The following is a 461,373-nucleotide window of genomic DNA, read 5'->3' on the forward strand; positions in this document are numbered from 1 at the left end:
CGCCAGCAATCAACTCAGCGCACACACTCGAGCCGGAACACACCCACAGGCCCACCTGCGGGTCAGATGCCTGCTCGAGCTTGTCGGCAAACGTCAGTGGAAGCTGCATGAAATCGTTCCTAACTCACCAAAATCGGCGTACACACTATCGCCCGGATACACCCACATCGGGCGGGTAAAAGAGCCCGCCAAAATGATGTCGCCGGCACGCAAATGATCATCGTGGGCGGCCAGCTTGTTCGCCAACCACGCCACACCCGTGGCCGGGTGGCCCAAAATAGCCGCCGACACCCCGGACTCCTCAATGATCTCGTTGCGGTACAAACACGCCCCCACCCAGCGCAAATCCACCGCATCCGGGGCCACCGGGCGGCCACCAACCACCATCGCGCCCATCGCCGCATTATCAGCGATGGTGTCCACAATGGTGCGGCCCTCCATCTCGATGCGGGAAGACAAAATCTCCAACGCCGGCACCACATACTCGGTGGCACGCAACACGTCGAACATGGTCACATGCGGGCCAACCAGATCCTGTTTGAGCACAAACGCCAACTCCACCTCAATGCGCACACCGGTGAACTGCTCATGCTCAATCTGGGCGCCGGACTCGTAGACCATGTCGGAGAAAATCGCCCCATAATCCGGCTCCGTAATACCGGTAGCGACCTGCATGACCTTACTGGTCAAACCGATCTTGCGGCCCACCAAACGGCGGCCGGCTTTCTCGCCACGAGCCCGCCACTCGTTTTGCACGGCGTAGGAATCCTCCACCGTCATCTCCGGGTAACGAGCCGTCAACAACGGCACCATCGAGCGGTCTTTTTCCGCTTGGGCTAACTCGTCAGCAATACCAACAATCGTGTCGCGAGAAAGCATGGGCAACAACTCCTGAAAAGAAAAACAACTAGGCAACAACGGCCGAGGATTGCTCCCCAGCCTAAAGGGCGACAACCCCGCGCGGCACCGAAAAACGGATCCTCACTGCCGCGCGGGGCTGCAACTAGAGCTGGTGGCCCAGCTTGAACTCGCCCTGCTTCCACTCCGGCATCGGCTCAGAATCGTCCTTACGGGTGTAGGAGAAACCATCGGCACCGATGGTGGCCTCCAACTCGGAGGCATCGGTGCGGCTGACCAACGGCACCAAGTTGCCGTCCAAATCCAGCACCCGGGACGCATCCGTGTACCAGCTCGGCACCACCGGGGTGCCCCACCAGTCGCGGCGCTGATTATCGTGCACATCCCAGGTCACCACCGGGTTATCCGGATCGCCGGTGTAGTAATCCTGGGTGTAAATCTCCACGCGGTGACCATCCGGATCACGCAAGTACAGGTAGAACGCATTCGACACGCCATGGCGGCCCGGGCCGCGCTCAATGTGGTCGCTCAAGCGCAGCGCACCCAACTTGTCGCAGATCGCCAAAATGTTGTGCTTCTCGTGGGTAGCGAACGCAATGTGGTGCATCCGCGGGCCATCACCACCGGTCATCGCGGTGTCATGCACAGTCGGCTTGCGGCGCATCCACGCCGCATACACCGTGCCCTCATCGTCGCGAATGTCCTCGGTGATGCGGAAACCCAGATCCTCCATGTACTCCACCGCGGTCGGAACGTCCGGGGTGACCTGGTTGAAGTGGTCCAGGCGCACCAGCGCGCCGGGGGTGTACTTGTCGTAGGCCCAGCACAGGCGCTCGACGTGCTCGACGTTGTGGAAGAACTCGTAGGGGAAGCCCAGCGGATCCTGCACGCGCACCGAGTCGCCGATGCCCTTGACGAAGCCGTCCTTGTTGCGTTCCACGCGGCAGCCGCGTGCCTCGTAGAAAGCCTGCGCCTTGTCGAGGTCTTCGGGGCTGCGGACGCGGAAGGAGAAGATACCGACGGCGGCGGTATCGCCCTTGCGCAGCACCAGGTTGTGGTGGATGAACTCCTCCATGGAGCGCAGGTAGATGGTGTTTTCGTCCTCGTAGGTCACCACCAGGTCGAGGACGTCGACGTAGAACTTGCGGGAGGCTTCCAGGTCGGTGACGACGAGCTCCATGTAGGCGCAGCGCAAAACGTCTGGCGGGCAGATCTTGTCGGGGGTGTTGGTGGTCATGGCGGGGGCCTTTCTGATGCGGTGGGGTGCACGAATGCGGGTCAAACGGGGAAAAGGGATATGGGGTGTGGGGGATTTTGGGTGCAGGAACCCACCCCGCCGGGCGGGTGTGCCCGGCGGGGGAGTAGGTGGTGGGGTTATTGCTTGCCGAAGACCGGGTTGTGGACTTCGCCGAGGGTGATGTGGACGGCCTGCTGGTCGGTGTAGAAGTCGATGGAGCGGTAGCCGCCCTCGTGTCCCAGGCCGGAGGCCTTCACGCCGCCGAAGGGGGTGCGCAGGTCGCGGACGTTGTTGGAGTTCAGCCACACCATGCCGGCGTCGATGTTTTGGGCGAAGTTGTGGGCGCGCTTGAGGTCGCTGGTCCACACGTAGGCGGCCAGGCCGTAGCGGGTGTTGTTGGCCAACTCGAGGGCCTGCTCGTCGGTGTCGAAGGGGGTGATGGCGACGACGGGGCCGAAGATTTCTTCCTGGAAGATGCGGGCGTCGGGGGAAACATCGGCGAAGACGGTGGGTTCGACGAAGTTGCCCTCGGGGAAACCTTCGGGGCGGCCGCCGCCGGCCACGAGGCGTCCTTCGCTCTTGCCGATCTCGACGTAGCTCATGACCTTGTCGTAGTGCTCGGGGTGCACCAGGGCGCCGACTTCGGTGCTGGGGTCGGAGGGAAGGCCGACTTTGACGCGCTTGGCTTGGGCGGCGTAGCGCTCGACGAACTCGTCGTAGATGTCGCGCTGGACGAGGATGCGGGAGCCGGCGGTGCAGCGTTCACCGTTGAGGGAGAACACGCCGAAGATGGTGGCGTTGATGGCTTCGTCGAGGTCGGCGTCGGCGAAGACGATGGCGGGGGATTTGCCGCCGAGCTCCATGGACAGCCCCTTGAGGTAGGGGGCGGCGTTGCCGAAGATGATTTGGCCGGTCTTGGATTCGCCGGTGAAGGAAATCAGCGGTACATCGGGGTGTTTGACCAGGGCGTCGCCGGCGGTTTCACCGAAGCCGTTGACCAGGTTGAAGACGCCTTCGGGCAGGCCTGCTTCTTCGAAAATGCCGGCCCACAGGGAGGCGGACAGGGGGGTGAATTCGGCGGGCTTGAGGACCACGCAGTTGCCGGTGGCGATCGCCGGGGCGAGTTTCCAGCTTTCCAGCATGAAGGGGGTGTTCCACGGGGTGATCAGGCCGGCCACGCCGATGGGTTTGCGGTTGACGTAGTTGACCTGGCGGCCGGGCACCTTAAAAGCGTCGTCGGTTTGGGCGACGATGAGGTCGGCGAAGAAGCGGAAGTTTTCGGCGGCGCGGCGCGCCTGGCCGAGGGCTTGGGTGATGGGCAGGCCGGAGTCGAAGGATTCCATTTCGGCGAGCACTTTGTCGCGGGATTCGACGATGTCGGCGATTTTGTTGAGGATGCGGGCGCGTTCGCGGGGCAGCATGGTCGGCCAGGGGCCTTGGGTGAAGGCTTTGTGGGCGGCGGTGACGGCGGCGTCGATGTCTTCTTTTTTGCCGGAGGCTGCGGTGATGTAGGCGGTGTTGTCGACGGGGTTGATGACGTCGAAGGTGTCGCCGTCGATGGAGTCGACGAATTTGCCGCCGATGTAGTGCTGGATTTTCTCGGGCATTCCGGTGGGCAAGGTGGTCATGGTGTGGTTTCTCCTGTGGCTGAGTGTGAGGGGTGTTGTTTGATGGATGTCAGGTAGCTGTTGAGCGTGCCGTGGCGGTGTTCCCGGGCGACTTTTTCGATGTAGCAGTGGTCTGCGTTGATTTCGATGAGGGTGAGGATTTTGTGGTGTTCGGTCACCGATTCGGCGGCCCGGTTGGGGACGAAAGCGAAGGTTGATTCGCGCAGGTAGCTGAGTCGTTCCCAGTCGGATTCCACCAGGTCAACGAGCCTGCGGTTGGGGCATTTGTTGAAGAGTGCCCGGTGGAAGCGGTAGTTGAGGTCGGTGAAGGCGGCGGCGTCGAAGTTGTCGAGCAGTTTTCCCATGTCGGCGTTGATGGCGGCGGCGTGGGCGAGGTCGTCGGCGCTTAAGTGGGGCGCGGCGGCCGCGGTGGCTGCTCCTTCGAGGACTCCGATGGTGAACATGCAGTCCAGGTAGTCGGATCGGTCCACCATGGCGACGCGGGCGCCGACGTTGCGTTCGTGTTCGATGAGCCCTTCGGCTTCGAGTTGGCGTAGTGCTTCACGGACGGGAACGACGGAGGTGTTGAGCATCTCCGCCAGGGGTGCCAGCACGATCCGGTGGCCGGGGGCGAATTCGCCGCTGGTGATTTTTTCTTTCACCAGTTGGTAGGCGAGTTGGGTTTTGCTGTATCCGGTCAGGTTTGTGCTGGGCATGGTGGCGTGCGGTCCTTGGTGGTTGGGCTGTGAGTCCCGGTGCCGGCCGCTAGGGTGAGTTCGGCGGCGCCGGGATGGCTTCTTCCAGGTGGGGGTTGGCGGCGAGGTAGTCGGCGTAGGCCTGCTTCCACTGTCCGACGGGCGGGAAAAGCCCGTCGACTTTGTGGCCTTCGGCGACGCGCTCGGCGACCCATTCGTCCTGGATTTCTTTCTTGGCGGCGTCGATGGCGACCTCCCACGCTAGGGCGCGGGGGATGACGATGACGCCGTCGTCGTCACCGACGATAATGTCGCCGGGGAAGACGGTGGCGTTGCCACATCCGATGGGTTGGCCAGAATCGTAGGGGATGTGTTTGCGTCCCAGCACGGCGGGGTGTTTGGCGTGGCCGAACACCGGCAGTCCAACCTCGGCGACGGGGGTGTAGTCGCGGATGCCGCCGTCGGTGACGATGCCTGCGGCCCCGAGGTGTTGGGCGCGCAGGGCGAGCACGTCGCCGAGGGTGCCGGAGCCTTGTTCGCCGCGGGCTTCGATGACCAGTACTTGGCCGGGGCGCAGCGCGTCGAAGGCGCGTTTTTGGGCGTTGTAGCCGCCGCCGTAGGTTGTGAAGAGGTCTTCGCGGCCGGGGAGGAAACGCAAGGTGGCGGCCACGCCCACCATTTTGGTGCCGGGGGTTTGGGGGTAGACGCCTTCGATGCTGGTTTGGTTCAGCCCCCGGTTGCGCAGCTGCGCGGACAGTCCGGCGGTCGGGGTGCGCATGAGCAGCTCACGCAGGCTCTCATCCATGGTGCCTAGGTCGTCGACGGGATCTAGGCCGGCGGCCTCGCGGGTGCCGTAGGCGTCTTCTTTTTGTTTGTCGTCGATTTGGGGCAGCATGCCGACTGTGTCGTCGAAGTCGCCGGGGCCTTCGACCACCTTGGAGACCAACCGCCCGGAGCTGGGGGTGCCGTTGATGGTGGGGCAGTCGACTTCGACCTCGACGATGTCGCCGGGCTGGGCGACGGTGGATCCGGCGGGGGTGCCGGTGAGGATGACATCGCCCGGGTGCAGCGTCATGTGCTGCGACAGGTCGGCCACGAATTGGGACAAGGGGAAGATCATTTCCTCGTCATCGGTGATGGCTTCCTGTGCGATGTTGCCGTTGACCCAGGTGCGGATGCGGATGGCTTTCGGGTCGATGCTGGCGGCATCGATGAGCTCCGGGCCGATCGGGGTGTAGCCGTCGCGGCTCTTGGAGCGGGTGTTCGAGCCTTTGTCCTGGGCGCGGTAGTCGTAGATGCCCCAGTCGTTGGAGGCGGTGATTGCGCCGACGTACTCCCAGGCCGTCTCGGCGGGGACGTTTTTGGCTTCCTTGCCGATGACTAGTGCGATTTCGCCTTCGAAGGCGAGCAGTTCACAGCCGGCGGGGCGGACGACGTCTGCGCCGCTGGCGGCGGCGGAGCTGGTGGCCTTTTGGAAGTAGGAAGGCTTTTTCGGCCAGCGTCCGCGCTGTGCTGCGCGGGAGTTATAGGCGACGTGGACGGCAATTATTTTTCCCGGCGTGACCGGGGTTTTTGTGATCTCGCTCAAGTTTTCCTCCTAGCAAGTCCTTGCGCGTTGAGCAAAATCGTATATGATTTGCCCCAAGCCCGCAAGCAATCCCGGTCACACATTCACCCAACATGCGACTGGGGACACATTAGATAGCCCGCCTGAATAGTAGTATCAATGCACTATAAGGCGATTTTCCACTATCTAAGTGAAAAACACTTCCCAAGAAGCTGATAATCACTTCCAGGGAAGAACCTCACAGATTTGATATGAAATTTTCGGAGGACCCCGTGTCGCCACAAAAACCACACTTCACCCACCCGCCGATGGAAGAGTCAGCCGTCGACGCTGTCCGCCACGTCGACAAGGAGCAGCGTCGCGTCGCCGCCGCCACGATTGTCGGCACCGCCATCGAGTGGTACGACTACTTCGTCTACGCCATCGCCGCCGGCCTGGTCTTTAAGACCGTGATGTTTTCCAACCTCAGCCCCGGCCTGGCCACCATCGTCGGCTTCCTCACCGTCGGCCTGTCCTTCCTCTTCCGCCCCTTAGGTGCCTTCCTCGCCGGCCACTTCGGCGACAAAATCGGCCGCCGCAAGGTCCTCATGGTCACCCTGATCATGATGGGCTCAGCCACCGCACTGATCGGTGTGCTGCCCACCTACGACACCATCGGCCTGTGGGCGCCCGCCCTGCTGATCCTGCTGCGCATCATCCAGGGCATCTCCGCCGGCGGCGAATGGGGCGGCGCGGTCCTCATGGCCGTCGAACACGCACCGGTCGCCCGCCGCGGCCTGTTCGGCGCCAGCCCCCAGATCGGCGTGCCGCTCGGCCTGCTCATGGCCTCCGGCATCCTGCAGCTGATGAACTCCATCGCCCCCGGCGACGCCTTCCTCGCCTGGGGCTGGCGCATCCCCTTCCTGCTGTCCGTCGTGCTCATCATCGTCGGCTTCTTCATCCGCCACGGCGTGGAAGAATCCCCCGTGTTCGCTGAAATGGAACAGCGCGCCGAAACCGCCTCCGCGCCGGTCAAAGACCTGTTCTCCAACCACTTCCTGCTGGTCATCGTCGCCGCCCTGATCTTTGCCGGCAACAACGCCGTCGGCTACATGACCACCGGCGGCTACATCCAGAACTACGCCACCGACCCCAACGGGCCGGTCGGACTGGAGCGCGGTGATGTGCTCGGCGCGGTCACCATCTCCGCGGTCAGCTGGCTCATCTTCACCCTGTTTGCGGGCTGGGTGTCCGACTACATCGGCCGCCGCACCACCTACCTCATCGGCTTCATCCTCCAAGCCATCGGTGCCATCACCCTGTTCCCCCTGGTCAACACCGCCGACCCCACCAAGCTGCTCATCGCGCTGGTGTTCCTCACCCTCGGCCTCGGCCTCACCTACGGACCCCAGGCAGCCCTGTACGCCGAACTCTTCCCCGCCAGCATCCGCTTCTCCGGTGTTTCCATCTCCTACGCCATCGGCGCCATTCTCGGTGGTGCATTCTCCCCGATGATCGCCGCCGCCATCGTCGAACGCACCGGCGCAACCACCAACGTCACCTACTACCTGGTCGCCATGTCTCTCATCGGCTTTATCGCAGTGTTCGTCCTCAAAGACCGCTCCGGTATCCCGCTCGGCCCCGACCACGAGCAACAGCAGGCGAAAAGCCCGCTGCGCGTCGGCGCGAAATAAACCACCACCCCGCAGGCGCCCACACCGCCGCCTGCGGGGTACCCCCAGCTTGGCCACGCCGGCCACCTTCCTAATTCTGATTTTCCCAACTCCACCACACCCCACCCGGTCACGCCGCGACGCACGCGATGCGGCCCTGCACACCCCCTGAAACTGAAAGGTAGAAAAAGCCATGGAATTCCACCACCACGGCTACGTCTCCGAAGACCCCCGCACCCTCCCCGTCGCTGGCACCGGCATCGACCGCCCAGAACGACTCCCCGACGAAGTCGACGTCCTCATCGTCGGCTCCGGGCCCGCCGGCATGATCGCCGCCGCCCAGCTGTCGATGTACCCCAACGTGACCACCCGCATCATCGAACGCCGCCCCCACCGCCTCATCCTCGGCCAAGCCGACGGCATCCAAGCCCGCAGCGTCGAAACCTTCCAAGCCTTCGGCTTCGCCGACGAAATCACCGGCGAGGCCTACCAGATCACCGAAATGGCCTTCTGGAAGCCCGCCGCCGACGGCAGCGACGCCATCGAACGCACCACCCGCACCATCGACGATCCCGAAGGAATCTCCGAATTCCCGCATCTGATCGTCAACCAAGCGCGCGTGCTCGACTACTACGCCAACTACATGGCGAAAAGCCCCACCCGCATGAAACCGGACTACGGCTACGAATTCCTCGACCTCGACATCAAAGACACCGGCGCCGACGCAGACCCCGACTACCCCGTCCACGTCACCGTCCGCTGCGTCTGCGACGACAACTGCGGCGACACCAACGGCACCGAGCGCATCATCCGCGCCAAATACGTCATCGGCTGCGACGGCGCGCGCTCCCAAGTGCGCAAATCCATCGGCCGCACCCTCAAAGGCGACGCCTCCAACCACGCCTGGGGCGTGATGGACGTCGTCGCCACCACCGATTTTCCGGACATCCGCCTCAAATGCGCCATCCAATCCCGCAGCGGCGGCAATATCCTGCTCATCCCCCGCGAAGGCGGCCACCTGTTCCGCATGTACGTCGACCTCGGCATCGTCGAAGAACACAACAAGGGCACCATCCGCGACACCAGCATCGAAGAAATCATCGCCAAAGCCCAGGCCATCATGAAGCCCTACACCCTCGACGTTAAAAACGTCGCCTGGCACAGCGTCTACGAAGTCGGCCACCGCCTGACCGACAAATTCGACAACTGCCACACCGACACCGACGTCCCGCGCGTATTCATCACTGGCGACGCCTGCCACACCCACTCCGCCAAAGCCGGCCAAGGCATGAACGTGTCCATGCAAGACGGCTGGAACATCGGCTGGAAACTCGGCCAAGCACTATCCGGCTACGGCGGCGACGAACTGCTACGCACCTACTGCGACGAACGTCAAGTAGTCGCCCAAGACCTGATCAACTTCGACAAAGAATGGTCCACCCTCATGGCCACCCCGCCGGAGGAATTCGAAGACCCCAGCTTCCTGGAAGACTTCTACGTCAAAACCGCAGAATTCCCCGCCGGCTTCATGACCTGCTACCAGCCCTCGCTGATCACCGCCGACGACCGCAACCAGCACCTAGCCGCCGGCTACCCCATCGGCAAACGCTTCCGCAGCTACCCCGTCACCCGCACCTGCGACGCCACCGTCCACGAACTCGGCCACCTCCACCAAGCCGATGGCCGCTGGCGCATCTACGTCTTCGCCGACGGTGCAACCCCCGCCGACTCCACCAAAACCGCCGACTGGGCGCAATGGTGGATGAGCGACGCAAACAGCCCGCAGGTGCGCTACACCCCGGCAGACGGCGACACCAACGCCCTGTTCGACACCAAGGTCATCTACCAGGGTGATCACACCCAAGTCGAACACCCCGACGTGCCCAACGCCTTCAAACCAGTCGTCGGCCCCTTCGGCCTGACCGACTACAACCAGTCCTTCGTTGCCCGCAGCACCCACCGCCAACTCGGCGAACGCGACTTCTTCGACGCCCGCAACATCGACCGCCAAGGCGCCATCGTCGTTGTCCGCCCCGACCAATACGTCGCCGGAGTGTTCAGCCTCGACGACACCCAGGGGATCGCCGAATTCCTCAACCCCATCTTCGCCAGCAACTAACCCCAAGGAGGACAACCCGCCCACCCCTTTTCGGTGGGACACCACACACCAGCCCCACCACCCACCTGTATAGACGCAAATAACACAGGTGGGTGGTGTGGGCCTACACCCCTATCCAGGAGGAAAACCATGACCCCACAACCGGCTGGCGCGCCCGCGCTCGAACAACCCCTGAACCTCGCAGACTACCGCGCCGCGGTTCACAGCGGATTTCTCCACCTGGATATCGAAGCCCACAACGACGACACCTTCACCGGCCACATCACCAGCCAACGCGTCGGCAAACTCAGCTTCACCCGCATTAAAGCCACCGCCCACCAGGTGCGCAGGCACGCCAAACACATCCACCCCAGCGACCCGCACTGCCTCAAACTCAGCGTGCAACTCACCGGCACCTCCACCATCACCCAACGCGGGGTAACCAGTTCGGTAGAAAAAGGCGACGTCGTCCTCTACGACACCACCAGCCCCTACGAGGTCACCTTCGATTCCCCCGGCGACATCCTGGTCGTGCAAATGGAACGCGAACACCTCACCCTGGCCGACAGCTCACTGGAGTCCCTCCTGGGACAACGGCTGGTCGGCACATCCCAACAACTCGCCCCCATGGTCGGCATGCTCGGCGGGCTGGCCTCCAACCTTGCGGTACTTAGCTCCGGGTTCGGGCAACAATACGCCACCGGCAGCCTCGCCCTAATCAACCCGGCGCTTGCGGCAAGCGCCCAACAACTAGGTGCAGCCATCGATGAGCGCTCCCAAATGCTCGCCACCATCGAGGCCTACATCGACCAGCACCTCCCCGATGAGGAACTCGATCCCGCCGCCATCGCCGCCGCCCACTTCATCAGCGTGCGCCACCTGCACGCACTGTTTCGCTCCCGCGGCACCACCGTGTGCCAGTTGTTGAAGAAAAAACGCCTCCACAAGGCGCTCTACATGCTGGGCGATCCCTCCCTCAGCCACCTGCCGGTGTCCCTGATCGCCGCCAAAGTCGGGATGCCCGACCCGGCCCAATTCTCCCGCGCCTTCAAAACCCGCTACGGCATGACCCCGCGGGCCGCCCGCGCCCGGGCGCGCGCCGAGGGGGCGCCGGCGGAAAGTGCGCAACACGCTGCGTAAAGCGCCCCCGACCCTGGGGTGGGGATGGTGCGCTGAAAGTGTATTTCGCTGCGCCGAAACGCAAGTGGTTTGCTTTCCCAACACCTAGCCTGTGTGTATCTCACGTCACACAAATGTGGCGTTCGTCCCGCCCGCCCACCGGGCACCCGCACCAGGAGGAGCACAAGCGATGAGCACCATCCCCACCCGCATGATGATCGACGGCAACCCCGTCGAAGGCACCGGCACCGCCATCCCCACCTACAACCCGGCCACCGGCGAACAAATCGCCGCCATCCACTCCGCCACCGCAGCCGACGTCGACCGCGCCGTCGCCGCTGCGCGCAAAGCCCTAAACAACCCCGAATGGGCCGGAATGCTTCCCGTGCAACGCGCCGCCGTTCTCTTCGCCATCGCCGACCTGATCGAGGCACACGCCGATGAGCTCGCCCAGCTGGAAACCCTCGACCAAGGCCAGCCCCTCGGCGTATCCCAAACCGTCAGCGTCGCCGGTGCCGCCAACCACTTCCGCTACTACGCCGGCTGGGTCACCAAGATGGAAGGCACCGTCAACCCCATCTCCTTCCCCGACACCCTCAACTACACCCGCCGCGAACCCGTCGGCGTCAACGCCCTGATCACCCCGTGGAACTTCCCGCTGATGATCCTCGCCTGGAAGCTCGCCCCGGCCCTGGCCACCGGCAATACCTGTGTGATCAAACCCAGCGAAGTCACCCCGCTGACCAGCCTGCGTCTGGTGGAATTGTGCAGCCAAGCCGGTGTGCCGGACGGCGTGGTCAACATTGTCACCGGTGCCGGCGACGTCGGGGCAATGCTCAGCAGCCACATGGACGTCGACCACCTGTCCTACACCGGCTCCACCGCGGTCGGAAAGATGATCACCAAGGCCTCTGCGGAATCCAACCTCAAGCGCCTCACCCTGGAACTCGGCGGCAAGGCGCCATCGATCATCACCCGCCACGCCGACATCGACAAGGCCGTCGAAGGCAACCTGGGCGGTGCGCTGTTGAACTCCGGGCAGGTCTGCGCCGCCTACACCCGCTTCTTCGTCGACAAGGCCATCGAGGACGAATTCGTCACCAAAATGTCCCAAGCCATGAGCTCGATGACCATTGGTGCGGGCCAGGACCCCAACACCCAGGTCACCCCGCTGGTCAGCGAAAAGCACGTCGGCCACGTCATGAACCTCATCGACTCCGGCAAACGCGAAGGGGCAACCCTGGTCACCGGCGGTGAGCGCGTCGACCGCGATGGCTTCTTCGTCGCCCCCACCCTGTTCACCGGCGTGACCGACGAGATGTCGCTCGCCCGGGAGGAAATCTTCGGCCCGGTGCTGTCTGTGATGTCCTACGACGGCGAAGACGACCTCATGCACACCCTCGCTCGCGCCAACAACACCGAATACGGCCTGGCCGCCAGCGTGTGGACCAAAGACATCGGCGAATCCCAGCGCATCGCCAACGGCCTGCGCAGCGGCGCGGTGTTCATCAACATGCTGCCCATCCCGGACATGGCCGCACCCTGGGGTGGCTACAAGGCCTCCGGGTGGGGCCGCGAGATGGGCAAGTGGGCGCTGGACTGCTACACCGAGGAAAAGACCGTGTGGCTGCACTACGGCTCCTAGGCCCGCCACCCCACGACACCAGCCCTAGCCCACCACCAGCGCGCTGCCACGCCGCGAAAAACCCGCGTGGCAGCGCGCCCGCCCAACCGGTGGCGAGAATTATGGCTAAGCAGCTGCAACAACCGGATCATGCCCATCTTCGGGTATCTTTTCACTGGTGACAGTAGTTCGACAGCTCACGCACCACCCCGCGTAGCGCCGTTTTTTTAAGCACTCGCCACCCCAGCCAGTGCCCAAGCCACCACACCATAAACCCCCAACACGAGGAGCACTCACCACAGTGTCCAGCACCTATACCGTCGCAGACTATCTTTTTGACCGGATTGCGGAAACCGGAATCGACGAGATTTTTGGCGTTCCAGGCGATTTCAACCTGTCCTTTTTGGACAACATCCTGAACCACGAGAAGCTCCGCTGGGTCGGTAACAACAACGAACTCAACGCTGGCTACTGCGCCGACGGCTATGCCCGCCTGCGCGGCTTCGCCGCCATGGTCACCACCTTCGGCGTCGGTGAGCTGTCCGCCATCAATGCCACCGGCGGTTCCTATGCGGAAAACGTTCCGGTGCTGCACATCGTGGGCGCCCCGGTGCGTTTCAGCCAGGAGAACCACCTCAAGGTGCACCACACCCTGGCCGACGGCGACTACCGCCACTTCTACGAGATGGCTAAGCACGTGACCTGCGCCCAGGCCTGGATTACTCCGGATAATGCAGCCACCGAAATTGATCGCGTGATCCGCACCATGCTGATCGAGTCCCGCCCCGGGTACCTCGTCTTGTCCCCGGACGTGGCGGCCGCCGAAATTGCCCGCCCCATGGGACACATCCGCGATGATATTGGGGAACTCACCGCCCAGAATTCGCTCAAAGCCTTCGAAAAGGCAGCTACCGAATTTTTGGCCGGCAAGAAGACCACCATCGTCGCCGACCGACTCATCGAGCGCTACCACGCGCAGGAAGCCACCGATAAGCTCATCGCCTCCTGCGACCTGCCCTACGCCACCCTGCCGTGGTCTATCGGTGTCGTCGATAATGACAGCCCGCGGTTTGTGGGCGCCTACTGGGCGGCTGTGTCCCCGGAACGCACCCGCCGCGCCGTGGAGGAAGCCGAGCGCCTGATCACCATCGGTGCCCTGTTCACGGACACCGCCACCGCCGGTTTCAGCGCGGAGATCAACGAGGCCGACATTGTCTCCATCGACCCGCTGTCCGCGCGGGTCGGCCACGTCGAATACGGCCCAATTGCGATGGCGGACGCCATCGAGGCAGTAACCCGCGCGATCGCGGCTGCTCAGCCGGTGCCGCAGCCCCTGGCCGACATCGCCACCCCGGCCCGCCCGGAGCCGGATCAGGACGCCCAGCTTCGTCAAGACGATCTGTGGGACCTGATCACTACCTGGTTGCCGAGCGAATCGATTCTCGTCGCCGACCTGGGTACCTCCATGTTCGGCCTGGCCGGTAAGCCTTTGCCGAAGGGCGCAGGATCCATGGGCCAGCCGGTGTGGGCATCCATCGGTTTCGCACTGCCCGCATCCTTGGGCGCCAGCCTCGCCGAACCCGACCGCCGCACCGTGCTGGTCAGCGGTGATGGGGCGGCCCAGCTCACCGTGCAGGAAATCTCCACCATGCTGCGCGAGAAAACCAACCCCTTGATGCTGATCATCAACAACGCTGGTTACACCGTGGAACGTGCCATCCACGGCCCGGATGCCCTCTACAACGACATTCCTCAGTACAACTGGCCGCAGGTGCCGATCGCCATGGGCGGCGACGAGAGCAACACCTTGGTGCTGCGGGCCAGTACCCCGGCAGAGCTCAAAAAAGCTTTGGCTAAGGGTTGGGACACCACCGACAAGCTCGTCATGATCGAGGTCATGATGGACCGCGATGATGTGCCCACCTCGCTTGCGAACTTCACCGCCACCGTTGCTCAGGGAGCGAAGAAAAACTCCTAGTTTTTCCAAGCACTAGTCGACCCGCCAGTTGCTGCCGTACCGCAGCAGCTGGCGGGTTTGTTGTATATACAGTGCGACAGCCGGCGGGGTATGCCATTTGGGCTTCATCTAGTAGCGCACCTGGTGTAGAAAACCGGTGCATGGAGGTGTTTTTCTAGGGCTATTGTGGAGGGAGGATTCTAGAGAGTCTTTCTTCTGGGAGGAAGCGCTTTTCATGGCTCAGTTGCTCATCGATGTTCAGCCAGCGCCGCGTCAACCATTGACCGTGAAGATTACGGAAGAAGATCGCCGTAGTAGCGGAACTTTGGTCATCTCGTTTCGCGCCACCGCAGACGCTGAGGTGCTGCGCTTGGTGGGGCCACAAGGCGAGTTGGTGCTTACTATTGCCTCCGGCCGGCTGGACGGGGTGGTGCGCGCCCGACAGCACACACGACGGTTGGATGCCGAAGATGCGATCGGTCTGGATGATGGGGCGCTGCACACGGTGGCTGTCACATCGACTGTTGACGGCATGCACGTCTTTATTGAGGGCTATGAGATTTTTTCGACCTCCCTGTCGGTGTGGACGCAGCAGCTTTTAGCCGAGTCGCTCACCATTGATCCGCAAGGGATCCTTGACTGCGGTGTGCTGCGCGTTTTTGCTGAGCCGCTGAGTTGGCAGGGGCATGTCGCGCAGGCCGCAAAACCCCAGCCGGCAGTGACCTTTGCCGCGGCGACACTCAGCGACAGGGACGTGCGGCGCCTTGACGGGACTGCTGAAGGTTCGGTGTGGGCGCGGGTGCGGGCGCGTGGGCGCGGTCAGGCAGGTACGGTTTTTGCGGCTCGCGGAAGCCTGGGGTGGTGGGCTGTGAATTTAACGGACCGGGGCTTTGTGGTGGGTAGCTTTGATGGTCATACACATAGCGAAGTCGTTGCCGGTGGGAGCTTCGATGATGGTGGGTGGCACGATCTTGTGGTCACCAGTGGCCGTGGTGCATTGACGGTGTATGTCGACGGCTATCAGCGGGCGCTGAGCCCGGGAGAGTTTTTCTTCGCGGACCTCGGCAGCCTCAACCAGGTGTGTGTCGGCCAGGATCTTGAGGGGGCGCGCCTTTTCGGGGAGGCGACCGCCGCTGCGATTTTTGATCGCTGCCTGAGCCCGCATGAGGTGTTGCGTTTGGTTTCTGCTGCTCCATTGCGAACGCAGGCCTTGTTCGACACTGGTCTTTTGGGGGCGGCCTCGTATCGGATTCCCACACTTTTGACCTGTGAATCCGGGGTGGTTCTTGCGGGGGCTGATCAGCGCGTCAGCATCAACAATGACGCGCCGAATGACATCAATTTTGTTCTTCGCCGCAGCCTGGATGGCGGTTGCAGTTGGCAAGAACCACACATCGTCGGCCAGTTGCCGGGTGGTGGTGCCCGGGGCAGTAGCGTGACTGACCCGGTACTGGTGCAGGACCGTTCGACTGGGCGAGTTTTGCTCATTACGGATCATTTTCCCGGCGGCATAGGCCAGCCCAATTGTGAAGCCGGAACGGGCCACACCGCCGACGGGCAGTTGCTGTTATACGACGCTTCAGGTGAACAGTTCCTCTGTTCAGATTCCGGAGACGTGTGCGACTTGGAGGGCAACCCGAGTGATTACAGGGTCAATAGCGCTGGCGATGTGACGCTGGCGGGTGAAAAGGTCGGAAACATTTATCTAGCGGATGGGGGCGAGCATCCGCAGGCGTTGCGGGTGGCGCGTACCAGTTTTCTTGCGGTGCGCTACAGCGACGACGATGGTGCGACGTGGTCTGCGCCGCGGGATATTACGGCGCAGGTGAAAAAGCCGTGGATGGTGTTTCTCGGCACGGGCCCCGGCAATGGTGTGCAGTTGCGTTCGGGCAGGATCGTTGTGCCGGTGTATTACGGCGCGCGGGAAGGCCAGAATCACTACACCTGTGCGCTGATGATGAGCGACGATGGGGGAGACACGTGGCGTTTGGGTCAGGGCGTGAGCGATCCGGTGACACCGGCAGACAGTTTGTACGAGTCCACTGTGGTGGAAACCTGTGATGAACAGGGACAGACGATGGTGCATCTGTTTGCCCGCAACCAGCACCCCAGTGGCAAGGTTGCGCATGCGATGAGCCAAGACGGCGGGGACAGTTTTGGGCCGGTGGACTACGTGGACGAGCTGGAGGAGATTTTTTCTCAGCCCAATGCCATTTCGATCACGCTGCCTGGCAGCGGCAAGGAGGCTGTTGTTTTTGCTAATGCCTCCCGCATGTTGCCTTTTAGGGGGTGTGGGGCGGTGCGTGTCAGTGTTGATGGTTGTCGCACGTGGCCGCATAGCCGGGTTTTTCAGCCCCGCCATTACGTGTATCAGTGCATGAGTCAATTGCCGGATGGTCGCATCGGGTTGTTGTGGGAGCGGGAGTTTCAGGGGGTGTTTTTCACCATCCTGGATCCTGATTGGTTGATCGCTGCTTGAAGCGTTGAGTGTTGTGCGCCTTCGGGGGTGGGGGATGCGTGATTGCCTGCGGTGTTGTATGCGTGGGCGTTATTGTGGGGACACATACTCAATAACCTCATGAGCCTAAAGACGCAGCGACGTCTGGCTGCTGGAGGGTGATTGGCTCTGGCGGATTGCCGGCGCTGCGTGTCGGCTTTGGATGGAAGGGATAACTGTCATGAACGACATGTTGAACGGCCGGGTCGCTTTGGTGACCGGTGGTACTCAGGGCATCGGCATGGGCATTGCGCGGGTGTTGTCGGAAAAGGGCGCGCGGGTGGTGGTCACTGGGGTGACTGAACAAGAGTGTGCGGATGCCGCGAAGGATGGGTGGACCGCGATCCAGTTGGACTGCACTGATCAGCGGGCGTGCCGGGAGGCGGTAGCGAAGGTGGTCGATGAGTTCGGCAGCCTGGATATTTTGGCGGCTAATGCGGGGATTTATCCGCAGGCCCGTCTGGCGGATATGACGGAAGCTGATCTGGATAAGATTTTGTCCGTCAACGTCAAGGGCACGGTGTTTATGGTGCAGGCGGCGGCGGGTGAGCTGGCGAAGACCGGTCGGGGTCGGGTGGTGGTGACTTCCTCAATCACGGGCAATTTCACCGGTTATCCGGGCTGGTCGCATTATGGTGCGACGAAGGCTGCCCAGATGGGCTTTATTCGTAGTGCGGCGATGGAGTTGGCGAAGTCCGGCACCACTATTAATGCGGTGTTGCCGGGGAATGTGTTGACTCCCGGTTTGGAGGCTATGGGGCAGACCTATTTGGATCGTATGGCCCGCAGTGTGCCGTTGGGTTTCTTGGGTGATCCGACGGATATTGGTGAGGCGGTGGCTTTTTTGGCTTCTGATGGTGCCCGCTACATCACGGGTCAGGGCATTGTGGTCGATGGTGGACAGCTTTTGCCTGAGTCCCCGGAGGCGTTGGAGGACATGTGATCCGTAGCCGGTAACGGCTTGGAAAGCTCTAAGGCCCACCGCTTTGGGGCGGTGGGCCTTAGAGCTTTGTTGTATCTGTCCCCGTGTATCCGACCCCGGTGGGGGACGACATCTTTGTCCTGTCCCGCGCTGAGCCTGCCTGCGGGGATAAAGGGGGGGGCAGCTCAACAGTGAGATGAGCTGAGCCCCCCTTTTTTGTGTGTGGGTTTTTGACTACAGGCGGGCAATGGTGATGGGGAAGATCTCTACCCCTTCACCGGTGATGGTCACGGTGGTGTGGACCGGTTCGCTGACTTTGAGGCCGTCCAGGATTTGTGGCACGCAGGAAATCGTCACTTCATAGGTGCCCGGCTCGGCCAGCAGCATTCTCAGGTATCCGCTGGCGTTCGATGGGGGCATCATGATTTCCTTGGATGTCCACCCGTATGCGGTGCAGCCTTTGCGCCCAATTCCCATCCGGTCGGTGATGTGCAGGTACGCGCCGGGTTCGCTGGGGGTGTGGGTTTCGCTGGAGCCTCCACCGAAGATAATGGAGGTCAGCATGCTGAAAACGGTGATGATGGTGGCCAGGGGAATGCCGAAGATGATGTTGAGGAGATTCTTCATCGGTAGTGTCCTTGGGATGTGGGGTGGGTGTGTACTTAGATTCTTTTTTTTGCGGCGTTGTAGTCAAGAGGGGGTGCTGTGCGGCTACCCCTGGTAGTTGGACTCCTTGGGGGCGTGGTGGGAGGAGAGTAGGGGGTTGGTGTGGGGTGGTTGGGGGGTGGGGGCGTGGTTTAGAGCGGGAGGGTGTCGGTGGAATGGATATAGGCGGGGAGCATGATGCGCAGATCCCATTGGTCCAGTGGCAGGCAGTGGGGGTCGTGGGTGGTGGTGTCCTTAGCGCCCGGGGAGTGGATGGGGCGGGTGGCGATGCGGTAGCCGGCGCGGCTGTGTGCGTTGAATCGCAGCAGTTCTGAGGCGACACCCCCACCCGTGAGGGGGCGGTAGAGCAGGGTGTAGAACTTGCCGCGGTGGGCGCCGAGTTCGTGGAGTTCGCCGGTGCTGAACATTTTGGTGATGGTGGGGTGTGCGTAGCGCTTGGGGTTTCCGGTGTGGCTGCTGCCGGAGGCGAAAAAGAGGGTGTTGTGGGTGAAGGTGTGGGTCATGTAGGCGCGCCCGCGGTGGTTGCGGACGGTCCATCCGGGCAGGGTGCTGATGTGGCGGCGTAGTTCTTTGACGATTTCGCCGGAGAGGTGGACGCGGGCGTAGCTGGGGGAGCAGAACTTGTTGGCGGGGTCGTTGCAGGTGGTGATTGCTTGGTGGAAGGCGTGGTGCAGGGTGCCGACGGTCAGGCTCAGGGGGATGAGGGCGTCGTGGGCGCGGGTGTCGTTGATGGTGAGGGGTGCGGTGGGGTGCATGGGGGCTCCTGGGGAAGTGGGGTGTGGTTCCGCACGCGAGGCGCGTAATGTCATAACAAATAAATCATGTGCTGGGCTTGCGCAACCCCATGGCAGAAGAAAAGCTCAAATTGCCAGTTGGTGTGGGTAAAATTGTGAGATCTGGGTTGCTCGCACGTGCCGGGTTGTCCCACAGGTAGATATGCAAGAAAACCCCCGAATTGTCCGCCCAATTAACGTTATGTCAATTGCGGGGTGAAGAAAATCGCCCCCACCCCACAAGCAGGGGAGGAGGCGAAAACCCAAAAAGCCAGTCAGCCGAACCCAGTCAGCGGCCACACCGGCCCCGGCAGGCGCGGACGGGCTACTTGCCGTAGCGCTCAATCAGCTGGGCCTGCACGTCGCGACGACGAATCTTGCCCATCTGATCACGCGGCATCTCATCAAAGTGGTAGAAGGTACGCGGCACCTTATAGCGGGTGAGCTGCTCACGGCAGTACTCCTTCAACCGCTCCGGATCCATGGCAGCACCCTCCACCAAGGAAATTGCCGCCACCACGTTCTCCGAACCATCCGGACGCGGCATACCCACCACAGTGGCGTCCTCCACATCCGGGTGCTCCTTCAACACGTCCTCCACCTCGGCGGGGTACACGTTGAAGCCACCGGTGATGATGACCTCCTTAATACGGGCCACCAGGCGGATGAAACCATCTTCCTCCATCACACCCACATCGCCGGTGCGGTACCAGCCATCGTGGAAAGACTTCTCCGTGGCCTCCGGCTGATTCAAATAACCCTGGAACACCTGCGGGCCCTTGACCAGCACCTCGCCCTCAACCCCATCGGGCTGAGTCTCATCCAAGTTGTCCGGATTCGCGATACGGACCAACGTGTCCGGGAACGGCACCCCCACATAGCCCGGGCGACGATCATCATTCATCGGATTACCCACAATGATCGGCGAGGTCTCCGTCAGACCATAGCCCTCCACCAGGCGGCCGCCAGTAAACTCCTCCCAGCGCTTCACCGTCGCCACCGGCAGGGAAGAAGCACCCGAGAAACTGTTACGCACCCCGGAAATATCCACATTCGCGGCTTCCGCGGTCTCCACGATCTTCTCGTACAGCGTCGGCACGCCCGGCAACCAGGTCGGGGTGTTCTTCCGCATGATCTTCATGATCAGCTTCAAATCCGGGGCCGGCAGCATGATGATCTCGCCACCAATAAACACGCCCAACGTCGCCGTCATCGTCAAACCATAAGCGTGGAACATCGGCAGCGCCGCCAAAAGCTTCTCCGGGCCCTCGCCCAAACCGGGCACCCACGCCTTGCCCTGCAAAATATTGGCAAACAAATTGCCATGACTCAGCTGCGCACCCTTAGGCACCCCAGTCGTGCCCGAGGTGTACAAAATCAACGCAATCGTGTCCTTGGTGACATGATCCGGGGTCTCAACATCGGAACCATCCCCACCGATAGCGTTACTCAACAACACCTCAAACGGCACCGTATTCGGCGCCGGCGCCGTCAACTTCGCCCGCGTCTTGCGCACCATCGGCACCGGCAACTTCAGCAACGTCCGCTGCACAGCGGGCATCGCCTCCGTCATATTCACACTGACAATCGTCTCCAGGGACGTCTTGCCGCGCAGCTTCTCCAGCGTCGGCGCAGCCTTATCCCACGCGATCGCCACCCGGGCGCCATGATCCTGAAACGGCGGAGTCAACTCGTGCGCGGTATACAGCGGATTGTGCTCCACCACCGTCGCACCCAACTTCAAAATCGCATAAAACGCCACCAAATGCTGCGGACAGTTCGGCAGCAACAACGCCACCCGATCCCCCGGGCGCACCCCGAAAGCGCGCAAACCAGCAGCCGCCCGCCGCACCTGACGATCCAGCTCCTTGTAATCAAAAGTGCGCCCAAAAAACGTCACGGCCGGACGATCAGCATTAATCGCCAAATTGTTGTCGTACACATCCAACAAGGTGGTATCCCCATACGACAACGTATGCGGCGTCCACTCGGCGTACTTCTTCAACCAAGCGCGGGATTCAAAAGCAGACATAAGGTCCTCGGACAATCATCAGCAGGGGCAATATCACAGGAAACTGCAAAGTCTCACGCCATCCGGCGCCAGCAAACTACGCGAGCGTAGGTCGACACCCAAGCATAGCAACAACCCCCACCCCCACCCCGGGGCGCACAAACCCCACCACACAGCCCCCACCACGCAGCCGGGCGAAACCACTAGCATGAGCACTATGCGCGTCGCGATGATCTCCATGCACACATCCCCCATCCAACAACCCGGATCCGGGGACGCCGGCGGAATGAACGTCTACATCAACCAGGTCGCCCACAAACTCGCCGACCTCGGCATCACCGTCGACGTCTTCACCCGCGCCACCCGCCCCTCCCAAGGCGAAATCGTGCAGGTCACCGACAACTACCGCGTCATCAACATCATCGCCGGGCCCTACGAAGGGCTAGCCAAAGAAGAACTACCCACCCAACTGGCCACCTTCGCCGGCGGCATCATCCACTTCCAAGCCTGCGAAAACCAACCCTACGACGTCATCCACTCCCACTACTGGCTATCCGGCCAGGTCGGCTGGCTGCTGCGCGACCTGTGGAAAATCCCCCTCGTCCACACCGCCCACACCCTCGCCGCCGTGAAAAATCTCCACGCCGGCGACGAAAGCGAAGCCCGCCGCATCTGCGAACAGCAAATCGTCGACAACGCCGACGTCCTCGTCGTCAACACCGAAGAAGAAAAAACCAACCTCTTTCGCCACTACGACGCCGACGGATCCAAAATCGTCGTCGTCGCCCCCGGCGCCGACGTCGACATGTTCACCCCAGGAAACGACCGCGCCACCGAGCGCGCCCGCCGCGAACTGGGAGTTCCCATGCACGCCAAAGTCGTCGCCTTCGTCGGCCGCCTGCAGCACTTCAAAGGCCCCCAAGTGCTCATTCACGCCGCCCAAAAAATGCTCACCGACAACCCCGACCGCAACCTAAGAATCCTCATCTGCGGCGGCGCCTCCGGCGCCAACACCGCCCCCGAGCAATACCAAGACATGGCCAAAAAACTCGGCGTCGACCGCTGCATCCGCTTCCTGCGCCCCCGCCCCCCAGAAGAACTCGTCACCATCTACCGCGCCGCCGACATCGTCGCCGTCCCCAGCTTCAACGAATCCTTCGGGCTCGTCGCCATGGAAGCCCAAGCCGCCGGCACCCCCGTGGCCGCCGCCCGCGTCGGCGGCCTACCCATCGCCGTCGCCGAAGGACAAACCGGCATCCTCGTCGACGGCCACAACCCCGACGACTGGGCCGACGCACTCGGCGAATTACTCGACGACGACGAACACCGCATCGCCATGGGAGAAGCCGCCGTCCGCCACGCCGCCGGTTTCTCCTGGCGAGCCACCGCCGACGGACTCGTCGACGTCTACAAACACGTCGAAGGCAAAGGCTTCGAGCCCTGCCGCCCCCGCCAAGCCATCGGCGGATAACGTGGAAACCCCCGCAGTCAAAAGCTTTAAAAAACGGCGCCGCACCCAACTTCTCACCATCCTTGCCACCATCCTCGCCGCCACCATCATCCTGATCGGCGCAGGCATCATCATGGGACACGCAAGTGACGCACCAACCCCAGCGGACACCACACCCACCCACGCGCTAACCCACCACCCACACCCCACGGGCTAAAGCCGATGTTTCTCACGCTGTGCCTCCTGGCCATCCTCGTGTTCGGCATCTACCCGCCGGCATACCGCCTCGGCAAAACCACACTCGCCGCACTATTTTTCGCGCTCCACTTCGCAGCCCTTGCCGGATCCGTCATCGCATCCGGGCGCGGACACCCCGAACTATCCGCACAAATCCTCATCTACACCATCGCACTGTCCCTCCTAGCAGCCCTGGTATTGCGGATCATCCAACGCCGCCGCGGCGGCCCCGAAAGCCCCCGGAACAGGTACCGCCGCGCCCATGCCGCGGCAATCCGCCGCCACACCGCCACCCACCCGCGCCCAGCGGCCACCACAATCGACGCAGCCCAACCCGAGCTAGCCGACGAAGTCGACCGAATCGACTAGCCGCCCCCACCTTGAGGCACAGCCACCCAACCCCACCCGAGACAAATGTGTTGCTAGTCTCATCGACTGTTCACACCCGGCGCACGTCTCCCACACAATGGCACAATAAAAAGCATGACTACAGGAAAACTTATTCTTCTGCGCCACGGCCAGAGCAAGTGGAACGAATCCAACCAATTCACCGGCTGGGTTGACGTCGCCCTCACCGAAAAAGGCGAAGGCGAAGCCCGCCGCGGTGGAGAACTGCTCAAAGAGCAAAACATCCTCCCCGACGTCGTCTACACCTCCCTCCTGCGCCGCGCCATCTGCACCGCCCACCTCGCACTGGACGCCGCCGACCGCCTGTGGATCCCCGTCATCCGCGACTGGCGCCTCAACGAGCGCCACTACGGCGCACTGCAGGGCCTGAACAAGGCAGAAACCAAAGAAAAGTACGGCGAAGACCAGTTCATGGCATGGCGCCGCTCCTACGACACCCCGCCGCCGCCGCTGGCCGCCGACGCCGAATACTCCCAGGCACACGACGTCCGCTACTCCAACCTGGAGACCGTCCCGGACACCGAATGCCTCCTCGACGTCGTCAAGCGCTTCGTGCCCTACTTTGAGGAAGAAATCCTCCCGCGCGTCCTCAAGGGCGAAACCGTCCTCGTCGCCGCCCACGGCAACTCCCTGCGCGCCCTGGTCAAGCACCTCGATGGCATCTCCGACGAAGACATCGCCGGCCTGAACATCCCCACCGGCATCCCGCTCGTCTACGAACTCGACGACAAGGGCCAGGTCACCAACCCCGGTGGCACCTACCTCGACCCGGAGGCCGCCGCAGCCGGCGCCGCCGCCGTCGCAGCCCAGGGCGGAAAGTAACCCCCGCCACCACCGCGTGGCACCGCAACCCACCGCCTAGGTACCCAACGAGCGCCCGCCTGACATCCCAGGCCGAGGCGCTCGTTGCGTATCCCCACCCCACCACACCCACCCCCACGCCCAACACCACACCGGCAAAAAAGGGGGGAAGAAAACCCACTCACATGAGCAGTACCCACCACACCCCAAGCACCGAAGAACTCAACGCCGCAATCGTCGCGCACGCACCCTTCGGCGTCGTCGTCCTCGACGGTGATGGGCACCCCCTCCACGTCAACGAACAAGCCCACAAACTCGGGCTCGCCACCGACGGACACCTCGTGCCCCGCTACGCCGACGACCTTGCCGGCATCGCCAGCATGGCCCGCCACGAACAACGCACCCTCAACGGATCCGTCAAAGTCCGCCGCGGCGGACGCAAACTCGCCGTCGCCATCACCGCCACCTGCCTCAGAAACGACGACAACCAAGACACCTGGCCCGTAGTGCTCTACCTCTCCGACGCCAGCGAAACCAAACGCATGGAGTCCGCCCGCCGCGACTTCGTCGCCAACGTCTCCCACGAACTCAAAACCCCCGTCGGTGCGCTTGCCCTACTCTCCGAAGCGCTACTGGAAACCACCGACGACCCCAGCAGCGTCACCTACTTCGGCCAAAAGATCAACAAAGAAGCCCTCCGCATGGGCAACATGATCAACGAACTCATCAGCCTGTCCAAGCTGCAAGGCGCAGCATCACTACCGGACATGGCCGAAGTCAGCGTGCCCGAAATCATCGCCGCCGCCATCGCCCGCAACCAACTATCCGCCGACAACGCCAACATCATCCTCATCGGCTACGCCCGCCACGCAGGCGCCCCCTTCGTCCACGGCGACCGCCAACTACTCGTCACCGCCCTGGCCAACCTCATCTCCAACGGCATCAACTACTCACCAGCCACCTCGACGGTCACCACCAGCTACACCGAACACGACCACGACGACGCCCTCGGCGGAGAACCCAGCGTCCGCATCCACGTCACCGACCACGGCATCGGCATCGCCGGCAAACACCAAGCCCGCGTGTTCGAACGATTCTTCCGCGTCGACAAAGCCCGCAGCCGATCCACCGGCGGAACAGGCCTAGGACTAGCTATCGTCAAACATGTGGCCGCCAACCACGCCGGCCGCGTCACCGTCGAATCCGAACTCGGCAAAGGCTCCACCTTCACGTTGATCCTGCCGAAAAACAGCCCCGACGCCACACCACAAGGACCCGCGCAATGACCCGAATCCTCATCGTCGAAGACGAAGAATCGCTCGCCGAGCCCCTAGCCTTCCTCCTCGGACGAGAAGGCTTCGACACCGTGATCGCCGGCGACGGCCCCCAAGCACTCGTCGAATTCAGCCGCCACGACATCGACATCGTGCTGCTCGACCTCATGCTGCCCGGCATGTCCGGCATGGACGTCTGCACCCACCTGCGTCAAATCCGCAACGTCCCCATCATCATGGTCACCGCGCGAGATTCCGAACTCGACAAAATCCACGGCCTCGACGTCGGCGCCGACGACTACGTCACCAAGCCCTACTCCTCCGGGGAACTCATCGCCCGCATCCGAGCAGTACTGCGCCGCGCCGACACCGCCCCAGAAGAAGCCACCACCCTCGGCGGGCCCCGCATCATCATGGACACCAACGCCTACACCGTCACCGTCGACGGGCAACCCATCCAACTGGCGCGCAAGGAATACGAACTACTCGAAATGTTCCTCCGCCACACCGGGGCGGTGCTGTCCCGCCAAAAACTCATCAAAGAGATCTGGGGCGCAGACTACGTCGGCGACACCAAAACCCTCGACGTGCACATCAAACGCTTGCGCACCAAACTCGAAGAAGACCCCTCCGAACCCAAACACGTTCTCACAGTCCGCGGCGTCGGCTACCGCTTCGACGCCTAACCCTGATAAAACCCGGGCTGCTACCGCTCCCGGGCAATGGCGCTGGCGGGGTGCACCGCAAACACCTCGTTGGCGTGCGGGCCCATCGCCAAGCGGGCTTTCTCCCGGGCGCTCAAGTGCCGCACCAACACCTCATAGCTTGCGCGCCCAATCAGCGCCACCAATTCCTGCTCATGGGTGCGCCACAAAGGCTCACCCCCACCATGGCAGCTGGGGGCGGTGGTGCAATACCAATCGAAATCCTCCCCACCCTCACCCCAGCCCCGCCGCTCATACTCGGTGATCGTGGTCTTGAGGATCTCCTGCCCATCCGCGCGGGTCGTCCACTCCTCTAGGCGGCGCAGCGGCAACTGCCAACACACCTCCGGTTTCACCACGGTCAGATCCTCCCCATTCGCCAGCGCCCACTGGTGGATCGCGCACCCAGGGTTGTGCGTCCGATTCGCGAAAATACAGGCCCCGTCGACCACCTTCGTTTTCAACGCCGGCTCCGGATTGCCCTCATCATCATCCAGCTCATCCCACACCAGGTAGGGTTCCACCAGGCTGGGATCCGCGAACGCGGCCGACAGCTGGTTGTCCTTAGGGCGCAATTCCCAAAAAGATTTCGGCATACGTTGCACGGCGTCGCGCAATTGCTCACGATCCTCGTCATCTGTGAGGAAAGCCCCATGGGAACAGCACCCCACCTCCGGGCGCTGCGCATCGATACCCAAACAGCGCCCGGTGCCGAAGGCACAAGAATAATCGGACTCCACCCAGGTCAGGTCGATAATGATCTGGTGGAACTGGTCTTCCGGGTTGGTAAATTCGAAGAACTCGCGGGGGAAGTCCGGGGGTAGCTCTTCTCCAGCCTCGATCGACGCATACGCCGGCGAAGATGCAGGAAAACCGAGATTGACGGGCTTTGAGGCAGGGCGATTCACACCAACACACCTTATTCCGTCTAACCTAGGGGCGTGCGATTAGGTGTTTTGGATGTAGGTAGCAACACGGTGCATATGGTGGCAGTCGATGCCCGCACCGGTGGCCACCCGACCCCCATGTCTGACTGGAAAACGACGATGCGTCTTGTCGAGTACCTCGACAAGGATGGCGCGATCGACGACAAAGGCATCAAGAAGCTCGTCAAAGGAGTGCAAGAGGCCCGCGAACTCGCGGAGCAGCTTGGCTGCGAAGAGATGCTTCCTTTTGCCACCTCGGCGATCCGCTCTGCCGCCAACGGCGACGAGGTGCTCGACATCGTCGAAAAGAACACCGGCGTCCGCCTGGAGATCCTGTCCGGGGTGGACGAAGCTCGCCTGACCTTCCTGGCGGTGCGCCGCTGGTACGGCTGGTCGGCCGGCCGGATCACTAACCTCGATATCGGCGGTGGCTCCCTGGAGATGTCCACCGGCACCGATGAGGAACCGGATGCGGCGTTCAGCCTCGACCTGGGTGCTGGCCGTCTGACCCACGAATGGTTCGACACCGATCCGCCGGAACGCAAAAAGATCAACATTTTGCGCGACTACATCGACGCCGAGCTGGCCGATGCGGCCCGTTCCATCCGCAACTGCGGGACGGAAAACTTGGCTGTGGGAACCAGTAAAACTTTCCGCACGCTGGCCCGTTTGACCGGTGCGGCTCCTTCCTCGGCCGGCCCCATGGTGACCCGCACCTTGACCCACCACGGTCTGCGACAACTGATTGCGTTTATCTCCCGCATGACCGCCGCCGACAGGGCGGAACTGGAAGGGATTAGCTCTGATCGTTCCCACCAAATCGTCGCCGGCGCGCTGGTCGCGGAGGCATCGATGCGGGCTTTGGGGATTGAACAGCTGCAGATCTGCCCGTGGGCGTTGCGTGAAGGTGTTATTCTGCGACGGATCGATAAGGGATTGGACCAGAGTTAAATGAGCGACAAACAACTGACAGTTGCTGAGCTTCTCGCCCGCGCCAACAAGGACGGCCAAGGCGAGGCAAAGCCCACGCGCCGACGCCGCCGCAGCCTGGAAGAAGGCGGCGTGTCCGTCGCGGAGCTGACCGGCTCCATTCCTGCCGTGAAGTCCGCCCCGCAGGAAGCCAAGCACGGCACCTCCCGCGATGAGGCGTCCGCCACGGCTGCCACCGCGGCCAAGGCAAAGCCCGCCACCCCGGCAAGCCCTGCTGCTTCCGCGCCTAAAACTCCGGCCCCGGCCCAGCCGACCCAGCAGCAGCCGAAGGCGCAAGCCCCGGCTGCGCAGCCGGCGCGCAAGCCGGTGGCTCCTCCGGCACGCCCTAAGCAACCGGCGGCACAGAAGCCGAACACCCCGTTGGTGAAGAAAGCCCCCGTCACCCCGCCGCCGACCGCGAAGCCGGCTCCGTCTGCGGAGGAAACCGTGGTGCTGAACGTGGTTGACGCCGATGCTGATCGGGCGCGGCTGACCACCGACACCCCCAAGGCTGGAACGACGGTGAACGCACCGTTGTCCAAGCCTGCCCAGCCGGCCCAGCCGGTCAAGAAGGTGGCGCCTGCCACCCCGCCGGCGCCAGCTGCTGCACAGCCCGCGCGTAAGCCGGTCGCTGACAGCCTGGCAACCCCGAAGCCCGCCACCGCGCCCACCCCGCCGGCTGCCCGCACCGGTGAACTGCCGGTCGTCAAAGACGTGCAGGACCCCAAGGCCACCAAAGACGAGGTGTTGCCCGGTGCCCCGCTTGCGGATGACGTTGAGGAAGCAGAAGGCGGCAAGGTTTCCATTCTGGCGCTGCTCGGCATGGTGATCGTGGGTCTTTTGATCGGCGCTGGCCTGTTCAAGGGATTTGAGCAGTTGTGGTTGCGTCTGGACAGCATCATCGTGGCGGTGCTGGCTTTGGCTGTGACCGGCGGCGTGGTCGGTATCGTCCACGCGCTGCGCACCGAACGCGACGGCATGAGCATGTTCCTGGCCGGCCTGGCTGGCCTGGCGATGACTTTCGGCCCGGTGCTGATTACTGGTTTCTAGCCCCTGTGCGGCCTGTGGCCCCTCGTATCCCCGATGTTCCAGGGGAAGATGCGAGGGGCTTTTTCGTGCCGTTTTTCGCCACGGTGGGGCAGTGGGTGGGGATATTGTCCAAACCGGTGCCTGTCTGGCATGGTGGTGCGCATGACTACTGTTGCAATTATCGGTGGCGGAAAGATCGGCGAAGCGTTGCTCGCCGGACTGGTTGCGGGCGGAGTTCACCCGCACGACATTCGGGTCGCGAACCGGCGCGCGGAGCGCGGACGCGAGCTGTCCAATCGCTATGGCGTGAAGGTGTTTACCGACAGCGCCGAAGCGGTGTGGCACGCCGATGTTGTGTTCCTGTGCGTCAAACCCCACCACATTGTGGGTGTGCTGGAAGACATCCGCGACACCATTGATTCCAACGATCAGGAAACCAGCGTGGTGTCCCTGGCCGCCGGGATCACCTTGCGGGCGATGGAGGAAGCCCTGTCGGCTGGCACTCCCATCGCGCGCGTCATGCCGAACACCCCGATGCTGGTCCGTAAGGGCGTGTGCGCGCTGACCCCGGGCCGCCATCTGGGCGCAGAACAAGAAGCCCAGATCATCAAGCTGCTTCAGATGGTCGGCGTGGTGGTGCCGGTGGCGGAAAAGCACCTTGATGCGGTCACCGCTGTGGCGGGTTCCTCCCCGGCGTACATGTACCTCGTCGTGGAAGCCATGATCGACTCCGGTATTGCGCTGGGCCTCGACTATGCGACGAGCCGCCAGCTGGTGGAGGGCTCCCTGGCGGGTGCCATGGCGATGCTGCAGGAAACCGGGCAGTCGCCGGCGGAACTGCGGGCCAACGTGTCTTCGCCCGCGGGCACCACCATTGCCGCGTTGCGCAGCCTGGAGGAATCCGGTGTGCGGGGCGCGTTCTTCCGGGCTACCGATGCGTGCGCCAAGCGTTCCCGTGAGATCGGCCAGCAGATGCAGTAGCGCTTCGCTTCTGTTGTTTTTGAAGGCCCCTGCACCATTTTTCGTTGATGGTGTGGGGGTTTTCGCATGGATAAGGGGGCCAAACTTCAGCTGTCACAACTTTTAACCTAGGCAACTGAGGGGCACGGGTGTAACCACGATTAACGCCATGCACAGGGGAAACGTCAGCCCCAGGGGTATGTTCGAAAAAAAGTTTTGCTCTTGAGTCGCTTACGCCACATGATTCACGGTAGGCTATTTCAAGCACGTGCGTGACGTTTTCGCAGGAGGGGAAGCCTGCGGCGCGCATCATGCTGAAGGGTAAGAATATTATGGCTAACGAAGAAAATGGCACCTTCTTGACCGTCGCAGAGGTCGCTGAAATGATGCGAGTCTCCAAGATGACTGTCTACCGGCTCGTTCACAGTGGTGACCTGCCGGCGGTTCGCGTGGGACGTAGTTTCCGCGTTCACGAGAAGGCTGTTCACGACTACCTTCAGGCATCCTCCTACCAGGTGGGCTAGTTCCTGCCGAGGTATTTAGCGGCCGTTTTGCGGCTGCGGAGGCTGATTGCCCCCACCTTGAAGGAGCGGACTTTCGCTCGTGTGTGCTCGCGCACTATTCACGGGCGTAAGGTCCCTCTTTTTTGGTAAGCCCCCACCACTAGGGCTAAGCTTTTCTAAGCATTTGTGCCAGCAGTCCCTGCCATGGCGCCACACCACTGGTTTTCCAGCGCTGTGGGACGCCCCGCGGGCGGCAGTGAAGATGTGCACACTTCATCCGCAATTTGTTGATGCGGTTTGTTAGGCAGTGTGGCCAGCTGGCACGCCAATGTACGTACAACAGTCGACTACAAGTGAGGTTATCCCCATGGGTTCCGTCATCAAGAAGCGCCGCAAGCGCATGTCCAAGAAGAAGCACCGCAAGATGCTGCGCCGTACCCGCGTTCAGCGCAGGAAACTCGGCAAGTAAGTCATACAGCTTCACATGGGGCCCGCTGCGGCGGGCCTGCTGTGCGACTTTCTTCTTAAAAAACCACTTACCCAATCCGCTGTGTGCGGGGGTAAGTGGTTTTTTGTGCGCGTAAGTGGCTGTGTTGGCTAGCGGCGGAGGACGCGCCAGCCGCCCATGGAAAACGCGGCGGCCACCAGTGCGGGCAGTCCGAATTTGCGCACTGCGCGGCGAACGTTACGGAAGTCGCGGACTTCCCAGCCACGCTCGATGGCTTCTTTGCGCAGTTTGTGATCCGGGTTAATCGCCACGGCGGTGCCCACCATGGTCAGCATGGGCATGTCGTTGATGGAGTCGGAGTAGGCGGTGCAGCGTTCCAGGTCGAGGCCTTCCACGGCGGCCAGCGCGGCCACGGCGTGCTTTTTACCGGGGCCGTGGAGAATATCCCCGACGAGCCGGCCGGTGAAGCGGCCATCTTTGACCTCGTTGACGGTTCCCAGGGCCCCGGTGAAGCCGAGCTTGCGGGCCAAAATCTGGGCGAGTTCGACGGGGGTGGCGGTGACCAGCCACACCTGCTGCCCGGCGGCGATGTGTTGGTTGGCCAGCTCGGCGGTGCCGGGCCAGATCCTTTCCACCATGGTGGAATCGACGATTTCCTCGCACAGGGCGACCATTTCGTCCACCCGGCGCCCCTTGATGAACTCCAGGGCTTGTTCGCGGCCGCGGGCCACGTCCTCGGCGTTTTCGTTACCGGTGACGCGGAATTTGATCTGCTTCCACGCCACGGGGGCGAAGTCCGAAAGCCGGAAGTACTTGCGGCGCCAGAGCCCGGTCGCGAAGGTCACGATGGAGGCCCCTTGGACCAGGGTGTTGTCCACATCGAAGAAGGCGGCCGCGCCGGGTTCTTGGGGGATGGTGGGGTCCGGCGGGGTCAGGTGGGGTTGCCCGGCGGCTTCGTAGGCGCCGGAGACGGAGGAAATACCGGCGGTGAAGTCCTCCAAGTCCATGTCGAAGGCACGGCTAACGGCGGCGCGGGCCGCGGCCTCGCCGGCGGTTTTTTGGGTGCTGTCGTCGATGGGTGGGATGACGTGATCCTCAAGGAAGCGACGCAGATTGCCGTGGGAGGCAGACCAGTGTGCGATGAATTCCTCCGGGGTGATCGGGGTATCGCGGCGGTGTGGTGTGGCGTTCACGGTGCTTTAAAACACTTCACTTTCGCTGTGAGAATCGGCGCGGGTGCGCGCAATGCGCACCCGCTGACACGTAGTGTCTTCCATGTTATAAGTTTCTCCCCGGTACTCCATGCGAATCCGGCGGTGTGTCACCCCCACCTGCGAAGCGGCGGGTTGGGCTGAGTGCCGCAGTCTGCCTACAGGCGTCGGTTTTTGGGGTGTGTGCCGGGGGAGGTTGGCGTTGCTTTGCGAGCGTGGAAAGGGTTGGCTGTGCGTTTCCGTCTTTTTTCTTCCCCCGGTGCAGGCCGCGCCGAGAAAAGCTCCGATGAGCAAACGACACCGGTGGCTGCGCAGCGGCCAGCGCCTGCTGGCGGGCAGGCAAGCCCGCAGGACTTCGCGATAGAGGCGGTGGATTGCCCGAAGCATGTGGTGGAGCTGATGGTGCGCCAGGGCTGTGGTTCGTGCGCGCGGGTGGCCGCCCAAATTCACCCCATTGTGGCCAACGCTGGATGCGCCTTGCTGGTGCGCGATGTGGGGGAGGATCCGGGCCTTGCCGCCGAGTATGGGGATCGGGTTCCCGTGGTGGTGGTTGACGGTGAGGAGCTGGCCTGTTGGGAAGTGGATGACGAACAGTTAGTTCAGGCTTTGTTGTAGAGCCCCGGCCATCCGTCTACGGTGGGTGCAACAAATATCTAAAGTCTAGTGAGTCTCAACCAAAAGATTGATACGGTGGGTGCTAGCGTGGCACCTCTACGACGCGCCCACCGCCATCGCCCTGGTGCGGCTTTTGGGTGCGACAATGACGACTAACCCCGGCTCCGGGCGCGATGGCGCCCCGGCCTTGAGTCAAGTGACATGCTGAAGATGACAACCTGCAAGGAGCGGAAGTAGCAATGAGTGTTCTCGTTGTGGGAATGTCCCACCGCTCCGCACCCGTCGATGTTCTCGAGCGGGTGAGCATGGATGAAGACACCATCAAAAACACCAACACCCAACTGGTGGCCCAGTCCTCACTCAACGAGTCGATGATCCTCTCCACCTGCAACCGGGTGGAGGTCTACGCCGTCACCACCAGTTTCCACACCGGTGTCAGCGACGTGGTCAACGTGCTTCACCACACCAGCGGGGTCGACGTGTCCGTGCTGCGCCAACACCTCTACGTCCGCTACGCGGACGCCGCCGCGGAACACGTCCTGCGGGTCACCGCCGGCCTGGACAGCATGGTGGTGGGGGAGCAGCAGATCATCGGCCAGGTGCGCGGCGCCTACCAGGTCGCCACCGAATGCGGCACCGTCGGACCAACGCTGCACGCCCTCGCGCAGGCCGCCCTGCACGCCGGCAAGCGGGTCCACAACGAAACCGCCGTCAACGAGGCCGGCCCCTCCATGGTGACGTTTGCGCTGGAAGAAGCCCTAAAGGTCAAAGGGTGGGAAAACTTCCGCGGCAAAACCGCCCTGGTGCTCGGCGCCGGCGTGATGGCCTCCCTGGCGGGCAGCCACCTGGCGCGCGAAGGAATCGACAGCATCATCTACGCCAACCGCACCCGCCAGCGCGCCGATAGCCTCGTCGAACACTCCATCCAGGCGGGCTGCCCCGCCAGCGCCGTCGACTACGAGCGACGCCACACCGTGCTCGGGGACGTGGACGTGGTGGTCTCCGCCACCGGCGCCGACACCCACACCATCACCGCCGAACACGTCGCCAACCTCCACAACGAACTGGTCCTCATCGACCTGTCCATGCCCCGCGACATCGACGACCACGTCGCCGACCGCGCTGGAGTCGACCTCGTCAACATCGAACACCTCCACACCAAAGCCCGCGAAGGCGGCCACCACGACGGCGCCCAAGCCGCCGAAAACATCGTCGCCGCCGAACTGGCCGCCTACTCCAGCGCCCAACGCGTCCTGGACGTGGTGCCCGCCGTCGCCGCCCTGCGCCGCCACGCCGCCGAGATCGTCGCCACCGAACTGCAACGCTTCGACTCCCGCACCCCAGACATGGGCGAGCATGACCGCCAAGAAGCCCACCGGGCACTGCAAAGAGTCGTCGACAAACTCCTGCACCAGCCCACCGTGCGCGTCAAACAACTCGCCGCCCGCAGCGGCACCGTCTCCTACGAATCCGCCCTCCAAGAACTCTTCGGACTCGCTGGGGCGAAACCCGCAGAAAGCGTCACCATCGACGCCAGCGAACTGCCCGAAAACACCACCTCCGCTGAAAGGATTACCGACACGTGGACCGCACACTGACCGCACGCATCGGCACCCGTGGCTCCACGCTAGCCACCACCCAAACCGGACACGTCGCAGACCTGCTGCGCCAGCACGCCAGCCTCCACTGCGACACCACCATCATCACCACCCCCGGCGACCGCAGCCAAGCACCCGTCGAACGCATCGGCGTTGGCGTTTTCACCCAAGCCCTGCGCGAAGCCATGGCCGCCGAACAGTGCGACATCGCCGTCCACTCCTTCAAAGACCTCCCCACTGCCCCCGACACCCGCTTCCACCTGGTGGTGCCCCGCCGCGAAGACCCCCGCGACGCACTCATCGCCCGCGACGGCCTCACCCTGGCCACCCTCCCCCAAGGCGCCCGCGTCGGCACCAGCGCACCCCGCCGCGTCGGACAACTCCGCGCCCTCCGCCCCGACCTCGACATCCAACCCCTGCGCGGAAACATCGACAGCCGCATGAACCGCGTCACCACCGGCGAACTCGACGCCGTCATCCTCGCCGCCGCCGGCCTGCGCCGCATCGGCCAACTCGACCGCGCCACCGAAATCCTCGACGTCGACACCTTCCTGCCGGCACCCGCCCAAGGCGCACTCGCCGTGGAATGCCCCGCCCACCGGCACGACCTTCGCGCCGCCCTCGACAGCATCAGCGACACCGACGCCACCACCTGCGCCGCCGCCGAACGACAAATCCTGTCCACCCTCAACGCCGGCTGCACCGCCCCCGTCGCCGCCCACGCCACCAACCAAGGCGACACCTTCACCCTGACCGCCGGAGTCTTCGCCACAAACGGGCGCGGCAACATGATCCGCCGCACCACCGCCAGCCGCCAAGACATCCTCACCGCAGCAGACGCCATGGCCAAAGAAATGCTCAACAGCGGCGTATCCGACCTCATGGACTAAACCACCACACGCCCACACCCTCACCCCAGCAGCCACCCAAAAGCCCAGCACCAAGCCCCACCGGTGCGGCTAAATCGCCCCCAAGTGGCACCCCGCTGCCGCGGGTGGGGTAAAGGATTCGACCCAGCCGGGGTCTCTCGCCTAGGCTAAAGCGGCTAAAACATCTCGCCACCCCACCCGGGGCGAGAAAAACAAAGACGGGCACGCCCATCTTTCGTGACGCCACCACCCCACCCGAGCCCACCCACCGGGCACCGTGGCCGCCACCCCCACCCCATAGACGACCTCGCGCCGCACCACGCTGGCAGCATAAGAACCACAAAGAGCACCCCCACCATGACGCAGGCCCCGCAGAACACCCCCGGCACCGTCATCTTCGTCGGCGCCGGACCAGCCAACCCCGATCTGCTGACCGTACGCGCCAGGGAAGTGCTCGGCCGCACCTCCAAAGCAATCGTCGACCCCCACGTCCACGACGGAGTGCGCGCCGTCGTCGCCGGCGACCTCAAAGTATCCCGCGACGTCATCGACGCCTTCAACGCCGAATACGAGCGCATGTGCGAACAAGCCAAAGCCGACGGCGCCCGCCGCCGTCCGCCGAAGCCACCCGCACCCACCGCCGCCGAATTCATCGACGTACCCGCTGACGCCACCGCCGAAGACATCGCCCAAGCACTCATCGACGCCGCCGCCGACGGCTCCGACGTCATCCGACTCGTCCCCGGAAACCCGCTGAGCTCCGACCGGGTACTCAAAGAAATCGACACCCTCGCCAGCAAAGACCACCCCTTCCAAGTCGTACCCGGCATGACCACCCCCTCCACCGTGCCCGCCTTCGCCGGCATCGGACTCGGCTCCACCTACACCGAAACCGACGTGCGCGCCGGCGACGTCGACTACGACGCGCTGGCCAGCGCCCCGCAACCCATCGTGCTGCTCGCCGAGGCAGACAACCTCAAAACCATCGCCGCAGAATTCTCCTCCCGCGGCCTGCCCGCCACCACCCCAGTCACCGTGACCGTGCACGGCACCACCCGCCTCCAACGCACCCACGACCTCAGCCTGGCAACCCTCGCCAAATTCGACGCCGACCTGCCCGGCGAACTTGTCGTCACCCTCGGCACCAAAGCCTTCGACCGCACCAAATACTCCTGGTGGGAAAACCGCGCCCTCTACGGCTGGCGCGTCCTCGTCCCCCGCGCCAAAGAACAAGCCGGCCCCATGAGCACCCGGCTGGCCACCCACGGTGCGATCCCCATGGAAGTCCCCACCATCTCCGTCGAACCACCCCGCAACCCCACCCAAATGGAACGCGCGGTCAAAGGCATCGTCGAAGGCCGCTACCAGTGGGTCGTACTGACCTCCGTCAACGCGGTCAACGCCCTGTGGTCCAAAATGAGCGAATTCGGCCTCGACGCCCGCGCCTTCGCCGGAGTACACATCGCCGCAGTCGGCCAAAAAACCGCCGCCGCCATCGCCGGCCTGGGACTCAACCCCGAACTCGTGCCGGCAGCCACCAAACAAAACGCCCAAGGCCTCGTCGACTCCTTCCCGGAATTCGACGAAGAACTCGACCCGGTAGGCCGAGTGCTGCTGCCCCGCGCAGACATCGCCACCGACGTCCTCGTCGACGGGCTCGCAGACCTCGGATGGGAAGTCGACGACATCGTCGCCTACCGCACCGTCCGCGCCGCCCCGCCCGCCCCCGAAATCCGCGACATGATCAAAACCGGCGGCTTCGACGCGGTGTGCTTCACCAGCGCCTCCACCGTCAAAAACCTGGTCGGAATCGCCGGAAAACCCCACACCCGCACCATCATCGCCTGCATCGGCCCCATGACCGCCGCTGCCGCCGAAGAACTCGGCCTGCGCGTCGACGTGCAACCCGAACAAGCCAACGTGCCGGCACTCGTCGACGCCCTAGCCGAACACGTCGCCAAACTCCGCGCCGCCGACCAGCTGCCCCCGCCCAAAAAGAAGCGCCGCAGCAGGGCAAAATAGCCCCCGGCCACCACCTTCACCCACCGCACCCGCACCACCATCCGCCCCATCGCGCAACCCCCCAGCGGCGGATCCGGGTGCGGTTGCGGCCAAGACAGCGTAGAAACGAAGGATAAGCCCGGCACCTCAAAAGCGCCGGGAATCCCACGCACGGCCAGTCCACCACGTCAAGGAAGGCACGAGCACATCGTGAACCCCAATCGCCCCACCATCCGGCCCCGCCGCCTGCGCTCCACCGCCACGATGCGGCAGATGGTCGCCGAAACCGTCCTGCGCCCGGCAGACCTCATCCTGCCGATGTTCGTCGCCGACGGCATCAGCGACAAACGCGAAATTGCCAGCATGCCCGGCGTGTACCAGCACACCATCGACAGCCTGCTCTACGCGGTGGAAGACGCCGCCAAAGAGTCAATCACCTGCATCGACCTATTCGGTGTGCCCCGAGACAGCGACAAAGACGAACGCGGCTCCGCAGCGTGGGACCCCGAAGGAATCCTCAACCGAGGCATCGCAGCAGTGCGCGAACGCTTCGGCGACGACATCCTCGTCATGGCCGACACCTGCCTCGACGAATTCACCAGCCACGGCCACTGCGGCCTACTCGACGCCCACGGCGCCGTCGCCAACGATGCCACCATCGCCTGCTACCAAGACATGGCCGTCTCCCAAGCAGCAGCCGGCGCCCACATCGTCAGCCCCTCCGGCATGATGGACGGCCAAGTAGCCGCCATCCGCCAAGCCCTCGACGAATCCAACTACACCGACGTGGCCATCATGGCCTACAGCGCCAAATACGCCTCCGCCTTCTTCGGCCCCTTCCGCGACGCCGTCGGCTCCAGCCTGCAAGGCGACCGCCGCACCTACCAACAAGACCCCGCAAACTTCAGGGAATCCCTCCGCGAAGTGGCACTAGACATCGAAGAAGGCGCCGACTTCGTCATGGTCAAACCCGCACTGGCCTACCTAGACGTGCTCCACGCAGTCAAGGACATCTCCCCAGTGCCGGTCGCCGCCTATCACGTGTCCGGCGAATACGTCATGATCAAAGCGGCCGCCGCCAACGGCTGGATCGATGGCGACGCCGCCATGATGGAAGCACTGGTGTCCATCAAGCGTGCCGGGGCGGATCAGATCCTCACCTACGCGGCGGTCGATATCGCCCGAAAGCTGAACAATGCCCGCTAAGCGCCCGCCCGCCCTGCCCCCAGCCGGACCCGCCCCCTCGGTGGATGCGGTGCCGGCGGTATTGACGTTGGCGACCCGCGCACTGATGCTGCTGACCGTGCTGGAAGTCGGCCGCCACATCGTGGCGATGGTCGCAACCGGCATGTACCCCTACGCTCAAATGACGGCCATTGATGAGGCCGGTGGGTTGCCGGCCGGCTCCGAGGCGCTGGGGGATTTCGGAATCACCGTGTCCTTGGTGTTGGCGTCCTTCTTCGCCTCCGCGCTGTCCTGGATGATCATTGGTGTCGCCTGGTGGGCGTTGAGTACTGTCAAACGCCGCAAACTACCCACCGCCGCAACCGGCCGCACTCTGCTGATGGTCTATGCCAGCTATTTGGCGATCCGCACCATCACCGCTTTCGTTCCCGGTGGGCGCGGCCCGCTGATCGAGTATGCGCCCCCATGGGTGGGCCTGGTTGATGGCCTGTTGATGATCGCCGTCGGTGTGTGTGGCGGCATCATCACCTACCTGCTGTGGCGACGCGATGTGGCGGCCTGGGTTTCCGGCGCCTAGCCCAACGCCCACCTGCATCAGGTGTTCCACCCCCGGCACGGCACCGTGCATGGGGGTATTTTTCTGCGCGCACCAACGCCAAGGGGTAGGCGTATCCACCACCCGTCGCGTGCGGTATCCAACTAAAGATGGTTTTAACAAATCCGCATTAAGGTGCACCTACGTTTTCTAAGGATGGATACTCCGGCATAATTGGCCAGCATGAGTACCCGACGCCACATTCCCGATGCGCCCTTCCTCGTCGCCGCCCGCGGCGAAAAGCCCCGCCACACCCCCGTGTGGTTCATGCGGCAGGCGGGCCGCTCCCTGCCCGAATACCGCCGGGTGCGGGAGGGCATTGCGATGCTGGACAGCTGCTTCGACGCCGAATTGCTGGCGGAAATCACCCTGCAGCCGGTGCGCCGCCACGGCGTTGACGCGGCGATCCTGTTTTCCGACATCGTGGTGCCGTTGAAAGCGGCCGGGGTTGATGTGGAAATCGTGGCGGGAACCGGCCCTGTAATCGCGCAGCCGGTGCGCAGCCGCGCGGATGTGGACAACCTGCCACAGCTCGAGGAAGACATCACCGCCCTGAGTCGGGGTATTGAGCTAATCGTCGACGAGTTGGATGACCAGACCGCCTTGATCGGTTTCGCCGGCGCCCCATTTACCTTGGCCAGCTACCTGGTCGAAGGTGGTCCGAGCCGCAACCACGAGCGCACCAAAGCGTTGATGCATTCCGACCCGGAAACCTGGCACGCGCTGATGCAGCGTTTGACGCCGACGGTGATCGCGTTTTTGCGCCAGCAGGTCGACGCCGGTGTCGACGCCATCCAGCTGTTCGATTCCTGGGCCGGCTACCTTGCCCCCCACGACTATGAGCGGCACGTGCTGCCCTACAGTGCGGAGATCCTGTCCGCCATCACCGAGGTGCCGCGCAGCCACTTCGGGGTGTGCACCGGGGAGCTGCTGCCCCTGATGGCGAAAGCCGGCCCCGATATTTTGGGGGTGGATTGGCGCACCCCGCTGGATGCGGCCGCTGCGCGCCTCGACGAGCCGCTGGTGTTGCAGGGTAACCTGGATCCAGCCCTGCTTTTCGCAGGCCAGGACGCGGTCGACGCCGACATTGCGCGCATTGTTGCCGAGGCGCGTCGCGCTATCGATAACGGCACCGCCCGGGGGCACATTTTTAATCTCGGCCACGGCGTGTTGCCCACCACCGATCCTGACGCCATCACCCGCGCGGTAGCCACCGTGCACAGCATGTAGGAAGAGCTGACACTTTCACCGCCATGAAAATCGCCATCATTGGTGCCGGCCTGGCCGGCCTTGTCGCCGCATACGAGTTGCGCGACGACGCAGACGTCACCGTTTTTGAAGCCAGCGACCGCATCGGCGGCAAGCTTTTTACCGTCCCGTTTAGCTGCGGCCCGGTCGATATGGGCGCCGAGGCGTTCTTAAACTACCGTGCCGATGCGCGGGAATTTTTCGACGAACTCGGACTGGAGCGCGTCTACCCGTCGACGGCGAAACCCGCCGTGTACGTCGACGGTGCCTTGCATCCCATGCCGATGGCCGACACCCTGATGGGGATCCCCGCCACCAGCGCCCCGGTCGCCCACCTCGTGTCCCCAGAGACCGCGCGCGCCATCGATGAGGAAACCTCCGGCCCGGGCATTTCCTGGGAAGAAGGCCAGGACGTCTCCCTAGGACAGCTGGTAGCCGACACCTTCGGCCGGGATCTGGTCACCCACTTGATCGATGCACTCTTGGGTGGGGTGTACAGCTGCACCGCCGACGATTTGGGGCTGCGGGCCACAGTGCCGGCGCTGGCAGGCGCTTTGGACGCCCAAGCCGCCGCCGGCGGGCCGGTCTACCTGTCCACCGCAGTGCAGGCCGTGCTGAGCTCCCGGCCGCCCCGCAACGAAGACACCCCGGTGTTCGGGACATTCCCCGGCGGCTATGCCGAACTGTACGACACCCTCGCCGAGCGCAGCGGCGCGGAGATCTACATCGACGCTTTTATCACCGGAATCACCCGCACCCCGCAGGGCACCTACACGCTTAAAGGCGGGGAAGGGGAGTACGACCGGGTGCTCATCGCCACCCCCGCACCGACGGCAGCGCTACTTATCGGTGGAGTCAACCCGAAAGCCGCCGCCGAACTCAAAGACATCAAACTGGCATCCAGCGCCGTGGTGGGATTGCGATTCGCCGACGCCAGCGCGCTGATCGACAACTCCGGGGTGCTTGTCGCCACCGACGCAGAAGGAGTGACCGCGAAAGCGTTCACCATCTCCAGCAACAAGTGGCCCCACCTCGCCCAGCGCGGCGGCGCCCTGATTCGCGCCAGCTTCGGCCGCTTCGGCGACGACGCCATCACCCGCGCTGATGAAGACGAATTGGTGGACCTGGCGTTGGATGACGTGCACACCGTCATCGGTTTCGATGGGCGCGCCGCGGAACCCACCGACATTTTCGTGCAGCGCTGGTATGGCGGGCTGCCTCGCTACGATGAGCAGCACCTCGCCCGGGTGGCCCGGATTTCCGCCGCCCTAGAAGACACCCCCACCATCACCGCCACCGGTGCGTGGGCGCACGGGGTGGGCGTGCCCGATGTGATTGCCTCAGCCCGCGCCGCCGCCAAAACCCTCATCTAGCCCCAGGTTGAAAAACCTAAGGCTTTTCAGCCTGGTGTTCAGCACACCGCCACAACGCCCCCGAATTCTCACACCACGTTCACATCCCCAAGGAGCATCATGCAGCCGACCTCAGCCAACGTTTCCACTAGCGCACACTGGTTAGAGACCGCCAAAGCGGTCACCCCAGGCGGGGTGAACTCCCCGGTGCGAGCCTTCGGTTCCGTCGGCGGCCAAGCCCGCTTCATCTGCGACGCCAAAGGCTCCCAGCTCACCGACGTTGACGGCAACACCTATGTCGACCTGTTCTGCTCCTGGGGGCCGATGCTGATGGGCCACGCCCACCCCGAAATCGTCGAAGCAGTCCAACGCGCCGCCGCCCGCGGCCTGTCCTTCGGCGCCCCCACCACCGGAGAAGTCGAACTCGCCCAAGAAATCGTGGGCCGCACCAGCGTCGAAGAAGTCCGCCTGGTCAACTCCGGCACCGAAGCCACCATGAGCGCAGTGCGCCTGGCCCGCGGCTTCACCGGCCGCCCCCTGGTCCTAAAATTCGCCGGCTGCTACCACGGCCACGTGGACAGCCTGCTAGTCTCCGCAGGATCCGGCGTGGCATCCTACTCGCTGCCCAACAGCCCCGGCGTGACCGGCGCAGTCGCCAAAGACACCCTGGTGGTGCCCTACAACGACATCGCCGCCGTCGAAGCCGCCTTCGCGGAACACGGCGACCAAATCGCCTGCATCATCGCCGAAGCCGCCGCCGGCAACATGGGCGCGGTCGCCCCCCGCGACGGCTTCAACCAAAAACTCAAAGACATCGCCCACGCCCACGGCGCACTGCTCATCCTCGACGAGGTCATGACCGGATTCCGCGTCCACCGCCAAGGCTGGTACGGCCTGGACGGGGTCGCCGGCGACCTGACCACCTTCGGCAAAGTCGTCTCCGGTGGCCTGCCGGCCGCCGCATTCGGCGGTCGCAAAGACATCATGAGCCAGCTCGCACCGACCGGCCCGGTCTACCAGGCAGGCACCCTGTCCGGAAACCCCGTCGCAGTCGCCGCCGGCCTGACCTCCCTGAAACTGGCCACCGACGAGGTCTATGCGACCTGCAACGCCAACGCCGACCGGCTTGACGCGCTCGTCACCGCCGCCCTAACCCGTGAGGGTGTTGCCCACCACATTCAGCGCGCCGGCAACATGCTTTCCATCCGCTTTGCCGACGGCCAAGGCTACAACTTCGACGACATGCAGTCGGCCGACACCTGGCGATTCCCGCCGTTCTTCCACGCCCTCCTCGACCACGGGGTGTTCGTCTCGCCCAGCGTTTTCGAAACCTGGTTCGTATCCAGCGCATTGACCGACGACGACTTCGCTACCATTGAAAAAGCACTCGTGCCGGCAGCGAAAGCCGCCGCACAAGCAAGCAAGTAGAACCCCACAGCCGCATCCACGCCCCCTGGACCTCACTTCGTCTCGTCCACGGGGGCTTTTGGACACCTCACGCCCAAAAAGCTATTACGTGACCCACACCATCATTCACCTCGTCGCCACCCCAAAGGATTTCGACCCCGCCGACCCGCCCGCCGCGGCGGCGCGTCTGCCGAAACTCTTCGCCGACCACGACATCACCTACGTGGCAGCCAGCCCCCAAGGCCAAGCACAGCAGCTCGCACACACCGTCGCCCGCACCCACCGGCTGACGGTAGGCATCGACGAGGGACTCATGCTGCACCTGGGTGTCCAGCAGCCACAGTCCGCGTGGGCGAAAACCTTCGCCTCCCCCTTTGGGGCCGAACCGCTTCACGCCGTGTTAAACCGGGTGATGGACGCGGTCGAACGCGCCCACCTGGAAGCCGACGGGCACGAAGCAGTGCTGTTTTCCCACCCCAGCACCATCACCGTCGTGCGACACCACATCCGCAACAGCCTCGGGCCACGACCCCGGCTCACCAAGCTCGTTGCCCCAGCTTCTGTGACCAGTGTGGTCATGCAAGACGAAAAAATCATCCACACCAGCTACAGTCACTAGCGGTAACCCCACCCACCCACCACTGCAAGGAGGAACGCATGCGGCGAACAATCAGCCTCATTGTGGGCCTTAGCCTGCTGCTTGCCAGCTGTTCCAGCAGCGACGCAAACACGGAAAACAAAACCTTCCGGTTCTACGCGCCAGGCGGCAAAACCGTCATCACCTATGACGACAACGAACGCCAGCCGATCCCGAACTTCACTGGCGAAGACCTCCTCGACCCCAACAAGACGATCAGCTTGTCCGACTTTGACGGCCAAGTGGTGGTCCTCAACGCTTGGGGCCAGTGGTGTGGGCCTTGCCGCACCGAAACCGATGACCTGCAGGAAGTGCAGGAAGCCATCGTCAATCGTGGCGGCACCGTGCTGGGCATTAACGTGCGGGACTACAACATCAGCCAGCCACAGGACTGGGTGAAAGACAACGGGTTGACCTACCCGAACATCTACGACCCGCCGTTTAAGACCGCCACGGTACTTGGTGGGCTGCCCGCCAGCGTGGTGCCCACCACCATCGTGTTGGATAAACAGCACCGCCCCGCCGCGGTATTCCTGCAAGAAATCACCGCCAAGCAACTACTCGAGGTTGTCGAACCCCTGCTATGAGCATCGGACATACTCTCGCCGACACGGCCGCCCAAGGCCCTATCTTCCTAGCGCTGCTGGCGGCCGCTTTCGCCGGTTTGGTGAGCTTCGCTTCCCCCTGCGTCATTCCCTTGGTGCCCGGCTATTTGTCCTATTTGGCCAGCATTGTTGGCGGTAGTGTCAGCTACCGCGACGGGCACGCCCTGGTGGAAAAGTCCGGGCGCAGCAAAGTTATCGGGGCGGCCGCGCTTTTCGTGGCCGGTTTTACGGTGATTTTTGTGCTGGGCACCGCCACTGTTTTCGGGGCGATCTCCACCTTGGCGCTGGGCGCCGATACTCTCACCCGGATTGGTGGGGTGGTGACCATCGTGATGGGGTTGGCGTTTATGGGGCTGATCCCGGCTTTGCAGAAGGAAGCCCGTTTCCATCCGGCGACACTGTCGACCTGGGTGGGGGCGCCGCTTTTGGGCGCGGTGTTTGCGCTGGGTTGGACGCCGTGTTTGGGGCCGACGTTGGGGGCGATCATTTCGATTTCGGCCGGCACGACCGGCACGACTGCTGCCCGCGGGGTGGCGCTGATTGTGGCGTATTGCGCGGGTCTGGGTATTCCGTTTCTGATTGCGGCGGCCGGTTCCGTGCGGGCGATGCGTGGCATCGAGTGGTTGGCCCGGCACAGTAAAACCATCCAGCGTCTCGGCGGGATTCTGCTGATCGCTGTTGGTCTGGCATTGCTCACAGGTTTGTGGGGTAACGTCATCGACCTTGCCCGCCAGTGGTCTGTCACCAGTGGCGCGGCCTCCATTTAGAATCAAGCCAACCCCTTGTCTTCCCACCTCGGAACATAGGATTTTTTAGACATCGTGATCCTCCGCTACCTCAAACTCGGTTGGCGCTGGCTGACCTCCATGCGCACGGCCCTGGTCTTGCTGTTTCTGCTGGCCCTCGGGGCTATTCCCGGGGCGCTGCTTCCGCAACGCTCCCTGAACCAAACCAAGGTTCAGGAGTTCATCGACAACAACGGCAAGATTGCGGAAATCTACGATCGGCTGCAGCTGTTCGACGTGTTTTCCTCCCAGTGGTTCACCGCGATCTATGTGCTGTTGTTCATTTCCTTGATCGGCTGCATCATTCCGCGTTCGGTGGAGCACTACCGTGCGTGGCGTTCGCCGGCGGTCAAGGCGCCGAAAAACTTTGCGCGTTTGCCGCACCACACCCGCGGCAAGTTGCCAGAAGGGGTGGACGCTAAGGCTTTCATTGAGGATGCTGCCCGCGGGTTGAAGGGGTGGAAGAAGACCATCAGCACCCCGGAGGATGACCGCGATGGTGCGTTCTCGCTGAGCGCCGAGAAGGGCTACACCCGCGAATTGGGTAACTTGGTGTTCCACCTGGGAATCGTGGGCATTCTCGCCAGCATGGGTTTGGGCAAGCTGGTGTATTACGAAGGCCAGGTCATTGTGGTTGCTGGTGCGGGCAACTCCCAGTTCTGTAACACTGCTGTGGCCAACTATGACGACATTCGGGCGGGTGCGTTGTTTGATGGCACGAACCTCACCCCGTTTTGTGTGGACGTGCATGATTTCAAGGCGGATTATCTGCCTAATGGTCAGGCGGAGCAGTTTAACTCCCATATTTCTTATGCTTCTGGGGATCATGTTTTCGCCCCCGTTGAGCAGTGGAATACCTATGATTTGCGGGTGAATCATCCGTTGCGTCTGGATGGCGATCGGATTTATTTGCAGGGCCATGGTTTCGCGCCGACGGTGACGGTGACGTGGCCTGATGGGGAGTCTCGCACTCAGACCATTCAGTTCCGCCCGGATGATGCGACGACGTTTTTGTCCAGTGGTGTGTTGCGTTTTGATCCGCCGGCCGGGATGTTCCCGGATCCGTATGAGCGGCGCCAGAACCAGTTGGCTATTCAGGGTTTGTTTGCCCCGACGGCCCAGTTCACGGGGGAGAAGGGCGCGTTGTTGACATCGGTGTACCCGGCGATGACGAATCCGGCGTTAGCGGTCGATATTTATCGCGGTGACGTGGGGCTTGATAGCGGTAAGGGGCAGAACATTTTTGCCCTGGATATGGCGCAGCTGCATTCGGGTGCGTTGCAAAAAATTGATCGCGTGAATCTGACCAAGGGCCAATCGGTGACCTTGGATGATGGCACGGTGGTCACTTTTGATGGGGCGAAGGAGTTCGTGAATTTGCAGATCAGCCACGACCCCACCCAGGTGTGGGTGTTGCTTGCTTCCTTGGCGATGGTGGGTGGTTTGGTGACCTCTGTGGTGATTAAGCGCCGCCGTATCTTTGTTCGCGCCTACCCTGATGGCAGCTTTGCGATGGGTGGTTTGTCGCGTACTGACGCTGCCGGCTGGGGTGAGGAATTCGAACGTCTCGCTTCTCAGATTTCTGGGGTAGAGTCCCACAACGAACAACCCACCGAAAAGTAGGGGAAAAGAGTTACCGTGCCCGTCGATACTAATCTGGCGAACTTTTCAGACCTGGCGTATCGCACTGCGATCGTCATTTATGCCTTGGCGATGGTGCTGAGCGTTATTTATTACATGCGCAGTGCCGCCGCGATTGAGGCGAAAAACCACGGCAAGGACGCCAGTGCTATTGAGGCGAAGGCGAATAAGTTTGCCGGCATGACCCAGTCGTTGGTGTGGTTGGGCATTATTGTCCACGCCGCGTCGGTGGTGTTGCGTGGGATGTCTGTCAGTCGTTTCCCGTGGGGCAACTTGTACGAGTACATCTCGTTGACGATGCTGTTGTCGATGGCGGTGGCGGCCGTGATTTTTGCGCGTTCCAGTTTCCGCATCCTGTGGGCGTGGGTGTTGGGCCCGGTTATTTTGTTGATGTTTTATGGCGGCACGAAGCTGTATGCGGAGTCCGCGCCGGTGGTGCCTGCGCTGCGTTCTTTCTGGTTGCCGGTGCACGTGTCGATCATTTCGATTGGTTCCGGCTTGGGTTTGGTGTCCTCGGTGGCCAGCATTTTGTTCATTATGCGTAGCTCCTCGAATGCCAAGATGAAGAAGTTCACTGCGCCTTTGCCGACGGCGGAGAAGTTGGATGCGATTGCCTACCGTACTGCGGTGGCGACGTTGCCGGTGTTTGGTGTGGGCATCATTTTGGGGGCGATTTGGGCGGAGGCCGCGTGGGGTCGTTTCTGGGGTTTTGATCCGAAGGAAACGATGGCCTTGGTGACGTGGTTGCTGTATGCGGCTTATCTGCATGCCCGCGCCACGACTGGCTGGAAGAAGACTACGGTTGCGTGGATCAATGTGTTGGCTTTTGTTGGCATGTTGTTTAACTTGTTGCCGGTGAATCTGTTTGTGTCCAGTCTGCATTCTTACGCTGGACTGAATTAGGCGATTTTTGGCTTTCTGGCCCCTCGGGTGTAACTCCCGGGGGGCTTTTGTGCGTCTGAGTATGTGTACGAAAAAAGCAGCCCATCGTATGGGTTTTTAAGCCGCTTGAGGGCCTGTGGTGGTCACACCACTTTGCTGGTGGCACAGCTGTCACAGTAGCTATCCCCGTTCGGAGTCACCCGTTGTTTTGGGCTGTGAGGTTCGTGCTTAACTTTGTGAAAATCATCTGCTGTAACGCGTGAGGAGCCTTTGCGCTATGAGTTGGAAAAAAGTTGCTGCCCTGGCTGTGGCGGCGTTGGTGGCCCTTGCCCCGGAGGCGGCCGCCCAGTCTTCTGCTGGGGTGGGCGACTATCAGCCCGGGCCTGGGTACATCACCTCGCCGGCCGCCCCGGCGGTTCCGCGCGGTCCGGATCCCACCGATATTTATCGCGATAGTGAGCACTGGGCGCACTTGGAGGCTCCTGGCGGGTTGATGCCGGGTGGAAGGATCGTCAATATCACCAAGGGTTCGCTGTGTTCGGTTGGCTTTATGGTGCTTAAGGATGGGCGCCGTTATGTGCTGACTGCCGGGCATTGTGGCAATCAGGGCGATGAGTTTGGTTATTTCCGGCGGGATCCCAACACGGGACGGGAGTCGGTGATTCCTTTCGGCCGGATGGTGTTTAGCTATCAGACCGCGGACTATGCCTCGGTTTATGGTCTGATCGATGCGGGCAATGCCCCTTATCTGGCTTCGCCGTTTAAGCAGGGTAAGTCCGGTGCGCCGCTCGCGGTGAGCGCGTTGCCACGCTATAACCCGCCGGTGTGCCGTTTGGGGTTCCGTTCTGGGTTGAGCTGTGGCGGTTTCATTGGCTTTGAGGGCCGTGGCGTCATTCGTTACTACGCCATTGCTGATCATGGTGATTCTGGTGGCCCGGTGTATGCCCTGATTAATGGCAAGTTCCACCCCGTCGGCATGACTTCTTATGGTTACACTTCCCGCGCTACCCAATCGTTTGCTACTCCGTTGGCGCCGATTGTGCAGCACTTCGGGTTGACCGTTTTGTACTAATACCCGCCTGTAGGGGGTGGCTGTTGCTTTTGACAGCCCTCTTGTATCGCACCCCGATGTGTTCGCGAACCTTTAGCTGTGTGCCTGCAGCGTGTGTGTTTGTGGGCGCGTCGGGGTGTTTGTGTTTGCGGCTGACAAGTGTTTGTGGCCTGCATTTTTTGGATGAGATGGTTCGAACAGCATAAGTTCTACGGGGAAACTACACTACGGTGTGCCGCGGGTTTTGGGCAGCGCCGTGGTTTTTCCACTTGAAGAAGTACCCGTGCGAAGGACCCACGATGGCGCGAAAAATGCTGACCACTGTTATCCTCACAGCATTGTTGGCGGCCCCTACAACCGCTTATGCCCAATCCTCGTCCTCCGATGGCGATGATTACGCGCCCGGCCCCGGATATCAGGCGCCCCGCGAGGTGGCACCCGCTGCACCTGCCCGGCCGACGCCTGCGCCTACCCGCGCGAAGCCCGCCCCGCCGGCTCCTTCGCTGTCTCGTGTAAAGCCCACACCTCGGCCTGCCCGCCCGGTGCCGCCTGGTGCCCAGCCCGACAAGCTGCCCACCCCAACAGTTGCACCCCTTCCTGTGCCTGCGACCCGCACCAGCACACCGGCGCCTGTGCCAGAACCCACCGTCGTCCCGGAGGTTGTACCTCAGCCGGATGCTGCCGAGCGTTATCAGCCCAACCCCGACGCCATCTATCGGGACAGTCGCAATTGGCGGGTGCTGAGTACTCCCGGCATGCTTACCCCCGGCGGGCAAATTATTAACCTCAGCCGCCGCACTACGTGCTCGGTTGGGTTTATTGTCATCCGCAACCATCACCGGGAGGTGCTCACCGCCGGGCATTGTGGCAGCCCCGGTGACTTGTTCGGCTATGTTGCCGTCGATCCGCAGCGCGGCCACCCCGTCGCTATTCCTTTTGGGCGCATGCTCATCAGCTACCAGACCCGCGATGGTTCCCGCGACTATGGGCTCATCGACGCGGGTAATGCCCCGTACCGCACGTCCCCCTTCCGCCCGGAGGTTGCCGGCACGCCGATGCGGTCTAGTGTGCTGCCCAAATACAACCCCACGATTTGCCAGCTTGGATACCGCTCCGGGATGAGCTGTGGGGACTTTATCGGTTTCGAGCGCGGCAGCGTCATCAATTTCTATGGCATTAGTGATCATGGGGATTCCGGCGGCCCGGTGTACGCCAAAATCAACGGCAGCTACCGCCCCATTGGGATGACTTCCTATGGTTATTCGGCCCATGCGACCAAGGCCTATGCCACCTCGCTGGAAGCCATCGTCGACTACCTGGGGTTGACCATCCTGTACTAAACCCCCCTCTGCCGCCGGCCGTCCCCGCACCTGGCGGGGCATCCGCCACGTCCAGCCATGCCGGCCCGCCTAGACTGGGGCCCATGCACCCCCTGAAACTATTCAGCGACGTTTTTATCCACACGCCCCACCGCGCGCCCGATGGGCGCGGTGGTTTTACTCAGATCTTTTCCACCACCGGCTTTGCCTCCGCCACCGGTTTTCCCCTCTCCCTGGAGCAGGCCGTGGTCTCTACCTCCACCGCACACACCATTCGGGGCCTGCACTACTCCAGTGCCCTAAGCCCCCGCGCCAAGTATCTGACCTGTGTTGCCGGGCGGATTGTCGACGTCGTGGTTGATGTGCGCGAAGGATCCGACACCTTCGGCCAACACGCCACCGTCGAACTCAGCGCCGACAATGCCAAAAGTATTTTCGTCCCGCCGGGGTATGCCCACGGCTTTTTAGCGCTGGAAGACTCCACGGTGTTGCACCTCGATAGCGAAGAACGCGACCCGGAGGAAGAATTCGTTCTCAACGCCTTCGATGCCGCCCTTGGGATCGACTGGCCGATCGCCCCGGCCGAGGCCCACCTCACCCCAGCTGATGCGGATGCCCCCACCCTGGCCGCGGCCACCCTGCCCCACATTGATGATCTCCAGGAAACTATCTCCTTGTGGAAAGACATGTGGGTTATCGCCAACGAGCAAGCCGGCGCCTAACCCACCCCGCTGGCCGGCAAGGGTGGGGGAGGGGCTACACCCAGCTTGGCTAGCCCCTAGCCCCAACCTGCCCCGGCAGGCTAAATTATCCAGTGTGCGCCGACTTTTATCCTGCCTTGTAGCTGCCTGCCTCCTTATGGGGCACGGCACGCAAGCCACCGCCCAGCCGGTAGAAAACCACCCCACGCCCCCGCCGCCTGCCGCGGCCGAGGCGCCCGCCGGGGTGCCTGGCACCCACTGCGGGGAAGACCTGCTGCTCATTGTGCGTGGCTCGGCGGAGCAGCCCCAGGGTGAACAGCCCGCGCAGCTGACCTACCAGCAGCGAGGAAACGACCTGTTTGGGGTGCCCTTTGCGGAAGACCCCACCGGTTCAGGCCGGCTGGGAACAGCGGCCCTGGAGTACATGCCGCAAGCCGACGCCAAAATTGCGGCCCTGGTGTATCCGGCCAGCGCCATCCGCTTCAAAGGCGGGGTCACCCCTACCTTGGATAATTTCCATGCCTCGGCCTCCATTGGCGCCGATAATCTCCTAGCGGCGCTGCACAACCTGTACGACCCCTGCGGCAGCAACCCCCCAAACGTTGTGGTCACCGGCTATTCCCAGGGCAGCGATGTGATCAACATTGCGATCTCGAAGGCCGTCGACAGTGGCAACACCACCGTCATCGACAAGGTGTCGAAGTTCGTGCAACTGGCCGACCCCTCCCGCCGGGCCTATGGGCCAGAAAACGATCACGCGCTCATTTCCATGGCGCCCACCAACCCCGTCGGCGGAGTTTCGCGGGCGGTCACCAGCGGCGTGCAATACGACCTGGTGCTGCCCAGCCTGGATGTTTACCGCGACAAAAACCCAGAGCGTTTTTCCAACTACTGCGTGCCCGGGGATTTGGTGTGCGACACCCGCAGCGTGGAGGCCTGGCGTGGGGTTACCCTGCACGTGTTGTATGCGGACTTCTCCGCCCGCTGCCAGGCCGCCGACGGGCGCTACACCCAATTCTTGGACTGCTTCTATGTGGACGTGCGGCGCGCCCTGCACCCGGACTATCGCATCGAAACAATCACCAGTAATCCGGTGGTGCACTTCGGCCCGGGCTGGCTGAACCTGTCTGTCTCCCGGAGTCTGCGCGATGAACTAAAACGGCAAAACGTCGACATTATCGTCCGCAGCTTCGGCATTCCCGTCGGCCAGGGCCACACCACCATCCGCGCCGGCGGCAGTGGCAGCGCCTCCGTGCTGATGCCGCTGCTGCCCGGCGGGCCGGTGACCCTTGATGTGGAAATCGACGGCACCAAGGTCGGCACTTTCAATGCTGAATACACCCCCTTGACCATGGAAGACTCCACCGCGCTGTACGTGCAGCCGGAAGATGAAGACCTCGCCGCTATCGCCCCGCCGGTTCGCGAACAAATGACGGACTGGAACACCCCCTTCGAACAGCGCCTCGAGCTGGTGCGCAGCGTGTTCGGGCACGAAATGGCCGACCTGATGCGCCTGTGGTTCGGCTATGTCTACCGCTATGGCTGGGATGAGGAACACCAAGAACAGCTAGCGAAACTCAACGCCGAGGGCGAAATCTACCCCGTCAACGGTCGCGGCGACCGGGCGCGCCCCATCATCGCCCTGGCCACCGACCTGCAATACGCGCTCGGAATCGACCTACTGCGCTTTTTGAATACAGTGGCCTCCGTCCTCTAACAGCGGACACGGGGTGCCCAGCGCAGTGATCAGCGAATTAAGCTGGCAAAACTTCGGATTATTCACGGTGTAATACGCCCACTTGCCCTGCTGGTGCCTTTCGACCAGCCCAACCGCGGCCAGGCGCTTCATGTGGTGCGTCACCGTCGGCGGGGCAACCTGCAAGGCCTGCGCCAACTCGTGGGAACAAATATTTTCCGACCCGCGCCCTGCGACAAGGTACAGCAGCTTCAGGCGGGTCGGGTCGGAAATTGCCCGAAAGAAATCTGCTGCACGCCTGGTGAGATCACCTGGCAGGGTTTGTACGTCGGCGTGGCACAGCTGATTGTTCATGCCCACAGCATAACAGGCAGGATAGCCTAACGTTAGGCCTCTGGGTGTGCTTCGCCCGCCCGACCATCCCCCGGCCCCTCCTGCGGGCGCTCATCGGGGTGCTGCTTGCGGTCTTGCTCGCGGCGCTTTTTAAACGCGTCGCGCTCCAGCTTCCACAAAAACTCCTCATCGTCATCAGGTCCCTTGATCATGGGCTGCTGGCTGGGCTGCACCCGCTTCGGGCGGAAAGCAACCCAGAACGCGACGATGGTCGCAATGATCAAAATCAACAAAATAACGCGGGCCATAGAAGCACACAATAGTAGGGTGGTTCAGGTGAGCGAAACACCTGAACCAACACTCGACCCCCAACTGCGGGCCCAAGTACGCAAAGACTTTCTCCTCTACGGGCTAGCCCGCCTCGGGCTGTTCCTGCTACTCACCGTCGTCATTGCGTTGCTGGCCCTAGCAATTGGCGCCCACGTTCCCCTCGTCATGAGCGCCCTGCTGGCACTGCTGATCGCCTTCCCCCTGTCGATGTTCGTCTTTAAAAACCTCCGCGCCCGCGTGACCCGCGAAGTCGCCGAGTGGGACGCCCAGCGCAAAACCCACAAACAGTGGGTCAAAACGCAGCTCGAAGGCCGCTAGACAAACAACCCAATCGTGGTCAACAGCGACCACAGCAGCATGGCGCGCCCCGTCAATCCGAGCACCGGAATCAGCTCCTTGGCGGTCGCGCCCTTCACGATCGGCAGGCCCGCGGCCGCAGCAAACGGCACCGCAGCCACCGCCATCAGCGTGCCGTGAAACGCCCCACCCAGCGACAAGGTCGTGACGAAGGGGATGCACATCAGCACCACCCACAAAACGCGCGCCCACTTATCGCCCAGCCGCACCGCGAGCGTCATCTTGCCCGCCAGCGCATCCGACGGGATATCGCGAATATTGTTCGCCAGATTCACCGCCGCGGACATCGAACCCACCGCCACCGCGCACATCCACCCCACCGGGGTGACCACGCCGGCCTGCGTCAACTGGGTACCCAGCACCGCAACCAAACCAAAAAAGACAAAAACGCTCGCCTCACCCAACCCGGCATAGCCATAAGGGTTGCTCCCGCCGGTATAAAACCAGGCGGCGGCCACGCACACCAGGCCCACCACAATCAGCCACGCGTGCCGGGAGGCCAGCGACAACACCACACCAGCAAGCCCCGCGACCGCGAAAGCAACAAACGCCGCCGCCTTAACCTGCTGCGGAGCAAACGCCCCGGAAGCCGTCAATCGCAGGGGGCCGGAACGATCATCGTCAGTGCCCCGGATACCATCGGAATAATCGTTGGCGTAATTCACCCCCACAATCAGCGCCCACGCGACCACCGCCGCCAACAGCGCGAAGCCGAAACGGAAACCCCCGGCCGCCGCAGCAGCACCGGAGCCGACGATGACAGGCGCAAAGGCGTTCGCCCACGTGTGTGGGCGGGCACCTTCAAGCCACAACTGGAATTGCTGATTTTGTTGCATAGGGCTCATTGTAGAAAGCTTAAACGCCATGTGGATGCAATACGCTTTCGGGCAGGCCGCAAAAAGCGCCGGCACCTTCGCGGCACTGGCATGGCTGCGCGCCATCAACGCCAGCGCCGGCGCCCGCATGCCCAAAGACAGCGACATCGTTGTATCCTTAACCACCCACGGCAGCCGCCTGAACAGCGTGTGGGCCGCCATCGAATCCATCGCCCGCGGCACCACCACCGTCGCCATCTGGCTCTGGCTCGACGAAGACGACTACCACCGCCCCTGGCCCGACACCCTCCACCGGCTGGTGCAACGCGGCCTGGTTGTCCGCAAATCCAGCGGCAATTACGGCCCCCACACCAAGTACTTTGACGCTTTCCAACAGCTCGCCGGAACCACCACCACCGTCATCACCATCGACGATGACGTCATCTACCCCAAAACCTTCGTCGAAAAACTCCTCGACGCCCACACCCCCGGCCAAGTCACCTGCTACCGCGCGCACCACATCGTCACCGACGGTAACACCCTCGCCCCCTACACCCAATGGGAAAAAGCCGTAGACACCACCCCCGCCTACGACAAATTCGCCACCGGTGTCTCCGGGGTGCTCTACCCCCCAGAGATGATCCAAGCGGTCGCCGCGTCCGGAAAGGGATTTTTAGACACCTGCCCCCGCGCCGACGATGTGTGGCTGCACGCCCACGCCCTGCGGGCCAACCACAAAATCGCCCAAGTCCACCCCCAGCCCCGCAGCTTCAACATCATCCCCCACATCCAATTCAGCGGCCTAGTCATGGGCAACACCATCGGCGGCGGCAACGACGAGCAAATCAAAGCCACCTACACGGCAGCCGATATCGAAAAAATCTTGGGCGAACGCGCCTAAAACAACTCGCTGACCTTGCTGCGGTCCACCTTGCCCGGGCCGGTCGTCGGCAACGCATCCACCCGCAGCAAACGCCGCGGCACCATCCAGCGCTCAACTTCATCCAGCCCCGCCAACACATCCTGCGGGGCTGCCGGCCCCTCATAGGCCGCGACCACCATCTGGCCCAAACGCGGATCCTCCACCCCCACCACGCACGCCTGGCGTACCCCCGGAATCTTCACCAGCGCGGCCTCCACTACCTCCGGGTGCACCTTCAAACCCCCGGTGACAATCACCGCATCCATCCTGCCCACCACCACCAGCCGGCCATCGCGCACCACGCCCGCATCGGAGGTGACAAACCAATCAGGTTCCACAAACACCCCCTGGCTGGGCACGTTGCGATAACCAAGCGCAACCATCGGGCCACCCAACACAATCCGCTCGCCCTCCAGTCGCACCCGGGCGCCAGGAATCGGCCGCCCGTCATACACGCAACCGCCCGAGGTTTCCGAAGACCCATAGGTCTCCACCACGCGAATTCCCAACTGCTCGGCCGCAGACCGCACCTCTGGATGCAAAGCACCCCCACCAACCAACACCGCATCGCAAGCCCGCAACGCATCAATACCGCGCAAAGAATCCATTGCCTTCACCAGCTGCATCGGCACCAGCGCCGTATACAGGCGCTCGCCCGCCGGGGCCTGAAACACCGCATCCGCAAAAGCCGACACGCTAAAACCCCGCGACACATCCACCACCACCGGATCCACCCCGGCCACCACGGAGCGCACCAACACCTGCACCCCCGCAATGTGATGCGGCGGCAGCGCCAACACCCACTGGCCCGCACCGCCCAAAAACTGGTGGGTGGCATCCGCACTAGACACCAGATTGCTAGGGCTCAGCTGGGCGCCCTTAGGGACACCCGTCGACCCAGAGGTGGCCATCACCAGCGCCACCTCCGCGGAGATTTCCTCCCCCGGGCGCATGTGTCGCACCAATAGATCTGCGCGCCGGGTATCGCTGGCGGGCAACGGTAGGTAGGACTCCGCTCCGCTGATTGCTTCCTCCAGCGCGGTGAGTGCGCCGGGGATGTCGGTGGGGGAGAAGGTGATGGTGTGGAGTCGCCGCGGCATGGCTAGTGATTTTAGTGGGCGGGGGCATGAAAAAGCTCTCCCCACACCGCTAGTGTGCGGTGCAGGGAGAGCTGGAAGCCGATATGGGCGGGGTGAAACTTAGTTCACTGCGCCAAGGACGGCCAGGGGGGTGGTGGCTGCAAAAGGTTCGAAGCCGAACCAAGAAACAAATTTAGTGAGGTAGGTAGCCATGGGGAAGGCCTCCTTTCAATCAATATCGAACTTAAATCACAGGCCAAGGGTTTCAACCAATGGTGGTTGTCCGCATTAGTTGGTCTGTATCAAGGAATTTGTTTCCCCGATTATACACACGATCCAAACGATTGCAAATAGGGCGTTGCGCTGCACAAAGAAAACCCCCAAGCAAAAGCTTGGGGGAATTTACCGGGCTGCTACGAGCTGATTAGTCAGCATCCGGTGCGCTGAACTTCTCGGCAAGGATCGCGTGGATGCGTTCGATATCGGCTTCCTCGGGGGTTTGCATCTCAAATTTTTCGATGAACTCCCGAATCTCCTCGTCGCTGGCCTCCGCCGCCTGGCTTAAGCCACGGTCTTCAATGATGGCCTTGGAAATAGCGCGGAGATCCTCGTCGTTGAGGTGTCGCTTGAGGACGTAGGTGATGGCGCAAGCGTCAGCTTCCGGCACACCCTGCGGGTAGCCTTCGCGCAGCCAGTCCAGAAAGCGGGCAATGACGTTTTTGTCGCTCATGGGCGAGGATCCTGTCTGTGGGTCAAAGGTTAGTGGCCGCCATGGCCACCACCAGCTTGGGTACCGAAAATGTCGATGCCCAAATCTTCGTAAATCACGGCCTTGGTGATCCAAAGGATCCCGACGATGATGGCAAGGACGATGATGCTGAAGAAAAAGTAGCCGATGGCGCGCTGCAGGCCGCTGGCCGGGTGGGTTGAGATCACAGTGCCGTTTTCGTCAACTTCGTCCACCGGAGCGGCGAAGCGAATCCCGAGGGCAAACAAGGCGGGCAGGCCCGCGCCGAGAACGAGGCCGGCAATAAGGACCTCTAAAAGATTGTGCAACATAGCAAGCAGGTTCATGGTCGTTTCCTAAATCTTCTGCTCGGCGGGGGTATCTTCCCACTCGTTGTTGACGTTGTCGGCGTGGATCGGGGCCTTGCGGGACTGCAAGTACATGTAGCCGCTGGCTGCCAGGAGAATAGCGAAGGCAACGAGGACACCGGCGAGCTCACCGGCACCGTTACCGACGAGGTGGGCGATCCACCAGGTGCCCAAGCCGACAGCTGCGGCGCAAGGCAGGGTGATCAACCACGCAGCCGCCATGCGGCCGGCCACGCCCCAGCGCACCTCCGCACCCTTGCGGCCCAGGCCGGTACCCATGATGGAGCCGGTAGCGACGTGGGTGGTGGACAGAGCCATGCCGAAGTGGGAGGAGGTCAAGATGATGGCGGCAGAAGACATTTCCGCGGCCATGCCCTGCGGGGAGTCGATCTCCACCAGGCCCTTGCCCAGGGTGCGAATCACGCGCCAGCCACCCATGTAGGTGCCGATCGCAATGGCGAAAGCACAGCTAGCCTTCACCCAGAAGGGGATAGTGGAGTCCTCGGTGAGATAACCAGTAGCCACCAGCGCCAGGAAGATAACGCCCATCGTCTTCTGGGCGTCATTGGTGCCGTGCGCCAAAGACACCAAGGAAGCGGAGCCAATCTGGCCCCACCGGAAGTACTTGTTCTTCTCGTTTTCCTGCACACGCTCGGTGAAGGTGTACACCAGGCGAGTACCGACAGCGGCCACCAAGCCGGCGATCACCGGGGAAGCGAAAGCGGGCAGCACCACCTTGGCGAGCACCCCGCCCCACACCACGCCGCCAGCGCCGAGAGAGGCAAAAGTGGCGCCAATCAGGCCGCCAAACAGGGCGTGAGAAGACGAGGAAGGAATGCCCAAAAGCCAGGTCAAAAGGTTCCAAAGGATACCGCCCACCAGGCCGGCAAACACCACAAGCAGCAGCTTGTGGGCGTCGGCCTCAATGGACAGGTCGAATTGTTTCAGGTCGACGACGCCCTTAGCGACGGTGGAGGCCACCTCCACAGAAAGGAACGCGCCCACCAAGTTCAAGGAGGCGGAAAGGCCTACGGCGACTTTCGGTTTCAGCGCGCCGGTGGCGATGGAAGTAGCCATCGCGTTGCCGGTGTCGTGGAAACCGTTGGTGAAGTCGAAAGCCAAGGCCGTGGCAACGACAATAAAGAGGATGATCAGCTCGGTCACAAAAATTGAGTATGCCGGATGGGTGGGGTAGGAAAAACTCAAAAGGGAGGGGAATCGGTCACATTCGGACACGAAAAAAGCACCCCGACTCCCCCGAAAAGGGGTAGTGGGGTGCACTGGGCAAGCGCCGATCATTGGGAAAAGCCCAGAATTTACAGGCCGTTAACCTGCGAATTTACTGTCAACGCCGGTGGGGTGGGCGCGCCGGGAGGGAGTGTAAAAGCGTCTCACTCGGGCAAAGTAAACGAATGGTGAATTCTTTGTGAACACCCACCCGGTGGGGAGCTGGCAGGCGGCCACCCCGCGGGCGCTAGTAGTAGTAGGGGAACTCTGACCAGTCAGGATCCCGCTTTTCCAAAAACGAGTTCTTTCCCTCAACCGCCTCATCGGTCATGTACGCCAGACGGGTTGCCTCCCCGGCGAACACCTGCTGGCCCATCAACCCATCGTCGGTGAGATTGAACGCGAACTTCAGCATGCGCTGCGCCGTCGGCGACTTGCCGTTGATCTCCCGGGCCGCCTGGATCGCTTCCTGCTCCAGCTGCCCGTGGTCGGCCACAATGTTGACCGCCCCCATGCGCTGCATCTCCTCGGCGCTGTAGGTGCGCCCCAAAAAGAAGATCTCGCGCGCGAACTTCTGACCCACCATCTTCGCCAGGTAGGCCGAACCGTAGCCGGCGTCAAAACTTCCCACATCGGCGTCGGTTTGTTTGAAGCGGGCCTCCTGGCGGGAAGCGATCGTCAGATCGCACACCACGTGCAGGGAGTGCCCGCCGCCGGCGGCCCAGCCGTTCACCACGGCGATGACGACCTTCGGCATGGTGCGGATCAGGCGCTGCACCTCCAGGATGTGCAGCCGGCCGCCCTCCACCTTCTCGCGAGCCACATCGACGGTTTCCGCAGTCTCACCACTGGCATAGCGGTACCCGGAGCGACCACGGATGCGCTGATCGCCACCCGAACAAAACGCCCAGCCGCCATCCTTTTCACTCGGGCCATTGCCGGTCAGCAGCACACACCCCACATCCGGGGTGCGGCGGGCATGATCCAAAGCCCGATACAACTCGTCCACCGTGTGCGGACGAAACGCGTTGCGCACCTCCGGGCGATCGAAGGCGATGCGCACAATACCGTTCGCGCGCCCCTGGCCAACATGCCGGTGATAGGTGATGTCCGTCAACGACTCAAACCCCTCCACCACGGACCATTGGGAAGGATCAAAAGGCTGCTCAGTGCTGTAAGAACTCGTCATGCTGACCCAGCCTAGCGCGCCCGGGCAACAGACTAGGGTGAAAAGCATGCCTGAGCACTTCCCGCCCGCCACCGCCGCGCGACTGGCCACCATCGACGTCGACGACATCCTCGACCGCGCCTATATCGTCGCGCTTCCGATGCGCGTCCGCTTCCGCGGCATCACCACCCGCGAAGCGCTCGTCATCGACGGGCCGGCCGGGTGGGGAGAATTCTCGCCCTTCGTGGAATACCCGCCCCACGAGGCAGCCTGGTGGCTGGCCAGCGCCCTAGAAGCCGCCTACCTCGGCCTGCCCGCCCCCGCCCGCGACACCATCCCCGTCAACGCCACCATCCCCGCCGTCGACCCGGACGCCATCCCCGCCATCCTCGACCGCTACGCAGGCTGCAACACCATCAAAATCAAAGTCGCCGAACCCGGCCACAGCCTGGATGCCGACATCGCCCGGGTACGCGCAGTCAAACAACTGCGCCCCGACGCCCACATCCGCATCGACGCCAACCGCGGCTACAGCACCCACGACGCCATCACCGTCATCGAACGCATCGCCCCCCTGGACTACGCCGAACAGCCCTGCGCCACCATCGACGAACTCCGCACCGTCCGCAACCACCTGCGCGCCCACCACATCGCAGCCCCCATCGCCGCCGACGAAGCCATCCGCAAAGCCACCGACCCGCTCGCCGTCGCCACCGCCGACGCCGTCGATGCCGCCGTGCTCAAAGTCGCCCCCCTCGGCGGCGTGGGCCGCACCCTCAACCTGTGCGCCCACCTACCCATGCGCATCACCATCGCCAGCGCGCTAGACACCGCCATCGGCATTACCTCCGGGCTTATCGCAGCCTCCCACCTGCCAGCCACCGCCACCGGACTCGCCACCCAACAACTCTTCGCCGAAGACATCGCCGAACCCCGCCCCATCATCAACGGCACCATCTCCACCGCCCCCATCACCATCGACCCCGACCGTCTCCACGCCCTTAGCGCCCCCGCCGACCGTCAACACTGGTGGAGACAACACCTAACTCAAAGCCTGCAACAGTTACGTCTACGATTGCACTCATGACTTCCACCCCGCAGCAACCCACCTCCGTTCTCCGCGCCATCACCGTCGTCAACGAACTGCTGCGGGCAGGAACCACCGACGTCTTCCTCTGCCCCGGCAGCCGCAACGCGCCCCTATCGCTCGCACTAGCCGCCGCCAGTGGCATCACCCTGCACACCCGACTCGACGAGCGCAGCGCCTCCTTCGCCGCACTGGGCATGGCGCGCGTCCAACACCGCCACGTCGCCATCGTCATGACCTCCGGCACCGCCGTCGCCAACGCCATGCCCGCCATGATCGAAGCGCACTACGCCGACATCCCGCTCGTCGTCATCTCCGCCGACCGCCCCGCCCGACTCCACGGCACCGGCGCCTCCCAAACCATCGAACAAGCACAACTGTTCCACGGCTACGCCCACGAAATCACCATCGACGCCACCGCCGATATCGACGCCACCGCAGCCGCCACCGCGGCCGCCCTGGCCGCCGCCCCCCGCGTCCACCTCAACATCGAATTCGACGAACCGCTCGTCGGCACCGAACTACCCACCGCCGCCGACTACACCGCCAACACGCCCCCACGCCACGCCCCGCGACGCTGGGACACCGACCACGGCACCACCACCATCGACCTGAGCGAGAACACCCTCGTCATCGCCGGCGACGGCGCCTTTGATGTCCCCGGACTCGAAGACGTGCCCACCATCGCCGAACCCTCCGCCCCCGCCCCCTACCGGCCCATCCACCCACTAGCCGCAGCCTTTTTCACCAAAGAATCCATCTCCGCCGAAGGCTACGTCGTCAACACCAAACCCCGCCGCATCATCATCGTCGGGCACCCCACCCTGCACCGCAGCGTGCTCACACTCATCACCGACCCCGACATCGACATCGTCGTCCTCAGCCGATCCGCCGAAATCACCCGCCCGGAAGGCCGCGACGTCACCGTCGCCAGCAGGCTTACCGTCACAGGAGAAATCGACAAACAATGGCTGAAAATCTGCGAAGCAGCCAGCGGACTAGGCGCCGGCAGCGTGCGCGACACCCTCGAAGATGACGCCTACGGCTTCACCGGACTCCACGCCGCGGCAGCCGTGGCCGACACCCTCGGCGACGGCGACACCCTCCTCATCGGCGCCTCCAACCCCGTACGCGACATGAGCCTGGTCGGCCTCCCCTTCAGCGGAGTCGCCACCCACACCCCCCGCGGCGCCGCCGGCATCGACGGCACCGTCTCCCAAGCCTTCGGCATCGCACTGGCCACCCAACAACTCCACCCCGGTGAGCTGCGCGCCCCCCGCACCATCGCCCTGCTCGGCGACGTCACCTTCCTCCACGACATCGGCGGCCTACTCACCCCCACCAACAGCCCCCGCCCCAACAACCTCACCATCGTCGTCGCCAACGACAACGGCGGCGGCATCTTTGAAACCCTCGAAGTCGGCGCCGACCCCCTGCGCGAACACTTCGAACAATGCTTCGGCACCCCCCACAACACCACCATCGCAGCACTATGCGACGCCTACGGCATCACCCACCACAAAGCCGAAAACCTCCGCGAACTCATCGACGCGCTCATCGACACCACCGACATCGGTGACGGCATCACCGTCATCGAAGCCGTCGTCACCCGCGACACCCGCCGCGCACTCCACCAAGCACTCGCCCAGAAAGTGCACTAAATGCGCGTCCTAGCATCACGACGATTCCGGCAAATCATCTGGGGGCTCTACATCACCAGCCTGGTGTGCGCCCTCTGCCTCATCCTCGGGCCACTGATCAACGACCATAAAATCGCCTCCAACCAAGGACGCGCCCTCGCCCGAGTGATCGCCGTGACCGACCTGCGCACCACCATCGACTACCAGGACGAAACCGGACAATTCCACACCCCACCCGAAGGGGTGCTGTACCCTGGCAATCTCGGACCGGGCCAACTCGTGTGGGTCAACTACTCCAAAGACAACCCGGACCTCGTCAAAGTAGAAGGTCGCACCTGGCGACTCGCCCTCATCCCCGCAGGATCCGTCGCCCTGAGCAGCACCATCATCGCCGCAATTGTGATAAGCATCTCAAAGCGGATGGCTAAAAAGCTCACGTAAGGTGGTCGGCGAAGATGATAACGAATGTGAGTAAACGTGAGAGTAGTCGTCGTCGCTGAATCATTTCTTCCCAACATCAACGGAGTCACCAACTCCGTCCTCCGGGTACTAGAACACCTCAAAGCAAACGGCCACGAAGCCCTCGTCATCGCCCCAGGCGCCCGCGACTTCGAAGAAGAAGTACCGGACTACCTCGGCTTCGACATCGTCCGCGTCCCCACCATCATGGTGCCGCTGATCAACTCACTACCCGTCGGCGTCCCCACCATGGCAGTCACCCAAGCCATGAAAACCTTCAAACCCGACGTCGTCCACCTCGCCTCCCCCTTCGTGCTCGGCGCCGCCGGCGCCCGCGCCGCCCGCCAACTCAAAATCCCCGCCATCGCCGTCTACCAAACCGACGTCGCCGGCTTCGCGTTGCGCTACCGACTCTCCGCCCTCGTCAACGCCTCCTGGGAATGGACCCGCACCCTCCACAACAGCTGTGCCCGCACCCTCGCCCCCAGCTCCGTCACCATCGCCGAACTCGAAAACCACGGCGTCCGCAACATCTACCACTGGGGACGCGGCGTCAACGCCGAACAATTCCACCCCAAGCGCCGCGACGAACACCTCCGCGCCACCTGGGACCCCACCGGCGCCAAAAAAATCGTCGGCTACGTCGGCCGCCTCGCCGCCGAAAAAGGCGTCACCCGCCTTCAAGCCCTCGCCCACCGCGACGACATCCAACTGGTCATCGTCGGCGACGGGCCCGAACGCGTCGAACTCGAAAACCTCCTCCCCACCGCCGTTTTCACCGGCGCCCTCGGCGGCATCGAACTCGCCCGCGCCTACGCCAGCCTCGACGTCTTCGTCCACACCGGAGAATTCGAAACCTTCTGCCAAGCAGTACAAGAAGCCCTCGCCTCCGGCGTACCCGCCATCGCCCCCAACTCCGGCGGCCCCATCGACCTGATCACCCCCGGCGTCGACGGCGAACTCCTCGACGTCGAAACCTTCACCGCCGAACTGCCCGACGCCATCGACTTCATCACCGACCCCGTCCGCTACGACCGCATGGTCGCCGCCGCCCGGCAAAGCATCAAAGGCCGCACCTGGGACTCCCTATGCCGCCAACTCATGCGCCACTACCAGGAAGTCATCGACCAGCCCGTCCTCCGCCGCCGCCACGCCGTGTAACGTCTAAAAGCGTGTCAAAGGCAAACCTGGATAAACAGCCCAAAGAAGTCGCCCGCATGTTTGACGGGGTCGGCAAAAACTACGACCTCACCAACACCGTCCTGTCCTTCGGACAAGACCGCATGTGGCGCCGCCGCACCCGCGAACGACTCGACCTTAAGCCCGGCGAAAAAGTCCTCGACCTCGCCGCCGGCACAGCCGTATCCACCGAAGAACTCACCAAATCCGGCGCCTGGGTCGTCGCCTGCGACTTCTCCCAAGGCATGCTCGCCGCCGGCGCCCACCGCGACGTTCCCAAAACCGTCGGCGACGGCATGCACCTACCCTTCGCCGACAACACTTTTGATGCCGTCACCATCAGCTTCGGGCTGCGCAACATCCACGACTTCAGGGCCGGGCTCAAAGAACTCCTCCGCGTCACCAAACCCGGCGGACGCATGGTCATTGCCGAATTCTCCACCCCCGTGGTGCCGGTATTTTCCACCATCTACAAGGAATACCTGATGCGCGCCCTGCCCATGGTCGCTCGCGCGGTGTCCTCTAACCCGGAGGCCTACGAGTATCTCGCTGAGAGCATTCGCGCGTGGCCGAACCAGGAAGAGCTTGCCCAGACGATCCGCGAATGCGGTTGGCAGGAGGTCGGCTGGCAGAACCTGACCTTCGGGATTACCGCCCTGCACGCGGCGACGAAACCTGCCTAAGACGAACGAAAGCCACCCACCAAGACGAACGTGGGTGGCTTTTTGCATCCCCCGGGGAAAACGGTTGGGCTAAGCAATCTTGAGGATCTGTTCCCTTGAACAGTTCTCCCGGTGAATGCGGCCGAACGCGTGCCCAGCAAGGGCGCCCAAAGCACCCACGATGATCGCAATCAAGGGGCTGGTGACGTCGAAAAAGCCCACGAAAATCATGCTCGCAGCGCCAGCGGCGATTGCGGGGATGAAAACCCATCGCCAGGCAAAGCCAGCACGGAAACAATCCCAATAGGACACACCGAACACGACTAGGGGATAGACAAACCACAAGAACCCATACAGCAGCAGGTGCTTCGTTGTGATCGGTGCAAGAGTAATGATTCCCAGCGCAATGACCGAGATGACGCACGCGACTGCTAGCGGCCACCATGACCGCGAACGCGGTCGCCTGGTAGGGGTTGGTGACATTGCTGTGCTCCTTGCTTTTGACGCGTTGGGGGCATCATTGAGCCTAGTTGACCCACGACTGCCTAGGGGCTGCTTTGTTTGTGAGTGAACAAGCTAGGAAGAAGCTGTCGACCAGAGTTCCTGGTCTGTCATCGTCGCCCGACCCGCAATCTTCCATAGGCGGGCGACGAGGTCTCGATCGTCTTCCGTCACCAAATTGCCCATCAGGCGTGCGGCTGCAGGCATGATGAGTTTTGCTTGAGGGCCGCGCAGGGCGAGAGGGCCTGCGAGAGGAAGAAAACGCCGCACGGTCAGTAGCGTCGCTAGCGAACGCGCCAGTGTGAAGGCTTCCCCGTAGGCCGCACGCAAAGCATCCGGCCACACGAGTGTGAGATCCGCGTGCGGCTGCGCATCGATGATGGTGGCGGCCATGCGCGCAGTCTCCAGGCCATAGTCGATGCCTTCACCATTGAGGGGATTCACACACGCCGCGGCATCGCCGATGAGAACCCAGTTGCGACCAGCAACATTGGACACGGCGCCTCCCATGGGGAGAAGCGCGGATGCGACCTTTTCAGGTTCGCCGAAGTTCCACTCAGTGGCCAGGGTTGAGGCATAGAAATGCAAGACCTTTTTGGTGTTGATGTGCGAAGGGCGTTTGGTTGTCGACAAGGCGCCGCAGCCAACATTCGCGTAGCCATCACCCAGGGGAAACACCCATCCGTAGCCGGGGTGGGTTTCGCCTTTTTCGTCCTTGAGCTCAAGGTGGGAATGAATCCACGGCTCCTCACTGCGGGGTGTGGTGCAGTAGGAACGAGCCGCGATGCCGTACACATGATTGCGATGCCACGTGCGCCCCAACTTCTTGCCAAAAGTGCTGCGCACGCCGTCTGCGACGATGACGTGACTGGGGTGTGCGACCCACTCGCCAGTAGTCCCGGCGAGAGTAACCGCGCTGAGGCGATCCCCAGTGAACTCCGACTCGGTCGCGGTGGTACCGGGGTGAAAATCGACATTGGGGTGATCGGCTGCAGTGCTGCAGAGCAAGGCGTCGAAAGAGGTGCGGCGCATCGCCGAGCCAACAGCTCCGAAGGCAGTTTCGGGCCACGGGCAGGTGGTAGAGCCTCCAAAGCCGTGGAGCTTGAGTCCCTTGTTGCGGTATCCGGAGCCAACTTCTTCGCCGAAACCAAGCTCTCTTAACGCGTGCATGGCGCGGGGAGTCAACCCATCGCCACACGTCTTGTCCCTGGGGAAAGAAGCGGAATCCACAAGGTCTACGTGGTGGCCCAAGCGGGCTGCCCACAGGGCTGCAGCTGAGCCAGCAGGGCCGGCACCGATGACGAGAATGTTGGCGGTCATGCACACCATTGTGGCAACCGCGACACGACGAGGGCACCCCGGGGTGCAGCTGTGTAGGGTGTTGGGCTACCGTTAACGGCAGCAACGACTGTCCACGCTTTCACGCAAAAGAGGAAATCCACGGATGAGCAGCACCCCCAGGGTCGAACTCGGTGACGAGCACCTAGACGCCACCATTGCTTCCGGAATGGACGCCGTTGAGGAAGAACTCCGACGCGTGCTCAGCGAAGGTGCCGACTTCGTCACTGACAAGGTCATGCACCTGGCTGCCGCAGGTGGTAAGCGTTTTCGCCCCATGTTCGCCCTCTTGGCATCCCAATACGGCACCAACCCGGGAAGCCGTGAAGTCATCGAGGCTGCCGTCGTCGTCGAAATGACGCACCTTGCGACTCTCTACCACGACGACGTCATGGACGAGGCTGACCGGCGCCGTGGCGTGCCCTCCGCAAACGCCCGCTGGAGCAATTCCGTGGCGATCCTCGCCGGCGACTTCCTCCTCGCCAAAGCCTCCGCCATCATGGCCCAGCTCGGTACACAAACCGTCGCCCACTTCGCCGAAACCTTCGGCGAACTCGTCACCGGCCAAATGCGCGAAACCATCGGACCCGGCGACGGAGACCCCGTCGCCCACTACATGGCGGTCATCAAAGAAAAAACCGGTGTGCTCATCGCTTCCGCCGGATACCTCGGTGGACTCCACGGCAAAGCCTCCCCCGAACACACCGCCGCGCTGCAAAGCTACGGCCACAACATCGGCATGGTTTTCCAGATCGTCGACGACATCATCGACATCTTCTCCACCGCCCAAGAATCCGGCAAAGTGCCCGGCACAGACCTGCGCGAAGGCGTGCTCACCCTGCCGGTTCTCTACGCCCTGCAAGAAGACACCCCCATCGGTGAAGAGCTCCGCGGCCTGTTGACCGGGCCCCTGGACAACGACGCCGACGTCGAACGAGCACTCAGCCTCCTTGAGCGCTCCACCGGCCGTGACAAAGCCCTGGCAGACGTCCAGCGCTACCTCACCGCCGCAGAGGCCGACCTTGCACAGCTGCCGGACGGCCCCGCCACAGACGCCCTCTACAAGCTCGCCCGCTTCACTGCCGCCCGCGTCGGCTAAAAAGGGGCCAATAACCAGGCGGTTTGCCAACCCATCAAGGGTTCGTAGTAGTATCAAACGCCGTACCCCGGTACACGCCAGGTTGCCCGAGCGGCCAAAGGGAGCGGACTGTAAATCCGCCGGCATTGCCTACGTTGGTTCGAATCCATCACCTGGCACCACAACAAGCCCGTCCAAGATTTTCTTGGGCGGGCTTTTTGTTTCCCCACTCCAGCTCCGGGGTTATGCGACAAAATGTGTGTCTTTCCCGGCGTGTCGCGCTATGCGACAAAATGTGTGTCCGGACCTGCTGGGTGGGCCGTTTGTTGTTGCTAGAAGTGGCCTTTACGGATGCCTAGGGAGTGTGTGTACTCCTGATCGATGCCATCATCGTAGGTAGCAGGACGACCATCATCGTTGGTGGTGTGTTCGGCTTGGGTGAGGGCTTTTGCTTTGACGAGTTGGCCCTTTCCCCATCGTTGCTGCCGGCCGATCGTTTGGGGATCGGCCGGCAGCTTTGTGTGTTGATATAGCCACCATTCGATGGCTTTGCGAAGGTATTCCCCGGTCAGGCCACGGTGGTCGCTGACTAGTTGTTTGAGTTGTCGGTTGATTCCTCCTTCGAGGCTGTTGTTGGATGCTTTGGCGATGGTGTCGGGGAAGCCTTCTGGGGGCGTGAGGTAGGCGAATAGCTGTCCGGTTTTGTTCAGTTCTGTCAGGCGTCTGTAGGTCCTGCGGGTGCGGTAGTGGGTGTACCAGTACACCCGGTTGTGGCGGAACTGTTTTGGTATCTGATCAGCGGGTACGTCTTTTTTGTAGGTCCGTTCGTTGAGAAAGTCGCAGAAGACCTCGCCATAGAGTGTGAGGTGTGCTGACCAGGTGTTTGCTTGTTCTTGGGTGGTGATGGTGGGAAGGTCTTGGGCGAGTTTTAGCAGCGCGCGGCCGGCGGTGGTGCGGGGTTTGCGTGTGAGGTCGTTGATGCAGTTGCGGCGTACGTGGATTAGGCAGCGTTGAATTTTTGTGTCGGGCCAGAGTGCGGTGATGGCTTCGAGAGAGCCTCTGCATCCGTCGGTGGTCACGATGTGGGGTGCGTGCAGTTTTTCCAGTAGTGCTTTGTAGTCGTTGGTTGTTTCCCGTTTGCACCAGTGCCAGGTGATGACATGGGTGGCGTCGGCGGCGATGAGTAGGCATCCGATGGGTTTGAAGTAGGTGCCGTCGATGAAGATCTGATCGTGGATGGTGTGTTTGTCGATGGGGCAGGGGACGGCGATGAGCCAGAACAGGCGGAACCATCGTTCGAGGGTGCGGCGGCTGCGGTGAACATCTGTGGCGATGTCGGTCAGGCTGCGGTGGGTGGTGAGCCATGTGATGAACAGTCGGAACCGTGCTGGTTGTTTGTCGTCTTCCCGGCAGATGGTTTCGCTGTATCCGCAGTTGGTGCACCGCCAGCGGGTGTTGTTTGCGCTGGTTGTGCCATTTTTTTTCATGGGTTTTCCGCAGTGTTGCGGGTGTTTTCTTGTGGCCATGTTTTGGCCGTTACCACATGTCGGGCTTGGGTTGGGGGATTTAGCGTTGTGATGTTGTTTTGTGGTTTTTGGGGCACAAGATGGTGTTGATTGTGCTGGTCAGGTGCCTTAAATGGCACCCGTTTGGACACACATTTTGTCGCATAACCCCAGCTCCGCCGTCAGCAGACTGCGTTGAGGAGAATTCGTGGCTTTCGCGACAGAAGAGCAGATACGCGATGCGCGTCGAATCCTCGTACTTGGCGTCCCCGGGGCGGGAAAGACCACGGCGGCACAACGCCTGGCTCAGCTACTGGGGATCCGCGGAGTGGACTTCGACACCGATATCCGATGGGTCGATGGCGAATCACAGCCCTGGACACTTCGACCTTTAGAAGACGTTCAGGCAGGCACCCGTGCGATTGTCGCGGACGAGCAATGGGTGCTCGCAGGAATCAGCGCCTCGGTGCGCGAGCTCGTATACGCCCACACCGATCTCATCATCTATCTCGACTACGCAGATCACGTGACCCTCTATCGCGTCCTTTCCCGGACCATTCGGCGCACCCTCACCAAGGAGAAGTGCTGCAACGGCAATGTGGAGACGGTACGGAAAGCCTTTCAGCCGGAGTCGATTCTCGTATGGTGGTGGAAAGCGCGGCCGAAAAACCGGGCGCGTGCCGCGCAATGCTTGCTCGATCCCGCACTGCCACCCACGGTGGTGTGCACACGACCGCGAGAACTGGAGCAGATTGCACAGGTTCTTGCCGCCCGGGTTGAACACACCACCAGAGACATCAAAACATCACGATAAAAAACCGCAAAAATGAGTCTCTTGCAGGCGATTTGTGTTGTTTACGAGTATCGGGTTAATCTTGTTCAGGCTTCAACGGAGCGGGTCAGACAAAAACAGTCTGAAACAATCCAATGTGGCTAGGCCCCCTTAGCTCAGTCGGCAGAGCGTTTCCATGGTAAGGAAAAGGTCGACAGTTCGATTCTGTCAGGGGGCTCTGTTTCATGTACGGGGTTCGCCCCGAACATGTCGCACGGCGGTGTAGCTCAGTGGTAGAGCAAACGACTCATAATCGTTGTGTCGAGAGTTCAATTCTCTCCATCGCCACTGAGACCAGCCAGCCGCCCAAGGACTAGTCCTTAGGCGGCTGCGTTTGTGTCTCAACAAAGAATCACAATTCAACGCAACAGTGTTTGTGGTGCTATAGTGGTTCGAGTGCCGTTTCGGTACACAAAGGGGCGTAGCTCAATTGGCAGAGCAGCGGTCTCCAAAACCGCAGGTTGCAGGTTCAAGTCCTGTCGCCCCTGCAAATTCCCTCAAGGTAAGTCAAGCGCTAAGGAGTGCCGTGGCCGACGAGAAACAGCCGGAGAAGGTGGGTGCACCTCGCCCTGCCGGCAAACGTCAGATTACTGGCGTTGCCACGACCGCCGAGGCTTACGAGGCGAAGAAGAAGGTCGCCAAGCCCGCCGAGGATGACACCCCGGGTGGCAGCGTAGCTACTTTCTTCCCGGAGGTTGCCTCCGAGATGAAAAAAGTTATCTGGCCGACCGGCAAGCAGATGGTGGTTTACACCCTCATCGTTCTTGCTTTCTTGATCGCCGTGACTGCCCTGGTGGCTGGTGTGGACTTCCTCGCTGGCTTGGGAGTTGAAAAGGTTCTGATTAGGAACTAGGGTTACAACCCACAACAAAAGACTTAAATTATCCCGCTTGACCACGTGGTCGGGCGGGATAAATTTTTGGCCAGGTAGGCTGGAGCCACTGGTTTACCCATTTTCCAAAAGGAGCGAAACTCGCATGAGCGATGACAATGTTGTTGAGCAAACCGCACAGGAATCCGATGCTGCCATCGTTGAGTCCGACGCGGTTTCTGCGGTAACCGAAGCTGCCGCCGAAGTTGCGGACGAGGTCGCTGCCGGCCAAACCCCGGAAGCTGCAGAGGCAGCCGAAGCTGAGCAGGCCGCCACCGAGGAAGCTCCCGCCGAAAAGAGCGAAGAGGACAAGGCCCTCGCCGAATACAAGTCGCGCCTGCGTCGCTTCATCGTCGACCTGAAGAAGCTGCCCGGCTCCTGGTACATCATCCAGTGCTACTCCGGCTACGAAAACAAGGTGAAGACCAACCTGGACATGCGTGCGCAGACCCTCGAGGTTGAGGACCGCATCTTCGACGTGGTTGTTCCGATCGAGGAAGTCACCGAAATTCGCGACGGCAAGCGCAAGCAGGTCAAGCGCAAGCTGCTGCCGGGCTACGTGCTGGTGCGTATGGACGTCGATGACCGCTCCTGGTCCGTGGTGCGCGACACCCCGGGTGTGACCTCCTTCGTCGGTAACGAGGGTCACCCCACCCCGGTCAAGCACCGCGACGTCGCCAAGTTCCTGCTGCCCCCGGAGAACACCACCCCGGAGACCGTCGACCAGGGAACTGGCGAGCAGGTCGTCGCCGCCCCGCTCACGGAGAAGAAGGCTGCTCCCGAGGTCGATTTCGAGGTCGGCGAGGCCGTCACCATCCTCACCGGTGCATTCGCAGGTGTTGCTGCCTCTATCTCCGAGGTGGATGCAGAAAACGCCAAGCTGCGCGTCCTGGTGTCGATCTTCGGCCGTGAAACCCCGGTCGATGTCGCCTTCGACCAGGTTGAAAAGGTCGCCTAGCTTTTCGCCCCACGCAAGCCCATCACTTTCCCCGCATTTGGGAAGGTGGTGGGCTTAGTGCTATTCTGACCGCTTGTGCATGCGCTCACGCGCGTTCGCATACCCACATGTTTATCCCCGGTGGCTCGCTCAAGGCGGGCATCCGGACGGTGATGGTCAACGGTTGAACATCGAGCCGCCCATCACCGGCAACGAGGAAGAAGGTAATTCGATGCCTCCGAAGAAGAAGGTCTCTGGCCTTATCAAGCTGCAGATCCAGGCCGGTCAGGCTAACCCGGCTCCGCCGGTTGGTCCGGCACTGGGTGCCCATGGTGTCAACATCATGGAGTTCTGCAAGGCTTACAACGCTGCGACTGAAAACCAGCGCGGCAACGTGGTCCCGGTTGAGATCACCGTCTACGAAGATCGCTCCTTCGACTTCAAGCTGAAGACCCCTCCGGCAGCCAAGCTGCTGCTGAAGGCCGCTGGCCTGCAGAAGGGCTCCGGCGTTCCCCACACCCAGAAGGTCGGCAAGGTCACCATGGCTCAGGTCAAGGAGATCGCTGAGACCAAGAAGGAAGACCTCAACGCCAACGACATCGAGGCTGCTGCCAAGATCATCGCTGGTACCGCCCGTTCCATGGGTATCGAGGTCGAGGGCTAAACCTAAGCCCCACTTTCACCGTGGCAGGGCCAGCTTCGGCCCGCACACCACAACTCCTAACTTTTAAGGATTTTTCATGAGCAAGCACTCCAAGGCTTACCGCGCCGCCGCCGAGAAGATCGACGCTGGCCGCATCTACACCCCCATCGAGGCCTGCAAGCTGGTCAAGGAGACCAGCTCCAAGAACTACGATGCAACCGTCGACGTTGCTATCCGCCTGGGCGTTGACCCCCGCAAGGCTGATCAGCTCGTTCGCGGCACCGTCTCCCTGCCCAACGGCACCGGTAAGACCGTCCGCGTCATCGTGTTCGCCGCAGGCGAGAAGGCTACCGAGGCTGAGGCAGCTGGCGCTGACGTCGTCGGCTCCGAGGAACTGATCGAGAAGATCCAGGGCGGCTGGACCGACTTCGACGCAGCCATCGCTACCCCGGACCAGATGGCCAAGGTCGGCCGTGTCGCACGTGTCCTGGGTCCCCGTGGCCTGATGCCGAACCCGAAGACCGGCACCGTCACCACCGACGTTGCTAAGGCTGTTGCCGACATCAAGGGCGGTAAGATCTCCTTCCGCGTTGACAAGGCTTCCAACCTGCACGCCATCCTGGGCAAGGCCTCCTTCACCGCCGAGCAGCTGGCTGAGAACTACGGCGCTCTCATCGACGAGCTCCAGCGTCTCAAGCCCTCCTCCGCTAAGGGTGCTTACATGAAGAAGATCACCATCGCCTCCACCTCTGGTCCTGGCATCCCGGTTGATCCTTCCGTGCTGAAGAACTACGCAGGCTAATCCCATTTAGGCTGACAAGCTTCACCCGGCGCCCCCTACCGCACTTCTGCGGTAGGGGGCGCCGGCTTTGTATTTGCTAGTTTGGGCGCATGAAAATAGCTATCCTATCCCCATCTTTTGCTGCTGCCGGCGCTTTTTCTGACGTTCACGAGCAGGCCATGCGCAGACTTAAAGATTTAGGATTCGAACCAGTCGAATTCCCCACGACACGGGTCGTGGGTTCTAGCCCGGAAGATAGGGCGCGGGATTTTACTGCCGCCTTCGCAGATCCTGACATCGCCGCGGTTGTGGCCGTCATCGGTGGAGACGACCAGGTGACGGTGGTTCCCTTCGTAGACGATGAAGTCATCCGGGCGAACCCCAAGCCGTTTCTCGGGTACTCAGACAACACCAGCCTGCACAACCACCTGTGGCAGCTTGGCGTGCATAGCTTCTACGGCGGCTCCAGCCAAGTGCAGATTGGGCCGGGGCCCGGCATTGACCCCGAGCACTTGGCGTCTTTCCTGGCGGCGGTTCGCGATGGCGGGCGCATCGAAATCACCCCAGTTGCCATGTCCGAGGATTTCGGAGTCGACTGGAATGATCCCCGCTGTCTCACCGAATTTGGGACACGCACCCCTGCGCGCTCGTGGCGCTGGCGAGGAGCACCAACCTGCGTTGCGGGACCGACGTGGGGTGGTTGCTTCGAAGTCATTGACCAGCTGGCGATGGCCGGAAGGCTACCGCGACTCGAACAACTCGAAGGTCACATCGTGCTGCTGGAAGCCGCAGAAACACTCACGCCCCCGGATCAGATTATGCGTCGCGTCCGAGCCCTAGGGGAGTGGGGACTATTCAATGTTGCAGCCGGCGTGATGATTGCATCGCCACCGGTTAGCAGCCTGGAAGTGGTTCCGGACCCGGAGCAGCAGGAACGCAACTGGCATGCCCAGTGCGATGTGGTATTCGAGCAACTCCAGCGCTATAACCCTGATCTACCTGCAGTTTTCGGGGTCCCCTTTGGGCATACTCGACCGCAGTGGATCCTTCCTTATGGCGGTCAGGTGACCCTTGATGGTGAGTCGAGGAAGATTTTTGCTGATTACGATTTGCCATACCCGCGTCTCAAAGGGTAAGTTACCCCGAGAAGTTTGAAACGGCGCGTGTTCGCACGTGCCCGGCTCAAGTTTCACCGAAGACCGTCGGTCAGCGTTACCTAGTAACGCTCGAAGGAATCCATCATGTGGATCGGCCCACGCAGGAGGACTTGGAAGCTGAATCCCTCAATGAGGATGATGCGCCCTGTGCTCTTGCACGGGGCTTTTGTTTTGCAAAGGCCCCGGCGGAAACGACATTCGTACATTGAGGAAGGAGGCGAAGTAATGGCAAACGCTAAGAACACTGCTGCTGTGGCAGAGCTCAAGAGCCGTTTTGAAGAGGCTAACTCCATCGTGCTCACCGAGTACCGTGGCCTGTCGGTCGCTCAGACCACCGAGCTGCGACGCAAGCTTGGTGCTGATGTCCAGTACTCCGTCGCCAAGAACACCATGATCAAGCTGGCTTTGAAAGAAGCTGGCGTTGAAGGTCTTGATGATCTCCTGACCGGCCCGACCGCCGTTGCCTTTATTAAGGGCGAGGCTGTCGATGCTGCTAAGGCGCTGAAGGATTTCGGCAAGGATAACAAGGCATTCGTGGTCAAGGGTGGCTACATGGACGGCAACGTCCTGAGCTCCGCTCAGGTTGACGCCATCGCCGAGCTGGACAACCGCGAGACCACTCTCGCGAAGCTGGCTGGTGCCATGAAGGGCAACTTGGCAAAGGCCGCTGGCCTGTTCAACGCTCCTGCAACCAAGATGGCACGCCTCGGCGCTGCTCTGCAGGAGAAAAAGGAAGCGTAACCGAAACCTCGGTCGCATCCCCCATTAACTTCGCGGCCCACAGATATGGGCCCCACAAACTGAAAGGACTGCCACAATGGCTAAGTTCACCAACGATGAGCTCATCGAAGCTTTCAAGGAAATGACCCTCATCGAGCTCTCCGAGTTCGTCAAGCTGTTCGAGGAGACCTTCGAGGTCGAGGCTGCTGCTCCGGTTGCTGTTGCAGCTGCTGGTGCCCCCGCTGCAGGCGGCGCTGCTGCTGAAGAGAAGACCGAGTTCGACGTCGTGCTCGAGGACGCTGGCGCCAAGAAGATCGGCGTTATCAAGGCTGTCCGCGAGATCGTCTCCGGCCTGGGCCTGAAGGAAGCTAAGGAGCTCGTCGAGGGCGCACCGAAGGCTATCCTCGAGGGCGCTTCCAAGGACGACGCTGAGGCTGCTAAGACCAAGCTGGAAGAAGCTGGCGCTAAGGTCTCCCTCAAGTAAGTCTTTCGACTTTCTTTCGATTACCCCCACTCCCGCCCGGGAGCTGGGGGTTTTCCCGTCGTGGGAGGTGCTCGGCGAGTTTTCCTCGAGGCCTTAAAAAACTCGGCGAAGCTAATACTTTGGTGTTCGGTGGGGCTAGGGGCCTTTGGGCCGTGGTTGCAAAGCTCTCAAGGGTTTACACGTAAGCCACGTAAATTGGGGCGGAAAACCCGGCATCGCAGGAAAGCCATATTCAGCGCTTAGCCGGCGTTATTGGTAGCTCCCATGGGGATGTGGGGGCTTTGCCGGCCAAGCGCTTGCTGAAGCGGGTGGCTTAACTGGTCTTGCGATGTTGTCGGGGCCAAGTATTCGCCTGAGTAGCTATCGCCACCTCGCCACCTCGCCATCTAGTCGGCGATAGTGTCGATCTCCACGTGGGCTTCCATGGCCTTGTGGACGGGGCACTTGTCGGCGATGGTGAGCAGCTTTTCGCGCTGCGCATCGTCAAGGTGATCTGCGAAGGTGATAGTGCGGGTGAAGGTGGTGTTGCCCGGCTTGGTATCCACGGTGACGTTGACTCGGGTGTCGCCGAGTTCGAATCCCTTGCGGCGGGCGTACATGCGCATCGTCATGGAGGTACATCCGGCCAGTCCGGCGAGCATCATGTCAAAGGGGTTGGGACCTAGATCCTTGGCGCCGGGCACACTGGTGGGCTCGTCGAGTATGAAGCTGTGGGTGCTGGTGGCAATGGTGGTGGCGAAGTCGGAGGCGTCCTCCATGATGGCGGTGACTCCATCGGTGGGGTGGTCGATCTCGTTGTCTTCGTCTTCGGGGATTTCGATGTAGCGGCTGGCCCACGTTGCGATGACGTCTGCGGCGTAGGCGGCGTGGCCACGCTTGGTGAGTAGGTGGTCGGCGTCGTCGAGAGCGATGAAGCTCTTGGGCATGGGGGCAGCGCGGTAGATGCCTTGGGCGTTGTGGATGTCGACGAGTTCGTCGATGGGGGAGTGCATGACCAGAACCGGAACGGGGAGGTTCTCGATGCGTTGCTTTTGAGGGGTGCCGCAGATGTCGTCGAGGAAGTCCTGGGAGATGGTGACGGTTTTGCCGCCGATCTTGACGTCGGATTCGCCGTTGTCGCGGATGGTTTGGATGTCGTCGGCGAACAGTTTGGTGACGTGGCCTGGTTCGTAGGGGGCTGCGATGGAGACTACGGCTTTGAGGCCTTCGACGCTGCCGGCGGTGGCCAGGGCTGCGGCCCCGCCGAGGGAGTGGCCGATGAGTAATTCGGGTTGGCCGTGGTTTTTTCCTAGCCAGGAGATGGCGTCTTGGAGGTTTGTGCGGTTGGTGTGGAAGGTGGTGTCTTTGAAGTCCCCTTCGGATCCACCGAGTCCTGCGAAGTCGAAGCGCAAGACTCCGAAGCCGTGTTGGGCCAGCCGGCGGCTGATGCGGGTGGCGGCGGGGGATTTGGCGGAGCAGGCGAAGCAGTGCGCGAAGACCGCCCAGCTGGTGGGGGCGGTGTCGGGGAGTTCGAGGTAGGCGGCGAGGGTGTTGCCGTCACGAGTGGGGATTTCAACGGTTGTGGTTGCCATGTTTGTGTTCAACGTCTTTTTCGTTGATCTATTCCCGGCTGCTGGTGTTTTACCTGATAGGTGGCGTGTTAGTGCTGGTTGTGGTGGCGGGTGGGGATGATGGCGAATTCTGGGGTGGTCACCACGGTGGTGTGTGCGTCGTAGGTTTGTTTGATTTGTTGTGCGGTCAGTGTGGTGTGGGCGGGGCCGTGGTTGGTGATTTCTCCGTTGTCGATGAGCCATACGTGGTCGCCGTATTGTCCGGCGAGGGTGAGGTCGTGAATGGCGGCGACGACGGTGATGCCCGTGGTGGTGCGGATGTCGTCGATGAGGCTGAGTGCTTGTTGGGCTTTGCCGATGTCGAGGGCGCTGGTGGGCTCGTCGAGTAGTAGTACGGGTGCTTGGGTGGCTAGTGCCCGGCCGAGGGTGGCGCGTTGGAGTTCCCCGCCGGATATGTGGGTGATGTTTTTGGTGGCCAGTGTGTTAAGGCCGAGTTGGTGGAGGATGTCGTCGACGATGCGGTGGTCGGTGTGGCTGGGGTTGGCGAGGAGTTTGAGGTGTGGGGTGCGTCCGAGGAGGACGTAGTCGCGCACGCTCATTCCGTCGGGCAGTTGGGGGCGTTGTGGGCACAGGGCGATGGATTGTGCGGTTTTGGCGCGTTTGGCTTGGCGTGGGTCGATATCGCCGACGGTGAGTTCGCCGGTGGAGGGGATGAGTCCGGCTAGTGCTTTGAGCAGGGTGGTTTTGCCGGCGCCGTTGGGCCCTATGAGCATGTGCCAGCTGCCCGTGGGGATGTCGAGGTTGATGCCTGTGAGGTGTCGGGTGGCGAGGTTGCGGGTGGTGATCATGTGTTTTTCCTGGCGAGGAGCAGCATGAAGAAGGGGGCGCCGATGAAGGCGGTGATGACGCCGATGGGCAGTTCCGCGGGGGATAGGAGGGTGCGGGCGAGCACGTCGGTGGCGACGAGGAAGGTGGCCCCATAGATGGCGGATAGGGGGATGAGTAGCCGGTAGTCGGTGGTGATGGCGCGGCGGATGGCGTGGGGGATGATGATGCCGACGAAGCCGATGAGTCCGCTGTGGGCTACGGCGGTGGCGGTGGCTAGGGTGGCGGCGGCTAGTAGGGCGGCGCGGATGTGGGCGGGGTTGACGCCGAGGCTGGTGGCTTCTTCGTCGCCGACGGCGAGGAGGTTGAGTAGTTTTCCGCCGCCGCTCATGATGGCGATGGAGATGAGGATGGGGGCGGCGGCCAGGGCGATGTTGTTCCACCCGGAGGTGAGTAGGTGGCCGAGCATCCAGGAGTAGACGGATTTGAGGGTGTCGGCGTTGGCTTGTTGGAGGTAGGTTTGGGCGGCGCCGAACAGGGAGCCGGTGGCGACGCCGGCGAGGATGATGGTGGCGGGGTTGGTGTTGTGCCCGATGCCGCGGCTGACGATGAGGGTGAGGCCGACGGCGATGAGGGCGCCGATAAATGCTGCGGGGGTGGCGGCCCCGAGGGCGCCGGCGCCGCCGAGGGCGGCGAGGATGGTGACGGCGAGTCCTGCGCCGCTGGAGATGCCGAGGAGGTAGGGGTCGGCTAGTGGGTTGTTGAGGCAGCCTTGGTAGGTGGTGCCGGCGGCGGCGAGGGCGGCGCCGACGAGGGCGCCGAGGATGATGCGGGGGAGGCGCAGTTGGGTGAACACCACCAGGGCTTGGTTGTCCCAGTCCAGGCTTGTCAGGTCGTGGAGGTGGATGGGGTAGGCGCCGGTGGCGGCGGAGATCCACATCGCCACGATGAGGAGCACCGTGGCGATGCCGAGGTGGATGGTTGTGCGCATTTAGTGGGCGGTGGCGGTGGCGGGCAGGGTGGTGAGGTCGTGGGCGATGGCTTCGACCAGGTCGGCGATGCGGGGGCTCCAGCGGGATGCGATGTCGACGTTGAGGGGGTAGATGGCGTGGTTGGTGACGGCGGGGATGGTGTTCCAGCCGGGCCGGGCGGCGACGTCTGCGGCGGTGACTCCGCCGGCGCCTTCACTGTCGGCGAGGAAGATGATGTCGGGGTTGGCGGCGATGATGGCTTCGGGGCTGAGTTGCGGGTAGTCGCTGCCGTCGGCGGGGGCGATGGAGGTCATGCCGAACAGGCTGTAGACGTTGCCGAGGAAGGTGTGGTCGGTGATGGTGTAGAAGGTGGGGTCGACCTCGTGGTAGTACTTCAGGCCGTTGCCTTTTTCACCCGCGGTGGCGGTGGCTTTGTCGATGCGGGTTTGGGTGTCGGCGACGACGGCGGCGGCGTCGGCGACGTGGTTGGTCAGGGCGCCGAGTTGTTCGATTTGGGTGTAGGCGTCGGCGATGGTGTCGGCGGCGGGCATGACGATCACGGGTACGCCGACGGTGTTGAGGGCTTTTTCGAAGTCTGGGTTGGGGGTGGAGGTGACGACGAGGTCGGGTTTGAAGGTGAGGACTTCTTCGGCGGAGGGTTGGAAGCCGGAGAGTTCGGTGGTGGGTGCTTGGGGTGGGTAGGTGGAGTAGCTGTCGGCGGCGACGATGAGGTCGCCGGCGCCGACGGCGAAGAGGTCTTCGGTGGCGGTGGGGGATAGGGAGACGATTTTGGTGGGGGCTTTGTCGATGGTGACTTCCCCGATGGTCAGGGGCCAGTGGGTGGTGTCACCGTTGGTGTCGCCGGTGGTGGTGCCGCTGGTGTCGGTGTTGGTGGTGCTGCAGCCGCTGAGGGCGAGGGCGGCGGCGCTGAGCAGGGCGAGGATTTTACGCATGGGTGTGTCCTGGGTGTGTGCTGGGTGTTTGGGGTGGGCGACAGTGGGCGGCACAGGGCTGTCGCGATGGTTGTGTTTTTCTATTGTAGGAGTCGTGTGGGCGGTTGTATGGGGGTGTGGGGTGTGTGGGGTGGGGGTGGGTTACGATGTGCCCATGCTTCCCCGCTCGCGGCTTGCGCCGATTGCTTTGGTTGGTCTGGGTGCTTTGTTGCTCAGTGTTGGTTTTGTGCTGCCGATGTTTTTTCCGGCGGATAATCGTTTGCCTGCCGATCTGCATGGGTGGACGTATCGCTTGACGGATCCTCATGCCCAGGTGGGGGATGAGCAGCAGGGGGTGTACCGGCAGGTGCATGTGGATTTCACGCCCTCGGATGATGATGAGGTGTTGGCGCGGGTGGGGTCGGCGACGATGCGGATGGGCGATGGTCCGGAGTTGGAGCGGTTGTTGGATGCGGAGGTGGTGTCGTTTCGGATGGATCGTTTGTCGGGGGAGGCGGTTGGTTCGGCGACGTGGGCGACGGATTTGGCCTCACCGCCGCGGCAGCAGGGTATGGGGGGTTTGTGGTTGAAGTTTCCGGCGGATACCCAGCCGCGTTCTTATGGGGTGTTTGATCCGGTGACCCATCAGGCGATCTTGGCGCGTTTTGTGGGGGAGGACAATGTGAATGGGCGTCGGGTGTATTCGTTTGTGCAGACGGTGCCGAATACGGTGGTGGTGGCGCCGCCGGAAAAGGAGCCGTCGAGTGGTTTGGGGCCGCGCCCGGAGGTGTTGTTGGATCCTGCCGGCGATGCGGTGCAGGGAGTGATTGCTTCTGGCGCGCCGGTGGAGCGCTATCAGGCGACGCGCGAGCTGGAGGTGGACGCGGCTACTGGGGTGATTGTGGATATGCGGGTGCGCGCAAACAATTGGTTAGAGATGCCTGATGGTTCGCGGCAGCCGTTGTTGGCGTTCCAGGGTGGTTTTAGTGATGAGGATCGGGAGGCGATGTGGGATGTGGTGCGTCGTTTCCCGAGCACGACGGTGATTGATGATTCTTCGATCGTGCTGTTGGTTTTGGGTTCGTTGTCGCTGGTGGTGGGGGCGGCGACGACGGTGGTGGGGTTGCGTCGCCCGCGTTGGGGGCGCCGTGGGTGAGTGCCGTGGGTGAGTGAGCTGGTGGCCTGCCGGTGGCAGCCGGTGGGTTTGTGCGCGCTGTTTCTAGGGAAAAGGGCTGGACAAATGAGGGGTTGTCCTATAGCCTTAAACGTTGCGCTGGAATCTCTTGACCTGCGCGCACCATAGTTTTCTGCTGCTGCGCTCTAAAAGCGTCCCCCGAAACGCCTGTTCGGGACCATTTTTTGCACATGTTTTGTGTGGATGGTGGCCCGTGAAGCGTGTTGTTTCGAGTTGACCATACACCGCCCGTTTGGGGTTGGTGGTGATTGCCTCGCCGTGTGCGAGTGTTGTCTGTTGTGGTTGGTGACGCTGTTATGGCCCGCTGTACGCGTGTTACAGCAGCTTGGCTTATGGAGCGTGGCAGATCCGGGGGTTTCTTAAGGCAGAAACTAAAGCAGAAAAAACTTAGCGGACCCGGTGATCATATGGTGGATCATCGACCGCGTGAGGTGCTGGAAGGACGCATCTTGGCAGTCTCCCGCCAGACCAAGTCTCAGGCCGATATTCCCGGGGCTCCCGAACGTTATTCGTTCGCCAAAATTACCGAACCGATCGAGGTGCCGGGTCTTCTTGACCTGCAGCTCGATTCTTTCGCATGGCTCGTTGGCACGCCTGAGTGGCGTGAACGCATGCAGGAGGAGTCCGGTTCGGATGAGCCCGTAACCAGTGGCCTGGAGGACATTCTCTCTGAACTGTCCCCGATTCAGGACTACTCGGGCAACATGTCCCTGTCTTTGTCCGAGCCTCGTTTCGAGGACGTCAAAAACACTATTGATGAGTGTAAAGACAAGGACATCAACTACTCCGCCCCGCTGTATGTGACGGCTGAGTTCATTAATAACGAAACCAAGGAAATTAAGTCCCAGACTGTTTTCATCGGCGATTTCCCGATGATGACCGGTAAGGGCACTTTCATCATCAACGGCACTGAGCGTGTCGTGGTGTCCCAGCTGGTTCGTTCCCCTGGTGTGTACTTCGATGAGACCATCGATAAGTCCACCGAGCGTCCGCTGCACTCCGTGAAGGTCATTCCTTCGCGCGGTGCGTGGCTGGAGTTCGACGTCGATAAGCGCGATACCGTCGGTGTGCGTATCGACCGCAAGCGTCGCCAGCCGGTGACTGTTTTGCTGAAGGCTCTGGGCTGGACCACTGAGCAGATCCAGGAGCGTTTCGGCTTCTCTGAGCTGATGATGTCCACCCTGGAAAACGATGGTGTGTCCAACACCGATGAGGCGTTGCTGGAGATTTACCGCAAGCAGCGCCCGGGTGAGCAGCCGACCCGCGATTTGGCGTTGAGCCTGCTGGAGAACAGCTTCTTCCGTGCGAAGCGCTACGACTTGGCGAAGGTGGGCCGCTACAAGGTCAACCGCAAGCTGGGTCTCGGCGGCGACCACGAGGGTCTGATGACCCTGACCGAAGAGGACATTGCCACCACCATTGAGTACTTGGTGCGCCTGCACGCCGGCGAGCAGACCATGGTCTCTCCTGCTGGTGTGGAGATCCCGGTGGAGACCGACGATATTGACCACTTCGGTAATCGTCGTCTGCGTACCGTTGGCGAGTTGATTCAGAACCAGGTTCGAGTTGGTTTGTCCCGCATGGAGCGTGTCGTGCGTGAGCGCATGACCACTCAGGATGCGGAGTCGATCACCCCGACCTCCCTGATCAACGTGCGCCCTGTTTCTGCTGCTATTCGTGAGTTCTTCGGCACCTCCCAGCTGTCGCAGTTCATGGACCAGAACAACTCCCTGTCCGGCCTGACGCACAAGCGTCGTCTGTCGGCCCTGGGTCCGGGTGGTCTGTCCCGTGAGCGCGCCGGCATTGAGGTCCGCGACGTGCACCCGTCTCACTACGGCCGTATGTGCCCGATTGAGACTCCTGAGGGCCCGAACATTGGTCTGATTGGCTCGCTGTCGTCTTATGCGCGCGTCAACCCCTTCGGTTTCATTGAGACCCCCTACCGCAAGGTCGAAAACGGCCGCATCACCGACCAGGTGGATTACCTGACCGCTGATGAGGAAGACCGTTTCGTGGTCGCGCAGGCTAACACCCCGCACGACAAGGACGGCAACATCACCGAGCAGCGTGTGGTGGTGCGCGTCAAGGGCGGCAACATTGAGGTTGTCGAGCCGGACAAGATCGAGTACATGGATGTGTCCCCGCGCCAGATGGTGTCCGTGGCGACCGCCATGATTCCCTTCCTCGAGCACGACGATGCTAACCGTGCGCTGATGGGCGCCAACATGCAGCGTCAGGCTGTGCCGCTGGTGCGTTCCGAGGCTCCGCTGGTGGGTACCGGCATGGAGCTGCGCGCCGCCTACGATGCCGGTGACCTGGTCATCGCCGCTAAGGCTGGCGTGGTGGAGAACGTGTGCGCCGATTTCATCACCGTCATGGCTGATGATGGCACCCGCGAGACCTACCGCCTGCGCAAGTTCCAGCGCACCAACCAGGGCACCTGCTACAACCAGAAGCCCCTGGTGTCCATGGGTGACCGCGTGGAGCAGGGTCAGGTCATCGCTGATGGCCCCGGCACCGACAACGGTGAAATGGCGTTGGGCCGCAACCTGCTGGTCGCGTTCATGCCGTGGGAAGGCCACAACTACGAGGACGCCATCATCCTGAACCAGCGCCTGGTTGAGGAAGACATCCTGACCTCCATCCACATCGAGGAGCACGAGATCGATGCCCGCGACACCAAGCTTGGTGCCGAGGAAATCACCCGTGAAATCCCGAACGTGTCCGAGGACGTCCTCAAGGACCTCGACGAGCGCGGTATCGTCCGCATCGGCGCCGACGTCCGCGACGGCGACATCCTGGTCGGTAAGGTCACCCCGAAGGGTGAAACCGAGCTGACCCCGGAAGAGCGCCTGCTGCGCGCCATCTTCGGCGAAAAGGCCCGCGAAGTGCGCGACACCTCCATGAAGGTGCCCCACGGTGAGACCGGCAAGGTGATCTCCGTGCGCCGCTTCTCCCGCGAGGAAGACGACGATCTCGCCCCCGGCGTCAACGAAATGATCCGCGTCTACGTCGCCCAGAAGCGCAAGATCCAGGACGGCGACAAGCTCGCCGGCCGCCACGGCAACAAGGGTGTCGTCGGCAAGATCCTGCCCGCCGAAGACATGCCGTTCATGCCCGACGGCACCCCCGTCGACGTCATCCTGAACACCCACGGTGTGCCCCGTCGTATGAACATCGGCCAGGTGCTGGAAGTCCACCTCGGCTGGCTGGCAGCAGCCGGCTGGACCGTGGACACCAGCAACCCCGACAACGCCAAGCTGCTCGAGACCCTGCCCGAAGACCTCTACGAGGTTCCCGCAGGCTCCCTGACCGCAACCCCGGTGTTCGACGGTGCCTCCAACGAGGAACTGGCCGGCCTGCTCGCCAACTCCAACCCCAACCGCGACGGCGACGTCATGGTGGACGGCAACGGCAAGGCACAACTGATGGACGGCCGCTCCGGCGAACCGTTCCCGTACCCCGTCTCCGTCGGCTACATGTACCTGCTCAAGCTGCACCACCTCGTCGACGAGAAGATCCACGCCCGCTCCACCGGCCCGTACTCCATGATCACCCAGCAGCCGCTGGGCGGTAAGGCACAGTTCGGTGGCCAGCGCTTCGGTGAGATGGAGGTGTGGGCAATGCAGGCATACGGCGCCGCCTACACCCTGCAGGAACTGCTGACCATCAAGTCCGACGACGTGGTCGGCCGTGTCAAGGTCTACGAAGCCATCGTCAAGGGCGAGAACATCCCGGATCCGGGCATCCCCGAATCCTTCAAGGTTCTGCTCAAGGAGCTGCAGTCGCTGTGCCTGAACGTGGAGGTCCTCTCCGCCGACGGCACCCCGATGGAACTCGGCTCCACCGACGACGACGAGTTCGACCAGGCCGGCGCATCGCTGGGCATCAACCTCTCGCGCGACGAGCGTTCCGACGCCGACACTGCGTAACAACGCAGCCGCACCCCAGCTGGGGGTCGCACCCACCCGCCGCAACCTCCCGTTGTGGCGGGTGGGGTAGCAGCCACCAGCCCAAGGGGTAAACGAAAATATTGTTCACACTTATTTCACAAAACACCACTGACCTCACACCAACCGGCCGCCTGAGTTTTAAGGCGACCACCGTGAGGGCTGTAAGGGAAAGGGCTGTATAGCAGTGCTCGACGTCAATTACTTTGACGAGCTCCGTATTGGGCTCGCCACCGCCGACGACATCCGTCGTTGGTCCAAAGGCGAGGTCAAAAAGCCGGAGACCATTAACTACCGAACCCTCAAGCCGGAAAAGGACGGCCTGTTCTGCGAACGCATCTTCGGGCCCACCCGCGACTGGGAATGTGCCTGCGGTAAGTACAAGCGCGTCCGCTACAAGGGCATCATCTGTGAACGCTGTGGCGTCGAGGTGACCAAGTCCAAGGTGCGCCGCGAGCGCATGGGCCACATCGAGCTCGCCGCTCCCGTGACCCACATCTGGTACTTCAAGGGTGTCCCCTCCCGCCTCGGCTACCTGTTGGACCTGGCTCCCAAAGACCTGGAGCGCATCATCTACTTCGCCGCCAACATCATCACCAGCGTTGATGAGCAGGCGCGCCACTCCGACCTGTCCACTCTCGAAGCAGAAATGCTGATGGAGAAAAAGGACGTCGAAGCCGAAGCAGACTCCGACATCGCCGAGCGCGCACAAAAGCTCGAAGAAGACCTCGCCGAGCTCGAAGCAGCCGGCGCCAAGGCCGACGCGCGCCGCAAGGTGCAAAACGCCGCCGACAAGGAAATGACCCACATCCGCGAGCGCGCCGAGCGAGAAATCGCCCGCCTCGAAGAAATCTGGGACACCTTCGTCAAGCTCGCCCCGAAGCAAATGATCGTCGACGAGACCCTCTACACCGAGCTCGTCGACCGCTACGAGGACTACTTCACCGGCGGCATGGGTGCAGAAGCCATCCAGAAACTCATCCGCGGTTTCGACCTGGATGCCGAAGCCGAAGAGCTGCGCACCATCATCAACGAAGGCAAAGGCCAGAAGAAGATGCGTGCCCTCAAGCGCCTGAAGGTCGTCGCGGCCTTCCAGCGCTCCGGCAACGACCCGGCCGGCATGGTCCTGGACTGCATCCCGGTCATCCCGCCGGAGCTGCGCCCCATGGTGCAGCTCGACGGTGGCCGCTTCGCCACCTCCGACCTCAACGACCTCTACCGTCGCGTCATCAACCGCAACAACCGCCTCAAGCGCATGATCGACCTCGGTGCCCCCGAGATCATCGTCAACAACGAGAAGCGCATGCTGCAGGAATCCGTTGACGCACTGTTCGACAACGGTCGACGCGGTCGCCCCGTCACCGGCCCCGGCAACCGTCCGCTGAAGTCCCTGTCTGACCTGCTCAAGGGCAAGCAAGGCCGCTTCCGTCAGAACCTGCTGGGTAAGCGTGTCGACTACTCCGGCCGTTCCGTGATCATCGTCGGCCCGCAGCTGCGCCTGCACGAATGTGGCCTGCCGAAGCTGATGGCTCTCGAGTTGTTCAAGCCCTTCGTCATGAAGCGCCTGGTCGAGCGCCAGTACGCCCAGAACATCAAGTCCGCCAAGCGCATGGTCGAACGCCAGCGCTCCGAGGTGTGGGACGTCCTCGAAGAGGCCATCGCCCAGCACCCGGTGATGCTCAACCGTGCACCCACCCTGCACCGCCTGGGCATCCAGGCCTTCGAGCCGGTCCTGGTCGAGGGTAAAGCCATCCAGCTGCACCCGCTGGCCTGTGAGGCCTTCAACGCCGACTTCGACGGTGACCAGATGGCAGTCCACCTGCCGCTGTCCGCAGAAGCCCAGGCCGAAGCCCGCATCCTGATGCTGGCCTCCAACAACATCCTGTCTCCCGCATCCGGTAAGCCGCTGGCTATGCCGCGTCTGGACATGGTGACCGGCCTGTACTTCCTCACCCTGGAAAAGCCGCTCGACGAGTTCGGCGGCCAGGGCGCCTACCAGCCCGCCACCGAGGAAGGCCCCGCCACCGGCGTGTACTCCTCCGTCGCCGAGGCCATCATGGCCTACGACCGCGGCGTGCTGGGCCTGCAGGCACCCATCAAGGTGCGCATCAGCCACCTGCGTCCCCCCGCGGACGTCGAAGCCGAGCAGTTCCCCGACGGCTGGCAGCAAGGCCAGACCTGGATGGCTCACACCACCCTGGGTCGCGTGAAGTTCAACGACCTGCTGCCCTGGAACTACCCCTACCTGGAAGGTGTCATGGTCCGTAAGGGCGGCGGCACCGACAAGATCATGCTGGGCGACGTCATTAACGACCTCGCCGCCCGCTACCCGATGATCACCGTCGCCCAGACCATGGACAAGATGAAGGATGCCGGTTTCTACTGGGCAACCCGCTCCGGCGTGACCATCACCATGTCCGACGTGCTGGTGCTTCCGAACAAGGACGAAATCCTTGATCGCTACGAGGCCGAAGCCCGCGAGATCGAGCGTAAGTACTGGCAGCAGGGTGCTCTCACCCCGCGCGAGCGCTACGACCGCCTCGTGGAACTGTGGAAGGACGCCACCGACACCGTCGGTAAGGCCGTCGAGGACCTGTACCCCGACGACAACCCGATTCCGATGATCGTGAAGTCCGGCGCTGCCGGTAACATGCGTCAGATCTGGACCCTGGCCGGCATGAAGGGCATGGTCGTGAACTCCAAGGGTGAATACATCACCCGCCCGATCAAGACCTCCTTCCGTGAGGGCCTGACCGTGCTGGAGTACTTCAACAACTCCCACGGCTCCCGTAAGGGCCTGGCCGATACCGCGCTGCGTACCGCAGACTCCGGCTACCTCACCCGTCGTCTCGTCGACGTCGCCCAGGACGTCATCGTCCGCGAAGAAGACTGTGGCACCCGCCAGGGCATCGACTGCCTGGTCGCCGTCGACAACGGCAACGGCACCTTCAGCCGCCACTCCCTGGTCGAAACCTCCGTGGCCGGCCGCGTGCTCGCCAAGGACGCCATCGGCGTCGACGGCGAAGTTGTTCTCGAAGCCGGCACCGACCTCGGCGAACTCGACATCGACCTGCTGGTCGAAAAGGGCGTCAAGTCCGTCAAGCTGCGCTCCGTGCTGACCTGCCAGACCCCCACCGGTGTCTGCGCCAAGTGCTACGGCCGCTCCATGGCCTCCGGCAAGCAGGTCGACATCGGCGAAGCCGTCGGCATCGTCGCCGCCCAGTCCATTGGTGAGCCCGGTACCCAGCTGACCATGCGTACCTTCCACCAGGGTGGTGTCGGTGGCGACATCACCGGCGGTCTGCCCCGTGTCCAGGAACTGTTCGAGGCCCGAATCCCCAAGAACAAGGCCCCGATCGCTTCCGTCGACGGACGCATCCACCTGGAAGACGAAGGCAACTTCTACACCCTGACCATCACCCCGGACGACGGCTCCGACAACGTGGTCTACGAGAAGCTGTCCAAGCGCCAGGGCCTGGCCTACATCACCGCCCCGATGGAAACCAACCCCGATGCCACCATCGAGCGCGAGCTCCAAGACGGCGACCACGTCACCGTCGGTGAGCGCCTGCTGCGCGGCCCGGCCGACCCGCACGACGTCCTGGACATCCTGGGTCGCCGCGGTGTCGAACAGCACCTCATCGACGAGGTGCAGGCCGTCTACCGTGCACAGGGTGTGGCCATCCACGACAAGCACATCGAGATCATCATCCGACAGATGCTGCGTCGCGGAACCGTCATCGAATCCGGCACCACCGAGTTCCTGCCCGGCACCCTGGTCGACCTCGCAGAAGCCAAGATCGCCAACCGCGAGGCAGTGCAAAACGGCGGCCAGCCCGCCGAGCTGCGCAACGAGATCATGGGTATCACCAAGGCCTCGCTGGCAACCGAATCCTGGCTGTCCGCCGCCTCCTTCCAGGAGACCACCCGAGTCCTGACCGACGCCGCCATCAACAAGCGTTCGGACAAGCTCATCGGCCTCAAGGAAAACGTCATCATCGGTAAGCTGATCCCGGCCGGTACCGGTATCTCCCGCTACCGCAACATCCAGGTCAAGCCGACCGAGGCCGCACGCTCCGCTGCGATCTCGATCCCGACCTTCGGTGACTCCATCTACGCCGACGACACCTACACCGGTGCCGCCGTGCCGCTGGACGACTTCAGCTAGTCGCTAGCTGATTGAAAAGCAAAACGCCCCAGGATAATTTCCTGGGGCGTTTCGTCATTCCCGGGGCAAAACAGCCACTCGGGAAACGCAAAAGGGTATGCCAACAGCAATGCTCAACCACCAAGTAACCCGCAGCCAGGGGGGAAACGGTCGCGTACTTTTCGGCCGCTGGGATCTTCTAGGGGATGATCGCCCGATCAAACGCCGTTCGCACCGCATCTTTAGGCAGACGCTCCTGCTCCAAGCGGAAAGGGAAGGGGTGGTCACATAGCCAGTCGAAAAGGAGTGATTCCTCCATGCTGAGATGTGCCCCGGCTTGTGGAGCCGGTGCAGTTTCTTCAACAGCAAGGTTCTCCCACCGGCGTGCAGTTGCAATATCCATCAGCACGCTTTGTGCGTGGGGTGCATGTACTCGGAAAGCGCTGAGGATATTCAATCCGTGGGTGTCTATATCGCCCCAGTACAACACGTCGACTTCCGACAGCCAGGGGAGTGCTAATTCGCGAGCAGCGTAGCCTGCCCCAAAAATTGCAAGAGTCGAGGGCACAGCGGGCAAGCTGTGATAGCTCGCCAGATTCTCGACCACCACGATCCGTTGTGGCGGGTGAGGAACACAGGAAAGAAGAAAATCGGGGTCCGATAATTCCTCGAAAGCCAGCCCAATCCGACGGAAACCGGCAATCGAAATACTTTCATCAAGGCTTCTCAAATCGATGAGCCTGCTGGTGTTGCCGAAGGTTTGCTTACCCACCAGCGCTTCGATCACAGCCCGGTGGTGGGAAAACCATTTGGTGTCCACGCCTTCAACGGGGAGGTCGCGCTCAGACATCGAGGAAATGCTGGATTGATTCTCGGAAATCCAGTGCGCCACAGTAATGACTGATCCCAGATGTTTGCTGTCTAGCCTCGCCCAGGACGCCATGCAGGAACGCAGCTTGCGTATATCAGCATCCGGGAATGCCTCGCGTAGCCGGTGTACGTTGCTGCGGGCCTGTTCAAATTGGGTTGGGCAAACCGCAACGGAGGTGGCGTCTTTTGCAGTGGACATGCTGGCGACTGTGGCGATATCGGTGCTGTTGCGGAAACGAATGCGAGCCGGCAATTGTGTGCGCCCAAAATGGCCCAGCGATTTGGTGATCCACTCGACTTCGCCGGGCAAAGGGTCCTGTGACCAGTGCGCAATGAAGTCGCGCACTGCCTGGGGATTGTCTATTGCTTGCCGCGCGGTAGGGACGGCGAGGGCAATACTGAGTGGGGAATCATCGCCCAGTACTCGATCCCGATAGGAGTTTCTATACGAGCGCCACACTTGCTCGCAGACGTCGGCAACAGTTTTCATGAGTTTTCAACCTCAAACAGTTCCTGTTGCCCGGATTGCGCGGGCTTCGCAGGCAATTGTGGAACTTCCTCGTCGTGTGCTGCAGAATTTCGCTCACTGGCGGTTGCGGTGTCGTCGTTCGTGAGGCTGGACAGACGTTCCACTGGCAGGAGAGTTACGTCGGAGCGTTGCCTGTCAGGGCAGCGAATGACAGCCAACCCGCCAATGTAGTCTTGCAAAGTTTGCAGCATTTTTTCCGGGGTAGCCAAGATCATGTGGAATCCGAATGCGGTGAAGACACTCAGCACATAGCGCGTGAAGTTCGTGTCTGACAGGGCAAACGCTTCATCCAGCACAACGGTTCCGTAGGCAGGGTAGACGGTTCCTTCGAGCTCTAGGCGTCCGCGCCTGGCCCGCGCGGTGGCAACACCTGCGCCGGTTAGCTGGTAACGCAGGGCTGCGGCGAGGCAGAAGAACACGAGTTTTTGCGCCTGCCCACCTGATAGGCCGGCGGAGGAATCGTATACGGCGCCTTCGTGACCCTCATCGTCGATTTCGACGCCAAGGAAGCTCACATGCAGGCGGGTATCGAGACGCAGTTTGAGCAGGCGCGCGGGGTTTTTGTCGCTGACTTGAAGCTTGTCGATGATGTCTTTGAGCACCAGGAAGCGCTTCTCGGCGTCTTCGGCCGTCTCGTCGATAAGCAACCCATCGACTGCGGTGCGAAGCTGGTCAATGAACTGTCGTGCCTGCTGTGGAAGGCTGTCTTTAACGTGGATCTGAAGGTGGGTTCCTTTATCGAAGTACACCTGGCGCAACCCATCGTTGACGGGGGTGAGTTCCTCACGGATTCTGCCCGGAGCTTGGCGAATTTGGGTGAGCAGGCGAGAGATGTTGTCCTGGGTTTGGTTGCGCAGCAGTTCAACGAATTTGTCTTCGAAGCGCGGTAGATCGTCGCGCTCTAGTTTGTCGAGTAGCGCAAGAAAGTCCCCGCGGCCGTCGAGACCGCTGGCAAAATCACCTGTACGCTCCGGCCACGTTGTCCGGAATTCGGCCATGGCACCGATGGCTTTTCCTTCGGCTTTGTTGACAGTTTCATTCGCTGCCTTGAGGTCAGCGTCAATGTCCTTTGAGACGGCGTTGCGTACTTCCTCGATGTTGTTGATGTGGGCGCGTCGGGTATGCCGGTTGATGCGCTCATTGAGCCGCGTCCGGGTGTCAGTGGGGATGGGGGGAATGTGCTGGAGTCGGACAGAGACGTTTTCGAGCTGTTTTTGGGTGTTGTCGATCGTGGTTCGCATCGCACCGAGCTGCTGGTCTAGCGATGATCGTTGCTGATCATGTGCATGTGCTTGGGCGTCGAGGTCGGCGAGTTGGCGGTTGAGTCGTGCAGTGTCAGGGTCTTGTTGGGATAGTTCCTCAAGGGCCTGTTGCAGTTGGGTGACGCGCAACCGCGCAGATTCGACGTCGATGTCGGCGTAGGCGGTGGTTTCGAGAAGCCGATGGCAAATGTTTTTCTGCGTGTTGAGCTGAGAAAACTGCTGATCAATGGCTTCGGAGTTGGCGTGTGCCGTGTCGTATTCCTTGGTCAGTTTGGAGATCAAGGCGGTCAGCGCCTCGATTTTGGTGTCCGAGTTTTTTGATAGCACCCAGCGGGAGCGATCGTTGCTTAATGCGCGGTCGTCTTTTTCGTGCCGTGTTGCGGAGTGTTTGATCTGGCCTTGTTGGGTAATCGCCTTGTCGGTGGTGGTGAATTCCTCGACGCTGGTGACGAGTCGGTAGTTGAATCGTTCGGAAAGTTGCGCCTGGAGGTAGGCGTGCCAGCGCCCAGGTTCGACGGTGATCAGGGATGCGATGGTGTTGGGTTCGAAAGGGTGGGGGTGTGCGTGTTCGTGGCGGCGGGTGAGTCGCCGGTAGCTCAGGCGGGTGCGGAGGTTGTTGTCGTTGATGGCTTTGGCGACTGTTGTGTAGTGCTCGTCGGGGACAATCATGGTGCGTCCCAGACTTGCTAGCAGCTTTTCTGCTGCGGGTTGCCAGTGGGCGTGTTCTTCGTCGATGTAGATCAGTTCGGCGATGAAGGGCAGGTCGTGGGAGTGTAGGCCGGTATGGCGGCAGATGATGCTGCGGGCGTGGGTGAGCCGGCTGTCGAGCGCGGAGCCGGTTTTTCGAACTGCTTCGAGTTCGTCGCGGGCTGCTTTGAGGTTAAGTTGTGCCACGCCTTCGGTGGTGTAGAGGTCCTTGCGTTGTTTCTGTTTGCGGTTGAGTTCTTGGTCGATGTCTTTTTGGGTGGTTGCTATTTGGGCTAGGAGTTCGCGGAAGCTGTCCTCGTTGGTGGGGTAGAGGGCTTGAAGTTGTTGGAGTAAGTGGCTGAAGGTGTCGGCGGCTTGTTGCACGCGCGCTAGTTCTTTTGTGGCGTTGTCGTGTTCGGCGGTGAGTTTGGGTAGTTCGGCGTCCGCTCGGCCGTCGAGTTGGTGTTGGATTAGCGTGCGGTTTTTGTTGACGTGGGCAATGGCGTCGCGGAGGGTGGATAGTTTGTGTTCGAGGGCGTTGCGTTGTGAGGTGCAGTCGTCGAGTTGGGTTTGGAGGGAGGTTTCGGTGATTTCGAGTACGACGCGTTCGAGTGCTGTGGCGTCTTGAGTAAGTTGTTTGGCTTGGGCGTTAAATTCTGCGATGGTCAGGTCGGCTTGCCTGATGGGGGTGAGTTTTTCGATTTGTTTTTTGGCGGCGGTGACGGATAGGTAGGCGCTGTGGAGTTCTTCGAATTGTGCGACGGCGTCTGCTGCGGTTTTGAGGGTGTCTGGTTCGGGCAGCATGAACGTCCGCATCAGTTCGTTGAGGTCGCTGAGTTGTTTTGCGGCTTGGGTGTAGTGCAGCAGGTTGAGTGCTTGTTCGTCGGGGATGCCGATGTGGCTGCGGAGGGAGGTGAGGAATTTTGTGTGTGAGGGGCCGACGTGGAGGAGTTGGGGGAGGATCTTTTTGGCTGTTGCTGCCCGGTTTTTGGAGTTGGCTAGTTTTTTGAGTTGTTGGAGGTCGACGGCCCCGGGGGTGATGAAAAAGAGGTTGGTGATGGCGGAGGCGTTCATGCAGCTGGCGGTGAGGAACATCATTCTGACCGCGGAGATGGTTTGGCCGAGGCCGTTGTCGTAGCGCACGGCGATGGCGCTGAAGGTTCCTCCGGTGCGTAGGTAACTGTTGGTGACTTCGTCGATGTCGCTGGCGTGGACGCGTTTCCAGGCTCCGCGGCAGTAGGAGATGAGGCTGCGTCCTTTATCGCCACTGGCGCTGTTGAAGCTTTGGCGGTTGGGTGGGGTGATGACTGCGGTGAGTGCGTCGATGAGGGTTGATTTTCCGGAGCCGGAGCCTCCAGATATGAGGAAGCCTTTCCGTGCGATGGGGATGTGGTGGAGTCCGTCGAAGGTGCCCCAGTTTGCGACGTCTAGTTGGGCGAGCCGGTATTGGCCGGGTAGTGGTGTGGCTGTGGTGGGTGCTGTGGTGATGGTGTTCATGGGGTGGGGGTTTCGTTGTCTGCGGGGTTGTTGGGGGTGTCGGGGTTGTTGGTGTTGGGTGGTGTTTGGGGGTGGAGGAGGTCTTCGTAGGCTTGTGTGAGGGCGGCGATTTTTTCTGCGTCGAAGATCAGGCGCAGGACGGGGGATACTTCGTAGCGGCCGGGGGTGCGGGTTTTTGTGATCAGGGAGTAGTCCTGCAGTTTTTGCCAGCTGGCTTGGAAGCGTTTGCGTTTGGCGGCTTTGTCGGTGCCGGTGGCTTGGAGGTAGTGCTCGATGGCTTCGAAGGTTTCTTCTTGGTCGACGATGGTGCGTTGGTTGGGTGAGGTGAGCACGAGTTCGCGGCGTAGATGTAGCAGGGTGACTGATTGGATGAAGGTGAGAGGCACGCTGCGGAAGAGTTGGCGGGAGTCTTCTAGTTCGGTGTCCCAGCTTTTGGCGTAGGCGATTCCGGAGGCGTCGTCGACGATGAGGGTGAGGAAGAGGTTGTCTAGGTGGCTGCGCAGGAGCTTTTGGTGGGCGGTGACGGTGCGGAAGATTTCGGGGTGTTTTGTTGCGGACACGTAAGGCCCGCGGAGGAGTTGTCCGAGTGCTCTGCGTTGGGCGGCGTCGAGGGTGCCGGTGTCGTTGTCGGTGAGTTGGGTGCTGTTGGTGGGTTCCACGTCAGTCACGTGTGTTTATCCTTGGGTACTTGCGGGTGGGGGTGTGTGTTTTTCTGCGGGGTTGCGGGTGAACATCCAGGTGGGGACGTGGGTGCGCATGCGTCCGTGGGGGCTGTCCCATTCGATGGTTTCGGTGCCGCCGAGTGGTTGGGCGTTGTCGAATGCGAGTTTTAGCATGCCGACAACGCTTGCTAGGCCTTGGGTGCAGGGGTGGATGGTGATGATTTCGCCGATGGTGGCGGTGTGTTGTTGGGTGAGGACGTCGTTGATGTTGTGTTGGAGTTCGGCGAAGTCGATTTCGGATTCGCGGACGCGGGCGGCTAATTCTTCGAGGCTGGCATTTCCTGGGGGTGCTTCTGCGAGGACGTCGTCGATGAAGGATTCTTTGGGGTCGTGGAGGGTGAGTCTTGATATGGGTTGGAGGGAGCGGGTGGTCAGTTCGAGGTCGATGCCGAGTGCTTTGGTTGGTTTGGTGGTGGCGCCGACTTGTGCGGCCAGTGCTTGGGCGTCGGTGATTGCGCTGAGCAGGGCTTGGCTGCTTTCGGCTTCGCGGGATTGCACGAAGCGGCGGAGCGAGCGTGCGAGTTGGGTCATGGAGTCGTGGACTTCGGTGGCGGCCCCTTCGAGGTTCCTGATCAGCCAGGCGAGTTCCTCACGTTTGTGTCGGTCCATGTTTTGCATGAAGGGGCGGGATAGGACTGCGGATAGTGAGGCGGATAGGTGGGCGGAGGCTTCTGGGTCGAAGAGCAGTTCGTAAAAGCCGTGGAAGGAGCGGCCGGCGTCGGAGTCGTTGATGAGGTCGACGCCGCGAAAGACGTTTTCGAGGACGCTGGCTGCGCTGATATCGCGGGTGAGGATGCTGCTGCGGAGGCTGGTGGCGAGTTCTTCGACGTCGGATCGGACGCGGCTGAAGTCGGCGGGCATTTCGCGGACGAGGGTGAGGATGTCGTTGGCGTGTTCTAGTGCTGCTGTTTCGTTGATGACATCGACACCTTGTTGCTTGATTCGTGCGATGCGCGCGTCGATGAGGGCTTTTTCTTCCTCTAGGCGTTCGATGACGGCGTGGCTATTGGGGTCGGTGGTGTTGGCTAGTTTGGTGAGCTGGTCTGTCAGCGTTGCTAATCGTGAACGGGTGGCGCTGCTGCTGGGGGAGGATAGTTGGAAGACGTAGTCCAGTGCGGTGTGCGCTTGGGTGCTTAATTCATATGTTTCTTCTGTGCTGCGCTGGGGGCTGCGGCGGATGAGATAGCCCTGTTTGACCCAATCGTTGATGTAGGCGATGGCGGTGCGGGGGAGTTCGAAATGGGTGCGGAGTTGTTCTAGAGCATCGCTTACTTCCTCCACCAGGCGTGAGCCTTCAATGGATCGCCTGCCGGCGTGGAAGATGTGACCCAACGTTGCGGCGATGATGGGGCCATTGTCGGCGCGTAGAAGTGCCCAAGCGGGGCTTGACTCGGCGAGCCTTTGATTGGTCAGGGCGTGGGCGACAATGCCGATTGCCTGCGGTGTGGTGGGGGTGGTGTCCAGGCGCGGGCTGAACTGTTGGCCCGAATCGGTGCCGGCGGGCTGCGTTGCGGCTAAAGGTGTGTGGTCGCCGTAGTTGATGCCGGGGTGTGGGGGGATTGAGGCCGCAGTGTCCATAAACAGAAACCCTAATCAACACCGACGGGAGTTGGTGTCGCTTTGGAAGCCAAGTCTGCGGAGGGGCCAAGCGGGGCCAAGGGTATACAAGGGGGTAAGTGAAGTGCCTAACAATAATTAGTAGATGCCGAAGACCTGCGGTAGTGTTGTCTAGTCCCAGTGTTTTGGGATAAGTGCGCCTTGTGTCGCCCCGCGGCACCAGACGTACGGACAATGAAGAACACCGACCGGTTGGGCGCAGCCCGCACTTCTTAGGAAAAGAACTCATCGAGCGCTTTTCCCCGAATTCTTTGTACAGTGTGGTTGCGATCGGCTCCCCCAGTTTTGGCAGGAGTCATTGGCGAAGCTCCAGCACCATAGCCTCGAATTAGGTACCCAGGTAGCTGTCTACGCCGGGCCGGTCACATATGAAAGATGGTTTATGCCTACTATTCAGCAGCTGGTCCGTAAGGGCCGCCACGATAAGACCGCTAAGGTCAAGACTGCGGCCCTGAAGGGCTCCCCGCAGCGTCGTGGTGTGTGCACCCGTGTGTACACCACCACCCCGAAGAAGCCGAACTCCGCTCTCCGTAAGGTTGCCCGTGTGCGCCTGACCTCCGGTATTGAGGTTTCCGCATACATTCCGGGCGAGGGCCACAACCTGCAGGAGCACTCCATGGTGCTCGTGCGTGGTGGTCGTGTGAAGGACCTTCCCGGTGTCCGTTACAAGATCATCCGCGGCACCCTCGACACCCAGGGTGTCAAGGACCGCAAGCAGGCCCGCTCCCGCTACGGCGCCAAGAAGGAGAAGTAAACCATGCGTAAAGGTGCAGCCCCGAAGCGCCCCGTCGTCAAGGACCCGGTGTACGGCTCTGAGGTCGTGACCCAGCTGGTCAACAAGGTCCTGCTGGACGGCAAGAAGTCCACCGCCGAGCGCATCGTCTACGGTGCCCTCGAAATGTGCCGCGAGAAGACCGGTACCGACCCGGTCGGTACCCTCGACAAGGCTCTGGGCAACATCAAGCCCGACCTCGAGGTCCGCTCCCGCCGTGTTGGTGGCGCCACCTACCAGGTTCCGGTTGAGGTTCGCCCCGGCCGTGCAAACACCCTGGCTCTGCGTTGGTTGGTGAACTTCACCCGCCAGCGTCGCGAGAACACCATGACTGAGCGTCTCGCCAACGAGATCCTCGATGCCGCTAACGGCCTCGGCGCTTCCGTGAAGCGTCGCGAGGACACCCACAAGATGGCCGAAGCCAACCGCGCTTTCGCCCACTACCGCTGGTAAGAGCCTCATTCATGCACTTTCGCCCCGCCTCGTCGACGCTTGTCCAACCACCATTGTGTGGCCTTCGGACCCGGCGCCGCGGGCGGGGCGGACGTGTATGCGGCCACCCCTGGTCGTTCACCTTGGGTGGCTCTGCCCCGACGCGTATCGCGTTGACGTGGCAGAATAGCTGTGAACAACCTTCGCCCGTTCACTGAATAAACCATCCCACCAACCCTGGTGTGATCCCCTCGCGCTGTGAGGCGGTCGTGGTAGGGCGGGGTGTTGGGCGACACATTCTTTTAAGAAACGCAAAGTTGGGAAGTAAAAGTGGCACAAGAAGTGCTTAAGGACCTCAAGAAGGTTCGCAACATCGGCATCATGGCCCACATCGATGCCGGTAAGACCACCGCTACCGAGCGCATCCTCTTCTACACCGGTATCAACCGTAAGGTCGGCGAGACCCACGACGGTGCCTCGACCACCGACTGGATGGAGCAGGAGAAGGAGCGCGGTATCACCATTACCTCCGCTGCTGTCACCTGTTTCTGGAACGGTAACCAGATCAACATCATCGACACCCCCGGCCACGTCGACTTCACCGTCGAGGTCGAGCGTTCCCTGCGTGTCCTCGACGGCGCAGTCGCCGTCTTCGACGGCAAGGAAGGCGTTGAGCCGCAGTCCGAGCAGGTGTGGCGTCAGGCTGCCAAGTACGACGTCCCGCGTATCTGCTTCGTCAACAAGATGGACAAGATGGGTGCAGACTTCTACTTCACCGTCCAGACCATCATTGACCGCCTCGGCGCTAAGCCGTTGGTTATGCAGCTGCCGATCGGCGCTGAGGATGACTTCGACGGCGTCGTCGACCTCATCGAGATGAAGGCCATCACCTGGCGCGGCAAGGTCGAGGTTGGCGCTGACGCCACCATCGAAGAGATCCCCGCCGACCTGGCCGACAAGGCTGCTGAGTACCGCGAGAAGCTCCTCGAGACCGTTGCCGAGTCCGACGAAGAGCTCATGGAGAAGTACTTCGGCGGCGAAGAGCTGACCACCGAGGAAATCAAGGCTGCCATCCGCAAGATGACCGTCGCTTCCGAGGTCTACCCCGTTCTGTGTGGCTCCGCCTACAAGAACAAGGGCATCCAGCCGCTGCTCGACGCAGTCATCGACTACCTCCCGACCCCGCTGGACATCGGCGAGGTTCACGGCCACGCTGTCGGCGACGACACCACCGAGCTGACCCGTAAGCCCTCTGTTGAGGAGCCCTTCGCAGCTCTGGCCTTCAAGATTGCCGCTCACCCCTTCTTCGGCAAGCTGACCTTCGTCCGCGTGTACTCCGGTGTCGTTGAGCCGGGCGCACAGGTGGCTAACTCCACCAAGGGTAAGAAGGAGCGCATCGGCAAGCTGTTCCAGATGCACGCCAACAAGGAGAACCCGGTCGACGAGGCACGCGCAGGTAACATCTACGCGTTCATCGGCCTGAAGGACACCACCACCGGTGACACCCTGTGTGACCCCAACAACCAGATCATCCTGGAGTCCATGGACTTCCCGGATCCGGTGATCGAGGTCGCTATCGAGCCGAAGACCAAGGCCGACCAGGAGAAGCTGTCCAACGCTATCCAGAAGCTGGCCGAAGAGGACCCGACCTTCACCGTCAAGCTCGACGAGGAAACCGGCCAGACCGTCATCGGCGGCATGGGCGAGCTCCACCTCGACGTCCTGGTTGACCGCATGAAGCGCGAATTCAAGGTCGAGGCAAACGTGGGTGCCCCGCAGGTTGCTTACCGCGAGACCATCCGCAAGCCCGTCGAGAAGCTCGAATACACCCACAAGAAGCAGACCGGTGGTTCCGGTCAGTTCGCTCGCGTTATCATCGCGATCGAGCCCTACGCTCCGGATGCAGACTCCCTCGAAGAGGGCGAGTCCGCTATCTACAAGTTCGAGAACGCCGTCACCGGTGGTCGCATCCCGAAGGAATACATTCCTTCCGTCGACGCTGGTATCCAGGACGCAATGCAGTACGGCTACCTGGCTGGCTTCCCGCTCGTCAACATCAAGGCCACCGTCCTCGACGGTGCATACCACGAAGTTGACTCCTCCGAAATGGCCTTCAAGGTTGCTGGTTCCCAGGCCCTGAAGGAAGCTGTCGCCAAGGCAAAGCCGGTCCTGCTGGAGCCGGTCATGGCCGTGGAGATCACCACCCCCGAGGAGTACATGGGCGAGGTTATCGGCGACGTGAACTCCCGCCGTGGCCAGGTTCAGGCCATGGAAGACCGCGCCGGCGCCAAGCTGGTCAAGGCTAAGGTTCCGCTGTCCCAGATGTTCGGCTACGTCGGCGACCTGCGTTCCAAGACTCAGGGTCGTGCGAACTACTCCATGATCTTCGACTCCTACGCCGAGGTTCCGGCCAACGTTGCTACCGACATCATCGCCGAGCGCAACGGCACCGCTAACTAAAAGACTTCCCCGCCCGCAAGAAGTGAACATTCACAGCTTGCAGCCAGGGGCGGGGAGTACACCTTAAGGGAGAGCTTGTCCGCGGCAGTATCTGCCGGGAAAGCTTCCCTCCCCGCCAGGTTCATGAGCAATCGTGAATATGGCGGGGGCGGTCCGGTGAGTTTCTCGGCACCACACATGTGCTGTGGAAATTCGAGAAACTGACCGGGCCGTTACCCCTGAAAATGACAACGACACGCCGCAGGATTTGTTAATCACGCGATGTGTCTCTAGTATCGGGTAACTGGCACAAAGTAAACCGCTACTTTTTAGCGGCCGCACATTATGCGGTTGTTGCCAAGTAGTACACCACCTTACGTGGCTGCGAGAGTCGTAGCCACCGCGAAGTCCAGGAGGACATACAGTGGCAAAGGCGAAGTTCGAGCGTACAAAGCCGCACGTCAACATTGGTACCATTGGTCACGTCGACCACGGTAAGACCACTCTGACCGCAGCCATCACCAAGGTTCTGGCTGACGAATACCCGGATCTCAACCAGGCTTTCGCCTTCGACTCCATCGATAAGGCACCGGAGGAGAAGGAGCGTGGCATCACGATCAACATCTCCCACGTTGAGTACCAGACTGAGAAGCGTCACTACGCTCACGTCGATGCTCCCGGCCACGCCGACTACATCAAGAACATGATCACCGGCGCTGCTCAGATGGACGGCGCTATCCTCGTGGTCGCCGCTACCGACGGCCCGATGCCGCAGACCCGTGAGCACGTTCTGCTTGCTCGCCAGGTTGGCGTTCCCTACATCCTCGTCGCTCTGAACAAGTGTGACTCCCCGGATGTCGACGAAGAGATGATCGAGCTCGTCGAGATGGAAGTTCGCGAGATGCTCGCAGAGCAGGACTTCGACGAAGAGGCTCCCATCATCCAGGTTTCCGCTCTCAAGGCTCTTGAGGGTGACCCGGAGTGGACCGCTAAGATCGTTGAGCTCATGCAGGCTTGCGACGACTCCATCCCGGATCCGGTCCGTGAGACCGACAAGCCGTTCCTGATGCCGATCGAGGACATCTTCACCATTACCGGTCGTGGCACCGTCGTTACCGGTCGTGTTGAGCGCGGCCAGCTGAACGTCAACGACGAGGTCGAGATCCTCGGTATCCGCGAGAAGTCCACCAAGACCACCGTTACCGGTATCGAGATGTTCCGCAAGCTGCTCGACTACACCGAGGCTGGCGACAACTGTGGTCTGCTGCTCCGTGGTATCAAGCGTGAGGACGTCGAGCGCGGCCAGATCGTTGCTGCTCCGGGCGCATACACCCCCCACACCGAGTTCGAGGGCTCCGTCTACATCCTGTCCAAGGATGAGGGCGGCCGCCACACCCCGTTCTTCGACAACTACCGTCCGCAGTTCTACTTCCGCACCACCGACGTTACCGGTGTTGTGAAGCTGCCTGAGGGCACCGAGATGGTTATGCCTGGCGACAACGTCGACATGTCCGTCACCCTGATCCAGCCCGTCGCTATGGACGAGGGCCTGCGCTTCGCTATCCGTGAGGGTGGCCGCACCGTGGGCGCCGGCCGTGTTACCAAGATCATCAAGTAACACTGCCTGCCGGATCTAATCCGACACACGCTGTCCTAAACCCCCGCTTTACCCCTCAAAGGGAAAAGCGGGGGTTTAGCTTATGCGCAAAAAAGACGGGGCCTGCACACCACAAGCGTGTGCAGGCCCCCCTCTCATTAGGCCCAAAGTTGAGGCCTAGGCCGATGAGAAACTCAGGAGGCTACCCTTTAGAGCAGCTGTAGGGGAGGTGTTTAGTGCTGGGAGGGTTCCACATTCACGGCGACCGAGCCGTCGCCCTGGCCGTCGCCGTCCTCGGAGGAATACACCGGGCCATTACCGAAGACCTTGCAATAGTCGCTATAACCCACCGAACCATCGGAGAACTTCGAAGCGCCCTCATAGGCATCTAGGCACGCCACGACGTGCGGGGGCTCAGAGGTTTGCTCAGGGGTGCTAGCTGAGTCGTTACAGCCGGAAAGAACTAGCAAGCAGCCAAGGGCGAGGGCCATGCGGCGCATAGGGGTTTTCTCCTGTCGTTAATGTCGTCTCATCATATCCGATGGGCTTGGCAGCGCATTGGCGTGCATTCGGCACATTCCTCATTGGTGCACCTGGGCCTATAGGGTCTTTGCACCCTGGGGGTTTCCAGGGCATGAAAAAAAGGGTGCTCCTTGCGAATGAAGGAACACCCTTAGCGTTAAGCCGTACCTAGGGCCTAGAGGGCTCCGCGCTCTACGGGGCCGAGGTGGATGCGATAGGAGCTTGCCAGGTTCATATCGCGGACCGCGCTGCGGAAGGCGGCTTCCTGTTGCGCGATGGCGCGCTTGAGGGAGATGACATCCACGGTCGGGTCGGCGGTGACGGTGAGCTCCAGGGTCTTGACCTTGCGGTCGGTGACAACCTTGGCAGAAGCCCGGTTGACCTTGGGCAGTTGCTCCAGGGACTCGGCCATGGCGTCGGCAACGTTGGCGACGTTGACGGTGATGGTGCCGAGCGGGGAGTTGTTGCTGGAGTTCATGCGGGCAACGCGGCGGCGTTTGAGATTCGCCACGATCAGCCATAGCCCGATCAGGGTTGCCAGGATTCCGCCTGCCAGCAGGCTGGCCGGGAGGTACTCCCAGTCATAGGCTGCCGGCCAGGTGTCCAGTTTCATCCAATCCTGGGCATCCAGGGCGTGGCGCTCCCCGAAGTTGATCGCAATGAAGAAAGTACCCAGTGCGAGCAGAGCGAGGCCGAAGATCAGGGTGATGAGTCGGTCGACGAAAGCTAGGGAACGGGTCATTGTTCTTCGCCTCCCTTTCGGTTGAACTTGATCTTCAGATTCGGGGTCTTCTGCAGCTCGGAGACCAGGGGCAGCAGGGTTTGCTCTACTCGGCCGGCCAGGGTCGGGTCGGTGTTATCGCCTTGGATGTGGACGATGACGCTGCGGGCGGAGGCGGTGGTGTGTGCGCGGAGCACACCCGGAACCTTCTCAGCGTGTGCGGTGCACATGCGGGCAACATCCACCGGGCGTAGCCACACGTTGACGGCGCCGCCAAGGCGGCGGTGGGTCTTGATGCGCGGGCGGAACGCGATGTAGACGAGGAACACACCCAGCATGACCCCGACGATGCCGACGGGCAGCAGCCACGGTTCGGCGGGCCAGTCGGGAATCGCCTCGAGGGTGGGTTTGAGGAAGGACTGTCCGCGTGCGTGTTCGGTGAACAACCAGTACTCGCGGATAGCTAGTACACCCAAGGCGCCGAGCAGCAGCCCGAAGATGATCGCGATGTAGCGTGCCACGGGCGATGCGGCGGGGTGTTTGGGGGCGGGTGCGCCTTCGATCAGTGCCGGCACCCCGGGGGTTGCCGGTGGCACGATGACGGGTTGTTCTTCGGCGACGACGGGGGCGACCTCGACGGGGGCGTCGGACTCTACTGGGTGTTGATCCATTGCGATGTCCTCGTCGACGGAGTGGAATTCCACCAAGGACTCGTTCTCGCCGGCAGATGAGGCAAAGTCATCGTGTTCTGCCGGGGTGGTGTCCTGGGTGTGGTCGATGACCGGCTCGTCATCGACGAGGCGGTGTTTACCGGAGTCGCGGGTCATGACTGCCTCCTCGATTCTGATGCGTCGTGGTCAATGATGGTGCGCCCCTGCTTCGATACGGCTGCGGCTCGAGCCCGCGGGGCTTGCGGAATGATGATCGTGCGCGGGGTAACTCGGGGAGTTTTCAGCGTGGTCATCTTCGAACGCACCGTCACCGGGGTGGGGGTGATGGGTCGCGGGGTGTGCACGCGCCGCAGATTACGCCGCGCGATGGTGACCTGCTTCAGTGGCCGTGAGGCCACCCCCACCGGAGTCAGTGGTGCGGCCGGAAGCACGCGGGGCGTGATCGTGGGCACCGGCTCTGCGATGGTGACAGGGATCGTCGGCCGCGGTTCCGGGCGCGGGTGCGCCAGGATTTCTGGGCGCTGTGCGGTAATCGCCTTCAGCGGTTGCGGCACCACCGCAGGAACTGGCCCTGGATGGCTGGTGGCGGGAAAGACCGCCACGCGGCGCAGCTGCGCGGCAGGGGCCACGGTGACAGGCTTGTCGTGGAAGCGGTTCGGTGTCACATCGACATTGCGCACCGACAGCGCCTTGGGCGCCACCGTGGAGACCAGTTGGCGCGGCTGGGCGCGGACGGGGGAGTACACCTCGGGGGCAGCACCCCGACTGACAGCGCGAATAGTGTCTTTTCGGTCCACCGTCACGGGCAGAACATCGCTCAACGCCCGCGACACGACAACCTCGCTGACCTCAAGGGGGGTGACAGTCACGGGCCGGGGACGCGGGTGGATGTCGTGGGCCTGCAACTGCTGCTCACTGACAGCTACGCCGGGTTCGACGGGGCCGACCACAACGTTGATGCGCACGGGGCGAATGCCCGTCATCTCCCGCACCCACGCGTCCACCGTGGCGCGCACGGTTTCCGCTACGGTGACCACCGGGGAAGGCCAGGTGGCGGCGATGATGATATCGGCGCTCATGGTGTCGCACTCGTCATCCACCTGAACATCGATGCGCGGGTAGGAGCGCGAGAAAGCGGAATCGAGTTGGGCGGTGCCGGGCACCGATTTCACCGCGGCAGCAACGATCTTGGTGACCGCCTTGGTGGAAATCATGGTGTGGCCGGTTGCTGTGTTTTCGGTCTGTGGGGCAGTCATACGACCTAGCCCCTACCGCTGCGGCCCAGGTTGCTCAAGACCTGACCGAGGTCAAGGCGGCCATCGAAGTGAGCCCCAATGACACCACCGATCGCGGCGAAAAGGACAACAACAATAAAGCCGTACAGGCCGAACATCAAGGTCGCGAAAGCGAGGATGCTTCCAGCAAGCACGCCAAGGGTGGTGTTCGTGGTATTCATAGGAACCTCACTTGGGATGAGCCACAACCGGAGTCACCGAGCACCAAGGGAGAAAAGTCGGTACGCACCGCCGGGGACATCATCCCCGGCGGCGGCACACAATCCTCATACGGTGCGGTGTGGGTATGGCCGCAAAATCACAAAAATTATCTGGTATGGCGAAAAGCGCTGTTAGGCGGCGTCGCCGAATGTAACTAGAACGTTGCTGGCGCCCGCAGCACGGGCGGCAGCCTCCACGTCCGCGGCAACCTCAAACAGGTTGCGTTTCGCGGAAGTGTCGGCAACAACATGAACATCGAGCACGTCGTCGATGAGGCGGATGCCGCCCACCCGATCACCGGGGAACAGCATCGCCACCTCACCGAAACGACCACGATGCATGCCAGCTACACCGTCGACGCCACAGATACGCTCAACAAGCGCCTGGGCTTCGTCGTGAGTGAACATGCGCTACTTACTGGACGCGCGGTGCGCGCTCCTCGACCTGAACCTCTTCTTCTTCGTCGCCGAAGTCGAGGTGCACGTCGTGAACGTCAACGTTGACCTCAGTGACCTCGAGGCCGGTCATGCGCTCAACGGCGTAGATGATGTTCTGGCGGATAGCGTCAGCCAGCTCGTTGATGGCAACGCCGTACTCGGCGACGATGGCAACATCCACGGCTGCCTGGGTCTCGCCGACCTCGACAGACACGCCCTGCTGGACGTTGGTGCGGGAGCCAGGGATGGACTCGCGCAGGGCGCCGACCATGCGGGCTGCGCCGCCACCGAGGGCGTGCACGCCGGAAACCTCGCGGGCTGCCATGCCGGCAATCTTGGAGACGACGACGTCCTCGATGTGGGTGCGGCCGTGGTCGGTGGCCAGAGCCGGAGCGTTCTTGTTCTCGTTGGTGACGATCTCAGACATTAAAACGTCCTCTTTTCGAAGTATGAGGGTTGGTATAGAACACTTCCGACAATAACGAAAAAACCCAGGCAAGGTCGCTAAATGGGGGCAAAGTTTTCAAACCCTTTTCGTTAAATGCCCCGCATATCACCCTTTTTCGAACACTGTTCACTATGTGGAAAAAACAGGCGAACCTGAACAAAACCTGATTAACGCCTGTCAGGCCATGTCGCTGTAGGCAACCGTGATGCCCCGTGCTCGGGTGCCCTGCTGCCCACCATGGATGCGGGAAAACCGCTCCTGTCCCGACAGTTGGCCTGCCGGGTGAGCACTCCGAACCCGCGAGCCTTCTAATAATAAGGCATCGCATGCGCCGAAAACTGACGAGTGGGAAAAGACCCCCCTTGCAGTTGGGCTAAGCATTAAGGCTGAAAAACTGTCTGAGTTGGCGCTTGTCAGTGGAAAGCGCCGGGGGAGCAGGACTGCGATGGATCGGCAGTGCCCAACCATTGGCTCGCAAAAGGCATGCCGGTGCGGAAAGGGGAGCAAGATATAGGCATGAATGGGCGTTGAGGGTGCGCGGTGTGGGGTCGGGGCTCTGCCGCGGGTGGATAGCAATGTTTGCCCCGGGATGAGTTTTATGCGCCCGCAGGTGAGGGGCCAAAAAATTATTGCGAGTTATTCGGCTCACATCGATGGTGGAAGGGTTGCGCTGGTGGGGGTGCGCGTGATTAACTACCAGGGTTGCTTTGACACGAAGGCACACACATCCGGCCGGTTTTGCCCGTCGGGTGGCCAGTGGCAGAGCAAACATGACCCCTCATAATGGCCCCTAGTTGTGGGCCAGAGGCTGTTCCATCCGAGCAATCGGATGGGAGACCGATTCTTCGTTGCGGGCATGGCAAATAAACAGCGGCAGTAGGCAAGAGCCCCCTTGGGGGACCTCTTCCGTCACTTGGCGCAGATGACTGTGGCCATTTCGACTTCGCACGGTTTGTTTACCATTCCGCGCGATATCACCCGGTCGTCAGAAGACCCAAGTAACAACTGGCGTTGCGCCCGGCCTTAAAAATTTAGGATCGGACAACGTTATAGAGATCAATCGAGCAGTTCCCACCTCTCGCACCTCGGTGTGATGTGGGGCCGCGAAGGAAGAGGACAAGCGTGGCGGGACAAGAAATCCGCATTAGGCTCAAGGCCTACGACCACGAAGCAATTGATGCTTCTGCACGCAAGATCGTGGAGACGGTCACCCGTACGGGTGCTCGCGTGGTCGGCCCGGTGCCGTTGCCTACCGAAAAGAACGTATACGCAGTTATCCGTTCGCCCCACAAGTACAAGGATTCTCGCGAACACTTCGAGATGCGCACTCACAAGCGCCTGATCGTAATCCTCGACCCGACGCCGAAGACTGTCGACGCCCTTATGCGCATCGACCTTCCGGCAAGCGTCGATGTGAACATTAAGTGATCGACGTAAGAACTTCGGCAGCGGAGAATAACTAATGAGTGAAACTGAGATTAAGGGCATTCTGGGCACGAAGCTCGGCATGACCCAGGTCTTCGACGAGGACAACCGCGTTATCCCGGTTACCGTCGTTGAAGCTGGGCCGTGCGTCGTCACCCAGATTCGCACCAACGAAACCGATGGCTACACCGCCATCCAGATCGCCTACGGCGACATCGACCCGCGCAAGGCTAAGAAGCCGCAGCAGGGTCACTTCAAGAAGGCTGGCGTTACCCCCCGCCGCTACGTCACCGAGATTCGCATGGACGATGTCTCCGGTTACGAAGTTGGTCAGGACGTCACCGTTGACATTTTCGAGGGCATCAAGTTCGTCGACGTCACCGGTACCTCCAAGGGCAAGGGCTACGCCGGTGCTATGAAGCGCCACGGCTTTGCCGGCCAGGGCGCATCCCACGGTAACCAGGCCGCACACCGCCGCGTCGGTGGCATCGGCGCCTGCGCTACCCCGGGCCGCGTCTTCAAGGGCACCCGTATGGCTGGCCGTATGGGTAATGACCGCGTCACCACCCAGAACCTCAAGGTTCAGAAGGTTGACGCCGACGCTAACCTGCTGCTCATCAAGGGTGCTATCCCTGGTGTTCGCGGTGGCGTTGTGACCGTTAAGACCGCAGTGAAGGGCGGTGCACACGCATGACCAACCTGAAGCTTGACGTCCACACCGCTGATGGCAAGACCAACGGCTCTGTAGAGCTCCCGGCCGAAATCTTCGACCGCGAAGCCAGCATCGCTCTGATGCACCAGGTCGTTAACGCTCAGCTCGCAGCTAAGCGACAGGGCACCCACGCCACCAAGACCCGTGCAATGGTCTCCGGTGGCGGCAAGAAGCCTTTCCGTCAGAAGGGCACCGGCCGTGCTCGTCAGGGCTCCATCCGTGCGCCCCACTTCACCGGTGGTGGCATCTCCCACGGTCCGCAGCCCCGCAACTACGAGCAGCGCACCCCCAAGAAGATGAAGGCTGCCGCTCTGTTCGGCGCCCTCACCGACCGCGCTCGCCACGACCGTATTCACGTCGTTGCTGAGCTCGTCGAGGGCCAGAAGCCTTCCACCAAGTCCGCTCGCGCCGTCCTCGAGCGCCTCACCGATCGCAAGACGGTGCTGGTCGTTCTGGGCCGCGAAGACGTGACCGCATGGAAGTCCGTCAACAACCTGCCGAACGTGCACGCACTGGCTGCCGATCAGCTGAACACCTACGACGTGCTTTACGCCGACGATGTCGTGTTCTCTGTTGAGGCTCTCAACAGCTTCGTGAACCGTGTGACCGGCGCGGCTGGAGAGGATAAGTAATGAGCACTATCGCAGATCCCCGCGACGTCATCATCGCACCGGTTGTCTCCGAAAAGTCCTACGGACTGATGGAGCAGGGTCAGTACACCTTCTTCGTCGCAACGGACGCCAACAAGACCCAGATCAAGATCGCCGTCGAGCAGATCTTCGGTGTGAAGGTCGCCTCCGTGAACACCATTAACCGTGAGGGCAAGCGCAAGCGCACCCGCTTCGGTTACGGCAAGCGCAAGGCAACCAAGCGTGCCATTGTGACGCTGCGCGAAGGCTCCGACGCAATCGACATCTTCGGTGGCTCGGCCGCCTAAGGCGAGTCGACAAGGTAAGGAATTTTCGTATGGCTATTCGTAAGTACAAGCCGACTACGCCGGGTCGCCGCCAGAGCTCCGTTTCCGAGTTCCAGGAGATTACTCGCTCCACTCCGGAAAAGAGCCTGCTGCGCCCGCTGCACAAGACCGGTGGCCGCAACGTGCACGGCCACATCACCACCCGTCACAAGGGTGGCGGTCACAAGCGCCAGTACCGCGTCATCGACTTCCGTCGTAATGACAAGGACGGCATCACCGCCAAGGTCGCTCACATCGAGTACGACCCGAACCGTACCGCTAACATCGCCCTCCTGCACTACGCAGATGGCGAGAAGCGCTACATCATCGCTCCCAAGGGCCTGAAGCAGGGCGCCATTCTTGAGTCCGGCGCAAACGCCGACATCAAGCCCGGCAACAACCTGCCGCTGCGCAACATCCCGGCCGGTGCCACCGTGCACTGCGTCGAGCTGAAGCCCGGTGGCGGCGCCAAGATGGCACGCTCCGCTGGTACCTCCATTCAGCTGCTGGGTAAGGAAGGCAAGTACGCCATCCTGCGTATGCCCTCCTCTGAAATCCGTCGCGTGGACATCCGCTGCCGCGCCACCGTGGGTGAGGTCGGCAACGCTGACCAGATCAACATCCGCTGGGGCAAGGCCGGCCGTATGCGCTGGAAGGGCGTCCGCCCGACCGTCCGTGGTGTCGTTATGAACCCGGTCGACCACCCGCACGGTGGTGGTGAAGGTAAGACCTCCGGTGGTCGCCACCCGGTTTCCCCGTGGGGCAAGCCCGAGGGTCGTACCCGCAAGCCCAACCGCCCGAGCGACAAGCTGATCATGCGTCGTCGCCGCAGCAACAAGAACAAGAAGCGCTAAGAGGAGGTAGACAATGCCACGCAGCCTTAAGAAGGGCCCGTTCGTTGATGAGCACCTCCTCGCCAAGGTTGATGCTCAGAACGAGAAGGGCACCAAGCAGGTCATCAAGACCTGGTCCCGCCGTTCCACCATTCTCCCCGACTTCATCGGTCACACTTTCGCCGTCCACGACGGTCGCAAGCACGTCCCGGTGTTCGTCGACGACTCCATGGTCGGTCACAAGCTGGGCGAGTTCGCCCCGACCAAGACCTTCAAGGGTCACATCAAGGACGACAAGAAGGGACGTCGATAAGCGATGAGTGAAGCAATCACCAGCGCACGCGCTACCGCGCGCTTCGTCCGCGTCACCCCGATGAAGGCCCGCCGTGTGGTGGACCTCGTTCGCGGGAAGACCGTTTCCGAGGCACTGGCCATCCTGAAGTACGCCCCCCAGGGCGCTTCTGAGCCGGTCGCCAAGGTTGTGAAGTCCGCTGCGGCTAACGCAGAGAACAACTTCGGCCTGGACCCGCAGACCCTGGTCATCTCCGAGGCATACGCCGACGAGGGCCCCACCATGCGCCGGTTCCGTCCGCGCGCTCAGGGTCGTGCATTCCACGTCCGTAAGCGCACCAGCCACATCACTGTGGTTGTCGAGAGCCAGAAGGGAAGTGCTCAGTAGTGGGCCAGAAAATCCACCCCCACGGCCTCCGGCTGGGCATTACTTCCGACTGGAAGGCTCACTGGTACGCCGAGAAGCAGTACGCTGACTACCTCGCCGAGGACATCAAGATCCGCGAGTTCCTGTCCAAGGGCCTCGACCGCGCCGGCATCGCCGACGTCGTCATCGAGCGCACTCGCGATCGCGTCCGCGTCGACATTCACACCGCCCGCCCGGGCATCGTGATTGGCCGTCGTGGCGCCGAGGCTGACCGCATCCGCACCGAGCTCGAGAAGCTCACCGGCAAGCAGGTCGCCCTCAACATCCTCGAGGTCAAGAACATCGATGCCAATGCGAAGCTGGTGGCACAGTCCATCGCTGAGCAGCTGACCAACCGCGTGGCATTCCGCCGCGCAATGCGCAAGGCCATCCAGAACGCGATGCGCCAGCCGCAGGTCAAGGGCATCAAGGTTGTGTGCTCCGGTCGTCTCGGCGGTGCCGAGATGTCCCGCACCGAGCGCTACCACGAGGGTCGCGTTCCGCTGCACACCCTCCGCGCCGAAATCGACTACGGCACCTACGAAGCTCACACCACCTTCGGTCGCATTGGCGTCAAGGTGTGGATCTACAAGGGTGACGTCGTCGGCGGCAAGCGCGAGAGCGAACTGAACGCACCCGCCGAACGCCGCGGCCGCGGTGACCGTCGCGAGCGTCCGCGCCGCGGTGGCCAGCGTCGCCAGCGCGCAGAGCAGAAGCAGGAGGGCTAAGAATGCTTATCCCCAAGCGCGTCAAGTACCGTCGCCAGCACCGTCCCACCCGTACCGGTGTGTCCAAGGGCGGTAACCGCATCACCTTCGGTGACTACGGTATTCAGGCTCTCGAGCCGACCTACATCACCAACCGTCAGATCGAGTCCGCTCGTATCGCCATCAACCGCCACGTCAAGCGTGGTGGCAAGGTGTGGATCAACATCTTCCCGGATCGTCCGCTGACCCAGAAGCCGCTCGGCGTTCGTATGGGTTCCGGTAAGGGCCCCGTGGAGAAGTGGGTCGCCAACGTCAAGCCGGGTCGTATCCTGTTTGAGATGAGCTACCCGAACGAAGAAGTTGCCCTCGAGGCTCTTCGTCGTGCAGGCCAGAAGCTGCCCTGCAAGGTCCGCATCGTCAAGAAGGAGGACCAGTTCTAATGGCTACCGGTATCCCCGCACACGAGCTTCGTGAGCTCACCGAAGAAGAACTGGTTGCTCGCCTGAAGGAATCGAAGGAAGAACTGTTCAACCTTCGCTTCCAGATGGCTACCGGCCAGCTGACCAACAACCGCCGCCTGCGCACGGTCAAGCGCGACATCGCCCGCATTTACACCGTTATCCGCGAGCGTGAGCTGGGCCTGTCCGTGGTTCCGGGAGCTGAGGCTTAAAACATGAGTGAGGCAACTGTGAACAAGAAGGAAAAGGGCGCCCGCAAGGTTCGTTCCGGCTACGTCGTCTCGGACAAGATGTCCAAGACCATCGTCGTTGAGCTGGAAGACCGCAAGCAGCACGCCCTGTACGGCAAGACCATTCGTTCTAACAGCAAGGTCAAGGCTCACGATGAGGAAGAGATCGCCGGCGTCGGCGACCTGGTCCGCATCGAAGAGACCCGCCCGCTGTCCAAGGACAAGCACTTCCGCCTCGTCGAGATCATCGAGAAGGCTAAGTAATTTTGCCGGCACGAAAGTGCCACTAAGCCCCTTATCCCCCGGGACTATCCCGGGGCGACTAGGGCAGGCAGTCCGCGCCAGCAGGCTGCTGTGATGTGAAGATTTATAGTCGAACACGCTCCATCCCTTCGGGGGTGGGGCGTGTTTCGCATTTTCAACTGCAATCACCGGTACAGGGGTTTTCTCGCCTCACGACCACCGGGGACGTAGGCTTACACCATGCATGCACCAGACAACCAACGCCACTCTTGGGGCCTTGCCGATGTTCCTGTGGGGGCCTATATGCTGCGTGGCCCCGAAAGACAACACCTTGTTCGGCTGATTGCTGATGGGGTCAAGACGGCAACGTGCTCGTTGGTTGCGGACTGGGAAGATGCCGGTGAACCCTTGCCACGGGTGGGGGATAGGGAAGTGGTGGTCGACTCTGAGGGACGGCCCGTTTGCCTGACAGAGAACACGGTCGTGACAGTTCTTCCCTGGGGTGAGATCAACGAGTATCACTACCTCAACGAAGCAGAAGGCCAGTCCAGCCTGGAGGAATACATCCGCGAACACGAGTCGTTTTGGGAAGATGCTAGTGGGCTAGTCGTCGATGCAAACACCCCGGTTGTTTTTGTGGAGTTTCAGGTAATCAGGAAGCTGGATGGTGTTTTCCCCTTAGGGGCGCGACTGCCCATCGTGCAAGCACCCATGGCCGGTGGTCCCGCCTGCCCCGCACTTGCTGCCGCTGTATCCAATGCCGGAGGGCTGGGTAGCCTCGCGGGTGGTTATAAAACCGCTGCCGCGTTAGGGGATGAGATTGCTGAGGTTGAAGAACTCACCGACTATGCCTACGGCATCAACCTTTTTGTTCCAGCACAGCTCGCCCAGGGGGCACAGCAAGGCCCTGGGGATGAGTTAAACCCACGGCACACTCTGGTGCCAGCAGCACTGCGCCAGGAGGCATTCGACAGCTTTCGCAGCCGTATCAAGGATTGCTGTGAGGAGGAATTGCCCTCCGAGATGTATACCGGTGATGATGATTATCCCGCGAAGCTAGAGCTTGCGCTTGCAAGCCATGCAGCATGTATCAGCTTCACCTTTGGGATCCCACCGGCGGGTGATATCGCCAGGGTGAAAGAAGCCGGCAAACAGGTTGTCCTCAACGCGATTAGTCCCGCCGGTATTGATGCCGCAATCGCTGCCGGCGCCGATGTATTGGTCGTACAGTGCGCACAAGCGGGTGGACATAGGGCGGCGAACGCGCATGTGGAGGACGACACTGCCGAGTACACGCTCGGGGAACTGCTGGCTTGTGCGCGTGCGAAAACCACGATCCCGGTTATTGCAGCCGGTGGTGTTTCTGGTGCCGAGGACGTCGTGGAGCTTCTCACGCTCGGAGCAACTGCGGTGCAGGTGGGCACACTTTTCCTCCTGGCGGAGGAAGCGGGAACCAAGGAGGTTCATCGACAGGCGCTTGTAGAGTTTCGTCAACGCCCAACCGGGCGGACTCGTGCGTTCAGTGGCCGCATGGCGCGGGGAATCACCAATGGCTTCATGGAGCGGTTCGGCGAGGATGCGCCCGCACTGTATCCGGAACTGCACTACCTCACCGCACCGATCAAGGCGCAAGGCGACCCAGAGACTGCGAGCCTGTGGGCGGGGACCGGTTTTGCAAACTGCGTTGAGCAACCGGCCGGCACTATTGTGCGGGGCCTTGTGGGGCTTTAAAGCTGGTGGAATTCGATCTCTGAAGTGGGGCGCACGAAACAGCGATGCTCGGGGTGGATGACCAGGCGCATCATCTTGTTGACCAGCTCGCGTACATCATCGGCTCTGACATCCCCGATGCTTTGCCCGCAGTGCGCATCCGAAACGAGCACGCTGTTGTAGCCGGCGTAGAGTGCGCCGGTGGCTGTGGCGCGGACGCAGGCGTGGCTCATCGCCCCACAGATGACGGGCATGCGGCAGCCCAGGTCGCGCAAAAGGGAACCCAGCTCGCTGGAGGCGAAGCCATCGCCGGTGGTTTTTCCCACCCGGTGGTGGTGGGGCAGGACGGTGAATTCCTCGATGATGGCCCACTGGGTGCTGCCTTTGGTGAGCGGGCCGGATTCGTCTTGCACCCAGATGACGGGAACGTCGGCGTTGTTGGCGCGCTGGAGCAGGGTGTGCATGTTTTCGATGGCTGCAGGCGCGTTGTCGGCGTGGCCGATGACCAGGTTTTGCATGTCGACGATGATGAGGCAGTCCATGGGGTTAGCCTAGCGAGGATTGTTCACCCGTGTGGGGGTAAAAGGGACAGGAATCGGTTTTTTCTGCGCTCAGGATCGTTACGATGGGGGTGTTTTCACCAGGTTTGAAACCCCACCCGGGGTACCTGTGTCGTTGTTTTAAGGAGTTTTGAGATGGATATCAACGCAGTTGTGGGAAGTCTGGGGGATTTCTACCAGGGCTTGTCCTCCGCGCCGGCGTGTGATGCGCAGGGGCAGGTGTGCCCGGCCGGCGGGTTTGTTTTCCGCGGCCTGCTGGCGCTGCTGCCGCTGATGCTTCCGGTCGCCCTGTCGAGCGTGCTGTTCGGCTAAACCTGACGCCGTTTATCTAACCTGCGCAGTGGCAGTCATTGTTCACTGTGCAGGTTTTTGCTGTCTCTAGCTATGCTTAATCCCCGAACGCCACCACATCGTTTTAGTTTTTAGGGAAAGCCAGCACCGTGTCTTTGATTTGCGATATCGCCCCGCCGGCACCGGCAAAGGTTCGTGTGGTGGCAGGTTTGCTTGGGGGTGTGGTCGGCATGATCCCGTTGTGGTTTGCCGGGCCCGCCTACCTGCTGCCGCTGGGGATTGTGTGGGGTGTTGTGTTGGGTGTGCTGATGCGGTGGATTCCCTCCTGTACGGGAAAGAGTCTTCTCGCAGGTTTTGTTTTCGGCCTGGCGTGTGGGGCGTTGTATCAGTTGGCAACGATTCACGCGGTGGATTCGGTGGGGCTGCAGCTGTTTGGCTTCTACGGCTTGGTGGCGATGGTGGTGGCTCGTTTTTATGTGCGCCGCGTGTGGTGACCTGTTCGCCTTGACCTTGACGTCGCGTCAAGCGGGACAGTGATCTGTGTGAGCGAATTGACCATTTCTGAGGCCGCCGAGTTTCTGGGGGTTTCTGCCCGGACGCTGCGGTATTGGGACAGCATTGGATTGCTGTGCCCCACGTGGCGCACCATGAGCGACTACCGGTTGTATACGGACGATGATCTGGCCCGTGGGGTGAAGATTTTGGTGTACCGGACAACCGGGATGTCCTTGCGTGAGATCGCAGGTGTGCTGGATGACCCCGCGCAGGAGCGGGAAGTGCTATCCCGTCAGCGGCAGCGGTTGGTTGATGAGCAGGCTCACCTGCAGCGGATGGTCCGCGCAGTGGACAAGCTTTTGGAGGACACCGTGAACGCACGGGACATGGTTGAAGAATTTGGTGGCTGCTGGCAGCAGTATGCGGATGAGGCGGAATCCCGCTTCGGGGACACCCCCGAGTGGCAGCAGTCCCAGCAGCGGGTGGCTGCGATGGGTGCCGGCGATTGGGATAGCGCGCAGCGCCTGCATGAGCAATTTGTGGCGGCACTGCAGCGGGCACAAAAGGAGTGTGTGCAGCCCGGCAGTGACGCCGCGCGCGACTTGGTGGCGATGCACCGGGCTTACGTGGAGATGTTCTACGACTGCTCTTTATCGAAGCAGGTGTGCCTGGCGCGAATGTATGTTGCCGATGAGCGTTTCGCGCGATCGTTTCAGGGAACCGCGCCCTATTTGTTGACCCTGGTGGAAGCGCAAGCCGAGTCCGCCGGGTTGGACTTATCAGCCATTGAGTGGAGCTAACCTTCCCGCACTGATCTGCAGGGTGTTGCCTTGGACGCGCAAGAAAACAGCCCGTGCCTCCCAGCGATGGGGGAGCACGGGCTGTGTGTCGTGTGTGGCGGTTTAGTGCATGTCGCGGGTGAGGTTGGCGTCCTCAGGGGCGATGGCGGACGACTTGGTGACCAGCTTGTGGCCCCACCACAGGGCCAAGAACAATGGCAGGCCAATGTAGGCGGAAATCAACGTGCCGAGCTCAATGTGGCCGGTGTAGACCTCCAAGTTCTGGCCGGCAACCACCACGGCGCACATGACGAGCGCAACAATCGGACCCAGCGGGAACAGGGCAGCCTTAAACGGCAGCTCGCTGACGTCGTGTCCCTGGGCAACAAACGCCTTCCGGAACTTGTAGTGGCACCATGCGATACCCATCCAGGTGATAAAGCCCGCCAAACCAGAGGCGTTGACCAGCCAGGTGTAGGCGGCACCGTCGCCAATCAGGGAGGAGATGAAGCAGGCCGCGCCAATGGCGGTGGTGGCCAGCAGCGCCGGCATCGGCACGCCACGCGAATTCAGGGACGCAAAAATCTTCGGGGCCTGGCCCGACTTCGCCAAGGCATAAAGCATGCGGGTCGAGGCGTATAGGCCGGAGTTACCTGCCGACAAGATGGAGGTCAAAATGACCGCATTCATAATCGCCGCGGCCGCCAAAATGCCTGCGTTGTCGAAGACCAGGGTAAACGGTGCGACCGCAATGTTGTCCTCACTGGAGTCCAGCAGGCGGGAATCGGTGAAAGGAATCAAAAAACCAATGACGGTGATCGCACCAATGTAGAACAGCAGAATACGGATGAACACGGTGCGAATAGCCTTCGGCACATTCTTATCCGGATCCTCTGCCTCACCGGCGGCCACCGCCACCAGCTCGGTGCCCTGGAAAGAGAAACCAGCGATCATGAACACGCTCAAAATGCCGGCGGCACCATTAACGAAGGGGGCTTTCTCCCCATCCGGCCCAGCCAAGGTCCAGTTGCTCAACCCCGGGGACCCGCCCCCTAAGATGCCGGCAATCATCAGCACACCCAGGATCAGGAAGAAAATAACAATGGCGACCTTGATCAGCGCGAACCAAAACTCGCCCTCACCATAGGCGCGCGCCGACAACGCATTCAGGCCAAACAACAATGCCAGGAAGATGGCGGACCAAATCCAGCCGGGAGTGTCCGGGAACCAGTACTTCATCACCAGTGCCGCCGCAGCCAACTCCGCGGCCACCGTGATCGCCCAGTTGTACCAATAGTTCCAGCCCAAGGCGAAACCAAAACTCGGGGAGACAAAACGGCGACCATACTCGCCAAAAGAACCAGCCAACGGAATATAGGTGGCCATCTCGCCGAGCGACTGCATCAGCAGGAACACCATGAAACCAATCAGGGCGTACGCCAACAGCGCACCACCCGGGCCGGCATTAGCGACTGTGGCGCCGGACGCCACGAAAAGGCCCGTGCCGATAGAACCGCCGATGGCGATCATGTACATGTGGCGGGCCTTGAGGGAGCGGCGCAATTTCTGCGCGCCCGCAGCGTCCGCGGAGACGGGAGGTGAAGTAGTCATGACTTTCCTTGGAAGATGCTGAAAAACTGCTGGCATTTTATAACGCCTCCCAAGATGCGGGAAGAACCAGGGGGTAAAAAGTGGGTGAATCCCACAATGTGGACGCCCCTTCGGGTCAGGCGAAAAACCCACAAAAAATCCCCCGACGACACCGCCGGGGGACACACCACAACAAGCAACCGCAGACTACGAACCCGCCAACTGCGCCGTCGCCGCCTTATCGATACGGCCAAAGTTGTAATACGCCGCGCACGCCCCCTCCGGGGACACCATGCACGTACCAATCGGCGTCGCCGGCGTACACGCCGTACCAAACACCTTGCACTGCCACGGCTTAATCCGACCCGTCAACACACTGCCACACTCACACGCCTTCGGATCCTCCACCCGACGACCCGGAATGTCATAAATACGCTCCGCATCCCACCGGGCATACTCCTGAGCAATCCCCAAACCAGAACCCGGCAACCACCCCAAACCACGCCACTCAAACGTCTCCCGCGTCACAAACACCCGATCCATCAACGCCAACGCCGCAGCATTACCCTCCGGGCGCACCACCCGCGCATACTGGTTATCCACCCGCGCCTCACCCCGGGCCACATCACCCGAAATAAACTGCGTGATCAACATATCCACCGCCTGCAAAATATCCAGCGGCTCAAAACCCGCAACAGCCACCGGCAAGTTATACTCCCGCGGCAAAAACTCAAACGCCTTCGTACCCACAATCGTCGACACATGCCCCGGGCCAATAAACCCATTTACCACCGTCTCCCCACCATTAACGATCGCCTCCAACGGCGGCTGAATCGTCACATGGTTAGAAAACACACTGAAATTGTCCACGTTGTCGCGCCGGGCAGCCTCCAGGGTGACCGCGGTCGACGGGGCGGTGGTTTCAAAACCGACGGCGAAGAAGATGACCTTCTTATCCGGGTTATCCTTCGCCATTTTCAGCGCATCCAGCGGGGAGTACACGAACTGCACATCCGCGCCCTGCGCGCGAGCCTGCATTAGGGAGGCATCGGATCCCGGCACGCGCATCATGTCGCCAAAAGTCGCCAACAACACGTCGTCCTGGCGGGCCAACCACAGCGCATCATCGACGCGGCCCATCGGAATCACACACACCGGGCAGCCCGGGCCGTGCACCAAATCGATGTTGTCGGGCAGCAGATTCTCCAACCCGTAGCGGTAGATCGTGTGGGTGTGCCCACCACAGACCTCCATCAGCGCCAGCGGCTGCTTAAGCTTCGCGGCATCGCGCTCAATGCGGGTCAAAAGATTCTTCGCGGCCTGCGGGTCGCGGAACTCGTCAACATACTTCATCAGGTGGTCACAGCCTTCACAGTCAGCGGGAAAAGAGGGTAAGTCAGAAAAAGGGGGAAGGGGTTAGGGGTTCCCGCTACTCAATCTGCGAGGTTGAAAACGACTCCAACTCGTCCTCAAAAGTGTTCGCGCCTAACTGCTGAATCTGCTTCAACGTTTCCGCAGCCTCATCGGCATCGATGACAGACAGTGCGAAACCAACATGGATTAGCACCCAGTCGCCCACCGACAGCTGCTCGGTCAAAAGATCCGTGGACACCGCACGGGTCACACCACTAATGGACACCGTCGCGCGCGACGCGTCCTGAATCTCTACAATCTGGGCCGGAACACCAAGGCACATAGTCGGGGCACACTTTCTGTCAACAACAACTAAAAACGAAAAAACAACAAAAATTTAAGAACTAAAGGGACACGCAGGAAAGCCGCGATGCTTTAAGACTCTTGGGCCGCCTGGCGGGGAGAACCCGGCAACACGGTCACATCAAACAGCTGATGATCCTCAATCGCCTCCAGGGTTTCCCTAGCCTCATCCGCGGTGATCAAGTGCACGGCGAAACCGTTTTGGATGAGCACCCAGTCACCAACCTCGGCCTCCGGGAGATAGCCCAAGTTGATGGAGCGCACCTGGCCGGCCACATCAACCTGGCCGGGAACCAGCGGCGGCATGCCCACGTCAACGACGCGGGCCGGAATACCAAGACACATCCGCCAAACACCTCACTCGTCGCGTGCATCGCTGATAGGCGACACAACAGTACTAATTGGCATCGTACCCACCGGGGTATCCGTCGCCGGCACACACGGATCGGCCGCACGAATCGCCTGTTCCACCGCAGCCATATCGCCGGCGTGCTCCCGCAGCGCGGTAGTCAGCAGGGAACTTAACCACCACTCATTTTGCGCCGTCGGCGTATGAATCGCACAGTTAGCAAGCCTGCCCTTGTCCACCACGAACACGTGCGCCAGCAAACCGCGCGGCGAATCCACCACGCCGACACCAACACCCGAAAAATCCTGTTGGTCGGGCAGCGGCTGCGCCGAACAATCCACCTGATCATCGCAGGCCAGCTGGGTGGCGATCGCGCGGGCGGATGCCGCAATGCCCTGCAGCGCCGCCAGGATGCTCATGGCCTGGGCCTGGCGGGGATTATTCGCGGTGTGGCGCGACTGCGGGCCCGTTTTGTATGCCAGTGCGCCTTTATCGGTGTGCACCACCATGCGCGGTGCAACCGCACCCGGGTGGGACTCCGTGACCCTATCCGGCCAACTGGCCACCGGGAACGCTTGCGTGGTGCCATCGGGAGGACACACCTGGACGTGATCCCCCAGGGGATCGATCGTGTGCTCGGCGTTAACCAACATCATTTCGGCCCACCGGCCATCACCGGCGGAGCCCAACACGTCAGCGTCCGCGGAAAGCTGTTGTGCTGTGTCTTGCCATCTCGACTGCAGCGCACCAGCCTCCTCGGCGATGGCAGAAAGCTCCGCCAGGCTGGCCGGGTCGCGATCAATAGGATTCACCAACCCGCCAGGTGCTGCCACGTTCGGGAAGTGTCCCGGGCACCCAGCCCAGGTCGCAGCCCGCTTAGCGATCGCCCGGGCCGCCAACACCTCTTCGCGGTGGTTGAGCACAAACCTGGGGCTAAACGTCGTGATGTAGGAGGTCCACACCAGCAAACGGCGTACCTCCACCGTCAGCGGTGAGGGGCGCAGCCCGGCAGCGCTTTCCAACGCCATTACCCCCGCAATGTGGTGGGGGATGGGGCAGATGCCACACAAACGCTTCACCAAATCCGGCACGTCACGGGCATCCCGCCCCACCAGCATTGGTTCCAGGCGGGGCATCGCGGCCAAATCGAAACGCGCCTCCTGCGTGCCATCAGCTCCGGTCGAGAGCAGCACCTGGGCGGAGCCGGGGTCGACAAATTGGTCGAGAAAAATCGTCTCACTCACCCGCAGTCACCCCCTGAGATGCTGCTGCAGCTGGGTTGTTTGGACGTACAGTAAAGCCATGCACGAATACGGACTCGCCGTCGGCGTCGTCACCGCCGTGACCCAGCAGCTGCCCGGCCGCCGCATCACCGCCGTGTGCGTTCACGTCGGCGCGCGCAGCGGGGTGGAGCCCTTCGCATTGAAGAACTGCTGGCCGCTGGCCACGGAAAACACCCCCGTCGAGGGTGCGGAGCTGATTATCGAACAAATCCCCGCCACCGTGTTCTGCCCCGACTGCGGGGAAGAAAAAACTATCGACGAATTCTTCGACTACTCCTGCCCCGATTGCGGTGACATCATCGTCGAGATCACCAAGGGGCAGGAATTCAGCATCGCCTACTGCGATGTCGACTAGCACACCGACCGCACTCATAGCTGCTCCTCATCGAGCCACCCGCGCACGATAGCTTCTGCGCGTGTGGCTGCCTCGCCCACGCTGCGGGCGACCGGATCACTCAACCCCACCCCGAGTTCACACTCGTGGGCGACGATGCCGACCACCGCGACACTGGTGGGCTCGTGTCCTAACAGGCGGGCAGCAGCTAGCAGATCCAACAGGCCTACCTGGTGTGGGGACAAACTCGTGTTCAGCAACCGTGGAATTTGATCCCCGTGCAGTTCCACCACATTGCCCGCGCTTCCGGGCCCTGCGACCGCGTCCAGGATCAGCAGGTGCTGCGCGTCCTGGATGACCGGCAGCAAATCCATCCCGGAGGTGCCACCGTCAACAAATGTGATGGGCAGATGATCGATGGAAGCTTCGCCACTGGCGGTGGGGGCTGAAACCCAATCACCGGTGGTGGCCCCGGAGCGGGCATCGGTTGCCGGCATTGGCCGCTGCGCGGCGGCAGCCGGGGAGGGCACCTCGTGCGGGTAGCGCGCAATGGGCGCCGCCGTGTGCGGCTTGCCCGTGGGCATGGTTTTGTCCCACCCGGCGACGGGAACGCCGGCGGGGATGAAACGATCCAGGCTGTCGGAGTGGGCTAGCAGTTCGGCCAGGCGGTTCATAATCGCCAGGCCGGTGCCGTCGTCGCCCATGATCGGGTTGCCAATGCCCACCACGGTGATGTGGTGGGCTGGTGGGCTACCCGCCGGAAAAGCGCGGGAAGAGTGCATTGTTTGCGTTTAACCAATCTTCGGGGCGTCGATCGGGTTGGTGCCGCGGCGCAGCCACACACCACCATTGATCATGGAGGAGATACCACCGTGGCGTTCCACGGAGTCGGCGCGCACCGCCAAGTAGACGTGGATGACCACAAACGCCCAGATCACGAACATGATGAGGGTGTGGATCAGCCGTACTGTGGGAATGCCCAGCCAGGACACCGGGACGGTGAGCAGCGCCCACAGCCCGTTGTACTGGTTGTACAGGCCGAACAGCCCCAGGCCGGTGGCCATCTGGAACAGGCACAGCACATAAATACCGGTGTAGCTCAACTGCTGTAGCGGGTTGTGGGCCAGGTAGACGGGGCCGTGCTTGTTGATGAAGGCGTAGTACTTGATGGTTTCAATCAGGCCACTAACGTCTTTTTTGGAGTTCAGCGGCCAGAAGGCCCGCCACCGCAGTTGGCGGTCTTTAGCGACGAATGCCAGCCACACGCGCGACAAACCCAGCACGATCCAGCCGAAGCCGGCCAGGAAGTGAATGAAGCGGATGATGCCGAAAATGAAGCCGGTGTCATCGCCGGGGCCCGGCGGGGGCAGCAGTCCGGGGTCCATGATGAATGCGCCGGTGACGGTCATGGCCACGATGAGTGCCATGTTGGCCCAGTGCTGGAAGCGTAAGGTGGCGGACCATAGGTTCACGCGCACCCACGCGTTGGGGTTTTCGGCCACCGATTTGGCGAGTTTGGCGCGGGGTTCCAGGGCGAGGGAGACAAAACCTTCGACCTGGAAGTCCCCGACGGTACCGTCCTCGGCGATGGGGGCGCTGGCGAGCGCGAGGCAGCGCTGGCCCATGCGTTCCATCAGGTCGACGTGCCGCAGGAAGGGGGCTTTTTCTGCGGAGCTGAGTTTGGCTGCCCCCAGCACGGCTTCGACCTCGCCGCGCATGATCATGATGTCGGCGGGCGGGGCGTGCTTTTTGTCCATCAAAAAGCCGTTGGCGCGGGTGAGGCTGTAGCGGCGCTGCGGGGTGGCGGGGCTGAACTGGTCGTGGGCGGAAAAGACCGGCTCGATGTCGGGGCGGTTGGCGTGCAAACTGGTCAGCAGCGCCCGGTCGATGGGGTCTTCACTGTCTTTGGGGGCGACCGCTGCCATGCACAGCAGCCGGCCGGAGGTCAGTTTGCGGGAGGAGTAGGTGCGGGCCACCCAGATGGCGCGCTCGTCGGGGCGGGCCGCGTCCTCGCCGCGTTTGGGCGATGTCAGTGTCATGGTGTCACCACCTCAAACAGTGGGGATCCGTCGGTGTCGAGCACGTGGACTGCGCAGGACATGCACGGGTCGAAGGAGTGGATGGTGCGCAGCGGCTCTAGGGGCTGGTTTGGGTCGACCAGGGGGTGCTGCTTGTTGCCGGCCAGGGATTGTTCGTAGGGGCCGAGTTGGCCTTTGGGGTCGCGACCTCCGGCGAGCCAGGTGGTGGGAACCACGGCTTGGTAGTTGGCGACGCGTTCGTTTTCGATGTGGACGTAGTGTCCCAGGGTGCCGCGGGCGACTTCCATCAGGGCGAAGCCTTCGCAGTCTTTGGGCCAGGTTTTGGGTTCCCACTTGGAGGAGTCGAACACGTCGAAGTCGCCGCGGCGCAGGTTTTCTACGAAGCGGGGGAGTAGGTCGTGGGCGAGGGTTTCCGCGCTGGTGACTGCCTCGCAGGCGCGGGCGTAGGTGCGGCCCGCGGTGGAGTTCATTTTGTCGATGGTGATGTCGAGCTGGTCGAGGGCTTCGTCGACGAGTTGGCGGGTGCGGGGGTTGTTTTGCAGGTAGGCGTTGAGCACGCGGGCGACGGGCCCGACTTGCATGGGGCGCCCGGCGTAGCGGGGGGCTTTGGACCAGGTGTATTTTTCGCTGTCGGCGAGCCATTCGTAGGGCGGTTTCGGCCCGGTGTAGGCGGGGTTGGTTTCGCCGACGGCGGGTTTGACGCCGGCGTCGTCGCCTTCGGTGTAGGTGTACCAGGCGGAGGAGATGAACTCTTCGATTTCTTCCGGGTGGAATTCTTGGACGCGGCTGTAGTCGCCGTCGAGGATGACGCCGGGTTTAATTTCGCGGTGCATGGTGGATACGGCTTTGAGTTTGCCGCCGGCACCGGCGTAGGTGGTGCCGGCCATGCCCATGGCCATGAAGTTCGGGGAGGATGCTCCGATGTCGAAGTAGTCCTTGTATACGCCCATGATGGCGACGGCGTCGGGGTAGTAGCACTCGGTGACGAATTCGAGGATTTCTTCCGACCATTCTTTGACCTGGTCTAGTTGGACCTGGTTGACGGTTTCGGATTTGTTGGGGTCGATTTGGCAGGCCATGCCGCCGACGAGGAAGTTCGGGTGTGGGTTTTTGCCGCCGAAGACCGTGGAGATGCGGATGATGGAGCGCTGGAATTGCAGGGCGTCCAGGTAGTGGCTGACGGCCATGAGGTTGGCTTCTGGGGGCAGTCGGTAGTCGGGGTGGTCCCAGTAGCCGCCGGTGAAGATGGATAGTTGGCCGGAGTCGAGGATTTCTTGGATCTTCTTTTTGACTTTGGCGAATTGGTATTCGGTGTTGCCGCGCCAGGTGGAGCCGATGGATTTGGCGAATTCGGCGGTTTTGGCGGGGTCTGCTTCGGCGGCGGAGACGACGTTGACCCAGTCGAGGGCGTGGAGGTGGTAGAAGTGCACGACGTGGTCGTGAACTTCGTGGGAGGCGAGCACCATGTCGCGGATCAGTTGGGCTTGTTCCGGGGGGATGGAGCCGATGGCGTCTTCGACGGCGGTGACGCTGGCGACGGAGTGGGTGCCGGTGCAGACGCCGCAGATGCGGCCGACGAAGGCCCACACGTCGCGGGGGTCGCGGTCTTTGACGATGGTTTCGATGCCGCGGAATTGGGTGGTTTCGCTCCAGGCGTTGGTGATTTTTTCGCCTTCGCGTTCGAGTTCGATTCGCAGGTGACCCTCGATGCGGGTCAACGGGTCGATGACTACGCGTTCAGCCATGACGTAAAGCCTTCTTCCTTAGTGGGTGGGGCCTTGTGCAGGCGGGGTCGGATCATTGGGGGTGTGTGCGGCGTGCGCACCTGTTGCTGGGGGTTCGATGTCGCCGAAGGCGGCCAGCAGGTCGTCGTCGCGGTGGTCGCGCACTTTGATGGTTTTGAAGAAGGTCAGCCCGCCGTGCACGGCCACGCCGGCGGCGGCTGCGCCGACCAGGCCCAGGCCGATTTTTTCGGCGCTGGCTTCGACACCGAAGCCGGTGACGTCGGGCAGGGTGTCGTAGAAGGGGGTGAACTTGTCGAAGAAGTCTTTTTCCGTGCACCCGATGCAGGGGTGGCCGGCGCCGATCGGCCAGGAGGTGTGCATGTTCCACTGGGTGATGGGGCAGGGGCTGAAGGTGGAGGGGCCTTTGCAGCCGACTTCGTAGAGGCACCAGCCGTTTTTGGCGCCTTCATCGTCGAAGGATTTGACGAATTGTCCCGCATCGAAGTGTGCGCGTTTGGGGCAGGAGTCGTGGATGCGCTGGTCGTAGGCGAACAGGGGGCGGCCTTCCGCGTCGACCTTGGGTGGGGTGCCGTAAGTGAGCAGGTAGGAGATGGTGGCGGTGATGACTTCGCCGATGGGCGGGCAGCCGGAAACATTAATGACCGGCTTGTCGGTGATGATTTCGTCTACACCTTTAGCGCCGGTCGGGTTGGGGCGGGCGGCCTGCACGGAGCCGTAGACGGCGCAGGCGCCGACGGCCAGGATGACGGAGGCGTTTTCGGCGGCGTCGCGCAGCACCTGCTCGGCGGATTTGCCGCCGATGACGCAGTAGGCGCCGTTTTCTTCGACTGGTACGGAGCCGTTGACGACGAGGATGTGCGGTTCGGCGTTGAGGTCGTGCAGGGCTTTTTCGGCGTGCTCCCCGCTAGCGGCCATGACCAGTTCGTTGTAGTTGACGCTCAGCAGGTTCAGCACGAGGTCTTCGACGGTGGTGCCACCGCTGCGCAGCACGGATTCCATGCAGCCGGTGCATTCTTGGAGTTGCAGCCAGGCGACGTTGGGTTTTTTCACGGCGCCAAGTTTGTCGGCGATTTCTTCGGCTTGTGCTTCGAAGCCTGCGCCGGCGAATTGGGGTGAGCCGGCGGCGAAGATGGCGGCCAGCCCGGTGCACATCTTCATAAACGAGCGGCGGCTCACGCCTCGGCGCGTGAGGTTTTCGGCAAGGGTTTCGTCTTGCCATCCAGTGTCGATGTTCATCTTCGACTCATTTCTGCGCGATGCGGGTTACGCTACCGACATTAGCAGTGGTTATACCCTTTTCCCGCAGCGTAGGACCCGTTTTCGGGCCGTGGGGATGTTTCCCCAGTTTGCCGCCACCCCCATAAGTAGGTGTGGCAAGGATAGCCTTTTTACCTGGATGTTTTCAGACAAAGACCGACCCTTCCCCCAATCGGGTTAGGGTCGGTCGTGGTGGTCAGATGCGAGGGGAACAACCCCCGGTTACGCTTCGCGGGCCTTTTCGACCCACTCGTACCACGCGTCCATGCCCTCACCGGTTGTGGCGGACACGGGGAAGATTGGTGCGGTGGGGTTGACCTGACGGATGTTGGCCACAAGCGTGTCCATGTCCAGATTCAGGTGGGGCAAAAGATCGATCTTGTTGATGACGATGGCCTGCGCGGTGCGGAACATCACCGGGTATTTCAGCGGCTTGTCTTCGCCCTCAGTGGTGGACACGATCATCGCTTTGGCGTGCTCGCCGACTTCGAACTCGGCGGGGCACACGAGGTTGCCGACGTTTTCAATGAACACCAGATCCAGGGTCGACAGATCCAGCCCTTTAAGCGCCTTGGTGACCATCGGCGCATCCAGGTGGCACTCGCCACCAAAACCATTGCCGGTGTTGAGTAGGGAAATCTGTGCGCCCAGCCCGGTGAGACGATCCGCGTCCAGGGAGGTTTCGATATCGCCCTCAACCACACCGCAGCGGAAGGTGCCCTGGAAGTGCTCCAGGGTGTGGCGCAACACCTCAGTCTTGCCGGAACCCGGGGCGCTCATCAGGTTGATGGCGCGCACGTTGTGCTCCTCGAGTGCTTGCCGGTTGTGGGCAGCACAGTGATCGTTTTCCGCGAAGATGTCCTCGAGTACCTCGATGCGTTCACGCCCGGTGGCGTACTCGGAGTGATCCCCATGATCGTGGTCGTGGGTGTGCTCATGATCGTGGGTGTGGCCCTCATGATCATGATCGTGGTGGTGCACGGTGCCATCATCGTGGCGGTGGAAGCGACCCATGGAAAACCTCGCAAAATTCGAATGCCTACACCGCGCACGCCAATCAGCGTGGGTGTGCGGTGATTATCTCTTAGCTCTAAAAAGACGATACGTGCCCGGGGCTTAGCAGGTGCGAAACCTGCCCACTTCCGGGGGTGTGAACGCATTCCACTCGGCGGAAACAACTGGGGGTAGTGCAGTCGCTCAATTAGCTGTTGTCCGCGCTGTCCACGTCGATGCTGACCAGCTGAAACTCGTTGCCCTGCTCGATGGTGCCGATCGCATCGCATTCGGGGCATAGCGCCGAAAACTCCCCACTAATCACCCCAGAAAACCCGCAGGCGCACGTCATGACAGCGTCCATCCACTCAACCTCCAGTGCGGAGCCCGCCAGCGGGGTGCCGCTGGTGGTGAACGTCCACGCGTGCGCCAAGGATTCGGGCACCACCTGCCGCAGCGCACCAATGCGCAGATTCACACTCAGCACACGCCGGCCACTCGCCGCGCGAGCCACGGCGCCGGCAAGCTGCTGGGATAGGGCTACTTCGTGCATAAAAACAGAGACTTCGCGAAAAACAGGGATGCGGAAAAAACAATCACCTCAACAATAGGCGACAGGCAAGGGCGCGAAGATCACTACGAAGATGCTGCACGCGCAGGTGGGACGACATGGGGCTCGCCGTAGGCGGCGGTGCGCCTAGAGGCGAGTATCGCGCCGGGTGCGCAACAAAAACCGGTTGAAAAACACCAAGGCCACCAGCAGCACCAAGAAGAACACCAGCGGAATCGTGACTGTTTCGTTGCGCAGCGCATTGAAAGCGGACAAGAAACCGACGATGAAGTAGACGCCACCGGCATTGCGGTGAACGAGAACACCCGCCGGGGACGTTGTGCGCGTGCCGCCACCACGCCGGGAAGACGGCCACGCAATGATCGCGGCGGTGCACGCCAGGTTGATGACAAAGGCGATGATGAACCCACGGGTCGCTTGAGCGACATGAGCGGTGTACACAATCGTGGCGATCGGCGCGACGAGAAGCACCACGGCAACTGCCCACGGCAACACCACGCGATCGCCTGTACCAATATGCTTGGTCATGGTTGTCAACCTTTCTTCAACAACAACACGCGCCCGGGGGGCGTTGGGAAATAAACGAGGCTCGTTATCAACAGTCTATTGAGGGGGCGCAGGGGCACAACCCCCTAAGCGGCGTATGTGCCAGAACCCAGCGATCGCCTACCGCCTTCGGCCCAATGCGGCAAGGACACCTCCTGCCCTAGCCGCTTGGCTCTGGCGCAGCGCTTAGGTGTTGTTGAACTTGTTCTTGAGCGCCTCGGCCTCCACCTCGGCGCTGCGAGCGGGCTCGTCGGTATCTTCAGCCTTAGCCACAACCTCGTTGTAGCTGTTACCGATCTGCTTATTGCGCCGCAACACCCAGGCGATAACAATCGCGGGGATACCGATGAGAACGAACAGGGTCAACGCCATAATTGCGATCTCGGCGATTCCAATGGCCATTGTGAACGCTCCTTTACATCAAGCGTGGGGCTTTGTCAGCACTGGTGCCCCACGAACAACCGTGGTGAAAAAGCTGATGTAGTGCTAACGATAGTGACCTGATGATGGTTTGTCTGGGGTTTGCCGTGCCCCGCACGTATGCCACTACTACCTTTAAAAGCATGAGCCACTCCCACCCGCCCGCACACCCCGCGCACCCCGCGGCGATGCCCAGCGCGGGGGAGCACACCACCACCTCCCGCGCAGGGAGCATCCGGCGCGAATACCACATGACAGGCGTGGTCCAAGGGGTGGGCTTTCGGCCCTTCTGGTCCGCCCTGGGACAGGACTTTTCTGTCAGCGGCATCATCGGCAACACCGGAAACGATGTTTACCTCCGGCTGGAAGGCACAGTCGACGATATCGAGGCCTTTATCACCCACGGGCTGGCACACCTGCCGCCCCTCGCGCAGGTCACCCACGTCGAATACACCCAACAGGCGGCCACAGGTGAGTTCGCGCCAGGCATAGCCGTTGCGGCATCCACCCAGGGCGAAGCGCACCACACCCGCACCCTGATCCCCGCAGACGTCGCCCTGTGCGCCGACTGCGCCCACGACATGGCCGACCCCACCAACCGGCGCCACCAATACCCCTTCACCACCTGCACCAACTGCGGCCCGCGCCTATCCATCATCACCGGCCTGCCCTACGACCGGCCCCGCACCACACTAAAAAACTTCCCCCTGTGCCCCGACTGCGAGCACGAATACACCGACCTCACCAACCGCCGCTACCACGCACAACCCATCAGCTGCTTTAGCTGCGGCCCCCGCCTGTGGTGGGAAGACAGCACACAGACGCACCAAGCGCCGGACAACCACCCAGCCAGTGGTGCCGTGGCAGGCGCCGACATCGACGACACCGCACCGGCAGGCCTTGCCCCCTGGAACCGGGAGGAAAGCAACCGGATCATCGCACACGCCCAAAAAGTCATCGCACGCGGCGGCATCATCGCCGTCAAAGGCATCGGCGGATTCCACCTCCTCGCCGACGCCAGCAACACCCACACCATCGCCCGCCTACGCCAACTCAAAAACCGCCCCCACAAACCCCTCGCCGTCCTCGTCACAGACCTCAACATGGCACGCACCATCGTCGACCTGGACGAGCCCACCACCGGCCAACTCACCCACCCCGCCCGACCCATCGTGCTGCTCCCACAGGCCGAACACAGCCCACTTTCCCCGCTGGTCGCGCCGGGACTCGACGAGATCGGTGTGGTGCTGTCCTACAACCCGCTCTACGACCTCCTGGTCGATAGGCCCCTGGTGTGCACCAGCGGAAACCCCGCCGGTGAGCCCCTGTGTCACACCAACGCGGCCGCCCGCCAGCACCTGACTCACATGGTCGACGGGTTCATCTTCCACAACCGACCCATCTGCGTGCCCGTGGAAGACTCCGTCGAAAAACCCCACACCCCGATCCGCAGGTCGCGCGGACGCGCACCACTGCCAATCGACATCACCGGATGGGCACGCACACCCCGCATCGTCATCGGAGTCGGCGGCGAGCTCAAAAACACCGTCTGCATCAGCGATCACACCAACGCCTTCTTAAGCGCCCACATCGGCGACATGGGCTCAATGGCCGCGCACACCGCCTGGCACACAGCCCTGAAAACCCTCCTGGACTCCCGCGGGCTGAGCTGGGACGACGTCGACCTCCTCGTCGCCGACAAACACCCCAACTACTCCACCACAACGCTGGCCACCAACCTCTCCGAGCAGCGCGACATCCCCCTCGCAAGCGTCCAACACCACCACGCCCACGCCCTAAGCCTCATCGCCGAACACAACCACATCGGAGCAGCCGTCATCGCCACCCTTGACGGCACAGGATACGGCGACGACGGCACCATCTACGGCGGCGAAATCCTCGCCCTCGGCAACAACCCAGCCGACGAGCTCACCCGCGCCTGGCACCTCCCACGCTTCCCCCTAGTCGGCGGCGATCGCGCCGTCATCCACCCCTGGCGCATCCTCGCCGGCCTCAACCACGCCTACCACCTCGACCTACCCGCCGACTGCGGCACCGCAACATCAACCCCGGCAGGGCCATTCACCATCGAAGAAGAAATCACCCTCGTCAACCACCAAATCACCACCCGCACCGGCACCGTCGACACCACCTCGCTCGGCCGACTCCTCGACGGCCTAGCCTGCCTCATCCTCGGCCTAAGCCACCAAACCTACGAAGGCCACGCACCAATGCTCCTCGAGGCAGCAGCCCACCGGGCCACCCCCACGCAGCGCGCACACGCCCAACAGTGGGCGCGCGAACCCGCCACCATCGTCGAACTCACCCATGCGGTAGTGCGCCGCCAACACGAACTCCACCTCACCCCAGGCCACCCCACCAACAACCCGGCCACCCACGAACTCGCCCACGGCCTCCACCTGGGACTAGCCCACATCATCGCCACACACCTCCACCAAACCGCCACCGAACACAACACCACCTTCCTCGGACTCACCGGCGGAAGTGCAGTCAACGCACTACTCAGCCACACCATCGCAAAGCACCTCCTTGAAGCCGGACTACACCTCCACACCCACCAAAAAATCCCACCCACCGACGGCGGACTCAGCCTCGGACAAGTCACCTACGGACTAGCCACCCACACCCGCGCCTAAAAACCCCACAGCCAACCCCCACTTTCCGCCATGATGGGTGACAAGACATAACCCACCCGCGACGAGGGGACCACGACACCCATGGGGCCCACACCATTCGGACACCACGGCGCCGACACAGCAGCCACCCAACTCATCGACGTCGGCTTCGACGCCGTCACCAGCTGGGACAACACCAACGGCATCACCTGCCTCATCGGATGGGGAACCGACCCCACCGGCACCCAACTACCCGGCATCATCGTCGCCGACGTTGATGCCACCCCCAACACCGCAGCACTCATGGCCGCCCTCGACGAAGGCCGCGACATCTTCGGCACCCGCCGCCACGCCGCATACTCCGCCGAAAAAAACCAGTGGTGGATCGCAAACCCCGCACTGACCACCCTCACCCCAGCACCACAACCACCAGCCTGGACACACCACACCACCAAAACCGGTGTCATCAGATCACGAACACTGGCCACCCACGTCCTCACCGACCTCATCGCCCACCACCACACCCCACCCGCCGACAACCCCCGCGCCATCGCCGAACTCGCAGGCGAACTCACCCACGCCGCCCGACAAGGCATCCCCGGCATCCGAGGAACCCTCCGACTACGCGACAAAACCGCCACCCGCGTCATCCCCACCCTCGTCGCCCAACACACCACACCCACCACCAACACCACCAACACCACACTCAACAAACTCATCGCACGCGCAGCCGGCAACCACGCCCACACCGCCACCACCATCATCGACCCCAACGCCGGCACCGGCGCCACCCTCGTCCGCCTCCTCAAAGAACGCAAAGGCGGACCCATCGGCCACCACGCCCACGCCACCGCCATCGAAAACACCCCAGAACTCGCCACCCAAGCCCGCGACATCCTCACCCCACTCGCCGGCGACTACCTCACCATCACCGTCATCGACGCAAACAACACCGGAGACTCCACCACCCCACTCGCCGGCACCGCAGACCTCATCGTCACCACACTGCCCACCAGCCCAACCACCGCCAGCACCGAAACCCACCTCAACACCGCACTCAACCTCCTCGCCCCCAACGGACGCGCCGTCATCGCCGTCCCACCCACAATCCTCACCGACCACAAACACGCCGAACTACGCCAAACCCTCACCACACGCTGGCACACCAACGCCATCATCACCCTCAACAACGACGACACCACCCACACAGTCCTCGTCATCGACCGCGGCGCGCCGGGACAAACCTTCGTGGCGCACCTCGCCCAGCCCACGGACGCGGACATCGACCCCAACAGCCCATTTATCAACCAACTGCTCGCACACATCGACAAAAAGGGGCAACACCGTGGATAACACCCACCAACAACCCCAGTGGGGTGCCACCAGCGTGGAACTGTTCGACCTGGTCAAAAGGATGGACCCGCACCCCGAAACCCACCCCGTTCCACTGACCGCACAACGCCCCACCAGCAGCGTGCGACCAGGACAGGCGGTGGTACTTCCCCGAGAAATCGACCCCGACACCCACAGCCTGCACGACACCGCCGACGTGTATGCCGGGCCCGCCTACCAGGTCGCCATGACCCCCGGCGCCGTCCACCCCGGCGACCTCATGATCAGCGGCGGGGCGCACCCGGTCGCCTACATCGTCCAAAAAAGCGACGTTGGCCGGCACTTCTCCCGACACTTCATCGCACTAAGCGGGCCAAAGTTTCTCCTCCTGCGCACCTGGGCATTCATCACCACCCCCACCGGCAGGGCACTGATCACCGCAGCCACCCGCAGCGCAACACCCACCGGAAGCGTTGCCGGAAACACCCGACTGCTGCGGGCCATCACCATCCCCACCGTCGCCGCCGGCACCCTGGAGATCGACGCCACCATCAAACAGACCTTCAAACGCCTCAAAAAGACCCCCGCCAACCAGATCGATGTCGCCCACTCGTGGTGGAAAATCACCCAATTGAACGGCAGCGACTGGTCGGGCGCGCTCCAGGAACCCGGTGTGCGGAAACAGGCAATGGGTGCCAACGATGAGGACCGCGCCAACGCCCACGACGCTGTCGCACACCTCGAGGAGGCGCTATGGGCCAGCCACTAGCCACACCCCGAGAAACCACCGACCACACTCCCGTGACATTTCCGGCGATCGTCTACGCACACCTCTACAAAAAACTCGGCACCCGAGACCTCAAAGGCGCAACCAACAAGCGCCTGCGGCACCTCGACCCCGAACACCCCGGCGTCGACGCAATGGCCGACGCCTACTTTGCGCTGCACGCGGACATGAACGCCACAGCACACCTCACAGTCGAGCATGCAGAGCTAGCCGCATGGGTGCTGGCCATTCACGCACACGGCCGCCCCAGCAAGAAACTCCAAGGCCAACTGCGCACAGCCATTGAGGAAACCCTGCGAGAAGATGGCGTCGACCCGGCAGGGGATCCGAGCCTGAACCCCACCATCATCGGCTGGAGCCTGGGGCAAAGAGCACACACCGAGCTGGGTGACACCATCGTGAAATTCGTGCTGGACTACCCCGATGACACGGTGACCAAAGCCTATGGCGAATTGGTGACGCATACCCTGCAATTGGTGGAACAGCACCACACCGAGCGCACAGAAATGAACCTCAGCGCCATCCTCGTGCGCCTCATGGGGCTCATGGATGCCCTTGCCGGGTGGCCCGGACGCTCCGCGGAAGCCCAACGGATCCTTGAGGAGTCCTATCAGGACGAAACAGGCCCCATCCGCCTGTCGTACTGGCCGGACTTTCTCGAAGTCGTCCACGTGCGCAACGCAATCACCCACCTCAACAGCGGGGGAGACCCCTCCTACCTGGAAGCCACCGAAACCCTCGCATCCCCGAAAGGACTGCTCAAAGTGATCGACGCTGCCCGCCCTGTGGTGGCGTGGATGGGCGCTGCGATAGCAGTCGAATCACGCTCTGATGGTTCGGCACCGCACGATCTGTGGGAAGACGTCCGCATTGAACTTGGCTTGTAGCCCCTTTGCCGCGGGAACCAAAGTGATTGCGCAATCAGCAGACCTGAGATACTCAACGGCGTGAACGCAGAAAAAACCCTGCCCCGCGTCATCCGCCGCGCGTTGGCAGTCGGTGCATGCACAGCCCCCATCGTTCTGGTGGGCTGCAGCAACGGCGGACAATCTGGTCCTTCGACCACCGTGGTGACGGTGACGCGCAGTTCTCAGTCGAGCACCCCGTCAACTTCTGCAGCAGCACCCAACTCGTCTGCAGTCGCGGAGCCGAAGAAAGACACCCACTCGCAAAATGGCGGCACGGATGGAAACACCTTCGTGCCGGAGCACTTCCCGGTCCGCAACGACCTAATTGAAGGTCCACCGGAACTCCAGGGCAAAACCATCGTGTCCTGCCTGGGTGCTGAGCATCCCGGACAGTACGACCCGGGGCTGACTCTGCTGGATGACGGAACTCGAGTGTGGACGGCGCAATGCCAGATGGCTTACGACTACGGGCGTGCTGACATCGCCGGCACCGATGACTATTCGGAAAGCGACTCCGATTATTCGGACACCTACGACGACGGGTACAGCGATGGCTATGACGCAGCTGTCGAAGAATACGAAGAAGCGCTCGAAGACGCCTTGAGTGAACTCGAGGACAACTAAAACAACAGCGCCGGCCCTTGTGAAAAAATCACGGGCCGGCGCTGCTTTTAGCTTTTTAACAAATGCGGGGGAGTGGATCGCCAACGAGCATGTCGACCATGCGGGTTCCGCCGAAACCAGTGACCAGGACGACGGATGCAGCTGGTTGTGCATCAATGCGTCCACAGATGGTGGCTTCTGGTGCTCCACTGGTGTGCAGCGCATCGAGCGCTGCCTGAGCCTGATCGGCGGGGACCACCGCGAGGAAGGTGCCCTCGTTTGCGACATACAGCGGGTCAATGCCGAGAATGTCGCACGCTGCGCGGGTGAGCTCACGAACCTTGATGCCTTCATCCTGCAAGACGACAGCCTTGGCGGTCGCGCGAGCAAGTTCGTTGCACACGGTGGCAACGCCACCACGGGTTGCGTCGCGCAGCCAGCGGGTATCGGGCGCGGCTGTAAACAGTGCTTCGACCATGCCGTTGACCGCTTGGGTGTCCGATTCGATTGGCGCCTGAATGGCAAGATCGCCACGCGCCATCATGACGGCCATCCCGTGATCGGCAATGGGGCCGGACAAGATGATCACGTCCCCTTCGCGCACCTGCTCCGCACCGACGGTGCGGTTGGAGGGCACGACGCCGACACCGGCGGTGGTGATGAAAAGTTTGTCTGCAGCGCCACGGGGAACAACCTTGGTGTCGCCGGCAATGATCTTCACCCCAGCTTTGTCCGCTGCCTCCCGCATGCTGGCAACGATGGTTTTCAGGGTGGACACGGCAAGCCCCTCCTCGAGGACGAATCCTGCGGTGAGGAATTTCGGCTGCGCGCCGGCCATCGCGAGATCGTTGACGGTGCCGTTGATTGCGAGCTCGCCAATGTTGCCACCGGGGAACTCAATCGGGTTGACCACGTAGGAATCGGTGGACATCGCCAGGTGGGTGCCGTGCTCCTGCACCAGCTCGGCGGTGGCGACGACACCAGAGTCACCCGCCTGCGACAGGACATCATTGCCGTAAGCATCCATGAAGACGTGCTCGACGAGCGCGGCGGAGGCCTTACCGCCAGAACCATGCGCCAAGGTCACATGGTCATCTTTCAAAGGCAAAGGGCGGGCGCGCACGCGGTCGATGTTGAGGTTGACGCGGGCTTCGTCTTCATTCAGTCGGTTTTTCGGATCCACAAGCTCAAAGCTTAGTGCCCGAAAACCCCCGGCGGGTTTTGGCGGTGAAAAGATTCCTCGCGCACGCCAGGCACCCACCGTGGACAGGCCGACCACCAGTCGGGGCTGAGGAAAGATTCCCGAAAGAGGGAATGAGGGCATAAAAGTAGCCGCCCACCGGCACGGTCACAGTGTCGGCGGGCGGCCAGCAAACCCCCTTAACGGGGTGGGTGGTTTTAGTGCTTCACCTTGCAGGTGTTCATACCGAAGATGCGGTACAGGGGGCAGAACCCGATGGCAGCGGTGACGGCCATGATGGCAGCAACAACCCACAACACGATCGACAGGGCGCCACTGGTGGAGTACGCGGCGACAGCTGCAACGATGGCGATGACGAGGCGGATGATGCGGTCAATGTTTGATTCGTTCTTAGTCATGGCAGTGACCATATGTGCATTGTTCGTACATCTTCACCTTGGCCTTGCCCCCATAAGGGGGCGTTTTGATGGGAAGGTGACCATTCGGGTGCGAGTTTGCTCACGAAACGAAATTCGCACCCCCGCCCACCCCTAAGTCTTCCTGGTCTTTTGCTTATGGGGAACCATTTCGGGGGTGGTTGTGATGTTCATCGCCCAAAAATAGGGAATAGGCCAAAATGTCCGGTTTTGGGTTGGAAGGGGCAGTCGGCAGGTCGGGGAGTTGGAAAACCCGCACGGTCGGTCTTTGGTGGTGGGCTGCCGGTGGCAACGCTTCCAAATCAAGGATTGCAGGAACGATGGGCGATGCCGGCGATGGGCGACGAGCTGAGATGGAGCCAGTTTCAACGCGAGGTTATGAATGTGATCGTTCGAGCTGCCAGTCAGCTGGCACAGTTCCAGTCAAAGAAGCGGCAGCTCCAGTGATCCACAATCTTTAAGAATTCGGGCACGGTAATAGCTGCGCAGAAAAACTCACGGCGAGGTGCAATGATGCGGCATCTCGCCGTTGGTGTTGTTAGGCTTCGTCGCGCTGTGGCAGGAAGTACCAGGCGGCCGCATATGCTGCCACTCCAACAGCGTTAGAAACCGTGGCGAGGATAGCGACGCCGATGCGCACCCAGGTTGGGTCGAGATCGTAGGTTTCCGCAATGCCGCCGCAAACGCCGGCAAGGTACTTATCTTTCGTGCTGCGGTGCAGCTTGCCCTTGGCTGCGTTGTGCTTCAACTGCTCGATTTGCTGTTTGAAATCAAAATTCTGTTCGTTCGACATAATGCAATTCTATGAAGGCTACGAAGGTAGCGCTACCGCTTTTGCCCGGGTGGTCTATCGGGGGTGTTTCTCTAAAGAATGCAAGCTCATGGGGTCTTTCAATCACGTGATGTGGGGCATGTTCCAGAGGTGACTTTTGAAAGCATTGCGGATGCAGTGTTGCTGCCTGGGATCAATGTGGATGCTGCAACGTCGTGGTGGTTTCCAATAGGGCAGTGGCTCTATTTTCTGCCTCGTTGAGTAGCTGCTGGATTTCATCGTTGATGTTGCGTGCTTGATATACAGCCTGGAAGGGGTTTGCCGCTCTTAGTTGACCGTGCCTTTGTGCCGGCATGTGCACTGGTTAAAAATGATCCGGGCGTAAGGGTGCTTTTGCCGCTGTTGAGTCCGATGAAGAATTTGATGGCGAGTGATGCCGTTGCTGTGACTAATGGCAGCACCTTTTTGGTTGCGGGTGGGTCGGTTCGCATGAGGGGCTCGTTGCGGTGGGGGAGGGCTTTCGTGCCGGGGTGCGCTGGCGCAGATGAATTACTTCATCCTTGTGGGTTTGCATCGTGCCCGGTGGAGGTGGTTGAATACTCGGGTTGCTTCGTGTGGCATTGGTCTGCGCTGCCCTTTATGGCGCGCGATGCACGACCAGCGGTGTCGCACAGCTTCGCAAGTTTTAAGAAGTCGAATACTTTTATCCGGCTCATGCTTCGAGGTCGCAACGAGAAAGCAAAAGACCGAGCGTGTCCAGGACGGAAATCTGGCGCGCGCAACAACCAGGTCAGGAGACCCTAGTGATTCAGCAGGAATCGCGTCTGCGGGTTGCCGACAACACTGGTGCACGAGAGATTCTGTGCATCCGCGTTCTCGGTGGCTCCACCCGACGCTTCGCTGGTATCGGTGACGTCATCGTCGCCACCGTCAAGGAAGCCACCCCGGGCGGCAACGTCAAGGCTGGCGAGATCGTGAAGGCTGTCGTCGTTCGCGCGAAGAAGGAAACCCGTCGTGCTGACGGCTCCTACATCCGCTTCGACGAGAACGCAGCCGTCATCATCAAGAACGACAACGAGCCCAAGGGCACCCGTATTTTCGGCCCCGTCGCTCGTGAGCTTCGTGACAAGAAGTTCATGAAGATCGTTTCCCTGGCTCCGGAGGTAATCTAATGAAGGTTCACAAGGGCGATATGGTCCTCGTCATCTCCGGCCCCGACAAGGGTGCCAAGGGCAAGGTTATCCAGGCTTTCCCGAAGACCGAGAAGGTCCTCGTTGAGGGCGTCAACCGCATCAAGAAGCACGTTGCTAACTCCGCGCCCGAGCGTGGCGCTGAGTCCGGTGGCATCGTCACCCAGGAAGCCCCCATCCACGTTTCCAACGTGATGGTTCTGGATTCTGACGGCAACCCCACCCGCGTTGGCTACCGCGTGGATGAGAACGGCAAGCGCGTTCGCATCTCCCGCCGCAACGGGAAGGACATCTAATCATGAGCGAGAACTACACTCCGCGCCTGAAGGCTCGTTACCGCGAGGAAATCCGCGCAAACCTGAACAAAGAGTTCGGCTACGCCAACGTCATGCAGATCCCCGGCGTCACCAAGGTTGTCGTCAACATGGGTGTCGGCGACGCTGCTCGTGACTCCAAGCTCATCAACGGCGCACTCGAGGACCTGACCCTCATTACCGGTCAGAAGCCCCAGATGCGTCGCGCTAAGAAGTCCATCGCGAACTTCAAGCTCCGTGAAGGCATGCCGATCGGTGCCCGCGTTACCCTGCGCGGCGACCGTATGTGGGAGTTCCTGGACCGTCTGCTGACGGTTGCTCTCCCCCGTATTCGTGACTTCCGCGGTCTGTCCGACCAGCAGTTCGACGGCCACGGCAACTACACCTTCGGCCTGACCGAGCAGACCATGTTCTACGAAATTGACGTGGACAAGGTCGATCGTCCCCGCGGTATGGACATCACCGTCGTCACCACCGCCACCAACGACGATGAAGGCCGTGCCCTGCTCCGCGAGCTGGGCTTCCCCTTCAAGAAGTAAATACTTGGCGCAGGCTCCGATACAGGGGCCACGCCTGGTACAACTTCACAGGTAGTCTTTCCACTACCCAACAAGCACCCCGCTATCCCGCCTCACGGTGGAAGATAGCGGGGTGCTTTGCGTTCGGTTTAGCCTCCGGCGAGGCTTTTTGCGCGCTCTACGACGGCGATCATCCAAGCGCGTGTAGGTCCCCATCGGGGAAAACCACCACAGGCTTGGTGTTGGCGGTTGGAAAAAATCGGCGGGGGTAGCTAGCGGGTGTGGGCAAGCGGAGTGAGTAACGCGCCCCCGAGCGTCACGGCCACCGGCAGCCTATGAGTATTGACTGCATGAATGGGGTCTGCGCCGTTCGGCTGGTGGGCGGTTTAAGAAAATAGTTGCTGTGCTGCTTTTTTGGCAGGGGTGGGGGATTCCCTTAGGGGTTGAAAGGACTGTTGGAAACTTATACGGTCAATCTTAGTCACCGACGGTGCGCCCGACACGCTCGCGGAATTTTTGAGCTGTTGTCGTGGCTGTTGCTATCCAGATTCGCACCTGTGTGCGCTGGCTCGTCGTTACCGTCACCATGGAAGTAGTAACTAGTACAAGGACCCGCCATGACCGAGAACGCCTCACACATGCCAGCGCCTGAGCAATCAGGACGCAAGGGGAAAAAGAAGGGCGTCATCATCACCCTGATTGCTCTTGCCGTCGTCGCTGCGCTGGCACTCGGAGGCTTCAGCGCTTATCGGATGGTCTTCGGATCCGACGATGTGGTCGCCTTGAACGCCGCCGACTACCAAATGATGGATAAACAGGATGTCACCACCCGTGTTCCCGTCAACGGCACCGTCGAGGCCGGCCGAAACATCACCCTATTCACCCACCTGACAGGCCCCGTCGAGGCGCTCAACGTCAAGGTCGGCGAACGAGTCAATGTCGGCCAGGAAATTGCCCGCATCGATGTGTCCAACCTGGAAAACGATCTGCAGGCCAAACTCGCACAAGACGCCCAGTCCATGGCGACCTCACTCGCCGCAGTAGAGGATGCCCAGCGCCAGCGCAACCAGCTCCAGCAACAGATCGACCAGGGGCTCAACGATCAGCTCAATGGGGCACAAAACGCGCTGCGCGCCGCCGATGAGGCCTACCAGGCGGCGCAGGCCGACTTCGAATTTAAGAAGAACCGCACCGCCGCAGGACGAAACGAACAACTCGTCGCCCAAGCCAACGCCATCCAGCAGGCTCGCAACGGGCTGCTGGGCGCAGCACTGGGGGTGGCCCGTACTACCGTCGGGGCAACGGACACCGCGATCCAAGCCATCGACCCCAGCGTGCCCAACCCAGCCAGCCCGGTAGTTCCCGCCAACGACGCGCTGAACACCCTGGACTCCATGAACAACTTCGATTCTGCGCTCAACGCCTTGAATCAACAGCAGGCCGCCTACAACGATGCGTTGGGAACCGTCTCCAAGGAATTGGCCGACTCCCAGCGCCAGGTCGCACAGGCCTTCGAGGCGAAAAAAGACGCCGCGACCGCGCTGAACGCAGCCCAACTAGCCGTTAACCAGCAGCTGCAAACCGCCAACGATGCAGTGACCCGCGCGGAACGCGATGCCAACATCAGCCGCTCGGCAACTGGCCAGGGAATGGAGCAGTTGCGCGCGGACATCAACAACGCGATCGTGAATGCGCCCTTTGCCGGTGTGGTGACCGCCGTGGTTGCAGAGCAAGGCAAACCCGCCACCGGCTCCTTGGTCACCATCGCCGACGATTCCCAACTGATCCTGCGCACTGAGGTCAAAGAAAACGACATCGACAAGATCAAAGTCGGTCAGGAAGTCACCTTCACCACCCCGGCTACCGGTAAGAAAGAATTTACCGGCACCGTGAAGGTGGTGTCCCCAGTGGCCGCAGACCTCGCCCCGGCAGCTGCCGACGGTGCATCTTCCGCCGGTAGCAACGCCAGCGGCAACAAGAAAGCCACCTTCCCCGTCGAAATCGCCGTCACCGGCAAACGCGAAGGCCTGCGACTCGGCTCCAATGCCAAAATCAAGATCGTCACCTTCAAGATTCCGCAGGCACTGTCCGTACCGCGGGAAGCAGTCGTTGAAGAAAACGGCAAGCAGAAGCTGTATGTCGCCCGCAAAAACGGTGACGTGTACACCGTCGAAGCGGTAGACGTGCAGCTCGGCGAAGGCACCGACTACGAAGTCACCATCACCAAGGGAGTCAAGCCCGGTGACGCCGTCATCACCCAGAAAACCCGAGGCGAACAGCTCGTCGGCAAGCAGGTCACCCTCCAGCAGGATGAAAAGGCTAGCGAAGCCCCGACTAAGGACGCGTCCTAATGGGTATCAGAGGCATCATGCCGCCCGAGTCCGAACTCGAACTACCCCTGGTCCACATGCGAGGGATCCGCAAAACCTACAACCCCGGCACCGAGGCTGAAATCGTGGTGCTCCCGGGCGTGGATCTCGACGTTGCAGAAGGGGAGTTCGTCTCCATCGTCGGTGCTTCTGGCTGCGGCAAATCCACACTGATGAACATCATTGGCCTGCTGGACAGGCCCAATGAAGGCATCTACTTCTTCGACCGCCGCAATATCCTGCGTGCCGATGATGATGCGCTGGCGCACTACCGCAGCCAGCAGATCGGATTCGTCTTCCAGAACTTCAACCTGATTGGTCGCATCGACGCCATGAAAAACGTGGAGATGCCCATGATGTACGCCGGCATCAGCGCCCGAGAGCGCAAACAGCGCGCCGAGGAACTCCTCGACATGGTCGGGATGGCGGAACGTCGAAACCACAAACCAAGCGAACTTTCCGGCGGCCAGAAGCAGCGCGTGGCGATTGCTCGCGCACTGGCCAACGAACCGAAACTCATCCTCGCCGATGAGCCCACCGGTGCGCTGGACTCGGCCACAGGACGCATGGTGATGGACCTGTTCCACAATCTCAACACCGAACACGGGCGCACCATCTTGTTTATTACCCACAACGCAGAACTCGCGGAAGAAACCTCCCGCGTCGTGACCATGAGTGACGGCCAAGTGGACGGTGCAACTATCCCCGCAGTCGACGCGATGCTCGCAGCCCAAGGAAAGTGAGGTAGAACCACCATGAATTTCATGGAAGCGCTCAGCCTCGCCGGAGGTAGCCTGCGCAACAACAAGATGCGATCTTTGCTGACCCTGCTGGGCGTCATCATTGGGATCGCGGCCGTGATTGCGATTTTGACCCTGGGTTCTGCTTTGCAGAAGCAGACCATGGGCGCCTTCGAGGGCGCCGGTGCGACAGATCTCCAGCTGCAGGTCGTGGCGCGCGACAACAGTGGTGAGGAAGAAGAAGGCGTGGGTGACGCCGCTGAGGCCTTTGGTGCCAGCGCCGTCATCGACGACGATTCCAAGTTCACCCCGGACGATGTGGAGCAGTTACGCGAAGCCTACGGCGATCGTCTGGCCGGTATCTCCATTAGCGGCGATGGTTACGTCCCCTCGCAGGTGACCCGACTGGACGACAACGATGTTCCGGAAGGCAAAGCCTCCACGGTCTACCTGGAAAGCTATAACACCGACGGCCTGCGGATGAACGGCGACGACATCGCCTACGGTCGTGGCTACACCGAACAAGAAGTGGAAAGCAACGCCATGGTGGCGGTCGCCAACTACGCCTTGGTCGACAAGATGTTCAACGGGGATCCTGCATCCGCGTTGGGTAAGTCGGTGCAGGTGGAAACTGAATCGGGCGATTTCGACTTCCAGATCATCGGTGTACAGAAGAAGCCTGAATCGATCGTGTTGGATGGTTTCGCGAACCTGAACCTGGTGATTCCCTACACCACGGCCGCTGAGATGAATGATCAGCCGCTGGTGTTTGGCACCGTGTCTATCCGCCCGAAGTCGGGTGAGGACAAGGAAGTTCTGATCAAGCAGATTCAGGGCTGGCTCGACAAGCACTGGGCGGACGATGAAGCAGCCCGGGTGAAGATCACTGACTTCTCCAAGCAGTTGGAGAGCTTCACCAAGGTGCTGGGCGCGATCTCCATGGTGATCTCCTCGATCGCAGGTATCTCCCTGTTGGTCGGTGGCATCGGCATCATGAACATCATGCTGGTGACAGTGACTGAGCGCACCCGCGAGATCGGTATCCGCAAGGCACTGGGTGCTACCCGTGGTGCCATTCGTCTGCAGTTCGTGATTGAGGCGATGATGGTTTGCTTGTTGGGCGGCATCATCGGTGTGCTGCTGGGCGGCGGGGTCGGAATGGTCGGCGCCAAACTCATGGGGCATATGGTGTGGCCGCCTATAACGGGCGTGCTGTTCTCTCTGGGCTTTTCTCTTGCGATTGGTTTGTTCTTCGGGTTCTACCCGGCAAACAAGGCCGCAAAGATGGACCCCATCGAGGCGCTGCGTCACGAATAACGTTGGTGCACCCCGTGCCCTACAAGCAGCCCCCACAGCCCGTAGCCAATTGGTTGCGGGCTGTCGGTTTGTGTGAGGGGGTGTGCGACGTGACTCGGGGTAGCCTTGGGCAGTCGGGGTCACACTTTGTTGCGAAGCCTTGTTTTTCCTTCTGCCTGCAGGTTTCACCTAAATGGGGGTAGTTTCCCTTTCCGTACAAGATCGATTTCTGCATGGGAAATAGCAGGATAATCGCATAAAGCGATTGTTGGCGGCATCCAATGGCCTTGACCTTTTGGTTGCCGGTGCGTTGAATCAATGAGCGTGACTGATACGACTCATCCCACTCCCATCGCCCGCATCAGGCGCGGTCTTGGCGCAGCTTTTGCCCTTGTCGCCGCGGCAACCCTCGCTGGTTGCTCTGTGTGTTCCCCCACTGGTGGCGCACCGGTCGCCGGTACCTCCGGTAGCAGTGCCGGCGGTGGGGTTGATACCGATCGCGCCGTTGTGGCGATGGTCAGCCATGGTGCCCCGGGCGATACTTTCTGGGATTTGGTCCGCAAGGGAGCGGAAGATGCAGCCAAGAAAGACAATATTGAGCTGCGTTATTCCTCCGACCCGCAGGCCCCGAATCAGGCAAACCTGGTGCAGTCCGCCATTGACGCGCACGTTGACGGTATTGCCGTGACCCTGCCGAATGCTCAGGCGATTGGCCCGGCGGCGAAAAATGCGGTGGATGCGGGTATCCCCGTGGTGGGTCTGAACGCCGGCATGAATGATTACGAGACCTATGGTTTGACCGGCTTTTTCGGTCAGGATGAAAAGGTCGCTGGCACGCTCGCCGGTGAGCGCCTGCATGAAGAAGGCGCGAAGAAGGTTCTTTGTGTCATCCACGAGCAGGGCAACTCCTCCCAGGAGGCGCGTTGCGCAGGTGTGAAGGACGGCGCGAAGGCCGACACTGAAATTTTGTACGTCAATGGTCAGGAGCTGACCAGCGTGACCGCCACGATTGAGGCGAAGCTGGCGCAGGACCCCGCCATTGATTACGTGATGACGTTGGTGGCGCCCGTTGGTTTGGCTGCGACCAAGTCCGTTGGTGAGGCAGGTTCTCAAGCGAAGGTTGCGACCTTTGATACCAATGCTGAGCTGGTGACCGCTATTAAGGATGGTCGCATCCAGTTCGCGGTTGACCAGCAGCCTTATGTGCAGGGTTATATGGCGGTTGATGCGCTGTGGCTGGCGATGCGCAACGGCTCCACCATCGGTGGTGGCCGCCCGGTGTACACCGGTCCTGCTTTTGTGGACGCCGGCAACGTTGACAAGATTGCTGATGCCGCCAAGGAAGGTTTGCGATGAGCGCATCTCGCGCAACAGCACCGGATTCCGCCCCGGTTGCTCCCGTAACGAAAGATGGCCGCGCGAAGGAACGCACCATGTGGGGGCGCATTGTGCGCCGCCCGGAGTTGGCTTCTTTCCTCGGTGCCGTGCTCATCTTCATCCTGTTCATGATCGTCGCACCGCCGTTTAGGACCATGGACGCCATGGCGACAGTCCTGTACGCATCGTCCACCATGGGCATCATGGCTCTGGCCGTGGGCATGCTGATGATTGGCGACGAGTTCGACCTGTCCAGCGGTGTCGCTGTGACCACCACGGCGCTGGCGGCGTCCATGATCAACTACAACGGCCACTTCAATTCCTGGGTTGGCGTATTCCTGTCGTTGGTACTGGCCTTGGGCATCGGTGCCTTCAATGGTTTCCTGGTTACCCGCACAGGTATTCCGAGCTTCCTGATCACTTTGTCGGCGTTTTTGTCGCTGCAGGGTTTGAACCTGGCGATTACCAAGATGGTCGCCGGCACGGTGGCGACTCCCACCATTGCGGATATGGCTGGTTTTGAGCCTGCCCGGAAAGTGTTTGCGTCGTCTTTCAGCGTGGGCGGGGTCAACATCAAGGTCACTATTTTGTGGTGGCTGCTGTTCGTGGCGATCGCCAGCTTCGTGTTGTACAAGACTCGTTTCGGTAACTGGGTGTTCGCCGTCGGTGGCGATAAGGACGCCGCACATGCGGTGGGTGTCCCGGTGCGACGGGTCAAGATTTACCTGTTCATGTTCGTCGGTTTCGCCGCCTGGTTCGTTGGTATGCACAACCTGTTCGCCTTCGATTCCATTCAGGCGGGCCAGGGCGTGGGTAACGAGTTCTTGTACATCATTGCCGCCGTCATTGGTGGTTGTGCGCTGACCGGCGGTAAGGGCACGGCCGTGGGTACCGCTATCGGTGCTTTGATTTTCGGCATGACCAACCAGGGCATCGTCTATGCGGGCTGGAACCCGGACTGGTTCAAGTTCTTCCTGGGCGCGATGTTGCTGTTCGCGGTGCTCACTAATAATGCGGTCGCCGCAGTGACGGAGAAGCGATAACCATGAGTGAGAATACTTCGACGAACGCTGCTCCGATTGTTTCTTTGCGGGGCGTGGATAAGTCCTATGGCCATTTTGATGCGCTGAGTGATATCAACTTGGAGATCTATCCCGGAACTGTCACCTGCATCTTGGGTGACAATGGTGCGGGTAAGTCCACGTTGATCAAGATCCTGTCTGGCCTGCACCGGGCGACCCGCGGCGAGGTGCTGGTGGATGGCAAGGCACAGGTGTTTAAGGATCCGGCCGATGCGCTGAAGGCGGGTATCGCCACCGTGTATCAGGATTTGGCTGTCGTTCCGACGATGCCGGTGTGGCGTAACTTCTTCCTGGGGCAGGAGATGGTTAGCCAGCCGTTTGGCCGGTTGAAGATCAATGAGATGCGCGAGATTTGCCGCAAGCAGCTCGGTGGCTTAGGTATTGATATTCCGGATATTGATGTTCAGATCCGGCACCTATCTGGTGGCCAGCGCCAGGTGGTTGCGATTTCGCGCGCGATTTACTTCGGTGCCCGCGTGGTCATTTTGGATGAGCCGACGGCGGCGCTGGGCGTGAAGCAGTCTGGCATGGTGCTGAAGTTCGTCAACGAGGCCCGCGAGCGTGGTATCGCTGTGGTGCTCATTACGCACAATCCGCACCACGCGCACTTGGTGGGTGACCAGTTCAGCATTTTGAAGCTTGGTCGCCAGGTGCTTAACGCGCCGCGTTCTGAGGTGACTCTTGAGGAGTTGACTCAGCAGATGGCTGGCGGTGGCGAGCTGGAGACTTTGGAGCACGAGCTCAAACGCAACCAGTCGTAGGCCTTCGTGCCGTGGACCCAGGTTTTCCTGGGTCCTTTTTTAGTGCTGGGGTAGGGCGTTGGCTTTTTCGGCCCATGTGCTGGCGGTGTTGATGTAGCTGACAGTATCGAAGTTTTCTTGGATGGCTTTGCGCAGGATGAAGCCTTGGGCGGCGCCGGTGAATAGTGCGGCGCTGTCGGTGGCCCATGTGGGGGATGTTGGTGTGGTCTGGTTGGTGTGCTGGGCCCAGCGTTCGAGGGCTTCGGAGACGATGTCGGCGAGGTCGTCGATGAAGCGGTCGACGATGGGGCGGATGTTGTCGTCGACGACGGCTTGGCTCCATAGCTGTACGAGGGAGGGGGCTGCGGCTCCAGTGTCGAGTGCTTCGAGAAGTGAGCGCATGATGTCTGCTGGGGTTTTGATGTCGCCGCTTGTTAGGGGGGCGAGGCCTTGTTGGCGGGAGGCGATGATGGATTCTGTGACGGCTTGGAAGATGTCTGCTTTGGAGGGGAAGTAAGAGTAGATCGCGCCGGCGGACAGGCCGGAGGCTTTGATGATCTGCGACATGGAGGTTCCGTCGTAGCCGTATTGCTGGAAGCAGGACAGTGCGGCTTGGGTGATGGTTTCGCGGCGTGCGTTGCGGTGTTCTTCACTGACTTTGGGCATGGTGTGTTTAAGGTTTTGTGCAGCTAGGGGTGTGTTTGGGGCGGGCTGTTGAGGGGTATCTGCGAAAGAGAATGATTGTTCTAATTTGACCTTAGTGTACCGCAGGTGTTTTATAAAGAACGTTCGTTCGTTTTCTTTTGGAGGTTTCGCATGACCCACCAGCCACCAAGCTCGCTCAAGCGCGCTATCACCATCGCCATCGCCGCATCGTTCATCGTGGGCATCATCATGCTGGCCTTCAGCTGGCCCACGCTGACCGCAAAGGTCGAAGACCTTCCCGTAGGGGTGGTGGGAAACCAGCAACAAATCGCCGCGATGCAACAGCAGGTCGACGACCGTGGGCACACCATGGTGCTGCACGAAGAGGCCGATAGGGGAGCGGCCGTCGCCGCTATTGAACGCCGCGACGTCTACGGAGCATTGGTCTTTAATGACAACGCCGCGCCCACCATGCTGGTCTCATCGGCAGCCAACCCCCAGGTCGCGCAGATGCTCACCGGAATGGCACAGCAGATGAGTGACACCCTGACCGACAAAGCTCAAGCCGGCTTCCTGCAGCAAGTGCCCGCCATGGCTGCTGCGGGAACCATGCCCCAAGCCCTGCCGAAAGTCACCGTTGCGGTGGAAGACGTGGTGCCCCTGAGTGCGGAGGATTCCCGCGGCACCGGCCTGGTTGCTGCATCCTTCCCGCTGGTCTTGGGCGGCATGATCGGCGCTGTGCTCATCAGCTTCCTCATCCACGGCTCCCACCGTCGTGGGCTCGCAGTCATCTTGTACACCCTGGGCGCAGGCATTGTTCTCGACCTGATCCTCCAGGCCGGTTTCGGGGTACTGCAGGGCAATGCCCTGACCAACATGCTGGCCATTACCCTGTCCATCGGTGCCATCACCGCGGTCATCGTTGGCCTGCGCGGACTGATCGGGCCGGCGGGTATCGGTGTTGGCGCCATCCTGTTCCTTTTCATGGCCAACCCCATCTCATCGGCCACTATGCCCAAGGAATTCATCCGCGCGCCCTTCGGCACCATCGGCCAGTACCTCCCGCCGGGAGCATCCTCCACACTCCTGCGCGACCTGAGCTACTTCCCCCACGCTGACCTGGCCACCCCCTGGGTCACCCTGGGTGCCTGGGCTGCCATCGGCCTGGCACTGATTGGACTGGCCCTTGCGCAAGAAAACAAGCGCCTGCGCGCAGCAGAGCACGTCGCCTAAGTGCTCTCGTCAAAAGCAGCTGTCGGGCCGCCAGGTACTGGTTTGGCTCGTCAGCAGCTTTTTATGCTGCGCACCTGATACGTCGCAGCTGGCTGGTCGTTGATAAGGTCAAAACGGTTTTGACCATCGGCTCTGACACCAGTGATGGTCGCGTCTTTTCCGGCAAAGTCCCCTTCGCCCCAGCATCGAAAGCACCATGAGCAATATCTTCGACCTCGCCCACCACACCGACCTGACCTCCGCGTGGTGGATCGCTTTGGCGGCCATGCTCTCGCCACTGCTGTCGAGCCTGACGCGTAAGAAGGTGCCAGATGTTGTGTGGCTGTTGCTGCTTGGCGTCATCATTGGCCCCAGCGTGCTGAACTTCGCGGACATCGGCCCCGGCATCGCCTTCGTGCGCGAACTCGGGCTGGGCCTGCTGTTTTTTATCGCCGGCATGGAAATTAACATGGAGCAACTGGTGGATAAAGCCGGCAAACACGCCCGCGGCAGCTACCTTCTATGCCTCGCCCTTGGCATTGCGGCCGGGCTTGCCATCTCCCACGGCGACGTGCGCACCGCCATCGTGCTCGGCATTGCGAGCACCTCAACGGCGCTAGGCACGCTACTGCCAATCCTGAAAGACAGCGGCAAGCTGGCTACCCCCTTAGGTTCCATGGCCATGCGGCACGGTGCAATTGGCGAACTCGGGCCCATCATCGCCATGACTTTGCTGTTGTCGGCCCGTGCTGCCTGGCAATCCGCCCTGGTGCTCATTGGCTTTGTTGTTGCAGCAGCCTTCGTCGTCTACCTGCCCGCACACGTGTTTCGCAACGTGCCCTGGATCAGCAAAGCCCTCATTAGTGGTGTGAACACCACCCAACAGACGGGCTTGCGTTTTTCGATGCTGGTGCTGATCTCCCTGATGGCGCTGACCAGCATGCTCAACCTGGACGTCGTCCTGGGCGCCTTCGTGGCAGGCCTGCTCATCGGCCGGCTCGTTGCCCAAAAACCCGAAACCAAGGAAATCTTCGATAAGAAACTGGAGATCATGGGATTCTCCTTCCTCATCCCGGTCTTCTTCGTCACCTCCGGGATGGGCATCGACGCCTCCGTCGTCGCGAAGGGATGGGCCAAGGTTGTGCTCGTCGTCCTGCTGATTCTTCTCGTGCGCGGACTGCCCGTGTGGTGGCGCGAGCGCCGACGCGTGCCAACAACCACCGCCCAGCAGCTATCCCCCGTCGAACAAGTCGCACTCGCCCTGTATGCCGCAGTGGGCCTGCCCATCATCGTCGCCGTCACCGAGGTCGCAACCGCCAGCGAACTGATCACCGACGACGACGCCTCCTTGCTCGTGGCAGCAGGTGCCGTCACGGTGTTGCTGTTCCCCATGGTGGCCGACCAACTTTTGCGCCGCAAAAACAACAAGCCCGTATCCGCGGGCAAACCTGCGTAAATATCTCCCCGGCAATTCAGCTGCGTCGAGTTGGGTGTCCCCGCATCAACCCAAGTGCCCCGTAAAACGGGTGTTTCTGGTTACTATGAACGCCATGACCAGCACCCCACAAACCACTCGCGTTGCCCGCGCCATCGGCGCCCTGTTCATCGCCACAGCCACCGCCTCGGCCAGCCTAAGCGGTGCCACAGGCATCGCCCAGGCCGATAGCCTGCCCAAGCTTCCCGCGGTCGCCCCAGGCCAGCACGAGCCGGTTTATCACGAAGGTGCACCCGTGCCGGTACGATTCGGCCCGGACGCATACGTCGGATACATCTCCGACATTTCCTCCCACGACTTCGGAATCTACAACGACGTCATCTCCAGCTTCGGTGCGCTGCGCTCCAACGATGCTGTCATGCAGCAAAACCTCGACACCGTCGTCGCCATCAACAACGCGGCTGCAAACAATCCCGCCGTCATCGCCCGCGCCCAGGCTGACGCCAAAGCCGATCAGGACGGGTTGTTGGACGCCTTTGCTGATGCTTTCGGCCAGGATCTCGCACCCCACGTCCACGCCGCCCTCGCCGAGCACCGCCTGCCGAAGACCGAAATGCTGCTCGGTGGTGGCTGGTTCGCCCGCGCCGGTGGCCTAGCCTCCTCGATGTTCATCGAGAAAGAAATCTATAAAAACGACCGGCCCTTCTTCGTCGCCCCCGAGCGCATCAAGCGCTACGAGATCGATGGCCGCCAGCTATACCTCAACTCCAAGTCCTTCCCATCCGGTCACACCAACCAAGCAACCTGGACCACCACCCTGCTAGCCGCGATGCTGCCAGAATTGGCACCGCAATTCCTGGCGCGCGGCAGCGAAGCCGGCTACAACCGCGTAGTCATGGGTGTGCACTACCCACTCGACGTTATTGGTGGCCGCATGACCGGCACCGCCGCTGCCGCCGACCGCTGGAACGACCCCAAGATGCGGGCCAACCTCCAGGCCGCGGCCGAAGAAATCCGCGCCGAACTCGAATGGCGCTGTGGCGATACCCTCGCTAACTGTGTCGCCAAGCAGAATGCCGCCGGCAAGGCCTACTCCAAAGATTCGGTAGGGGAGTACACCACCCGCGCCACTTACGGCTTCGCCCCCATCGGTGCGACCGACGCCCCGATGATCGTGCCCCAAGCAGCCCCCGACCTGCTGCTGGGTGCCTTCCCCCACCTCTCCTACGAGCAGCGGCGCCAAATCCTGGCCCAAACCGCCCTGCCCGCCGGGCTGCCCCTGGATGATCAAGGCCCCAAGGGCTCCTGGCAGCGGCTCAACCTCGCCAAGGCAATGACCGCCAACATCACCATCGGCATGGATGGCAATGTCACCGTCCATTAACCCCACCTTGTGGGTTGTGCCCTTCGTCCCAGGCGGGATCGGTACCTGGGGTGAAGACCAACTGCCCGGCCCCACCCGAGCCGCACTCACACAACTGAGCGCGGGCCGTGGGGACGCGGCAGATGTCGCAGCCGACCCCGCCCTCCGCGAAGCGGGACTGGCCCTCTACCACTACGGCCCCCACGGCCGTCTCGAACCCGTCGTCGGCAACCAGGCCCTACTCGATGCGGACACCTTCGCCACGTTCGTGATCCGCGACCCAGACACCACGAACGCGCAGCCGCCCACCCACACCTGGCCCATCACTCTCCCTACCACGCCCCACCCCGCAGGGGAGGAGCAGCACCTCCACTACAGTGACTGCGGCTGCACCACCTGTGCCCCCGCCCCCGGACGGCACCCCGCCGAGTGCACCTGCCCCGCGTGCGAACAAGCCCGAGTGTGCGGCTGGCACCCCGTCGGCTACGCCTGTGGGGCATGCGAAGACTGGTACCACGGCCTAACCTGGGTGTGACCTGCGAAACGCCTGCTTGCGCAGCACATAGTTCTGCTGATAATGTTGCCCGTCGGACTGTCGCACGGTGACCATACACGGACACCGCGCCGGGTTCACGCGGCTAAAACCGCCACAACCTGCACAAAGCAGCTCCCACTGTTCATATAAGCACCTACTTTGTTGTAGGCCCCTCGCCCACGAGCGTCCGCCGAAATTTTTTTGGAGGCAGCGAGCTCTGCCACTACTGAGTGGTTAGAGCGCCAAGTGGCCAATGAAATGCGATAACGCAGGGTGAGTAGGAACCGCAACGAGAAAGGCATCAAGGTCGTCTTATGACCATGACTGATCCTATTGCCGACATGCTGTCGCGCGTGCGCAACGCTAACAATGCGTACCACGACTCCGTGTCCATGCCCTCCTCCAAGCTGAAGGCAAACATTGCCGAAATCTTGAAGTCCGAGGGTTACATCGCTGATTACACCGTTGAGGATGCCAAGGTCGGCAAGACCCTGACCATCACCCTCAAGTACGCTGCTGACCGCACCCGCTCCATCGCAGGTGTTCGTCGCGTGTCCAAGCCGGGTCTGCGCGTGTACGCCAAGTCCACCAACCTGCCGCAGGTCCTCGGTGGCCTGGGCGTGGCTATCATCTCCACGTCCCAGGGTCTGCTGACCGACCGCCAGGCTCACGAGAAGGGTGTAGGCGGAGAAGTCCTCGCCTACGTCTGGTAAGGGAGGTTTGAAAAGATATGTCGCGTATCGGTAAGAACCCCGTCGTCATCCCCTCCGGTGTGGAGGTCAAGCTTGACGGCCAGCACGTCGACGTCAAGGGCCCGAAGGGCACCCTGAACGTTGATATCCCCGCCCCGATCACCGTCGCTGTTGAGGGTAACGAGATCATCGTTTCCCGCCCCGACGATGCTCGCAAGAACCGTGCCCTGCACGGTCTGTCCCGCTCTCTGATCAACAACATGGTTGTTGGTGTCACCGAGGGCTACACCATCAAGATGGAAATCTTCGGTGTTGGTTACCGTGTCCAGCAGAAGGGCTCCAACCTGGAGTTCTCCCTGGGCTACAGCCACCCCATCCTCATCGAGGCGCCGGAAGGCATCACCTTCGCTGTGGATGGCACCACCAAACTGTCCATCACGGGTATCGACAAGCAGAAGGTCGGCCAGATCGCAGCTATCATCCGTCGTTTGCGCAAGGATGATCCTTACAAGGGTAAGGGCATCCGCTACGAGGGTGAGCAGATCCGCCGCAAGGTCGGAAAGACGGGTAAGTAATGAGCAACGAAGCAAACAAGCGCCTCCCCATCGGCAAGGATATTTCCACCCGCCGTCGTGTGGCACGTGCCCGCCGCCACTTCCGCATCCGCAAGAGCATGCGCGGCACCGCCGAGACCCCGCGTCTCGTCGTGCACCGCACCTCCCGCCACATGCACGTCCAGGTCATCGACGACCTGAAGGGCCACACTCTGGCCGCAGCCTCCACCATCGAGGCCGACGTGCGCGCACTTGAGGGCGACAAGAAGGCCAAGGCAGCCAAGGTCGGTCAGCTGATTGCTGAGCGCGCCAAGGCAGCCGGCATCGAAACGATCGTCTTCGACCGCGCTGGCTACAAGTACCACGGCCGCGTCGCCGCTATGGCTGACGCTGCCCGCGAAGGTGGTCTGAAGTTCTAATGATCACCGCAGCCAAGAAAAACAACGGAAGGATCGCGTAATGCCGGGACGTGAACGGCGTGACGGCGGACGCACCGCCGACAACAACAAGGACAACCGCAACGAGCGCCGCGGCCGTGGCCGCGACGATCGTCGCAACCAGCAGCAGGACGAGCGCTCGCAGTACATCGAGCGCGTCGTGACCATCAACCGCGTTTCCAAGGTGGTCAAGGGTGGCCGTCGCTTCAGCTTCACCGCCCTGGTCATCGTCGGTGACGGCGAAGGCATGGTCGGCATCGGCTACGGCAAGGCCAAGGAAGTTCCCGCGGCCATCCAGAAGGGTGCAGAAGAGGCTCGCAAGAACTTCTTCCGCGTCCCGATGGTTGCCGGCACCATCACCCACCCTGTTCAGGGTGAGGCAGCCGCTGGCATCGTGATGATGCGCCCGGCAGCCCCCGGTACCGGTGTTATCGCCGGTGGTGCAGCTCGCCCCGTGCTCGAGTGTGCTGGTATCCAGGACATTCTGTGCAAGTCGCTGGGCTCCGACAACGCTATCAACGTCGTCCACGCCACCGTGGACGGCCTGAAGCAGCTGCAGCGCCCCGAAGAGGTTGCCGCTCGCCGCGGCAAGACCCTCGAAGAGGTCGCTCCGGCACGTATGCTGCGCGCACGCGCAGGTCAGGAGGCTTAATCACCATGGCCCTGAAGATCACTCAGCTCAAGGGCACCGTTGGTGCTAAGCAGAACCAGAAGGACTCGCTGCGCAGCCTCGGCCTCAAGCGCATTCGCCACTCCGTGGTCCGCCCCGATACCCCTGAGGTTCGTGGCATGATCAACGTGGTGCGCCACATGGTCGTCGTCGAAGAAGTAGCGGGGGAGTAGGTAAAACATGAGCGAACCCATCAAGCTTCATGATCTGCGCCCGGCACCGGGCGCAAACAAGGCCAAGACCCGCGTAGGCCGCGGTGAGGCATCCAAGGGTAAGACCGCCGGTCGCGGTACCAAGGGCACCAAGGCTCGCAAGCAGGTTTCCGCTGCTTTCGAGGGTGGCCAGATGCCGCTGCACATGCGTCTTCCGAAGCTCAAGGGCTTCAAGAACCCCGCCAAGGTCTACTACCAGGTCGTCAACGTTGCCGACCTGAACAAGGCCTTCCCCAACGGTGGCGACGTCACCGTTGCCGACCTCGTTGCTGCCGGCCTGGTTCGCAAGAACCAGCCCGTCAAGGTGCTCGGCACCGGCGAAATCAGCGTCAAGGTCAACGTAACTGCCGAAAAATTCTCCAACTCTGCGAAGGAGAAGATTGAGGCAGCAGGTGGCTCCATTAACGCCACCAAGTAATCGTTTTTCACCCGCTCGGGTGGAGTAACGATTAACACATGAGTAAACCGGATTATTTCCATCACTTGGAAATAATCCGGTTTTTTCTCTTGAAATCCCTTTCAAACACCCCTACCGTGGCTGGCACACGTTGTTCCAAGTCCGAACCCGAACAACGTTAACCCCCAGATTCAGAAAGGGCCGATCCAATGACTCCTTCGAAGATCTCCCGTAAGTTTGCTGCTACCTTCGCCGCCGGCGGAATGGTAGTGGCAGCACTCGCAACTGCTCCTGTCGCTCACGCTGGCGATGACTTCAGCTCCAACCTCAAGAACTTCCAATCCAGCGAGGGCACGAGCAGCACCACTGACAACAGTGACCTCAACCGCCGTGAGAAGACCGTCCTCAAGTACGGTGTGACCACCCAGGAGCAAATCGACAAGTGCAAGGCTGAGTGGGCCGACAAGGTTCTGCCCGCCATCGACCGCGGCTACGACTTCCCGTGCCCGACCTCCCCGATCTCCCAGGAAGAATACGATGCCGCCAAGGCTAAGGCTGGCAACGGGGTCACCGGCTCCATCGAAGGTGTCCTGGGCATCTTCAAGGGCTTCTCCTCCTAAGGCCCTTTCGCGCACCTCCTGTTTTCGATGACATGTGTCCGCCGGTGGCGGGCCCCACGCACCCAAAGCGTGTGGGCCCGCCACCGGTTTTTTAAGGTATTTGGCGTCGCTTTGATGACGCTCAAAGGGGCGGGCAGTTGGCTGCGCCCGCGCGTTTGGACCGTTGTGGTCAAACAATTTTTGACCAAACTTGAACGCCGTCTATTACATCCTTTCGGCTTCTTGCGTGGTATCTCGCTGTGTGGCTGGCAGTGAAAAATTCTTCCGTGGGGGATGAAAAGTCCTGGTGCTAAGGCTATGTGTCGAGTGGCTTAGGCAGATCTAAAGGTAATATCATAGCTATAGCGTGGTTAGGTGACCTGCACATTTCGCCTTTACTAACTATCTAAATTAGGTTTAGCTTGCTGTAGTTTTCCTGCTACGGTCGAGCCTATGAAAATTTCACGCATCGCCGCCACCCTTGCAGTGGCCACCTCTGTCCTCGTCGGCTCCGCAGCCCCCGCCCTCGCGGCTGATCGGGGCTTCACTGGAATTCCGACCCCCGCAACCGACCTGTCTTCCACTATGAACTTCGGTTCCAGCGCGCCGGAATCCCTCGAGCAGCCCACCGTTGCATCCCTCGAGGAGCTCAAGGGCACCTGGTACCAGGTGGCGACGATCCCCACTCCGTTCAACCTCCAGTGCGCTAAGAACACCACCGCCACCTACGAGGTGCTGGCCGAGGATATGATTAGCGTCCGCAACGCCTGCACCGATTGGTTCGGCAACGACTCCGTCATTAATGGACGTGCAAAGCTCACTGGCGCAGAGAAGAACAACGAACTGCGTGTCGCCTTCAATGACATCCCCTTCCAGAACATTGATGGCCCCACCAACTATCAGATCCGCTACCGCAGCGATGATGGCAACCTCATGATCGTCGGTTCTCCGAATGGTCTCAGCGGTTTCGTGCTTTCCCGCACTGCCGATGTCAGCGATGAAACCCTTCGCGACGTCGTTCGTCCCGCCATCCAGAATGCAGGATGGAATCCGTGGGTATTCCTCACCAGCCCGCAGGATGGCGGCGTGCAGGGCGTGCGCAGCCTGGGCACCGTCTAAAAATTTCTAGGTTTCCTATATTTACTGTAGGAACCCACGCGGTGATTCGATTTCCCGATGGGGGATCGGGTCGCCGTTTTTTTCGCGTACTGAACCATGCTGAAGGCTCCGCTTATATGTCCGTCTCGACGCGACGGTAATCAGTGAGCGAGGGGGTGACGGGCGTTTGGCAAGGGTATGGGCGCGCTAAAGAGGAAAGGATCCGTGTTGGACATCGGCGTTGGTGAGCGCGAGTACTGCTGTTGATCGGCTCGCCAACCCTTCGGAAGTGCCAAGCGAACTGGATCTTTGCATCCACCGAATGTCTGGCCGATCGGTACGCCAGGTCGCTGCCCTTAGCCCCGCTGTCGAAGCGCTCAGTTTGGAGCTTTCGATGTTGTTGCTGCCGAGAGCGCTCGGTTGTATACCACTGCAATGTGGTCTCGTGTAGCTAATCTGTCGACGCCCTGGTAAGTTTGAAACGTTGTAATGACAGGCCACCCATGTCTCTATAGGGTTGGCTGCCCACCATTTCCACCCCAAGTTTTCCTTCAGGCGGCGAACTTGGGGACGCAGGAGGATATGTGTCCGCCCTAGTCTCCGTCTTAAAAGACGCGGATCTTCGAAAAAAGATCCTTTTCACGATCGCCATGATCGTGTTGTACCGCATCGGTACCCAGATCCCGACCCCCGGTGTTGATTACAAGACCGTCATGGATGCGCTGAAGAACGCAACCGCCGACGGCTCCAACATCTACTCGATGGTCAACCTCTTCTCCGGCGGTGCTTTGCTGCAGCTGAGTATCTTCGCGATCGGCATCATGCCGTACATTACCGCGTCGATTATTGTGCAGCTGCTCACCGTCGTCATTCCTCGCTTCGAGGAATTGAAGAAGGAGGGACAATCCGGCCAGGCCAAGATGATGCAGTACACCCGTTACCTCACGATTGCCCTGGCGCTGTTGCAGTCCTCCGGCATCGTGGCGCTTGCTGACCGTGGTCAGCTGCTGGGCAACGGGGTGTCTGTCCTCAAGCAGGATCGCACCATCTTTGACCTGATCATCATCGTGCTGACGATGACCGCAGGTGCTGTGCTGGTGATGTGGATCGGTGAGCTCATCACCGAACGTGGCATCGGTAACGGTATGTCGTTGCTGATCTTCGCTGGTATTGCCACCCGTATGCCCGCACAGGGCGCACAGGTCTACCAGTCCTCCGGCCCGGTGGTCTTTGCCGCAGTTGTCGCTGCAGTGCTGCTGCTGGTCATCGGTGTGGTCTTCATTGAGCAGGGCCAGCGCCGCATCCCCGTCCAGTACGCCAAGCGCATGGTCGGCCGTCGCCAGTACGGTGGCACTTCCACCTACCTGCCGCTGAAGGTCAACCAGGGTGGCGTGATCCCCGTGATCTTCGCGTCCTCCCTCATCTACGTTCCGGTGCTGATCACCCAGATCATCAACTCCGGTTCTCACCAGATGGGCGACAACTGGTGGCAGCGCAACGTCATCCAGTACCTGCAGGCTCCGTCCAGCTGGCAGTACATCGTGCTGTACTTCGCGCTAATTATCTTCTTCTCCTACTTTTATGTCTCGGTTCAGTACGATCCGGCCGAGCAAGCCGATAACATGAAGAAGTACGGTGGCTTCATCCCCGGCATTCGCCCGGGTCGCCCCACCGCCCAGTACCTGGGCTACGTCATGAATCGACTGCTGTTTGTTGGTGCCCTTTACCTCGGCATCATCGCTGTTTTGCCGAACATCATGATGGACTTCGGTATCTCTGGCGCGGGCGGCGGCACGCTGCGAGCCTTCGGTGGTACCGCCATCCTGATTCTGGTGTCCGTGGCTTTGACTACGGTCAAGCAGATTGAAAGCCAGCTTCTGCAAAGCAACTACGAAGGGTTCCTCAAATGAGACTCGTCCTCCTTGGTCCTCCCGGTGCCGGCAAGGGCACCCAGGCCGCTATCCTCTCCGAGAAGCTCGGTGTTCCGCACATTTCCACCGGCGACCTGTTCCGCGCCAACATTGGCGAAGGAACCCCGCTCGGTGTGGAGGCTAAGCAGTACATCGATGCCGGCAAACTCGTCCCCACCGACGTCACCGCCCGCATGGTCGAGTCCCGCCTTAATGAGGACGACGCGAAAAACGGTTTCCTCCTAGATGGTTTCCCCCGCACCGTCGAGCAAGCCGACCTGCTCGAGGGGATCCTGGCCAAGCAGAACGCTACCCTCGACGGCGTGGTTGAGTTCCGCGTCGCCGAAGACGTCGTCGTTGAGCGCATGCTGGCCCGTGGCCGTGCGGACGACAACGAGGACACCATCCGCACCCGCCTGCACGTCTACCGCGATGAGACCGCACCGTTGATTGATCACTACGGTGACGCCATCATCACCATCGAGGCTGAGGGCAGCGTTGAAGACATCAACGCCCGCACCATGGCAGCCCTCGAGGCACTCGCTAAGTAGCCGACTCCGCCCAGCCGACCTCTATTGAGACAGCGGCGGGGCGAAAACTACGGATACTTTCACAAACTCCTGCAACATACGGCCCGCCTTTGCCACCAAACGGTGAAAATCTTTATGCAAGGTGCGGGCCGTTTGCATGCCCAGCTGATGGGGCATGCATTTCCCTTATTGCTATTTTTTATTCCTCAACCCGCCCCGGCGGTTTTTTAACCACTCTTGAAGGAGTCCTTCCCCCATGGGTTTCCGTAAAAAGCACAAGCAGATCCCCGCAAAAACCCCAGGCGAACTCGACGCCATGGAGGCTGCCGGCCGCATCGTCGGCCAGGCCCTGGTCAATGTTCGTGAGGCCGCAAAGCCAGGCATGAGCCTCAAAGACCTCGATGAGATCGCTGAGGCAACCATTCGCGATGCGGGTGCAATTCCGACGTTCCTGGGATACCAAGGATTTCCCGCCTCCGTGTGCGCCAGTGTCAACGAGGTCATCGTGCACGGCATTCCCACCGCAGAGCACAAGCTCGAAGAGGGAGACTTGGTCTCCATCGACTGTGGCGCCACCTTCGAAGGGTGGGTCGGCGACAGCGCATGGACTTTCGGCATTGGGCAATTGGAAGAAGACGCACAGGCACTCAACGATGCCACCGCGTGGGTGCTCATGGAGGGCTTAAAGGCCATGGTTCCCGGAAACCGATTGACTGATGTCTCCCACGCCCTGGAGGTGGCCACCCGCAAGGCAGAGCAGAAATTCGGTGTGCACCTGGGCATCGTCGATGGCTATGGCGGACACGGTATCGGCCGCACGATGCATGAAGAGCCGTACCTGGCCAACGAGGGTAAGCCCGGTCGTGGGCCGGTCATCCAGGAAGGCAGTGTGCTGGCTATTGAGCCCATGCTGACCCTCGGCACCGAAGACAGTGCCGTGCTGGAGGATGATTGGACTGTAGTCACCCTGGATGGTTCCTGGGCTTCCCACTGGGAGCACACCGTCGCAGCGACCGCAGGTGGGCCACGAATTCTAACTCCCCGCCCGGCAGGGTTTTAAGCTTCCACAGCGTTAGAGACAAGTGGGGATTCGCGGTTGATGGATCCCCACTTGTGCTGTGTCAACACCAGACAAAGCGTGCCGAAATATCCCGCGGGCAGGGCTGAGACTGTGCCTGCGAACGCAATCACAGCAATAAATAGAAAAAGTCTAGGTCACACTTCTTCGCGGGGTGTCACGCACGGCGCAGGATGCACTTGATTCCATTTGAGGTGCCGGAAAGTGCTGCTGACCATAAGTTTTCTTCCGCGTCAAAACAACAATCCGCCACGTGTGGACAAAGTCGAAAGCGAGCGCGGTAGGGCAGCGATACACACATTGGCTTGTAGAAGTTTGTGTAAAGCCTGGATAAGCCCCCTATACTGCTAGGCATGCTCACCTCGACTTCTCGCCGCGTGGCCGCCGTAGCAATTGCTTGCGCCGCCACCGTAGCTGCACAGCCTGCCGTCGCTAGCGCCCAGCCCGTTGCTGGCTCTAGCGCTTCTGCAGGCATCGATCTCCGTCAGGGTGCCTGGGATACCCGTAACGCACTCCACGACGCAGCCAATGGTCTGCCCCCGGAGATGGCGCAGGGCGCCAAGAATGCCGTGGACGGTGCCGTCAATGGTCTGTTCCCCGGCGTTATCGCTGAAAAGGAAGCAGAAATCCGCGCCGCCGCAGAGCGCGCCGAAGCTGAACGCCGCGCCGCCGAAGAAGCAGCCGCCGCTCAGCGCGCCGCCGCAGAGCGCGCAGCCTTCGATCGTGGCCCCTGCCCCGATTGGGCCCGCGCCTGCGTCGACCTCAAGGGCGAGCGCTCCTGGCTGCAGGATGGCCACGGCAACGTGACCTACGGAGCAGTCCCGATCTCCTCCGGCGCTCCCGGCTACGAGACCCCCACCGGCGTTCACCGCGTGAACCGTCAGGTCAAGGACGAAATCTCCCGCGAGTTCAACAACGCGCCGATGCCGTACTCCACCTACTTCACCAACAACGGCATCGCTTTCCACGCCGGCTCTGTGGCATTGCTGTCCCACGGTTGCATCCACCTCAACCACGGTGACGCAGTCCGTTACTTCAACGATCTCAAGCCCGGCGACGTCGTCTTCGTCTACTAAGACCGCGCCCGCAGCAACAACATCCCAGCCATCCAGGCTGGGATGTTTTGTCATGTTAGGACAGTGTTAAAAATCGGCAAGGCAAACCCCTGGATGCGTTAGCGTAGAAATATCTCAGGGGCACGGTGGCTCCAATCGCCTCAAGTAGCCCGAAACCGATTGGGTTAAGGATCGGGAAGGATAGAGAATATGAAGACTCGCGGAGTAGCAGGGCTTTGCGCTCTTTTCATGCTGGCCGCGCTGTCGGCCTGCCATGTGGGAGTACACCCCGATGCCGAAACCCAAATGAGCCACGCCATCGCGGCCTCCGAACGCGCGCCCCAAGAACCAGTCATCACCATCCATGACGACGGCTCCTGCGGGCCAGCCATCGTCTTCGGGGATGTCGAAGGCCACCTCGAGGCCGAATACAAAGGGCAACCCGGAGATGTCATCAAACTCGACATCGCCATGAATGACGGCCAAACCATCGCGGAAACCATCCACAACGCAGATACCGAATCGCGTCGCTCGGTGTTTCTCGGCGTGAACTACGCCGACATCGACACCATCCATGTCACCGCCACCGCGTTGGTCGGCAAAGACACCACCTGCTTCGTGCGGCCCGCAAAATAACCCACTCGGCGCCAAGGCTGCGATCCCCGACAGGGGTTGGCGTGTCGTGTTCGCCACTTTTGCTGGTCTTTGCTATGGAACCGTGTTGCAAAAAATCCCAGCGTATGTGTATTGTTGCAAGTTGGTGTGCGCCACACGTGCGCGCGCCACTTGTTTCAGGGCCGATTATGCGGCTGCAAATACCAAGAGCCACGCTCAAGTGGCTTAAGGAAAAGTGGAGGATATGGCTAAAAAAGAAGGCGCCATCGAGGTTGAGGGTCGCGTTGTCGAACCCTTGCCGAATGCAATGTTCCGTGTCGAGCTCGACAATGGTCACAAGGTTCTTGCTCACATCAGTGGCAAGATGCGCCAGCACTACATCCGTATCCTGCCCGAGGATCGTGTCGTCGTCGCATTGTCGCCGTACGACCTGACCCGCGGTCGCATCGTCTACCGCTACAAGTAGAGCATTTTCACGCCTCCTCATTCCATAGCCTTTTCTGGAATCAGCGTTATCACCCGCACCCGTCACGTATGGCGTGCGGGATGTGCTGACTAGTGGGCTTGCATCACCTCTGGCTGCGGTGGCCGGAGCCTCGTATAAGCATCCTTGCCCCTCGGCACCGACCGAGAGGATTCAAGGAACCATCGGCGGGGACGAATGAGGAGAAAACCACCGTAAAACCGGAAAGGTAACTGCCACATGGCACGTCTTGCTGGAGTTGACCTCCCGCGCAACAAGCGCATGGAGGTTGCACTCACCTACATCTACGGCATCGGCCCCGCCCGTGCCGCCAAGCTGCTGGAAGAGACCGGCATCTCTCCCGACCTGCGCACCGATAACCTCACCGACGAGCAGGTTGCTGCTCTCCGTGACGTCATCGAAGCAACCTGGAAGGTCGAGGGTGACCTCCGCCGCCAGGTTCAGGCTGACATCCGTCGCAAGATCGAAATCGGCTGCTACCAGGGTCTGCGCCACCGTCGTGGCCTGCCCGTTCGTGGTCAGCGCACCAAGACCAACGCTCGTACGCGTAAGGGTCCTAAGAAGACGATCGCCGGAAAGAAGAAGTAATCAATGCCTCCTAAAGCACGCTCTGGCGCACGCCGCACTGGCCGTCGCGTCGTAAAGAAGAATGTGGCCCAGGGCCACGCATACATTAAGTCCACCTTCAACAACACCATCGTGTCCATCACGGACCCGAACGGTGCTGTGATCTCCTGGGCTTCCTCCGGTCACGTCGGCTTCAAGGGTTCTCGTAAGTCCACCCCGTTCGCCGCTCAGATGGCCGCCGAGAACGCTGCCCGCAAGGCAATGGATCACGGTATGAAGAAGGTTGACGTGTTCGTTAAGGGCCCGGGTTCGGGCCGCGAAACCGCCATCCGTTCCCTCCAGGCCGCCGGCCTCGAGGTCAACTCGATCTCGGATGTGACTCCCCAGCCGCACAACGGCTGCCGTCCGCCGAAGCGTCGTCGCGTCTAGTAGGGAAAGGAAAAGTCACTAGATATGGCTCGTTACACCGGCCCCGCAACCCGTAAGTCCCGCCGCCTCCGCGTCGACCTCGTCGGCGGAGATATGGCATTTGAGCGCCGCCCGTACCCCCCGGGACAGGCTGGCCGCGCTCGCATCAAGGAGTCTGAGTACCTCCTCCAGCTGCAGGAGAAGCAGAAGGCTCGCTTCACCTACGGTGTCATGGAGAAGCAGTTCCGTCGCTACTACGCCGAGGCAAACCGTCGCCCGGGCAAGACCGGTGAAAACCTGGTCATCCTGCTCGAGTCCCGCCTCGACAACGTGGTGTACCGCGCAGGTCTGGCACGCACCCGCCGCCAGGCTCGCCAGCTGGTCTCCCACGGTCACTTCACCGTGAACGGCAAGAAGGTCAACGTTCCCTCCTACCAGGTTTCTCAGTACGACATCATCGATGTTCGCGAGAAGTCCCGGAAGATGCTGTGGTTCGAAGAGGCTCAGGAGAACCTCGTCGACGCAGTCGTCCCGGCCTGGCTGCAGGTCGTTCCCGCCACCCTGCGCATCCTCGTGCACCAGCTGCCCGAGCGCGCTCAGATCGACGTTCCGCTGCAGGAGCAGCTCATCGTCGAGTTCTACTCGAAGTAAGCCGCTTAACCCCGGCGAAGACCCGCGCACCCCGCATCTGCGGATGCGCAGGCACTTTTGCCGGTAGAGCAGATCTTCTCTTCAACGTTTTTCCCCTTCTTTTCCCTAGACGTCATATAGCGGGCGTCAATACAGGAGAGTTACATACATGCTCATTTCCCAGCGTCCCCGGCTGACCGAGGAGCCGATCAGCGCCGCTCGTTCCCGTTTCGTTATCGAACCGCTCGAGCCCGGCTTCGGCTACACCCTTGGCAACTCGCTGCGTCGTACCCTGCTGTCCTCCATCCCCGGTGCAGCAGTGACCAGCGTCAAGATCGACGGCGTTCTCCACGAGTTCACCACCATCAACGGTGTCAAGGAAGATGTCTCCGACATCATCCTCAACATCAAGGGCTTGGTGCTGTCCTCCGAGTCGCCCGACCCCGTCGTCATGTACCTGCGTAAGTCTGGTGCAGGCGTGGTCACCGCCGCCGACATTGAGGTTCCGGCCGACGTGCAGGTGCACAACCCGGATCTGCACATCGCCACCCTCAACGAGCAGGGCTCGCTGGAGATGGAACTCGTCGTGGAGCCCGGCCGTGGTTACGTGCCGGCCACCATGTACGGCGGTACCGGAGAGATCGGCCGCATCCCGGTCGACCAGATTTACTCCCCGGTGCTCAAGGTCAGCTACAAGGTCGAGGCCACCCGTGTGGGTCAGCGCACCGACTTTGACAAGCTGATCATCGACGTCGAAACCAAAAACTCCATCACCGCCCGCGATGCCATGGCATCCGCAGGCAAAACCCTGGTGGAGCTGTTCGGTCTCGCACGCGAGCTCAACACCGCCGCCGAAGGCCTGGAAATCGGTGCTGGTAGCACCGACACCGAGCACGAGGCGATTTACAGCATGCCGATCGAGGATCTGGACTTCTCCGTCCGTTCCTACAACTGCCTGAAGCGCCAGGAAATCCACACCGTCGGTGAACTCGCCAACTGCGGCGAATCCGACCTGCTGGACATCCGCAACTTCGGCCAGAAGTCGATCAACGAAGTGAAGATCAAGCTGGCTTCCCTGGGTCTGACCCTGAAGGATGCACCGGAAGACTTCGACCCCACCCAGTTGGAGGGGTACGACGCCGAAACCGGTGGCTTCATTGACCCCGACGAAGCCGACAACGAGTAGTTCTTGCCGTCGCAGGCTGCCCGGCGAAACCCGGCTGCCGCACTCACACTTTTAAGTACCTGAGGAGTACACCATGCCTAAGCCCAAGAAGGGCGCCCGTCTCGGCGGCTCGGCCTCCCACCAGAAGAAGATTCTGGCTAATCTGGCTGCCCAGCTGTTCGAGCACGGTGCTATCAAGACCACCGATGCCAAGGCGAAGCTGCTGCGTCCCTACGCAGAAAAGCTCATCTCCAAGGCAAAGTCCGGCACTGTTGCCGACCGCCGCAACGTTCTCGCTGCCATGCCGAACAAGGACGTCGTTAAGTACCTGTTCAACGAGCTGGCTCCGAAGTTTGAGGGTCGCGAGGGTGGCTACACCCGCATCATCAAGCTTGAGAACCGCAAGGGCGACAACGCCCCCATGTCTCAGATCTCCCTGGTGACCGAGGAGCTCGTCTCCACCGAGGCCACCCGCACTGCCCGCGCCGCTGCCTCCAAGAAGGCCGCCGAGGACAAGGCAAACAAGGAGAAGGCTGAGGCCATCGTTGAGGAAGTTGAGGCAGAGCAGGAAGCTGAAGCTGTCGAAACCCTCGCCGAGGGCGAAGAGAAGTAAACACTTCTTCTTTTAGCTTTACCGCAAACACACCCCGACACTGACCACCTCAGGTGGCTGGTGCCGGGGTGTTTTGCTACCCACGATCCCCCAACACCGGTCTCACACCGCGCAGGATACAATGACCCCCATGTCTCACCCAGAAAATCACGCCGATGTTGTGGCGCCGGCTTCCGACACAACGGCTTCGGATACGATCCGGCTAAAGCTGTCCATCGCCTACGACGGCACAGATTTTCACGGGTGGGCAGCCCAAGGCGACAGCGATTTACGCACCGTACAAAAATGCATCGAGGATGCTTTCGCCCTGGTCACCCGGGAGCGCTGCCCATTGACCGTGGCGGGCAGGACCGATGCTGGGGTACATGCCGCCGGACAAGTCGCCCACGTCGACATCCCCAAAAGCTTCCTGGAAACCAGGTCAATGGCAGGACAGGTCAACAACCTGGTGCGCCGCATGGGCCGCTTGTTGGAGCCAGACGTGCGGATTACGGCCGTCGAACCCGCCCCGGAAGGTTTCGACGCGCGATTCTCAGCGCTGGCACGCACCTATCACTATCGGGTGACCACCGCCCCGTGGGGGGCGCTTCCGACCCGCGCCCGCGACACTGCGCAATGGGGCAAACCTGTCGATTTCGATCTGCTCAACAAGGCCGCCGCACAATTCGTAGGCCTGAATGACTTCGCCGCCGTGTGCAAACACAAAGAAGGCGCCACCACGATTCGCGATCTGCAGGCGTTCTACTTTGAAGACATTTCCACCGACCTTGAACCGCAACTGTATCGCGCGACAGTTAAAGCCGATGCGTTTTGCTGGAACATGGTGCGCTGCCTCGTTGGGGCCTGCCTAGCCGTCGCAGAAGGCAGGCGGGATGAAGATTTCCCCACCCAATTGCTAGGGGAGAAGCAGCGTTCCCCGCTGGTTCCCCTAGCGCCGGCAAAAGGGTTGAGTCTTGTCGCTGTCGACTATCCCGAGGACGATCAACTCGCGGCCCGTGCGGAGCTGACGAGAGCGAAACGCTCCGAAGACGAACTATCCAGCTAGGCAATCGCCAACCGGCGCAACATTTTCACAAAAATATGCGTCGTGGTGACCGCATTCTCATTGCCTCACGGCGGGGCGAGGGGAGCAAGCAGGTTTCTGCGGGTTACACTGTCTGCGGTTTGCTGTGGGTCAACGTCGCAACATCGCACGAGGCGCACAGTCTTAAAGAACAACATCTTCGGTTTTTGCCGCGCTGACGCGTCCGAAGAAGAGGAAAGGAAGGGTTCAATGTCTTCTCTGAGCATCGTCCTTGTGGCGATGGCAGTGTTCATGGGACCCGGTTTTATCCTCGCGTTCGTCTCTGGCTGCAAAGTCCCTTCCGCCGCCGCAATCTCAATTCCGGTTTCCTTCGGTATCTACGGTTTGGCCGGCTGGTTTTTCGGCTTGTCCCCGTGGCGTTATACCTTGCCGTCTGTGGCCATCGTGTGGGGGTTCTTCCTGCTGCTGGCCATAGCGTGGCGTATCGGTATCACCGCGTATTACGGGCGACCAAAGGTCAAAGCCCGCGAACCGGGCAGCGATGATCCCGTCCAGCAGTGGCGGGTGGGCAGTCTTTTTGATCCCGTGTGGGTGCTACCGGCCGTAGGTGTTGTGGCCGGCAGCTACATGATCATCCATCGAGCATTGAGCTTGCTCGATGAGGTGAAGTACGGCATTAACAACATTTATCAGGGCTGGGATGTGCACTGGCACGCCAGCGTTATCCGCTTCATCGACAACACTGGCATCGCATCGTCGACCCGCATGGGCGAATTGCAAAACACCGAGTCGATGGCGGAGATGTACTATCCCACCGCCTGGCATGCCGGCGGCTGGGTGCTGATGCGGGTGGGACACCTGGATCCCATTGCGGCGACAAACATTACCGGCCTGGTGCTGCCGGGCATGCTGCTGCCGATGTGTGTGGCTGCCATCGCCTGGCGAGCGGTCGGTAATCGGGGCTTGACCGCCCAGATTGCTGCCGGTTTGGCGGCTGTCATTGCGCCGGTGGTGCCGGCGCTGTACCCCATCGGCATTTACGTGGGCATGTGGCCGTATTTGGCTGGCGTCTTTATGGCCGGCACGGTTCTTGCGATCTTCATGTCGGTTCCGTCTACCCCTCGTCGGGCTTTTGCTGCGGCACTTGGTTTTACGGGCATGGTGGAAACTCACCCGGCGTCGGCGACGATCGTGGTGATTGCGTTGGCGCTGTGGTGGCTGACCTATGCGCTGTGGCGCCCTGCGCGCAAGGCCCCTGGCGTGTGGGGTGGTGTGAAGGTGCGCCTGCGGGACGTGCTGTTGCTGGCGGCCACCGGCATCGTCGGCACGCTGCTGCTGTTGCCGCAGATTTTGACCGGTTCTTCTCAAATTGAGGTGGTGTCCGGGTTCACCGCCGTGGAGGCCGAGACGCACCAGGAAGCCTGGACGCGGGCGGCGGAGCTTTTGACCCGCCACTCTGAGGAATTCGGCGCGAACTGGTGGCTTTTGTGGGCTGCCGCCGCCGGTGGGGTGATCGTGCTGCTGTGGCGCGGCAACCTGTGGGCTCCGCTGTTCTACGGCATTTCGCTGTCTGTCACCGCCTATTCTTTGTTGCCCTTCGATGGGTTTTTCGGCGACGCCCTGGAGGGGCTGTCGTCTCTGCACTACAACACCGGACACCGTTTGGTGATGCCGGAGGCCATGATGGTGGTCGCCGGGGCAGGTATTGCTTGTGCCGCGGTGGGTCGCTTGATCCTGTTGGGGCCGGTGAAGAAGCTGCGTGTGGCGTCGGCGATCTTGGCGATTTCCGCGGCATTGTTTGGCGGCACCATCATCGCGGTGCAGTCTTATCAGCATTCGGAAGATGCCTACACCTTCGGGCTGAATGCTGCCCGCGCTGATGACCGCATGGTGGATGATCGGGATTTGAAGGCGTTCCAGTGGTTGGCGAAGCAGCCGCATGCTTTCGATGGGCACATTTTCTCTAACCCGGCGGAAGGCTCGGGTTGGATGTATGCCTACAACAACTTGCCGGCGTTTTTCCGTCACTATTTGTGGCCGACGTCTGATTACAACAGCGATACCAATGTGTTGTTCTGGAAGACGCAGCTGTTGGGGGAGGGGAACTATGGCGACCCGGATGCCCCGAACCGGGTGGATGTTGCGGCGCGCCGGTTGAAGGTGAACTTTATTTATGTCTCGCCGCCGAGTTTCTGGGCGTTCCAGCTGCCGTTGCTGTCGATGGAGAATTACCTGTGGGATTCTCCCGGGGTGACCCCGGTGTATATCGACAAGCATGTGCGGATCTTCGCGGTCAATGAGGCGTTTACCGATGAGGAGCTGGAGCAGATGCGTGCGCCGGGCAATAGTCCGGATCCTTTGCCGCCGGTGCCGACGCGCGCAGAAGCTGGGGTCTCGACGGGGCCGCAGGATGCGAATTTGCCGCACTACCACCGGCCGCGTGGTCAGGCCCCGACGGTGTTGCAAAATCCTTTTGAGGTGCCTGATCCGGGTGAGAAGGATACTGCGTTGCAGCGCCAGAACTTCCTGGCTTTCTAACGATCACAACGACAACGGCTCGTGAATCCCATAGCTAATTGGTGGGATTCGCGAGCCGTTTGTTGTGCCGCAGAGGTTTATTCCTCTCCGACGGTTCCTTCCCTGTTTTTGGCGCTGGAACCAAGCAGCAGGCCGAGGTCATCGTTGACGGTGATGACGACGTAGTCATTGTTACCGGTTTTCAGGTTGATGACACCGAATTGGCTGGTGCTGTTGCCGACGCCTTCCCAGTAGGTGCCCCAGTCGATCAGGGAGCAGTGATCGGCAGCGCCATCGTTGTTGGCGCGGTGGACGTTGATGGGGCCCAAGTGGTCAGTGTGGTAGGGGACACAGTCTGCAGAGGCGGGGGCTGCTGCTGCGGTGGCAATGGCTGCTGCGGTGGCGAGGGTCGCGCCGGCGGCGATGAGTCGGTGGGTGGTGCGCATGGGGCTCCTAACAGTCGATAGTGTTGATGAATGTGAGTGCAGGATAGCAGGGGTGCTGCACCATGTGGGGGTGGACGGGGATCTAGACCCCGAGCGAGGTGAGCTAAACGGGTGGTGGTGACGGGCGGCCTAGCGAAAGCAGAGACATATTCAATCTCGCTTATCTGAACCGTTGTGGAGGCTAGAAGGGTAATGGCTCCCTTGCACGCACTCGATTTGCAGGCTTGCTAATGTGTCCACCCGAAGGGGTGAGGGGTATGTGGGGTGCTTTTGGGCGAGGTCGGCGGGCATGGGCAGCCAGTGCGGGGGCATGTCTGGCAATTGTGGCAAATGTAGGGTTTTATGGCGCGAACCATTTGGTTTTAAAAATTGAAATGATACCCCCACTACCACCCAAAATAGGGTGAAAAGGGGACTAAAGGTCTGGGTAGTAGATTTACTGATGGAGTAACTACCGGAAAGGTCCATAGGGTGAAGTGCATGCATGTGATGCCGAACATAGTCAACTATGAAAGAGGTGTAAGGCACTATGTCACTTTCCCGAACGTTCCTGTCCATCACGGCTGCGAGCGCGCTCGTCTTCGCCCCGGTCATCAATCTGCCCGTGGCTAAAGCTGTTCCGCCCAGCGAAATCACCGCTGAAAAGCCCGCCGGTGTTGACGATCGCGAAGGTTTTCTCACCAGTCAAGACGGCAAGGGCACACAGGTCTACTGGCACTCGCAGCAGGTTCCGAATGCGCGTGGCACAGTCGTTGTCGTCCACGGCGCGGCCGAGCACTCGGGCCGCTACGACTACGTTGCCAACCGACTACTGCAGTCCGGGTACAACGTTTATCGGCTCGACCATCGAGGACATGGGAAAACCGCCGATGCCAATCCTTCCACTCGGGCACACATCGACGACTTCCACTTCCTGGTCGATGACATGAACTTGGTTGTGCAGAAGGCTAAGGCTGAAAACCCAGGTTTGAAGACCTTCATGCTTGGGCACTCGATGGGTTCGTTGGCGTCCCAGTTCTATGGCATCAAGTATCCGGGCCAGATTGACGGATTCGTTACCAATGGGGGTGGCGCGCCGTTGAACTTCACGGGCGAAAACCAGCCCGGAGACTACGTCACCCCGCGCGATATGAGCGATATGCAAGGCCAGCTCGCCCCGAAGCTGTGGGAGCGCCGCCCCGTCAGCGACTGGACCATCTTCCAGGATCGACTCAAGCTTGCGCAGCGCCCCAACAATGTCGAGATGCGCCTGCCCTCGTTGCCGGGATCCGAAAAGGTGCTCATCCCGAATGTGTTTACTTCTGGCGTAGCCACCGATCCGGCGGTGTCTGCGGAGTATCAAAACGATCCCCTGGTTAACCCAAACCTGTCGGAGGGAATGCTCAAGCAGATGCAGTTCGCCGCGGTGTACGACGGCCTAAATGCCCGCCACTTCACCGCGCCGACGCTGATCATGCACGGCACGCAGGATGGTCTGGTCCCGTGCTACTTCGCGCAGGATTGGTACAGCGGCATCTCCTCGGCGGATAAGGAGTTGGTCTACTGGGCTGGCCAATATCACGAAGTGTTTAACGAGCCCGCCAAGGTGGAGGCCATGGACAAGGTGATCGCGTGGATTGATGCGCATAACGCTTAAAGTCTCAGCTTCCTTTGGGGTGTAGGCGGCAACCGTGTGGCCGCCTCCTACGTAGGCGAGGCGGCTGGCACGGCTTTTGGGATGTGTGAAAAGGGTTTCCCCAAAGGGGTGAGGCGGCCGGTGCGATGGGTGAGGGGCCTGTGGCGCCGGCCCTTCGCCTATGGCAATGTGTGGGTTAAGTGGTCGTGACCGAGGGGGTTTTCGCTTATATCCAGTGGGGTCAACAGGTAGTTGCTGCTGCGGACGAGCGGATCAGGCTTAAGCACCTCTTGGGGGTGCAACCGGCATGAGGGTGTGCGCGTTTGCGCATGTCGAAATGCCGGCGGGGTGGGTATTGCAGGTGGTGCGCCTTGCGATCTGGCGAAAACTGAAGTGATGTAGAAAATCTTTGGGGTGTGTGAGGTATCGCAAGCCATTGGGCGGGCGCGTAAAAAAGGGATAGAAATTCTGCAGCAAAAGAATTACATCCTTTAGTTTTTCGCACGAAAAAAAGTGCTCAAAGAAGTATCTGAAATTCTTCTTCCGGGTGTATGTAAAAAGGAAAATAGGCACCCCAAGTCCGGGGTGCCTATTTTTGTGCGCGTTGGGCGAGCTGCAAATGATCTATTGTTGAAAAGCTGTATTTCTGGGGTAATTCTCAGGGATTAATGGATAGAATTTTGCCCCGAATTCTTTCAGTGTTTTCCTATCGCGCCAACTTTGATGGCGTGCCTAAAGCAGTTGCAGCGTGGCGTAGTTTTGTCCGTCGCGTGCGGTGCGAACGCCGAATCCGACACGGCTGACTTTTGGCTCGAGGAGGTTGGCGTTGTGGCCGGGGGATTGCTGCCACAGGTAGAGGTAGCGGGCCATGTCGTAGTGGGGACTTTCCAGCACGTTTTCGTAGACATTGAAGTCGGAGTGGTGGAGGTGGTGCTGGGAAGCTAGTACCTCTGACCAGTATCGGGAGCTGTTGGTGAGCTCCTGGTCGACGCGGAGGCGGCTGAGTCCGTGGGCGGCGCGGTATTCGTTGAGGATCCAAATGAAGTCGGCTTCGTCTTTGTTTAGGCCCACTCCGTCGACGGTGCGGATCTGGGTGGCGTAGGGCGCGGTCGCTGCCTGTGCCGTGGCGTGGGTGAGGATCGGGGCGGCGCTGGATCCGATGGCGTGTGCGGGAGTGGCGGCCATCACGGTGGCGATGGTGCTAGCGATGAATGCAACGTGAATCTTTTTCACGACGTCCTCCATTTCCATGGGTGCTGGAATGTCCTTTTTTGTTCCGGAAAAAAGGCTAATTCCGCCAGGAATGAAGGGGTAGCTATTTTTAATGAAATGTTTTTAGTCTTTGTGTGTGCCTTTTCTAAAGGCGAAGATATTGCTTTCTGATTTTTCTCACATGCTTTTTCTTAGCCTGAGAATTTCTAAAAGGTCGCATCATTGGTGTGATCCTTGCTGTAGGAAATGATCATGCGTGCACTTTTGTGAGCGAATGAGCAAGTTTGCCCAGCAGGGGCCTTGGGGCAAGCGCTGTGAAAAGTCGGACTTTTGCCGTCCCCGCGCTGTGTGCACCCTGAGTGCTTGGTGGCAACCTGTGAGAAACCTGCGGGAGAAGCTGTCACAGGCTGTGTTTGTGCTCCTTTTAGCCGTGACCCGCGCAGGACCCCGATTTCCTGCGCCCGGTACCTGGTTGGTGGTGTGCAACCTGTTGTGCGCTTCTTTGGTGGGGCTACTTAGTCGGTGGGTTAGCGTCGAGGGGAAGTTTCGCTGTTTTTGCTGGTGCGGGCCTTGTGTGCGTGTTTGCCGCTGCTATTTTCGGGCCGGCGTGAAAGAAGTCGCAATAGGGGAGGTTGTCTTGGCTGGATTGCTGCCGTCGACGACGAAAGCCCAGGTGATGGGGCACAATTTTTTGGTGCGCCGGGTCACCCATGGGTTGTTGTTGGGCGATATCCGCATGATCCACGAGCCACTTCGCGCGCGACGCCGGGGGCTTGTCTTTGGCGCATTGGCAAGCGTGTTGGGCTGTGTGGCGGCCGCCGGGGTGGCGTTTTTTGCCCCGCAGCCCCGCCCCGGGGAAGCACCCATTGTGCGCAGCGATGCCGGGGCGTTATATGCGCACGTGGACGGCAAATATCACCCGGTGCTGAACCTGACCAGCGCCCAGCTGATCGCTGGTGCCCCGCAGCAGCCCGCAAAAATCGGCACCCAGGTGCTGGCGGAGGCTGAAAAAGGGGTGGTGGTGGGCATTCCTGATGCCCCGGCGGTGGGGGCTGCGACGGTGGCTGAAGACACCGTGGTGGGGGTGTGCCAGCAGGATCAGCGCAGCATAGTTGTGGTGGACGGCGGCGCGAAGCCCCTCCCGGAGGGGGAGGTAATCGTGGCGCGTGGGCTGGGATCCGAGTGGCTGTTGACGGCGCAGGGGCGTGCCGAGTTACCGCCTGCGAACTCCCGGGAAGGTGTGGCGGTGCGGCGCGGCCTGGGTATTACCCCATTGACCCCGGTGTTTTCGCCCCCGGATGCGGTGCTAGCGGCCACCGCACTGTTGCCACCGATTGCGGTGCCGGATGTGGTGCGGGTATTGCAGTTGCCACACCAGGCCCAGCTTCAGGGTAATGCTCCGACCGAGGGACAGCCGGCCGCTTTTGGCCAGCGCGCCGATGGGGATGTGGTGGCATTGACGGCCACCCAACTGGCTATTGTGCAGCACATGGGCACCCCCACCCGGGAGGTCACCGCGGAGGAGTTACAGGAGTTTGCGGATAGTCCGCTGCTGCCGCTGCAGCTTCCGGCGCAGCTGAAGGCGTTTGTGGATCCTGGTGCCCGCACGGTGTGTATTCAGGGGGCGGACACGGTTGTGGCGACCCGTGAGCAACCCCTGCCGCCGGGCACGCCCCTGTCGGGCACTTCCCAGGCGGGGTTTTATGTGGGGCCCGGCCATAGCGTGTTGGCCGACACCGGGGGCGGCTGGTGGCTGGTTTCCGATGTGGGCCGGGCGCACGCCATCACCAGCGTGGACGATGCCCAAGCCTTGGGCTTGGGGGCTGCTGATCAGTCCCCGGTGCCGGCGGCCTATGCGATCATCCGACTGTTGCCGGAAGGTCCTGCCTTAAGCCGCCAGGCGGCACTGCAACCGCGCTATTAAACCCGCCCCCGCCAAGGATCACCATTGAGTTATTTATCCCGCTGGTGGCCGCGGTTGCGGAATCGGGGTGTGCGGCGGGCAAAGAGGCGCCTGAGGTGGGGGCGGGCCGCCCACCCGGTGGAGAAAACTAGTAGTGCTGCGCCTCCCAGCACGGCCAGTCGCCTTGCAGCTGTAGTCTGTTGTGAGGTGGTGGTGCTGGGCGCGGCAAGCGGCTTAGACGCGCCCGCTGGTACCAGCGGGCTGCGCGGGTCGGGGCGCAAACCACCGTCGTGGGGGAGCTGATTTCTTGCAGCAACCGGGGTGGGTTGGCTAAGCACCCGCAGCGGATCCACCGCCCCGGTAATCGGGTCGGAGCTTTCCGCCAGCAGCTGGCGTACTTGCTGCGGAGTGATCTCGGGGCGCTGCTGGTATAAAAGCGCGACTGTTCCCGCCACGAAGGGGGCGGCGAAACTGGTTCCGATAAAGCCGCGTTCGCCCTGTGGCTCGCGCATCCCGCGCGCCAGCTGCCCGGTCCGCGGGCTCAACCCCACCGGCACCATGCCGGGCGCGCTGACCACCGGCCCGGCCGTGGCCATGCTGTAGTCCTCCATTGCAACGCTGTCTTTGCGGGCCGACACCCCAATGACTGTCGGCAGGTGCGCCGGGATGACCGCCTGGCCCTGCTGACATGGCCCGCCCACATTGCCGCCGGCCGCCACCACCGTCACCCCTTGATGCTCCGCGTCGCGCAGCACCTGTGCCAGCGCGCTGTGGGAGACAGCCTCAGCTTCCTGCGGGGACACACACGACGCCAAGGACATCGTGATCACCTGTGGGTGGTGTTCTAGGGCGTGCGCGATTGCCTCGGACAGGGTCGCAAGATTGCCGGCATCCTCCCGGGCACCAAAGGCGGTGGACTGTTTAATGCTGACCACCTGCGCCCCCGGTGCCACCCCCACCAACCCATCGTCGTCACTGGGCTGGGCTGCAATAATCCCGGCCGCAATCGTGCCGTGCCCATCACAATCCGACAGGGCGCCGGCGGAATGGGTGAAATCCGCGCCGGCAACCAATCGCGCCAGGCGCGGATGCGGGCTTACTCCCGTATCGATCACCGCCACCGTCACCCCATGCCCCGTCGCCAGGGCATGCACCCCACTGAGTACCCGCCTGGTTTGTGCCACCCGTTGAAGATCCGCGGCACTCGCCGGTACTGCCTCCGGGCACACCACCTCCGGGGCAGGTTCCTCCTGCGCTACCGCCGGCGCTGCCCACAGTGGCAGGCACACCGCCGCAAGTGCTACCGACCCCCGCCAGCTGAAATGCCGCCATCCACCGCTCACGCGCCCAACCCCCGCACCAGCGCGAAAACCCCCATCGCGTGCAGCACCAGTGGAACCGCGGCGGCCAACGCAAAAATTTCCAGCCGCTCCAGCCACGCGCCCTGGGCGGGGTTGAGTTTTAGCGACCCCGCCCATAGTGGTGCTGTAGCTGCCGCGGCGACCCCAACGACCGCCACCGCCACCACCGCTGGGTGCGCCGGCGCACTGACCGCAGCCCACACCGCCACCAGCAACGCCACCGACGACAGTGACCACAGCGACCACAAACACGCCGCATCCCGATGCCGCAGCCCATGGGGCGCAAAACCGGCAGCCACCGCCAGCGCCACCAGGGCAGTAGTCGTCGACGGGGCAAAAGCCAGCAAGCCCAGCCCCACCATCGCCCCCACACTGGCCGCAATGTACGCGCCGATCACAATGTCGCGGGCTATCATTGCCTGCCCCACGGTCGCGGTTGCCCCATCACCATCAGCGGGCGCATCCCCATCGCCTACAGACACCACCGCCGGCAACACCGGAACCTGCAACCCCGCCACCGACTGCGCGACCCGCGCCGCCACCGTCAACACCACCACACAGCCCAACACCACCGCGCCAGCCGCCGCCGACAAGCCCCCCAACCGCAGCCCCGCACCCGCGCACACCACCGCCACGCTGAGCACCCCCAACAACGTCAACCACCCGGCGCCACCGGCAGACAACGCCCGCCCGCCGCCCGCGGGTGGATCGCTGCGCCACACCAGCGCCATAAGGGCCGCTGCGACGAGCCCACAGATCCCGACTGTCGTGATGGCCAAAGGCGATGCGGGGTGGGGGTGGGTGGATCCGGGCTGCATCCACCGCCAGGCGCCGACCTGCGCGAAGACCCACACCAAAGTGGCGAGCACAATCGCGCTGGGCTGGTCTGTTGGACGGGTGTTTTGCAGCCGCATCAGCACGATTGCGCACACCATCATCACAGCCCACCACGCCCATGGCTGTTGTTGCGCTGGCACCACCTGCCCAATCGCTGCGGCCGTGGCCAAGAATCCGGCAGCGCTAGCTACAGCGGCGATTCCAGCTGGGCGGGCGGGCTCGCCGATGCTGCTGGCGGCCTCGGCGGCATCAAGCACGACCGGTGCCGGGCGCAATCCCACCGGGGCGATAACGAGGGTATCCCCGTTTGATACCGGTGAGTCTGCCAGGGGGATTGCCGGGTCGATGGGGCTTCCGGCTGCGGTTTGAACGCACCAGCCACAGTCCGGCAGTGCCACCCCGCACAGGTGCACCACTTCATCGAAAACTTCCGCCACCGACACCGCCAGCGGCACGGTTGCCGCTACCGACACTGCTTGCTCTTCGACTCCCCACAGCACGCGGAAGACCACGTCGACGGTGTCGACGGCGCCTGGGGAGGCACTTGGGCCCACCCCGGTGGCGGTAAGTGCGGTGGAATGCGCCACCGCTGGTGGCTGTGACAGGACAGAAGAATCAGACAAGCTCGACACGGGTTTTTTCCAAAAAGATCGTGGCGCAACAGCAGTGCGTGACAAAAGGTTGGGCGCAGGCGCCACTTTGTTGGGGCGCCCGCGTGTGCACCGATCACATCACGGGCTGCCAGCTGCGCTACACCCCCGGCCGCCCAACGGGTTGTGCACCAGATGGCCCGCATGGTTGCGATGTGGCTTTAGCCTGATGCGCATCGCACCCTGCGTGCCACCCGGCATGCCACACAAGTTTTTTCAAGGGGGTTTGACCGGATGCGTTACCAAGTCCGTGACCGTATTGTTGCGCCACGCAGTGGGCCGTTGGATGCGCCGGAGCTGCCCGTAGGCACTCTCGCACCGGATCCGGTGCCGCACGCGGAACGCCCCCAACCGATCCCCCTGGTTCGGCTGTTGATCCCCATTGTGATGGTGGCGGCAATTGCTGCCATGGTGGGACTGATGATGCTTGGTGGCGGCGCCCTGAACCCCATGATGCTGATCTTCCCGCTGATGATGGGGGTGAGCATGCTCGCCATGTTTGCCCCACAATCACCCGGGGACGCGAACGAGCAGCGCCGCGTGTACTTGCGCCAACTCGGCACGCTGCGGGCTGTTGCCGCCCGCAACGCCCACATGCAGCGGGAGCATTCCTTCCACCTCCACCCCGACCCGGACACGCTGTGGTCGCTGGTGGGCACCCCGCGCATGTGGGCGCGCACCCTCGAGGACCCGGAAACCTTTTGCGTGCGCTTCGGGCTGGGCACCACCCAACTGTGCACCCCCATCAAAATCACCAACCCGCCCGCCCCAGAAGACGCAGATCCCGTGTGCGCGGTCACGCTACGCCACGTGGTGCGCGCAGCCGGCTACGTGCGCAACACCCCCGTCGACGGCAGCTTTCTCGATGTCGAACATCTTCACTTAACCGGGCCGCATGCCCGCGATCTGGCACGCAGCCTCATCGCCCACCTGGTGTTCCATCACGGCCCCGACCTGGTCGGCATCACCTGGACCGCCACTGCCAATGATCCCTGGCAGTGGCTGGGTTGGCTGCCACACACCATCACCCCGGAAGACGCCCACCTGCACATCCACCTCCACGACACCAGCACCGGTCCCGCCTCCCAAGCAATGCACTCCGCCCCGCGCACCATCACCATCGACGAGGACGGCACAACCGCCCCAGTTGCCGGCGCCGTCGTCATGGAGGTCACCGACCGGCTCACCGTGGATGCTTTTGGGCACCAGGAAACCGTCGGCACTCCCGACTACCTCAGCCAGGCACAAGCCGAACTATTGGCCCGCCGGCTCAGCGGCTACCGCCGACTCAGCGGAAATGACGCCGCCGGCAGCCGGGACTTCCTCAGCCAGCTGGGCTTGGCGCCCATTCACACCCTCACCCACGAACAACTATGGCGACACCGCCACCTGCCCGAACAACTCAACGTGCCCTTCGGCACCACCAACGATGGGCGCGCCCTGCATCTCGACCTGAAAGAATCCGCCCACGGGGGAGTAGGCCCCCACGGGCTGTGCATCGGGGCAACCGGATCCGGAAAATCCGAACTCCTACGCACCCTCGTCACCGCCCTCGCCCTCACCCACAGCCCCGAAGACGTCCAAATGGTGCTGGTGGACTTCAAAGGCGGGGCCACATTCCTCGGGCTGGACAAGCTCCCCCACACCAGCGCGGTCATCACCAACCTTTCCGCGGAACGCACGCTCGTGGAACGCATGCACGACGCCATCAGCGGGGAAATGAACCGGCGCCAAGAAGTACTCCGCGCCGCCGGCAACATCCCCAACGTCACCGACTACAACAACCGCGCCCATCAGCACGGCCACCCCCGCCTGCCGGCCCTTCTCATCGTCGTCGACGAGTTTTCCGAACTGCTCGGCCAGCACGCCGAATTCGCCGAACTATTCGCCGCCGTCGGCCGCCTCGGGCGCAGCCTCGGAATCCACCTGCTGCTCGCCAGCCAAAGGCTCGACGAAGGCCGCCTCCGCGGCCTGGACTCCCACCTGTCCTACCGCATTGGGCTCAAAACCTTCAGCGCCTCCGAATCCCGCCAAGTCCTCGGCATCACCGACGCCTACCACCTACCCGCCACCCCCGGCGCCGGCTACCTCAAAACCGACGCCGACACCGTCCAACGCTTCCAAGCCGCCTACGTGTCCGGCCCCTGCCTCGTACCCGCCACCACCGACCCCACCACCAACAAGCCCCTCGCCCGCATCCAACCCTTCACCGGGCTGCACAACCGGCCCGCACCCACCACCCACGACACCACCCTTGTCGCCACCGACACCACCCTCGTCGACGCCGCCGTCGAACTCGCCCGCCAAGCCGGACAACACCGCAACCTCACCGCCCACCAAGTATGGCTCCCCCCACTGCCAGCAGCCATCGACCTGCCGGCCGTATTCGCTGCCAACGACCAAAGCGCGGCCCTAGACACCACCAACCCCCACCAGCTGTGCACCACCCGCAGCCTCACCATCCCGATCGGCATCATCGACCGGCCCTACGAACAACGCCAAGACCCCCTCACCTTCGACCTCACCGCCGACGGCGGCCACCTAGCGATCTGCGGTGGGCCCCAAACCGGTAAAACCACCGCCCTGCGCACCCTGGTCACCGCGCTCGCCGTCACCCACCCAACCGACCTGGCCGCCATCTACCTCATCGACTTCTCCCACAGCCTCGCCGACCTGGCCGACCTTCCCCACGTCGCCGGCATCGCCCACAAAGACCAGCCCGAAAAAGTCCGCCGCATCATCGACGAAGTCAGCTCCTTCATCCACGAACCCCGCCCCGGCCACACCCTGCTATTCATCGACGGCTGGCACACCATCACCAGCGACTTCGACGACACCATCGAACAGATCGCCACCCTGTGCGCCGACGGCCCCAAAGCCGGAATCCACGTCATCATCACCACCCAGCGCTGGACCATCGTCCGCCCCGCCATCCGCGACCTGATGACCAGCCGCATCGAACTCAAACTCGCCGAACCCGCCGACTCCATCATCGACCGACACGCCCAAAAACGCGTCCCCAGCCAAGCGCCCGGCAGGGGGCTGACCCCCACCGGGGAACAAATGCTCATCGCCCGCACCACCACCCAAGACACCACCGGCGCCCTCAGCATCACCACCGCAGCCGCCCAAACCCCCGTGCCGAAACTAAAAACCCTCCCCACCACCATCAACCGCGCCGACCTTCACCCCAGCCCCACCGGCGGGCTACCCATCGGCATCGGCGGACCCCGCCTTGCCACCCAACACTTCGACCCCCACAACCACGGGCACCTCATCTGCATCGGCGCCCCCCGCAGCGGGCGCAGCACCCTCATCTCCACCCTGGCGCACAGCATCGCCGAACAACCCCGCGACAACGCCCGCCTGATCATCCTCGACCCACGCCGCACCCACCTCGACACCATCGACCCCACCATGATCGCCGCCTACAGCGGCACCACCACCAGCGCCACCGACACCATCAACGCGCTCGTCGCCACCTGCACCGAACGACTACCCGGCCCCGACATCACCCCCGCAGAACTCAAAAGCCGCAGCTGGTGGCAAGGCCCGGAACTCTACCTCATCATCGACGACGCAGACCTCCTACCCGAAGGCACCCTCAACCCACTGATCCACCTGCTGCCACACGCCCGCGACATCGGCCTCCACATCATCTACGCCCGCAAAACCGGCGGCATCTCCCGGGCACTATTCTCCGGATTCCTCAGCGAACTCAAAGACCAACAACCCGCCGCCCTGATCCTGTCCGGCGACAAAGAAGAAGGAAACATCTTCGGGGTGCGCCCCAGCACCCAACCCCCAGGGCGCGGCACCCTCACCGCCCGCGGCACCACCATCGGACTCATCCAGGTGGCACAACCATGACCACCACCACCCAACCCACCACCATCACCGTCACCGACACCGCCACCATCATCAGCGGCAAACACACCCGCTACCGCTACGACCTGCCCCAACACGCCCACCAACACCACCAAGCAGCCGACGCCATCATCGCAGAACTACGCGCCCAAAACCCCACAACCTGGCCCGACCTCTGCGTCACCATCGACGCCGACCCCACCACCACAGCGACCCTAAGCACCGCCCTCACCACCCACGGAATCACCGTCACCACCACCCACACCCCCACACCCCCAACCAGTGGAGGCCGCCACCGCCTCAAAACACCAGATGCCCCCACCACCCCAGACGCCGACCCCCAAGACACCCCACCAGCCGCCCGCGACCGCATCGCCACCTGGCGCACCACCCGCACCAAACGCGCCCCCTCCCGCCACCGCTGGCGCCCCCGCCCCACCAGCCGCAACGCCAGCCGCAATACCAAACGCAACACCAGCACCCCACCGCGCCCCACCCGCACCCCAACCGCCGACACCATCCGGCAAGCCGCCGCCCGAACCTGGCCCATCATCGGCACCGCCACCATCATCACCATCGTCGTCGGATTCACCTGGATCTACGGCACCCGCCTGCACACCACCCCCACCCAAAACACCACCCAAAAACCCACCACCAGCACCCTCAAAACCACCACCCCACACCCCGCCACCCAACAACCCCACCCCCAGAACAACACCCACATCGAAGGACCACACTTCGCCATCACCGCACCCGCCGGATTCGCCCTCACCGCCACCAGCCCCCAAAGCTTCACCATCACCAACCCCGACGCCGGACTGCGACTACTCATCGACTACGAAAACCTCGATGGGGCACAACCCGAAGAAGTACACGCACGCCTCGACCAAGCAATCACCGCCGACCCCACCCTGCGCTGGGCACCACAACCACCCACCTTCGCGCCAGCAAACCTGCCAGAAAACGACGTCCTCACCTACATCGAAAACCCCGCCGACGGCACCGAAGTGTACTGGGCAACCTGGACCACCCCGACCCACCACATCAGCCTCGGCTGCCACGTAAAAAACCCAGCAGTCACCGCCGACACCACCCGCTGCGCCCAAGCCATGACCTCATTCACCCACAAAGAATAAGCACCAAAACCCCCACCGCGGGGGTAACAAACTACCCCCGCTGGAACCACGATTGGCCCATCCGTCTCTAACACCAATGAGGACCTTCTCAACCACTCGGCACACACAAACCGCCGAAACACAGAAAGTCCCACCACCTGCGCACCACCCCTGGTGCGAAGGAATCCACAAACCACACTCCACACCGAAGGGGGACGCACAGATGTCCGGAACTTTTAAGACCGAAGCCGATGTCATGGTGGCCACCGCTGGCCGCGTCGACGACACCAACAGCGAAGTCCAAGGCGAACTGACCCGCCTGCGCGGCGTCGTCGACGGAGTCCGCGGAAACTGGCAAGGCTCCGCCCAAGTCAGCTTCGACAACCTCATGGCGCGATGGAACACCAGCGCACGCGACCTGCAGGACGCCCTGCACGCAATCTCTGACAACATCCGCCACAACGCCCGCAGCTTCGAAAACATCGAAGCCTCCAACGCGACCGCCTTCAACAACGTCGGCGGCGGCCTGAACCTCTAACCCGCAACAACCACCGCCTGGATCACACAGAAAAGGACCCCAACATGACCAACGCCATCAAGTACCAGTTCGGCGCCATCTCGGCTGCGGCAGGCGACATCCAATCCACCTCCGGCCGTATCAACGCCCTCCTGGACAACCTCAAAGCCCACATCAAGCCCATGGTCTCCACCTGGGAAGGTGAATCCGCCGTCGCATACCAGGCAGCCCAGCAAAAATGGGACACCGCCGCGGCCGAACTCAACGCCATCCTCGCCAGCATCGCCGGCACCGTCCAGGAAGGCAACGACCGCATGAGCGACGTCAACCGACAGGCCGCCGCCAGCTGGTCATAAAAACCAGCCACTACAGACTTGGCGCTCCGTACCACCGCACCACCGGCACGCACCCCACACCAGGGCGTGCGCCCGCCCGAAGACACCCCACAAGATAAAGCACCCCGCGAGCATTGAACCATCAATGATGGCGCACGCTGCGCAAGAAGCTGGAACGAACGCACCTTCCATCATCCACGATGGGCGCACAACGAAAAGAAAGGAATCCCCAACACGCGACCCATCATCTCCGCGGTCGTATCCAGCAACCCACAAACACACACCCTTGCGACAGCAAGCAGCCCATCGGCAGCCCCACCACAGGGGCAGCCGCTCGCAACCCGAGCTTCGCGCAGGCACACCCCAGGCAGGGCAGTGCGCAACCGAAAAGGTGCACCCACGGAACGTCATTGCAGAAAATGCGCCGACACAGTATTTACAGTGTCGGCGCATTTTCCCTTCCCACACCCCTCCCACACCCCGCCCCCTGGCCCACGACCACAGGTCCAACCAAATGCCACACACCCTGCCGGTGGGGGAGAAGGCGATACCTCCCGTGACTTGTGAAAGCCCCCATCTGGCGTGTAACCTTAGCGGGCTGTGTAATGACGGCAGTCTTCAAGCTGCGCGCTTTCGCGCCGGGCTTGTTTTTGATTGCAGGGTTGTGCGGGTCTCCACCGGCCGCCGTATGACTTGCTTGTTGCACTTTCCTGGCTGGCAGTCCTAGACAGACTTATAAGGAGTCAATTTGTCTACTTACCACCCGAAGAGCGGTGACATCACTCGTAAGTGGTACGTCATCGACGCCACCGACGTGGTGCTGGGTCGCCTCGCCGTGCAGGCCGCAAACCTGCTCCGCGGCAAGGGCAAGCCCCAGTTCGCACCGAACGTTGACTGCGGTGACTACGTCATCATCATCAACGCCGACAAGGTTGCAATTTCCTCCAACAAGCGTGACCGTGAGTTCCGCTACCGCCACTCGGGCTACCCGGGTGGTCTGAAGACCATGACCCTGGGTCGCTCCATGGAGCTGCACCCCGAGCGTGTTGTCTTCGAAGCTATCGAGGGCATGATGCCGCACAACAAGCTGACCCGCGCTTCCGTGAAGAAGCTGCGCGTGTTCGCCGGCTCCGAGCACCCGTACGCTGCCCAGAAGCCCGAGACCTACGAGATCAAGCAGGTGGCCCAGTGACCGATCAGAACATGACCGACAACAACGTTGCCGAAGCTGCAGACATCGCTGCCGCTACCGCCGCTGCTGAAGAGTTCACCAACACCATTGGTGACGCCGTAGCTGTTGAGGCTGAGACCGAAGCTGTTGCTCCGGTTGCTCCGCTGGAAGGCCCGATCCAGACCGTTGGTCGCCGTAAGCGCGCCATCGTTCGCGTCCGCATGGTTGAGGGCTCCGGCCAGTTCACCTGCAACGGCCGCACCCTGGAAGAGTACTTCCCGAACAAGCTGCACCAGCAGCTGATCAAGGCTCCGCTAGTCCTCATCGACCGCGAGAACCAGTTCGACATCCACGCTAACCTCACCGGTGGTGGCCCCACCGGCCAGGCAGGCGCTTTCCGCCTCGCGATCGCCCGTGCACTGAACCTGTACAACCCGGCTGATCGTGCCGCCCTGAAGAAGGCTGGCTTCCTCACCCGTGACGCTCGTGCCGTGGAGCGCAAGAAGGCCGGTCTGCACAAGGCCCGTCGCGCACCGCAGTACTCCAAGCGTTAAGCTCGGTTTACTTACCGCGCACCACGCCTGGTGTCCCGCTGTGCGGGCTGAAGGCGAAGTGCAACCACCCCATCTGCTTTTGCAGATGGGGTGGTCGTGTTTTCGGGCCCGTAGGCCTTGTGGAACCCGGTCACCAGAAACTGAGAAAAGTGTGAGGAAGTTCCCCCTGTAGGGCCGGGGGCTGGCGGGTGTGCACTGTCCCCGCAGCTAGATGCCCGCATGCGGGTGGTGGCGGTGCTGGATGGGGGAGTGCAGCCGAGGGCTTCGGGTGCCCGTTCAAGGTGACGTTGTGGCCCGAGCCGACTACCATGCCAAGAGGTTCTTCTCGCCCCGGGGTGTTGTGTCTGTTCTCAACGGCACGCACACCAAAACCGCGGGCGTTTTTCTCTTTGTCCTGTGTAGCTTGGCGCTTGACGCTCATTCACGGGGCCCAATTCCGGGCGCGCACCATGCCGCGTCGCCTGGGCAATGTTGTTGACATTGTTGTACTTTTTCGCAAACCACAGTGAAGGTGTTCACGAGAGTGCCAAGTCTCGCTTCGAAAGCGTTCGGTGTTGATCGCCCCCTATCAGCAGTTGATGTTGATACCGCCCGCGCCAGCCGGATCCGGCGTGTCAGCGCACTCGATGGCCTTCGCGGTATCGCGGTGCTGGCCGTCGTTCTGTACCACTTCTACGGCGACTACCTGCCCGGCGGATACCTCGGCGTGGATATGTTCTTCGTCCTATCCGGTTTTCTCATCACCTCCCTGTTGATTCGGGAGCGGGCCGCCACCGGAAAAATCGATTTGAAGAAATTCTGGGTGCGACGCGCCCGGCGCATCCTCCCGGCCGCGGTCAGCGTGCTGGTGATCATGACGGTGATTACCGGAATCATCGGTGGGGATCCCGCGGTGGGGCTACCCACCCAGTTTTTGGGCACCTTGTTCTTCGTCAACAACTGGACCCAGATCGCGGGATCACAGTCCTACTTCGCCGATAGTGGGGTGCAGGTTTTCGCCCACTACTGGTCTCTGGCGGTGGAGGAACAGTTCTATGTGTTCTTCCCGTTGATTTTTGTGGCGTTGACGCGGAAAAAGATCGGCTGGACTTTACCGACCGCCACCATCGTTGGTGCTTCCGCGTCGGCGTTGTTGATGGCGTTTTTGTACAACCCAGCGGTCGACCCGACGCGCGTGTACTACGGCACCGACACTCACAGTTTCGGCCTGCTCATTGGTGCGGCCACCGCGATGCTGTTGACCACAACTAAGCCCGGTGCCACGGATTCTTGGCCGACGCGCATTAATCCTTTCAACGATAAGATGCTGCGCACCGTGGGTGGTTTGGCTACTTTTGTTGGCTTGTTGGCGTTGATGGTGACGTTGCCGGATACCGCGCCTGCCACCTACCGGGGTGGGCTGTTGGCCGCATCGCTGTGCACCGCCGTGCTGATTTCTTCCGTGGTCGCCGGCCCCAGCATTTTGTCTTCCCTGGTCAACTTCACCCCGCTGCGGTGGTTGGGGGAGCGGTCTTTCTCCCTGTACCTGTGGCACTGGCCGGTGGTGGTGCTGTTGCGCCACCTGCTGCCTACCTTCCGCCCCTTAGAAGTTGGCACCATTGCGTTGGTGATCAGCATCCCGCTGGCCGCCTGGTCCTACGTGGCCATCGAGGAGCCGATCCGCCGTGGCGGTTATAAGGTGACCGCTAAAAGGTTTTTGGATCATGTCACCGCCGACGGCCCGGCGGCGGCGCGGGCGTTTGCGCGCCTGTGTGTCTCGGGCGCCTTGATCATCGCCACCATCGTGGTGTTGGCGACCGCGCCCACCCAGTCGGCGCTGGAGCGAGACCTGGCGGAGTTTAAGAAACTGGCCGAGCAGAAAATGCCCCCGCCGGCCCCCGCCCCGACGTCCACCGCCCCGGCCGGCCCCAGTCGCACGATGCCCACCGGTGAAAACATCATTGCCATTGGTGATTCGGTGATGCTGGCCAGCTCCCCGGCGCTGATGGAAAAATTCCCCGGCATCTACGTCGATGGTGAGGTCAGCCGCGCGCTGGTCAGTATCCCCCCGGTGTTGCAAAGCTACTCGGATCAGGGCCTGCTGCGGGATGTGGTGTTCTTGGGCTTTGGTACCAACTCCAACATTCAGGGCGAAACCATCGACACCGTCATGGACATCATCGGCCCCGACCGCACGGTGATCATCACCAACCCTTATGGCGACCGGTGGTGGATTCCGGAATCTCGCGCCGCTATCGCCTCCGCGCTAGAGCGCTACCCCAACCTGTATGTCGCCGACTGGTGCCACAGTGCGATGAGTGATCATTTGCTGTTGCGCCCGGACATGATTCACCCCACCGTGGAAGGCGCAACCGTTTACGCTGAGGATTTCGCCACGGCCTTGCAGCAGTGGGTGGACGATGATCGCCAGACCCCGCCGGAGTGTGGCCTCTAAGGCCTTGGCACTTCGCCTGTAGTGCTTTGTGTTCTTTGTCTTCACCCCCGTCGTGTCACGGCGGGGGTGAGGCCTTTGTGGTCGCTGGTGGGATGCTGCTGGGGTGGGGGTTGTTGTGCGGCTACTCGCCGTGCGCTGAACCTAAAAAGAGTCTTAGAAACGGGAACAGGGCATAATGGTGGGCATGACTCGACTCTTTGGTACCGATGGTGTTCGCGGTCGCGCGAACCAAAAAATTACTGCACCTTTGGCTTTGCGCCTGGGTGCCGCCGCCGCGCACGTGCTCACCAGCGAAAATCGCACCTCTAAGCGTCGCCCCACCGCGATCATTGGGCGTGACCCGCGCGTGTCCGGCGAGATGCTTGCCGCGGCGCTGGCAGCCGGCATGGCTAGCCAAGGAGTCGACGTTTTGCGTGTCGGTGTGCTGCCCACCCCGGCGGTGGCCTACCTCACCGATGACTATGGCGCGGATATGGGAGTGATGATTTCTGCGTCCCACAACCCCATGCCGGACAATGGCATCAAGTTCTTTGCTGCCGGCGGTAAGAAGCTTGCCGACGTGGTGGAAGACGAGATCGAAGCGACCATGAGCCATCTGCCCGAAACTGGCCCCACCGGCCATGGGGTGGGTCGTGTTCTGGAGGAAGCCCCCGACGCCCGCGAACGCTACCTGCTGCACCTCAACCAGGCGGTCCGCCAGGATCTGACCGGTATCAAGGTAGTGGTGGACTGCGCTAATGGCGCGGCCTCTGAGATCGCGCCTTTGGCTTATGAGGCGGCTGGCGCGGAAGTGATCGCCATCCATAACAAGCCGAATTCCTACAACATCAACGACGAGTGCGGCTCCACCCACATGGACGACATCATGAATGCCGTCCGGGAGCACGGCGCCGATCTGGGTTTGGCCCACGACGGTGACGCCGACCGCTGCCTTGCCGTCGATGCTGAAGGCAACCTGGTCGATGGCGATGAGATCATGGCGATCCTGGCGATCGCGATGGAGGATGCCGGCAAGCTCACCAAGTCCACTTTGGTGGCCACCGTGATGAGCAACCTGGGTTTGCAGCTGTCGCTCAAGGAGCTGGGCATCAAGACCTTGGCCACGCAGGTCGGCGACCGCTACGTGCTTGAGGAGCTTGCCCGTGGCGGCTACGCGCTGGGTGGTGAGCAGTCCGGCCACATCGTGATGAGCGACTTCGGTACCACCGGTGATGGTGTGCTCACCGGCCTGTCGCTGATGGCCCGCATGGCGGAGACCAAGATGTCTTTGCGTTCCCTGGCTGATGCCATGAAGCGTCTCCCGCAGCACCTGATCAACGTGCCGGTCAAGGACAAGTCCATCATCCTCGACGACTTGGCAGTGCAAAAGGCGATGCATGATGTGAAAAGCGAGCTCGGCGAAAACGGCCGTGTGCTGCTGCGCCCCTCTGGCACTGAGGAACTGTTCCGCGTGATGGTGGAAGCCCCCACCGATCAGCTGGCCCGCGACATCACCCACCGTCTGGCGCAGGTTGTCGCCTCCGTGGAGCCGAAGAACTAGCCGCAAAACTTTTCCGCGCCCGCCCCAACACTGTGGATGCTGGGGTGCTGGCGTGGGTTTACGAAACCACCCGTGCGTTTGTGCATGGGTGGTTTTTGCTATCCCCACACCCCCATGACGGGTTCGGCTGGAACCAAAAAAGGCTATCGCTGTCTCTAACCCAGCAGTGAGGCACCCGCAACGCCGCTGAATTTTTTGTCAACGGTGCGCGAAATCTTGCCCCACCACGCCACCTCATAGCCGATCAACATCACCGGGGAAGGACACAGCTTTGGACGCCGACTCTTTCATCGATATCGATTCCAGCGTCGCCCGCGATCATCTCTCAACCATGCTTGCCGAGTTACGGGCCGGAAAGGGATTGTTGTCACCACCGGGGGCGTTGCCGGCGGATTCAGCGGGCAGAGGCTTTAGCGACTATGCGGGCGCCATCAACGAGCTGCTGCAGGCTTTGCATGTGCAGCACACCACGATGGTGTCCCACGTGGAGGCAGCCCTGTTAGCCGCAACGAGCACAGTCGACGACATCGATGTCACCGACGACAGCAATAGCACCGCATTTGCCGGATACACCATGGAAGGGGAGTAGATGAGCACGATGAATAAGGCCCCGTTGGGGGAGCTTGATCATCTCGCCGCCGAACTCGCCGCGGCATCGCTGGGGCTGTATATCCCCAACATGACCGCGCACCAGCAGCTCAACGAGCACTATCACCGCACCGACGGCCTGAATACGGGGCCGTGGAAAAACGCCGCGACGAATTTAAGCAAACGGCCCAAAATTACTCGCCCCATCGGCGGGCTTAAGGGCCTGGTGGTGCAGTTGTTGATCGGGGTGGCCGGTGGCCAGATCAGCGATGCCATCTCGTCACTGTTTAGCCGGGCCGACACCAAGGGCCAAAACAGCGCAGCCTTTGCCTCCTTGCTGGAGGAAGCAATCAGCGTGATCGATGGGATCAACGAAGACGCCGACAAGGCCATTTCGACGGTGCTGTATTCACTACCGTCAACCATGTCGCCGATCTTGACGGTGCTGCGCCTGATTAACCCGGCCACCCACCCGGCGGAGTTTTCCACGGCAGTCACCTGTGGCACGACGGTGATGAACCAGGCCTTGGAACTCATCAGTGCCCTGTGTGCGATGCGCGACGAGGCGTTAAAGTCCTGTTACCAACAAATCTTGGATTGCGGTGGGCAACACCTAGACACCGATACCAAGCCTCTGCCGGGCGCTATCGCGCAGAAGGTGGACGAGTGCGAGTTGGCGCCAGCAAATAGTTCTTCTTCGGCAGGTAGCGGGTCGGGGTCTGCCGCCGCGACACCCGCGGCCCCGTCAGCGGTTGGGGCGGGCGCGCAGGAGGATTGTGCCCCGCAACAGCCTGCTGCGGCGCCATCGGCACCTCAGCCTTCCCCGGCGGCACCCCAGCCTGCTGCGTCGCAGCCGGCAGCTGTGCAGCCCCAGCCCACCGCACCCGCAGCGGTCAGCCCCGGAACTGAACCGGCACCAGCACCGCCAGCAGCACCGCCTGCTGCGCCGGCGCGCCCGGCGGAAACCCCGCCTGCTAGTGCTACCCCGACCCCGGCTCCCCCAACCCCGGCGACTCTGGCACCTCCGGCAGCCTCGGCCCCGGCGCCAAGCTCGCCGGGCACCCCGGTGGCGGCCCAGAACTGCGAGGACGACACCAAGACGACCTCCGGATCGTCCTCCTCGCCGGCGCCCGCGCCGAAGACACCGACTCCCGCCCCGCCACCAACCCCCACCGTTCCGGCATCAGCGGCTACTCCCACTCCGACAACACCGGTGGAGCCGGCATGTGATGAGGACGCACCGAAGCCCCCAGCACAACCTGATTCCTCCCCGGAATCGGACACCGCAACGCCCCCAAGCGAGGAATGCGACACCACACCGGATACGTCCAGCGAGACGGAAGGATCCACCGATACTGCCGAGGATTGTGAGGAAACCACCGAGACGGCCTCGGCAGAAGAATCCGAGTCGAGCAGTAGTGATGAACAGCAGCAAGACGAGGAAGCCGGTTCCATCCTGGACGACATCATTGACACGGTGTCCGCGGTTGATTGGAAGTTCATCGGCCAAGGTGTGCTCGCGGTGGCAGGTATTGGCGTGGCGATCGCTGGAGTTGGCGCCTTGGCCCACGCGGTGGTCTCCAGTGGTGTTCTCGACGGGGTGCTAGCACCGCCAGCGGACACCCCGCCCCCGCCACCTGCGCCCGCGCCTGCACCGGCGCCTGCACCGGTGGTCCCGGCAGCTCAGGACTGCCCGCCCGCACCCCCAGCACCCGCACCCCCTGTTGCGCCTGAACCGGCACCGACCGGACCGGTGAAAGGCATTCCCCGAAAGGCAGGCACCTGGTGAGCACCACCCCTAGCTTCGATGATTACCTCCAAGGCTTCCGCGCCCGCGCCCTCGAACGCATGGAAGCTTTCGAAAAAGCCGTAGAAAAAGCACAGTCCACAGCAGTTCAGGCCGGCAAAAACGCCAGCCACAGCCCACCGGCTGGCCGCACCCCAAACACCCCACCATCGGCCACCCACCGGGCGCACAGAACAAAGAAGTTCGTCAACGACAGGTGGTAAACCGCCTTTCGGCATGAAAAAACCAGCAGGGAAGAAGAAACAAGCTTCCCTGCTGGTGGGGGAGAAAACCTTAAGCGCGGTAGCGGGTTGCACGCTCGTGCAACTGCTCGCCAGTCAAGGACGTCACCTTCTTGGCCTCAGCCTCCGGATCGGTGAACGCCTTGTACTTGCGCTCCCCCTCCAGGGTGGCCAGCAGGAAGCCGGTCATCAGACCGCGCGCAATTTCAATGGCACCATACTGCGGCAAACCCAAGCCCAGTACCAGCTTGGCGCCCAAAGCCTCAGAGAAACCGAACTGGGTGGCCTTATCGATCTCCCGGTAGCAGACCTCGCCCTTCCACGCCTCGGCGACAGCGGCAGGGTTACCGGAATCAACCAACGTGTCCTCACCGGCACCCAGAATCAACCCGGGGCAGCTCACCGCCGAAGCAGCGGCCTCCTCCGACGGGGTCGTCGCGGCAGGGTACAGGGCGACACAGGCCTTGATTTTGTTTCGTCCGGCTGCGGACAGCACCGCAGCGCCACCACCCATGCCATGCCCGACCACACCAATCTTGCCGGGCGACACAGTCGCCTTGCCCTCACCCAGTTTCACCCCGGTGACGATCTGCAACGCGCTCGTCAGATCCTGGGCAAAGCCCGCGTGATTAGGGTTGATGCCGGTTTCGGTGTTCGGGGCGGCAACCACGATGCCCCAGCTCGCGAGGTGGCGCAACGTGGCGTGATACTTATCGACCGACGTCATCCAATCATGACCAAAAGCGACCGCGGGCAACGCATTACCCTCAGCCGGGGTGTACACCTTGCCGGGCAGCCCGGCATAGTCAAGGTCGCCAACGAGGACGCGGTGCGGTCCACGCTTGCTCAGACGAGTCAGGTTCTTTTTCAAATCACTAGCCACAAAAACACACAATAGTAGATAGGGGTCATAGCCGGGGTCTTTTACCCCGCCCCCAAACCCCCACCACGTATCTGGACCACCCCAGTCGCGCGCAGCCGAAAGGGGAGCCGGTGGGAAAAACCACGGAACATAAACTAGGCTTGCCGATATGTGTGGAATCGTAGGATACGTTGGCCAGCGCCCTGGCCTCACCGTCGCTGTTGAAGCTTTGCGACGGATGGAATACCGAGGCTATGACTCGTCCGGCGTGGCAATCGCCGACGGACAAGGCCATATCAATGTCGTCAAAAAGGAAGGCAAACTCGCCAACCTGGACGCCCTGATCGAACAAGTCGGCCCCGACAACCTCGCGGGCACCACCGCCATTGGGCACACCCGCTGGGCCACCCACGGCCGCCCCACCGACGCCAACGCCCACCCCCACTTCTCCTTCGATAAGAAGGTCGCCATCGTCCACAACGGCATCATTGAGAACTTCGCGCCGCTGCGCGAACAACTCATCAACGATGGTGTGGAAATGGCCTCCGAAACCGACTCCGAGGTCGCAGCCCACCTGTTGGCCCAGGCATACAACGACGGTGAGACCGCCGGCGACTTCGAAGCCAGCGCACTGAAGGTCCTCAACCAACTCGAGGGCGCCTTCACCCTCCTGTTCGTTCACGCCGACCACCCCGACACCGTCATCGCCGCCCGCCGCTCCACCCCGCTGATCGTCGGTGTCGGTGAAGGGGAGATGTTCCTCGGCTCCGACGTCGCAGCATTCATCGAGTTCACCAAGAACGCCGTCGAACTCGGCCAAGACAACGTCGTCGTCATCACCAAGGACGACTACAAGATCATGAACTTCGACGGCACCACCGCCGAAGGCAAACCCTTCACCATCGACTGGGACCTCGCCGCCGCCGAAAAGGGCGGCTACGACTCCTTCATGCTCAAAGAAATCCACGAGCAGCCCGAAGCAGTCCGCGACACCCTGGCCGGTCACTTCGTCGACGGCCGCGTCGTCCTCGACGAACAAAACCTCACCGAGCAAGACCTGAAGAGCATCGACAAAGTCTTCGTCGTCGCCTGCGGCTCCGCCTACCACTCCGGCCTGCTCGCCAAATACGCCATCGAACACTGGGTGCGCATCCCCGTCGAAATCGAAGTCGCCAGCGAATTCCGCTACCGCGACCCCGTCCTCGACTCCCGCACCCTCGTCATGGCGATCTCCCAATCCGGTGAAACCGCCGACACCCTCGAAGCAGTGCGCCACGCCAAAGCCCAAGGCGCCAAAGTGCTGGCCGTGTGCAACACCAACGGCGCCCAGATTCCCCGCGAATCCGACGCCGTCCTCTACACCCATGCTGGCCCCGAAATCGGCGTGGCCTCCACCAAAGCCTTCCTCGCGCAGGTGGCAGCCAACTACATCGTAGGCCTCGCCCTGGCACAAGCCCACGGCACCAAATACCCCGACGAAATCGCCCAAATCTGGGACGACCTCTCCGCCATCCCCGCAAAGGTCTCCGACCTGCTCAACTGCGAGGACGCCGTCCTGGACATCGCCCGCGAACTCGGTGCCATCCGCACCATGCTGTTCCTCGGCCGCGGCGTCGGCTTCCCCGTCGCCCTGGAAGGCGCCCTCAAACTCAAAGAGCTCGCCTACATCCACGCCGAAGGCTTCCCCGCCGGCGAACTCAAGCACGGCCCCATCGCCCTCATCGAAGACGATCTACCCGTCGTCGTGGTGGTGCCCTCCCCGCGCGGCGTGAAAGTCCTGCACTCCAAGATCGTCTCCAACATCCAAGAGATCCGGGCCCGCGGCGCTAAAACCATCGTCATCGCCGAAGAAGGCGACACCGACGTCGAGCCCTTCGCGAACTGGCTCATCCGCATCCCCGAATCCTCCACCATCATGCAGCCCCTGCTGGCCACCGTGCCCCTGCAGTTCCTGGCCGCAGAAATCGCCCGCCAATGCGGCAACGAGGACATCGACAAGCCCCGCAACCTCGCGAAGTCCGTCACCGTCGAATAACACACGGTGACATTGGCCACCGGCCACCACCGACGAAAACACCCGGCCCCAACAAAACCACAGTTGAGGCCGGGTTTTTCATGCCCACTTCCACCGGGCGGCCAGCCCAAAACACCCACGCCAGTCGTATATTCTCAAAACCAAAAACCCCACAACCAGCACCCGGAAGAACCCAAAACACCGAAATGAACACCAGCCGGCGCGCCCGCCTCCTCGCCCTGATCACCGCCACCGCCCTGATCACCACCGCCACCCCCACCCACGCCCAATCCGGACTGCACTACGACAACCCACCCAGCCCAGAAGTCACCGCCGGCAGCCCCATCGCACAAGCCACCGCATACCTCGAACTCGGCGACCCGGCAGTCATGCAACAATGCACCGGCACCCTCATCGCACCCCGCTGGGTCATCACCGCCAAACACTGCTACGTCCCCGGATTCTGGGACAACAACACCAGCGCCTCCACCATCCGCTTCGGCATCGACAACAGCGGCGAAAAATACACCGCCACCGAACTCATCCCCTCCGCCACCTCCGACATGCTGCTCGTCCACCTCAACAAGCCAGCACCCGGCACCCCACTCAAACTCGACAACCACAACCTGTTCAAACAAGACACCGGCACCAACGCCAACTGGGCCAGCACCAACCTCGGGGCGCAAGGCTCCACCAACTACCGCCTGCACAGCTCCACCGGCACCGTCGAACGCCGGGTCGTCCTCCGCGACGGCTACTACAAATACCCCAACACCCCCCTGATCAAAACCAAAATCAACCAAGGCCGACTCCACCCCGGCGACTCCGGCGGCCCCTTCATCGTCGACGGCAAACTCGCCGGCGTCCTATCAACCAGCGACCAAAACGCACCCGTAGGCCCCGGCGAACACGGCTTTTTCACCCCAACCGCCGAACACCTCACCTGGATCGCCGGCACCATCGGACTAGCCGTCGACACTCCCACCGGGCCCACCATGCCCCTCCAAGAAGACGGCAGCTACCTCGCAGTCAACGACGTCCCCGACGTCTCCGACGAACCCGCAGCAACCCCAACCCAGCCCGACACCACCCCCACCGAACCCGCACCCGCCGACCCGGCCCCCGCGACGGTCACCACCACCGTCACTGTCACCCAACCCGCACCTGCCCCCGCAACCGTCACCGTCACCGAACCCGCACCGGCGCCACCAACCGTCACCAAAGTCATCGACTACGGCCCACCCGCCGTCATCACCCGCACCGAAACCACCACCATCACCAAGCAGAAGGCACCCGAAACCACCACCCGCACCATCACCAAAGAACCCACCCCTATCACAATCACCAAAACCCACACCCCCACACCCATCACCACAACCACCACCGTCACCAAGGAACCCACCCCACTAACCACCACCGTCACCAAACCCGCCCCGGCGCCCAAAACCACCACGGTGACGCTGCCAGCACCTGCACCCAAAACCACTACGGTGACGCTGCCAGCACCTGCGCCTAAAACCACCACGGTGACCGTCACTGAAAAACCCCAACCCACCACTGTCACCCGCACCGTGACAGCCACCGTGGAAAAGCCTGTGACCACCACCGTCACCGCAACAAAAACCGTGGAAAAACCCGTCACCACCACAGCGACTACCACCGCTACCGTCTACCGACAGCAACCCGCACAGCCCCAAAAAACCATCACGACCACCGTCACCGCGCCCGCCAAAACCACCACGGTGCGCATCAAAGAACCCCACACCACCACCGTCACCACCACCGTGGAACGCGCCCACAACCACACCACCACGGTGCGTGTTCCAGCCACCGCACAGAACAGCAGCTCCACCGGCAGCAGCGACCTGACCCCCATCATCACCGGGGCAGGAATCTTCGCAGCACTCGCCGCCATCCTCACCCACATCTTCGGAACCGAGCTGCACAACTGGCCCATCATCGGCTGGATCCTCACCAGCCTCCACCGCTAAAACACCCCCACTGTCCCGCCGGCAAGTACCCACACAACGTACTTCCCGGCGGGACAGTGGCATTTTATGGTGAGCTAAAAACACACCCCTTAAACACACACCCCGCGAGGACACCATGACCACCACTCCCGGCACCGTCACCACCACCCCCATCTACACCCCGGAAATGGTCTACCACGCCGAACAGCCCCTCCTGGCCACCCAAGGACTCGGGCTGATGAAACAGGCCGCATTCGCCCTGGCCACCGAATGCGCCCGCATCCTCAAACACCAACGCCCAGCCGGCCCCAGCGGAGCCCGCATCGTTGTGCTCACCGGCCCCGGCAACAACGGCGGCGACGGACTCTATGCCGCCGCCGAACTCGCACGCCGCGGCGCGCACATCACCATCATCACCAACACCACCCCACACCCCCAGGCCCTCGCAGCCCTCCAACACCACCACCACCCACACATCACAGACGACCCCACCACCATCGACACCCCACACCTTGTCATCGACGCTCTCCTCGGCATCGGTGCCCGCGGCGGCTTGAAATCCCCCTGGGACACCTGGGCCACCCACGCCAACACCTGGCGCAGGCACGGCGCGCACCTCGTCGCCGTCGACATGCCCAGCGGACTCGACCCCACCAACGGATACCCCAACCCCCAACACGCCCACATCACCGCCGACACCACCGTCACCTTCGGCGGCCTCAAACCCGCCCACATCCTCGCCGCATCCGCCTGCGGCACCACAAAAACCCACGGCCTCGGAATCGACACCCAACTCACCCACCACAACCCCACCCCCTACGCCCACCTCGTCACCGGCGGCCACTGGCCCACTCCCACAGAACACAGCCACAAATACTCCGACGGTGTTACCACCATCCACGCAGGCAGCACCACCTACCCAGGAGCAGCGATCCTCGCCGTCGCCGGTGCCATCCGCGCCACCAGCCCCATGGTCCGCTACCACGGCGACTGCGCCGAAGAAGTCATCCGCGCCTACCCCAGCGTCGTCCACGGCACCGGCCCCACCAACTCCAACGTCATCGGCCCCGGCCATCAAACCACCCCACAACAACTCACCAAACTACTCACCGACCCCACCCCACTGATCATCGACGCCGACGCCCTCACCACCCTCGCCAACAACCCCACCTGCCAACACCACCTCCACCAACGCCACACCAACGGACACTTCACCGTCCTCACCCCACACGACGGCGAATACACTCGCCTCACTAACCACAAACCCCACCCCAACCGCATCCAGGCTGCCACCGAACTCGCCAACCACTACCACTGCACCGTCCTGCTTAAAGGCAAAACCACCACCATCACCGACGGCACCAAAACCTACCTCGTTCACGCCCCCACCAGTTGGGCTGCCACCCCCGGAAGCGGCGACGTCCTCAGCGGCATTATCGGTGCCCTCGTCGCCGCTAACCCCACCACTCAATCCGTCGCCCTCGCCGCCCACGCACACGCCCAAGCCACCGCCACCACCACCCACCCCATCGACGCGCACCAACTCGCCAACCAACTCCCGCACGCCATCACCACCATCATCTCCAACCACAAAACCACCGCCTAAGCCACCACCACCCACCCACAGGACTATCCTCATAAACCATGGACCTGGCGTACACCACCATCAACCTCGAGGCAATCGCCCACAACACCCGCACCCTCAAAGGCATCGCCACCGCACGCGACGCCCAACTCATGTGCGTGGTCAAAGCCGACGGCTACAACCACGGCAGCACCACCGTTGCCCACGTCATGGCAGCCAACGGAGCTGACCAATTCGGAGTCGCCACCCTCGCCGAAGCTCACACCCTCCGCGACTCCGGCATCACCCAACCCATCCTCACCTGGATCTGGTCACCCCACCAGGACTACGAAGCCGCCATCAACAACAACATCGACCTCGCAGTCACCAACACCGAACAAGCCACAGCGCTCATCGGTAAAAACGCCCGCATCACCATCAAAATCGACACCGGACTCAACCGCTCCGGCATCGACGAACCCCAGTGGGACGAAATCTTCGACCTCCTCAAAAACGAAAACGTCACCGGCCTATTCACCCACCTCGCCTGCGCTGACGGCACCGACGAGAACTCTCGCCAACACGTCCAGCACCAACTCGCCACCTTCCAGCGCGCCATCGACCAAGCCCGCGCCCACGGGCTAAACGTTCACACCAACCACGCAGCCAACTCACCCGCCTCACTCAATCTGCCCGAAGCAGCGTTCAACATGCTCCGGCCAGGACTTGCCCTTTACGGGCTTGAACCGATCCCTGGCGAAAACCACCACCTCATACCCGCCATGACCTGGGCAGGACGCGTCACCGTCGTCAAACACATCGACCAGGGCGACGGCGCTTCCTACGGAATGACCTGGCGCGCCCCCAGCGACGGATACACCTGTGTTGTCCCCATCGGCTACGCCGACGGGCTGCCCCGTGCGGCCCAAAACCACCTCGAAGTCACCATCAATGGCCACCGCTACCCCCAAGTCGGTCGCGTCTGCATGGACCAAATCGTCATCTGGCTCGGCGACAACCCCCACGGTGTTGCGCCGGGAGATGAAGCGATCATCTTCGGTCCCGGCACCAGTGGCGAAATGACGGCCACGGACCTGGCTGCAGGAATCGGAACCATCAACTATGAAGTGGTGTGTTCCCCCAAGGGACGCACCCGCCGCCACGTCGTCCGCCAGCGCATCTGTGAAACCGCTGCGGAGACGCAGGCCTTGGCCGAGGAAATTGGGGCGGGCCTCAAAGCTGGGGACGTGGTTCTCTTGGAGGGGCCCTTGGGTGCCGGGAAAACCACTTTCACCCAGGGACTCGCCCGGGGAATGCAGGTCAAAGGTCGGGTGACGTCACCGACGTTTGTGCTTGCTCGTGAGCACCGGGCGTTGGGCGATGGTCCGAACCTCGTGCACGTCGACGCCTACCGTTTGCTTGACGGGATTCAACAAGGGCAAGCCGTGGATCTTGCGGCAGAACTCGACTCTTTGGATTTGGATAGCGAACTCACTGATGCGGTGGTGGTCGCCGAGTGGGGCGGGGGACTAGTTGAAACACTCGCCGATAGTTATCTGCACATCGTCATCGACCGGGAAACTTTGAGCACCACCGGGGTGCGAAGTGACCAGGTCAGTGACACCGATGAGGCGCGCATCATCACGTGGGCGCGTAAAAACGGTTGAGCTGCCCTTCGGTTTTTAAAACCGCTGGGCTCGATGGTCTAGGGTTGGGGTCGTGCTTAGTCTTGCGATTGATACTGCGACTCCGACCCTTGTCATCGGTGTAGCTCGCCACGATAGTGTCGAGTGCGCCCCCGGGGCGGTGGAGGTTCTGGCTGAAGTCCAGCTGGAGGACTGCCGCAAGCACAATGAAGAACTCATCCCGCAGGTGCACAAGGTTTTGGCCAATGCTGGTGTGGAGTTTGCCGACATTGATCAGATCGTGGTGGGGTGCGGCCCAGGCCCTTTCACGGGCCTTCGAGTCGGAATGGCCAGTGCGCAAGCTCTGGCGCATGCGCTGCGAATTCCTTTGAAGGGCGTGTGCACGTTAGATGCGATCGCAGGTGCAACGGGGGCGTCCCTGGTTGCTACCGATGCGCGGCGGCGTGAGATTTATTGGGCCCGCTACCGAGACGGTCAGCGTGTCGAGGGGCCAGAGGTCAGCGCCCCGGACACTGTGAGTGGCGAGGAAACCTTGATCAGTGTTCCTGATGCGCTGAGCGAGAAACTCGCCGCGACGGGTCCGCGCACGAATGCCAACCCTAGTACTGCGTTTTTGGTGTGCGCCCCGGAGATCGCGGTGCAGCCTTTGTATTTGCGTCGCCCGGACGCGAAGCTACCGGGTTCTGCGTAACAGAGACCATCGCCTCGGCTTGTTGGGCGGGGTTATTTTCGAAAGGCAGGTTGTTGTCGATATGAATACTCCTCCGAACCATCCGATGCCCATGCCGGGGAATCGGGATCATGAAAGCCCTACTGTGCAGCTGCGCCCTTTGGCACCGGAGGATACTGTGCGGTGTGAGGAGCTGGAGAAGATCCTGTTTTCTGGGGATGATCCATGGTCGGCTGCTTCTTTCCTGTCGGAGTTGGCTTCTGGCCGTAACTTTTATTTGGCTGCCGATATTGAGGGCACGATGGTGGGGTATGCGGGTTTGAGTTTGTTGGGTCCGCTTGAGGATCCGGAGTTTGAGATTCATACCATTGGGGTGGATCCGATTTATCAGCGGATGGGGATTGGGCGTGCGTTGATGGATAATTTGATGGCGGTGGCCGATCACCATGGGGGGCCGGTGTTTTTGGAGGTGCGGACGGATAATCTGCCCGCTATCACCATGTATGAGTCTTATGGTTTTGAAAAGACGGGGATTCGGCGCAATTATTATCAGCCGTCGGGTGCTGATGCTTTTACTATGGTGCGTGCTGCGCGGAGCGCTGCTGTTTAGGTTGTGTCTTTGTTGGGGGAATACAATGGGCAGCCATGAACGCTGGTCAGCCTATGGATGTTTCTGAGCCTTTGATTGTGATGGGGGTTGAGTCCTCCTGTGATGAGACGGGTGTCGGTATTGTCCGCTTGACGTGTGTTGAGGGGGAGGAGCCGAAGCTGGAGATTTTGGCGAATGCGGTGGCTTCGTCGATGGAGGAGCATGCGCGTTTTGGGGGTGTGGTTCCGGAGATTGCTTCGCGTGCGCATTTGGAGTCGATGACTCAGGTGATGGAGCAGGCGTTGGGTCAGGCTGGTATTGAGAAGCCGGATGTGGTGGCTGCGACGATTGGTCCGGGTTTGGCTGGTGCGTTGTTGGTGGGGGCGAGTGCTGCGAAGGCGTATGCGGCGGCGTGGGGTGTGCCGTTTTATGGGGTGAATCATTTGGGTGGCCATGTGGCGGTGGCGAATTTGGAGGGGGAGCCGTTGCCGCATGCGGTGGCGTTGTTGGTGTCTGGTGGGCACACTCAGCTGTTGGAGGTGCAGAGTGTGGGTTCGCCGATGCGGGAGTTGGGCTCGACTTTGGATGATGCTGCGGGGGAGGCGTATGACAAGGTGGCGCGGCTGTTGAAGTTGGGGTATCCGGGTGGGCCGGTGATTGATCGTTTGGCGCAGGAGGGGGATCCGAAGGCGATTGCGTTTCCGCGGGGGTTGTCGAAGAAGTCTGATCCGGCGTATGACTTTTCGTTTTCTGGGTTGAAGACTGCTGTGGCTCGGTATGTGGAGGCTGCGGAGCGTGATGGGGTGGAGGTGTCTATTCCTGATGTGTGTGCGTCGTTTCAGGAGGCTGTGGTTGATGTGTTGACGAAGAAGGCTGTGGCGGCGGCGCGTGATGTTGGTGCTGGGGTGTTGTTGTTGGGTGGGGGTGTGGCTGCGAATTCTCGGTTGCGCGAGTTGGCGGCGGATCGTTGTCGGAGTGCTGGGATTGAGTTGCGGGTGCCGCGGTTTGCGTTGTGTACGGATAATGGGGTGATGATTGCGGCGTTGGCGGCGCAGTTGATTGCGGAGGGGAACCCGGCCAGTGATTTGGGTGTGGGGTGTGATCCGTCGTTGGAGGTGGAGACGCCGTTGGTGTAGGTGGGGTGCCCCCGTTTGGGGCGAGGTGTGTGAACGGCCGGTGAACTTTTGTCGAACATTCCGCCGGTTGGGGTGTGCTGTGTGGGGGTATCTGGTTTAACGGATGGTGGGGTTGCGAGTGGTGCGGGCTGTGTTGTGCAGTCGGTGCCGGCGTGCTGTGCGGTTGTCCGTAGGGCGCGTGTGCTTGGGCCCTTTCTGCGATGCTGCATCCTGTGCGTTGTGTGCGTGGCGTGTGTGCGTGTGCTGGGGCTTACCGGCAGGCATTTTGCGTGAGCTAGTACTGTTTTCCGCTGGTTTGTGTGAGGTGTGTGTGGTGGGTTTTGGTTTGCGCGTGTGCGCGCTGGGGCGTGCTTGGGCGTGTTTGGGGTGTGGTGTTGTGGCGCCTGGCTGCGGGTTTTGCAGTGTGTTTTGTTTCGTTTCTTCTTTAAGGGATCCCCATGACCTTTGGTTATCTTGTCCATCCTGATTTGACCAGCCGCGCTATTGATTTTGAGATTGATGATGCGTCGAAGTATTTCGGCGAGTTGAAGGGGGAGCGTGTGGCTGTGGCGTTCCAGGAGGATGGTTCGTCGTTTGCTGCGTTGTATTCGGCGGCTGCGGCTGCTGCTGGTGCGGAGCCGAATCCGGTGGCGTCGATGGGTCGTAATGAGGCGGAGACGGGAAATTCGGCGTTTTTTAGTGATCCGACGCGGGCTATTTGTGGGGTGGTGATTTTTGTGGGCCACGAGGGGGAGGATATTTCGAAGGAAGATATCGCGAAGATTGATGATGGTATTCGGGCGGCGAAGCATTATCGGCAGGATTTTCCGCAGGAGTATGCGTTGTGGCGTAATGCGGTGTTGAATATGCATGCCGCGGAGGGGGAGTTGTAGTTGTGATAGCAGTGGTGCGCCCTACCTGGTTGGTAGGGCGCACCGTTGTGTTTGTGGGGGTGGGGGGTTAGCCCCCGTGGCTGCCGCCGGTTGCTTTGCCGCCGCCGAAGCCGCCGGTTTTGCCGGATTTGGTGCCGGATTTGTTGCCGTTGTCTCCGGTGTTGTTGTTTCCGGTGCGGTTGTTGGTGTTGTTGCTGTTTTGTTTGTTGCGGTTCGTGTCGGCGTCGGGGCTGTTGCCTGTCTTTTTGCCGCCGGTGGTGGTTCCGGTTTTGCCGACTGCGGGGCTGGTCTTGGTGGCGGAGCGGTAGGACTCGCTGAAGGGGCGGGAGTCGCGGGCGACGTCTTTGGCGATGACGCCTTGTTTGGGTGCTTGGGTGGTGCCGGGGGTGCCGGCGATGGAGGATCCGACGGCGGGGATGATGGGGCCGGCGCCGTGGGCGGAGGAGCGTCCGATGTAGTACCAGAGTAGGGGGGTGAGGATGCCGCTGCCGTTGTTGTGGTAGTGGACTTCTTGGGGTTGGTCGGGGTTGTCTTCGTCGCCGGCGGCTTGTTGGCACAGTTCGTCGTCGACGCGTTCGTTGGTTTCGGGGTTGGTGCAGACGCGGACGTATTCTTCGTCGCCGCTGGTGTCACTGCTGGTGTCGTTGTTTTCGGGCCCGGGGACGGCTGGTGCTTGGGCTGCGGGGGGTGCTGGTGGTGGTTCTGGTGGTGGGGTGTCGGTGCCGCAGGCTACGAGTCCGCTGGTCAGAAGGGTGGCACACCCGGTTGCTGCGATGACGCTGTGTCGCGAGTAGCGCTTCATGGTTGTGGTTGCTCCTTGCGTGGTCGGGGTGGGTGGGGGTGTGTTTAGAACTGTTCGACGACCAGTGGGGTGAATTGGCAGTAGTAGTCGGTGACGGGTCCGGTGGTTTCTCTAATGCCGAATCCTACGCATTGGCCGCCGATGACCCAGGCGCCGATGACGGGTTTGTAGGTGTCGTCGGTGGTGGTGGGGTAGGTGGGGGTGGGGATGAATTCTTGGTAGACGAGGAGTTCTTGGGGGGTTTCGTCGGGTTCGCCGCCGACGAGTTTGCCGTTGTTGTAGATGGCGATGCCGTCGCCTTCGCGTCCGAAGATGGGTTTTTGGACGTAGTGGGTGAGGTTTTCGGGGGAGCCGAAGTAGGCGGGGACGAGGTTGGGGTGGCCGGGGTGGAGTTTCCAGAGGGCGGCGAGTAGCACTTTGGTGGAGAGGAACATTTTCCAGGGCGGTTCGAACCAGTTGGTGGTGTCGAAGGTGTCGATGACGGCTTGGCCGAAGTCGTCGAGGGCGATGTCTTCCCAGGGGTAGAGCTTGAAGATGTTGCGGATTTTTTCGCCGTTGTGGTCGGTGAAGTGGCCGTTTTCTTCGTCGTATCCGATGTCTTGGAGGTAGACGAAGCGGGTGTCCCATCCGGCCATGTTGGCGCAGTGTTCGATGAGGCGGGTGTTGGCTTCGTCTTCGCCGGTTTCTTCGTCGTTGACGCAGGTGATGTGGAGGACGTTGTCGATGCGGCCGTGTTTTTCTGGCATGTTTTTGAGGATTTCGTGCCAGCGGTCGATGAAGGCGTCGCCGATGCGGTTGAATTGGAGGTATCGTCCGTCGCCGTCGAAGTGGAAGAGGTAGTGGCTCATTTGGCAGACGGCGGCTTCGATGATGCCGGTGGGGGTGTCGGCGTTGTATTCGAGCAGTTTGACGTTGCCGGTGGTGTCGTCGAGGATGAGGTCGAAGCGGCCGTAGAAGTCCATTTGGCGCCCGGCGTTGGCTTTGTGCAGTTCCCAGGATTTTTTGGCCAGTTCGAAGAACTCTGGTGGCAGGCCGAGGGTGCCGAAGGCGCCGGTGGAGATGTAGTCGATGGCGTCCATGCACATGGTGTGGATAGCTTCGACTTGGGCGCGGACGTCTTCGATTTCTAGGGGTTTCATGGCGTAGACGTCGTGTTCGTTCCAGTAGTGGTCGGTGTCGTCTGGCCCGTCGAGGTCGTATACGAGGTTTTCGTCCGCAATGATCTTTTCCCAGTTGGGGCGGGTGGACAGTACGGCGAAACGGCGCATGGTGGTGGTGTTCTCCCGGGGTGTGTGGTCGGTGGGGGTGGTGCTTCCACTGTAGGGGTTTTTGGTGGGGGCGGTCGGGGTTATTGGGTTGTGTGTGCCGGTGGATGTGGGGTGGTGGTTGCTGTGAGCGAACATGGGTGGCCTGCCGTTGAAAACCTGGCACTTGCGGGGGTAGAGTGCTAACGAGGTTGGGGTAGTCCCACGCCGGTTTTGGGTGTGTGGCACTTTTTTCCCGCCGGAGCCGTTAGGTATGACGGTTGGTGAAAGCGCCCGCCGCGCGCGGTGTGGTTTTCTGCACCTGTCCAACAATGAAAAAGTGGCGTGCCCTGTGTGGGGTGCGTTGATACGTTTCTCGCAACATTTAAGGAATTTTCGTGGCAGTCAACATCAAGCCCTTGGAAGACAAGATTCTCGTTCAGATCAACGAGGCTGAGACCACCACCGCTTCTGGTCTGGTGATCCCGGATTCCGCTAAGGAAAAGCCGCAGGAGGCGACCGTTATCGCTGTGGGCGCTGGTCGTTTTGATGAGTCCGGCAACCGTATTCCGATGGACCTCAACGAGGGTGACGTCGTCATTTTCTCCAAGTACGGCGGCACTGAGATCAAGTACCAGGGCCAGGAGTACTTGATTCTTGCGCAGCGCGACATTCTCGCTGTGATTGAGAAGTAAGAAGCTTTCAAGGCCTCTTTTTACAAGCTTTCCTTCTTCACTTCTCGGCGATAGTTTGTGGGTCGGGTGTCATCGTCTTCTTCGGCGTGCGCCCGGCTTTGTCGCCATGGTCGTCCGCTGGTGGTTGTGGCCACCGGACGGGCGGTGTTTAGTTTTCTTTCGATAAACCTTTTTTCACCCATTTTTCTTTTTCAAGGGATTTTTTACTGACATGGCAAAGCTCATTGCATTCGATCAGCAGGCCCGCAAGGGTATTCAGGCCGGCGTTGATACCTTGGCTGACGCCGTCAAGGTCACCTTGGGCCCGCGTGGCCGCAACGTGGTCTTGGATAAGCCTTTCGGCGGCCCCACCGTCACCAACGATGGCGTGACCATTGCGCGCGATATTGACGTGGAGGATCCGTTTGAGAACCTTGGCGCCCAGCTGGTGAAGTCTGTGGCGATTAAGACCAACGATATTGCCGGTGATGGCACCACCACCGCGACGCTGCTTGCCCAGGCGTTGATCCATGAGGGGTTGCGTAACGTTGCTGCGGGCGCGAACCCGATCGAGTTGAACCGGGGTATCGCTGCCGGCGCTGAGAAGACCGTGGAGCTGTTGCTGGCGCGCGCCACCGAGGTGGCGTCGTCTGCGGAGATCGCGAACGTGGCGACTGTGTCCTCCCGCGATCCTGAGGTCGGCGAGATGGTGGCCGGCGCGATGGATAAGGTCGGCAAGGATGGTGTCGTCACCGTCGAGGAGTCCCAGTCGATGGAGACCACCCTGGATGTCACCGAGGGCGTGTCTTTCGATAAGGGCTTTTTGTCCCCGTACTTCATCACCGATATTGACGCCCAGAAGGCGGAGCTGGACGACTGCCTGGTGCTGCTGGTCCGCAACAAGATTTCCTCCCTGCCGGATTTTGTGCCCGCCCTGGAAAAGATCGTGGAGTCCGGCAAGCAGGTGCTGATCATCGCCGAGGACATTGAGGGCGAGCCGCTGCAGATGCTGGTGGTCAACTCCATCCGCAAGACCCTGAAGGTGGTTGCGGTGAAGTCCCCGTACTTCGGTGATCGTCGCAAGGCGTTCATGGATGACCTGGCTGTGGTCACCGGCGCCACCGTCGTCGACCCGGAGGTCGGCATCAACCTCAGCGAGGTGACCCTCGCACAGTTCGGTGGGGCGCGTCGCGTCACCGTCACCAAGGATCAGACCGTCATCGTCGATGGAGCCGGCACCGCCGAGGCAGTCCAGGCCCGCCGCGAGCAGATCCGCCGCGAAATCGACAACACCGACTCCTCCTGGGATAAGGAAAAGGCCACCGAGCGTCTCGCGAAGCTGTCCGGCGGCATCGCCGTGATCAAGGTGGGCGCGGCCACCGAGACCGAAGTTTCGGAGCGCAAGCTGCGCGTCGAAGACGCCATCAACGCCGCCAAGGCCGCCGCCGACGAAGGCGTGATCGCCGGTGGTGGTTCCGCGCTGGTGCAGATCGCCCGCGAACTCGACGAGTATGCCGAGCAGTTCGACGGCGACGCCAAGGTCGGCGTGACCGCCCTGGCTCGCGCGCTGCGCAAGCCAGCCTTCTGGATCGCCTCCAACGCCGGCCTCGACGGCGCGGTCGCCGTGTCCAAGGTGGCCGACATGGCCAACGGTGAAGGCCTCAACGCCGCCACCCTGGAATACGGCAACCTCATCGAGCAAGGCATCATCGACCCGGTCAAGGTCACCCACTCCGCCGTCGTCAATGCCACCTCCGTGGCCCGCATGGTGCTGACCACCGAGGCCTCCGTGGTGGAAAAGCCCGCCGAGCCGGAGCAGGCCGCCGACGCCGGCCATGGACACCACCACCACTAAAACCCACGCCCGCCCCGGCGGGCACCGGGTGTTCCCAGCGCCCACAAAGATCAACCCCGCGCCCAACCACCGCACCCCGGTGTGGGGCGCGGGGTTTCGCCATCACAACCGGCCAAGCCCCCACCGGCGCATGAAGCCTAAGCCCCACTGCAAGCACCAGGGGCGCACAAAAAGCCAGGAAACCACGGCTGCATAATGGCTAACCCGGCCTGCGGGCTTACACTGAAAAACAGCACAACCGCTTTCGCGACCCCGACGCGCAGTTCCAATCCTGTGCCGCAACGACGATCCAAACCCACGATGAAAGGGCCCTGCCGAAAACCACGGCAACCGCACCAGCGACACCATGACCCAGCATGACATTGACCTCAACCACCTTGTGCCGGCCGCAGCCGCCGGCGACAAGGTGGCCTGTCAGCGCATCATGGAGATCATCCACCCCCAAGTGCTGCGCTACGCGCGCACCCGCCTTTCCTCCGGCAAACACCCCACCGCAGAAGACGTCGCCCAAGAAGTCTGCCTCGCCGTCGCCCAAGCGATAGGAAACTACCGCGACCAAGGCCGCCCCTTCATGGCCTTCGTCTACGGCATCGCCTCCAACAAAGTCGCCGACGCCCACCGCTTCCAAGGCCGCGACAAAGCCTCGCCCACTGATGAGGTTCCAGAAACCTCAGAAGAACACCACACGCCCGAAGAATTCGCGCTGGTCAGCGATGGAAGTAACAGAGTGAGGGCTTTGCTCGATTCACTAAGTGATAAGGCACGCGACATCATCATCCTGAGGGTTTTCGAAGGGCGCAGTGCCGAAGAAACCGCTGCCATCGTCGGCAGCACCCCAGGCGCAGTGCGCGTAGCACAGCACCGCGCACTAGCCACCTTGAGAAAAAACTTGGAAAACCAGGAGCAGGCATGAAGCACACAAGCGACGACGGCCGCGGCCTCGTCGACGAGCGCCTGAAAGAAATCGCCGCAGACGACGCCTTTCTGGACGCACTGGCTGCCGGTACCGACCCCAGCGGCGGCACCGACCCGCTAGCCGGTCTACTGCTTGCACTCAAGCACGACATCGACCACGCTCCCATGCCCGCAGCACCCACCATCCCCGGTGCTGACACCGCCGACATCACCAACACCACCGTGATGCCGGCCATCAACACGCCCACGGCAACCCCCAAGGCCACCAGCGAACAGCCCACAGAGCCCGCACGCACCCCCGGTACTGACAACGTCATCGACCTGTCCAGCCGCCGGCGCCGCCGCGGCGGACACTTCATGTCCGGGCTCATCGGCGCAGCCGCCGCCACCCTCTTCATCGCCGGCAGTGGCGTCGCCGTTTACAACGCCACCCCCGGCAGCGCACTGTGGGGCGCCAACACCGCCATCTTCGGCGACCACGCCGCCGTCGTCGAATTGGCCACCACCCTGGATGAAGCCGACACCCGCAACAACCAAGGCGACATCGAAGGCGCCCTCGAGCTGCTCAACAAAGCCAAAGCGCTGGCCAACGAAATGAACAACCAGCCCAAAGCCCCCGCAGCGCCCGCCCCCGAACAACCCCGCGCCACCGTCACCCGCACCGAAACCGCCACCGACACCGTGACCGTGACCGCCCCGCCGCCGGAGCCGGAAAACAAAGAAACCCCCGCCCCGAGCACCGTGACCACCACCGTCACCACCACCGTGGCCCCGACACCGCAAGAAATCGACCCCGCGCTGCCGACCACCACCACCCCCACCACGTCGCTGCCCACCTCGGCGGTGCGCGTCCCCGACTTCCTGGACCCGCCCACCCGCGAACCAGAAGCCAACCCCATCGCCGCCACCACCACACCCACCACCAACCCCGACCCGGCCGCCAACATCGACGCCCGCGTCGAAAACTAGGCAGCCACCCCAAAACCCCACCACCGCGCCCCTGCAAGGACACCACACCTGCAAGGGGCGCGGTGGCATATCCACATAGGCAACACAAAACCCGCCCTCGTTGACACGCAAACGAGAAGGCGGGTTAAAAAACAGTGAGCAGGCTCAGGCCAAACGCATACCGTCGGCGTAGCCCAACAAATACTCCCACGACACATACCGGGAGGTGTCCTGATTGGGGGCGTGCTCATGGATCGGGGCAGTATCGCCCGCAATGGTGGCCTTCATGCAGTCGACCAACAGATCCCAAGAATAAAAGTGGAAATCGGAGCAATCATCACACATGAAGAAAGCCCCCAGCACGCCACGACGACTCAACACGCCACGCACCTGATTGACCACCTGCAAATCCTCGCGGGCAGCAGCGATCTCCTCATCAGTAATCGGCGGATAATCCTGCGGATCATCGTCGTCGAGCAGCTTCGCCGGGTCGTTCGGGTCGTTCGCGAAGGGGTCGAGAGGCAAATCAGGGTGGAACACGCCCATGAGTGTAACCGGGGGAGACCCCCTTTAGCTAGTGGAAAGCGACAGCAATAAGGACAAAGGAACCCATACGGGGCCCCGCCCGGCGTGGTCTTCAACACCCCCAACCGGCTCCTTGCTGGTGGGGGTAACGCTGGTGTAGGTCAGTTGCGCTGCCCTCGAGACATTCAGGCTAGGGTAGTAGCCAAACATTTCCCACCGGCCAATTTTCATCGGTCCTCATTCGGTTTTGCGCAAAGGATTCACTTTCCCTCATGACTGCTCCTCACGTTTCCACTGGCGGCGACAATCCGAACAAGGTAGCCCTCGTCGGTCTGACCTTCGATGACGTCCTGCTCCTGCCCGACGAGTCCAGCGTGATCCCCTCGGACGTGGACACGTCCAGCATGCTGACCCGCAACATCCGACTGAACATCCCGCTGATCTCCGCGGCGATGGACACCGTCACCGAAGCCCGCATGGCGATCGCCATGGCCCGCCAAGGCGGCATGGGCGTGCTGCACCGCAACTTGAGCATCGAAGACCAAGCCCAACAGGTCGAAATGGTCAAGCGCTCCGAATCCGGCATGGTCACCAACCCCGCCACCTGCACCCCCGACATGACCATCGGGGAAGTCGACGCCCTGTGCGCCCGCTACCGCATCTCCGGGCTGCCCGTCGTCGACGAAGAAGGTCGCCTCGTCGGCATCTGCACCAACCGCGACATGCGTTTCGAGCAAGACTTCAGCCGCAAAGTCTCCGAAATCATGACCCCCATGCCGCTGGTCGTCGCCGAAGAAGGCGTCTCCAAGGAAAAAGCCCTGTCGCTGCTGTCCACCAACAAGGTCGAAAAGCTGCCCATCGTCGACAAGGCCGGCAAACTGGTGGGCCTGATCACCGTCAAAGACTTCGTCAAAACTGAGCAGTACCCCAACGCCTCCAAAGACTCCTCCGGTCGCCTGCTCGTCGGCGCCGGCATCGGCACCGGCCAAGACTCCTGGAACCGCGCCGCAGCCCTCGTCGACGCAGGCGCCGACGTGCTGATCGTGGACACCGCCCACGCCCACAACAAGGGTGTGCTCGAAATGGTCTCCAAGGTCAAAAAAGAATTCGGCGACCGCGTCGACGTCATCGGCGGCAACCTGGCCACCCGCACCGCAGCCAAAGCCATGATCGAGGCCGGCGCGGACGCCATCAAGGTCGGTATCGGCCCGGGTTCCATCTGCACCACCCGCGTCGTCGCCGGCGTCGGCGCCCCCCAGATCACCGCCATCATGGAAGCCGCCGTGCCCGCTAAAGCTGCCGGCGTGCCCATCATCGCCGACGGCGGCATGCAGTTCTCCGGCGATATCGCCAAGGCTCTCGCCGCCGGTGCCTCCACCGTCATGCTCGGCTCCCTGCTCGCCGGCACCGCCGAAGCCCCCGGCGACACCGTCGTCGTCAACGGCAAGCAGTACAAGATGTACCGCGGCATGGGCTCCCTCGGTGCCATGCAAGGCCGCGGCCTGTCCGGCGAGAAGCGCAGCTTCTCCAAAGACCGCTACTTCCAGGCCGACGTGAAAAGCGAAGAAAAGCTCGTGCCGGAAGGCATCGAAGGTCGCGTTCCTTTCCGCGGCCCCATCGACGCCATCACCCACCAGCTGGTCGGTGGCCTGCGTGCGGCCATGGGCTACACCGGCTCCGCCACCGTCGAAGAACTGCACAATGCACAGTTCGTCCAAATCACCGCAGCTGGTCTGCGTGAATCCCACCCCCACGACATCCAAATGACCGTCGAGGCCCCCAACTACTACCAGCGTTAACCCGCAGTAGCAGCACACAGCCTAAACCACACCCGGCCACCCGCACCCCGCGGTGGCCGGGTGTTCTCATGCCCACCCCAGTTACCGGTAGCCCAACCACTCACCCCCAAGCACCCGGCGGCTGAAAAGACCCAAGGGGTGAAAAAGTGGGTGCACATAGCGGGCACCAACCACGCCCGACTAGAGTTGGGGACTATGCGTGAATATGTAGAACTCGGCACCGGCCGCACCGCTCGCCGCGGATGGAACCTCAGCGATATCTCCATCGTTGCCTCCCGCCGCACCCGAAGCAGCAAGGACGTCGACACCACCTGGCACATCGACGCCTACACCTTCAAGGTTCCCTTCGTGTCCCACCCGACCGATGCCCTAGCTGACCCCGAGTTCATCATCGAAATGGACCGCCTCGGTGGCATGGGCGTCATCAACGCCGAAGGCCTCTGGGGTCGCCACGCCGACCTCAACGCCGCCATCGACAGCGTCCGCGCCGCCGCCACCAACGAGGCCGGCGAATTCGACTACAACAGCGTCGCAGCCAACAAAGTCCTGCAAGAACTCCACGCCGCACCGCTGGACACCGAACTCCTCTCCGAGCGCATCGCCCAAGTACGCGCCAGCGGCGCCACCGTCGCCGTTCGCGTGTCCCCGCAACGTGCCCGCGAACTCGCCCCCATCGTCATCAAAGCCGGCGCTGAGCTGCTGTTCATCCAGGGCACCATCGTCTCTGCTGAGCACGTCGAAAACGACGGCCAGCCGCTGAACCTCAAAGAATTCGTCGGTTCCCTCGACGTCCCGGTCATCGCCGGCGGCGTTGGCGATTACTCCACCGCCATGCACCTGATGCGTTCCGGCGTGGCCGGCGTCATCGTCGGTGACGGCGAAGCCACCAACAATGTCGCACTCGGCATTGATTCCCCGATGGCAACTGCCATCGCCGATGTCGCTGCAGCCCGCCGCGACTACCTCGACGAAACCGGCGGCCGCTACGTGCACGTCATCGCCGACGGCGAGATCTTCAACTCCGGCGACGCCGTGAAAGCCATTGCCTGCGGTGCTGACGGCGTCATCCTGGGTTCCTGCCTGGCTCGCGCCAAGGAAGCCGCCGGCAAGGGCTACTTCTGGCCCTCCGTTGCCGCCCACCCGCGCTTCCCGCGTGGCATGGTCGAACCGGTGCTGCTCCCCGAAGACACCACCGAGGCCCCCAGCCTGGAGGTCGTCCTGTTCGGCCCCTCCTCTGATCCGTTGGGCACCCTGAACTTCGTGGGCGCACTCAAACGCGCCATGGCCAAATGCGGCTTCACCGAGCTCAAGCGCTTCCAGAAAGTCGACCTGACCGTCACCTTCTAACATCCACCTGATACCAAATCCCCTTCGAATCACCGCACGTGCGGTGACTCGAAGGGGATTTGACCTATGTGCTGTGGCTGGTTACTTCCAGTCGAAGGAAATCGTGTAGCCCTTTTTATCTGTCTTCAGGATGAGCGCCTCAACCTGCGCACTCAGCAGTTCTTCGGTGCGCTTCTGCGCGCGCTTCAACAAACCACCGTCGATGGCCTCCACCTCAGCATTACGCTTCGCAGAGGCCAAAAACTGCGACACATCAGAGACCTTAATTTGGTTCAACGGGTTCATCGACTGGTCATACTGTTCGATCGAATTCGGATCGATTTCCGAGTTGGTCACCGCGACTTTCGGCGCCGCAATGGTAATAGTGCGACTCGAATCATCAATCGTGACGTGAACGTCCTCCATGTTCGGCAGGCCGGCCTTCACGCTGCCGCTATAGACGATGATGAAAGAGTTGCCGGTGAACGGAACCTTCTGGCCCATCAAGTGATAACCATCCTTGTTGTGCTTACCGACGCGCGTGAAGGTGTACTCCTCCGTCGACAACTCAGCGATGTCTTGGAAAGAATTCTCAATCGTGGTCGACGTGATCGTCGCCCCGGGCTTATCCCACATTTTGTAGCCTGCAAGCCCCACCAAACCAAGCACCAAAGCTAAAACAACCAGAGTGGTTAGCACGCCAACCGCGAGCCAAGAAAGACGTTTACGCATGCCAAACAGTGTAGTGTTTGCCTGCGAAAACTCCGATTCCACCAAGCAGCGCCCTCGAAGCGCTAAGCCCCAGCCAACCCTTCAACCAACTTCCGGGCATGCCCACTCATGTCATCTGCATGCTCCAGGTAGGCAGTCACCACCGCCTCCTTATCGGCAATCTCATCGTTATCCGCCAGGAAATCCCGCACAATCTCCTCAGTAACCTCGGGATGGTACTGCACCCCCACAGCCCGCCCGGCGCGCACGACCTGCGGGTACTTCTCACTGCTGTCTAGTACCTGCGCTTGCGGTGGGATCTTGGTGACTGCGTCTTCGTGGTCTTCGTAAACCACCATGCCGCTTGCTAGGCGGGTAGGTCCGTATTCTGCGCCGTCTGTTGCGGGGCTAGTGACTTGGCCGCCTAAGGCTACGCACATTAGCTGCATTCCTAGGCAGACGCCCAGGTAGGGCACATCTGTGGCGACGCAGGTGCGAATGAGCTCTTTAGTTGCCGGTAACCACGGCCACCGCTGGTCGGCGTAGGCGTTTGCCCGACCGCCTAGCACCACCACGGCAGTATGTGCGCGGGCGGTGGGATCTTCCCGCAGCGTGCGCTCCAACTGGGTGATTGCTTCCGCACCACCATCAGACCACGCTTCGATCACCGTGGCGTGGGCACCAATATCCCTTGCGTGCATCATTAACGTGCCCGGGGGAATGTCAGATTCGTGCTGGATGAAAACCACTGTGCGCATAGTCGCCATCCTAAAGAAAACCCGTGCATGCATTGGCGAAAACTCACCCTCGTGCAGCACCCACCATCACTCAACCCCCAGAAATTGGGGCAGCGCCACATCTTCCTTTCTCTGCCCGCGGGGAGAAAAATAAGTCCCTAGAAAGCATTTTTGTCGATTCAAGTTCACACACCTGGGGTGCGGTCGAACTGCAACATCAAGGACGGTGTCTTCATATATGCGTACTCGCAAAACTGTGCTGCTCTCTGGGGTGCTGGTGTGCACGACAGCACTTAGTGGTTGCGATCTTTTGAGCTCCCTTTCTGCGGTAGCTCCCGGGGTTGCGGAAGCAGTTCGCCCGGCCACCACTGCGCCTGGTGGGAACAATCAGGCCGCCACTCGCACTATTGCGTTGGGTGATAATCATCCCGATATGGATTACACCGAAGATGGTGGCGCCTGTATTGGTAATGGTTCTGCTGGTTTTGGGCCGGCGGAGGTGTGGGAGGATCGCGAGAACCGCTTCTCGGTGTATGCCAATGGTTATGCGCGTTTTTTGGATTCCGACAACCTGGGTTGCAAAACGATGCGCTGGCCCGCGGTCACTCCGATTACTAGCGCAGCGTTGAAGGAAATCTACGGTGAACCGGCCCGGGTTGCCGATGGTGGTTCCACCCAGTTCTATCACCTGGATGATGCCGAGCAGCCTTGGTTGCAGGTCACTTTTGATGGCAATGGGCAGTTGCGAACTGTGTCTTTGGCGGCCCCGCCAGCTGGCGCGGCTACGCCATCTGCCCCCAATCATGGGAGCACGTCCGGGCTGCGGGTGGTGACCTCCGATCCGGTGCCTTCCAGTGGCTGGTGGGCTTGGGAAACCAACGGCGCTAGCACCTATGGTGATTACGCTTTCTTCCACTCCATGCCTAAGGGCGATGGCTCAGGTTATCTAGAGGCTCGCAATGTGTTCACCAAGCAGAAGCTGTGGATTCCGATGCCGAATACTAGCCCGTGGGAAAACGATGGGCTGCGCAAAGCTTTGGATTTGTATGGCCAGCCTGCTTTGCGCCGGGGTGATCGCTATTGGTGGCCCACCAGCACGCCGGGTGTTGTGCTGCTGGTGGTGTTTTCCGGTGGCAGCTGGAAACATCAGTACATCGTGAATTCTGTGGGTGATGAGGCCCAGTCTCAGGCAATTTCCGATGCTTATGGGTGGGCTTTGACCTGGGATGGGTTCGGGCCGTTCCGCTTCGGCGAAGGGCCGGACAAGTGGAAGGCTTTGGGCGCGAAATATCGTGGTGCCTTTAGCTTTAGCGGCAGCAACCCGGTCGATATCTATGAGAAAGATGGCGTTTATGGCTCTTTCCGCAATGGCCGGCTGGTGGCGTTGACTATTCAGCCACTGTTTCTTCGCAAGATCAGCCTCATGGGCACTTCCGCCGACATCACCTCGTCTGAGCAGGAATTGTTGCGTAACTTCCCGCAGGGCTCGGTGTTTTTCTCCGGTGCTGATGGGGAGCAGCATTTCATCACGCCTGGCCCTCATGGCCGTTTCTTGGGGGTTGCGACGGGGTCGCACATGGTGCGCGTGGGCTCTGAAGAGTATGCGAAGTTTTATGAGACCTACGAGTAGAAACCGTTGAAGTTTGCGCTCGCTGTAGTGTTTCGGGCTATTGCGACGCGTTGGCGGTAGGTGTTATTCCTGCTGTCGGCAAGGCCGCCTTCTTTTGCAGGTGGCCTTGTTTGGGTTGCGGGTCGTTTGCTGCTTGCTTGTGCGCGGGGGTAGGGCGTAGGGCGTTGTTGTTGCGGGTATGCCCCATGTTTTGTGTGCGGTAGTCTATGGGGCGTGACTGAAAACGCAACCGCAAACCACAAGCCCGTCCTGGTGGTCGATTTCGGCGCGCAGTATGCGCAGCTGATCGCCCGCCGTGTGCGTGAGGCGAAAATGTACTCCGAGGTCGTTCCCCACACCGCCACGGTGGAGGAGATCAAGGCCAAAAACCCGGCAGCGCTGGTGCTGTCCGGCGGCCCGTCCAGTGTTTATGCTGATGGCGCCCCGAAGTTGGATCCGGCACTGCTGGAGTTGGGGGTTCCTGTCTTCGGTATTTGTTATGGCTTCCAGGCCATGACCCACGCGCTGGGTGGCGAGGTTGCCAACACCGGTAACCGCGAGTACGGCCGCACGGACATGCATGTCGATGGGGGTGTGCTGCACAACGGTCTCGAGGAGACCCACCAGGTGTGGATGAGCCACGGCGATGCGGTGCACGCTGCTCCTGAAGGCTTTACGGTGACCGCCCACTCGGCTGGTGCCCCGGTGGCCGCGTTCGAGTGCCAGGCGAAGCGCATGGCTGGCGTGCAGTATCACCCTGAGGTGTTGCACTCCCCGCACGGCCAGGAGGTGCTGGTGCGCTTCCTGACGGAGATTGCTGGCCTGGAGCAGAACTGGACTGCGGCCAATATTGCCGAGGAGCTTATCGAGGCTGTGCGCGCCCAGGTCGGCGAGAATGGTCGCGCGATTTGTGGCCTGTCCGGTGGTGTTGATTCCGCGGTTGCGGCCGCCCTGGTGCAGCGCGCCATTGGCGATCGTTTGACCTGTGTGTTCGTCGATCATGGTCTGCTGCGTGCCGGCGAGCGTGAGCAGGTCCAAAACGACTTTGTTGCTGCAACTGGCGCGAAGCTGGTCACCGTGGATGAGCGTGAGGCTTTCCTGTCGAAGCTGGCTGGTGTGACCGAGCCGGAGGCGAAGCGTAAGGCTATCGGCGCGGAGTTTATCCGTTCCTTCGAGCGTGCGGTTGCTGGTGTCCTGGAGGACGCCCCTGAGGGCTCGAGCGTTGATTTCTTGGTGCAGGGCACCCTGTACCCGGATGTGGTGGAGTCCGGTGGTGGCACCGGCACCGCCAACATTAAGTCCCACCACAACGTCGGTGGTTTGCCGGACGATGTGGAATTCGAGCTTGTTGAGCCGCTGCGTTTGCTGTTTAAGGACGAGGTGCGTGCGGTTGGTCGCGAGCTTGGTTTGCCGGAAGAGATCGTGAACCGTCAGCCTTTCCCGGGCCCCGGTTTGGGTATCCGCATCATTGGTGAGGTCACCGAGGATCGCCTGGAGACTCTGCGCGCCGCTGACTTGATTGCTCGCACGGAGCTGACCAATGCTGGCCTGGATGCTGAGATTTGGCAGTGCCCGGTTGTGCTGTTGGCGGATGTGCGTTCCGTGGGCGTGCAGGGCGATGGCCGTACTTACGGCCACCCGATTGTGTTGCGCCCGGTGTCCAGTGAGGATGCGATGACTGCTGACTGGACTCGTATTCCATATGACGTGTTGGAGAAGATCTCCACCCGCATTACCAATGAGGTCGCGGATGTTAACCGTGTCGTGTTGGACTGCACCTCCAAGCCGCCGGGAACCATCGAGTGGGAGTAAAGACTCCCCGCCGTGTAGGTGATTCGGCTGCCGTGACACCGACTGTGGTGTCGGTAGGCCGGTGATAGCCAAAACCCGCCCCGTTGTTCTACGGGGCGGGTTTTCGCTGTTGCGGGTGGGTTTGTGGGGGCTAGCGGGCAGCGGCTGGTTCGGCGGCGGGGGCTGCTTCACTAGCTGTTGGAGAGCTGGGTGCGGTGTTGTCCTTGGTGACGGTGACTGTCACGGTTTCTTTCGCCTCGCTTGTGTTGGGGGCAGTCACTGCGTGGTGGTAGCTGAATTCCATCTCGTTGGAGATTTGTGCGTGCGCGTCGGTGATGTCGATGACGCCTTTGGTGAGGGTGGTTTTCATGGTGAGCACCTCTCCGGGGGCACCGGCGTTGTAGTAGCGGGTTTCGCAGGGCTCGCTGCTTTTGACGATGGTGCAGGTGACGATGGTCGGCACCGCGGCGGGCACATCGATGGTGAGCACCCCGGCTTTCATGGTGATTGGCAGGGTGACCGGTTCGGTCAGCGGGCTGAGTTCTGTTGCATCGACTTCGAGGGTGCCGTTGACGAAGGTGATGGGGTGTTCTGCGGCTTCGGTGGCGGTGAGCTCATCGATGCTCATGTGGTCATCGCCGTTGGTTTCGTAGTCTGCCCAATATGCGTCGCTGGGGGCACTGTCCCAGGTCACTCGCTCGTCGAAAGCGGGGTTGTTGCCCATCCACAATCCGAGGGCGAAAACCGTGAAGGTCAGCCCGATGACTGCGATGGCGGCGAATAGGGCTTCCCGGAATCGGGCGTAACAGACCAGGGTGAGGGCGAGTCCGGTCAGCGCTACGCCTAGGCCGACGAGGCCGGCGATTGCCCAGCTGGGGGCTTCGTATCCGGTGGTATTCGACATGAGGCCGTAGACGATTGCCACGGAGAGTGCGGCCGCCGCGAGGGAGGCAACGAGGATGAACCAGCCGAACACTTTCAGCAGGGTCGTGGCCGCGGTGGACGTGGTGGGAACCCCCGCGGGGTAGGGGTTGGCGTCGGCGGTGATGGCGGGGTAGCTGACGGGGCTGTCCGTGGGGGATGGTTCCGTGGGCGGCGAGGAAGTGTCCGTGCTGTCGTCGGAGACCGCGGACAGTTCGAGGGTTTCCTGGGTGTGTGTGGCGGTGTTGTCCTCGTGGGGGTTGGGGGTGTTGTCCGGGCCAGGCTTGTTGCTGTCAGTCATGGGGGTTCCGTCGTGGTTGAGGAGGGAGTTGCTGTTGTCGTCCGCCTGCGCAGTTGAGGACCCAGGGGTTGCCAGGCCGCTAGCGGAGGCGGTGAGTGCTGCGGAGGCGGCTGAATTGCTGTGGGTGGCGTCCCAGAGGTTTGCGGCAAAAAGGGGCCGCATAGCTTCCGGGATGGCGGGGTGAAGTAAATAGAACACCGCCCACGACAGCAGCAGGAGCAGCATGCCGCCGAGGAATCCGCCCCCAATGGCAGGCGAGGTGGTGCCGATGGAGACAATGCTGCCGAACACCACCCAGATGCCGATGATGAGGCCGAGGAGAACGCCGGTGGATTTGTCGTTGGTTTCTTCCGGGGTGCGCGGGGTGCGGGTCAGCATGCCGGCGGGGCTTGTGTCGCTGCCCCAGCGGGGCATGAGGAACCAGGCGAGAATGTAGCCGAGGATGCCGGTGCCGAAGAACGCGGAGACAACAAACAGGACACGCACGATGGTGGGGTCGATGAAGTAGCGCACCCCGATGCCTTCGCACACGCCGGCGAGTTTGGTGCCGGTGTGCGGGGTGCGGGGAATACGGCGCGGCAGGGTTTGCCACATGTGCGCCGTCGACGGCACCGCCGGGTGTTCGCTGGCGTGGCTTTCGCGGCGCGGCGGTGGGGGCACAACCCCCGTGCTGGGGGTGCTGTCGCCGGGCGTGGGTGTGGCGGGAGTGTTCATGTTTCTAGTGTGCTGTGCGGGCGGGGTGAAACACATCGGGGTTTGCCCCGATTTTTGAAAAATCAGGGTGCTTAAAGACGCTATGGGCTGGATTGTTGTTCCGGCTTGCGGGCAAGATGGGGGCATGACAGCACCCCGCCTTCCGGAAGATCACCCGCGCGACACCACGGGATTCCCCTCAGCCGACCCCGTGGTGCGTGGGGATGATGCTGCGCGTAGCGCTTCCGCCCTGGTGGCGGCGTACCCACCGGGCGGTGGCGCGCCGGGGGCGGCGAATGTGCTTTCGCGGCCGTATCCGCGGTTTGTGCGTCCCCGTTCCGGGCGGGCGGTGGCTGGTGTGGCGGCTGGGTTGAGTGCCCAGTTTTCCATCAACGTGGCCATTGTGCGGGTGGCGTTTTTGGTGCTGGTTGCTTTAGGCGGCATGGGGGTGGGCGTGTACGCCCTGTTGTGGGTGTCGAGCCCATCGGTGGTGGGCAGTGTGCGCCCGTATCCGATGACGGCGCCGTTTGTGGGGCGGCGGGAGCTGCCGCCGGTGGATTCCTCTCACACCGGCGCTGCTGTGGAGGATGCTGCTGGGGGCGTGCCGCCGGAACGGTCCCGGTGGTGGACGGTGGTTGCTTTGGGGGCGGGCGCGGTGAGCGTGGTGGGGTTGTCCTCTGCAACGAGCCTGGCGGCATCTGTGCTGTTGCCGTTTGTGATTGTGGGGGCCGGCGCGGTGCTGGCGTGGCAGGCCTATGACCGGGGTGCGGAAGGGATCAATTCTCGGACCTCGGTGATGTTTATGGGCGGCGGTGCCGCCCTGGTGCTGATCGGCATCGTCATTGTGGTGCTGAACTGGGAAAACCAGAAGGCGTTGGTGTCGTCGATTTTGGCGGTGTTTGTCACCTTGATGGGTGTGGTGGGCTTGGGGTTGCCGCTGTGGTTGCGGCTGTGGGACAGCTTGCTGGGGGAGCGTTTGGCGCGCGCCCAGGAAGCACAGCGGGCCGAAATCGCGGCGCGGTTGCATGATTCGGTGCTGCAGACCCTGGCGCTGATTCAGCAGCGCAGTGATGATTCGGCGGCGGTGGCCCGGCTGGCGCGCGGGCAGGAGCGGCAGTTGCGTGCCTGGTTGTTTGATGAGCCGGCGCAGGCGGATTCTTTGTTTGTGTCCTTGGCGGATGCTGCCGGTGATGTGGAGGATTTGTATGGGATTCGCGTCAATGTGGTCACGGTGGGTGACGATGTGCCACCGCAGGCGAAGGTGGAGGCGCTCACCGGGGCGGCGCGGGAGAGTCTGGTGAATGTGGCCAAGCACGCGGGGGTGGATAAGGCGGATTTGTTTGTGGAGAATTTTGGCGGCCAGGTGGAGATCTTTATTCGGGATCGGGGCGCGGGTTTTGATGTGGATGCGGTGCCGGAGGATCGGCATGGGGTGGCGCAGTCGATTCGGCAGCGGGTGGAGTCTGTTGGTGGTGGGGTGCGGATTACTTCCGCGCCGGGGCGGGGCTGTGAGGTGGAGTTGACCTGTTCTGTGTGAGGGGTGTTTTTCGAGGTTTGGGTCGTGGTGGGGTGTCTGTGGTGGTGGGGAGGTGGCATGATCGGTGGTTATGACGCGCGTAATGATTGTTGATGATCACTCCATGTTTCGGGCTGGGGTTCGCTCTGAGCTGGCTAAGTTTTCTGATGCTGTGGAGGTGGTGGGGGAGGCCGGCACGGTAGCTGAGGCGGTGGCTGGCATTGTGGATGCGGCTCCTGATGTGGTGCTGCTGGATGTGCACATGCCTGACGGGGGTGGATTGCAGGTGTTGCGGGAGTCCTTGGCGCGCCCGGAGGTTGCTGCGCGGACGCGGTTTTTGGCGTTGAGTGTCTCTGATGCGGCGCAGGATGTGATTGCGATTATTCGTGCTGGTGCGCGGGGGTATGTGACGAAGACGATCGCCAGTGATGAGTTGGTGGATGCGGTGCGTCGGGTGGCTGAGGGGGATGCGGTGTTTTCGCCGCGTTTGGCGGGGTTTGTGTTGGATGCGTTTTCGCGTCCTGATGCGTCGGTGGCAGCGCCTGCGCCGGGTCAGGTGCAGGAGGCTGAGGCTGAGGCTGGGACTGAGGCTGAGGAGCCTGAGGGTGGGGTGAATCCGGATGTGTTGACGCGGCGTGAGCGGGAGGTGTTGCGGTTGTTGGCGCGGGGCTACACCTATAAGGAGATTGCGTCGGAGTTGTTTATTTCGATCAAGACGGTGGAGACGCACGCGTCGAATATTTTGCGTAAGACGCAGACGTCGAATAGGTATGCGTTGTCGCGGTGGGCGAGCGCCCACGATTTGGATTAGTGCGGGGTGCGCGCTGGCATCGGGGTGGGGTGTCGGCGCGCTGGGGGTGGGGGTGTGCTGGGGCGTTGCTGTGGTGTGGGGGCAGGGGTTAGCATGAACGCATGACGGGAACAGGTGTTCGAAAATTGGCGGCCATTGATTGTGGTGATGGCGCTAAGTTGTCGAACATGGTTGCGCAAGAAAAGTTGGCTGTGTTGGCGGAGCTGCGGCGAAAGGCTGCGGATTCCGGCGCGGATTTGGTGAGCGCGAGCAGTTTGCCTTCTGCTGCAGCGATGGGGGTTTCTGCCGGGGTGGGGCGGGAGCCTTTGCGCGTGGTGCCGGGTTCTGTGCGGCCGGAAGCTGTGGTGGCTGATGGTGCGCGGGAAAATGCGCTCGCCGCGGTTTCCGACGGCGGCTTTCTGGGCGGGGATGAAAAGTCTGTGCGATCCGGTAGTGGGGTGGGTGCTGCGGGGGTGCGGCAGGACGTGGTGCCGTTGGGTGGCGCAGTGGGGGGATTGTTGCCGGGTGGGGGTTTGCCGCGTCGCGCGGTCAGCCACGTGTCGGCGTCTTCGGTGTGGTTGGCGGATGTGTTGGCGCAGTGCACGGCCGCGGGATTGTTTGTGGCGGTGGTGGGGTGGCCTGATTTTGTGTACGCCCAGGTCGCCGACGAGGGGGATTTGTCGCGGGTGATTGTTGTGCCGGATGCGGGTAAGGATCCTTTGCACACGGTGGGGGTGTTGGCTGAGGGGGTGGATGTGGTGCTGTTTCGTTCGGCGCGTTCCTGGCAGATCAGTCCGACGCGGGTGCGCCCATTGTTGTCGCGGGTGCGGTCGGGGGTGGCGGCGGTGTTGTTTAGTGGCGCCACGGTTCCCTCCCCGGCGGTGTCGTTGGATGCGCGGGTCAGTGGTTTTCATGGTGCGGGCCGTGGGGTGGGGCGGATTCGTGGAGTCAGTGTGAGCGTGCAGGTGCGGGCCAAAGGGCAGCCACCGCGGGTGGCCACTGTCGATATTGGTCATTGTGCGCAGCAGCCGGCAGCGGCTGCCGCTGGGTTGCGGGTTATTGCCGGTTAGGAAAACACGGTGGAGGACACGCGGGCTTGTACAGGCTTGTACGGGCTTGTATGGGCTTGCGTGGTTGTTGTGCAGGAGGTGTGTGAGTGATGCGGGTGGTTGCGTTGTGGTACCCGGATTGGCCGGCCCATGCCGCGCGCCTGGAGGCGGCAGCCCAGGCAGAAAAACACGGCGCGGCACCGCGGGTGGGGCATTTTTCGCCGGTGGCGATTGTGCACAACAACCGGGTGTTGGTGGCCAATGCTGCTGCGCGACGGCAGGGAGTGCGACGCGACATGCGGGGACGTCATGCATTGAGCGTGTGCCCCGAGTTGGTGCTTTTTGACCACGATGAGCAGCGCGATGCGCGCCTGTTTGATCCCATTGTGCAGGGACTGGATGAGGTCGCCGCCAGTGTGGAAATCGTGCGCCCCGGGTTGGCGGTGGTGGCGTGGGATCCGCTGGTGAAGTTTTATGGCGGCGAAAAACGGGCGATGATGCGGCTGACGGACGCGGCCAGCGTGCCGGGGGTGGACACGTGCGTGGGGGTGGCCCCCGAGATTCCCACCGCGATGCTGGCAGCCCGCTACCAGCACATCATTGCGCCAGATGAGGATAGTCGCGAGTTTTTGGCCCCCATTCCCCTGGGCTTGGTGTGCGCGGAGCAGGCATTGCAGTGCGACCCGGAGGTAGTGGACGCGCTCATCGCTGTCGGAGTGCGCACCTTGGGGGACGTGGCGGAGCTGCCCGCGAAAGCCGTGGCCACCCGTTTCGGGGCGGCCGGCATGCACATTGTTCGGATCGCGTGCGCCCGCGATGGGCGCAAAGTGGCACCGGCGCTGCCCGAACCAGAGCGGGTGGTGCGGGTCGAACCACCCGAGCCTTTCTCCCGCGTCGACGAGGCTGCCTTTTGTGCCCGCACCGTTGGCGACCGGTTAGCCCGCGCGCTGCGCAGCAGGGGGCTGGTGTGCCAAAGACTGAGCATTGCGGTGGAATTTTTCGATCCCAACAGCGGGGTGCGCCAGTGGCTGACCCGCTCGTGGCATACCCGCGCGGCCGTAGACGAACGCATGATCGCGGAGCGGGTGCGCTGGCAACTGGACGCTTGGCTCAGCGGCGGCGGCCGGGGATTGGTCACCGCAGTGGAGGTTGACCCCGTTGAGTGCGTCGTTGCCGACGACGGGGTGCTGTGGGATGAAGGCTCCGCCAAAGCTGAAGCCGCCCGGGATGTGGCTATTCGCCTGCAGGCGCAGCTTGGGGTGGATAAGGTGCTTCAGCCCGTAGCTACCGGCGGGCGCAGCCCCCTAGAACGTATCGATTTGATTCCCTACGGGGACCAGCCGGACTCCCTCACCGTTGGGGGATGGTCCGGGGTGCTGCCGGGGCCACATCCGGCGCGCCGGGGTGGTGGCCCCAGTCATCCGGCGGCGCGGATTGCGGTGCTTGATGCGCAAGGTAACCCGGTGCGGGTGGAGCGTGATGTGGTGTTGTCGGCGCCGCCGGTGGCGGTGGCCTGGGGGCAGAGCCGCTGCGAGGTGACTGGCTGGGCGGGGCCGTGGCCGGTGGAGGAGGCTTGGTGGGAGCCTGAGCGTTGCGATGGTGCGGCCGCGGTGCCGGCCGAGGTGCCTGCCGGGGCGAGCCGGGTGGTGGTGCATGACGCGGCGCGGGCGACTGCCAGCGCCGGCTGTGCACCCGACCTGGGGGGCGCGCTTGCCCGGGAGGTGCGTGGCGCGCGGTGTGCTCGCCTGCAGGTGGTGGGGCGCGATGAGCAGGGCGCGCCGCGGGCGTGGCTGTTGGTGTGGTGGCGACAGCGGTGGCGGGTGGAGGCGACCTACGACTAGCCGGCTACCGACCAGCCTTGCTGGCCGGCCAGTTTAAAAAAGGTGGGGGGGTTAGCCCTCTTGGGAGATGTCGATCACCAGGCGGGTGGGGTTGGTGAGGACCTGCACGGAATAGGGGTGCTGGCCGCCGTTGAGCCCGATGATGAATTGGCTGCGCCCTTCGAAGGTGCCGCCGCTGGTGACTTGCGCGACGATGGGGCCGGGGCCGTCAACAGGAGCCAGGTTGGGTTCTTTGATGCCCGCCTCGAAGGGGTAGGCGGTGCCATCGATGCCGACGTCGAGGAAGGTGTCGCCGGCAGTTTTGAGCGGCAGGCCCGAGGCCTGTTGGGTAGGAGCGTCAACGTAGTCGATGAACCAGCCGGGCTGGCCTTGGCCGGAAAGATCGAAAACAACCCGGTCGAAGCCCTGGTGGGTGCCGAGGCGAACCCCAGTGACCACGAGGTTGCTGGGAGCTTCCGGCCGCAGCGTTTTCATTTCCTTATTGGCGTTTCCCAAGGGGGTGAGGCCGGCGTCGGCGCTGGGGCGGGTGGTGGCGGTGCTGGCCATGGTGGAGGTGTCGCTGGTGGCGGCAATCGACTTCGGTTCCGCCGCGGTCGTGCTGGTGGAGGCGGTGTCGGTGGCGCTGCATGCGACGAGGCTGCCGGCTGCGGCAAGCGCGAGGATGCTCAAGGTGGCTTGTCGGGCTGTGCTGGCGTGGGTAGTCATGGTGTTGACCCTAGCGAACAACGTGACTGGTGGGACTATTGGTGCGCGAAGTTTCGCGTTTGGTTGCGACATTGTTACGCAATGTTCGATAGTTTGACCCTCATGTTCGAATGGGTTTAGTGGCTAGTGAGGGCGGGAAAAGTGCCCGAATTCTCCGCCGTTACTGCTCGTGGGGGAGGCGGACGCGGTAATCTGCAACCATGTCTAGCGAAACTCCCGCACCCGCATCCGCTACAACCGAGCCCTCGCAGCCCGCGCGGCCCGTGAAGTGTTCGACGCAGCAACTTGAGACCCTGCCCGGCACGGCCAAGGCGGGGTCAAAGTATGTGGTGCTGGAGTATCTGCACGGGTGGGGGCGCGATGTCTTAGACGATGATGTTTTTGGCCCGGAGTTGGCGGCAAAGATGCGAGCCCATCTCAAGGCGCATGGCGCTGGCCTGCAATTGGTGCGCAAGCCGGGGCGTGCGGGGCAGCACCGTCAAGAGCGCTACCTCTATGTGGCTTTTACGGGTGATGGGGAAACCCCGCCGGCGATGCGACGCCTGAAGGTGTCCGGCCCGGAGGATGTGCTGTCGGTCGACTTGTCGAGCCCCGATACGGTCGGCGGTGAAGATGTAACGCACCCGTTGTTGTTGGTATGCACGCACGGCAAGCGTGACATGTGCTGTGCGCTGCGGGGTCGTCCCCTGGCTGCTAGCCTGCAGGCCTGTTTCTATGGCGATGAGGTGTGGGAGTCTTCCCACACCAAGGGCCACCGCTTTGCGCCTTCGTTGATTTTGCTGCCGTGGGGCTACTCCTTTGGCCGCATGAATAGCTCCGCGGCCTTGGACATGCTCAAAGCTGCCTCGCGCGGGGAGATGTTCGTGCCCGGCAACCGGGGAAGGGGCTGTTTTGATCGTCCCGGGCAGGTGGCGGAGATCGCGGTCGCTAACGAGCTTTTCTTGGCGGGGGAGTGTCCGGGCATTGGGGTGTTGGCGGTGCGTGCGGATGTCGATCCCGCGCCCGCCGTCGGACAGCTGGGGGACAACGAGCAGCTTCGGCGGGTGATCCACCCGGATGGTAGGTCCTGGGATGTGGTGATTTCCGCCGCGGATACCGAGCCGGTGGCCGCATCGTGTGGGGCGCAACCAAAGCCGCAGGTGATGTACTCCGCACAGCGCATTGTTGCGGTGGACGCCTAGCGGCAAACGGTGTTGGGGGCTTGAGGCTGGGGCTTGGGGGCGCCCCGGCTGTTTTGGGTGCGAGTCCCGGGTGTGCTCTGTGTAAGTTTCGGGGGGCGATCGGGCTGGGGCTGGGCAGTGTGTGGGAGCGCGGTGTTGGGGGCTGATGTGCGGAGGTCGTGGCGGGGCGTGATTGGGGTCGGGGTGGGTGGCGTGTGCGCGGTGGGGCTGCACATGTTCAGCCCCACTTGGGGGTGATTTTTCGCTTCTATATTTCTCTCAGGAAACTATTAGCTGCGGGTGATTTCCTGGGGTTTTGTGCTGAAAATGAAATGTCCGTCACACTATTTGACCTGCGATTATCGCAAACGAATGTGATGAGCAGCTAGAAATTTTTTCCTATAGGTCATACCATGCCGAAAGCTACATCTTGTATCACTTCTCCTACATTCACTTCGTGCAGGCTCACAGTAGTTAGTCATGTGTTCGGGTGAGTAAGTCAGGTGGCCCGGCGCGCGTGCGGGGGCGCAGCGTTGCGCAGTGTTGTGGCGTTTCACTCTTTCTTCATTCTTCGCAGGAAGGCCCAGTCGTATGACTCTTTCGACGATGCTGCCCACCCGGACAACAAACGGCGTTGCGCAGCCCGAGCACCAATCCCGTTTCGATCATCCCGCGATGGGATGGGCGGCTGTGTGGCTGGGGGTGTTGGCTGCGTGCGGTTTGTGGCGCGTGGCGCTCGGCGAGGAGGGCGGTGGCCCCGCCGCCACCTGGCCGCGCATCGTCGGTGGCATGGCTGCCGCCTCGCTGGTTTTTGCCTTGTTGTGGGTGATTGGCCGGGCAGCATCGCCGGGTGCTGCGCTGGCGCGGGTGGCGGCCAACCTGGCGCCTACGGCCCTGTTGATGTCGGTGTTCCCGCTGATCGCCGGGGAGTTTTCCGCCAGCATGCTGGGTGCGACGCCCGCGCTGGTGGTGGTGCTGGCGGTGTCGGTGTCGGTGCCGTGGGTGTGCGGCATTGTGGCTGCCCCGTTTTATCCGGCGCTTAGCGAGGTATCTCGCGCGGAGCCGACCGCATTTGCTGCGGCGTTTATGCGGGTGTGGCCGCCGCTGGTGCTGTGGTCGGCTGTGCCGGTGGTGTTTTTCACGACCGTGTGCACCGTGCTGATCGGCTGGGATGGTCGCGCGGCCGCGTTTTTTGCGGCGGGCTTGGCCACCAACGTGCTGCTGGCGCAGGCGCTGATTGTGATTCAGGAATTGCGGATGGTGGGTACCCAGGTGGCGGCCTGGGCGGCCTATGCGGCGGCGTTGTACGCGGCGCCGCAGCTGTGGTGGCTGGCACCGCTGGCCGGTGTGGTGGTCTGCTTGTGGCGGGTTCGCGCCAGCCTTGGCGCGGTGCGTTCCGTGGTGGTGCTGAACTCCAAGCAGGTGTTGCCGCACATGCGCGATGGGGCTTTGGCGTCCTCGGTGTTGTGGCTGGATAAGTTTTTGTTGATTGCGCTGCTGTGGGATCGGGTGGATGTGTACACGGTGTATGTGGCGCTGATCCCGATGGTGGTTGCACAGTCTTTGTACTTCGGCCGCCTCTACGACAGCTTCCACACCTACACGCAGCGTTTGTCCCGGCTGGTGGCGACCTGCCCCGCGGCAGAGCTGAACACGAAGGTGCGGGCTACCTGCCGCCGCATCGAGTATGTGGTGCTGGTGCCGGTGGCCCTGGGCGTGCTGGGGGCGGTGGGCATTGTGGGCCTGGCCCCGGTGTTGGGGCTGAAAATGGCTGGCGCGTTGGGGTTTGTGGTGGCAGCCCCGCTGGCATTCTTGTGCCTGTCGTTGGCTTGCTTCCAGCTCAACCAGCTCGGCGGCGGCGATGACACGCGACTGTTGTGCGCGGCCCACGGGGCGGCGACCGTGTTGGCGCTGGTCTTCTTGCCGCTGGCGGGGGCCTATGTGGCGCTGATCGTTATTGATGGGGTGCTGGCGACCATCGCGATTGCGCGGGTGCGTCGCCGGGTGTGCTCCGCTGCTTTTGAGCTGTTCTGGAAGGAGGCTGTCGCATGGTAGCCACTGAAACCCTATCCGCTAAGTGCGTGCCGGCCCCGGGCGCCCGGGCCTATACCCGCCTGCCGGGCGACAACACGCCTCTCGTCGCGGTGGATGTTGCCATTGTGATGGAGTCGACCTACCCGTTTTTGAAAGGCGGGGTCTCCGCGGTGGTTCACGACATCGTCACCCACAACCCGGAGCTGTCCTTCGGCATCATTCACATCGCCTGGGATTCATCCGCCCCCAGCGAGGACCTGTACGACATGCCGGCGAATGTGCGCTGGGTGGACGTGACCTACCTGTCCCTGGAGGAAAACCGTCAGGCGTTTTCGGCGGCGGTGCTGGAGCCGCCGGCGGGAATGGATGTGGTCAGCGCCGCAGAATTAGCGGAGGCGTTGGCTGCCTGTGGCGAGGAGCGGGTGGAGCCGCTGTGGGAGATCTACCGCACCGCCGCCAACCCGTTGACGGCGACCCGCACCGTGTGGCCGGTGCTGGGCACCGAGGAGTTCATGCAGCTGGCATTGCAGATCGTCGGTGACGATCGCGAGGTGACTGTGGGGGAGCTGTTCTGGGCGGTGCGCGATCTGTTTTCCTTGGCGTTTAGTTTGTGCTCCCGGGTGTACCCGACGGCGAGTGTCTACCACGCCCACACCACCGGCTACGCCAGCTTCGTGGCGGCAGCCGCGGCCGAACAAAACCAGGGTTCCTTCCTCTTGACCGAACACAATCTGTATGTGCGCGACACGGTAAACACCTTGATCGACCGGCGAATGGACCTGCCGGTGACCCTAAACTCGCCGGAAGAGCTGTCGCGCACGGCGATCGAGAAACTATGGATCAGGTGGTGGACCGACATGGGTGCCTTCCTGTACCCCTCGGCCGACCACATCACCTACCTGTACCCGGCGGCCATTGAGGAGGCGAAAGCTTTGGGCGGGGACCCCACCAAGTCTGAGGTGTTGCCCAATGGCATGGTGTGGGAGGACTTCGAGTTCGGGCGGGCCCGCCGCGAAAGCGCCAATAAAGATATTGCGGCCGGAAAGCACAGCACCTGGCGTTTTGCCTGCATCGCCCGGGTGGTGCCGATTAAAGGCATCATGGAGCTCATCGACACCGCCCAAGAGCTAGTCAAGCGGGGCTATAACAACTTCACCATTGATGTGCTCGGCCCGACGGAGCACGTGCCCGACTACTACGACAAGTGCGTGGCGCATGTGCGCGAGCTAGGGCTGGAAGAAGTGGTCTTTTTGCGCGGCACGGTGAAGGTGCGGGAAGTGCTGCACGAATACGACGCGCTGGTGTTGGCCTCCTTCAACGAGGGGCAGCCGGTGGTGGTGTTGGAATCGATGGCATGCGGTTTGCCGGTGGTCGGCACCGATGTGGGCGGCATGGATCAGGTGGTGCGCGATCCTTTGGAAGACACGGACGGCACCGTGGTGGATTCTTGTGGCGTGCTCGTCGAACCCGGCGACATCACCGGGCTGGCCGATGGAATGGCCCGCCTAATGGACAGCCCCGAGACCTACATGCAATGGCACGCCAACGCGCTAACCCGCCTGAAATCGACATTTTTGATGCCCACCATCATGCGCCGCTACGACGGGATTTACCGTCGTCTAGGCGCCGGCACCCAGCTTTCCGGTGGCGCGCCCACACCCCCGGGTACCGCTGATTTGGGCCGGGGCGCAAGCGACATCACCGATAAAGCACCCCAAGCGGCGGCTGCCGCGGCGGGTAAGGATCGCGTCGGGGATGATGCCCGGAAAGTGGCCAGCAGCAGGCGGGGCCCCTTCGCGGCGCTGGTCGGCGCCCCGAATCCGCATTCGGTGGTGAAAAAGCTGTTCGGCGGGGGCTATTTCCCGGGAGCCGCCCGTGGCGTCTAGGCGATTCCCACAACTGGCGTGGATGCGCTACGGCGACCCCATCGACCCGGAACAGCTTCGCCGGGCGGCCGGGCGCTTCCGGGCGGCAATCCTGCAGCCTTGGGAAACGCAGGCCGCCCAAGTATTAAAAGAGGCCGACCCCACTATTACGGTGCTGGCCTACCAATGCTTATCCAGTGTCCGCTCCTATGAGCCGGGACCCCGCTACACCAGTTTGCTCAGCCCGGCGCTGGCCGAAGAACTCGGCACCTTCGCCACCCGCCGCGGCAACCGCATCGAGTGGGACGGCTACCCGGGGCACTGGCAGCAAGACGTCGGCAATCAGGCCTACCGCAACGCCTGCATCAAAGGCGCAAAGGATGTGCTCGCCGGAACCGCCTTCGATGGCATCTTCGCCGACAACGACGTTTTCGACGACTACTACCAGCTGCGGCTGCCCATCGACCAGATTCGGGATGCCAGCCAGCTTCGGCAAGCGCTGGGCACGCTGATCCACGCCCTCGGCCCGGAGCTCGCCCGCACCCAACACCTGCTGGTGCCCAACATTGCGGAAGCCCGCCGCAGCCGCGGCCGGTGGGAGGAACACAGCTTCTACGGCGGCGGGGTTGAGGAATGCTGGATGGCGTGGGGGCTCGAACCCCACCACCGGCTCGGCATTGCCGAAATCAAAGCGCAATCCCGACAGCTGCGCGCGCCCGGCCTTTCCATCCTGCGCACCCCCGGCACCGGGGAAGAAAAAGATCCCTACCTGCAATTAGCGCTGGCAGCCGCCTGGGTTTTCGCCCCCAGTAAAGACGTGGCCGTCACCGCTACCACCCACGACGGCTACAGCGGGGTGCCACTGCACCCGGCGGCCGGAATCGACCTGGGGCCAGCCCGCGGGCCCATCCGGCACAACGGCCGCGGGGTGTTCACCCGGCGACTCGCGCAAGGCTATGCCGCCATCAACGTGGGCGAAGACATCTCCACCGTCGGCCCGCGCGGCCAAAGGGTCACCCTCACCCCGTTTCGCGGCTACCTGTGGGGCGCACCCGCCTGGTAACAAACAGCGAACACACAAAAGAAAAACAGCCGGCATCACCGACAAAAAGCCCGCGGCGCGCACCCTGGGGTGGTGCGCCGCGGGCTTGTCATGCAGGCTAGAAGGAGCTGTTCCAGGCGGACTGCGCCGTGGCCGCGGCGGCGGTGGGGGTGGCTGCGGCTTTGCGGCGCAGGTGAACCTCCAGGGGGATAAGCACCACGGCAGCCACCGCGATCATCACAGCAATCAGGCACAGGGCAAAGCCGATGACGTCACTCAGCATGGGTGGTGCTCCTTCGCCCGACAATAGTGAAAAGTATGTGCATCAAAACGATCTATGCTGTATGCACTATAGGACAGGGGTGGGGGCAATTTGAAGCTATCAACCTCGGGACAAGGGAAGTCTCAGCGAGTTTTTAACTTCCAGGCAGGTTGGCGTCCTAGCGGGACTGGGTTGGCTGCGGGGGATTTTTGAACTCTTCCGGAACCGGCGCCTGGGATCCGGTGTGCACCAGGTAGAAACCAATGCCCATCATCACGGTGATAACTCCACACAGCACGACCCGGGCGACCCGGGCGGGCCGCTGCTTGCGGGTGCTGTGGCGCAGCTGCACAAAAGACGCCACCACCACGATCAGCGGCACGGCGAACAGGAAGTACCAGCCCTGGAAGAAAATCACCACACACACCGCGGACGCCAACCACAGGGCGATGTCGATGGCGCTTTGCTTTTCGACCGCGGGTTGTGGTGCTTGGCCCTCGGAAGAATCGGCGCGGTGATTGTCGGCCGCGCCGAGCGGGGTGTTCGTGGCAGGTGAGTTCTGTGCGCGTTTTTTTGTGCGACGACCCATGGTGTGCTGCTTTCGATCGGAAAAAACGGGGTGATGCGCTGCCACGTTGTGGCCCGCAGGTGCAACTGTAGTCGGTGCAGGTATCGGTGGCAGGTGGTGGGGCAGGGCCTAAAAAACCACCCGGGCTTGCCCCCTGGGGAAGGGGAGGAGCCGGGGTGGTGTGCGCGGGTTATGCGGGACGCTAGCGGCGCATGATCTTCTTCGACAGCCAGTTGCCGAACAGCTGGGCGATTTGCACGATGATGATGATCACCGCGGTGGCCACCCAGGTGACGTTCCAGTCGAAGGCCTGGTAGCCGTAGACGATGGCGAAGTTGCCCAGGCCACCGCCGCCGACGTAGCCGGCCATGGCGGACATGTCGACAACCGCGATAAATGCGAAGGTGTAGCCGAGGATCAGCGGGCCTAGGGTTTCCGGAATGATCACGGTGCGGATGATCTGCCAGGGGCTAGCGCCCATGGCGCGGGCGGCTTCCACCACGCCGGGGTCCAGGGACACCAGGTTTTGCTCCACGATGCGGGCGATGCCGAAGGAGGCGGCGACGATCATGACGAACAGGGCGGCGTTGGTGCCGATGGTGGTGCCGACCACCCCGCGGGTGACGGGGCCCAGGGCTGCCAGCAAGATGATGAAGGGGATGGGTCGGACGAAGTTGACCACCACGTTCAAAACCGTGTAGAGCGCCTTGTTGCGCAGGATGCCTTGCTCGCGGGTGGTGTAGAGCAGCATGCCGAGTGCCAGGCCGATGAAGCCGGCGATGATGAGGGTGCCGACCACCATGTACAGGGTGGTCCAGACTGCTTCTTCCAGTTTGGGGGTGAGGCGATCCCAGTTTGCCGCCAAGATTGTGGTGGTCATCGCAAGATCTCCTCGCAGTCGGTGGTGGTTGAGAGTTGTTCGTAGAAGCCCTGGACGGCATCCTCATCGCCGGTCAGACGGACGGTGACCTTGCCGAAGCTGTGCTTCTGCAGGGTGGTGATGCCACCGTGCACGATGGAAATCCGGGCGCCGGCTTCGCGGGCTTTGGCGGCGGCGGCGAAGAAGCCGGATTCCTCGGTGAGGTTCACGGTGAACAGGCGGCCGTCCTTGGCCAGCAGGTCATCGGCTTCGACGACGTCGGGGGTGTTGCGCAGGGAGGTCGCGACGAAGCGGGCGGCAACGTCGGTCTGCGGGTTGGAGAACACGTCGTAGACGCTGCCGTATTCGACGATGCGGCCGTTTTCCATCACCGCAACCTTGTCGGCGATGGAGCGCACCACGTCCATTTCGTGGGTGATGACCACGATGGTGATGCCGAGTTCCTTGTTGACTTTGCGCAGCAGCTTGAGGACTTCGTGGGTGGTGTCCGGGTCCAGCGCGGAGGTCGCCTCGTCGGCGAGTAGCAGGGCGGGGTTGGTGGCCAGTGCGCGGGCGATGCCGACGCGCTGTTTTTGGCCGCCGGATAGTTGCTCCGGGTAGTTGTTGCCCTTGTCGCCCAGGCCCACGAATTCCAGCAGTTCCGCTACTCGCTTGTCGCGCTGTGCTTTGGGCATGCCCGCCAGTTTCAGCGGGTAGGCGACGTTGCCGGCGGCGGTGCGGGAGGACAGCAGGTTGAACTGCTGGAAAATCATGCCGATGCCGCGGCGCAGCGTGCGTAGCTGTTTTTCGGGCATGCCGACGACGTTGTGCTCGCCGACGTACAGCTCGCCGCTGGTGGGGGTGTCCAGCCCGTTGATCATGCGCACGAGCGTGGATTTACCGGCGCCGGAGTAGCCGATGATGCCGATGACTTCGCCGGGTTCAACGGTGAGGTTGATGCCTTTGAGTGCCTCGGTGCGGTGGCCGCCGTTGTCGAAGACCTTGGTGAGGTTTTTGAATTCGACGCGGGTGCCACCGTGGGTGGTGCTCGCGCTGGGGGAGTTGGTGGGTGTGGCCACGGGGAACTCTTCCGTTTTTACTGGTGGTGGTTGGGTGCAGCAGCGCGCGCCCGGCCGTCGGCGGGAGCGTTTCCTCACCAGTTGGGTGGGGTGCTGCTCAGCCGGCGGCGGGCGCGCGGAAGCTTTCGCGAAAAGACTGTGCTTACCCCGACTTTTTGGGGGCGTGCAGCCTTAAGCCGGGGTGGGGTGGTTACTTGCCGTCTTTTTCGGCGGCCTCGAGCTTGTCGAGGATGGCCTGCAGCTCGGAGGCGGGGCGGCGGACCGGTACGGAGGTGCCGTCGGTGTCCTCAGCCTGTGCCTTTTCGACCTCGGGGGTCTGGTAGATCTCGATGAACTTCTTCAGCGCCTCGGAGTTGGCGTCGTCTTCGCGGGCGGCGATGACGTTGATGTAGGGCTCGGCGGCCTCGGAGTTCGGGTCGTCCTTGTAGGCGGCGGAGCTGGCCTGGATGCCGGCGCGGCCGAGGAAGTTGTTGTTAATGATGGCGGGCTTGCCTTCGCCGTAGGCGACGGGGGTTTGCTCGGCGGCCAGCGGGTTGACCTTCACCTTGGACTTCGCCTCGTCGATGTCGGCGGGGGTCGGGGTGATCAGGCCTTCTTCCTTCAGGGTCAGCAGGCCGGCGCCGACGAGCACGTTAATGGCGCGACCCTGGTTGGAGGGGTCGTTCGGGATGGCGACGGTTTCGCCCTCGATGCCATCAATGTTGTCGTGGCCCTTCCAGAACAGCGACAGCGGCACAATGTAGGTGGAGGCCACCGGCACCAGGTGCTGGTTTTCGCCCACGTTGTAGCCGGCGAGGAACTTCAGGTGCTGGAAAGCGTTGGCGTCGATGGTGCCTTCGGCCAGGGCCTTGTTGGGGGTGGTGTAGTCGGAGAAATCGACGACGTCGAGGTCGAGGCCGTTCTTTTTGGCTTCGTCTTCGATAACGTCCCATGCCTTGGAGCCGGCCTCGGTGGTGCCGACCTTCAAAGACAGCTTCTGGTCGGAGCCGGAAGCGTCGCTGGAGCCGGAGTCGTTAGAGCAGGCGACGAGGGAGAAAGAAAGGGCGCCGGCCAGGGCCAGGGAGCCAAACTTGCGGAGGTTCATGATGTCAGTGTCCTTCGGTGATTAATTGGGGTGTTGTTTGCTGCTGGCTATTGGGATGTCGGGGTGGGCTGCTGATTGTGATTGCCTGCCGCCTGCCGACAAAAGTAGACAGAGCTTTCTAGTTCGGTGGGAACTCTAGCACCGCGCAGCGATTGTGTACAGCTCTGTCTAAACCGCTTCGTCTAGTAGGTCGTATTTACACCATGTTTTGCGCAGCGTGCAGGCCCTTTTTGACCCCTGTCACAGTGGGGCGAAAAGCGCCTTATCTCCACGCTTTGACGCGGAAGTTTTCATGCATGCACACGCGCCTGTGCGGGGGCTGGGATGATGGGGGCTTGCCGGGTTTTGGGTGGGGGAGTTTTTGGGCAACTGGGACAGTGTCGCGGGTGGGGCGGGGGCTTGAGAGAGATTCGATTATGTGTGCGAATCGCTGTTAGGGTGTGAGGCATGGACTTTGAGCAGCGGCCCTTGGGGATTAATGGGCGCGGCGTGAGCTGGCGGGAGATTAACGACCTGCTCTCGGGTAAGAATATCGGCCCCCTCGTTCCGATAGAACACCTGGGCAAAGGTGATAAAACCACATCTTCTACGCACAAACGAGCAAGTGGTGGCGCGGATGCGCGCGGCCCCCGGTTTGCGGAACTACACGCCTATTCCTCCTACTGCTTCATGAAGGGCGCCTCCAGCCCGGAAGAATTTATCGAACAAGCGTCCATACTTGGGCTGGAGGCAATCGCCCTGATCGATATCGACGGGTTCTATGGGGCGGCCCGCACCGCGGAAGCCGCCGCAGAGTTCGGCGTGAACACCGTCTACGGCGTCGAACTAACGCTAGGTTCGGCCACCCTGACCCTGCTATGCCGCGGGGTGGAAGGCTACCGGGCGCTCAGCCACATCATCACCGACGCCCACATGGCCGGCGGGGAAAAAGGCGTGACCCGCTACCCACCCTTGGATGAGATTGCCGCCCGCTGCCACAACACAGTATTCGCCGTGGCCTGCGAACAATGGTTAGGCCCGGTGGCCGCAGACATCAAACTCAGCGCCGAACAAGACAGCGCGATTGCGCGCGCCGGGCAGCACAGCGGCATCGCCGCCCTGGTGGAAGCGTTCGGCAAGGACGCCGTGGTAGTACAACTTCCCGCCCGCATGCTCCCCGAAGACGCGGACCTCCACCTCCAGTTGCGCCGTCAAGCACACCAATGGGGGCTGCGGATGTTCTTAAGCGGCCGCCCCCAAGCCGCCCTAAAAGAACACACCCACCTGGCGGCGGCGAAAAATTCCCTCGCGCGCCGCGAAAGCCTGGAGCAAGCCCACGGGCAGCTGCACCCCATGGGGGCCACCTGGCTAGTCGACGGGGCAACGCTTGCCGCCCGACACCCGGACTGCATCGACGCGATCGCCACAACCGTCGAATTAGCCGCACAGTGCGCATTCGAGCTAGAACTAGTCGCCCCCCAGCTGCCACCCTTTAACACCCCCGAAGGCTTCGACGAGTACTCCTGGCTGGAAAAACTCACCTTGGAAAGGATGACTGCCCGCTACGCCAGCCGCACCGCGGATATTCGCGCCGCCGCCCACACCCAAGTCCAACACGAACTACGCATCATCCGGCAGCTGGCATTTCCGGGATACTTCCTCATCGTGTGCGACCTGGTCGACTTTTGCCGGGACAACAACATCTTGTGCCAGGGGCGCGGCTCCGCGGCGAACTCCGCCGTGTGCTTCTCCTTAGGAATCACCAACGTAGAACCCATCAGCAACGGATTGCTGTTTGAGCGTTTCCTCTCCCCAGACCGCGACGGCCCACCCGACATCGATATCGACATCGAATCAGGCCGCCGCGAAGAAGTCATCCAATACGCCTACCGCCGCTACGGGCGCGACAACGCCGCCCAAGTCGCCAACGTGATGACCTACCGCCGAAAAGGCGCGATACGCGACGCGGCACGCGCACTGGGCTACCCGCAAGGCGCCTGCGACGCCTTCAGCGCCGGGCGGGCCGAACCACCCCACCGCGTCGAAGAGCTGGCAGAACAATTCCTCAACCACCCCCGCCATCTAGGAATCCATTCCGGCGGCATGGTGATCTGCGACCGCCCCATCGCCGAGGTCGTGCCCTGCGAATGGGCCCGCAAAAAAGACCGCTCAGTCGTGCAATGGGACAAAGACGACTGCGCCTGGGCGGGCCTGGTCAAATTCGACCTGCTAGGCCTGGGCATGCTGGAAGCACTCCACCACACCCTCGACCTGATCGCCCAGCACCGCGGGGACCACATCAACCTTTGGGAACTCGACTGCGCCGACCCCAAGGTCTACGACATGCTCTCCCGCGCCGACGCAGTCGGAGTCTTTCAAGTGGAATCCCGCGCCCAAATGGCCACCCTCCCACGACTAAAACCACGAGTCTTTTTCGACCTGGTCGTCGAAGTCGCCCTCATCCGGCCCGGCCCCATCCAAGGCGGCAGCGTGCACCCCTACATCCGGCGCCGCAACGGCCTCGAAGAAGTCACCTACGACCACCCCTGCCTCGAGCCGGCCCTGGAAAAAACCCTGGGCATCCCCCTATTCCAAGAACAGCTCATGCAAATCGCCAAAGACGCCGCCGGGTTTTCCGGCGCCGAAGCCGACAGCCTGCGGCGCGCCATGGGGTCGAAACGCTCCCCAGAAAAAATGGCCCGCCTGAAAAAACGCTTCTACCAAGGGCTAGAAAGCACCCAAGGCATCACCGGGGACACCGCAGATTTGCTATGGACAAAAATGGTGGCCTTCGCCGCCTACGGATTCCCGGAATCGCACTCCCAATCCTTCGCCTCCCTGGTGTACTTCTCCGCCTGGCTGAAGTACTACTACCCGGCAGAATTCTGCGCCGGCCTGCTCCGCGCCCAACCCATGGGCTTCTACTCCCCCCAATCCCTCATCGCGGACGCCCGCCGCCACGCAGTCACCATCCTGCCCATCGATATCGCAACCTCCGACACCAGCGCCGACAGCCCCAACGGGGCCATCCGATTAGGCTTCGACCTCGTCAAAGGCCTAGGCGAAAAAGCCGCAGAAAGAATCGTCGCGGCCCGCGCACAGGCCCCCTTTGTCTCCGTGGCAGACGTGGCGCGCCGGGCGGACCTCAACGTCGCCCAGCTGGAAGCCCTGTCGCGGGCGGGCGCATTCGACAGCCTCAACCTCAGCCGCCGCCAAGCGCTGTGGGAGTCCGGTGTTGCCGCCACGGAAAAAGACACCATGCTGCCCGGTTTGCGCGCCATTGAGGCGCCCAGTCTCCCCGGGATGAACGCCTTCGAACTGCTAGCCACCGACATCTCCAGCACCGGGGTCAGCCCCACACAGCAGCCGATGGAGTTGCTGCGCGAACGATTGCAGGACGCGGGCATCCTGGCCGCCGCCGACCTGCCGGCAGTTGCGGATGGCACCCGGGTGCGTATCGCCGGGATCGTCACCCACCGCCAACGCCCCCAGACCGCCCAAGGCACCATCTTTTTTGGAGTGGAAGACGAAACCGGGCTGATGAACGTGGTTGTCACCCCAGGGCTGTGGGAGCACTACAAAGTGCTGGCCCGCACCGCGAAAGCCCTCATCATTCGCGGGGTGGTGCGTAACGCCAGCGGGGCGGTCACCATCACCGCCGACAAGCTGGAACCGCTGCCGGTGGGGCAGTGGCTTTCGACCGGCTCCCGCGATTTCCGCTAAACCTTTAGTCCCTGTGGTGGGGGGAGGGCTTTCCCCCAAAAGCCCTGTCGCAGGTCTTAGGTGTCCTTTATGCTCGGTAGCCATGGAACAGCGCACCCCTGCCGAACACCCCGACCAGGACAATCACGGCAACCAGGCCGATCAGTCCGCCCGGCTAGATCCGCCCGTGCCACCAGCGGCTGCGCCGGCCGGAACCACCCCCGCGGGCCCACCGCAGGCTGTGCCGGCGGCTACCACCCCACCTGCGGCCCAGCCGCTTCAGCAGCCGCCGGTGTGCCACCGCGGCCCGGGGGACATGGTGCCGGTGAGCCCGAAGCTGACGTTTGTGCGCTACATCAACACAGTGGGGTGGCTGCTTGTCCTGGCGGCAATCGGGGTGGCCGTGATGGTCTTTTCCGACCAGAGCTTCACGACGTGGTGGGTGCAGTTGATCGCAGCCGGGTTTGTGGCCCTGGTGGTGTGGCAGCTGTGGCTGATTCCCCGCCAGGTGAAAAACACCGCCTGGTTTGAGGAAGAAGACGAATTGCTGATCACCAAGGGCAAACTGTGGCACACCTTCACCGTGGTGCCCTACGGGCGGATCCAGTTCGTCGACGTCAGCGCCGGCCCGGTGCTGCGGGCCTTCGGCCTGAAAACAGTGGAGCTGCACACCGCCTCGGCCACCAGTGATTCCACCATTCCTGGACTGGAAGCAGCGCAGGCGGATGCGCTGCGCGACCGGTTGGCGATGAAAGCCCGCGAGAGGATGAGTGGCCTATGAGCCGGCACAGGCGTCACGAGGACTCGACAGATCCGCTCGCCACAGGCCAACAACATCCCGATACCACCCCGGCCGAGCGCAATTTTTCCGCCCCGCAGCCGCAAGCCCCTGTCGCAGGTGGGTTCGGCCGGCATGCCGCGGCCGAGCCGTCTAGTACTTCTCCGGGAGGCTGGCCCGATGAGCGCACGCTGGAAGCGGCCGACTCCGCTGCCGCTGCTGAGCTTGGTGAACCCGCCGAAACACCCCACGAGGAGCGCCAGTCAATAGCCGCGGGGCAGGCGGAAGAGGTGCTGCCAGCAGCGGGGATGGACACGGTAGAGCCGACAGGGCCGACAGAGCCGACAGGGCCGACAGAGGCTACAGAGCTGACAGGCCTAAGCGCTGTGCCGGGTGCTGCCGCTGCCGCACACGATGCGGAGTTTCGGCGCGTGCACCGGATGACGCCGTTGGTGAAGTTCTGGTCGGCGCTGTTGGGCTTTTTCCTGGTGGTCTCCGTGAACTTTCTGCAAAACGCGGCTGACCTGCTGCGCCGCCTGGCCGGTGATGACACCCATGCGGCGTTGATGGATGCCCTGTACGCGGTCATCGCCTTGGTGGTGTTTTCCGTGGCGGTGTGGCTCCTGTCGGGCCTGTGGTGGCGGGCCTATGGCTACAAACTCGATGGGCAGGAGTTGAGCCTGCGCAACGGGGTGATCGCCAAAAACTTGCGCACCGCCCGCTACTCGCGCATTCAGGCCGTTGACGTGGTGGAGGATTTTTGGCCCCGCCTGCTGGGTTTGGCGGCGGTGCGGGTGGAAACCGCCGGCGGCCGCAACTCCGCCTTGGCGATCGAGTTTTTGGGCAAAAAAGACGCGCTGGCCTTGCGCGACGAAATCATGGGCATCGTGCACGGCACCGACCCACACCCTCCAGAAGGGCACTCCGACCAGCCGCTGCGCCCCGCTGACCTGGGGTGGGTGCCGGAAGACTCCCTCGAGCCGGTCGGCGCGGGCAGCATCGTGGTGCCGGAAATTCCCATCATGCGCAGCTTCGGCGCCGCCCTGCTCAGCGTGGGCACCTGGATTGCCGTGGCCTTTGCGGTGTTCGCCGGCAATATCGGCGTGGGCCTGGCGGCATTGATTCCCCTAGCCATCGGTTTGGCCTCTTTTTCCCTGCGGGTGCTCAACGCCTCCTGGCGCTACCGCGCCGTGCGGCGCGGCAGGGTGCTCACCATCGAATACGGGCTGCTGGACCGGCGTAGCCAAAACATCGCCATGGATCGCATCCACGGCATCAAGATCCACCAACCCCTGCTGTGGCGGCTGGTGGGATGGTGCCAGCTGCAGGTCTCCGTGGCGGGATATGGGCACAGCAAAGATGGCAGCTCCACCAAGATTTTGCCGGTCGGCACCCTCGACCAGGCCCACGAGCTGCTCGTCCAGCTCGGCCCGTTGAGTGCCGCCGAAGTGCAGGCGCATGCCCGCGTCGGGGTGGTCGATGCCAGTGGGATGCGCCCGCCGGCGCGGGTGCGCTGGTGCGATCCTCTCGCGCAGCGGCGGGAAAGCGCAACGCTGATCGGCATGCGGGCCTTCATCACCCACCAGGGCTTTTTTGTGCCCTCGGTGTGTGTGATCGCGCCGCGACACATCCAAGAGTTGACCTTGCATTCCGGCCCGGTGGACCGGGCACTGGGGGTGTGCTCGTTGACCTGTGACCTGGTGGGTGGGCCGGTGAAGATGACGGCTAACCACCTTCAGACCGCGGATGCGGAGGAATTGTTGGCGCAATTGCGGGCACGAAAACTGCCCCCACCAGACAAAATCAACGCACCCATCCAATAAAGTTCAATGCATTGAAAAAAACTCTTGCGGGTGTCCTGAACATCGCCTAGGGTGAAAACTGGTAGCGATAGCCCCGTGGTGCTCACCCCACCCGTGGCGCCCTCGTTCCCGCTTCACCGGCGTGTACCACGCCGGGGTACGGCTTTCAGCCCACCACGTGCCGCCCACCCTTTAAAAAACCGCAGTGACACACCACTGATCAATCCGCTCCCACGCCACAACTTCGTGTTCCGGAGCCGGTGTGCCACACCAAGCCCCCAAGGACATTGCACGCACATGAACATCTTCACCCGCGGAACGACACAACACGGCCGTAGCTGGCGCACCGGCGCCCTCGCCGCAGCTGGCTGCGCACTGCTGACCTTAAGCGCCTGCTCCTCCGGTGGCACCACCACCGACGCGGCCGCCAGCGACAGCGCCGACAGTGCAGACGCCCTCAAGGTTGTGGCTACCACCACCCAGATCTGCGACTACGTCACCCAGATCGTCGCCGGCGCCCCCGGCGATCCCTCCTCCAGCCTGCGGCTGCACAAAACCGCCGCCGACGGCACCGTCACCGACTTAGGCTCCGCCCACGACGACGCGCCCGTGGTTGATTTGACCTGCATCCTGGCCCCCAACGCCTCCGCCCACGACCACGAGTTGACCCGCCAACAGATGAAAGCCTTCGGCAACGCCCAGCTGTTGCTCGTCAGCGGCGTCGACCTGGAACACTTCCTCGACCAAGGCATTGAATCCTCCGGCTTCCACGGCACCCTCGCCGTGACCAGCGGCATCCTCACCGCCAGCGAGGTCACCGACCTGGATGCGGAATTGGCCAAGGAAAAAGACCTGCCCTACACCGTGTTCCGCGGCAGCCAAAAAGTCGACATCGCGAAATGGCCCTTCCCGCCGGAAGAAGGGGAAAGCGAACCCGAATTCACCTACGACCCCCACGTGTGGACTAGCCCCAAAAACGTAGAAGTCCAGGTCAAAAACATCGGCGAAGCCCTCGACCAGGTCGACCCGGACCACAAGAAGCAGTACAACGAAGCCGTCAGCAACTTTGAGGCACAACTCAAAGACCTCGACAACTGGGCCGCCCAAGCCTTCAACAGCGTGCCCAAGGAACACCGGGTCCTGTTCACCTCCCACGATGCCTTCGGCTACCTCTCGCGCGACTACGGCATCGACTTCATCGGAGCGGCGCTGAGCGACTTCAACTCCCAGCAAGACGCCACCGCCGACCACATCGCCCAAGCCGCCAAGGAAGTCAAAGACTCCGGCGCCGTGGCCATCTTCGCCGAAAACTCCACCAACCCGAAGTCCATCGAAGCCGTCGGAAAAGCCGCCGGCGTGAAGGTGATCACCGGTGAAGACGCCCTCTACGGCGACTCGCTTGGCCCCGACGGATCCGCCGGCCAAACCTACATCGGATCCATCATCCACAACGTCGACCAGCTCGTCACCGCATGGGGCGGCACCGTGCCGCCGCTGCCCAACCCGCTCAAGGCCTACGCCCCGGCGAAATAACCCCTAATTGAGACACCGGTGCGTGGCGCACAGCCACCCGGGCACCGGCGCGGCCTGCACCCCGGTGCCGGGAACCTCAAAGGCAGGGGCGTTTTTCCAAGTCCTTACCGCCCCCGCCACCAGCCACCCGGCACCGCCAGCACCCGCCACGCCCCGCCTGCGGCGCACGCGCCACGCACCGGCGACAACTCCACACCCATCACGGCTCGCAGCACCCAGCTGCGGGCCGTGGTGCACGTTCACCAACAGATGAAAAACACCCCCATGAGCGCACCAGCCACCCCACCCGCCCTCACCTTCCACAACGCTGATTTCACCTACCCCGGCACCCACAGCCCATCCCTGACCAAGGTGACCGGCACCCTCGCGCCGGGCGAAGGCCTCGCACTCATCGGGCCCAACGGTGCAGGAAAAACAACCCTGCTCAAAGGGATTCTCGGGCAACTCAAACACACCGGCACCGTCGAAATCCTCGGCTGCGCCCCCGGCCACACCCCCAAAGGCTCCATCGGGTACGTACCCCAACTCGCGGACGTCGACGCCAGCTTCCCCGTCACCGTCTTCGACGTCGTCGCCATGGGACTGATTGCCACCCGCAGCCCCTTTAAAAAACTCTCCCGCAGCCAACGCGCCCGCATCGACGACGCCATCGCCCACGTCGACCTGGCCGGCAAAGCCAAAACCCGCTTCGGCAAACTCTCCGGCGGGCAACGCCAACGCGTCCTGCTGGCCCGCGCCATCGCCGCCCAACCCCGCCTGGTGCTGCTCGACGAACCCTTCAACGGGCTCGACCACCCCAACCGGGAAGCCCTCGTCAACATCATCAACGACATGAAAAAAGACGGAGTCGCCGTCGTCGCCTCCACCCACGACGTCTCCCTGGCCGAAGAAACCGCAGAAAAAGTCGCCCTGCTCGCCGGCACCCAAATCGCCTTCGGCCCCATGGACGAAGCCCTTAGCCCCACCAACGTCGCCACCGCCTACGGCGGCCGCCAACACGAAGACGTCATGCGCATCAGCCAAGGCACAGGAGCACACTGATGAACGCCTGGAACACCCTCGTCAACACCATCGGTGGGGCAGTAGAAGCCACCCGCCACAGCCTCAGCGGCATCCCCGGCCTCGGCACCGTCACCGAAGCGCCCTACATGTTCCGCCCCTTCGTCATGCTCGTCGCCCTCGGCATCATCGCCGGACTCGTCGGCGTCCTCGTCAACCTCCGCCGCATGGAATTCGACGCCGAAGCCGCCGTGCACTCCATCTTCCCCGGCGTCGTCGCCGGCGCCGTCTACGGCGGAATTGATGCCATCGTCCCCGCCGCCAGCATCGTCGCCATCTTCGTCACCATCGCCCTGGTTGTCGTCCACCGCATCGCCAAAAACCACGGCAGCAACCACGACGAAGCAGGCACCGCCGTCGTCCTCACCAGCTTCTTCGCCCTCGGCGTCGTCATGCTCCTCAAAAAAGGCGACATGTCCGGCCAACTCGAAGCCCTAATGTTCGGCCGCCTCCTCCACGTCTCCGACAGCCGCCTCGTCGAATCCCTCATCGTCTGCCTGATTGCCCTAATCATCCTCGCCATCACCTGGCGCACCCAGATCTTCTGCGCCTTCGACGAACAAGGCGCCCGCGCCGCCGGCATCAACACCACCCTCATCGACCTCATCATCACCGGCTGCGTCGCCGCCGTCGTCGTCGCCGGATCCACCGCCGTCGGCATCGTCCTCGTCGTCGGCTACCTCGTCATCCCCGGCGCCGCCGCCCGCCTGCTCACCAGAACCATCCGCGGCATGGTCACCGTCTCCATCGCCGTCGGCATCCTCGGCGGATACGCCGGCATGCTCAGCCTCGACCTACCCACCCAACGCCCCCTATCCCCCCAAGCCGCAGTCTCGCTGACCATGGTGGCCATCTTCCTCACCATCTGGCTCATCACCCAACTCACGCACCTCATCCGGCACCGCACCCCCACCCCCACACCCAGCCACCCCACCACCGACGGGACGCACCACGAAGGAGCCACACCATGCTAAACAGCATCCACGACATGGCCCCCATCCTCACCCGCCCCATCATCGACATCATCCTGCTCGGCGCACTCGCCGGCATCGTCGGCGTCCTCGCCGTCACCCACGAACGCGTCTTCTACGCCGAATCCATCACCCACGGCACCTTCCCCGGCGCCGTCCTCGGCGTCGTCATCGGCTCCCACCTCGGACTCAACCACGACGGACTCGCCATCAGCCTCATGATCGGCGCCGCCGCCATGTGCATCCCCCTCGCCTGGCTCATGCACCGACTCGCAAGCAACAACCACCTCAGCAACCAAGCCGCCGCCGGCATCGTCCTCACCCTCGGCTTCGCCCTCGGATACTTCCTCAACACCTGGTACGCACCCCTACCCCTCAAAATCGAATCCTTCCTCACCGGCAGCGTCCTCACCGTCACCAACACCGACGTCACCGCCGCCGCCATCACCCTCGCCCTAGTCACCATCGGGGTGTGGATCCAACGCCACAAAATCATCTACCTCGCCTTCGACCCCCAAGGCTTTGCCGCCACCGGCATCAACACCACCCCCATCCACGCCCTCGTCCTCACCGCCATCACCCTCACCCTCGTCGTCGTCATCCCCGCCGTCGGCACCATCCTCGCCATCGCCCTCGTCGCCGCCCCCGCCGCCGCCATCATCCCCCTCGTCAACACCCCCCGCGCACTCTTCATCGCCGCCCCCATCACCGGCATCACCATCGGACTCGCCGGACTCGCCATCGCCATCGCCGCCGACATCAGCGCCGGCGGCAGCATCGCACTCACCGCCGGCGGGTTCTACATCCTCACCCGCATCCTGCGCAGCACCACTAAAGCCCAAAACTAAACCCACCGTGCGGTAACCTCAGTGACCATGGACGTCTCCTCACTGCCCGAGAAAACACAGGACTACCTCAAAACAGTCTTCTTCATCGGCGAACGCAGTGATACCCCCGCCTCGCTGAGCGCCATCGCCAACGAAATGGGACAAAAACCCTCCACCACCTCCGAAGCCATCAAAAGGCTCGCCGAACGCGGCCTCGTCCACCACGAACGCTACCTCGGAGTCACCCTCACCGAACAAGGCCAACGCCTCGCCCTGGCCATGGTCCGCCGCCACCGGCTGATAGAAATGTTCCTCTGCCAAACCCTCGGCTACACCTGGGACGAAGTCCACGACGAAGCCGAAATCCTCGAACACGCCATCACCGAAACCCTCCTCGACCGCATCGACGCCCACCTCGGCCACCCCACCCGCGACCCCCACGGCGACCCCATCCCCACCGCCGACGGCACCATGGACCAAGTCGGCGCCGACGACCTGACCACCCTCACCGTCGGCGACACCGCCACCATCGACCGCATCCTCGACCGCGACCCCGAACTCCTGCGCTACCTCGCCGCCCACGGCATCCTCCCCGGCGCACCCATCACCGTCACCGACGCCCCCTACCCCGGCATGCTCGTCATCCAAACCCCCGGATACGACCCCGCACCCATCACCGAACGCGCCCTCGAAGCCATTAACATCCAACAAAAACCCTAAAAAAGGGCACAAAACACAACCCAACCCCACCCCCACACCACCCAGCCCTGCCTACACTCACACATAGAAACACACCATCGTGAAGGGACCCCACACAATGGGGAAAAACAAAACCGGCGCCCACCACACCCACCACCCCGCGCCCACCACCCCGGTGGCACTGGCAACCCTGACAACACTGGCCGCCCTGGCAACCGGCTGCGCAACCACCCCCGCCCCCACCCAACCCCAGCCCGAAGCCACCCAAGTCACCTCCCTCTCACTAGCCCCCAAACACCCCGTCGAAACCACCCCCACCAGCATCACCCCCACCCTCGGGATGATGGAACTCGACCACAACATCGCCGGCGGATACACCGTACGCTGCACCGTCAACCACAACGACACCACCATCGGCTACGTCATCGGCAACAGCACCCTCGAAAAAAACAGCGCCCAAAAAGACGCCCACAACTACATCACCGCCTTCGGCAACGACAACGCCAAAGCATCCCGCTGCGTAACCATCAAAGAACTCTGGGACTCCGGCGCCTACGACCGCGACATGCAACCCATCGCCACCCCCGCCGCCAACTCCAGCACCCCCCTCGGCGCCGACCCCCGCGAAATCAACCTCACCAACCCCGACAGCCCCGCCGAACCCCTCCCACTCGCACCCGAACTCGAAGAACCCACCCCCACACACTAACCCCCCAAACCACCCCTAACGGCCACCCACAAAACCCAACTGCCGCCACACCTCAAACACCGCCACCGCAGCAGCATTCGACAAATTCATACTCCGATTCCCCGGCACCATCGGCAACCGCACACACTCCGTCACCCGCGGATCCCCCAACACATCCCCACCCAAGCCCGTCGGCTCAGTCCCAAACAACAACACATCCCCCGGCACATACGACACATCAGTAAAACGCACCTCCGCGTGCGCCGTAAACGCAAACACCCGCGCCCCCGGCAACGCATCAAACGCCGCCCGAAAATCCTCATGCACACTCACCCGCGCCAAATCGTGATAATCCAACCCCGCCCGGCGCAAATTCTTCTCCTCCAAATCAAACCCCAACGGGCCCGCCAAATGCAGATGCGCACCCGTATTCGCACACATCCGAATCGCATTACCCGTATTCGGAGGAATACACGGCCGATCAAACACAACATGCACAAAAGGATCAGCACAACCGGCAACAGCAACAGACTCAGAAACACTTCTCACAACCGAGAAGTCTAGGCCACCACCCAACCAACCCCACCCCCGCCCACGTGCAGCACCAAGCAACAGTTTCGTAGAATGACCCACGTGACTGCACTCAAACTCGATGGACAGCTGTACCGCGACGAAATCTTCGCCGACCTGGCGCGCCGGGTCGACGCGTTGAAAGCCCGGGGAATTACCCCGGGGTTGGCAACCGTGCTGGTTGGCGATGATCCTGCTTCGCACGCTTATGTGAAGATGAAGCACCGCGACTGCGAACAGATCGGCGTCAACAGCATCCGCAAGGATCTTCCCGCGGACGTGACTCAGGAAGAACTCAACGCGGTCATTGACGAACTCAACAACGATGACGCATGCACGGGCTATATCGTGCAGTTGCCGTTGCCGAAGCACCTGGATGAAAACGCGGTGCTGGCCCGCATCAACCCGGATAAGGACGCTGATGGCCTGCACCCCACGAACCTGGGCAAGCTGGTGCTCAACGAGGATGCACCACTGCCGTGCACCCCTAATGGTTCTATTCACCTGCTGAAGCGCTTCGGCGTGGAGTTGGATGGCGCGCATGTGGTGGTCATTGGTCGTGGCGTCACGGTGGGCCGACCCATCGGTTTGATGCTGACCCGCCGCAGCGAAAATTCCACGGTGACGCTGTGCCACACCGGCACCCGTGATCTGAAAGCAATGACCTTGCAGGCGGATGTCATCATCGCTGCGGCCGGTAAAGCCCACATGCTGACCAAGGACATGGTCAAGCCGGGCGCTGCGGTGCTGGATGTGGGAGTGTCCCGCGTGGACGGCAAACTAGCAGGGGATGTGCACCCCGATGTGTGGGAGGTCGCTGGTGCGGTGTCCCCGAACCCCGGCGGGGTGGGCCCGCTGACGCGTGCTTTCCTGGTGCGCAATGTGGTTGAGCGCGCCGAAAAAGCCGCCGGCCTGTCCTCTTAGCCGTTTTCTTTTCGCCGCGCCTCGCGCCGAAACGGCCCCCTGGACTTTAGGGGTGAGACCCGGTGCGAGGCGCCCTTGTGTGTTGCGCTAGGCTCTAGACTTTCACCAAGCGCCCCCGCTTTATTGTTTTGCCCATCTTTTTCGCTGAAAGCGTCGTTGAACTCATGCCGCACACCACGCACAAGCTTGACGCCATGCTGCGTAATCCGCATGACCGCCGCCAAAAGCCATCGGTTTTTCCGGTGGCCGCGCAGTGGGCGGGCATTGCGGTGTTTGTGGTGTGCCTGGCGCTGTCGGGGGTGTGGGCGTTGACTGACCACTGGCGGCGCGCATCTTTCGCGTTGGGGGTGGCGATGCTGTGGTTGACGCTGCTGCGCGCGACCTGTGATTCCCGGGTGATGGGTATTTTGGCGGTGCGTTCGCGCCGCTTCGATATGGCGTTTACTGCGGTGTTGGGCTCGGCGCTGGTGTTTTTGGCCCTGAGCGTGGACTCTTTGGGCAGCGGTTAGCCTGATCAAAAAGCACCAGGCTGACCTGCGGTAGCGCAGGAAGCTGGTGCCGGTGGGATTGGGTTATTTTCCGCGCAGGTTGATGAGGGGTTCGCGGGGGCTGCCGGCCGGGCCGTCGTTGTGCGGGTGGGTGGTGATGTAGTGCAGGAAGCGGCGGGCGATGGTGTCGAGCTGCCGGGATTCGGTCAGGAAGGCATCGTGGCCGACGGGGGAGACAATTTTTGCCATGCCGATGAGGTTGCCCAGGTTGCGGGAGAGATGTTCCTGCTGGTGGTAGGGGTAAAGGATGTCGGTGTCGACGCCGGCGATCATGGTTGGCACCTGAGAGGACGATAGGGCTTTGTTGAGCCCGCCGCGCCCGAGCCCGATGTTGTGGCGGTTGAGGGCTTCGGTGAGGATGACGTAGCTGCCGGCGTCGAAGCGTTTGACGAGTTTGTCGGCCTGGTAGTCCAGGTAGCTGTTGACGGCGAAACGCTGGTGGGGGTCGATGAAGGCGCCGAGCGGGTTTTCGCCACTTTGGGCGTCGGCGCCGAAGCGCTCGTCGAGTTCGAGTTCGCCGCGGTAGGTCAGGTGGGCGATGCGCCGGGCGTTGGCTAGTCCTTCGGCGGGGATGGTGCCGGTGGCGTAGTAGTCGCCGCCGTGCCAGTGGGCGTCTTGGGTGATGGCGCCGATTTGTGCCTGCTGGATGCCGATTTGCCAGGCGCTGGCGCGTGCGGAGACCGCCAGCACGAGGGCGGCGTCCATGAAGGTGGGGTAGAGCAGGGTCCATTCCAGGGTGCGGGCGCCGCCGAGGGAGCCGCCGACGACGGCTTGGACGTGGTGGACGCCGAGGGTGGAGAGGAATTGGGCTTCGGCGTGCACGAGGTCGCGGATGGATAAGGCAGGAAAGCGGGAGCCCCAGGCGTTGCCGTCCGGGTGTGGGGAGGACGGTCCGGTGGACCCGCTGCAGCCGCCGATGACGTTGGTGCAGATCACGCAATAGTGCTCGGTGTCGAAGGCCTTGCCTGGGCCGATGAGATCAGCCCACCAGGTGGCGGCGTCCGAGTCGCCGGTCAGGGCGTGTTCGACGAGGATGATGTTGCTGTGGCCGTCCGCGTCGACTTGGGGCGTGCCCCAGTAGTGGTAGGCGATGACGCAGTCGTCGATGACGGCGCCGGCTTCTGTGGTGAAACTACCGATGGGCAGCGTGGCGGGTGTGCCGGGTGCGGAAGGAAACTGCATGGGTGGTCGGAGTCCTTGGGGTTTCGGTGAGGGTTTGCCGGTGGGGCAGACCAATGCAGCCCACTATATCTGTACCGCTCTGTCTATTCCACCGTGGGGTAGGTCTTCTGACACCGCGGACTGCTGGAGGGCCTGGACTAGGGCCCAGGGCGCCGTGGCCGACACTGGGGAGAGGACGTGAAAAACGCCCCGGCCAACCTAGCGGTGATCGCAAGGTTGTGGGCGGGGCGCTGGAAAAGGCGGCTGCGAGTGCCGGCTTTGGGGGCCGGCTAGTGTGCGGCGGCAGAATCCACGTCGCGTTGGGTGTTTCGGGAACGCGTCCACACCGGGTGCAGGCCGGGTAAAAACCACACGCCGATGGCGGCGATGAGGGCGCTGGCCACAGCCCACCAGGTGGCATCGGTGGCGTCAACCGCCAAGAAAGAAAAGGCAGGCACGATCGCGACGATGACCCAGATGCACACCAGGGCAAGGACGAAAGTGGGCTTGATGCGGGAGTTTTCCGCCCAGCCGGCCTGCGGGAAGCGGGCCTTGGCCTCCGCGCGGACGCGGCGCAGTGGAGACTGGGCGGCGGCGAGCGCTGCAATCACGCACAACAGTGCGCCGACGCCGGCGACAAGAAGGTTGGACATGGCGATGCCTCCCGCGCAGACAGCGGCGCCAGCGGCCATGCCGGCCCTCTCGGGGAGGCGGGCAGGAATGGGGGTGGCGGGATCAATGTCCGGGTAAAGCGCTGAGAAATCCGCTGTAACTGGGGTAGACATGGGTAGGCTGGGGTGTCCTCAAAAAGTTTGAGTAGGGCTGGACTGACTAGGCGCACTAGGTGCATTTAGTCTACTGTGAAGTAGTTGTTAAGGCTACGCTAAAATCTTAGGATGTTCTTTTGGCAAAACCAAAAGTGCGCGAGTGGCAACCCGAGTGGCAACCATTGTCTTTAGGGCAGGTCACTCGCGTCCTCGCGAATTTGCGCCCCAACGAAAGTACACCGCGCGCCCCGAAGCTGATTCCCGGTGCCTAAAGGTTTTAGGACCACTTGCCACTTGCCGGGTGCTTGCCTTTATACACAGCCTTCCACGACGACACGCAAAGAGAAACCATGACACGAGTTACTGCCACTGCACGTTCCGGCATGTGCCTTTCTGGCGCCGTGATTGCGGCGATGGCGTTGTCGCCCTTCATCGCCCCCCAAGCCCACGCCGCGACCTGTGGCACCTTCGAGTGGGCGTTGAAGGACTCTTTCCGTAGTTATCTGAAATCCCCCATCGCTAAAGGCGGATGGAACACCAACGGCGTCGGCGATAACGGCAGCCAGTTCGTCTTCGACATCGAGGGCATCAATAAAAAATCCGCCGACGAAGCTACCTTGGAGCTGCCGGGCGAATTGTCGTTCTATGGCCACGAGGAAGACGGAAAATACCTCTTGGACATCACCATGAGCGACTGGAAAGTCCACGTCCATGGCAGCACCGCGGAAATTATCGCCGACTATCAGGCAAGCAGCGTCGACCCCGGCTCGCTGAAGCCGAAGGAGCCAATCTCTGGCGACGATGAAACAATCGCCACCATCCAGCTGAACAACACCCCAAACTTCGATAGTGGGGAAGTGTCCCTGGCCGGCACCACCAAGATCGCCGACGGCGGGCTGAAAATGTTCGGCGGCTTCTACACCAGCGAAGACCAATTCGCGAACACTTTCGGCGAGGTCAACGCCGCGGGCTGTGCAAGCAGCAGCGTCAGCGGTGACTCAAAGTCCTCCGGTACTTCCGGGGGCACCTCCGGTGCCAAGACTCAAGAGTTGCGCATCTGGGACACCGACTCCGATGACATCAAGACCATCAAAGAACTCAACAACGCGATGTTCGCCTCCGGGGAAAGCTTTAAATCCGGCACCAGCATGATGGATAACGCCGACGCCCTGGCGCAGCGCATCCGCGGCGGCAAACCCGCAACCACCGCCAGCGCCCAAGGGTCACAGCGCAGCGGCGACCGCACCACCACCAACACGGGCACCCAGCCCAAGGCCGGCGGCGCAGGGGAGAACACCGACGCCACTCCCGCGATCCCCACCCTAGACGGCGCAAACACCGCAGCCTCCGGGAACACCACAACAACCGGTGGTACCGACAGCGCGGCCACCACCGCCGGCGCCAGCACCGCCGGCCAGGGTGCAGCCACCGGGGGCGCAGAATGTGCCGCCGGCGACGTCAAAGCTGTCACCTCCACCGCGATGCGGTGGGGAGTGAAATCCTCCTTTTTGAGCTACATCTCCGGATCCATCGCTAAAGGTGCCTGGGCCACCTCAAACACCACCTACAACCAGGGACAATTTAACTTCTCCGGCGCCAAGGGGGCAGTGAACACCGCCGCCAAATCCGGCAGCCTCGGCTACACCGGCGGCGTCCGCTTCAGCGGACACGGCGGCAAGCTGGACTTGATGATCGCCAACCCCGAAATCGTGTTCAACGGCAGCCGCGGCAGCCTCGTGGCCACGGTCGCCTCCTCCGACATGAGCGGAAAACGAACTGATTTTGGGCGTGTGGCCCTCGCCGACCTGGCATTCAGCAGCCTCAACGTCACCCCTACCTCCGTCAGCGGAACCACCAGCCAAGTCACTCTGACCCCGGCCGGCTCCCAAGCCTTTGCCGGTTTCTATGACGCCGGCACCGCACTGGCACCCCTGTCCTTTAACGCCGCTCTCGGCGGTGCCGCCGACTGCGCCGCCGCCCAAGGCTCCGGCGCCTCCGGGGCTGCCATCGCCGGAGTCTCCACCGGCACCAACGCCAGCGAAGTCCGCGCCGAAGGTACTGCACAGGCAGAACAAGCCGGGCTTCCCGTCGCCGGCGAAAGCGGCGGTGACGCTGCCGATATCGCCGCCCCGCAGCTGCCCGAACAGGGCGCTGCCAGCAAGAACTTCAAAATTAAAAACTCCGGCGAATCACAAGCCGCAACCACCGCCGGGCTCGACCCGGTGACCGCGGGCCTGCTAGTCGCAGCCGCCTTCATCGTCGGCGGCGGCGCCATCAGCAGCTTCGCCCTGCGTAACCCGGCCTAAGCCCCAACAGTCCGCCACACCCACCCGAGTAAAACGAAAGCAGCTTTTCAGCATCGTGCGTACACCAGCTTTGAACCCCTTCGTCCGAGCGCTCGCCGCAGTACTCGCCGGCAGCACCGCCGCTTTCGGCCTCGTCGCCTGCAGCAATGGCGAAGACTCCAGCCAGGCATCTAGCGATGCCGAAATCCGCCAGCAGGTGGAGAACACGGGCGACCTGCCCGATCCGCACACCCTGACCGGTGTGACCGAGGTGGCGGACTTCTCGGAGCCGACCCCGGTGGAAAACAACCCCACCCCGCAGCTTCCCGTCGAACTCACCGACGCCGACGGCTACGACGTGACCGTCACCGACGTCTCCCGCATCATCGCCCTCGACATCTACGGCTCCTACACCAAAACCCTGCTGGGTTTGGGGCTGGGCGACAACATTGTGGGGCGCACCGTCTCCTCCACCGAACCGAGCCTCGACAAACTTCCCGTGGTCACCCAGGGCGGACACAACATCAATGTTGAAGCCATCCTGAAACTGCAGCCCACCCTGGTGATTGTGGATCACTCCATCGGCCCGGCTGACGCGATCGACCAAATCCGTGACGCCGGCGTGACTGTCGTCGTGATGGAGCCGCAACGCACCATCGCCTCGGTGGCCTCCGACATTGACGACGTTGCCGGTGTGGTCGGATTGCCCGAAGTGGGTAAGAAACTCGCCGAACGCTCCGTTGCCGACGTGGATGCCGATGTGGAAGCGATCAAGAAGATCACCCCTGCTGACAACCCAATGCGCATGGCGTTCCTCTACGCCCGTGGTAACGGTGGGGTGTTCTTCATCCTCGGTAAAGGCACCGGCGCGACCGACCTGATCGAAGGCATCGGCGGCGTCGACGTGGCCGCCGAAGCGGGTTTGTCAGACACCGTCCCGGCTAACGCCGAAGCTCTTGCCAAACTCAACCCCGACGTGTTCATCATGATGCGCGATGGGTTGGAATCCACCGGCGGCATTGATGGTCTCCTGCAGCGCCCCGGCGTCGCCCAGACCACCGCTGGCCAAAACCAGCGCGTCGTCACCCTGCCCGACGGCCAATCCCTGGCCTACGGGCCGATGACCGGCGAAGTGCTCCTGCGCACCGCGCAGGCGGTGTACACCCCAAACGAGCTGAACTAAAACGCGGCCTCACCCCGCCCGCGCAGACCCGACACCACCACCCACCACAAGGCTTTGCTGAAAACTTCCATGGCTACCCCCAAAACCACCGCCACCAAAGCCGAATCAGTTGCTGCTGATCCGGCAGGAACCGCGACGCCTGCGACCCCGCACACGACGCTCGCCAAGGACGTCTTCGCCGCGCGCACCACACGCCGCACAGTCTTGTTCATTGTGTTGGTGGCGCTGCTGCTGGCCACCGTGGTGGCCAGCATCGTGATGGGGCAGTACAACCTGTCTGCAGGGCAACTGTTTCACCTCGTCACCCAAGGCCCCCACGCCACGCTTCCTGCGGGGCCGGAAAAAATTGCCCACTCGGTGGTGTGGAACATTCGCCTGCCCCGCCTGGTGTTAGGCCTGGTTGTCGGAGCCGCCCTTGGTGTCGCCGGCGCGCTCATGCAGGCCGTTTTCGCAAACCCACTGGCCGAGCCGAGTGTTATTGGCGTGACCTCCGGTGCGGGCGTGGGGGCCGCTGTCGCGATCGTTTTCGGACTGAACTTCATCGGCGCATCCACGGTGCCGCTGTTTGCATTCATCAGCGCCGTGGTGGTCACCGTCGCGGTCTACCAGATGGCACGCTTCGGCGGTCGGGTGCAAGTGGTCAACCTGATCCTCACCGGTATCGCCATCAACGCGGTGTGTGCCGCGCTGATTTCCTTCATGGTCTACCTGGCGCCCACGACCTCCCGCGAACAAATCATCTTCTGGCAGATGGGTTCCCTCAACGGCACCCAGTGGAAGCACGTGGTCGTGGTGGTTCCGATCGTCATTGTGGGTATCGCTTTGTCGCTGCGGCTGGGTAGCCGACTGGATTTGCTGGCGCTTGGCGACCGGGCTGCCGGCCACATCGGTGTCAACGTTGCCCGCCTGCGCATTGCTGCCATCGGTGCCGCCACTTTGCTGACAGCCGGCGCGGTGGCCTATGCGGGGCTGATCGGCTTTGTGGGGCTCATCGTGCCTCACCTGCTGCGCGGCATTACCGGACCTTCCAACAAGGTGTTGTTGCCCGCGAGTGCGCTGGCCGGTGCCGTGTTAATCGGGCTGGCTGATATCGCAGCCCGCACCGTTATTGACTATGCGGATCTTCCCATCGGTATTTTCACGGCCCTGGTGGGTGGCCCGACGTTTTTCGTTTTGTTGCGCCGGATGATGAAAAAGGGAGCGCACGCGTGAGCCGACACGCCCGACAAGAGCACGCCGCCGACAGCATGCCGGCGGAAAATCAGCTGTCGCCGGCAGCTGGTGGCCCGGCCATGATTGATGTGTCCGGGGTGACCATCACGGTGGGGGACAAGACCCTCCTGCGAGAAATCTCCATGACGGCACGCGCTGGCCGGGTGGTCGGCCTGATTGGCCCCAACGGTGCGGGTAAGTCCACCTTGCTGGCCGCGCTGGCTGGCGACCGCGCCCCGGCTGCCGGCGCCATCAGCCTCAATGGGGTGAACCCCTATGCCACCAGCGCTCGGCACCTGGCGCAGTGTCGCGCGGTCATGTTGCAAGACGTCGGGGTGTCTTTTTCTTTCCTCGTACGAGACGTCGTGGAGATGGGGCGCCGGCCGTGGGGTGGCACGGAGCGCAGCGCCCATGACGACGCCGTGGTGGATGCCGCAATGCAAGCCACCGAGGTGTACCACCTGGCTCACCGCGACGTCATGACCTTGTCAGGCGGTGAACGGGCGCGCGTCGCGTTGGCGCGTGTCCTCGCACAACAAACCCCGGTGGTGTTTTTGGATGAACCCACCGCCGCGTTGGATATTGGCCACCAGGAGCAGGCCTTGGGCCTGATGCGTGCGATGGCGCGCGCTGGTGCCGCGGTGATTGTGGTGCTGCACGACCTCAACGCCGCCGCAGCATATTGCGATGACATCGTGTGCCTGGGCAACGGCACTATTGCCGCGCAGGGAAGTGTTGAAGACGTGTACGTGGACACGATCTTGAGCGAGGTATACGGCTGGCAGATCGCGGTCAATCAGGTCCCGGATCCGGGCGATCCATCCCGGTTGATTCCCCATGTCGTTCCGCGTCGCGGGCACGTGTCCCGTGAGCACACCACGGGGTTGCAGTTGGGAATGCAGCTACCGCCTGTATGAGCTTTTTCTGCATAAAGTCCATGTCACGGTCCGTACCACCGCGTATGTGACAATTGACACTTAGGGAAAGCTTGACTGATTAGCTCACTATAGGAAGACTAGTGGCAGAAATAATGCTTAGGCTGCTCTATCTTCGACCTGCTCCCAGTCTGCTGGGCATTCGCTCAACACCTGGTGGATGCTCATCGAGCGGGATGTTGGGGATGGGGCGCCGATTGGACCTACGGCGTTACTTCGACTGACCCCCAAAAAAACTTTCTGAAGGAGTCTTCAATGACCTCTCGCTTTACCCGTCTTGCTGCAGTTGCGGCCACCGCTGCTGTTGCAGGTATGACCGTCACTCCGGCTTTCGCTGCTGAGGCTGGCACCTGCTCTGGTTCCATCTCCTGGCCGATCAGCCCCAGCTTCATCAGCTACTCCACCAAAATGGGCAATAAGTTGGAGGTTACTGACGGCGCAAAGCTTGAGGGTAAGAACATCACCTTCGATATCGATGGTGCCAAAACCAAGGCTGCTTCCAAGGATGGCAAGGTCACTATCGTGACCAAGGGTAAGGTTCACTCCACCGGCCACGAGGGCAAGATGGACACCACCCTGACCGACATTTCCTTCACCATCGATAAGGATGGAAAGACCGGCGAGATCGCCACCAATTTCCGCGCGCGCGAATTCAAGGACTTTAACGCTAGCGCGCCCATGGGTGATTGGATCAACGGCAATGGTGTGAAGGTCGCCAACATGGCTTTGAGCCCCGCGGCAGATCTTAGTGGCAAGGATGTTGCCGCTAATGGCACCACCACCTTCGATAAGAACACGGACTCCGTAAAGATCTTCCCGACCTATGATGCCGGTCGCGAATTGGGTGCCGTCTCCATCGAGGCTAAGGGTTGTGGCCTGGCCAAGGAGACTGAGTCCACCCCCGCACCGAGCAAGCCTGTCGTTCCGCCTGTTACCCCGAAGGATCCCGGCAAGGAGCAGCCCGGTAAGGATAACGGCTCCTCCGCAGGTGGTGGCGTCGGTATCGTTGCGATCATCGCTCTGGTTGGCGCTGCGCTCGCCGGCCTGTTCCAGTGGGCAGTTTCCCAGGGCCTGGTTCCTGCACCCCGCTAAGACGACTCTCTAGTCAATATCGCCCAGTATCACTGATGCTGGGCGATTTTTTGTGGGGGTGAGGGGGTTGATGCCGAAGTGAAAGGCGAGTCTGAATGATAGGGGCGCTATTGGAGCTGCTGGAGAAGTGATTTCGCTAGCTGTCGAAATGATATTTATGCATCGAGCCTAGAAAATCAGGGTGTTGTGTTTTCTTCGCGCGTCAGATGTTTGGGGGTAGCTATGGGGGTGAGTGAATAAAAGAGTTTGGTAAGTGAAATTTTATCTTCCGTTTTTATTTCCTTTAGTCGGGGGTGCTCTAAAAACTTCCTTCTCGAAAGTGCTTGACAGTGATGTAGAGCGCATTTAGGTTGGGTTATACCTTCGGGTCGCAGGAAGCGAAGCCTGGCAGGAGGGATAGATGCCCCATCTAGGGGTGCTTTTTCTTTGTCTTGGTGAAGCGGGCGACATTTGATTCGTCAGTTACTGCCCCGGGGATTGGATCGCAATGTATTTTCCACGATGGAAAAAATACAGCTTGCTGAGGTGTCTCTCTAGAGGCCACGGCACACAAAACTAACTTAGGAGTTTCTCATGGCACGTCTCGCACGCGTCTCTACCGTTATCGCTGCTGCCGCCCTGGGTGGCGCACTGTTCGCTGGCCCGGCTTTCGCCGCTGAGGGGGCTGCGCCGAGTCCTTCCTCCTCTGCTGCTCCGGCTCCGGAGAAGCCTGCTCCCGCCCCGGAGAACCCGGCTCCTGCTCCTGCCCCGGCTCCGGCTCCGGAGAACCCGGCTCCGGCTCCTGCCCCGGCTCCGGCTCCGGAGAACCCGGCTCCTGCCCCGGCTCCGGCTCCGGAGAACCCTGCCCCGGCTCCTGCCCCGGCTCCGGCTCCGGAGAACCCGGCTCCTGCCCCGGCTCCCGCCCCGGAGAACCCTGCCCCGGCTCCTGCTCCTGCCCCGGCTCCGGAGAACCCTGCCCCGGGCGGCGAGAACCAGACCCCGGCCCCGGGCGACAAGGACAAGGACAAGGACAAGAACCCGAACCCCTCCAACACCAAGAAGCCTGGCTCCACCGTCAACGTTGTGAACAACGAGCTGTCCTCCGACAAGAAGAAGCCTGAGGGCTCCGCAGGCGTTCTGGGCATCCTCGCTGTGCTCGGCGTGATCGGTGCTGCTCTGGCAGCTCTGTTCCAGTGGGCTACCGCTAACGGCATGCTGCCGAAGTTCCCCGCCTAATCTCCTAGGCGATTGATGTGACTCATTAGAGAACACATCGCAAACGCTCACAGAGCGAATCTTTTAAAAACGCCGGCCCCCTTTTGGGGTCGGCGTTTTGCTGTGTGATGACGAGCGTTCGTTTATTCTGAAAGGTATGTCAAACCTATGAAGGATCTCTGGGGCGGTCATCGTCTCGGCGGAGCTTTCCTAGGGGAGATCCCCAACAATCTCAGTGTTGCTGCACACTGATTCATCCCTTGTGTGCAGTCACTTTAAGAGGAGCAATTTCTATGCGCATGCGCCCCGCGATCGTCGCACTTGGTAGCGGCCTGGCCCTGTCTGCTTCGCTCATTACCGCCCCCGTAGCTATGGCAGACGAGCAGAAAAACACCTGTACCGATGTATCTCAGGTGCAGACCACGAAGACCACCCTGCTGTGGAATTTCAAGGATTCTTTCCTGTCTCACATTCAAACTCAGTTTGCCGATGGCACGGTCACGGCTACTGAAGGCGCAACCTTCAATGCTCCGAAGGGGCCGGTGACGTATCCCGGTAAAAACCCTGCCGGAAGCTATTGGAATACTCCCGGCAACGAGTTGGATTTCGCCGGCAACCTGCACTTGACTGCCTATAAAGGACTAGGGCCTGGTGGCGGACTTGGTATGGATACCAATATCCACGACCTGAAGCTGAAGATCACCTCGGAAACCACGGGTGAAATCCTCGGCTCCTACCAGGTGCGCGGTTGGACCGGTAAAAAGGTTGACGCCAACGCTGATGGCAAGGATGCAGTGATCGCGAAGGTCACTTTCGATGCGCCCTTCGATAAGGCTGCGAAGGCTCAATCCATCAAGATGAAGGTCATCGCTGACAAGGGTGCGAAGGACCTGTCCGCTGGTCGCTATGAGCCGGGCGAGGACGAGCTGTCTGAGGCTGTCTTGCAGGTAGAGAACTCCGGCGATTGCTTGGCTCCGGCGCAAGGGCACATTAAGCCGGTGTGGGAAGAGTCGTCTTCTGATTCTTCCGCCGAAATGCGTCACAAGGGTGTGAGCTCGAGTGATCCGAACAAGCAGAACACCAACTCCGTTAATGGCTCCAGCGTTGGTGTTGCTTTGGGTCTGGCGGGCCTGGTTGGCGTCATCGCCTTCATCGTTTCTCAGATGGGCGCCGTAGCTGGCCTTCCGGCTGTGCAGCTGCCTCCGCTTCCGGCTGTGCAGCTGCCTCCGCTTCCGGCTGAGCTGCAGGCGCTGTTGCCGCGCTAAGCTGCATCGGCTTATCTGAGTACAAAAGGTTTCAGGGCGACCGCGTGATGCGGTCGCCCTGAAGCTTTTTGGGGGTTAACCCAAAAACCTCCCCAGGCGACAGGGTCGCGTGGGGAGGTAGGGGAGGAGTTATGCCTTAGATGGCGTCGAAGGCAGCCTTCAGGTCGGCGATGATGTCGTCGACGTTTTCGATGCCGATGGACAGGCGGATGGTGGACTGGTTGATGCCAGCGCGGGTCAGGCCCTCTTCATCGGACTGGGAGTGGGTGGTGGTTGCGGGGTGCACCACCAGGGAGCGCACGTCGCCGACGTTGGCCAGGTTGGAGAACAGCTTCAGGGCGTCGATGAATGCCCAGGCTACTTCCTGACCGCCGTCGATGTCGAAGGACAGCACGCTACCGGTGTACTTCAGGCCCAGCTTTTCCTTGGTGGCGTACCAGGGGGAGTCCTCAAGGCCGGCGTAGTTGACCTTGGTGACCTTGTCGTGGCCGGCAAGGAACTCGGCAACCTTCTTGGCGTTTTCGTTGTGGCGCTCAACGCGCAGGGACAGGGTGTCCAGGCCCTGGGCGGTGACCCATGCGTTGAAGGGGGAGGGGGCGGCGCCGGTGTCGCGCAGCAGGCCGACGCGGGCCTTCAGGCCGAAGGCTGCTTCGCCGAGGTCGGCGTACTTCAGGCCGTGGTATGCCGGGTCCGGGGTGACGAAGTCGGGGAAGACGGGCTTGCCGTTGCGTTCGACGGTCCAGTCGAACTTGCCGCCGTCGACCAGGATGCCGCCCAGGCCGGAGCCGTTGCCGGTGTAGAACTTGGTGACGGAGGCGACGACGATGTCTGCGCCGAGCTCAAGGGGGCGCACCAGGGCGGCGGTGGCCAGGGTGTTGTCGACGATCAGCGGGACCTGGTTGGCGTGGGCGACCTCGGCGACGGCGGGGATGTCCAGCACGTCGGCCTGGGGGTTGGCGAAGGTCTCGCCGTAGAAGGCGACGGTGTTGTCCTTGACTGCTGCGGCCCAGGACTCGGGATCGTCGGGGTTTTCAACGAAGGTGGTCTCGATGCCAAGTCGCGGCAGGGTGACGGCCAGCAGGGTTTCGGTGCCGCCGTAGAGGCGCGGGGAGGCGACGATGTGGTCGCCGGCCTTGGCCAGGTTGAGGATGGCGGCGGTTTCTGCAGCCATGCCGGAGGCGAACAGAACAGCGTGGACGCCGCCTTCGAGGGAGTTGATGCGGTTTTCGACGGCCTCGACGGTGGGGTTGGTCAGGCGGGAGTAGACCGGGCCGGCGTCTTCCAGGGCGAAACGCTGCTTGGCGTGTTCGGCGGAGTTGAAGACGTAGGAGGAGGTGAGATAAATCGGCAGGTTGCGGGCGCCGGTGTCGGAATCGACGGGCTGTCCTGCGTGGATAGAGCGGGTCTCGAGTCCCCAGTTGGTGGCGTTGCTGTTGTCGTACTTCGGCATCGTGGCTGTCCTTTTGCTGTCTGTGTGGTTCCGGGTGGAGGTTTCATGGGCCGGAGCAAACCCTTGCTAGAGGGTGTGCTCTACGGCGATAGTTCACCACACTAATGGACAGCTCGGTCTAGCGCAAACAGCTCTGTCTATTTTTTGGGATACTAGCAGGTAAAAGCACTAAAAATAATTAGACAGCTTAGTTTGTTTTGTGGTGTCGATTAGGTTTACGGGAGTTGTAGATCCCGCGGAGGACAACCACTAGCGCCAGCACTGCGCCGATGCCGACAACGATGCCCCATGGGCCGGCCCACCACTGTGGTTTGGTGCCTTCTTCGACGTCGTCGGCGCAGGCGTTGAGGTTGTCGCGTAGTTCAAATTGGGTGCGGTCGTATTCTTTGTGCCGGTGGGAGAATAGTTCCGCGGTGATTTCGTCGATGCGCAGGTGGCTGGTGGCTGCTTGCTTGTTGAGGGCGTCTTGGGGCGCGTTGGAGGGCTCGTCGCTGATAGCGCGGGCGGCGGCGCGGGCTTCGACGGGGGTGTATTCCATCTTGTCGCCGGCTTGGTCCCCGATGCCGTCTTCGGCTTCGGTGCGATGGGGGATGAACATGCCCAAACCTTCGGGGGAGCCGGTGGCTTTGATGCGTTCCTGGAGTTCTGCGGGGGTGGCGGCGCCGGGCTCGTTCATGTCGTAGGCGTGAATGGCTTCTTTGAGCCCGGGGTCGTCGTGGTCGAGTTCCTCGAGGCGCTGGTTGACGGCGTCTTCGCGCAGTTTTGTCCAGAACTCGGAGACGTCGGAGTCTTTTTGGCGCGGATCGACGCGGCACACCCCAGCATCCAGGTCGGGGGTCACGTCGTACGCCGACGCCGCCCCGGCCCCCAGGAACACCGTGGAGGTAGCAAGCGAGGCGGCAAGAAAGCTCGAAACGAACCGGCGGGAAACACTCATGCCCACCATTGTAAAGACCGCCGCGCGTCCACCTCAGGTTGCGGCGACACCTTCCCGAGGAATTTTAGGGCGAAAAGCAGTCTGTTTTGGGCAGCTGAGCATAGGTGCGTCGCTGTGGGGAGGTGGTGCTGATTTCGTGGGCGGGTATGACAAAGGCCAGCCCCGGCACCGCAGGTGCGGTACCGGGGCTGGCCGTGGGGGAGAAGGGAAGAAGATTTACTTCTTCAGGCCATCAATGATGGAGTTGAACTTCTCGGAGGGGCGCATTGCTGCGGTGGCCTTTGCGTCGTTCGGGTTGTAGTAGCCCTCCAGGTCGATGGCCTTGCCCTGAACCTCAAGGAGCTCAGCGGCGATGGCGTCGGCGTTGTCGGACAGTTCCTTGGCGACGGGGGCGAAGATCTCGGCGAGCTCGGCGTCGTCGGTCTGCTTGGCCAGTTCATCTGCCCAGTAGGTGGTCAGGTAGAAGTGGGAGCCGCGGTTGTCGATTTCGCCGACCTTGCGGGACGGGGACTTGCCGTCGTTGAGCAGGCGCTCGGTGGCCTTGTCCAGGGCGTCGGCCAGGACGGCAGCCTTGGTGTTGCCGTCGGTGTTGCCGAAGTGGCGCAGGGACTCGCCGAGTGCCAGGAACTCGCCGAGGGAGTCCCAGCGCAGGTGGTTTTCTTCCACCAGCTGCTGGACGTGCTTCGGGGCGGAGCCGCCGGCACCGGTTTCGAACAGGCCGCCGCCAGCCATCAGCGGGACGACGGAGAGCATCTTGGCGGAGGTGCCGAGCTCGAGGATCGGGAACAGGTCGGTGAGGTAGTCACGCAGCACGTTGCCGGTCACCGAGATGGTGTCTTCGCCCTTGCGGATGCGGTCGATGGAGAACTGGGTTGCCTCGACGGGGGACATGATGCGGATGTCCAGGCCCTCGGTGTCGTGCTCCGGGAGGTACTTTTCGACCAGGGTGATCAGGTTGCGGTCGTGGGCGCGCTCGGGGTCGAGCCAGAACACGGCCGGCATGCCGGACAGGCGGGCGCGGGTGACGGCCAGCTTGACCCAGTCGCGGATGGGGGCATCCTTGGCCTGGCATGCACGCCAGATGTCGCCGGTGGCGACGGTGTGCTCCATGAGGGTCTCGCCGGCGGCGTTGGTGACCTTGACGGTGCCGTCTGCCGGGATCTTGAAGGTCTTGTCGTGGGAGCCGTACTCCTCGGCCTTCTGGGCCATCAGACCGACGTTGGGGACCGTACCCATGGTGGCCGGGTCGTAGGCGCCGTTGGCGCGGCAGTCCTCGATGACGGTCTGGTAGACGCCTGCGTAGGAGGAGTCCGGCAGCACTGCCAGGGTGTCCTGCTCTTCGCCGGCGGCGTTCCACATGTGGCCGGAGGTGCGGATCATGGCGGGCATGGAGGCGTCAACGATGACGTCGGAGGGGACGTGCAGGTTGGTGATGCCCTTGTCGGAGTTGACCATGGCAACAGCCGGGCCCTGCTCGAGTGCCTTGTCGAAGGCGGCCTTGATCTCGGCGCCGTTGTCCAGCTTGTCCAGGCCGGCGTAGACGGCTGCGAGGCCGTTTTCGCCGTCCAGGCCGGCGGCCAGCAGCTGCTCGCCGTACTGGGCGTAGACGTCAGCGAAGAAGGCGCGGACGACGTGGCCGAAGATGATCGGGTCGGAGACCTTCATCATGGTGGCCTTGAGGTGGGTGGAGAACAGCACACCTTCGTCCTTGGCGCGCTTGACCTGCTCGGCGAGGAACTCGTCGAGGGCGGCGGCACGCATGACGGTGGAGTCGACGACCTCGCCGGCCAGCACCTTCAGGCCGTCCTTGAGGACGGTTTCGGAGCCGTCGTTGCCCACCAGGGTGATCGTGAGGGTGTCGTCGGCCGGCATGATGACGGACTGCTCGTTGTGGCGGAAGTCGTTGTCAGCCATGGTGGCGACGTTGGTCTTGGAGTCCTTGGACCAAGCACCCATGCGGTGCGGGTGAGCCTTAGCGAAGTTCTTCACCGCGATCGGGGCGCGGCGGTCGGAGTTGCCCTCACGCAGAACCGGGTTCACGGCGGAGCCCTTGACGGAGTCGTAGCGGGCGCGAACGTCCTTTTCCTCGTCGGTGGAGGGGTTGTCCGGGTAATCGGGAAGCGCAAATCCCTGGCCCTGCAGCTCAGCGATGGCTGCCTTCAGCTGCGGCACGGAGGCGGAAATGTTCGGCAGCTTGATGATGTTGGCTTCCGGAGTCTTAGCGAGCTCGCCGAGCTCAGCCAGGGCGTCGGCGACCTTCTGGTCTTCGCCCAGGTAGTCCGGGAACTGGCTCAGGATGCGTCCTGCCAGAGAGATGTCGCGGGTTTCGACATCGATGCCGGCGGTGGAGGCGAAGGCCTCGACGACGGGCTTGAGCGAGTAGGTCGCGAGAAGCGGAGCCTCATCGGTACGGGTGTAAATGATCTTTGCCAAAACAACTCCCAATGGTGGTTGATGATACGGCCTTACAGAATACCTGTCCGGGCACCGGTGTGGGGCAAATTGGGGGAGCAAACCCAGCAAAGTGTGTCCTAATACACCGCCATGTTGGGGGTGGGGGAGGTGGTGAAGCGGTGGCTGGTCGGTGGCTGGTCGGTGTTTGGTCGGACGTTGGCTGGTGCTGGGCGGGGCGGGGATACCGCAATACCGCAATACCGCAATGCCGCGAATACTGTGCGGATGGTGGGGGCCGGGGCGCGTCCGATGGGGGTGTGGGGGCTGGCTCACCCCCGGCTACCCGCTGTCGCATCCGTCACGGATTGGCGGCGCCACCTCGGTTTTTGGTGGTCTTTTCGGGGTGTGGCACGGTAGCCTGCCCGGGTGGAGAAAAAAGCTCATTCGAAAACTGTGAAGACCGTGGTGGATTCCGCCCCGGCACCGGCCCGGCAGGCTACCCAGGCTGCGCCGCGGGTGCCACGCCAGACCGATATCAGCGAGCGGCGACGCACGATTGTGATGTTGGCGCTGGCGCTGGGTGGCTTCGGTATTGGCATCACGGAGTTCGTCTCCATGGGCTTGTTGTCGATGATCGCCGACGATTTCGGCATTTCCGAGGATCGGGCGGGCAATATCATCGCCGCTTATGCGATGGGCGTGGTGGTGGGTGCCCCACTGGTGGCAACCTTGACGGGCCACATTCCGCGCCGCCGCCTGGTGATCGTGCTGATGGCCGCCTTTGTGGTGGGCAACGGGCTGAGCGCGTTGGCGCACAGCTACCACTTGTTGTTAGGTGCGCGTTTTCTCGCCGGCTTGCCGCACGGCGCGTATTTCTCCGTGGCGGGCCTGTCGGCCGCCTCGATGGCTGCTGATGGCAAGCGCGGTCGGGCGATTGCGTTTTTGGGCTATGGTTTCGCGATTGCGACCGTGGCGGGCGTTCCGGCCGCCCAGGCGCTGGGCGCGCACGTGGGATGGCAGTGGGCTTATGCCTTAGTGACCGCCATTGGCGTGGTCACCTTCGTGTCCCTGGTGGGGCTGATGCCCCACATGGTGCGCATGAAGCCGACCAGCCCAATTACGGAACTGAAAGCTTTTACCCGCCCCCAGGTGCTGCTGACTTTGGCCGTCGGGGTGGTGGGTTTTGGTGGCATGTTTGCCGTGTACACCTATATTTCCTGGACCATGACGGAGCACGCCGGCGTGCCGGAGCGCTTGATGTGGGTGGTGCTGATGGCCTATGGCGTCGGCATGCTCATCGGTAATGGCCTGGGCGGGCGCCTATCGGACCGCAACGTGGAATTCGCTATCGCTTTCGCCTTGGTGATGATCGTGGTGACCCTGGTGTCGTTCTACTTCACCTCCGCGCACCCGTGGCTGGGAACTATCAACTTCGGCCTGATCGGCATGTTCGGGTCCACCCTGGTGCCGGCGCTGCAGATCCGACTGATGGATACCGCCGGTGATGCCCAAACCTTGGCGGCGGCGCTGAACCACTCGGCCCTGAACCTGGCCAACGCGGGTGGCGCGGCTTTGGGTGGCGCGGTCATTGCCCGCGGCTTCGGCTATCAGGCCCCGGCCCTGGCGGGTGCGGCCATGGCGGCGGTGGCGATCATGGTGTTTGTGCCGGCGTCCCTGGCACGCCGCCGCGCGGAGCGGGCAGGCAGGTAGATTTGTCGGCATGGCTGTGAAGATTGCGACTGTTAATGTCAACGGAATTCGCGCGGCGGTCAAACACCGCAGCGAAACCAACCTGGGATTCCACCAGTGGCTCAACGCCGATGCGCCCGACGTGGTGCTGCTGCAGGAAGTGCGCGCCGATGAGGCGCAAACCCGCGCGGCACTGGCGCCCGCCCTGGACGAAGGCTGGCATTACGCGGGCGCCCCGGCGGCCGCGAAAGGCCGCGCCGGGGTGGGTATCTTGTCCCGCTTCCCGCTTCTCGACGTGCAGGTTGGAATCGACGGGTTCGAGGATGCGGGCCGTTTTATCGCCGCCACCGTCGGCGGGGACTGCCCCGCACAGGGGCTGCGGGTGGCGAGCCTGTACCTGCCATCGGGCAGCGCCGGCACGGAAAAACAAGACGAAAAATACGCCTTCCTGGATTCCTTCGGGCCCACCCTGTCCGCGCTAGCCGATCAATACCCGCTGATGGTCATCGGTGGTGACTGGAATATCTGCCACCGCCGGGAAGATTTGAAAAACGACAAGGCGAACATGAAAAAGTCGGGCTTTTTGGCTGACGAGCGCGCCTTCATGGACTCCGTGTTCGGCACCTTCCCCGAGGACGCCCCGCAAATCAGCGCAGGAGAGTTTTTGGGCGCGGTCGACTACCAGCCCACCGCTGCCGCGCGGGCGCGCACTGTGGCGCAAGATCCGCAGTGGTTCGACGTGGCGCGACGCCTGCAGCCCGAAGGCGATGGGCCTTACACCTGGTGGACCTACCGGGGTCAAGCCTTCGACACCAACGCCGGGTGGCGCATCGACTACCAGGCGGTAACAAAAGACCTCCTGGATCGGGCAACATCTGCACGGGTGGCCAAGGCCGACGCCTATGACCTGCGGTGGTCCGATCACTCCCCGCTGGTGGTCACTTACGACTTTTAAAAAAAACTACTGCGCGCGCTATGGGTGCGCGCGCCACTTACTGGCCCTCATCCGACAACGGGTGGGGGCCAGACGCATGTGAAAAAAAGGGCGCCAAAAAGCATCCAAAAACCTCACCCGCTCGGGTGCGGTGGGGGTAATTTTTTCACACCCCGCTGCCACGCGAAGCAGCAAAGGTGCAGCATACGGGGAAGATGGTTGTTCCAGGGTGGAAACGACGGGGGCAGATGCCTTCCCAAAGCGTTGCTTCCATAAGAAAAACCTAAGTAATATCTGGTGCGCTCGTGCTGCAGCACCTCTGCGGCACCCGAAGTTTGCCCGCCCCTGACCCCGATCACCACGCCCCGACCCAGCAGGGAAGTGGAAGGAAAGGCCCACCATGACCCGGCGAAGCCGACGCACCACCCGCGCCGCCGCGCTACTGGCAGCACTGGCCACCAGTGCCGCCACCATCAGCGCCCCAGGACTACCCACCGCGATCGCCACCGACGCGGACATTGCCCACCACAGCAACGCGGACCGCAACCTCGAAGCCCACAGCGCCGACCACGACGACGCAGAAGAAGGCGTCGACCGCTTCATCGTCTCCGTCAAAGAGGAAATGGCACCGGCGGCACAAATCGACCCCGAAGGCACCATCGAAGACGTCCTCGACGACGCCACCGAATCCAACGGGGTCACCGCCGAAGACGTCAGCGCCACCGCCACCGGCGACATCGTGGTCTCCACCGACAAAAAACTCGACGCCCAACAAGCCAAAGAGTTCATGGAAGACCTCGCCGCCGGCGACAACGTCGAATACATCGAACCCGACGTGCGTCTCACCATCGCCAGCGAACCCAACGACCCCCGCTGGGACAAACTCTGGGGCCTACACGGCGAAGACGGCGCCCGCGTCGACCGCGCCTGGGACTACGGACTCAACGGCGAAGGCCAAGTCATCGCCGTCATCGACAACGGCATCCAAAAACACCCCGACCTCGACGACCACATCCTGCCCGGATACGACTTCGTCTCCGACGCCCGCACCGCCCGCGACGGCGACGGCCGCGACAACGACCCCACCGACGAAGGCGACTGGTTCCGCGCCGGCGAATGCCAAAAAACCCACGGCGCAAACTCCTCCTGGCACGGCACCCACGTCGCCGGCACCATCGCCGCCATCGCCGACAACAACACCGGCATCACCGGCGTCGCCCACGGCGCCCGCGTCCAACCCATCCGCGCCCTCGGCAAATGCGGCGGCAACCTCTCCGACATCACCGACGCCGTCGTCTGGGCCGCCGGCGGACACGTCCCCGGAGTACCCGACAACCCCACCCCCGCCAACATTATCAACATGAGCCTCGGCGGGCCCGGCCAATGCTCCCGCACCTACCAAAAAGCCATCGACAAAGCCACCGCCGCCGGCGCCACCGTCATCGTCGCCGCCGGCAACGCCGGCCGCAACGCCCGAGGCTACCAACCCGCCAGCTGCAACAACGTCCTCGTCGTCGCCGCCACCGGCGAAACCGGCTCCAAAGCCTACTACTCCAACTACGGCGACAACGTCGACCTCGCAGCCCCCGGCGGTGACCGCGCCACCGGCGACCAAATCCTGTCCACCTTCAACGACGGCCTCACCACCCCCGGCAAACCCAACTACGACTACCTCCAAGGCACCTCCATGGCCACCCCGCTGGTCTCCGGAGTCGCCGCCATGATCCGCCAAGCCGACGACAGCCTCACCCCAGCCGACATCAAACGCATCCTCAAAGAAACCACCCGAGAACTGCCCGGCAACTGCAACGGCGGATGCGGCACCGGACTCATCGACGCAGAAGCCGCCGTCCGTGAAGCCCTCGGCGAAGACGCCACCCCCACCCCCACCGAACCCACCCCCGCTGAACCACCACGCGAACCCACCCCGGAACCCGCGCCCAAACCACAACCGGCCCCCAAACCCACCAGCACCCCAGCACCGGCACCCAAGCCAACCACCACCCCGGCACCCGCACCCAAACCCACCACGACCACCCCAACCACCACCCCACGGCCCACCACCCGGCCCCAACCCACCTACCCCCGCTACCGGTACCCCACCTACCCCACATACCCCAGCTACCCGCGCTACCGGTACCCCAGCTACCCCTACTACCCGTATAACCCCTACTACCCGGGCCGCGGGTACTGGAACCCCTACTACGGCTACAACTACGGCAACTACGGCGGCTACTACCCGCGCTACTACTACACCAACCGCACCCTAGCCCCCAGCCGCTACATCATCAGCTACTACTAGCACCCCACAGCGCCGCACCGGCCAAGCAACCGGTGCGGCGCTTTCCACATCCAAAACCCACCCCACCCCAGCCCTACACTGACACCAAGACCACCCACAGCCGACAGGAGACCACCATGCCCCACCGCACCACACCCCGCCACGCGACACTACTTGGCTGCGCACTGCTCCTCGCCGGCTGCACCCACACACCCGACACCACCCCAACAGACCCAACCACCCACTCCACCAGCCCCACCGCAACCAGCACCCCCCACACCACCGCACACCCCATGCCCACCACCAACACACCCGCAACCCCACCAGCAGACACCCCCACCACCGCCCCCGCAGACACACCGCAAGATTCCACCGAACTCCACCCACCCCAGCCCGGCGGACACGCCACCGGCGAACACCTCCGCGAACCCGCCACCGAACCCCTCCCCGACGACGGCCTCGGTGATCCCGCCACCGGCTTCATCATCCACCCCAGCGACGACACCAACCCCCAACCCACCATCGACGCCGCCCGAGAAGCATCCACCACCACCGGCATCACCCTCGAAGACATCTACGTCAACAGCCTCGGCTCCGTCGTCGTCCGCGCCAACACCACCCTCACCCCCGAACAAACCCGCGCCTTCATCGACGCCATCACCGCCAGCGACATAGCAGAAGACGTCGAAGTCGACGGACTGATGACCACCCAACAGAACTGACCCAAGCCCAGCGACAAGCAACCCACAGCAGAGGACTACACTTAAAAAACCATGAGCTCCGAAGCGAACCCCACCACCGAAAACCAGGCCCCCACCACCGGGCCCGACACCACCGAACGCCCCAAGCAGCGCGTCGTTTCCGGCCTCCAGCCCACCAGCGACTCCTACCACCTCGGCAACTACCTGGGTGCCGTCCGCCAGTTCATCGGACTGCAGGACACCTACGACGCCTTCTACTTCATCCCGGACCTCCACGCCATCACCGTGGACCAGGACCCCAAAGAACTGCGCCACCGCACCCTTGCAGGCGTGGCCCAGCTGCTCGCACTCGGCATCGACCCCGACAAGTCCACCCTGTTCGTCCAGTCCCACGTCCCGGAGCACGCGGAACTCGGATGGGTCCTGACCTGCATGACCGGCTTCGGCGAAGCCTCCCGCATGACCCAGTTCAAGGACAAGTCCGCCAAACGCGGCGCCGACCGCACCGGCGCCGGCCTATTCGCCTACCCCATGCTGATGGCCGCAGACATCCTGCTCTACCGCCCCCAGCTCGTACCCGTCGGCGAAGACCAGCGCCAGCACATCGAACTCACCCGCAACCTGGCAGAACGCTTCAACTCCCGGTACAAGAAAACCTTCGTCGTCCCCGAAGGCTTCATCCCCGAAGGCGCAGCGAAAATCTACGACCTGCAGGAACCCACCTCCAAGATGAGCAAGTCGGGCTCCAACCCCAAGGGCATCATCAACCTGCTCGACGAACCGAAGGTCTCCGCCAAGCGCATCAAGTCCGCCGTCACCGACAACGACGGCGTCATCGCCTACGACAAGGACAACAAACCGGGCGTCTCCAACCTGCTCGTCATCCAGTCCGCACTAACCGGCAAGAGCATCGACGACCTCGTCGCAGGCTACGAAGGCCAAGGCTACGGCGCACTCAAAACCGACACCGCCGACGCCCTCGAAGCATTCACCACCCCGCTGAAGGCCAAGTACGACGAGTACATGTCCGACCGCGCAGAACTCGAACGCGTCCTCGCCCAAGGCGCCGACCGCGCCCGCAGCATCGCCTCCAAGACCCTGGCCGACGTCTACGAACGCGTCGGATTCCTACCCCGGATGCGCTAAAATCCCAGCACAAAGCCCCACCAGCAACACCTGCTCGTGGGGCTTTCGCAATCCGTTGGCCAGCTAGACGTTGGTATGCCACTGCGTTTTTGCCGACAACCACTGCCCCCGCAGCGGCCACCGCGCCAACACCCACAGCCACAGCGCGCCGGGAATCAGCACACTCGCCACCGTCAGCCAAAAGGCAGTAGACGCGCCGCTGCGTGCCCGCTCGAAAAGGTACAGCCGATACCACACCACCACGTGCAGCACAGCCAGGGCAAGCAGAACCACAACCGGCACCAAAGACCAAAGGGCATCGCCCAGCGCCGGGGAGGTCGCAGATAAGTTGGCGGCGCCAAAAACCTGCACACCCGAATTGGTCGCGAGCATCATCGACCACCTTTCGAAAAACGCGCCGGCCACTATGAGCGCAACGCTTGATGAAAAGAAGTAAAAATAACTGTATCTCACACAGGGGGTAAATAACAGGGGGATTTATGCCATCAATGGGGTTTGTCGCTACTGTCTAATGCGAACTTTGCACACCACCGCCACGCACATGTGCTAACCCGCCCATGGCGTGCACGAACAGTCGCCCCCACGGGCGGCAAACCCCGTGCAAAAAACAACCACCCGAGCCGCACAACCCGAACCGTGCGGCCCAACAGGAGCAGACGAACAACACCATGTCCCGCACTGACGAGTACGGCATCGAGCGAGTAAGTAAAGATGAACCCGGGTTCATCGACAAGCTTCGAGACAAGCACCAGTGGTTTGACCACCTCATGCTGATGCAGGAGCGTTACGCCACCATGGGTGGCAACCAATACTCCGCCGGCATTACCTACTTCTCCGTCCTGTCGGTATTCCCCATCCTCATGCTGGTCTTCGCCGCCGCCGGTTTCGTCCTGGCAGCCCGCCCCGAAGACCTCGCCAACCTGCAGCAGCTCATCAGCGACAACCTCTCTGGTGAGGTCGGCAACCAAGTCAACGAAATCGTCGACACCGCCATCCACCAGCGCGGTGCTGTCGCCGGTATCGGTGCCGCCACCGCCCTGTGGTCCGGCCTCAGCTGGATGAACCACCTGCGCTACGGCGTGTCCAAAATCTGGAAGTACGACCCCACCGGCGGCAACTTCGTGCTGAACAAGCTGCGCGACCTCGTCGCCCTGATCAGCCTCCTGGTCGCCCTGATTATCGCCTTCGGTGTCACCGCTATCGGCTCCTCTGGGCTGACCGAACACCTCATTGAGCTGGCTCACCTGCAAGACGTGCCGGGCATCGAGTGGATCAGTCGCCTGGTTGCCATCGTCGTCGGTTTGCTCGCCAACTACATTGTGTTCTTCTGGCTGCTGGTATCCCTGCCCCGCGGCACGGTTCCGAAGAAGTCCGCCGCCCAAGCTGCGATCATTGGTGCCGTTGCCTTCGAGCTGTTCAAACAGCTCGGTAGCGTGTTTTTCTCCAGCGCCCTGAAAAACCCGGCAGGCGCCACCTTCGGTCCGATCATCGGTGTGATGGTGCTGTTGTTTTTCATCTGGCGCATCCTGTTGTATTGCTCTGCGTGGGCTGCAACCACTAAGCAATCGCTGGCCGAGGCACAATTGCCAGCACCGGAACCGGCCGTGATTCAGATCCGTCAGGACGTCGCCGCTCCGGCAGCCACCCCCAAGGCGGGTGCGTTCGTCGGCCTCGGCGCCGCGCTCGGTGCCGGCTTGGCAGTGCTAGGACTGTCTCAGCGCAACAAATAATTATGCGCTAACCGCGGTGGGCCCCATGGGAAACCATGGGGCCCACCGCGGTTTTATGTGGCCTGCGTCTTGCTGTGACTAGAAGGTCTTAGGCTTCGTACAACCCGGTCTTTTTGCGGCGCGCATGACGAATATTGGCTATTGCTGCCGGCACCGCGACGATGACTAGCAGCACCGGAAGTAGCCACACGAACAGAGGGGTTTTCTGCTTATCCGAGGTGACCTCGGAGGGGTCTTGGGCGATTGCGACTCCGGGGAGATGGGACTCGGAGGCATCGGCTGCCGCTACCGCCTCCAGGGGTTCTACCTCTCCGACTGAGACGCCGGGGGCTACCCCGTAGCCGGCGTCGATGAGGCGGCCGGCTTGCTCCCACGCGCGCCCTTTATCGATGGTGGTGTCGAGGACTACTGCCGCGAGGCGGCGGCCGTTGCGATCCACTGCGCCAACGAAGGTGTGTTTGGCGTCGTCGGTGTAGCCGGTTTTGCCACCGATGGAATCCGGGTAGTTCATCAGCAACCCGTTGTCGTTCCACAACTCATAGCCCGGCTGGTCGTCATACCCGGGGAAGTCGTATTTCTCGGTGGTCAGAATTGACGCAAATGTTGGATTCTCCCAGGCGTGGCGATAAATCAGCGCCATATCGAAAGCGCTGGTGGACATGCCTGGTGCGTCGAGTCCGGAGTAGCTGGCCGCGCGAGTGTCTTGGGTGCCCAGCGAGCGTGCCAGCTCATTGACCTTGGTGACGGTTTCCTGATCGCCACCAAGCAGTTGCGCTAGCGCGTGGGCTGCGTCGTTTCCGGATGCCATGAGCAGTCCGTGGAGCAGATCGTTGACCGAGTATTCGCCCCCGGCGCCGATTCCGACGGCGGATCCTTCCTGGCCTGCGGACTCCGCGGAAACCCGCACTTTCTGGTTGAGGTTGAGCTCCTCAATCGCGGTGAGCGCGAGAAGCACCTTGATGATGCTGGCCGGGCGGTAACGGCCGTGGGCGTCTTTGGCTGCCAGGATATCGCCGTTGTCGATGTCGAAGACGATAAACGACGAGGCGGTGTACTCCTCCGGTGTGACAAAACCGGGGGCTGCGACGATGCCACAATTGTTCTGTAGTTGTGGCCCACCGGTTTTGACCTGTGGGATGGGAAGCGGTCGGGGTGTGGCGTTGCCGGGGGAGGGCATTTCGCTGGTGTCGACGGGCGCCGGGGGAAGCAGAGATTGGGGGCAGCCACGGGTATCGGGGGCTGTCGAGCGTGGCGCAGGCGTGATCGCCTCAGCCCACGGGGCAACACCTGGGGAAAGTGTTGTGGTGAGCAGAGCAAGGGTAAGCGCGATGGGCGCGGACACGTGGCGCATGGGCGGTAAGTGTACCCCTAGAAGATCCGGCGCCGAACACTGTCCCTGCTTCGTTGTCCTTGGTGTCAATCACACCCACCACCCAGGCCCTAGCAACTGGCCCCGCCCTTTTAGCCGGTGCCGTGTAGGAGGAATCTTTGATGCGGGTATCGTTGAGCGCACTATGACTGACGCACATTCCACTGCTGTTTCCCGCGAGGCTGAGGTTGCCCACATCCTTGGCCACATCACCCCCGGAGCCCCGCTGGATCGAGACATCGTCCATGCCTTGCCCAAGGTTGTGTTGCACGACCACCTCGATGGTGGTTTGCGTGCCGCCACCATCGTCGAGCTGGCCCAAGACTGTGGTTATCAGGGGCTGCCAACCATGGACGCCGAGGAGCTTTCGGCCTGGTTCGTGCAAGCAGCGAACTCCGGGTCCCTGCCGAGCTATCTGGAATGTTTCGCCCACACCTGCGCGGTGATGCAGACCGCCGACGCTTTGCGCCGAGTCGCTAGGGAAGCGGTTGAGGATCTGGCCGCCGACAACGTGGTGTACGCAGAGCTGCGCTTCGCTCCAGAGCAGCACCAGGAACAGGGTTTGAGCCTGCAGCAGGTCGTCGACGCCGTGGTGGCGGGCGTGAAAGAGGGCGAGACCGCGGCCGCGGACGCTGGCCGCCCCATCGCCGCCCGCATCATCTTGTGCGGCATGCGCCATGCCGACCGCACCAAGGAGATCGCGCAGCTAACGATCGACAACTTTGGTGCCGAATCGCCTGCTGAAGGCTACGTGGTTGCCTTTGATATTGCTGGCGCGGAAGTTGGTTTCCCCGCCACCAACCATGCGGAGGCTTTTGAGCTGTTGCGCAAGCATTTTGTGCCGTTCACCATTCACGCCGGCGAAGCCGCCGGTTGTGACTCCTTGGCGGGCGCGGTGCACTGTGGCGCCTCGCGTTTGGGCCACGGCGCGCGCCTGTATGAGGACTTTTCGGCCAGCATTGATGGCATTGATCCGGGCGTGATGTCGGCGTATGTCCGTGATCGCCGTTTGGCGCTCGAGCTGTGCCCGACCAGCAACACCCAAACCGGCGTCGTCGATGACATTGCCGATCATCCGCTGCCCCTGTTGCATTCCCTGGGCTTTGCTGTCACCGTCAACACCGATAACCGCCTGCTGGGGGACACGGATATGACCGGGGAGATGATGGTTCTGGTCGATACTTTCGACTATGACCTGGGTGCGTTGTACACCCTGACGCTTAATGCCATGGCGCAGGCCTTTATCCCCGAGCTGGAGCGCGAAGACATTGTGCGCGGCGTGATAGAGCCGACCTTCACCCGGATTGGTGCGGCCCTGCAGGGGGATTTGTCGGATGAGTCCCAGGACACCCCGACCGGTGAGGCGCTGACTTCACAGCTGCAACTGTCTGAGGAAGAGCTGGCGGGTATCGATCCGGCTGTCCTCGAAGAGTTGGGCATTTCCCTTGATGATTTGGGTGTGAAGAACAACGACTAGTTGTTTCGCAACAGATCTGCGCCTCGGGCCCCGCACGAAAATATTTCGGTGGGGCCCGAGGCGTGTTTAGGTGGTGTTGTTTAGAAGCCGGGGCGTTTGGGGATGACGACGGCGGCGACGAGGTAGATCAGGGGGCTGAAAAGGTTCAGGCCTAGGGATGCGATGGCGACGACGAGGCGGACAACGGTGGGGTCCCAGTCGAAGTATTCGGCGATGCCGCCGCAGACTCCGGCGAGGTATTTGTCGGTGGAGGAGCGGTAGAGGCGGTGTTGGGGAGTGGGGAGCTGATTTGTCATGGTTTCTACTGTAGGTGGGTGTGGCTTGGGTCGTTGGGGGTTTTGTTTTTAAGGCTGGGAGATGCCAAAGCCCGCCCCACCTGTCGTGAGACGGGCGAGGGGCCGGGTTAGGCGGTGGGGTTTTTCGGCATGACGATGGCGGCGATGATGTAGATGATGGGGCTGAAGACGTGGAAGACGACTGCTCCGAGGACGGCCATGATGCGCACGAGGGCGGGATCCCAGCCGAAGTGTTGGGCGATGCCGCCGCAGACTCCGGCGAGGTATTTGTCGGTGGAGGAGCGGTAGAGGCGGTTGGTGGGGGTTGGGAAGTTGTTGGTCATGGTTTTAACGGTACGTGTGCGGTGGTGTTGTGCGCATCGGGTTTTCCCCTGAATAAACCCTGACTTTTTTAGTCGGGATTGTGGACTTTTCATTGGGGGTGTTGATGACAGCAGGGCCGCTTCCTGGTGGTGGAAGCGGCCCTGCTGGTGGTGGGGGTGGTTTAGAACTTGGTGAAGCGACCGATGAGGGTGTTTTCGAGTTCTTTCCAGCCTTCTACTTCGCTGGTGTAAGGCGCGGAGGGGATGTATCCGGAAGGTGCCCCACCGACGTAGGCGATGAATTCCTGGATCGCCGGGTTGGCGACCAGGATGGAGGACACGGAGTCGTCTTTGGCCCAGTCGGCGGCGTCGGCCAGCAGGCTGTAGGCCTGCAGCATTTGGTCTTTGTCGACGGCTTGGGGTCCCTTGGAGATCGCTTCGGCCAGCCCGGTGAACACGTAGGTGTTGTCGTCGTGTGCGGTGATCTCGAGGGTGCCGCCGTTGGCAGCGTCCATGATGTCTTGCCAGGTCGACAGCTTGGCCATGTTGTGGTCTTTGTGCTCGATGAGCCAGCGGACGAAGGCCTTGCGGTTGTTAAAGGACGTGATCTGGCCGTATTCGCCGAGGAATACGGGGGTGTCGTCGAGGTAGGTGCGCAGGGTGTAGAGGGTGCGGCCGTCGATGACGATTTTGACCGGGTCGATGCCGGCCTGGCCCCACACGGACAGGTCGTAGGGGTCGGCGGCGCGCAGTGCGGCCTTGGCGTCGGCTTCTTCCTTGGCTTCTTTGTCCTTGGCGGCTTGCTCGGCGTCGGCAATGCGCTGCTCGGCGTCGGCGGCTTTGGCCTCGTCGATGTCTTTGACGCTGATAGCTTCGTCGAGGGCTTTGATGACGTCACGCCAGCCACCCTTGACGACGTTGCCGACGCCGGTCCATTCGCTGAATCCGGCTTCGCCGGAGTAGTGGTCGCTGCCGCGGTCGACGTTGGCGAGGATGGAGTGGGAGGAGAAGAAGGATTGCACCGGCAGGAGGGTGAGGACGTCGCCGACGGAACGCGCGAAGCGGAAGGCGCGGGAGGTGGCGGAGACGTTGGCGTGGGAGGGGCGCTCCGCGAGCCATGCGGGCAGTTCGACGAGGTCGAAGGTGTTGCGGGCGTCGGGGACGACGCGCAGGGGGGAGTTGTCGTTGGAGTAGGCGCCCCATTTGGGGTGGTCGGTGAGGTCGTGGGGTTCACCGGATTCGAGGAACGTCAGCATTGCCCCCGGGGAAGCGAAGGCGTAGACGTCGTCGCCGTGTCCAAGCAGTGCCTGCCATTCGGAGCCGTGCTCCTTGTAGAGGGGTGCCCAGAGGGTATAGAGGTCGCCCTGGGGCAGGGAGATTTTGACGGGAACAATGCCGTTGGTAGCCATGGGGAAGCATTTTACCCTGTTGGGCGAAAACACCCCCGGAATGCCATACCCGCATTGGTGGTTCTTAGCGGGCCGGTGCTGACGGGGGAGCCGGCTTCGACGAGTTGTCCGTCGCCGATGCACATGGCGACGTGCCCGTCCCACACCAATAGGTCGCCTTCTTGGAGTTCGGCGAAGCTGACTTGTCGCCCAACGGTTTGTTCTTGGGCGAGGCGGGGCAGTTCGACGCCGGCTTGGCGCCATGCCCATTGGGTCAGCCCAGAGCAGTCGAGTCCGACACCGGGGGTGGTTCCGCCCCATTGGTAGGGGGTGCCGAGTTGGGTGAGAGCGGCCCGGACGGCGGCTTTTCCGGCGGCGTTGTTGGTTGGGGTGTTTTCGCTGTGGCTGCCGGCGGCACTGAAGGCGCTTGGGGTGTCGTGGGTGGCGGGATGGGGGTGTGCTTGAGCGGTGGCTTCTGGGGCGTGGGGTGGTGCGGTGTGTGGTGGGGTGGGCAGGGGGTGGGGTTCGTTGGCGATGGCGGTGAGCTTTGCGGTGGCGTGTGCCAGCTCCTGGGTGAGTTGTTCGGCGCGCCGGGTGGCGGTGGTGATGGCGGTGGTGGCGATGGCGTGGAGTTGGGCGTGGGCGGGCGCGTGGATGGAGGGGTCGGGGTGGAGGGCTGATGGTAGGAGACTGGCGGCGTGGTGAAAGGTGTGGTGGAGGAGTTTTTCGATGTCGTGCAGCGCGTAGATCAGGGGTCGTTGGGAGTGTTCGATGGCTTCGCGCAGCCCGTGGTGTTGTTGGGTGAGTACGTGAAGATGGGTGAGGGCGTTTTCGGCATTGGCGCCTGTGGCGGCGCCAAGGGTGGTGATGATGGTGGGGAGTTCGGATAGGGGGTTGTGGGTGGAGTGGTGGGGGTGGATGCTGGGGGCGTGGGTGGGGAAGAGGCGGATGATGTGGGTGGCTAGGGCGTGCAGGTCGATCATGCGGTGGCCTTTTCACCGTCGGATGCAGGGGGTGGGGTCGGTGGTGCGGCTGCTGGTGTTGCTGGCGGTGGGTCGAGGGTGCCTAGTTGGCCACTAAGTTGGCCACCTAGTTGGCTGCCTAGTTGGGTGCACAGGTGCTCGTCGGTGCGTTCGTAGGCGTCAATGGTGGCGTGCGCGATGGTGGCTAGTGCTTGGGTGTAGTGGCGTAGCGCGATGGTGCGGGTGTCGACGGCGGTGACGGCGCGTTCGAGGGCACTGAGGAAGTCGCGGGCGCTGGCCGCGGCGGCGTCCACGGTGGAGATCACCACCGGTGGGCGGAGGGTGTGTGCGGCGTCGCTGAGTGCGCTGGCCAGGCGTCGGGCGTGGTCGATGTCGATGTTGAGTTGCTGGTGGGCGGTGTGCAGGTGGGGTGATGGGGTGTGGTTCATGCCCGGTTTGACGCGCGGTGGGGGCGGTTTTGGTTCTGCGGGGGCTTGTGGGCGGGTGACCCGCATTCGACCTTTGAAAACTGTCGCCTCTAGGATGGCTCTTATGGACATCACTGTGGTTGATCACCCCCTGGCAGCTTCCCGACTGACTTTGATGCGCGATGCGCGCAGCGATAACGCGGCGTTTCGGGCCGCGTTGAAGGATTTGGGGGCGATGCTGATTTATGAGGCATCGCGTGACCTGCCTGTTGAAAATTTTGACTGCAAGACCCCCGTGGCTGTCGCACAGGGCACCCGCCTGGAGAACCCGCCGATTATTGTGCCGGTGATTCGTGCTGGTTTGGGCATGATCGATCCGGCGTTGTCGATGATTCCTGACGCCCAGGTGGGTTTCATTGGTTTGGCCCGTAATGAGGAAACTCACGAGCCGGTGCCCTATTTGGAGGCGCTGCCGGAGGACCTGACCGGGCAGCCGGTGTTTGTGGTCGACCCGATGTTGGCTACTGGCGGGTCGCTGTTGTACGCCATTCGTCTGCTCGCGGAGCGTGGCGCGACCGACATCACTGCGGTGTGTATGGTTTCCGCGCAGCCGGGCGTGGACGCCCTGGCGAATTCGGGGCTGCCGGTGCGCCTGGTGACGGCCACCATTGACCCGGAGCTCAACGAGGATGCCTACATTGTGCCGGGGTTGGGCGATGCCGGCGATCGTCTCTACGGGCCGCGCAACATCGACCTGTAGTGCCCGCTGCTGGCGCAGACACCACGAACCCCCACCTTTTTCAGGTGGGGGTTCGTCTTTTTCTGCCACTCCGCGGGCGGTGCGTGCGCTGCGTGGGGCGCGCAGTGACATGGCCGGGAGGTACTGGAAGGTGCCGGGGGTGCCGTGTCACCGCGGGGCCAGCGGTGGGGGATAAGGGTTTAGTCCGCCTGGGGCTGCAGCATCTGCATGAAGCCCATCAACTTGATGACCGTGGCCAAAATGCCCCACATCCGCTCAAACAGGGTTGCCACGGAGGAGCCGTCGGAAGACAAGGAGGACGATGCGGTGCTGTCCTTGAAACCACCACAGGCCTTCACCCGTTCCACCCCAGCGTTGATACTGCGCTGTTGCAGTTTGAGATACCGCTGGTAGTTCTCGGGCGAGTAATTCTCCCGCATCTGCGCCTTTTCTTCCTCGCTGACCACATAGCGATCGCGGAACTGCTGTTCCGTCATGTTCTTGGCTTCCTGCAGGTTAAGCGTGAGGGTGTCGCACTCCCGGAAAACCGCCGCCAGCTCTTCAGTCCTGATCGTTGACTCCAACAGGGTCAGCTGCAGGTTCTGGGCCTCCAGCGGCATCTGGGCCTCGGCGATGTGGGAGGAAGAAAACACCGTCAAAGCTGCCAAGCCAATAGCTGCCACGGAGGTAGAAAAACGCTTCATGATCTTTTAAGTCCTCGGTGCGTCGAATCGAAGTGGGGATGGGTGCTGTGCCCGCACGTCCGGAACCACGACACACCCACGTGGGGCAGTGGCCCACATCGGGGTGGGGCGCTGAGCGCCACGCTAAGCAGGCGGCTAAAAACGGGTCAAACCCGCGGTAGTGGCTTCGCCACCAGGGGTGCACCTTCGGGCGCCCCCACCTCCTGTCCACTGCGCAGCCACCAAGGCGAAAAACCTCACCTCAACGCCCCGGAAGGCTCACAACTTGGGGTACCCCCGCCGCCCGCCCCGGAATCAGGGGGCAGCGGGGGCTGCCCGAAAGGGTGTACCCGTGGGGAAGAAAAATCCCCAAAAACGTAGCACGTCTGCTGCGCAACACGTTATGCTTTTGCCCAGCTAACACTACGACCACTTTTAAGGGGGATAGCATGCACCTGCGCAGCTACGGATACGCCTTCGGAGTGCGCCTGAAAAAACTCCGCCTCATGCGCGAACTCACCCAAGAAGAACTCGCCACCAAAAGCGGGCTGAGCCGCAACATGATCGTCAACTACGAACGCAACCTCAGCCGCGAAGAAAAACCCGCCAACCCCACCCTCGACCGGATCTACCGGCTCGCACAAGCACTCCAAGTCCCCGTCGCAGTCCTTTTGCCCTGCGCCACCACCGCCGTCACCGACAAGTGCCAACCGGAAGAAACCAAAAACCTCGCCATCGACGTCACCTGGCCCCTAACCGAAGACGACACCGCGCCCTTCAGCCCCGCCGAAGTCGACGGCGACAGCCGCCTCGACAACCACCGCATGCCCGGCAAACCCGGCAGCACCAGGCCCGCCATCCGCCACTTCGACGTCGCACTCAGCACCCACCACAACCGGCACCAACGCACACCCCGTCCCCACGCCTAACCCCCACCGCACCCCGCCCGATCACACCAGATCACACCGGGTCGCACCAGCTCGCGCCGGAATTTTGACCAGGCCACGGCACCCCCAAAAAACACCAAAGGGGGGCACCCCAACAGTGCCCCCACATAACCGTCGCCCCACACTACAACTCACTCAACGCAGACCTCACCTCCCCGGTCACCGCCTCCAACAACTCCTCCGCACGCGCCATATCCCCACAGTGCGAAACCTCTATATAGAACTTCGCCTTCGGCTCCGTGCCACTAGCCCGGGCAATCACCCGCACCGACACCTCATCATCACCCGCATTAAGCACCACCCCCTGATTCGAACGCAACGGCGCACTGTCCACCGGCAACCCCACCAACGTCGACGGGGCATGATGAATCAACGTATCCACCAAAGCAGCCGGATCGCTGGTACGCACACTGACCTGCGCGCCCGCAAAACGACCATACGTCTTAAACAACGCCTCCAGCTCATCGGCCAAACTCCGGCCCGAAGCCTTCAACTCCGCCGCCCACGCACAGGTCACCAACGCCGTGGCAATACCATCCTTATCCGGCACCACATCCGGGAACGGGCACGTGCCAATCGCCTCCTCATAAGCAAACACCAACTCGCCAGGACGACCATCACCCGCCCGCGCCAAATTCTTAAAACCAGTCAACGTCTCCTGGAAATCCCAGCCACGATCCCGCGCAATCTCACCCAACAACTGCGAAGACACCACCGTCGTCGCCACCACCGGGGCAGCCCAACCACGATCCGCAGGAAAAGTCGGCACCAACCGCGTCGCCAACAACGGGCCCAACTCATCACCCCGCAACATCCGGAAACCACCCTCACACGGCACCCCCACCGCACACCGATCAGCATCCGGATCCAACGCAATCAGCACATCAGCGCCCTGACGCGCCCCCTCTAACAGCAACAAATCAGTAGCCCCCGGCTCCTCCGGATTCGGAAAATCCACCGTCGGAAACGTCGGATCAGGATGCTGTTGCGCATCCACCGGAACGCTGCGTGCAAACCCCGCCGCCTGCAACGCCTGATTCATCGCACGGCCACCCACCCCATGCATCGCCGTAAACACCACACTCAACGCCGCGCGCTCATTATTCACGCGCAACTTATCGCCCTCCACCGGATTGACCCGATCCACAATGTCATCAATGTAGCGACGCAACGGATCCGCACCAGGGCGCACAGACACCCTCGGCACCTGCAAAGGATCCCCCACCGCCTGAATATGCTCCTCAATCGCACGATCATCAGGGCTGACCAACTGCGCACCACCAGCCACATACACCTTGTAGCCATTATCAGCCGCCGGATTATGGCTCGCCGTGATCTGCACACCAGCATCCAACCCCCGCGACTTCACCAACCACGGCATCACCGGAGTCGGCGTCGGGGTCGGCAACAACAACACCTCAAACCCCGCGCCCGCAAACACCTCCGCCGCAGTACACGCAAACGTGTGGGAACCATAACGAGCGTCATAGCCCACCGCCACCCGAATCGGGCCATCCTGGCCATACATATCCGCGCCAATACTGCCCTCATCCTCCTCATCCAACATCGAAGGATGCGGAATATGCAGCTTCGCCGAACGCTCAACCAACCACGCAGCCAAACCCGCCGTCGTACGAGTCACCTGCGTGACATTCATATGGTCCTCGCCCGGCCCCACCGGAGCCCGCAAGCCAGCAGTTCCAAACTTCAAACTCATAGGTTTCGCACCACCTTCGCCAACAGCGCACCACACTCACGAGCAGCCCGCGCACCAGCCTCCAACACCTCATCATGATCCAACGGCTCACCCGTCACACCAGCCGCCAAATTCGTCACCAACGACAAACCCAACACCTCCACATCAGCCGCCCGCAGAGCAATCGTCTCGTACACCGTCGACATGCCCACCAGACCAACCCCCAACACCCGCAACATCCCAATCTCCGCCGGCGTCTCATACTGCGGGCCAGGCATCATCGCATACACCGCCTCATCCAACCCCGGCTCCAACTTGTGCACCAACGCCCGCAACCGCGGCGAATACGCATCAACCATGTTCACAAAATCAGCCCCCACCAACGGAGTGCGCGCCGTGAAATTAATGTGATCACAAATCACCACCGGCTGCCCCACACGCATCCCCTCAGCCAAACCACCCGCAGCATTCGTCAACACCACCGCACGCGCACCAGCAGCAGCCAACGTGCGAACCCCATGCACCGTCCGCCACAACTCCACCCCCTCATAAGCATGCGTGCGCCCCGTCAACAACGCCACCACCCGCGACGCACCATCCCCCACAGCAGGCACCCGCAGCACCACCACCTCACTGCCATGCCCCAACGCCGTCGGCCTGACAAACCCCGGCAAACGATCACATGCCAGCCGCACCAACACCTCACCAGCAGCCGCCAACTCATCCGCCGCCGGCTTCCACCCCGAACCCAACACCACCCCCACATCAATCCGCTCCACCCCCGCCGCAGCACACAACTGCGCCGCAGCCTCAGCCGCAACAGCCAACGGATCCAACAAACCAGCCAAAGAGCCATCAACAGACGAGCCAACAAGATCAACCATGACCCCAAGGGTAGTCAAACCCAAGCCCCAACATCGCCCAACCCAACCCCACTCAACCCCACACCACACCCACCCCAAAAAACCACAACATATTTCCAACTAGCCCACCCATCTTCTAGGCTTCACAACAAACCCCAAAACCACACAAACCACCACCCCGGAACGCGCACCCAACCCCCACACCCGAAAGAACCCAAGGAAGTCAGGCAAAGATCTCAGTGAAGCTGACACACGCAGTGGACGCATGGCTCGTCGAACACAGCGACGACGTCCGATCCTGGTTCACCCACCTCCACACCCACCCAGAACTCAGCCACCAGGAACACAACACCACGGCCTTCATCGTCCACACCCTGCGCACCCACGGCATGCAGCCACACCTATTCAACCCCACCGGCGCCATGGTCGACATCGGCCCCACCCCCAACACCATCCCCACCTTCGACCAACACGCCCCCGCCCAAACCCCCGGACTCAACCCCACCGCCACACCCCACCACCCCCACATCGTCGCCTTCCGCGGCGACATCGACGCCCTCCCCATGGAGGAACAAACCGGCCTCGACTACGCCTCCACCAACCCCGGAGTCATGCACGCCTGCGGACACGACGCCCACGCCACCATCGTCCTCGCACTAGCCTGCGCCCTCAAAGCCAACGAACACCTCCTCACCAGCCCCGTACGCTGCATCTTCCAACCCGCCGAAGAAGTCATGGACGGCGGCGCCCCCGACATGATCGCCCAAGGCGCCCTCACCGACGTCGCCAGCATCTTCGCCGTCCACGCAGAACCCAAACTCAAAACCGGACAAATCGGCGTCAAAGCAGGAGCCATCACCTCCGCCGCCGACGTCCTCAGCATCACCGTCACCGGCCCCGGCGGACACTCCAGCCGCCCCCACATGACCGCCGACGTCGTCTACGCCCTGAGCAAACTCGTCACCGAACTGCCCGGACTCTTATCGCGCCGGGTCGACCCCCGCACCGGCACCGTCTTGGTTTTCGGGCACATCGAAGCAGGGCACGCCCCCAACGCCATCCCGGAACAAGGAGTGGTCTCCGGCACCATCCGCACCGCCGACATGGCGGTGTGGCGCACCATTCACCCCCTGTTGGAAGACCTCATCCACCAGGTGATCGCCCCCACCGGCTGCCGTGCCACCATCAACTACCAGCGGGGCGTGCCGCCAGTGATGAATGACGACGCCGCCACCGCGCTACTGGCCGAAGCCGCCCGCAGCATCGACCCACACTGCCTGATGGAAGCCTCCCAATCCTCCGGCGGCGAAGACTTCTCCTGGTACCTCGAGCACGTACCCGGCTCCATGGCACGCCTCGGCTGTCACGCGGGCCAAGGTGCACTTCACGATCTGCACCGCGCCGACCTGGTCGTCGACCCCCGCGCCATCGGCGTCGGCGTGCGCCTATTTGCCTCCATCGCGCAACGCCTCGCCAGCGACTAAAGCCGATTGCGGCCCGCATCAAACCCGGCAGTGGGGGAGTAAGGCGGGGGCTTAACGGCACCCCACCAGGGCAAGTGCGTACACTTGGCAGTATCTGTGCCCACCGCACAACGGTGGCTCGGCGGTAGCAACCCTGATTGGAAAACAGCTACCGCGCACACACACTCAACCCAAAACCCCTTCACGGAGGATAAGTGTCCAAGCGCATTGTCATCATCGGTGGCGGCCCCGCCGGCTACGAAGCAGCACTGGCTGGAGCCAAGTACGGCGCCGAGATCACCTTGGTTGAAGACCAAGGCCTGGGTGGCTCCGCAGTCCTGTACGACTGCGTTCCCAGCAAGTCCTTCATCGCCGCGACCGGCATTAAAACCGACCTCCGTCGCGCCGACGACATGGGATTCGCCGACACCGCCGACACGAAGGTGCTGCGCCTGTCCGAACTGAACCAGCGCGTGAAGACCCTGGCCGCCGACCAGTCCCACGACATCCGCTCCCAGATGAAACGCGCCGGCATTCGAGTCATCGACGGCCGCGGTGCTTTCGACGACTACCAGTCCAAGCAGTCCATCCACTACGTGAAGATCACCCACGCCAACGGCGAGACTGAAACCGTCGAATGCGACCTGGTTCTCGTCGCCACCGGTGCATCCCCCCGCATCCTGCCGGGCGCCCAGCCCGACGGCGAGCGCATTCTCACCTGGCGCCAGGTTTACGACATCGATTCCCTCCCCGAGCACCTCATCGTAGTGGGCTCCGGTGTCACCGGTGCCGAATTCGTCTCCGCCTTCGCCGAGCTCGGCGTGAAGGTCACCATGGTGGCTTCCCGCGACCGCATCCTCCCGCACGACGACGCCGACGCCGCCGACGTGTTGGAGACCGTGCTCTCCGAGCGTGGTGTCGCCCTGGAAAAGGACGCCCGCGTTGACACCGTGACCCGCACCGAGGACGGCGGGGTGTGCGTGCGCACCGCCGACGGCCGCGAGATCTACGGTTCCCACGCCCTGATGACCGTGGGTTCCATCCCGAACACCAAGGACCTAGGGCTGGAAAAGGTCGGAATTGAAACCACCCCCTCCGGCCACATCAAGGTCGACCGCGTCTCCCGCACCAGCGTGTCGGGCGTGTACGCCGCCGGCGACTGCACCGATTTGTTCCCGCTGGCCTCCGTGGCCGCCATGCAGGGCCGCATCGCGATGTACCACGCCCTCGGTGAGGGCGTCAGCCCGCTGCGCCTCAAGACCGTCGCAACCGCCGTATTTACCCGCCCCGAAATCGCCGCCGTGGGTGTCACCCACAAGGAGATTGAATCCGGTGAGGTGTCCGCCCGCGTCATCGTGCTGCCGCTGGCAACCAACGCGCGCGCCAAGATGCGCTCCCTGCGCCACGGCTTCGTGAAGCTGTTCTGCCGCAAGAACTCCGGCCTCGTCATCGGTGGCGTGGTGGTGGCGCCGACCGCCTCCGAGCTGATCTTGCCGATCGCCGTGGCCGTCGATAAGGGCCTGACCGTCAACGACTTGGCGAATACCTTCTCCGTGTACCCGACCCTGTCCGGTTCCATCACCGAAGCCGCCCGACAGCTCGTCCAGCACGACGATCTCGGCTAACTAAGCCACAATTTTCGCTACCCACCCGGCAGGTTTTTTCTCCTGCAGGGTGGGTTTTTGCGTGGGGTGATTGGTGGGAGATTTTTCACGCAGGCGGGTGATTTTCGCCCTGTGATCCTGTGGTACTCTCATGCAAGTTAGTGACCTATGCCATAAATAGTTTGGCATGCAGAAGAAAGGCCCACCCCGCCTTGAGTGCCCCCTCTTTTAAAAAGATCCTCGTCGCCAACCGTGGCGAAATCGCCGTGCGTGCATTCCGTGCCGCCTATGAACTAGACGCGGAAACTGTTGCCGTTTATCCGAAGGAGGACCGCAACTCCTTCCACCGCAGCCACGCCAGCGAGGCGTACCGCATCGGTACGGAAGGTTCCCCGGTGAAGGCGTATCTCGACATCGACGAGATCCTTCGCGCCGCAAAGGAATCCCACGCGGACGCCATTTACCCCGGCTACGGCTTCTTGAGCGAAAATGCTCAGCTGGCGCGCGAATGTGCCGAAAATGGGGTGACCTTCATCGGCCCGTCCCCGGAAGTTCTCGATCTAACCGGTGACAAGGCTCGCGCGGTCAAAGCAGCTCGCGAGGCAGGTCTGCCGACGCTGAATGAATCCGAGCCGACCGACGATATCGATGTGCTCGCGGAACAAGCCAAGGGGCAGGCATATCCGCTGTTCGTCAAGGCCGTCGCCGGTGGTGGCGGTCGCGGTATGCGTTTCATCCCGGAGGAAAAAGAGCTGCGCCACCTCGCAGCCGAAGCCTCCCGTGAAGCGCTGAGCGCCTTCGGCGACGCGCGCGTCTACATCGAGCGTGCCGTGATTAATCCGCAGCACATCGAGGTGCAGATCCTGGGTGACTCCACCGGCGATGTGGTGCACCTGTTTGAGCGCGATTGTTCCCTGCAGCGACGCCACCAAAAGGTGGTGGAGATCGCCCCGGCGCAGCACATCAGCGAGGAGTTGCGCCAAAAGATTTGCGCCGACGCGGTGAAATTCTGCAAGCACATCGGCTACTCCGGTGCGGGCACCGTGGAGTTCCTGGTGGATGAAGCCGGCGAGTATGTCTTCATCGAAATGAACCCCCGCATTCAGGTGGAGCACACCGTCACGGAGGAAGTCACCCAGGTTGACCTGGTCAAGGCGCAGATGCAGATCGCTGCCGGCGCCACCCTAAAGGAACTGGGTCTGACGCAGGACTCCATCCAGGTGCACGGTGCGGCGCTGCAGTGCCGCATCACCACCGAGGACCCTGCCAATGGTTTCCGCCCGGACACCGGCACCATCACCTCCTACCGCAGCCCGGGTGGTGCGGGTGTGCGTTTGGATGGCGCCATCCAACTCGGTGGTGAAATTACCGCCCACTTTGACTCCATGCTGGTGAAGATGACCTGCCGTGGCAGCGATTTTGCGACCGCTGTGGCGCGTGCGCAGCGCGCGCTGGCGGAGTTCCACGTCTCCGGTGTGGCGACCAACATTGGCTTCTTGCGTGCCCTGCTGCGCGAGAAGGACTTCACCACCAAGCGGGTGGCGACCAGCTTCATCGCGGAGCACCCGTGGCTGCTGTCTGCCCCGCCGGCCGATGATGAGCCGGGCCGAATCTTGGATTACCTGGCGGATATCACCGTCAACCGTCCGCATGGTTTGCCGCCGGCACAGATCCGTGCCGTGGATAAGCTGCCGACCTTGCCGCACACCCCGCGCCCCCGAGGCAGCCGCGACATGCTGCGCGATTTGGGCCCGGCGGAGTTTGCGAAGCGTCTGCGTCAGCAGGACGCGCTAGGGGTCACTGACACCACCTTCCGTGATGCGCACCAGTCGCTGCTGGCAACCCGGGTGCGTTCCTCCGCGCTGGTTGATGCCGCCCGCCACATTTCTTATCTCACCCCGGAACTGCTTTCCGTGGAGGCCTGGGGTGGCGCCACCTACGATGTGGCGCTGCGCTTCCTGCACGAGGATCCCTGGGCCCGACTGGATGAGCTGCGTCAGGCGATGCCGAACGTGAACATTCAGATGCTGCTGCGCGGCCGCAACGCCGTCGGCTACACGCCCTACCCGGACTATGTGTGCTCGAAGTTTGTCGATGAGGCCGCACGTTCCGGCATCGATATCTTCCGCGTGTTCGACGCCCTCAATGACGTTTCGCAGATGCGTCCCGCCATTGAGGCGGTGCTGGAGACCGGCACCTCTGTCGCGGAGGTCGCAATGGCCTACTCCGGTAACCTGGCCGACCCGAAAGAAAAGCTCTACACCCTCGACTACTACCTGCGCCTAGCGGAGCAGATCGTCGAGACCGGGGCGCACATCCTGGCTATTAAGGACATGGCGGGCCTGATGCGTCCGGCGGCCGCCACCAAGCTGGTGACCGCGCTGCGTAAAGAGTTCGACCTGCCGGTGCACGTCCACACCCACGACACCGCTGGTGGTTCCCTGGCAACCTATCTGGCGGCCGCCAACGCCGGCGCCGACGCCGTCGATGGCGCCTCCGCGCCCCTGTCGGGTACTACCTCCCAGCCGAGCCTGTCGGCCATCGTGGCGGCCTTTGCGGATACCTACCGCGATACCGGCCTCGACTTGGAGGCCGTGTGCGACATGGAGCCCTACTGGGAGGCTGTGCGCACCATGTACGCCCCGTTCGAGTCCGGTACCCCCGGCCCGACCGGTCGCGTCTACCACCATGAAATCCCCGGTGGTCAGCTGTCGAACCTGCGCGCCCAGGCGGTGGCGCTCGGCCTGGCGGATCGTTTCGAGCTGATCGAGGACAACTACGCCGCCGTCAATGAGATGCTGGGGCGCCCCACCAAGGTCACCCCCAGCTCCAAGGTGGTTGGTGACTTGGCGCTGCACCTGGTGGGCGCCAACGTCAGCCCCGCTGACTTCGTGGCCGACCCCCACAAATACGACATTCCGGACTCCGTGATCGCCTTCCTGCGTGGCGAGCTGGGTACCCCTCCCGGTGGCTGGCCGGAGCCGCTGCGCACCCGCATCCTCGAAGGGCGCGCGGAAACCTCTGCCGCCCTGGTCGACGTGCCTGAGGAAGAGCGCGACAACTTGGAATCTTCGGACGTGGCCACCCGCCGCGCCTGCCTGGACCGGTTGATGTTCGCCAAGCCGGCAGCCGAGTTCGTGGAGCACCGCCGCCGCTTCGGAAACACCTCCATCCTGGACGATCGAGAGTTCTTCTACGGCCTTGTTGAGGGCGAGGAAACCGTCATCGATTTGGGTGACTCCGTCGCCCTGGTGGTGCGCCTGGACGCCATTTCCGAGCCGGATGACAAGGGTATGCGCACCGTCGTGTTCAACGTCAACGGCCAGATCCGCCCGCTGCGCGTGCGCGACCACTCCGTGGAGTCCACCACCCAGGCTGCCGAGAAGGCCGACCCGACCAAGCCGGGTCACGTCGCGGCACCGTTTGCTGGCGTGGTGACTGTCACCGTCATCGAGGGCGATGAGGTCAAGGCCGGCGATCCGGTGGCCATCATTGAGGCCATGAAGATGGAAGCCACCATCACCGCCCCGGTCACAGGCAAGGTTTCTCGCGTGGTGCTGACGCAGGCCGCCAAGGTCGAAGGCGGCGACCTGCTGCTGGTCATCGACGAAAGCTAGACGCGCCGCTGACTATCCAAGCCCCGATACCACTGCCACAGCTGCACTGGTATCGGGGCTTAGTTGCGTGTAGCGCAAGAGCGAAAAAAGGGGGCTTAAGCATTCGATGGGGCGACGGCGGTAATGAGGAATTGTCGCCACGGTTCGTGCCCGGGCATGGTGCCGTGGACCAGTTCATGGTCGTAGACCTCCGTTAGCTCCCGCACCGCGATGTCAGTAAAGCCAAATGTGCAGAGAAACTCCGCATACGTGTCGCTGGTCGCCCGCGCCAGCGGCAAAGCGTTGAGCGTGTCCTCGTTGTAGGCCGAAAGATAGTGCTCTCGCCAAGCAACGCCTGCGGGTGCTGGTGCGCAACCCCACGGACCATCCGCGAGAAGGAGTTGTGCGCCGGGGCGCAGCACGCGGGCTATTTCTGGCCACGCAGCCGCGGGGAGAGTCCAGGCAATGTTGCGCCCGATGATCGCGTCGATGCTGTCACTGAGCAGTGGCAGCGCACAGGCATCGGCCTGGAGGCAAGGACCGGGGTGAAACGACAGCATCCCCGCTGTGAGATCAACGCCGATGGGGGAGTGTTTCTGCCCGAGTGCGCGGCTTAAAAAACCAGTCCCGCATCCCAGATCCACCGTGCGGTCGTTGGGGTTGAGATAGGGCGCGAAGATGTCGTGCCACAGTGTCCAGTTCGTGTGTGCCTGGGCGTGGTGAAAGGAGCTGGCGCGTTCCTGCCAGTACCCGGCAATCACATCAGTCACAATTTTCTCAACATTCTCTTTTATTTACCCGGCCACTGCGGTAGGGTGGTGAGCCTGAAACGCTAAGGATACAACCCCAAAACTCGTATCCTGCGCTTTATACGGTTTGCAGCGCATCTGCGAGAAAGACACTCTAAGTGTTTCTCTGTCACAGATCGTCAGCCGCACACCATCTTCTTCCCCGACTTGCCGAAAGATTTTTCATGCGCTTTAAGAAGACCGCAGCCGCAGCACTCGCCGTGGCTACCGCAATGACCGTCGCCCACCCCGCAGAGGCACTCACCCCGAAGCAGCAGGGCTACATCAACCGCATCAACGGTGCTTCCTGCACCGAGGTTCGCCTCGGACTGGCAAGCCAGGGTGTCACCAATCAGGCCCAGCTGGCCGGCGCTGCCCAGTCTTACGCGCAGGGCCAGGCAGGCGGAAACCTCACCGCCTCCCAACAGGAGTTCGTCAACGCCGCTGTCGCCGCCGGCACCGCTAAGGCAGCTTCCTGCGGCATCAACCTTGGTGGCGCTCCCGCTGCACCGGCACCTGCCCCGGCTCCGGCACCTGCTCCCGCACCGGCACCGGCCGGCAATGCCGCACCCGCACCTGCTCCCGCAGCAGCGCCTGCTGGCAGCGTGACCCCGGCGCCTGCCGGCCAGGCAGCCCCCGCTGGCCAGGCCCCCTCCATCCTGAACTCCCTGCCGCCGCTGCCCCAGCCGGTGGCTGACGCCATCCGCGGCGCCGAGTTCAACTGGCAGCAGTTCATCGCATGGCTGCTGGACATGCTCAACAAGTTCCTGCGCCGCTAAACACCGCGACAGCACCAGGATCGAACACAAGGCTCATCTCCTCAACGTAGAGGAGATGAGCCTTGAATCGTTCTCACTGCAAACGACGCTACTTTTTGCAGATATCGTCTTCGACGGGGACCTCCAAGAAGCCTTCCGCCCAGCGGCGCACCGTTTCCCGGCCTTCCTTGGCAGCATCACCAACGGTCTTCGGAGTAAGTACCGGATCGTTGGGCAACACCCGCTCGGTATCCCCCGCCGGAGAGACACACAGGCATGCCGGCTCGCTCGGCGGAACATAGTCGCTGTCGCGCTCCTCGGGCGCTACAAACCCCGCGGGGAGCACCAATTCGGCCAAAGCCAGCAACTCCACACTGGTTTGCTCACACACAGCCCACGTCAAGCGGGTGTTGGCCGCCCAGTCTGCGCGGGCCGTGGCCACCGTGTCAGCGAGTTGCTCTACCGGCTGGTCGAACACCACAGACAGGGCGGGGCGGTCATCGATGCGATCATCGTCGTGCAGTGGCCGCACATAGAAGCGGCCGCCGTTGATCTCCATTGGTTCCATACCAACACAGTTTAGGCTTTTCGCATCTTTGAGGAAGCCAGGCGTGCCCGCAACCGCCACACCCGCCACACCACCCTGCCCCTGTGGGCGGTTTTGCCCAGGTAAACTCAAGAAAAACCCATGTTGTATCGCGGTAATCGTTGCCCGGCTGGCGCGTTACCCGCACCCACCGGAGGTCCCATGGCAACCACACGCCCCTTCGCCCACAAGGTCGTCTACCAGGTCTATCCCAAGTCTTTTGCCGACAGCAACGGCGATGGGGTGGGGGATCTCCGCGGAATCATTAACCACGTCGACCACATCGCTTCCCTGGGAGTGGATGCAGTGTGGATGAATCCTATCTATCCCTCCCCGGGCAAAGACAATGGTTACGATGTGGCCGACTACACCGCCATTGATCCGGCGATGGGCACCATGGCCGATTTTGAAGAGCTCGTCGCGGCGCTGAAAGCCCACAACATTGATGTGATGCTGGATATGGTGTTTAATCACTGCTCTGACCAGCACGAGTGGTTCCGTCGCGCCCTGGCAGGTGAGGCAAAGTACCAGGACTACTTCATCATCCGCGACAAGGACGACATCACGAGCTGGGAGTCCAAGTTTGGCGGGCCTGCCTGGTCACCTTTCGGCGATACTGGGCGCTACTACCTGCACCTCTTTGACCCCAGCCAGCCGGATTTGAACTGGCGTAACCCCGCAGTTCGGCAGGAATGCGCCAACATCGTCAACTTTTGGCGCAGTAAAGGGGTGGCTGGTTTCCGCTTCGATGTCATCAATCTCATCGGCAAGGACGAGGTGTTGCGCGATGCGCCTGAAGGGGTCGATGAGCGCGACATGTACACCGATGGCGAGATCGTGCACGACTATCTGCGTGAACTGGCAGCCCGCAGCTTTGGCAGGGACGATAATCACCTCACCGTGGGGGAGATGTCCCATACTTCTATCGCGCATTGCCTGGCTTATACCGGCGCCGAGCGCGGCGAGTTGGATATGACGTTTAGCTTCTACCATCTCAAAGCCGACTATGTCGATGATATGAAGTGGACTGATGGCAGTTTCCAGCCCGGCAAGCTGATCCATATTCTGCACGCCTGGAATGAGGGGCTGAGTGCGGGGGATGGGTGGCCGGCGTGGTTTCTGAACAATCACGATCAGCCGCGGGCGCTGTCTCGGTTTGGGGATCCGGAGAACTATCCTTTCGAGTCGGCCAGCATGCTTGGGGCGCTGGTGGTGCTCAACCGCGGCACTCCCTATGTCTACATGGGGGAAGAAATCGGGATGACCAACCCGGATTATGCGGGGGTGGCGGATCTCGTCGATGTGGAAAGCCACAACGCTTATCGCATTTTGTTGAGCCAGGGGCTCGATGAGGACACGGTGTGGCGGATCGTGAAGGCAAAGTCGCGGGATAATAGCCGTTCGCCGATGCAGTGGGACGACTCGGAGTTTGCGGGCTTTTCGACGCATTACCCGTGGCTGCTGCCCACCAACCAGGACAGCATCAATGTGCAGGCCGCGCGGGCGCTGCAGGAGCGGCTGGCCCGTGAAGGGGTGCGGGGCCAGGATGAGGTGGGTTCTCCGCGGGAGGTGTTGGGGTTTTATCGGGCGTTGGTGGATATCCGCCACCGCGAGGAGGTGTTTGCCCACGGTGATTATGTAGCCCATCAGCCCGATTCGGATAGCGTCTACGCCTTCATTCGGCAGCATCGGGGCACCAGGATGCTGGTTGCGTGCAATCTCACCGCCGAGGGGCAGTCATTGCGCCTGCCGGAGGGGTTTGTTGGTGCGCGGGTGTTTTTGACGAATGGGGCCGCGCACCCGGCGGCCGGGCTGGTGAGGCTGGATCCCTATCAGGTCATCGTGTACCGGGCTGTCGATGGGCTCAGAGGCTAGGGATTAAAGAAAGGCGGCGGCGCTTTTTAAAGGTGGGAAAGCGCTGCCGCCTTTGTGTCTGCTGGGGGGTGGCTCACCAGAGGTCTTTGGTCTTTTTCACCATGCGGGTGGCGGCGTCGGTGACTTCGTTGGCGAGCTGCTGGCGTTGGATTTTGGCTTGCTGCTGCAGCAGGCGTTGTTGCTCTGTGGCGAGCTGTTGGTTCATGTGGTTTTGTTGGCGCTGCATTTCTAGCTGGAGCTGGTGTTGCTTTTGGGCTAGTTCTTTTTGGCTGGGCGTGTACCAGGATTTGGGCCCGATTTTGAACACGTACAGGCACAGCGCGATGGTGACGATGAGCAGCAAGGCGATGCCGTCGTTGGAAACCAGGGTGAGGCTGATCAGGGCGCCGAGTGTCATGAGCCCGCCGCGGATTTGTTTGCCGCTGGCGCGTTGGTGGCCGGCGGTGGCGGGGGCGTAGCTGTTGGGCTGGACGAGGTTGGCGGTTCCTGTGGGGCCGGGGGCGTCGAGTGCGCCTGCGGGGATGTCTGCGAACAGGCAGTCTAGTTCGTGGCGGGTTGTGGCTGCGGCGGCTTTGGAGGAACGGGTTTCAAACTCGTCGAGGGAGAGGAATCCGCGACCGGTCAGCGCTGTGAGTGTGTCGAGGGCGATGGCCCGGTCGGCATCGCAGACACGCAGTTTACTTGGGTCTTGGGGATTCATGGTGCCAATCTTAATAGCTTTGGGTGGGGTGTGGCTGGCCAGTCACCCTGATTTTGACCCTGATTTTTTCGTGGGTGTGCAAAGGCCCGGGGCCCTTCGTTCTCGTGGTGAGAAGCGAAGGGCCCCGGGTGGTGGGTGCTTAGCGCTTGGTGGGCGTTAGGCGGTGGGTGCTCTTACTTGAGCTCCATGAGGACGTGGCCCTTGTTGACGCCTTCGCCGGCGGCTGCTGCCAGGCCGGTGACGACACCGGACTTGTGTGCCTTGACCGGGTTTTCCATCTTCATGGCTTCGAGGACGACGACGGTGTCGCCTTCGTTGACTTCCTGGCCTTCTTCGACGTTGACCTTGATGACGGTGCCCTGCATGGGGGCTGCGACGGCGTCGCCGGAGACGGCCTTCTTGCCGGCGCCACCGCGGCGCTTCTTGGCCTTCTTCTTGGCTGCGCCACCGGCGCCACCGCCGAGGGCCAGGTCGCCGGGCAGTGCGACCTCGACGCGGCGGCCGTCGACCTCAACGACGACCTTCTGCTTCGGGGTTGCTTCTTCGTCTTCTTCGGCGTCTGCCGGGTCGACGTATGCCGGGATCGGGTTGTCCCACTCTTCTTCGATCCACTTGGTGTAGACGTCGAACTTTTCGCCGTCGCCGATGAATGCGGGGTTTTCGACGATGTGCGCGTGGAAGGGCAGGACGGTGGGCATGCCTTCGATGACGTACTCGGACAGAGCGCGGCGGGCGCGCTGCAGGGCTTCGTCACGGGTTTCGCCGAAGACGATCAGCTTGGCGAGCATGGAGTCGAACTGGCCACCGATGACGGAGCCTTCGACGATGCCGGAGTCCATGCGGACGCCGGGGCCGGAGGGCTCGACGTACTTGGTGATCTTGCCGGGGGCCGGCATGAAGTTGGAGCCGGCGTCCTCGCCGTTGATGCGGAACTCGAAGGCGTGGCCACGCGGGGTCGGGTCTTCCTTGATGTGCAGTTCGCGGCCTTCGGCGATGCGGAACTGCTCGCGCACGAGATCCAGGCCGGTGGTGACCTCGGTGACGGGGTGCTCCACCTGCAGACGGGTGTTGACCTCGAGGAAGGAGATCAGCCCGTCGGAACCGACGAGGTATTCGACGGTGCCGGCGCCGTAGTAGCCAGCTTCCTTACAGATAGCCTTGGCGGACTCGTGCAGGCGGGTGCGCTGCTCCTCGGTGAGGAACGGGGCGGGGGCTTCCTCGACGAGCTTCTGGAAGCGGCGCTGCAGGGAGCAGTCGCGGGTGCCGGCGACGACGACGTTGCCGTGCATGTCGGCGACGACCTGGCACTCCACGTGGCGTGCCTTGTCGAGGTAGCGCTCCACGAAGCACTCGCCACGGCCGAAGGCTGCGACGGCTTCACGGGTGGCGGACTCGTAGAGGTCTTCAACCTCGTCCATCTCGTAAGCGACCTTCATGCCGCGGCCACCGCCACCGAAGGCAGCCTTGATGGCGATCGGCAGGCCGTGCTCCTCAGCGAAGGCGCGCACCTCGGCGGCGTCCTTGACGGGCTCCTTGGAGCCGGGGGCCATCGGGGCGTTTGCGCGCAGTGCGATGTGGCGTGCGGTGACCTTGTCGCCGAGGTCGCGGATGGACTGCGGGGACGGGCCGATCCAGATCAGGCCGGCGTCGATGACGGCCTGGGCGAAGTCGCCGTTTTCGGACAAGAAGCCGTAGCCGGGGTGGATGGCGTCGGCGCCGGACTTCTTGGCAGCGTCCAGAATCTTGTCAAAAACGAGGTAGGACTCGGCGGAGTTCTGTCCGCCAAGAGCGAACGCCTCGTCAGCCATGGAAACGAAAGGTGCGTCCGCGTCCGGCTCGGCGTATACGGCGACGCTCGCGATGCCGGCGTCACGGGCGGCGCGAATCACGCGGATAGCGATTTCGCCACGGTTGGCCACTAGGACCTTGGTGATCTTCTTGGTCTCGACGGTCACTCGACCCCTCCTGGGAAGTTGAAGTGTTTCGTTAAAAATTAGTTGTCCATGCGTCCAGCGCAACCGCTCGCAGTTGGCTGCGGCGCACGAAAGTCACACGGTGTCCACGCAAAGGCTTCCACGCTTACGGTCCGCGGGCAATCATGAGCTATCTAGCGGACGGCGCGATCAACGCGTCTTGCCGGTGTGGCCGAAGATTCACGTGTGAATCCCCGGTCGCTCATGTGTCTCACGGCACGAAGAGAAGGCGATGGTGCAACAGACAACAGTCATTCTTGCACACAAATGAGGACGGGGTGGGGGGATTTTGTGACCTTTTGGGCTGGACACCCCTGCTTCTCGCCCCCGTCTGGGGGTGGATTTCGATGTTAGCTGCACACTTGTACGTTGTTCAAGAGTGCTTGTGGGGGAAAACTATTTCGTGCAACCTAAGCTCAGTAGCATCTTTGCCCCGCAGCGCTTAAAAAACGGGGACAAGGCTGCGCCGACCCAAACCGGCATCTAAGATGGGCAGGGCGCGTTAATGCGCCCGCTCCGCGGGGGCAGGGCAGGCGCGTCAGGTGGGGGTGGAGGCTGGGTTCTAGACCGTGCCCGGCTCCGGGCCGACGGCGATGGGCTGGCGGATCATGTTGCCCCATTCCACCCAGCTGCCGTCATAGTTGCGCACATTGTCAAAGCCCAACAGGTACTTCAGTACAAACCAGGTGTGTGCGGAACGGTCACCGATGCGGCAATACACAATGGTGTCGGCCTTGGGGTCGAAATCGGCATACAGCTTTTCCAGATCCTCGCGGCTGCGGAACTGCCCACCCACGTAGACGGTCTGGTTCCACGGCACATTGACCGCGGTCGGGATGTGACCGGCCCGGATGGCGCCTTCTTCCGGATAGTTCTCCATGTTGGTGCGGGCACCCTCGTACTCCTCCGGGGTGCGCACGTCGATGAGGTTGACCTGGCCGAGCCCCTGGGTGACATCCGAGTGGCTGGCGCGCAGCGGAACCTCATCGCGGGTGGGAACCGGGTAATTGGTGCGCGGGTATTCCGGCACTGCGAAGGAGGTTTCGCGCTCCTCTGCCATCCACACGTCGCGACCGCCGTTGAGCAAGCGCACGTCCTGGTGGCCAAACAGTTCGAAAACCCACAGGGTAAAGGCGGCCCACCAGTTGGACTTGTCGCCATAGATCACCACCGTGTCATCGGGGCTGATGCCCTTAGAGCTCATCAGCTCGGCGAAAGCTTCGGCAGAAATATAGTCGCGCTGAATGGGGTCGTTGAGATCCTTATGCCAGTCGATGCGCACCGAGCCCGGAATGTGTCCGATGTCGTAGAGCAGCGAATCCTCGTCGGACTCGACGACTTTCAGCCCCGGGGTGCCCAGGCGTGCGGACAGCCACGACGCGGAGACAAGCCGCTCGGGATGGGCGTAGCTAGCAAACGGTGCAAACGGGTCGGCGGGAATAGCCATCGGAAAAGTCCTTTGAGAAATCAGTTGTAGAAGCGGTTGGCGCCCCACCTGGGCCGGGCGGTCGGCGGGCGCACTGCCTGCCGGAGCATGGAGACGCGCGACGCCGGGAGATGTGCAACCCGGGCGGGGGATAGGTGGTGATGTGATTATCGGAAAATGTGTGTCACCTAGTGTATGCGGACAATGGCACTTTTGAGCGCAATCCGTCACTTTCCCCCAATTTCTGTGGCGTTAGTTACGTATTGCCCTTCGGGTAAGCAAAGTTCACAGCACAACAACTACCCTTGAAGGTGACCGCTGGACAACACCGGTGGTCGGCTGGCAGCCAACAAAACCCATGCAAGATGGGCAAATTGTTGGCGCGGCTCACATAATTTACACCCAGCCCACTCCTCCAATTTCCGTCAGGGCGCCCAGCAGTGGGCATTGGAGGTCTCGGACGTCCACTGCGTCCACAGGCTGAGCTTTAAGGAGAACTTTTCGTGCACAAGGCAATCGTCGTATTCGAGGTCGAAGGCGGCAACGACAAGCAGTTCAACGGCCACCGCAAGGACACCATGCCCATCGTCGACGCCATCAAGGCGAAGGGCTGGAACGCAGAGGTCGTCTACTACCGTCCCGAGTGGGCAGATCAGCTGTTCGAGTACGTGTCCAGCAACTTCGACGCCTACATCTCCCGCGTCAACCCCGGCAACATCCCCGGCGGCGAAAAGGGTTACTTCGACCTGCTGACCCGCCTGTCCAACGAGGCTGGCCTCGTCGGCATGTCCACCCCGGAAGAGATGATGGCCTACGGCGCCAAGGACGCGCTGGTCAAGCTGTCCGACACCGACCTGGTCCCCAGCGACACCTACGCCTACTACGACGTCGAAAGCTTCCACAAGACCTTCCCGTCCTCCCTGTCCTACGGTGAGCGCGTGCTCAAGCAGAACCGTGGCTCCACCGGCTCCGGTATCTGGCGCGTCCAGCTCGAAGACAAGGAACTCGCCGCCAGCGTCGAGCCCGGCACCGAGCTGCCCCTGGACACCAAGCTGCGCTGCACCGAGGCCGTGGACAACCACACCGAGATCCGCGAACTCGGCGAGTTCATGGACTTCTGCGACCAGTACATCGTCGGCGACAACGGCATGCTCGTCGACATGCGCTTCATGCCCCGCATCGTCGAGGGTGAGATCCGCATCCTGCTGGTCGGCCCGCACCCGGTCTTCGTTGTGCACAAGAAGCCGGCTGCCGGTGGCGACAACTTCTCCGCCACCCTGTTCTCCGGTGCCACCTACACCTACGACAAGCCCTCCGATTGGCAGGAACTCGTCGACATGTTCGCCGACGCCCGCCCCGTCATCGCTGAAAAGCTCGGCGGCGACAACATCCCGCTGATCTGGACCGCCGACTTCATGCTCGACGACGCTGAAGACGGTGGCGACACCTACGTCCTCGGCGAAATCAACTGCTCCTGCGTCGGTTTCACCTCCGAGCTGAACATGGGCATCCAGGAAATGGTCGCCGACGAGGCCATCTCCCGCGTCGAAAAGAAGCACGCTTAAGTTCTTCTGCCTGTCCACATAAAGGCGCCGGCCACAGGTTTGTGGTCGCCCCAATGTGACACCCGCCCCGCCTCCCACCACCCGGTGAGATGCGGGGCATTCCCGTCTGCGCACCCCGCCCCCATGCCTCACCCGCTCGGGCTGCACACGTACAGTGATGTGCATGAAAAAAGGGCAAAAACACCCCCGGACTACCCGCGTACTCTCGCTGGCGGCCACCAGCGCACTCCTGTGCGTCGCCGCCTGCAGCACTGATGCGACCACCCCCGCTGCGAGCACCAGCGCCGAACCGACGGCGGCCACCTCATCCGCCAGCAGTGACGTCGCCTCCACCAGCAGCACGCCCACCAGCGCGCAAGCAGCCGCAGCCGATAAAGGGCTATGCGACCCGGACACGGTCAGCGCAGACCTCGGGGGTGAATACGACACCATCAGCGATTGCGATGGTTTATGGGCCTATGCGGCGCTCAAAGTCGCACAGCCAGTCGGCGATACCACCAGCATCATCCGTTTCCGCAATGGCCACTGGGAAGTGTTCACAGCACTGCCGGTAGCCCAAGAAGACATGTGCGAAGAGCGCGTTCGCGAACAAGGCGTGCCTGAACGATTCCTAGGCGTCGGAAATTTCCACTCCTGCCAGCGCCCCAGCGAGCCCATCCAGGGCGATAGCTCCCCGCAAGCAGCACCCACAGCACACACCGATGCCGGCTACTACCGGTCCTGGTGGGGACACCCAGAAATGGGGGTGCCCTGGGAGATGGGAGCCAACGGGCAGCCCGTGTTGGGTATCAACCCGGCCGGCGAGGTCTCCGCGGTCAAGCTGCCGGACGGCACGGTTAAAACCGAGCAATACCCGGGCTGCGATGGGCGCGGCATCATCATCGTCGACAGCTACATTGAAACCGCAGGCGACAACCAACAGGGATTGGCCGACATGCTCGCAAAGCACCCCGGCGCATCCTTCCTGTCCCCCGGATACTGTCCTTCGCTGCGGGGCTCGCTCGATGGAAAGAGGATCTACCCGGTCTACTACGACATGGGTTACAAGTACGCGAACCTGTGTGAGGGCAAAGCCAGCTACGGCGGCAACGCTCGCCGTTTGTCCGAGACCGCAGACTACAGCGACCCCTGCCTGTAGGTGCGCTAAGCCATCATGGCGCCCAGCTTTTAACCACCGGCGCTGCTTTGAGTCACTACACTGGTGTGTCTAAGGCTGTGGAAGCAAACTTTTAAGCTGAAAAGGACACCGAACAAGTGCATTTTGAAACCTCATTCACTTACCCCGCCGACCTCGAGCGCGTCCTCGAGATGCTGCGCGATAAGGAATACCGCCGGGTTCGCATGTCCGACAACGTTGAATTCGGCGCACTGTCCTCACAGACAGAAGGCGACGACACTGTCGTGATCTCCGAGATGACTCCGGCCGAATCCGCGGTGCCGGAATTCGCCCGCAAGATTGTGGGCAAAGGCGCGCGAGTTTTCATGACCGAGCGTGTGGCTCGTGTAGACGACAACACTGGCCGCGTCATCATCTCCGTGAGCGCTAAAGGCATTCCGGTGTCCGCCGAGATCACCCTCAACCTGGTGGGCGCGGGCAATTCCACGAACGCCACCGCCGCTGGTTCCTTCAGCGTGAACGTGCCCCTGGTGGGGCGCGCAATTGAGGGCAAGGTCGCCCCGAAGCTCGACCGTTTCGGCGTGTACGAGTCTCGCGCCGCCCTGAAATACCTCGAAGGCAAGTAACAGCCACAGACGAAGACCCCGCCGTCTGGCGGGGTCTTCGCGCATCCTAGCCCTCTAGGTGCTGGCTTTCTGGCAACTGGATCGGGAACTCGTACTGCTCGATGTCCAACCCAAGATAATGAGCCACCCTGCGCTGGCTGCGCTCCAGGGAAAAGAAGTAGGTCATTGTGTGATCGAACAAGGCAGCTGCCGGCAGCTCACCATCGTCGTTGGTGTAGGTCCTGATGAGGTCCAAAATGATCCGGTCGGCGAAGGTTTCCTCCGTGGTGCGGTGGCGAAACAGCACCCGCGCCTGGGTATCGCGATCGCCGTTTCGGGCGGCAGCAAACATCACCCGGTCGAGGAGTTCTTTTTGGCGCTGCTCCAGCTTGACGAAAACCGGGTGCAAAGCCAATAGGCTGCGGTAGGCATCCTGGGTGTGGCTCGAGGCATAAGGGCTGGTGGCGTGATCCTCGCCGGGTTGCAAAACCGAGCTGAAACGCGCGCTGATCGAGGGTTCATAATCGACCATGCCTGCGGGCAAACCGTCTTCATCGAAGGTCACCACCTGGCCGGTGGGGTCCAAGAGGCGTTGGGCTGTGTCTTTGAGCTGCGCGTCTTCGGGCTCGCGGGCGAAACGCTCCAAGGCAATGGTGGTTTTTTCCACCCCGTGTAGCAGCACCGCCATGAGGGTATCGGCCACCGCGAAGGGCAGCGGGCGGTCGTGCGTGCTGTGCCAGGTGGCGATGGAATCGAAAGCATCCGCCGTTTTCGGGGCGTGAGATTCGCGCAGCATCCCGGCGAAAAGCCGACGTTTATGTGCTTCCTCGCGGCGAGGCAAGCTGGGGGCGACCGCGGTGGGCCGTGGTGGTTCGTGCGGGGACGGCAGCTGGGTCAGCGGCGGCATCGTCACCCGGGTAAGTGCCTCCCAGTGGGCGGTGGCCTCACCGCTGAAGACCGCGGTGGCCTGCGCGGACTCGATGAGGTGGTTAAGCAGCGTTTGAATCAGCGCGCTCACACTGGCCGGCAGCGGCCTATCCGGCGAGGTCGTCGACTCGATTGCCTCGCGCAGCTGGCGAGCAATCAGCGGCACGAAAGCGGCATCTCGGAAGGAATCTGCGCTGTTTTCGGACAGGTGCTCGAGATAGTCCAGTAGCATCTTGTGGCCGAACTGATCTGCATCGTCGGGGTGAAATGCGGAAGGCGGAGGTGACATCGGTGTCATCGTGACTCCAAAATGGACGACGAAAGTGAAAACGATTCACACTTTACTATGCCACCAGGTCTCTAACGACCGCAGCCTTCCATGGCGAATGCGTAGGTCTTATCCCCGGACCTGAAAGCGTAACCGCGGCCGTTTTCAAAAGCCACACTGATCCAGCCATCCGCATGGTTGGGGCTGGGAATCATCAGCTGATAACCGCCGTAATAGTTGGTGGGTTGCGCGGCAGGAAAAGCGGCACGGAACTGCTCAACAGTGGAATTCAATGGCAAAGTGTCGGCAATGAGCACAGACGCCGGGTCGACAGGGTACTGGCCGTAGATACCGACCAGTCGATCCTGATAGAAAGAGCCAGTCGTGCCGTCCGGCAGGCTCGCCCCGGAACAACTATCAAGAGCGGGCATGCTCAGCTCCGGCCACTCGCCCCCGTGGGCCTCACCAATGGCGTGATTATTGACCGAACCAAACCCGACCCGATACGCATAGTTGCCCTGTGGCGCCGGGGCAGCAGTGGCCGCCGGCTGGGGCAGGCTAGTGACGATATCGACATCCGTCACCCGCCCTGAATCATCAAAACTGTGCTTGAGATACACACCAGGGCGGTTGGTTTCCCACCACAGGGAAGATCCCTGGGTGGCGGTGGGCTGCCCATACGTCTTGGTGATCAGATCGCGCGGATCGTCCGACCAATTCCCGCCGATCGGCAACGCCAAAACATATGCCTTGCCCTGAGGACTATTGGGGTACATCAGCGCGACGCCATGGCCCAGATTTACCCACCGATAGTTGCTATAGGTGCGCACATCCTCACTGCCCGGAACCTCCCCGCTGTCGGAAACAAAACCATTACCCTGCGGCCGGATGCCATTGAGAGCGGAAGGCAAGATAGCAAAACCGTAGTTGGTGTAACCAGCACCGCTGCCCTGATCCGACCACGTCACTTCTTCCGCAGCAGGCTGGGTTGGTGCAGCGCTCGAACTCGGCGCAGCACTAGTGGAGCTGCTAGCGGCCGACGAGGAGGTCACAACAGCCGACGTCGACGAAGCACTGCCGGCAGCACTGGTGACAGCGGAATCACTAGCTGCCACCCCGTCAGCATCATTGCTTGAAGAAGAACATCCACCAAGCGCGACCGCTGCCACCAGCGTGGCTAAAGATACGGTTGCAGCGCTACGTGAAAGCCGGGAGAAAAATACGGGGTGCGACATCGGCGAAAAACCTCCAGTGACAGGGTGTGTCTGTCACTCTAAAACGCCCACCCACATCGACACAGCCACCCACATCGTTCGGGCACCCACTAAAGAAGTCACCCCACCACGCCACCACGATGATGCCCCGCCCCCCAACCATCCACCAGGATCTGAACAGGGGCGGGGCACAAAGAACCACCGCAACAAACAGGTTGCAGACTCTTAAGAATCCAGCAGCTCAGACACCGACTCAGGATCACAGTCGCTAAGCAAAGCGCGACAACGGTCATACTCGTGATCCTCACCAATAGCCTTAGCCGCCTTCGCCAGCGCCGCAATGGCGCGCAGCACAGCACGATTCGGCTCATGCGAAGCCGGAACCGGGCCAAAACCCTTCCAGCCATTGGCGCGCAACGCATCCAAGCCACGGTGGTAGCCGGTGCGCGCATAGGCGTAGCCCTCAATCGTGCGGCCCTCGGCAAGCGCATGCTCCGCCAGGTGGGCCCACACCCCACTAGAGGCAGGATTTTCCTGGGCAATCTCACTCAACCGCACCGGCCCATCGGCACGAGCCAAAAGCTCCGCTACCGGATCGACCGGCAAATGAACTGGGGGAGGGGCCAACATGTCATTGATCTTCATGGGCACCAGAGTACAAAAACCAACCACCCCACGGCACACAATCAACGCCACCACCCCATTGCGGCAGACAACCGCAACGCCTGCCTCCACCCCATCTGCGCCGCCGCGAAAAAGCCATGCACCGTCCCACGGGCAGGGAAGTGTCCAAGGCCTGCACAACCCGGCACCGGCAGGTTTTGTGGGGGAGAACACACATTATTGCGCTGTGCGGAGTAGCATTGCCTGGTAATCCACAAAGGTTTCTTTTCCAACCCACCTTCACCCGGCCACACCGCCCCACCCATCGGCGCCACGGCCCCAACCGAAGGGGAAAAGAAGCTTTTTCTTCTCACACAAAGGAGAACCCGCCGTGAGCGAAACCTACACAGTTGCCGACTACCTCTTCGACCGCGTCGCCGAAGCAGGAGCCTCCGAAGTTTTCGGTGTTCCCGGCGACTTCAACCTGCCCTTCCTCGACAACGTCCTGGCACACCCCAAACTCGACTGGGTGGGCAACAACAACGAACTCAACGCCGGTTACTGCGCCGACGGCTACGCCCGCCTCCGCGGCTTCGCCGCCATGGTCACCACCTTCGGCGTCGGCGAACTATCCGCCATCAACGCCACCGCAGGCTCCTACGCCGAATACGCCCCGGTCCTGCACATCGTCGGCGCCCCCGCCCGCGCCACCCAAGCATCCGGCCTGAAAGTCCATCACACCCTCGGCGACGGAAAATTCACCCACTTCTACGACATGGCCCGCCCCGTCACCTGCGCCCAAGCATGGCTGACCCCCGCCAATGCCGCCTCCGAAATCGACCGCGTCATCCGCACCATCCTCGTGGAACGACGCCCCGGCTACCTCCTGCTCAGCCCCGACGTGGCCCGCGCCCCCATCTACCGCCCGGACACCACGCTGACCGCCGACATGGACAGCGTCACCTCCTCCGCCGCGCTGACCGCCTTCGAACAAGCCGCCACCGAATTCCTGGCCGGCACCACCGCCACCGTGCTGGCCGACCTCCTCGTCCACCGCCTCGGCGCCCAAAAAACCCTCACCGACTTCCTCGCCACCAGCAAACTGCCCTACGCCACCCTCGCCTGGGGCAAAACACTGGTCAACGAGTCCAGCCCCAACTTCGCCGGCGTCTACGCCGGCCGCGCATCCTCCGAACGCGCCCGCGAAGCCGTCGAAGACTGCGAACGCCTCATCACCTGCGGCGTCGAATTCACCGACAACACCACCGCAGGCTTCTCCATGAAGCTCGACGCCGACCGCATCATCCAAATCGACGCCTCCCAAGCCACCGTCGGCGGCCGCCCCTTCGCACCGATCCACATCAAAGACGCCATCGCCGCAGTCAGCCGCGCAGCCGACAAAGCCGGAGTCACCGCACACCAACTGCAACCCGTCGTCAAGGAACAACAAACCCCCATCGACGAAGACAGCCAACTCAAACAAGACGACCTGTGGGAAATCTTCTCCGAATGGCTGCCCAGCGACTCCATCGTCGTCGCCGACCAAGGCACCAGCTTCTTCGGCATGGCCGACCGCAACATGCCCGACGGCTCCATGTTCATCGGCCAGCCACTCTGGGGCTCCATCGGCTACACCCTGCCCGCCGCCCTCGGCGCCGGCATCGCCGACCGAAACCGCCGCAGCGTCCTGCTCATCGGCGACGGCTCCGCCCAGCTGTCCGTCCAGGAAATCTCCGTCATGCTGCGCGAAAAAATCAACCCGCTGCTGATCATCATCAACAACTCCGGCTACACCGTCGAACGCGCCATCCACGGACCCAACCAGGAATACAACGACATCGCCACCTACGACTGGCAAAAAGTCCCGGCAGCCCTCGGCGGAAACGACAACAACAGCCTCGTCCTCAAAGCAAGCACCCCCCGCGAACTCCGCGAAACGCTCGCCACCGCTGAGGCCACCCGCGACAAACTCGTCCTGCTAGAAATCATGATGGAACGCGACGACATCCCCCGCCTGCTCAAGACCATCACCGAAGCACTCGCGGAATCCAGCCGCAAATAACCCCAACACACACCAATGCCCCGCGGTTTCCACCGCGGGGCATTGCTCTAGGCACAAAAGCTCACCACCGCTTCGGCCTACACCATCACTAGTGATACGTCGCCCGAGCCGACTCAATCACCACCGGCTGCGCAGGTGCACCATCCGGACCACCATCGGCAGTACCCTTCGCCGCGATCCCCTCAACCACCTCCAGGCTGCCCGCAGCCAAATGACCCAACACGGTATAACTCGGAGGCAACTTCGAATCCTTATACACAATAAAAAACTGCGAACCATTGGTATTGCGGCCAGCATTAGCCATCGCCACAGTTCCCGCCGTATACAACCCCGTCGAATTCGACTGGCTCACCGGGTACTCATCATGAAACTCAAACCCCGGCCCACCACTACCAGAACCGCTCGGATCACCGCACTGCAACACAAACAAGCCACCACCAGTAGTCACCCGGTGACACACCGTGTCATCAAAATACTTCTCATCCGCCAAATGGCTAATCGCATTCACCGCACACGGAGCCTTCTTCGGATCCAACTTCACCTCCATCGTGCCCTGGTTGGTCACCAAAGACAGATCCACCTGATGAGTCGGAGCCTTCACCGACGGCAAAGACACCTCCCGGGACGCAGAGCGCGTCGGAGTGTACTCACAGTTGATATCCGCAATATCCACGGCATGACGCTTCGCTAGCTGGTCCTCAACAACAGAACACCCAGACAACCCCGCCACAGCGAGCACCGCGCCAACGACGCAAGTGGACGCAAGAGCACGCGAAGGTTGAAACACACGAGGACTGAAGAACATAACCATCAAGTGTACTGGCAACACCTGAAAACTCCGCCTTGTGCTGCACATTTCGTGCGCAACGGGTCACTCAACCACCGTGTGAGAGCGCCCTCACCCTCAACCAATAAACCCCCGCAGCATCACCCGCTGAACCAGCCCGCTATAGGATCCCCGCATCCGACACCCGCACCTCAGCATCCGGGTGCAAACCCGCCAGATCCCCAGCACGAGACCCCCGCTGCGAACTGCCCGCACCATCGCCCGGGCGTGGACCCGGGGTGGAGGCGAACTCACTCAACCCCAGCGCATAACTGACCGAAGTGATCCGCTTTGACGACGGATCATAGCCAACAATCCACGCGGCATCATGCTCGGAAGAGTCCGCAAACACCACATAATGACGATTCGTATTCGTATTCACAAACGCATGAATCGCCGAACCGTACTCCCGCTGCGCAAGCGACAACGGCATCCCGGGGCGAATAAATTCCGGGGTCTGCGGCACCCGAATCTCCGTCAACCGATCCCCGTCGAAAAAGTAGCGGGCATCCTCCAACGTGAACTCATCGCGCTCCGCACCATTTTCCACAAACACGCGACGGGACTCGTCCGGCCAATTCGCCACCGAAATCTTGACGAACTCCAAAGACGCCCCCAACGTCACTGAGTTCACCAGCACCTTGCCATCCCCATCGCGAGAAATCACAGACTCCGTGGCAATCGGGGCATAGCTGTTCTCACCCGACGGCTTCCGATCGCCCGAGCCAATCACGTCATCCACGGTCCAGTCGCCCATCGAAGAACCATCACTGGCCCAGACGAACGCCAACACCGCAAACAAAGCGATAACGGTCTGCAAAATCTGTTGCATAAGCCACAATCCTACCAACCGTGATGGGGCTGAGAAGTGAAAAAGTCACAAACCCCACAAAAATGGGGCACATTTTCGGGTTAGGTAGCTGGTCGCGTCAACTCCGGGGAGAAAAACTCGTGCACATCCAACCCGAAGGAATAGAGTCCCCGCCGCACCACCGGCAGCGAAAGCCCGATCACGCCCGAAGGATCCCCATCAATATTGTCGATAAACCAGCCACCGATAGCTTCCAACGTGAACGCCCCAGCGCACGGCAGAGGCTCCCCAGTGGCCACATAAGCCGCAATATCGGCATCCGAGGGGGACGCGAAACGCAAAGTCGTGGAAGCAGTTTCTACGTACTCTTGGCCCTCTGGGCCGATCAAGCAGTGACCGCTGAGCAACTCAGCGGTCTTGCCACGCTGATTCTTCCACCGCTCAATAGCGACCTCGGGGGTATGCGGCTTGCCCTGCAACTGCCCCTCGATCAGCAGCATCGAATCCCCACCGATGACTACCTCGCCAGGAAACTTGCCTGCCACCGCGTGAGCTTTCGCCCGCGCCAGCTGTGCAACCTTTTCCGCAGCGGAGGCATCACTCAAGCTATCCAGCAGCGCGTCCTCGTCGACACCGACCGGGGCAGCCAGCACCGGCTCCACACCGCCGCTACGCAAAACACTGAGACGGGAAGCAGAGGTCGAAGCCAAAACAATACGCATGAATGACATTGTACGGCCGGGGTCTCTTGCGGAGAGGAACGCACAAAACCACCCGCACCATCGATAGGTGCGGGTGGTCACGTGTTTAGACGAATTGGGGCTAGTGGGCCCACTTCAGCCATACCGCGGCGAGCACATCTTTCGGGGAAGCCTCCCCACCATCGAACTGCCAGGTAGCGTCGAGGGGATTGAGTCGCTGACGGCCAGCATCGTTAAACCAGGGTTGGGCCCCGCCGCTGGTGGCACCTGACGCCGTGGATACCGCACCATCTTCCAACTGCACCGCATAGGGGGCATAGGGGTCGAAATGATCGGCGGGCAGCTCGGTGGTGGCGCGAACGTAGGGCATGCGGGTGATCACGCCGGCGAAAGGATCGGTGACGCAATACGCGGACTGATCGGAGAGCATGCAGGCATTGATCGTGTTGCGGGCCTGTGGCTTGCCGCACAAGCTCATCTCCGCAGGAATGCCGCTAACCCCGGGATTATCCCAACAGCTGACGGGCTCGGTGGTGGTGGCGTCCTTGACGACCCACTGCGCAGAAATCTTTCCATCCTTGGTGAAAGGATGACCCACCAGGAACGCAGTTCGGGGTTTGCCGGTGATGTCCTGCTTGATCGCATCAACGTGGCCTGCCACCTCTGCCGGGGCGGAACTGGGTGCCACCTGCTCGGGGGCGGCGTAGGTGCCGAAACCGCCGGCAGCGTCAGTTTCCATCTGCTTGGCGGGGAAAAATGCTGGCGGGTTATCCATCGAGGAGTCCTCGCGCGGGGGCAAACAATTGCAGTAGGAGATCGATTCAACGACCTGCTCATCGGAATCAGCTGCGGTCGTGTAGCGAATCAGCAGGGCTTGACGCGAATCCCCGGCGCTATACAACTCCACCGGCTCATCCAGCGTGAGAACCCAACTGGGGGATCCCAGCTCCTGGCGAACCACGCTGCGCGCAGTCCCCACTGCGATCCCGTATTCAAGGGCGGCGTCACTATCGGCGACCGATACGATGCGCTCTAGTGCGCCGTCGGCAAAAATTAGTTGCCACGCCCCGCTGGTAGCCGCAGTCAATTCTCCCGCAGGCGGGCAGAGCGTGTCGACGCACATCAACTCTTGCCTGTCGAAAGGCTTCGGGTCGGTTAGATCTGGAAGTTGCTTGCGAACCTCATCGAGGGTTTCCCCGAGCGCAATGTTGGGCAGCGGTCGGGCACGATTCACGGTCGCATGACCGGCGGGCTTGGTGGTCGTGGTGGGGTCTTGTGCAGTGGTCTGCCCGGAGGTCGAACTGGTGGTGGCGCTGGTGGTAGGGGAGGAAGAAGTGTCAGTGGAACAGCCCACCGCTAGTGCGGCAACGCAGCAGCATGCCAGTGCTGCACCCACAACGGGGCGACGGGATCGGGAAGAAGTGGCGAAACGCAAAGCTTTCTCAAGCCTCCTTGAATAAGCAACAAGACCGCAAAAACTGCTGCCGGACGTTGCTGTCGTGGTATGCCGAACGCGGCGGGCCGCGCGGTGAAAAAGGCGACTCTACGCCCCACCGCCCGCGCGCCCAAAGTGGCGCGGTGCGAAGTGTGGGGGCGCACAGTGTCGGCATCAGGCCCACCTTGTGGCTGGCCTGCTTTCTACTGGGTCAACGGGGCGTGCATTTCGATTGTTTCGGACTTTATTAAATTGGCATCCTTTTGAGAGCAACTTGTAATGATAAGAAAAGTCGAGAATGAAAAAACCCACCGTCCGGCAAGTGCCGAACGGTGGGTTGTGCAGTCTGCTCTTAGTAGAAGCTGACGTTGCGGAACGCGGTGGGGTTGTACGTCATGGGGCGACGCAGGCGCTCTTCCAAGCTGCCCCACAGGTTGCGGTCACGCTCGCCTTCCTTGGCGCCAGCTGCGTTGTTAGCCATGGTGGCGAACACAGCGGTCAAGGTCGCAACCTGAACATCATCCGGGTTGCCTTTAAGCACCGTGAGGAAAGGAGCCTTGGGCTTCTCCTCAGGGGTGGTGGCGTCCTCACCGGTGGTGGGGTTCTCGCTCATGTTCAACGTCTCCCTTCGAAGACAAGTTTCTAGTGTGCGTGGGTTTCCAGCTCACTTGCCGGGGCGGTGGCCGGTACTCACCTGGAGTATCGGGTGGATGGCCACCCTCGTTAGGGGAGTAGTTTACAGCGGGATGTTGCCGTGCTTCTTGGCGGGCACGTTAACAACCTTGCGGTCCAGCAGGCGCAGGCCCTCGATGATCTGGCCGCGGGTCTCGCTCGGCGGGATAACGGCGTCAACGAAGCCACGCTCGGCAGCCATGTAGGGGTTGACCAGAGTCTCTTCGTATTCCTTCTGGTAGTCCTGCATGACGGCGGCCACATCCTTGCCCTCAGCAGCGGCGGCCTTGAGCTCCTTGCGGTAGATGAAGCCGACGGCGCCAGCGGCACCCATGACGGCGATCTGTGCGGTCGGCCATGCCAGGCAGATGTCGGCGCCCATGTCCTTGGAGCCCATCACGCAGTAAGCGCCACCGTAGGACTTGCGGGTGATCACGGTGATCTTGCCGACGGTTGCCTCGGCGTAAGCGAACAGCAGCTTCGCGCCACGGCGGATGATGCCGTCGTATTCCTGGGTGGTGCCGGGCAGGAAGCCGGGGACGTCGACGAACTCGATGATCGGAACGTTGAAAGCGTCACAGGTGCGCACGAAGCGGGCAGCCTTCTCGGAAGCCTTGATGTCCAAGCAGCCGGCGAACTGCATCGGCTGGTTAGCCACGATGCCGACGGAACGGCCTTCGACGCGACCGAAGCCACAGATGATGTTCTCGGCGTAGCCTTCCTGGATCTCCAAGAACTCTCCGTCGTCGACGATGCGGGTGATGACATCCTTCATGTCGTAGGGCTGGTTCGGGGAATCCGGGATGAGGGTATCCAGCTCGAGGTCAGACTCGGTGATGTTCTCCTGGATGGAACCAACCATGATGTCGGCCTCCGCGCGGGGAGCCTCAGCGCGGTTGTTGCTGGGCAGGTAGCTGACCAGCTCGCGGACCCAGTCGAGAGCGTCTGCGTCGTCGGAGGCGGTGTAGTGGGAGGTACCGGACATGGACATGTGGGTACCAGCGCCACCCAGCTCTTCCTGGGTGACTTCCTCGCCGGTGACGGTCTTGATGACGTCGGGGCCGGTGATGAACATCTTCGAGGTCTTGTCGACCATGATGATGAAGTCAGTCAGGGCAGGGGAGTACACGTGGCCACCGGCGCAGGCACCCATGATGAGGGAGATCTGCGGGATGACACCGGAAGCCTGGGTGTTGCGGAAGAAGATCTGGGAGTACAGACCCAGGGAGACGACGCCCTCCTGGATACGGGCGCCAGCGCCTTCGTTAATGCCGATCAGCGGAACACCAGTCTTGATGGCCAGATCCATGATCTTGACGATCTTCTCGCCGTAAACCTCACCGAGGGCGCCACCGAACACGGCGCCGTCCTGGGAGAACACGCACACCTTGCGACCATCGATGGTGCCGTAACCGGTGACAACACCGTCGGTGACGGGGCGCTTGGCGTCGAGGCCGAAGTTCTTGGAGCGGTGGCGGGCCAGGGCATCGACCTCGACGAAGGAGCCTTCGTCCAGCAGGTATTCGATGCGCTCGCGGGCGGTCTTCTTACCAGCGTCGTGCACCTTCGCCACGGAGGCTTCGCCCATGGGGGCCTGAGTCTCTGCGATACGTGCGCGCAGGTCGGCAAGCTTGCCGGCGGTGGTGGTCAAATCGGGCGCAGCAGCGCCAGTGGTGTTCTGTGCAGCAGTCATGTGGGTCAGTTTAAGCGGGTGGGGAAACTTTCGCAGTGTGTCTGGGAGAAAAGTTTTTGACATGTGTGGTTTCCCCCACCCTTTTGGGGGTGGAATGGTCTAGTTCTCACCCGCAACGTTGGGGATGATGGGTGGGAAAGGTTGGTAAAGCCCGCATCTGGCGCACACAAAAACCCACCCTTTAGCCCCAGTGCACCCCGCGCCTGCCGAGGAGGTGGAGACGGTGTGTGGTTCCGGCGGGAAAGATTTGGCGCTATTTTTGACAATCAAACGACATCCGCACAGCCAACCATCTCCACCGCTTCACCGAGTGGGGACTGGGCTGGGTGTGGGGAGGAAAATAGTTGAAGGAGTGCACGGTGAACAGTCTGTCCCACCACGGTTCGGATGAGCATCCGGAAAACCACGACCCGGGCCACTATTTCGATGCGCTGGCCGCGCAGTGGGATTCGCCGGAGAGGGTGGCTCGGGCGCAAGCCTTGGCGCGGGTGATGGGGCCACATTTGCCGGCGGATACCCAGATCATTATCGATTTTGGGTGTGGTAGCGGCATCGTTGGTCGCAGCCTGGGGGTGCGCGACGTTATTGGTGTCGAGGTCTCGGAAAAGATGCGCGAGGTTGCAGCATCCCATGGGGTGCGTGTCTACGAGCGCCTCGATGAGGTTCCGATCTGCCAGGTTGATGCCATTGTTAGTTCGATGGTGCTGCACCACGTGGATGATGTGGCTGCAACGCTGCGGGAGCTGGTTTCCAGGGTGCGTCCGCTCGGCAGCGTGGTGGTGGCCGATTTGGATGCGGGGCAAGAGTTTTTCCACGCCCACATGGCGCGCACTGACGCCAGCTCCCCAGCGGCCTCGGATACTCCGGATCCGACAGCCCACGTGTTCCACCATGGTTTCGACCGGGATTTCTTTGCTTCCTGTTTGGAGGATGCGGGCCTGGTCGATGTCCGTGTGGTCGATGGGTATACCGGGGTCAAAGAGGGCAGCGAGGGGGAGCCCGCGCGGCAGTATTCCGTGTTTGTGGCTTCTGGGGTCAAACCGCAGTAGCCCTAGCGCCGGTATTTAAGACGACAAAGAAAAGTGGGCGGCGGTGTCCCCCGTGTTGGGATGAGACACTGCCGCCCTCTTTGTGGAGGTGGTTGGGCTATTGCTGCGGTTTGACCAGCGGGAAGATGATGGTTTCGCGGATGTTTTTCTCGGTGAGCATCATCACCAGTCGGTCGACGCCCATGCCCATGCCTCCTGAAGGCGGCATGGCGTATTCGAGGGCAAGCAGGAAATCCTCGTCGACTTCCATGGCTTCCGGGTCGCCACCGGCGGCCAACAGGGACTGGTTGACTAGTCGTTGCCGCTGGATGACGGGGTCGATGAGTTCCGAGTAGGCGGTGGCCACTTCCGCGCCGAAGCAGATCAGGTCCCATTTTTCTGCCACTCGCGGATCGGTGCGGTGTTGGCGTGTCAGGGGCGAGACGTCGGTGGGGAAGTCACAGAAGAAGGTGGGGGCGATGGCGAAGCGTTCCGCGAGGTGTTCGTGGAGTTCGATGACGATCGCGCCGCGGCTGGCTTCCGGATCTACTGGCACCGCGTATTCTGCGGCCAGTTCGATCAGTTCTTCCTTGCTGGTGTCCGGGGTGATGTTGCGCCCGGTGGCTTCGGCGATGCCGCCGTGCACGGTGACTACTCGCCAGGGGTCGGCCAGATCGATGGAGTGTTCGGCACCGTCGGGTCCGCGTCCGGTGACTCGGGTGTGTCCGTTGGCGGCGAGGGCGGCGTTGATGATTAGTTCGCGGGTCAACTCGCGCATGCTGTTGTAGTCGCCGTAGGCGGCGTAGGCCTCCAGCATGGTGAATTCGGGGTTGTGGGTGGCGTCGGCGCCTTCGTTGCGGAAGTTGCGGCCGATTTCAAAGACCCGGTCAACTCCGCCGACCATGAGCCTTTTCAGGTATAGCTCTGGGGCGATGCGCAGGTAGAGGCCCATATCGTAGGCGTTGATGTGGGTTTTGAAGGGGCGGGCGTTGGCGCCGCCATGGATGGTTTGTAGCAGCGGGGTTTCGACCTCGAGGAATTTTTCGCCCATTAGGGTGCTGCGCAGCGAATGGATGATGGCGCTGCGGGCTTCGACTTGTCGGCGGGCGTCCTCGTTGACGATGAGGTCGAGGTAGCGTTGCCGCACCTTGGTTTCTTCGTTGCTCAGCCCCTGGTGCATGTTGGGCAGGGGGCGCAGTGATTTCGCGGTGAGGGTGACGGATGTGGCGATGATGGAGGGGGTGCCGGTGCGGGAGGTGCCGGTGGTGCCGCGGGCGCCGATGTGGTCGCCGATGGACAGTTCGCGGCGCAGCCGGGTCATGGTTTCTTGCCCGAGGGTGTCGCGTTCGCAGATGATTTGGGTGGCGCCGTGGAAGTCCTGGATGCGCAGGAAGATGACGCCGCCGTGGTCGCTGCGGCCGATGATGCGGCCGGCGGTGGTCACGGGGCTGCCGGCGGGCAGCTGGGCGAGGTCTTCGAGGCTGTATTCGCGGTCGAAATGGGCGGGGTAGGCATCTTCGCCGTGGGCGAGGATGTTTTCGCGCACGGCCATGCGGTGTCGCACTTGTTCGGGGACGCGGCGTTCGGGGATGTGGGCTTTGGCTTGTTCCAGGAATGCCACGATGCGGGGATCGTCGGCCGGGTATATCGGTTGGGTGATGTCGGGTTCGTGGAGGAAGGGCAGCGATAGTTGGCCTTCGGCCAGCCCGATGGCAATGCCGATGCTGGCTAAGTCGCCGGTATCCCGCCAGCACAAGTAGCGGGGCGCCCAGATGGGGTTGTATTTCAGGTTGGAGCGGTAGAGCTGTTCGATCTGGAATTTTTTCGACACCGCGGATACCAGGCTGCGCCCCATGCGTTGCAGGAAGGTGGCGCCCACGTCTTCGCCGGCCGCGATGATTTCGCGCAAGGCGGCGAAGTTGAGGCTGACGCGGCTGATGCCGAGTTCGCGGGCGTTGTCCATGAGGGAGGCCACCATGAATTCGGTGACTCCGTTTTCGGCGTGGTCGACGTCGCGGCGCATCACGTCGAGGGATAGGCCGGTGCGGCCCCAGGGGACGAAGGACAGCAGGCCGCGGGAGTTGCCGTCGCTGTCGAGGGCTTCGACGAACACACAGGCACCGTCGAGGGGGTCGCCAAGCCGGTTGAGTGCCATGGAGAAGCCGCGGTCGTCGCCGTTTTGGCGCCACTGGTCGGCCAGGCTGATCAGGCGGTGCATTTCGGTGTCGGACAGGTCGCGGTGGCGGCGTACCCGGACGGTGTAGCCGGCGTCGCGGACGCGTTTGACGGCGTGGCGGACGGCTTTGAGCTGCGGGTCGTTCAGGTCGAAGGTGTCGGTGTTGAGGATGGCTTCGTCGCCGATGATGCGGGCTTTGAGTCCGGCGGCGGCGAAGGCTTCGGCGCCTTTTTTGGATACGCCGACGACCGCGGGGGCTAGGCCTTTGTCGGCGGTGTGTTTGAGGTAGGCGTCGATGGCGCTGGGCCAGTGGTCGCGGGGGCCGACGGGGTCGCCGGAGGCGAGGCACACGCCCATGAGGCTGCGGTAGGTGATGACGGCTTTGCCGTCGGCACCAAATACCGAGCCTTTATCGCGGCGGGTGGCGAAGTAGCCGAGGGAGTCGGCTTCGCCGGAGTCGGCGCCGTTGATGAGCAGTTCGCGCAGGCGGAGTTCTTCGTCGAGGTCGGTGAAGGTGGTGACGGCGCGGGCGCGCATGAGGACGACGAGGGCGAGGATGACGGTGGCACCGATGCCGACGGAGACAATGACGTCGGGGATTTGGGAGTGGTCTGCACCTGGCAGGGGGTCGCCGCCGATGAAGTAGCGGCGTAGCGCCTGGGCGGCGTTGAAGTGTTCGTGGTGTGCGGTGGCCAGGGCGAAAGCGACGGCGAGGACGACGATGGTGGTGGCGGCGATGCCGGCGATGACGGTGTAGAGCATCGCGGTGATGGATTTTTCGGCGAGTCGCGCGGTGAAGTGCCGCCGGGAGATGAGCAGGGCGATGACGAAGACCAGCAGGATGGCGGTGGTGGTGAAGATTTTGGCGTATTCGTCGGTGTCGATGATCTCGGCGAAGCCTTGGAAGTTGCTTTCCGTTGCGACGATGACGGCGATGGCTGAGACCAGTTCGAGGGAGGTGTAGAGCAGGGCGAGCCACCAGCCGACGCGTTTGCGGCGGGCGAGGGCGTGGGCGATGACGGCGAGGAAAAGTGCGGTCAGGATGGATTCGCCCTGGAGGGGGAAGATGAATTCGGCGACCCAGAAGACCTTGCGGACTGCTTCCCAGCTGTAGAACAGGTGCGCTAGGACGATCAGGAACGCGGTGGTGTACAGGTAGTGCGGGAAGTATTTCACCGCGAGGCGTTGGGGGAAACTGTGGGTGCGCATGGTCGGAGCTTTCCGGCGGCTAAAAGGGACGGGGGTGTGGCGGGCGGGGTGGTGTTTTTTAGCCCCTGGCCACGATTTGATGAAAATGAGTGTAGCGCTACGTGGTGGGTGGGGGATGCTGCTGTGGCGCGCGGTGTTTTCGGGCTGGGTGTTGTTAGGGCTGGGTGAGGGTGGGTAGTTCTTCGCTGTTGGTGGGGAAGTTTTTGTGGAGTTTTTCGATGGCTAGGGCCATCCACACGGAGAACAGCAGCGGCATGATGATGAGGTTGATGTTGTTGGGGTTCAGCGCGGTGTCGATGATGACTTTGATGCCTTCGCTGTCGGCGAGTGCGCGGGCGGAGTCGCTGAGGGTTTGGAAGAGCAGCTGGTAGACGGTGAGGTAGATGGTGGACCATTGGATGACGTATTCAGCCATCTCGGTTTCTTCTTCGCTGGGCTGGAGTGCGGGCCAGATGCGGGTGAGGTGGCGGTGGGCCCAGGCGGCGCTGGCGCCGGTGATGGCCAGTACTGCCAGGGTGGGCAGCATGACGGTGTCGGGGGAAAACGAGAGGTCTGGGTCGGGGCCGGTGTCGGTGGTGAGGTAGAAGATCCAAAAGGTGGTGCCGATGATGCTGATGATCAGCAGGATAAACAGGATGCATTCGGCGGCGGTGAGGAGGAGTTGTGCGAAGACTTTGAGCACCAGGATGGGGCCGCGTGTTCCGCCGCGCGGTTTGATGAGGATGCCGACGAAGGTGACGACGAATAGTGCCGCGAGGAGGTTGAACAGGGTTGCCATGGTGTCCACCTTGCCGGATGGGGGTGGGGTTGGAAAAGGTGGGGTGGCTGGTGGGGTGGTTTAGGTGAGTCCGACGCGGCGGGCGCTGAGGTGGGTGTGGGCGATGTCGAAGATGCCGATGCGGTTGCTGATGTTGGCGATCAGGGGGATGTGTTTGATGATTTTGTAGATGGGGATTTTGGTTTCTTTGTAGCGGGCCATGCTGATTTGGTCGATGTAGATCATGCGGGGCTCGATCTGGGTGATGTCGCGGGCGTCGTGGACGCCGAAGGCGAAGCGGGCTCCGGTGGCGTGGACGGATTTGACCATCATGCTGTGGCCGACGACTTTGGCGGAGAGCAGGTCGAGGAGGACGCGGGCGCCGGGGAAGGTGTCGCTGAGGAGGTTGAGGAGGTGTTGGATTTGCAGCGGGGTGAGGAACATGGTGACGCCTTCGGCGATGATGAGGACTTTGCGTCCTTGTGCGTCGATGGTGTTGACCCAGTCGTGGTCGAGGATGTTGGCGGCGATGTTGTGGTTGCGGGGGTGTGGGGGCAGTAGTTGGGTGCGTAGTTCGGTGGCGTGGGGCAGGTCGATGTTGTAGCAGTCGATGGCGCCGGTGTCGACGCGGTAGAAGCGGGTGCATAGGCCGGCGCCGAGGTTGATGATGATGGCGGTGGGGTGTTCGCTGAGGAAGTCGCGGGTGAGTTCGTCCATGACTTTGGTGCGGACGACGACGCCGTTGTGGGTGGAGGCGTCGATGGTGTCGGTGTCGGCGATGTGGGGGATTTTGCGCACGAGTTCGAGCGCCATGTCGTCGATGAATAGCGGGGTGTAGGAGGCTGATTCGCGTGCGCGGGCGAGGAGGGTGACGAGCATGGTGCGCTCGGTGGGTGTCAGTGTTGGTGCCATGGCCCTGGGGGTGGGGTTTTACTGTGCGGGGTGCCGCGGTTGGATAGCCCTAGGGTACGTCAGTGTTTTGGGTGTTTTCTTGCCCTGACGTGGGTTTTTGGGGTTTTTGTTGACCTTTTCATTGTTTTCTTAGTGTTTTCTCACTCCTGCTGGCGGTAGGAGGTGGGTGTCCTTAGGTGTTTTACATGTTGAGCGCTGGTTTGGGGGCGGGTTTATATGCGTCGACCCCAGTGTGTGGTGGCACTGGGGTCGGGGTGTGGGTGGGTTTTTATAGGGGCATGTTGCCGTGTTTGCGGGCGGGGCGGCACTCTTTTTTGTGGGCGAGGAGCCGGAGGTTGCGGGCGATGTGTCCGCGGGTTTCGCAGGGGAGGATGACGGCGTCGATGAGGCCTCGTTCGGCGGCGAGGTACGGGGTGAGCATGTAGTCTTCGTATTCGCGTTCGAAGGATTTGGTGAGTTCGACGACGTCTAGGCCTTGTTTTTCGGCGTGTTGGAGTTCTTTGCGGTGGAGGAATCCGACGGCGCCGGCAGCACCCATGACGGCGATTTGGGCGGTGGGCCAGGCGAGGTTGACGTCGGCGCCGAGGCCTTTGGATCCCATGACGCAGTAGGCGCCGCCGTAGGCTTTGCGCATGGTGACGGTGATTTTGGGGACGGTGGCTTCGCCGTAGGCGTAGAGCAGTTTGGCGCCGCGGCGGAGGATGCCGCCGTATTCTTGGCCGGCGCCGGGCAGGAAGCCGGGGACGTCGACGAGCATGATGATGGGGATGTTGAAGGCGTCGCAGGTGCGCACGAAGCGGGCGGCTTTTTCGGAGCTGTCGATGTCGAGGCAGCCGGCGAATTGGGTGGGTTGGTTGGCGACGAATCCGACGGATTGTCCTTCGATGCGTCCGAAGGCGATGACGACGTTGGCGGCGCGGTCTTCCATGATTTCGAGGTATTCGCCGTCGTCGGTGAGGCATTCGATGACGTCGCGGACGTCGTAGGGGATGGTGGGGCTGTCGGGGATGATGCCGTCGAGTTTGAGGTCGTCGGCGGTGAGGTTGTCGATGATGTGGCCGTGTTCGCGTTCGGCGTCTTCGAGGGGGGCGATTGTTTGGTTGTTGCTGGGGAGGAAGCTGACGAGGTCGTGGACCCAGTCGAGGGCGTCTTCGTCGCTGGCGGCGGTGTAGTGGGTGTTGCCGGCTAGTTCCATGTGGGTGGAGGCGCCGCCGAGTTCTTCTTGGCTGATGATTTCGCCGGTGACGGTTTTGATGACGTCGGGGCCGGTGACGAACATTTTGGAGGTTTTGTCGACCATGACGACGAAGTCGGTCAGGGCGGGGGAGTAGGCGTTGCCGCCGGCGCAGGCGCCCATGATGACGCTGATTTGGGGGACGACGCCGGAGGCGTTGACGTTGTGGTAGAAGGTCTTCGCGATCAGGTCCAGGGAGACGGCGCCGTCTTGGATGCGGGCGCCGGCGCCTTCGTAGAGGCCGATGAGGGGGCGGCCGGTGGCGACGGCGAGTTCCATGATTTTGATCATTTTTTCGCCGTAGACCTCGCCGAGGGCGCCGCCGAAGACGGTGCCGTCTTGGCTGAAGATGCAGACTTCGCGTCCGTCGATGGTTCCCCACCCGGTGATGATGCCGTCGCCGACGGGGCGGCGGGCGCCCATGCCGAAGGCGTGGGTGCGGTGGCGGGCGAGCTGGTCGCTTTCCACGAAGGAGCCTTCGTCGAGGAGGTAGTCGAGGCGTTCGCGGGCGGTCAGGCGGCCACTGTCGCGCACCTTGGCGAGGCGTTCGGTTCCCATGGGGGCGAAGGCTTCGGCGCGGCGCTTTTTCAGATCGGCGATTTTCTCGGCGGTGGTGGCCGGTGATGCGAGGTCGATGTCGGCTCGGCGCAAAGGTGAGGAAATAGTCATGTTTGGCATAGTAGACCCCACAGCCGGTAGTTTCCACCACCAAACACAAGTGATATGCGCCACCGGTGTGAAAAAATACATAGAGGGTACCCTAAGTAAGCGGCCAATTCCTCGCGGCATTTTCTAGCGGTGAGTCGAACCAATAAGGCAGTTGAACAGCGCCTTTTCTTTTTGGTGGCAAAAATGATTTCCGTCCAGCCCCGCAGTGCGGGCGGGTCAAGGGGCGGGGTGCACGTGTTGAATTTTGTGCGCCAAATTACTTTTGCCACAAAACTGTGATGTTGCCCCAACCGCCCCACCCAACACAGATGCCCCACGCGCGCCACCCCACCAGTAGGCGCCCCCATGGAATACAGTGACAACCATGACCCCACGCGCGCCCCTCAACCGCGAACGCCTCACCGACGCCCTAGTCCACAGCGGCGAATACGCCTCCGTCACCGTCACCGACACCGCCGGATCCACCAACGCCGACCTCGCCGCCGCCGGGCGCGACGGGGCGCCCGCCTGGACCGCGCTGCTCACCGAGCACCAAACCGCCGGGCGCGGCCGACACGGCCGCCCCTGGGTCGCCCCCCAGGGCAGCCAACTCACTCTAAGCGTGCTCATCCGGCCCGGGCGCCAGGCCCTGGAACGACTCGGCTTGCTGCCCCTGATGACCGGCCTGGCCATCGTCGACGCCCTCACCGAATTCGACGACCTATCGCCGATGGACATCACCCTCAAATGGCCCAACGACGTCCTCATCGACGGTGGCAAACTCTGCGGCATCCTCGGCGAAGCCGTCGACCTAGGGGACAAACCCTGCCTAGTCATGGGGCTTGGGCTCAACGTCTCCCTGACCGCCGAAGAACTCCCCGTCGCCCACGCCACCTCCCTCGACCTGGCCGCCCGCGCCCACGGCATCGACCTCGACATCGACCGCACCGAACTAGCCATCGTGGTGCTGCGCCACATGAAAAAACGCCTCGAACAATGGTCCACCGGCAGCGGCGATCCCCTCGGCGACTACCGGCGCGTCTGCTCCTCCATCGGGCTTGACGTCTCCGTCCACCTGCCCGACCACACCGAATTGATCGGCACCGTCGACACCGTCGACGACGCCGGACACATCGTCGTCGTTGACGAAACGGGCGAACGTCACGCCCTGGCCGCCGGCGACGTCACCCACCTGCGTAAAGCGCACGGTGGCTACAGCGCCTAAACTCAACCCAACCACCAACAACGCATCAACAACGCGCCCAGGGTCGCCAACACACCCCCAACACAACGACCGTCAGGAAAGGAGGGCACAGGCATGGCAGCACTCGGACTGATCCCCGGCGAACTGGTCTACGCCGACCTGACCACCCCACTGTCACGCCTCGCCTTCCCCCTAACCCAAGCGATGCTCGCCACCGGAATAACCGGCATCGCCATCGGCTTCATCGACGCCCAATGGCTCAACGGCAACACCGGGCTCCTCGTCGACTACGGACCCCTACTCCGCACGACCCTGCTGGTCATCTGGGCGCTATTTATCCTCATCAAACTCATCCTCCCCGCCATCGGCTCCCGCCGCCGACGCATTATCGTCACCGACCAACGACTCATCCTGCGCGCCCCCGGCCTGCGCGGCAGCGTCACCAGCGTCGAGCTTGAACAAATCCTCGGCGCCCAACGCCAAGGCAGCACCATCAGCATCCGCATCCTCGGCGCCCGCCGCCCCCTGATCATCGACAAAGCCCCCAAAGCCAAAAAACTCACCCACACCATCAACGAACTCGCCGCCTACAACCGCGCGACCGTGCCCTACCTCAGCGGCCGCTAAGCCGCAGCCCTCCCTGGCGCGCCACAGGCGCGCACCATAACACCCAAGGGGGGAATATCCCGCATGAACTCGGGCTGAACCACGCTATATAGTTGCCAACTATGAACGCACCCGCAGCCCAGGACCCCGCCCACACCCCGGCCGCACCCACCACGGTACTGCCCAAAATCCTCATCATCGGCGACGGGCAACTGGCGCGCATGCTGCACACAGAAGCCATCGAACTCGGCCTCAGCCTCCGAGTACTGGCCAACAGCCCGACAGAATCCGCCGCCGCCATCTGCGGCGACGTCATCCTCGGCGACTACCACGACGAAGCCACCGTGAAAGCCGCCGCCACCGGCGTCGACGTCATCACCTTCGAACACGAACACGTCCCCGCCCACATCATCGACAACCTCATCCGCGACGGATACAACGTCCAACCCCACGGCGACGCCCTCATCCACGCCCAAGACAAACTCGTCATGCGCCGCGCCCTACGCAACGCCGGCGCCCCCGTCCCACCCTTCGCCCCCATCGACAGCACCGACGACGCCCGCGCCTTCTGGGAAGCCATGGACGGCGCCGTCTGCCTCAAAGCCCGCACCGGCGGCTACGACGGCAAAGGCGTCTGGTTCCCCGACAGCCTTGACGAACTCGAACAGCTCGTGGCCGAACAACTCGACCACAACACCCCACTGATGGCGGAAAAGAAAGTCCACCTCAACCGCGAACTGTCCGCATTGATCGCCCGCAGCCCCCGCGGCGAAGTCCGCTGCTGGGACATCGCCGAAACCAACCAAGACGGTGGTGTGTGCCGCTGGGCCCAAGCACCCGCCGCAAACGTCGACGCCGAAAAAATCGAAACCTTCGCCACCGGCATCGCCGAAACCCTCGACGTCACCGGAGTCCTCGCCGTCGAACTCTTCGACACCGACGAAGGCATCTTCGTCAACGAACTGGCCATGCGCCCCCACAACACCGGCCACTGGACCCAAAACGGCGCCACCACCAGCCAATTCGAACAACACCTCCGCGCCGTCGCCAACCTCCCCCTCGGCAGCACCGACATGACCTGCGCACACGCCGTCATGGCCAACATCCTCGGCGGAGACACCACCTGGGACCACGACCTCGGTGAACGCATCGCCACCGTCTGGCGCAGCTACCCCGATGCCAAAATCCACCTCTACGGCAAACAACACCGCCCCGGCCGTAAGCTAGGACACATCAACCTCACCGGCAGCGACCCCATCGCCGTCCGCGCCGACGCACTGGCCGCCGCCCACTACATCGCCCACGGCCACTGGCCCGCCTAAAACACCCCCACACCCGCTTAAACCAAGGAGACACACCACATGCAACCCCTCGTAGGCCTCATCATGGGATCCGACTCCGACTGGGACACCGTCGCCCCCGCCGCAGAAATCCTCGCCGAATTCGGCATCCCCTTCGAAGTCGGCGTGGTCTCCGCACACCGCACCCCCAGCCGCATGCTCGCCTACGCCGAACAAGCCCACACCCGCGGCCTTAAATGCATCATCGCCTGCGCCGGCGGCGCCGCCCACCTGCCTGGCATGGTGGCCGCCGCCACCCCACTGCCCGTCATCGGCATCCCGCGTGCCCTCAAAGACCTCGACGGCATGGACTCCCTGCTGTCCATCGTGCAAATGCCCGGCGGCGTGCCCGTAGCCACCGTCAGCATCGGCGGCGCCAAAAACGCCGGCCTGCTCGCCGTGCGGATCCTCAGCGCCGGCGACGACACCCTCGTCGAAGCCATGGCCGCCTATCAAAAAAACATGGAAAAAGAAGTCCTCGCCAAAGACGAGGCCCTACGCAATAGGCTCACCGGACAGTGACCCCCACACGCAACCAGCCCGATAGCCGGCCACTAGTCATCCTGGGCTGCAAACTCGAAGAAAACCAGCCCGGGCCCGCACTCGAACGACGGCTCAAAGCCGCGCTGCCCTACGCCCTCGACGGGCGCCCCATCATCGTCACCGGGCAACACGAAGCACCCGCCATGGCCCAATGGCTCATCCGCCACGGCGTCAACCCCGAAGCCATCCTCGAGGAAAACCAAGCCACCAGCACCAACGAAAACCTCGAAAACTCACTGCGGCTGGCTGCACCACCCTGGCTGGTCGTCACCTCCGATTTCCACGCTCCCCGCGTCAAAATGTGGGCCCACCACCACAACTTGGATGTCGACGTCATCACCGCCGCCACCCCCAAACACCGCATCCCCTACCTGTACTCGCGGGAAGTGCTCGCCTTCATCCACTCCAGCGCCCGCATGCTGTGGCGCAGCTACCGGCGCGTACGCCCATAACGCCACGCGCTCACCGCGGCGACAACCAACACCAACGCCACAAACGCCGGCAGCACCTCCGGCTGCGGCTGCAACACATTACGCACCGCCTGGATGACAGCCACCACGGCAAAAAAGGTCAAAAACCCCACCACCGTGTCCCACTGCATCCTCCGGCGCTCCGAAAACGACGCCCGAGACTTTCCGGACGTTTCCAAATCCTGGCTCTGATGCTCCTGCGCGGCGTTGTCATTCACCCCCACAACACTAGTAGCCCCAACAGAAAACTGTGGGTGCAGACGATAAAAAAATCGCCCACCCGGTTTCGGGTGGGCGACAACATTGTCTCGCCAAAAGCGGAGGGCAGCTAGGCCTTCACGCCGCCAGCAGTCAACCCCGCCACAATTCGACGCTGGAAGACCAACACCATGATCACCAGCGGAATGGTCACCAAGGCGCCCGCGGCCATCGTCGCAGCGTAGGGAAACTCGAAACTACTTGGGCCCGAAAAACGCGCGATCGCGACGGTGACTGGCTCGGTTTTCAGATTCGACAGCTGCTTGGCCAACATGAACTCGTTCCAGGACGCAATGAAAGCCAAGATCGCGGTGGTAAACAGCGCCGGCGCGGCCAAAGGAAGCAGCACCAGACGAAACGCCTGCCCCCGCGAGGCCCCATCCACCCGGGCGGCTTCCTCCAGCTCCCAGGGAAGCTGGTGGAAAAAACTCATCAGGGTGTAAATCGTCAGCGGCAAGGCGAAAGAAATATTGGGGATGATCAGCGCCTGATAGCTGCCGATCCACCCGATCTCACCGAATAGCTGGAACAGGGGAGTAACCAGGGCGATGCCGGGGAACATGCTGGCCGCCAGCACCACGCCGGTCACAAAGCCCTTGCCGCGGAAATTCAGCCGGGTCAGCGCGTACGCCGCAGTCACTCCCACCAGCACGGCCAGCACGGTGGTGGTCAGGCCGATGATCAAGGAGTTGGTGATCGCTGCGAGAAAATCATTGCCCTTGTCGGTGGCCAGCGCATCACGGAAATTGTCGAGGGTGACGTGGGTTGGCCAGGGGGTGGTGTCGAAGGTGTAGTCCTTGTGCCGCAGTGCGGTGATCACCATCCAGTAGAAGGGGGCAAGGCCCCACACCAAGATGAAGAGGATGCCGGCGTAGGAACGTAAGGTCGATAGTGCTTTGCTCATCGGGCACCCCCAGCGGTATCAGCGGTGGTTAGCGGGGGCAGCGCTACGGGGCTGCCGGTGGTGTAGGAGGGTTCGGGGCCTTTGGGCGGGCGCTTGGTGGCGGTCACGCTGCGGGAGACGTCGGCCCCCAGGAATCGGATCATGATGAACGCGACAGCGAAGATCAGCAGGAACACCAGGGTCGAGAGTGCGGAGGCACTGTTGAAGTGGTTTTGGCGCATGTCCTCGACCACCAGTTGGGAGATGGTGGCGGTTGGGGAGTTCGAGGAGGAGGAAATCAAAATCACCGGCAGGTCGTACATGCGTAGCGCATCCAGGGTGCGGAAAAGTACTGCCACCATGAGTGCGGGTTTGACCAGCGGGAGGGTGATTTGGGTGAAGATTTGGAATTTGCTGGCCCCATCCACCCGGGCGGCTTCATAAACCTCTTTGGGAATCATTTGAAGCCCGGCCAGGATCAGCAGCGCCATAAATGGGGTGGTTTTCCACACGTCGGCGATGATGACGGCGGTGCGCGCCGCCCACGGGTCGGTGGTCCAGGCAATGCGGGTTCCCAGCAGCGAGTTGATGATGCCGCGCTCGGCGAAAATGAATTGCCAGAGTTTCGCGGTGACGGCGGTGGGGATGGCCCAGGGGATCAGCACCGCGGCGCGCAGCAGGCCGCGGCCTTTGAATTCGCGGTTCATCACGATTGCCATCCACATGCCGAGGGCGGTTTCGAGGGCGACGGTGACCACGGCGAAAAAGACGGTGATTTTGAGCGCCGGCCAGAAGTCGGAGGCGAGCACGCCTGGTGGGCAGCTGCTTTTGACCCCGGAGGGGCTGGTGCAGGATTGGGTCAGCCAGTACAGGTAGTGGGTGAGCCCGGCGAAGCCGCCTTCGGTGAATAGTCCCGTTTCGGGGTCGAGGCCGGCGTCGGCTTGGAAGGACAGCCAGATGGCCCGGATGATGGGGTAGCCGATGACGATCGCGAGGACCACCATGGTGGGTGCGATCAGGAGTGCGGCGGTGCGTGTTTGGCGTCGCGCGGTTGTTGCGGTCACTGGGGGGTTGCCGCCTTTTTGTCTCAACGGGGTCGGGGATGGGGTGCGCCGGCGACCACTATGGGTGGTGGTGTGGACGATGCGAGTGTTTTCACTGTATTACACGCCACTTGCGGTTGGGGGTTGTCACGCGCCTTGGCGGGTGGTGTTGGTGGATTTCGCCCCGGTGTGGCGGGTGGGAGACAGCAGCACACCCCCACCACTGGGTGTGGTGGGGGTGTGCTGTGTCGAAGGTTGGGTTATCCGCGGGGCCGGGGGTTACTTCGTGGCGGCCTCGATGGCGGACTGCATGTCCTTGGCGGCCTGCTCGACGTCGGTTTCACCGGTCAGGGCAGCGTAGGCGTTGTCCTGGATGGCCTTGGAGATGGCCGGGTAGAACGGGGAAACGGGGCGCGGAACGGCGTTTTCGAGGGATTCCTTCAGGGCCGGGAGGTAGGGGTACTTCTCGGTCAGTTCGGCGTTGTCGTAGATGGAGGCCAACACCGGCGGGAAGGAGTTGTCGGCGAAGCTCATCTGGTTGTCTTCGTTGGTGATGAAGACGATGAAGTCGCGGGCGGTTGCCTTGTGCTTGGAGTTGATGTTGATGGCGTTGTTGTAGCCACCGAGGGTGGAGGCGCCAACGCCGTCCTTGCCGACCAGCGGGGACACTTCGAACTTGCCCTTGACCTTGGAGTCATCCTTGCCGGCGTTGGTGTACATGTACGGCCAGTTGATGGCGAAGGCGGTGTCGCCGCCGACGAAAGCCTGGTTGGTTTCTTCCTCGGTGGCGGCGGTGGAGTTCTTGGCGATCACACCGTCGTTGTAGCCGTCGACCAGGGCGCGCAGGCCGGCGACGGAGTTCTCGGAGTCAACCTCGGGGGTCTTGCCGTCGGAGCCGAGCACGTGGCCGCCCCAGCCTTCGATGAAGTCGGCGGTGTTCACGGTGAGGCCTTCGTACTGCTTGAGCTGCAGGGTCAGGCATTCCTTGCCGGCGTCCTTGGCGGCGCCGCAGGAGTCAACGAGGTCCTGCCAGGTGCCGGGGGCGTCGGGGACGAGTTCGGTGTTGCGGAACAGCAGCTGGCCGTTGGTGTTTTGCGGCACGGCGTACAGGGTGTCCTGGTAGGTGGCGGACTCCACGGTGGGCTTGAGCAGCTTCGAGGTGTCGACGGCCAGGTCGCCGGTCAGCGGTGCGATCCACTGGTGGGCGGCGAAGTCCGCGGTCCAGATGACGTCGAGTGCCATGACGTCGTATTCGTCGCTCTTGGCCTGCAGGGACTGGACGAGGGTCTCGCGCTGGTCGTCGGCTTCGCCGGCGAGCTCCTTGAGGGTGACCTTCTCGTCCGGGTGCTCCTTGTTCCACGCCTCGATGACGGGCTGCAGCTTGTCGGTGTCGTTCTTGCCCATCGCGAAGGTGATGGGGCCGCGCTCACCGTCGCCGGCGGTGGTGGCCTCGGTGCCGGCTTCCTTCTTCTCGGCGGAAGTATCGGAAGAACCAGTGTCGCTGGAGCAGCCAGCCAGGGCGAGAACGCCGATCAGGCCGGCGGCGGCCAGGGTGGAGGCTGCGGGACGAATGTGCTTAGTCATGTAGATCACTTTCTACGCCAATAGTGGGTGGACTTCACACCATGGTAAACCGTGACAGACCCCGGCGGGGCGACAAGACGCAAAAAATGCCACAGATGGGGGTGGCGTGGCGGGGGTAGCGTTGCCGTGGATGGCCCCTTAGGCGGTGGGGGAGAGACGCTGGGTGGTGTGGGGATCGAAAAAGTGGCAGCGTTCCATGGGGATATCCAGCCTCACCCGGTCGCCGACCTGGACTGCCGCGCTGTGATCAATGCGGGCGGTCAGGACGCATTCGGGGGCATCGTCGCGGTGCGCATACACATAGGATTCGGATCCCAGTTCCTCGATGAGGTCCACGGTGGCGGGGATGCTTAGAACTCCGGTGGCTGGTTCACCGTCGGTGCTGAGGCGCACGTGCTCGGGGCGGATTCCCACGATGACCTCGCCGAGTTCGGGTTGGGTTCCGGCGAAAAGATTCATCGCGGGGCTGCCGATAAAGCCTGCCACGAAGGCGTTTGCGGGCCGGTCGTAGAGCTCGCGGGGGGTGGCGACCTGTTGCAGCTCGCCGTCTTTAAGTACCGCCACCCGATCACCCATCGTCATGGCTTCGACTTGGTCGTGGGTGACATAGACGGTGGTGGTTCCCAGCCGGCGCTGGAGGGCCGCCAATTCGGTGCGGGTTTGCACGCGCAGTTTGGCATCCAGGTTGCTCAGCGGCTCGTCCATGAGGAACACCTTCGGGTGGCGCACGATCGCCCGCCCCATGGCAACGCGCTGCCGCTGGCCGCCGGAAAGATCTTTGGGGCGCCGATCCAGGTAGGGGGTGAGCCCTAGGATGTCTGCTGCTTCGCGCACCTTTTTGTCGATGGTGGCCTTATCGACGCCGGCCAGTTTGAGGGCGAAGCCCATATTTTTCGCCACTGTCATGTGGGGGTAGAGGGCGTAGTTTTGGAACACCATCGCCACATCGCGTTGGGCGGGCTCCTGCCCGGTCACGTCGACCCCATCGATGAGGATCCGGCCGCTGGAGACGTCTTCCAGGCCCGCTAGGGCGCGCAGCGAGGTCGACTTGCCACACCCGGAGGGGCCGACGAGCACCAGGAATTCGCCGTCGGCGATGTCCAGGTTTAAGCCGGTGACGGTGGGGGAGTCTGCGCCCGGGTATTGGATCGAAACGTCCTCGAACGTGATGCGTGCCATGACTTCGCACCCTAGCAGCCTTTATCATCCACCCTTGCGCAGGGCACACCAAAACCCCACAAAGCGCCCCACCACACCCCGGGGCAGCCACGCCCCGTTTCCGCGGTCGGTGAGGGGCGAGGAAAAGGGAGCTGGTGGCTAGATTCGCCCGGTGACTTTTTCGGCGGCCGCGATCTCTTCCACGCGGGAGGTCGAGGCTACCGAGTGCACGACAACAGCGGACCCGCCCACAGCCCACGGGGCGAGCACACAGCGGGCGAAACTCTCGGCGTCGTGGAATCCGGTGGACAGCAGCCGCGCGCCGGGTTCGGGCAGTTCCAGCTGTGGGTGCTGCTGTGTTAGGTAGTCGGCGACGGTTGGGGTGGGCCAGGGGTAGTCGTCGCCGTACATCCGCACCGTGGGGCCGAAGTCGACCATGCCGTCGGGCACGGTGCCCCCACATTCGGCTACCCCCCGGCCGAAGGGATCGGCGGTGACGAGACAGATTTCGCAGTCCGCGTCCTGCGGCACCCGGTCGGCGGAGGCGAACAGCACAGCCACGGTGCTGATGTCGCTGTATTCCACCGTGATGCCCAGCGCGGCGGCGCCAACGGCGATGACCGTGGCTTGCCAGCCGGCGGGCAGGCACACCCCGATGCTGTCGCCTTCTGCCAGGTCGAATTCGTCGCTGAGCATGTTGGCGATTTTGCAGGCCCAGTTGTTCAGCGTGGTGGCTGAAAAGTCCAGCCGGGCGCCGGTGGAATCGTCATAGACGGTCAGGCGGGGGCTGGCGGGGTCGGCGGCAAGCAAGGGGCTGAAAAACTCCATGCGCCCCAGGGTAGGCAGTTTTCCTACACCCCGCACGAGAGCTCACCCGATGGGGCGTGGAAAGTGTGAAACCGCCTGCCCGGGGCAAAAGCACCCTGGGCAGGCGGCACAGCGGAAATAAGGGAAGGGGGGAGGCGTGCGGCTAGTTCACCTAGTGCACCTAGTTCACCTAGTTCACGCAGCGCGGCCCGTCACCACCGGCGTCGATCACCGGGGTGCTGTCCGGGTCGATGGCTTCGCCGGGCTGGCCCACAATATCGGCCGGCTCCTCGCTGGTGGTGGGTTCCTCACTCGTCGAAGGCTCGGCTTCCGGGTTGTCCGGGTCGAACGGCTCGTCGCTGACGGGGCCGTTGTAGTCGGAAGACACCACCACGGTGATCTCCCCGGGCTCCAAGGAGGGGGAGGTGGTGATGGGCAGCCCGCCCAGTTTGGTGGCCAGGGCCTTGGCATCGGGGTCGTTTTCGCTGGAGGCGACGATCTGGCTGTAGGTGTACAGGCCATCCGGGGCGTTTCCGACCTCGGTGATCTTGTAGCCCTCCTGGTGCAGGCCGCTGGCTGCGCGGGATGCCAAGCCGGTGATCTGGCTGGCGTTGAGGACGATGACATCAGCGTCAGAGACCAACTTGTGGTCCTGGTTGGGGGTCTCGCTGGTGCTGGGGGCAGCCGGCTTGTCCTTGTCACCCAGCATGTCCTTGAAGAAGCGGTGCACTTCCTTCTTGTCGATGGTGACCACCGATTCGCCGTAGTCGCCCACGCCGTCGATGGAGACCACCGGGATGGTGGTGAAGGTGACGTTGCCGCCGGTGAGGTTTTTCATCTGGCTGGCCAAGCCGACGATGTCCCAGTCATCATCCAGCGTCAACGAACGCTGGGCCGCATCGGCCAAGTTATTCAGCTTGGTCGGGCTGGACAAGGTGTTGGAGGACAAGACCTTGTGCACCAGCGACGCCATAAACGCTTGCTGTCGCACAATACGGTCCAAATCGCCGCGGGGAAGGTCGTGGCGCTGGCGCACGAAGGACAACGCGTCGGGGCCGTCGAGGGTTTGGCGTCCCGCGGGGAAATTCGCGCCCGACAACGGCTCGTTGACCGGCTCGTTCAAGCACACCTCGACGCCACCCACAGCCTGCGTGAGCAGCACGAAGCCCAGCAAGCCCACCTCGGCGTAGTGATCCACCGTCACCCCAGACAACTGGGAAACAGCACTAATCAACGCCTTGCGACCGGCTTCCTTGGATTGCTGTTCAAGCTTTTCCTCATCGGTCACACCCGATGAGAACAGCTGCTCCTTTTTGGCGTTCTTATAGGCACCGTAGACACCGTTGATCTTCATGTTGCCCATGACGTCGTCATGAATGTAGGTGTCGCGGGGAATCGAAATCGCCGTCGCCGAGGAACCATCGTTCGGCACGCGAATCAGCATGATGGTGTCGGTATTTTCGTTTTCCTCATCACCGGCGCGCAGCATCGCGATTTCCTCCGGCGACAAGGGCTTGCCTTGTGCATCAGAACGCGAATCGATACCCACCAGGAGGATGTCCTGCGCGCCATCGGCAGCCTGCCAGGACTTGGTTCCTTTGCCGCCACCAAGGGAGAGGTTTCCAGCAGAATTCGACACCTTGCCACTGACCACGAAACCTGCGCCACTCAGCAGCAACACCACGGTCGAGAGTGCAGCAAGCAGCACCCGCAGACTCGGGTGGCCCGCCTGCGCGCTCGTGCGGGGTGCAGGCGGCGGGGCAACCTCACGAGGATTGCGGATATTCCGATTCGTCACGGTGGAAGAGCTCTCCAATAAAAATGCGGATTTAAGGCGTGAGTTTATTTCAGGCAGTACAAACAGGCCTGCCCGCAGTAATGCGGACACACGCCGACACCACAGCATAAAACACCTTCGCCCCAGTCCCTAGAGTTCACGCGCATTTGGGAGACATCCGGCAGGAAACTAACAGCCACGCTTCCACCGTCTGCGGGCCACGAAACGACTTCCACCAAACATCCCGACACCATCCAATGGTGGATCAGTTGGCAGAAGCGGCGACCACGGCCGCAAGCCCGTGCCGGTTAAGCCAGGAGTTTTTGCGCAACCAAGCCCTTTACTGGTGTGATTCAGCGCACCTACTATGGGTGTGCGGCCCTGCCAGAAGTGACCTCGTCGCAAGTGGGCAACCATGACCCGGCGCAACGCACCAGCTGGCCGCCACGCCATCCAGCCCGGTCGCACCCAAACAACTCGAAGCACCCGGAACAGGATAAAAGTCATGAGTTTTCCGCACAGCAAGTGGTATCGATCAAAAAACAATTCACTCATCGCAGGAGTGTGCGCCGGGGTGGCCGAAGTATACGGAACCACTGCCGAAACCGTCAGGATCATCTACGTCATCGCGGCGCTGTGTGGCGTGCCCATGGTGCTTGTCTACCTATTGCAGTGGATGTTGTATCCAACCCGGCCAGCAAAGGACTAAAACCCCAGCCGCCAATGCCCAACCTGGCCACGGCGCACACAAGAAAACGCCACGATCACCATGGGGTGCGAGACAGTTCACGCGCCATCGTGACTCTCGGCGATCCGGTGTGCAGCGGTGATGCAAGGGCCAAAAATCGCCGTGGACTACATTGAGAACACAACAACTGGCTCAAGCCATCACGGCTTGCCAAGCAACGACTGCGAAGCACAGCTATAAGACCGCCCACCACCTACAAACCGACAACGAGGAAACACCACCATGCGTCTAGTGATCACCGGCAAAAACGGCCAGCTCGGCTCCGCACTGCGCATGCTGCTCGACCAGGAAGGCCTCGCCGAACACTACGGGGTCACACACGTTGACTACCTCGGCCGCGAAGACCTCGACCTCACGGATAAAAAACAGGTACTCGATCACCCCATTTTTTCCCAGATGGACAGCGATACCGTGCTGCTCAACGCGGCCGCTTTCACCGCAGTGGACCACGCGGAAACCGACCCGGCGGCCGCGCTGGCAGGAAACGAGGACATTCCCGCCAACCTGGCGGCAGTATGTGCCACCACCGGGGCCTTCCTTATCCACGTGTCCACCGACTACGTTTTTCCCGCCGGAAGCCCCGGGCATCGCACCAGTCCCTGGCAAGCGCACGACCAGATTGGCCCCTCCAGTCTCTACGGGGAAAGCAAAGCCCGCGGGGAGCGCGCGGTGCGCGCCTCCGGGGCCCGGGCAGCCATCGCCCGCACCGCCTGGGTCTACAGCGGTGACACCCTCCCGGAGCACAAAGACTTCGTCAGCACCATGGCAGCCAAGGCACGCGCCGGACAGCCAGCCATCGTCGTAGACGACCAAGTGGGATCGCCCACCTATGCCATCGACCTGGCCCACGGGCTGCTCATGCTGGCCCACCAACCCCAACCGGGCACCGTCCACATCGTCGGATCAGGACAAGCCAGCTGGTACGAACTGGCTCGCGCCGTCTACGACGCGCTGGGCGCAAACCCCGACGAGCTGATCAAACCAGTGCCAAGCCACGCCTACAGTCAGCTGGCCATCCGCCCCCAATACTCGGTGCTCGGCACCGACACCTGGCGGGCGGCCGGGCACCCCGATCTTCCCCACTGGACACACGGGCTTAAACGGGCACTCGCCGGCGACAGCCAGGTTCATTTAGAAGGGAAGTAACAGCAACCTTCCAGCGCAAACCCGCCGTGTCCCACAGCAACTACACATGGTGTAGCCACTAGAATTAGCCCGGTTATGAACCATCCTCTTGCGGTCATCACCGTCACCTACTCGCCGGGCGAATACCTCGAACGCTTCCTGGACTCGCTCAGCCGCGCCACGATCCGCGACGTCATCGTCGTCATGGCCGACAACGGCTCCGTCGACGGCGCCCCGGAAAAAGCCGCACAGCAACACGACAACGTGTTCCTGCTGCCCACCGGCGGCAACCTCGGATACGGCACCGCCATCAACATCGCCGCCCGCGCCCTACGCCGCGGCGACTACGGGGACATCGACACCGAGCACCTCTTGATCTCCAACCCGGATGTGGTGTTCGGCCCCGGCAGCATCGACGAACTGCTGGACTGCTCCTCCCGCCACGACTCCGCAGCCTGCGTAGGACCCCTCATCGTCGAACCCGACGGCAGTATCTACCCCTCCGCTCGGGCAGTGCCGACGCTCCGCAACGGCATCGGCCATGCCCTATTCGGCAGTATTTGGCCCAGCAACCCCTGGACCGCCGCCTACAAAGACGACGCCGACATGGCGACCGAACGGAAAGCCGGCTGGCTATCCGGCTCCTGCCTCCTGGTTCGCTGGGATCCTTTCCTCAGCATCGGTGGATTCGACGAGCGCTACTTCATGTACCTCGAAGACGTCGACCTGGGGGATAGGTTTGGGCGCGCCGGATGGGACAACATTTTGTGCCCGACCGCCACAATTACTCACGCCAAGGGGCACTCCACCGAAAGCGTTCCGGAGGCCATGCTGCCAGCCCACCACGACAGCGCCTTCCGCTTCCAAGCGGATCGTCACGCTGGGGCGTTTTATGCGCCGTTGCGTGCCGCCCTGTGGTTGGGGCTGAAAACCCGCGCCGCCCTGGCTGTTGCCTGCGCGAAAAAAGGCAAAAGCCATTGCTGATTCGCAGTGCCCTGGTTGTGCTGGGGCTTTCGCCTGAAAAAGTTCAGCACCGCGGGGCTTGAAAAAAACCGGCGAATATATAACTCCGATGCTAGGAAGTTCACAGCCAGCCCAAGCAATTATCGCCAGCCGTCGCGCTAGGCTGGTGTGAAGTTTTATTTCATCACGTAGAAAATCCGCACTACCCGCTATCGGCAACAGGCTACTGATTGTGCCGGGCACGGTTGCGCGGTGAACCCCAAACTCGTTGGGAGAGTTTCCCTGATCATGAATGAGTCGCACCACAGCGCCGAAGCCGCGTTGGAACAGGTGAAGAATCTGGATGTTCCAGCCCGCGACGTGGACGCAGTAATCCTCGTCGGCGGGAAAGGAACCCGTCTGCGGCCGCTGACGGTGTCCACCCCGAAGCCGATGCTCGCCGTGGCTGGATTCCCCTTCCTGGCGCACTTGTTGTCGCGCATCAAGGCCGCCGGAATCAACCACGTTGTGCTCGGAACGTCTTTTAAGGCCGAAGTTTTCGAAGACTACTTCGGCGATGGCAGCGAACTGGGCCTCGACATTGACTATGTGGTCGAAGAAACGGCCCTAGGCACTGGCGGTGCGATCCGCAACGTCTACGACCACCTCACCCACGACACCGTGGTGGTCTTCAACGGGGACGTGCTCGGCGGCACCGACATTGGGGACGTCATCGAAACTCACGACAATAACGACGCCGACGTCACCATGCACTTGGTGCGGGTCCCGGACCCGCGGGCCTTCGGCTGCGTCCCCACCGCCGCGGACGGCCGGGTGCAGGCCTTTTTGGAAAAGACCAATGATCCGCCCACGGATCAGATCAACGCCGGCTGCTACGTCTTCAAGCGCGAGATCATCGCCGGCATTCCGGCCGGAAAAGTCGTCTCCGTGGAACGCGATGTGTTCCCCCGGCTGCTGGAGGAAGGCAAGCGCGTGTACGGCCACGTCGACCAGGCTTACTGGCGCGACATGGGCACCCCGGATGATTTCGTTCGTGGCTCCTCGGATCTGGTGCGCGGAATCGCCCCCTCGCCCCTGCTGAAAGGGCGCACCGGTGAATCCCTGGTGGATCCCTCCGCCGGAGTTAAAGATGGCGTGTTGTTGCTCGGTGGCACCGTCGTTGGCCGGGGTTCCGAAATTGGGGCCGGCTGCCGGCTGGATGACACCGTCGTCTTCGACGGGGTGACCATCGAGCCGGGTGCGATCGTGTCAAACTCCATCATTTCCGATGGTGCCCACATTGGTGCCGGCGCCCGCATTAGCCACTGCATCATCGGTGAAGGCGCAGTCATCGGTGCACGCTGTGAACTGCAAGCCGGAATGCGGGTGTGGCCCGGGGTGAACCTGCCCGATGGGGGAGTGCGCTTCAGTACAGACGCCTAGCAGCCACAGTTGGTGTGTGGTGGGGTTTCGCTCAATGTGGCGAAACCCCACTTTTTTATGCGCTGGCCGGGGTGAAAAGCGGCGGGGTGCGCGTGTGGTTACTGGGGTAGTGGGGGAGGGGATGGCATGATGAGCCAAGGGGTGTGGAAACGGTTAAGAGGTTCGCAAGACGCTTTGGGGGAGTCTGCGCAAGCAACCACTATATGTAGTACCCCCGCCTATTACCCCCGGCATGGGCATTTTGTGGCGCGTGTGAAAGCTGTGACCTGCTTCAAGGGGAAACGCCCCCTAGTTGGCAAAAAATTCCGCTCAAGCTTGACTCGCCACTACTACTACGTGTGTAATCACATCTGTGTAGTTAGCCGTCACTGACGTTGGCCCCACCGCCCAAACCGCACAGCGGAGCCAACACTTTGTGGCGCGGAACGCCCCGCACACCACGCAGGAAAATCTGTAAGGTGGGCGGACACGGAAGCGAACTTTCCCATCGCGTCCCCACCGCAGCAGTAGTCGGACACTACAGCCGTGAAAGTGTTGCCACAGTGCACACGCTTCCAGGGCGCCGCACACGTCGACGGCCCTGCCAGACCACCCAGCCCACAATGTCGGAAAACCTATTGCAGAAAAGGAGCGCTCGTGGAGGAATACGCAAGCGACGCGCCTAGAAGCCCTCAGGGTGCCGCTCAGGTGAGCCATGACCAGCTCTTCGAGCAGGTCGAATGGGAATGGCAAGAACAAGCACTGTGTGCACAAACCGATCCTGAAGCCTTCTTCCCTGAAAAGGGCGGATCCACCCGCGAAGCCAAGCGGATCTGCATGGCCTGCGAAGTTCGCGATGAATGCCTCGAATACGCACTGCTCAACGACGAGCGTTTCGGAATCTGGGGCGGACTCTCCGAGCGTGAGCGTCGCCGCCTGCGCCTGCGTCGCGACGCCAGCTAACGCCACACCGCGAAACGCAACCTACAGCCTTCACACCACGCCGAATCGTGGTGGACACCCAGACCCCACCTACATCTCGTAGGTGGGGTCAATGTCTGTCGGGGATACATTCAAATGGGTAGCCACCAAATTGGTCAGCACCCGCTCGAGCAACGCCTCACGCTCCTCCGCGGTGGCCGCGCGTGCCTCAATGGGGCGCCGAAAAACCACAATGCGCGGCCGTGTCGGCTGCCCCTGCGCATCCACGCCCGCCGGAATCACCCGTCCCAGCGGCACCGCCCCGTCCGCACACACCTCATCCGGCAAAATCGTATTGCTTGAAATCAGGCGCATCCGCGGAATCATGTCCACTGCCACATCGACGTGGGCGAGCTCCTCGGCAAAATTTTCAGCAATCGGGGCATAGGCATTGCGCACCAAATCATCGAAACGCTGACTGCGCGAGGCGAAACGGGGAATCGATTGCGGCATGATGGGGCCGCGCTGGCCGCGCCCGTGTCGATCTCTGAAAGCCCTGGTGTGCATGCAGCTAAGACTAGGGGCGCACTCTGTAAGGGTGATTGCTCGCCACGCCACGCCGAAGAAAAAACCTAGAAAACCTTCGACTAAAGGTCTAAACTTCACTTCCGTGAGCCAATTTCGACGTTGTTCCCGCCCCGGCTGCGGCAAACCCGCAGTCGCGACCCTGACCTACGCCTACTCAGAATCAACCGCTGTTGTCGGGCCCCTAGCCCCCCAAAGCGAGCCACACACCTGGGACTTGTGCGAGCACCACGCAGCCAAAATCACCGCACCCCTAGGCTGGGAGCTGCTCCGCGTCGAAGACATCACCATCCGCGACGATGACGATGATCTGACCGCATTGGCCAAGGCCGTCCGCGAAGTCGGCGGGCACGGATCCAGCGTCCTCGACGAAGGGCCGGCCCGGCACCCCTCTCAGCGTCAAACTCCGGCACCACCCCGCACCCGTCGCGGCCACCTCAGCATCGTCCCGGATCCCGAAGACGAGCAATAACAACGCTTTACAGCCCAGCGGCCCACCACCGGCACCTGGGGCGCGCCCGCGGTGCTGCGGGTCGCGCACAGCCACCTGGTACATAGGTCTCCGGCAGCGCCCTGGACGCGCAGCCCCCACGCGACGGGCCACACATTTCGGCAGCAGCACCCAGGATGTGCCTGCGGGGCCGCCCCCAAATCCTTTTGGCTCCACCCATGCGGAACTAGACAGCCCATCTTGCGCGTTACACAAGATGTAACCCCATCACCGTGCGGTAGGCAGAAAAACCCTTTCATACCTGAGGCCACCAACGCCACAGCACCCCACCGCACACCCACCTCCCGCGGGCCAGCCCGCCCGGTCGAGGCCACCCCGCGCCACCACAAGCAGTGGCGCACATTCTTCCAAGGAGTTTTCCCCCATGCGTTCACGCGAACAGGTCGACGCCAGCATCAAAGCTTATGACGTCCGTGGTGTCGTCGGCCCCGGATTTGACGCCGAATTCTTCCAGGAGATTGGCTCCGCCTTCGGCCGGCTGATGGCCGGCGAAGGCGCCACAAAGATCGTCATCGGCCACGACATGCGCGACAGCAGCCCCGAGTTGTCCTACGCTTTTGCCCGCGGTGCAGCCCGCTACGGGCTCGACGTGGATTACCTGGGACAAACCAGCACCGACGAACTCTATTTCGCCTCCGGTGAATTCGACTGCCCGGGCGCAATGTTTACCGCATCGCACAACCCGGCCCAATACAACGGCATCAAAATGTGCCGCGCCGGCGCTAAGCCCATCGGGCAAGAAACCGGCCTGGCCGCCATCGCAGACGCGCTCGTCGAGGGAGTCCCGGCGCCCGCAGCTGGCACCCGCACCGGGGAGATCATCGAAAAAGACGTCCTCGCCGACTATGGGGCATTCCTGCGCAACCTGGTGCCGCTGGAAAACAGCCGCCCCCTCACTGTGGCCGTCGACGCCGGAAACGGCATGGCCGGGCTGACCGTCCCCGCCGTGATGGAAGGGCTCCCCTTTGAAATCAAGCCCCTCTACTTCGAGCTTGACGGCACCTTCCCCAACCACGAAGCCAACCCGCTTGAGCCCGCCAACCTGGTGGACTTGCAGCGCTTCACCGTCGAAAGCGGCGCCGATATTGGCCTGGCCTTCGATGGGGACGCCGACCGCTGCTTCGTCGTCGACGAGCGCGGTGAACCGGTAACGCCCTCCGCGATCTGCGCCATCATCGCGGAACGCTACCTGGCGAAAAACCCGGGCGCGACCATCATTCACAACCTGATCACCAGCAAAACCGTCCCGGATATCATCCGCGAAAACGGCGGCACCCCGGTGCGTACCCGAGTCGGCCACTCCTTCATCAAGGCCACCATGGCGCAAACCGGTGCGGTCTTCGGTGGTGAGCACTCCGCCCACTACTACTTCACCGAGTTCTTCAACGCGGACTCCGGCATGCTGGCCGCGATGCACGTTCTGGCGGCCCTGGGCGAAACCGACAAGCCTCTGTCTGAGCTGATGGAGCAATACACCCGCTACGAAGCCTCCGGGGAAATCAACTCCCGCCTCGACTCCGCCCAGGCCCAACAGGAACGCACCCAAGCGGTCCTGGATGCCTTCGCAGACCGCACCGAATCGATCGATCGTCTCGACGGGGTGACCGTGGAACTGAAATCCACTCCGGCGTGGTTCAACGTGCGCGCCTCCAACACCGAGCCGCTCTTGCGTCTCAACGTGGAAGCCCCGACCGCCCAGGAAGTCACCGCCCTCGTCGACGAAATCCTCGGCATTATTAGGGCCTAGCATTCTGTAGGACTTCACCCTGCGGGGTGACAACCACACGAGGCGGCTTGTCGCTACGCGGGGCGTGCTACCCTGAACGTTTGTTGTTTGATTGCGTCCGAGCGGGCTTCCCCGGTGTATCCCACCGCTGAAACCCGCTGCGGGCGCCCCAACGCGCCACCACACACCACTGGTGGCGCACACCTAAAACTCATCGACGTGGAGGTTTGATGCAGCAGCTCACCGGCTCCATCCGGGCGTACCCGTGGGGTTCTCGCACGCTGCTTGCGGGTCTTCGCGGCGAGGAAAGCTCCGACGACCGCGAAGCCGAATTGTGGTACGGGGCACACCCTGGCAGCCCCAGCTACCTGGGTGACAAGCCCCTCGATGAGACCCTCACTGCCGCCAGCGTCGGAGCTCGCGTGGAGGAACAATTCGGCATCGCACTGCCGTTTTTGCTCAAGATTCTCGCCGCGGACGAACCCTTAAGCCTGCAGGCGCACCCCACCAAGCAGCAGGCCGAGGCGGGCTTCGCACTGGAGGAAAGCGCAGGCATTGATTGCTCCGCCAGCAACCGCAATTACAAGGACCCCAACCACAAGCCTGAGCTGATTGTTGCGCTCACCGAGTTTTCGGCACTGGCTGGTTTCCGTCCACTGGAAAAAACCCGCGAGCTTTTCGCTGCCCTCGACTGTCCCGAACTTTTCCGCTACCTGACTGTCATTGACGACGACCCGGAGCACGAAGAAGCCAATCTCAGGGCCCTGTTCACCACGTGGATCACCATTCCAGCGGCCGCTCGCGGCCCCCTGATTGAGGCCGTCTTGTCCTGCGCACGAGACTATGTTGCCCGCGAGGACGCCGAGGAGTGGATCAAGGATGCACTGCTCAATGTAATTGCCCTGGGACAGCGCTATCCCACCGACATTGGGGTTTTGGGGGCGCTGCTGTTAAACAAGGTCAATCTTGCACCCGGGCAGGCTTTGTACCTCGGGGCGGGGCAGCTCCACGCCTACATGCATGGCATGGGAGTGGAGATCATGGCCAACTCCGACAACGTGCTGCGGGGTGGTTTGACCTCAAAGTATGTGGACGTGCCTGAACTGGTGAAAGTGTTGGACTTCCATAGCTTGGAAGACCCCCAGGTTGAGGTGTCCCACGCTGGGGTGCGCACCGATTATCCCTGCCCGGCGCAGGAATACCACCTCAGTCGATACCAGCTCGATGCCGGTGAGTCCGTGACTTTCGATCATGACGGGCCGGCTGTGATTCTTGCTGTCCGTGGGGTTACCGTCGCATCCCAAGCGGAGCACACCGAGGAGATCTCTGCGACGCAGGCCCTGTGGGTGCCTGCTGATGATCCGGCCATTGAGTTGCGCGGTCGTGATGGGGCCGTGGAATTCTTCATCGCTCAGGCATAAACAAAGCTCACAGGGCGATACGCGCCTGCTGATTACAAAGCGCACGTCCGACTTGTGGTTGGTGGATGCTGCGCTGATGTGAGGCGCGAGCCGTTGAAGTTGGGGCGCCTGGGGTGACTAATTGACGATTGTGCGCCCACTAACGATCGTAGGGGGCGTGCGGGGTGTCGTGGTGGCACTCCGCGGATTTTCACCTGTGTTTAGTGACGCTGTGGATTCTAGGAATCGAGTAACGGTTCGGCGATTTCGTCCCAGCTCAGCCAGTACTCATCCCCGTCGATGTTGCCGGTGCCGAAGCTTTCGTCGTCATCGTCTGGGATAGCATCGCTGTCGTAGCCGGTGTCGGCAAAGCTGTTCTCAGCGTCGGTGGCGTGAGCGAAATCTGGCGGGGTGTCGACCAACACCGCAGTGGTTTGGGGTCCTTCGATGGGGGTTTGCTCGATGGCGAAGTTCAACCCGAGAGCATCCGCATCGACATCCTCGGAGCCAGGGAAGGGCTCGGGGTTGAGTTCAGCTTCTGCGCCGAAGACTGCCTCGTAGGGTGTCCACGAGGGGTCAAGTGCCGGATCGTCCCAGGGGGATTCTTCATCGTCGATGTCGCTATTTTCTGCAATCTCCAGGTCAGCGAAGTAGTCTTCGTCGAAGCCGGGAGCGTCGTACCAGGCATCCTCATCGAGGGAGTCCAAGTCGATGGGGATGTTGTAGATGACGGTGGTGCTGTCATCAACGGTGATGGCGTCGGCGTCAATAGCGGCGCGGCTGGGGCCCTTGGTGGGGCCGAAGTCGCGGGCGGGATCACCGTGGCCTTTGGCAGGTGTCGGCTGATGTCCACCTTTTCCGGGGTTGTCTTTTCCAGGGGTGTCCTGTGCGGGAGCATCCTTGGTGTGTTCCGGTGTGGATTTGCTGGGCGCTGGCTTCGCCGCCCGATCCTTGTGCGGAGCCGATGCGTCCTCGGACGGTACTGAAATGTGGACGTCGGAAACGCGTTGGCCGTCGTTGGTCAGGCCGTGACCGTAGTCGCCGTTGTCCGGAACGAGCGGTACGTCGGCAATTTGGTCATAGCGCCATTCGAAGCTGTCGGCGAAAATTCCGTTGGGAAGGTACACCGTGACATGGATGTATCCATTGGGTAGCAGCGTGTAGAAGAAAGAGCAGTTCTTCGACCAGTAGTCGTCGGGCTGCTTGGCGTCACGCCAAGTTCCTCCGCTGTCACCGGTGTCTTTGTCGTCGCCGGGGTCTTGATCTTCACCACCGGGCTGCGGGGGTGCAGGTACCTCGGGCAGGGGCTGTTCAAAAATGTCGCCCGGGTTTTGTTCGACAGGGTCGGCTGGGAGCGTCGGTTCCTGGGGAGGAAGTGGCGTGGGTTCTCGTGGCTGCTCTGGCTGCAGGTCTTCTTGAACCGGAGGCGCAGGGTCGGGCTCTTGGGTCTGCGGGGGAGCAGTCGGTTCGGGTTTTTCCGGTTCCTGCGGATCTTGGGGGTTTTCGATCGGGAAGGAGGGGTCGCCGTCGTACCACTCTGGGGGTAGTTCCTCGTCGATTCCGGGTTGGGGGAGAACAACGATCGGTGGCCAGATGGGAGCCGGGACCACAATGTGGCCGTCACCAATGCGGTCACCGGGGACGGGTAGGATTTCGCCAACTTCGCCGTCGCCGGGTACGGGTACGGGTACGACTACGTCGCCTTCGCCGTCGCCGGGTACGGGTACGGGTACGATTACGTCGCCTTCGCCGTCGCCAGGGAAGGGTTCAGGTACGACGATGTCGCCGTCACCTGGGACGGGGACAGGCAGGATGATGACTCCGCCGCCGGGGTGGCCGGGCTCTTGCGGATCTGGTGGATCCTCCGGAAGCTGTGGCTCCGGCACCTGGGGTTCCGTGGGTTCCGTGGGTTGGTGCGGTGGCGCGACAGGCGTTGTTGGTTCCGGGGGCGCCGGAATAGCCGGATCGGTGGTCGGCTTCGGGGGAGTCGGCACCACGGGGGCCGTGGTCGGTTTTGGCGGCTCCGGGGGAGCAGCCGGTTTTGTAGGTTCCGGAGCTACCGGAACCGCGGGGGTTGTGGTCGGGTTGGCGGGCTTTGGCTTAGCCGGGGTGGGCTTGGGATGCGCGGTGGGTTTGGCCGGGGTCGGCTTAGGTTGCGCGGTGGGCTGAGCCGGGGTGGGCTTGGGCGAGTGAGCTGTCGGAGACGCGGCAGTCGGTCGCGCAGGCTTTGTTGGTTTGGGGGTGGTGGTCTTCGTCGGCTTTGGCGTGACCACGGGCTTGCTGGGCTTCGGCTTTTCCGGTTTAGGGGCGACGGTTGGCACGGCAGGACGTGTTGGTGCCGTGGTTGCGGTTGTCTTCGTGGGCGTTGCAGGCTTGGGTCGCGGGCTGCTGGTCTTTGCCGGTGGGGTCGGTACCTTGGTGGGCTTGGCCGGCTTTGGAAGCGCTGGCGCGGCGGGGGCAGGCTGGGAAGCGGTACGCGTGGGTTGCGCCGCCGGAGCGGGCGCGGGAGCGGGGCGCGCGGCGGGGGCAGGAACCGCAGGGGCAGGCGCAGTGGGAGCTGCCGGCGCGGTGGCGGGGGTGGGGCGCTGGGCGGGACGCGGTTGCGACTCAGGCGCCGGGTTGGCGGCAGCCTGCGGGCGGTTGGTGCTGCCTGCAGCGGGCTCGTTGCTGGATTCGGCTTGCGGTGCGGCGTCGCTGGGAGTGTCGGGTGCGGCAGGGGAGTTGTGGGAACTGCTTGGCGCCGGGGTTTCGGTGTGATCGCCGGTGTCTGGGCGGGCGATCCGCATGACGGCGTCGCGGGCGAGACTGCGCTTCATTTTGCGGATCTCAGCCGGGGTTTGGCCTGGGGCGGGGGTGCGTGGGGCGCCGGTGGCGCGGTCGATGCTGAACTGTTCCGGGTCTTGGGCAGTTTCTTGTGACGTGGTGGTGATGTTGTAGGCCACGCTGGTGACAGCGAGGGAGCCCACGACAGAGAAGGTCAGCATGCTGGGGTTCAGCTTCACTGGCTCTCTCCTTGGGTGGGGCTTTGCACTGTCGACGGGTGTAAAACTGGCACTACCTAGATGGGCGTGCAGCCCTTTAAGATGAGGGCTGAAGCTGTAGTGCTGTTGGTTGTTCGAACGGGGCGCTCACGTTGCGATTCTCGAGGACGCATAGGCAGCATAATCGCTACACCAAAATCTTTTCTTAAAAACACGCGAACCTGAGACTTTATTTTTAAACATCCTAACATGCGGTGTACTTAAGGTAAATCTCAGAAAAGGGTTTTATGCTTGAAAGGAGCACCTTCAATGAGTGCCTGGGATCAGTCAATCTTTGCTTCAGATGTGAATACTGAGTTTCTGGATGAACTGCTGAGCCTTGATGATGACGGCGTCGTCGAGGCGGTGGAGGATGTGTGCATGCTGGTAGCTCGCCAGTCGGGGGCTACTGAGGATGAGCGAGAGAATGCGCTGTGTGCTGCGACGATCGCCGCGATCTGGGCGGGCGCGCCGTTTAGTGCGGGTGATGTTGCTGATCGTTATCCCTTCATTCGTCGGCACCATGGTCAGGTCAGCGAGGAGCTGGCAGAGGTGGCTACGGAGGTTCTTGAGGCTGGGGCGGATCCCGATGAGGTGGAGGAGTTTCTCGAAGCGCTGACCTAGCAGCGCCGCGATCTATGCCCCCGAAAGGGGGTGCTGTGGTGTGTCTTGGTTGAGTTTTTCCCTGCTCATGCTCGGCTTCGTGGTGGGGAGTGCTTGCCGACTTGACATCCCCTCATGTGGGGGTGATGTCTGATGTTTGGTGAGCTTTTGGGGGGTTAGCTTGTGAGTTCTTGGGGGTGTTGGAGGCATGGCTTGACGTGCGGGGCCTGCTGTTCGAGCAGGTGGCTGGTGACGCTGTGGCGTTTAGTGAAAGTTGAAAGTGCTTTTTTATTCGATTATCGGGGCGGCAACAAATATGGTTCTGTCAAAAAATCTATTGCATTTTTAAAGTGTTACTAATGAACTTTTTCCGCATTTTAAAATGGTGACTTTTGGGGGCGGAAGAATGCTTTTGTGATGCATTCTTTTTCCGTTTTGGAGGGTGGGAAACGTTGCCCTCCATGCGGGTTTGCGCACTACGTCACCGAAGTGGGCTTAACCACGGTTTTGTGCACAAATCGGGATTGGGTGCGCGGCGGGGTGGGGCTAAGTTTTGGCCGCGCATCCCAAGCAGGTCTTATGCATAGTTATTTATGGACTGTCTGAGGAGTGGAGTATGCACCCATGAGTCCCACCGCCCCCGACCGCTTCCGCTGCACTCCACACACCGCCACACCCTTCCAGCGCGCCCGCCCCCACATCTTCCCGGCGGGTGCACTACGGGGGGAAGTGATGTGGAGTTGTGTTGTTTTCTCGCCTTCATCATGGGCCAAAGCCGTGCGCCGGATGCCCGCACCCGCCACCGCACGGCCAGCCCGCGAAAAACAACTGACATGGCGTCGCAAACCGACATCCCCCGAAGACCCCACCCAAACGCCACGCCGCCTGCTTGCGCCCGGTGCTCTAAAGTGGACGAAGACAACCCACCGGCTTTCCGCGCCCACCGCGCCCCGCCGCGCACTGTCGAACCCCACCAAAACAAAACTATCGCCGCGACGTTAACCGCCAATGGCACGCGTTGTGGCACCACAGGAGTGTGAATCCCAGCATGGATTTCAAGGTCGCCAATCTCGGTCTGCACGAAGCTGGCCGTCACCAGATTCGCCTCGCGGAACACGAGATGCCCGGGCTGATGGAGCTGCGTCGCGAATACGCCGAGCAGCAGCCCCTGAAAGGCGCCCGCATTGCGGGGTCCATCCACATGACTGTGCAAACCGCAGTGCTCATCGAAACCCTGGTGGCCTTGGGCGCAGAAGTGCGCTGGGCGTCCTGCAACATTTTCTCCACCCAGGATGAAGCCGCGGCAGCGGTGGTCGTCGGCCAAGGCACCGAAGACAACCCGCAGGGCGTGCCGGTGTTCGCGTGGAAGGGTGAAACCCTCGAAGAATACTGGTGGTGCGTGGACCAAATCTTCACCTGGGGGCAAGACGCTGACGGCGCAGAAATCCTGCCCAACATGATCCTCGACGACGGTGGCGACGCCACCATGGCCGTCATCCGCGGCACCGAATACGAAGCGGCCGGCGTGGTGCCCCCGGCAGACGACAACGACTCCGACGAGCACAAAGCCTTCTTGGGGATGCTCCGCGAAGTCCTTGAGCGCGCCCCCGGGCGCTGGGGACGCATCGCGCAATCCGTGCGCGGCGTCACTGAAGAAACCACCACCGGCGTGCACCGCCTCTACCACTTCGCGGAGGAAGGCACCCTGCCGTTCCCCGCGATGAACGTCAACGACGCCGTCACCAAGTCCAAGTTCGACAACAAATACGGCACCCGCCACAGCCTCATCGACGGCATCAACCGCGCCACCGACATGCTCATGGGCGGCAAAAACGTCCTCATCTGTGGCTACGGCGACGTCGGCAAGGGCTGCGCCGAAGCCATGGCCGGACAAGGCGCACGCGTCTCGGTGACCGAAGCCGACCCCATCAACGCCCTCCAAGCACTCATGGACGGCTTCCCCGTCGTCACCGTCGACGAAGCCATCGCCAATGCCGACATCGTCATCACCGCCACCGGCAACCTCGGCATCATCACCTTCGAGCAGATGCTGAAGATGAAAAACCACGCCCTGCTCGGCAACATCGGCCACTTCGACAACGAAATCGACATGCACTCCCTGCTGCACCGCGACGACGTGCAGCGCGTCAACATCAAACCCCAGGTCGATGAGTTCATCCTGCCCAACGGCAACGCCATCATCGTGCTCAGCGAAGGCCGCCTGCTCAACCTCGGCAACGCCACCGGACACCCCAGCTTCGTGATGTCCACCAGCTTCGCCGACCAAACCATCGCCCAAATCGAGCTGTTCACCAACTACCGCAACTACGACAAGCAGGTCTACCGACTGCCGAAGATCCTCGACGAAAAAGTCGCGCGCATCCACGTCGAAGCCCTCGGCGGCAGCCTGACCACACTGACCAAAGAACAAGCCGAATACATCGGCGTCGACGTCGCAGGCCCCTACAAGCCCGAGCACTACCGCTACTAAACCCCACCGCCCCGAAAGACATACCACCACCCACACCGGCGCCCGGCCAAGCCGCGGCGCCGGTGCCCCACGACGCCACCCCAGGGCACCTCCGGGCACACCAGGCACACAAAGAAAGCCCCACAGCAGATGATCATCGCCATCGAAGGCATCGACGGAGCCGGAAAAAACACCCTCACCCAAGCACTGGTTTCCGCACTCCGCGACGACCCCCACCACCCAGTCGCCGTCACCTGCGCCGGCTTTCCCCGCTACGGCACCCGCTACGCCGACCTTGCCAGTGACGCCCTCAACCACCAGATGGGCGACATCGTCGACTCCATCCACGCCATGGCCCTGCTTTTCGCCCTCGACCGCGAAGCCTTTCTCCACACCCTCAACGACTACGCCCACGGCGGGCCCAAACAGCACGAAGTGCTCCTACTCGACCGCTACGTCGCCTCCAACGCCGCCTACACCGCCGCCCGCCTCGACGACCCCGCCGGCGCCCAATGGGTCGCCGACCTCGAATTCGGACGCTTCCGCCTACCCACCCCAGACCTGCAAATCCTCCTCGACACCCCCGTCGAACTCGCCCAACAACGCGCCGCCAGCCGCGAAGCAGCCGACGCCAGCCGCACCCGGGACGCCTACGAACGCGACACCAGCCTGCAAGCCCGCACCGCAGACAACTACCGCACCCTGGTAGCCACCGGTTGGCCTCACCACAGCGAATGGATCACCGCCCCCGCAGACATCGATGTCTCCGCCCTCGCCGCCGACATCGCCACCCGCGTCCGCACCCGCATCTAACAACCCCGCCACCAGCCCAACCCACCGCCGCACCGCAACATATTTGTGCCCAACATCAAATGGTTGGCTCCAGACAACCACCAGCGGAATATGAAACACTAGAAAGCTATGAGCGCCACCATCCTTGTCGTCGACGACGATCCCGCAATCTCCGAAATGCTGAGCCTGGTCCTGCAGGCCGAAGGTTTCAACACCGTCGTCGTCGCCGACGGCGCCGAAGCCATCACCACCGCGGCAAACGTCAACCCGGACCTCATCCTCCTCGACCTCATGCTGCCCGGCATGAACGGCATCGACGTCTGCCGCGCCATTCGCAGCCGCTCCAGCGTGCCGATCGTGATGCTCACCGCCAAAACCGACACCGTCGACGTCGTGCTTGGGCTGGAATCCGGGGCCGACGACTACGTCAACAAGCCCTTCAAACCCAAAGAACTCGTCGCCCGCATCCGCGCCCGCCTGCGCCGCGCCGAAGACCCCGCACCCGACCAGCTAACCATCGGGGACCTCGAAATCAACGTCTCCGGGCACAGCGTGCGCCGCGACGGCGAAGACATCCAGCTCACCCCCCTCGAATTCGAACTGCTGCTGGAACTAGCCCGGAAACCCCAACAGGTGCTCACCCGCGAAGAACTGCTGGAAAAAGTGTGGGGCTACCGCCACTCCAGCGACACCCGCCTAGTCAACGTGCACATTCAGCGGCTCCGGGCCAAGATCGAAAAAGATCCAGAAAACCCCCAAATTGTCCTCACCGTCCGCGGCGTCGGATATAAGACCGGGCACGCAGGCTAGGCCGTGGACACGCCCGACAAGGACACCACCCCCGTCCACTCGCGCACCACACCTCGCCTCCCCGTCCCCATCACCCCACCACTAAACCCCCCGCGCGACACCGTCGAAGTCATCGATAGCCCCCGGCCCAGCGCCGACGCCGGGCCACTTCGTCGTGCCTTCATGCACGTCGAAGAATTTTTTCGCAGGCTCCTCAACAAAGGCATGGAATCCTGGCGCACCAGCCTCCAGGTCAAAGTCATCGGCTCCATCGTGGCCGCCTCACTCACCGTCATCCTGATCCTCGGATTCGTGATGATCAGCATCGTGGCGCAACGCCTCATCGACACCAAGCTCGCCTTCGCCAGCCAAGAAATCGAACGCTCCCGCGCCATCGTCGAAGCCCAAGTCGAAGCCACCGACACCTCCAACTCCCTGCAGGTGCGTCTGAACTCCGCCCGCGCAGCACTGACCAGCCGCAACCAACAATCCAGCGACACCGCCGCCGTATTCGAACCGGTGCTGGTGGTGCACACCGGCGACGGATCAACCACCACCAGCCCCGAGGGCTACTCCATCCCGGACCAGCTCCTCGACTTCGTCGACCACCAAAACATCTCCTACCAGTACACCACCGTCACCCGCGCCGATAACACCCACTACAAAGCGCTCATCATCGGCACCCCCACCAGCACCGACATTCAAGACCTCACCCTGTTTTTGGTGTTCCCCCTCGACAACGAGGAAGCCACCATGGGGCTAACCCGAGGACTCCTGCTGGCCGGCGGGCTGGTGCTGATCATCCTGCTGGTCGTCATCGCGTGGCTGTCCACCAAACAGGTCACCGGCCCGCTGCGCTCCGCCAGCCGGATTGCGGAACGCTTCGCCGGCGGGCACCTGCGGGAACGCATGCTCGTCAACGGGGAAGACGAAATGGCCCGCCTAGCGCAATCCTTCAACGCGATGGCGGAATCTCTGTCGAAACAGATCCGCCAGCTGGAAGAGTACGGCGACCTGCAACGCCAATTCACCTCCGATGTGTCCCACGAACTGCGCACCCCCTTGACCACCGTGCGCATGGCCGCCGACATGATCGCCGACCGTAAAGAAGACCTCGACGTGATCACCCAACGCGCCTCCGAGCTGATGGTGCGCGAACTCGACCGCTTCGAAAGCCTCCTGGCGGACCTGCTGGAAATCTCCCGCCACGACGCCGGCATGGCGGATCTGGCGGAAGAACGCGTCGATATTCGTTCCGTCGTCAACCAGGCCTGGCAGCAGACCCAACACCTCGCCGACGAACTGGGGGTGGCGGTGCTGTTCTACCAGCCACAGGAGCCGGTCTACGCCACCATCGATTCCCGCCGCATCGAAAGAATCCTGCGCAACCTCTTAGCCAACGCCATCGACCACTCCGAGTCCCGCCCCGTGGAGGTGCTGCTCGCCGCCAATGAGGACGCGGTCGCCATCACTGTGACCGACCACGGCGTCGGCCTAAAACCAGGCCAGGAGGACTTGGTCTTCAACCGCTTCTGGCGCGCCGATCCCTCCCGGGTGCGGCACTCCGGCGGCACCGGTTTGGGCCTGGCCATCTCCCACGAGGACGCGGTTTTGCACGGCGGCATCCTCGACGCCGCCGGCACCCCCGGCGTCGGCAGCGTGTTCCGGCTTACCCTGCCCCGCACCCCGGGCGGCTCCTACGGTAGCGCCCCCCTGGAGTTGATTCCGCCGGAACCCTTCGACGAGGACACTGCCAACACTTTGGGGGAATTGCCCGCCGGCGCCTACGACATGCACGGTGATGTTCCCTCCCCGCGCACCGGCGATGCAAACCTGTCGGCCAGCCCGGCAGATGAGCCCACAGCGGTGCCGGTTGATCCCCTCGCCGGGGTGGATGATTTGCATGAGTTCAGTGCCGAAGAGATCACCGATGAACTACTCAGCGCGCTCGGCGACGACTGGGATGACGAACCCGAAGACGACCACACGGAAGGGGAGCAGCCGCGATGACCGCGCATAAAGCAGCCCACGCCACGCTGGCAGTGCTGACCGCCCTCAGCGTTGCTTCCTGCACCTCGCTGCCCGGCGATGGCTCCCCGCAGGTGCTCCGCAGCTACCAGCCGGCACTACCCAGCGAAGACAACGCCTCACCGGTCGATGGGCGAGAACCCGACCTGTTGCTGCGCGACTTCTTCGCAGCCTGCGGCCGGCCCACCGGTGGACACCAAGTGGCCCGCAGCTACTTGACCACCCGGGCCGCAGAAAGCTGGAATGATGCCGCCGGCACCACCGTGGTTGATCGCATCGACATCAATGCCCAAGCCGGTGGCACCGACGACAAAATCACCTACGTCATCCGCGGCGGGGTGATTGGTGCTTTGGGCACCGGTGGCACCTTCACCCCGAAACCCGGGGAAACCGAAGCGATAATCGAGCTGGTCAAGGTCGATGGGCAATGGCGCATCGACAGCCTGCCGCAGGGAGTGCTGCTGGAGCGCACGGAACTGCAAAACAACTTCAGCCCCCAGAACCTGTTCTTCTTCGACAGCACTGGGCGTTTCCTGGTGCGCGATCGGCGCTGGGTATACACCCGCCAACCGCAGTTGGACACGGCGCTGATCTCCCTGCTGATGGAAGGACCCAAAGGGCTGCTGGCCCCCGGCGTGGAGACCGCGGTTCCTCCAGGGGCCACCCTGGTCGGCTACGACGGCGCCTACAAGTTCTCCGGGTTTGGAAACCTTTCCCCGGAGGCGCGCCACAAGTTCGCGGCTCAAGTGATCTGGACGCTAGCCAAAGGTGGCATCACCGGCCCTTATCGGATCGAACTCGATGGGGCCCCGATCGACCCTAACGTGCCCGACCTGGACGTTGAAGACGTCGCTGAATTCAACCCCTCCGCAGCCTCCACGGCGGTGGCCCCGCTGTACGCCCTCTCGAATGGTTCCCTGGTCAAAGCCGAGGGGGATAGCCTGGTGCCCGAAGGTAACGGGCTGGGCTCGAGCGGGAAACTGCAATCCGCGGCGGTGAGTGTGAGCGGGGAACTGTCGGCCGGTGTTCTCGTCGACGGCGCCGACGAAGCACAGCGCTCCACCTTGCTGGTCGGACCGCCCAGTGGCGGCCTGACCGACGTGCTGCAGGCCCGCACCTTGACCTCGCCCAGTTTCGAATACGACGCCATCGCGTTGTGGACGGTTAGTGACGGGCGAGCCATCGTGCGCATCGCCCGCTCCACCACCACCGGTGAAATGACCCAGCAGGCGGTGCAAGTGCCCTTCCTCGATGAGGACGAACACCGCGACCTCAACATCGATGAACTCAAACTGTCTCCCGCGGGCGTGCGCGCCGCGATGATTATCGACGGCAACGTCTACGTCGGCACCGTATCCCGGCCCGGCCCCGGGGAACGCCGCATGGACAACGTCGTCCAGGTCGCCCCCGCCATTGGTGCCTCCGCAGTCAGTATCGATTGGATGCACGACGGCTCAATTATCGTCGGAACCTCAGAGGCCGATACCCCTGTCTGGCGGGTCGAGCCGGACGGCTCCGGCGCCACTCCGCTGCCCAGCGGCAACATCACCGCCCCGGTGACAGCGGTAGCGACCTCCAGCACCACCTTGTTCATCACCGATGCCCGCGCGGCCCTCCAGCTGCCGATCAACTCCAACTCCTCCGCGTTTTGGCGTGAAGTGCCCTCCCTGGTGGGAACCCGCGCCACCCCCATCGTCGGCAGCTAGGGGACCCCACCACTGGGAAATCCACAGCCTCCTTCCCACCCGCTTGCGGCCAAGCCTGGTCGGTGCGTACAAGCGAAACCATGAGCAGTGGATCCAACCGGGTACGCAACAGCATCTCCGGGCTTTTCTCCTGGGTGGCTCACCCCGGCCAGCCAGTGGGTAGCGACCTGTTGGACATCGTGCTGCCCCACGAGTGCGCCGGCTGTGGGCGCGGGGGAGTGCGCTTGTGCGCCCACTGTCGGCGCACCCTACGCCAACCACCCGGCCGCACCTACGCCCGCCTCAGTCCACCGGTTCCGGTGTGGTCTTTCGGCCCCCACGCCGGCCCTCACCGTGGTGTGATCATCGCGCTTAAAGCGCGAGGCCGCCACGACATGGTCGAGTACCTGGCACGGGTGTACACAGCCGGTCTTACATACCTGGCCGCCCGAGGTGAGCTGCCCGAACCCGAGGAGTTGGTGCTGGTGCCCGCACCCTCCCGCAGATCCGCCCGCGCCGGAGGAACGGCCGACGTGGTTGCGCAGATCGCCGACCGCACCCAAATCCCCGTCGCGCACTGTGTGGGATACCGCCGAACAGTCCGCGACAGCGTCGGCATGTCGCTGGCCGCCCGCAAAGAAAACGCCCAGCGCAACCTGGTAATCCGCGGAGAACTACCCGCCGCAAAGCCGGTGCTGCTCATCGACGACGTCATCACCACCGGCGCGACCCTGCAGACCACCGCCATGCGACTTATCGCCGAAGGGGTGAACGTCGTGGGGGCGCTGACGTTTTCCGCGGCGGGCTAAACCGGTCTTTGATACCAGCTTTTCAGCTAGGTATCGCACCTGCGGCAGTATGCCAGTTTCACACTGTCCTGGGGCTATGCGGAAAGGATGTGCTTGGTCAAAAAAATTTTTTCGGCCACACGCTGCGGTAATGAAAGAAAGTCTGAAAACAAGGCAGCGAAAAGGTTATGACCAGATGTACCCTGAGGGTGTAGTAATTCCCGTCACCGACTGCGACGAGAGTAATCCCGCTCACGAACGCACGGTGGCCCGTACCGGGAGGTAAGTCACGTGACGACCCCTGCTGACATCAAGGTCAACATCACCGGACGCAACGTGGAGGTGCCCGAGCACTTCGCCGAGCGAGTTCATTCCAAGCTTGCGAAGATCGCCCGCCTCGATCCAACCCTCACCTTCTTCCATGTAGAGCTCCAGCACGAGCCCAACCCGCGCCGCTCTGAAGAATCCGACAGGATTCAGATCACCGCCACCGGCAAGGGCCACATCGCCCGCGCGGAAGCCAAGGAAGATTCCTTCTACGCCGCACTCGAAACGGCCATCAGCCGCATGGAGCGCTCCCTGCGCAAGGTCAAGGCCCGCCGCCAGATCAGCCGCTCCGGCCACCGCACTCCGAAGCCCATGGACCAGGTCGCCCTCGAGCTCGCAGAGCAGGCCAAGACCATGGAAGCCCACCAGGAGGAGTACCAGGATCCTTACGCAGACTCCGTCGAGGACGTCCGTCCCGGCCAGATCGTCCGCACCAAGGAACACCCCGCCACCCCGATGAGCGTCGATGACGCCCTGAGCGAGATGGAGCTCGTCGGACACGACTTCTACCTGTTCATCAACGAGGAAAACAACCGCCCCTCCGTTGTCTACCGCCGTCACGCCTACGACTACGGCATCATTGTCCTCACTGAAGAGAGCTAAGCGCCTACGCCGCTTTGCGCGCACAATAGCCACTGCGCACGAGTACACAGGACCTGTCAACCAGGCCGTGTGAATTACCGCGACAGCGCTATTGCGTAAGGTTCGGCCGGAACATCCTCACCCAGCAGGCCGCTGGGTGAGGGGACGACGCGCTTAGCCACCGTTACCGGCAAGACGCCTTTTCATTAAGACGCCGAACCGACCCACGAGCGCACACTCTTTATGGGTACTGCCCCGCACCACCACCCACACAAGGGAAAACGGTGCGGGGCAGTGGCATGCCAACCCCCCCAAAAAAATCAAGTCGTCTTTCCGCGCGACCCCACCCGCGCAGCACCTCAACCCCAGCTACCGGCCGGGCCACAAACCTAGCCCGGGTGGAGCATGAGCACCACCTAGTTCACCCCTCATTCATCTCTTTGTGGTTCAGCGCGTAGAATAGTTTCGACTTAGCTAGGTTCTTCCCAAGCCCCGGTCGGCCGATCTCCGTGTGAAAAAACCGCCAGTTTCCCTGGCAGGATCCCGCGCCGGGTGCTGGTGGTGAATCTGGTGGACATTTTTTAAATTAACCGCGGTCGGCTCTGAGACGACTGCGTGCAGGGCTCAACCCTTCACCGATGACGGTGCTGCAGGACAACTGCACGGTGATAGCGCCGGCGTTGAGGGGTTCCCGCAGTTATGACGTAAGGATTATTGCCTGTGTTTGGACTTTCCAAGCTACTTCGCGCTGGTGAAGGACGCGCCGTGAAGCGCCTCCAGAAGATCGCCGACGAGGTGATCGCCCTCGAGTCGAAGTACGCCGACCTCTCTGACGAGGATCTGCGAGCGAAAACGGACGAGTTTAAAAAGCAGCTTGCTGACGGCAAAACCGTTGACGATATCCTCCTCGACGCCTTCGCTGTGGCCCGCGAAGCCTCCTGGCGTGTGCTCGACCAGAAGCACTACCCGGTGCAGATTATGGGTGGCGCGGCACTGCACTTCGGCAACGTCGCCGAGATGCGTACCGGTGAGGGTAAGACCCTGACCTGTGTGCTGCCCGCATACCTCAATGCCCTCGAGGGCAAGGGCGTGCACGTCGTGACTGTGAACGATTACCTGGCAAAGCGTGACTCCGAGTGGATGGGTCGTGTGCACCGCTTCCTCGGCCTGCGCACTGACGTGATCCTGTCCGACATGACCCCGGAGCAGCGTCGCAACGCCTACAACGCCGACATCACCTACGGCACCAACAACGAGCTCGGCTTCGACTACCTCCGCGACAACATGGCGCTGAGCACCGACGAGCTGGTGCAGCGCGGCCACCACTACGCCATCGTCGACGAGGTTGACTCCATCCTTATCGATGAGGCGCGTACCCCGCTGATTATTTCCGGCCCCGCCGATGGTTCCTCCGCGTGGTACGCGAACTTCGCGCAGATCGTGCCCCGCATGAAGCGCGATATTCACTACGAAGTGGATGAGCGTAAGCGCACCATCGGTGTCAAGGAATCCGGCGTTGAGTATGTCGAGGATCAGCTCGGCATCGACAACCTGTACGCCCCGGAGCACTCCCAGCTGGTCAGCTACCTGAACAACGCCATCAAGGCCAAGGAGCTGTTCACCAAGGACAAGGACTACATCATCCGCAATGGTGAGGTGATGATCGTCGACGAGTTCACTGGTCGTGTCCTGGCTGGTCGCCGCTACAACGAGGGCATGCACCAGGCTATTGAGGCCAAGGAAGGGGTGGAGATTAAGGCGGAGAACCAGACTCTGGCCACCATCACCCTGCAGAACTACTTCCGCCTCTACAACAAGCTGTCCGGCATGACCGGTACCGCCGAGACCGAAGCTAGTGAGCTGCACCAGATTTACAAGCTGAACGTGGTGCCGATTCCGACGAACCGTCCGAATCAGCGTCAGGACCTGACCGACCTGGTGTACAAGACCCAGGAGGCGAAGTTCGCTGCTGTCGCCGACGACATCGCTGAGCGCGTCGCCGAGGGCCAGCCGGTGTTGGTGGGTACCACCTCCGTTGAGCGTTCCGAGTATCTGTCTGACCTGCTGTCTAAGCGCGGTATTTCCCACAAGGTGCTCAACGCTAAGCACCACGAGAAGGAAGCCGAAATTGTGGCCCAGGCCGGTTTGCCTGGTGCGGTGACCGTGTCCACCAACATGGCTGGCCGTGGTACCGACATTGTGCTTGGCGGTAACCCCTCGATTCTTGCCGATATCAACCTGCGTGCTCGTGGTTTGGATCCGGTGGAAACCCCGGAGGAGTACGAGGCTGCTTGGCTGGGTGAGCTGGAGAAGATGCGCGCCCAGTCCGATAAGTACGCGGAGCAGGTGCGTGAGGCTGGTGGCCTGTACGTGCTTGGTACTGAGCGTCACGAGTCGCGTCGTATCGACAACCAGCTGCGTGGTCGTGCTGGCCGTCAGGGGGATCCGGGTACCACCCGCTTCTACCTGTCGATGCGTGATGAGCTGATGCTCCGCTTCGTGGGCGCGCGCATGGAAAACATGATGAACCGCCTGAATGTTCCGGACGATGTCCCGATCGAGGCGAAGATCGTCACCAACTCCATTAAGGGTGCGCAATCCCAGGTGGAGAACCAGAACTTCGAAATGCGTAAGAACGTGTTGAAGTACGACGAGGTCATGAATGAGCAGCGCAAGGTGATCTACCGTGAGCGCCGCGAGATCCTGGAGGGCCGCGACGTGGCTGACCAGATCGATTCCATGATCGACGAGACCATCACCGATTACGTTGCCGCTGCAACCGCCAACGGCTATGTGGAGGACTGGGATCTGGACAAGCTGTGGCGCGCCCTGAACGCCTTGTACGGCCCCACCATGACGTGGGAGTCGCTGGTTAACGGCACCGAGTACGGCGGCAAGGGTGATTTGTCTGCGAACGATCTGATCGACGCGCTGACCAAGGATGCGCACGCCCAGTACAAGGAGCTCGACGACGCGGTGAGCGCCGTGGCTGGCCCCGACCAGATGCGTTCCATGGAGCGCCGCATCATCCTCAGCGTGGTTGACCAGAAGTGGCGCGAGCACCTCTACGAGATGGACTACCTGAAGGAAGGCATTGGCCTGCGTGCAATGGCGCAGCGTGATCCTTTGGTGGAGTACCAGAAGGAGGGTGGCGACATGTTCAACGCAATGAAGGACGCCATCAAGGAGGACACGGTTCGTCGCCTGTTCGCTTCCCGCTCGCAGATTCTGCCGCAGTTCCAGGCCGCCGGTTCTGCCGATGTCAACAATGACGGCAAGGTCGATGACGAGGACTATGGCATTGAGCGCGCTCCGCGCGATCTGTCCTACAAGGGTCCTGAAGAGGTCTAAACCCTAAAAGTGTGACTGTGGGGTCGCTTTGCCCAGTGTGGGCGAGGCGGCCCCACAGTGCTGTCTAAGGGGTTGGTGCCTGTTGTGTTAGGCGTGGGGCCGCAGTTGCAGGGTGGATAGTTGCCAACCGCGGCTGGTGTGGATTAGCCGTGCGGCGAAAAGGTGGGGGGTTGCACCCATCAGGTAGGTGCCCCACGCTTCGACGGGTGGTTGGGGGCGGTGTTTGCGCGCTTGGGCGGCGTATTCTTCGGCGAGTTGTCGTGCCAGGGCGGTGGGGGCGCTGGTGGTGGTGCGCGTTGTGGGGGTGGTGGGGTGTTCGGCGGTGGGGGTGTGGTGGATGGCTGTCAGGTCGCGCAGCGCGATGGGAAGTGGCTGGGGGCTGCGGGGGTGTTGCCTGCAGTGGATGCGGACTTGTGGGGAGTATTCGGCGCGCATGAGGGTGGTGAAGTCGTGGTGGCCGTGTGCGGTGGCGATGGCGGTGGTGATGAGGTGGGCGATGGTGGCGTGGGTGTGGGGTGTGACGGGGCGTCGGGTGGGGGTTGTTGGTGGTGGGGTGGTGGTTGGTGGTGGGGGGATGAGGACGGCGAGTAGGTGGCAGCCGGGGGCGGTGGCCCAGCGGGGGGTGGGGTGTCCGCGGTGGTGTGTGGTGGTGGGGCGGTCGGCGGTGGTGGTGTTCATGTGGGTGTAGACGCTGGGGGGTGGGGTGCTTGGTTTCGTGGTGGGTACCCCAGGCAACCGTGGTGTTGTCTTGGTCACGTCGGGTGGGCGACATGGGGGCGGAAAGCGGCTATTTTTAAAGCAGCTATTTTTTTCCCCCCTTTTTTTAAGGCGCTGTGGTGCGCGTGGGCATGCGTGGTCGTGGGCTGGATGTTTTGTTCTCTGCCTGGCCTTGAGTGTTTCGCGTAGTGTGGTGAAGCGAAAAATGCTTGGTGCGTTGCGGTGATCGTTCACGGTGCGACCAGTGGTTTCTTCAGGCCTGTGTGATGGGTTTGGGGGGATCTGTGCGTGTGGGCTGTGCCTGCGCGTGGTGTTGATAAACGATGTGTGTAAAGGATGTTTCGTTGATGCGTGGATTGATTGTTGACTATTGCGGTGTGTTGGATGGCACCGATGAGGATGTGCGCCGTTGGAAGGCGTTGTTGTCTGAGCTGAAGGCTCATGGCGTGCAGTTGGCTATTTTGTCCAATACGGAGGGTGAGGGGCCGTTGGCGGATGAGATTCGCCGGTGGCTGTCTGATGGCATCGTGGATGCGGTGGCGTTGTCTGGTGAGATTGGGGCGGAGAAGCCGGAGACTGCCGCTTTTGAGATCGCGGCTCGTTCGATTGGGTTGCCGATGAATGATTGTGTGTTTGTCGATGACAACATTTTGAATGTGCGCGGGGCGGTCGATTCTGGTCTGGTGGGCGTTTTTTATCAGCACTTTGACCGTTCTGTCGTGGAGATTTGCGGCATGTTCGGTATGGATGGGGAGTACTAGTCGTTATGCGCGTGTATCTTCCGTCGACGTTTGATTTGTTGCGCCGGCTTGCTGAGGAGGGCTCCCACCCGGTGGTTGGGGGTTATGGTTTTACGGCGACTCCCGCTTTGGTGGAGGCTTTTGAGGGCTTAGAGCTCGAGGAGATTGAGTACTTTGCCTTCCTTGATGCCGCGGAGGGGTCTTTGCGGATGCTGAATGCGGGGGTGGAGCTTTTTCCGGCGCGTCGCGTGGTGGTCAGTGTCGATGTGGATGACAGTGCGTGCCATGTCGATGAGGAGGCTGGCGATAGTGTGGTGCGGGTTGATTGGGAGTCTGTGCCGCTGAAGCACATTGCGAGCATCCACGTCGATATTGAGGAAACTGAGCAGTTTACGAAGCCTGCGGTTGAGGCGATTGTGGCGGCGGACCTCGGGGACGAGGATGCGGCCAATGTTGTGGCTGAGGCGCAGGATTATTTCATGGCTTATCGGGAGCCGACTCGCTTGGATTTTGTGTTCGGCGAGGGCTAGTTTCCTGCGAAGACGTTGTGGGCGTCGGTGTCACCGCCTGTCGGGCTTTGCCTGGCAGGGTGTGGTGGCCCCGGCGCCTTTGCTGCGTTGTATGCCGTTTTGGTGGTGGTTTTTTTGGGGGTGTGGTGGGGTGGTTTGTTGGGGTGTGGTGGGGGATGTCCTGGGTGGCGCTGGGGTTGGGGCGTGTTGGTGGACACGAAACCTACGCAACGGTAAGCTACGGTGCCGTACTAGTTTTATACCCCCAAGGAGAATCTGTGGCACGCCCCAAACTCAGCGGCATCCGGACAGTACTCCGTCGGTTTACCACCCCGCTGCTTCCCGACGACTACACCCAGCTGGTTAACCCCCTGTGGTCGGCGCGCGAACTGCGCGGTCAAATCGTGCACGTCACCCGCGCGACGGAAGACACCGTCACCCTGATCATCAAGCCCGGCTGGGGAGTCCCCGTGGAATTCCACGCCGGCCAGTACATCGGCATTGGGGTGCCCATCAACGGCCGCTACACCTGGCGCTCCTACTCTTTGACCTGTGCGCCCAAGCCGACCAGCCGCACCCTTGAGGTCACGGTCCGGGCGGTAGAAAAAGGCAAACTATCCAACCACCTGGTGGGTACTGCCACCCCCGGCATGACGGTGCGCCTGGCAGCCCCTGCGGGAGATTTCCACCTGCCGCACCCGCTGCCGGACAAGCTACTGTTCATCACCGCCGGCACCGGCATTACCCCGGTGATCTCCATGTTGCGCAGCATCGAAGAACACCTCGGCACAACCGCCACCGATGCGGTGCTGGTGCACAGCGTGCGCCACCGCGAAGACTTGCTGTTCGCCGACGATCTGCGCCGCATGAGCAGCCGCGGCCTGACAGTGCATCTGCGGGTCACCAGCGAAGACGGCCGCGTCACCCTGGAGCAAGCCGAAGCCATGGTGCCCGACTACGCACAGCGCGACATCTACGCCTGTGGCCCCAGCGACATGCTCAACACCCTAGAGCAGTGGGCCAAAGACCGCGGCGTGGATCTGCACACCGAACGTTTCACCCTGGATCGCGCCAGCGACGCCACCGGCGGAAACATCACCTTCGGCACCCGCGGCAGCGTCGCCGCCGACGGGGCGACCACCATCCTCGAAGCCGGCGAATCCGCCGGCGTGCAGCTGCCGTTTGGCTGCCGCATGGGAATCTGCCAAACCTGTGTCCGCGAACTAACTGACGGCTACGTCACCGACCTGCGCACCAGCGAAGTCAAAGGCCCCGGCGAACGCATCCGCACCTGCGTCTGCGTCGCCAACGGCGACGTCGACATCGACGTCTAAACCCCCGCGCACCCCAGACCACCGCAAGGAGCACCCCATGGCAATCGACAACATCAAGGCCTACAGCCACCTCACCGACGAAGACATCGAAGAAATCGGCCGTCGCTTCGACGCCATCCAAGAGGAAGTGAAAAACTCCCTCGGCGAAAAAGACGTCGCCTACATCAAAAACCTCATCCGCTTCCAACGCGGCCTAGAGGTCGCCGGCCGCGCCGCACTGCTGTTTAGCCACAAAAAGCCCTTGTTCTGGGCGGGCGCCGGCCTTTTGGGACTGTCCAAAGTCCTGGAAAACATGGAAATCGGCCACAACGTCATCCACGGCCAATGGGACTGGATGAACGACCCCGAAATCCACTCCACCACCTGGGAATGGGACATGACCTGCCCCAGCTCCCAGTGGATGCACTCCCACAACTTCGTGCACCACAAGTACACCAACATCCTCGGCATGGACAACGACGTCGGATATGGTGTGCTGCGCGTGACCCGCGACCGCCGCTGGAGCCCCTTCTTCGCCTTCCAGCCCGTCACCAACTTCGTCCTCGCCAGCCTCTTCCAATGGGCCGTGGCCTTCTACGACGTCGAACTCGGCCGCTACTTCGCCGGCAAACAAGACTGGAAAACCACCGCCCCCCGCTTCTGGGAGGTCGTCCACAAATCCAAGCGCCAAGTCATCAAGGACTACATCCTCTTCCCGGCGCTGTCCGGCCCCAACTACGTCAACACCCTCAAAGCCAACGCGATCGCCAACCTGATCCGCAACTACTGGTCCTACGCCGTCATCTTCTGCGGGCACTTCCCCGACGAAACCGAAACGTTCACCAAGGAACAGTTCGCCAACGAGACCCACGCCGAGTGGTACCTGCGTCAGATGCTCGGCAGCGCCAACTTCCACGGCGGCAAGCTCCTGACCATCCTCAGCGGCAACCTCAACTACCAAATCGAACACCACCTGTTCCCCGACATGCCCTCCAACCGGTTGGCGGAAGTCGGCAAAAAAGTCCAGGCCATCGCCGAAGAATTCGACCTGCCCTACAACGTCGACAGCTTCCCCGTGCAGTTCCTCAAGGTGCAGCGCACCCTGCTGAAACTCACCCTGCCGAATAAATACCTGGCCGCCACCCGCGACAACGCCCCCGAGGTGCGCTCCAACAAGGCGCTGACCGACGCAGTGGAAGCCCACCTGCACGTCGGCGCCGACGCCCACGGCGTGCGCGCTGGCCTCAAGCCCGCGCTGAAGCTGTTAAAGGAGCTCCGCCCGGGGGTTAGCGAAGGAGTACGTCACCTCGTCGGCGCCATCGCCGGAAAAAAGACTCTCCCGGCCGGTTCCTAGAAAGGGAACACAGACGGGCGCCCCGGCCCACAAGCATGCACCCCCGACACGCCCCAGTGGCCAACCTAGCCTTAAGTAGCAACAGCACTGGGGCAAGTGCTGCCCACACCTGCAAACCAATGCGAGTGTGAAAATGCACCTCCCAGTGAGGTGACAACAGCGCCTGCCGCGGCGGGAGGCTGCCAGAAAAATACCGATTGACCTACAGCGGTAGACATCTGGCACTTCCCGCAGCGGCAGGCGCTTTCCTGTGCTTGCAGCCAGTTAGATGCGGTCGTGCGTCCAATGGGCCGGCATCAGCGGCTTGTGGCGTTGTTCTTTATCGATCAGCACCGCCCAGGCACGCGTGGCCAGCGCCGCGGCGATGACCGTGATGAACATGGCGAGATAACCCTGGGCCTGCATATCGGTGAACTCCACCGCAGCCAGCATCCCGAACATCGGAGCGGCCATCGTCGTCGACAAAAATGCGGCGGCCCCCAGCAAAGCAAACGCGCCGATCGGCAGCGAGGGGAAAAGAGGATGCACCAGCGTGCCAATGGCCGCCCCCACCATCGCACCCAAGGCGAAGGCCGGCGTAAGGGTACCTCCCACCGTGCCGACGCGGAAACACAACAGCGTAAGCGCCGCACGACACAACCCCACCAACAACATCGCTTTTAAGGTCATGCCCTCAAACAGCAGCGTCTGCGCCACAAACCGACCATTGCCACTGACTCCGGGAATGAAGTACGCCAACACCGCAACCAATATGAAAGCCAGGGGCATTTGCCACAGCACCTGCACACCGCGCGCACGACTAGCGGCCACGCGGCGGGCAGCCCGACCAAAGAAGTGGCCGAAAGAACCAGCGATCGCGCCCACCAGAATCGCAGCTAAAAGCACCTCGGGGCGCTCCGTCAACACGACCGCCCGATAAATCGGGTGGTGATGCACAAACAGACCAGTAGTCGCCACGGCCGTGGCGGAACACAACATGGATGCCACCACAGTCCTGGTCGACATCTCCACCAGGAGAAGCTCCAAGGTAAACAGCGCGCCTGCGAGCGGCAGGTGGAAGGACGCCGCCAAACCCGCACCCGCGGCAGAAGCCACCAGAATCCTGCGGGCATCCCCGTCAAGACGGAACGTATTCGACATGCCGGCGGCCGCCAGCCCACCAATGAGTCGGGGCGCGTTCTCACGGCCCACCGGCGCGCCGGCAGCAACCGAACACACCTGCACAAACGCACTGATCACGGTTTCGATAACGGGCATTTTTTCGCCCTTCATCGCGCCGGGCACGCTGACGGTGGGGCGACCAAAGCGGTCGAGGGCAAACCAGGCGATGGCGGTGGCGACACCGACGAAGACGATGGTGATCGCGAGGCGGCCGGGGGCGACGGTTTCACCGGGCCCCAGGGTGGCGATGTGGTCAGTGCCGAACACGAATCGCTCGGTAAAGATGACCGCCCAGTTAATGGCAGCCACCATCACTCCGGTGACCACCCCTGCGATGATGGCGTAGACCGCCAGCCGGTTCAGCGGGGTTTCGGTGATCCAGCGCCGCCCACCGGGCGCCTCAGGGGCTGGGGGAGTAGGTGGGGCGGAATCGGCGGCCGTGTTGGCGTGGGTTTCCCGGTCGAGGTGATCGTTGGTGCTGCTGCGTTCGCCCAGATCACGACCTGTCGAATCAGCGGAACGCGAGTGGCCGCTGCCAATCCACCAACCCACGACGGGACCTCCTTTTCTACCTCAACGTCTGCTTGCCGATGCCTGCTTTGTCGCCCCTGTGCGCTATTCCCACTCCACGTTCGTGCGTAAAGCGCGCAGCAGTTTCAGTACCGCTTCGAAGCGGCGCCCGGAGGCCCCATCGAGTTGGGTGAGCGCGCAGCCGGGCTCGTCGTGGCTACAGCCACGCGGGCAGTCCTCGGCGGCGTCGCGCAGATCCTCAAACACGTCGATCAGGGTGTCGGCGTCCACGTGCGCCAGCCCGAAGGAACGAATACCTGGGGTGTCAATGATCCAGCCGCCGGTGGGCAGCGCGAGCGCCATCGACTGGGTGGAGGTGTGGCGGCCTTTGCCGACCCCACTGACCGCACTAGTGGCGCGATCAGCGTCAGGAACCAACCGGTTGACCAGCGTCGATTTGCCCACCCCGGAGTGGCCGACCAAGGCGGACACGGTGCCGGAGGTGATGTCGATGACCGGGTCCAACGGGTCGTTGATACCGCACACGACGACGGGAACATCCAGATCCCGAAACTCCGCGGCGAACTCGGTGGGGTCTGCCAGGTCGGACTTGGTCAAACACAACACCGGCTTGACCCCGCCCACGAAAGCGGCAATCAGGGCGCGTTCCACAAACCCGGTGCGTGGTGGCGGATCCGCCACGGCGCACACAATCAGCAGCTTGTCGGCATTGGCGACGACGATGCGCTCATAGGCGTCGGTGTCGTCGGCGGTGCGCCGCAGTACACTCGTGCGCTCATCTAGCTTGACGATGCGGGCCAGGGTGCCGGGGGCGCCGGAGGTATCACCGACGATGCCCACCCGGTCGCCGACCACAATGGGGGTTTTCCCCAGCTCGCGGGCACGCATGCACACAATGGGGGTCACCTCGTGGGAACCATCATCAATGATCTTTTCCGCATCGGCATCCAACACCACGCCCCACCGGCCACGGTCCTTAGAGACCACCATGCCGTAGGCGGCATTTTTATGCGCAGGACGATCCTTAGTGCGCGGCCTAGAGCCCTTGCCGGGGCGCACCCGCACATCGGACTCATCAAAACCTTTGAGGGAGCGGGGAACCCTAGCCACGGGCCGACCCACCCTGCAGCATCTCGGCCCACATCTGATCGAAGTCCGGCAGCGTCTTAGAGGTGGTGGCGATGTTATCGACCTCCACCCCATCGACCACCAGCCCAATAATCGCGCCGGCGGTCGCCATGCGGTGATCGTCGTAGGACATCCACTGCCCGCCGTGCAAAGCCGCCGGGCGGATGGTGATGCCGTCCTCCAGCTCCTCACACGAGCCACCGAGCCTATTGATCTCGGTGGCCAAAGCCTTCAAACGATCGGTTTCGTGCCCACGCAGGTGAGCAATGCCGGTCAACGTGGACTCGGTGGAGGCCAAGGCGCACAATGCCGCAACCGTCGGGGTGAGCTCACCAATATCGCCCATATCCATCGTGATGCCCCGCAAACCCGAAGCACCCTGAGCGGGACCGGTCACACTCAGCATCCCCGCCTGCTCATCAAAATCAACCTGGGCGCCCATCTCGGCCAAAATGCCACGGATAGCGTCCCCGGGCTGGGTGGTTTCCGCCGGCCACGCGGTGCGCACCGTGCCGCCGGTAACCGCAGCCGCCGCCAAAAACGGGGTTGCGTTCGACAAATCGGGTTCGATCAGCCAGTCACGGCCCGAAATAGGGCCAGGGGCCACAGTCCAGGTGGCGTTGTCCAGATCCTGCTCAACTGCCACTCCCGCCTGACGCAGCATCGCCACCGTCATGTCGATGTGCGGCATGCTCGGCAGCGGGCCACCCTGGTGGCGCACCGTCACCCCCCGATCAAAACGCGCCCCCGACAACAACAAACCGGACACAAACTGCGAGGATCCGGACGCATCAATGGTGACCTCGCCACCTGCGGCACGGCCCGTACCGATCACCTGAAACGGCAGCTTCGTGCCACTGACCGCCACACCCAATGAGCGCAGCGCATCCAAAATGGTGCCCATTGGGCGCTTGCGCGCATACTCGTCGCCATCGAAACTCACCGTGCCGGTAGCCGTCGCGGCCACTGGCGGCACGAAACGCATCACCGTGCCCGCCAAACCACAATCCACCGCGCCCCCGCGCAGTGGGCGAGGTGTTACGACGATCGCCTCATCGCTGACCTTGATTGAGGTGCCCATCTTCGCCAGGGCGGCCATCATTAGATCGCTATCGCGGCTGCGCAGCGCACCAACAATCGTTGAGGGCGCATCCGCAATGGCGGCCAAAATCAGCGCACGGTTCGTCATCGACTTCGACCCGGGAATCTTCACGGTCGCGTCGATGGGGTGCTGGGCAGTGGGGGCAGGCCAAAAGTTCGTCACACAACCATAGTAGGGGGTGACGGGCGCTACAGGGAACACTACGCTGCAGTGGCTTTGAAACACTCCAGTGCGCGCCAGCATCAAAAGCTAAGGTGTTGACCACACCCAGCAAAGCCTGAACACCCCAACACTCCCAACTCTCTCAGCCAGCCCAATAACAGCGTTGTTGGCCTATAAGGAAAAACCACCATGTGCGGACGTTTCGTGCTGTATGCCACCCCTGACCAGCTCCAGCAGGCACTGTTTCCCATCTCCGAGCTAGTGTCCTTCCCCCACGGGCTGCCACCGGCGCGTTTCAACATCGCCCCCTCCACCCCCATCCCCGCCATCATCCCCAGCGAAACCTTAAAAGCAGAAGCAGCCGCCTTCGCCCCAGCAGACACCCCCGACCAGGGGCTCACCGTCGTTCCCGCCACCTGGGGGCTGATTCCACACTGGGCTGACAAAGCCGGCGGATACGCCACCTTTAACGCGCGGATCGAAACCGCGGCCGAAAAACCCACCTTCCGTTCGGCCATGAAGAAAAAACGGTGCCTGGTTCCGATGAACGGCTACTACGAGTGGAAAAACAAGCAGCCCTACTATGTGCACAGTGACGCGCCGGGTGAGTCGATTGTGTGGGCGGCGGGCCTGTTCGATACGGGGGCGAATCAACTGTCGTGCACCATCATGACGACTCAGGCGGATCCGTCCATGGAGTGGTTGCACGCGCGGATGCCCATGTTTGTCGCAGGTCAGGCGGCGAAGCGGTGGTTGGCCGGGGAGGATTCCGAGCCCGAGTTTTTCGTGCCGGAGTTTGCCTTCACCCCGGTCGACCGGGCGGTGGGCAATGTGCGCACCCAGGGCGAAAACCTCATCACCCCGGTTGCGGTGGACGGGGAAACCTACGGTGGCCCGGCCTCAAAGCGCATACCGCCAGCAGAACACCCCGAGACGCTGCTTTGATGTGGTGAAAACTGTCGCGGGCTAGTCGGCGGTCAGCGGCGCGAAGGTGGCGCCGGTAATCAGCGCCAGGTCTTTCGGGCTTAGGCCGACATCCATGCCGCGTTTGCCGGCGGAGACGCACACCAGTTCGCTGTGTTCGACGGATTCATCGATCACCGTCGGCAGTGCAGTTTTCTGCCCGATGGGGGAGGTGCCGCCGAAGACATAGCCGGTGGCGCGGCAGGCTGCTTTTTCCTCCGCCATGTGTGCTTTACGCACGTTGAAGGCTGCTGCGGCTTTTTTCATGGACAGTTTGCAGCCCACCGGGATGCACACCACGCCTAGGCCTGGGCGTGGGGCGCCTTCGAGTTCGATGACGAGGGTTTTGAAGACTTGGTTTTCGCTGATGCCTTCGGCGGCGAGTGCGGCGGCTGCGTGCTGGCCGAAGTGCTCGTTTCCGGCGTCGAATTCGTGTACGACGTGGTCGATTCCTGCCTGGTTGAGGGCTTGCAATGCGGGGGTGCCACCGGGCTTTTTCTTCATGCCCTTTACAATAGACACATGTCTAAGCCCCACGAAGCCCTCACTTTTGAGGAGCAGGCGATGCCCCTGCTTGACCAGCTCTATGGTGGCGCGTTGAGTATGACGCGCAATCCCGCGGATGCGGAGGATTTGGTGCAAGACACGTTCATGAAGGCGTATCAGGCGTTTGATAGTTTCACGCCGGGCACCAATTTGAAGGCGTGGATGTATCGGATCATGACGAACTTGTACATCAACAGCTACCGCAAGAAGAAGCGCCAGCCGTCGCAGATGCCGACGGAGGAAATCACCGATTATCAGTTGTTGGCGACGGCTTCGCACGAGTCGACTGGGTTGGAGTCCGCGGAGGTTGCGGCGCTGAAAAATCTTCCGAATCGGCAGATTTCTGATGCTTTTGAGGCGTTAAATGATGAGTACCGCATGGTGGTTTTCTATGCCGACGTGCAGGGGCTGAGTTACAAGGAGATCGCTGAGATCCTGGATATTCCCCTGGGTACGGTGATGAGCCGGCTGCACCGGGGAAGAAAGCAGCTTCGAGAAGCGTTAAAGGAACTAGCCGCCGAACATGGCATTGGTGTTTCCGCATCGTCTACCGCAACCAAGGAGAAGTAAATGAGCTGCAACTGCGAAGGAATCAACGATTCACTGTGGGAGCTTCTCGATGGGGATTGCTCTCAGGAGCGTCGCGAGGAAATCCTGGCGGCTATCAAGCAGTGCCCGGGTTGTTTCGAGAAATACGGTATCGAAACGGAGGTGCGCGCCCTGGTGAAGCAGTGTTGTTGCCAGCAGGCGCCGTCGTCGTTGCGGGAATCAATCAGCATTAAGATTCGCCGAACCCAGACGACGATTGTGGAGTTCGACTCTTAAAAGCCCAAGGGGCAGTGTGTGACCACCACACGTTGTAGGCAACAGCTGGGTTGCGCGCGCGTGCGGTAGCGCGTGGGACAGCCCAAAGGGGGGCTTTGGCCGCGATGAGCGTTGGGCTCATCGCGGTTTTTTGTATCTGTCGCCCCAACAGAAGTAGTGAGGTGACATCATGGCGGGGAGGAGATACAAGCAGCGGTGCCCACCCCAAAATGCTGGGGTGGGCACCGCTGTTTGTGCTTAATAAAGCTCGTTTAGCGCAACTCTTTAGGAGTTGGGACGCTTGCCGTGGTTGGCTTTGCCCTTGCGGCGGTCCTTGCGCTTGCGGCCACGCTTGCTCATGGTGTCTCCTTCTGGGGGACGGTCAATTGTCGGTGTAACTGCAACTACTTTAATGGGGTCGTTGCATTTGAGCGAATTTTAGACGCTTGCGCGGGCCTTGACGGCACCGCGACGGCCCTTCTTGCGGCGCTTGAGTGCGCGACGCTCGTCCTCGCTCATGCCGCCCCAGACGCCTGCGTCCTGGCCGGTTTCCAGCGCCCAGGTAAGGCACTGGGAGGTGACGGGGCAGCGGTTGCACACCATCTTGGCCTTAGCGACCTGTGCGAGGGCGGGGCCAGAGTTGCCCACGGGGAAGAAAAGTTCCGGGTCTTCGTCACGGCAAACAGCCTTGTGGCGCCAATCCATGAGTACTCCTTAGATGTCTGTGTCCAACCGCGGGTGCTCACGCGACAACGCGTCCGCATGCGGGATGAACATGGGGGTGGGTTTCTTAAAAGTGCGAGGTGCAATAGGGGTGAGCCTGTTGCGGTCTCGCGGGGCGACGCGCAGTGTGACTGTGACGTCGCGCCGGGCAATGCAAGGCGGTCGGTCTTCGTGGGAAGACGGCGCTTGCTGCTTTCTCCGACAGGGAACTAATGGTGTTCTCATTAGTTGCGGGCGGGAGAATGCCGCACGCTGTGGGGAAACCTCAAGTGGTTTCTTTTGGCGTGTGCAACGCTGCCGTGCGTTTCATGTCAGCCACGGTGTGCTGTCACGCTGCTGTTCTCACAGAGGGAGTGTGTGGGAATTAAAGGGCTTTTAGCTGCGAAGATGTCTTCTTTGGCTAGTTGGAAGCTCCAATGATTTGCACGCCCCTCGTGTGGGCTACTGAAAAATAATGGCATGCGAGCAAGCTCTTGGCTAGGGGTTAGTTGAAAAATGTGTCCTAAAACACCCTGGAATCTTAATGTGAGGCGCCTGAGGGGCCATAAAGCGGGGGTATTTTTTCAGCTTCCAACCAAAAATGAATGTCGCTTTATATGTTGTTTTTTCGCATTGACCTGCGAGTTTTGCAATATGGCCCGGTGAGTATGTGTTGGCTTCATTCGTCAAACCGTCACAGAAAATTTCTTAGGTTCCCCTGGGCGAATATGTTCGTATCGTGCACCTTTGTAGATCACAGTGTGCCCGCATGGCAGGCCGAAAAGATCACATCATTGCGGGGCTGTGTGCAGGCACGATAGCCCCCAACCACCCCAGGTCGCCAAAGGTCACCCGCGCACACCGCCACAGCAACCACACCCCACCCGCCCGGCACACACCCACACCAGCAGTTACCCACCACCGACAAAACTAAAAAGCAACAAACCCGCAGCCACTCGGCGGCAAGGGGGTGAAGCCAAAGAAAAACAGCTGGTGCGTATTCGCAGGGCGATGCGTACACTAACTCACCGTGACTGACGCAAACACCATCCCCGCCACCATCCGCCGCGCCGGCATCATCGGCATGGCAGAAGGCGCAATCGGTTTGATCTACGCCATATATTCAGTGATCCACCAAATCACCCACGGGCAAGACAGCTCCCTGGCCACCACCCAGCCCGGACGCGACGCCATCGTCGGCTACGGCAACGCCGTGTTTATCCTGCTGGTCTTCGGCTTCGTCGGCTGGTGCGGGTGGCTGCTCTACCACGGCAAACGCTTCGGTCGCGGCCCCGTTGTCATCCTGCAAATGCTGCTGCTGCCCGTGGCGTACTACATGATCCAAGGCGGCCAACCCATCGCCGCGGTACTCACCGCCATCGTCGCCGCCTACGGGCTGTGGTGCTGCTTCAACAACCAAGCCCTCGAATGGGCGCGCGAGGCCTTCAGCCCCCGCGCATAACCCCAACAAAACCTAAAACCCCGACCCTGGCCACGCCACCACCGTGGCACGCAGGATCGGGGTTTTTCGCGACTAACCGGGCCCACCCCGCATCACTCAAACGGCGAAAGGGTGCGGCCCGCGCAGCCACCTAGGCGGCAGCCAACGCCACCAATTCGCCGGGGCGCTGCTCCACAACAATCGAGCCAACAACCGCCAAACTCACCGGGCCCGACACCGCCCCCCGGTCCACCGGAATCGTGCGCTCCACCTCGCCGGTAGACCAATCAGCCACCGCAATACCCTCACGCGTCGGATACAACAACTTATCCCCAAAAGCCGCGCCCGTGCCGATAGCGTCCTCAAACACCGCCGTCACCTGCAGCTCAGACGGCTCAAACAAATACAGCCGCGCCCCATCAAACCACGACATGTGGTGGGGAAGATCCGCAATATATTGATAGCGCACCGGCAACCCATCAACCTCGCCACCATTGGGGGCCGGCTCAACCTCCCGATCCGCCACCAACTCGCCATCCTCATCAAAGGAATACAACCGGGGTGCGGGCTCATTCAAATACACCGCCGTGTGGGTTGCGGAAATCGCCACCACATGGCCCTGCCCCTTCAAATCGATCTCCACCGTCAACTCCGGCTTCCGGGCATCCTCCGGCACCGCCTTCATCACCCGCACATGAGAGGTTTGCGGATCCTCCGGGCACCGCTCAGACACCGCCACATTAGACTGCCGCGCCAACGCCGCAGTGATCTCACAATTCGGATGCGGCTGCATATCCGGCTCCTGCGGGGCCTCATCAGTGCCATAAGCCATGGTGCGCACCAAATCACTGCGCCACAACTCCACCCACCGCGGTGAAACCGTGCCCACCTGATCATTAGAAATCACAGGCGCCACCTCATCAGCATTATGCGCCGAACGCGTCGCCTTATACTGCCCAGTCTGCGCCGACAAACTTGTCACCTCACCGCAGCCAGCCGGCCCCCGAAACACCGCCTGCACTGCAGAAAAACTCGTCGACACAGAGCACAAACGCACATCCTCGCGCTCATACACCCACTTCGTCTCACCGGTTTCCGGATCCACCCCCAACACCCCATGCTCCTGGGGCACAATCAACATCCCATCAACCACCAGCGGCTTCGGAGTAAAAGCATCGCTGACATCCGCAAAAGACCCCACCGGCGCCAAGCGCGCCGGCACCTGCTCCGGGGAAGTATCCGAAACCTCAAAAGGTTGCGCAGTCGTATGATCTACCCGCCCAACCGGGGCCGAAATCGCAACGCCAGCGACCACCACCGCCACGGCCGCAACCAACCCCACCACAGCCAGACGATCCCGCGCCGAATTCCGCAACGTCGCAGCCCGCGGCGCACGACCCCGCCGCGCCCCCGAGCCCGCCTGCTGCTGGTGCGCATCCTCCCCAGACACACTCATGAGCGGCCCCCACGGCGACCACGGCCACCACGCGGCTGCTCCCGACGCTGCTCCCGCCGCGGCGCGCCACCCTTAGCGCCACGAGGACGCTTCGGCGCAGTCGCCGCCGCGCCACCAAACACCCGCCGCGCAGGACCCACCCGATCCGAAACCCCACCCGGAATATCCAAAGCCTCCAACAACTCCGGCGACGTCGAGAACCACTGCGGAGGCTCCGGCGACTTCAAATCATGCGCCTCATTAATCGACTGCCACTTCAACAACTCATCAAAGCCCACCATCGTCACCGCCGTGCCCTCATGGCCAGCGCGACCCGTACGACCAATACGGTGCACATAGGTCGAAGGATCATCCGGGGTCTGATAATTAATCACGTGCGTGACATCATCAACATCGATGCCGCGGGCAGCCACATCAGTGGCCACCAAAATCTCCACCTCGCCCGAACGGAAGGCCGACAAAGAACGCTCACGCACCGGCTGCGCCATGTCACCATGAACCGCGCCAACCTTAAAACCGCGCTCCGCTAATTCCTCAGCCACCACCGCAGCCGTCCGCTTCGTTCGCGTAAAGATAATCGTCCGCCCACGACCCTTCGCCTGCAACACCTTCGCCAACACCGCAGCCTTATCCATCCGGTGCGCCTGGAACACCACCTGACGAATCGTCGACTGTGTTGTCGACTCATTCGGGCTTTCCGCCCGAATATGCACCGGCTTATGCAAAAACGTGCGCGCCAAAGTAATCACCGGCCCCGGCATCGTCGCCGAAAACAGCATCGTTTGATGCTGATGCGTCAACGCCGCCAACAACTTCTCAATCGCCGGCAAAAACCCCAAATCCAGCATCTCGTCCGCCTCATCGATGACCAACACAGCCACCTCATCGAGACGCAAATGCCCCTGCTCATACAAATCAATCAAACGGCCCGGGGTGCCCACCACCACATCAACACCCTGCTGCAACGCCTCCACCTGCGGCTCATACGGCGAGCCACCATAAATAGCGCACACATCAACCGCAATATTCTTCGCGGCCTTCACCAAATCATCCGTCACCTGCAGGCACAACTCGCGCGTCGGAACCACCACCAACGCCCGCGGCGTGCCATCTAACTCCGCCACATCAGCAGAATCAAACACCCGATCCAGCAACGGCACCCCGAAACCATACGTCTTGCCCATGCCGGTACGAGCCTGGCCAATCAAATCCACCCCATCCAAGGCCAACGGCAACGTCAACTGCTGAATCGCAAAAGTCCGCACGATTCCACGCTCAGCCAAAGCATCAACAATCTCAGCCGCCACCCCCAACTCCGCAAAAGTTGCGGGCAAAGGCGCAGAATCGAAGGGCGCAGCACTCAACCGCGGATCCCCTCCGTCAGACGCGGAAACGGCAAATGAAGCGTGGTGATTTTGCGTAGTCGACACAAGTCATAAGCCTACTAGGTCAAAGGCCCAAAGCGGGCACCATCACCACACCTCACCCCAGCCCACCCCACCCCCGATATCGGAGTACGACCACCCACCACCCAAAGACACACACCACCAGCAGTGCGCTAGGGTAAAACAACACACGTGGTGGCGCGCCAGCATCACCAACGACAAGACGCCGGCGCCCGCCCCCACAAACCCCCACACCCCGCCCACCCCACCGGTGAAACACCGAACAGGTCGGGCAACCAACAGGAGGAACACCACCATGGACATCAAAATCGGTTTCACCGACACTCCCCGCGAACTCAACATCAGCACCGACAGCGCCCAAGAAGACGTCGCAAACGCCGTCCGCGACGCCGTCAACAACGGGGACAAAGTCATCGAGCTCAGCGACGAACGCGGCCGCCGCTACCTCGTCCGCACCGAAACCATCGCCTACGTCGAACTCGGCTCCAGCGACAAACGCCCCGTCGGTTTCGTTCAATAAGCTGTAAAACCCCGCTCGCCCCGCGAGCGACCCACCAGCACCCACCCGAAAAAGCCCAGCAAGCTGACGGCTATTGACAGCAAACTCCCACCCAATCCCAGCCGGTCACAGGGCAAAACCCAACCATCGGGGGTATGGTGCCTAAAGTCTGCGCATAACGCGGCCCAACACACCTAGCCGCGACGCACCCCAAGACAACCCACCAACCACCGCCGACGAGAAAGCACCGATGTCACACAACGACTCCGCCTTCGCGCGCTTCGCCCGCAACTACGGGTGGCGCGCCTACGCCATCCCCGTGCTCGTCGTGCTCACCATCTGGGTCCTGGTCGACATCGCCCGCAACCCTGACGACACCACCACCACGGCCACCTCCACCGACGCCGGAGTCGAAAAAAGCATCGAGGCCCGCCCCACCCGCAGTGGTGCCCCCAACCCCGCCGACAGCAAAGGCCTAGCCATGGACGTCGGCGAACTACCCCCCGGCGGCCCCTTCGCGGAAACAGGCACCGACACCTACCACGTCGTCGGCCGCCCCGGCCCCAAAGTCGGCGTCGGAAGCGAAAAAACCTACACCTACATCGTCGAAGTCGAAGACGGCATGAACACCGCCGACTACGGCGGCGACGACGCCGTCGCAGCCATGGTTGACGCCACCCTCTCCGACCCGCGCGGCTGGACCCACGACCCCGCCTTCGCGTTCCAACACATCGACGCCAACAGCGGTCAGGAACCAGACCTGCGCATCCAGTTGTCCTCCACCGAAACCACCCATAAACACTGCGGCAACGACATCGAGATGGAAACCTCCTGTTTCACCCCCATCGGAAACCGCGTGCTCGTCAACGAGTCCCGCTGGGTGCGCGGGGCCGTACCCTTCCAAGGCGACCTCGGCGCCTACCGCCAATACCTCATCAACCACGAAGTCGGCCACGGCATCGGCTACGCCGCCCACCAGCCCTGCGGTGGCAACGGCGAACTCGCGCCGGTGATGATGCAGCAAACCCTCAGCCTCAACAACTCCAAACTTCACGAGATCGCGGAGGGGCAAACCTACCCAGACAACAACGACACCTGCCGTTACAACCCCTGGCCATACCCCACCCAATAACCCACCCCACACGCTCCCGGCCCCACAACCGCCGGGAGCTTTTCGCATCCCACCCCCAAACCCCACCGTGGCACAGTACCCCGCCAGCCGACACAACGACTACCCTAGGCAACCATGAACCAGACCGTACCCCAGACAGTCCTCGACGCCTTCCGCATCACCACCGACGCCGACGACGCCCTCGGCAGCACCTGGGACTACGGCATCCGCTACGGATCCCGCGTCATCGCCACCGTCACCGACACCGTCCGCGCCCGCTACTCCGCCGACATCCGCGACACCATCACCCCCGACGGCATCCGATTCGCCAAACCCATCACCTCCACTGACGGGCGCACCCACGTCAACGGGTGGAAATGCACCGACTACACCCCCGGCCCCCGCGCCACCAACATCGACGACCTCGTCACCATCGGGCTGCGCCTCGACGACGCACTGAGCAACACCGAGCTGCCCAAATTCACCCACGACCGCATCACCGCACCCTGGGACACCGCCGACATCTACCGCGTCGCCGACACCGCCGCCTGGTCACACAACCCCTCCGCAGTCCTCGCCCCCGGACTCGACCTCGAATCCGAACCCAGCCCCGCACTGCACTGGGCCCTCACCATGGCCAAAACCCTCACCGACGCCATGGACGAGGAAGTTCTCTCCCTCAACCCCCAGCCATGCCACGCCGACCTCATCGGCACCACCATCGCCCCAGCCGGACAACCCCCAGTGATCACCGATTTCGTCTGCGTGGCCCGCCCCTACGGATACACCAGCATCCTCGCCATCGCCGACGGACTCATCGCCGAAGTCATCGACGACGGCATCATCGCCCGCCACCACTACATCCCACACTGCAAACAAATGCTGCTGCGGGCCCTGCTCTACCGCGTCTTCGTCCACGCCCTCCACCCGGACGCCACCGCCGAAATGCGCACCCACATCGAACGAGTCGCACACCTGGTCACCAGCAGCAACTAGCCAGCCCCCAGCGCACAATCCACAGCACACCCCCACAGGCGCAAACCGGTGTGCACACCGGCCGCTAAGGTGAAACCACACCAGCGACAGCGACGACACCCACACCAACCAACCCCACCTCCACGCAGTCGGGGCGGGGAACACGAAACGGGGGAGAGGACACCGAGTGAGTACAACAACGACCACGGCCACCTCCCAGCAGCTCCACACCCGCACAGACCCCCGCGACACCGGGGTACGCCCCGAACGCCGACTCCTCTCCGCAGTCCACCCCCGCATCATCGTCGACACATCCCTACCGGAGCCGGACGCACCCCACGCCATCCCCGACAACGCCAGCAAGCTCATCGGAGCCAGCGGACACTGGCGCGTCACCGGGCCGGCAGGCAGCGGCGTGACCACCCTGCTAGTGGAAGCAGCGCTGGCCCGCATCGACGCCGGAATCCACCCCGACCGGGTGGTCATCGTCACCGCATCCAAAGAATCCGCCAACCGCATCCGCCGCCTCCTGGCGACCCGCCTGGCCGCCCGCAACTTCGCGACCGCCGGAAAAATGGTCCGCAGCGTCCACGCCTTCGCCTTCGCCATCCTCAACGACTACTCGGCCCACCTGTCGCAACCCGCACCCCGACTGCTCACCGGCGCCGAACACGACGCCATCATGCGAGAAATGCTGCTCGGACATGCCGAAGACGGCGGCGCCTACTGGCCCGAACACCTCCAGCCCGCGCTGCCACTGGTGGGATTCGCCCGCTCCTTGAGGGACTTCATCCTGCGCGCCCAAGAACGCGGCATCACCGCAGCCACCCTAAAGAAATGGGGCGCCGACTTCGACCGCGAACTATGGACAGCCAGCGGACACTTCCTCGACGAATACCAAGCCATCGCCAACCTATCCGGCCTGCAACAACTCAACGCCTCAGAACTAACCTCCCGGGCGCTCGCAGCCATCAACGACCCAGACTCGCCAAACTTCCGCCTGGAAACCCTCCAACGCATCGACACCCTCATCGTCGATGACGCCCAACAGCTCGACCCGGTAGCGGCACAACTCATCCAAGAGTTCCGCCAAGAAATCCCCACCACCATCATCGCCGGAGACCCCCACCAAGCCGTGTTCCGCTTCCGCGGCGCAAACCCCCGCTTCCTCAGCGAACTTCCAGTCACACCCGACCACGACATCACCCTGGATAAAACCCACCGCAACCCCCACCGTAAAGCCCTGATCACCTGCGAACGGGCCGCCACCGAACCCGCCATCATCGCCGATATTCTGCGCCGCAGCCACCTCATCGAAGGCAACCAATGGGCCGACCACGTCGTCATCGTTCGCGAAAGCAGCAACATCGCCAGCATCAAACGGGCGCTGCTGGCCGCCGGCGTACCCGTCCACCAGGACGCCACCGACCTGGTACTTGCCGAACACCCACTGGTCAACCAACTACTCCTGGCCATCACCGCGGCGCTGCGCCCCCTGGAAGTCACAGAAGTCGAAGCCCTCGTCCTCGGGCCGGTCGGCGGAGCCGACCCAGTGACACTACGCAAACTCATCCGCGGCGTGCGCCAAGCCGAAATGGCCCGCGGAGGCCGCCGCCGCTCCCTGGTCATCCTGCGCGAACTTCTGCACCCGAGCGCCGAGACCACCAAAGAAGAACACGACCGCCAGATCGCCGAGATCATCGGCCCCCTCACCGCCGCAGAAAAAGCTATCTTCGAGCACCTTTACGCGGTGATCTCCGCCGCCAAAACAGCAATCGACGCCGGAGAATCCGTGGAACAGATCCTCTGGGCGGCATGGGAAAAAACCGGGCTGGGCAACAGCCTGTCCGCAGTCGCACTTCGCGGCGGAGCCCGCGGCTCCCAAGCCGACCACGCGCTAGACGCCATGATGGCGCTTTTTGATATGGCCGGCGATTTCGTGGAACGACGCCCCACCGCCAGCATCGCCAGCTTCATCGACACCGTCAACGCCCAACAGCTACCCACCAGCGCCCGCGATCGCCGCACCGCCATGCCCGACGCAGTCAGCATCCTCACCGCCCACGGCGTCAGTGGCCAACAATGGCCCCACGTCATCATCGCCGGCGTCCAAGAAGACTCCTGGCCCACCATCGGGGAAACCGGAACCCTTTTCGGGCAAGAAGAACTCATCGACCTCAACGACGATGGACTCGACCCGCGACTGCACGTGTCCCGCGCCGGGGACAAACTGGCTGAGGAACTGCGCCTGTTCGAGTTGAGCCTGGCGCGCGCCACCGAAACCATCGTGGTGACGACGGTGAACAGCCCCGAAGAAGCCCAGCTGGTGCCCTCCAGATTCTTAGAGGATTTGGGCGAGGACTACCAGCGATACAGTGGGGAAGCGATCATGTCTGGGCATCTTGCGCACCTCATCGGGGGCGAAATCCCTGAGCCCGATAGCGAGAACTCCGGTGCGCTTGCGTCCACCGAGGAGCCCCCCACCCTAGCTACCCTGGGGCAAGACTCGGATGATGCTAAGCGGCAGCGCCAGGAATTGATTGAGCACACCGAGGGGCTGTTGTTGCCGTCGCCACTGTTGGCGGTGCCGACGATGGTTGCCGAGCTGCGGCGCTTTGCCAGCGATGACGCGGTGCCCGAGCGGGTGCGAAAACAGGCAGCAACCCAGCTTGCCCGCTTGGCGGCGGCCGGTATCCATAGCGCGCACCCGGACTATTGGTGGGGTGCGGTGGAGCCGAGCACCCGCACACCACTGGTGGAGGACTCCGCCCCGGTGGTGCTGTCACCATCGGCGGTTGAGTCCCTTACGACCTGCCCCGCCCGCCATGTGATCACGCGCGCCCTTCCAGGGCCATTGGGTGAGACCACGAGCATGCACACCGGTACGCTGCTGCACGCGATCGCTGAGGCAGTGTCCAATGGGGTTGATATTCGGGTGTTGCGTGGGCTGGCCCATGACACCTACGACACGATGATTTCCGGCCCCCAGTGGGAGCAAGACCGCCTGCACCGTCGACTAGATGGCATCATCGACAACATTGTCGCCTGGGTGAGCCGTCGCGATGCGGCAGCCGACGCGGTTGCTACTGAGGTCGACATCACCGTCGATATTGATCTGTCCCAACCCGCAGCCGATGGGCAGCCACCTGCCGAGGATGCGCGGCCGACCCGGATTCGGGGGCGGGTTGACCGGCTGGAAACCTATAGTGACGGGTTGCGGATCGTCGATATTAAAACCGGCAATCAGCCGACGACGAAGGAAAAAGCCGCCACCAACCCCCAGCTTGCGACGTACCAGTATGCCTTTGAGCATGCGGTCGCCGATGGGCACGGTGGTTTTTCGACCGCGCCAAAGGGCCAGGGGCAGACGGTGGCGGGCGCCCAGCTGGCCTACGTGGCGAAGCCGTCGTCGCGCACGGTGGTCACCGAAAGGGATCAGCCGGCACTCGACGACGACAGCCGCCAGGTGATCCGCAACCTTTTAGCGGATGCCGCCCGCGCAAGCATTGGCCCCAGCGTTCTTGCGAAAAAAAATCCCACCTGTACGAGCTGCCCGATCCGGATTGTGTGCCCGGTGAGTGCGGAAGGAAAAGCGACGACCCATGAACCTTGATCACGAACCCTTGGTCAGTGCCGAAGAGCTGGCGCAGTGGTTGGGCCAGCCTTTCCCGCCGACTCCGCAGCAATCCGCCGTTATCACCGCGCCGGCGGAGCCACTGCTGGTGGTGGCTGGTGCGGGGGCTGGAAAAACGGAAACCATGGCGGCCCGCGTGGTGTGGTTGGTGGCCAACAAGTACGTTTCCCCGGATGCGGTTTTGGGGTTGACGTTTACCCGCAAAGCGGCCCAGGAGTTGGGGCAGCGCATCCGCCAGCGGCTCAAGGCTTTGGCCGCGTGCCCGCAGTTGGTCACGATTGATGAGGACGGCCAGCTGGCGAAGGCGCTGGCTACCGCTAACCCCACCACGTTGACCTATGACGCCTATGCTGGCCGGCTGATTCGGGAGTATGGGTTGTTGCTGCCCGTGGAGCCGACCTCCCGGCTGATCAGTGGCACCGAGCAGTACTTGATTGCTCGGGATGTGGTGGAGGGGCTGCAGGGGGATTTGCACCTGGATGATGCTTATGGCCGCAACAGCATTGTGGATCAGGTGCTGTTGTTGAAAAAGGAGCTTGATGATCACCTGATTTCGCTTGATGACGTGCGGGAGGAAACGGAGGCGCTGATTGCGTTGGTGGAGTCTTTGCCGCCGTCGAAGCGGGCGAAGGACCCGGAGGGGCTGACGACGCTGACCCGGCAGGTGTTGGATGCGCAGGCGCGTCGGTTGAGTTTGTTGCCGGCGGTGGCTGCTTTGCAGCAGCAGCTGCGGGAGCGCAACGTGATGACCTTCGCGGAGCAGATGAGTGTGGCGGCGCGGCTGGCGCGGGGGCGCAGCCAGGTGCGGACGTCCCAGCGGCAGCGTTTCCGGGCGGTGATGTTGGATGAGTATCAGGACACGTCGGCGGCGCAGCGTATTTTGCTGTCTCACCTGTTTGGTGATCCGAATCCGCAGCAGTCGGATGACATTTCGGGCGTGGCGCGGGGCATTGCGGTGACTGCGGTGGGTGATCCGATGCAGGCGATTTACTCGTGGCGGGGTGCAACAGCATCGAATTTGGTGGAGTTCGTCACCGACTTTCCTGTGCTTCGCCCTGCTTCGCAGCCTGAGGGCTTGGAGGAGCCGGTGGGGGAGCAGCCGGTGCGGTGGGTGAAAAAACCGGCCGAGACTCGCGAGTTGACGACGAGTTGGCGTAATCCGCCGGAGGTGTTGGCGTTGGCGAATCAGGCCACGGTGGGGCAGTTGGGGGCGTTGGATTCTGCGCACCGTATTGTTTCGCCGTTGGTGTCGCGGCAGGGCGCTGCGCCGGGGCGGGTGTTGTTGGGTAGGTATGCGACCGCGGAGGAGGAAAACGCTGCGGTGGCGGAGGCGTTGGCGGAAGATTTTTGGGCTGCCCAGGAGGCGGGGCAGACGTTTACTGGGGCGGTGTTGGTGCGCCAGCATAAGCAGACCCCGGCGATTGCTGCTGCGCTGCGGGAGCGGGATGTGCCGGTGGAGATTGTGGGTTTGGCGGGGTTGTTGCAGGTCCCGGAGGTGGTTGATGTGCTGGCGGTGATTCGGATGCTGGTGCGCCCTCAGGATGATGTGGCGGCGTTGCGGATTTTGTTGGGCCCGCATATCAATTTGGGGCTTGATGATTTGAGGAAGTTGGCGGCGCGTGCCCGGAATTTGGCGGGGCGGGCGACGAAGCTGTCGGAGAAAACTTCCGGTGTGGGTGCGGGGGAGGTCGTTGAGGTGGCTGAGGTGGTCGCCGAGGACGACAAGTTGGTGTTGGATCGGGATGCCGCGGATTTGCAGGGGCATGTGTTGGCTTTGTTGCGCGCGCAGCAGGAGCGTTTGGGGGTGGATGCTGATGTGGTGTCGCAAGGGGCGTTGGAGAAGTGTGCGGCTGAGGTTGCGCGGTTGTTGTCGGCGACGGAGGAGACTCGGGTGGGGTTGGCTGATGCTATTGCGGATTTGGATGCGCCGGAGAAGTACAGCGTGGAGGGGTATCGGCGGTTGGCGATGTTGTCGAGTGAGTTGCGCGAGTTGCGGCGTAATAGTTTGGGGTCGAGTCTGACGGATTTGGTCAGTGATGTGGAGCAGGTGATGGGGCTTCGTGCTGAGGTGTTGACGCGGGAGTCGACGGGTGGTCGTGCGCATGTGGGGGCTGCGCATTTGGATAGGTTTGCTGAGGAGGTGGCTGCCTATGGTCGCATTCCGGGGGCGAGTGTGGTGGGGATGTTGGATTATTTTGAGTTGGCGGTGCAGCATGATCAGGGGTTGACGCGTGGGGAGGTGGCGGTCAGTGGTGATCGGGTGCAGATTTTGACGGTGCATAAGGCTAAGGGGTTGGAGTGGCAGTCGGTGGCTGTGGTGGGGGTGACGGATCGGATTTATGGTGAGCGGGGTGTGTCGACGTGGGCGACGAGTCCGGGGGCGTTGCCGACGGCTTTGCGGGCGGATGCTGATGCGGGGCATCGTTTTGGTGCGCCGGTGTTGGATACCAGTGAGGTGGAGGATCAGACGCAGCTTAAAGGCGCGGTTGATGCGTTTAAGAAGGAGTTGCGGGCGGGCAATTTGGGGGAGGTGGAGCGGTTGTTTTATGTGGCGTTGACGCGTGCGGAGCGGCATCTGATTGTGACTAGTGCTGCTGATAATGGTGGGGCGCGTCCGGATGCGCCGTTTGGGGTGTTGGAGCGCTTGTGTGCTGTTTTTCCGGAGTTTGTTGTGGACGCCGCATCAGAAGTTGAGGCTGCGACGGGGGCTGAAGCTGAAGCTGTGGCTGGTGTGGGGGAGGCACCGGTGGTGGAGCAGGCGCCGGTGCCGCGGGATTTTTTGGAGCATCGTGCGGTGGGGGTTTTGCGGGCGGCTGATTGGGTGCGGGCGGAGTATGAGCGCCTGGTGGCTGATGCTGATGCTGGTGCGGGTGGTGAGGGTGATCGGGCTGTGCCTGTGGTGGGGTTGTGGGATCGTGAGGTGCGGGCGTTGGTGGAGGAGGCGCGGCGCGCGGATGCTCCGACGGTGACGGTGAATGTGGGCTCGGAGGTGACGGCGAGTGATTTGGTTTCGTGTGCGCGGGATCCGGAGGAGTTTGCGCGTCGTCGGCGTCGCCCGCAGCCGTTTCGGCCGAATGTTTTTGCCAAGCGGGGTACGGCGTTGCACCAGTGGATTGAGGATCATTATGGGCGCGGTTCGTTGTTGGATGCGCCGTTGATGGATGATTCTGTGGGTTTTGATGAGGAAGGGGAGGTGTCTTCGGCGGAGTTGGCGGTGTTGCAGGAGAAGTTTTTGGCGAGCCGGTGGGCGGATATGGATCCGGTGTTTGTGGAGTATCCGTTTACGGTGTCGTTGGGTTCGCGGTTGGTCAGTGGCCGGATTGACGCTATTTTTCATGAGGGGGATGATCCGGCGTCGGGTTGGTTGGTGGTGGATTGGAAGTCTTCGCGTCCGCCGGTCGGTGCGGAGGCGGATAGTGCGGCGATTCAGTTGGCGGTGTATCGCTATGCGTTGGGGCAGTTGTTGGAGTCGATGACTGGTTCTGCGGTGGCGCCGGAGGGTATTTCGGCGGGTTTCTTCTACATCGGCTTCGAGCAATTCTTCCAGCCGGGTAAGCTACCGGGTGCTAAAGAGTTGGAGTTGTTGTTCTCCAGCGATGATGGTGCCTGATGTTGGTGCCATGGTTCTATCGCCGCACATCTTGGGTGTGCGTTCGGTCCGGCGGTAGGAACACCTTGTGATGAAAGTGAGCGTGCACCGACGTGCCGCAGCGAATCCGTGCGCATTTGCGTAGTGATACTGAACTGGTTGATCTTCCTGATCATGCGTTGTTGGGGATCATTAAGATTCCGCAGCCGCGTTCTTTTAGTCCGTGGTGGTTGATTACCCGAAGAATTGCGTATGCGATTGCGCTGATGGGCGTGGTTGCGGTGTTGGTGTACACCGATAAGGGTGGCTATACCGAGGATCTGACTTTTGTTGATGCGGTGTATTACTCGGCGGTGTCGTTGTCGACGACGGGTTATGGCGATATTGCCCCGGTGACGCAGCATGCGCGTTTGGTCAATATTTTCATTATTACCCCGATTAGGATTTTGTTCCTGATTTTGTTGGTGGGTACCACTTTGGCGGTGTTGACGGATGAGACTCGCCGCACTTTACAGATCCAGCGTTGGAGGAAGAACATGCGTGATCACACTGTGGTTGTTGGTTATGGAACGAAGGGCCGTAGTGCGGTGTCGGCGTTGTTGGCTGATGGGGTGAGCCCGGCGAGCATTGTGGTGGTCGATACTGATAAGGATGCGCTGGAGATGGCGTCGACGCGGGGTTTGGTGACGGTGGTGGGTTCGGCGACGAAGGCTGATGTGTTGAAGTTGGCGGGGGTGGCGCGCGCGAAGGCGGTGGTGGTGGCGCCGAATATGGATGATACGGCGGTGTTGGTGACGCTGTCGGTGCGTGAGATCGCTCCGAATGCGACGATTGTGGCCAGTGTGCGGGAGAGTGAGAATGTGCACTTGTTGAAGCAGTCGGGTGCGGATAGCGTGGTGATTTCTTCGGAGACCGCGGGCCGGATGTTGGGGTTGGCGACGGTGACTCCGACGGTGGTGGAGATGTTGGAGGATTTGTTGTCTCCGGATGATGGCATGTCGATTACGGAGATGATTGTTACTGCTGCAGATGCTGGTAAGTCGCCGCGGGAGTTGTCGCCGTTGGCGTTGGGTGTGGTGCGCCATGGTGAGTTGTTCCGGGTGAGTGAGCCGGCTGCGCGTGCGGTGCAGCAGGGCGATAAGTTGTTGTTTATTCGGGGGTTGGCGCCGAAGGATGCCCAGGCGGATGCTGCGGGTGAGCGGTAGTTTGTGATGGCCCGGTTGATTCATTTGACGCCGTCGTTGCAGATCATTGTGGATGCGGATGGTAGCCCGCATTGGTTTGATTACGATCCGTCTGCCGGTGTGGGGGCGGGGGTGTGTGAGCGCTCGGCGCAGGATGATGCGGTGGTTGAGGCTGCTTGGGGTGCGCGGCCGCCGATTGTGGCGCGGGTCAGTGAGGGGAAGTGGGCGCGTTTGGTTGATGAGGAGGAGTTGGCGCGCCTGGCCGCGCAGGTGGGCGGTGAGGTGGTGGCGCTGCGCAGCATGCTGGTTGATGATCATCCGGATTTGTTGGCGGCGGCTGGGTATGTGAAAAATCAGCAGCTGCACCGGTTTCATCCGGCGGATGGTACACCGTTGACTTTTGATGAGCAGGGGCATGTGGGCACGAGTGCGCGGGGGGCCGCGTTTTTTCCGCGGCTGGATCCGGCGGTGATTGGTCTGGTGGAGTGTCGGGGGCGGATTTTGTTGGGTCGTAATGCGTTGCGCCCGGACTATTTTTCCCTGATCGCGGGTTATGTGTCCCCGGGGGAGACTTTGGAGGCGGCGTTTGCGCGGGAGGTGCTGGAGGAAACCGGCCGCCGGGTGCGCGGGGTGCGCTATGTGGGTTCGCAGCCGTGGCCGGCGTCGGGTGCGTTGATGTTGGGCATGTATGGGCTCACCGATGATTGGGAGGCGGTGGCTGCAACGGACGGGGAGCTCGTGGAGACCCGGTGGGCCAGCCGTGAGGAGATCGTGGCGGGCGGGCTGCCGCTGTCGCCTCAAGGGTCTATTGCCCGGACCTTGATTGAGTTTTGGACCCATAAGACTGAAGATTTTTTGCCACAAAAGAGCCTGTTTGATTCATGATTGATCTGAATTCCCTCGACGATGATCAGCGCGTCGCCGCGACCGCGCCGCGTGGCCCGGTGTGCATCCTGGCCGGTGCCGGCACCGGAAAGACCCGCACCATTACCTACCGGATCGCCCACCTGATCGACCAGGGCTTTGTCAGCCCCCAGCGGGTGTTGGCGGTGACCTTTACTTCCCGCGCGGCCGGGGAGATGCGCCACCGCCTGGCAACTATGGGCATTGGTGGGGTGCAGGCCCGCACCTTCCACGCGGCCGCGCGGCGCCAGTTGGCCTATTTTTGGCCGCAGGTCGCGGGTTCTTTGCCGTGGAAACTGGTGGATAATAAGTTTCCGCTGGTGGGCCGGGCGGTGCGGGGCGCTGGCCTGGAGAACAACACCGACATGGTGCGCGATGTGCTCTCTGAGATCGAATGGGCCAAAGCGTCGCTGATTAGCGCCGACGCTTACCCCGCGGCGGTCGATTCTTCCGGCCGCACCGCCCCTGCGGATCCCCAAAAAATCGCCCAGGCATACCGCCTGTACGAACAGGCAAAAACCTCCGAGGACGGGATGCTGCTCGACTTCGATGATCTGCTGGTTCACACCGCGGGCGCGTTGGAAAATTCCGCGGCGATCGCCGAGGAGTTTCGCCAGCAGTACCGCAGCTTCGTCGTCGACGAATACCAGGACGTCACCCCTTTGCAGCAGCGGGTGCTGGACGCGTGGCTGGGCACCCGCGACGACTTAACGGTCGTCGGTGACGCCAACCAGACCATCTACTCCTTTACCGGCGCAACCCCCGACTACCTGCTGAATTTTTCCCGCAAGTATCCGCACGCCTCCATCACGCGGCTGCAACGCGACTATCGCTCCACCCCGCAGGTCACCGACCTGGCCAACACGGTCATTGGGCAAGCCCAAGGCCGGGTGGCCGGCACCCGACTCACCCTGGAAGGTATGCGGCCGGCAGGTGGTGAACCCACCTTCACCTCCTATGACGATGAGCCCTCCCAGGCCCGTGGGGTGGCCAAAAAGATCGCGCAGCTGATCAACCAGGGCATCCCCGCCCGGGAGATCGCGGTGCTGTACCGCATCAACGCCCACTCCGCACTGTTCGAACAGGCCCTGTCCGAAGAAAACATCCCCTACCAGGTGCGCGGCGGTGAAGGCTTTTATAACCGGCCCGAAATCCGGGCTGCTATCACCGAGTTGGTGCGCCTGTCCGGCCGGGATGATCTCCCGGAGCAAGCCCAGGGTGCGGGCCTGGTGCGGGTGGTGCGCGCAGCGCTCGCCCCGCTGGGTTTGAGCGCCAGCGAACCCGAAGGCGCCCAAGCCCGCGAACGCTGGCAATCCCTCAACGCGCTAGCCGAACTCGTCGAAGAACTCGCCAGCATCACCGGCGACCTCACCCTGCCGGGACTACTGGCAGAACTCAAAACCCGCGCCGACGCCAAACACCCACCCAGCGTCGACGGCGTCACCCTCGCCTCCCTGCACGCCGCCAAGGGTCTCGAATGGGATGCCGTGTTCCTGGTTGGTCTCTCCGAGGGATCCCTGCCCATCAAACAAGCCATCAAAGCCGGCGCGGAACACATCGAGGAAGAACGGCGCTTGTTCTACGTCGGAATTACCCGCGCCCGCGAACACCTCCACCTGTCCTGGGCGCTGGCCCGCCAGGAAGGCGCCCGCGCCAGCCGCCACCGCACCCGCTTCCTTGACGGCATCGTCAAGGATCCTGAGCCGATCACCAGCGGGCACAGTGCGCGCAAAACCGCCCACTGCCGCACCTGCGGCATCACCCTGGACACCCCCGCGGAAAAAGTCCTCGGCCGCTGCCTCGACTGCCCCGGGGACACCGATCACGACCTCGTCGAACACCTGCGCCAATGGCGCAAACGCACCGCCGATGAGCTCAACCAACCCGCCTACATCGTCTTCTCCGACGCCACCCTTTTGGCCATCGCCGAAGCCCAACCCCGCACCCCCACAGAACTGCTCGGCATCACCGGGCTCGGGCCGGTCAAACTCGAACGCTTCGGGCAATCCCTGCTCGACACCCTCGAGGACTACCTCAGCTAAACCCCCGCCCCATCCGGGCGGCGGCCAGCGACCCGCTTACCGGCTGCCGCCGCCCGGCTGCGCCGCTCAAAACAATCCGGACACAACGGATGGCTCGGCAGTGTCGACGCCGACACCTCCCACGACCCCAACCCCGCCCGCACCACCGCCCCCGGCACCCAACCCACCGCACCACCAGCCGGCGGATTCACCCCAGCAACCAGCAAGGGGCGCAACAACAACGCCGCCACCAACGACGCCCGCCCCAACCACCCCTTCTCCCACCCCACACCACCAGCACCCCCAGGGGAAAGCACCAACTCCTTGGCCACCGAAGCCCACAACGGGTCGCGCTCCCGGCGGCGCAACTCCGCACACACCACACACGGCCCCCGCCCATCCACATGCAGCGGCCCCACCTCCACCACCTCACCCACAAAAGACACCGGCACCACCCGCGCCGAATGCTCCACCAACGCCCGACACACCGCCGACGTAGGCCGCCAATAATTCACCAACACCACCGGGCACACCCCCGCCGCCCCCGCAATCGCCTGCGCATCCGCCTGACCTCGGCCCACCCGCCGCGCCACCACCCCACACACCTCACCTAACGCCTCCACCAGGGCTGCCACCGCAGGGCCATCCCCCAACACCACCACCTCACCAGGGTCAGCAAACCAATCCACCAACACCCCCGCACACAACAAATCCGCAATCATCACCCGCGCCCGATGCCGCGGCACCCCACATCCGCACAACCCATCAGCCAACGCCGTCAACCCCACCGGCTGGCGCGCCGCCCGCAACACCCTGCACACCCCGGCCGCATCCTCGCCCTGCCGCAACAACAACACCCCCGCCGAAGCAGCATCCACCCCAAACTGCACCGAAAAGGCATCCCGCACCACCACCACAGCACTATCCCGCAAACACACCAACCGGCGCGCCCCATCAACCACATGGTCTGCCGGGGGAGTAGCCCGCGGATCCACCCGCAGCACACGATCAGCCAACACCAACCACCTCACACAACAACGTAAAAAAGACAACAAAACAACTAACAATGCGCCGCACAACACCGGCGATACACCCCCTCAGACGCACCCCGTGCCACCGGTGGTTCCACCACCCCCACCACCAACTACACTAAGCAACCACCCACCAACCCCCACCAACCCCCACCAACCCCAGCATTCACCACACCACACACCCATGACACGCCCACACGTCACCATCATCCGCTCCCCACGGCGACGCAAAACCGTATCCGCCCGACACGTCGGCGACACCATCGAAGTGCGCCTACCCGCAGGGCTTAGCGCCAGCGAAGAACAACGCCACATCGACAGCCTGGTGAAAAAACTCACCAACCGCACCACCAGCGGGGCCCGCGCCTCCGACGCTGACCTGGAACGCCGCGCCCACACCCTCAACGCGCAATACCTCGAATCCAAAGCCCGCTGCACCTCCATCAGGTGGGTCGGCAACCAAAAAACCCGCTGGGGTTCCTGCACCACCTCAACTGGGGCAATCCGCATCAGCGACCGGCTGAAAAAAGCCCCCGACTACGTCATCGACGCCGTCATCGTCCACGAACTCGTCCACACCTTCCACCCCGGCGGCCACGACGCCGAGTTCTACGCCTGGGCAGACCGGGTACCACACGCCGAACGCGCCAAAGGCTACCTGCAGGCCTACGCCCAATTCCTCAACCACGGCGGCCCCGCCGGCAACCTCGAAACCTTCACCACCGACTAAACCCGCCCACAAAAAAGCCCACCGGCACACAAACCGGTGGGCACCCACCATCACCGCGACAAAGCACCGGCAACAGTGGGAAAACTCAAAAACCCTTCAGCTAGGACTAATCGCCCTCATCAGTGGGGTTCTCGCGGGACTCCGGGTCCACATCGGACTCGCCCAGCTTCTTTTCCAACTCCTCGATCTCCGCAATCGGATCAAAATCAGCATCAATCGAATCATCCAACAAACGATCGATGAAACGAGCAGGGTGCTCAATATCCTCATGCGACGGCGCCAAATCCGGGTGCTCCCAGCACGCATCACGGCGAGCCGCACCCACCGCATTCGTCGTACGCTCCCACAACGTGATCGCACCATCAATCGGCGGGGTACCAATAGCGCAACCCGTAATCGCCTCCAACGCAGTCGCCGCAGTACCACCCGAATTCCGGCGATGCTTAAACGCCGCCCGCAGCTTATCCGCATTCGGCAAACGATCAGTGACAGCCTCAGTGACCACCACATCCACCCAGCCCTCAATCAACGCGATCAGCGCCTCCAAACGCGGCACCGCATTCTCATTCGCGCTAACCAGGCGGGGCGCAATCTCCTGCGGATCAATCGACTGCATCTTCTGCATGATCTCCGCAATGTTTTCCATATTCGCGCCATCAAAATTATCGCGCATGTACTGCTCAGCGTGGCTGGTATCCACATACGCGCCCGCAGCCCACTCCTCCACGGACGACACAATCGACTCCGCCAACCACGGCACATTCTTAAACAACCGCTGGCGCGCAGCCTCCCGGGCACACACATACACCAACGCCTCCTGGTCAGGGATATCCAAAGAGGAAATCTCATCCCGGAACGTACGCGTCATAATCGCCAAGGTATTCGCCGGAGCCGCCGGCAAACCCAAATCCGTGCCCGACACAATCGACTGCGACAGCTGCACCACAGCCTCCGCCACCCGCTGCGTCTCCATCACCGCATTCTGGCGGCGCATAAACTGCTGCATCGCCCCCATCAACTCGCCAGGAGCACCCTGCGCATCCCCACCCAAACCCAACACCGGGGTCTCACTAACCGCAGCCCGGGCAGGCTCGGCAACACGCAACCAAAACGGCAAACTATTGAGCGCATAATCGCCAGCCGACCACGCCGTACCCTTCGCACCACTGGTCGCCAACTCCGTCGTGGCATCCAACCACAACTCCGCCAAACGGCTCGCTTCCTCCACCGCCGCAGCATCCTTCGACGCCGGCTTCGCAATCTGGGAACCCATCCGCGTAATCCGCGACTGCACAGCCTTACGCACAGCCTCCGGATCAATAAAAGAATCCGGCTCCTCGCCCGACTGCGGCGGGCCAAACAAATTCGAAAAACCGCTCAACATATCGCCCAGCGGATTCGCGCCCCCACCCTGGGAACCCGAACCGAACCCGGGACCGAAAAAGAAGCTAAAAGGATCGCCAGGCTGGCCGCCACGATTGTTGTCATCATCGCGATCATCGTCATCGCGGTTACCAAAAGAAAAACCAAATCCACCGTTACTCATACGGCAAGGCTACCGGTCGGCACTGCCAAGACGCTAGCAACATCCTGGCAAAAAGCAACGCTGTCAGCGAACAACCAGCACCCCGCCAGCCCACCAGCCACTAGCACCCACCAACTCCCCACCAGCACCCAACTAACAACCACAGCCACGTTTTGTAAGGTAGGTGATTGTGAATCGTCGCTTAGCCACCCTCGTCTGGGGTCTCATCCCAGTTGTTGTCGCCACCACGCTCATCAACAACACCCACATCCCGGGAACGGACTACCAGCTCACCGTGCCCCTCGCCGCCGAAGGCCCAGGGCCCGTGTTCAACACCCTCGGCGACGTCTCCGGCGAAAAAGTCGTCGCCATCGACGGCGCCCCCACCGACGCGACCACCGGAACCATGTACATGACCACCGTGGCCGTGCGCCACAACATGCCACTATCCCAAGCACTTAGCCGCTGGATCGGCACCAACGACACCATCGTCCCGCTCGACGCAGTCATCCCCCAAAACAAAACAGAAGAAGAAGTCAACGAAGCCAACAAAGTAGCCTTCGCATCTTCCGAAAACTCCGCCACCATCGCCGCACTGAACTACCTCGGTAAAAAACTCACCATCGAAGTCTCCGACACCGTGCCCGACGCACCCGCCGCCGACAAACTCACCCCCGGCGACACCATCACCCACGTCGACGGCGAAAAAGTCACCACCCCCAGCCAAGTACAAAAACTCGTCCGCAACAAAAAACCCGGCGACACCATCGACATCGGCTACACCCACCAGGGACAACCCCACAACGCCCTGTTCACCCTCGCCGCCAACCCCCACGACGACAGCGTCCCCCAACTCGGCGTGCTCATGAAAGCCGTCTCCGACGACGGCATCGACGTCAAATACAACCTTCAAGACATCGGAGGCCCCTCCGCCGGACTCGTCTTCACCCTCACCGTCATCGACAAACTCACCCCCGAAGACCTCCTCGACGGCCACACCATCGCCGGCACCGGAACCATCGCCGGCGACGGCGACGTCGGACCCATCGGCGGCATCCGCCACAAAATCGACGCCGCCACCGCCGCCGGCGCCGAAGCCTTCCTCGTCCCCGCCGCAAACTGCGACGAAGCACGCCGCGCCGACACCAACATCCCCCTCATCAAAGTCAACAAACTCGACGACGCCGTCGACTCCGTCAAAGCATTCGTCGCAGGAAAACCCGTCACCACCTGCCAATAAACAAACCAGAAAGCCTCACATCACCACCAAAAACCAAGGCGATGTGAGGCCTTTTTCATGGGCAAAACCCCTAATCCGCGAGATGCAAATCCCGAATAACCTCTCCCGGATCCTGCTTATCCGACGTGATCATATGCTGCATCACCACACCCTTATCGTTATCCACCACCGTCACAATCGCCGTCGTCCCCAACGTCGACCACCCCACCACCATGCTCCCCGAATCCTTCACCACACGAGAACTACGCAACTCCGTCAACAACTGAGTCATCGACGCAGCCTTCGCATCCGAGGCAAAAAACTGAAACTGCCCCACAGACGGACCCGAACACGCAGCAGAATTCGGCACCCCATTCGGCGAACACACCTCAAAACGCTCAAACAACGACCGCGGCGCTAAAGAACCAAACCTCTCAAACACATCCTCAACCGAAGAATTCGCAAAAGAACCAGCCGCCTGCTCAGACAAATCACCACCCGGACTCGGCTCAGACGTCGCCGCAGCAGACACCCGCACATCCTCAGCCAACAAACCACTCGTAGCCGCCGAAGAAACCGAAGACGACACCGGCTTCGAAGAAACCACCACCGACGATGCCGGAGAAACCACCTCCGACGAAGCGTCAACCACCGACGAAGAAGCAGCCGCCGCCGCCGACGTCACCGGCACAGTCGAAGACACCGCCACCGACGCATCAGCAGATCGGTCCTCACCCCCATCCGCAGAACAGCCCGCCACGCCGGCAGCAACACACAACACAGCACCCGCCAGCCGAACAGGCATCCAACGCGACCTCATCGCAAACACCTACTCGCCATCCCGATCACGCAACGAATACAACAACGCCTCAATCACCGGCCGACCAATCCCATCGCCACCCCGCAACTCAATATTGTCCTGACCAAACGGGCCCAACTCCTCCAACTCCTCATCAGTCGGACGAGGCTGCACCAACGTCAACTCCTCACCACTAGCCAACACCCCAGAGAACAACCGCGCCGGGCGCACATCATCCTCATCATCCGGAGAAGCAAACATAATCTCCTGGGCCAACACACACCCCAACACCTGCTCCGGCCACACAATGCGCTGAATATAATCACCCAACTCCTGCGTACCAGGCTGCAACTGCTCAGGAAGCTGCTGCACCACCGCCGCCAACGGAGCATCATCCAACTGCTCCTCATCCAAAACCTCCTCCACCAAACTCGTCGGCACCAAAGCACACAACGTGGGAGGACAATCCCAACCCTCAGCATGAACGAACTCAACCACATCCATCACCGCACGGTTCAAAGCCTGGGACAGGGGAGCAGAAGCCATAAGAAAACAACAACCTTCACAACAAAAAGAGGCGAAAAGAAAAACCGCAAACACGGCACCCACCCCCACACGCAACCACAAAAGGAGCAAGCAGAAAGCAGGTCGGCAAACAAGCTGCACCCAAGTCTAATGCGCGCCGGGGTGAATCTTTCGGCACGTAGCGAAAAGCACCCGTATTCTGGTGTGCATATGGGTTTCGCACTTGGAGTGCTCGTGAGCTTTTATGAGCGCCACTGTGCGTCACCCAAAACTACAAGCCCCGACGCTGTCCGCGCGCACTGCCGCTGACGGCAGGCTTGTGCGAGAAAACCACCCCTGTGACCCCCAGAAGCTGCGGGTCGCACGGATGGTGGCAACGCTGTAACAACCCTCAAGGAGATTTTGGTGGCTGCAAGCCTCAAAAGGCCCCGCTCGGCCAAAAAGCCCACCAGTTGGGTGGCGTGGATCATTGTCATTTTTTCGATCTTGGCAACCATCTTGCCGATCATTATTGGCATGTCCACCGACTGGCTGTGGTTTAAAGAAGTTGACTACACCCGCGTTTTCAGCACGGTGCTGCTAGCCCGTCTGAGCCTATTCCTCGGAGTCGGACTATTTTCCGCCTTAGTGGTGTGGGTAGCGATCATCACGGTCTACAACACCAGGCCCATGGACTTACCGGAGCTCGATCCGGAACATCCGGTGGCTATGAGCCGGCAAGTGGTGGACAACTTCCGCAAGACACTATTCGTGGTTCTGCCCCTAGTGATGGGGCTGGTCCTTGGCACGGTGGCCCAAACCAACTGGTCGACCGTGTTGCTGTTTTTCAACCGCACCTCTTTCGGAAAGTCTGACCCGCAATTCGGCTACGACTACGGCTTCTATGCGTTCACCTTGCCCCTGCTGCAACTCATCGTTGGCATCCTGTCGATGCTGCTCATCGTGGCTTTCCTGCTGGGACTGATCGGTCACTACCTGACGGGTGGAATCCGCATCGGTAATCGCCTTGCGGGCGTTTCTGGATTCGTGTCCAAAGCTGCTCGCACCCAGCTGGCGATTACTGCGGGCCTTTGGGTTCTGGTCAAGGTTGCAGGTTATTGGCTTGACCGCTTTGCTTTGCTGACCAATAACCATGCGTCCTTCATGGGTGGCTCCTACCGCGACATCAACGCAACCTTGCCCGCAAAGACCATCATGATGGTTATTGGTGTGCTGGTGGCGCTCGCGTTTTTCACCGCTGTGGTCTTCAAGGATCTGCGCATCCCTGCCTTGGGCACGGTCCTCATGCTGATTGCTTCGATCCTGATCGGCCAGGCATGGCCACTTGCCGTCGAGCAATTCAGCGTCGCCCCGAACCGTCAGGCGAAGGAAGCGGAATATATTGGCCGCAATATTGAGGCCACCCGCTATGCCTTCGGATTGACCGATGCGAACGTCACCTATGAAAAGAACTGGGGCGCTGACGGCGCGAGTGACGAGGCTGTCGCAAGCGACGCCGCTACCTTGAGCAACATCCGACTGCTGGACCCGAAGATTCTGTCCAAGACTTTTACCCAGCAGCAGCAGTTGAAGAACTTCTATGGTTTCCCCGAAACCTTGAACATGGACCGCTACACCGTTGATGGTGAACTCCGCGACTATGTGGTCGCCGCGCGCGAACTCAACCCGAAGGATCTGTCCGGTAACCAGACTGACTGGATCAACCGCCACACGGTTTACACCCACGGCAACGGCTACGTTGCCGCTCAGGCCAACAAGGTTGATGAGGTGGCCAAGGACGTGGGTTCCACCCGTGGTGGTTACCCCGTCTACACCGTCGCTGATTTGCAGACCCTGCAGCGTCAGAAGGACAACCCCGAGGCTGAAAAGATCGGCATCGAGGTGACCGAGCCGCGTGTCTACTTCGGTCCGGTGATTGCCGGTGACAATCCCAACCTGGATTACGCCGTGGTCGGTAATAACGGTGGCGAGCCGGTGGAGTATGACACCGATACCTCCACCTACACCTACCAAGGTCGTGGCGGTGTGCCGATCGGCAACCCTGTGTCCCGGGCCTTGTTTGCTGCGCGCTACCAAGAAATGAACCTTTTGCTGTCCGACCGGATTGGTTCGGAATCGAAGATCATTTTCCAGCGCGATCCCCGCACCCGTGTGAAGAAGGTTGCCCCCTGGTTGACTGCTGATTCGGCGACCTACCCGGCCGTGATCGACGGGCGCATCAAATGGATTGTGGATGGCTACACCACTCTCGATAACTTGCCGTACTCACAGCGAACCAGCCTGACGGACGCTACGGCCGATTCGCGTGGCGCTGGCATGAACTCTGCACTGCTGGTGAGCCAGCAAGTTGGCTACATTCGTAACTCTGTGAAAGCGGTTGTCGACGCCTACGATGGCACCGTTGATCTGTATGAGTTCGATGACAAGGATCCGGTTCTTAAAGCGTGGGAAGGTGTCTTCCCCGGTTCGGTGAAGCCGAAGTCGGAAATTTCTGAGGAGCTGCGCAAGCACCTGCGGTACCCGGAAGACATGTTCAAGGTGCAGCGTGAACTTATCGCCAAGTACCACGTCGATGATCCGCGAACCTTCTTCACCGGTGATGCATTCTGGTCTGTCCCGAAGGACCCGACCAGCCAGGATGAGCGTCGTGAAACTAATCAGCCGCCGTACTACGTTGTCGCCGCTGATCCGAAAACTAAGCAGCCCAGCTTCCAGCTCATTTCTCCCTTCCGTGGACTGGAGCGCGAGTACCTCGCAGCGCACATGACGGTGAACTCCGACCCGGATAACTACGGTCACATCACCGTGCGCGTGCTTCCGACCAACACTCAGACCCAGGGTCCGAAGCAGGCGCAGGACATCATGATGTCTTCCGACAACATCGCCCGTGACCAGACGCTGTGGAAGAACACCAACACTTTGCGTTACGGCAACCTATTGACCTTGCCGGTCGGCGGAGGCGAGATTCTTTATGTCGAGCCGATGTACACGGAGCGCAAGGGCCAGGCGTCTGCCTTCCCGAAGCTGCTGCGTGTTCTCGTGAGCTACAAGGGTCGCGTTGGTTACGCATCTACGAGTGCTGAGGCGCTGAGCCAGGTAGGTATCGATCCGCGTGAGGCTAACGACCTTGAGGAAGCCATCGCTTCGGGCGCGACCCAGCTAGGGGATAAGCGCGAGGTCGATGAGAATAAGGACGATGCCTCAAAGAAGGAGGGCGGAGAAACCAGCCTCCCCGCCGGCCAGTTGCCCTCTGGTGATGGGGTTGAGCGTATTAATCGTGCTATTGATGCGTTGCGCGACGCTAAGGGTAAGTCCTTCGAGGAGTACGGCCGTGCGATCGACCAGCTCGACGCTGCGGTGCAGGATTACCAGCGTTCGCAGGGGCAGCAGCCGGCAGCAGACCTGCCTAAGCCCTAAGCCTTAGCGAAAGCTATTGCTCACAAGCCCTTTCCCACCGGTTGATGAGTGGGAAAGGGCTTTTGTTCTTTGGTGCTGTGCTTTGGCTCGCGCGGAAAGCCTGTGCGCTGGCGATTTGTGTTCTGTGGTTGGGGATGTGTATATTTCTAACTCGTTGCCCGCCGCGTTAAACGGTTGGGGAAAACAAAGTGAATAACGTGTCACTCGACGCGGGGTGGAGCAGCTCGGTAGCTCGCTGGGCTCATAACCCAGAGGTCGTAGGTTCGAATCCTGCCCCCGCTACCACGTTCGGATTACCCCCTCTCGTTTGAGAGGGGGTTTTCTTGTTTTCAGCATCGGGGAGCTGAACACGTCGGGGGAGAAGGGTCTCCACGGGGACGTTGAAGAAGTCTGCGATGGCGTAGAGATCCTCGATTGTCCATGCAGCATTACCGAGGAGCTTCTTACTCATGCCCGCTCCAGTGATGCCCAGCGCTTCACCAAGCTGCTTGCGGGTAACGCGATTCCTGAACATTAGGTCATTGATTGAGACCCCTACTGCAGCGTTCAGGCCTAGTCCTGTTGGTTGTGCGATCGTCATGAAAGAAACGATACAGACCGAAAGAGCCGAAATCAACTAACAGTTGCAGACGGTGCCGAAAGCATGTAATTCTTACAGCTATGAGTTCAACTGAGAGTTTCGACCGAAGCGAAGAGCTTTGGATGAGTCCAGAAGAAGCGGCACAGCTGATTCCAGGACATCCCACAGCAGTCACCGTTCGTACATGGGCGCGAGCAGGGAAGATTCCGGGTGCGTTCCAGTCCCCTGGTGGCCGTTGGCTGCTCCCCGCGTGGGGCATTCAGAAGCTAACGGAGGGGTCAGGGCGTGGCTAAAGGCATGAAAAAACCCGCCCCTGCGGGAACAGGGACGGGCAAAAAGCGCTTACAGAGCACTCCAATGATGCTCACCAGGGTAGGCGCAACGACAGATCTTTGCAACATCACTACTCCAGGGAGCCTGCCATGAGTGAGAAGACCTACAACCTCGTCAGAGATCATGCGGAACTGTACGTCGAGCACAAGCTCCCCCTCACAGTGCTGGCGGTAGCTGCTGACGACACCGGAGCTGCAACCATGAGCCTTGCCGAATTGTCGCGAAAGTCCAGGTACTCACCCCTGGAGGTCTCTGGCGCGCTCGAAACGCTGAATGCGTTGGGCGTAATCCAATCCGTGACCATCCACGAGGATGTGGTGTCCTGCCAAATCGACATCAACGGACTTGCTGCTGGCGCATACGCTAAGCCGCTGCCGTTCGTCTTCGACGATGGCGAGGTCGAGTCATGAGTATCAAGGTGAACTTCCTCGTTAACGAGTACGTGCAAGAGCCTGCACCCCCTGCTCGGTTCGTGCTGTCCCAGTTGGCAGATCGTGCTGATGATGAAGGCTTCGCGTTTCCAGGTCTTCAAGACCTCATGCACCGTACCGGCTACTCGCGTTCCACCGTTCTCCGCCACCTGAAGTCGCTTGAGGATCTCGGAATTATTAGGGTCACCAAGCGCCGTTATGAGGTCTCTCCAGGGCAGTGGCGACAGGCCACAAACCTGTACCAAATCGATGTCGAAGGCATCGAAGCGTGCAAATACGGCCAACCGCGCAAGAGGCAAAAGTCCTGGTCAAAGCCAGGGTGTCAGAGTGACACCCGGAAGATTCTTGTGGAAGAAAGCCGCAGGTCAGACCCAGGGTGTCAGAGTGACACCCGGAGCGATTTCCGGGTGTCATCTGAGCAGGTTTCCGGGTGTCAGAGTGACACTCGTAGAACCTGTCATAAAGAACTATCACCTGTACCTGTACCTGACCCCCTACCCCCAATCGATGAGCCGGACACGGACTCGGCGCAGGGGCAGGAGCCAGGGGCAGGCGGGGCTGTCGCCCCGGCAGGGGCCTCTCGCTCCACCGCCTCCGGCAAGGCTTCGCCTGCCATCCGTAGCGCTTTGCGCACCACGGCAACCGAGGACGAGTGGGACCGGGTGTTTGCCTGCTTGCCCTCCCGCATGGCCGAGCAGCTGCCGATTGTGAAAATCCCGCAGATCGCCAGCTACCTGGCTGAGCGCATTGACGCTGGCTGGCAGCCAGGGCGTATCCGCGCCATCCTCGACGGTCGCGCACTGCCCGACGAGGTCGGGAACATGACCGGGCTGGTCATCGCACGTCTTCGCGACGATGTGCCAGTCGACGGGGCACCTCCAAGCCGGGACGAACTGCGCAAGCGCCGTCTGGCTAAGCGCGATGCGGAATTGTCCAAGTTCAACCAACACAACGAGCCGGTGAAAGCACCTGGCGAGTTGAGTGAGCAAGAGCGCGAAGAAGCTGCTCGCCGTCGCCGCGAAATGCTGGCAGAAGTGGGCATCAAGCTGGGCGGAAATAAGGCTGGTGGTGGCAAATGACCGCAGCACGCATCGCTCAAGAAGTTGCAGGTGCGCCGATTCTCAACCGGCTGCCGCTTGCCCCGATCCCGCCGATGCGTGGCGCGTTGTGCGCTGACCCGGAAATCCCCAGTGAGCTGTGGGACTGGCAAGGCCCAGACGAGCCAAGGGCACTAGCGGAAGAGCGCTACGAGCTTGCTCGCGAGGTGTGCGCCATGTGCCCGATTGCCGCCCGCTGTTTGCAGATTGCCGAAGGTGATCCGATGGCCTCGGGCATCTGGGGCGGGAAGCTGTTTAGGCCTCCGCACCGGAGGAAAAACGAACACCGGGACACCCACAAAAAGTGAGTGCCCCGGCCTTGCAAGGCGGCGGACAAAGCCAACCCGACCGCCAATCCTAGCCATCCACACAACGCTTGCAACACCTTGAGGTTTCTACCTGGGTGTGAAGGGTCTTGCGAGGATCTGGCAACCGACAACAATCCACACGTAGCCCGCAACTGTTCGCGCACAACGTACCGCCGAGCAGTTGTGGGAGAAGTCAAGAAGTCGAAAGGGCTTGAATATGAAAAATCTCTCCGCACTCGCACTAGCGACGCTGTCCAGCGTTGCTGTTGCTGCAGTGGTCTCTCCTCAAGCGGGGGCAGCCGAACGGGTTGTTCGTGGCCCCCAGTGGGAAGACGAGGACGTCATCGTGACCGTCACGGATCACACTTCACCTGCTGTCGATTCTGTGGAACACATCGAGGTCGTTATCCTGCCGCAGGAAAACCCAGAGCGTGCCACGTCTGCACGCGTGGTGCGTGGCCCGCAGTGGGAAAGCACCCCTGAGGCAGGCACTGCTGCCACCACCCCGACCGGTGGTGCACAGTCGGTGCCGGAGACCACCACAACCACGCCAGCACCTGCTCCGGCAGCTGCGGCTCCGGCTGAACGGCAGCCCGTGTCCAACATCCATGCTGCCGCTGTGTCCCCTCGCCTGGTCAACGCTGTGGCAACACAGCCTGCACCTGCAGCAACCACGACCACCACCGCTGCTGTTGAGGAGTCTGTGGCTGCTCCGCAGGAATCGGCTGTTCAGGTCAACCAGCCTCAGCCACAGGCACCCACGACGCAATCGCGGACGACCGAATCCGACAGCTTTGTTGAGATCAAGGCCGAGCGTGAAGCAGCTAACCCGGTTGCCCCGGCTGCGCCTGCTGCTCCGGTAGCGCAGGCAGAGATCCCTGAGCTGCAAGCTCCTGTCGAAGGTGGCAAGCGCGCAACTGTGACGATCACCTACCCCGGTGGCGTTGCTGCAGCCAATGCCACCGATAACAACCACGGACGAGTGGAAGTAGTCACCACCCACACCCGTGGCGGAGCGACCACCACGGACACCTGGGTTTCCCAGGCCACTCATACCACCTGGAATGTGCAGCGTAACGGCCACGAGGTCGTCAATCTGACCGTTCCTGCTGGCTACGAGCAGATTGCTGAAGACCTCGGCGCGAAGGCCGAGGCGGCTGGGATGAATCCGTTTGTCCAGCCCTACGGTCGTCACGCTCTGCGCGTTGGAGGCGTGGACATCGCTGGAGAGCTGAAACAGGCCTAGAGCCTGGGTTTAAGCCCCAAGCACTTTTTCGACAACGAACAGGCGGACAACATGGCAACTAACTGGTTCGACTGGGCAGATGCCCAACAACAAGCAGCAAGCGACAGTCTTAGCGAGCTGATTGAGCCTGCAGAAGCTCCTGAGGCCACCGAACAGGCCGACCACGCACTACCTGCTGCTGCAAAGCCTCTCCGTGGCCTGCGCTTGCCGCACCGAGTGAAGAAGGCAACCGATCAACCGGTGGTTGCTGCTGAGCCGGTCGAAGCTGCGGCTATTGAGGAATCCGAGCCTTCGGCACCTCGTCGCTCGCGCAAACTGACCTCCGTCATGGGGGTGACAGCGGCGCTGGCTTTGGCAGCCATGAGTGGTGCAGCGGTGATGAAAATGACCGAAGGCGACACATCCAGCAAGCTGCTTGTCTCTAGCAGTATCGCGGTGCCATCGACCACTGTGCCCAAGGCAGGCCCACAGCCTGGGGTGGAAGCCATCGACGACGATGCAAAAGTCGCCGTGGCTGGCTCCCACTGTGTACCCGGTGCTGGGGAGACCAAGGTGACAGAAACAGACACCACCCTGCGCGGTGCGCTGGCTGCGTTTGAGAGGGCCTACTTCGACCGCGATGCAGCTGCCGTGAAAGCGGCCTTCGATGCGTCCACACCGCTTGCTAGCCGTGATTGGCAGCAGGTGCTGGACAAAACAGTGGTCGATGGCACCCAGTGGTGTCTGCGGATGCAGCCAGTTGATGGTGACCACGTCGATGCGTCGGTGACGGTGACTGACCCATCTGGGCAGGCATCGACCTACGAGCAGACGGTGACGGCGACCGAAGTCGATGGCAAGTACAAGCTCAAGGACTTCTCCTAGCGGTTGCGTGGCCAACCCGAGATGAAAAGACAACCAAAACACCTAGATGAAAGGGCGTTGAACACCATGACACGCACTCCACGCAGGCTGCTGGCATTGCCAGTGGCTGCTGCGTGCCTGGCAAGCGTGGTGACACCTGTTGCCACAGCGCAAGACCAAACAGCCTCAAACACCTGCCCACAGATGCAGATCGTCGTTGTCCGCTCCCAAGCTGAGGCCAGCGGCCTTGATAACGCTGACTCTGGTTTTCTTGGCGGCATCGTTGCCCCCGTGGTCAATGCGGCAAATGACGGTGCAGTCAAAGACCCGTCCGCAGGTTTTACTGCGGCTCCTGGCGCAAAATTCGGCGATGTCGATACCGCAGCCAAGGTAGCTGCTGAACAAGGCAACAAGTCCTGGAAGCCGGACGTGTGGGGCACTAAACCTTCCGCGAACGAGACTGGGCTTGAGACGAAAAAAGACTCCTGGAAGCCAGATGTCTGGGGCACCAAGCCGTCTACACAGGCAACCACCACGACCACCCCGGTCAAGCAGGCTGCAGGGCCTGCAAAGGTAGGGCGCACCTACGTCAACATCTCTACCGGTCGTGCTGGCGCGTTCATCCCCGGCGTGCATTCTGAGACCGTCCCGGATTGGCAGCAGGTCATCCAGGGCGGTGTCGACCAAGTCTCTGCGACCTTGGAGGACATTCATACCAAGTGCGCCAACACTCGTGTTGCGCTGATTGGCGAGGCAGATGGTGCTGCCGTGGTTTCGGAAGTTGCCCGCAACATCGGCAACGGTGAAAGCAACTTCCCGGCAGATTTGGTCTCTGGTGTGGCCACCTTTGCCAACACTGCTCGTGCTGAGGGCGAAGGCATTGTTGCCTCCCACGCGGATCGCCCTCAGGCAGTGCCTGGTACCTCTGGTGCCGCAATGAGCCAGATTTCTGCTGTCAAGCCTGATGGTGCAGCCGGTGGTGGCATTGCAGTTGCCGCTGAGGCGGCAGGCCCTCACCGCTCCTACGGCAAGTTGGCTGGCCGTACCGTGAGCCTGTGTGCTGAGGGGGATGCGCGCTGTGCCACGAAGAAGGACGCACCACTGGTGCGCCTGGCAGCAGCAACTGAGAAGAAGGTCAACTTCCTCGACGACCCGCTGGGGTCGCTCCAGCACATCACCGACACCCTTGGCCCTGCGGTGCTGCTGGGCACGATGGAGACCCTGGCACAAGACATCAACTACGGTCCGCGTGGTTTTTCGGTGAAGTCGGCGAAAAACGTCAACTCCACCCTGATTGGGCGCATTGTTAGCAACACCGAGCGCAATGTCTCTGACCGCGAGTTCGAGGATCGGCTGATGGCTGCCGCCCAAACCGTTGGCGGCATGGCACTGAATGTGGTCGGTACTGCTGTGGCGAAGTCGGTGACTCCGCAGGCTATTGCCACCATTGGTGCTGCGTTCCAGGCGGCTGGCCCGCAGGGCGCAGGTGCAGCTGCTTTGGCGGTGTTTGTGCCGAACCTGATTAGCGAAATCACCTCCGCGTTTAACCCAGAAACGCTCAATACCGCTCAGCGCAGGCTTGTGCAGGAGGCAGAAGCCGCAGGGTTGGAAAACACTGATGTTGTGCAGGCCGCATTGGCCTCTGCCACCACCAGGCAGCAGGCCACCCAGGGGTATCGCTCTACTCGCGTAGGCGAGTCGAACACCAGCTTTGAAGGCTATGCCAAGCAATGGCTTACAGCCCAAGCAGCGGACGTGATTGGCCGTGACGGTGGGCAGATGCTTAACACCGTGCTCGCCCAGAACAACCTGCCCCAGGTTCCTCCGGGCGTGTTCAACGCAGAAAACGTCCAAAACACCCTTAATGCCTTCCTAAAGGCCTAAAAGGCGGACACCTCGTTCGTGTGGGCACCTGGTGCCCGCACGGATGAGGCCTTATCAGGCTGCAAGGCTTTGTCAACAACTGACAACCAGGAGAAAGACCAACCCTTATGACCACACCACGGATTACCCGCGTGCGTGAGCGCTACAAGCTCGACCACGCCACACAGCCTCTGTGTGCATCGGAGGCAAAAGACGACCTGCCAGCAACCTTTGCCCCTGCGTTTTGGCTTGTGGCCGCGCACGGCGGTGCAGGTGTGACCACGCTGGAGAAGTTCTGGCAGCCTGCTGCAGACGCGCAACGGATGTGGCCGCAAGCCGACGAGTCGACTGCGTGCGTGGTCGTTGCTCGCTCGACCAAGGCCGGGCTTGAAGCAGCGGCACAAACCATCCTCAACGACACCGGCAACGCCGAGATCATCGGCCTTGTGGTCGTGGCAGACGTACCGGGCAAGCTGCCTAAAGACCTTGCCCACAAGCTGCGGATGTTTGACGAGCAACTGCCCGTCTGGCGTATCGACTACCTGCCGAAGCTGCGTCTGGTTGACGAAGAACAGCTGGCCTGCTGGCGACCAGGAGACGACATCGACACCTCCCGCAAAGCAAAAAAGCTCGGCCTGGATGAACAAGTACCAGCGCAAGTTGCCCGCGTGGGGGAGGAGATCTTCGAGGCAGTGCGCACACACCGCGAAGCCACCGGGCACACCTCCGAGACCGAATAACCCACCGACACTTTCACACAAAGGATTTTTCTCACCATGAACAACGTCATCGACCGCGTGAACACCACCCTGATCCTCGCCCAGATGCCGGGCGAAAACATGTCCCCGCAAGCCCCTGAAGCCTTCCGCTCCAAGATGGACATGGGTCTGAACCTCGCCTTCTACATCGGCATTCTCGTGGCCATCATCGGTGTGATCGTCGCAGGCTCCACCATGGTGCTCTCTCGCCGTGAAGGCTCCTCTGAAGAAGCCACCGCCATGGCGCTGCGTATCGGCTTTGGTGCCATGATCATCGGCTCTGCGTCTGCCATCATCGGCGCATTCCTCTAGTGTGGACGCGCTAACCTTGCTTTTGTTAGCAAAGGTATGTAAGCTGAGTTTTAGAGCGAACGCGTCTTGCGCGAAAGCTCGTGAAAAAACATCACCAGGGAAGAAGCAAAGGAGATGTGGCAGTGACAACCACCTACATGGCGCAATCGGCGCCACCGGCACGGCCATGGACACCGCCCCCAGATGTCACAGCAACAGCCATCTACTGGCTGGGCATCGTCTCCTTTGTGGCCTTGGCTGTGAGCATCTTGGCCGTGATCGCCTTCGGCGCGTTGATGATTCTCGACCGCGACCGGGGTGAGCCGGTGTCTGCCACCCACCCTGCGGTGCGTGCCTTGCGCATCGCACTCGGGGTGATGGTGATTTCCTCGGCCACCTCACTAGCAGCGTTTTTCGCATAGATACGCTGCCCCCGGTTTTGGGGGCTTCCGGTAGTAAAAAGCCCCACCTTGACCACCCCTCGCCTGACAAACAAGAAAGGCACACGTCATGAACGCGTTGAAAAACGCCATCTTCTTCGTCCTCAACCTGCCAGGAATGATCCTGCGGTTCATCTTCGGCTCCATCAAACTGATTCTTCAACTGTTGATGCTGTGGGTCATCGTTGGCCTCGGCATCGCCGCCTGCCACGCCACAACGCAACCCCCCGCAGAAGAACGCGAGCCGGTCGGCATCCAGTGGAACGCAGGCCCTGCCGGTATCCAAGTGCCCTCTGGCAAAGCAGGCCCGAATGTCACCAGCCCCATTCCGCACGGCTACCAAAACACCACCCACGGCGCAGTCCTAGCAGCAATGAACACCCAAGCCTGGCTGGCAGGCGCAGACGATGAGACCTACCCGCTGGTCATTGAGTACCTACTCGCACCCGGTGATGGTGCTCTGCAGTGGGCACAAGCACGCTCTCTGCTGACTGTCTCTGGTGAGGCTCAGGACAACCCGCCGGAGTTCGTTGGCTTCCAGATGGATGAGCCGGAAGGAAACGAAGCTGTCGTCGTGCTCGCTGTTCGCTACCCCAATGGGGTGATTGGCGCACAACCTGTTCAACTCGATAAATCCTCCGGCGGCTGGCGTGTGGTGCTGCCCACCCAAGACCAGGCAGTGGACATGCAGGAAATCACCGAAGAGCAGCTGAAAAAGAACTTCGTGGCCTTCGGTCCCCACGTTGGCAAGAGCGCAGAAAAGGAAAACAAGTAGACCATGAGCGAGAACGACACCGCTACCGCTAACTCCGGCCGCAAGAATCTGCTGTTGGTGATTGCCGCGATTCTGCTTGCCCTCGTCCTCGTTGTCGGCCTGGGTATCAAGCTGTTTGGCGGCCACGATGACGACACAACCGCAGCACCGGCCACCACCAGACCTGACACGGCGATTAAGACCAGCTACGTCAAACCCGGCAAGGGCGAAAAGATTCTGCGCGAGCTGACGTTGGATTACCCCAACGGATTCGACCCCCACCAGCGCCACTTTGACCGCCAGTTCTTCGACGACTCCCAGTATGAGATCGGCAAGTACGGCACCGACATCAACGGCGACCCGATCTTGATGCCGGTCGGCGAAAACGGCGAAGCTTTCGGCGAGTTCAAGCCCACCGACAAACTCGACTGCACCGTGCCGGACGAAATCGATGTCCAGCAGCAATACGTCCACGGACGCGTGCTGGGTGTCTCCGACCAAGGCCCGACCAATTTCGAGGGGTTCGTCCCTACCGGGTACGCCAAAACCGCCGTTGGTGCGGTTATTGCAGCCAGCAACGCAGGCACGATGGCGGCACCCTACTACGACCCAATCGCTTTGGAGTACTACAAGGGCTACATCCGCTCTAAAGAAGCCGATAAGCGGGTTGAGCTTGGCGTGCGTACTCCTGTTCCGCACGGTGGCATTTTGCCCACCTACGCAGGCTTCAAGATCGAAAACTGCGGTGGCGACATCGTCACCGTTGTCGGCGCAATGAAGGCGATCAACCCCAACACCCGCGAGTACTACTACGGACTGATTCGCACACCTATGCGCTGGGAAGACGGCATGTGGTTGGTCGTCGTCAATGACCAGGACGCAAAGCTTGCTGACCAAGGCACCGTGGATAACCTCAGCGGCTTCACCCTGGTGAACAAGGTCTAACCAGGGCGGTAGAGGCGATGATGAACAAATTCCTGGCCACGGTGGCCACAGTGGTTATGGCACTGCTGTTTCTAGCAACCCCGGCATGGGCACAAGATGATGCAGATGCGGGCAATCCCGTTGAGACCAACGGCTCGAAGGTGTCCGGCACCTTTAATGACTGCAAAGAGTGGCTAGCAGACAGCAATCGCCGTTTGGTGGGTGATGATCCGGCAGAAGCAGATGACTGGGCAGCCAAACTCACCGGCTGGCTGCGTAACGGCGAGTGCGGTCTTGGAGCAGTCGCTGCCCACCCTATCGATGCCGTCAAGGCAGCTAAAGACAAGGTTGCAGGCTTCTGGAACGACCCCGTCGGCAAATTCACCAAGGCTGTGATGGAGGGCAACACCCAGATGCTGACCCTGGCCATGACGTTTTGGATGGATTACAACTACGGAGCCAACGGCCAGTTAGACGCAAACATCCGAGGCGTGCTCAACATCGTCTACGGCCTGGCCGGGTTCTTCCTTATCGCGGGCTTCATCGTCGGTGGCGCACGCCTGGCAGCAGCCAGGCGCATGGGACTGCAAGAAGGCATCGAAGACATCGGCAGTCACGTTGGCCGCTGGCTGATTTACTCAACCCTCGTGCCCGCCATTGCCACCGGCGGCTTTTGGGCATCAGACGCGCTCGCCCAGGCCATCATGGACAACTTCGGTGCCACTGACCCCAACAGCTTTATTGAGATGACCGCCCTAGAAGACATCAAGCTTGGCCCTGTGGTTATGCTGGTGCTCGCACTAGTGGCCTTGGCCGGTTCGTGTATGCAGCTAGTCGCCCTGGTGGTGCGTCAGCTCATGCTGCCTATCGCAGTCGGTGTCGCTGCCCTGTTTGCCGCTGCATCGTTTTCTGATACCGGCAAAAACGGCCTGAAACACCTGGAGGGGTGGATTATCGCAGCGATTGCCTTCAAGCCGATCTCTGCCCTGTTCTACTCAGTCACTCTCTGGTATGTCACCCTGCCTGGCAGTGGTGACGACATGATGGGCGCAATCATCAACGCCCTGATGATCGCCCTGGCAGGATTTTCTGCACCTGCTCTGGTGCGCATGATTGTTCCTGCTGTCGCACAAGCAGGAGGCGGTAGCGCTGGCGCGTTTGCTGCAAGTGTTGGCGGTGCTGCTGGAGCCATGTTGGGCGCGACCGCTGCTATGGGTGGCGGGCTGTCTGCTCTTGCTGGTGGCAAAGGTGGCTCAGGCTCAGGAGGGGCAGCAGGAGGCCCTGCCGGAGGTGGCGGTGGCCCCTCCGGTGGGGGCGGAGGAGGTGGGGGTGTTGGTGCCCGCACTAGCGCAGGAACTCCTTCGATGCGAGGTGCAGCCTCGACTGCAGCTGCCCCCACTGGTGCCTCCGGTGGTGGTGGCCGTGCCCGAGCCGGTGGAAGTTCGGGCGGTGCTGGCGGGGGATCTGCCGCACCGTCGGGAGCATCCCCAGGCGCTCGCAACACCTCTGGTGCTGGCAACTCCCGCACCTCTGCTTCTACATCGAGCCAGCCCAGCGGAGCACGCGCAGGCGCAGCAAGTAGGGCACGTGCTGGCGCAGCTGCAGCTGGACGCGGACTCGCAGGAGCCTCGCGGGCAGTCGGTGGCGCTGCACGCTCTGCAGGAGCAGCATCGCGCAGCGTTGCACGCGGTACAGGTGCCGCAGTAGCCGGAGCCTCCCGAGCCGGAGCGCAGGCAGCACAGTTCATGCAGAGTACAGCCAATTCAGGCAGCCAAATCTTCGAAGGCTCACTGGGTTACCCAGGACAGATGCACAGGTAGAAGGAGGGACATACGGACATGAGTGACAAGGAACTCGAACAACCAGTTCAGTATCTGCTCGGCCAGCCCCAGCGCCGTACCGGCGTGGGTGCGTTGAGCATGAAAGCCACCATCGTTATCGCGGTCGGCTTTATGATCTTCCTGTTTTCACAAATCGCAGGACAAACCGCCTTCGCCTTTTTCGTCGTCCTACCAGTCACCGCCATTGTCGTCGGACTTGTCAGCGTGAGCTGGGGCAACCGGTCATTGGCTCAGGCCGCCCAAATCCTGTGGCAAAACTACCGCCGCACTGCCACCGGCTCCCACATCTACGTCTCTGGCCCCAATAGTCGAGTACCTGGCGGGCACCGACGCCTGCCAGGTCTTTTGGCTCGCACCGAAGCCATTGAGGCGACCTACAGCCAGAACCGTCCGCCGTTTGTGATGATCCTCGACCGTCCGCGTCGTGAGGTCACCGTCCTGTTGGATTGCCAGATGACCGGCCAGACTGCCATGACCCAATCAGAGCGCAACCTGCGCACCGCGGAATGGTGCAACTGGCTGGCGAAGTTCAGCCTATCTGGCGATATCGCGCAGGTGACCACCGTGGTCGCTACCCGCCCCGGCACAGGCGAGCTGGTCAATAACGAGGTACGGGCGATTATCGCCGAGGGCGCACCGGCGATTGCCAAGCGCATCGTCACCGAGGCAGCCTCCGTGATTGCGCTTGCTCGTCCGGAGGTGATGGCGCATATCGCCATCACCATCAAGCTGGATAAAGCGCAGCTGACGGACGAGTCTTTCATCCGAAACATCGCCACCCGCATCGGCACCTGGGCAGAAACAGTCCAATACGCGGGCATCCTGGCAGAACCTATGACCTATGAGCAGGCAGTGGCGCGTATTCACATGTTTTTCAACCCGCCCACAGAGGCTGACTTCGAAGAAATCGCGCTGACCGGTGAGGGACACGGAATGCTGTGGCAGGATGCTGGCCCAAACTGGGCGGTGACGACCAACACCTACTACGAGCACTGCGGCGCGAAGTCGGTCACGTGGGAGATGAAAGAAGCCCCCCGCTCAACCTTTGAGGACACGATTTTGTCGGCCATGATGCAGCCGCACGACCGCATTCAGCGCAAGCGTGTCGCACTGGTCTACCGCCCCTATAACGCCGGTCAAGGTGCAACCAAGGTTGAGGCAGAACACCGCGATGCAATGGTCGCGGCCAACTCGTCGAAGTCGATCACCTCCGCGAAGGCAGAGATGCGTTTGGAGACCACAGAGGCTGCACGCCGCGCACAAGCACGAGGTGCGCAGCTGGGACGCACCTCGATGTTCGTCACCGCAACCATCACCCCGGAAGAAGACTTCAACCGCGTCGTTCACGACATCGAACAGCTCGCGGCAGGCTCGTCGATCACCCTGCAGAAGATGAATCGCCAGCAAGACACCGGCTTCCAAACCTCCCTCGGATTCGGGCAGGTGCCGTGGGCGAAGTCGACAACCTCCAGCTTCGCAGAAGGGTAGAACACCGATGTTCGGACGAAAAAAGACCAAAGACAGCGCACCAAAAAACCGACCCCTGGTGCTTCCTGAGACAAAGTCGCTGAGTCTGCACACGATCCGCGATGCAGCGGGCTTCGACCTCGGACTTATCGTCGATTCGCAGTTTCACCAAGCCACCATGGTGCTGCAGGCAGACAACGGACTCCTCGAGCTGGACGAGAAAGACACCTGGCTTGACCTGGTGTGCGAGGCCGATGCCACACAGGGCGTGCTCGCAGCCAGCTGTGTCTCCACCTTCTGCGGCGGTGACGAGCCGGACTACAGCTTCATCACTTTTCGCACCTCCGCTGCTGAGGTGAAAAAGGACCTCACAGGGTTTCTGACCTCCATCGCGGTGAAAGCCCCTGGACTCTACGCGCCGGAGGGCTACGAGTACTCCTGGCTGCCGCTGGACGCACAGCGGGTGACCGACCTGGCAAACGCTCACCTGGTGGCTGACGATGCCGAGCGGGTGTTCCCACCTGCCTCCATGACCGGCAGACTGCACGCCGACCACCTACACCATGCAGGCCGTTACTCGGTCGTTTTCGAGATCGACAGCAACGACGCGGCAGGAGCGGAAGCATTCGCGGAAGTACACGCTGTGCTGTGCGCCTCAGAAATGCCCGAAGCGCTGCGCTTGATTCGCACCGCACGACCCACCCACGCCCAGTACCGGCAAGTCCACCCTGATGTGGCCCCCTCGCGCACCAGCTCCCTACTGGTGGTCACGGGCGACGAGCTGGCCATCGTCGATGGGATCATCGGCCAAATCCTGGCCGTGCTCAGCCCCAGGGCACGCCTGCGTCTGCTTCGACTAACAGGCCGCCAGCACCTCGGCCTACTCCAAGCATCGTGCCTGCCGGTCTACGGCTGGCAGAACCAAAAAACCTTTACCCGCACTGCCAAAGCAGGAGTCGCAGCATGACCACTTTGAGCACCATTGACGTTGCAGCGATGCACCAACTCCACCAGGACATCACCGCAGGCAACGCCGAAGCCCCGGCCTGGTACACCAAGCAGGGACGCACCTACCGCAGGTGGGTGAAAGAAAACACCCGCGAAATCGCCCGCGTCGAGCGCATGGCCTCCATCGCAGACGGCGTGCAACCAACCGCACATGAAAACGTCTTCTCCAACCCCAAACCACGTGGCTACACGGGAAAATGGTCTGGTGAGGCGGCAGTGGTCTCTGGCCCTAAGGAATGGCAGACGACCACCAACCTTTCCGGCGGTTTTAACCCCAACGTGGTCGGCGCTCCGGCACCAGTGATTGGCACCCCCTTGGGTGAGCACGTCATCACCGGTGCTGAAATCGCCTGCGATCCCCTGTCCTGGTTCCGCGAAGGCATCATCGCCAACCCCTCCTGCTTCGTCCTGTCCCTGCCTGGCCTGGGTAAATCCACCTTGATTCGCAAAATGCTCATGGGCGATGTCGCTCAAGGCCACATCCCGATCATCGCTGGCGACATCAAGGCTGAATACGTCGGCTTCGTCCACCAGGTTGGTGGCCAGGTGGTCACCATCGGCCACGGCGCGGGCACCCTCAATCCGCTCGACGTCGGTGCGCTGGGTCGCGTGATTCCACAGCTGGAAACCAAAGTCGCCCAACTTCGTGAAGACGGCGATGCGGAAAAGCTCGAGGAAATGCAGGCCCTACTCGAACGTGCCCGCGAGCAAGTCCATGGCCGCCAGGTCAACGTGGTCTCCACACTTGTCTCCCTGGGGCGCGGTGAACCTATTCGCGACTGGGAATCCATGCTTGTCTCTGTCGCGCTGCGTGAAATCTACGAATCCGAGACCATCGACTGGGACAACCCCCCAGTGCTGGCCGAGCTGATTGACCACCTACAGACCGGCTCCGCACAGCTGATGGATAAGGGGCGTGCCCGCGACAAGCACGAGTGGGACTTACGCATCGACGACCTCATGCTCAGTCTCAACTCGTTGTTGGACGGTCCCACGGGGCGCATCTTCGCGGGACAGACCTCCACGCCTATCCGTGTCGATGCCACTGCAGTGTGCATCGACGTCTCCGCCATCGACCGTGGCGACAAGGCAATGAAAGCTGCCGTGATGATGGCCTGCTGGTCGGCAGCCTTCGGCGCGATTGAAGCAGCCCACATGCTCGCGGACGCTGGCCTGGCACCACAGAAGTACTTCTCAGCCACTTTGGACGAGCTGTGGCAGGTCCTGGCAGCTGCACCTGGCATGGTCGCCCAGGTTGACGCACTGACACGTCTGAACCGCTCAGACGCCACGGTGCTGAACATGATCACCCACACGTTTAAGGACTTGGAAGCCCTGCCGTCGATTGAAGACCAGAAGACCGCAATGGGTTTTATCGAGCGTGCGGGCATGGTCATCTGCGGTGGCCTGCCTGCCTCGGAGCTGTCGATTCTTTCGGACAAGCTGGAGTTTTCCCCCGCTGAGGCCGCCATGGTTGTCGGCTGGTCACGCGGTGCACACCCCAAGCGTGCGCGTACCAAAGGCTCACGCGCGGTGCCAGTGGGACGTGGTCAGTTCATGATTAAACCCTCCAAGGACGGCTCGCCGGGTATTCCGGTGCGCACGATTCTGACCCCGACGGAGATTGAGTATCGCCTGCACGATACGAACATGCGCTTCGATGACTTCTTCAAGCTGGGAGAGGAGACAGCGGTATGAGCGGCGGCAAAACCATCGACCCCCGCGCGAAAGACAGCGCGGTGGCAGAGTTTGTCGACACGTGGAAGGACTACCGCTCGGTGACGGTAGCGTGCGGCGAAATCGCGGCCTCTCACGGCATGAGTCGCGCCACCCTTTTTGCTGAACTGCGTGAGCGCGGGCTGTGGCCTGCAGCTCGGGTGGGCGATCTGGCCTTGGAAAACAAGCGACTGCGCAAGCAAGTGGAGCGACTGCGCAAACAGGTTCAGATGCTTGAAGCGCAGCTCGCCGAAGGACAGGAGTAAACCTCATGCCGTTTTTTAGTGGTGCGCGGAGGAAACTCTGGGTGTTCCTGCTGGCCTTGGTGTTGTTCCTCGTGCTGTTTGTTGTGGTGCTCGGTAGTGGCGAGGACAAGTGCGAAAAGCCCGCAGGCTCCCGCTCACGCGGGTCTGCGGCATCCGCACCGGTGAACTCTGAGGGCCTGGCCTACCCGATTGACCCGTCAGCCCCTATCACCTCTGGCTATGGCCCTCGTGATGGCGGCTTCCACTATGGCATCGACCTCGGCGGCCCCCACGGCACACCCATCTACGCCTACGCCGACGGAGTGGTGAAATACGCCCAAGACTCTGGTGTCGACGGCTTCGGCGGCTGGGTGGTCATCGACCACAACAAAGACGGCCAGCAATTCGCCACCGTCTACGGCCACATCGAACCAGGACACGTACACGTCGCCCCTGGCCAGCAAGTACGCGCAGGCGACCACATCGCCGACGAAGGCAACGCAGGCCAGTCTTTTGGTGCACACCTGCACTTCGAAGTACACCCCGGCACCTGGACTTCCTCGACTGGCGGTATTGACCCGACTGCATGGCTGGAAAAAGCCAAGGGCGGTGACGTGAGCAATCAGCCTCAGGGGGGTAGCGACCGTGAGCACGTCAGCATTGATGCAGGTGATGGCATCGCGGTGGCTGAAATCGACGACGAAAACTGGGTTGAAACACCGTCTGCGGTGGAAGGGTTTACCGGAGACGTCCCAGCGATTGGCCCTGGTGACGAGCTACCGCATCCCCGCGAGTTCGGCGTACCTGCCGGAGAAGGCGGGCTGCGTATCGACACCAAGCGCGGTATGCGCATCGCAGCCGCAAAGTTCCACCACTACATCAATAAGGCGAAGGGCTACGGCATTGGCGGTGTACGCCCCGATAAGATCTACCCCGACCACCCCGGCGGCTTCGCCATCGACATCATGATCGACCACTACGAAACCGATGGTGGCCAAGAACACGGCACCGAAATCAAAGACTGGTTCTTCGCGCACCGCCATGAGCTGAACATCAAGTACATGATCTGGCAGCAGACCTACATCCCCTCAGAGGGTGAGGCCAACAAGATGCCCGACCGAGGAAACCCGAACGAAAACCACTTCAACCACGTTCACATCACCTTCCACGAGTCGCCGTTCGCTACTGGTGACGAGCCGGTCTACATGGTCGAAGACGATGCAGGCGACGGCACAGGCTACACCGTTGGTGGCAATGGCTGTGCCTCTCACGGCGGGCATCATCATGACCACGAACTGGAGCCTGGAAGTGTGCCGGAGGAGTTCGTCCGCTGGTTCCAACTCGGCGCACAGGTCTGCCCAGAAATTGACGCACCTCTGCTAGCAGCCCAGATGCAGCAGGAATCCGGCTTCCAAAAAGGTGCGGTCAGTACTGCAGGTGCCATGGGCTACGCCCAGTTCATCGAACCCACCTGGAGAAGCTACGGCTATCCAGTTGATGATGACGGCAACCCCACAGGCCCTGCCGGGGCAGGTGACCCGAACAGCCCTGGTGACGCGGTCATGGCACAAGCACACTTCATGTGTGACCTTGCCGACCAGATGCGCGAACCCTACGAGTCAGGCAGGTTGACAGGCTTCAATAGCCTGCAGGAAGCAGTCCTCGCCAGCTACAACCGTGGCCCCAACGGTGTGCTCGAAGCGGGAGGGATGCCGAACATCCAGGAGACCCAGGACTATGTGCGCATCATCAGCGGCAACCTGGAAAAGTACCAACAAGCAGTGAAATAACCCCGAAACGCGACAAAGGAGGCGAACAACATGGAAACAACAACCACCAAGGCCTTAAAACTCCTCGTGGCAGTGCTGGCAGCACTCGTACTGGCCGGTGGCGTGGCCTGGGGCGTGCAGGCCTACCGAGACAGCCACCACGAAACCCACGACCACGGCCATGATCATTCAGAAGCCCGCGACCACCTCCACGGAGACGAAGACCCCCTAGCACCCAGCAAGGAACTCATCCCCGCAGCGCAGCAAGCCACCGCTGCGGTGTGGGACTTCCAACCGTCCATCGACGCCACCAAGCACGATGCAAACGTCCGCTTTGCCTCCCGCTACATGGCAGGAGAGTTGAAAGAAAACCTGCTCAACCCCGGTGAAGGTTGGCGCGGCCAAATCCCCTCTGAACGCTGGCAAGCCTGGGCACGCAGCGGTGAGCACATCCTGGGCACCTCCGAGTGCGACAACAAGATCGAACAGGTCAGCAAAACCCAAGTCTGGGTGGACTGCACTGTGCGCCAGTTCGTGGTCACTGAGTCTGCGACCAGCATTGGAATGGCACCGTTTCCCATGCGTGCGCTCATGGAACAGGGCGAGGACGGTGCGTGGTACATGATCAACCTGGAGTACCCGCCGGACGAGCACTTCGGGGTGTTCTAGGTAGGGATGGCGACTGTGTGAAGGGTCTTGCGAGGATTCGCAAGACCCTTCAGTCTGTGCAGTGCCAATATCGACCGACCGACCCTTGAAAGGGGTTTTCACATGGCACTGTCAGCTAAAGATAAAGAGCGCTGGGCGGAGATCGACTCCATCATCGCCGAACACAAGACCACCCTGAAAGCGGCAGAAGACCACGAGGTCTTGAAAACCTTTGCGAAAGAGCAGGGCTGGGACAACGGGCCGGACTTCGGCAAGTTCAAGCACAGCTTGAAGCGCATCGGCGTCAACTACGACCAGCTGCGAGAGGAAACGTTCGCCGCACGCGACGCGGAGAAAGCCGAAGCGCTGGCAGACATCGCTGATGATGCACCAACTGTCTACCTGTGGGCGGCGGCAGTGGAGCAAGACGACAAGGCAGCTTTTGCCATTGTCAGCGAGGACCGCGATGCGATTTGGTACGGCAACTTCTTCGATGACGACCGCATCCGAGTCGCCGGTGATGTCATCACCGCTGAGCAGTCAGTGGCCGACAAGGCCGTGTGGCTGGCCTCCAAGGCGCTTGCTGCCGCAGGGGAGGAGACCGGCAGGCTGGAACTGACTACCACCTGCCCACACCTGGATGAGGACCAGCTCGCAGCGGCTGGCGCACGTCTAGGCGTGGTCGTCGATGTCGTGGTCGACCAGGAGGACGACCGTGCGGTGGTCATGGCTGGCGAGCCTGGCTACAAGCGCTGGCAGGACAACGATCTGGAAGAGCTGGTGCTCGTGGTCGACGATGAGTAAACAGGGAGGACGCACAAATGCCCGCAACGCGGGCAAATCAGTCGCAGACCCACGCACCATCCTGGGGTTCTTCATCCTCGGGTTAGTGTTTCTGGCAGTGGTGGCCGTCAACGTCGGTGTGCGGGTCTCGCGCGCCATCACAGGTGTGCCGGAAGAGATTCCGGCTAATCCCATGCAGGTGCTGTTCATGGTGGCTGCCGGAAAACTCGACTTCACTACCCCGGCGATTGTCACCTCGATTGCTATTGCAGCCATCGCCGCATCGGCTGCGATCATCGTCGCACTCCAGCGAACTGCCAAGCCGAAGCCTGTGGTGGACACGGCAGCCAAACATCTGGCCTCGTTAAGCGACATCAAGTCGCTAAGCAAGGACGCGGCGGCAGCCAAGGCCGCGAAGTGGCTGCCAGCGGAGCTGGCGCCGGATTACCCCGGTCTGCGCATGGGCAAAGTTCCTGGCACCACCACGGGACTGTATTCCACCTGGGAAGACCTCTACCTGGTGATCTTTGGCCCACGTATGGGTAAAACGACCTCCCAGGTCATCCCGGCCATCGTGGATGCACCAGGGCCGGTACTCACGACCTCTAACAAGCGTGACATCATCGACGAGACCATCGGCATTACCGGTCCGCGGGGAACGGTGTACGCCTTCGACCCGCAGCGGATCGCCTACGGCTTCGAGCAAGAACCCTGGTTCTACGACCCGTTGGACTTGGTGCGCCGCGAAGAGGCCACCATGGATGCTGCAGCTACCGAGCTGGCAGACATCTTTAAGTGCGCCTCCCAGGGGGAGAACTCCGGCGGCGATGCGTTCTTCGCGAACCAGGCCACAGACCTGCTGTCGCGCCTCTTCCTGGCGGCTGCCGTGGACAATCGCCCTATCACGGACGTATTCAAATGGGTCAACGACGATTCCGACCGCACCCCGGTGCGATTGCTGGAACAGCACGGTTGGTCGATGCAGGCCGAAGCGTTGCAAGGGCAGTACAACACCACCGAGAAGACGCGCTCGGGCTTCTTCTCTCAGGCCTCGCAGATTGCGATGCCCTTGGGGCGTAGGGAGGCTGCTCGCTGGATTACTCCCACGGAGGGGGCACGGAAGTTCGACCCGGACGCATTCGTGCGATCTGCGCACGACACGCTCTACATCCTGTCTAAGGAGGGGGCGGATAATGCGGCTGCACTGACTACGGCGCTGACTGCTGCTGTGATGAAGTCGGCAGAGGCCTACGGAGAAGCCAACGGTGGGCGTTTGCCTGTGCCACTGGTGGCTCCCCTGGATGAGGCAGCCAACGTCGTGCGCTGGCCGCAGCTGCCACGCCTGTACTCCCACTACGGCTCTCGTTCGATCATCCTCATGACCATCCTGCAGTCCTACGCACAAGGAGTCTCGGTGTGGGGTGAGGAGGGTATGGAAGCCCTCTGGTCGGCCTCGGCCATCTTGCTCTACGGCGGTGGTGTGAGGGACGAGAAGATGCTGCAGAAGATGGAGGCACTTATCGGCGACTTCGAGGAATGGACAGAAAGCGTGTCCATCTCCCAGGGCAACCGCTCGGTGTCTCGCTCCACACGAGAGAAGAAGATCCTCACCGTCGCGGAGCTGGCCTCTCTAGGTGATAACCGAGCGGTGGTTTTTGCAGCAAAGCGTAGGCCACTGATTGCCCAGCTGGAGCCGTTCTGGGAACGCACCTATTGGAGCGAGGACATCAAAGCAGCCCTGCCAGGGCTGAAATAGGCGAACGGTGCGCGATGAGCACACATGACCGCCGAACTCCGCCAGGGATTGACTCACAACGCTGGCAAGAGCTACTGAACCGCTCGAAGGAACTTCGCCGACGACACCAAACGGTGGAGGAACTCATCAAAGCGGTCAGGGACAACAGGAAACAGGAGAAAGGACAAGGGCAGCATGGAGATTGAAACAACCCCCGATGGCCGACAGGTGATCAAAGGCATCGACCGAACACAGATTCTCAGACTGGCCGTAGAAAAGACGACTGAGGAACCATCCGAGCCACGCCCACGCCGCACGGATCTGACGCGCAGCACCAGAAAACGAAAGCCGCGCATCCGCCCATCTGCTGCTGAACCAGCGCAGGACACCACAGCTGCACCTCCAGGTGAACAACCACAGCCAGCACAGCCACGCCGCGCGCGGCCACCGGTGGTGGATGCTTTTGAGCTGATACCCGAGGGTGCAGCAGGTGCGGAGATTCCTGCACCGATGTATCCGTCGATGTTCGACTTCGTGATGTGCGAGCTGGTCTCCACCTACGGACAATCCCTCGGGCGCGTCCCCAACTGGTCGGCCATTTGGTACCGCCACCCCGAAGCAGTCCGTCGGCTGGACGCGCTGTGGCGGAAGTTTGAGAAGCTCCGTGTCGATGATCCGTTCAGCTTCCGTGAGACCTTCTACCACAGGCACGCCGACTATCACATGGACAGGCTGATGAAGCCCGAAGGTGTGTTCTCTGACTGCAAGCGTGACGACGTTCCGATGCAGCCGCTACCCACGGCACAGATGAAAACGGCAGTTGTTCGAGTCCCCAAGCAGGAGGCATAGATCATGAGCACGAGAGATAAACAGACCGCGCGCAGGCTCGCCCGCGCCCTCCACGTCGCGCGACAGCGGCCTCGGGTCGTGGTCGTGCAGCGCCCCTACCCAGCAGGGCCGAATCTGCTGACACACATGGCACTTGGTGCCTTGGTGGCAGAAGCGGTTCGCCACAGTCTGGACTACCCAGACGATGATGGCCGGTTCTTCGCTGAGGAGTTTGAGCGCCGAGGCTTGCCCGAGACAGCCAGCATTGTCCGCGATGGTGAGGGGGAATTAGGAGCCGACGACGCGGCAGATGCCGCAGAACCGCTAGGTGTTCGCCAAGCGCTGGCGCGCCTAAGCGCTGTTGGGGCCGCCGATAACATCCTCAATGGGTTGGGCGAAGCGCTCGATCTTGTCGATGAAGACCCCTGGCGCGATGCCAACCCCACCATGATGACGAGTAACGAACAGCTCGACGACCTCATCATCGCAGGTGCCGACCACGAGACGGTGGCAGCCTATGCCAACGCAGTAGACCTGTCGGATATCTCGCCTAGCGATGACCTGGCCGACAGCATCGACGGGCCTGTCGATGTGGACAGCTACGACTACGAGATGACGGTCGAAGACAGCGACCAAACAACCCTGTAAGCATCAGGGAAAAGGAGATCCCCTCAACCCACCACGTTGGGTTGAGGGGTTTTCTTCGCCCGCCCGACACATGGCACCAAGAGGCCACGGCGACAAGGCGGCAACGCGCATTGGCACCTGACCCTAGTGTGAACCAAGGTGCACAGGTGCCTAGACACCAGGGCGTCAGTTAAACCTTCTCTACCAGGAATAATGTGGCTGCCGTGATGAAAACCCATCCAAGCAAAAGCAAAGATGTTATGCTCGTCACATGAAAAGACTGGCAGTTAAAACCCCGGACCGTCCTCGCATGGTGGTCGCGCTGGCCATGTTTCAAGTCGTTATCGGCAGCACCCTCCCCTCTGGGCTATATGCGACGTACGAGAGCCAATGGGGTCTCACGCGAGAGATGACAACGGTAATTTTTTCCATGTACGTTGTTGGCGTGCTCGTGAGCCTGCTGTTCCTTGGCCACCTTGCTGATCGACTTGGCCGTAAGAAGGTCATGGTCTCTTCCCTGCTGTTGTCTATGTTTTCTAGTGCCTTATTTTTAGCTGCTACCAATGCTGCATACCTGTATCCCGCACGACTTATCAGCGGAATATCCGTCGGTATTTGTACAGGTGCCTTCACGGCGGCCCTTGGGGATTTGAGTGGCAAAAAGGAGGGGGCTGCGATAAGCGCTCTAGTGACTTCAGGCGGGCTGGCCGTAGGGCCGTTGGCATCGGCGGTAGCTGCGAGATGCTTGCCGTATGAGCTACGTATTCCATTTGTAATCCATTTGGCCTTACTTGCAGTTGTCGGATTTTTTCTTCTAAGGTTTCCCGACACCGCGAGCGATTCGCGCCAAAACATTAGGCCGGTTGCGAAAGGGCAATTTTTCCCGAGTAATGCTAGCTTGAAGCTGTTTATTGTTTGCTCGGCCATTATCGGCTGGGCATACGGTGCTAATGGGCTGTGGCAAAGTGTTGTTCCTTTAACCTTGGGGGGGCAAAGAAACTCTCAGATCTACATAGCAGCGCTTGCTTCTTTAATGCTGGGTAGCTCGGCGTTGGCGCAATGGTTCACACTGCGGCAGAATCCATCGCGGCTGGCTACTGTGGGCTTATTGAGCATGGCCTGCGGATTAATTATCTGTGGGATTGCATCTGCACTTGGATTTGCGTCATTACTGTGGGGCGCAACGGTGCTTGTCGGAGTAGGCCAAGGGCTAGGCTTCCGGGGATCTCTATCAGTTGCCAGCCATGTAGCGAGTGACCAGCGCCAATCAACAGCCATTTCCCTCTACTACGTTTTCGGGTATCTGATGACTGCAGCGGCGCCCTTAGCGACAAACAGCCTAGGTGTCGGACATGTGTTGCTCGGGTTGGGTCTAGTTTCTGTTGTCACTTTGTTCGCGTTCAAGGTTTACATGAGGAAGGTGCAGAATTATGCACAGTGTTAACTTTCCCCTACCTGGGGAGCAGGAAGCTCCGATAGACTACTTTTCTCGATGGCATGCCAATGTCGCACCCACGGGTCTGTATGGAATCAATATCCCAAGCCGTTATGGCGGATTGGGTCTCGGGCACTGGGATAGATTTGAGGCTATTGCTGATATGTCTCGACGTGATACTAGTGCCGGAGCGATACTGCAATCCGTTACGCTCGGAACTGGGATGTTTCTCTCTGCGTCTGAGCAATTGCGGGAGATGTGGCTTCCCAAACTGGCTACAGGTGAGGAAATTGCCACAATCTGCATTACAGAGCCAAAATCAGGTGCACGAATAGGTTCGCTTGAAACAACTCTTTCTCCCGCGCTAGATGAGGGGTACGTTCTTACAGGTTCTAAGCAGTTCATCGCCAATGCACATGTGGGTACCGTACACGGTGTAATCGCGAAAAGGGCATCTTCTGACCGGTCAGCGCTGCGGCATACAGGGGTAATTGTTCCCAGTCGTAGCGCAGGGGTTGAAACGGGGGCTGTGGACGATTTAGACGGACTCAAGCATTTCAATGTGGGTGGAATCCGTTTCAACAACGTGAGGGTGCCTGCGGAGCATGTACTACTCGGCAACAAGGGACTGCAATTAGCTCACCGATCTATCACGTTGTTTGGGAAGCTGAATCTTGCAGCAGTCGCCTACGGTGCGCTACTTAGAAGTTGGGACGAAACTCAAAATTATCTCAGCAGCGATACCGGCAGGGCCAAACAGCTGGAGCAGATAGGAGCGATTCGCGGCCTCATCGGCGAAGTGCAACGCTGTATCAGTGAGTCTCGCGCTCTTTGCTTCAGCGCAGCTCACAGCATTGACTGTGGAGAGCCGGAGGAAGATCTGATCTTGGCGGCGAAAGCTTCCACGGTCAATCATGCCATATCTGGTATATTGGCCTGCATTTCCATCATGGGTGCACGCGGTGGAAGCGCGGCAGCGGGCCATGTCACAAGGTTGTCTGATGTCATCCAGACTATGGCTCCGGCTGGAACTGAGAGTGTGAATTTAGCCCAACTCAGTAAGTTTGCTTTGGGTAAATATAAGGAAGTGGGAATTTATGGGTCTTGAAATTGGTCAAAAAAATATACGACGGTTTACTGTAACGCCTGATCATACGATCCCGGCTATCCTCCCGGGCGAAGAGGCGTTTGGGTGCATGCCGGAGGTCTTTACTACAGGTTGTTTGCTTGCAGTAATGGAGCTGGCGTGCATCGAGCATCTGAGTCCGGAGCTTAGCGTTGATCAAATGAGCGTAGGTATCGAGGCCAACCTCACTCACACGGCGCCTTGTACAGTGGGAACCGCTCTTGAAGTTGTAGCGGTTGTAACTTCTCGAACTAAAAACGTTGTTTGTTGGGAAGTGTCAGTGTTCACCCAGTCGGGCGCGGTGTTGATGGGGGCCGCTACGCATAAGCGAGCAATCGTTAACCGTGAGCAATTCATTCAAAAGGTGAACTCTCAAACTGAAATAATCGGTGGCGCAGAGCTTAGCCATAACTAGCCTGGCCTGGTCTGCGAGACTTAAGGGATGCTCGTCGACTAGTCGGTCTTTATTAAAAGCATCTGAAGACCTGGTGCTTGGGCTACAGCTCGTAGTCATCCGCGTCTTCGAGGACATCCCCGTCCCACTCGTCGTAGTCTTCGCTGACCGAAGCCGAAGTAAAGACCTCGGTAGGATCTTGAGAGACGGCGGTGGGCTGTGCGTAGGTCACTTCTGCGGCAGGTGTGCAGTCTTTCATTTCCACCACGCAGCCACGGTTGACGACAAGCTCCGTTTCCTGCAGACAGCAATCTGTGAAGTTGAGGTACGCCACATCACGCGAATTGAATCGTGCGGCAATTGCGCTGATCTTTTGGGCGATGACGAGCTGGAGCTTGCCCCACATAAAACGGGCACGATCGAAGCAGGAGCCGAGGAGCAACACAGCATCAGCCGTCACGTCCTCTGCCTCGTGTGAATCGGGTAGTGCGCCAAGGGTTGCGCCATCGAAGTTGGACTCGACTGCGACGCACTCAACGAATTGCACGTCAAGAAGTGTCCCATCGACGAAACGTGCCCTATCCAGCACACACCCCTCAAACGTCACATGACGCATATTGCAGCCTGAGAAGTCGAAATCAGTCAGGTCACAGTTGATGAAACGCACATTTTCGATCTTCCGGTTGCGGGCGTGGGCACCTTCCAGCAGCGCACCCTTAACGACAGAGCCGGAGACGAACTCAGGCGCGGGCTGTGCCTTGGTCTCCACACTCAAATGAACAAAGGTGTCACGCAGCCAGTTACACAGCTCGACATCTTCGCCAACCCACCGCTGGGGAGGGGTTGCGATGCTGCGCGGCGACTGGGTCTTCACGCCGGTGGCCTGTTCGATGCGGTAGCTGAGCACCCCACCAATGCTGTCGGCAGAATCCCACTCGCGGACATTGACGACCTCGTCGGCAATGTCGCGGATCTGCCCACCGGCGGCACTGTTGATAGCGAGTGCTGCGATGAGCTTTTCGCGCCCACGCTCTTCCGCATCCAGCCGCACACCGACCTCTGGCGGCAAGCGGTCGATGATGTCGTCCGCAACGGCCTCGGCAAGCGCCCTGTGCGCCTCTTCGGCAGCAAACCCATACAAGGCCTCCACACGGGTGCGTGAGACCACCTGAGCGCGCTCAGACGCGCGAATCTCGGTCGCGGTCTCGCCACCCTGAGTGTTCGCCAGTACATGGCGCAGGATGTCCATTGCATCCCGCTCGGGATCGACACCTGCCATGTGGAAGTGCGCGTCCTCGGCATCGAAGTCGAATGGGTTGTCGGTGACGCAGTAAGCGTGGTTCTCTTTCTTGCCTCGGGTCATGGCGACGTAGAGGCCCGCACGGTTCATGGAGGTGTCCACCAGGCTGCGGCAAACATCCACGGTGGCCCCCTGTGCGCGATGCACGGTCGCGGCGTAGCCCAGGTGGATGTTTTCTGCAACATAGTCGGCAGGCAGCAGCATCCGCTTTCCAGTCACAGTGTCGGCCACGTCCAGGCTGCCGTCGGCACGGGTGGCGACGATTCGGAACATTTGCCCATTGAGCACCTTGCCGATAGCAACGCGGCGACCCTTGGAGCGGGTGAAAAACGTCTGGTTTTTCCGAGCAATGACGACATCACCAACGCTGACTTCCTGGCCACGTCCGGCAGTCACCGTTTCAGCTGAGTCTGCGGAGACCACCCCGTCAGCAATGAGCCGGTTGCGCACCATCTCGTTAAGCCGGTCAACGTCCGCGTTGGTGTTCGCGATCATCAGACTGCGGCGGCCCAAGTCCCTGTCAGTGAAGAAGTCTTCCACGATGGTTTCGAGCTGGTCTTCGCGAGTGCCGGAACTCACCCTTTTGTGCGTGAAGTAGTAGTCCAGACCGCTGTAGTCACCTTTACGCAGTTTCAGCGAAGCATCTGCCTGCTCAAGGTCGCGGCCTTTATCGAAACGCATGACGTGCGTCAGCTCCACCGCGTTGGTCTGCCTGCAAGCGTGGCCAAAGACTCCACCAGCACCCACAGCACGAAGCTGATAGGGGTCGCCGATCATGCGCACCACAGCGCCGGTAGCTTCAGCAATTTCCACCAGTGCGGCGAGGTTCTGAGTGCTGGCCATGCCAGCCTCGTCCACAAGCAGCATGTCTCCGGGCTGAATGTCGACCGGGAGTGCTGAAACATCGCGTGCGGGCTTGTTCGGGTGACTACCCCGCCAAACGAACGTCAGCGAATCAATCGTGGTGGCTTCAACGCCGATTTCTTCACCCAAAATCGATGCGGCCTTAGCGCTCGGTGCAAGGCCGATAACTTTGCGCCCCTCGTCTTGCCAGACACGGTTGACGATCTGCATGGAGGTCGTCTTGCCAGTGCCCGCAGGACCCACGCCACAGGCAACGAACGCGCCAGAGGTCAGCAGCGAGCGAGCCATCGCCTCCTGCCCCTCGTTCAGGGACCATCCATTGGCCTCTGCATGTGCGGTCAGCGCTGCATCGACAGAGGCGTTAGCGGCAACCACGGCGGTGGGTTCATTGCACGCAGCGAGCACGCGCTGTTCAGCGTCCAGGATCTCCTGGGTGGTGTAGCGCTGAGAGCGCTTGCGGAAGTCCACGCCACGACCATCATCACCACGTAGCTTCTCCGGCAGTGTGAGTACCTCGGCAGGTGCCAGTGGCACAGCATCGCCGAGCACCTTAGCGACCACAGCCTCCAGTGCGTTTTCGAGCGCTTGAGCGTCGGCAAAACGGTAGCCCTTGAGCAGCGTTGCAGTGGCCGTGCGGACGTGGTTTTCACCGAAGATACCCCGCTTGTCTGTCACACGCGCCAGCACCACCGCTGCGGCCTCATCGACGTCATCGTCTCCGAACATCGGACGAGTCGGTGCAGGCGCAGTGGACGCACCCTCGGCAGAGACGACAGAGCGCACTGCAGCAAGCAGCGTGTCACCCCCATCAACCTCACACACGCGCTGCTCCCAGCGAGAGCGCAGAGTGTCCAATGACTCGGCAGGTTTCTTATCGTCACGAGTGTCCAAGATGGCCTGCTGCCACAGCTTGCGCTGCACCTGCTTGTCGGGTTGTTTGCCGTGAGCCTCGACGTAGTCGGCAACCATCTGCTCAAAGACAGGTCGAGCAAGCTCTTTACGCGAGGAAAACAGCGCATTGAGATCTTCTGGCACACCCGCGACTTCCCACACCGGCTCGACCGCGTCCGCACGCTCGGATGCGTAAAACTCCAGGCCTAGTTTGCGGGAGAGTTTTTCCATCACCAGCGCGTCGTAGCGAGCAGAGATTGCTTGGTGGTTGTGAAAGATCTCCTGACTGTCCAGTGACAGCCACCTACCGTCTTCTGTTTGCACCTTGTTGGAGACAAGCACATGCGAGTGCAAGTCGGGGTCTCCGGTGCGTGTGTCGAAGTGCGTGAACTCAGCACCAATGAGACCACGAGTCTTCACCTGCGCCACACCTTGTGCACCAACTCTGGTGCGTGCGACTTCCTTCTCTGCCCAAGCAATCGCCTCAGCCACTGCTTCGTGGTGGCACGCGGCAATCGCGTTGGCCGTCTTTTCATCCGACAAGGCCCACAGCACACTCACCGACTTCGTCGGCGAAAACGTGAAGTCGAAGGAGCTGACAGCTTGGGTCACCTTCGACTGCTGCTGGTTCACCCAGGCGACGACATCTTTCGCCGCAGGGGAGGTGTAGCCCGTGTCCTCACAGTAGAACGGTGTACCAACCTCAATAGCCATCTCGGACCGCTCCGCAGCGGTCGGTGTGCGCTGATTGTCACGAACGAATTTTTTCTCGGCGACACGCAGCGCGTTAAGCACCGGAATGTTGTTGGTTGCAACGGGGAATGCGCGACCGAGCTGTGCATCACGGTAGACATGCCGAACATCCCAGATCTCAGAGGCCTCTGGGTGCAGACCCATGCCGTACAAGTTTGCCATTTGCTGCTCGTCGACAAGCGCACCGGTGACGAGCTTGTCGTGGTTGAAGCCTTTTAGCCCAGCACCGAGCCACCGTCCAGGTGGCGTGCCCTTGGCTTGGTAGTAGTTCGCCAGGGCCGTTGCTTCGCCTGCTTGGCCGTCTTCTGCATCAGCGACCATCGGGTCGGCTGCATCGTTGGTCGCGACAGAGCGAAGCAGATACTGGTACCCAGCACCTGCGTGAACAGCTCGAAGCGACATCATGTCGCCAACTTTACACCCCCAGAAAATCAGTCGCACTAATAGTGCCTACTGTGTATGGTCAAAACCCCCGATTTTTTCGGGGGTAGTGCGAGGGGCGCAAGCACCAGCTACAGTGAGCGACATGAGCACGATTTCATCGAGACACATGTCCTCTAGACAGCGCGCACGCGATGCGCTGTCCGGCACTTTGGAAGTAGCACGCAGGCGCGAAGAGCTGCTTGCAGAAGCGCTCAGTTTGCTCGACAAGCGAGCACAACTAGAGCAGAAAATGTCCCCACTGTTAACCGAACTGCACGGCACCGGACTGACGTATAAGTTCCTCCACGAGGCACTAGGAATCTCGGCAAAAGAGGTCAAACGAATCGCCGATCTTGCAGCCTCTGAGACGGCAGAATCAGGGGATAAGGAGGACTCCCACGCGCCAGAAAGTGGCAACGAGGGTACGGAAAACCGCGACGAAACAGCCGAGCACAACCACCACGAAGACGGCGGAATGTAGCCGCCTCCAACCCACTCACACCACCCCCGCACAGCGCGGTGCCCGCCAAACCTGGCGGGCACCGGGACAGCGGAAAACAGTCACAAAACGCTCCCATCGCCGCCCATGACACCCCTCATCCGGTGGGGCAAGACCGCAAGGGTCTTGCCCCACCTTCCACCGTTCTACAGGCCAAGCTCGGCACGAAAACCTAGGGCGGTGATGAGCGCAGAAAAAGCCGCCATCCCGACAAGCGGGACGGCGGCAGGGAAAGGAAAATAGGGCAGTTACAACTCGTAATCTTCCCCCTCACTCGCGCTTACATCATCGTCATACTCGTCGTAGTTTTCCGGCCCAACAGCATCGATGAAGGCAGGCTCCATGGCCACCTCTGCCCCGCCAGTACGCTCAGCTTCTGCCTGCGCTAGCAGCTCCCAACCTTGCGCGTCTATGGCGTAATCCAAGTCTTCCGCAAGCTCTCGATACATGTGCACAAACGGCGCATCTTCGGCAGCATTTCGCCCGACAAGAGAGGCAACAGAGGTGAAGGAAACAACCTCTGCATCGGCAGAAGACCAGTCCAAAAACACTCCCACCGTGGCCGCCTCCTGCTCCATAAACGCACGGATTGCCCGCCCGTTTCCATCCCTAAACGGGCGGATATAGTTCAGCGTCGCGTGCATCTGCGCAAGCAACACCACCTTCTGATCTAGCTCTTCTGCGGCGAACAAATCAGCCTCAATGTCTTCGACAACACCGACCCATTCGGGCATGTCCTCGACCGGGCAGAAGGTGCTATAGCCGGTGTCGGCAAAGGGATTGGGTTTGGCTAAATCCACCTCACGAGGCTTGCCTGCCCAGTCGTAGCAGTACTTAAAAAGATGCTCGTGAGTAGCCGCCAGATTGTCCCACGCGGTCTCGAAACGGAAGCCATCGACCGGCACTTCTAACGCACGTTGGGCAACCAAGTTTGCCTCCACCGCAGCCCATGTTTTGCCGTAGATGCCGAGTTTGTTGGCCAGCTCTCCCGTGCCGGGATCGAGGTAGTTTTCCCACCGCTGCCCCATCGTCTCATCAGTGGTTGTAGAGGCTTGTGTTGGGAGAAAAGAACGCGCTTGTTCCCACAGCGGTAGCCACTCATCGAAGGCTTTGCGCAGCAGATGATAGGTGCCCAGAGAACCAAAAATGTTCGACATCTCCGGCGTGCGCCACGGGTCGTTATCGAGGTCGAAAACGACTTGTTCAGCAATCTTTCTACCCCCATCAAAGACCTCCACCCCCACACCTAAACGCTTTCCGGTCCCCTCCTCACCGGAGGGCAGCCAGCCGTCCCTCATGCGGACTTCAACGTCTGTGTACTCGGTGCCATTGACCCCTCTAACGGCACCTGCCCGGGCGGTGTGAAACACCACGCCGGGCAGGGCAACATCAGGGGAACTGAGGCGAAAATCGTCCAGCTCCACGCGGATCACAGCTGGTCATCCTCCTCGAAATCGATGGCCAAATCCTCCGAATCCTCATCCCAATCCTCGTAGTCATCGACCACGTTAGACACGGCCTGCGACGGCAGTTGTACCCCTTCCACGGGCGTCCACGGAATAGGAGTTTCACGGTCAGTCTGCAGCTCAGGAATGAGCGACCAACCAGCATCGTGCGGCTCGTAATCGAGCGCTTCAGCAAGCTCGAAGTACATCGTCATGTAAGGGATCTGGTCAACACCATTGCGTGCGGCCATCGATGCAACAGAGGCGTAGTTGAGCACTTCCTCGCTGGCTTGACTCCAATCCAGATACACTCCCGCGGCGGTCGCCTCCTGCTCCATAAATGCACGGATCGTGCGGTCGTTACCGTCGCGGAAAGGGTGGATGTAATTCAGAGTTGTGTGCATCTGTGCCAGCAGCTGAACACGCCCATGAAAATCCTCAGTGGTGAACAACTTCGCCTCCAACTCTTCGACCGCACCGATCCACGCGGGGAGTTCTTCAACGGGACAGAAGTCGGTTCGCCCGCTGGGTGCGAAGGGGTTGGGAACAGATAGCTCAACGTCTCGCGCTTGGCCTGCCCAGTCGTAGCAATCTTGAAAAAGATGCTCGTGGGTCGCAGCGAGATTATCCCACGCAGCCTCGTACTCGAACCCTTCTGCGGGCAGCTCAAGCGCACGCTGTGCGGCGAGATTTCCTTCGATGTATCGCCACTGTTCGCCACGCACACCGAGCTTGTTTTTTAGCTCGGTGGTGCCGTCAAAAAAATAGTCTTCATCACGCCCAATCTGTGCATCGCTGGCCTGCACCTGCTCGTCCATAGACGCGAGAAGTTCTTGCCACGGGCGGTCGAAATTATCGACCAAGAAGTCCTTGGCATCACGGAACAGGCGCTCAGTAGCACCCTGGCCAAGGAACGTATCGACCTCGGCGCGTTGCTCTTCGGTAAGCGCGTCTGGACGCGTGACTGCTATCTGAGAGCGTTGCTGGCCGTCGTCTAGAACGGTCAGCTGCATCTGGACCTGACGGTCTTCAACCTCAAGGCGAAGCTCTCCAGTGACGTTGTTGAAGGTGTCCTCACCATTGACGAGATCGCCGAGCTCTGCACGGTACAGCTCAACGCGTGGCTCTTCAGAAACTAGTGGCTGCTCGGTGAAGTCACTCAAATTAACGGTGACAAAACGCATGTCCTTAGGCTGGTCGATAGGAGCAAAGTAGCCCTCTTTCCACGTCTTGTCGTTGAACCATCCGCTACTGTAGGTTCCCGTTTCCCAGTGCTTGGCACGGGAGGCCACGTACGCCTGCCATTGGTCGCGGCCAAAGGTCTCAGCTAGCCATTGGTCACCCGCCAACTCACTTGCCGCATAACTGGCGTTGGTTTCGGTGTCGACCACGCGGAAGGAAATCCCCAACTCGTCTTCGGCGAAGTTCTGGAAAACATCGTTTTCCAACAGGTATTTACCCACGCGAGCAGTCTCACGGAACCTGTCTTCGTAATCAGGGTCAGGATCAGTGGTGGGCAGCTGAGCGAAGACGTCGTTCGGGTCTTCCTCAATGGGCACGGTGTCCCACTGCAGGTTCATAATGTCCAACGATTCTGTAGGAGCGGCTGCGGAAGCACTGGCACGATAGGCCGCAGTGTTCCATTCTCGTCCAAGATCGTGAACAAAGGCTCGCCATTGGTCACGGCCAAACGTCTCCGCGAACCAGGGGTTATCCTCACGCTCATTGGACTGATCACCTTCTCGGGTGATGGTATCCCTGCCAGAAATCAGCAGTCGTCGCCCAAAACGCGGGTTGTCGTTAACTTCGATGTCAATGGCATAGCGCTCAGTCCGAGCCTGGAGCACGGCAACGGTGTACGCATCGTCCGTATTAGGCCGTACGACTCTCCAGTCAAGGCTGAAAGGATCGATGGGAGTTTCAGCTGCACTCACAGGGCTTCCTCCTCCTGAGCGTCTTCTGTCGCATCGTCGACATCGCTGTCGATGTCGCTGTCGACGGCTTCATTAGACGGGAGTGTTGCGACAGACGCAGTGGCGGCACTGCCGGGGCTTTCTGTCTGTGTCTCCGGGGTCTCAAAGTCTGCGGGAGACCAATCCGTCAGCATTGGCGCGTCCTCGTCGATGACGAGAACTTCCTTGTATTCGGTGTCTTCGGCGTTGATGTCGTCACCGAAGTCGAGGCTTCCGGGAGCAGCATTTGCGGATGCTGGGGTGTGGAACTCGTGGCCACGAGCACGCACGAACGCCTCCCACTTTTCACGGCCAAACACATCTGCCAGCCACGGATCAGCCTCATCCTCGGTGCTGGTCGCGACATAGCCAGTTGTGGTGTCGAAAACCATGAGAGACACGCCGTTCTCAAAGGTAGACCAGTCAGTTTCTGCAACGGTCTGGAAGACAAACGGGGCGGCGTAAGCTACCTCTGCCTGCGGTGCGGTGTACTGGTCAAACTCCGGGAAAGGCACGTCACGCCACACAAGGCTGTCAAGGTCGATATCGATGTGCAGGGGTGGTGCAAGCCGCGCACTGTCGGCGTTGATCTCCTCATACGTCCGAATCTGCCTCCACTCGATGTCCGTCACGGCCCGTGCGGTGGCTTCCTCGATGCGACTGTCCTCAGGCTCAAGCGTGTGGAAACGCCTGTATGCGTCCAGCATCGGCTGCGGGTCAAACGTTTCTGCACGCAGGATCTTTTGCTCGGCTGCCTGCATGGCCCGTGCCTTGTGGACATCCTCAGCGTAGGAACGCCCCGAGTAATCACTGCGTACGTTCACCTCGTGGCGCTCAGCGATAACGGTCATAGTGTCCTCGACCGCTACGCGCGACCACAGAGAGAACGGGTGAACCTCTGTCAGCATCGCGTGCAGGCGTGCGACCATATCCCTGCGGTCTGAGGCAGTGACCTCATCCCACGGGAAGCTCTCGTACACCTTGTCGATGCGCTCCATCGCACGCTCAATACGCTCCGGCGGCATCAAACGGCGCTCGCGACCATCACCTAGGGCAATGAGTACATCATCAGTACGCCAGCCCTGCTGGGGCACATTATTTGTGTTCATCATGTACGGAAGCTGCGCTTGGTAGACGGCTTTCAGCTCGTCGCTCAACTTGGCGTGACCATAGCCCCCCTCGGGAACTTCGTAGTACCACTCATGGATGTAACCGCCAGAGATGGTCTCGCGGTTATTTGTGTAGGTCATTGAGTCGTGGGCTACGAAATTTCCACGGTTTTGCTGCCTCAGGATCTCCTCGTAGACCGGAGAGATTTCATCACCAGGGTAGGGGCCGTCCGGGTAGTAATCGTCGTCGTAGGCCATGACTACTCCTCGTTGTCTTCGCGGCTCTGGGCGATGGCCTGGCGCACCAGGCCGTCAACATAGCGAGGGTTTGGGTGACCCTCGACTGCCTCGCGGCGGGCTGCCAGCTCACGCACGCGACGGCGCTGGCGGTCATTGAGTAACGGACTATCAACCCCCTCAAGTCCCTCTTCCTCAATGATGCGGTCAGCCTCAGCACGAGCCGTGGCACGGATCTGCTCGATGGCATCGGCCTGGGACAGCTCACCAAGCGTGACCCGAATCAGCCGGTCAACGTCCTCAGCAGCCAGTGGACGGCCATCCAGTTGGGAGGAGACCACGAGGTTACGCAGGCGTTTGCGCTGTCCATCGGAAAGTGGGGCGGAGTCTAGGGTGTACATATCAGTCAGGCCTTTCTCTAGAGGCGAGAGCACCCTCAGCCTCAAGGCGTTTGCGGGTGCGAGAGATTGTTGAGGTGGACACGCCGAGGATGTCGGCCATCTCGGCTTGTGTTAGCTCGCCTTCGTCAATCCAGCGCGCAACCTGACGTTGCTGCACTTCACTGAGCTTCGGCTGCTTGCCGCGCAACCTACCGGCTTTTGCCGCGCTCGCAAGGCCCTCTTTCGTACGCATGGAGATTAGGTCGCGCTCGAATTCCGCCACCATCGCCAGTACCGAGAAAAGCAGCTTGCCCATGGGGTCGTTCGGGTCGTAGGTGCTGCCCCCAATTTGGAGGGCAGCACCCTTTGCATGAACTTCGCCAGCAATCGCGTGAGCATCGGTCACACTGCGGGCGAGGCGATCCAACTTGGTCACCACAAGCACATCACCCTCGCGGATGCGCTCAAGTGCTCGCTCCAACCCAGGACGCGCACGATTAGTCGCGGAGTACCCGTGGTCAACGAGAATCTGCTCGGAATCAACACCTAACTGTATAAGTCGTTCTATTTGCACCTGTACGTCCTGGTGAGCCGTAGAACACCTTGCATAACCAATAAGCATGATCCCCACCCTAGGCCCCACCCACGCCAGGAACAGGTACTTCAGGCCAAGGAAGCCGCCCCAGCGGCTTTCGCGGCAGCACAAGCCCCGAAGGGGGCGCGGGAGCACTCGGCCAAGCCCCACCAATCTCATGAGGTCCTACCTCACGTCAGCATCGCGTCTGCGTGCCAACCAGGGATTTGTATTGGGTTCGATACTCCGGGCACTTTTTCGACTAGACACATTGGCACCATGGGGACTAGACCACTCGGCACCACGACACCGAGACACTGTAGTGACTAGTGAGCAAGACGCTTTGTCCACACGGTGCCGTGTCCCTTTGGCTGCAAGGGGACAAGACACATTGGCAAGGACGCACCGTTGTACTTAGACCACTAGTAGACTTGAGGCACTGCGCACAGACTGGAGTCGCGACACGGTGGTGGGACGACCTCCTCAGCTTGTCCCGTAAGAGGTACCTCTTACGGGATTATTACTGCAACGGTCTTACGGGACGGGCCGGGTAACGTTGACGCATGTGATGCCAGCCCTGTGTGGGGCTGGTGCGCGTCCCGTAAGACGTTCGTTTTCGAGCCGGAGAAAAGGTGCAGAATGCCTGAATTAACGTGGGTTGGTAAGGACAAGGTCATCACGCACTATCTAGATGTCCCTTACCGACTTCTCAGTCGTCAATACAGTTTCGATGCTGATGGCCAACACCAAGCAGGTATCGACTCTGAAAACATGATTATTCATGGTGACAACTTAGAGGCGTTGAAGGCACTACTTCCGCGTTATGAAGGTAGCGTCGACCTTATTTACATCGATCCTCCTTATAACACCGGCAACGAAGAATGGGTTTACAACGACAATGTTAAAGACCCTCGGATTATGAAATGGCTTGGTGAAGTAGTCGGGAAGGAGGGGGAAGATTTATCTCGTCACGACAAGTGGCTCTGCATGATCTACCCCCGATTGCGCTTGCTGCAGAAGTTGCTGTCTGTAAACGGCGTTATGGCGGTAAGTATAAGTCAGCATGAGTTGCCGCATCTTCTCCTCGTGCTGAAAGAGATCTTTTCTACTCGTCAGATCTTCCCCATTACGGTGCAAACATCCGGTGGGAAGCCTGCAAAGGGTTTTAATGTCAGCCATGAGTACCTAGTGTTCGTGGCTCCAGAAGATTTTTCCCCAAATCCTTACCTCGAAGGTAGAAGAAAGTATTCATCTGCCTATCACGGTATGAATTTGGCAACGTTTAATCAGGCTCAACGTCCAAACCAGGCCTATCCGATTTTTGTAAACGACGCGGGTGCAATTGTGGGGGTTGGTGCCTCCCTGCAGCGTCGCGTTAGCGATGGTACCTTCACGGGTCCCTTGGAAAGTTTTCAATTTGACTACAGTGAAGCTCCCGAAGGTTGCACTGCAGTATGGCCCGTGACAGCAAAGGGTATCCCCTGTGTGTGGCGGTTGGTTCCAGAACGCCTCCTTGGGGACTGGGGAAAGGGTTACATTAAAGTCGTCCCCTCGAAAGATGGAACACAGAACCAATGGACGGTGCAATACCTTTCAGCTGGCGTTATTAAAAAGATTGCTTCAGGGGAATTTAAGACGCGTAAGTTCTCCGATGATCCAAACGTTCCCACTCTGGAAGTGGAGAACTACGAAACGAATTCTGCAAGTATTCCTTCGCTGTGGCTCGACAAGCTTATGTTTACCGCTCGCGGTGGTGAACAGATGGCCGATGTTCTAGGTAAGAAGAGTGCGTTTCAGTACCCAAAGCCCCTTGAGCTAGTGAAGTCCGTACTACTGAGATGCACATCGAAACATTCCATCGTGCTGGACTCTTTTGCAGGCTCAGGGACCACTGCGCATGCGACGTTGGCCCTAAATAAAGAAGATGGCGGAGCGCGTCGCTTCATCCTGGTCGAACTTGGAGATTATGCCGAAGATGTGACTGCTGAGCGAGTCAAGAGGGTTATTCAAGGCTACGGCGCAGGCGAGTCTGCAGTGCCAGGAACCGGTGGATCTTTCTCCTTTTATGAGTTGGGAGAACCTTTGCTGCTCGGCGATAACTTAAACCCCGCGGCAGGTGTTGAAAAGATTCGAGAATACATCTGGTTCACTGATACCAAGGTGCCTTACAGCCCGCCCGCCGAACCGGAACACAAGCATTATCTTGGCAACATCAACGACACCGCCTATTTCTTCGCTTACGAACCAGAACAGGCAATGGCGCTTGACCGGCAGTACCTGGCAGGCATTCCTGATGCATGTGCTGCCGATGCCTACGTCATCTACGCGGACATCTGCCTGCTAAGCAAGCGGGAACTGCAGGCGTTTAACGTCACGTTCAAGAAAATCCCACGAGACATCACCCGCCTGTAGACAAGGAATAAGTAAACATGGAGCTAAAAAACTACCAAAAACAGGTCATCAACGACCTCGCCGATTACCTTGAGTCGCTGAACGAACACGGATCGTTGAGCAACGCATTCAGCGCCCACTGGAAAAACCGACAGATCCAGGTCGGCGGTGACGGTATCACCCCGTACTGCAACGTGGTTAAGGGCGTTCCTCATGTGTGCTTCAAGGTGCCCACAGGTGGTGGTAAGACCTTCCTTGCCTGCGCTTCAATCAAGCCCATCTTTGATGCACGACCTCCGGTGCGGAATAAGGCCGTTGTTTGGCTTGTTCCCTCTGAATCCATTTTGACCCAGACGCTTAAAGCCTTAAAAAACCCGGCTCATCCTTACCGACAGAAGCTCAACGCCGACTTCGGCGGACGCGTAGAGGTCTACTCGAAGGAAGAACTTCTCGTTGGGCAAAACTTCAGTCCGGCAACAGTCGCAGAGCAGCTCTCGGTGATGGTGTTGTCCTACGACTCCTTCCGCGCCAACAGGAAAGAAGGAAGAAAGGCCTACCAAGCAAACGGCAACCTCGAACGATTCGCTACCGCGTTCGGCACGCCTGAACAACCCATTGCCAACGCCGATGAGACGGCACTCTTCCAAGTCATCAACCAGCTCAATCCGATAGTGATCGTGGATGAGTCCCACCACGCAACCAGCACACTTAGCCACGAAATGCTGGTGAACTTCAACCCCTCGTTCATCCTGGACTTGACCGCGACACCGACCAAACAGGCAAACGTTATCTCCTACGTTGATGCCCTCACGCTCAAGCACGAGCACATGGTCAAGCTCCCAGTCATCGCCTACAACAGAAACAGCAGAGATGAGGTGGTTACCGCCGCCCTCGACCTCCAGCGAAGTCTGGAAGCTACAGCACAGCAACAACAAAAGGCAGGCGGTCGCTACATCCGCCCCATCGTCCTCTTCCAGGCACAACCAAAAACAAACAGTGATGCCACCACCTTCGAGAAGATCCGCGAACAGCTCATCGCAGTAGGCGTAGACGCAGCCCAAATCGCAGTAAAAACAGCAGAAATCAACGAACTCAAAGGCGTAGACCTGCTCAGCCCGGATTGCGAGATCCGCTACATCATCACCGTCAACGCGCTGAAAGAAGGCTGGGACTGCCCGTTTGCTTACATCCTCGCCTCACTAGCCAACCGGACCAGCCGTGTCGATGTCGAGCAGATCCTAGGCCGCGTTCTACGCCAACCCCATGCTCGTCAGCAGGACGCTGAAGTACTCAACTACAGCTACGTTTTGACATCGTCTGCAGACTTCAACGCCACACTCGAAAACATCATCGCAGGTCTCAATGTCGCAGGTTTCACCAAGCACGACTTCCGCGCTGTAGGCGTAACAAGCGATGACACCACTGCTGTACTTGAGAACCTCGGAGCAGGGGCTGAACAACTACAGTTCTCAGAACTCGACGGTCTGAATACCAATCAAAGCAGTGCACCAGAAGCTTCGCCCGAAGACACCAATAACGACAACGAGTGGGACTTCAACGCAGAAGCTATCGCTGCAAAACTTGCAGCCACAGCACCGTCAACGCAGCCAGATGGAACCACTGCCGATGAACGCCCCTCTGCAGCGGCCACCATTCTGGCCCAAGCGCAAAGGCAAGGTGCCACATATAACCGAGAAGTCGAGCAAGCAGCCCGCGACACAAACAACCACGTACCTACTGATCTAAGAGACAAAGTGAACAACGTTAGGGTCTTCGACAAGTTCCTAGACGACATCCAACAGCTCACAATCCCGCAATTCGTCGTCACCCCACCACCCTCCGGGTTGTTTTCGTTAAGTGAGACCGGTACCGAGCTGCTGACCAGTGAAGCCCTCTGCGCTGGGTTCACTTTGCGCGACAAAGACATCGAACTCGACCTATCAACAGTTGACGAGCAGATGTACAGACTTGACGTCGAAAATCCCAATGACGTCGCACGCGCTTTTCACCTGACGACTGCCGACCAGCACTACATGCGGGAAGTGTTCAGCAAACTAGATATCGACGCACAGCGTCGAAACGCTGCAGAATTCATCTATGACAAAATCAAGCCCATAGATCCAGTAGCTGATGGGGAGCTGAGAGACTACATCACACGTATCACCAGCAACTTCGATGCAACTGACATTGCGGCGTACCAGGAGCGGACGTACCAGGTGGCCGAGAAGATTCGCAAAAAGATCCTTGGTCTTCTCACCATGCATAAAGACACGCGGTTCTACGACGACATTGAGATCGAAGCTATCCAGGTAGAACCCAGGTTCAAGCTGCCCGAATTGATTCACCCTGTAGACGCATCTTCGGTCATCGGCGGCTCACTCTATGAAGCCGAGGACGCAATGAACAGCCTTGAGTATGAACTGGCAAGTCGGCTCTCCGGCATGGCAAACGTTAGGTGGTGGCACCGCAACTTAGAGCGCAAAGGGTTCTTCCTCAACGGGCCAATCAATCACTACCCAGACTTCATCGTTCAGACCGAAGACGGAGCCTGTGTCCTAGTAGAGACCAAAGGCGAGCAGCTGAAAAACGAGGACTCCAAAATCAAGCTCCGACTCGGCAAGAAATGGGAAGCACTCGCAGGGCGCGGCTTCCGCTACTACATGGTCTTCCACGACGATGTCACCCCATTGGACAACGCTGTGACGATGTCCAAGTTCCTCAGCATCATCGAGCGCCTCTAACAAGCAAGGAGAGACACCTATGGAAGAGCCAGAAGAGTGGAATCCCACATTCGGCGAACTCAGAAGGGCACTTGAAGACGAAGACCACCCGCATCACACAGAGGCCTTAGTGCAAAATGCTGAGCTTAGCGAACAGCTTCGCCCGATCTTCGATAAGTGGCAAAAGTCTATAGCTTCAGCGTTCGAAGACTCGCAAGCCATCTTTGCATTAGAGGAGCAACAAGCAAAGATACACGAAGCCATGAGGGGGTGGCATGAACAGCAGAGAGCGCTGACGGAGCAGTTGGTCAAAAATAACGGTGTTGCCGATGCTCTGAAACGAGTGTCAGCGCCCGTTAACGTAGGGAGAGCGTTAGATGGCCTCCAAATCAAGCCGCCCGTTCTTGAATCAAGTACAGCTCAGCCGCCTGTTTTGCCTCTTCAAACGGACAAGCCGGATTGGCTTGAACTAGATCGCCAGATGCAGCGCTCTACGCGTGCAGCGGCTGAGGCCAAAGCCAAGGCGCGACAGGCTCAAATCGCCAGAGAAGAGCAACAAATCGAAGTACTCAAAGTCATAGCAGCCCAAGGGGATCGTTCTAACCATCGTCTCGATGCTCTCGAAATTCGCGCTACAAGCATTGATCAACAGGTCAAAGCCGGATTGGAAGAAGCGGCGGCTTCCTCGCAGAAGGCTCACCGCCAGGGGCGTTTGGTGCTGTTCGTTAGTGTGTTGACTCTGTTGGTAGCGGTGACTGCGTCCCCAGTTGGGGCATACTTTGTTAAAGCCTTGCAGATGGCTGCAACCTGGGTCAGTGAGCATCTCTAGGCACCTCAGCTAGTGGCTGCTGGCTACATCGGGTTGCATGGCTGAGCCGTGCTGCACAGATGAGATGGTGTCAAAGGTCGTCCACAGGGGACTACATGAGAGAAAAGGCTGAAGCCGGTCTCTGCCCCCACAATCACGAGAAGAAGACCCCAGGCTAGACGAACTAGCCAGGGGTCTTCCTTGTCCCTCCCTCGGGGGGTAGGAGGGCGGCGGAGCTTAGCTCAACGCCTTACGGCACCACGGGGGGTTGGTGCCTTCACGCGGGGAACGTGGATGGGGGGGATGGGGTACGCCCCCCGCGTAGGAGTAACACTAACAGGCCCATCGGACACCGCGCAGCGTTTTCGCAAAACTTTTCTACGCCTCGTTCGCATCGTCATCCTCAATGGCGGAGTGCTCGTCCTCGTCCTCGTCGTGGTCGTCGTGCTGACCAGGATCGAGCGCCTGCACCGCGTCCGAGTACATCGCATCGGCTTGCTCGCGGAGGTCTACGACAGCTTGCAGGTCTTCGAGTTTGGGAGGGAGCACACCGTTTTCCCAATCGAAGTCAGGGTCGAGGGCATCCAGATGGAACAGCAGATTCTCCTTGTTCAGCGGAGGAACCTTGTACCCCTTTTCCAGCGCCCACTCGTAGTTCGACTGCATTGCCGTCAGCAGGTCCCTGTCCTCAAGACCCCAAATCTTTTGCGCGTAGCCCTTCGTCGGGGAGTAACGCAGCGTCCACCGCGGCGTACGACCAGTCCGGGAAAGTCGGTCAAGCTGCTCTTCCCGACGAGTCTGAAACTCCTCGCTCTGCTCCATCTCGTGCAGCTCGGACTCGACCTTTTCTAGCGCTGCCTTGGCCTGCTCAAGTTCGGCCAGCTTCGGAAACTCCTCGTCAGGGGCTACCGAATACGTATCGAGGCGATCTTGAATGTCAGCGACCTCAAGCTTGCGACTGGTGACGCGCGTCTCCTGCGCGCCCAGCCAGTTGTCAAGACGCGCAAGCAGACCACGCGCAGCAGGAGTCGCCCTCAACGGTGCATCTGGCTTGCGCTGAGCATCCATCAATTGGTCGGCCTCGCTGGCCCTGACCGAATCCACAGCGGCCTCAACATCGGCCAAGCCGATCTCCAGCGGAGGAACCTTCGCAAAGCCCTGCGGGGTAATCCGCATACCGTAGTTGCCCAGCATCCCACCAAGGTCACGCACGTACTCCACGTTAAAGACCTGCGTGCCTAACGTGAACGCATTGCCCTGACGGTTGTAGAGCGCTTTGACAAGCGTGGTTGCAGGGCTAGTGCCCTGAAAATCGTTGCTGGCAAAGCGTACATCAATCGAATCCAGCAGCTCTTTGCGATCTGCGTCCACACCCAGCGCGTGGCGGAATCCCTCAATGTCGGCAATCTCGCCTTCTAAGCGCTCCATGCGGCGCTGGTCGAAACGGTAGTTTTCCACCTGCTGCTTCTTCAGCGCTTCGTGCTGGGTGTACTCGGCCTGCAGCTCGCCGACTTTGCGGCGCAGCTCCTCAGCGGTGATGTAGCGAGGATCACCGGTAGCAAAAGCCTTCATCTGTGCGTACTGGCCTGCCACGTCCTCGACCTCGGCATCAACATGCCGCGCCTCCAACGTGCCCTCAAGTAGCTGCTGCACACCCAGCTGTTTGCGCTCCAGCTGCTGCCATCGCACCGAATCCAGCGTGTTAGAAGCAACGTAGTTGAAAATCTCCACGCGGTCGTTCAGGTTGCCCTGGCGCTTAATGCGTCCCTCACGCTGCTCTAGGTCGGCAGGCCGCCACGGCACATCCACGTGGTGCAGAGCAATCAGGCGTCGCTGAATATTTGCGCCTGTACCCATCTTCTGAGTCGAGCCGATCAACACATCCAGCTCGCCGTCATTACAGCGCCGCCACAACCCTGCTCGGTCGTGATCCCAGTCGTGGACAAAGGCAATCCGGTTCGGATCCATTCCACGAGAGACGAACTCGTCCTTCATGGCCTTGTACATCGAAAAGCTGCCGTCCTTCTTCGGGGTGCCGGTGTCGCAGAAGACCACCTGCAGCGCACCCTTATTCGGGTGCATCCCCTCACCCACCTGCTTTGGGTACTCCTTGTCTTTGTTCTCAGTCCAGACCCGCTCTACCTGGTTGGCGACTTCAATCACACGCCGGGACTGCTCAGAGACCCGAATACCAGCAAGTTTGGGGTGCATCGTGATCTTCTGTCCATCGCTCATTGCCTTGAGCGTGTTGTCGATGTCCTCTTCACCGTGCGTGCCCTCCATGAACGCCACGCGCATCGACAAGTCCAGCATGGCATCGACCACGGTCTGCTCCGGGGTGAAAGTAACAATGGTGCTCTTCCCATCCTCACCGACCTGCGGCAGCTTCAAGTCCAGATCTTTGGTGGTGACGGTATCCATGAACGAGCTGTTCAGACGCACCAACTCAGGCATATTCACATAGCCGGTGGTGCGGGTTTTGCTCATCAACCCCGTGCCGGTGGGACGAATCTCCACGACCTCTTCATTGCGCAGGTACTGCGAAGAATAGAAGCCCACGGACTCTAGCCCGGCCTTTTCCAGCTGCTCCGGGCGCAAGTAATGTGCCAACACCCACATCTCCGCATAGTTGTTGGCAATCGGGGTGCCGGTGGCAAAGGTCGCAATCGGGGTCTTAGCCGGATCAAGACCTGCCTTTTCCGCCTTGTCACGCAAGATACCCAGCTTCATATCCAGGCCTGCGGCACGCTGCGAGCCAGGGTGCGCGATCTCCGGGTTCTCGGAGAAGCGTTCCAGATTTTTGTACATATGCGCCTCGTCAACCATGAGGTAATCGACGTTGAGCGCCTCGAACGGAATTGTGTCGGGCTTGTCCTCCTTGACCAACTTGCTCAAACGCTCGGTGCGCTGTTTCAGCTGACGCTCCAGCGCCTTGACGCTCTTAATCGAGGTACCGCCGGTTTTGTTCAGACCAGCGATGTCGTTGTACATACGGTTCAGCGACTGGTCGACGTATTCCTCGCGGTAAGCCTTCGAGGCCTGCACATCATCGAACACGGACTGGGAGACGATAACCATATCCCACTCGGTGGCCATCGTCTGGCCAAGGAAACGGCGCTTCTGCTGTGCAGAACTCACCCCGGTGCTAGAGAGCACCTTCGCACCTGGGTACCACTGGGAAGCTTCACGAGTGACCTGCTCGACCAGGTGGTTAGGAACCACGATCCATGGTTGTTTGATGGCACCAAGGCGCTTTAGCTCCATGGCACCCATGAACATAGTGCCCGTTTTGCCAGCGCCCACCACGTGGTTCAGAAGCACAGTCGGCTGGTTGACGATGCGCTCGACCGCGTTGCGCTGATAGGCGTACGGCGTGAACTGCTCGCCCAGGCCTGGCAACTCACGGGCAGAGCCATCGAACTCAGGGGCGCGGTAGTTGTTGTGCAATTGGTTGTAGAGGTCAATGACCTCACGGCGGCGCTCGGGATCATCCCACAACCACTTCTCGAAGTCCTCTTGGATGCGCCGAGCCTGCTTGGCTGCCATTAGTGTGGCATCAGCATTGAGCTTGGCCTTACCGGTGAGTTCGGTGAACTGCTTGGAGTTATTAATCCGGCTACTTTTACCCATGAGCATGTCCTCAAAGATGGCCACGCCACCTTTGACGATGCCGTACTTCGGACGTTCACACGCCAGCCCCTGATTAGCGCACTCCTTGGCACCAGGAAGCTCGTTGCTGAAGTTTGGTGTGTCGTTGGGCCGGATAACCACGCCAAAAGCCGAGTCGAACCCCAATGGGCGGCGGTAACGCTCGTAGAAGGTAGAGACGGTGTCTTGCTCCATCTTCAACCGACCGTCATAGGAGACGATGTCCCAGTGCCTGCGGGTGCCACCCACGCGATCTACCAGGTAGTCCTGGTAGTAGGTCGTAGGCAGCCACCCCACACCAATCGAAACGTTGATGCCTTCCTCGATGCGTTTGGGCTGCACCTCGCGCAAGGCTTCCACGTTGGCCTCGAAACGCGAATCTTTCTCCGCAGCTACTCGCGCCTGGCGCAGTTTATCGCGCACCATCCCTGAGGTATACATCACGGCAGGGATGAAGGAATCAGGATTTTCAGGATCGCGGTAGGCGACTTTTTCTTCCACCAAGCGGTGTTCGACCTCTTCAAGGCTGATATCCATCAGCTCCGAAATGGCTCCGATGTCTAGTCCTCCGGTGCGCGCACGCACCGCAGAGGCCGCATCCCGGAGATTATCGGTATGGGTTAGCTCCATCTCACGCCGTGCGGGGTCTTTGACAAACACCGCCGACTTGGCCGCCGTCTGAGTCAGCTCGTCGAAGTCTTCCAGCGAAATCAGCGCCGCCAGCATCGGATCAGCCTTAAACGGCTGCAGATGCGGCTGCACCTTGGTATCGACCGCTTCCTTTTCCGCAGCCATCTGGCGCAGCTCAGCTTCGGTGTCCTCATCGGGCAACGTGTCGGCACTGAACTGGTTTTCCTGCTGCCATTGGGTCAAAAGATCCTGGTATCGGACTTCCTGGCGTGCCTTAGACGGGACACGCGGCGGTGCGTAAGTGAAGCGGTTAATCGGCCCATACGTTTGGGCGTAGTCGTCGTATTGCTGATTCAGCAAGCCACGAAGCTCCACCACATCTTCGGTATCAAGCCCGTTGGCGTCGCTGTAGGCCTCTCGAAGCTGCAGAGCGGTTTCGCGCAGGTCAATCAAAGCGATAGTCTCAGCAGCACGATTTTTTGCCACCTTCGCAACCTCCCAGTCGCGCCTGCCCATCACGTAGAACGTGGTATTGCTACCAGCACGCTCATAGCGCAACTCACCTTCAATCGCCTGGCGGGCGCTACGCAGATGCACCTTCGATGGTTCATCGACCTCGACAACCTCCGGGGCGTAGTGGGCGCGATCGCCAAGGTTGCGGATATCGCGTGAAACGACATCGACGATCCGCTGCCCAATAGGCGTATCACCCATTGCACGCACCACAAGGCGCGTGCCGAACGGGCCGCTGTCATTAGACACATGCCCCAGAATGTGGTCGGAGTTGTCTAGGAAGTAGCTATTCACATGGTGGCGGACGCCATCAATGTGGACGGCGCGAGAGGACAAAAACGCCTTCGTGGATTCCAAGGGCTGCTCCCCGGCACGCCTTTTGCGCAGTACCAGCAAGTCCGCTGCAGCCTGCGTGCCAGCCTCGGCAGAAAAGGTGCCCTCGGGCAAGCGCACAGCAGAGATGACATCCATGTCCTCGGCCAGTGCTTGGCGCACGCGGTCATCGAGCTTGTCTGCGGTGCCGGTCGAGGTCAACATCACCTGATAGCCACCAGGTGCGACCAACTGCGCAGACTTAGTGAGGAAGTAGTCATGCAGGCGGAAATTCTGCCGGTTATCCACCGGATCGTAGGGGCTGACATCGGCATAAGGGACGTTGCCAACTGCGGCATGAAAACTTGCCTGCGGTTCGTCAACGTCCTGGAAGCCTGCATTGACAACGGTGGCGTTGGGGTACAGGTAGGAAGAGATTGAGGCAGCAATCGGATCAAGTTCCACACCAACCATGCGGGTGGTTGCTGGTGCGTGCTCCATCAGCCCACCAATGCCGCTACCAGGCTCCAACACACGCTGGATGCCGTCAGCGTTGTCGTAGCCTGCAGCCTTGAGCACATCCCACATAGCTGTGGTCACTTCTGCCGGGGTGTAGTACGCGGTGAGCACAGTGGCTTTCAGCTCGGCGTATAGGTCTTCATCGCCGACCAGCTCACGCAGCTCGTTGCGCTCTTTGACCCACTTCGGGTTGGCCTCGTTGAAGATCTCAGCGCACTTGCCCCACGCGGAGTACTTCGCCAGTACCTGTTGTTCCTCGCGGGTAGCCCAACGGCCTTCCTCATTGAGTGCGTGCAACAGCCTGATGGCCTCCATGTTGGCCCGTGCTCGCGCCTTTGGCCCACTCGGCGGCATCAGCTCGCCGCGTTCGAAGCGGACAGGCTCCCCAGCTCGCTGCGGAGCATTAGCGGCAATGCTGCGAAGCACCTGCTCCATATCCGGGAGGTCATCCTCAGCGGCCGCCACAGCGTTGCTGGCTGCAGTCTCAGATGGCGGTTGAGTGACAGCGCTATCAGGCACCGCTGCGCCTTGCTGCGTTAGTGCCGAAACACCTTGGCCGCTTGCTGCCGTGGTGGTTTGCTGCGCAGGGGACTCGGTGTCAGTGGGACTAGGTGCCGTGGCATCTTGGCCACTCGGTGTATTGGTGGCTCCGGCTGCGTCTGCGGCAAGTTGCTGCTGTGCTTGGATTGTGGCCTGCTCAAAGGACAGACCCTCCTCGCGTTGGAGGCGGATAGTCTCTTCGACCACCGTCAGCCGGTCGGTGAGAAATTCACGCCAGTTCTCATGGTCAAGCCAGGTATCAAGCAGGTCGTGGTCTGCTTCGTCAGTGCTAGTGGCCTCGTAGAAGTCCCGCTCAAACTCGGGGTGGTCATCGAACCACTCGTCACGCAGTTGAACGTAGAGTTCGACTTCGCCTTCGTCCGTGTAGTCTTCGCGGATCACGATATCGAGGTAGTCGGTTTGGTAGGTGCGCTCATTGACACCGGAGACAGCAGTGGTCGCGCTTGCCTCCCAGTGCTCCATCTCGCCTGCATCCAGCCACACTCCATCGATGTCAAAGCCAGGGATGTCTAGCTCGCCTGCGTCTTCCTCGGTAGGCGCTGCCGAATCTGCGCTTACCTGCACCTTGGAGGGCGATTCATCGTCTGCAGGGGTATCCACACGGTTGCCATCCGCATCAATCTCGAACTGCTCGAGTTTTTCACCATCGGCGCTGACGTTGATTTCTGTGCGCTTGGTCTCCATGACCGAGCCGGAGTTTTGCGCAGGGTCAGCGTTGGTAGCGGGGGAGGTTTCTTGTGGCGTGGGAGTGGTGGTGTCAGATGCACTAGGCGACGAGGCGTCGGTAGCACTTGATGCCGAGGCGTCTTGGCTACGAGTCGACTCGGTTTCCTGCGGTGCCGCCTTTTCGGGCTGAGGCGTGATGGTCTGCTCCGGCTCGGACATCACGACTGCGCGAGGCTCCACATCAGGATCTAGGAGCCTGCCAGGCCGGTACAGACTGGCGTTGAAGTCGAAGTCTTCAATCAGTGCGAAGACTGTTCGGGCTGAGCGGTTGAACACGCCCAAATCGCGGGTAGCGCGTACCGCACGCGCCATGCCCTTGGCGATTTTTTCGGACTCCCGATTGATTGTGCGGGCGTCGGCGTCTTCGATGATGTTGTTGGCAATCTCACGCGCTCGGGGGAGGTTGTCCTCCCAGAAGGCGGAATAGCCGTTGCGCTCGGAGGGGGGTGTGGACTGCTTATGAATCGGTCCGTACTCGAAGACGTAATCGCGATATTGGCTGACTAGTTCGTCCAGGCTCTTTTGCCCACGTCCTGCCTGTACTCGGCGAGCGGTTGCCAGCATCTCCATCAGCGCGATGCGGCGATCCAGTGCGGCACCGGTGCGTAGCGTCAAAGGGGCAGACATCGAACCAGGCAGGTTCTCAACATCGACCCATCCTTCTTGACCTAAGCCGTAGGGGTCGAAGACATAGAAGTCGTAGACATCCTTTTTCGGCTGCACCCACGCCAGCTCACCAGGCTCAGGGTTTTCCGGCACTGGGGACTTGCGGTAGGCCTTTGCCGGGCGATCATCGCTACGCTGCTCTGCGGCTTGCTCGCGCTGCTCTTGTTCCGGTTCTTGTGTTGCAGATTCGGAGACAGGTTCAACAGGGCCGATGGGTTGGCCGTTGTCATCGAGTTCCTGGGTGAAAAGGCCACCACGGGTCGGGATGATCGCGTGCCGCCGGATGACGACCTGGGGTACCTCATCGACTGCTTCCTCTGCCGGGGCAGCCTCTACAGCTGCATCCTCAGCCTGTTGTTCTGCGGCTTCGGCCTCGGCGTTGAGTTCTTCGAGAACATCAAAGAGGTTGGGGCCGTCGTCGATGATCTTTTTTCGTCGAGCCACCTTCATTCCTTTCGTAGAGCTGACTGCAGGTGAAGATGACTGTGGAGAATGCCGTCTGGCCTCGCAACGACTTCGCGCACATGCTGGAGAAAGGGCGGACATGCAGCAAGCCCCAGAGATTGGGTTCTCTGGGGCTTGCTGCGCGCGGTGTGGTGTTACGGCATGACCATGTTGATGGCTTCGAAGCGGGCTTCCATCTTCGGACGGTAGTCCTCGACCAGAGGGCCGATAATGTCGGTGATCACGCGTGACTGGGCGTATTCCCAGCCAGCTTGGTCGGGTTCTTCGTGCTCGCCGAAGTAGCTGAACGCGTACTCCATGAGATCGATGTAAGCGCTACCAAGAGGCGCTTGCCAGATATCACCGTTGTTGAGCTTGGTATAGGCACGAAGCCAAGCGAAGTTTGTTCGGCTAAATGGGTCGGTGTCTGGATTACCGCCGGTAGCTTTGTAGCGTTCAGATTCAGCAAGCTCGCGGGCGGTGGCGAGGTCTTCACGGTAGTGGAGATTGGCAGGATCTTCCTTGAGCTTTTGATTCATCTCACTCAGCCGCTTCATTTCTTCATCGACACCAAAGGTGGACTTCGGCAGTTTCAGGCCTGCATCCCACCAGCGCTGAGTTTCCTCACCCAGGGGTTCAATCAGCACGCCGGTAAGGCCGCTGAGGAACTGCTGGACGTGGCCAAGGCCTTGTGGGTCGATGTTGGTAAACATCGCTAGCGATTCCACGAGGGTTGGGTGGGTGTCTTCGTCGATGTAGAGGCATTCCAGCGCCTGCTTGAGTTCACGGTGGTCGTGTAGGTAGTAGGTGACGCTGGTGTCAGGGTCAGTGATGTCGAGGTGGTAGGTCGCCATGGTGGCGGCTCCTTTCGTTATCGGTGTCGTCTCTGACCCTAGGTGCATTGGCACCTAGGGGTTATGGTGCCTTGTGACCAAGGTACCTAGGAGTCTTGGCCACTTGGTGACGTGCTGGCCTCAGCCTTTTGCAGCCGCAGTTCGATGGCCTGGAGCAAGAACTCGGTGAGAGTGATGTCGTCCTCTAGCGCGACCCGCTTAATGGTCTTGCGCATCTCAGGTGTGATGCGTACTGCAATGCGCACGCGGGTGTCGTCGTTGAGCTGCTTGGCGCGTTCGCGCATTTCGTCGGTTGCTTTCTTCGGTTTACGCATAGGGCCGGTAGCCATGATGGTCTCCTTTGTGTGGTCTCGGTAGGTTGTTAGCTCAGAGCTGCGGTGATGTAGTCAGCCAGTTCACGATAGCCGTGGAGATCGCCTTCCGGGCGGGTGCCCACCATGTGTTTGATGGCTTCACGCTGGGGGATGACAACGGGTGCGACGGTGAAGCCTTCTTCGCGCATCGCGGTGTCCATTTCTCGGTAGCTGACCGTGCGGGGGTTGGCTGCGGTCATCAGCACTGCACCGCCGAGGGAATGGTCTTGCCCAGCCTGCATATCCCGCAGGGTTTCCAGAATCGACCAGACGCGGTCAGCATCGAGGCTCGAGTGGCCGGTGGGTACGAGGACGAAGTCAGCAGCATCGATGGCTGCATCGATGATCTGGGGGTAGCCGGGTGGGCAGTCGATCAGGACGTAGTCTTCGCGTGCGGCACCTTTCATGGTGCGCATGTTTGCTGCGGCGACCGTGAACGGCAGAGGCTGGGTCTCCTCGGCGCATTCTGCCCATGCGGAGGCCGAGCCTTGGGGGTCAGCGTCGTAGACAACGACACTGTGGCCTTTATCGGCCAGGGCGGTGGCCAGCAGGATGCTGGTGGTGGTTTTGCCTGTGCCGCCTTTGAGGTTGCAGATGGCGATTTTCTTGGTCATTGGTTGTGTCCTTTCAGGTCAGGGAAGTAGCTGTAACCAGGTGCGTGAGCGCTGTTGCATCGCACTGGGTGTAGCGCTGAGTGGTGGCGACGTTGTTATGGCCAAGGGCTTGCTGGAGGGCAATGAGGTCGTGTCCGCCACGCACATAGGCGACCGTGGCGAAGCGGTGGCGCAGTGAGTGCAGGTTCCATGGCGCTGGCAGTACTTTGCGCGCGAGTTTGGAGACGTGTCGCGGTGACAGGTGCCCGTTGACTTTGCCGGGGAAGATGAAGCCATCTTCGCGCTCGTGGGTCAGTAGGCGAGCCAGTGCCAGAGGTACGGGAAGTACTCGCACCTTGCCGCCCTTGCCGTGCACGGTGAGCGTGCATCCGTCTTCGCCTGTGTCGATGTCGCGGGTATGCACCTGTGCGATCTCCGCACACCGCAGTCCAAGTTCGGCAGCTAGTCGGATGATCAGTTCGGTGCGGGGGTTTGCAATCTGAAGAGCGTGCCGCACCGCATCCTCGGGGGTAGGCCGTGGGGGTGGTTGTTGACGTGAGATACCGCACATAACACGTTCGGCGGGGTTGTTGCCAGTGGGGCGTGTGTGCCAGGAGTAAAACGCTGTCACGCTCATGTAGTAGGCGTGCCGCGTTTCTGGTGCCCAGTTTTTCGAGCCTGCCCATTGCACTAGATCGTCTTCCGTGACGGATTCTGGAGTGACGTTACCGAGGTCTCGGGCGAGCCTTCGGAGGTGTCGGATACGGACATCGATGGTCGCCTCGCGCTTGCCTTCGGCGCGTAGTCGAAGCTCCCAATTTCTGAGGGGTTGTTGCCATTCCAGCGGGATGGCTTTGAGCTGTGGGCGGTCGGTAATAAGCATTTACTCACATCTACAACCACCCCCTTGCACCGGGGGTGAGTGACGTGGGTTTCCCTTGGTGCCATGGTGCCTAGTCCACTCGGGTACCTGTTGACTAGGTGATTTGGTGCCACGTGGGGTAAAAAAATAACCGCAGCTAGAAGCGGTTGAGCGCGAAAAAACAGCCGCTCCAGCGCGAGTACCAGTCGGGGAAAAGCAGACCGTAACCCAGAGGTCGTAGGTTCAAATCCTGCCCCCGCTACCACGTTAAAGAAGACCCCCTCTCTTCGGAGAGGGGGTCTTCGTGTTTGCGGTTTCGCTGAAACGAATCCTTGTGCTGCTCCCTCCATGGAATGATGGTGGATACGAGAGATAGACCTGTTTGTAGGCATTCTCCGCGATATTCCCAGCACTAGAGGGGGCAAAGATCTTTTGAAGAACGCATCTGACCAAAAAGATGCATCCGGCGTTGTGTCTGATCCGCAAAAGTTGCCGAGGTATGCACGTGTGAACATCGTGGGGTTGGTAGGGCTGCTGGGGGTGGTCATCATGTTTACTAACTCGTTGCCGCCCGAGCTACAACTTCCTGCAGGTTGGTGGGGTGCACTGCCGATGCGGGATTCTTACATCGTTGGTAACTACGGTTTGTCGGCCGCAGGTGGTTTGGCTATCGCCGGTGTCATGGCCCGGTGGACCTTTTGGCTTTCTGATCAGGCGCAGCGTAAGACTCAGGTAGCCGTTGGTGTGGTCGCGTGGATTGCCGCCACCGTGATTGCGGTGGCTCATGTTCGGTGGGCTGCCGGTTTCGGATTCGAGCAGATTCAGCGGAATTATGCAGGCACTCACGAGTACTGGTTGATGTATGGGGCGGCGAATGCTGTCTGTGTTGGCATCCTGTGGGGTGTGTGGGCGAGGCAGCGTGTTATCCCCGCTTTGCTCGCGTGTAGTGCCTCTGCAGTGGTTGTTGGTATTGCTGTTGCAGTGCTGGGTGTGAATGCGCCCACCGCTTTGAGCGCGAGTGTGCCGTTGGTGTTCGGTGTTGGCCCGGTTGTGGTTCAGGTCCTGGTGCCGCTTGTGCTTGCGGGCGTTGTGTGTGCGGTCGGGTACGGTGCCCGGACAGCTCGTCACGGTCAACTGCTCGCATGGGGTGCGCTGGCGGTAGGACTTGTGCTCTGGTTGGTTGCTGGGACTATCCGTTCAGGTGCTTTCCCGTTGGGTGTATGGCGTGTGGAGAACTTCGCTGGTGCGCATACAGATTTGTCTGCTGTCTCTACCTCGCCCGTGTGGGCACCTGTGGAGTGGCTGGCAGTCATCGCGGTGGGTTTGATGCTCGCGGGCCTTGTTACCGCCCAGAAGATTGCGGTCAATTCAGCGAGTCTTGTTACTACAGACAGCCTGCCTGGCGCGAAGCCGTCAACCGGGTAAATACAACCGGCATCCTAAAGAAAACTCGATTCCTCCACAGGGGTAGCCCTCGTGGGGGAATCCTTGTTTCAGAGGGAGACGCATCGTCCCCGGTCCGGCGTTTTGGCGGTTGATGAAATTTCACTACCTAACAGCGCCAACATTGTTGCGATTTTTCGGCATTTTTAAGCTTTCTACGACGACAAAGAAAGAGAACTCTATGTTCTCGGTCTTTGCCTACGTATGTGCAGCTGTAGCGCTCCTGGGATATGTGCGACTGGATATGCGAACCGGAAGTCTGCGTGCACCTCTTTTAACCGGCACGTACTTTTGTACCTTTCGGACGAATCTGTCGCCGTTGAGGCTTTTGGAAATGGAAATGCGCGGAGCTTACGTCGTCGGCCGTTTTTGGGCGGCTATGTGATCCTGGGATTGCACACCAGGACATGGGGGCAGTAATGATTCTGCCGATGCCAATGTGGAAGACACCATGTACTACCCGGATATTTTTGGTTGTAAGGTTCGCGATCAGAACTGGTGCCAATGTGCTCGCATCAAAAACATCTAATTCCTTGCCCTCATGAAAATCAGCTCATCGAGGGCAAGGATGGTTTCACATTCGAAGTGCCCTTTGATGAGAACAGTGGCGCAATCTTTGACCCAGTAGCCAAGACAATCGTCATCAACCAAGAGATCAGGTAACCAAGACAGTGCATTCGAGTCCTGTGCCCCGTCCCAAAGATTTGCCGATGTATGCGCGGCTGAACGTGGTGGGCCTTGTGGGGATTGTTGGTGTGTTTATGGCGTTGACGTATTCGCTACCTACAGGGTTGCAGCTACCCGCAGGTTGGTGGGGTGCATTGCCGATGGGTGATTCGTTCGTTGTCAGAACGTATGGACTATCGGCCGCCGATGGTTTGGCGATTACAGGCATTATTGCGCCATGGACCCATGAGTTTTCCTGGGATTTCCCCGTGAAGCCCAAATCGTTATTGGTAGGGCAGCGTGGATTACTGCCACCGTGATTGCGGTGGCTCATGTGTGGTGGGCGAGAGTGTCAGATGGTTTGTGTGTGACGTGTTAAATCACCAGCCATCGAGGAGGATGCTCCACAATGACCACCATGACCACCCGCGACCCGCAAGACAAAGCCCGGCTTAAACAACTAGAGAAGCGACTGATGTCCAGCCCTGAACTCGCCGAGATCCTCAAAGAGTTCGCCACATCATCAACCGACATCAACGACATGGTGCGTTCGATGATCCAGACCGGGATCAACACCGCACTGCAAGCCGAAATGGACGCCCACCTCGGTTACCAAGCAGGAGACCGCACAGGCAAAGCCCGCCACGGCACGGCCGACAATCACCGCAACGGCTCCTACAACAAAACCGTCCAGTCCCAGTACGGGCCTATCGACATCACCGTGCCCAGGGATCGCAGCGGCAGCTTCACCCCACGGATGGTGCCCAAAGGAGCCCGCAGGATCACCGATGTCGACGACCTGATCATCTCTCTGTATGCCGCAGGCACCAGCCTTCGTGACATCCAGCACCACCTGGCCACCACGTTGGGTGTGGATTTGTCGCATGAGACGATCTCCCAGATCACCGACCAGGTCCTAGATGAGGTACTTGCCTGGCAGCACCGGGACTTAGAGGAGTTCTACCCGGTGATCTACCTGGATGCTTTGCGCATCAAAATCCGTGATGGTGCCCGGGTCGTCAACAAGGCCTGCTATATGGCGGTCGGCATCACCATGGAGGGTACCCGGCAGATCTTGGGGCTGTGGATCGCAAACAATGAGGGCGCGGCGTTTTGGGCCCAGGTCTGTGCGGAGTTGGCTAACCGTGGGGTCAAAGATGTGTTCATCGTCTGCTGTGATGGGCTGAAAGGTTTCGAACAGGCGGTGCAGGCCACCTGGCCTGATGCGATGGTGCAGACCTGTGTGGTGCACCTGATCCGCACCGCACTGCGGTGGGTGGCGGCAAAGGACCGTAGCGCGGTCGCGGCTGCTTTGAAGAAGATCTACACCGCTGCAACGGCAGAGCAGGCGCTTGCGTTTTTGGACGAGTTTGATGCCAGCGACATGGGGCTGAAGTATCCGCAGGCGGTGAAGGCTTGGCGGGATGCGTGGGAGCGTTTCATACCGTTTTTGCAGTTCCCGCCGCAGGCGAGGAAGGTTGTCTACACCACGAATGCGATCGAGTCGATGAATGCGCAGTTGCGTAAAGCGACAAGGAATCGGGGGCAGTTTCCTAATGATGCTGCCGCGGTCAAGGCGTTGTGGTTGATGATCTGCCACATCGAGGACCGGCAGGCGGAGAAAACGAAAAAGAAGGCCGGGCGTGCCCGTGCGGGAACGAGCCGGTTTGTTGAGGGGGTGCGTGTGACTGGGTGGGTTGCGGCCATCAATCAGCTGTCAGCACATTACCCGGATCGGTTCGAGCCTTACCTGTAAGCCGAAGTTCACACACAAAAAACTTGACACACTCTGGTGGGCTGCTAGCTTTGGATTTGAGCAGTATCAGCGAGATTATGCGGGTACTCACGAGTACTGGCTGTTTTTTGGTGTGGCTAATGCGGTGTGTTTCGGTGTTGTGTGGGGCGTATGGGCCCGGCAACGGGTTATCCCGGCATTGCTGGCGTGCAGTGCTTCTGCAGTCATCGTTGGTGTCGCTGTCGCTGTTTTAGGGGTTGATGCTCCCACCCATTTGAGTGCGAGTGTGCCCTTGGTGTTTGGTGTCGGCCCAGTTGTGGTGCAGGTGCTGGTTCCGCTGGTAGTAGCGGGGGTGGTGTTTGTGGTGGATTTCTTAGCAGGAAAGATCCGTCATGGTCAGGCGGTAGCTTGGGGTGCTGTGGCAGCTGGATTGGCGCTGTGGGTGACAGCGGCGATTATGCGGCCGGATGCTTTTCCGATGGGGATTTTGCAGGGTGAAACCTATACCGGGGTGTATCCAGATATGTCTGCTGTATCCGAATCTCCCGTGTGGGCCCCAGCGGAGTGGTTGGAGGTTGTTGCGGTGGGGCTGATGTTGGCGGGGCCGACGGTTTCCAGAAGCCTCGCTGCGAAGGCCGATGGTCTCGACATTATCGGGCAGCGTTAACAAACTGGCCCATACGCTTGCTCCCAGTTGGTGCCCGGGACAGTGGCTAGATTTCTAGATTCCTGTCTCCTTTTAAGTCTGTACATGCCTATACCTACTGGCCAGCCCTTGAAAGGGCTTTTCACATGGCATCGTCTGCCCTCGATGAGGAAGGTCTGGGGGCGATTTGATTGTCGCCATTGGTGAGGCAGTTTCATCTGATCCTTGCATGAGCTTGCCGGTTTTTTGATGGTCTTTTGGGTGAGTGGCGAGAAACGTATGAGGAAAGTCTCATGGGGAGCTGGCCTGTGATTGCAGCGTAGAAAAACCCGTTTAAACAGGCGGTATGGCGGTTGATTAATTTTTCGGGGGGGGGAGGGTGTCTTGCCTTTTAGGAAACCCTTGATAGGGAGGTGAGGTGCACCTAAAGTGATTTGCAATTCAGTGCAAATAGTGGCTCAGGCGCGCGTTTGCTTATCTTCCCCCTTGAGGAGTTTTCGTGATTACGGTACGAGATATCAGCCATATTTACGGACGGGGTGCGCGGGCGGTCCAAGCCCTTCACGGTATTAGCGCAGATTTCCCTAGGGGAACGACTGCGCTGTTGGGGCCTAATGGTTCCGGCAAGTCAACGCTGATGAACATTATTGGCACGACCATTACTCCCACCCAGGGTGAACTGTTCTATAACGACAACGTCGTTGACCGGTCGACTGTGGAGGAATACCGCACTGAGCTCGGTGTGGTGCCTCAACATATCGATTTGCCGAAAAGGATGCGTTTGGCAGATGTCTTGAGCTATCTGTGCTGGGTGCATAAGGTGCCTGCAGCGCGCTCTCGAGCGGTGATTGATGCTGTGCTTGAGCGGCTTGAATTGACCGCTAAGCGCAATGCCCGTGTTGGGGACTTGTCGGGTGGGCAGCTACGGCGCGCGGGTTTTGCGTGTGCGATGCTGCACCAGCCGAATGTGTTGTTGCTTGATGAGCCGACAGTGGGCCTGGACCCGGAAGTGAGGATGGAAATCCGTCATCTGATTGCGGAGCTTGCTTCGTCTGCCACTGTGCTGCTGAGTACTCACCTGCTGGAGGACGTGCGCTTCCTATCACCCCGTGTGGTGATGATCAACGGCGGCCACATGGTGTTTTCGGGCAGTTATGAGCAGTTCATTGCGGCGTTGCCTGGTGAGACAGGTGGGCAGGAATCTTCTGTAGAGCAGGCCTATCAGCAGATGTTGCGTGGCCATTCGTCGGACGCGCAGGCTAGTGGCGATACTTGGGGCGGTGTGCGGTAGCTATGAATCGTTCTAAGCGTCACACTCCACGCAGTGCCCAGCCTGCGGGAACCAAGCACCCTCACCATGCTGCGCACCCGCGAGAACGTGTGGGCGGCGGGGCTGCTGGCCCATGGCTGGTTGACGTGGGTCATCTTGTCACCCCGGTGGTCATTATTGTGATCGCCTGTGGGCTCGCTATCCGCTTGATGCGCTTGCCGTGGGCTGGTTTTGCGGATTACGAGTTAGCGTTGCGTCTGTTGGGGTTGGCCGCAGGGGTCGTGGCCGCCATGGTCGCCGGGTGGCGTTTTTCCAGCCACGATCCGCACAGCATGCTGATGACTTCTTCCGGAAGACGACGGATTGCAACACGCTATGGCTACATCGCTGGGGCTAGTGCTGTCAGTGTTATCGCTCCTCTGGTGGTGGGGGCCGGCGTACTGTTGCTGCCATTGTTGGGTGAGAACTCGCTGAACCTGGGGTTTGTTTTTGCGCCACTTTTGGCAGCGGTAGGTTTCGTGCTCGGTTCGACCACGGTAGGCATTGTGGTGGCTAGTCTTGCTCGCCGCGTTCCATTGATTGTGCGTATCGTCGTTTCTGGCGGAATAAGCCTGATTTTTGGTCTCTATTCCTCCTCCTTTGGTTTCCTGTGGCCACTGGGAATGGAACGGGATTCAGGCCTTATCGACGCGCCCGCGAAGATGTGGGCCAGTGTTTTTGTTCTCCTGCTCGCGGCGGTGGCGCTGGGGGGAGCAGTTGTCTTCGCCAGCAGTGCTGCAGATCCTTTTACCCCTGCCCGGGGTGTGGGCGTGTTGCCTTTTGCTGCGGTCGTGGTTGGTCTTGGTGTGGGCGTGGCGACAGTGTCGCTGCCTGAGGCGGAACCGCAGCTTTTGTGCGATACCACCCAGGATCCCAATATCAGTGTGTGCGTCAATAGTGCACAACAGCCAGCGCTGCAACGCAGTATTGACAGCGCAAATCAAGCGCTTGGGGTGGTCGGCAGCGTAATGCCTGAGGAAAAGGTGGTCTACACCCCGAGGTATGGCCTCTCCTCTAATCTTGGGCGCGAGATTATTTATCAGCCGTGGGAGCATCGCACCAATCTTGGCACTGAGCTCATCGATACGGTCGTCAGTTGGAGTGTCTGTAATGGTGATGAGCGCCCAGAATCTGCGCGTTTGAATACGGCACTGAATTCTCATCTGCTTGAGGCCGCTGGTCTGCGGCGCCATGTTGGGATTGCCCGTGATGCTTCGGGGCGCATTGTGCGTGATGGTTCGACTGAGGGGGAATCACTTTATGGCGCCGATGATGATCCTTTCGGACAGGTCCCGATGGATGTCATCCTTGCGGGGATTGCTGCCCATCCGGTGGAGATCGCCGAGTGCGCAGGACAGTGGGAATGGTTTGGGGTGAATCCACAATGATGAGGGCTGTTATTCCTGCACCTTGGCGCGTCATTGTGGCGCTGCTTGTGAGCGGCACATTGGTGATGGGTGTTCTTGATGGTGTCTCTTTTGGTGTGCCGGGCGTGGATGATGAGGTGTATTTCACCATCGCGGAGTGGTGGATGTACGCGGCGACAATTGCCGCGATTGGTGTTTGCGTACCGCGCCTGCGTGCGGTGGATTTGGGCTGTCGTCGCGCACGGTTGGCGACTTTCGTGCAGGGGCTTGTTACCGCTTTGATGGCATTGGCGTGCGCGGGGATGGGGGCTGCTGTGGTGAATATGCGCCGTACAGTCCGCTCGGCGTCGTACATCGAGATTGTTATTCCTCCTGGAAGTGAGTACGTTGTTGTGGCCACCCTGACTGCTGCGGGGTTGGCCCTTGGGCTGGTCACGTTGTTCGGCGCCACAGTTGGTACTGCGCTGAGCTTGGTGGCGGTGGTGGCGATCGCTTTGGTGAATTTGGTCGTGCCGGAGGGCTTTCCCCTCCCGATTCCACCTCAGCCATTTCAAGGAACCTGGTGGCAGCCGGTCAGTGTTGTGGAATCCTTAGTCATTTTTCTATTGGGGCTCAGCCTGTGGGGGAAGTTCGGCGGGGCACTCGCGCGCGGCGAAACGTCAGGCTAGAGAGAAAGCATTGTCTGCTCTTGTGTGTTGGGTACTGAGGTGAAAGAACACCGATAAACACGAGGCCTGTTTTGTGCAGGCCTCGTTTTTTTGCGGGGCGTGGGGGGCTGCTGCAGGTGCTTGATTCCCCCAAGCGTGCGGAGGGTAACCCCGCTGCGGGAGTTTCGGCGCTGCTGGTGGACAGCGTGCCGGCAGCCATAGAATGGAAACCGAATTCATTCAGGGTCGACCGAGAAATGGGCAGATGTCATGGTGCGAATAGTGACAAAAATGCGCGCGAAGCTGCCCCTAGGTCACCGCGGGCCTGAATCCGCCGAATCCTTCACCGTTTTCATGATCGCCGCCTGCATCGTCGGCGTGGTCACCGGCGCTTTGGCCATGGCCTTCAAATTGTCCCTGGAATGGGTGGGGCATCGGCGTGCTATCGCCCTGGAATGGTCGGAGCGCCACGGGGTGGCGGGGGTGGTGGTGATCATCTTCGCGGGCGCGTTGATGACCGCGGCCGCCGCCTGGCTGGTGCGTCGCGTCGAACCGGCAGCCGAAGGCAGTGGCATTCCCCGCGTGGAGGCGGTGGTCACCAAACGGGGAACCATCGGCCACTTCCGCCTCCTGCCCGTCAAATTCGTCGGCGGTGTGCTCTCCATCGGGTCCGGCCTTGCACTCGGCCGGGAAGGCCCGAGTGTGCAGATGGGCGGCAATGTCGCCATGATGATCTCCCGCGCGCTGCGCCGCAACGATGCCGACATGCGCACCCTCATCGCCTCCGGCGCGGCCGCCGGCCTGGCCGCCACCTTCAACGCACCCATCGCCGGCGGCGTGTTCGTGCTGGAAGAACTCCTCAAACGCTTCGACGCGCGCACCACGCTCGCCACTCTCATGGCCAGCGCCTCTGCTTTCGGGGTTGCGCAATTTTTCCTCCACGGCGACGAATTCCGCGTCCCCGACCTGGCAACGCCCTCACTCAAACACATCCCCGCCTACGCGCTCCTTGGGGTGTTAGCCGGACTCCTGGGCGCCCTGTACAACAAGGCCGTCATGGCAAGCTTGCGATTCGTCGACGGCTCGAAGATTCCGGCCGAGGTGCGCGCCGGGATCATTGGCGCATCGGTGGCATGTGTCGCCCTCGTCTCCCCTTATCTGGTGGGTGGTGGTGACCCCATCACCCAGGATGCGCTGTCCGGAAACCAGACGGTCACCGCCTTGCTCATTATCTTGGGCGTGCGCTTTGTGTTGGGTGTGGTCTCCTATGCGGCCTGTACTCCCGGTGGGTTGTTTGCCCCGATGCTGGTGATGGGATCCAGCTTGGGGTTGGTCATTGGGCTGATAGGTCAGCAGCTAGTGCCGGAAGTTTTTCCCGAGCCACAGGCGTTGGCCTTGGTGGGCATGGCGGCATTTTTCGCGGCCACGGTCAGGGCACCCTTGACTGGCATTATCCTCGCCACGGAGATGACCGGGTCGGTGACTGTCTTGCCGCCGATGCTGGGCGCGTGTGCGGTGGCGGTGTTTGTGGCCATGGTCGTGCGCAGTGCACCAATCTACGATGCCCTGGCGCAGCGCTCGGAACAGGCGGAAGCGGCTGCTGCGCGGGAAGGCAAGCCTGGTGGTCCGCTGGTTGGGCGGTCGACCGCGCCGACGGTGTAGTCGGTGCGCCACCGTGGGGGAGGGGGTGCCCAGTTCCCGCCGCACGGAAAAAGGGGAGGGAACATCTTGGGGTGCTGATGAGTTGTAGGAGATGTCGCCAATTAAACGCTTTGATTAATGAATTAAAGCTTCGA

General features: G+C 61.6%; 405 protein-coding genes, 5 tRNA genes and 1 pseudogene (1 of these 411 only partly in view). 272 read left to right on the plus strand and 139 right to left on the minus strand.

Translation table 11 applies throughout. The features are described 5' to 3' along the window. From CAQU_RS01175 to CAQU_RS01200, 6 genes are all read right to left on the minus strand, one after another. Nucleotides 1–109, minus strand: the 5' portion of a protein-coding gene (locus tag CAQU_RS01175) for an HpcH/HpaI aldolase family protein (protein WP_075724521.1). 680 nt of this gene lie to the left of the window's left edge; 109 of the gene's 789 nt are visible here — the first part of the coding sequence; it begins with the start codon at nt 107–109; the stop codon falls past the left edge of the window. Beyond that, the gene (gene hpaH / locus CAQU_RS01180; RefSeq protein WP_075724523.1) at nt 94–879 is read right to left on the minus strand and encodes a 2-oxo-hept-4-ene-1,7-dioate hydratase; all 786 of its coding nucleotides are present in this window, start codon (nt 877–879) and stop codon (nt 94–96) included. Before hpaH ends, CAQU_RS01175 begins: the two co-directional genes overlap by 16 nt. A gap of 124 nt (nt 880–1,003) precedes the next feature. Continuing rightward, nucleotides 1,004–2,095: a 3,4-dihydroxyphenylacetate 2,3-dioxygenase gene (hpaD, locus tag CAQU_RS01185; RefSeq protein ID WP_084562657.1), complete on the minus strand. Its 1,092-nt coding sequence runs from the start codon at nt 2,093–2,095 to the stop codon at nt 1,004–1,006. Between the two features lie 137 nt (nt 2,096–2,232). Next, a complete protein-coding gene (gene hpaE, locus CAQU_RS01190; RefSeq protein WP_075724525.1) occupies nt 2,233–3,723 on the minus strand; it encodes a 5-carboxymethyl-2-hydroxymuconate semialdehyde dehydrogenase in 1,491 nt (496 codons plus the stop codon). After that, nucleotides 3,720–4,418, minus strand: coding sequence for a GntR family transcriptional regulator (locus CAQU_RS01195; protein WP_075724527.1), 699 nt, complete (start codon nt 4,416–4,418; stop codon nt 3,720–3,722). Before CAQU_RS01195 ends, hpaE begins: the two co-directional genes overlap by 4 nt. A gap of 49 nt (nt 4,419–4,467) precedes the next feature. Further along, nucleotides 4,468–5,985, minus strand: coding sequence for a fumarylacetoacetate hydrolase family protein (locus CAQU_RS01200; protein ID WP_075724529.1), 1,518 nt, complete (start codon nt 5,983–5,985; stop codon nt 4,468–4,470). A 287-nt stretch (nt 5,986–6,272) separates the two neighbouring features. Here CAQU_RS01200 and CAQU_RS01205 point away from each other — a divergent pair, with 287 nt between their 5' ends. From CAQU_RS01205 to fabG, 7 genes are all read left to right on the plus strand, one after another. Next, nucleotides 6,273–7,637 carry an MFS transporter gene (locus CAQU_RS01205; protein WP_075728216.1) on the plus strand — a complete coding sequence of 455 codons (1,365 nt, stop codon included), beginning with the start codon at nt 6,273–6,275 and terminating at the stop codon, nt 7,635–7,637. Nucleotides 7,638–7,809: 172 nt separating this feature from the next. Continuing rightward, nucleotides 7,810–9,735, plus strand: coding sequence for an FAD-dependent monooxygenase (locus tag CAQU_RS01210; protein WP_075724531.1), 1,926 nt, complete (start codon nt 7,810–7,812; stop codon nt 9,733–9,735). A 129-nt stretch (nt 9,736–9,864) separates the two neighbouring features. Then, nucleotides 9,865–10,854: an AraC-like ligand-binding domain-containing protein gene (locus CAQU_RS01215; protein ID WP_075724533.1), complete on the plus strand. Its 990-nt coding sequence runs from the start codon at nt 9,865–9,867 to the stop codon at nt 10,852–10,854. Between the two features lie 169 nt (nt 10,855–11,023). Next, nucleotides 11,024–12,478, plus strand: coding sequence for an aldehyde dehydrogenase family protein (locus CAQU_RS01220; RefSeq protein ID WP_245797274.1), 1,455 nt, complete (start codon nt 11,024–11,026; stop codon nt 12,476–12,478). A gap of 280 nt (nt 12,479–12,758) precedes the next feature. Next, complete coding sequence (locus CAQU_RS01225) at nt 12,759–14,435, plus strand: alpha-keto acid decarboxylase family protein (RefSeq protein WP_075724535.1); 1,677 nt, start codon at nt 12,759–12,761, stop codon at nt 14,433–14,435. A gap of 214 nt (nt 14,436–14,649) precedes the next feature. After that, nucleotides 14,650–16,893 (plus strand): sialidase family protein, encoded by a 2,244-nt coding sequence (locus CAQU_RS01230; RefSeq protein ID WP_211276126.1) that lies wholly within the window; start codon nt 14,650–14,652, stop codon nt 16,891–16,893. Nucleotides 16,894–17,092: 199 nt separating this feature from the next. Beyond that, entirely contained in the window at nt 17,093–17,854 is a 762-nt protein-coding gene (fabG, locus tag CAQU_RS01235; protein ID WP_075724537.1) for a 3-oxoacyl-ACP reductase FabG, read from the plus strand. A 213-nt stretch (nt 17,855–18,067) separates the two neighbouring features. On the opposite strand, the gene CAQU_RS01240 is transcribed toward fabG, so the two are convergent. The 3 genes from CAQU_RS01240 to CAQU_RS01250 all read right to left on the minus strand — a co-directional run bounded on the left by CAQU_RS01240 (nt 18,068) and on the right by CAQU_RS01250 (nt 21,304). Then, on the minus strand, nt 18,068–18,460 hold the full coding sequence (locus tag CAQU_RS01240; RefSeq protein ID WP_075724539.1) for a hypothetical protein: 393 nt from the start codon (nt 18,458–18,460) through the stop codon (nt 18,068–18,070). A gap of 170 nt (nt 18,461–18,630) precedes the next feature. Then, nucleotides 18,631–19,254, minus strand: a complete 624-nt coding sequence (locus tag CAQU_RS01245; protein ID WP_075724541.1) for a hypothetical protein — start codon at nt 19,252–19,254, stop codon at nt 18,631–18,633. A gap of 343 nt (nt 19,255–19,597) precedes the next feature. Beyond that, a complete protein-coding gene (locus tag CAQU_RS01250) occupies nt 19,598–21,304 on the minus strand; it encodes a long-chain-fatty-acid--CoA ligase (protein WP_075724542.1) in 1,707 nt (568 codons plus the stop codon). Nucleotides 21,305–21,500: 196 nt separating this feature from the next. Between CAQU_RS01250 and mshA the strand changes: the two genes are divergently transcribed. The 6 genes from mshA (at nt 21,501) to CAQU_RS01280 (ending at nt 26,139) form a co-directional block, all read left to right on the plus strand. After that, nucleotides 21,501–22,754, plus strand: coding sequence for a D-inositol-3-phosphate glycosyltransferase (mshA, locus tag CAQU_RS01255; protein ID WP_075724544.1), 1,254 nt, complete (start codon nt 21,501–21,503; stop codon nt 22,752–22,754). A gap of 1 nt (nt 22,755) precedes the next feature. Then, the gene (locus CAQU_RS01260) at nt 22,756–22,950 is read left to right on the plus strand and encodes a hypothetical protein (protein WP_075724546.1); all 195 of its coding nucleotides are present in this window, start codon (nt 22,756–22,758) and stop codon (nt 22,948–22,950) included. Nucleotides 22,951–22,955: 5 nt separating this feature from the next. Then, a complete protein-coding gene (locus tag CAQU_RS01265; protein WP_075724549.1) occupies nt 22,956–23,339 on the plus strand; it encodes a hypothetical protein in 384 nt (127 codons plus the stop codon). Nucleotides 23,340–23,453: 114 nt separating this feature from the next. Further along, nucleotides 23,454–24,200: a phosphoglyceromutase gene (locus tag CAQU_RS01270; protein ID WP_075724551.1), complete on the plus strand. Its 747-nt coding sequence runs from the start codon at nt 23,454–23,456 to the stop codon at nt 24,198–24,200. A gap of 164 nt (nt 24,201–24,364) precedes the next feature. Beyond that, on the plus strand, nt 24,365–25,465 hold the full coding sequence (locus CAQU_RS01275; RefSeq protein ID WP_075724553.1) for a PAS domain-containing sensor histidine kinase: 1,101 nt from the start codon (nt 24,365–24,367) through the stop codon (nt 25,463–25,465). After that, nucleotides 25,462–26,139 (plus strand): response regulator transcription factor, encoded by a 678-nt coding sequence (locus CAQU_RS01280; protein WP_075724555.1) that lies wholly within the window; start codon nt 25,462–25,464, stop codon nt 26,137–26,139. The genes CAQU_RS01275 and CAQU_RS01280 overlap by 4 nt, the downstream gene beginning before the upstream one ends. Nucleotides 26,140–26,159: 20 nt before the next feature. On the opposite strand, the gene CAQU_RS01285 is transcribed toward CAQU_RS01280, so the two are convergent. After that, nucleotides 26,160–27,065: a DUF3109 family protein gene (locus tag CAQU_RS01285; protein WP_075724557.1), complete on the minus strand. Its 906-nt coding sequence runs from the start codon at nt 27,063–27,065 to the stop codon at nt 26,160–26,162. 33 nt (nt 27,066–27,098) lie between these two features. Between CAQU_RS01285 and CAQU_RS01290 the strand changes: the two genes are divergently transcribed. The 5 genes from CAQU_RS01290 to CAQU_RS01310 all read left to right on the plus strand — a co-directional run bounded on the left by CAQU_RS01290 (nt 27,099) and on the right by CAQU_RS01310 (nt 31,013). Beyond that, nucleotides 27,099–28,034: a Ppx/GppA family phosphatase gene (locus CAQU_RS01290; protein ID WP_075724559.1), complete on the plus strand. Its 936-nt coding sequence runs from the start codon at nt 27,099–27,101 to the stop codon at nt 28,032–28,034. Further along, nucleotides 28,035–29,102, plus strand: a complete 1,068-nt coding sequence (locus CAQU_RS01295; RefSeq protein ID WP_075724562.1) for a hypothetical protein — start codon at nt 28,035–28,037, stop codon at nt 29,100–29,102. Between the two features lie 141 nt (nt 29,103–29,243). Continuing rightward, on the plus strand, nt 29,244–30,062 hold the full coding sequence (proC, locus tag CAQU_RS01300; protein ID WP_075724564.1) for a pyrroline-5-carboxylate reductase: 819 nt from the start codon (nt 29,244–29,246) through the stop codon (nt 30,060–30,062). Nucleotides 30,063–30,373: 311 nt separating this feature from the next. Then, nucleotides 30,374–30,565 carry a helix-turn-helix domain-containing protein gene (locus CAQU_RS01305; RefSeq protein WP_075728222.1) on the plus strand — a complete coding sequence of 64 codons (192 nt, stop codon included), beginning with the start codon at nt 30,374–30,376 and terminating at the stop codon, nt 30,563–30,565. Between the two features lie 346 nt (nt 30,566–30,911). Continuing rightward, a complete protein-coding gene (locus tag CAQU_RS01310) occupies nt 30,912–31,013 on the plus strand; it encodes a 30S ribosomal protein bS22 (RefSeq protein ID WP_003855542.1) in 102 nt (33 codons plus the stop codon). Between the two features lie 128 nt (nt 31,014–31,141). Here CAQU_RS01310 and CAQU_RS01315 read toward each other — a convergent pair whose 3' ends face one another. Further along, nucleotides 31,142–32,185 carry an HAD family hydrolase gene (locus CAQU_RS01315; protein ID WP_075724566.1) on the minus strand — a complete coding sequence of 348 codons (1,044 nt, stop codon included), beginning with the start codon at nt 32,183–32,185 and terminating at the stop codon, nt 31,142–31,144. A 417-nt stretch (nt 32,186–32,602) separates the two neighbouring features. Between CAQU_RS01315 and CAQU_RS01320 the strand changes: the two genes are divergently transcribed. From CAQU_RS01320 to CAQU_RS01405, 18 genes are all read left to right on the plus strand, one after another. Next, on the plus strand, nt 32,603–32,818 hold the full coding sequence (locus tag CAQU_RS01320) for a glutaredoxin family protein (protein ID WP_075728224.1): 216 nt from the start codon (nt 32,603–32,605) through the stop codon (nt 32,816–32,818). A 239-nt stretch (nt 32,819–33,057) separates the two neighbouring features. Next, nucleotides 33,058–34,416 (plus strand): glutamyl-tRNA reductase, encoded by a 1,359-nt coding sequence (locus CAQU_RS01325; protein WP_075724568.1) that lies wholly within the window; start codon nt 33,058–33,060, stop codon nt 34,414–34,416. Then, nucleotides 34,413–35,306: a hydroxymethylbilane synthase gene (gene hemC / locus CAQU_RS01330; RefSeq protein ID WP_075728226.1), complete on the plus strand. Its 894-nt coding sequence runs from the start codon at nt 34,413–34,415 to the stop codon at nt 35,304–35,306. Before CAQU_RS01325 ends, hemC begins: the two co-directional genes overlap by 4 nt. Nucleotides 35,307–35,642: 336 nt before the next feature. Beyond that, nucleotides 35,643–37,307, plus strand: coding sequence for a bifunctional uroporphyrinogen-III C-methyltransferase/uroporphyrinogen-III synthase (locus CAQU_RS01335; protein WP_075724570.1), 1,665 nt, complete (start codon nt 35,643–35,645; stop codon nt 37,305–37,307). A gap of 189 nt (nt 37,308–37,496) precedes the next feature. Then, nucleotides 37,497–38,492, plus strand: a complete 996-nt coding sequence (gene hemB / locus CAQU_RS01340; RefSeq protein ID WP_281248001.1) for a porphobilinogen synthase — start codon at nt 37,497–37,499, stop codon at nt 38,490–38,492. Beyond that, complete coding sequence (locus CAQU_RS01345; protein ID WP_075724573.1) at nt 38,482–39,048, plus strand: hypothetical protein; 567 nt, start codon at nt 38,482–38,484, stop codon at nt 39,046–39,048. Before hemB ends, CAQU_RS01345 begins: the two co-directional genes overlap by 11 nt. 201 nt (nt 39,049–39,249) lie before the next feature. Continuing rightward, nucleotides 39,250–40,296 (plus strand): uroporphyrinogen decarboxylase, encoded by a 1,047-nt coding sequence (hemE, locus tag CAQU_RS01350; RefSeq protein ID WP_075724575.1) that lies wholly within the window; start codon nt 39,250–39,252, stop codon nt 40,294–40,296. A 23-nt stretch (nt 40,297–40,319) separates the two neighbouring features. Then, nucleotides 40,320–41,687 carry a protoporphyrinogen oxidase gene (locus tag CAQU_RS01355; RefSeq protein ID WP_075724577.1) on the plus strand — a complete coding sequence of 456 codons (1,368 nt, stop codon included), beginning with the start codon at nt 40,320–40,322 and terminating at the stop codon, nt 41,685–41,687. 99 nt (nt 41,688–41,786) lie between these two features. After that, nucleotides 41,787–43,094, plus strand: a complete 1,308-nt coding sequence (hemL, locus tag CAQU_RS01360) for a glutamate-1-semialdehyde 2,1-aminomutase (RefSeq protein ID WP_075724579.1) — start codon at nt 41,787–41,789, stop codon at nt 43,092–43,094. 88 nt (nt 43,095–43,182) lie between these two features. After that, nucleotides 43,183–43,692 (plus strand): histidine phosphatase family protein, encoded by a 510-nt coding sequence (locus CAQU_RS01365; RefSeq protein WP_075724581.1) that lies wholly within the window; start codon nt 43,183–43,185, stop codon nt 43,690–43,692. Nucleotides 43,693–43,730: 38 nt separating this feature from the next. Further along, on the plus strand, nt 43,731–44,297 hold the full coding sequence (locus tag CAQU_RS01370; RefSeq protein WP_075724583.1) for a TlpA family protein disulfide reductase: 567 nt from the start codon (nt 43,731–43,733) through the stop codon (nt 44,295–44,297). Further along, nucleotides 44,294–45,082, plus strand: a complete 789-nt coding sequence (locus CAQU_RS01375) for a cytochrome c biogenesis CcdA family protein (protein WP_075724584.1) — start codon at nt 44,294–44,296, stop codon at nt 45,080–45,082. Before CAQU_RS01370 ends, CAQU_RS01375 begins: the two co-directional genes overlap by 4 nt. Nucleotides 45,083–45,181: 99 nt before the next feature. Then, nucleotides 45,182–46,723: a cytochrome c biogenesis protein ResB gene (locus CAQU_RS01380; protein ID WP_075728228.1), complete on the plus strand. Its 1,542-nt coding sequence runs from the start codon at nt 45,182–45,184 to the stop codon at nt 46,721–46,723. Nucleotides 46,724–46,738: 15 nt separating this feature from the next. Further along, the gene (ccsB, locus tag CAQU_RS01385; RefSeq protein WP_075724587.1) at nt 46,739–47,644 is read left to right on the plus strand and encodes a c-type cytochrome biogenesis protein CcsB; all 906 of its coding nucleotides are present in this window, start codon (nt 46,739–46,741) and stop codon (nt 47,642–47,644) included. Between the two features lie 256 nt (nt 47,645–47,900). Continuing rightward, nucleotides 47,901–48,695 carry a chymotrypsin family serine protease gene (locus CAQU_RS01390; protein WP_075724589.1) on the plus strand — a complete coding sequence of 265 codons (795 nt, stop codon included), beginning with the start codon at nt 47,901–47,903 and terminating at the stop codon, nt 48,693–48,695. Nucleotides 48,696–48,985: 290 nt separating this feature from the next. Further along, nucleotides 48,986–50,014, plus strand: a complete 1,029-nt coding sequence (locus CAQU_RS12540) for a chymotrypsin family serine protease (RefSeq protein WP_157108846.1) — start codon at nt 48,986–48,988, stop codon at nt 50,012–50,014. 83 nt (nt 50,015–50,097) lie between these two features. Beyond that, nucleotides 50,098–50,715, plus strand: a complete 618-nt coding sequence (locus CAQU_RS01400; protein ID WP_075724593.1) for a dTDP-4-dehydrorhamnose 3,5-epimerase family protein — start codon at nt 50,098–50,100, stop codon at nt 50,713–50,715. A gap of 94 nt (nt 50,716–50,809) precedes the next feature. Further along, complete coding sequence (locus tag CAQU_RS01405; protein WP_169836014.1) at nt 50,810–52,411, plus strand: cutinase family protein; 1,602 nt, start codon at nt 50,810–50,812, stop codon at nt 52,409–52,411. Here the strand turns inward: CAQU_RS01405 and CAQU_RS01410 are convergent. Together CAQU_RS01410 and CAQU_RS01415 are read right to left on the minus strand one after the other, a co-directional pair. Beyond that, entirely contained in the window at nt 52,373–52,744 is a 372-nt protein-coding gene (locus tag CAQU_RS01410; protein ID WP_075724597.1) for an ArsR/SmtB family transcription factor, read from the minus strand. The genes CAQU_RS01405 and CAQU_RS01410 overlap by 39 nt on opposite strands. Before the next feature lie 32 nt (nt 52,745–52,776). Next, on the minus strand, nt 52,777–53,031 hold the full coding sequence (locus CAQU_RS01415) for a hypothetical protein (protein WP_075728230.1): 255 nt from the start codon (nt 53,029–53,031) through the stop codon (nt 52,777–52,779). A gap of 28 nt (nt 53,032–53,059) precedes the next feature. On the opposite strand from CAQU_RS01415, the gene CAQU_RS01420 reads away from it, so the two are divergent. Beyond that, nucleotides 53,060–53,371 (plus strand): DUF4229 domain-containing protein, encoded by a 312-nt coding sequence (locus CAQU_RS01420; RefSeq protein WP_245797275.1) that lies wholly within the window; start codon nt 53,060–53,062, stop codon nt 53,369–53,371. Here the strand turns inward: CAQU_RS01420 and CAQU_RS01425 are convergent. Further along, the gene (locus CAQU_RS01425; protein ID WP_211276127.1) at nt 53,368–54,246 is read right to left on the minus strand and encodes a 1,4-dihydroxy-2-naphthoate polyprenyltransferase; all 879 of its coding nucleotides are present in this window, start codon (nt 54,244–54,246) and stop codon (nt 53,368–53,370) included. The two genes, CAQU_RS01420 and CAQU_RS01425, sit on opposite strands and share 4 nt — an antisense overlap. Before the next feature lie 28 nt (nt 54,247–54,274). Here CAQU_RS01425 and CAQU_RS01430 point away from each other — a divergent pair, with 28 nt between their 5' ends. Beyond that, nucleotides 54,275–55,126: a hypothetical protein gene (locus CAQU_RS01430; RefSeq protein WP_075724599.1), complete on the plus strand. Its 852-nt coding sequence runs from the start codon at nt 54,275–54,277 to the stop codon at nt 55,124–55,126. On the opposite strand, the gene menE is transcribed toward CAQU_RS01430, so the two are convergent. The 5 genes from menE to CAQU_RS01455 form a co-directional block, all read right to left on the minus strand. Next, nucleotides 55,123–56,247 carry an o-succinylbenzoate--CoA ligase gene (gene menE / locus CAQU_RS01435; RefSeq protein ID WP_075724601.1) on the minus strand — a complete coding sequence of 375 codons (1,125 nt, stop codon included), beginning with the start codon at nt 56,245–56,247 and terminating at the stop codon, nt 55,123–55,125. The two genes, CAQU_RS01430 and menE, sit on opposite strands and share 4 nt — an antisense overlap. A 403-nt stretch (nt 56,248–56,650) precedes the next feature. After that, a complete protein-coding gene (locus CAQU_RS01440) occupies nt 56,651–56,956 on the minus strand; it encodes a DUF3349 domain-containing protein (RefSeq protein WP_075724603.1) in 306 nt (101 codons plus the stop codon). Between the two features lie 29 nt (nt 56,957–56,985). After that, nucleotides 56,986–57,300 carry a hypothetical protein gene (locus CAQU_RS01445; protein ID WP_075724605.1) on the minus strand — a complete coding sequence of 105 codons (315 nt, stop codon included), beginning with the start codon at nt 57,298–57,300 and terminating at the stop codon, nt 56,986–56,988. A 9-nt stretch (nt 57,301–57,309) separates the two neighbouring features. Continuing rightward, a complete protein-coding gene (locus CAQU_RS01450; RefSeq protein ID WP_075724607.1) occupies nt 57,310–58,485 on the minus strand; it encodes an inorganic phosphate transporter in 1,176 nt (391 codons plus the stop codon). Nucleotides 58,486–58,795: 310 nt separating this feature from the next. Then, nucleotides 58,796–59,737 (minus strand): 1,4-dihydroxy-2-naphthoyl-CoA synthase, encoded by a 942-nt coding sequence (locus CAQU_RS01455; protein WP_075728235.1) that lies wholly within the window; start codon nt 59,735–59,737, stop codon nt 58,796–58,798. A 46-nt stretch (nt 59,738–59,783) separates the two neighbouring features. On the opposite strand from CAQU_RS01455, the gene CAQU_RS01460 reads away from it, so the two are divergent. The 5 genes from CAQU_RS01460 to CAQU_RS01480 are packed head-to-tail and all read left to right on the plus strand — an operon-like array spanning nt 59,784 to nt 64,764. Further along, a complete protein-coding gene (locus tag CAQU_RS01460; RefSeq protein ID WP_157108848.1) occupies nt 59,784–60,803 on the plus strand; it encodes an o-succinylbenzoate synthase in 1,020 nt (339 codons plus the stop codon). Next, the gene (gene menD, locus CAQU_RS01465) at nt 60,800–62,464 is read left to right on the plus strand and encodes a 2-succinyl-5-enolpyruvyl-6-hydroxy-3-cyclohexene-1-carboxylic-acid synthase (protein WP_075724609.1); all 1,665 of its coding nucleotides are present in this window, start codon (nt 60,800–60,802) and stop codon (nt 62,462–62,464) included. Before CAQU_RS01460 ends, menD begins: the two co-directional genes overlap by 4 nt. Then, nucleotides 62,465–62,884 (plus strand): DUF3592 domain-containing protein, encoded by a 420-nt coding sequence (locus CAQU_RS01470; protein WP_075724611.1) that lies wholly within the window; start codon nt 62,465–62,467, stop codon nt 62,882–62,884. 36 nt (nt 62,885–62,920) lie between these two features. Then, complete coding sequence (locus CAQU_RS01475) at nt 62,921–64,063, plus strand: glycosyltransferase family 4 protein (protein WP_075724613.1); 1,143 nt, start codon at nt 62,921–62,923, stop codon at nt 64,061–64,063. 11 nt (nt 64,064–64,074) lie between these two features. Continuing rightward, nucleotides 64,075–64,764: a demethylmenaquinone methyltransferase gene (locus CAQU_RS01480; RefSeq protein WP_075724615.1), complete on the plus strand. Its 690-nt coding sequence runs from the start codon at nt 64,075–64,077 to the stop codon at nt 64,762–64,764. A gap of 69 nt (nt 64,765–64,833) precedes the next feature. Here the strand turns inward: CAQU_RS01480 and CAQU_RS01485 are convergent, their stop codons facing one another. Together CAQU_RS01485 and CAQU_RS01490 are read right to left on the minus strand one after the other, a co-directional pair. Next, entirely contained in the window at nt 64,834–65,226 is a 393-nt protein-coding gene (locus CAQU_RS01485; RefSeq protein ID WP_075724617.1) for a hypothetical protein, read from the minus strand. Nucleotides 65,227–65,319: 93 nt separating this feature from the next. Continuing rightward, entirely contained in the window at nt 65,320–66,573 is a 1,254-nt protein-coding gene (locus CAQU_RS01490) for a geranylgeranyl reductase family protein (RefSeq protein WP_075724619.1), read from the minus strand. Between the two features lie 115 nt (nt 66,574–66,688). Here CAQU_RS01490 and CAQU_RS01495 point away from each other — a divergent pair, with 115 nt between their 5' ends. Next, nucleotides 66,689–67,681 carry a polyprenyl synthetase family protein gene (locus tag CAQU_RS01495; RefSeq protein WP_075724621.1) on the plus strand — a complete coding sequence of 331 codons (993 nt, stop codon included), beginning with the start codon at nt 66,689–66,691 and terminating at the stop codon, nt 67,679–67,681. Nucleotides 67,682–67,757: 76 nt separating this feature from the next. Continuing rightward, nucleotides 67,758–67,842 (plus strand) — tRNA-Tyr (locus tag CAQU_RS01500). A 150-nt stretch (nt 67,843–67,992) separates the two neighbouring features. On the opposite strand, the gene CAQU_RS01505 is transcribed toward CAQU_RS01500, so the two are convergent. Further along, on the minus strand, nt 67,993–69,186 hold the full coding sequence (locus CAQU_RS01505; RefSeq protein ID WP_075724623.1) for an IS1249 family transposase: 1,194 nt from the start codon (nt 69,184–69,186) through the stop codon (nt 67,993–67,995). Nucleotides 69,187–69,373: 187 nt separating this feature from the next. Here CAQU_RS01505 and CAQU_RS01510 point away from each other — a divergent pair, with 187 nt between their 5' ends. The 11 genes from CAQU_RS01510 to rplL all read left to right on the plus strand — a co-directional run bounded on the left by CAQU_RS01510 (nt 69,374) and on the right by rplL (nt 75,590). After that, complete coding sequence (locus tag CAQU_RS01510; RefSeq protein ID WP_075724625.1) at nt 69,374–69,979, plus strand: AAA family ATPase; 606 nt, start codon at nt 69,374–69,376, stop codon at nt 69,977–69,979. Nucleotides 69,980–70,102: 123 nt separating this feature from the next. Continuing rightward, nucleotides 70,103–70,175, plus strand: a tRNA-Thr gene (locus tag CAQU_RS01515). Between the two features lie 38 nt (nt 70,176–70,213). Beyond that, nucleotides 70,214–70,285 (plus strand) — tRNA-Met (locus CAQU_RS01520). Between the two features lie 127 nt (nt 70,286–70,412). Continuing rightward, nucleotides 70,413–70,485: transfer RNA gene (locus CAQU_RS01525), tRNA-Trp, on the plus strand. 38 nt (nt 70,486–70,523) lie between these two features. Continuing rightward, nucleotides 70,524–70,850, plus strand: a complete 327-nt coding sequence (gene secE, locus CAQU_RS01530) for a preprotein translocase subunit SecE (protein ID WP_075724627.1) — start codon at nt 70,524–70,526, stop codon at nt 70,848–70,850. Between the two features lie 124 nt (nt 70,851–70,974). Then, a complete protein-coding gene (gene nusG / locus CAQU_RS01535) occupies nt 70,975–71,826 on the plus strand; it encodes a transcription termination/antitermination protein NusG (protein WP_075724629.1) in 852 nt (283 codons plus the stop codon). 211 nt (nt 71,827–72,037) lie between these two features. Beyond that, complete coding sequence (gene rplK, locus CAQU_RS01540) at nt 72,038–72,469, plus strand: 50S ribosomal protein L11 (protein ID WP_075728239.1); 432 nt, start codon at nt 72,038–72,040, stop codon at nt 72,467–72,469. A gap of 76 nt (nt 72,470–72,545) precedes the next feature. Further along, complete coding sequence (gene rplA / locus CAQU_RS01545) at nt 72,546–73,250, plus strand: 50S ribosomal protein L1 (protein WP_075724631.1); 705 nt, start codon at nt 72,546–72,548, stop codon at nt 73,248–73,250. Nucleotides 73,251–73,339: 89 nt separating this feature from the next. Further along, a complete protein-coding gene (locus CAQU_RS01550) occupies nt 73,340–74,365 on the plus strand; it encodes a S66 family peptidase (RefSeq protein ID WP_075724633.1) in 1,026 nt (341 codons plus the stop codon). A 246-nt stretch (nt 74,366–74,611) separates the two neighbouring features. Continuing rightward, complete coding sequence (gene rplJ, locus CAQU_RS01555) at nt 74,612–75,127, plus strand: 50S ribosomal protein L10 (RefSeq protein WP_075724635.1); 516 nt, start codon at nt 74,612–74,614, stop codon at nt 75,125–75,127. 76 nt (nt 75,128–75,203) lie between these two features. After that, nucleotides 75,204–75,590 carry a 50S ribosomal protein L7/L12 gene (gene rplL, locus CAQU_RS01560; RefSeq protein WP_075724637.1) on the plus strand — a complete coding sequence of 129 codons (387 nt, stop codon included), beginning with the start codon at nt 75,204–75,206 and terminating at the stop codon, nt 75,588–75,590. A 386-nt stretch (nt 75,591–75,976) separates the two neighbouring features. Here the strand turns inward: rplL and CAQU_RS01565 are convergent, their stop codons facing one another. The 4 genes from CAQU_RS01565 to CAQU_RS01580 all read right to left on the minus strand — a co-directional run bounded on the left by CAQU_RS01565 (nt 75,977) and on the right by CAQU_RS01580 (nt 79,889). After that, a complete protein-coding gene (locus CAQU_RS01565) occupies nt 75,977–77,161 on the minus strand; it encodes a bifunctional alpha/beta hydrolase/OsmC family protein (RefSeq protein ID WP_075724639.1) in 1,185 nt (394 codons plus the stop codon). A gap of 68 nt (nt 77,162–77,229) precedes the next feature. Further along, complete coding sequence (locus tag CAQU_RS01570; protein WP_075724641.1) at nt 77,230–77,988, minus strand: ABC transporter ATP-binding protein; 759 nt, start codon at nt 77,986–77,988, stop codon at nt 77,230–77,232. Next, complete coding sequence (locus CAQU_RS01575) at nt 77,985–78,956, minus strand: FecCD family ABC transporter permease (RefSeq protein WP_075724643.1); 972 nt, start codon at nt 78,954–78,956, stop codon at nt 77,985–77,987. Before CAQU_RS01575 ends, CAQU_RS01570 begins: the two co-directional genes overlap by 4 nt. Then, complete coding sequence (locus CAQU_RS01580) at nt 78,957–79,889, minus strand: ABC transporter substrate-binding protein (protein WP_075728241.1); 933 nt, start codon at nt 79,887–79,889, stop codon at nt 78,957–78,959. It abuts the gene before it with no gap. A gap of 154 nt (nt 79,890–80,043) precedes the next feature. Here CAQU_RS01580 and pgfA point away from each other — a divergent pair, with 154 nt between their 5' ends. The 3 genes from pgfA (at nt 80,044) to CAQU_RS01595 (ending at nt 89,181) form a co-directional block, all read left to right on the plus strand. Next, nucleotides 80,044–81,024: a cell envelope lipid trafficking protein PgfA gene (pgfA, locus tag CAQU_RS01585; RefSeq protein WP_169836015.1), complete on the plus strand. Its 981-nt coding sequence runs from the start codon at nt 80,044–80,046 to the stop codon at nt 81,022–81,024. Between the two features lie 470 nt (nt 81,025–81,494). Next, nucleotides 81,495–84,995, plus strand: a complete 3,501-nt coding sequence (gene rpoB, locus CAQU_RS01590) for a DNA-directed RNA polymerase subunit beta (protein ID WP_211276143.1) — start codon at nt 81,495–81,497, stop codon at nt 84,993–84,995. Nucleotides 84,996–85,200: 205 nt separating this feature from the next. Next, on the plus strand, nt 85,201–89,181 hold the full coding sequence (locus CAQU_RS01595) for a DNA-directed RNA polymerase subunit beta' (protein ID WP_075724649.1): 3,981 nt from the start codon (nt 85,201–85,203) through the stop codon (nt 89,179–89,181). A 178-nt stretch (nt 89,182–89,359) separates the two neighbouring features. Here CAQU_RS01595 and CAQU_RS01600 read toward each other — a convergent pair whose 3' ends face one another. From CAQU_RS01600 to CAQU_RS01615, 4 genes are read right to left on the minus strand one after another with little or no spacing between them, the layout of a single operon-like run. Further along, nucleotides 89,360–90,520 carry a Wadjet anti-phage system protein JetD domain-containing protein gene (locus CAQU_RS01600; protein ID WP_075724651.1) on the minus strand — a complete coding sequence of 387 codons (1,161 nt, stop codon included), beginning with the start codon at nt 90,518–90,520 and terminating at the stop codon, nt 89,360–89,362. Continuing rightward, a complete protein-coding gene (locus CAQU_RS01605) occupies nt 90,517–94,005 on the minus strand; it encodes an ATP-binding protein (protein ID WP_075724653.1) in 3,489 nt (1,162 codons plus the stop codon). The genes CAQU_RS01600 and CAQU_RS01605 overlap by 4 nt, the downstream gene beginning before the upstream one ends. Further along, the gene (locus tag CAQU_RS01610; protein ID WP_075724655.1) at nt 94,002–94,673 is read right to left on the minus strand and encodes a DUF4194 domain-containing protein; all 672 of its coding nucleotides are present in this window, start codon (nt 94,671–94,673) and stop codon (nt 94,002–94,004) included. The genes CAQU_RS01605 and CAQU_RS01610 overlap by 4 nt, the downstream gene beginning before the upstream one ends. A 6-nt stretch (nt 94,674–94,679) precedes the next feature. Beyond that, nucleotides 94,680–96,305, minus strand: a complete 1,626-nt coding sequence (locus CAQU_RS01615) for a DUF3375 domain-containing protein (protein ID WP_084562667.1) — start codon at nt 96,303–96,305, stop codon at nt 94,680–94,682. A gap of 421 nt (nt 96,306–96,726) precedes the next feature. Here CAQU_RS01615 and rpsL point away from each other — a divergent pair, with 421 nt between their 5' ends. The 4 genes from rpsL (at nt 96,727) to tuf (ending at nt 101,605) form a co-directional block, all read left to right on the plus strand. Then, nucleotides 96,727–97,098 carry a 30S ribosomal protein S12 gene (gene rpsL / locus CAQU_RS01620; protein ID WP_075724657.1) on the plus strand — a complete coding sequence of 124 codons (372 nt, stop codon included), beginning with the start codon at nt 96,727–96,729 and terminating at the stop codon, nt 97,096–97,098. Between the two features lie 3 nt (nt 97,099–97,101). Further along, nucleotides 97,102–97,569 carry a 30S ribosomal protein S7 gene (gene rpsG / locus CAQU_RS01625; protein ID WP_075724659.1) on the plus strand — a complete coding sequence of 156 codons (468 nt, stop codon included), beginning with the start codon at nt 97,102–97,104 and terminating at the stop codon, nt 97,567–97,569. Between the two features lie 309 nt (nt 97,570–97,878). After that, complete coding sequence (gene fusA, locus CAQU_RS01630; RefSeq protein WP_075724661.1) at nt 97,879–100,008, plus strand: elongation factor G; 2,130 nt, start codon at nt 97,879–97,881, stop codon at nt 100,006–100,008. A 403-nt stretch (nt 100,009–100,411) separates the two neighbouring features. After that, on the plus strand, nt 100,412–101,605 hold the full coding sequence (tuf, locus tag CAQU_RS01635; protein WP_075724663.1) for an elongation factor Tu: 1,194 nt from the start codon (nt 100,412–100,414) through the stop codon (nt 101,603–101,605). A 212-nt stretch (nt 101,606–101,817) separates the two neighbouring features. Here tuf and CAQU_RS01640 read toward each other — a convergent pair whose 3' ends face one another. The 4 genes from CAQU_RS01640 to CAQU_RS01655 form a co-directional block, all read right to left on the minus strand. Further along, on the minus strand, nt 101,818–102,084 hold the full coding sequence (locus CAQU_RS01640) for a lipoprotein (protein ID WP_075724665.1): 267 nt from the start codon (nt 102,082–102,084) through the stop codon (nt 101,818–101,820). Nucleotides 102,085–102,281: 197 nt separating this feature from the next. Beyond that, the gene (locus tag CAQU_RS01645; protein ID WP_075724667.1) at nt 102,282–102,848 is read right to left on the minus strand and encodes an Asp23/Gls24 family envelope stress response protein; all 567 of its coding nucleotides are present in this window, start codon (nt 102,846–102,848) and stop codon (nt 102,282–102,284) included. Beyond that, on the minus strand, nt 102,845–103,654 hold the full coding sequence (locus CAQU_RS01650) for a DUF6286 domain-containing protein (protein ID WP_075724669.1): 810 nt from the start codon (nt 103,652–103,654) through the stop codon (nt 102,845–102,847). The genes CAQU_RS01645 and CAQU_RS01650 overlap by 4 nt, the downstream gene beginning before the upstream one ends. Then, nucleotides 103,651–104,754, minus strand: coding sequence for an Asp23/Gls24 family envelope stress response protein (locus tag CAQU_RS01655; protein ID WP_075724671.1), 1,104 nt, complete (start codon nt 104,752–104,754; stop codon nt 103,651–103,653). The genes CAQU_RS01650 and CAQU_RS01655 overlap by 4 nt, the downstream gene beginning before the upstream one ends. Before the next feature lie 68 nt (nt 104,755–104,822). Here CAQU_RS01655 and CAQU_RS13330 point away from each other — a divergent pair, with 68 nt between their 5' ends. Continuing rightward, nucleotides 104,823–105,152, plus strand: a complete 330-nt coding sequence (locus tag CAQU_RS13330) for a hypothetical protein (protein ID WP_483862390.1) — start codon at nt 104,823–104,825, stop codon at nt 105,150–105,152. Here the strand turns inward: CAQU_RS13330 and CAQU_RS01665 are convergent. Beyond that, nucleotides 105,126–105,401 carry a hypothetical protein gene (locus CAQU_RS01665; RefSeq protein WP_075724675.1) on the minus strand — a complete coding sequence of 92 codons (276 nt, stop codon included), beginning with the start codon at nt 105,399–105,401 and terminating at the stop codon, nt 105,126–105,128. The two genes, CAQU_RS13330 and CAQU_RS01665, sit on opposite strands and share 27 nt — an antisense overlap. Nucleotides 105,402–105,408: 7 nt before the next feature. Continuing rightward, nucleotides 105,409–105,858, minus strand: coding sequence for an Asp23/Gls24 family envelope stress response protein (locus CAQU_RS01670; protein WP_075724677.1), 450 nt, complete (start codon nt 105,856–105,858; stop codon nt 105,409–105,411). Between the two features lie 1,143 nt (nt 105,859–107,001). On the opposite strand from CAQU_RS01670, the gene rpsJ reads away from it, so the two are divergent. From rpsJ to CAQU_RS01735, 12 genes are all read left to right on the plus strand, one after another. Further along, on the plus strand, nt 107,002–107,307 hold the full coding sequence (gene rpsJ / locus CAQU_RS01675; RefSeq protein ID WP_075724679.1) for a 30S ribosomal protein S10: 306 nt from the start codon (nt 107,002–107,004) through the stop codon (nt 107,305–107,307). A gap of 34 nt (nt 107,308–107,341) precedes the next feature. After that, the gene (rplC, locus tag CAQU_RS01680) at nt 107,342–107,998 is read left to right on the plus strand and encodes a 50S ribosomal protein L3 (RefSeq protein ID WP_075724681.1); all 657 of its coding nucleotides are present in this window, start codon (nt 107,342–107,344) and stop codon (nt 107,996–107,998) included. Further along, on the plus strand, nt 107,995–108,648 hold the full coding sequence (gene rplD / locus CAQU_RS01685) for a 50S ribosomal protein L4 (RefSeq protein ID WP_075724683.1): 654 nt from the start codon (nt 107,995–107,997) through the stop codon (nt 108,646–108,648). The genes rplC and rplD overlap by 4 nt, the downstream gene beginning before the upstream one ends. After that, the gene (gene rplW, locus CAQU_RS01690) at nt 108,648–108,953 is read left to right on the plus strand and encodes a 50S ribosomal protein L23 (protein ID WP_075724685.1); all 306 of its coding nucleotides are present in this window, start codon (nt 108,648–108,650) and stop codon (nt 108,951–108,953) included. The genes rplD and rplW overlap by 1 nt, the downstream gene beginning before the upstream one ends. 29 nt (nt 108,954–108,982) lie before the next feature. Continuing rightward, nucleotides 108,983–109,825 (plus strand): 50S ribosomal protein L2, encoded by an 843-nt coding sequence (gene rplB / locus CAQU_RS01695; RefSeq protein ID WP_075724687.1) that lies wholly within the window; start codon nt 108,983–108,985, stop codon nt 109,823–109,825. A 13-nt stretch (nt 109,826–109,838) separates the two neighbouring features. Further along, nucleotides 109,839–110,117 carry a 30S ribosomal protein S19 gene (rpsS, locus tag CAQU_RS01700; protein WP_013241207.1) on the plus strand — a complete coding sequence of 93 codons (279 nt, stop codon included), beginning with the start codon at nt 109,839–109,841 and terminating at the stop codon, nt 110,115–110,117. A 3-nt stretch (nt 110,118–110,120) separates the two neighbouring features. Continuing rightward, nucleotides 110,121–110,483 (plus strand): 50S ribosomal protein L22, encoded by a 363-nt coding sequence (gene rplV, locus CAQU_RS01705; protein WP_075724689.1) that lies wholly within the window; start codon nt 110,121–110,123, stop codon nt 110,481–110,483. Next, a complete protein-coding gene (gene rpsC, locus CAQU_RS01710; protein WP_075724691.1) occupies nt 110,483–111,229 on the plus strand; it encodes a 30S ribosomal protein S3 in 747 nt (248 codons plus the stop codon). The genes rplV and rpsC overlap by 1 nt, the downstream gene beginning before the upstream one ends. 2 nt (nt 111,230–111,231) lie before the next feature. Then, nucleotides 111,232–111,648, plus strand: a complete 417-nt coding sequence (gene rplP / locus CAQU_RS01715) for a 50S ribosomal protein L16 (RefSeq protein ID WP_075724693.1) — start codon at nt 111,232–111,234, stop codon at nt 111,646–111,648. Then, nucleotides 111,648–111,878: a 50S ribosomal protein L29 gene (rpmC, locus tag CAQU_RS01720; protein ID WP_075724695.1), complete on the plus strand. Its 231-nt coding sequence runs from the start codon at nt 111,648–111,650 to the stop codon at nt 111,876–111,878. The genes rplP and rpmC overlap by 1 nt, the downstream gene beginning before the upstream one ends. A gap of 3 nt (nt 111,879–111,881) precedes the next feature. After that, nucleotides 111,882–112,160, plus strand: a complete 279-nt coding sequence (gene rpsQ, locus CAQU_RS01725) for a 30S ribosomal protein S17 (protein ID WP_075724697.1) — start codon at nt 111,882–111,884, stop codon at nt 112,158–112,160. 219 nt (nt 112,161–112,379) lie between these two features. Next, nucleotides 112,380–113,870, plus strand: coding sequence for a nitronate monooxygenase (locus CAQU_RS01735; protein ID WP_084562669.1), 1,491 nt, complete (start codon nt 112,380–112,382; stop codon nt 113,868–113,870). Here the strand turns inward: CAQU_RS01735 and CAQU_RS01740 are convergent. Beyond that, nucleotides 113,867–114,391 (minus strand): cysteine hydrolase family protein, encoded by a 525-nt coding sequence (locus CAQU_RS01740; protein ID WP_075724699.1) that lies wholly within the window; start codon nt 114,389–114,391, stop codon nt 113,867–113,869. The genes CAQU_RS01735 and CAQU_RS01740 overlap by 4 nt on opposite strands. 153 nt (nt 114,392–114,544) lie before the next feature. On the opposite strand from CAQU_RS01740, the gene CAQU_RS12545 reads away from it, so the two are divergent. The 3 genes from CAQU_RS12545 (at nt 114,545) to CAQU_RS01750 (ending at nt 115,995) form a co-directional block, all read left to right on the plus strand. Continuing rightward, nucleotides 114,545–114,721 (plus strand): hypothetical protein, encoded by a 177-nt coding sequence (locus tag CAQU_RS12545; protein ID WP_157108849.1) that lies wholly within the window; start codon nt 114,545–114,547, stop codon nt 114,719–114,721. A 128-nt stretch (nt 114,722–114,849) separates the two neighbouring features. Next, nucleotides 114,850–115,194: a hypothetical protein gene (locus tag CAQU_RS01745; RefSeq protein ID WP_157108850.1), complete on the plus strand. Its 345-nt coding sequence runs from the start codon at nt 114,850–114,852 to the stop codon at nt 115,192–115,194. Between the two features lie 48 nt (nt 115,195–115,242). Further along, nucleotides 115,243–115,995: a MerR family transcriptional regulator gene (locus CAQU_RS01750; RefSeq protein ID WP_075728247.1), complete on the plus strand. Its 753-nt coding sequence runs from the start codon at nt 115,243–115,245 to the stop codon at nt 115,993–115,995. A gap of 102 nt (nt 115,996–116,097) precedes the next feature. Here the strand turns inward: CAQU_RS01750 and CAQU_RS01755 are convergent, their stop codons facing one another. From CAQU_RS01755 to CAQU_RS01775, 5 genes are all read right to left on the minus strand, one after another. Further along, nucleotides 116,098–117,585: an amino acid permease gene (locus CAQU_RS01755; RefSeq protein ID WP_075724703.1), complete on the minus strand. Its 1,488-nt coding sequence runs from the start codon at nt 117,583–117,585 to the stop codon at nt 116,098–116,100. A 186-nt stretch (nt 117,586–117,771) separates the two neighbouring features. Then, nucleotides 117,772–118,917 carry a hydrogenase formation protein HypD gene (gene hypD, locus CAQU_RS01760; protein ID WP_075724705.1) on the minus strand — a complete coding sequence of 382 codons (1,146 nt, stop codon included), beginning with the start codon at nt 118,915–118,917 and terminating at the stop codon, nt 117,772–117,774. A gap of 76 nt (nt 118,918–118,993) precedes the next feature. Beyond that, complete coding sequence (locus CAQU_RS01765) at nt 118,994–119,260, minus strand: HypC/HybG/HupF family hydrogenase formation chaperone (RefSeq protein WP_075724707.1); 267 nt, start codon at nt 119,258–119,260, stop codon at nt 118,994–118,996. Between the two features lie 92 nt (nt 119,261–119,352). After that, on the minus strand, nt 119,353–119,625 hold the full coding sequence (locus CAQU_RS01770) for a HypC/HybG/HupF family hydrogenase formation chaperone (protein ID WP_075724709.1): 273 nt from the start codon (nt 119,623–119,625) through the stop codon (nt 119,353–119,355). Nucleotides 119,626–119,637: 12 nt separating this feature from the next. After that, nucleotides 119,638–120,873 (minus strand): nickel-dependent hydrogenase large subunit, encoded by a 1,236-nt coding sequence (locus CAQU_RS01775; RefSeq protein WP_075724711.1) that lies wholly within the window; start codon nt 120,871–120,873, stop codon nt 119,638–119,640. A 58-nt stretch (nt 120,874–120,931) separates the two neighbouring features. Here CAQU_RS01775 and CAQU_RS12805 point away from each other — a divergent pair, with 58 nt between their 5' ends. Then, nucleotides 120,932–121,267 (plus strand): hydrogenase maturation nickel metallochaperone HypA/HybF, encoded by a 336-nt coding sequence (locus CAQU_RS12805; protein WP_075724713.1) that lies wholly within the window; start codon nt 120,932–120,934, stop codon nt 121,265–121,267. Nucleotides 121,268–121,281: 14 nt separating this feature from the next. Here CAQU_RS12805 and CAQU_RS13260 read toward each other — a convergent pair whose 3' ends face one another. The 8 genes from CAQU_RS13260 to CAQU_RS01820 all read right to left on the minus strand — a co-directional run bounded on the left by CAQU_RS13260 (nt 121,282) and on the right by CAQU_RS01820 (nt 128,799). Beyond that, the gene (locus tag CAQU_RS13260; RefSeq protein WP_425429698.1) at nt 121,282–122,028 is read right to left on the minus strand and encodes a hydrogenase maturation protease; all 747 of its coding nucleotides are present in this window, start codon (nt 122,026–122,028) and stop codon (nt 121,282–121,284) included. Between the two features lie 9 nt (nt 122,029–122,037). After that, on the minus strand, nt 122,038–123,285 hold the full coding sequence (gene cybH / locus CAQU_RS01790; protein WP_075724715.1) for a Ni/Fe-hydrogenase, b-type cytochrome subunit: 1,248 nt from the start codon (nt 123,283–123,285) through the stop codon (nt 122,038–122,040). Further along, nucleotides 123,282–125,030 carry a nickel-dependent hydrogenase large subunit gene (locus CAQU_RS01795; RefSeq protein ID WP_075724717.1) on the minus strand — a complete coding sequence of 583 codons (1,749 nt, stop codon included), beginning with the start codon at nt 125,028–125,030 and terminating at the stop codon, nt 123,282–123,284. The genes cybH and CAQU_RS01795 overlap by 4 nt, the downstream gene beginning before the upstream one ends. A gap of 18 nt (nt 125,031–125,048) precedes the next feature. Further along, on the minus strand, nt 125,049–126,266 hold the full coding sequence (locus CAQU_RS01800) for a hydrogenase small subunit (RefSeq protein ID WP_084562671.1): 1,218 nt from the start codon (nt 126,264–126,266) through the stop codon (nt 125,049–125,051). Nucleotides 126,267–126,509: 243 nt separating this feature from the next. Further along, complete coding sequence (hypB, locus tag CAQU_RS01805; RefSeq protein WP_075724718.1) at nt 126,510–127,301, minus strand: hydrogenase nickel incorporation protein HypB; 792 nt, start codon at nt 127,299–127,301, stop codon at nt 126,510–126,512. Nucleotides 127,302–127,488: 187 nt separating this feature from the next. Beyond that, nucleotides 127,489–127,833, minus strand: a complete 345-nt coding sequence (locus CAQU_RS01810; RefSeq protein WP_075724720.1) for a hydrogenase maturation nickel metallochaperone HypA/HybF — start codon at nt 127,831–127,833, stop codon at nt 127,489–127,491. Between the two features lie 144 nt (nt 127,834–127,977). Further along, nucleotides 127,978–128,379: a hypothetical protein gene (locus tag CAQU_RS01815; protein ID WP_075724722.1), complete on the minus strand. Its 402-nt coding sequence runs from the start codon at nt 128,377–128,379 to the stop codon at nt 127,978–127,980. Between the two features lie 204 nt (nt 128,380–128,583). Next, on the minus strand, nt 128,584–128,799 hold the full coding sequence (locus CAQU_RS01820) for a hypothetical protein (protein ID WP_075724724.1): 216 nt from the start codon (nt 128,797–128,799) through the stop codon (nt 128,584–128,586). A gap of 161 nt (nt 128,800–128,960) precedes the next feature. On the opposite strand from CAQU_RS01820, the gene CAQU_RS01825 reads away from it, so the two are divergent. The 5 genes from CAQU_RS01825 (at nt 128,961) to CAQU_RS01845 (ending at nt 135,104) form a co-directional block, all read left to right on the plus strand. Beyond that, on the plus strand, nt 128,961–131,474 hold the full coding sequence (locus CAQU_RS01825) for a carbamoyltransferase HypF (protein ID WP_245797276.1): 2,514 nt from the start codon (nt 128,961–128,963) through the stop codon (nt 131,472–131,474). Between the two features lie 81 nt (nt 131,475–131,555). Further along, nucleotides 131,556–132,806 carry a TRM11 family methyltransferase gene (locus CAQU_RS01830; protein WP_075724726.1) on the plus strand — a complete coding sequence of 417 codons (1,251 nt, stop codon included), beginning with the start codon at nt 131,556–131,558 and terminating at the stop codon, nt 132,804–132,806. Next, the gene (locus tag CAQU_RS01835; protein WP_075724728.1) at nt 132,799–133,554 is read left to right on the plus strand and encodes a hypothetical protein; all 756 of its coding nucleotides are present in this window, start codon (nt 132,799–132,801) and stop codon (nt 133,552–133,554) included. Before CAQU_RS01830 ends, CAQU_RS01835 begins: the two co-directional genes overlap by 8 nt. Then, nucleotides 133,539–134,459: a hypothetical protein gene (locus CAQU_RS01840; protein ID WP_075724730.1), complete on the plus strand. Its 921-nt coding sequence runs from the start codon at nt 133,539–133,541 to the stop codon at nt 134,457–134,459. The genes CAQU_RS01835 and CAQU_RS01840 overlap by 16 nt, the downstream gene beginning before the upstream one ends. Before the next feature lie 60 nt (nt 134,460–134,519). After that, nucleotides 134,520–135,104 carry a hypothetical protein gene (locus tag CAQU_RS01845; RefSeq protein ID WP_075724732.1) on the plus strand — a complete coding sequence of 195 codons (585 nt, stop codon included), beginning with the start codon at nt 134,520–134,522 and terminating at the stop codon, nt 135,102–135,104. Between the two features lie 55 nt (nt 135,105–135,159). Here the strand turns inward: CAQU_RS01845 and hypE are convergent, their stop codons facing one another. The 3 genes from hypE to CAQU_RS01860 all read right to left on the minus strand — a co-directional run bounded on the left by hypE (nt 135,160) and on the right by CAQU_RS01860 (nt 137,493). Beyond that, complete coding sequence (hypE, locus tag CAQU_RS01850; RefSeq protein ID WP_075724734.1) at nt 135,160–136,266, minus strand: hydrogenase expression/formation protein HypE; 1,107 nt, start codon at nt 136,264–136,266, stop codon at nt 135,160–135,162. Nucleotides 136,267–136,481: 215 nt separating this feature from the next. Beyond that, complete coding sequence (locus CAQU_RS01855; protein WP_075728253.1) at nt 136,482–136,682, minus strand: YgaP family membrane protein; 201 nt, start codon at nt 136,680–136,682, stop codon at nt 136,482–136,484. 556 nt (nt 136,683–137,238) lie between these two features. Further along, complete coding sequence (locus tag CAQU_RS01860; protein ID WP_084562673.1) at nt 137,239–137,493, minus strand: PspC domain-containing protein; 255 nt, start codon at nt 137,491–137,493, stop codon at nt 137,239–137,241. A 782-nt stretch (nt 137,494–138,275) separates the two neighbouring features. Here CAQU_RS01860 and rplN point away from each other — a divergent pair. The 9 genes from rplN to CAQU_RS01905 all read left to right on the plus strand — a co-directional run bounded on the left by rplN (nt 138,276) and on the right by CAQU_RS01905 (nt 147,119). Continuing rightward, a complete protein-coding gene (gene rplN, locus CAQU_RS01865; protein ID WP_075724736.1) occupies nt 138,276–138,644 on the plus strand; it encodes a 50S ribosomal protein L14 in 369 nt (122 codons plus the stop codon). Then, nucleotides 138,644–138,958 carry a 50S ribosomal protein L24 gene (gene rplX / locus CAQU_RS01870; RefSeq protein ID WP_075724738.1) on the plus strand — a complete coding sequence of 105 codons (315 nt, stop codon included), beginning with the start codon at nt 138,644–138,646 and terminating at the stop codon, nt 138,956–138,958. Before rplN ends, rplX begins: the two co-directional genes overlap by 1 nt. Before the next feature lie 2 nt (nt 138,959–138,960). Further along, nucleotides 138,961–139,515: a 50S ribosomal protein L5 gene (gene rplE, locus CAQU_RS01875; protein ID WP_075724740.1), complete on the plus strand. Its 555-nt coding sequence runs from the start codon at nt 138,961–138,963 to the stop codon at nt 139,513–139,515. Between the two features lie 596 nt (nt 139,516–140,111). Next, complete coding sequence (locus tag CAQU_RS01880; RefSeq protein WP_075724742.1) at nt 140,112–141,845, plus strand: efflux RND transporter periplasmic adaptor subunit; 1,734 nt, start codon at nt 140,112–140,114, stop codon at nt 141,843–141,845. 56 nt (nt 141,846–141,901) lie between these two features. Further along, nucleotides 141,902–142,606: an ABC transporter ATP-binding protein gene (locus CAQU_RS01885; protein WP_075728257.1), complete on the plus strand. Its 705-nt coding sequence runs from the start codon at nt 141,902–141,904 to the stop codon at nt 142,604–142,606. Between the two features lie 12 nt (nt 142,607–142,618). Then, nucleotides 142,619–143,920 (plus strand): ABC transporter permease, encoded by a 1,302-nt coding sequence (locus CAQU_RS01890; RefSeq protein WP_075724744.1) that lies wholly within the window; start codon nt 142,619–142,621, stop codon nt 143,918–143,920. A gap of 297 nt (nt 143,921–144,217) precedes the next feature. Then, entirely contained in the window at nt 144,218–145,255 is a 1,038-nt protein-coding gene (locus CAQU_RS01895) for a substrate-binding domain-containing protein (protein ID WP_084562675.1), read from the plus strand. Between the two features lie 77 nt (nt 145,256–145,332). Then, nucleotides 145,333–146,319 (plus strand): ABC transporter permease, encoded by a 987-nt coding sequence (locus tag CAQU_RS01900; RefSeq protein WP_075728259.1) that lies wholly within the window; start codon nt 145,333–145,335, stop codon nt 146,317–146,319. Nucleotides 146,320–146,321: 2 nt separating this feature from the next. Next, nucleotides 146,322–147,119: an ATP-binding cassette domain-containing protein gene (locus CAQU_RS01905; RefSeq protein WP_075724746.1), complete on the plus strand. Its 798-nt coding sequence runs from the start codon at nt 146,322–146,324 to the stop codon at nt 147,117–147,119. Between the two features lie 39 nt (nt 147,120–147,158). On the opposite strand, the gene CAQU_RS01910 is transcribed toward CAQU_RS01905, so the two are convergent. Then, a complete protein-coding gene (locus CAQU_RS01910) occupies nt 147,159–147,764 on the minus strand; it encodes a TetR/AcrR family transcriptional regulator (RefSeq protein WP_075724748.1) in 606 nt (201 codons plus the stop codon). Nucleotides 147,765–147,914: 150 nt separating this feature from the next. Here CAQU_RS01910 and CAQU_RS01915 point away from each other — a divergent pair, with 150 nt between their 5' ends. The 25 genes from CAQU_RS01915 to CAQU_RS02035 all read left to right on the plus strand — a co-directional run bounded on the left by CAQU_RS01915 (nt 147,915) and on the right by CAQU_RS02035 (nt 169,564). Continuing rightward, nucleotides 147,915–148,976: an ABC transporter permease gene (locus tag CAQU_RS01915; protein WP_075724750.1), complete on the plus strand. Its 1,062-nt coding sequence runs from the start codon at nt 147,915–147,917 to the stop codon at nt 148,974–148,976. Nucleotides 148,977–149,172: 196 nt separating this feature from the next. Then, nucleotides 149,173–150,411: a cation:proton antiporter gene (locus CAQU_RS01920; RefSeq protein ID WP_075724752.1), complete on the plus strand. Its 1,239-nt coding sequence runs from the start codon at nt 149,173–149,175 to the stop codon at nt 150,409–150,411. 94 nt (nt 150,412–150,505) lie between these two features. Next, the gene (locus tag CAQU_RS01925; protein WP_075728263.1) at nt 150,506–151,774 is read left to right on the plus strand and encodes an acid phosphatase; all 1,269 of its coding nucleotides are present in this window, start codon (nt 150,506–150,508) and stop codon (nt 151,772–151,774) included. Next, on the plus strand, nt 151,752–152,288 hold the full coding sequence (locus CAQU_RS01930) for a hypothetical protein (protein WP_169836016.1): 537 nt from the start codon (nt 151,752–151,754) through the stop codon (nt 152,286–152,288). Before CAQU_RS01925 ends, CAQU_RS01930 begins: the two co-directional genes overlap by 23 nt. A 314-nt stretch (nt 152,289–152,602) precedes the next feature. Next, a complete protein-coding gene (rpsH, locus tag CAQU_RS01935; protein ID WP_075724757.1) occupies nt 152,603–153,001 on the plus strand; it encodes a 30S ribosomal protein S8 in 399 nt (132 codons plus the stop codon). A gap of 17 nt (nt 153,002–153,018) precedes the next feature. Then, nucleotides 153,019–153,555, plus strand: coding sequence for a 50S ribosomal protein L6 (gene rplF, locus CAQU_RS01940; protein ID WP_075724758.1), 537 nt, complete (start codon nt 153,019–153,021; stop codon nt 153,553–153,555). Beyond that, the gene (rplR, locus tag CAQU_RS01945) at nt 153,555–153,953 is read left to right on the plus strand and encodes a 50S ribosomal protein L18 (protein WP_075724760.1); all 399 of its coding nucleotides are present in this window, start codon (nt 153,555–153,557) and stop codon (nt 153,951–153,953) included. The genes rplF and rplR overlap by 1 nt, the downstream gene beginning before the upstream one ends. Before the next feature lie 40 nt (nt 153,954–153,993). After that, nucleotides 153,994–154,623, plus strand: a complete 630-nt coding sequence (gene rpsE / locus CAQU_RS01950) for a 30S ribosomal protein S5 (RefSeq protein WP_075724762.1) — start codon at nt 153,994–153,996, stop codon at nt 154,621–154,623. Nucleotides 154,624–154,628: 5 nt separating this feature from the next. Then, nucleotides 154,629–154,814 carry a 50S ribosomal protein L30 gene (gene rpmD / locus CAQU_RS01955; protein ID WP_075724765.1) on the plus strand — a complete coding sequence of 62 codons (186 nt, stop codon included), beginning with the start codon at nt 154,629–154,631 and terminating at the stop codon, nt 154,812–154,814. Between the two features lie 7 nt (nt 154,815–154,821). Continuing rightward, nucleotides 154,822–155,271 (plus strand): 50S ribosomal protein L15, encoded by a 450-nt coding sequence (rplO, locus tag CAQU_RS01960; protein ID WP_075724767.1) that lies wholly within the window; start codon nt 154,822–154,824, stop codon nt 155,269–155,271. Between the two features lie 188 nt (nt 155,272–155,459). After that, nucleotides 155,460–155,870: a hypothetical protein gene (locus CAQU_RS01965; RefSeq protein ID WP_075724769.1), complete on the plus strand. Its 411-nt coding sequence runs from the start codon at nt 155,460–155,462 to the stop codon at nt 155,868–155,870. Nucleotides 155,871–156,302: 432 nt separating this feature from the next. Then, nucleotides 156,303–156,968, plus strand: coding sequence for a lipocalin family protein (locus tag CAQU_RS01970; RefSeq protein WP_084562679.1), 666 nt, complete (start codon nt 156,303–156,305; stop codon nt 156,966–156,968). 563 nt (nt 156,969–157,531) lie between these two features. Further along, entirely contained in the window at nt 157,532–158,857 is a 1,326-nt protein-coding gene (secY, locus tag CAQU_RS01975; protein WP_075724770.1) for a preprotein translocase subunit SecY, read from the plus strand. Continuing rightward, the gene (locus CAQU_RS01980; RefSeq protein WP_075724773.1) at nt 158,854–159,408 is read left to right on the plus strand and encodes an adenylate kinase; all 555 of its coding nucleotides are present in this window, start codon (nt 158,854–158,856) and stop codon (nt 159,406–159,408) included. Before secY ends, CAQU_RS01980 begins: the two co-directional genes overlap by 4 nt. A 235-nt stretch (nt 159,409–159,643) precedes the next feature. Then, nucleotides 159,644–160,447 (plus strand): type I methionyl aminopeptidase, encoded by an 804-nt coding sequence (map, locus tag CAQU_RS01985; RefSeq protein ID WP_075724774.1) that lies wholly within the window; start codon nt 159,644–159,646, stop codon nt 160,445–160,447. A 371-nt stretch (nt 160,448–160,818) separates the two neighbouring features. Continuing rightward, complete coding sequence (locus CAQU_RS01990; protein WP_075724776.1) at nt 160,819–161,541, plus strand: L,D-transpeptidase; 723 nt, start codon at nt 160,819–160,821, stop codon at nt 161,539–161,541. Between the two features lie 189 nt (nt 161,542–161,730). Further along, a complete protein-coding gene (locus tag CAQU_RS01995) occupies nt 161,731–162,156 on the plus strand; it encodes a hypothetical protein (RefSeq protein WP_157108852.1) in 426 nt (141 codons plus the stop codon). Nucleotides 162,157–162,379: 223 nt separating this feature from the next. Further along, complete coding sequence (gene infA, locus CAQU_RS02000; RefSeq protein WP_075724780.1) at nt 162,380–162,601, plus strand: translation initiation factor IF-1; 222 nt, start codon at nt 162,380–162,382, stop codon at nt 162,599–162,601. A 237-nt stretch (nt 162,602–162,838) separates the two neighbouring features. After that, nucleotides 162,839–163,207, plus strand: coding sequence for a 30S ribosomal protein S13 (gene rpsM / locus CAQU_RS02005; RefSeq protein ID WP_075724783.1), 369 nt, complete (start codon nt 162,839–162,841; stop codon nt 163,205–163,207). A 3-nt stretch (nt 163,208–163,210) separates the two neighbouring features. Beyond that, nucleotides 163,211–163,615, plus strand: a complete 405-nt coding sequence (gene rpsK / locus CAQU_RS02010) for a 30S ribosomal protein S11 (RefSeq protein WP_075724785.1) — start codon at nt 163,211–163,213, stop codon at nt 163,613–163,615. 24 nt (nt 163,616–163,639) lie between these two features. Next, the gene (rpsD, locus tag CAQU_RS02015) at nt 163,640–164,245 is read left to right on the plus strand and encodes a 30S ribosomal protein S4 (RefSeq protein ID WP_075724786.1); all 606 of its coding nucleotides are present in this window, start codon (nt 163,640–163,642) and stop codon (nt 164,243–164,245) included. 148 nt (nt 164,246–164,393) lie between these two features. Further along, the gene (locus CAQU_RS02020; RefSeq protein ID WP_075724788.1) at nt 164,394–165,410 is read left to right on the plus strand and encodes a DNA-directed RNA polymerase subunit alpha; all 1,017 of its coding nucleotides are present in this window, start codon (nt 164,394–164,396) and stop codon (nt 165,408–165,410) included. Nucleotides 165,411–165,483: 73 nt separating this feature from the next. After that, complete coding sequence (rplQ, locus tag CAQU_RS02025) at nt 165,484–166,002, plus strand: 50S ribosomal protein L17 (RefSeq protein ID WP_075724789.1); 519 nt, start codon at nt 165,484–165,486, stop codon at nt 166,000–166,002. Between the two features lie 130 nt (nt 166,003–166,132). Beyond that, nucleotides 166,133–167,047 (plus strand): tRNA pseudouridine(38-40) synthase TruA, encoded by a 915-nt coding sequence (gene truA / locus CAQU_RS02030; RefSeq protein ID WP_084563132.1) that lies wholly within the window; start codon nt 166,133–166,135, stop codon nt 167,045–167,047. 228 nt (nt 167,048–167,275) lie between these two features. Beyond that, nucleotides 167,276–169,564, plus strand: coding sequence for a DUF6541 family protein (locus tag CAQU_RS02035; RefSeq protein ID WP_075724791.1), 2,289 nt, complete (start codon nt 167,276–167,278; stop codon nt 169,562–169,564). A gap of 77 nt (nt 169,565–169,641) precedes the next feature. Here CAQU_RS02035 and CAQU_RS02040 read toward each other — a convergent pair whose 3' ends face one another. Beyond that, nucleotides 169,642–169,989 (minus strand): hypothetical protein, encoded by a 348-nt coding sequence (locus CAQU_RS02040; RefSeq protein ID WP_075724793.1) that lies wholly within the window; start codon nt 169,987–169,989, stop codon nt 169,642–169,644. 529 nt (nt 169,990–170,518) lie between these two features. Here CAQU_RS02040 and CAQU_RS02045 point away from each other — a divergent pair. Further along, nucleotides 170,519–171,625 (plus strand): alpha/beta hydrolase, encoded by a 1,107-nt coding sequence (locus CAQU_RS02045; RefSeq protein WP_075724795.1) that lies wholly within the window; start codon nt 170,519–170,521, stop codon nt 171,623–171,625. Between the two features lie 711 nt (nt 171,626–172,336). On the opposite strand, the gene CAQU_RS02050 is transcribed toward CAQU_RS02045, so the two are convergent. Next, complete coding sequence (locus CAQU_RS02050; protein WP_075724797.1) at nt 172,337–172,855, minus strand: CAP domain-containing protein; 519 nt, start codon at nt 172,853–172,855, stop codon at nt 172,337–172,339. 598 nt (nt 172,856–173,453) lie between these two features. On the opposite strand from CAQU_RS02050, the gene eccB reads away from it, so the two are divergent. Then, entirely contained in the window at nt 173,454–174,740 is a 1,287-nt protein-coding gene (gene eccB, locus CAQU_RS02055; RefSeq protein WP_169836017.1) for a type VII secretion protein EccB, read from the plus strand. Between the two features lie 29 nt (nt 174,741–174,769). Here eccB and CAQU_RS02060 read toward each other — a convergent pair whose 3' ends face one another. Next, nucleotides 174,770–176,062 (minus strand): S8 family serine peptidase, encoded by a 1,293-nt coding sequence (locus CAQU_RS02060; RefSeq protein ID WP_157108853.1) that lies wholly within the window; start codon nt 176,060–176,062, stop codon nt 174,770–174,772. Further along, a complete protein-coding gene (gene eccD / locus CAQU_RS02065) occupies nt 176,059–177,549 on the minus strand; it encodes a type VII secretion integral membrane protein EccD (RefSeq protein ID WP_075724803.1) in 1,491 nt (496 codons plus the stop codon). The genes CAQU_RS02060 and eccD overlap by 4 nt, the downstream gene beginning before the upstream one ends. Before the next feature lie 252 nt (nt 177,550–177,801). Between eccD and eccCa the strand changes: the two genes are divergently transcribed. From eccCa to CAQU_RS02120, 11 genes are all read left to right on the plus strand, one after another. Then, the gene (gene eccCa, locus CAQU_RS02070) at nt 177,802–181,437 is read left to right on the plus strand and encodes a type VII secretion protein EccCa (protein WP_075724805.1); all 3,636 of its coding nucleotides are present in this window, start codon (nt 177,802–177,804) and stop codon (nt 181,435–181,437) included. After that, the gene (locus CAQU_RS13155) at nt 181,434–182,570 is read left to right on the plus strand and encodes a type VII secretion-associated protein (RefSeq protein WP_075724807.1); all 1,137 of its coding nucleotides are present in this window, start codon (nt 181,434–181,436) and stop codon (nt 182,568–182,570) included. Before eccCa ends, CAQU_RS13155 begins: the two co-directional genes overlap by 4 nt. 202 nt (nt 182,571–182,772) lie before the next feature. Next, entirely contained in the window at nt 182,773–183,087 is a 315-nt protein-coding gene (locus CAQU_RS02080; RefSeq protein WP_075724809.1) for a WXG100 family type VII secretion target, read from the plus strand. A 44-nt stretch (nt 183,088–183,131) separates the two neighbouring features. Beyond that, entirely contained in the window at nt 183,132–183,422 is a 291-nt protein-coding gene (locus tag CAQU_RS02085) for a WXG100 family type VII secretion target (protein WP_075724811.1), read from the plus strand. 727 nt (nt 183,423–184,149) lie between these two features. Next, nucleotides 184,150–184,593 (plus strand): 50S ribosomal protein L13, encoded by a 444-nt coding sequence (gene rplM / locus CAQU_RS02090; protein WP_075724813.1) that lies wholly within the window; start codon nt 184,150–184,152, stop codon nt 184,591–184,593. A gap of 11 nt (nt 184,594–184,604) precedes the next feature. Continuing rightward, a complete protein-coding gene (gene rpsI, locus CAQU_RS02095; RefSeq protein WP_157109027.1) occupies nt 184,605–185,126 on the plus strand; it encodes a 30S ribosomal protein S9 in 522 nt (173 codons plus the stop codon). Nucleotides 185,127–185,649: 523 nt separating this feature from the next. Next, nucleotides 185,650–187,560, plus strand: coding sequence for an acyltransferase family protein (locus CAQU_RS02100; RefSeq protein WP_084562687.1), 1,911 nt, complete (start codon nt 185,650–185,652; stop codon nt 187,558–187,560). A 184-nt stretch (nt 187,561–187,744) separates the two neighbouring features. Beyond that, nucleotides 187,745–189,100: a phosphoglucosamine mutase gene (gene glmM, locus CAQU_RS02105; RefSeq protein ID WP_075728271.1), complete on the plus strand. Its 1,356-nt coding sequence runs from the start codon at nt 187,745–187,747 to the stop codon at nt 189,098–189,100. Between the two features lie 271 nt (nt 189,101–189,371). Beyond that, a complete protein-coding gene (locus CAQU_RS02110; RefSeq protein ID WP_075724817.1) occupies nt 189,372–189,689 on the plus strand; it encodes a hypothetical protein in 318 nt (105 codons plus the stop codon). After that, the gene (locus tag CAQU_RS02115; protein WP_075724819.1) at nt 189,690–191,477 is read left to right on the plus strand and encodes a hypothetical protein; all 1,788 of its coding nucleotides are present in this window, start codon (nt 189,690–189,692) and stop codon (nt 191,475–191,477) included. Next, on the plus strand, nt 191,474–191,698 hold the full coding sequence (locus tag CAQU_RS02120; RefSeq protein WP_075724821.1) for a hypothetical protein: 225 nt from the start codon (nt 191,474–191,476) through the stop codon (nt 191,696–191,698). The genes CAQU_RS02115 and CAQU_RS02120 overlap by 4 nt, the downstream gene beginning before the upstream one ends. Nucleotides 191,699–191,768: 70 nt before the next feature. Here CAQU_RS02120 and CAQU_RS02125 read toward each other — a convergent pair whose 3' ends face one another. Continuing rightward, complete coding sequence (locus CAQU_RS02125) at nt 191,769–192,599, minus strand: dienelactone hydrolase family protein (protein ID WP_075728273.1); 831 nt, start codon at nt 192,597–192,599, stop codon at nt 191,769–191,771. A gap of 148 nt (nt 192,600–192,747) precedes the next feature. On the opposite strand from CAQU_RS02125, the gene glmS reads away from it, so the two are divergent. The 9 genes and pseudogenes from glmS to CAQU_RS02165 all read left to right on the plus strand — a co-directional run bounded on the left by glmS (nt 192,748) and on the right by CAQU_RS02165 (nt 203,039). Then, on the plus strand, nt 192,748–194,613 hold the full coding sequence (gene glmS / locus CAQU_RS02130) for a glutamine--fructose-6-phosphate transaminase (isomerizing) (protein WP_075724823.1): 1,866 nt from the start codon (nt 192,748–192,750) through the stop codon (nt 194,611–194,613). A gap of 185 nt (nt 194,614–194,798) precedes the next feature. Beyond that, nucleotides 194,799–196,583: a trypsin-like serine protease gene (locus CAQU_RS13160; protein WP_075724825.1), complete on the plus strand. Its 1,785-nt coding sequence runs from the start codon at nt 194,799–194,801 to the stop codon at nt 196,581–196,583. Between the two features lie 115 nt (nt 196,584–196,698). Next, the gene (locus CAQU_RS02140) at nt 196,699–198,168 is read left to right on the plus strand and encodes an NAD(P)H-hydrate epimerase (RefSeq protein ID WP_075724827.1); all 1,470 of its coding nucleotides are present in this window, start codon (nt 196,699–196,701) and stop codon (nt 198,166–198,168) included. Between the two features lie 38 nt (nt 198,169–198,206). Then, a pseudogene (gene alr, locus CAQU_RS02145) lies at nt 198,207–199,286 on the plus strand (alanine racemase); the annotation flags it as partial. Between the two features lie 18 nt (nt 199,287–199,304). Continuing rightward, nucleotides 199,305–199,793, plus strand: a complete 489-nt coding sequence (gene tsaE, locus CAQU_RS13025; protein ID WP_281248016.1) for a tRNA (adenosine(37)-N6)-threonylcarbamoyltransferase complex ATPase subunit type 1 TsaE — start codon at nt 199,305–199,307, stop codon at nt 199,791–199,793. A gap of 52 nt (nt 199,794–199,845) precedes the next feature. Then, the gene (tsaB, locus tag CAQU_RS02150) at nt 199,846–200,463 is read left to right on the plus strand and encodes a tRNA (adenosine(37)-N6)-threonylcarbamoyltransferase complex dimerization subunit type 1 TsaB (protein WP_075724831.1); all 618 of its coding nucleotides are present in this window, start codon (nt 199,846–199,848) and stop codon (nt 200,461–200,463) included. A gap of 91 nt (nt 200,464–200,554) precedes the next feature. Next, nucleotides 200,555–201,052: a ribosomal protein S18-alanine N-acetyltransferase gene (gene rimI, locus CAQU_RS02155; RefSeq protein ID WP_075728275.1), complete on the plus strand. Its 498-nt coding sequence runs from the start codon at nt 200,555–200,557 to the stop codon at nt 201,050–201,052. A 71-nt stretch (nt 201,053–201,123) separates the two neighbouring features. Beyond that, the gene (gene tsaD / locus CAQU_RS02160; protein ID WP_075728277.1) at nt 201,124–202,167 is read left to right on the plus strand and encodes a tRNA (adenosine(37)-N6)-threonylcarbamoyltransferase complex transferase subunit TsaD; all 1,044 of its coding nucleotides are present in this window, start codon (nt 201,124–201,126) and stop codon (nt 202,165–202,167) included. A 437-nt stretch (nt 202,168–202,604) separates the two neighbouring features. Beyond that, nucleotides 202,605–203,039, plus strand: coding sequence for a hypothetical protein (locus tag CAQU_RS02165; protein ID WP_075724832.1), 435 nt, complete (start codon nt 202,605–202,607; stop codon nt 203,037–203,039). 67 nt (nt 203,040–203,106) lie between these two features. On the opposite strand, the gene CAQU_RS02170 is transcribed toward CAQU_RS02165, so the two are convergent. After that, nucleotides 203,107–203,841, minus strand: a complete 735-nt coding sequence (locus tag CAQU_RS02170; protein ID WP_075724834.1) for a hypothetical protein — start codon at nt 203,839–203,841, stop codon at nt 203,107–203,109. Between the two features lie 44 nt (nt 203,842–203,885). Next, nucleotides 203,886–205,244 carry a glutathionylspermidine synthase family protein gene (locus CAQU_RS02175; protein ID WP_084562689.1) on the minus strand — a complete coding sequence of 453 codons (1,359 nt, stop codon included), beginning with the start codon at nt 205,242–205,244 and terminating at the stop codon, nt 203,886–203,888. A gap of 239 nt (nt 205,245–205,483) precedes the next feature. Here CAQU_RS02175 and groES point away from each other — a divergent pair, with 239 nt between their 5' ends. The 4 genes from groES to CAQU_RS02200 all read left to right on the plus strand — a co-directional run bounded on the left by groES (nt 205,484) and on the right by CAQU_RS02200 (nt 209,498). Beyond that, entirely contained in the window at nt 205,484–205,780 is a 297-nt protein-coding gene (groES, locus tag CAQU_RS02180) for a co-chaperone GroES (RefSeq protein WP_075724836.1), read from the plus strand. A 211-nt stretch (nt 205,781–205,991) separates the two neighbouring features. Then, nucleotides 205,992–207,614 (plus strand): chaperonin GroEL, encoded by a 1,623-nt coding sequence (gene groL / locus CAQU_RS02185; protein ID WP_075724838.1) that lies wholly within the window; start codon nt 205,992–205,994, stop codon nt 207,612–207,614. Between the two features lie 346 nt (nt 207,615–207,960). Further along, nucleotides 207,961–208,527 carry a sigma-70 family RNA polymerase sigma factor gene (locus CAQU_RS02195; RefSeq protein WP_075724842.1) on the plus strand — a complete coding sequence of 189 codons (567 nt, stop codon included), beginning with the start codon at nt 207,961–207,963 and terminating at the stop codon, nt 208,525–208,527. Next, nucleotides 208,524–209,498: a hypothetical protein gene (locus CAQU_RS02200; RefSeq protein ID WP_075724844.1), complete on the plus strand. Its 975-nt coding sequence runs from the start codon at nt 208,524–208,526 to the stop codon at nt 209,496–209,498. The genes CAQU_RS02195 and CAQU_RS02200 overlap by 4 nt, the downstream gene beginning before the upstream one ends. 144 nt (nt 209,499–209,642) lie before the next feature. On the opposite strand, the gene CAQU_RS02205 is transcribed toward CAQU_RS02200, so the two are convergent. Then, nucleotides 209,643–210,017 carry a DUF5319 family protein gene (locus tag CAQU_RS02205; RefSeq protein WP_157108855.1) on the minus strand — a complete coding sequence of 125 codons (375 nt, stop codon included), beginning with the start codon at nt 210,015–210,017 and terminating at the stop codon, nt 209,643–209,645. Nucleotides 210,018–210,274: 257 nt separating this feature from the next. Here CAQU_RS02205 and guaB point away from each other — a divergent pair, with 257 nt between their 5' ends. Both guaB and CAQU_RS02215 read left to right on the plus strand, forming a co-directional pair. Then, nucleotides 210,275–211,801, plus strand: coding sequence for an IMP dehydrogenase (gene guaB, locus CAQU_RS02210; protein ID WP_075724848.1), 1,527 nt, complete (start codon nt 210,275–210,277; stop codon nt 211,799–211,801). 195 nt (nt 211,802–211,996) lie between these two features. Beyond that, entirely contained in the window at nt 211,997–213,148 is a 1,152-nt protein-coding gene (locus CAQU_RS02215) for a GuaB3 family IMP dehydrogenase-related protein (protein ID WP_075728281.1), read from the plus strand. Between the two features lie 81 nt (nt 213,149–213,229). Here the strand turns inward: CAQU_RS02215 and CAQU_RS02220 are convergent, their stop codons facing one another. Both CAQU_RS02220 and CAQU_RS02225 read right to left on the minus strand, forming a co-directional pair. Next, nucleotides 213,230–213,859 (minus strand): DUF4230 domain-containing protein, encoded by a 630-nt coding sequence (locus CAQU_RS02220; protein ID WP_075728283.1) that lies wholly within the window; start codon nt 213,857–213,859, stop codon nt 213,230–213,232. Between the two features lie 62 nt (nt 213,860–213,921). Next, a complete protein-coding gene (locus tag CAQU_RS02225; protein ID WP_075724850.1) occupies nt 213,922–214,596 on the minus strand; it encodes a type 1 glutamine amidotransferase in 675 nt (224 codons plus the stop codon). A 217-nt stretch (nt 214,597–214,813) separates the two neighbouring features. On the opposite strand from CAQU_RS02225, the gene CAQU_RS02230 reads away from it, so the two are divergent. Then, nucleotides 214,814–216,205: a hypothetical protein gene (locus tag CAQU_RS02230; protein ID WP_157108856.1), complete on the plus strand. Its 1,392-nt coding sequence runs from the start codon at nt 214,814–214,816 to the stop codon at nt 216,203–216,205. A gap of 213 nt (nt 216,206–216,418) precedes the next feature. Then, entirely contained in the window at nt 216,419–217,996 is a 1,578-nt protein-coding gene (gene guaA, locus CAQU_RS02235; protein WP_075724854.1) for a glutamine-hydrolyzing GMP synthase, read from the plus strand. Nucleotides 217,997–218,126: 130 nt separating this feature from the next. Here guaA and CAQU_RS02240 read toward each other — a convergent pair whose 3' ends face one another. After that, entirely contained in the window at nt 218,127–219,911 is a 1,785-nt protein-coding gene (locus tag CAQU_RS02240; protein WP_075724856.1) for a PspC domain-containing protein, read from the minus strand. Nucleotides 219,912–220,035: 124 nt separating this feature from the next. Here CAQU_RS02240 and CAQU_RS02245 point away from each other — a divergent pair, with 124 nt between their 5' ends. From CAQU_RS02245 to CAQU_RS02260, 4 genes are all read left to right on the plus strand, one after another. Then, nucleotides 220,036–221,427: an ATP-binding protein gene (locus CAQU_RS02245; protein WP_084562697.1), complete on the plus strand. Its 1,392-nt coding sequence runs from the start codon at nt 220,036–220,038 to the stop codon at nt 221,425–221,427. 70 nt (nt 221,428–221,497) lie between these two features. Next, nucleotides 221,498–222,217, plus strand: coding sequence for a response regulator (locus tag CAQU_RS02250; RefSeq protein WP_075724858.1), 720 nt, complete (start codon nt 221,498–221,500; stop codon nt 222,215–222,217). Between the two features lie 167 nt (nt 222,218–222,384). After that, nucleotides 222,385–223,266 (plus strand): hypothetical protein, encoded by an 882-nt coding sequence (locus CAQU_RS12550; RefSeq protein ID WP_157108857.1) that lies wholly within the window; start codon nt 222,385–222,387, stop codon nt 223,264–223,266. A gap of 89 nt (nt 223,267–223,355) precedes the next feature. After that, complete coding sequence (locus CAQU_RS02260; protein WP_075724860.1) at nt 223,356–225,086, plus strand: Y-family DNA polymerase; 1,731 nt, start codon at nt 223,356–223,358, stop codon at nt 225,084–225,086. Nucleotides 225,087–225,137: 51 nt separating this feature from the next. Here the strand turns inward: CAQU_RS02260 and CAQU_RS02265 are convergent, their stop codons facing one another. Next, nucleotides 225,138–225,791: an AMIN-like domain-containing (lipo)protein gene (locus tag CAQU_RS02265; protein ID WP_075724862.1), complete on the minus strand. Its 654-nt coding sequence runs from the start codon at nt 225,789–225,791 to the stop codon at nt 225,138–225,140. Nucleotides 225,792–225,991: 200 nt separating this feature from the next. Here CAQU_RS02265 and CAQU_RS02270 point away from each other — a divergent pair, with 200 nt between their 5' ends. The 4 genes from CAQU_RS02270 (at nt 225,992) to CAQU_RS02285 (ending at nt 231,913) form a co-directional block, all read left to right on the plus strand. Then, the gene (locus CAQU_RS02270) at nt 225,992–226,972 is read left to right on the plus strand and encodes a sucrase ferredoxin (RefSeq protein ID WP_084562701.1); all 981 of its coding nucleotides are present in this window, start codon (nt 225,992–225,994) and stop codon (nt 226,970–226,972) included. A 570-nt stretch (nt 226,973–227,542) separates the two neighbouring features. Continuing rightward, complete coding sequence (locus CAQU_RS02275; RefSeq protein ID WP_157108859.1) at nt 227,543–229,006, plus strand: hypothetical protein; 1,464 nt, start codon at nt 227,543–227,545, stop codon at nt 229,004–229,006. Next, nucleotides 229,000–230,871, plus strand: coding sequence for a GT4 family glycosyltransferase PelF (gene pelF / locus CAQU_RS02280; protein WP_075724866.1), 1,872 nt, complete (start codon nt 229,000–229,002; stop codon nt 230,869–230,871). Before CAQU_RS02275 ends, pelF begins: the two co-directional genes overlap by 7 nt. After that, nucleotides 230,861–231,913 (plus strand): putative glycoside hydrolase, encoded by a 1,053-nt coding sequence (locus CAQU_RS02285; RefSeq protein WP_157108860.1) that lies wholly within the window; start codon nt 230,861–230,863, stop codon nt 231,911–231,913. The genes pelF and CAQU_RS02285 overlap by 11 nt, the downstream gene beginning before the upstream one ends. 97 nt (nt 231,914–232,010) lie before the next feature. Here the strand turns inward: CAQU_RS02285 and CAQU_RS12555 are convergent, their stop codons facing one another. From CAQU_RS12555 to CAQU_RS02305, 5 genes are all read right to left on the minus strand, one after another. After that, nucleotides 232,011–232,175 carry a hypothetical protein gene (locus tag CAQU_RS12555; protein ID WP_157108861.1) on the minus strand — a complete coding sequence of 55 codons (165 nt, stop codon included), beginning with the start codon at nt 232,173–232,175 and terminating at the stop codon, nt 232,011–232,013. 157 nt (nt 232,176–232,332) lie between these two features. After that, nucleotides 232,333–232,743, minus strand: coding sequence for a hypothetical protein (locus tag CAQU_RS02290; protein WP_075724870.1), 411 nt, complete (start codon nt 232,741–232,743; stop codon nt 232,333–232,335). Nucleotides 232,744–232,924: 181 nt separating this feature from the next. Further along, nucleotides 232,925–233,602 carry a methionine ABC transporter permease gene (locus CAQU_RS02295; RefSeq protein ID WP_075724873.1) on the minus strand — a complete coding sequence of 226 codons (678 nt, stop codon included), beginning with the start codon at nt 233,600–233,602 and terminating at the stop codon, nt 232,925–232,927. Beyond that, the gene (locus CAQU_RS02300; protein ID WP_075724875.1) at nt 233,599–234,660 is read right to left on the minus strand and encodes a methionine ABC transporter ATP-binding protein; all 1,062 of its coding nucleotides are present in this window, start codon (nt 234,658–234,660) and stop codon (nt 233,599–233,601) included. The genes CAQU_RS02295 and CAQU_RS02300 overlap by 4 nt, the downstream gene beginning before the upstream one ends. 190 nt (nt 234,661–234,850) lie before the next feature. Further along, complete coding sequence (locus CAQU_RS02305) at nt 234,851–235,744, minus strand: MetQ/NlpA family ABC transporter substrate-binding protein (protein ID WP_075724877.1); 894 nt, start codon at nt 235,742–235,744, stop codon at nt 234,851–234,853. A gap of 447 nt (nt 235,745–236,191) precedes the next feature. Between CAQU_RS02305 and CAQU_RS02310 the strand changes: the two genes are divergently transcribed. From CAQU_RS02310 to CAQU_RS02350, 9 genes are all read left to right on the plus strand, one after another. After that, the gene (locus CAQU_RS02310; protein ID WP_075724879.1) at nt 236,192–239,446 is read left to right on the plus strand and encodes an error-prone DNA polymerase; all 3,255 of its coding nucleotides are present in this window, start codon (nt 236,192–236,194) and stop codon (nt 239,444–239,446) included. Nucleotides 239,447–239,741: 295 nt separating this feature from the next. Further along, nucleotides 239,742–240,206 carry a PH domain-containing protein gene (locus tag CAQU_RS02315; RefSeq protein ID WP_075728291.1) on the plus strand — a complete coding sequence of 155 codons (465 nt, stop codon included), beginning with the start codon at nt 239,742–239,744 and terminating at the stop codon, nt 240,204–240,206. Next, nucleotides 240,203–242,026 carry a PH domain-containing protein gene (locus CAQU_RS02320; RefSeq protein WP_084562703.1) on the plus strand — a complete coding sequence of 608 codons (1,824 nt, stop codon included), beginning with the start codon at nt 240,203–240,205 and terminating at the stop codon, nt 242,024–242,026. The genes CAQU_RS02315 and CAQU_RS02320 overlap by 4 nt, the downstream gene beginning before the upstream one ends. Before the next feature lie 276 nt (nt 242,027–242,302). After that, nucleotides 242,303–243,538, plus strand: coding sequence for a metal ABC transporter substrate-binding protein (locus CAQU_RS02325; protein WP_084562705.1), 1,236 nt, complete (start codon nt 242,303–242,305; stop codon nt 243,536–243,538). A gap of 264 nt (nt 243,539–243,802) precedes the next feature. Next, entirely contained in the window at nt 243,803–244,579 is a 777-nt protein-coding gene (locus CAQU_RS02330; protein ID WP_075728297.1) for a metal ABC transporter ATP-binding protein, read from the plus strand. 107 nt (nt 244,580–244,686) lie between these two features. Continuing rightward, entirely contained in the window at nt 244,687–245,571 is an 885-nt protein-coding gene (locus CAQU_RS02335) for a metal ABC transporter permease (RefSeq protein WP_245797312.1), read from the plus strand. Nucleotides 245,572–245,585: 14 nt separating this feature from the next. Further along, nucleotides 245,586–246,416 (plus strand): metal ABC transporter permease, encoded by an 831-nt coding sequence (locus CAQU_RS02340; RefSeq protein ID WP_075728301.1) that lies wholly within the window; start codon nt 245,586–245,588, stop codon nt 246,414–246,416. Between the two features lie 27 nt (nt 246,417–246,443). Next, nucleotides 246,444–247,115 carry a metal-dependent transcriptional regulator gene (locus CAQU_RS02345; protein ID WP_075728299.1) on the plus strand — a complete coding sequence of 224 codons (672 nt, stop codon included), beginning with the start codon at nt 246,444–246,446 and terminating at the stop codon, nt 247,113–247,115. A 97-nt stretch (nt 247,116–247,212) separates the two neighbouring features. After that, nucleotides 247,213–247,803, plus strand: coding sequence for a hypothetical protein (locus tag CAQU_RS02350; RefSeq protein WP_075724883.1), 591 nt, complete (start codon nt 247,213–247,215; stop codon nt 247,801–247,803). Nucleotides 247,804–247,818: 15 nt separating this feature from the next. Here the strand turns inward: CAQU_RS02350 and CAQU_RS02355 are convergent, their stop codons facing one another. Then, entirely contained in the window at nt 247,819–248,331 is a 513-nt protein-coding gene (locus tag CAQU_RS02355; RefSeq protein ID WP_075724885.1) for a tRNA (cytidine(34)-2'-O)-methyltransferase, read from the minus strand. A gap of 84 nt (nt 248,332–248,415) precedes the next feature. On the opposite strand from CAQU_RS02355, the gene CAQU_RS02360 reads away from it, so the two are divergent. Both CAQU_RS02360 and CAQU_RS02365 read left to right on the plus strand, forming a co-directional pair. Beyond that, nucleotides 248,416–249,276, plus strand: coding sequence for a bifunctional methylenetetrahydrofolate dehydrogenase/methenyltetrahydrofolate cyclohydrolase (locus tag CAQU_RS02360; RefSeq protein WP_157109029.1), 861 nt, complete (start codon nt 248,416–248,418; stop codon nt 249,274–249,276). 164 nt (nt 249,277–249,440) lie between these two features. Then, a complete protein-coding gene (locus CAQU_RS02365) occupies nt 249,441–249,785 on the plus strand; it encodes a DUF3017 domain-containing protein (RefSeq protein ID WP_075728303.1) in 345 nt (114 codons plus the stop codon). Nucleotides 249,786–249,848: 63 nt separating this feature from the next. Here CAQU_RS02365 and metX read toward each other — a convergent pair whose 3' ends face one another. Next, nucleotides 249,849–251,006: a homoserine O-acetyltransferase MetX gene (gene metX / locus CAQU_RS02370; RefSeq protein ID WP_075724888.1), complete on the minus strand. Its 1,158-nt coding sequence runs from the start codon at nt 251,004–251,006 to the stop codon at nt 249,849–249,851. Nucleotides 251,007–251,275: 269 nt separating this feature from the next. Then, complete coding sequence (locus CAQU_RS02375; RefSeq protein ID WP_075724890.1) at nt 251,276–251,770, minus strand: hypothetical protein; 495 nt, start codon at nt 251,768–251,770, stop codon at nt 251,276–251,278. Nucleotides 251,771–252,102: 332 nt separating this feature from the next. Here CAQU_RS02375 and CAQU_RS02380 point away from each other — a divergent pair, with 332 nt between their 5' ends. The 7 genes from CAQU_RS02380 (at nt 252,103) to CAQU_RS02410 (ending at nt 260,918) form a co-directional block, all read left to right on the plus strand. After that, nucleotides 252,103–254,058 (plus strand): HtaA domain-containing protein, encoded by a 1,956-nt coding sequence (locus tag CAQU_RS02380; RefSeq protein ID WP_075724892.1) that lies wholly within the window; start codon nt 252,103–252,105, stop codon nt 254,056–254,058. 70 nt (nt 254,059–254,128) lie between these two features. After that, nucleotides 254,129–255,220 carry a heme/hemin ABC transporter substrate-binding protein gene (locus CAQU_RS02385; protein ID WP_075724894.1) on the plus strand — a complete coding sequence of 364 codons (1,092 nt, stop codon included), beginning with the start codon at nt 254,129–254,131 and terminating at the stop codon, nt 255,218–255,220. A 69-nt stretch (nt 255,221–255,289) separates the two neighbouring features. Further along, entirely contained in the window at nt 255,290–256,432 is a 1,143-nt protein-coding gene (locus CAQU_RS02390; protein ID WP_084562707.1) for a FecCD family ABC transporter permease, read from the plus strand. A 35-nt stretch (nt 256,433–256,467) separates the two neighbouring features. Then, the gene (locus CAQU_RS02395; RefSeq protein WP_084563134.1) at nt 256,468–257,349 is read left to right on the plus strand and encodes a heme ABC transporter ATP-binding protein; all 882 of its coding nucleotides are present in this window, start codon (nt 256,468–256,470) and stop codon (nt 257,347–257,349) included. 273 nt (nt 257,350–257,622) lie between these two features. After that, nucleotides 257,623–258,459, plus strand: a complete 837-nt coding sequence (locus CAQU_RS02400) for an HtaA domain-containing protein (protein ID WP_075724898.1) — start codon at nt 257,623–257,625, stop codon at nt 258,457–258,459. Between the two features lie 573 nt (nt 258,460–259,032). After that, nucleotides 259,033–259,674: a hypothetical protein gene (locus CAQU_RS12915; protein WP_211276128.1), complete on the plus strand. Its 642-nt coding sequence runs from the start codon at nt 259,033–259,035 to the stop codon at nt 259,672–259,674. A 272-nt stretch (nt 259,675–259,946) separates the two neighbouring features. Further along, nucleotides 259,947–260,918: an HtaA domain-containing protein gene (locus CAQU_RS02410; RefSeq protein WP_075724900.1), complete on the plus strand. Its 972-nt coding sequence runs from the start codon at nt 259,947–259,949 to the stop codon at nt 260,916–260,918. Nucleotides 260,919–261,054: 136 nt separating this feature from the next. On the opposite strand, the gene CAQU_RS02415 is transcribed toward CAQU_RS02410, so the two are convergent. The 3 genes from CAQU_RS02415 to CAQU_RS02425 form a co-directional block, all read right to left on the minus strand. After that, on the minus strand, nt 261,055–262,368 hold the full coding sequence (locus CAQU_RS02415; RefSeq protein WP_075724903.1) for an O-acetylhomoserine/O-acetylserine sulfhydrylase: 1,314 nt from the start codon (nt 262,366–262,368) through the stop codon (nt 261,055–261,057). Nucleotides 262,369–262,555: 187 nt separating this feature from the next. Continuing rightward, nucleotides 262,556–263,305 (minus strand): hypothetical protein, encoded by a 750-nt coding sequence (locus tag CAQU_RS02420; protein ID WP_157108862.1) that lies wholly within the window; start codon nt 263,303–263,305, stop codon nt 262,556–262,558. Nucleotides 263,306–263,521: 216 nt separating this feature from the next. Then, nucleotides 263,522–265,738 carry an NADP-dependent isocitrate dehydrogenase gene (locus CAQU_RS02425; protein WP_075724907.1) on the minus strand — a complete coding sequence of 739 codons (2,217 nt, stop codon included), beginning with the start codon at nt 265,736–265,738 and terminating at the stop codon, nt 263,522–263,524. Between the two features lie 423 nt (nt 265,739–266,161). On the opposite strand from CAQU_RS02425, the gene CAQU_RS02430 reads away from it, so the two are divergent. The 5 genes from CAQU_RS02430 (at nt 266,162) to trpS (ending at nt 272,450) form a co-directional block, all read left to right on the plus strand. Further along, nucleotides 266,162–267,409: an MFS transporter gene (locus tag CAQU_RS02430; protein ID WP_245797278.1), complete on the plus strand. Its 1,248-nt coding sequence runs from the start codon at nt 266,162–266,164 to the stop codon at nt 267,407–267,409. 16 nt (nt 267,410–267,425) lie between these two features. After that, a complete protein-coding gene (locus CAQU_RS02435; RefSeq protein WP_211276144.1) occupies nt 267,426–268,343 on the plus strand; it encodes an exodeoxyribonuclease III in 918 nt (305 codons plus the stop codon). 379 nt (nt 268,344–268,722) lie between these two features. Then, a complete protein-coding gene (locus CAQU_RS13165) occupies nt 268,723–270,624 on the plus strand; it encodes a S8 family peptidase (protein ID WP_075724913.1) in 1,902 nt (633 codons plus the stop codon). Nucleotides 270,625–270,740: 116 nt separating this feature from the next. Continuing rightward, on the plus strand, nt 270,741–271,325 hold the full coding sequence (locus CAQU_RS02445) for a hypothetical protein (RefSeq protein ID WP_157108863.1): 585 nt from the start codon (nt 270,741–270,743) through the stop codon (nt 271,323–271,325). A gap of 51 nt (nt 271,326–271,376) precedes the next feature. Continuing rightward, nucleotides 271,377–272,450, plus strand: coding sequence for a tryptophan--tRNA ligase (gene trpS / locus CAQU_RS02450; protein ID WP_075724917.1), 1,074 nt, complete (start codon nt 271,377–271,379; stop codon nt 272,448–272,450). A gap of 63 nt (nt 272,451–272,513) precedes the next feature. Here trpS and CAQU_RS02455 read toward each other — a convergent pair whose 3' ends face one another. Further along, nucleotides 272,514–272,825 carry a hypothetical protein gene (locus CAQU_RS02455; RefSeq protein WP_075724919.1) on the minus strand — a complete coding sequence of 104 codons (312 nt, stop codon included), beginning with the start codon at nt 272,823–272,825 and terminating at the stop codon, nt 272,514–272,516. A 293-nt stretch (nt 272,826–273,118) separates the two neighbouring features. Here CAQU_RS02455 and CAQU_RS02460 point away from each other — a divergent pair, with 293 nt between their 5' ends. Continuing rightward, nucleotides 273,119–274,180: a YhjD/YihY/BrkB family envelope integrity protein gene (locus CAQU_RS02460; RefSeq protein ID WP_075724921.1), complete on the plus strand. Its 1,062-nt coding sequence runs from the start codon at nt 273,119–273,121 to the stop codon at nt 274,178–274,180. 88 nt (nt 274,181–274,268) lie between these two features. On the opposite strand, the gene CAQU_RS02465 is transcribed toward CAQU_RS02460, so the two are convergent. Next, complete coding sequence (locus CAQU_RS02465; RefSeq protein WP_084562709.1) at nt 274,269–275,531, minus strand: D-alanyl-D-alanine carboxypeptidase family protein; 1,263 nt, start codon at nt 275,529–275,531, stop codon at nt 274,269–274,271. Nucleotides 275,532–275,694: 163 nt separating this feature from the next. On the opposite strand from CAQU_RS02465, the gene CAQU_RS02470 reads away from it, so the two are divergent. After that, a complete protein-coding gene (locus tag CAQU_RS02470) occupies nt 275,695–277,026 on the plus strand; it encodes an adenosine deaminase (protein WP_084562711.1) in 1,332 nt (443 codons plus the stop codon). Between the two features lie 80 nt (nt 277,027–277,106). Here the strand turns inward: CAQU_RS02470 and CAQU_RS02475 are convergent, their stop codons facing one another. The 5 genes from CAQU_RS02475 to CAQU_RS12815 form a co-directional block, all read right to left on the minus strand. Then, nucleotides 277,107–277,322: a PspC domain-containing protein gene (locus CAQU_RS02475; RefSeq protein ID WP_075724923.1), complete on the minus strand. Its 216-nt coding sequence runs from the start codon at nt 277,320–277,322 to the stop codon at nt 277,107–277,109. A gap of 107 nt (nt 277,323–277,429) precedes the next feature. Next, a complete protein-coding gene (locus tag CAQU_RS02480; protein ID WP_075724925.1) occupies nt 277,430–277,645 on the minus strand; it encodes a PspC domain-containing protein in 216 nt (71 codons plus the stop codon). Nucleotides 277,646–277,806: 161 nt separating this feature from the next. After that, nucleotides 277,807–279,033: a hypothetical protein gene (locus tag CAQU_RS02485; RefSeq protein ID WP_075724928.1), complete on the minus strand. Its 1,227-nt coding sequence runs from the start codon at nt 279,031–279,033 to the stop codon at nt 277,807–277,809. A gap of 11 nt (nt 279,034–279,044) precedes the next feature. After that, nucleotides 279,045–279,995, minus strand: coding sequence for a C40 family peptidase (locus CAQU_RS13170; protein ID WP_075724929.1), 951 nt, complete (start codon nt 279,993–279,995; stop codon nt 279,045–279,047). After that, nucleotides 279,992–280,423: a hypothetical protein gene (locus CAQU_RS12815; protein WP_169836004.1), complete on the minus strand. Its 432-nt coding sequence runs from the start codon at nt 280,421–280,423 to the stop codon at nt 279,992–279,994. Before CAQU_RS12815 ends, CAQU_RS13170 begins: the two co-directional genes overlap by 4 nt. A gap of 103 nt (nt 280,424–280,526) precedes the next feature. Between CAQU_RS12815 and upp the strand changes: the two genes are divergently transcribed. Then, nucleotides 280,527–281,162: a uracil phosphoribosyltransferase gene (gene upp, locus CAQU_RS02500; RefSeq protein WP_075724933.1), complete on the plus strand. Its 636-nt coding sequence runs from the start codon at nt 280,527–280,529 to the stop codon at nt 281,160–281,162. A 179-nt stretch (nt 281,163–281,341) separates the two neighbouring features. On the opposite strand, the gene CAQU_RS02505 is transcribed toward upp, so the two are convergent. Next, on the minus strand, nt 281,342–281,845 hold the full coding sequence (locus CAQU_RS02505) for a hypothetical protein (RefSeq protein WP_075724935.1): 504 nt from the start codon (nt 281,843–281,845) through the stop codon (nt 281,342–281,344). A gap of 428 nt (nt 281,846–282,273) precedes the next feature. Here CAQU_RS02505 and CAQU_RS02510 point away from each other — a divergent pair, with 428 nt between their 5' ends. Next, nucleotides 282,274–282,753 carry a helix-turn-helix domain-containing protein gene (locus CAQU_RS02510; protein ID WP_075724937.1) on the plus strand — a complete coding sequence of 160 codons (480 nt, stop codon included), beginning with the start codon at nt 282,274–282,276 and terminating at the stop codon, nt 282,751–282,753. Between the two features lie 142 nt (nt 282,754–282,895). Here CAQU_RS02510 and CAQU_RS02515 read toward each other — a convergent pair whose 3' ends face one another. Both CAQU_RS02515 and CAQU_RS02520 read right to left on the minus strand, forming a co-directional pair. Next, nucleotides 282,896–284,488 carry a phospho-sugar mutase gene (locus CAQU_RS02515; RefSeq protein WP_075724939.1) on the minus strand — a complete coding sequence of 531 codons (1,593 nt, stop codon included), beginning with the start codon at nt 284,486–284,488 and terminating at the stop codon, nt 282,896–282,898. Further along, nucleotides 284,485–285,351 carry a purine-nucleoside phosphorylase gene (locus CAQU_RS02520; RefSeq protein WP_084562713.1) on the minus strand — a complete coding sequence of 289 codons (867 nt, stop codon included), beginning with the start codon at nt 285,349–285,351 and terminating at the stop codon, nt 284,485–284,487. Before CAQU_RS02520 ends, CAQU_RS02515 begins: the two co-directional genes overlap by 4 nt. Before the next feature lie 212 nt (nt 285,352–285,563). On the opposite strand from CAQU_RS02520, the gene CAQU_RS02525 reads away from it, so the two are divergent. From CAQU_RS02525 to CAQU_RS02535, 3 genes are all read left to right on the plus strand, one after another. After that, entirely contained in the window at nt 285,564–286,814 is a 1,251-nt protein-coding gene (locus CAQU_RS02525) for an amidohydrolase (RefSeq protein ID WP_075724941.1), read from the plus strand. A gap of 194 nt (nt 286,815–287,008) precedes the next feature. Beyond that, entirely contained in the window at nt 287,009–288,418 is a 1,410-nt protein-coding gene (locus CAQU_RS02530; RefSeq protein WP_075724943.1) for an NAD(P)H-quinone dehydrogenase, read from the plus strand. A 191-nt stretch (nt 288,419–288,609) separates the two neighbouring features. Continuing rightward, nucleotides 288,610–292,014, plus strand: a complete 3,405-nt coding sequence (locus tag CAQU_RS02535) for a pyruvate carboxylase (protein ID WP_425429699.1) — start codon at nt 288,610–288,612, stop codon at nt 292,012–292,014. Between the two features lie 95 nt (nt 292,015–292,109). On the opposite strand, the gene CAQU_RS02540 is transcribed toward CAQU_RS02535, so the two are convergent. After that, complete coding sequence (locus CAQU_RS02540; protein ID WP_075724945.1) at nt 292,110–292,763, minus strand: class I SAM-dependent methyltransferase; 654 nt, start codon at nt 292,761–292,763, stop codon at nt 292,110–292,112. A gap of 203 nt (nt 292,764–292,966) precedes the next feature. On the opposite strand from CAQU_RS02540, the gene CAQU_RS12570 reads away from it, so the two are divergent. Further along, nucleotides 292,967–293,560, plus strand: a complete 594-nt coding sequence (locus CAQU_RS12570) for a hypothetical protein (protein WP_075724947.1) — start codon at nt 292,967–292,969, stop codon at nt 293,558–293,560. Between the two features lie 88 nt (nt 293,561–293,648). Here the strand turns inward: CAQU_RS12570 and CAQU_RS02550 are convergent, their stop codons facing one another. Next, nucleotides 293,649–294,107: a hypothetical protein gene (locus CAQU_RS02550; RefSeq protein ID WP_075724949.1), complete on the minus strand. Its 459-nt coding sequence runs from the start codon at nt 294,105–294,107 to the stop codon at nt 293,649–293,651. 180 nt (nt 294,108–294,287) lie between these two features. Between CAQU_RS02550 and CAQU_RS02555 the strand changes: the two genes are divergently transcribed. Then, complete coding sequence (locus CAQU_RS02555) at nt 294,288–296,000, plus strand: alpha,alpha-phosphotrehalase (protein WP_075724951.1); 1,713 nt, start codon at nt 294,288–294,290, stop codon at nt 295,998–296,000. A gap of 73 nt (nt 296,001–296,073) precedes the next feature. On the opposite strand, the gene CAQU_RS02560 is transcribed toward CAQU_RS02555, so the two are convergent. From CAQU_RS02560 to CAQU_RS02570, 3 genes are all read right to left on the minus strand, one after another. Next, nucleotides 296,074–296,700 (minus strand): DUF1707 SHOCT-like domain-containing protein, encoded by a 627-nt coding sequence (locus tag CAQU_RS02560; protein ID WP_075724953.1) that lies wholly within the window; start codon nt 296,698–296,700, stop codon nt 296,074–296,076. Between the two features lie 173 nt (nt 296,701–296,873). Beyond that, nucleotides 296,874–298,655 carry an acetyl/propionyl/methylcrotonyl-CoA carboxylase subunit alpha gene (locus CAQU_RS02565; RefSeq protein ID WP_075724955.1) on the minus strand — a complete coding sequence of 594 codons (1,782 nt, stop codon included), beginning with the start codon at nt 298,653–298,655 and terminating at the stop codon, nt 296,874–296,876. Between the two features lie 580 nt (nt 298,656–299,235). Beyond that, nucleotides 299,236–300,120, minus strand: a complete 885-nt coding sequence (locus CAQU_RS02570; RefSeq protein ID WP_075724957.1) for a sulfurtransferase — start codon at nt 300,118–300,120, stop codon at nt 299,236–299,238. A gap of 482 nt (nt 300,121–300,602) precedes the next feature. Here CAQU_RS02570 and CAQU_RS02575 point away from each other — a divergent pair, with 482 nt between their 5' ends. From CAQU_RS02575 to CAQU_RS02585, 3 genes are all read left to right on the plus strand, one after another. Then, nucleotides 300,603–301,664: a Cj0069 family protein gene (locus CAQU_RS02575; RefSeq protein ID WP_075724959.1), complete on the plus strand. Its 1,062-nt coding sequence runs from the start codon at nt 300,603–300,605 to the stop codon at nt 301,662–301,664. Between the two features lie 163 nt (nt 301,665–301,827). Beyond that, on the plus strand, nt 301,828–302,802 hold the full coding sequence (locus CAQU_RS02580; RefSeq protein ID WP_075724961.1) for a hypothetical protein: 975 nt from the start codon (nt 301,828–301,830) through the stop codon (nt 302,800–302,802). Nucleotides 302,803–302,918: 116 nt separating this feature from the next. Beyond that, entirely contained in the window at nt 302,919–303,407 is a 489-nt protein-coding gene (locus CAQU_RS02585; protein ID WP_075724963.1) for a DUF2505 domain-containing protein, read from the plus strand. A gap of 46 nt (nt 303,408–303,453) precedes the next feature. Here the strand turns inward: CAQU_RS02585 and CAQU_RS02590 are convergent, their stop codons facing one another. The 3 genes from CAQU_RS02590 to CAQU_RS02600 form a co-directional block, all read right to left on the minus strand. Further along, nucleotides 303,454–304,602 carry a hypothetical protein gene (locus CAQU_RS02590; RefSeq protein ID WP_157108866.1) on the minus strand — a complete coding sequence of 383 codons (1,149 nt, stop codon included), beginning with the start codon at nt 304,600–304,602 and terminating at the stop codon, nt 303,454–303,456. A 71-nt stretch (nt 304,603–304,673) separates the two neighbouring features. Further along, nucleotides 304,674–305,696 carry a hypothetical protein gene (locus CAQU_RS02595; RefSeq protein ID WP_157108867.1) on the minus strand — a complete coding sequence of 341 codons (1,023 nt, stop codon included), beginning with the start codon at nt 305,694–305,696 and terminating at the stop codon, nt 304,674–304,676. 324 nt (nt 305,697–306,020) lie between these two features. Beyond that, a complete protein-coding gene (locus CAQU_RS02600) occupies nt 306,021–306,440 on the minus strand; it encodes a DUF3151 domain-containing protein (protein ID WP_075724969.1) in 420 nt (139 codons plus the stop codon). A 349-nt stretch (nt 306,441–306,789) separates the two neighbouring features. On the opposite strand from CAQU_RS02600, the gene CAQU_RS02605 reads away from it, so the two are divergent. After that, nucleotides 306,790–308,460 carry an alpha-keto acid decarboxylase family protein gene (locus CAQU_RS02605; RefSeq protein ID WP_075724971.1) on the plus strand — a complete coding sequence of 557 codons (1,671 nt, stop codon included), beginning with the start codon at nt 306,790–306,792 and terminating at the stop codon, nt 308,458–308,460. Nucleotides 308,461–308,548: 88 nt separating this feature from the next. Here CAQU_RS02605 and CAQU_RS02610 read toward each other — a convergent pair whose 3' ends face one another. The 6 genes from CAQU_RS02610 to CAQU_RS02635 all read right to left on the minus strand — a co-directional run bounded on the left by CAQU_RS02610 (nt 308,549) and on the right by CAQU_RS02635 (nt 314,598). After that, on the minus strand, nt 308,549–309,133 hold the full coding sequence (locus CAQU_RS02610) for a peptidylprolyl isomerase (protein WP_169836018.1): 585 nt from the start codon (nt 309,131–309,133) through the stop codon (nt 308,549–308,551). A 274-nt stretch (nt 309,134–309,407) separates the two neighbouring features. Beyond that, the gene (locus tag CAQU_RS02615; protein ID WP_075724974.1) at nt 309,408–310,118 is read right to left on the minus strand and encodes a hypothetical protein; all 711 of its coding nucleotides are present in this window, start codon (nt 310,116–310,118) and stop codon (nt 309,408–309,410) included. An 80-nt stretch (nt 310,119–310,198) separates the two neighbouring features. Further along, the gene (locus tag CAQU_RS02620; protein WP_075728313.1) at nt 310,199–310,819 is read right to left on the minus strand and encodes a Maf family protein; all 621 of its coding nucleotides are present in this window, start codon (nt 310,817–310,819) and stop codon (nt 310,199–310,201) included. A gap of 100 nt (nt 310,820–310,919) precedes the next feature. Continuing rightward, nucleotides 310,920–312,233 carry a hypothetical protein gene (locus CAQU_RS02625; protein ID WP_075724976.1) on the minus strand — a complete coding sequence of 438 codons (1,314 nt, stop codon included), beginning with the start codon at nt 312,231–312,233 and terminating at the stop codon, nt 310,920–310,922. 352 nt (nt 312,234–312,585) lie between these two features. Further along, nucleotides 312,586–312,846, minus strand: a complete 261-nt coding sequence (locus CAQU_RS02630; protein ID WP_075724978.1) for an acyl-CoA carboxylase subunit epsilon — start codon at nt 312,844–312,846, stop codon at nt 312,586–312,588. Nucleotides 312,847–312,969: 123 nt separating this feature from the next. After that, nucleotides 312,970–314,598, minus strand: coding sequence for an acyl-CoA carboxylase subunit beta (locus CAQU_RS02635; protein ID WP_075728315.1), 1,629 nt, complete (start codon nt 314,596–314,598; stop codon nt 312,970–312,972). Between the two features lie 359 nt (nt 314,599–314,957). On the opposite strand from CAQU_RS02635, the gene CAQU_RS02640 reads away from it, so the two are divergent. Continuing rightward, on the plus strand, nt 314,958–315,647 hold the full coding sequence (locus CAQU_RS02640; protein ID WP_075724980.1) for a class I SAM-dependent methyltransferase: 690 nt from the start codon (nt 314,958–314,960) through the stop codon (nt 315,645–315,647). Between the two features lie 97 nt (nt 315,648–315,744). Here CAQU_RS02640 and lysX read toward each other — a convergent pair whose 3' ends face one another. The 4 genes from lysX to CAQU_RS02660 form a co-directional block, all read right to left on the minus strand. Then, nucleotides 315,745–319,011 carry a bifunctional lysylphosphatidylglycerol synthetase/lysine--tRNA ligase LysX gene (gene lysX / locus CAQU_RS02645; RefSeq protein WP_084562721.1) on the minus strand — a complete coding sequence of 1,089 codons (3,267 nt, stop codon included), beginning with the start codon at nt 319,009–319,011 and terminating at the stop codon, nt 315,745–315,747. Nucleotides 319,012–319,165: 154 nt separating this feature from the next. Next, on the minus strand, nt 319,166–319,789 hold the full coding sequence (locus CAQU_RS02650) for an SA1002 family membrane protein (RefSeq protein ID WP_075724981.1): 624 nt from the start codon (nt 319,787–319,789) through the stop codon (nt 319,166–319,168). Between the two features lie 60 nt (nt 319,790–319,849). After that, a complete protein-coding gene (locus CAQU_RS02655) occupies nt 319,850–320,680 on the minus strand; it encodes a class I SAM-dependent methyltransferase (RefSeq protein WP_084562723.1) in 831 nt (276 codons plus the stop codon). Nucleotides 320,681–320,948: 268 nt separating this feature from the next. Continuing rightward, complete coding sequence (locus CAQU_RS02660) at nt 320,949–322,583, minus strand: acyl-CoA carboxylase subunit beta (RefSeq protein ID WP_075724985.1); 1,635 nt, start codon at nt 322,581–322,583, stop codon at nt 320,949–320,951. A gap of 364 nt (nt 322,584–322,947) precedes the next feature. Here CAQU_RS02660 and CAQU_RS02665 point away from each other — a divergent pair, with 364 nt between their 5' ends. The 5 genes from CAQU_RS02665 to CAQU_RS02685 all read left to right on the plus strand — a co-directional run bounded on the left by CAQU_RS02665 (nt 322,948) and on the right by CAQU_RS02685 (nt 326,707). Further along, nucleotides 322,948–323,787, plus strand: a complete 840-nt coding sequence (locus CAQU_RS02665; RefSeq protein WP_075724986.1) for a biotin--[acetyl-CoA-carboxylase] ligase — start codon at nt 322,948–322,950, stop codon at nt 323,785–323,787. A gap of 93 nt (nt 323,788–323,880) precedes the next feature. Beyond that, nucleotides 323,881–324,393, plus strand: coding sequence for a hypothetical protein (locus CAQU_RS02670; RefSeq protein ID WP_075724989.1), 513 nt, complete (start codon nt 323,881–323,883; stop codon nt 324,391–324,393). Nucleotides 324,394–324,494: 101 nt separating this feature from the next. Beyond that, complete coding sequence (locus CAQU_RS02675; protein ID WP_075724991.1) at nt 324,495–325,694, plus strand: 5-(carboxyamino)imidazole ribonucleotide synthase; 1,200 nt, start codon at nt 324,495–324,497, stop codon at nt 325,692–325,694. Between the two features lie 39 nt (nt 325,695–325,733). Further along, nucleotides 325,734–326,234 carry a 5-(carboxyamino)imidazole ribonucleotide mutase gene (gene purE, locus CAQU_RS02680; RefSeq protein WP_075724993.1) on the plus strand — a complete coding sequence of 167 codons (501 nt, stop codon included), beginning with the start codon at nt 325,734–325,736 and terminating at the stop codon, nt 326,232–326,234. Continuing rightward, on the plus strand, nt 326,231–326,707 hold the full coding sequence (locus CAQU_RS02685; protein ID WP_075724995.1) for a YdcF family protein: 477 nt from the start codon (nt 326,231–326,233) through the stop codon (nt 326,705–326,707). Before purE ends, CAQU_RS02685 begins: the two co-directional genes overlap by 4 nt. Here CAQU_RS02685 and CAQU_RS02690 read toward each other — a convergent pair. The 7 genes from CAQU_RS02690 to CAQU_RS02720 all read right to left on the minus strand — a co-directional run bounded on the left by CAQU_RS02690 (nt 326,686) and on the right by CAQU_RS02720 (nt 334,256). Beyond that, nucleotides 326,686–326,943: a hypothetical protein gene (locus tag CAQU_RS02690; RefSeq protein ID WP_157108868.1), complete on the minus strand. Its 258-nt coding sequence runs from the start codon at nt 326,941–326,943 to the stop codon at nt 326,686–326,688. The genes CAQU_RS02685 and CAQU_RS02690 overlap by 22 nt on opposite strands. A gap of 110 nt (nt 326,944–327,053) precedes the next feature. Next, nucleotides 327,054–327,887, minus strand: a complete 834-nt coding sequence (locus CAQU_RS02695; RefSeq protein WP_075724999.1) for a carbohydrate ABC transporter permease — start codon at nt 327,885–327,887, stop codon at nt 327,054–327,056. Then, nucleotides 327,884–328,870, minus strand: a complete 987-nt coding sequence (locus tag CAQU_RS02700; RefSeq protein ID WP_075728319.1) for a carbohydrate ABC transporter permease — start codon at nt 328,868–328,870, stop codon at nt 327,884–327,886. Before CAQU_RS02700 ends, CAQU_RS02695 begins: the two co-directional genes overlap by 4 nt. A 318-nt stretch (nt 328,871–329,188) precedes the next feature. Next, nucleotides 329,189–330,493: an ABC transporter substrate-binding protein gene (locus CAQU_RS02705; RefSeq protein WP_075725001.1), complete on the minus strand. Its 1,305-nt coding sequence runs from the start codon at nt 330,491–330,493 to the stop codon at nt 329,189–329,191. A gap of 138 nt (nt 330,494–330,631) precedes the next feature. Then, nucleotides 330,632–331,672, minus strand: coding sequence for an ABC transporter ATP-binding protein (locus CAQU_RS02710; protein WP_075725003.1), 1,041 nt, complete (start codon nt 331,670–331,672; stop codon nt 330,632–330,634). A 138-nt stretch (nt 331,673–331,810) separates the two neighbouring features. Beyond that, entirely contained in the window at nt 331,811–332,479 is a 669-nt protein-coding gene (locus CAQU_RS02715; protein ID WP_075725005.1) for a TIGR03089 family protein, read from the minus strand. A 169-nt stretch (nt 332,480–332,648) separates the two neighbouring features. Further along, nucleotides 332,649–334,256, minus strand: a complete 1,608-nt coding sequence (locus CAQU_RS02720) for an LCP family protein (RefSeq protein ID WP_075725007.1) — start codon at nt 334,254–334,256, stop codon at nt 332,649–332,651. A gap of 484 nt (nt 334,257–334,740) precedes the next feature. Between CAQU_RS02720 and CAQU_RS02725 the strand changes: the two genes are divergently transcribed. From CAQU_RS02725 to CAQU_RS02745, 5 genes are all read left to right on the plus strand, one after another. Further along, a complete protein-coding gene (locus CAQU_RS02725) occupies nt 334,741–334,944 on the plus strand; it encodes a PspC domain-containing protein (RefSeq protein ID WP_075725009.1) in 204 nt (67 codons plus the stop codon). Nucleotides 334,945–335,205: 261 nt separating this feature from the next. After that, nucleotides 335,206–336,129 carry a dTDP-4-dehydrorhamnose reductase gene (rfbD, locus tag CAQU_RS02730; protein ID WP_075725011.1) on the plus strand — a complete coding sequence of 308 codons (924 nt, stop codon included), beginning with the start codon at nt 335,206–335,208 and terminating at the stop codon, nt 336,127–336,129. 75 nt (nt 336,130–336,204) lie between these two features. Then, a complete protein-coding gene (locus CAQU_RS02735; protein ID WP_075725013.1) occupies nt 336,205–337,092 on the plus strand; it encodes a glycosyltransferase family 2 protein in 888 nt (295 codons plus the stop codon). A 267-nt stretch (nt 337,093–337,359) separates the two neighbouring features. Beyond that, complete coding sequence (gene manB / locus CAQU_RS02740; RefSeq protein WP_084562728.1) at nt 337,360–338,493, plus strand: mannose-1-phosphate guanylyltransferase; 1,134 nt, start codon at nt 337,360–337,362, stop codon at nt 338,491–338,493. A gap of 687 nt (nt 338,494–339,180) precedes the next feature. Continuing rightward, the gene (locus CAQU_RS02745) at nt 339,181–339,435 is read left to right on the plus strand and encodes a WhiB family transcriptional regulator (RefSeq protein ID WP_245797315.1); all 255 of its coding nucleotides are present in this window, start codon (nt 339,181–339,183) and stop codon (nt 339,433–339,435) included. 69 nt (nt 339,436–339,504) lie between these two features. Here CAQU_RS02745 and CAQU_RS02750 read toward each other — a convergent pair whose 3' ends face one another. Next, a complete protein-coding gene (locus tag CAQU_RS02750; protein ID WP_075725017.1) occupies nt 339,505–339,960 on the minus strand; it encodes a metallopeptidase family protein in 456 nt (151 codons plus the stop codon). 103 nt (nt 339,961–340,063) lie between these two features. On the opposite strand from CAQU_RS02750, the gene CAQU_RS02755 reads away from it, so the two are divergent. From CAQU_RS02755 to manA, 3 genes are all read left to right on the plus strand, one after another. Continuing rightward, the gene (locus CAQU_RS02755; RefSeq protein ID WP_075725019.1) at nt 340,064–340,450 is read left to right on the plus strand and encodes a DUF3499 domain-containing protein; all 387 of its coding nucleotides are present in this window, start codon (nt 340,064–340,066) and stop codon (nt 340,448–340,450) included. Between the two features lie 403 nt (nt 340,451–340,853). Further along, nucleotides 340,854–342,236, plus strand: a complete 1,383-nt coding sequence (locus CAQU_RS02760; protein WP_075725021.1) for a phosphomannomutase/phosphoglucomutase — start codon at nt 340,854–340,856, stop codon at nt 342,234–342,236. Nucleotides 342,237–342,445: 209 nt separating this feature from the next. Further along, nucleotides 342,446–343,636, plus strand: a complete 1,191-nt coding sequence (gene manA, locus CAQU_RS02765; protein ID WP_075725023.1) for a mannose-6-phosphate isomerase, class I — start codon at nt 342,446–342,448, stop codon at nt 343,634–343,636. 218 nt (nt 343,637–343,854) lie between these two features. On the opposite strand, the gene CAQU_RS02770 is transcribed toward manA, so the two are convergent. Next, on the minus strand, nt 343,855–346,617 hold the full coding sequence (locus CAQU_RS02770) for an MSCRAMM family adhesin (RefSeq protein WP_075725025.1): 2,763 nt from the start codon (nt 346,615–346,617) through the stop codon (nt 343,855–343,857). Between the two features lie 288 nt (nt 346,618–346,905). Here CAQU_RS02770 and CAQU_RS02775 point away from each other — a divergent pair, with 288 nt between their 5' ends. From CAQU_RS02775 to secA, 9 genes are all read left to right on the plus strand, one after another. Continuing rightward, nucleotides 346,906–347,259, plus strand: a complete 354-nt coding sequence (locus CAQU_RS02775) for a DUF4259 domain-containing protein (protein ID WP_075725027.1) — start codon at nt 346,906–346,908, stop codon at nt 347,257–347,259. A 1,027-nt stretch (nt 347,260–348,286) separates the two neighbouring features. Then, a complete protein-coding gene (gene ahcY / locus CAQU_RS02780) occupies nt 348,287–349,729 on the plus strand; it encodes an adenosylhomocysteinase (protein ID WP_075725029.1) in 1,443 nt (480 codons plus the stop codon). 129 nt (nt 349,730–349,858) lie between these two features. After that, nucleotides 349,859–350,521 (plus strand): dTMP kinase, encoded by a 663-nt coding sequence (locus CAQU_RS02785; RefSeq protein ID WP_075725031.1) that lies wholly within the window; start codon nt 349,859–349,861, stop codon nt 350,519–350,521. A gap of 108 nt (nt 350,522–350,629) precedes the next feature. Continuing rightward, the gene (gene mtrA / locus CAQU_RS02790) at nt 350,630–351,310 is read left to right on the plus strand and encodes an MtrAB system response regulator MtrA (protein ID WP_075725033.1); all 681 of its coding nucleotides are present in this window, start codon (nt 350,630–350,632) and stop codon (nt 351,308–351,310) included. Between the two features lie 204 nt (nt 351,311–351,514). Continuing rightward, a complete protein-coding gene (mtrB, locus tag CAQU_RS02795; RefSeq protein ID WP_157109032.1) occupies nt 351,515–353,299 on the plus strand; it encodes an MtrAB system histidine kinase MtrB in 1,785 nt (594 codons plus the stop codon). Beyond that, the gene (gene lpqB, locus CAQU_RS02800) at nt 353,296–355,023 is read left to right on the plus strand and encodes an MtrAB system accessory lipoprotein LpqB (protein WP_075725037.1); all 1,728 of its coding nucleotides are present in this window, start codon (nt 353,296–353,298) and stop codon (nt 355,021–355,023) included. Before mtrB ends, lpqB begins: the two co-directional genes overlap by 4 nt. 80 nt (nt 355,024–355,103) lie before the next feature. Further along, nucleotides 355,104–355,811, plus strand: a complete 708-nt coding sequence (locus CAQU_RS02805; protein ID WP_084562732.1) for a ComF family protein — start codon at nt 355,104–355,106, stop codon at nt 355,809–355,811. A gap of 270 nt (nt 355,812–356,081) precedes the next feature. Beyond that, nucleotides 356,082–356,720, plus strand: coding sequence for a ribosome hibernation-promoting factor, HPF/YfiA family (gene hpf / locus CAQU_RS02810; protein ID WP_075725039.1), 639 nt, complete (start codon nt 356,082–356,084; stop codon nt 356,718–356,720). 699 nt (nt 356,721–357,419) lie between these two features. Continuing rightward, nucleotides 357,420–360,050, plus strand: coding sequence for a preprotein translocase subunit SecA (secA, locus tag CAQU_RS02815; protein WP_075725041.1), 2,631 nt, complete (start codon nt 357,420–357,422; stop codon nt 360,048–360,050). 87 nt (nt 360,051–360,137) lie between these two features. On the opposite strand, the gene CAQU_RS13175 is transcribed toward secA, so the two are convergent. Continuing rightward, nucleotides 360,138–360,728 (minus strand): hypothetical protein, encoded by a 591-nt coding sequence (locus tag CAQU_RS13175; protein ID WP_075725043.1) that lies wholly within the window; start codon nt 360,726–360,728, stop codon nt 360,138–360,140. A gap of 386 nt (nt 360,729–361,114) precedes the next feature. On the opposite strand from CAQU_RS13175, the gene CAQU_RS02825 reads away from it, so the two are divergent. From CAQU_RS02825 to CAQU_RS02840, 4 genes are all read left to right on the plus strand, one after another. After that, entirely contained in the window at nt 361,115–361,528 is a 414-nt protein-coding gene (locus CAQU_RS02825) for an HAD family hydrolase (protein ID WP_075725045.1), read from the plus strand. Between the two features lie 5 nt (nt 361,529–361,533). Next, complete coding sequence (locus tag CAQU_RS02830; protein WP_075725047.1) at nt 361,534–362,037, plus strand: DUF6912 family protein; 504 nt, start codon at nt 361,534–361,536, stop codon at nt 362,035–362,037. Nucleotides 362,038–362,294: 257 nt separating this feature from the next. After that, the gene (locus tag CAQU_RS02835) at nt 362,295–363,350 is read left to right on the plus strand and encodes a ferredoxin reductase (RefSeq protein WP_075725049.1); all 1,056 of its coding nucleotides are present in this window, start codon (nt 362,295–362,297) and stop codon (nt 363,348–363,350) included. A gap of 37 nt (nt 363,351–363,387) precedes the next feature. Beyond that, nucleotides 363,388–364,683 carry a fatty acid desaturase family protein gene (locus tag CAQU_RS02840; RefSeq protein WP_075725051.1) on the plus strand — a complete coding sequence of 432 codons (1,296 nt, stop codon included), beginning with the start codon at nt 363,388–363,390 and terminating at the stop codon, nt 364,681–364,683. Nucleotides 364,684–364,947: 264 nt separating this feature from the next. Here CAQU_RS02840 and CAQU_RS02845 read toward each other — a convergent pair whose 3' ends face one another. From CAQU_RS02845 to aroA, 3 genes are all read right to left on the minus strand, one after another. Continuing rightward, nucleotides 364,948–366,222, minus strand: a complete 1,275-nt coding sequence (locus CAQU_RS02845) for a chloride channel protein (RefSeq protein ID WP_075728324.1) — start codon at nt 366,220–366,222, stop codon at nt 364,948–364,950. A gap of 237 nt (nt 366,223–366,459) precedes the next feature. Continuing rightward, nucleotides 366,460–367,485, minus strand: coding sequence for a ribosome small subunit-dependent GTPase A (gene rsgA / locus CAQU_RS02850; RefSeq protein ID WP_075725053.1), 1,026 nt, complete (start codon nt 367,483–367,485; stop codon nt 366,460–366,462). Continuing rightward, nucleotides 367,478–368,767, minus strand: coding sequence for a 3-phosphoshikimate 1-carboxyvinyltransferase (gene aroA / locus CAQU_RS02855; protein WP_075725055.1), 1,290 nt, complete (start codon nt 368,765–368,767; stop codon nt 367,478–367,480). Before aroA ends, rsgA begins: the two co-directional genes overlap by 8 nt. Nucleotides 368,768–368,956: 189 nt before the next feature. On the opposite strand from aroA, the gene CAQU_RS02860 reads away from it, so the two are divergent. Further along, the gene (locus CAQU_RS02860; protein WP_075725057.1) at nt 368,957–369,712 is read left to right on the plus strand and encodes an SOS response-associated peptidase; all 756 of its coding nucleotides are present in this window, start codon (nt 368,957–368,959) and stop codon (nt 369,710–369,712) included. 21 nt (nt 369,713–369,733) lie between these two features. Here CAQU_RS02860 and ybaK read toward each other — a convergent pair whose 3' ends face one another. Next, nucleotides 369,734–370,234, minus strand: coding sequence for a Cys-tRNA(Pro) deacylase (ybaK, locus tag CAQU_RS02865; protein WP_075725059.1), 501 nt, complete (start codon nt 370,232–370,234; stop codon nt 369,734–369,736). A gap of 18 nt (nt 370,235–370,252) precedes the next feature. On the opposite strand from ybaK, the gene CAQU_RS02870 reads away from it, so the two are divergent. Together CAQU_RS02870 and rsrA are read left to right on the plus strand one after the other, a co-directional pair. Then, nucleotides 370,253–370,846, plus strand: a complete 594-nt coding sequence (locus CAQU_RS02870) for a sigma-70 family RNA polymerase sigma factor (protein WP_075725060.1) — start codon at nt 370,253–370,255, stop codon at nt 370,844–370,846. Beyond that, entirely contained in the window at nt 370,847–371,101 is a 255-nt protein-coding gene (gene rsrA / locus CAQU_RS02875; protein WP_075725062.1) for a mycothiol system anti-sigma-R factor, read from the plus strand. Nucleotides 371,102–371,365: 264 nt separating this feature from the next. Here rsrA and CAQU_RS13265 read toward each other — a convergent pair whose 3' ends face one another. Together CAQU_RS13265 and CAQU_RS02880 are read right to left on the minus strand one after the other, a co-directional pair. Beyond that, the gene (locus tag CAQU_RS13265; RefSeq protein WP_390885311.1) at nt 371,366–371,440 is read right to left on the minus strand and encodes a 50S ribosomal protein bL37; all 75 of its coding nucleotides are present in this window, start codon (nt 371,438–371,440) and stop codon (nt 371,366–371,368) included. A gap of 78 nt (nt 371,441–371,518) precedes the next feature. Then, nucleotides 371,519–371,785: a WhiB family transcriptional regulator gene (locus CAQU_RS02880; protein ID WP_075725064.1), complete on the minus strand. Its 267-nt coding sequence runs from the start codon at nt 371,783–371,785 to the stop codon at nt 371,519–371,521. Nucleotides 371,786–372,812: 1,027 nt separating this feature from the next. Between CAQU_RS02880 and CAQU_RS02885 the strand changes: the two genes are divergently transcribed. Further along, entirely contained in the window at nt 372,813–373,244 is a 432-nt protein-coding gene (locus tag CAQU_RS02885) for a hypothetical protein (RefSeq protein ID WP_084562739.1), read from the plus strand. A 130-nt stretch (nt 373,245–373,374) separates the two neighbouring features. Here CAQU_RS02885 and CAQU_RS02890 read toward each other — a convergent pair whose 3' ends face one another. Together CAQU_RS02890 and CAQU_RS02895 are read right to left on the minus strand one after the other, a co-directional pair. Then, on the minus strand, nt 373,375–374,679 hold the full coding sequence (locus CAQU_RS02890) for an Rv3212 family protein (RefSeq protein WP_157108871.1): 1,305 nt from the start codon (nt 374,677–374,679) through the stop codon (nt 373,375–373,377). After that, nucleotides 374,676–376,043 carry a DEAD/DEAH box helicase gene (locus tag CAQU_RS02895; RefSeq protein WP_075725065.1) on the minus strand — a complete coding sequence of 456 codons (1,368 nt, stop codon included), beginning with the start codon at nt 376,041–376,043 and terminating at the stop codon, nt 374,676–374,678. Before CAQU_RS02895 ends, CAQU_RS02890 begins: the two co-directional genes overlap by 4 nt. Nucleotides 376,044–376,380: 337 nt before the next feature. On the opposite strand from CAQU_RS02895, the gene CAQU_RS02900 reads away from it, so the two are divergent. The 8 genes from CAQU_RS02900 to CAQU_RS02935 all read left to right on the plus strand — a co-directional run bounded on the left by CAQU_RS02900 (nt 376,381) and on the right by CAQU_RS02935 (nt 390,022). Further along, nucleotides 376,381–376,605 (plus strand): DUF3107 domain-containing protein, encoded by a 225-nt coding sequence (locus tag CAQU_RS02900; protein WP_075725067.1) that lies wholly within the window; start codon nt 376,381–376,383, stop codon nt 376,603–376,605. Nucleotides 376,606–376,834: 229 nt separating this feature from the next. After that, nucleotides 376,835–377,716, plus strand: coding sequence for a DUF3152 domain-containing protein (locus CAQU_RS02905; RefSeq protein WP_075725069.1), 882 nt, complete (start codon nt 376,835–376,837; stop codon nt 377,714–377,716). 114 nt (nt 377,717–377,830) lie between these two features. Further along, nucleotides 377,831–378,691 (plus strand): TIGR02569 family protein, encoded by an 861-nt coding sequence (locus tag CAQU_RS02910; protein ID WP_075725071.1) that lies wholly within the window; start codon nt 377,831–377,833, stop codon nt 378,689–378,691. Nucleotides 378,692–378,857: 166 nt separating this feature from the next. After that, entirely contained in the window at nt 378,858–382,283 is a 3,426-nt protein-coding gene (locus CAQU_RS02915) for an ATP-dependent DNA helicase (protein ID WP_075725072.1), read from the plus strand. Then, nucleotides 382,273–385,914 carry an ATP-dependent helicase gene (locus CAQU_RS02920; protein ID WP_075725074.1) on the plus strand — a complete coding sequence of 1,214 codons (3,642 nt, stop codon included), beginning with the start codon at nt 382,273–382,275 and terminating at the stop codon, nt 385,912–385,914. The genes CAQU_RS02915 and CAQU_RS02920 overlap by 11 nt, the downstream gene beginning before the upstream one ends. Before the next feature lie 92 nt (nt 385,915–386,006). Further along, nucleotides 386,007–387,098: a potassium channel family protein gene (locus tag CAQU_RS02925; protein ID WP_075725076.1), complete on the plus strand. Its 1,092-nt coding sequence runs from the start codon at nt 386,007–386,009 to the stop codon at nt 387,096–387,098. 6 nt (nt 387,099–387,104) lie between these two features. Next, nucleotides 387,105–387,962, plus strand: coding sequence for an NAD(+) diphosphatase (locus CAQU_RS02930; RefSeq protein ID WP_245797280.1), 858 nt, complete (start codon nt 387,105–387,107; stop codon nt 387,960–387,962). Next, nucleotides 387,959–390,022: an ATP-dependent DNA helicase UvrD2 gene (locus CAQU_RS02935; RefSeq protein WP_075725080.1), complete on the plus strand. Its 2,064-nt coding sequence runs from the start codon at nt 387,959–387,961 to the stop codon at nt 390,020–390,022. Before CAQU_RS02930 ends, CAQU_RS02935 begins: the two co-directional genes overlap by 4 nt. Here the strand turns inward: CAQU_RS02935 and CAQU_RS13180 are convergent. Further along, nucleotides 390,019–391,017 carry a hypothetical protein gene (locus tag CAQU_RS13180; RefSeq protein WP_157108873.1) on the minus strand — a complete coding sequence of 333 codons (999 nt, stop codon included), beginning with the start codon at nt 391,015–391,017 and terminating at the stop codon, nt 390,019–390,021. The genes CAQU_RS02935 and CAQU_RS13180 overlap by 4 nt on opposite strands. A gap of 199 nt (nt 391,018–391,216) precedes the next feature. Here CAQU_RS13180 and CAQU_RS02945 point away from each other — a divergent pair, with 199 nt between their 5' ends. Beyond that, a complete protein-coding gene (locus tag CAQU_RS02945) occupies nt 391,217–391,762 on the plus strand; it encodes a M48 family metallopeptidase (protein ID WP_075725084.1) in 546 nt (181 codons plus the stop codon). Between the two features lie 106 nt (nt 391,763–391,868). On the opposite strand, the gene CAQU_RS02950 is transcribed toward CAQU_RS02945, so the two are convergent. Then, nucleotides 391,869–393,308, minus strand: coding sequence for a zinc-dependent metalloprotease (locus CAQU_RS02950; protein WP_075725086.1), 1,440 nt, complete (start codon nt 393,306–393,308; stop codon nt 391,869–391,871). A 169-nt stretch (nt 393,309–393,477) separates the two neighbouring features. On the opposite strand from CAQU_RS02950, the gene CAQU_RS02955 reads away from it, so the two are divergent. Then, on the plus strand, nt 393,478–394,527 hold the full coding sequence (locus CAQU_RS02955; protein ID WP_075725088.1) for a YlbL family protein: 1,050 nt from the start codon (nt 393,478–393,480) through the stop codon (nt 394,525–394,527). Between the two features lie 70 nt (nt 394,528–394,597). Here the strand turns inward: CAQU_RS02955 and CAQU_RS02960 are convergent, their stop codons facing one another. Both CAQU_RS02960 and CAQU_RS02965 read right to left on the minus strand, forming a co-directional pair. Then, nucleotides 394,598–395,311: a hypothetical protein gene (locus CAQU_RS02960; RefSeq protein ID WP_157108874.1), complete on the minus strand. Its 714-nt coding sequence runs from the start codon at nt 395,309–395,311 to the stop codon at nt 394,598–394,600. 24 nt (nt 395,312–395,335) lie between these two features. Next, on the minus strand, nt 395,336–395,851 hold the full coding sequence (locus tag CAQU_RS02965; RefSeq protein ID WP_075725092.1) for a PPA1309 family protein: 516 nt from the start codon (nt 395,849–395,851) through the stop codon (nt 395,336–395,338). A gap of 384 nt (nt 395,852–396,235) precedes the next feature. On the opposite strand from CAQU_RS02965, the gene CAQU_RS02970 reads away from it, so the two are divergent. Together CAQU_RS02970 and CAQU_RS02975 are read left to right on the plus strand one after the other, a co-directional pair. Then, the gene (locus CAQU_RS02970; RefSeq protein ID WP_084562741.1) at nt 396,236–399,247 is read left to right on the plus strand and encodes a UPF0182 family protein; all 3,012 of its coding nucleotides are present in this window, start codon (nt 396,236–396,238) and stop codon (nt 399,245–399,247) included. Between the two features lie 208 nt (nt 399,248–399,455). Beyond that, nucleotides 399,456–399,532, plus strand: a tRNA-Met gene (locus tag CAQU_RS02975). Here the strand turns inward: CAQU_RS02975 and CAQU_RS13270 are convergent. Further along, entirely contained in the window at nt 399,489–399,827 is a 339-nt protein-coding gene (locus CAQU_RS13270) for a helix-turn-helix domain-containing protein (protein WP_075728330.1), read from the minus strand. The two genes, CAQU_RS02975 and CAQU_RS13270, sit on opposite strands and share 44 nt — an antisense overlap. 422 nt (nt 399,828–400,249) lie before the next feature. Between CAQU_RS13270 and CAQU_RS02985 the strand changes: the two genes are divergently transcribed. From CAQU_RS02985 to CAQU_RS03105, 25 genes are all read left to right on the plus strand, one after another. Further along, nucleotides 400,250–400,570, plus strand: a complete 321-nt coding sequence (locus CAQU_RS02985; RefSeq protein ID WP_075725095.1) for a hypothetical protein — start codon at nt 400,250–400,252, stop codon at nt 400,568–400,570. After that, on the plus strand, nt 400,567–401,670 hold the full coding sequence (locus CAQU_RS02990; RefSeq protein ID WP_075725097.1) for a helix-turn-helix domain-containing protein: 1,104 nt from the start codon (nt 400,567–400,569) through the stop codon (nt 401,668–401,670). The genes CAQU_RS02985 and CAQU_RS02990 overlap by 4 nt, the downstream gene beginning before the upstream one ends. Beyond that, nucleotides 401,667–401,996: a WhiB family transcriptional regulator gene (locus CAQU_RS02995; protein WP_075725099.1), complete on the plus strand. Its 330-nt coding sequence runs from the start codon at nt 401,667–401,669 to the stop codon at nt 401,994–401,996. Before CAQU_RS02990 ends, CAQU_RS02995 begins: the two co-directional genes overlap by 4 nt. A gap of 217 nt (nt 401,997–402,213) precedes the next feature. After that, the gene (locus CAQU_RS03000; protein ID WP_075725101.1) at nt 402,214–403,242 is read left to right on the plus strand and encodes a hypothetical protein; all 1,029 of its coding nucleotides are present in this window, start codon (nt 402,214–402,216) and stop codon (nt 403,240–403,242) included. A 51-nt stretch (nt 403,243–403,293) separates the two neighbouring features. Then, entirely contained in the window at nt 403,294–404,106 is an 813-nt protein-coding gene (locus CAQU_RS03005; protein ID WP_075725103.1) for a DUF8176 domain-containing protein, read from the plus strand. A 66-nt stretch (nt 404,107–404,172) separates the two neighbouring features. Then, the gene (locus CAQU_RS03010) at nt 404,173–405,969 is read left to right on the plus strand and encodes a cutinase family protein (protein WP_169836019.1); all 1,797 of its coding nucleotides are present in this window, start codon (nt 404,173–404,175) and stop codon (nt 405,967–405,969) included. Nucleotides 405,970–406,076: 107 nt separating this feature from the next. Further along, a complete protein-coding gene (locus CAQU_RS03015; RefSeq protein WP_075725107.1) occupies nt 406,077–406,688 on the plus strand; it encodes a DUF6668 family protein in 612 nt (203 codons plus the stop codon). A gap of 36 nt (nt 406,689–406,724) precedes the next feature. Next, entirely contained in the window at nt 406,725–407,018 is a 294-nt protein-coding gene (locus CAQU_RS03020) for a hypothetical protein (RefSeq protein WP_075725108.1), read from the plus strand. 122 nt (nt 407,019–407,140) lie between these two features. After that, nucleotides 407,141–407,419: a hypothetical protein gene (locus CAQU_RS03025; protein ID WP_245797282.1), complete on the plus strand. Its 279-nt coding sequence runs from the start codon at nt 407,141–407,143 to the stop codon at nt 407,417–407,419. Nucleotides 407,420–407,507: 88 nt separating this feature from the next. Then, complete coding sequence (locus CAQU_RS03030) at nt 407,508–408,212, plus strand: DUF8175 domain-containg protein (protein ID WP_075725110.1); 705 nt, start codon at nt 407,508–407,510, stop codon at nt 408,210–408,212. Nucleotides 408,213–408,215: 3 nt separating this feature from the next. Then, nucleotides 408,216–409,136 carry a DUF8175 domain-containg protein gene (locus CAQU_RS03035; protein WP_075725111.1) on the plus strand — a complete coding sequence of 307 codons (921 nt, stop codon included), beginning with the start codon at nt 408,216–408,218 and terminating at the stop codon, nt 409,134–409,136. A gap of 56 nt (nt 409,137–409,192) precedes the next feature. Further along, nucleotides 409,193–410,935 carry a hypothetical protein gene (locus tag CAQU_RS03040; protein WP_157108875.1) on the plus strand — a complete coding sequence of 581 codons (1,743 nt, stop codon included), beginning with the start codon at nt 409,193–409,195 and terminating at the stop codon, nt 410,933–410,935. An 18-nt stretch (nt 410,936–410,953) separates the two neighbouring features. Beyond that, the gene (locus CAQU_RS03045; protein ID WP_075725115.1) at nt 410,954–412,444 is read left to right on the plus strand and encodes an SCO6880 family protein; all 1,491 of its coding nucleotides are present in this window, start codon (nt 410,954–410,956) and stop codon (nt 412,442–412,444) included. A gap of 58 nt (nt 412,445–412,502) precedes the next feature. Beyond that, nucleotides 412,503–413,390 (plus strand): hypothetical protein, encoded by an 888-nt coding sequence (locus CAQU_RS03050; RefSeq protein ID WP_157108876.1) that lies wholly within the window; start codon nt 412,503–412,505, stop codon nt 413,388–413,390. Beyond that, nucleotides 413,387–415,129: an ATP/GTP-binding protein gene (locus CAQU_RS03055; protein ID WP_075725119.1), complete on the plus strand. Its 1,743-nt coding sequence runs from the start codon at nt 413,387–413,389 to the stop codon at nt 415,127–415,129. Before CAQU_RS03050 ends, CAQU_RS03055 begins: the two co-directional genes overlap by 4 nt. Next, entirely contained in the window at nt 415,126–415,413 is a 288-nt protein-coding gene (locus tag CAQU_RS03060) for a hypothetical protein (protein ID WP_075725121.1), read from the plus strand. Before CAQU_RS03055 ends, CAQU_RS03060 begins: the two co-directional genes overlap by 4 nt. Before the next feature lie 5 nt (nt 415,414–415,418). Then, a complete protein-coding gene (locus CAQU_RS03065) occupies nt 415,419–417,182 on the plus strand; it encodes a M23 family metallopeptidase (RefSeq protein WP_075725123.1) in 1,764 nt (587 codons plus the stop codon). Between the two features lie 30 nt (nt 417,183–417,212). After that, nucleotides 417,213–417,830 carry a hypothetical protein gene (locus tag CAQU_RS03070; protein ID WP_075725125.1) on the plus strand — a complete coding sequence of 206 codons (618 nt, stop codon included), beginning with the start codon at nt 417,213–417,215 and terminating at the stop codon, nt 417,828–417,830. Nucleotides 417,831–417,932: 102 nt separating this feature from the next. Continuing rightward, a complete protein-coding gene (locus CAQU_RS03075) occupies nt 417,933–418,613 on the plus strand; it encodes a hypothetical protein (RefSeq protein WP_075725127.1) in 681 nt (226 codons plus the stop codon). Beyond that, on the plus strand, nt 418,606–420,348 hold the full coding sequence (locus tag CAQU_RS03080; protein WP_075725129.1) for a type IV secretory system conjugative DNA transfer family protein: 1,743 nt from the start codon (nt 418,606–418,608) through the stop codon (nt 420,346–420,348). Before CAQU_RS03075 ends, CAQU_RS03080 begins: the two co-directional genes overlap by 8 nt. Before the next feature lie 174 nt (nt 420,349–420,522). Next, the gene (locus CAQU_RS12355) at nt 420,523–421,176 is read left to right on the plus strand and encodes a DUF4913 domain-containing protein (protein WP_084562745.1); all 654 of its coding nucleotides are present in this window, start codon (nt 420,523–420,525) and stop codon (nt 421,174–421,176) included. A gap of 3 nt (nt 421,177–421,179) precedes the next feature. After that, on the plus strand, nt 421,180–421,803 hold the full coding sequence (locus CAQU_RS03090) for a hypothetical protein (RefSeq protein ID WP_157108877.1): 624 nt from the start codon (nt 421,180–421,182) through the stop codon (nt 421,801–421,803). Between the two features lie 250 nt (nt 421,804–422,053). Continuing rightward, nucleotides 422,054–423,226: an MFS transporter gene (locus tag CAQU_RS03095; protein WP_075725135.1), complete on the plus strand. Its 1,173-nt coding sequence runs from the start codon at nt 422,054–422,056 to the stop codon at nt 423,224–423,226. Next, the gene (locus tag CAQU_RS03100; RefSeq protein WP_075725137.1) at nt 423,213–424,325 is read left to right on the plus strand and encodes an acyl-CoA dehydrogenase family protein; all 1,113 of its coding nucleotides are present in this window, start codon (nt 423,213–423,215) and stop codon (nt 424,323–424,325) included. Before CAQU_RS03095 ends, CAQU_RS03100 begins: the two co-directional genes overlap by 14 nt. Beyond that, a complete protein-coding gene (locus tag CAQU_RS03105; RefSeq protein ID WP_075725139.1) occupies nt 424,315–424,758 on the plus strand; it encodes a thioesterase family protein in 444 nt (147 codons plus the stop codon). The genes CAQU_RS03100 and CAQU_RS03105 overlap by 11 nt, the downstream gene beginning before the upstream one ends. Before the next feature lie 82 nt (nt 424,759–424,840). On the opposite strand, the gene mobF is transcribed toward CAQU_RS03105, so the two are convergent. After that, nucleotides 424,841–428,950 carry a MobF family relaxase gene (gene mobF, locus CAQU_RS03110; protein WP_075725141.1) on the minus strand — a complete coding sequence of 1,370 codons (4,110 nt, stop codon included), beginning with the start codon at nt 428,948–428,950 and terminating at the stop codon, nt 424,841–424,843. Between the two features lie 145 nt (nt 428,951–429,095). Between mobF and CAQU_RS03115 the strand changes: the two genes are divergently transcribed. After that, complete coding sequence (locus CAQU_RS03115; protein ID WP_075725143.1) at nt 429,096–429,449, plus strand: hypothetical protein; 354 nt, start codon at nt 429,096–429,098, stop codon at nt 429,447–429,449. Nucleotides 429,450–429,715: 266 nt separating this feature from the next. Here the strand turns inward: CAQU_RS03115 and CAQU_RS03120 are convergent, their stop codons facing one another. From CAQU_RS03120 to CAQU_RS03140, 5 genes are all read right to left on the minus strand, one after another. After that, entirely contained in the window at nt 429,716–430,900 is a 1,185-nt protein-coding gene (locus CAQU_RS03120; protein WP_075725145.1) for a Fic family protein, read from the minus strand. Next, nucleotides 430,897–432,846 carry a Fic/DOC family protein gene (locus tag CAQU_RS03125; protein WP_075725147.1) on the minus strand — a complete coding sequence of 650 codons (1,950 nt, stop codon included), beginning with the start codon at nt 432,844–432,846 and terminating at the stop codon, nt 430,897–430,899. The genes CAQU_RS03120 and CAQU_RS03125 overlap by 4 nt, the downstream gene beginning before the upstream one ends. Then, nucleotides 432,843–434,114 (minus strand): hypothetical protein, encoded by a 1,272-nt coding sequence (locus CAQU_RS03130; RefSeq protein WP_157108878.1) that lies wholly within the window; start codon nt 434,112–434,114, stop codon nt 432,843–432,845. The genes CAQU_RS03125 and CAQU_RS03130 overlap by 4 nt, the downstream gene beginning before the upstream one ends. A 119-nt stretch (nt 434,115–434,233) precedes the next feature. Continuing rightward, nucleotides 434,234–434,611 carry a hypothetical protein gene (locus CAQU_RS03135; RefSeq protein ID WP_075725151.1) on the minus strand — a complete coding sequence of 126 codons (378 nt, stop codon included), beginning with the start codon at nt 434,609–434,611 and terminating at the stop codon, nt 434,234–434,236. A 1-nt stretch (nt 434,612) separates the two neighbouring features. Further along, complete coding sequence (locus tag CAQU_RS03140) at nt 434,613–435,344, minus strand: recombinase family protein (protein ID WP_342743333.1); 732 nt, start codon at nt 435,342–435,344, stop codon at nt 434,613–434,615. 459 nt (nt 435,345–435,803) lie between these two features. Between CAQU_RS03140 and CAQU_RS03145 the strand changes: the two genes are divergently transcribed. From CAQU_RS03145 to CAQU_RS03155, 3 genes are read left to right on the plus strand one after another with little or no spacing between them, the layout of a single operon-like run. Beyond that, complete coding sequence (locus CAQU_RS03145) at nt 435,804–437,576, plus strand: site-specific DNA-methyltransferase (RefSeq protein WP_075725153.1); 1,773 nt, start codon at nt 435,804–435,806, stop codon at nt 437,574–437,576. A 17-nt stretch (nt 437,577–437,593) separates the two neighbouring features. After that, a complete protein-coding gene (locus CAQU_RS03150) occupies nt 437,594–440,296 on the plus strand; it encodes a DEAD/DEAH box helicase (protein WP_075725155.1) in 2,703 nt (900 codons plus the stop codon). Nucleotides 440,297–440,315: 19 nt separating this feature from the next. Then, a complete protein-coding gene (locus CAQU_RS03155) occupies nt 440,316–441,104 on the plus strand; it encodes a hypothetical protein (protein WP_075725157.1) in 789 nt (262 codons plus the stop codon). 357 nt (nt 441,105–441,461) lie between these two features. On the opposite strand, the gene CAQU_RS03160 is transcribed toward CAQU_RS03155, so the two are convergent. From CAQU_RS03160 to CAQU_RS03180, 5 genes are all read right to left on the minus strand, one after another. Then, nucleotides 441,462–449,102, minus strand: a complete 7,641-nt coding sequence (locus tag CAQU_RS03160) for a DEAD/DEAH box helicase family protein (protein WP_075725159.1) — start codon at nt 449,100–449,102, stop codon at nt 441,462–441,464. A 155-nt stretch (nt 449,103–449,257) separates the two neighbouring features. Next, nucleotides 449,258–449,956 carry a hypothetical protein gene (locus CAQU_RS03165; RefSeq protein WP_075725161.1) on the minus strand — a complete coding sequence of 233 codons (699 nt, stop codon included), beginning with the start codon at nt 449,954–449,956 and terminating at the stop codon, nt 449,258–449,260. Nucleotides 449,957–450,042: 86 nt separating this feature from the next. After that, nucleotides 450,043–450,285 (minus strand): hypothetical protein, encoded by a 243-nt coding sequence (locus CAQU_RS03170; RefSeq protein WP_075725163.1) that lies wholly within the window; start codon nt 450,283–450,285, stop codon nt 450,043–450,045. A 32-nt stretch (nt 450,286–450,317) separates the two neighbouring features. Then, nucleotides 450,318–450,923: a ParA family protein gene (locus CAQU_RS03175; RefSeq protein WP_075725165.1), complete on the minus strand. Its 606-nt coding sequence runs from the start codon at nt 450,921–450,923 to the stop codon at nt 450,318–450,320. A gap of 13 nt (nt 450,924–450,936) precedes the next feature. Beyond that, nucleotides 450,937–451,785: a tyrosine-type recombinase/integrase gene (locus CAQU_RS03180; protein ID WP_075725167.1), complete on the minus strand. Its 849-nt coding sequence runs from the start codon at nt 451,783–451,785 to the stop codon at nt 450,937–450,939. 528 nt (nt 451,786–452,313) lie between these two features. Here CAQU_RS03180 and CAQU_RS03185 point away from each other — a divergent pair. The 7 genes from CAQU_RS03185 (at nt 452,314) to clcA (ending at nt 461,239) form a co-directional block, all read left to right on the plus strand. Next, nucleotides 452,314–453,189: a hypothetical protein gene (locus tag CAQU_RS03185; RefSeq protein ID WP_157108880.1), complete on the plus strand. Its 876-nt coding sequence runs from the start codon at nt 452,314–452,316 to the stop codon at nt 453,187–453,189. Nucleotides 453,190–454,282: 1,093 nt separating this feature from the next. After that, nucleotides 454,283–455,629 (plus strand): IS256 family transposase, encoded by a 1,347-nt coding sequence (locus tag CAQU_RS03195; RefSeq protein ID WP_075724155.1) that lies wholly within the window; start codon nt 454,283–454,285, stop codon nt 455,627–455,629. Further along, a complete protein-coding gene (locus tag CAQU_RS12820; RefSeq protein WP_169836020.1) occupies nt 455,571–456,275 on the plus strand; it encodes a hypothetical protein in 705 nt (234 codons plus the stop codon). The genes CAQU_RS03195 and CAQU_RS12820 overlap by 59 nt, the downstream gene beginning before the upstream one ends. Before the next feature lie 478 nt (nt 456,276–456,753). Continuing rightward, complete coding sequence (locus CAQU_RS03205; protein WP_075725174.1) at nt 456,754–457,545, plus strand: ABC transporter ATP-binding protein; 792 nt, start codon at nt 456,754–456,756, stop codon at nt 457,543–457,545. 146 nt (nt 457,546–457,691) lie between these two features. Then, nucleotides 457,692–458,951: a hypothetical protein gene (locus tag CAQU_RS03210; protein ID WP_157108882.1), complete on the plus strand. Its 1,260-nt coding sequence runs from the start codon at nt 457,692–457,694 to the stop codon at nt 458,949–458,951. Further along, the gene (locus CAQU_RS03215) at nt 458,927–459,598 is read left to right on the plus strand and encodes a hypothetical protein (RefSeq protein WP_157108883.1); all 672 of its coding nucleotides are present in this window, start codon (nt 458,927–458,929) and stop codon (nt 459,596–459,598) included. The genes CAQU_RS03210 and CAQU_RS03215 overlap by 25 nt, the downstream gene beginning before the upstream one ends. Nucleotides 459,599–459,868: 270 nt before the next feature. Further along, nucleotides 459,869–461,239: a H(+)/Cl(-) exchange transporter ClcA gene (gene clcA, locus CAQU_RS03220; protein ID WP_075725180.1), complete on the plus strand. Its 1,371-nt coding sequence runs from the start codon at nt 459,869–459,871 to the stop codon at nt 461,237–461,239. Nucleotides 461,240–461,373: the final 134 nt, after the last annotated feature.

This window comes from Corynebacterium aquilae DSM 44791 (assembly GCF_001941445.1).
Taxonomy (GTDB): Bacteria; Actinomycetota; Actinomycetes; order Mycobacteriales; family Mycobacteriaceae; genus Corynebacterium; species Corynebacterium aquilae.

Excerpts from the sequence above, each read along its gene's own strand:
- hpaH (WP_075724523.1), bottom strand. The coding sequence starts at position 879 with ATGCTTTCTCGCGACACGATTGTTGGTATTGCTGACGAGTTAGCCCAA.
- hpaD (WP_084562657.1), bottom strand. The coding sequence starts at position 2,095 with ATGACCACCAACACCCCCGACAAGATCTGCCCGCCAGACGTTTTGCGC.
- hpaE (WP_075724525.1), bottom strand. The coding sequence starts at position 3,723 with ATGACCACCTTGCCCACCGGAATGCCCGAGAAAATCCAGCACTACATC.
- CAQU_RS01195 (WP_075724527.1), bottom strand. The coding sequence starts at position 4,418 with ATGCCCAGCACAAACCTGACCGGATACAGCAAAACCCAACTCGCCTAC.
- CAQU_RS01205 (WP_075728216.1), top strand. The coding sequence starts at position 6,273 with ATGGAAGAGTCAGCCGTCGACGCTGTCCGCCACGTCGACAAGGAGCAG.
- CAQU_RS01210 (WP_075724531.1), top strand. The coding sequence starts at position 7,810 with ATGGAATTCCACCACCACGGCTACGTCTCCGAAGACCCCCGCACCCTC.
- CAQU_RS01215 (WP_075724533.1), top strand. The coding sequence starts at position 9,865 with ATGACCCCACAACCGGCTGGCGCGCCCGCGCTCGAACAACCCCTGAAC.
- CAQU_RS01220 (WP_245797274.1), top strand. The coding sequence starts at position 11,024 with ATGAGCACCATCCCCACCCGCATGATGATCGACGGCAACCCCGTCGAA.
- CAQU_RS01230 (WP_211276126.1), top strand. The coding sequence starts at position 14,650 with ATGGCTCAGTTGCTCATCGATGTTCAGCCAGCGCCGCGTCAACCATTG.
- fabG (WP_075724537.1), top strand. The coding sequence starts at position 17,093 with ATGAACGACATGTTGAACGGCCGGGTCGCTTTGGTGACCGGTGGTACT.
- CAQU_RS01240 (WP_075724539.1), bottom strand. The coding sequence starts at position 18,460 with ATGAAGAATCTCCTCAACATCATCTTCGGCATTCCCCTGGCCACCATC.
- CAQU_RS01245 (WP_075724541.1), bottom strand. The coding sequence starts at position 19,254 with ATGCACCCCACCGCACCCCTCACCATCAACGACACCCGCGCCCACGAC.
- CAQU_RS01250 (WP_075724542.1), bottom strand. The coding sequence starts at position 21,304 with ATGTCTGCTTTTGAATCCCGCGCTTGGTTGAAGAAGTACGCCGAGTGG.
- mshA (WP_075724544.1), top strand. The coding sequence starts at position 21,501 with ATGCGCGTCGCGATGATCTCCATGCACACATCCCCCATCCAACAACCC.
- CAQU_RS01265 (WP_075724549.1), top strand. The coding sequence starts at position 22,956 with ATGTTTCTCACGCTGTGCCTCCTGGCCATCCTCGTGTTCGGCATCTAC.
- CAQU_RS01270 (WP_075724551.1), top strand. The coding sequence starts at position 23,454 with ATGACTACAGGAAAACTTATTCTTCTGCGCCACGGCCAGAGCAAGTGG.
- CAQU_RS01275 (WP_075724553.1), top strand. The coding sequence starts at position 24,365 with ATGAGCAGTACCCACCACACCCCAAGCACCGAAGAACTCAACGCCGCA.
- CAQU_RS01280 (WP_075724555.1), top strand. The coding sequence starts at position 25,462 with ATGACCCGAATCCTCATCGTCGAAGACGAAGAATCGCTCGCCGAGCCC.
- CAQU_RS01295 (WP_075724562.1), top strand. The coding sequence starts at position 28,035 with ATGAGCGACAAACAACTGACAGTTGCTGAGCTTCTCGCCCGCGCCAAC.
- proC (WP_075724564.1), top strand. The coding sequence starts at position 29,244 with ATGACTACTGTTGCAATTATCGGTGGCGGAAAGATCGGCGAAGCGTTG.
- CAQU_RS01305 (WP_075728222.1), top strand. The coding sequence starts at position 30,374 with ATGGCTAACGAAGAAAATGGCACCTTCTTGACCGTCGCAGAGGTCGCT.
- CAQU_RS01310 (WP_003855542.1), top strand. The coding sequence starts at position 30,912 with ATGGGTTCCGTCATCAAGAAGCGCCGCAAGCGCATGTCCAAGAAGAAG.
- CAQU_RS01320 (WP_075728224.1), top strand. The coding sequence starts at position 32,603 with ATGGTGCGCCAGGGCTGTGGTTCGTGCGCGCGGGTGGCCGCCCAAATT.
- CAQU_RS01325 (WP_075724568.1), top strand. The coding sequence starts at position 33,058 with ATGAGTGTTCTCGTTGTGGGAATGTCCCACCGCTCCGCACCCGTCGAT.
- CAQU_RS01335 (WP_075724570.1), top strand. The coding sequence starts at position 35,643 with ATGACGCAGGCCCCGCAGAACACCCCCGGCACCGTCATCTTCGTCGGC.
- CAQU_RS01345 (WP_075724573.1), top strand. The coding sequence starts at position 38,482 with ATGCCCGCTAAGCGCCCGCCCGCCCTGCCCCCAGCCGGACCCGCCCCC.
- hemE (WP_075724575.1), top strand. The coding sequence starts at position 39,250 with ATGAGTACCCGACGCCACATTCCCGATGCGCCCTTCCTCGTCGCCGCC.
- CAQU_RS01355 (WP_075724577.1), top strand. The coding sequence starts at position 40,320 with ATGAAAATCGCCATCATTGGTGCCGGCCTGGCCGGCCTTGTCGCCGCA.
- hemL (WP_075724579.1), top strand. The coding sequence starts at position 41,787 with ATGCAGCCGACCTCAGCCAACGTTTCCACTAGCGCACACTGGTTAGAG.
- CAQU_RS01370 (WP_075724583.1), top strand. The coding sequence starts at position 43,731 with ATGCGGCGAACAATCAGCCTCATTGTGGGCCTTAGCCTGCTGCTTGCC.
- CAQU_RS01375 (WP_075724584.1), top strand. The coding sequence starts at position 44,294 with ATGAGCATCGGACATACTCTCGCCGACACGGCCGCCCAAGGCCCTATC.
- CAQU_RS01380 (WP_075728228.1), top strand. The coding sequence starts at position 45,182 with ATGCGCACGGCCCTGGTCTTGCTGTTTCTGCTGGCCCTCGGGGCTATT.
- CAQU_RS01390 (WP_075724589.1), top strand. The coding sequence starts at position 47,901 with ATGAGTTGGAAAAAAGTTGCTGCCCTGGCTGTGGCGGCGTTGGTGGCC.
- CAQU_RS12540 (WP_157108846.1), top strand. The coding sequence starts at position 48,986 with ATGCTGACCACTGTTATCCTCACAGCATTGTTGGCGGCCCCTACAACC.
- CAQU_RS01400 (WP_075724593.1), top strand. The coding sequence starts at position 50,098 with ATGCACCCCCTGAAACTATTCAGCGACGTTTTTATCCACACGCCCCAC.
- CAQU_RS01410 (WP_075724597.1), bottom strand. The coding sequence starts at position 52,744 with ATGAACAATCAGCTGTGCCACGCCGACGTACAAACCCTGCCAGGTGAT.
- CAQU_RS01415 (WP_075728230.1), bottom strand. The coding sequence starts at position 53,031 with ATGGCCCGCGTTATTTTGTTGATTTTGATCATTGCGACCATCGTCGCG.
- CAQU_RS01425 (WP_211276127.1), bottom strand. The coding sequence starts at position 54,246 with ATGCAACAAAATCAGCAATTCCAGTTGTGGCTTGAAGGTGCCCGCCCA.
- CAQU_RS01430 (WP_075724599.1), top strand. The coding sequence starts at position 54,275 with ATGTGGATGCAATACGCTTTCGGGCAGGCCGCAAAAAGCGCCGGCACC.
- menE (WP_075724601.1), bottom strand. The coding sequence starts at position 56,247 with ATGCCGCGGCGACTCCACACCATCACCTTCTCCCCCACCGACATCCCC.
- CAQU_RS01440 (WP_075724603.1), bottom strand. The coding sequence starts at position 56,956 with ATGAGCGACAAAAACGTCATTGCCCGCTTTCTGGACTGGCTGCGCGAA.
- CAQU_RS01445 (WP_075724605.1), bottom strand. The coding sequence starts at position 57,300 with ATGAACCTGCTTGCTATGTTGCACAATCTTTTAGAGGTCCTTATTGCC.
- CAQU_RS01455 (WP_075728235.1), bottom strand. The coding sequence starts at position 59,737 with ATGACGAGTTCTTACAGCACTGAGCAGCCTTTTGATCCTTCCCAATGG.
- CAQU_RS01460 (WP_157108848.1), top strand. The coding sequence starts at position 59,784 with ATGCCTGAGCACTTCCCGCCCGCCACCGCCGCGCGACTGGCCACCATC.
- menD (WP_075724609.1), top strand. The coding sequence starts at position 60,800 with ATGACTTCCACCCCGCAGCAACCCACCTCCGTTCTCCGCGCCATCACC.
- CAQU_RS01470 (WP_075724611.1), top strand. The coding sequence starts at position 62,465 with ATGCGCGTCCTAGCATCACGACGATTCCGGCAAATCATCTGGGGGCTC.
- CAQU_RS01485 (WP_075724617.1), bottom strand. The coding sequence starts at position 65,226 with ATGTCACCAACCCCTACCAGGCGACCGCGTTCGCGGTCATGGTGGCCG.
- CAQU_RS01490 (WP_075724619.1), bottom strand. The coding sequence starts at position 66,573 with ATGGTGTGCATGACCGCCAACATTCTCGTCATCGGTGCCGGCCCTGCT.
- CAQU_RS01495 (WP_075724621.1), top strand. The coding sequence starts at position 66,689 with ATGAGCAGCACCCCCAGGGTCGAACTCGGTGACGAGCACCTAGACGCC.
- CAQU_RS01505 (WP_075724623.1), bottom strand. The coding sequence starts at position 69,186 with ATGGCCACAAGAAAACACCCGCAACACTGCGGAAAACCCATGAAAAAA.
- nusG (WP_075724629.1), top strand. The coding sequence starts at position 70,975 with ATGAGCGATGACAATGTTGTTGAGCAAACCGCACAGGAATCCGATGCT.
- rplK (WP_075728239.1), top strand. The coding sequence starts at position 72,038 with ATGCCTCCGAAGAAGAAGGTCTCTGGCCTTATCAAGCTGCAGATCCAG.
- rplA (WP_075724631.1), top strand. The coding sequence starts at position 72,546 with ATGAGCAAGCACTCCAAGGCTTACCGCGCCGCCGCCGAGAAGATCGAC.
- CAQU_RS01550 (WP_075724633.1), top strand. The coding sequence starts at position 73,340 with ATGAAAATAGCTATCCTATCCCCATCTTTTGCTGCTGCCGGCGCTTTT.
- rplJ (WP_075724635.1), top strand. The coding sequence starts at position 74,612 with ATGGCAAACGCTAAGAACACTGCTGCTGTGGCAGAGCTCAAGAGCCGT.
- rplL (WP_075724637.1), top strand. The coding sequence starts at position 75,204 with ATGGCTAAGTTCACCAACGATGAGCTCATCGAAGCTTTCAAGGAAATG.
- CAQU_RS01565 (WP_075724639.1), bottom strand. The coding sequence starts at position 77,161 with ATGGCAACCACAACCGTTGAAATCCCCACTCGTGACGGCAACACCCTC.
- CAQU_RS01570 (WP_075724641.1), bottom strand. The coding sequence starts at position 77,988 with ATGATCACCACCCGCAACCTCGCCACCCGACACCTCACAGGCATCAAC.
- CAQU_RS01575 (WP_075724643.1), bottom strand. The coding sequence starts at position 78,956 with ATGCGCACAACCATCCACCTCGGCATCGCCACGGTGCTCCTCATCGTG.
- CAQU_RS01580 (WP_075728241.1), bottom strand. The coding sequence starts at position 79,889 with ATGCGTAAAATCCTCGCCCTGCTCAGCGCCGCCGCCCTCGCCCTCAGC.
- pgfA (WP_169836015.1), top strand. The coding sequence starts at position 80,044 with ATGCTTCCCCGCTCGCGGCTTGCGCCGATTGCTTTGGTTGGTCTGGGT.
- CAQU_RS01600 (WP_075724651.1), bottom strand. The coding sequence starts at position 90,520 with ATGAAAACTGTTGCCGACGTCTGCGAGCAAGTGTGGCGCTCGTATAGA.
- CAQU_RS01605 (WP_075724653.1), bottom strand. The coding sequence starts at position 94,005 with ATGAACACCATCACCACAGCACCCACCACAGCCACACCACTACCCGGC.
- CAQU_RS01615 (WP_084562667.1), bottom strand. The coding sequence starts at position 96,305 with ATGGACACTGCGGCCTCAATCCCCCCACACCCCGGCATCAACTACGGC.
- rpsL (WP_075724657.1), top strand. The coding sequence starts at position 96,727 with ATGCCTACTATTCAGCAGCTGGTCCGTAAGGGCCGCCACGATAAGACC.
- rpsG (WP_075724659.1), top strand. The coding sequence starts at position 97,102 with ATGCGTAAAGGTGCAGCCCCGAAGCGCCCCGTCGTCAAGGACCCGGTG.
- CAQU_RS01640 (WP_075724665.1), bottom strand. The coding sequence starts at position 102,084 with ATGCGCCGCATGGCCCTCGCCCTTGGCTGCTTGCTAGTTCTTTCCGGC.
- CAQU_RS01645 (WP_075724667.1), bottom strand. The coding sequence starts at position 102,848 with ATGACCCGTTCCCTAGCTTTCGTCGACCGACTCATCACCCTGATCTTC.
- CAQU_RS01650 (WP_075724669.1), bottom strand. The coding sequence starts at position 103,654 with ATGACCCGCGACTCCGGTAAACACCGCCTCGTCGATGACGAGCCGGTC.
- CAQU_RS01655 (WP_075724671.1), bottom strand. The coding sequence starts at position 104,754 with ATGACTGCCCCACAGACCGAAAACACAGCAACCGGCCACACCATGATT.
- CAQU_RS01665 (WP_075724675.1), bottom strand. The coding sequence starts at position 105,401 with ATGTTCACTCACGACGAAGCCCAGGCGCTTGTTGAGCGTATCTGTGGC.
- CAQU_RS01670 (WP_075724677.1), bottom strand. The coding sequence starts at position 105,858 with ATGTCTGAGATCGTCACCAACGAGAACAAGAACGCTCCGGCTCTGGCC.
- rplC (WP_075724681.1), top strand. The coding sequence starts at position 107,342 with ATGAGTGAAACTGAGATTAAGGGCATTCTGGGCACGAAGCTCGGCATG.
- rplD (WP_075724683.1), top strand. The coding sequence starts at position 107,995 with ATGACCAACCTGAAGCTTGACGTCCACACCGCTGATGGCAAGACCAAC.
- rplW (WP_075724685.1), top strand. The coding sequence starts at position 108,648 with ATGAGCACTATCGCAGATCCCCGCGACGTCATCATCGCACCGGTTGTC.
- rplB (WP_075724687.1), top strand. The coding sequence starts at position 108,983 with ATGGCTATTCGTAAGTACAAGCCGACTACGCCGGGTCGCCGCCAGAGC.
- rpsS (WP_013241207.1), top strand. The coding sequence starts at position 109,839 with ATGCCACGCAGCCTTAAGAAGGGCCCGTTCGTTGATGAGCACCTCCTC.
- rplV (WP_075724689.1), top strand. The coding sequence starts at position 110,121 with ATGAGTGAAGCAATCACCAGCGCACGCGCTACCGCGCGCTTCGTCCGC.
- rplP (WP_075724693.1), top strand. The coding sequence starts at position 111,232 with ATGCTTATCCCCAAGCGCGTCAAGTACCGTCGCCAGCACCGTCCCACC.
- rpmC (WP_075724695.1), top strand. The coding sequence starts at position 111,648 with ATGGCTACCGGTATCCCCGCACACGAGCTTCGTGAGCTCACCGAAGAA.
- rpsQ (WP_075724697.1), top strand. The coding sequence starts at position 111,882 with ATGAGTGAGGCAACTGTGAACAAGAAGGAAAAGGGCGCCCGCAAGGTT.
- CAQU_RS01735 (WP_084562669.1), top strand. The coding sequence starts at position 112,380 with ATGCATGCACCAGACAACCAACGCCACTCTTGGGGCCTTGCCGATGTT.
- CAQU_RS01740 (WP_075724699.1), bottom strand. The coding sequence starts at position 114,391 with ATGGACTGCCTCATCATCGTCGACATGCAAAACCTGGTCATCGGCCAC.
- CAQU_RS12545 (WP_157108849.1), top strand. The coding sequence starts at position 114,545 with ATGGATATCAACGCAGTTGTGGGAAGTCTGGGGGATTTCTACCAGGGC.
- CAQU_RS01755 (WP_075724703.1), bottom strand. The coding sequence starts at position 117,585 with ATGACTACTTCACCTCCCGTCTCCGCGGACGCTGCGGGCGCGCAGAAA.
- hypD (WP_075724705.1), bottom strand. The coding sequence starts at position 118,917 with ATGAAGTATGTTGACGAGTTCCGCGACCCGCAGGCCGCGAAGAATCTT.
- CAQU_RS01765 (WP_075724707.1), bottom strand. The coding sequence starts at position 119,260 with ATGTGCCTTGGTGTTCCGGCCCAGATTGTAGAGATTCAGGACGCGTCG.
- CAQU_RS01770 (WP_075724709.1), bottom strand. The coding sequence starts at position 119,625 with ATGTGTCTTGGTATTCCGGCCCGCGTCGTTGACGTGGGCATGCCGCCG.
- CAQU_RS12805 (WP_075724713.1), top strand. The coding sequence starts at position 120,932 with ATGCACGAATACGGACTCGCCGTCGGCGTCGTCACCGCCGTGACCCAG.
- CAQU_RS13260 (WP_425429698.1), bottom strand. The coding sequence starts at position 122,028 with ATGCACTCTTCCCGCGCTTTTCCGGCGGGTAGCCCACCAGCCCACCAC.
- cybH (WP_075724715.1), bottom strand. The coding sequence starts at position 123,285 with ATGACACTGACATCGCCCAAACGCGGCGAGGACGCGGCCCGCCCCGAC.
- CAQU_RS01795 (WP_075724717.1), bottom strand. The coding sequence starts at position 125,030 with ATGGCTGAACGCGTAGTCATCGACCCGTTGACCCGCATCGAGGGTCAC.
- CAQU_RS01800 (WP_084562671.1), bottom strand. The coding sequence starts at position 126,266 with ATGAACATCGACACTGGATGGCAAGACGAAACCCTTGCCGAAAACCTC.
- hypB (WP_075724718.1), bottom strand. The coding sequence starts at position 127,301 with ATGGGTCGCTTCCACCGCCACGATGATGGCACCGTGCACCACCACGAT.
- CAQU_RS01810 (WP_075724720.1), bottom strand. The coding sequence starts at position 127,833 with ATGCACGAAGTAGCCCTATCCCAGCAGCTTGCCGGCGCCGTGGCTCGC.
- CAQU_RS01815 (WP_075724722.1), bottom strand. The coding sequence starts at position 128,379 with ATGACCAAGCATATTGGTACAGGCGATCGCGTGGTGTTGCCGTGGGCA.
- CAQU_RS01820 (WP_075724724.1), bottom strand. The coding sequence starts at position 128,799 with ATGGCCATTGGAATCGCCGAGATCGCAATTATGGCGTTGACCCTGTTC.
- CAQU_RS01825 (WP_245797276.1), top strand. The coding sequence starts at position 128,961 with ATGAGCCACTCCCACCCGCCCGCACACCCCGCGCACCCCGCGGCGATG.
- CAQU_RS01830 (WP_075724726.1), top strand. The coding sequence starts at position 131,556 with ATGGGGCCCACACCATTCGGACACCACGGCGCCGACACAGCAGCCACC.
- CAQU_RS01840 (WP_075724730.1), top strand. The coding sequence starts at position 133,539 with ATGGGCCAGCCACTAGCCACACCCCGAGAAACCACCGACCACACTCCC.
- CAQU_RS01855 (WP_075728253.1), bottom strand. The coding sequence starts at position 136,682 with ATGACTAAGAACGAATCAAACATTGACCGCATCATCCGCCTCGTCATC.
- CAQU_RS01860 (WP_084562673.1), bottom strand. The coding sequence starts at position 137,493 with ATGTCGAACGAACAGAATTTTGATTTCAAACAGCAAATCGAGCAGTTG.
- rplX (WP_075724738.1), top strand. The coding sequence starts at position 138,644 with ATGAAGGTTCACAAGGGCGATATGGTCCTCGTCATCTCCGGCCCCGAC.
- rplE (WP_075724740.1), top strand. The coding sequence starts at position 138,961 with ATGAGCGAGAACTACACTCCGCGCCTGAAGGCTCGTTACCGCGAGGAA.
- CAQU_RS01880 (WP_075724742.1), top strand. The coding sequence starts at position 140,112 with ATGACCGAGAACGCCTCACACATGCCAGCGCCTGAGCAATCAGGACGC.
- CAQU_RS01885 (WP_075728257.1), top strand. The coding sequence starts at position 141,902 with ATGCGAGGGATCCGCAAAACCTACAACCCCGGCACCGAGGCTGAAATC.
- CAQU_RS01890 (WP_075724744.1), top strand. The coding sequence starts at position 142,619 with ATGAATTTCATGGAAGCGCTCAGCCTCGCCGGAGGTAGCCTGCGCAAC.
- CAQU_RS01895 (WP_084562675.1), top strand. The coding sequence starts at position 144,218 with ATGAGCGTGACTGATACGACTCATCCCACTCCCATCGCCCGCATCAGG.
- CAQU_RS01900 (WP_075728259.1), top strand. The coding sequence starts at position 145,333 with ATGTGGGGGCGCATTGTGCGCCGCCCGGAGTTGGCTTCTTTCCTCGGT.
- CAQU_RS01905 (WP_075724746.1), top strand. The coding sequence starts at position 146,322 with ATGAGTGAGAATACTTCGACGAACGCTGCTCCGATTGTTTCTTTGCGG.
- CAQU_RS01910 (WP_075724748.1), bottom strand. The coding sequence starts at position 147,764 with ATGCCCAAAGTCAGTGAAGAACACCGCAACGCACGCCGCGAAACCATC.
- CAQU_RS01915 (WP_075724750.1), top strand. The coding sequence starts at position 147,915 with ATGACCCACCAGCCACCAAGCTCGCTCAAGCGCGCTATCACCATCGCC.
- CAQU_RS01920 (WP_075724752.1), top strand. The coding sequence starts at position 149,173 with ATGAGCAATATCTTCGACCTCGCCCACCACACCGACCTGACCTCCGCG.
- CAQU_RS01925 (WP_075728263.1), top strand. The coding sequence starts at position 150,506 with ATGACCAGCACCCCACAAACCACTCGCGTTGCCCGCGCCATCGGCGCC.
- CAQU_RS01930 (WP_169836016.1), top strand. The coding sequence starts at position 151,752 with ATGGCAATGTCACCGTCCATTAACCCCACCTTGTGGGTTGTGCCCTTC.
- rpsH (WP_075724757.1), top strand. The coding sequence starts at position 152,603 with ATGACCATGACTGATCCTATTGCCGACATGCTGTCGCGCGTGCGCAAC.
- rplF (WP_075724758.1), top strand. The coding sequence starts at position 153,019 with ATGTCGCGTATCGGTAAGAACCCCGTCGTCATCCCCTCCGGTGTGGAG.
- rplR (WP_075724760.1), top strand. The coding sequence starts at position 153,555 with ATGAGCAACGAAGCAAACAAGCGCCTCCCCATCGGCAAGGATATTTCC.
- rpsE (WP_075724762.1), top strand. The coding sequence starts at position 153,994 with ATGCCGGGACGTGAACGGCGTGACGGCGGACGCACCGCCGACAACAAC.
- rpmD (WP_075724765.1), top strand. The coding sequence starts at position 154,629 with ATGGCCCTGAAGATCACTCAGCTCAAGGGCACCGTTGGTGCTAAGCAG.
- rplO (WP_075724767.1), top strand. The coding sequence starts at position 154,822 with ATGAGCGAACCCATCAAGCTTCATGATCTGCGCCCGGCACCGGGCGCA.
- CAQU_RS01965 (WP_075724769.1), top strand. The coding sequence starts at position 155,460 with ATGACTCCTTCGAAGATCTCCCGTAAGTTTGCTGCTACCTTCGCCGCC.
- CAQU_RS01970 (WP_084562679.1), top strand. The coding sequence starts at position 156,303 with ATGAAAATTTCACGCATCGCCGCCACCCTTGCAGTGGCCACCTCTGTC.
- CAQU_RS01980 (WP_075724773.1), top strand. The coding sequence starts at position 158,854 with ATGAGACTCGTCCTCCTTGGTCCTCCCGGTGCCGGCAAGGGCACCCAG.
- map (WP_075724774.1), top strand. The coding sequence starts at position 159,644 with ATGGGTTTCCGTAAAAAGCACAAGCAGATCCCCGCAAAAACCCCAGGC.
- CAQU_RS01990 (WP_075724776.1), top strand. The coding sequence starts at position 160,819 with ATGCTCACCTCGACTTCTCGCCGCGTGGCCGCCGTAGCAATTGCTTGC.
- CAQU_RS01995 (WP_157108852.1), top strand. The coding sequence starts at position 161,731 with ATGAAGACTCGCGGAGTAGCAGGGCTTTGCGCTCTTTTCATGCTGGCC.
- infA (WP_075724780.1), top strand. The coding sequence starts at position 162,380 with ATGGCTAAAAAAGAAGGCGCCATCGAGGTTGAGGGTCGCGTTGTCGAA.
- rpsM (WP_075724783.1), top strand. The coding sequence starts at position 162,839 with ATGGCACGTCTTGCTGGAGTTGACCTCCCGCGCAACAAGCGCATGGAG.
- rpsK (WP_075724785.1), top strand. The coding sequence starts at position 163,211 with ATGCCTCCTAAAGCACGCTCTGGCGCACGCCGCACTGGCCGTCGCGTC.
- rpsD (WP_075724786.1), top strand. The coding sequence starts at position 163,640 with ATGGCTCGTTACACCGGCCCCGCAACCCGTAAGTCCCGCCGCCTCCGC.
- CAQU_RS02020 (WP_075724788.1), top strand. The coding sequence starts at position 164,394 with ATGCTCATTTCCCAGCGTCCCCGGCTGACCGAGGAGCCGATCAGCGCC.
- rplQ (WP_075724789.1), top strand. The coding sequence starts at position 165,484 with ATGCCTAAGCCCAAGAAGGGCGCCCGTCTCGGCGGCTCGGCCTCCCAC.
- truA (WP_084563132.1), top strand. The coding sequence starts at position 166,133 with ATGTCTCACCCAGAAAATCACGCCGATGTTGTGGCGCCGGCTTCCGAC.
- CAQU_RS02035 (WP_075724791.1), top strand. The coding sequence starts at position 167,276 with ATGTCTTCTCTGAGCATCGTCCTTGTGGCGATGGCAGTGTTCATGGGA.
- CAQU_RS02040 (WP_075724793.1), bottom strand. The coding sequence starts at position 169,989 with ATGCGCACCACCCACCGACTCATCGCCGCCGGCGCGACCCTCGCCACC.
- CAQU_RS02045 (WP_075724795.1), top strand. The coding sequence starts at position 170,519 with ATGTCACTTTCCCGAACGTTCCTGTCCATCACGGCTGCGAGCGCGCTC.
- CAQU_RS02050 (WP_075724797.1), bottom strand. The coding sequence starts at position 172,855 with ATGGAAATGGAGGACGTCGTGAAAAAGATTCACGTTGCATTCATCGCT.
- eccCa (WP_075724805.1), top strand. The coding sequence starts at position 177,802 with ATGCGTTACCAAGTCCGTGACCGTATTGTTGCGCCACGCAGTGGGCCG.
- CAQU_RS13155 (WP_075724807.1), top strand. The coding sequence starts at position 181,434 with ATGACCACCACCACCCAACCCACCACCATCACCGTCACCGACACCGCC.
- CAQU_RS02080 (WP_075724809.1), top strand. The coding sequence starts at position 182,773 with ATGTCCGGAACTTTTAAGACCGAAGCCGATGTCATGGTGGCCACCGCT.
- CAQU_RS02085 (WP_075724811.1), top strand. The coding sequence starts at position 183,132 with ATGACCAACGCCATCAAGTACCAGTTCGGCGCCATCTCGGCTGCGGCA.
- rpsI (WP_157109027.1), top strand. The coding sequence starts at position 184,605 with ATGACCGACAACAACGTTGCCGAAGCTGCAGACATCGCTGCCGCTACC.
- glmM (WP_075728271.1), top strand. The coding sequence starts at position 187,745 with ATGACTCGACTCTTTGGTACCGATGGTGTTCGCGGTCGCGCGAACCAA.
- CAQU_RS02115 (WP_075724819.1), top strand. The coding sequence starts at position 189,690 with ATGAGCACGATGAATAAGGCCCCGTTGGGGGAGCTTGATCATCTCGCC.
- glmS (WP_075724823.1), top strand. The coding sequence starts at position 192,748 with ATGTGTGGAATCGTAGGATACGTTGGCCAGCGCCCTGGCCTCACCGTC.
- CAQU_RS13160 (WP_075724825.1), top strand. The coding sequence starts at position 194,799 with ATGAACACCAGCCGGCGCGCCCGCCTCCTCGCCCTGATCACCGCCACC.
- CAQU_RS02140 (WP_075724827.1), top strand. The coding sequence starts at position 196,699 with ATGACCACCACTCCCGGCACCGTCACCACCACCCCCATCTACACCCCG.
- rimI (WP_075728275.1), top strand. The coding sequence starts at position 200,555 with ATGCCGGGGAATCGGGATCATGAAAGCCCTACTGTGCAGCTGCGCCCT.
- CAQU_RS02165 (WP_075724832.1), top strand. The coding sequence starts at position 202,605 with ATGACCTTTGGTTATCTTGTCCATCCTGATTTGACCAGCCGCGCTATT.
- CAQU_RS02170 (WP_075724834.1), bottom strand. The coding sequence starts at position 203,841 with ATGAAGCGCTACTCGCGACACAGCGTCATCGCAGCAACCGGGTGTGCC.
- CAQU_RS02175 (WP_084562689.1), bottom strand. The coding sequence starts at position 205,244 with ATGTTCGCTCACAGCAACCACCACCCCACATCCACCGGCACACACAAC.
- groL (WP_075724838.1), top strand. The coding sequence starts at position 205,992 with ATGGCAAAGCTCATTGCATTCGATCAGCAGGCCCGCAAGGGTATTCAG.
- CAQU_RS02195 (WP_075724842.1), top strand. The coding sequence starts at position 207,961 with ATGACCCAGCATGACATTGACCTCAACCACCTTGTGCCGGCCGCAGCC.
- CAQU_RS02200 (WP_075724844.1), top strand. The coding sequence starts at position 208,524 with ATGAAGCACACAAGCGACGACGGCCGCGGCCTCGTCGACGAGCGCCTG.
- guaB (WP_075724848.1), top strand. The coding sequence starts at position 210,275 with ATGACTGCTCCTCACGTTTCCACTGGCGGCGACAATCCGAACAAGGTA.
- CAQU_RS02215 (WP_075728281.1), top strand. The coding sequence starts at position 211,997 with ATGCGTGAATATGTAGAACTCGGCACCGGCCGCACCGCTCGCCGCGGA.
- CAQU_RS02220 (WP_075728283.1), bottom strand. The coding sequence starts at position 213,859 with ATGCGTAAACGTCTTTCTTGGCTCGCGGTTGGCGTGCTAACCACTCTG.
- CAQU_RS02225 (WP_075724850.1), bottom strand. The coding sequence starts at position 214,596 with ATGCGCACAGTGGTTTTCATCCAGCACGAATCTGACATTCCCCCGGGC.
- CAQU_RS02230 (WP_157108856.1), top strand. The coding sequence starts at position 214,814 with ATGCGTACTCGCAAAACTGTGCTGCTCTCTGGGGTGCTGGTGTGCACG.
- CAQU_RS02240 (WP_075724856.1), bottom strand. The coding sequence starts at position 219,911 with ATGAACACTCCCGCCACACCCACGCCCGGCGACAGCACCCCCAGCACG.
- CAQU_RS02245 (WP_084562697.1), top strand. The coding sequence starts at position 220,036 with ATGACAGCACCCCGCCTTCCGGAAGATCACCCGCGCGACACCACGGGA.
- CAQU_RS02250 (WP_075724858.1), top strand. The coding sequence starts at position 221,498 with ATGACGCGCGTAATGATTGTTGATGATCACTCCATGTTTCGGGCTGGG.
- CAQU_RS12550 (WP_157108857.1), top strand. The coding sequence starts at position 222,385 with ATGGTTGCGCAAGAAAAGTTGGCTGTGTTGGCGGAGCTGCGGCGAAAG.
- CAQU_RS02260 (WP_075724860.1), top strand. The coding sequence starts at position 223,356 with ATGCGGGTGGTTGCGTTGTGGTACCCGGATTGGCCGGCCCATGCCGCG.
- CAQU_RS02265 (WP_075724862.1), bottom strand. The coding sequence starts at position 225,791 with ATGACTACCCACGCCAGCACAGCCCGACAAGCCACCTTGAGCATCCTC.
- CAQU_RS02270 (WP_084562701.1), top strand. The coding sequence starts at position 225,992 with ATGTCTAGCGAAACTCCCGCACCCGCATCCGCTACAACCGAGCCCTCG.
- CAQU_RS02275 (WP_157108859.1), top strand. The coding sequence starts at position 227,543 with ATGACTCTTTCGACGATGCTGCCCACCCGGACAACAAACGGCGTTGCG.
- pelF (WP_075724866.1), top strand. The coding sequence starts at position 229,000 with ATGGTAGCCACTGAAACCCTATCCGCTAAGTGCGTGCCGGCCCCGGGC.
- CAQU_RS12555 (WP_157108861.1), bottom strand. The coding sequence starts at position 232,175 with ATGCTGAGTGACGTCATCGGCTTTGCCCTGTGCCTGATTGCTGTGATG.
- CAQU_RS02290 (WP_075724870.1), bottom strand. The coding sequence starts at position 232,743 with ATGGGTCGTCGCACAAAAAAACGCGCACAGAACTCACCTGCCACGAAC.
- CAQU_RS02295 (WP_075724873.1), bottom strand. The coding sequence starts at position 233,602 with ATGACCACCACAATCTTGGCGGCAAACTGGGATCGCCTCACCCCCAAA.
- CAQU_RS02305 (WP_075724877.1), bottom strand. The coding sequence starts at position 235,744 with ATGAACCTCCGCAAGTTTGGCTCCCTGGCCCTGGCCGGCGCCCTTTCT.
- CAQU_RS02310 (WP_075724879.1), top strand. The coding sequence starts at position 236,192 with ATGGACTTTGAGCAGCGGCCCTTGGGGATTAATGGGCGCGGCGTGAGC.
- CAQU_RS02315 (WP_075728291.1), top strand. The coding sequence starts at position 239,742 with ATGGTGCCGGTGAGCCCGAAGCTGACGTTTGTGCGCTACATCAACACA.
- CAQU_RS02320 (WP_084562703.1), top strand. The coding sequence starts at position 240,203 with ATGAGCCGGCACAGGCGTCACGAGGACTCGACAGATCCGCTCGCCACA.
- CAQU_RS02325 (WP_084562705.1), top strand. The coding sequence starts at position 242,303 with ATGAACATCTTCACCCGCGGAACGACACAACACGGCCGTAGCTGGCGC.
- CAQU_RS02330 (WP_075728297.1), top strand. The coding sequence starts at position 243,803 with ATGAGCGCACCAGCCACCCCACCCGCCCTCACCTTCCACAACGCTGAT.
- CAQU_RS02335 (WP_245797312.1), top strand. The coding sequence starts at position 244,687 with ATGTTCCGCCCCTTCGTCATGCTCGTCGCCCTCGGCATCATCGCCGGA.
- CAQU_RS02340 (WP_075728301.1), top strand. The coding sequence starts at position 245,586 with ATGGCCCCCATCCTCACCCGCCCCATCATCGACATCATCCTGCTCGGC.
- CAQU_RS02345 (WP_075728299.1), top strand. The coding sequence starts at position 246,444 with ATGGACGTCTCCTCACTGCCCGAGAAAACACAGGACTACCTCAAAACA.
- CAQU_RS02350 (WP_075724883.1), top strand. The coding sequence starts at position 247,213 with ATGGGGAAAAACAAAACCGGCGCCCACCACACCCACCACCCCGCGCCC.
- CAQU_RS02365 (WP_075728303.1), top strand. The coding sequence starts at position 249,441 with ATGCCGCACACCACGCACAAGCTTGACGCCATGCTGCGTAATCCGCAT.
- metX (WP_075724888.1), bottom strand. The coding sequence starts at position 251,006 with ATGCAGTTTCCTTCCGCACCCGGCACACCCGCCACGCTGCCCATCGGT.
- CAQU_RS02375 (WP_075724890.1), bottom strand. The coding sequence starts at position 251,770 with ATGTCTACCCCAGTTACAGCGGATTTCTCAGCGCTTTACCCGGACATT.
- CAQU_RS02380 (WP_075724892.1), top strand. The coding sequence starts at position 252,103 with ATGACACGAGTTACTGCCACTGCACGTTCCGGCATGTGCCTTTCTGGC.
- CAQU_RS02390 (WP_084562707.1), top strand. The coding sequence starts at position 255,290 with ATGGCTACCCCCAAAACCACCGCCACCAAAGCCGAATCAGTTGCTGCT.
- CAQU_RS02395 (WP_084563134.1), top strand. The coding sequence starts at position 256,468 with ATGCCGGCGGAAAATCAGCTGTCGCCGGCAGCTGGTGGCCCGGCCATG.
- CAQU_RS02400 (WP_075724898.1), top strand. The coding sequence starts at position 257,623 with ATGACCTCTCGCTTTACCCGTCTTGCTGCAGTTGCGGCCACCGCTGCT.
- CAQU_RS12915 (WP_211276128.1), top strand. The coding sequence starts at position 259,033 with ATGGCACGTCTCGCACGCGTCTCTACCGTTATCGCTGCTGCCGCCCTG.
- CAQU_RS02410 (WP_075724900.1), top strand. The coding sequence starts at position 259,947 with ATGCGCATGCGCCCCGCGATCGTCGCACTTGGTAGCGGCCTGGCCCTG.
- CAQU_RS02415 (WP_075724903.1), bottom strand. The coding sequence starts at position 262,368 with ATGCCGAAGTACGACAACAGCAACGCCACCAACTGGGGACTCGAGACC.
- CAQU_RS02420 (WP_157108862.1), bottom strand. The coding sequence starts at position 263,305 with ATGAGTGTTTCCCGCCGGTTCGTTTCGAGCTTTCTTGCCGCCTCGCTT.
- CAQU_RS13165 (WP_075724913.1), top strand. The coding sequence starts at position 268,723 with ATGACCCGGCGAAGCCGACGCACCACCCGCGCCGCCGCGCTACTGGCA.
- CAQU_RS02445 (WP_157108863.1), top strand. The coding sequence starts at position 270,741 with ATGCCCCACCGCACCACACCCCGCCACGCGACACTACTTGGCTGCGCA.
- trpS (WP_075724917.1), top strand. The coding sequence starts at position 271,377 with ATGAGCTCCGAAGCGAACCCCACCACCGAAAACCAGGCCCCCACCACC.
- CAQU_RS02455 (WP_075724919.1), bottom strand. The coding sequence starts at position 272,825 with ATGATGCTCGCGACCAATTCGGGTGTGCAGGTTTTTGGCGCCGCCAAC.
- CAQU_RS02460 (WP_075724921.1), top strand. The coding sequence starts at position 273,119 with ATGTCCCGCACTGACGAGTACGGCATCGAGCGAGTAAGTAAAGATGAA.
- CAQU_RS02465 (WP_084562709.1), bottom strand. The coding sequence starts at position 275,531 with ATGCGCCACGTGTCCGCGCCCATCGCGCTTACCCTTGCTCTGCTCACC.
- CAQU_RS02470 (WP_084562711.1), top strand. The coding sequence starts at position 275,695 with ATGACTGACGCACATTCCACTGCTGTTTCCCGCGAGGCTGAGGTTGCC.
- CAQU_RS02475 (WP_075724923.1), bottom strand. The coding sequence starts at position 277,322 with ATGACAAATCAGCTCCCCACTCCCCAACACCGCCTCTACCGCTCCTCC.
- CAQU_RS02480 (WP_075724925.1), bottom strand. The coding sequence starts at position 277,645 with ATGACCAACAACTTCCCAACCCCCACCAACCGCCTCTACCGCTCCTCC.
- CAQU_RS02485 (WP_075724928.1), bottom strand. The coding sequence starts at position 279,033 with ATGGCTACCAACGGCATTGTTCCCGTCAAAATCTCCCTGCCCCAGGGC.
- CAQU_RS13170 (WP_075724929.1), bottom strand. The coding sequence starts at position 279,995 with ATGATCGACCTGCACGCCCTAGCCACCCACATCATCCGCCTCTTCCCC.
- CAQU_RS12815 (WP_169836004.1), bottom strand. The coding sequence starts at position 280,423 with ATGAACCACACCCCATCACCCCACCTGCACACCGCCCACCAGCAACTC.
- upp (WP_075724933.1), top strand. The coding sequence starts at position 280,527 with ATGGACATCACTGTGGTTGATCACCCCCTGGCAGCTTCCCGACTGACT.
- CAQU_RS02505 (WP_075724935.1), bottom strand. The coding sequence starts at position 281,845 with ATGAAGCGTTTTTCTACCTCCGTGGCAGCTATTGGCTTGGCAGCTTTG.
- CAQU_RS02510 (WP_075724937.1), top strand. The coding sequence starts at position 282,274 with ATGCACCTGCGCAGCTACGGATACGCCTTCGGAGTGCGCCTGAAAAAA.
- CAQU_RS02515 (WP_075724939.1), bottom strand. The coding sequence starts at position 284,488 with ATGAGTTTGAAGTTTGGAACTGCTGGCTTGCGGGCTCCGGTGGGGCCG.
- CAQU_RS02520 (WP_084562713.1), bottom strand. The coding sequence starts at position 285,351 with ATGGTTGATCTTGTTGGCTCGTCTGTTGATGGCTCTTTGGCTGGTTTG.
- CAQU_RS12570 (WP_075724947.1), top strand. The coding sequence starts at position 292,967 with ATGCGCTTTAAGAAGACCGCAGCCGCAGCACTCGCCGTGGCTACCGCA.
- CAQU_RS02550 (WP_075724949.1), bottom strand. The coding sequence starts at position 294,107 with ATGGAACCAATGGAGATCAACGGCGGCCGCTTCTATGTGCGGCCACTG.
- CAQU_RS02555 (WP_075724951.1), top strand. The coding sequence starts at position 294,288 with ATGGCAACCACACGCCCCTTCGCCCACAAGGTCGTCTACCAGGTCTAT.
- CAQU_RS02560 (WP_075724953.1), bottom strand. The coding sequence starts at position 296,700 with ATGAATCCCCAAGACCCAAGTAAACTGCGTGTCTGCGATGCCGACCGG.
- CAQU_RS02570 (WP_075724957.1), bottom strand. The coding sequence starts at position 300,120 with ATGGCTATTCCCGCCGACCCGTTTGCACCGTTTGCTAGCTACGCCCAT.
- CAQU_RS02580 (WP_075724961.1), top strand. The coding sequence starts at position 301,828 with ATGAAAAAAGGGCAAAAACACCCCCGGACTACCCGCGTACTCTCGCTG.
- CAQU_RS02590 (WP_157108866.1), bottom strand. The coding sequence starts at position 304,602 with ATGTCACCTCCGCCTTCCGCATTTCACCCCGACGATGCAGATCAGTTC.
- CAQU_RS02600 (WP_075724969.1), bottom strand. The coding sequence starts at position 306,440 with ATGAAGATCAATGACATGTTGGCCCCTCCCCCAGTTCATTTGCCGGTC.
- CAQU_RS02615 (WP_075724974.1), bottom strand. The coding sequence starts at position 310,118 with ATGCAACAGATTTTGCAGACCGTTATCGCTTTGTTTGCGGTGTTGGCG.
- CAQU_RS02620 (WP_075728313.1), bottom strand. The coding sequence starts at position 310,819 with ATGCGTATTGTTTTGGCTTCGACCTCTGCTTCCCGTCTCAGTGTTTTG.
- CAQU_RS02630 (WP_075724978.1), bottom strand. The coding sequence starts at position 312,846 with ATGAGCGAGAACCCCACCACCGGTGAGGACGCCACCACCCCTGAGGAG.
- CAQU_RS02635 (WP_075728315.1), bottom strand. The coding sequence starts at position 314,598 with ATGACTGCTGCACAGAACACCACTGGCGCTGCTGCGCCCGATTTGACC.
- lysX (WP_084562721.1), bottom strand. The coding sequence starts at position 319,011 with ATGCGCACCCACAGTTTCCCCCAACGCCTCGCGGTGAAATACTTCCCG.
- CAQU_RS02650 (WP_075724981.1), bottom strand. The coding sequence starts at position 319,789 with ATGGCAACCCTGTTCAACCTCCTCGCGGCACTATTCGTCGTCACCTTC.
- CAQU_RS02655 (WP_084562723.1), bottom strand. The coding sequence starts at position 320,680 with ATGGCACCAACACTGACACCCACCGAGCGCACCATGCTCGTCACCCTC.
- CAQU_RS02660 (WP_075724985.1), bottom strand. The coding sequence starts at position 322,583 with ATGACTATTTCCTCACCTTTGCGCCGAGCCGACATCGACCTCGCATCA.
- CAQU_RS02665 (WP_075724986.1), top strand. The coding sequence starts at position 322,948 with ATGACCCCACGCGCGCCCCTCAACCGCGAACGCCTCACCGACGCCCTA.
- CAQU_RS02670 (WP_075724989.1), top strand. The coding sequence starts at position 323,881 with ATGGCAGCACTCGGACTGATCCCCGGCGAACTGGTCTACGCCGACCTG.
- CAQU_RS02675 (WP_075724991.1), top strand. The coding sequence starts at position 324,495 with ATGAACGCACCCGCAGCCCAGGACCCCGCCCACACCCCGGCCGCACCC.
- purE (WP_075724993.1), top strand. The coding sequence starts at position 325,734 with ATGCAACCCCTCGTAGGCCTCATCATGGGATCCGACTCCGACTGGGAC.
- CAQU_RS02695 (WP_075724999.1), bottom strand. The coding sequence starts at position 327,887 with ATGAGCAAAGCACTATCGACCTTACGTTCCTACGCCGGCATCCTCTTC.
- CAQU_RS02700 (WP_075728319.1), bottom strand. The coding sequence starts at position 328,870 with ATGGTGGTCCTCGCGATCGTCATCGGCTACCCCATCATCCGGGCCATC.
- CAQU_RS02705 (WP_075725001.1), bottom strand. The coding sequence starts at position 330,493 with ATGACTAAGCACATTCGTCCCGCAGCCTCCACCCTGGCCGCCGCCGGC.
- CAQU_RS02710 (WP_075725003.1), bottom strand. The coding sequence starts at position 331,672 with ATGGCACGCATCACGTTCGAGGACGTTTCGATCCAATACCCGGGCGCA.
- CAQU_RS02715 (WP_075725005.1), bottom strand. The coding sequence starts at position 332,479 with ATGGAGTTTTTCAGCCCCTTGCTTGCCGCCGACCCCGCCAGCCCCCGC.
- CAQU_RS02725 (WP_075725009.1), top strand. The coding sequence starts at position 334,741 with ATGAGTTTTCCGCACAGCAAGTGGTATCGATCAAAAAACAATTCACTC.
- rfbD (WP_075725011.1), top strand. The coding sequence starts at position 335,206 with ATGCGTCTAGTGATCACCGGCAAAAACGGCCAGCTCGGCTCCGCACTG.
- CAQU_RS02735 (WP_075725013.1), top strand. The coding sequence starts at position 336,205 with ATGAACCATCCTCTTGCGGTCATCACCGTCACCTACTCGCCGGGCGAA.
- manB (WP_084562728.1), top strand. The coding sequence starts at position 337,360 with ATGAATGAGTCGCACCACAGCGCCGAAGCCGCGTTGGAACAGGTGAAG.
- CAQU_RS02750 (WP_075725017.1), bottom strand. The coding sequence starts at position 339,960 with ATGCACACCAGGGCTTTCAGAGATCGACACGGGCGCGGCCAGCGCGGC.
- CAQU_RS02760 (WP_075725021.1), top strand. The coding sequence starts at position 340,854 with ATGCGTTCACGCGAACAGGTCGACGCCAGCATCAAAGCTTATGACGTC.
- manA (WP_075725023.1), top strand. The coding sequence starts at position 342,446 with ATGCAGCAGCTCACCGGCTCCATCCGGGCGTACCCGTGGGGTTCTCGC.
- CAQU_RS02775 (WP_075725027.1), top strand. The coding sequence starts at position 346,906 with ATGAGTGCCTGGGATCAGTCAATCTTTGCTTCAGATGTGAATACTGAG.
- ahcY (WP_075725029.1), top strand. The coding sequence starts at position 348,287 with ATGGATTTCAAGGTCGCCAATCTCGGTCTGCACGAAGCTGGCCGTCAC.
- CAQU_RS02785 (WP_075725031.1), top strand. The coding sequence starts at position 349,859 with ATGATCATCGCCATCGAAGGCATCGACGGAGCCGGAAAAAACACCCTC.
- mtrA (WP_075725033.1), top strand. The coding sequence starts at position 350,630 with ATGAGCGCCACCATCCTTGTCGTCGACGACGATCCCGCAATCTCCGAA.
- mtrB (WP_157109032.1), top strand. The coding sequence starts at position 351,515 with ATGGAATCCTGGCGCACCAGCCTCCAGGTCAAAGTCATCGGCTCCATC.
- lpqB (WP_075725037.1), top strand. The coding sequence starts at position 353,296 with ATGACCGCGCATAAAGCAGCCCACGCCACGCTGGCAGTGCTGACCGCC.
- CAQU_RS02805 (WP_084562732.1), top strand. The coding sequence starts at position 355,104 with ATGAGCAGTGGATCCAACCGGGTACGCAACAGCATCTCCGGGCTTTTC.
- CAQU_RS13175 (WP_075725043.1), bottom strand. The coding sequence starts at position 360,728 with ATGAACACCACCACCGCCGACCGCCCCACCACCACACACCACCGCGGA.
- CAQU_RS02825 (WP_075725045.1), top strand. The coding sequence starts at position 361,115 with ATGCGTGGATTGATTGTTGACTATTGCGGTGTGTTGGATGGCACCGAT.
- CAQU_RS02830 (WP_075725047.1), top strand. The coding sequence starts at position 361,534 with ATGCGCGTGTATCTTCCGTCGACGTTTGATTTGTTGCGCCGGCTTGCT.
- CAQU_RS02840 (WP_075725051.1), top strand. The coding sequence starts at position 363,388 with ATGGCAATCGACAACATCAAGGCCTACAGCCACCTCACCGACGAAGAC.
- CAQU_RS02860 (WP_075725057.1), top strand. The coding sequence starts at position 368,957 with ATGTGCGGACGTTTCGTGCTGTATGCCACCCCTGACCAGCTCCAGCAG.
- ybaK (WP_075725059.1), bottom strand. The coding sequence starts at position 370,234 with ATGAAGAAAAAGCCCGGTGGCACCCCCGCATTGCAAGCCCTCAACCAG.
- CAQU_RS02870 (WP_075725060.1), top strand. The coding sequence starts at position 370,253 with ATGTCTAAGCCCCACGAAGCCCTCACTTTTGAGGAGCAGGCGATGCCC.
- rsrA (WP_075725062.1), top strand. The coding sequence starts at position 370,847 with ATGAGCTGCAACTGCGAAGGAATCAACGATTCACTGTGGGAGCTTCTC.
- CAQU_RS02880 (WP_075725064.1), bottom strand. The coding sequence starts at position 371,785 with ATGGATTGGCGCCACAAGGCTGTTTGCCGTGACGAAGACCCGGAACTT.
- CAQU_RS02890 (WP_157108871.1), bottom strand. The coding sequence starts at position 374,679 with ATGAGTGTGTCTGGGGAGGATGCGCACCAGCAGCAGGCGGGCTCGGGG.
- CAQU_RS02900 (WP_075725067.1), top strand. The coding sequence starts at position 376,381 with ATGGACATCAAAATCGGTTTCACCGACACTCCCCGCGAACTCAACATC.
- CAQU_RS02905 (WP_075725069.1), top strand. The coding sequence starts at position 376,835 with ATGTCACACAACGACTCCGCCTTCGCGCGCTTCGCCCGCAACTACGGG.
- CAQU_RS02910 (WP_075725071.1), top strand. The coding sequence starts at position 377,831 with ATGAACCAGACCGTACCCCAGACAGTCCTCGACGCCTTCCGCATCACC.
- CAQU_RS02920 (WP_075725074.1), top strand. The coding sequence starts at position 382,273 with ATGAACCTTGATCACGAACCCTTGGTCAGTGCCGAAGAGCTGGCGCAG.
- CAQU_RS02930 (WP_245797280.1), top strand. The coding sequence starts at position 387,105 with ATGGCCCGGTTGATTCATTTGACGCCGTCGTTGCAGATCATTGTGGAT.
- CAQU_RS02935 (WP_075725080.1), top strand. The coding sequence starts at position 387,959 with ATGATTGATCTGAATTCCCTCGACGATGATCAGCGCGTCGCCGCGACC.
- CAQU_RS02945 (WP_075725084.1), top strand. The coding sequence starts at position 391,217 with ATGACACGCCCACACGTCACCATCATCCGCTCCCCACGGCGACGCAAA.
- CAQU_RS02950 (WP_075725086.1), bottom strand. The coding sequence starts at position 393,308 with ATGAGTAACGGTGGATTTGGTTTTTCTTTTGGTAACCGCGATGACGAT.
- CAQU_RS02960 (WP_157108874.1), bottom strand. The coding sequence starts at position 395,311 with ATGCCTGTTCGGCTGGCGGGTGCTGTGTTGTGTGTTGCTGCCGGCGTG.
- CAQU_RS02965 (WP_075725092.1), bottom strand. The coding sequence starts at position 395,851 with ATGGCTTCTGCTCCCCTGTCCCAGGCTTTGAACCGTGCGGTGATGGAT.
- CAQU_RS13270 (WP_075728330.1), bottom strand. The coding sequence starts at position 399,827 with ATGACGATCGCACAACCAACAGGACTAGGCCTGAACGCTGCAGTAGGG.
- CAQU_RS02985 (WP_075725095.1), top strand. The coding sequence starts at position 400,250 with ATGAGTGAGAAGACCTACAACCTCGTCAGAGATCATGCGGAACTGTAC.
- CAQU_RS02990 (WP_075725097.1), top strand. The coding sequence starts at position 400,567 with ATGAGTATCAAGGTGAACTTCCTCGTTAACGAGTACGTGCAAGAGCCT.
- CAQU_RS02995 (WP_075725099.1), top strand. The coding sequence starts at position 401,667 with ATGACCGCAGCACGCATCGCTCAAGAAGTTGCAGGTGCGCCGATTCTC.
- CAQU_RS03000 (WP_075725101.1), top strand. The coding sequence starts at position 402,214 with ATGAAAAATCTCTCCGCACTCGCACTAGCGACGCTGTCCAGCGTTGCT.
- CAQU_RS03005 (WP_075725103.1), top strand. The coding sequence starts at position 403,294 with ATGGCAACTAACTGGTTCGACTGGGCAGATGCCCAACAACAAGCAGCA.
- CAQU_RS03010 (WP_169836019.1), top strand. The coding sequence starts at position 404,173 with ATGACACGCACTCCACGCAGGCTGCTGGCATTGCCAGTGGCTGCTGCG.
- CAQU_RS03015 (WP_075725107.1), top strand. The coding sequence starts at position 406,077 with ATGACCACACCACGGATTACCCGCGTGCGTGAGCGCTACAAGCTCGAC.
- CAQU_RS03020 (WP_075725108.1), top strand. The coding sequence starts at position 406,725 with ATGAACAACGTCATCGACCGCGTGAACACCACCCTGATCCTCGCCCAG.
- CAQU_RS03030 (WP_075725110.1), top strand. The coding sequence starts at position 407,508 with ATGAACGCGTTGAAAAACGCCATCTTCTTCGTCCTCAACCTGCCAGGA.
- CAQU_RS03035 (WP_075725111.1), top strand. The coding sequence starts at position 408,216 with ATGAGCGAGAACGACACCGCTACCGCTAACTCCGGCCGCAAGAATCTG.
- CAQU_RS03040 (WP_157108875.1), top strand. The coding sequence starts at position 409,193 with ATGGCACTGCTGTTTCTAGCAACCCCGGCATGGGCACAAGATGATGCA.
- CAQU_RS03045 (WP_075725115.1), top strand. The coding sequence starts at position 410,954 with ATGAGTGACAAGGAACTCGAACAACCAGTTCAGTATCTGCTCGGCCAG.
- CAQU_RS03055 (WP_075725119.1), top strand. The coding sequence starts at position 413,387 with ATGACCACTTTGAGCACCATTGACGTTGCAGCGATGCACCAACTCCAC.
- CAQU_RS03060 (WP_075725121.1), top strand. The coding sequence starts at position 415,126 with ATGAGCGGCGGCAAAACCATCGACCCCCGCGCGAAAGACAGCGCGGTG.
- CAQU_RS03065 (WP_075725123.1), top strand. The coding sequence starts at position 415,419 with ATGCCGTTTTTTAGTGGTGCGCGGAGGAAACTCTGGGTGTTCCTGCTG.
- CAQU_RS03070 (WP_075725125.1), top strand. The coding sequence starts at position 417,213 with ATGGAAACAACAACCACCAAGGCCTTAAAACTCCTCGTGGCAGTGCTG.
- CAQU_RS03075 (WP_075725127.1), top strand. The coding sequence starts at position 417,933 with ATGGCACTGTCAGCTAAAGATAAAGAGCGCTGGGCGGAGATCGACTCC.
- CAQU_RS03080 (WP_075725129.1), top strand. The coding sequence starts at position 418,606 with ATGAGTAAACAGGGAGGACGCACAAATGCCCGCAACGCGGGCAAATCA.
- CAQU_RS12355 (WP_084562745.1), top strand. The coding sequence starts at position 420,523 with ATGGAGATTGAAACAACCCCCGATGGCCGACAGGTGATCAAAGGCATC.
- CAQU_RS03090 (WP_157108877.1), top strand. The coding sequence starts at position 421,180 with ATGAGCACGAGAGATAAACAGACCGCGCGCAGGCTCGCCCGCGCCCTC.
- CAQU_RS03095 (WP_075725135.1), top strand. The coding sequence starts at position 422,054 with ATGAAAAGACTGGCAGTTAAAACCCCGGACCGTCCTCGCATGGTGGTC.
- CAQU_RS03100 (WP_075725137.1), top strand. The coding sequence starts at position 423,213 with ATGCACAGTGTTAACTTTCCCCTACCTGGGGAGCAGGAAGCTCCGATA.
- CAQU_RS03105 (WP_075725139.1), top strand. The coding sequence starts at position 424,315 with ATGGGTCTTGAAATTGGTCAAAAAAATATACGACGGTTTACTGTAACG.
- mobF (WP_075725141.1), bottom strand. The coding sequence starts at position 428,950 with ATGATGTCGCTTCGAGCTGTTCACGCAGGTGCTGGGTACCAGTATCTG.
- CAQU_RS03115 (WP_075725143.1), top strand. The coding sequence starts at position 429,096 with ATGTCCTCTAGACAGCGCGCACGCGATGCGCTGTCCGGCACTTTGGAA.
- CAQU_RS03130 (WP_157108878.1), bottom strand. The coding sequence starts at position 434,114 with ATGACCTACACAAATAACCGCGAGACCATCTCTGGCGGTTACATCCAT.
- CAQU_RS03135 (WP_075725151.1), bottom strand. The coding sequence starts at position 434,611 with ATGTACACCCTAGACTCCGCCCCACTTTCCGATGGACAGCGCAAACGC.
- CAQU_RS03140 (WP_342743333.1), bottom strand. The coding sequence starts at position 435,344 with ATGAGATTGGTGGGGCTTGGCCGAGTGCTCCCGCGCCCCCTTCGGGGC.
- CAQU_RS03145 (WP_075725153.1), top strand. The coding sequence starts at position 435,804 with ATGCCTGAATTAACGTGGGTTGGTAAGGACAAGGTCATCACGCACTAT.
- CAQU_RS03150 (WP_075725155.1), top strand. The coding sequence starts at position 437,594 with ATGGAGCTAAAAAACTACCAAAAACAGGTCATCAACGACCTCGCCGAT.
- CAQU_RS03155 (WP_075725157.1), top strand. The coding sequence starts at position 440,316 with ATGGAAGAGCCAGAAGAGTGGAATCCCACATTCGGCGAACTCAGAAGG.
- CAQU_RS03165 (WP_075725161.1), bottom strand. The coding sequence starts at position 449,956 with ATGGCGACCTACCACCTCGACATCACTGACCCTGACACCAGCGTCACC.
- CAQU_RS03170 (WP_075725163.1), bottom strand. The coding sequence starts at position 450,285 with ATGGCTACCGGCCCTATGCGTAAACCGAAGAAAGCAACCGACGAAATG.
- CAQU_RS03175 (WP_075725165.1), bottom strand. The coding sequence starts at position 450,923 with ATGACCAAGAAAATCGCCATCTGCAACCTCAAAGGCGGCACAGGCAAA.
- CAQU_RS03180 (WP_075725167.1), bottom strand. The coding sequence starts at position 451,785 with ATGCTTATTACCGACCGCCCACAGCTCAAAGCCATCCCGCTGGAATGG.
- CAQU_RS03185 (WP_157108880.1), top strand. The coding sequence starts at position 452,314 with ATGTTTACTAACTCGTTGCCGCCCGAGCTACAACTTCCTGCAGGTTGG.
- CAQU_RS03195 (WP_075724155.1), top strand. The coding sequence starts at position 454,283 with ATGACCACCATGACCACCCGCGACCCGCAAGACAAAGCCCGGCTTAAA.
- CAQU_RS03215 (WP_157108883.1), top strand. The coding sequence starts at position 458,927 with ATGGTTTGGGGTGAATCCACAATGATGAGGGCTGTTATTCCTGCACCT.
- clcA (WP_075725180.1), top strand. The coding sequence starts at position 459,869 with ATGCGCGCGAAGCTGCCCCTAGGTCACCGCGGGCCTGAATCCGCCGAA.